Source organism: Citrobacter sp. VF227 (genome assembly GCF_052950715.1).
The window spans coordinates 1-459,036 of sequence record NZ_JBRFVF010000001.1 but is presented as its reverse complement, the minus strand read 5'-3'; the positions used below and the strand labels follow the sequence as shown (position 1 = coordinate 459,036).

At 51.1% G+C, this 459,036-nt stretch carries 441 protein-coding genes, 4 tRNA genes, 1 other RNA gene, 17 pseudogenes and 1 other annotated feature (1 of these 464 only partly in view); of the genes and pseudogenes, 217 read left to right on the top strand and 246 right to left on the bottom strand.

Annotation, left to right across the window (positions count from 1 at the left end; translation table 11 throughout):
- Positions 1–1,092 carry the 3' portion of a peptidase U32 family protein gene (locus ACU8YC_RS02315; protein ID WP_151219285.1) on the top strand. The gene continues 870 nt to the left of window position 1, outside the view, so only the last 1,092 of its 1,962 coding nucleotides appear in the window; the start codon falls outside the window, past its left edge; it ends in the stop codon at positions 1,090–1,092.
- A gap of 3 nt (positions 1,093–1,095) precedes the next feature.
- Here the strand turns inward: ACU8YC_RS02315 and ACU8YC_RS02310 are convergent, their stop codons facing one another.
- The 4 genes from ACU8YC_RS02310 to ACU8YC_RS02295 all read right to left on the bottom strand — a co-directional run bounded on the left by ACU8YC_RS02310 (position 1,096) and on the right by ACU8YC_RS02295 (position 4,054).
- Positions 1,096–1,326 (bottom strand): DUF2554 family protein, encoded by a 231-nt coding sequence (locus tag ACU8YC_RS02310; RefSeq protein ID WP_151219503.1) that lies wholly within the window; start codon positions 1,324–1,326, stop codon positions 1,096–1,098.
- 189 nt (positions 1,327–1,515) lie between these two features.
- Positions 1,516–1,641: a DUF2474 domain-containing protein gene (locus ACU8YC_RS02305; RefSeq protein WP_005126742.1), complete on the bottom strand. Its 126-nt coding sequence runs from the start codon at positions 1,639–1,641 to the stop codon at positions 1,516–1,518.
- A complete protein-coding gene (gene cydB, locus ACU8YC_RS02300; RefSeq protein WP_210905119.1) occupies positions 1,641–2,651 on the bottom strand; it encodes a cytochrome d ubiquinol oxidase subunit II in 1,011 nt (336 codons plus the stop codon). Before cydB ends, ACU8YC_RS02305 begins: the two co-directional genes overlap by 1 nt.
- Complete coding sequence (locus tag ACU8YC_RS02295; protein ID WP_446894978.1) at positions 2,651–4,054, bottom strand: cytochrome ubiquinol oxidase subunit I; 1,404 nt, start codon at positions 4,052–4,054, stop codon at positions 2,651–2,653. The genes cydB and ACU8YC_RS02295 overlap by 1 nt, the downstream gene beginning before the upstream one ends.
- Positions 4,055–4,186: 132 nt before the next feature.
- On the opposite strand from ACU8YC_RS02295, the gene ACU8YC_RS02290 reads away from it, so the two are divergent.
- From ACU8YC_RS02290 to patD, 7 genes are all read left to right on the top strand, one after another.
- Positions 4,187–4,597 (top strand): type II toxin-antitoxin system HicB family antitoxin, encoded by a 411-nt coding sequence (locus ACU8YC_RS02290; RefSeq protein ID WP_210905255.1) that lies wholly within the window; start codon positions 4,187–4,189, stop codon positions 4,595–4,597.
- Between the two features lie 92 nt (positions 4,598–4,689).
- A complete protein-coding gene (locus tag ACU8YC_RS02285) occupies positions 4,690–6,099 on the top strand; it encodes an aminotransferase-like domain-containing protein (RefSeq protein ID WP_252838803.1) in 1,410 nt (469 codons plus the stop codon).
- Between the two features lie 329 nt (positions 6,100–6,428).
- Positions 6,429–7,574: a putative ABC transporter substrate-binding protein YdcS gene (gene ydcS, locus ACU8YC_RS02280; RefSeq protein ID WP_151219280.1), complete on the top strand. Its 1,146-nt coding sequence runs from the start codon at positions 6,429–6,431 to the stop codon at positions 7,572–7,574.
- 16 nt (positions 7,575–7,590) lie between these two features.
- Entirely contained in the window at positions 7,591–8,607 is a 1,017-nt protein-coding gene (locus tag ACU8YC_RS02275) for an ABC transporter ATP-binding protein (protein WP_446894977.1), read from the top strand.
- On the top strand, positions 8,608–9,552 hold the full coding sequence (locus ACU8YC_RS02270) for an ABC transporter permease (RefSeq protein WP_423390726.1): 945 nt from the start codon (positions 8,608–8,610) through the stop codon (positions 9,550–9,552). It abuts the gene before it with no gap.
- The gene (locus ACU8YC_RS02265) at positions 9,542–10,348 is read left to right on the top strand and encodes an ABC transporter permease (RefSeq protein WP_423390727.1); all 807 of its coding nucleotides are present in this window, start codon (positions 9,542–9,544) and stop codon (positions 10,346–10,348) included. Before ACU8YC_RS02270 ends, ACU8YC_RS02265 begins: the two co-directional genes overlap by 11 nt.
- A gap of 21 nt (positions 10,349–10,369) precedes the next feature.
- Positions 10,370–11,797, top strand: coding sequence for an aminobutyraldehyde dehydrogenase (gene patD, locus ACU8YC_RS02260; protein WP_252838801.1), 1,428 nt, complete (start codon positions 10,370–10,372; stop codon positions 11,795–11,797).
- Between the two features lie 211 nt (positions 11,798–12,008).
- Here the strand turns inward: patD and ACU8YC_RS02255 are convergent, their stop codons facing one another.
- Both ACU8YC_RS02255 and yncL read right to left on the bottom strand, forming a co-directional pair.
- Entirely contained in the window at positions 12,009–12,161 is a 153-nt protein-coding gene (locus tag ACU8YC_RS02255; protein WP_446894976.1) for a hypothetical protein, read from the bottom strand.
- Between the two features lie 179 nt (positions 12,162–12,340).
- The gene (yncL, locus tag ACU8YC_RS02250; RefSeq protein WP_071524268.1) at positions 12,341–12,436 is read right to left on the bottom strand and encodes a stress response membrane protein YncL; all 96 of its coding nucleotides are present in this window, start codon (positions 12,434–12,436) and stop codon (positions 12,341–12,343) included.
- Positions 12,437–12,628: 192 nt separating this feature from the next.
- Between yncL and ACU8YC_RS02245 the strand changes: the two genes are divergently transcribed.
- Positions 12,629–12,802 carry a GhoT/OrtT family toxin gene (locus tag ACU8YC_RS02245; protein ID WP_016153148.1) on the top strand — a complete coding sequence of 58 codons (174 nt, stop codon included), beginning with the start codon at positions 12,629–12,631 and terminating at the stop codon, positions 12,800–12,802.
- A 19-nt stretch (positions 12,803–12,821) separates the two neighbouring features.
- On the opposite strand, the gene ACU8YC_RS02240 is transcribed toward ACU8YC_RS02245, so the two are convergent.
- The 3 genes from ACU8YC_RS02240 to ACU8YC_RS02230 are packed head-to-tail and all read right to left on the bottom strand — an operon-like array spanning position 12,822 to position 19,271.
- Complete coding sequence (locus ACU8YC_RS02240; RefSeq protein ID WP_446894975.1) at positions 12,822–14,981, bottom strand: virulence factor SrfC family protein; 2,160 nt, start codon at positions 14,979–14,981, stop codon at positions 12,822–12,824.
- Complete coding sequence (locus tag ACU8YC_RS02235; protein WP_446894974.1) at positions 14,978–17,959, bottom strand: virulence factor SrfB; 2,982 nt, start codon at positions 17,957–17,959, stop codon at positions 14,978–14,980. The genes ACU8YC_RS02240 and ACU8YC_RS02235 overlap by 4 nt, the downstream gene beginning before the upstream one ends.
- A gap of 4 nt (positions 17,960–17,963) precedes the next feature.
- Positions 17,964–19,271, bottom strand: a complete 1,308-nt coding sequence (locus tag ACU8YC_RS02230; protein ID WP_414438188.1) for an SrfA family protein — start codon at positions 19,269–19,271, stop codon at positions 17,964–17,966.
- Positions 19,272–19,553: 282 nt separating this feature from the next.
- Here ACU8YC_RS02230 and ACU8YC_RS02225 point away from each other — a divergent pair, with 282 nt between their 5' ends.
- Together ACU8YC_RS02225 and ACU8YC_RS02220 are read left to right on the top strand one after the other, a co-directional pair.
- Positions 19,554–21,152, top strand: a complete 1,599-nt coding sequence (locus ACU8YC_RS02225; protein ID WP_187259633.1) for an ABC transporter substrate-binding protein — start codon at positions 19,554–19,556, stop codon at positions 21,150–21,152.
- Positions 21,153–21,169: 17 nt separating this feature from the next.
- Positions 21,170–21,403 carry a YdcY family protein gene (locus ACU8YC_RS02220; RefSeq protein ID WP_151225472.1) on the top strand — a complete coding sequence of 78 codons (234 nt, stop codon included), beginning with the start codon at positions 21,170–21,172 and terminating at the stop codon, positions 21,401–21,403.
- A gap of 60 nt (positions 21,404–21,463) precedes the next feature.
- Here ACU8YC_RS02220 and ACU8YC_RS02215 read toward each other — a convergent pair whose 3' ends face one another.
- Both ACU8YC_RS02215 and ACU8YC_RS02210 read right to left on the bottom strand, forming a co-directional pair.
- Positions 21,464–21,913 carry a DMT family transporter gene (locus ACU8YC_RS02215; protein ID WP_151219271.1) on the bottom strand — a complete coding sequence of 150 codons (450 nt, stop codon included), beginning with the start codon at positions 21,911–21,913 and terminating at the stop codon, positions 21,464–21,466.
- Complete coding sequence (locus tag ACU8YC_RS02210; protein ID WP_210905111.1) at positions 21,910–22,428, bottom strand: GNAT family N-acetyltransferase; 519 nt, start codon at positions 22,426–22,428, stop codon at positions 21,910–21,912. Before ACU8YC_RS02210 ends, ACU8YC_RS02215 begins: the two co-directional genes overlap by 4 nt.
- A gap of 37 nt (positions 22,429–22,465) precedes the next feature.
- Between ACU8YC_RS02210 and ACU8YC_RS02205 the strand changes: the two genes are divergently transcribed.
- Entirely contained in the window at positions 22,466–23,041 is a 576-nt protein-coding gene (locus ACU8YC_RS02205; RefSeq protein ID WP_210905110.1) for a helix-turn-helix domain-containing protein, read from the top strand.
- A 58-nt stretch (positions 23,042–23,099) separates the two neighbouring features.
- Entirely contained in the window at positions 23,100–24,137 is a 1,038-nt protein-coding gene (locus tag ACU8YC_RS02200; RefSeq protein ID WP_446894973.1) for an NADP-dependent oxidoreductase, read from the top strand.
- Between the two features lie 30 nt (positions 24,138–24,167).
- Here the strand turns inward: ACU8YC_RS02200 and pqqU are convergent, their stop codons facing one another.
- Positions 24,168–26,288 carry a TonB-dependent receptor PqqU gene (pqqU, locus tag ACU8YC_RS02195; RefSeq protein WP_187252398.1) on the bottom strand — a complete coding sequence of 707 codons (2,121 nt, stop codon included), beginning with the start codon at positions 26,286–26,288 and terminating at the stop codon, positions 24,168–24,170.
- Positions 26,289–26,546: 258 nt separating this feature from the next.
- Here pqqU and yncE point away from each other — a divergent pair, with 258 nt between their 5' ends.
- Positions 26,547–27,608: a 7-bladed beta-propeller protein YncE gene (yncE, locus tag ACU8YC_RS02190; protein ID WP_446894972.1), complete on the top strand. Its 1,062-nt coding sequence runs from the start codon at positions 26,547–26,549 to the stop codon at positions 27,606–27,608.
- Positions 27,609–27,782: 174 nt separating this feature from the next.
- Here yncE and ansP read toward each other — a convergent pair whose 3' ends face one another.
- From ansP to ACU8YC_RS02175, 3 genes and pseudogenes are all read right to left on the bottom strand, one after another.
- The gene (ansP, locus tag ACU8YC_RS02185) at positions 27,783–29,225 is read right to left on the bottom strand and encodes an L-asparagine permease (RefSeq protein ID WP_446894971.1); all 1,443 of its coding nucleotides are present in this window, start codon (positions 29,223–29,225) and stop codon (positions 27,783–27,785) included.
- A gap of 278 nt (positions 29,226–29,503) precedes the next feature.
- On the bottom strand, positions 29,504–31,045 hold the full coding sequence (locus ACU8YC_RS02180; protein ID WP_446894970.1) for a methyl-accepting chemotaxis protein: 1,542 nt from the start codon (positions 31,043–31,045) through the stop codon (positions 29,504–29,506).
- Positions 31,046–31,486: 441 nt separating this feature from the next.
- Positions 31,487–31,618, bottom strand: a pseudogene (locus ACU8YC_RS02175) (zinc-binding dehydrogenase); the annotation flags it as partial.
- A gap of 60 nt (positions 31,619–31,678) precedes the next feature.
- Between ACU8YC_RS02175 and ACU8YC_RS02170 the strand changes: the two are divergent.
- The gene (locus tag ACU8YC_RS02170) at positions 31,679–32,296 is read left to right on the top strand and encodes a glutathione S-transferase family protein (RefSeq protein ID WP_370620192.1); all 618 of its coding nucleotides are present in this window, start codon (positions 31,679–31,681) and stop codon (positions 32,294–32,296) included.
- Between the two features lie 69 nt (positions 32,297–32,365).
- Here the strand turns inward: ACU8YC_RS02170 and ACU8YC_RS02165 are convergent.
- Positions 32,366–32,491, bottom strand: a pseudogene (locus ACU8YC_RS02165) (glucarate transporter); the annotation flags it as partial.
- A gap of 125 nt (positions 32,492–32,616) precedes the next feature.
- Here ACU8YC_RS02165 and ACU8YC_RS02160 point away from each other — a divergent pair.
- Both ACU8YC_RS02160 and pptA read left to right on the top strand, forming a co-directional pair.
- Positions 32,617–32,721: pseudogene (locus ACU8YC_RS02160) on the top strand (GntR family transcriptional regulator); the annotation flags it as partial.
- A gap of 34 nt (positions 32,722–32,755) precedes the next feature.
- On the top strand, positions 32,756–32,983 hold the full coding sequence (gene pptA, locus ACU8YC_RS02155) for a tautomerase PptA (protein ID WP_151219263.1): 228 nt from the start codon (positions 32,756–32,758) through the stop codon (positions 32,981–32,983).
- A gap of 28 nt (positions 32,984–33,011) precedes the next feature.
- Here the strand turns inward: pptA and ACU8YC_RS02150 are convergent, their stop codons facing one another.
- A complete protein-coding gene (locus tag ACU8YC_RS02150) occupies positions 33,012–33,584 on the bottom strand; it encodes a flavin reductase family protein (protein WP_151219262.1) in 573 nt (190 codons plus the stop codon).
- Between the two features lie 157 nt (positions 33,585–33,741).
- On the opposite strand from ACU8YC_RS02150, the gene nhoA reads away from it, so the two are divergent.
- Complete coding sequence (gene nhoA / locus ACU8YC_RS02145; protein ID WP_423390734.1) at positions 33,742–34,587, top strand: N-hydroxyarylamine O-acetyltransferase; 846 nt, start codon at positions 33,742–33,744, stop codon at positions 34,585–34,587.
- A gap of 56 nt (positions 34,588–34,643) precedes the next feature.
- On the opposite strand, the gene ACU8YC_RS02140 is transcribed toward nhoA, so the two are convergent.
- The 7 genes from ACU8YC_RS02140 to ACU8YC_RS02110 form a co-directional block, all read right to left on the bottom strand.
- Positions 34,644–35,537 carry a PhzF family isomerase gene (locus tag ACU8YC_RS02140; RefSeq protein WP_423390735.1) on the bottom strand — a complete coding sequence of 298 codons (894 nt, stop codon included), beginning with the start codon at positions 35,535–35,537 and terminating at the stop codon, positions 34,644–34,646.
- A 98-nt stretch (positions 35,538–35,635) separates the two neighbouring features.
- The gene (gene narI / locus ACU8YC_RS02135; RefSeq protein WP_187252403.1) at positions 35,636–36,316 is read right to left on the bottom strand and encodes a respiratory nitrate reductase subunit gamma; all 681 of its coding nucleotides are present in this window, start codon (positions 36,314–36,316) and stop codon (positions 35,636–35,638) included.
- Positions 36,313–37,008 (bottom strand): nitrate reductase molybdenum cofactor assembly chaperone, encoded by a 696-nt coding sequence (gene narW, locus ACU8YC_RS02130; RefSeq protein WP_187259641.1) that lies wholly within the window; start codon positions 37,006–37,008, stop codon positions 36,313–36,315. Before narW ends, narI begins: the two co-directional genes overlap by 4 nt.
- Positions 37,008–38,552 (bottom strand): nitrate reductase subunit beta, encoded by a 1,545-nt coding sequence (gene narH / locus ACU8YC_RS02125; protein WP_286540587.1) that lies wholly within the window; start codon positions 38,550–38,552, stop codon positions 37,008–37,010. The genes narW and narH overlap by 1 nt, the downstream gene beginning before the upstream one ends.
- Entirely contained in the window at positions 38,549–42,289 is a 3,741-nt protein-coding gene (locus ACU8YC_RS02120) for a nitrate reductase subunit alpha (protein ID WP_446894969.1), read from the bottom strand. The genes narH and ACU8YC_RS02120 overlap by 4 nt, the downstream gene beginning before the upstream one ends.
- Positions 42,290–42,338: 49 nt before the next feature.
- Positions 42,339–43,724, bottom strand: a complete 1,386-nt coding sequence (locus ACU8YC_RS02115) for a NarK family nitrate/nitrite MFS transporter (protein WP_446894968.1) — start codon at positions 43,722–43,724, stop codon at positions 42,339–42,341.
- 212 nt (positions 43,725–43,936) lie between these two features.
- Positions 43,937–44,515: a TetR family transcriptional regulator gene (locus tag ACU8YC_RS02110; protein WP_151225465.1), complete on the bottom strand. Its 579-nt coding sequence runs from the start codon at positions 44,513–44,515 to the stop codon at positions 43,937–43,939.
- A 116-nt stretch (positions 44,516–44,631) separates the two neighbouring features.
- Here ACU8YC_RS02110 and ACU8YC_RS02105 point away from each other — a divergent pair, with 116 nt between their 5' ends.
- Entirely contained in the window at positions 44,632–46,119 is a 1,488-nt protein-coding gene (locus ACU8YC_RS02105; protein WP_446894967.1) for a SmvA family efflux MFS transporter, read from the top strand.
- Here the strand turns inward: ACU8YC_RS02105 and ACU8YC_RS02100 are convergent, their stop codons facing one another.
- The 3 genes from ACU8YC_RS02100 to yddG form a co-directional block, all read right to left on the bottom strand.
- Positions 46,120–46,560, bottom strand: coding sequence for a GFA family protein (locus ACU8YC_RS02100; RefSeq protein WP_444505652.1), 441 nt, complete (start codon positions 46,558–46,560; stop codon positions 46,120–46,122). It lies immediately after the preceding gene.
- A gap of 83 nt (positions 46,561–46,643) precedes the next feature.
- Complete coding sequence (gene ompD / locus ACU8YC_RS02095) at positions 46,644–47,723, bottom strand: porin OmpD (RefSeq protein WP_446894966.1); 1,080 nt, start codon at positions 47,721–47,723, stop codon at positions 46,644–46,646.
- Between the two features lie 458 nt (positions 47,724–48,181).
- The gene (gene yddG, locus ACU8YC_RS02090) at positions 48,182–49,063 is read right to left on the bottom strand and encodes an aromatic amino acid efflux DMT transporter YddG (protein WP_151219251.1); all 882 of its coding nucleotides are present in this window, start codon (positions 49,061–49,063) and stop codon (positions 48,182–48,184) included.
- Positions 49,064–49,349: 286 nt separating this feature from the next.
- Here yddG and fdnG point away from each other — a divergent pair, with 286 nt between their 5' ends.
- The 4 genes from fdnG (at position 49,350) to ACU8YC_RS02070 (ending at position 54,679) form a co-directional block, all read left to right on the top strand.
- Positions 49,350–52,397 carry a formate dehydrogenase-N subunit alpha gene (gene fdnG, locus ACU8YC_RS02085; protein WP_187252407.1) on the top strand — a complete coding sequence of 1,016 codons (3,048 nt, stop codon included), beginning with the start codon at positions 49,350–49,352 and terminating at the stop codon, positions 52,395–52,397.
- 13 nt (positions 52,398–52,410) lie between these two features.
- Complete coding sequence (fdnH, locus tag ACU8YC_RS02080; RefSeq protein ID WP_151225463.1) at positions 52,411–53,295, top strand: formate dehydrogenase N subunit beta; 885 nt, start codon at positions 52,411–52,413, stop codon at positions 53,293–53,295.
- Positions 53,288–53,944, top strand: coding sequence for a formate dehydrogenase-N subunit gamma (gene fdnI / locus ACU8YC_RS02075; RefSeq protein WP_151219249.1), 657 nt, complete (start codon positions 53,288–53,290; stop codon positions 53,942–53,944). The genes fdnH and fdnI overlap by 8 nt, the downstream gene beginning before the upstream one ends.
- 132 nt (positions 53,945–54,076) lie before the next feature.
- The gene (locus ACU8YC_RS02070; RefSeq protein ID WP_446894965.1) at positions 54,077–54,679 is read left to right on the top strand and encodes an inorganic diphosphatase; all 603 of its coding nucleotides are present in this window, start codon (positions 54,077–54,079) and stop codon (positions 54,677–54,679) included.
- A 100-nt stretch (positions 54,680–54,779) separates the two neighbouring features.
- Here ACU8YC_RS02070 and ACU8YC_RS02065 read toward each other — a convergent pair.
- Both ACU8YC_RS02065 and ACU8YC_RS02060 read right to left on the bottom strand, forming a co-directional pair.
- Positions 54,780–54,996: pseudogene (locus ACU8YC_RS02065) on the bottom strand (type II toxin-antitoxin system RelE/ParE family toxin).
- An 81-nt stretch (positions 54,997–55,077) separates the two neighbouring features.
- Entirely contained in the window at positions 55,078–56,793 is a 1,716-nt protein-coding gene (locus ACU8YC_RS02060) for an ABC-F family ATP-binding cassette domain-containing protein (RefSeq protein WP_446894964.1), read from the bottom strand.
- A gap of 455 nt (positions 56,794–57,248) precedes the next feature.
- Between ACU8YC_RS02060 and ACU8YC_RS02055 the strand changes: the two genes are divergently transcribed.
- Complete coding sequence (locus tag ACU8YC_RS02055; protein ID WP_446894963.1) at positions 57,249–58,151, top strand: endonuclease/exonuclease/phosphatase family protein; 903 nt, start codon at positions 57,249–57,251, stop codon at positions 58,149–58,151.
- 68 nt (positions 58,152–58,219) lie between these two features.
- Here ACU8YC_RS02055 and maeA read toward each other — a convergent pair whose 3' ends face one another.
- Positions 58,220–59,917: a malate dehydrogenase gene (gene maeA, locus ACU8YC_RS02050; protein WP_151219245.1), complete on the bottom strand. Its 1,698-nt coding sequence runs from the start codon at positions 59,915–59,917 to the stop codon at positions 58,220–58,222.
- Between the two features lie 178 nt (positions 59,918–60,095).
- Positions 60,096–60,236, bottom strand: a complete 141-nt coding sequence (gene sra / locus ACU8YC_RS02045) for a stationary-phase-induced ribosome-associated protein (protein WP_079937903.1) — start codon at positions 60,234–60,236, stop codon at positions 60,096–60,098.
- A gap of 227 nt (positions 60,237–60,463) precedes the next feature.
- Here sra and ACU8YC_RS02040 point away from each other — a divergent pair, with 227 nt between their 5' ends.
- Positions 60,464–60,895 (top strand): OsmC family protein, encoded by a 432-nt coding sequence (locus tag ACU8YC_RS02040; protein WP_446894962.1) that lies wholly within the window; start codon positions 60,464–60,466, stop codon positions 60,893–60,895.
- Between the two features lie 45 nt (positions 60,896–60,940).
- Here the strand turns inward: ACU8YC_RS02040 and ACU8YC_RS02035 are convergent, their stop codons facing one another.
- From ACU8YC_RS02035 to ACU8YC_RS02010, 6 genes are read right to left on the bottom strand one after another with little or no spacing between them, the layout of a single operon-like run.
- On the bottom strand, positions 60,941–61,711 hold the full coding sequence (locus ACU8YC_RS02035) for a 3-hydroxybutyrate dehydrogenase (RefSeq protein ID WP_446894961.1): 771 nt from the start codon (positions 61,709–61,711) through the stop codon (positions 60,941–60,943).
- Between the two features lie 11 nt (positions 61,712–61,722).
- Positions 61,723–63,117 (bottom strand): GntP family permease, encoded by a 1,395-nt coding sequence (locus ACU8YC_RS02030; RefSeq protein WP_446894960.1) that lies wholly within the window; start codon positions 63,115–63,117, stop codon positions 61,723–61,725.
- Positions 63,118–63,160: 43 nt separating this feature from the next.
- Complete coding sequence (locus ACU8YC_RS02025; RefSeq protein WP_151219242.1) at positions 63,161–64,084, bottom strand: 3-hydroxyacyl-CoA dehydrogenase family protein; 924 nt, start codon at positions 64,082–64,084, stop codon at positions 63,161–63,163.
- Positions 64,074–65,279, bottom strand: a complete 1,206-nt coding sequence (locus ACU8YC_RS02020) for an acetyl-CoA C-acetyltransferase (RefSeq protein WP_446894959.1) — start codon at positions 65,277–65,279, stop codon at positions 64,074–64,076. Before ACU8YC_RS02020 ends, ACU8YC_RS02025 begins: the two co-directional genes overlap by 11 nt.
- Before the next feature lie 10 nt (positions 65,280–65,289).
- Entirely contained in the window at positions 65,290–65,946 is a 657-nt protein-coding gene (locus ACU8YC_RS02015; protein WP_151219240.1) for a CoA transferase subunit B, read from the bottom strand.
- A 2-nt stretch (positions 65,947–65,948) separates the two neighbouring features.
- Entirely contained in the window at positions 65,949–66,656 is a 708-nt protein-coding gene (locus tag ACU8YC_RS02010) for a CoA transferase subunit A (RefSeq protein WP_187259651.1), read from the bottom strand.
- Positions 66,657–66,798: 142 nt separating this feature from the next.
- On the opposite strand from ACU8YC_RS02010, the gene ACU8YC_RS02005 reads away from it, so the two are divergent.
- Positions 66,799–67,689: a LysR family transcriptional regulator gene (locus ACU8YC_RS02005; protein ID WP_446894958.1), complete on the top strand. Its 891-nt coding sequence runs from the start codon at positions 66,799–66,801 to the stop codon at positions 67,687–67,689.
- 19 nt (positions 67,690–67,708) lie between these two features.
- Here the strand turns inward: ACU8YC_RS02005 and ACU8YC_RS02000 are convergent, their stop codons facing one another.
- Genes ACU8YC_RS02000 through ACU8YC_RS01970 form a run of 7 tightly spaced genes read right to left on the bottom strand, consistent with a single transcriptional unit; the run spans position 67,709 to position 74,625 of the window.
- Complete coding sequence (locus ACU8YC_RS02000) at positions 67,709–68,644, bottom strand: ABC transporter ATP-binding protein (RefSeq protein WP_286544888.1); 936 nt, start codon at positions 68,642–68,644, stop codon at positions 67,709–67,711.
- A complete protein-coding gene (locus ACU8YC_RS01995) occupies positions 68,637–69,623 on the bottom strand; it encodes an ABC transporter ATP-binding protein (RefSeq protein ID WP_446894957.1) in 987 nt (328 codons plus the stop codon). Before ACU8YC_RS01995 ends, ACU8YC_RS02000 begins: the two co-directional genes overlap by 8 nt.
- Complete coding sequence (gene ddpC / locus ACU8YC_RS01990) at positions 69,620–70,516, bottom strand: D,D-dipeptide ABC transporter permease (RefSeq protein WP_210905089.1); 897 nt, start codon at positions 70,514–70,516, stop codon at positions 69,620–69,622. Before ddpC ends, ACU8YC_RS01995 begins: the two co-directional genes overlap by 4 nt.
- Positions 70,513–71,535: an ABC transporter permease gene (locus ACU8YC_RS01985; RefSeq protein ID WP_187259655.1), complete on the bottom strand. Its 1,023-nt coding sequence runs from the start codon at positions 71,533–71,535 to the stop codon at positions 70,513–70,515. The genes ddpC and ACU8YC_RS01985 overlap by 4 nt, the downstream gene beginning before the upstream one ends.
- 43 nt (positions 71,536–71,578) lie before the next feature.
- A complete protein-coding gene (locus ACU8YC_RS01980) occupies positions 71,579–73,141 on the bottom strand; it encodes an ABC transporter substrate-binding protein (protein ID WP_187259656.1) in 1,563 nt (520 codons plus the stop codon).
- A 15-nt stretch (positions 73,142–73,156) separates the two neighbouring features.
- Positions 73,157–73,744 (bottom strand): D-alanyl-D-alanine dipeptidase, encoded by a 588-nt coding sequence (gene ddpX, locus ACU8YC_RS01975; RefSeq protein WP_446894956.1) that lies wholly within the window; start codon positions 73,742–73,744, stop codon positions 73,157–73,159.
- A 14-nt stretch (positions 73,745–73,758) separates the two neighbouring features.
- On the bottom strand, positions 73,759–74,625 hold the full coding sequence (locus ACU8YC_RS01970) for a MurR/RpiR family transcriptional regulator (protein WP_252838782.1): 867 nt from the start codon (positions 74,623–74,625) through the stop codon (positions 73,759–73,761).
- A 399-nt stretch (positions 74,626–75,024) separates the two neighbouring features.
- Here ACU8YC_RS01970 and hdeB point away from each other — a divergent pair, with 399 nt between their 5' ends.
- The 4 genes from hdeB to ACU8YC_RS01950 all read left to right on the top strand — a co-directional run bounded on the left by hdeB (position 75,025) and on the right by ACU8YC_RS01950 (position 79,211).
- The gene (gene hdeB, locus ACU8YC_RS01965; protein WP_043016321.1) at positions 75,025–75,354 is read left to right on the top strand and encodes an acid-activated periplasmic chaperone HdeB; all 330 of its coding nucleotides are present in this window, start codon (positions 75,025–75,027) and stop codon (positions 75,352–75,354) included.
- A 155-nt stretch (positions 75,355–75,509) separates the two neighbouring features.
- A complete protein-coding gene (locus ACU8YC_RS01960; RefSeq protein ID WP_446894955.1) occupies positions 75,510–77,453 on the top strand; it encodes a methyl-accepting chemotaxis protein in 1,944 nt (647 codons plus the stop codon).
- Between the two features lie 179 nt (positions 77,454–77,632).
- Positions 77,633–77,947 carry a helix-turn-helix domain-containing protein gene (locus ACU8YC_RS01955; RefSeq protein ID WP_151219231.1) on the top strand — a complete coding sequence of 105 codons (315 nt, stop codon included), beginning with the start codon at positions 77,633–77,635 and terminating at the stop codon, positions 77,945–77,947.
- On the top strand, positions 77,940–79,211 hold the full coding sequence (locus ACU8YC_RS01950) for a type II toxin-antitoxin system HipA family toxin (protein WP_252838781.1): 1,272 nt from the start codon (positions 77,940–77,942) through the stop codon (positions 79,209–79,211). Before ACU8YC_RS01955 ends, ACU8YC_RS01950 begins: the two co-directional genes overlap by 8 nt.
- Before the next feature lie 83 nt (positions 79,212–79,294).
- Here the strand turns inward: ACU8YC_RS01950 and ACU8YC_RS01945 are convergent, their stop codons facing one another.
- Positions 79,295–80,662, bottom strand: a complete 1,368-nt coding sequence (locus tag ACU8YC_RS01945; RefSeq protein ID WP_252838780.1) for a glycoside hydrolase family 10 protein — start codon at positions 80,660–80,662, stop codon at positions 79,295–79,297.
- Between the two features lie 12 nt (positions 80,663–80,674).
- On the bottom strand, positions 80,675–80,962 hold the full coding sequence (locus tag ACU8YC_RS01940) for a VF530 family protein (protein WP_252838779.1): 288 nt from the start codon (positions 80,960–80,962) through the stop codon (positions 80,675–80,677).
- A gap of 698 nt (positions 80,963–81,660) precedes the next feature.
- Between ACU8YC_RS01940 and ACU8YC_RS01935 the strand changes: the two genes are divergently transcribed.
- The 7 genes from ACU8YC_RS01935 to ACU8YC_RS01905 are packed head-to-tail and all read left to right on the top strand — an operon-like array spanning position 81,661 to position 88,688.
- Positions 81,661–82,215, top strand: a complete 555-nt coding sequence (locus ACU8YC_RS01935) for a fimbrial protein (protein WP_446894954.1) — start codon at positions 81,661–81,663, stop codon at positions 82,213–82,215.
- A gap of 14 nt (positions 82,216–82,229) precedes the next feature.
- Positions 82,230–82,943, top strand: a complete 714-nt coding sequence (locus tag ACU8YC_RS01930) for a fimbrial biogenesis chaperone (protein WP_252838833.1) — start codon at positions 82,230–82,232, stop codon at positions 82,941–82,943.
- On the top strand, positions 82,930–85,407 hold the full coding sequence (locus ACU8YC_RS01925) for a fimbria/pilus outer membrane usher protein (RefSeq protein ID WP_446894953.1): 2,478 nt from the start codon (positions 82,930–82,932) through the stop codon (positions 85,405–85,407). Before ACU8YC_RS01930 ends, ACU8YC_RS01925 begins: the two co-directional genes overlap by 14 nt.
- Positions 85,404–86,747, top strand: coding sequence for a fimbrial protein (locus ACU8YC_RS01920; RefSeq protein ID WP_446894952.1), 1,344 nt, complete (start codon positions 85,404–85,406; stop codon positions 86,745–86,747). Before ACU8YC_RS01925 ends, ACU8YC_RS01920 begins: the two co-directional genes overlap by 4 nt.
- Positions 86,748–86,754: 7 nt before the next feature.
- Complete coding sequence (locus ACU8YC_RS01915) at positions 86,755–87,411, top strand: fimbrial biogenesis chaperone (RefSeq protein ID WP_151219225.1); 657 nt, start codon at positions 86,755–86,757, stop codon at positions 87,409–87,411.
- 55 nt (positions 87,412–87,466) lie between these two features.
- A complete protein-coding gene (locus tag ACU8YC_RS01910; protein ID WP_151219224.1) occupies positions 87,467–88,231 on the top strand; it encodes a winged helix-turn-helix domain-containing protein in 765 nt (254 codons plus the stop codon).
- Positions 88,218–88,688 carry a hypothetical protein gene (locus ACU8YC_RS01905; RefSeq protein WP_279574369.1) on the top strand — a complete coding sequence of 157 codons (471 nt, stop codon included), beginning with the start codon at positions 88,218–88,220 and terminating at the stop codon, positions 88,686–88,688. The genes ACU8YC_RS01910 and ACU8YC_RS01905 overlap by 14 nt, the downstream gene beginning before the upstream one ends.
- A 259-nt stretch (positions 88,689–88,947) precedes the next feature.
- Here the strand turns inward: ACU8YC_RS01905 and ACU8YC_RS01900 are convergent, their stop codons facing one another.
- The gene (locus tag ACU8YC_RS01900) at positions 88,948–89,481 is read right to left on the bottom strand and encodes a GNAT family N-acetyltransferase (RefSeq protein ID WP_446895160.1); all 534 of its coding nucleotides are present in this window, start codon (positions 89,479–89,481) and stop codon (positions 88,948–88,950) included.
- A 110-nt stretch (positions 89,482–89,591) separates the two neighbouring features.
- Between ACU8YC_RS01900 and tam the strand changes: the two genes are divergently transcribed.
- A complete protein-coding gene (tam, locus tag ACU8YC_RS01895; protein WP_446894951.1) occupies positions 89,592–90,350 on the top strand; it encodes a trans-aconitate 2-methyltransferase in 759 nt (252 codons plus the stop codon).
- A 131-nt stretch (positions 90,351–90,481) separates the two neighbouring features.
- Positions 90,482–90,859, top strand: a complete 378-nt coding sequence (locus ACU8YC_RS01890; RefSeq protein WP_151225452.1) for a GFA family protein — start codon at positions 90,482–90,484, stop codon at positions 90,857–90,859.
- Here the strand turns inward: ACU8YC_RS01890 and ACU8YC_RS01885 are convergent.
- Positions 90,856–91,770: a bestrophin family protein gene (locus ACU8YC_RS01885; protein WP_446894950.1), complete on the bottom strand. Its 915-nt coding sequence runs from the start codon at positions 91,768–91,770 to the stop codon at positions 90,856–90,858. The two genes, ACU8YC_RS01890 and ACU8YC_RS01885, sit on opposite strands and share 4 nt — an antisense overlap.
- A 321-nt stretch (positions 91,771–92,091) precedes the next feature.
- Here ACU8YC_RS01885 and ACU8YC_RS01880 point away from each other — a divergent pair, with 321 nt between their 5' ends.
- Positions 92,092–92,979, top strand: a complete 888-nt coding sequence (locus ACU8YC_RS01880; RefSeq protein WP_151219188.1) for an AraC family transcriptional regulator — start codon at positions 92,092–92,094, stop codon at positions 92,977–92,979.
- 14 nt (positions 92,980–92,993) lie between these two features.
- Here the strand turns inward: ACU8YC_RS01880 and ACU8YC_RS01875 are convergent, their stop codons facing one another.
- The 11 genes from ACU8YC_RS01875 to sad all read right to left on the bottom strand — a co-directional run bounded on the left by ACU8YC_RS01875 (position 92,994) and on the right by sad (position 104,999).
- A complete protein-coding gene (locus ACU8YC_RS01875; protein WP_151219187.1) occupies positions 92,994–93,557 on the bottom strand; it encodes a hypothetical protein in 564 nt (187 codons plus the stop codon).
- 18 nt (positions 93,558–93,575) lie between these two features.
- A complete protein-coding gene (locus ACU8YC_RS01870; protein ID WP_286540637.1) occupies positions 93,576–94,298 on the bottom strand; it encodes an EAL domain-containing protein in 723 nt (240 codons plus the stop codon).
- 7 nt (positions 94,299–94,305) lie between these two features.
- Positions 94,306–95,385, bottom strand: a complete 1,080-nt coding sequence (locus ACU8YC_RS01865; RefSeq protein ID WP_446894949.1) for a fimbrial protein — start codon at positions 95,383–95,385, stop codon at positions 94,306–94,308.
- 37 nt (positions 95,386–95,422) lie between these two features.
- On the bottom strand, positions 95,423–97,921 hold the full coding sequence (locus ACU8YC_RS01860) for a fimbria/pilus outer membrane usher protein (protein WP_446894948.1): 2,499 nt from the start codon (positions 97,919–97,921) through the stop codon (positions 95,423–95,425).
- A 15-nt stretch (positions 97,922–97,936) separates the two neighbouring features.
- Positions 97,937–98,641 (bottom strand): fimbrial biogenesis chaperone, encoded by a 705-nt coding sequence (locus tag ACU8YC_RS01855; protein WP_053088687.1) that lies wholly within the window; start codon positions 98,639–98,641, stop codon positions 97,937–97,939.
- 205 nt (positions 98,642–98,846) lie between these two features.
- Positions 98,847–99,398 (bottom strand): fimbrial protein, encoded by a 552-nt coding sequence (locus ACU8YC_RS01850; protein ID WP_003843639.1) that lies wholly within the window; start codon positions 99,396–99,398, stop codon positions 98,847–98,849.
- A 601-nt stretch (positions 99,399–99,999) separates the two neighbouring features.
- Positions 100,000–101,451 (bottom strand): tagaturonate reductase, encoded by a 1,452-nt coding sequence (locus tag ACU8YC_RS01845; protein WP_210905069.1) that lies wholly within the window; start codon positions 101,449–101,451, stop codon positions 100,000–100,002.
- Between the two features lie 106 nt (positions 101,452–101,557).
- A complete protein-coding gene (locus ACU8YC_RS01840) occupies positions 101,558–102,085 on the bottom strand; it encodes a GNAT family N-acetyltransferase (RefSeq protein ID WP_187252455.1) in 528 nt (175 codons plus the stop codon).
- Between the two features lie 80 nt (positions 102,086–102,165).
- Positions 102,166–102,525 (bottom strand): DUF4186 domain-containing protein, encoded by a 360-nt coding sequence (locus tag ACU8YC_RS01835; protein WP_151219182.1) that lies wholly within the window; start codon positions 102,523–102,525, stop codon positions 102,166–102,168.
- The gene (gene glsB, locus ACU8YC_RS01830) at positions 102,525–103,451 is read right to left on the bottom strand and encodes a glutaminase B (protein WP_151219181.1); all 927 of its coding nucleotides are present in this window, start codon (positions 103,449–103,451) and stop codon (positions 102,525–102,527) included. The genes ACU8YC_RS01835 and glsB overlap by 1 nt, the downstream gene beginning before the upstream one ends.
- A gap of 159 nt (positions 103,452–103,610) precedes the next feature.
- Complete coding sequence (gene sad / locus ACU8YC_RS01825; protein WP_370618363.1) at positions 103,611–104,999, bottom strand: succinate-semialdehyde dehydrogenase; 1,389 nt, start codon at positions 104,997–104,999, stop codon at positions 103,611–103,613.
- 102 nt (positions 105,000–105,101) lie between these two features.
- On the opposite strand from sad, the gene ptrR reads away from it, so the two are divergent.
- Positions 105,102–105,977 (top strand): putrescine utilization regulator PtrR, encoded by an 876-nt coding sequence (gene ptrR / locus ACU8YC_RS01820; protein WP_151219180.1) that lies wholly within the window; start codon positions 105,102–105,104, stop codon positions 105,975–105,977.
- Here ptrR and ACU8YC_RS01815 read toward each other — a convergent pair.
- Genes ACU8YC_RS01815 through dtnK form a run of 3 tightly spaced genes read right to left on the bottom strand, consistent with a single transcriptional unit; the run spans position 105,974 to position 108,960 of the window.
- Positions 105,974–106,735: a DeoR/GlpR family DNA-binding transcription regulator gene (locus tag ACU8YC_RS01815; RefSeq protein WP_151219179.1), complete on the bottom strand. Its 762-nt coding sequence runs from the start codon at positions 106,733–106,735 to the stop codon at positions 105,974–105,976. The genes ptrR and ACU8YC_RS01815 overlap by 4 nt on opposite strands.
- A 1-nt stretch (position 106,736) precedes the next feature.
- Positions 106,737–107,723, bottom strand: coding sequence for a D-threonate 4-phosphate dehydrogenase (locus tag ACU8YC_RS01810; RefSeq protein ID WP_423390744.1), 987 nt, complete (start codon positions 107,721–107,723; stop codon positions 106,737–106,739).
- Complete coding sequence (gene dtnK / locus ACU8YC_RS01805) at positions 107,716–108,960, bottom strand: D-threonate kinase (protein ID WP_446894947.1); 1,245 nt, start codon at positions 108,958–108,960, stop codon at positions 107,716–107,718. Before dtnK ends, ACU8YC_RS01810 begins: the two co-directional genes overlap by 8 nt.
- A 170-nt stretch (positions 108,961–109,130) precedes the next feature.
- Between dtnK and ACU8YC_RS01800 the strand changes: the two genes are divergently transcribed.
- From ACU8YC_RS01800 to ACU8YC_RS01770, 7 genes are all read left to right on the top strand, one after another.
- Positions 109,131–110,300: an iron-containing alcohol dehydrogenase gene (locus ACU8YC_RS01800; RefSeq protein ID WP_414077853.1), complete on the top strand. Its 1,170-nt coding sequence runs from the start codon at positions 109,131–109,133 to the stop codon at positions 110,298–110,300.
- Positions 110,293–111,177, top strand: a complete 885-nt coding sequence (locus ACU8YC_RS01795) for a dihydrodipicolinate synthase family protein (protein WP_252838371.1) — start codon at positions 110,293–110,295, stop codon at positions 111,175–111,177. Before ACU8YC_RS01800 ends, ACU8YC_RS01795 begins: the two co-directional genes overlap by 8 nt.
- Positions 111,178–111,253: 76 nt before the next feature.
- Positions 111,254–112,666, top strand: a complete 1,413-nt coding sequence (locus tag ACU8YC_RS01790; RefSeq protein WP_151219174.1) for a sodium:solute symporter family protein — start codon at positions 111,254–111,256, stop codon at positions 112,664–112,666.
- 1 nt (position 112,667) lies between these two features.
- Positions 112,668–113,837, top strand: a complete 1,170-nt coding sequence (locus ACU8YC_RS01785; protein WP_278237938.1) for an exo-alpha-sialidase — start codon at positions 112,668–112,670, stop codon at positions 113,835–113,837.
- Positions 113,837–114,307: a YhcH/YjgK/YiaL family protein gene (locus tag ACU8YC_RS01780; RefSeq protein WP_151219172.1), complete on the top strand. Its 471-nt coding sequence runs from the start codon at positions 113,837–113,839 to the stop codon at positions 114,305–114,307. The genes ACU8YC_RS01785 and ACU8YC_RS01780 overlap by 1 nt, the downstream gene beginning before the upstream one ends.
- On the top strand, positions 114,308–114,985 hold the full coding sequence (locus ACU8YC_RS01775) for an SDR family NAD(P)-dependent oxidoreductase (protein WP_151219171.1): 678 nt from the start codon (positions 114,308–114,310) through the stop codon (positions 114,983–114,985).
- Between the two features lie 196 nt (positions 114,986–115,181).
- Positions 115,182–116,375 (top strand): sugar transporter, encoded by a 1,194-nt coding sequence (locus tag ACU8YC_RS01770; RefSeq protein WP_151219170.1) that lies wholly within the window; start codon positions 115,182–115,184, stop codon positions 116,373–116,375.
- 37 nt (positions 116,376–116,412) lie between these two features.
- Here the strand turns inward: ACU8YC_RS01770 and ACU8YC_RS01765 are convergent, their stop codons facing one another.
- Positions 116,413–117,078, bottom strand: a complete 666-nt coding sequence (locus tag ACU8YC_RS01765; RefSeq protein ID WP_151219169.1) for a MarC family NAAT transporter — start codon at positions 117,076–117,078, stop codon at positions 116,413–116,415.
- Positions 117,079–117,335: 257 nt separating this feature from the next.
- Between ACU8YC_RS01765 and marR the strand changes: the two genes are divergently transcribed.
- Genes marR through marB form a run of 3 tightly spaced genes read left to right on the top strand, consistent with a single transcriptional unit; the run spans position 117,336 to position 118,424 of the window.
- Positions 117,336–117,770 (top strand): multiple antibiotic resistance transcriptional regulator MarR, encoded by a 435-nt coding sequence (gene marR, locus ACU8YC_RS01760; RefSeq protein ID WP_040231108.1) that lies wholly within the window; start codon positions 117,336–117,338, stop codon positions 117,768–117,770.
- An 18-nt stretch (positions 117,771–117,788) separates the two neighbouring features.
- The gene (gene marA / locus ACU8YC_RS01755; protein WP_003032424.1) at positions 117,789–118,172 is read left to right on the top strand and encodes an MDR efflux pump AcrAB transcriptional activator MarA; all 384 of its coding nucleotides are present in this window, start codon (positions 117,789–117,791) and stop codon (positions 118,170–118,172) included.
- A gap of 30 nt (positions 118,173–118,202) precedes the next feature.
- Positions 118,203–118,424: a multiple antibiotic resistance protein MarB gene (marB, locus tag ACU8YC_RS01750; protein ID WP_151225441.1), complete on the top strand. Its 222-nt coding sequence runs from the start codon at positions 118,203–118,205 to the stop codon at positions 118,422–118,424.
- Positions 118,425–118,454: 30 nt separating this feature from the next.
- Here marB and eamA read toward each other — a convergent pair whose 3' ends face one another.
- Positions 118,455–119,354, bottom strand: a complete 900-nt coding sequence (gene eamA / locus ACU8YC_RS01745; protein ID WP_252838368.1) for an O-acetylserine/cysteine exporter — start codon at positions 119,352–119,354, stop codon at positions 118,455–118,457.
- A 198-nt stretch (positions 119,355–119,552) separates the two neighbouring features.
- Here eamA and ydeE point away from each other — a divergent pair, with 198 nt between their 5' ends.
- Complete coding sequence (gene ydeE, locus ACU8YC_RS01740; RefSeq protein ID WP_446894946.1) at positions 119,553–120,740, top strand: efflux MFS transporter YdeE; 1,188 nt, start codon at positions 119,553–119,555, stop codon at positions 120,738–120,740.
- A gap of 40 nt (positions 120,741–120,780) precedes the next feature.
- Here the strand turns inward: ydeE and urtE are convergent, their stop codons facing one another.
- From urtE to urtA, 5 genes are read right to left on the bottom strand one after another with little or no spacing between them, the layout of a single operon-like run.
- Entirely contained in the window at positions 120,781–121,479 is a 699-nt protein-coding gene (gene urtE, locus ACU8YC_RS01735; protein WP_252838367.1) for an urea ABC transporter ATP-binding subunit UrtE, read from the bottom strand.
- 9 nt (positions 121,480–121,488) lie between these two features.
- A complete protein-coding gene (urtD, locus tag ACU8YC_RS01730; RefSeq protein WP_446895159.1) occupies positions 121,489–122,286 on the bottom strand; it encodes an urea ABC transporter ATP-binding protein UrtD in 798 nt (265 codons plus the stop codon).
- Positions 122,286–123,359, bottom strand: a complete 1,074-nt coding sequence (urtC, locus tag ACU8YC_RS01725) for an urea ABC transporter permease subunit UrtC (RefSeq protein WP_187252465.1) — start codon at positions 123,357–123,359, stop codon at positions 122,286–122,288. Before urtC ends, urtD begins: the two co-directional genes overlap by 1 nt.
- Entirely contained in the window at positions 123,359–124,933 is a 1,575-nt protein-coding gene (gene urtB / locus ACU8YC_RS01720; RefSeq protein ID WP_286540663.1) for an urea ABC transporter permease subunit UrtB, read from the bottom strand. The genes urtC and urtB overlap by 1 nt, the downstream gene beginning before the upstream one ends.
- Before the next feature lie 43 nt (positions 124,934–124,976).
- Complete coding sequence (gene urtA, locus ACU8YC_RS01715) at positions 124,977–126,248, bottom strand: urea ABC transporter substrate-binding protein (protein WP_370618378.1); 1,272 nt, start codon at positions 126,246–126,248, stop codon at positions 124,977–124,979.
- Between the two features lie 485 nt (positions 126,249–126,733).
- On the opposite strand from urtA, the gene mgtS reads away from it, so the two are divergent.
- Complete coding sequence (gene mgtS, locus ACU8YC_RS01710; RefSeq protein ID WP_151219161.1) at positions 126,734–126,829, top strand: protein MgtS; 96 nt, start codon at positions 126,734–126,736, stop codon at positions 126,827–126,829.
- A 285-nt stretch (positions 126,830–127,114) separates the two neighbouring features.
- On the opposite strand, the gene ACU8YC_RS01705 is transcribed toward mgtS, so the two are convergent.
- On the bottom strand, positions 127,115–128,041 hold the full coding sequence (locus tag ACU8YC_RS01705; RefSeq protein WP_151219160.1) for a diguanylate cyclase: 927 nt from the start codon (positions 128,039–128,041) through the stop codon (positions 127,115–127,117).
- Positions 128,042–128,202: 161 nt separating this feature from the next.
- On the opposite strand from ACU8YC_RS01705, the gene ACU8YC_RS01700 reads away from it, so the two are divergent.
- Complete coding sequence (locus tag ACU8YC_RS01700) at positions 128,203–128,859, top strand: class I SAM-dependent methyltransferase (protein WP_151219159.1); 657 nt, start codon at positions 128,203–128,205, stop codon at positions 128,857–128,859.
- Between the two features lie 351 nt (positions 128,860–129,210).
- Here ACU8YC_RS01700 and dcp read toward each other — a convergent pair whose 3' ends face one another.
- Entirely contained in the window at positions 129,211–131,256 is a 2,046-nt protein-coding gene (dcp, locus tag ACU8YC_RS01695; protein WP_210905059.1) for a peptidyl-dipeptidase Dcp, read from the bottom strand.
- Positions 131,257–131,393: 137 nt separating this feature from the next.
- Here dcp and ydfG point away from each other — a divergent pair, with 137 nt between their 5' ends.
- From ydfG to ydfZ, 3 genes are all read left to right on the top strand, one after another.
- On the top strand, positions 131,394–132,140 hold the full coding sequence (gene ydfG / locus ACU8YC_RS01690; RefSeq protein ID WP_151219158.1) for a bifunctional NADP-dependent 3-hydroxy acid dehydrogenase/3-hydroxypropionate dehydrogenase YdfG: 747 nt from the start codon (positions 131,394–131,396) through the stop codon (positions 132,138–132,140).
- Between the two features lie 86 nt (positions 132,141–132,226).
- Positions 132,227–132,913: a GntR family transcriptional regulator gene (locus ACU8YC_RS01685; protein WP_151219157.1), complete on the top strand. Its 687-nt coding sequence runs from the start codon at positions 132,227–132,229 to the stop codon at positions 132,911–132,913.
- Positions 132,914–133,103: 190 nt separating this feature from the next.
- Positions 133,104–133,307: a putative selenium delivery protein YdfZ gene (ydfZ, locus tag ACU8YC_RS01680; RefSeq protein ID WP_003032393.1), complete on the top strand. Its 204-nt coding sequence runs from the start codon at positions 133,104–133,106 to the stop codon at positions 133,305–133,307.
- A 74-nt stretch (positions 133,308–133,381) separates the two neighbouring features.
- Here the strand turns inward: ydfZ and ACU8YC_RS01675 are convergent, their stop codons facing one another.
- The 4 genes from ACU8YC_RS01675 to ACU8YC_RS01660 all read right to left on the bottom strand — a co-directional run bounded on the left by ACU8YC_RS01675 (position 133,382) and on the right by ACU8YC_RS01660 (position 138,055).
- Positions 133,382–134,848, bottom strand: coding sequence for a mannitol dehydrogenase family protein (locus ACU8YC_RS01675; protein WP_187252471.1), 1,467 nt, complete (start codon positions 134,846–134,848; stop codon positions 133,382–133,384).
- Positions 134,849–135,011: 163 nt separating this feature from the next.
- The gene (locus tag ACU8YC_RS01670; protein WP_187252472.1) at positions 135,012–136,346 is read right to left on the bottom strand and encodes an MFS transporter; all 1,335 of its coding nucleotides are present in this window, start codon (positions 136,344–136,346) and stop codon (positions 135,012–135,014) included.
- Between the two features lie 60 nt (positions 136,347–136,406).
- Positions 136,407–137,621: a starvation-sensing protein RspA gene (gene rspA / locus ACU8YC_RS01665; RefSeq protein WP_151225436.1), complete on the bottom strand. Its 1,215-nt coding sequence runs from the start codon at positions 137,619–137,621 to the stop codon at positions 136,407–136,409.
- Between the two features lie 107 nt (positions 137,622–137,728).
- The gene (locus ACU8YC_RS01660; RefSeq protein WP_151219153.1) at positions 137,729–138,055 is read right to left on the bottom strand and encodes a YnfA family protein; all 327 of its coding nucleotides are present in this window, start codon (positions 138,053–138,055) and stop codon (positions 137,729–137,731) included.
- A gap of 153 nt (positions 138,056–138,208) precedes the next feature.
- On the opposite strand from ACU8YC_RS01660, the gene ACU8YC_RS01655 reads away from it, so the two are divergent.
- Both ACU8YC_RS01655 and speG read left to right on the top strand, forming a co-directional pair.
- Positions 138,209–138,550: a DUF1283 family protein gene (locus ACU8YC_RS01655; protein WP_151219152.1), complete on the top strand. Its 342-nt coding sequence runs from the start codon at positions 138,209–138,211 to the stop codon at positions 138,548–138,550.
- Positions 138,551–138,585: 35 nt separating this feature from the next.
- Positions 138,586–139,146, top strand: coding sequence for a spermidine N1-acetyltransferase (speG, locus tag ACU8YC_RS01650; protein WP_151219151.1), 561 nt, complete (start codon positions 138,586–138,588; stop codon positions 139,144–139,146).
- 7 nt (positions 139,147–139,153) lie between these two features.
- On the opposite strand, the gene ACU8YC_RS01645 is transcribed toward speG, so the two are convergent.
- Positions 139,154–139,864: a YnfC family lipoprotein gene (locus ACU8YC_RS01645; protein ID WP_151219150.1), complete on the bottom strand. Its 711-nt coding sequence runs from the start codon at positions 139,862–139,864 to the stop codon at positions 139,154–139,156.
- Positions 139,865–139,966: 102 nt separating this feature from the next.
- On the opposite strand from ACU8YC_RS01645, the gene ACU8YC_RS01640 reads away from it, so the two are divergent.
- From ACU8YC_RS01640 to clcB, 6 genes are all read left to right on the top strand, one after another.
- A complete protein-coding gene (locus tag ACU8YC_RS01640; RefSeq protein WP_151219149.1) occupies positions 139,967–140,275 on the top strand; it encodes a DUF1161 domain-containing protein in 309 nt (102 codons plus the stop codon).
- Positions 140,276–140,423: 148 nt separating this feature from the next.
- Positions 140,424–142,862, top strand: a complete 2,439-nt coding sequence (gene ynfE, locus ACU8YC_RS01635; protein ID WP_446894945.1) for a selenate/tellurate reductase subunit YnfE — start codon at positions 140,424–140,426, stop codon at positions 142,860–142,862.
- Between the two features lie 10 nt (positions 142,863–142,872).
- Positions 142,873–143,490, top strand: a complete 618-nt coding sequence (locus ACU8YC_RS01630; protein ID WP_210905053.1) for a DMSO/selenate family reductase complex B subunit — start codon at positions 142,873–142,875, stop codon at positions 143,488–143,490.
- A 1-nt stretch (position 143,491) separates the two neighbouring features.
- The gene (locus ACU8YC_RS01625) at positions 143,492–144,346 is read left to right on the top strand and encodes a dimethyl sulfoxide reductase anchor subunit family protein (protein ID WP_446894944.1); all 855 of its coding nucleotides are present in this window, start codon (positions 143,492–143,494) and stop codon (positions 144,344–144,346) included.
- Positions 144,347–144,388: 42 nt separating this feature from the next.
- Positions 144,389–145,003, top strand: a complete 615-nt coding sequence (gene dmsD, locus ACU8YC_RS01620; RefSeq protein WP_151219147.1) for a Tat proofreading chaperone DmsD — start codon at positions 144,389–144,391, stop codon at positions 145,001–145,003.
- Positions 145,004–145,122: 119 nt separating this feature from the next.
- A complete protein-coding gene (gene clcB / locus ACU8YC_RS01615; RefSeq protein ID WP_151219146.1) occupies positions 145,123–146,412 on the top strand; it encodes a voltage-gated ClC-type chloride channel ClcB in 1,290 nt (429 codons plus the stop codon).
- Here the strand turns inward: clcB and bioD are convergent.
- The 3 genes from bioD to ACU8YC_RS01600 all read right to left on the bottom strand — a co-directional run bounded on the left by bioD (position 146,368) and on the right by ACU8YC_RS01600 (position 149,436).
- On the bottom strand, positions 146,368–147,063 hold the full coding sequence (gene bioD / locus ACU8YC_RS01610; RefSeq protein ID WP_151219145.1) for a dethiobiotin synthase: 696 nt from the start codon (positions 147,061–147,063) through the stop codon (positions 146,368–146,370). The two genes, clcB and bioD, sit on opposite strands and share 45 nt — an antisense overlap.
- A gap of 125 nt (positions 147,064–147,188) precedes the next feature.
- Positions 147,189–148,409, bottom strand: a complete 1,221-nt coding sequence (gene mlc, locus ACU8YC_RS01605) for a sugar metabolism global transcriptional regulator Mlc (RefSeq protein WP_187259486.1) — start codon at positions 148,407–148,409, stop codon at positions 147,189–147,191.
- Positions 148,410–148,527: 118 nt separating this feature from the next.
- Positions 148,528–149,436 carry a LysR family transcriptional regulator gene (locus ACU8YC_RS01600; protein WP_151219143.1) on the bottom strand — a complete coding sequence of 303 codons (909 nt, stop codon included), beginning with the start codon at positions 149,434–149,436 and terminating at the stop codon, positions 148,528–148,530.
- A 107-nt stretch (positions 149,437–149,543) separates the two neighbouring features.
- Between ACU8YC_RS01600 and ACU8YC_RS01595 the strand changes: the two genes are divergently transcribed.
- Positions 149,544–150,797, top strand: a complete 1,254-nt coding sequence (locus ACU8YC_RS01595) for an MFS transporter (protein WP_423390752.1) — start codon at positions 149,544–149,546, stop codon at positions 150,795–150,797.
- A 161-nt stretch (positions 150,798–150,958) separates the two neighbouring features.
- On the opposite strand, the gene ACU8YC_RS01590 is transcribed toward ACU8YC_RS01595, so the two are convergent.
- Together ACU8YC_RS01590 and ACU8YC_RS01585 are read right to left on the bottom strand one after the other, a co-directional pair.
- Positions 150,959–152,449, bottom strand: a complete 1,491-nt coding sequence (locus ACU8YC_RS01590; RefSeq protein WP_187252480.1) for a sensor histidine kinase — start codon at positions 152,447–152,449, stop codon at positions 150,959–150,961.
- Positions 152,446–153,168 (bottom strand): response regulator transcription factor, encoded by a 723-nt coding sequence (locus tag ACU8YC_RS01585; protein ID WP_151219495.1) that lies wholly within the window; start codon positions 153,166–153,168, stop codon positions 152,446–152,448. Before ACU8YC_RS01585 ends, ACU8YC_RS01590 begins: the two co-directional genes overlap by 4 nt.
- A 189-nt stretch (positions 153,169–153,357) precedes the next feature.
- On the opposite strand from ACU8YC_RS01585, the gene msrP reads away from it, so the two are divergent.
- The 5 genes from msrP to ACU8YC_RS01560 all read left to right on the top strand — a co-directional run bounded on the left by msrP (position 153,358) and on the right by ACU8YC_RS01560 (position 158,147).
- On the top strand, positions 153,358–154,362 hold the full coding sequence (gene msrP, locus ACU8YC_RS01580; RefSeq protein WP_446894943.1) for a protein-methionine-sulfoxide reductase catalytic subunit MsrP: 1,005 nt from the start codon (positions 153,358–153,360) through the stop codon (positions 154,360–154,362).
- On the top strand, positions 154,363–154,989 hold the full coding sequence (msrQ, locus tag ACU8YC_RS01575; protein WP_187259489.1) for a protein-methionine-sulfoxide reductase heme-binding subunit MsrQ: 627 nt from the start codon (positions 154,363–154,365) through the stop codon (positions 154,987–154,989).
- A 45-nt stretch (positions 154,990–155,034) separates the two neighbouring features.
- Positions 155,035–156,522, top strand: a complete 1,488-nt coding sequence (locus ACU8YC_RS01570) for a carboxypeptidase M32 (protein ID WP_187259490.1) — start codon at positions 155,035–155,037, stop codon at positions 156,520–156,522.
- A gap of 137 nt (positions 156,523–156,659) precedes the next feature.
- The gene (gene asr / locus ACU8YC_RS01565; RefSeq protein WP_187252483.1) at positions 156,660–157,055 is read left to right on the top strand and encodes an acid resistance repetitive basic protein Asr; all 396 of its coding nucleotides are present in this window, start codon (positions 156,660–156,662) and stop codon (positions 157,053–157,055) included.
- Between the two features lie 270 nt (positions 157,056–157,325).
- The gene (locus ACU8YC_RS01560) at positions 157,326–158,147 is read left to right on the top strand and encodes a trypsin-like serine peptidase (protein WP_446894942.1); all 822 of its coding nucleotides are present in this window, start codon (positions 157,326–157,328) and stop codon (positions 158,145–158,147) included.
- A gap of 34 nt (positions 158,148–158,181) precedes the next feature.
- Here ACU8YC_RS01560 and mdtI read toward each other — a convergent pair whose 3' ends face one another.
- The 3 genes from mdtI to ACU8YC_RS01545 form a co-directional block, all read right to left on the bottom strand.
- Positions 158,182–158,511, bottom strand: coding sequence for a multidrug/spermidine efflux SMR transporter subunit MdtI (mdtI, locus tag ACU8YC_RS01555; protein WP_151219138.1), 330 nt, complete (start codon positions 158,509–158,511; stop codon positions 158,182–158,184).
- The gene (gene mdtJ, locus ACU8YC_RS01550) at positions 158,498–158,863 is read right to left on the bottom strand and encodes a multidrug/spermidine efflux SMR transporter subunit MdtJ (RefSeq protein WP_161799268.1); all 366 of its coding nucleotides are present in this window, start codon (positions 158,861–158,863) and stop codon (positions 158,498–158,500) included. The genes mdtI and mdtJ overlap by 14 nt, the downstream gene beginning before the upstream one ends.
- 108 nt (positions 158,864–158,971) lie before the next feature.
- On the bottom strand, positions 158,972–159,142 hold the full coding sequence (locus ACU8YC_RS01545; RefSeq protein ID WP_151219137.1) for a protein YdgV: 171 nt from the start codon (positions 159,140–159,142) through the stop codon (positions 158,972–158,974).
- A 136-nt stretch (positions 159,143–159,278) separates the two neighbouring features.
- Between ACU8YC_RS01545 and ACU8YC_RS01540 the strand changes: the two genes are divergently transcribed.
- Entirely contained in the window at positions 159,279–160,313 is a 1,035-nt protein-coding gene (locus ACU8YC_RS01540) for an AI-2E family transporter (protein ID WP_446894941.1), read from the top strand.
- A gap of 45 nt (positions 160,314–160,358) precedes the next feature.
- Here the strand turns inward: ACU8YC_RS01540 and pntB are convergent, their stop codons facing one another.
- Entirely contained in the window at positions 160,359–161,747 is a 1,389-nt protein-coding gene (pntB, locus tag ACU8YC_RS01535) for a Re/Si-specific NAD(P)(+) transhydrogenase subunit beta (protein WP_151219135.1), read from the bottom strand.
- Between the two features lie 10 nt (positions 161,748–161,757).
- Positions 161,758–163,287, bottom strand: coding sequence for a Re/Si-specific NAD(P)(+) transhydrogenase subunit alpha (gene pntA, locus ACU8YC_RS01530; RefSeq protein ID WP_151225426.1), 1,530 nt, complete (start codon positions 163,285–163,287; stop codon positions 161,758–161,760).
- A 525-nt stretch (positions 163,288–163,812) separates the two neighbouring features.
- On the opposite strand from pntA, the gene ydgH reads away from it, so the two are divergent.
- From ydgH to folM, 3 genes are all read left to right on the top strand, one after another.
- A complete protein-coding gene (gene ydgH / locus ACU8YC_RS01525; RefSeq protein WP_151219133.1) occupies positions 163,813–164,757 on the top strand; it encodes a DUF1471 family protein YdgH in 945 nt (314 codons plus the stop codon).
- Between the two features lie 186 nt (positions 164,758–164,943).
- A complete protein-coding gene (locus ACU8YC_RS01520) occupies positions 164,944–166,326 on the top strand; it encodes an amino acid permease (RefSeq protein ID WP_210905046.1) in 1,383 nt (460 codons plus the stop codon).
- Between the two features lie 36 nt (positions 166,327–166,362).
- Positions 166,363–167,085: a dihydromonapterin reductase gene (gene folM, locus ACU8YC_RS01515; RefSeq protein ID WP_446894940.1), complete on the top strand. Its 723-nt coding sequence runs from the start codon at positions 166,363–166,365 to the stop codon at positions 167,083–167,085.
- On the opposite strand, the gene ACU8YC_RS01510 is transcribed toward folM, so the two are convergent.
- On the bottom strand, positions 167,082–167,417 hold the full coding sequence (locus ACU8YC_RS01510; RefSeq protein WP_103770009.1) for a GlpM family protein: 336 nt from the start codon (positions 167,415–167,417) through the stop codon (positions 167,082–167,084). The two genes, folM and ACU8YC_RS01510, sit on opposite strands and share 4 nt — an antisense overlap.
- Before the next feature lie 126 nt (positions 167,418–167,543).
- On the opposite strand from ACU8YC_RS01510, the gene rstA reads away from it, so the two are divergent.
- Positions 167,544–168,278 (top strand): two-component system response regulator RstA, encoded by a 735-nt coding sequence (gene rstA / locus ACU8YC_RS01505; protein WP_151219130.1) that lies wholly within the window; start codon positions 167,544–167,546, stop codon positions 168,276–168,278.
- Between the two features lie 178 nt (positions 168,279–168,456).
- On the opposite strand, the pseudogene ACU8YC_RS01500 reads toward rstA, so the two are convergent.
- The 3 genes and pseudogenes from ACU8YC_RS01500 to ACU8YC_RS01490 all read right to left on the bottom strand — a co-directional run.
- A pseudogene (locus ACU8YC_RS01500) lies at positions 168,457–168,648 on the bottom strand (HoxN/HupN/NixA family nickel/cobalt transporter); the annotation flags it as partial.
- Positions 168,649–168,980: 332 nt separating this feature from the next.
- Positions 168,981–169,505, bottom strand: a complete 525-nt coding sequence (locus ACU8YC_RS01495; protein WP_247604994.1) for a hypothetical protein — start codon at positions 169,503–169,505, stop codon at positions 168,981–168,983.
- 41 nt (positions 169,506–169,546) lie between these two features.
- The gene (locus ACU8YC_RS01490; protein ID WP_151225423.1) at positions 169,547–169,891 is read right to left on the bottom strand and encodes a DUF1294 domain-containing protein; all 345 of its coding nucleotides are present in this window, start codon (positions 169,889–169,891) and stop codon (positions 169,547–169,549) included.
- A gap of 206 nt (positions 169,892–170,097) precedes the next feature.
- On the opposite strand from ACU8YC_RS01490, the gene rstB reads away from it, so the two are divergent.
- A complete protein-coding gene (gene rstB, locus ACU8YC_RS01485) occupies positions 170,098–171,399 on the top strand; it encodes a two-component system sensor histidine kinase RstB (RefSeq protein WP_446894939.1) in 1,302 nt (433 codons plus the stop codon).
- 74 nt (positions 171,400–171,473) lie between these two features.
- The gene (gene tus, locus ACU8YC_RS01480; RefSeq protein WP_187252487.1) at positions 171,474–172,403 is read left to right on the top strand and encodes a DNA replication terminus site-binding protein; all 930 of its coding nucleotides are present in this window, start codon (positions 171,474–171,476) and stop codon (positions 172,401–172,403) included.
- Here the strand turns inward: tus and fumC are convergent.
- Together fumC and fumB are read right to left on the bottom strand one after the other, a co-directional pair.
- Positions 172,400–173,803: a class II fumarate hydratase gene (gene fumC / locus ACU8YC_RS01475; RefSeq protein ID WP_187252488.1), complete on the bottom strand. Its 1,404-nt coding sequence runs from the start codon at positions 173,801–173,803 to the stop codon at positions 172,400–172,402. The two genes, tus and fumC, sit on opposite strands and share 4 nt — an antisense overlap.
- Positions 173,804–173,945: 142 nt before the next feature.
- Positions 173,946–175,592 (bottom strand): class I fumarate hydratase, encoded by a 1,647-nt coding sequence (gene fumB / locus ACU8YC_RS01470; RefSeq protein WP_446894938.1) that lies wholly within the window; start codon positions 175,590–175,592, stop codon positions 173,946–173,948.
- Positions 175,593–175,854: 262 nt separating this feature from the next.
- Here fumB and manA point away from each other — a divergent pair, with 262 nt between their 5' ends.
- On the top strand, positions 175,855–177,030 hold the full coding sequence (manA, locus tag ACU8YC_RS01465; protein ID WP_151225421.1) for a mannose-6-phosphate isomerase: 1,176 nt from the start codon (positions 175,855–175,857) through the stop codon (positions 177,028–177,030).
- A gap of 106 nt (positions 177,031–177,136) precedes the next feature.
- The gene (locus ACU8YC_RS01460) at positions 177,137–178,645 is read left to right on the top strand and encodes a YdgA family protein (RefSeq protein WP_446894937.1); all 1,509 of its coding nucleotides are present in this window, start codon (positions 177,137–177,139) and stop codon (positions 178,643–178,645) included.
- Between the two features lie 45 nt (positions 178,646–178,690).
- On the opposite strand, the gene ACU8YC_RS01455 is transcribed toward ACU8YC_RS01460, so the two are convergent.
- Entirely contained in the window at positions 178,691–179,719 is a 1,029-nt protein-coding gene (locus ACU8YC_RS01455; protein ID WP_151219121.1) for a Mal regulon transcriptional regulator MalI, read from the bottom strand.
- A gap of 169 nt (positions 179,720–179,888) precedes the next feature.
- Between ACU8YC_RS01455 and malX the strand changes: the two genes are divergently transcribed.
- The 3 genes from malX to add all read left to right on the top strand — a co-directional run bounded on the left by malX (position 179,889) and on the right by add (position 183,766).
- A complete protein-coding gene (malX, locus tag ACU8YC_RS01450) occupies positions 179,889–181,481 on the top strand; it encodes a maltose/glucose-specific PTS transporter subunit IIBC (RefSeq protein WP_151225419.1) in 1,593 nt (530 codons plus the stop codon).
- 10 nt (positions 181,482–181,491) lie between these two features.
- Positions 181,492–182,664 (top strand): MalY/PatB family protein, encoded by a 1,173-nt coding sequence (locus ACU8YC_RS01445; protein ID WP_446894936.1) that lies wholly within the window; start codon positions 181,492–181,494, stop codon positions 182,662–182,664.
- A gap of 100 nt (positions 182,665–182,764) precedes the next feature.
- The gene (add, locus tag ACU8YC_RS01440; RefSeq protein ID WP_151219119.1) at positions 182,765–183,766 is read left to right on the top strand and encodes an adenosine deaminase; all 1,002 of its coding nucleotides are present in this window, start codon (positions 182,765–182,767) and stop codon (positions 183,764–183,766) included.
- A gap of 97 nt (positions 183,767–183,863) precedes the next feature.
- On the opposite strand, the gene ACU8YC_RS01435 is transcribed toward add, so the two are convergent.
- Positions 183,864–184,904, bottom strand: a complete 1,041-nt coding sequence (locus tag ACU8YC_RS01435; RefSeq protein ID WP_151225417.1) for an oxidoreductase — start codon at positions 184,902–184,904, stop codon at positions 183,864–183,866.
- Positions 184,905–185,145: 241 nt separating this feature from the next.
- Here ACU8YC_RS01435 and blr point away from each other — a divergent pair, with 241 nt between their 5' ends.
- From blr to gstA, 12 genes are all read left to right on the top strand, one after another.
- Positions 185,146–185,271: a division septum protein Blr gene (blr, locus tag ACU8YC_RS01430; protein ID WP_187253015.1), complete on the top strand. Its 126-nt coding sequence runs from the start codon at positions 185,146–185,148 to the stop codon at positions 185,269–185,271.
- A gap of 293 nt (positions 185,272–185,564) precedes the next feature.
- On the top strand, positions 185,565–185,780 hold the full coding sequence (gene ydgT, locus ACU8YC_RS01425) for a transcription modulator YdgT (protein ID WP_151219116.1): 216 nt from the start codon (positions 185,565–185,567) through the stop codon (positions 185,778–185,780).
- A 91-nt stretch (positions 185,781–185,871) separates the two neighbouring features.
- A complete protein-coding gene (locus ACU8YC_RS01420) occupies positions 185,872–186,312 on the top strand; it encodes a DUF2569 domain-containing protein (RefSeq protein WP_151219115.1) in 441 nt (146 codons plus the stop codon).
- A gap of 76 nt (positions 186,313–186,388) precedes the next feature.
- Positions 186,389–186,970, top strand: coding sequence for an electron transport complex subunit RsxA (rsxA, locus tag ACU8YC_RS01415; protein ID WP_003029144.1), 582 nt, complete (start codon positions 186,389–186,391; stop codon positions 186,968–186,970).
- Complete coding sequence (gene rsxB, locus ACU8YC_RS01410; protein ID WP_006684670.1) at positions 186,970–187,548, top strand: electron transport complex subunit RsxB; 579 nt, start codon at positions 186,970–186,972, stop codon at positions 187,546–187,548. The genes rsxA and rsxB overlap by 1 nt, the downstream gene beginning before the upstream one ends.
- Positions 187,541–189,565, top strand: a complete 2,025-nt coding sequence (rsxC, locus tag ACU8YC_RS01405; RefSeq protein ID WP_446894935.1) for an electron transport complex subunit RsxC — start codon at positions 187,541–187,543, stop codon at positions 189,563–189,565. Before rsxB ends, rsxC begins: the two co-directional genes overlap by 8 nt.
- Entirely contained in the window at positions 189,566–190,618 is a 1,053-nt protein-coding gene (gene rsxD / locus ACU8YC_RS01400) for an electron transport complex subunit RsxD (protein ID WP_252838354.1), read from the top strand. It abuts the gene before it with no gap.
- Between the two features lie 9 nt (positions 190,619–190,627).
- Complete coding sequence (rsxG, locus tag ACU8YC_RS01395) at positions 190,628–191,248, top strand: electron transport complex subunit RsxG (RefSeq protein ID WP_151225413.1); 621 nt, start codon at positions 190,628–190,630, stop codon at positions 191,246–191,248.
- A 3-nt stretch (positions 191,249–191,251) separates the two neighbouring features.
- Complete coding sequence (locus tag ACU8YC_RS01390; RefSeq protein ID WP_151219099.1) at positions 191,252–191,947, top strand: electron transport complex subunit E; 696 nt, start codon at positions 191,252–191,254, stop codon at positions 191,945–191,947.
- Complete coding sequence (nth, locus tag ACU8YC_RS01385) at positions 191,944–192,579, top strand: endonuclease III (RefSeq protein ID WP_003029161.1); 636 nt, start codon at positions 191,944–191,946, stop codon at positions 192,577–192,579. Before ACU8YC_RS01390 ends, nth begins: the two co-directional genes overlap by 4 nt.
- A gap of 613 nt (positions 192,580–193,192) precedes the next feature.
- Entirely contained in the window at positions 193,193–194,698 is a 1,506-nt protein-coding gene (gene dtpA / locus ACU8YC_RS01380) for a dipeptide/tripeptide permease DtpA (protein ID WP_187252496.1), read from the top strand.
- Positions 194,699–194,802: 104 nt separating this feature from the next.
- On the top strand, positions 194,803–195,408 hold the full coding sequence (gstA, locus tag ACU8YC_RS01375) for a glutathione transferase GstA (protein ID WP_151219098.1): 606 nt from the start codon (positions 194,803–194,805) through the stop codon (positions 195,406–195,408).
- 83 nt (positions 195,409–195,491) lie between these two features.
- Here gstA and pdxY read toward each other — a convergent pair whose 3' ends face one another.
- The 5 genes from pdxY to anmK form a co-directional block, all read right to left on the bottom strand.
- Positions 195,492–196,352: a pyridoxal kinase PdxY gene (pdxY, locus tag ACU8YC_RS01370; RefSeq protein WP_151219097.1), complete on the bottom strand. Its 861-nt coding sequence runs from the start codon at positions 196,350–196,352 to the stop codon at positions 195,492–195,494.
- A gap of 64 nt (positions 196,353–196,416) precedes the next feature.
- Positions 196,417–197,691, bottom strand: coding sequence for a tyrosine--tRNA ligase (tyrS, locus tag ACU8YC_RS01365; protein ID WP_003029168.1), 1,275 nt, complete (start codon positions 197,689–197,691; stop codon positions 196,417–196,419).
- 126 nt (positions 197,692–197,817) lie between these two features.
- Positions 197,818–198,474, bottom strand: coding sequence for a pyridoxamine 5'-phosphate oxidase (gene pdxH / locus ACU8YC_RS01360; RefSeq protein ID WP_087878779.1), 657 nt, complete (start codon positions 198,472–198,474; stop codon positions 197,818–197,820).
- Between the two features lie 58 nt (positions 198,475–198,532).
- Positions 198,533–198,862, bottom strand: coding sequence for a C-type lysozyme inhibitor (gene mliC / locus ACU8YC_RS01355; protein ID WP_151219096.1), 330 nt, complete (start codon positions 198,860–198,862; stop codon positions 198,533–198,535).
- A gap of 87 nt (positions 198,863–198,949) precedes the next feature.
- Entirely contained in the window at positions 198,950–200,071 is a 1,122-nt protein-coding gene (gene anmK / locus ACU8YC_RS01350; protein ID WP_151219095.1) for an anhydro-N-acetylmuramic acid kinase, read from the bottom strand.
- Between the two features lie 274 nt (positions 200,072–200,345).
- Between anmK and slyB the strand changes: the two genes are divergently transcribed.
- Positions 200,346–200,813, top strand: a complete 468-nt coding sequence (gene slyB, locus ACU8YC_RS01345) for an outer membrane lipoprotein SlyB (protein ID WP_151219094.1) — start codon at positions 200,346–200,348, stop codon at positions 200,811–200,813.
- A 46-nt stretch (positions 200,814–200,859) separates the two neighbouring features.
- Here the strand turns inward: slyB and slyA are convergent, their stop codons facing one another.
- Positions 200,860–201,300, bottom strand: coding sequence for a transcriptional regulator SlyA (gene slyA, locus ACU8YC_RS01340; RefSeq protein ID WP_151219093.1), 441 nt, complete (start codon positions 201,298–201,300; stop codon positions 200,860–200,862).
- A 192-nt stretch (positions 201,301–201,492) separates the two neighbouring features.
- Between slyA and ACU8YC_RS01335 the strand changes: the two genes are divergently transcribed.
- From ACU8YC_RS01335 to ACU8YC_RS01325, 3 genes and pseudogenes are all read left to right on the top strand, one after another.
- Complete coding sequence (locus ACU8YC_RS01335; RefSeq protein WP_103770040.1) at positions 201,493–201,729, top strand: DUF1656 domain-containing protein; 237 nt, start codon at positions 201,493–201,495, stop codon at positions 201,727–201,729.
- A 2-nt stretch (positions 201,730–201,731) separates the two neighbouring features.
- Positions 201,732–202,595 carry an efflux RND transporter periplasmic adaptor subunit gene (locus ACU8YC_RS01330; protein ID WP_210905035.1) on the top strand — a complete coding sequence of 288 codons (864 nt, stop codon included), beginning with the start codon at positions 201,732–201,734 and terminating at the stop codon, positions 202,593–202,595.
- Positions 202,592–204,632, top strand: a pseudogene (locus ACU8YC_RS01325) (FUSC family protein). The gene ACU8YC_RS01330 and the pseudogene ACU8YC_RS01325 overlap by 4 nt, the downstream one beginning before the upstream one ends.
- Here ACU8YC_RS01325 and sodC read toward each other — a convergent pair.
- From sodC to ACU8YC_RS01310, 3 genes are all read right to left on the bottom strand, one after another.
- A complete protein-coding gene (gene sodC, locus ACU8YC_RS01320) occupies positions 204,608–205,132 on the bottom strand; it encodes a superoxide dismutase [Cu-Zn] SodC (protein WP_151219090.1) in 525 nt (174 codons plus the stop codon). The pseudogene ACU8YC_RS01325 and the gene sodC overlap by 25 nt on opposite strands.
- An 81-nt stretch (positions 205,133–205,213) precedes the next feature.
- Positions 205,214–206,110: an aldo/keto reductase gene (locus ACU8YC_RS01315; protein ID WP_151219089.1), complete on the bottom strand. Its 897-nt coding sequence runs from the start codon at positions 206,108–206,110 to the stop codon at positions 205,214–205,216.
- Positions 206,111–206,159: 49 nt separating this feature from the next.
- A complete protein-coding gene (locus ACU8YC_RS01310) occupies positions 206,160–206,399 on the bottom strand; it encodes a DUF1289 domain-containing protein (RefSeq protein ID WP_151219088.1) in 240 nt (79 codons plus the stop codon).
- Positions 206,400–206,500: 101 nt separating this feature from the next.
- On the opposite strand from ACU8YC_RS01310, the gene ACU8YC_RS01305 reads away from it, so the two are divergent.
- From ACU8YC_RS01305 to rnt, 4 genes are all read left to right on the top strand, one after another.
- Positions 206,501–207,100: a TetR/AcrR family transcriptional regulator gene (locus ACU8YC_RS01305; protein WP_151219087.1), complete on the top strand. Its 600-nt coding sequence runs from the start codon at positions 206,501–206,503 to the stop codon at positions 207,098–207,100.
- A gap of 54 nt (positions 207,101–207,154) precedes the next feature.
- Positions 207,155–208,252, top strand: coding sequence for an alkene reductase (gene nemA, locus ACU8YC_RS01300; protein ID WP_151219086.1), 1,098 nt, complete (start codon positions 207,155–207,157; stop codon positions 208,250–208,252).
- Positions 208,253–208,349: 97 nt separating this feature from the next.
- Positions 208,350–208,757 carry a lactoylglutathione lyase gene (gene gloA / locus ACU8YC_RS01295; protein ID WP_003029198.1) on the top strand — a complete coding sequence of 136 codons (408 nt, stop codon included), beginning with the start codon at positions 208,350–208,352 and terminating at the stop codon, positions 208,755–208,757.
- A gap of 95 nt (positions 208,758–208,852) precedes the next feature.
- The gene (gene rnt, locus ACU8YC_RS01290; protein ID WP_003029200.1) at positions 208,853–209,500 is read left to right on the top strand and encodes a ribonuclease T; all 648 of its coding nucleotides are present in this window, start codon (positions 208,853–208,855) and stop codon (positions 209,498–209,500) included.
- 53 nt (positions 209,501–209,553) lie between these two features.
- Here the strand turns inward: rnt and grxD are convergent, their stop codons facing one another.
- Entirely contained in the window at positions 209,554–209,901 is a 348-nt protein-coding gene (gene grxD / locus ACU8YC_RS01285) for a monothiol glutaredoxin 4 (RefSeq protein WP_003832760.1), read from the bottom strand.
- Positions 209,902–210,235: 334 nt separating this feature from the next.
- On the opposite strand from grxD, the gene ACU8YC_RS01280 reads away from it, so the two are divergent.
- The gene (locus ACU8YC_RS01280) at positions 210,236–211,066 is read left to right on the top strand and encodes a C40 family peptidase (protein WP_187252502.1); all 831 of its coding nucleotides are present in this window, start codon (positions 210,236–210,238) and stop codon (positions 211,064–211,066) included.
- Positions 211,067–211,193: 127 nt separating this feature from the next.
- Positions 211,194–211,775, top strand: a complete 582-nt coding sequence (gene sodB, locus ACU8YC_RS01275) for a superoxide dismutase [Fe] (RefSeq protein ID WP_151219085.1) — start codon at positions 211,194–211,196, stop codon at positions 211,773–211,775.
- Between the two features lie 39 nt (positions 211,776–211,814).
- Here sodB and ACU8YC_RS01270 read toward each other — a convergent pair whose 3' ends face one another.
- Complete coding sequence (locus ACU8YC_RS01270) at positions 211,815–212,984, bottom strand: MFS transporter (RefSeq protein WP_151219084.1); 1,170 nt, start codon at positions 212,982–212,984, stop codon at positions 211,815–211,817.
- Between the two features lie 175 nt (positions 212,985–213,159).
- A complete protein-coding gene (gene cydH / locus ACU8YC_RS01265) occupies positions 213,160–213,249 on the bottom strand; it encodes a cytochrome bd-I accessory subunit CydH (protein ID WP_003029209.1) in 90 nt (29 codons plus the stop codon).
- 297 nt (positions 213,250–213,546) lie between these two features.
- Between cydH and purR the strand changes: the two genes are divergently transcribed.
- Positions 213,547–214,572, top strand: coding sequence for an HTH-type transcriptional repressor PurR (gene purR / locus ACU8YC_RS01260; RefSeq protein WP_151219082.1), 1,026 nt, complete (start codon positions 213,547–213,549; stop codon positions 214,570–214,572).
- On the opposite strand, the gene punR is transcribed toward purR, so the two are convergent.
- A complete protein-coding gene (gene punR, locus ACU8YC_RS01255) occupies positions 214,569–215,501 on the bottom strand; it encodes a DNA-binding transcriptional activator PunR (protein ID WP_151219081.1) in 933 nt (310 codons plus the stop codon). The genes purR and punR overlap by 4 nt on opposite strands.
- A 113-nt stretch (positions 215,502–215,614) precedes the next feature.
- Between punR and punC the strand changes: the two genes are divergently transcribed.
- The gene (punC, locus tag ACU8YC_RS01250; RefSeq protein WP_151219113.1) at positions 215,615–216,820 is read left to right on the top strand and encodes a purine nucleoside transporter PunC; all 1,206 of its coding nucleotides are present in this window, start codon (positions 215,615–215,617) and stop codon (positions 216,818–216,820) included.
- 290 nt (positions 216,821–217,110) lie between these two features.
- Positions 217,111–218,259 carry a cyclopropane fatty acyl phospholipid synthase gene (gene cfa / locus ACU8YC_RS01245; RefSeq protein ID WP_151219080.1) on the top strand — a complete coding sequence of 383 codons (1,149 nt, stop codon included), beginning with the start codon at positions 217,111–217,113 and terminating at the stop codon, positions 218,257–218,259.
- Between the two features lie 35 nt (positions 218,260–218,294).
- On the opposite strand, the gene ACU8YC_RS01240 is transcribed toward cfa, so the two are convergent.
- Positions 218,295–218,942: a riboflavin synthase gene (locus ACU8YC_RS01240; RefSeq protein WP_016152982.1), complete on the bottom strand. Its 648-nt coding sequence runs from the start codon at positions 218,940–218,942 to the stop codon at positions 218,295–218,297.
- A 217-nt stretch (positions 218,943–219,159) separates the two neighbouring features.
- Here ACU8YC_RS01240 and mdtK point away from each other — a divergent pair, with 217 nt between their 5' ends.
- Positions 219,160–220,533: a multidrug efflux MATE transporter MdtK gene (mdtK, locus tag ACU8YC_RS01235; RefSeq protein WP_151219079.1), complete on the top strand. Its 1,374-nt coding sequence runs from the start codon at positions 219,160–219,162 to the stop codon at positions 220,531–220,533.
- A 36-nt stretch (positions 220,534–220,569) separates the two neighbouring features.
- Here the strand turns inward: mdtK and ACU8YC_RS01230 are convergent, their stop codons facing one another.
- The gene (locus ACU8YC_RS01230) at positions 220,570–221,268 is read right to left on the bottom strand and encodes an RluA family pseudouridine synthase (protein WP_187259510.1); all 699 of its coding nucleotides are present in this window, start codon (positions 221,266–221,268) and stop codon (positions 220,570–220,572) included.
- Between the two features lie 119 nt (positions 221,269–221,387).
- On the opposite strand from ACU8YC_RS01230, the gene ACU8YC_RS01225 reads away from it, so the two are divergent.
- The 7 genes from ACU8YC_RS01225 (at position 221,388) to ACU8YC_RS01195 (ending at position 227,778) form a co-directional block, all read left to right on the top strand.
- On the top strand, positions 221,388–222,179 hold the full coding sequence (locus ACU8YC_RS01225; RefSeq protein ID WP_446894934.1) for a PhzF family phenazine biosynthesis protein: 792 nt from the start codon (positions 221,388–221,390) through the stop codon (positions 222,177–222,179).
- Between the two features lie 36 nt (positions 222,180–222,215).
- Positions 222,216–222,524 carry a monooxygenase gene (locus ACU8YC_RS01220; RefSeq protein WP_151219077.1) on the top strand — a complete coding sequence of 103 codons (309 nt, stop codon included), beginning with the start codon at positions 222,216–222,218 and terminating at the stop codon, positions 222,522–222,524.
- A gap of 243 nt (positions 222,525–222,767) precedes the next feature.
- Positions 222,768–223,163: a RidA family protein gene (locus ACU8YC_RS01215; protein ID WP_151219076.1), complete on the top strand. Its 396-nt coding sequence runs from the start codon at positions 222,768–222,770 to the stop codon at positions 223,161–223,163.
- A gap of 27 nt (positions 223,164–223,190) precedes the next feature.
- The gene (locus ACU8YC_RS01210) at positions 223,191–224,159 is read left to right on the top strand and encodes a threo-3-hydroxy-L-aspartate ammonia-lyase (RefSeq protein WP_286544971.1); all 969 of its coding nucleotides are present in this window, start codon (positions 223,191–223,193) and stop codon (positions 224,157–224,159) included.
- 124 nt (positions 224,160–224,283) lie between these two features.
- On the top strand, positions 224,284–224,925 hold the full coding sequence (locus ACU8YC_RS01205) for a helix-turn-helix transcriptional regulator (RefSeq protein ID WP_151219074.1): 642 nt from the start codon (positions 224,284–224,286) through the stop codon (positions 224,923–224,925).
- A gap of 412 nt (positions 224,926–225,337) precedes the next feature.
- On the top strand, positions 225,338–225,832 hold the full coding sequence (locus ACU8YC_RS01200; protein ID WP_151219073.1) for a molybdopterin-dependent oxidoreductase: 495 nt from the start codon (positions 225,338–225,340) through the stop codon (positions 225,830–225,832).
- A 17-nt stretch (positions 225,833–225,849) separates the two neighbouring features.
- On the top strand, positions 225,850–227,778 hold the full coding sequence (locus ACU8YC_RS01195; protein WP_151219072.1) for a putative bifunctional diguanylate cyclase/phosphodiesterase: 1,929 nt from the start codon (positions 225,850–225,852) through the stop codon (positions 227,776–227,778).
- Positions 227,779–227,928: 150 nt separating this feature from the next.
- Here the strand turns inward: ACU8YC_RS01195 and ACU8YC_RS01190 are convergent, their stop codons facing one another.
- From ACU8YC_RS01190 to ACU8YC_RS01175, 4 genes are all read right to left on the bottom strand, one after another.
- The gene (locus ACU8YC_RS01190; protein WP_151219071.1) at positions 227,929–228,174 is read right to left on the bottom strand and encodes a pentapeptide MXKDX repeat protein; all 246 of its coding nucleotides are present in this window, start codon (positions 228,172–228,174) and stop codon (positions 227,929–227,931) included.
- A 25-nt stretch (positions 228,175–228,199) separates the two neighbouring features.
- Positions 228,200–228,970, bottom strand: a complete 771-nt coding sequence (locus tag ACU8YC_RS01185) for a molybdopterin-dependent oxidoreductase (RefSeq protein ID WP_446894933.1) — start codon at positions 228,968–228,970, stop codon at positions 228,200–228,202.
- Positions 228,971–228,981: 11 nt separating this feature from the next.
- Positions 228,982–229,581 (bottom strand): cytochrome b/b6 domain-containing protein, encoded by a 600-nt coding sequence (locus tag ACU8YC_RS01180; RefSeq protein WP_151219069.1) that lies wholly within the window; start codon positions 229,579–229,581, stop codon positions 228,982–228,984.
- A gap of 110 nt (positions 229,582–229,691) precedes the next feature.
- Positions 229,692–230,651: a YbgA family protein gene (locus tag ACU8YC_RS01175; RefSeq protein ID WP_446894932.1), complete on the bottom strand. Its 960-nt coding sequence runs from the start codon at positions 230,649–230,651 to the stop codon at positions 229,692–229,694.
- Positions 230,652–230,862: 211 nt separating this feature from the next.
- Here ACU8YC_RS01175 and ACU8YC_RS01170 point away from each other — a divergent pair, with 211 nt between their 5' ends.
- The 6 genes from ACU8YC_RS01170 (at position 230,863) to ACU8YC_RS01145 (ending at position 236,185) form a co-directional block, all read left to right on the top strand.
- Positions 230,863–231,972 carry an AI-2E family transporter gene (locus ACU8YC_RS01170; protein WP_151219068.1) on the top strand — a complete coding sequence of 370 codons (1,110 nt, stop codon included), beginning with the start codon at positions 230,863–230,865 and terminating at the stop codon, positions 231,970–231,972.
- A 117-nt stretch (positions 231,973–232,089) separates the two neighbouring features.
- Positions 232,090–233,874: a diguanylate cyclase gene (locus ACU8YC_RS01165; RefSeq protein ID WP_446894931.1), complete on the top strand. Its 1,785-nt coding sequence runs from the start codon at positions 232,090–232,092 to the stop codon at positions 233,872–233,874.
- A gap of 200 nt (positions 233,875–234,074) precedes the next feature.
- Positions 234,075–235,079 (top strand): tryptophan--tRNA ligase, encoded by a 1,005-nt coding sequence (gene trpS / locus ACU8YC_RS01160; RefSeq protein ID WP_252838343.1) that lies wholly within the window; start codon positions 234,075–234,077, stop codon positions 235,077–235,079.
- Between the two features lie 266 nt (positions 235,080–235,345).
- Positions 235,346–235,828 (top strand): glutathione peroxidase, encoded by a 483-nt coding sequence (locus ACU8YC_RS01155; RefSeq protein WP_151219065.1) that lies wholly within the window; start codon positions 235,346–235,348, stop codon positions 235,826–235,828.
- Between the two features lie 199 nt (positions 235,829–236,027).
- Positions 236,028–236,104: transfer RNA gene (locus ACU8YC_RS01150), tRNA-Val, on the top strand.
- A gap of 4 nt (positions 236,105–236,108) precedes the next feature.
- Positions 236,109–236,185 (top strand) — tRNA-Val (locus ACU8YC_RS01145).
- Between the two features lie 322 nt (positions 236,186–236,507).
- Here ACU8YC_RS01145 and ACU8YC_RS01140 read toward each other — a convergent pair.
- From ACU8YC_RS01140 to puuE, 3 genes and pseudogenes are all read right to left on the bottom strand, one after another.
- Positions 236,508–237,056 (bottom strand): annotated as a pseudogene (locus ACU8YC_RS01140) (FecCD family ABC transporter permease); the annotation flags it as partial.
- Positions 237,043–237,854, bottom strand: a pseudogene (locus ACU8YC_RS01135) (ABC transporter substrate-binding protein). The pseudogenes ACU8YC_RS01140 and ACU8YC_RS01135, both read right to left, overlap by 14 nt.
- A 177-nt stretch (positions 237,855–238,031) precedes the next feature.
- Entirely contained in the window at positions 238,032–239,294 is a 1,263-nt protein-coding gene (puuE, locus tag ACU8YC_RS01130) for a 4-aminobutyrate transaminase (RefSeq protein WP_210905027.1), read from the bottom strand.
- A 104-nt stretch (positions 239,295–239,398) separates the two neighbouring features.
- Here puuE and pdxR point away from each other — a divergent pair, with 104 nt between their 5' ends.
- The gene (gene pdxR / locus ACU8YC_RS01125; protein WP_446894930.1) at positions 239,399–240,871 is read left to right on the top strand and encodes a MocR-like pyridoxine biosynthesis transcription factor PdxR; all 1,473 of its coding nucleotides are present in this window, start codon (positions 239,399–239,401) and stop codon (positions 240,869–240,871) included.
- 43 nt (positions 240,872–240,914) lie between these two features.
- On the opposite strand, the gene ACU8YC_RS01120 is transcribed toward pdxR, so the two are convergent.
- From ACU8YC_RS01120 to ACU8YC_RS01110, 3 genes are all read right to left on the bottom strand, one after another.
- Positions 240,915–242,123, bottom strand: coding sequence for a c-type cytochrome (locus tag ACU8YC_RS01120; RefSeq protein ID WP_446894929.1), 1,209 nt, complete (start codon positions 242,121–242,123; stop codon positions 240,915–240,917).
- Positions 242,124–242,126: 3 nt separating this feature from the next.
- Positions 242,127–244,019 (bottom strand): NAD(P)-binding protein, encoded by a 1,893-nt coding sequence (locus tag ACU8YC_RS01115; protein WP_151219062.1) that lies wholly within the window; start codon positions 244,017–244,019, stop codon positions 242,127–242,129.
- 158 nt (positions 244,020–244,177) lie between these two features.
- Complete coding sequence (locus ACU8YC_RS01110; protein ID WP_446894928.1) at positions 244,178–245,605, bottom strand: gamma-aminobutyraldehyde dehydrogenase; 1,428 nt, start codon at positions 245,603–245,605, stop codon at positions 244,178–244,180.
- 314 nt (positions 245,606–245,919) lie between these two features.
- On the opposite strand from ACU8YC_RS01110, the gene ACU8YC_RS01105 reads away from it, so the two are divergent.
- Complete coding sequence (locus tag ACU8YC_RS01105; RefSeq protein ID WP_151219060.1) at positions 245,920–246,645, top strand: FadR/GntR family transcriptional regulator; 726 nt, start codon at positions 245,920–245,922, stop codon at positions 246,643–246,645.
- A 24-nt stretch (positions 246,646–246,669) separates the two neighbouring features.
- On the top strand, positions 246,670–247,368 hold the full coding sequence (locus tag ACU8YC_RS01100) for a cache domain-containing protein (protein ID WP_151219059.1): 699 nt from the start codon (positions 246,670–246,672) through the stop codon (positions 247,366–247,368).
- Positions 247,369–247,388: 20 nt separating this feature from the next.
- Here ACU8YC_RS01100 and ACU8YC_RS01095 read toward each other — a convergent pair whose 3' ends face one another.
- The 6 genes from ACU8YC_RS01095 to ACU8YC_RS01070 form a co-directional block, all read right to left on the bottom strand.
- Positions 247,389–248,870, bottom strand: a complete 1,482-nt coding sequence (locus ACU8YC_RS01095; RefSeq protein ID WP_210905023.1) for an APC family permease — start codon at positions 248,868–248,870, stop codon at positions 247,389–247,391.
- 267 nt (positions 248,871–249,137) lie between these two features.
- Positions 249,138–250,049, bottom strand: a complete 912-nt coding sequence (locus ACU8YC_RS01090) for a dihydrodipicolinate synthase family protein (protein WP_151225396.1) — start codon at positions 250,047–250,049, stop codon at positions 249,138–249,140.
- On the bottom strand, positions 250,049–251,761 hold the full coding sequence (ilvD, locus tag ACU8YC_RS01085; protein ID WP_151219056.1) for a dihydroxy-acid dehydratase: 1,713 nt from the start codon (positions 251,759–251,761) through the stop codon (positions 250,049–250,051). Before ilvD ends, ACU8YC_RS01090 begins: the two co-directional genes overlap by 1 nt.
- Positions 251,758–253,125 (bottom strand): MFS transporter, encoded by a 1,368-nt coding sequence (locus ACU8YC_RS01080; RefSeq protein ID WP_151225395.1) that lies wholly within the window; start codon positions 253,123–253,125, stop codon positions 251,758–251,760. The genes ilvD and ACU8YC_RS01080 overlap by 4 nt, the downstream gene beginning before the upstream one ends.
- 34 nt (positions 253,126–253,159) lie before the next feature.
- Entirely contained in the window at positions 253,160–253,807 is a 648-nt protein-coding gene (locus tag ACU8YC_RS01075) for a 2-dehydro-3-deoxy-6-phosphogalactonate aldolase (protein ID WP_187252521.1), read from the bottom strand.
- On the bottom strand, positions 253,794–254,699 hold the full coding sequence (locus ACU8YC_RS01070; RefSeq protein WP_446894927.1) for a 2-dehydro-3-deoxygalactonokinase: 906 nt from the start codon (positions 254,697–254,699) through the stop codon (positions 253,794–253,796). The genes ACU8YC_RS01075 and ACU8YC_RS01070 overlap by 14 nt, the downstream gene beginning before the upstream one ends.
- A 198-nt stretch (positions 254,700–254,897) precedes the next feature.
- On the opposite strand from ACU8YC_RS01070, the gene ACU8YC_RS01065 reads away from it, so the two are divergent.
- Both ACU8YC_RS01065 and ACU8YC_RS01060 read left to right on the top strand, forming a co-directional pair.
- Positions 254,898–255,629, top strand: a complete 732-nt coding sequence (locus ACU8YC_RS01065) for a FadR/GntR family transcriptional regulator (protein ID WP_151219052.1) — start codon at positions 254,898–254,900, stop codon at positions 255,627–255,629.
- Between the two features lie 93 nt (positions 255,630–255,722).
- Positions 255,723–255,863: a hypothetical protein gene (locus ACU8YC_RS01060; RefSeq protein ID WP_151219111.1), complete on the top strand. Its 141-nt coding sequence runs from the start codon at positions 255,723–255,725 to the stop codon at positions 255,861–255,863.
- Positions 255,864–255,922: 59 nt separating this feature from the next.
- On the opposite strand, the gene ydhT is transcribed toward ACU8YC_RS01060, so the two are convergent.
- The 9 genes from ydhT to ttrS form a co-directional block, all read right to left on the bottom strand.
- Positions 255,923–256,735, bottom strand: a complete 813-nt coding sequence (gene ydhT, locus ACU8YC_RS01055; RefSeq protein ID WP_151219051.1) for a protein YdhT — start codon at positions 256,733–256,735, stop codon at positions 255,923–255,925.
- Between the two features lie 3 nt (positions 256,736–256,738).
- A complete protein-coding gene (phsC, locus tag ACU8YC_RS01050) occupies positions 256,739–257,524 on the bottom strand; it encodes a thiosulfate reductase cytochrome B subunit (protein WP_151219050.1) in 786 nt (261 codons plus the stop codon).
- Complete coding sequence (locus ACU8YC_RS01045; RefSeq protein ID WP_151219049.1) at positions 257,521–258,189, bottom strand: 4Fe-4S dicluster domain-containing protein; 669 nt, start codon at positions 258,187–258,189, stop codon at positions 257,521–257,523. Before ACU8YC_RS01045 ends, phsC begins: the two co-directional genes overlap by 4 nt.
- Positions 258,190–258,253: 64 nt before the next feature.
- Positions 258,254–258,919, bottom strand: a complete 666-nt coding sequence (locus tag ACU8YC_RS01040) for a YdhW family putative oxidoreductase system protein (RefSeq protein WP_151219048.1) — start codon at positions 258,917–258,919, stop codon at positions 258,254–258,256.
- A gap of 10 nt (positions 258,920–258,929) precedes the next feature.
- The gene (locus ACU8YC_RS01035) at positions 258,930–261,032 is read right to left on the bottom strand and encodes an aldehyde ferredoxin oxidoreductase (RefSeq protein ID WP_151219110.1); all 2,103 of its coding nucleotides are present in this window, start codon (positions 261,030–261,032) and stop codon (positions 258,930–258,932) included.
- Between the two features lie 120 nt (positions 261,033–261,152).
- On the bottom strand, positions 261,153–261,779 hold the full coding sequence (locus tag ACU8YC_RS01030; RefSeq protein WP_003029338.1) for a ferredoxin-like protein: 627 nt from the start codon (positions 261,777–261,779) through the stop codon (positions 261,153–261,155).
- 479 nt (positions 261,780–262,258) lie between these two features.
- Entirely contained in the window at positions 262,259–262,468 is a 210-nt protein-coding gene (gene fumD / locus ACU8YC_RS01025; protein WP_151225392.1) for a fumarate hydratase FumD, read from the bottom strand.
- 92 nt (positions 262,469–262,560) lie between these two features.
- Positions 262,561–263,145: a tetrathionate respiration response regulator TtrR gene (gene ttrR, locus ACU8YC_RS01020; protein WP_151225391.1), complete on the bottom strand. Its 585-nt coding sequence runs from the start codon at positions 263,143–263,145 to the stop codon at positions 262,561–262,563.
- A complete protein-coding gene (ttrS, locus tag ACU8YC_RS01015; RefSeq protein WP_278238012.1) occupies positions 263,120–264,853 on the bottom strand; it encodes a tetrathionate respiration histidine kinase TtrS in 1,734 nt (577 codons plus the stop codon). The genes ttrR and ttrS overlap by 26 nt, the downstream gene beginning before the upstream one ends.
- Positions 264,854–265,079: 226 nt before the next feature.
- Here ttrS and ttrB point away from each other — a divergent pair, with 226 nt between their 5' ends.
- The 4 genes from ttrB (at position 265,080) to ACU8YC_RS00995 (ending at position 270,690) form a co-directional block, all read left to right on the top strand.
- Entirely contained in the window at positions 265,080–265,814 is a 735-nt protein-coding gene (ttrB, locus tag ACU8YC_RS01010; protein ID WP_222840911.1) for a tetrathionate reductase subunit TtrB, read from the top strand.
- The gene (ttrC, locus tag ACU8YC_RS01005) at positions 265,815–266,837 is read left to right on the top strand and encodes a tetrathionate reductase subunit TtrC (RefSeq protein ID WP_151219045.1); all 1,023 of its coding nucleotides are present in this window, start codon (positions 265,815–265,817) and stop codon (positions 266,835–266,837) included.
- A complete protein-coding gene (gene ttrA / locus ACU8YC_RS01000; RefSeq protein ID WP_446894926.1) occupies positions 266,830–269,901 on the top strand; it encodes a tetrathionate reductase subunit TtrA in 3,072 nt (1,023 codons plus the stop codon). Before ttrC ends, ttrA begins: the two co-directional genes overlap by 8 nt.
- Before the next feature lie 192 nt (positions 269,902–270,093).
- Positions 270,094–270,690 (top strand): hypothetical protein, encoded by a 597-nt coding sequence (locus ACU8YC_RS00995; protein WP_446894925.1) that lies wholly within the window; start codon positions 270,094–270,096, stop codon positions 270,688–270,690.
- A gap of 511 nt (positions 270,691–271,201) precedes the next feature.
- On the opposite strand, the pseudogene ACU8YC_RS00990 reads toward ACU8YC_RS00995, so the two are convergent.
- The 4 genes and pseudogenes from ACU8YC_RS00990 to ACU8YC_RS00975 all read right to left on the bottom strand — a co-directional run.
- Positions 271,202–271,324 (bottom strand): annotated as a pseudogene (locus ACU8YC_RS00990) (hypothetical protein); the annotation flags it as partial.
- 16 nt (positions 271,325–271,340) lie between these two features.
- Positions 271,341–272,153: a MetQ/NlpA family ABC transporter substrate-binding protein gene (locus tag ACU8YC_RS00985; RefSeq protein ID WP_187252528.1), complete on the bottom strand. Its 813-nt coding sequence runs from the start codon at positions 272,151–272,153 to the stop codon at positions 271,341–271,343.
- A gap of 21 nt (positions 272,154–272,174) precedes the next feature.
- On the bottom strand, positions 272,175–272,843 hold the full coding sequence (locus ACU8YC_RS00980; RefSeq protein ID WP_151219043.1) for a methionine ABC transporter permease: 669 nt from the start codon (positions 272,841–272,843) through the stop codon (positions 272,175–272,177).
- Positions 272,836–273,858 carry a methionine ABC transporter ATP-binding protein gene (locus ACU8YC_RS00975; RefSeq protein WP_151219042.1) on the bottom strand — a complete coding sequence of 341 codons (1,023 nt, stop codon included), beginning with the start codon at positions 273,856–273,858 and terminating at the stop codon, positions 272,836–272,838. The genes ACU8YC_RS00980 and ACU8YC_RS00975 overlap by 8 nt, the downstream gene beginning before the upstream one ends.
- Before the next feature lie 376 nt (positions 273,859–274,234).
- On the opposite strand from ACU8YC_RS00975, the gene ynhH reads away from it, so the two are divergent.
- From ynhH to lpp, 3 genes are all read left to right on the top strand, one after another.
- A complete protein-coding gene (gene ynhH / locus ACU8YC_RS00970; RefSeq protein ID WP_242637968.1) occupies positions 274,235–274,429 on the top strand; it encodes a protein YnhH in 195 nt (64 codons plus the stop codon).
- 7 nt (positions 274,430–274,436) lie between these two features.
- A complete protein-coding gene (pykF, locus tag ACU8YC_RS00965) occupies positions 274,437–275,849 on the top strand; it encodes a pyruvate kinase PykF (protein WP_003029366.1) in 1,413 nt (470 codons plus the stop codon).
- 308 nt (positions 275,850–276,157) lie between these two features.
- Positions 276,158–276,394, top strand: a complete 237-nt coding sequence (gene lpp / locus ACU8YC_RS00960) for a murein lipoprotein Lpp (protein WP_003029373.1) — start codon at positions 276,158–276,160, stop codon at positions 276,392–276,394.
- Positions 276,395–276,461: 67 nt separating this feature from the next.
- On the opposite strand, the gene ldtE is transcribed toward lpp, so the two are convergent.
- From ldtE to sufA, 7 genes are all read right to left on the bottom strand, one after another.
- Positions 276,462–277,466: a L,D-transpeptidase LdtE gene (gene ldtE / locus ACU8YC_RS00955; RefSeq protein WP_446895158.1), complete on the bottom strand. Its 1,005-nt coding sequence runs from the start codon at positions 277,464–277,466 to the stop codon at positions 276,462–276,464.
- 123 nt (positions 277,467–277,589) lie between these two features.
- Positions 277,590–278,006, bottom strand: a complete 417-nt coding sequence (sufE, locus tag ACU8YC_RS00950; RefSeq protein WP_151219041.1) for a cysteine desulfuration protein SufE — start codon at positions 278,004–278,006, stop codon at positions 277,590–277,592.
- Between the two features lie 12 nt (positions 278,007–278,018).
- Positions 278,019–279,239 (bottom strand): cysteine desulfurase SufS, encoded by a 1,221-nt coding sequence (sufS, locus tag ACU8YC_RS00945; RefSeq protein WP_151225390.1) that lies wholly within the window; start codon positions 279,237–279,239, stop codon positions 278,019–278,021.
- On the bottom strand, positions 279,236–280,507 hold the full coding sequence (gene sufD, locus ACU8YC_RS00940; protein WP_446894924.1) for a Fe-S cluster assembly protein SufD: 1,272 nt from the start codon (positions 280,505–280,507) through the stop codon (positions 279,236–279,238). The genes sufS and sufD overlap by 4 nt, the downstream gene beginning before the upstream one ends.
- Complete coding sequence (sufC, locus tag ACU8YC_RS00935) at positions 280,482–281,228, bottom strand: Fe-S cluster assembly ATPase SufC (protein WP_151225388.1); 747 nt, start codon at positions 281,226–281,228, stop codon at positions 280,482–280,484. Before sufC ends, sufD begins: the two co-directional genes overlap by 26 nt.
- A 16-nt stretch (positions 281,229–281,244) precedes the next feature.
- Positions 281,245–282,732 carry a Fe-S cluster assembly protein SufB gene (gene sufB / locus ACU8YC_RS00930; protein WP_446894923.1) on the bottom strand — a complete coding sequence of 496 codons (1,488 nt, stop codon included), beginning with the start codon at positions 282,730–282,732 and terminating at the stop codon, positions 281,245–281,247.
- A gap of 8 nt (positions 282,733–282,740) precedes the next feature.
- Positions 282,741–283,109 carry a Fe-S cluster assembly scaffold SufA gene (sufA, locus tag ACU8YC_RS00925; protein WP_151219036.1) on the bottom strand — a complete coding sequence of 123 codons (369 nt, stop codon included), beginning with the start codon at positions 283,107–283,109 and terminating at the stop codon, positions 282,741–282,743.
- A gap of 1,031 nt (positions 283,110–284,140) precedes the next feature.
- Here sufA and ACU8YC_RS00920 point away from each other — a divergent pair.
- Entirely contained in the window at positions 284,141–284,572 is a 432-nt protein-coding gene (locus ACU8YC_RS00920; protein ID WP_286545011.1) for a DUF3828 domain-containing protein, read from the top strand.
- A 333-nt stretch (positions 284,573–284,905) separates the two neighbouring features.
- On the opposite strand, the gene ACU8YC_RS00915 is transcribed toward ACU8YC_RS00920, so the two are convergent.
- Positions 284,906–285,781: a LysR family transcriptional regulator gene (locus ACU8YC_RS00915; RefSeq protein ID WP_446894922.1), complete on the bottom strand. Its 876-nt coding sequence runs from the start codon at positions 285,779–285,781 to the stop codon at positions 284,906–284,908.
- Positions 285,782–285,903: 122 nt separating this feature from the next.
- On the opposite strand from ACU8YC_RS00915, the gene ACU8YC_RS00910 reads away from it, so the two are divergent.
- On the top strand, positions 285,904–286,755 hold the full coding sequence (locus ACU8YC_RS00910) for a Vmh family MBL fold metallo-hydrolase (RefSeq protein ID WP_446894921.1): 852 nt from the start codon (positions 285,904–285,906) through the stop codon (positions 286,753–286,755).
- A 67-nt stretch (positions 286,756–286,822) separates the two neighbouring features.
- Here the strand turns inward: ACU8YC_RS00910 and ACU8YC_RS00905 are convergent, their stop codons facing one another.
- The 3 genes from ACU8YC_RS00905 to ydiJ all read right to left on the bottom strand — a co-directional run bounded on the left by ACU8YC_RS00905 (position 286,823) and on the right by ydiJ (position 290,552).
- Positions 286,823–287,011 (bottom strand): YdiH family protein, encoded by a 189-nt coding sequence (locus ACU8YC_RS00905; protein ID WP_151219032.1) that lies wholly within the window; start codon positions 287,009–287,011, stop codon positions 286,823–286,825.
- 77 nt (positions 287,012–287,088) lie between these two features.
- A complete protein-coding gene (menI, locus tag ACU8YC_RS00900) occupies positions 287,089–287,499 on the bottom strand; it encodes a 1,4-dihydroxy-2-naphthoyl-CoA hydrolase (RefSeq protein ID WP_187252534.1) in 411 nt (136 codons plus the stop codon).
- Positions 287,496–290,552, bottom strand: a complete 3,057-nt coding sequence (gene ydiJ, locus ACU8YC_RS00895; protein ID WP_151225381.1) for a D-2-hydroxyglutarate dehydrogenase YdiJ — start codon at positions 290,550–290,552, stop codon at positions 287,496–287,498. The genes menI and ydiJ overlap by 4 nt, the downstream gene beginning before the upstream one ends.
- 213 nt (positions 290,553–290,765) lie before the next feature.
- On the opposite strand from ydiJ, the gene ydiK reads away from it, so the two are divergent.
- The 3 genes from ydiK (at position 290,766) to aroD (ending at position 293,092) form a co-directional block, all read left to right on the top strand.
- On the top strand, positions 290,766–291,875 hold the full coding sequence (ydiK, locus tag ACU8YC_RS00890) for an AI-2E family transporter YdiK (RefSeq protein WP_151219029.1): 1,110 nt from the start codon (positions 290,766–290,768) through the stop codon (positions 291,873–291,875).
- Between the two features lie 184 nt (positions 291,876–292,059).
- Positions 292,060–292,167, top strand: an RNA gene (gene rprA / locus ACU8YC_RS00885) — antisense sRNA RprA.
- Positions 292,168–292,333: 166 nt separating this feature from the next.
- Positions 292,334–293,092 (top strand): type I 3-dehydroquinate dehydratase, encoded by a 759-nt coding sequence (gene aroD, locus ACU8YC_RS00880; protein WP_187252535.1) that lies wholly within the window; start codon positions 292,334–292,336, stop codon positions 293,090–293,092.
- 109 nt (positions 293,093–293,201) lie between these two features.
- Here aroD and ppsA read toward each other — a convergent pair whose 3' ends face one another.
- A complete protein-coding gene (gene ppsA / locus ACU8YC_RS00875) occupies positions 293,202–295,580 on the bottom strand; it encodes a phosphoenolpyruvate synthase (RefSeq protein WP_187252536.1) in 2,379 nt (792 codons plus the stop codon).
- 327 nt (positions 295,581–295,907) lie between these two features.
- Here ppsA and ppsR point away from each other — a divergent pair, with 327 nt between their 5' ends.
- The 8 genes from ppsR to ACU8YC_RS00835 all read left to right on the top strand — a co-directional run bounded on the left by ppsR (position 295,908) and on the right by ACU8YC_RS00835 (position 303,994).
- Complete coding sequence (ppsR, locus tag ACU8YC_RS00870; RefSeq protein ID WP_003030553.1) at positions 295,908–296,741, top strand: posphoenolpyruvate synthetase regulatory kinase/phosphorylase PpsR; 834 nt, start codon at positions 295,908–295,910, stop codon at positions 296,739–296,741.
- Positions 296,742–296,867: 126 nt separating this feature from the next.
- Positions 296,868–297,914, top strand: coding sequence for a 3-deoxy-7-phosphoheptulonate synthase AroH (aroH, locus tag ACU8YC_RS00865; RefSeq protein ID WP_151219027.1), 1,047 nt, complete (start codon positions 296,868–296,870; stop codon positions 297,912–297,914).
- Positions 297,915–298,084: 170 nt separating this feature from the next.
- Complete coding sequence (gene hemP, locus ACU8YC_RS00860) at positions 298,085–298,273, top strand: hemin uptake protein HemP (RefSeq protein WP_151219026.1); 189 nt, start codon at positions 298,085–298,087, stop codon at positions 298,271–298,273.
- Between the two features lie 74 nt (positions 298,274–298,347).
- Positions 298,348–300,333: a TonB-dependent hemoglobin/transferrin/lactoferrin family receptor gene (locus ACU8YC_RS00855; RefSeq protein WP_446894920.1), complete on the top strand. Its 1,986-nt coding sequence runs from the start codon at positions 298,348–298,350 to the stop codon at positions 300,331–300,333.
- Positions 300,334–300,380: 47 nt separating this feature from the next.
- Positions 300,381–301,412: a hematinate-forming heme oxygenase ChuS gene (chuS, locus tag ACU8YC_RS00850; protein WP_446894919.1), complete on the top strand. Its 1,032-nt coding sequence runs from the start codon at positions 300,381–300,383 to the stop codon at positions 301,410–301,412.
- Entirely contained in the window at positions 301,409–302,230 is an 822-nt protein-coding gene (locus ACU8YC_RS00845; RefSeq protein ID WP_446894918.1) for a heme/hemin ABC transporter substrate-binding protein, read from the top strand. The genes chuS and ACU8YC_RS00845 overlap by 4 nt, the downstream gene beginning before the upstream one ends.
- Positions 302,230–303,222, top strand: a complete 993-nt coding sequence (locus tag ACU8YC_RS00840; protein ID WP_446894917.1) for a FecCD family ABC transporter permease — start codon at positions 302,230–302,232, stop codon at positions 303,220–303,222. Before ACU8YC_RS00845 ends, ACU8YC_RS00840 begins: the two co-directional genes overlap by 1 nt.
- Positions 303,215–303,994 carry a heme ABC transporter ATP-binding protein gene (locus ACU8YC_RS00835; protein WP_423390560.1) on the top strand — a complete coding sequence of 260 codons (780 nt, stop codon included), beginning with the start codon at positions 303,215–303,217 and terminating at the stop codon, positions 303,992–303,994. The genes ACU8YC_RS00840 and ACU8YC_RS00835 overlap by 8 nt, the downstream gene beginning before the upstream one ends.
- Here ACU8YC_RS00835 and selO read toward each other — a convergent pair.
- The 14 genes from selO to thrS form a co-directional block, all read right to left on the bottom strand.
- A complete protein-coding gene (gene selO, locus ACU8YC_RS00830) occupies positions 303,991–305,433 on the bottom strand; it encodes a protein adenylyltransferase SelO (protein ID WP_446894916.1) in 1,443 nt (480 codons plus the stop codon). The genes ACU8YC_RS00835 and selO overlap by 4 nt on opposite strands.
- A 61-nt stretch (positions 305,434–305,494) precedes the next feature.
- Entirely contained in the window at positions 305,495–306,208 is a 714-nt protein-coding gene (locus ACU8YC_RS00825) for an EAL domain-containing protein (protein ID WP_187259540.1), read from the bottom strand.
- Positions 306,209–306,526: 318 nt separating this feature from the next.
- Entirely contained in the window at positions 306,527–306,991 is a 465-nt protein-coding gene (locus tag ACU8YC_RS00820) for a C40 family peptidase (protein ID WP_151219021.1), read from the bottom strand.
- Positions 306,992–307,068: 77 nt separating this feature from the next.
- Positions 307,069–307,818, bottom strand: coding sequence for a vitamin B12 ABC transporter ATP-binding protein BtuD (gene btuD / locus ACU8YC_RS00815; protein ID WP_151219020.1), 750 nt, complete (start codon positions 307,816–307,818; stop codon positions 307,069–307,071).
- The gene (locus ACU8YC_RS00810) at positions 307,818–308,369 is read right to left on the bottom strand and encodes a glutathione peroxidase (RefSeq protein WP_151225374.1); all 552 of its coding nucleotides are present in this window, start codon (positions 308,367–308,369) and stop codon (positions 307,818–307,820) included. Before ACU8YC_RS00810 ends, btuD begins: the two co-directional genes overlap by 1 nt.
- Positions 308,370–308,429: 60 nt before the next feature.
- Positions 308,430–309,410 (bottom strand): vitamin B12 ABC transporter permease BtuC, encoded by a 981-nt coding sequence (gene btuC, locus ACU8YC_RS00805; RefSeq protein ID WP_151225373.1) that lies wholly within the window; start codon positions 309,408–309,410, stop codon positions 308,430–308,432.
- Positions 309,411–309,563: 153 nt separating this feature from the next.
- Positions 309,564–309,863: an integration host factor subunit alpha gene (ihfA, locus tag ACU8YC_RS00800; protein WP_003030571.1), complete on the bottom strand. Its 300-nt coding sequence runs from the start codon at positions 309,861–309,863 to the stop codon at positions 309,564–309,566.
- Positions 309,864–309,867: 4 nt separating this feature from the next.
- On the bottom strand, positions 309,868–312,255 hold the full coding sequence (pheT, locus tag ACU8YC_RS00795) for a phenylalanine--tRNA ligase subunit beta (protein ID WP_446894915.1): 2,388 nt from the start codon (positions 312,253–312,255) through the stop codon (positions 309,868–309,870).
- A gap of 15 nt (positions 312,256–312,270) precedes the next feature.
- Positions 312,271–313,254, bottom strand: coding sequence for a phenylalanine--tRNA ligase subunit alpha (pheS, locus tag ACU8YC_RS00790; protein ID WP_103770153.1), 984 nt, complete (start codon positions 313,252–313,254; stop codon positions 312,271–312,273).
- Positions 313,255–313,419: 165 nt separating this feature from the next.
- Positions 313,420–313,544, bottom strand: a sequence feature (Phe leader region).
- Entirely contained in the window at positions 313,495–313,539 is a 45-nt protein-coding gene (gene pheM / locus ACU8YC_RS00785; protein WP_001386830.1) for a pheST operon leader peptide PheM, read from the bottom strand. (Overlaps the previous feature by 45 nt.)
- 120 nt (positions 313,545–313,664) lie before the next feature.
- Entirely contained in the window at positions 313,665–314,021 is a 357-nt protein-coding gene (gene rplT / locus ACU8YC_RS00780) for a 50S ribosomal protein L20 (RefSeq protein ID WP_003030578.1), read from the bottom strand.
- Positions 314,022–314,076: 55 nt separating this feature from the next.
- The gene (rpmI, locus tag ACU8YC_RS00775; protein WP_003030583.1) at positions 314,077–314,274 is read right to left on the bottom strand and encodes a 50S ribosomal protein L35; all 198 of its coding nucleotides are present in this window, start codon (positions 314,272–314,274) and stop codon (positions 314,077–314,079) included.
- A 96-nt stretch (positions 314,275–314,370) separates the two neighbouring features.
- Complete coding sequence (gene infC / locus ACU8YC_RS00770) at positions 314,371–314,913, bottom strand: translation initiation factor IF-3 (protein WP_048997935.1); 543 nt, start codon at positions 314,911–314,913, stop codon at positions 314,371–314,373.
- A gap of 3 nt (positions 314,914–314,916) precedes the next feature.
- A complete protein-coding gene (gene thrS / locus ACU8YC_RS00765) occupies positions 314,917–316,845 on the bottom strand; it encodes a threonine--tRNA ligase (RefSeq protein WP_003832572.1) in 1,929 nt (642 codons plus the stop codon).
- A gap of 799 nt (positions 316,846–317,644) precedes the next feature.
- On the opposite strand from thrS, the gene ACU8YC_RS00760 reads away from it, so the two are divergent.
- Entirely contained in the window at positions 317,645–319,606 is a 1,962-nt protein-coding gene (locus ACU8YC_RS00760; RefSeq protein WP_446894914.1) for an acyltransferase family protein, read from the top strand.
- 28 nt (positions 319,607–319,634) lie between these two features.
- On the opposite strand, the gene ACU8YC_RS00755 is transcribed toward ACU8YC_RS00760, so the two are convergent.
- Positions 319,635–320,351: a hypothetical protein gene (locus tag ACU8YC_RS00755; RefSeq protein ID WP_446894913.1), complete on the bottom strand. Its 717-nt coding sequence runs from the start codon at positions 320,349–320,351 to the stop codon at positions 319,635–319,637.
- Positions 320,314–321,461 (bottom strand): annotated as a pseudogene (locus tag ACU8YC_RS00750) (IS3 family transposase). The gene ACU8YC_RS00755 and the pseudogene ACU8YC_RS00750 overlap by 38 nt, the downstream one beginning before the upstream one ends.
- 78 nt (positions 321,462–321,539) lie before the next feature.
- On the opposite strand from ACU8YC_RS00750, the gene yniD reads away from it, so the two are divergent.
- Complete coding sequence (gene yniD, locus ACU8YC_RS00745) at positions 321,540–321,647, top strand: small membrane protein YniD (protein WP_151219016.1); 108 nt, start codon at positions 321,540–321,542, stop codon at positions 321,645–321,647.
- A gap of 165 nt (positions 321,648–321,812) precedes the next feature.
- Here yniD and ACU8YC_RS00740 read toward each other — a convergent pair whose 3' ends face one another.
- Positions 321,813–322,571, bottom strand: coding sequence for a DUF481 domain-containing protein (locus ACU8YC_RS00740; RefSeq protein ID WP_151225371.1), 759 nt, complete (start codon positions 322,569–322,571; stop codon positions 321,813–321,815).
- 287 nt (positions 322,572–322,858) lie between these two features.
- On the opposite strand from ACU8YC_RS00740, the gene pfkB reads away from it, so the two are divergent.
- Together pfkB and ACU8YC_RS00730 are read left to right on the top strand one after the other, a co-directional pair.
- Positions 322,859–323,791, top strand: a complete 933-nt coding sequence (gene pfkB / locus ACU8YC_RS00735) for a 6-phosphofructokinase II (protein WP_151219015.1) — start codon at positions 322,859–322,861, stop codon at positions 323,789–323,791.
- Between the two features lie 267 nt (positions 323,792–324,058).
- On the top strand, positions 324,059–324,919 hold the full coding sequence (locus ACU8YC_RS00730; protein WP_043016598.1) for a fructosamine kinase family protein: 861 nt from the start codon (positions 324,059–324,061) through the stop codon (positions 324,917–324,919).
- A gap of 53 nt (positions 324,920–324,972) precedes the next feature.
- On the opposite strand, the gene ACU8YC_RS00725 is transcribed toward ACU8YC_RS00730, so the two are convergent.
- Positions 324,973–325,509, bottom strand: a complete 537-nt coding sequence (locus ACU8YC_RS00725) for a YniB family protein (RefSeq protein WP_187252547.1) — start codon at positions 325,507–325,509, stop codon at positions 324,973–324,975.
- 167 nt (positions 325,510–325,676) lie between these two features.
- On the opposite strand from ACU8YC_RS00725, the gene hxpB reads away from it, so the two are divergent.
- The 4 genes from hxpB (at position 325,677) to tcyP (ending at position 329,449) form a co-directional block, all read left to right on the top strand.
- Positions 325,677–326,345, top strand: a complete 669-nt coding sequence (gene hxpB / locus ACU8YC_RS00720; protein ID WP_151219014.1) for a hexitol phosphatase HxpB — start codon at positions 325,677–325,679, stop codon at positions 326,343–326,345.
- A gap of 132 nt (positions 326,346–326,477) precedes the next feature.
- Positions 326,478–327,239, top strand: a complete 762-nt coding sequence (gene kduD, locus ACU8YC_RS00715; protein WP_151219106.1) for a 2-dehydro-3-deoxy-D-gluconate 5-dehydrogenase KduD — start codon at positions 326,478–326,480, stop codon at positions 327,237–327,239.
- 83 nt (positions 327,240–327,322) lie between these two features.
- Positions 327,323–327,922, top strand: coding sequence for a metal-dependent hydrolase (locus tag ACU8YC_RS00710; RefSeq protein WP_151219013.1), 600 nt, complete (start codon positions 327,323–327,325; stop codon positions 327,920–327,922).
- 135 nt (positions 327,923–328,057) lie between these two features.
- Positions 328,058–329,449: a cystine/sulfocysteine:cation symporter gene (tcyP, locus tag ACU8YC_RS00705; RefSeq protein WP_151219012.1), complete on the top strand. Its 1,392-nt coding sequence runs from the start codon at positions 328,058–328,060 to the stop codon at positions 329,447–329,449.
- 63 nt (positions 329,450–329,512) lie between these two features.
- On the opposite strand, the gene cedA is transcribed toward tcyP, so the two are convergent.
- Positions 329,513–329,776, bottom strand: a complete 264-nt coding sequence (gene cedA, locus ACU8YC_RS00700; RefSeq protein WP_151225369.1) for a cell division activator CedA — start codon at positions 329,774–329,776, stop codon at positions 329,513–329,515.
- Between the two features lie 192 nt (positions 329,777–329,968).
- On the opposite strand from cedA, the gene katE reads away from it, so the two are divergent.
- The gene (katE, locus tag ACU8YC_RS00695) at positions 329,969–332,227 is read left to right on the top strand and encodes a catalase HPII (protein WP_446894912.1); all 2,259 of its coding nucleotides are present in this window, start codon (positions 329,969–329,971) and stop codon (positions 332,225–332,227) included.
- A 35-nt stretch (positions 332,228–332,262) separates the two neighbouring features.
- On the opposite strand, the gene chbG is transcribed toward katE, so the two are convergent.
- From chbG to osmE, 7 genes are all read right to left on the bottom strand, one after another.
- Positions 332,263–333,021: a chitin disaccharide deacetylase gene (gene chbG, locus ACU8YC_RS00690; RefSeq protein ID WP_151219010.1), complete on the bottom strand. Its 759-nt coding sequence runs from the start codon at positions 333,019–333,021 to the stop codon at positions 332,263–332,265.
- A 12-nt stretch (positions 333,022–333,033) separates the two neighbouring features.
- Positions 333,034–334,389, bottom strand: a complete 1,356-nt coding sequence (locus ACU8YC_RS00685) for a 6-phospho-beta-glucosidase (protein WP_151219009.1) — start codon at positions 334,387–334,389, stop codon at positions 333,034–333,036.
- Between the two features lie 124 nt (positions 334,390–334,513).
- Positions 334,514–335,356 (bottom strand): transcriptional regulator ChbR, encoded by an 843-nt coding sequence (gene chbR, locus ACU8YC_RS00680; protein WP_151219008.1) that lies wholly within the window; start codon positions 335,354–335,356, stop codon positions 334,514–334,516.
- Positions 335,357–335,366: 10 nt separating this feature from the next.
- Entirely contained in the window at positions 335,367–335,714 is a 348-nt protein-coding gene (chbA, locus tag ACU8YC_RS00675) for a PTS N,N'-diacetylchitobiose transporter subunit IIA (RefSeq protein ID WP_003030618.1), read from the bottom strand.
- A 54-nt stretch (positions 335,715–335,768) separates the two neighbouring features.
- On the bottom strand, positions 335,769–337,127 hold the full coding sequence (gene chbC, locus ACU8YC_RS00670; protein WP_187252549.1) for a PTS N,N'-diacetylchitobiose transporter subunit IIC: 1,359 nt from the start codon (positions 337,125–337,127) through the stop codon (positions 335,769–335,771).
- Positions 337,128–337,213: 86 nt separating this feature from the next.
- Positions 337,214–337,534 carry a PTS N,N'-diacetylchitobiose transporter subunit IIB gene (chbB, locus tag ACU8YC_RS00665; protein WP_187252550.1) on the bottom strand — a complete coding sequence of 107 codons (321 nt, stop codon included), beginning with the start codon at positions 337,532–337,534 and terminating at the stop codon, positions 337,214–337,216.
- Positions 337,535–337,832: 298 nt separating this feature from the next.
- Positions 337,833–338,174, bottom strand: a complete 342-nt coding sequence (gene osmE, locus ACU8YC_RS00660) for an osmotically-inducible lipoprotein OsmE (protein ID WP_003030621.1) — start codon at positions 338,172–338,174, stop codon at positions 337,833–337,835.
- 210 nt (positions 338,175–338,384) lie between these two features.
- Here osmE and nadE point away from each other — a divergent pair, with 210 nt between their 5' ends.
- The gene (gene nadE, locus ACU8YC_RS00655) at positions 338,385–339,215 is read left to right on the top strand and encodes an ammonia-dependent NAD(+) synthetase (protein ID WP_210904994.1); all 831 of its coding nucleotides are present in this window, start codon (positions 338,385–338,387) and stop codon (positions 339,213–339,215) included.
- A 130-nt stretch (positions 339,216–339,345) separates the two neighbouring features.
- A complete protein-coding gene (gene cho, locus ACU8YC_RS00650; protein WP_151225367.1) occupies positions 339,346–340,233 on the top strand; it encodes an excinuclease Cho in 888 nt (295 codons plus the stop codon).
- Here the strand turns inward: cho and ves are convergent.
- From ves to astC, 7 genes are all read right to left on the bottom strand, one after another.
- On the bottom strand, positions 340,193–340,768 hold the full coding sequence (gene ves / locus ACU8YC_RS00645; RefSeq protein WP_151219105.1) for an environmental stress-induced protein Ves: 576 nt from the start codon (positions 340,766–340,768) through the stop codon (positions 340,193–340,195). The genes cho and ves overlap by 41 nt on opposite strands.
- A 351-nt stretch (positions 340,769–341,119) precedes the next feature.
- Positions 341,120–341,605: an ATP-independent periplasmic protein-refolding chaperone Spy gene (spy, locus tag ACU8YC_RS00640; protein ID WP_003030629.1), complete on the bottom strand. Its 486-nt coding sequence runs from the start codon at positions 341,603–341,605 to the stop codon at positions 341,120–341,122.
- 349 nt (positions 341,606–341,954) lie between these two features.
- Positions 341,955–342,920 (bottom strand): succinylglutamate desuccinylase, encoded by a 966-nt coding sequence (astE, locus tag ACU8YC_RS00635; RefSeq protein WP_151219003.1) that lies wholly within the window; start codon positions 342,918–342,920, stop codon positions 341,955–341,957.
- Entirely contained in the window at positions 342,913–344,256 is a 1,344-nt protein-coding gene (astB, locus tag ACU8YC_RS00630; protein ID WP_151225364.1) for an N-succinylarginine dihydrolase, read from the bottom strand. Before astB ends, astE begins: the two co-directional genes overlap by 8 nt.
- On the bottom strand, positions 344,253–345,731 hold the full coding sequence (astD, locus tag ACU8YC_RS00625; RefSeq protein ID WP_446894911.1) for a succinylglutamate-semialdehyde dehydrogenase: 1,479 nt from the start codon (positions 345,729–345,731) through the stop codon (positions 344,253–344,255). The genes astB and astD overlap by 4 nt, the downstream gene beginning before the upstream one ends.
- On the bottom strand, positions 345,728–346,762 hold the full coding sequence (gene astA / locus ACU8YC_RS00620) for an arginine N-succinyltransferase (RefSeq protein WP_446894910.1): 1,035 nt from the start codon (positions 346,760–346,762) through the stop codon (positions 345,728–345,730). The genes astD and astA overlap by 4 nt, the downstream gene beginning before the upstream one ends.
- Positions 346,759–347,979: a succinylornithine/acetylornithine transaminase gene (gene astC, locus ACU8YC_RS00615; RefSeq protein WP_151219000.1), complete on the bottom strand. Its 1,221-nt coding sequence runs from the start codon at positions 347,977–347,979 to the stop codon at positions 346,759–346,761. The genes astA and astC overlap by 4 nt, the downstream gene beginning before the upstream one ends.
- Positions 347,980–348,423: 444 nt before the next feature.
- Here astC and xthA point away from each other — a divergent pair, with 444 nt between their 5' ends.
- From xthA to ACU8YC_RS00580, 7 genes are all read left to right on the top strand, one after another.
- Positions 348,424–349,230 carry an exodeoxyribonuclease III gene (xthA, locus tag ACU8YC_RS00610; RefSeq protein ID WP_043016615.1) on the top strand — a complete coding sequence of 269 codons (807 nt, stop codon included), beginning with the start codon at positions 348,424–348,426 and terminating at the stop codon, positions 349,228–349,230.
- A gap of 223 nt (positions 349,231–349,453) precedes the next feature.
- Positions 349,454–350,110: a TVP38/TMEM64 family protein gene (locus tag ACU8YC_RS00605; protein WP_187253018.1), complete on the top strand. Its 657-nt coding sequence runs from the start codon at positions 349,454–349,456 to the stop codon at positions 350,108–350,110.
- Complete coding sequence (locus ACU8YC_RS00600; RefSeq protein WP_187259550.1) at positions 350,107–350,805, top strand: TVP38/TMEM64 family protein; 699 nt, start codon at positions 350,107–350,109, stop codon at positions 350,803–350,805. Before ACU8YC_RS00605 ends, ACU8YC_RS00600 begins: the two co-directional genes overlap by 4 nt.
- Positions 350,806–350,836: 31 nt before the next feature.
- Positions 350,837–352,006: an ABC transporter substrate-binding protein gene (locus ACU8YC_RS00595; RefSeq protein WP_446894909.1), complete on the top strand. Its 1,170-nt coding sequence runs from the start codon at positions 350,837–350,839 to the stop codon at positions 352,004–352,006.
- Positions 351,979–353,514, top strand: coding sequence for a thiamine ABC transporter permease (locus ACU8YC_RS00590; RefSeq protein WP_446894908.1), 1,536 nt, complete (start codon positions 351,979–351,981; stop codon positions 353,512–353,514). Before ACU8YC_RS00595 ends, ACU8YC_RS00590 begins: the two co-directional genes overlap by 28 nt.
- The gene (locus tag ACU8YC_RS00585; RefSeq protein WP_151218997.1) at positions 353,514–354,146 is read left to right on the top strand and encodes an ATP-binding cassette domain-containing protein; all 633 of its coding nucleotides are present in this window, start codon (positions 353,514–353,516) and stop codon (positions 354,144–354,146) included. The genes ACU8YC_RS00590 and ACU8YC_RS00585 overlap by 1 nt, the downstream gene beginning before the upstream one ends.
- Before the next feature lie 88 nt (positions 354,147–354,234).
- Positions 354,235–355,542 carry a sulfurtransferase gene (locus tag ACU8YC_RS00580; RefSeq protein WP_446894907.1) on the top strand — a complete coding sequence of 436 codons (1,308 nt, stop codon included), beginning with the start codon at positions 354,235–354,237 and terminating at the stop codon, positions 355,540–355,542.
- A gap of 44 nt (positions 355,543–355,586) precedes the next feature.
- Here ACU8YC_RS00580 and ACU8YC_RS00575 read toward each other — a convergent pair whose 3' ends face one another.
- Both ACU8YC_RS00575 and ACU8YC_RS00570 read right to left on the bottom strand, forming a co-directional pair.
- Positions 355,587–356,210: a CDP-alcohol phosphatidyltransferase family protein gene (locus ACU8YC_RS00575; RefSeq protein ID WP_446894906.1), complete on the bottom strand. Its 624-nt coding sequence runs from the start codon at positions 356,208–356,210 to the stop codon at positions 355,587–355,589.
- On the bottom strand, positions 356,203–356,772 hold the full coding sequence (locus ACU8YC_RS00570) for a carboxymuconolactone decarboxylase family protein (RefSeq protein WP_187259554.1): 570 nt from the start codon (positions 356,770–356,772) through the stop codon (positions 356,203–356,205). Before ACU8YC_RS00570 ends, ACU8YC_RS00575 begins: the two co-directional genes overlap by 8 nt.
- A gap of 79 nt (positions 356,773–356,851) precedes the next feature.
- Between ACU8YC_RS00570 and ACU8YC_RS00565 the strand changes: the two genes are divergently transcribed.
- The gene (locus tag ACU8YC_RS00565) at positions 356,852–357,265 is read left to right on the top strand and encodes a pyrimidine (deoxy)nucleoside triphosphate diphosphatase (protein ID WP_151225358.1); all 414 of its coding nucleotides are present in this window, start codon (positions 356,852–356,854) and stop codon (positions 357,263–357,265) included.
- On the opposite strand, the gene ACU8YC_RS00560 is transcribed toward ACU8YC_RS00565, so the two are convergent.
- Positions 357,225–357,500: a YnjH family protein gene (locus ACU8YC_RS00560; protein ID WP_151218992.1), complete on the bottom strand. Its 276-nt coding sequence runs from the start codon at positions 357,498–357,500 to the stop codon at positions 357,225–357,227. The genes ACU8YC_RS00565 and ACU8YC_RS00560 overlap by 41 nt on opposite strands.
- 237 nt (positions 357,501–357,737) lie before the next feature.
- On the opposite strand from ACU8YC_RS00560, the gene gdhA reads away from it, so the two are divergent.
- Entirely contained in the window at positions 357,738–359,081 is a 1,344-nt protein-coding gene (gdhA, locus tag ACU8YC_RS00555; protein ID WP_151218991.1) for an NADP-specific glutamate dehydrogenase, read from the top strand.
- A 49-nt stretch (positions 359,082–359,130) separates the two neighbouring features.
- On the opposite strand, the gene ACU8YC_RS00550 is transcribed toward gdhA, so the two are convergent.
- The 3 genes from ACU8YC_RS00550 to ACU8YC_RS00540 form a co-directional block, all read right to left on the bottom strand.
- Positions 359,131–361,077: a DNA topoisomerase III gene (locus ACU8YC_RS00550; protein WP_446895157.1), complete on the bottom strand. Its 1,947-nt coding sequence runs from the start codon at positions 361,075–361,077 to the stop codon at positions 359,131–359,133.
- A 4-nt stretch (positions 361,078–361,081) separates the two neighbouring features.
- Positions 361,082–362,125 (bottom strand): selenide, water dikinase SelD, encoded by a 1,044-nt coding sequence (gene selD, locus ACU8YC_RS00545; RefSeq protein ID WP_187252559.1) that lies wholly within the window; start codon positions 362,123–362,125, stop codon positions 361,082–361,084.
- Between the two features lie 116 nt (positions 362,126–362,241).
- Positions 362,242–362,793, bottom strand: a complete 552-nt coding sequence (locus ACU8YC_RS00540; RefSeq protein WP_151218990.1) for an NAD(P)H nitroreductase — start codon at positions 362,791–362,793, stop codon at positions 362,242–362,244.
- A 174-nt stretch (positions 362,794–362,967) separates the two neighbouring features.
- Here ACU8YC_RS00540 and sppA point away from each other — a divergent pair, with 174 nt between their 5' ends.
- From sppA to yajD, 5 genes and pseudogenes are all read left to right on the top strand, one after another.
- Complete coding sequence (sppA, locus tag ACU8YC_RS00535; RefSeq protein ID WP_446894905.1) at positions 362,968–364,824, top strand: signal peptide peptidase SppA; 1,857 nt, start codon at positions 362,968–362,970, stop codon at positions 364,822–364,824.
- 55 nt (positions 364,825–364,879) lie between these two features.
- A complete protein-coding gene (ansA, locus tag ACU8YC_RS00530) occupies positions 364,880–365,896 on the top strand; it encodes an asparaginase (RefSeq protein WP_151218988.1) in 1,017 nt (338 codons plus the stop codon).
- A gap of 14 nt (positions 365,897–365,910) precedes the next feature.
- The gene (pncA, locus tag ACU8YC_RS00525) at positions 365,911–366,552 is read left to right on the top strand and encodes a bifunctional nicotinamidase/pyrazinamidase (RefSeq protein WP_151218987.1); all 642 of its coding nucleotides are present in this window, start codon (positions 365,911–365,913) and stop codon (positions 366,550–366,552) included.
- A 138-nt stretch (positions 366,553–366,690) separates the two neighbouring features.
- Positions 366,691–367,368: pseudogene (locus ACU8YC_RS00520) on the top strand (glycosyl hydrolase family 18 protein); the annotation flags it as partial.
- 94 nt (positions 367,369–367,462) lie between these two features.
- The gene (gene yajD / locus ACU8YC_RS00515; protein ID WP_003030690.1) at positions 367,463–367,807 is read left to right on the top strand and encodes an HNH nuclease YajD; all 345 of its coding nucleotides are present in this window, start codon (positions 367,463–367,465) and stop codon (positions 367,805–367,807) included.
- 44 nt (positions 367,808–367,851) lie between these two features.
- Here the strand turns inward: yajD and ACU8YC_RS00510 are convergent, their stop codons facing one another.
- Entirely contained in the window at positions 367,852–368,127 is a 276-nt protein-coding gene (locus ACU8YC_RS00510) for a YeaC family protein (RefSeq protein WP_151218986.1), read from the bottom strand.
- Between the two features lie 42 nt (positions 368,128–368,169).
- On the bottom strand, positions 368,170–368,583 hold the full coding sequence (gene msrB, locus ACU8YC_RS00505; protein WP_061067757.1) for a peptide-methionine (R)-S-oxide reductase MsrB: 414 nt from the start codon (positions 368,581–368,583) through the stop codon (positions 368,170–368,172).
- Between the two features lie 341 nt (positions 368,584–368,924).
- Between msrB and gapA the strand changes: the two genes are divergently transcribed.
- Entirely contained in the window at positions 368,925–369,920 is a 996-nt protein-coding gene (gene gapA / locus ACU8YC_RS00500) for a glyceraldehyde-3-phosphate dehydrogenase (protein ID WP_446894904.1), read from the top strand.
- Between the two features lie 268 nt (positions 369,921–370,188).
- On the top strand, positions 370,189–371,073 hold the full coding sequence (locus ACU8YC_RS00495; RefSeq protein WP_446894903.1) for a D-hexose-6-phosphate mutarotase: 885 nt from the start codon (positions 370,189–370,191) through the stop codon (positions 371,071–371,073).
- 112 nt (positions 371,074–371,185) lie between these two features.
- Here the strand turns inward: ACU8YC_RS00495 and ACU8YC_RS00490 are convergent, their stop codons facing one another.
- Together ACU8YC_RS00490 and ACU8YC_RS00485 are read right to left on the bottom strand one after the other, a co-directional pair.
- A complete protein-coding gene (locus ACU8YC_RS00490; protein ID WP_187252563.1) occupies positions 371,186–372,040 on the bottom strand; it encodes an aldo/keto reductase in 855 nt (284 codons plus the stop codon).
- A 159-nt stretch (positions 372,041–372,199) separates the two neighbouring features.
- Positions 372,200–372,946, bottom strand: a complete 747-nt coding sequence (locus ACU8YC_RS00485) for a MipA/OmpV family protein (protein ID WP_151218982.1) — start codon at positions 372,944–372,946, stop codon at positions 372,200–372,202.
- Between the two features lie 433 nt (positions 372,947–373,379).
- Between ACU8YC_RS00485 and yeaG the strand changes: the two genes are divergently transcribed.
- The 5 genes from yeaG (at position 373,380) to ACU8YC_RS00460 (ending at position 379,567) form a co-directional block, all read left to right on the top strand.
- A complete protein-coding gene (gene yeaG, locus ACU8YC_RS00480; RefSeq protein WP_043016649.1) occupies positions 373,380–375,314 on the top strand; it encodes a protein kinase YeaG in 1,935 nt (644 codons plus the stop codon).
- A gap of 195 nt (positions 375,315–375,509) precedes the next feature.
- Positions 375,510–376,793: a YeaH/YhbH family protein gene (locus ACU8YC_RS00475; protein ID WP_048214373.1), complete on the top strand. Its 1,284-nt coding sequence runs from the start codon at positions 375,510–375,512 to the stop codon at positions 376,791–376,793.
- 152 nt (positions 376,794–376,945) lie between these two features.
- Complete coding sequence (gene dgcJ / locus ACU8YC_RS00470) at positions 376,946–378,436, top strand: diguanylate cyclase DgcJ (RefSeq protein ID WP_187252564.1); 1,491 nt, start codon at positions 376,946–376,948, stop codon at positions 378,434–378,436.
- Between the two features lie 43 nt (positions 378,437–378,479).
- Entirely contained in the window at positions 378,480–378,983 is a 504-nt protein-coding gene (locus ACU8YC_RS00465; RefSeq protein WP_151218980.1) for a YbaK/prolyl-tRNA synthetase associated domain-containing protein, read from the top strand.
- Positions 378,984–379,120: 137 nt separating this feature from the next.
- Positions 379,121–379,567, top strand: a complete 447-nt coding sequence (locus tag ACU8YC_RS00460) for a DUF441 domain-containing protein (RefSeq protein WP_003832453.1) — start codon at positions 379,121–379,123, stop codon at positions 379,565–379,567.
- On the opposite strand, the pseudogene ACU8YC_RS00455 reads toward ACU8YC_RS00460, so the two are convergent.
- A pseudogene (locus ACU8YC_RS00455) lies at positions 379,544–380,342 on the bottom strand (AraC family transcriptional regulator). The gene ACU8YC_RS00460 and the pseudogene ACU8YC_RS00455 overlap by 24 nt on opposite strands.
- Positions 380,343–380,441: 99 nt before the next feature.
- Between ACU8YC_RS00455 and ACU8YC_RS00450 the strand changes: the two are divergent.
- Complete coding sequence (locus ACU8YC_RS00450; protein WP_151218978.1) at positions 380,442–381,629, top strand: CynX/NimT family MFS transporter; 1,188 nt, start codon at positions 380,442–380,444, stop codon at positions 381,627–381,629.
- A 35-nt stretch (positions 381,630–381,664) separates the two neighbouring features.
- On the opposite strand, the gene ACU8YC_RS00445 is transcribed toward ACU8YC_RS00450, so the two are convergent.
- Positions 381,665–382,372 (bottom strand): CTP synthase C-terminal region-related (seleno)protein, encoded by a 708-nt coding sequence (locus tag ACU8YC_RS00445; RefSeq protein WP_151225351.1) that lies wholly within the window; start codon positions 382,370–382,372, stop codon positions 381,665–381,667.
- A gap of 177 nt (positions 382,373–382,549) precedes the next feature.
- Between ACU8YC_RS00445 and ACU8YC_RS00440 the strand changes: the two genes are divergently transcribed.
- Positions 382,550–382,897, top strand: a complete 348-nt coding sequence (locus tag ACU8YC_RS00440; protein ID WP_187252565.1) for a DUF488 domain-containing protein — start codon at positions 382,550–382,552, stop codon at positions 382,895–382,897.
- Between the two features lie 7 nt (positions 382,898–382,904).
- On the opposite strand, the gene ACU8YC_RS00435 is transcribed toward ACU8YC_RS00440, so the two are convergent.
- Positions 382,905–383,153 carry a putative hemolysin gene (locus ACU8YC_RS00435; RefSeq protein WP_151218976.1) on the bottom strand — a complete coding sequence of 83 codons (249 nt, stop codon included), beginning with the start codon at positions 383,151–383,153 and terminating at the stop codon, positions 382,905–382,907.
- A 186-nt stretch (positions 383,154–383,339) separates the two neighbouring features.
- Here ACU8YC_RS00435 and ACU8YC_RS00430 point away from each other — a divergent pair, with 186 nt between their 5' ends.
- Genes ACU8YC_RS00430 through yoaJ form a run of 3 tightly spaced genes read left to right on the top strand, consistent with a single transcriptional unit; the run spans position 383,340 to position 384,588 of the window.
- A complete protein-coding gene (locus ACU8YC_RS00430; RefSeq protein ID WP_151225350.1) occupies positions 383,340–384,365 on the top strand; it encodes a GGDEF domain-containing protein in 1,026 nt (341 codons plus the stop codon).
- A 47-nt stretch (positions 384,366–384,412) separates the two neighbouring features.
- Positions 384,413–384,511 carry a YoaK family small membrane protein gene (locus ACU8YC_RS00425; RefSeq protein WP_032941789.1) on the top strand — a complete coding sequence of 33 codons (99 nt, stop codon included), beginning with the start codon at positions 384,413–384,415 and terminating at the stop codon, positions 384,509–384,511.
- A gap of 2 nt (positions 384,512–384,513) precedes the next feature.
- Positions 384,514–384,588 carry a protein YoaJ gene (gene yoaJ, locus ACU8YC_RS00420; RefSeq protein WP_099530266.1) on the top strand — a complete coding sequence of 25 codons (75 nt, stop codon included), beginning with the start codon at positions 384,514–384,516 and terminating at the stop codon, positions 384,586–384,588.
- Positions 384,589–384,635: 47 nt separating this feature from the next.
- On the opposite strand, the gene ACU8YC_RS00415 is transcribed toward yoaJ, so the two are convergent.
- Positions 384,636–384,884, bottom strand: a complete 249-nt coding sequence (locus ACU8YC_RS00415; RefSeq protein ID WP_151218974.1) for a GlsB/YeaQ/YmgE family stress response membrane protein — start codon at positions 384,882–384,884, stop codon at positions 384,636–384,638.
- Between the two features lie 361 nt (positions 384,885–385,245).
- On the opposite strand from ACU8YC_RS00415, the gene fdhF reads away from it, so the two are divergent.
- Positions 385,246–387,393 carry a formate dehydrogenase subunit alpha gene (gene fdhF / locus ACU8YC_RS00410; protein WP_446894902.1) on the top strand — a complete coding sequence of 716 codons (2,148 nt, stop codon included), beginning with the start codon at positions 385,246–385,248 and terminating at the stop codon, positions 387,391–387,393.
- 51 nt (positions 387,394–387,444) lie between these two features.
- Here the strand turns inward: fdhF and ACU8YC_RS00405 are convergent, their stop codons facing one another.
- From ACU8YC_RS00405 to ACU8YC_RS00360, 10 genes are all read right to left on the bottom strand, one after another.
- Positions 387,445–388,089, bottom strand: coding sequence for a hypothetical protein (locus ACU8YC_RS00405; protein WP_151218972.1), 645 nt, complete (start codon positions 388,087–388,089; stop codon positions 387,445–387,447).
- A gap of 216 nt (positions 388,090–388,305) precedes the next feature.
- Complete coding sequence (locus ACU8YC_RS00400; protein WP_003840863.1) at positions 388,306–388,488, bottom strand: DUF1869 domain-containing protein; 183 nt, start codon at positions 388,486–388,488, stop codon at positions 388,306–388,308.
- A gap of 3 nt (positions 388,489–388,491) precedes the next feature.
- Positions 388,492–388,854, bottom strand: a complete 363-nt coding sequence (gene yeaR, locus ACU8YC_RS00395; RefSeq protein ID WP_151218971.1) for a DUF1971 domain-containing protein YeaR — start codon at positions 388,852–388,854, stop codon at positions 388,492–388,494.
- A 174-nt stretch (positions 388,855–389,028) separates the two neighbouring features.
- On the bottom strand, positions 389,029–389,667 hold the full coding sequence (gene leuE / locus ACU8YC_RS00390; protein WP_151218970.1) for a leucine efflux protein LeuE: 639 nt from the start codon (positions 389,665–389,667) through the stop codon (positions 389,029–389,031).
- A 139-nt stretch (positions 389,668–389,806) separates the two neighbouring features.
- Positions 389,807–390,457 carry a metal-binding protein ZinT gene (gene zinT, locus ACU8YC_RS00385; protein ID WP_210904984.1) on the bottom strand — a complete coding sequence of 217 codons (651 nt, stop codon included), beginning with the start codon at positions 390,455–390,457 and terminating at the stop codon, positions 389,807–389,809.
- An 84-nt stretch (positions 390,458–390,541) separates the two neighbouring features.
- Positions 390,542–391,132 (bottom strand): ATP-binding cassette domain-containing protein, encoded by a 591-nt coding sequence (locus ACU8YC_RS00380; RefSeq protein WP_151218968.1) that lies wholly within the window; start codon positions 391,130–391,132, stop codon positions 390,542–390,544.
- On the bottom strand, positions 391,116–391,910 hold the full coding sequence (locus ACU8YC_RS00375; protein ID WP_151218967.1) for an ATP-binding cassette domain-containing protein: 795 nt from the start codon (positions 391,908–391,910) through the stop codon (positions 391,116–391,118). Before ACU8YC_RS00375 ends, ACU8YC_RS00380 begins: the two co-directional genes overlap by 17 nt.
- Positions 391,904–392,716: an ABC transporter permease gene (locus ACU8YC_RS00370; RefSeq protein WP_286545063.1), complete on the bottom strand. Its 813-nt coding sequence runs from the start codon at positions 392,714–392,716 to the stop codon at positions 391,904–391,906. Before ACU8YC_RS00370 ends, ACU8YC_RS00375 begins: the two co-directional genes overlap by 7 nt.
- Positions 392,706–393,680: an ABC transporter permease gene (locus tag ACU8YC_RS00365; protein WP_151219102.1), complete on the bottom strand. Its 975-nt coding sequence runs from the start codon at positions 393,678–393,680 to the stop codon at positions 392,706–392,708. Before ACU8YC_RS00365 ends, ACU8YC_RS00370 begins: the two co-directional genes overlap by 11 nt.
- Positions 393,680–395,266: an ABC transporter substrate-binding protein gene (locus tag ACU8YC_RS00360; RefSeq protein ID WP_151225347.1), complete on the bottom strand. Its 1,587-nt coding sequence runs from the start codon at positions 395,264–395,266 to the stop codon at positions 393,680–393,682. Before ACU8YC_RS00360 ends, ACU8YC_RS00365 begins: the two co-directional genes overlap by 1 nt.
- A 430-nt stretch (positions 395,267–395,696) precedes the next feature.
- On the opposite strand from ACU8YC_RS00360, the gene ACU8YC_RS00355 reads away from it, so the two are divergent.
- Positions 395,697–397,784 carry a TonB-dependent receptor gene (locus ACU8YC_RS00355; protein ID WP_151218964.1) on the top strand — a complete coding sequence of 696 codons (2,088 nt, stop codon included), beginning with the start codon at positions 395,697–395,699 and terminating at the stop codon, positions 397,782–397,784.
- 427 nt (positions 397,785–398,211) lie between these two features.
- Entirely contained in the window at positions 398,212–398,991 is a 780-nt protein-coding gene (waaZ, locus tag ACU8YC_RS00350) for a 3-deoxy-D-manno-oct-2-ulosonate III transferase WaaZ (RefSeq protein ID WP_446894901.1), read from the top strand.
- Between the two features lie 30 nt (positions 398,992–399,021).
- Here the strand turns inward: waaZ and ACU8YC_RS00345 are convergent, their stop codons facing one another.
- Positions 399,022–399,228 (bottom strand): hypothetical protein, encoded by a 207-nt coding sequence (locus ACU8YC_RS00345; protein ID WP_151218962.1) that lies wholly within the window; start codon positions 399,226–399,228, stop codon positions 399,022–399,024.
- A gap of 382 nt (positions 399,229–399,610) precedes the next feature.
- Between ACU8YC_RS00345 and cybB the strand changes: the two genes are divergently transcribed.
- The 3 genes from cybB to ACU8YC_RS00330 all read left to right on the top strand — a co-directional run bounded on the left by cybB (position 399,611) and on the right by ACU8YC_RS00330 (position 401,587).
- Positions 399,611–400,150, top strand: coding sequence for a cytochrome b561 (cybB, locus tag ACU8YC_RS00340; RefSeq protein WP_151218961.1), 540 nt, complete (start codon positions 399,611–399,613; stop codon positions 400,148–400,150).
- Between the two features lie 510 nt (positions 400,151–400,660).
- Positions 400,661–400,903 carry a DinI family protein gene (locus ACU8YC_RS00335; RefSeq protein WP_151218960.1) on the top strand — a complete coding sequence of 81 codons (243 nt, stop codon included), beginning with the start codon at positions 400,661–400,663 and terminating at the stop codon, positions 400,901–400,903.
- A 174-nt stretch (positions 400,904–401,077) separates the two neighbouring features.
- Entirely contained in the window at positions 401,078–401,587 is a 510-nt protein-coding gene (locus tag ACU8YC_RS00330; protein ID WP_151218959.1) for a DedA family protein, read from the top strand.
- A 132-nt stretch (positions 401,588–401,719) separates the two neighbouring features.
- Here ACU8YC_RS00330 and ACU8YC_RS00325 read toward each other — a convergent pair whose 3' ends face one another.
- The 11 genes from ACU8YC_RS00325 to ACU8YC_RS00275 all read right to left on the bottom strand — a co-directional run bounded on the left by ACU8YC_RS00325 (position 401,720) and on the right by ACU8YC_RS00275 (position 410,137).
- Positions 401,720–402,670, bottom strand: coding sequence for a YbgA family protein (locus ACU8YC_RS00325; protein WP_286545066.1), 951 nt, complete (start codon positions 402,668–402,670; stop codon positions 401,720–401,722).
- 13 nt (positions 402,671–402,683) lie between these two features.
- Positions 402,684–403,214 carry a DUF3833 domain-containing protein gene (locus ACU8YC_RS00320; protein WP_151218957.1) on the bottom strand — a complete coding sequence of 177 codons (531 nt, stop codon included), beginning with the start codon at positions 403,212–403,214 and terminating at the stop codon, positions 402,684–402,686.
- A complete protein-coding gene (locus ACU8YC_RS00315) occupies positions 403,211–403,738 on the bottom strand; it encodes a hypothetical protein (protein WP_151218956.1) in 528 nt (175 codons plus the stop codon). Before ACU8YC_RS00315 ends, ACU8YC_RS00320 begins: the two co-directional genes overlap by 4 nt.
- On the bottom strand, positions 403,735–404,220 hold the full coding sequence (locus ACU8YC_RS00310) for a DUF2878 domain-containing protein (protein ID WP_187252571.1): 486 nt from the start codon (positions 404,218–404,220) through the stop codon (positions 403,735–403,737). The genes ACU8YC_RS00315 and ACU8YC_RS00310 overlap by 4 nt, the downstream gene beginning before the upstream one ends.
- Positions 404,217–405,437: an SAM-dependent methyltransferase gene (locus tag ACU8YC_RS00305; protein WP_151218954.1), complete on the bottom strand. Its 1,221-nt coding sequence runs from the start codon at positions 405,435–405,437 to the stop codon at positions 404,217–404,219. Before ACU8YC_RS00305 ends, ACU8YC_RS00310 begins: the two co-directional genes overlap by 4 nt.
- Positions 405,434–406,156 carry a DUF1365 domain-containing protein gene (locus tag ACU8YC_RS00300; protein WP_286545070.1) on the bottom strand — a complete coding sequence of 241 codons (723 nt, stop codon included), beginning with the start codon at positions 406,154–406,156 and terminating at the stop codon, positions 405,434–405,436. The genes ACU8YC_RS00305 and ACU8YC_RS00300 overlap by 4 nt, the downstream gene beginning before the upstream one ends.
- A gap of 1 nt (position 406,157) precedes the next feature.
- Positions 406,158–407,414, bottom strand: coding sequence for an NAD(P)/FAD-dependent oxidoreductase (locus tag ACU8YC_RS00295; RefSeq protein WP_210904976.1), 1,257 nt, complete (start codon positions 407,412–407,414; stop codon positions 406,158–406,160).
- On the bottom strand, positions 407,411–408,130 hold the full coding sequence (locus ACU8YC_RS00290) for an SDR family NAD(P)-dependent oxidoreductase (protein ID WP_151218951.1): 720 nt from the start codon (positions 408,128–408,130) through the stop codon (positions 407,411–407,413). Before ACU8YC_RS00290 ends, ACU8YC_RS00295 begins: the two co-directional genes overlap by 4 nt.
- Positions 408,127–408,561, bottom strand: a complete 435-nt coding sequence (locus ACU8YC_RS00285; RefSeq protein ID WP_151218950.1) for a nuclear transport factor 2 family protein — start codon at positions 408,559–408,561, stop codon at positions 408,127–408,129. Before ACU8YC_RS00285 ends, ACU8YC_RS00290 begins: the two co-directional genes overlap by 4 nt.
- 202 nt (positions 408,562–408,763) lie before the next feature.
- Positions 408,764–409,492: a MerR family transcriptional regulator gene (locus ACU8YC_RS00280; RefSeq protein WP_187259567.1), complete on the bottom strand. Its 729-nt coding sequence runs from the start codon at positions 409,490–409,492 to the stop codon at positions 408,764–408,766.
- A gap of 225 nt (positions 409,493–409,717) precedes the next feature.
- On the bottom strand, positions 409,718–410,137 hold the full coding sequence (locus ACU8YC_RS00275; protein ID WP_151218948.1) for a hypothetical protein: 420 nt from the start codon (positions 410,135–410,137) through the stop codon (positions 409,718–409,720).
- Positions 410,138–410,434: 297 nt separating this feature from the next.
- On the opposite strand from ACU8YC_RS00275, the gene ACU8YC_RS00270 reads away from it, so the two are divergent.
- Together ACU8YC_RS00270 and ACU8YC_RS00265 are read left to right on the top strand one after the other, a co-directional pair.
- Complete coding sequence (locus ACU8YC_RS00270) at positions 410,435–411,913, top strand: sensor domain-containing diguanylate cyclase (RefSeq protein ID WP_446894900.1); 1,479 nt, start codon at positions 410,435–410,437, stop codon at positions 411,911–411,913.
- A 219-nt stretch (positions 411,914–412,132) separates the two neighbouring features.
- Positions 412,133–412,330: pseudogene (locus tag ACU8YC_RS00265) on the top strand (integrase); the annotation flags it as partial.
- 112 nt (positions 412,331–412,442) lie between these two features.
- Here the strand turns inward: ACU8YC_RS00265 and icd are convergent.
- Positions 412,443–413,693 (bottom strand): NADP-dependent isocitrate dehydrogenase, encoded by a 1,251-nt coding sequence (gene icd, locus ACU8YC_RS00260; RefSeq protein WP_003030769.1) that lies wholly within the window; start codon positions 413,691–413,693, stop codon positions 412,443–412,445.
- A gap of 202 nt (positions 413,694–413,895) precedes the next feature.
- On the opposite strand from icd, the gene rluE reads away from it, so the two are divergent.
- Genes rluE through purB form a run of 5 tightly spaced genes read left to right on the top strand, consistent with a single transcriptional unit; the run spans position 413,896 to position 418,204 of the window.
- A complete protein-coding gene (rluE, locus tag ACU8YC_RS00255) occupies positions 413,896–414,519 on the top strand; it encodes a 23S rRNA pseudouridine(2457) synthase RluE (protein ID WP_210904974.1) in 624 nt (207 codons plus the stop codon).
- 13 nt (positions 414,520–414,532) lie between these two features.
- Positions 414,533–414,994 (top strand): NUDIX hydrolase, encoded by a 462-nt coding sequence (locus tag ACU8YC_RS00250; RefSeq protein WP_005120989.1) that lies wholly within the window; start codon positions 414,533–414,535, stop codon positions 414,992–414,994.
- Positions 414,995–415,047: 53 nt separating this feature from the next.
- Complete coding sequence (mnmA, locus tag ACU8YC_RS00245) at positions 415,048–416,154, top strand: tRNA 2-thiouridine(34) synthase MnmA (protein WP_151225273.1); 1,107 nt, start codon at positions 415,048–415,050, stop codon at positions 416,152–416,154.
- 34 nt (positions 416,155–416,188) lie between these two features.
- Entirely contained in the window at positions 416,189–416,830 is a 642-nt protein-coding gene (gene hflD / locus ACU8YC_RS00240) for a high frequency lysogenization protein HflD (RefSeq protein ID WP_151225271.1), read from the top strand.
- Between the two features lie 3 nt (positions 416,831–416,833).
- A complete protein-coding gene (gene purB / locus ACU8YC_RS00235; protein ID WP_210904972.1) occupies positions 416,834–418,204 on the top strand; it encodes an adenylosuccinate lyase in 1,371 nt (456 codons plus the stop codon).
- 478 nt (positions 418,205–418,682) lie between these two features.
- Here the strand turns inward: purB and ACU8YC_RS00230 are convergent, their stop codons facing one another.
- The 4 genes from ACU8YC_RS00230 to cspG all read right to left on the bottom strand — a co-directional run bounded on the left by ACU8YC_RS00230 (position 418,683) and on the right by cspG (position 419,775).
- The gene (locus ACU8YC_RS00230) at positions 418,683–418,856 is read right to left on the bottom strand and encodes a GnsA/GnsB family addiction module toxin (RefSeq protein WP_003841960.1); all 174 of its coding nucleotides are present in this window, start codon (positions 418,854–418,856) and stop codon (positions 418,683–418,685) included.
- Between the two features lie 203 nt (positions 418,857–419,059).
- On the bottom strand, positions 419,060–419,290 hold the full coding sequence (locus ACU8YC_RS00225; protein ID WP_151220003.1) for a hypothetical protein: 231 nt from the start codon (positions 419,288–419,290) through the stop codon (positions 419,060–419,062).
- Positions 419,291–419,363: 73 nt separating this feature from the next.
- Positions 419,364–419,552, bottom strand: a complete 189-nt coding sequence (gene ymcF, locus ACU8YC_RS00220) for a cold shock small protein YmcF (protein ID WP_151220020.1) — start codon at positions 419,550–419,552, stop codon at positions 419,364–419,366.
- 10 nt (positions 419,553–419,562) lie between these two features.
- Positions 419,563–419,775, bottom strand: a complete 213-nt coding sequence (cspG, locus tag ACU8YC_RS00215) for a cold shock protein CspG (protein WP_000066494.1) — start codon at positions 419,773–419,775, stop codon at positions 419,563–419,565.
- Positions 419,776–420,186: 411 nt separating this feature from the next.
- On the opposite strand from cspG, the gene ACU8YC_RS00210 reads away from it, so the two are divergent.
- On the top strand, positions 420,187–420,357 hold the full coding sequence (locus ACU8YC_RS00210; protein ID WP_187252621.1) for a YnfU family zinc-binding protein: 171 nt from the start codon (positions 420,187–420,189) through the stop codon (positions 420,355–420,357).
- Between the two features lie 130 nt (positions 420,358–420,487).
- Here ACU8YC_RS00210 and ACU8YC_RS00205 read toward each other — a convergent pair whose 3' ends face one another.
- Positions 420,488–420,616 (bottom strand): cold shock domain-containing protein, encoded by a 129-nt coding sequence (locus tag ACU8YC_RS00205; protein WP_446895156.1) that lies wholly within the window; start codon positions 420,614–420,616, stop codon positions 420,488–420,490.
- 13 nt (positions 420,617–420,629) lie between these two features.
- Here ACU8YC_RS00205 and ACU8YC_RS00200 point away from each other — a divergent pair.
- The 6 genes and pseudogenes from ACU8YC_RS00200 to roxA form a co-directional block, all read left to right on the top strand.
- Positions 420,630–420,757 (top strand): annotated as a pseudogene (locus ACU8YC_RS00200) (hypothetical protein); the annotation flags it as partial.
- Positions 420,758–420,780: 23 nt separating this feature from the next.
- Complete coding sequence (locus ACU8YC_RS00195; protein WP_423390609.1) at positions 420,781–420,870, top strand: hypothetical protein; 90 nt, start codon at positions 420,781–420,783, stop codon at positions 420,868–420,870.
- A gap of 60 nt (positions 420,871–420,930) precedes the next feature.
- Positions 420,931–421,479 carry a hypothetical protein gene (locus ACU8YC_RS00190; RefSeq protein WP_414438136.1) on the top strand — a complete coding sequence of 183 codons (549 nt, stop codon included), beginning with the start codon at positions 420,931–420,933 and terminating at the stop codon, positions 421,477–421,479.
- An 87-nt stretch (positions 421,480–421,566) separates the two neighbouring features.
- Complete coding sequence (gene phoP, locus ACU8YC_RS00185; protein ID WP_151220022.1) at positions 421,567–422,238, top strand: two-component system response regulator PhoP; 672 nt, start codon at positions 421,567–421,569, stop codon at positions 422,236–422,238.
- Positions 422,238–423,701 carry a two-component system sensor histidine kinase PhoQ gene (phoQ, locus tag ACU8YC_RS00180; RefSeq protein WP_151220004.1) on the top strand — a complete coding sequence of 488 codons (1,464 nt, stop codon included), beginning with the start codon at positions 422,238–422,240 and terminating at the stop codon, positions 423,699–423,701. The genes phoP and phoQ overlap by 1 nt, the downstream gene beginning before the upstream one ends.
- Before the next feature lie 92 nt (positions 423,702–423,793).
- Positions 423,794–424,915, top strand: a complete 1,122-nt coding sequence (gene roxA / locus ACU8YC_RS00175; protein ID WP_003030786.1) for a [50S ribosomal protein L16]-arginine 3-hydroxylase — start codon at positions 423,794–423,796, stop codon at positions 424,913–424,915.
- A 53-nt stretch (positions 424,916–424,968) separates the two neighbouring features.
- On the opposite strand, the gene pepT is transcribed toward roxA, so the two are convergent.
- Positions 424,969–426,195 carry a peptidase T gene (gene pepT / locus ACU8YC_RS00170; protein WP_446894899.1) on the bottom strand — a complete coding sequence of 409 codons (1,227 nt, stop codon included), beginning with the start codon at positions 426,193–426,195 and terminating at the stop codon, positions 424,969–424,971.
- Positions 426,196–426,445: 250 nt separating this feature from the next.
- Between pepT and potA the strand changes: the two genes are divergently transcribed.
- From potA to potD, 4 genes are read left to right on the top strand one after another with little or no spacing between them, the layout of a single operon-like run.
- Positions 426,446–427,582 (top strand): spermidine/putrescine ABC transporter ATP-binding protein PotA, encoded by a 1,137-nt coding sequence (potA, locus tag ACU8YC_RS00165; RefSeq protein ID WP_043015989.1) that lies wholly within the window; start codon positions 426,446–426,448, stop codon positions 427,580–427,582.
- Positions 427,566–428,423 carry a spermidine/putrescine ABC transporter permease PotB gene (potB, locus tag ACU8YC_RS00160; RefSeq protein WP_003030793.1) on the top strand — a complete coding sequence of 286 codons (858 nt, stop codon included), beginning with the start codon at positions 427,566–427,568 and terminating at the stop codon, positions 428,421–428,423. The genes potA and potB overlap by 17 nt, the downstream gene beginning before the upstream one ends.
- Entirely contained in the window at positions 428,420–429,199 is a 780-nt protein-coding gene (potC, locus tag ACU8YC_RS00155) for a spermidine/putrescine ABC transporter permease PotC (RefSeq protein ID WP_003030794.1), read from the top strand. Before potB ends, potC begins: the two co-directional genes overlap by 4 nt.
- A gap of 27 nt (positions 429,200–429,226) precedes the next feature.
- Complete coding sequence (gene potD / locus ACU8YC_RS00150) at positions 429,227–430,273, top strand: spermidine/putrescine ABC transporter substrate-binding protein PotD (RefSeq protein ID WP_003030797.1); 1,047 nt, start codon at positions 429,227–429,229, stop codon at positions 430,271–430,273.
- Between the two features lie 51 nt (positions 430,274–430,324).
- Here the strand turns inward: potD and cobB are convergent, their stop codons facing one another.
- The 5 genes from cobB to lolC are packed head-to-tail and all read right to left on the bottom strand — an operon-like array spanning position 430,325 to position 435,254.
- The gene (cobB, locus tag ACU8YC_RS00145) at positions 430,325–431,146 is read right to left on the bottom strand and encodes a Sir2 family NAD+-dependent deacetylase (protein ID WP_151220008.1); all 822 of its coding nucleotides are present in this window, start codon (positions 431,144–431,146) and stop codon (positions 430,325–430,327) included.
- Positions 431,147–431,161: 15 nt separating this feature from the next.
- Complete coding sequence (gene nagK / locus ACU8YC_RS00140; RefSeq protein ID WP_446894898.1) at positions 431,162–432,073, bottom strand: N-acetylglucosamine kinase; 912 nt, start codon at positions 432,071–432,073, stop codon at positions 431,162–431,164.
- 43 nt (positions 432,074–432,116) lie between these two features.
- The gene (gene lolE, locus ACU8YC_RS00135; protein ID WP_151220010.1) at positions 432,117–433,361 is read right to left on the bottom strand and encodes a lipoprotein-releasing ABC transporter permease subunit LolE; all 1,245 of its coding nucleotides are present in this window, start codon (positions 433,359–433,361) and stop codon (positions 432,117–432,119) included.
- Complete coding sequence (gene lolD, locus ACU8YC_RS00130) at positions 433,361–434,062, bottom strand: lipoprotein-releasing ABC transporter ATP-binding protein LolD (RefSeq protein ID WP_151220011.1); 702 nt, start codon at positions 434,060–434,062, stop codon at positions 433,361–433,363. The genes lolE and lolD overlap by 1 nt, the downstream gene beginning before the upstream one ends.
- On the bottom strand, positions 434,055–435,254 hold the full coding sequence (gene lolC, locus ACU8YC_RS00125) for a lipoprotein-releasing ABC transporter permease subunit LolC (RefSeq protein WP_003030806.1): 1,200 nt from the start codon (positions 435,252–435,254) through the stop codon (positions 434,055–434,057). The genes lolD and lolC overlap by 8 nt, the downstream gene beginning before the upstream one ends.
- Before the next feature lie 261 nt (positions 435,255–435,515).
- Here lolC and ACU8YC_RS00120 point away from each other — a divergent pair, with 261 nt between their 5' ends.
- From ACU8YC_RS00120 to ldtC, 3 genes are all read left to right on the top strand, one after another.
- Positions 435,516–436,580 carry an acyltransferase family protein gene (locus ACU8YC_RS00120; RefSeq protein ID WP_278237864.1) on the top strand — a complete coding sequence of 355 codons (1,065 nt, stop codon included), beginning with the start codon at positions 435,516–435,518 and terminating at the stop codon, positions 436,578–436,580.
- A gap of 116 nt (positions 436,581–436,696) precedes the next feature.
- Positions 436,697–440,143, top strand: a complete 3,447-nt coding sequence (mfd, locus tag ACU8YC_RS00115; protein WP_151220013.1) for a transcription-repair coupling factor — start codon at positions 436,697–436,699, stop codon at positions 440,141–440,143.
- Positions 440,144–440,291: 148 nt separating this feature from the next.
- Positions 440,292–441,257 carry a L,D-transpeptidase LdtC gene (gene ldtC / locus ACU8YC_RS00110; protein ID WP_151220014.1) on the top strand — a complete coding sequence of 322 codons (966 nt, stop codon included), beginning with the start codon at positions 440,292–440,294 and terminating at the stop codon, positions 441,255–441,257.
- Between the two features lie 84 nt (positions 441,258–441,341).
- Here ldtC and bhsA read toward each other — a convergent pair whose 3' ends face one another.
- Positions 441,342–441,599 carry a multiple stress resistance protein BhsA gene (gene bhsA / locus ACU8YC_RS00105; protein WP_029139491.1) on the bottom strand — a complete coding sequence of 86 codons (258 nt, stop codon included), beginning with the start codon at positions 441,597–441,599 and terminating at the stop codon, positions 441,342–441,344.
- A 242-nt stretch (positions 441,600–441,841) separates the two neighbouring features.
- Between bhsA and comR the strand changes: the two genes are divergently transcribed.
- The gene (gene comR, locus ACU8YC_RS00100; RefSeq protein ID WP_187252630.1) at positions 441,842–442,477 is read left to right on the top strand and encodes a TetR family copper-responsive transcriptional repressor ComR; all 636 of its coding nucleotides are present in this window, start codon (positions 441,842–441,844) and stop codon (positions 442,475–442,477) included.
- A 254-nt stretch (positions 442,478–442,731) separates the two neighbouring features.
- Entirely contained in the window at positions 442,732–444,912 is a 2,181-nt protein-coding gene (locus ACU8YC_RS00095; protein WP_286545087.1) for a TonB-dependent siderophore receptor, read from the top strand.
- Between the two features lie 57 nt (positions 444,913–444,969).
- On the opposite strand, the gene ACU8YC_RS00090 is transcribed toward ACU8YC_RS00095, so the two are convergent.
- The 9 genes and pseudogenes from ACU8YC_RS00090 to ACU8YC_RS00050 all read right to left on the bottom strand — a co-directional run.
- On the bottom strand, positions 444,970–445,509 hold the full coding sequence (locus ACU8YC_RS00090) for a glycine zipper 2TM domain-containing protein (protein ID WP_003030814.1): 540 nt from the start codon (positions 445,507–445,509) through the stop codon (positions 444,970–444,972).
- Between the two features lie 168 nt (positions 445,510–445,677).
- Positions 445,678–446,982 carry an NADH-quinone dehydrogenase gene (ndh, locus tag ACU8YC_RS00085; RefSeq protein ID WP_151220016.1) on the bottom strand — a complete coding sequence of 435 codons (1,305 nt, stop codon included), beginning with the start codon at positions 446,980–446,982 and terminating at the stop codon, positions 445,678–445,680.
- 236 nt (positions 446,983–447,218) lie between these two features.
- Positions 447,219–447,761 carry an alpha/beta hydrolase YcfP gene (ycfP, locus tag ACU8YC_RS00080; RefSeq protein ID WP_187252632.1) on the bottom strand — a complete coding sequence of 181 codons (543 nt, stop codon included), beginning with the start codon at positions 447,759–447,761 and terminating at the stop codon, positions 447,219–447,221.
- A gap of 21 nt (positions 447,762–447,782) precedes the next feature.
- Positions 447,783–448,808 carry a beta-N-acetylhexosaminidase gene (gene nagZ, locus ACU8YC_RS00075; protein WP_446894897.1) on the bottom strand — a complete coding sequence of 342 codons (1,026 nt, stop codon included), beginning with the start codon at positions 448,806–448,808 and terminating at the stop codon, positions 447,783–447,785.
- Between the two features lie 10 nt (positions 448,809–448,818).
- Positions 448,819–449,643, bottom strand: a complete 825-nt coding sequence (gene thiK, locus ACU8YC_RS00070; RefSeq protein ID WP_446894896.1) for a thiamine kinase — start codon at positions 449,641–449,643, stop codon at positions 448,819–448,821.
- Positions 449,624–450,256, bottom strand: a complete 633-nt coding sequence (lpoB, locus tag ACU8YC_RS00065; protein WP_151225697.1) for a penicillin-binding protein activator LpoB — start codon at positions 450,254–450,256, stop codon at positions 449,624–449,626. The genes thiK and lpoB overlap by 20 nt, the downstream gene beginning before the upstream one ends.
- A 22-nt stretch (positions 450,257–450,278) precedes the next feature.
- Positions 450,279–450,653, bottom strand: coding sequence for a YcfL family protein (locus tag ACU8YC_RS00060; protein ID WP_151220019.1), 375 nt, complete (start codon positions 450,651–450,653; stop codon positions 450,279–450,281).
- A gap of 2 nt (positions 450,654–450,655) precedes the next feature.
- Positions 450,656–451,015, bottom strand: a complete 360-nt coding sequence (hinT, locus tag ACU8YC_RS00055; RefSeq protein ID WP_016156204.1) for a purine nucleoside phosphoramidase — start codon at positions 451,013–451,015, stop codon at positions 450,656–450,658.
- A 271-nt stretch (positions 451,016–451,286) separates the two neighbouring features.
- Positions 451,287–451,556, bottom strand: a pseudogene (locus ACU8YC_RS00050) (LysR substrate-binding domain-containing protein); the annotation flags it as partial.
- Positions 451,557–451,582: 26 nt separating this feature from the next.
- On the opposite strand from ACU8YC_RS00050, the pseudogene ACU8YC_RS00045 reads away from it, so the two are divergent.
- Positions 451,583–452,281, top strand: a pseudogene (locus tag ACU8YC_RS00045) (MFS transporter); the annotation flags it as partial.
- A 43-nt stretch (positions 452,282–452,324) separates the two neighbouring features.
- Here the strand turns inward: ACU8YC_RS00045 and ACU8YC_RS00040 are convergent.
- Positions 452,325–452,400: transfer RNA gene (locus ACU8YC_RS00040), tRNA-Asn, on the bottom strand.
- Positions 452,401–452,560: 160 nt separating this feature from the next.
- Here ACU8YC_RS00040 and ACU8YC_RS00035 point away from each other — a divergent pair.
- The 3 genes from ACU8YC_RS00035 to ACU8YC_RS00025 all read left to right on the top strand — a co-directional run bounded on the left by ACU8YC_RS00035 (position 452,561) and on the right by ACU8YC_RS00025 (position 455,577).
- Positions 452,561–454,048, top strand: a complete 1,488-nt coding sequence (locus ACU8YC_RS00035) for an EmmdR/YeeO family multidrug/toxin efflux MATE transporter (RefSeq protein WP_446894895.1) — start codon at positions 452,561–452,563, stop codon at positions 454,046–454,048.
- Positions 454,049–454,147: 99 nt separating this feature from the next.
- A tRNA-Asn gene (locus ACU8YC_RS00030) sits at positions 454,148–454,223 on the top strand.
- A gap of 175 nt (positions 454,224–454,398) precedes the next feature.
- Positions 454,399–455,577, top strand: a complete 1,179-nt coding sequence (locus ACU8YC_RS00025) for a tyrosine-type recombinase/integrase (protein WP_446894894.1) — start codon at positions 454,399–454,401, stop codon at positions 455,575–455,577.
- A 265-nt stretch (positions 455,578–455,842) separates the two neighbouring features.
- On the opposite strand, the gene ACU8YC_RS00020 is transcribed toward ACU8YC_RS00025, so the two are convergent.
- From ACU8YC_RS00020 to ACU8YC_RS00005, 4 genes and pseudogenes are all read right to left on the bottom strand, one after another.
- Positions 455,843–456,130: a PerC family transcriptional regulator gene (locus tag ACU8YC_RS00020; protein WP_446894893.1), complete on the bottom strand. Its 288-nt coding sequence runs from the start codon at positions 456,128–456,130 to the stop codon at positions 455,843–455,845.
- A gap of 173 nt (positions 456,131–456,303) precedes the next feature.
- Positions 456,304–456,705, bottom strand: a pseudogene (gene tssB / locus ACU8YC_RS00015) (type VI secretion system contractile sheath small subunit); the annotation flags it as partial.
- A 790-nt stretch (positions 456,706–457,495) separates the two neighbouring features.
- A complete protein-coding gene (locus tag ACU8YC_RS00010; protein WP_446894892.1) occupies positions 457,496–458,608 on the bottom strand; it encodes a M20 family metallopeptidase in 1,113 nt (370 codons plus the stop codon).
- Between the two features lie 12 nt (positions 458,609–458,620).
- The coding region (locus tag ACU8YC_RS00005) for a YjiG family protein (RefSeq protein WP_446894891.1) at positions 458,621–459,036 on the bottom strand (416 nt) is incomplete at its 5' end.

Sequence of the window (459,036 nt, the reverse complement as noted above, 5' to 3'; positions counted from 1 at the left end):
ACCTTCCATCGCGGCAGTACTGATTACTTTGTAAATGCCCGTAAGGCCGATATCGGCGCATTCGACTCTCCAAAGTTTATTGGCCTGCCGATTGGTGAAGTCCTGAAGGTGGCAAAAGATCATCTCGATGTTGAGGTGACAGAACCGCTGGCGAACGGGGATGGTCTGAACGTGTTAATCAAGCGTGAGGTCGTCGGATTTCGCGCTAACACCGTTGAAAAAACCGGGCACAATCGTTATCGGGTGTGGCCGAATGAAATGCCCGTCGATCTGCACAAAGTTCGTGCTAACCATCCGCTGAATCGCAACCTCGATCATAACTGGCAACAGGCGCTGACCAAAACCTCCAGCGAACGCCGCGTTGCGGTCGATATTGAACTGGGCGGCTGGCAGGAACAGTTAATCCTGACGCTCACCAGCGAGGAGGGCGTGAGTATCACCCATACGCTGGATGGTCAGTTTGAGGAAGCGAACAATGCGGAAAAAGCGTTGAACAATCTGCAGGATGGCCTGGCAAAGCTCGGACAAACGATGTATTACGCCCGCGATATTCAGATCAACTTGCCGGGGGCATTGTTCGTACCAAACGGTCAACTGAATCAGTTGCGACGTGAAGCTGTCGACATGCTGGATGCCGCGCGTTTGCAAAATTATCAGCGGGGCAGTCGTAAACCGGTCGTACAACCGGCGCCGGTTTATCCGCAAACGCATCTGAGTTTCCTGTCTAACGTCTACAACCATAAAGCGCGTGAGTTTTATCACCGCTATGGTGTGCAGTTGATTGATGCCGCCTATGAAGCGCATGAAGAAAAGGGCGATGTACCGGTGATGATCACCAAACATTGTCTGCGTTTCGCCTTTAACCTGTGTCCGAAACAGGCGAAAGGGAACATCAAGAGCTGGAAAGCCACGCCGATGCAACTGGTTAACGGCGATGAAGTCCTGACGCTGAAATTTGATTGCCGACCGTGCGAAATGCACGTGATCGGCAAGATGAAACATCACATTCTGAAGATGCCATTGCCTGGCAGTATAGTGGCTTCCGTCAGCCCCGAAGACCTGATGAAGACACTGCCGAAGCGTAAAGGCTGACGGTTAACTCATATGGATATCGGGTTTTCGTGATTTTTGCCAGTGATGGTGCTCGCGAAGAGTGGCGGCGGATTCTTCCGCCGTCACTCGCAGCTCATCGCTGTCGGCCGTGTGTCGTAATACGTGATCGGCATCCTGTACCTGAAGATATTCATGTCCCTGATTAGTCGCGAAAAGCTGACCAGAAAAAAGCGCGCTGGCCAGCAATAACACCGTTAACCCTTTCTTAAACATCATGCACCCTCTGGTACGTTAGCTGCGGAATTGGCGATAATTTCACCTTGTGACTATTCAATATTTTAATCGGGATAATGGCAATCTCTGTTTTGCCAATTCGATGTTTTTTACATTTTTGTTTAGCCAGCATTAGGATTTGTAACAACCGGGAAGCACAGGGCGACTCGGTTGTTACCGGGGGGAAAATCAGGACTTAAACCCAGCAGCGGTCATCAGTAAGCGAAAGAATGAACCGACGGCCGCCAGGGCCAGCACACTGCCGCCCCAGAGAATGACCAGCCACATCAGACGTTTCCAGATAGATTGTTGCATTAATGATACCCCTCACCATGTTGAACTTTGCCGCGGAAAACGTAGTAGCTCCAGAAGGTATACACCAGGATTATTGGGATAATCAGCAGTGCGCCAACCAGCATAAAGCCCTGACTTTGCGCCGGAGCCGCCGCCTGCCAGAGCGTAATGGACGGTGGAATGATGTGTGGCCAAATGCTGATCCCCAGTCCGCTAAACCCGAGGAAAATCAGCCCCAGCGTCAAGACAAAAGGCAGAGTATGGCTGTTTCGCTGGCCCAGCGCGCGCCACAACCAGAGGCTAATTAACGCAACCAGCAGCGGAACCGGCAGCAGGAACCACAGGTTGGGCAGGCTAAACCAACGCACGGCAATAGCATTGTGCGCCAACGGCGTCCACAGGCTGATAATGGCAATGACAACCAACATCGCCAGCAGTAGTTTTTTTGCCACGCCGCGCATTTTATCCTGTAACGGGTTTTCGCTTTTCATCACCAGCCATGTTGCTCCCAGCAGGGCGTAGGCCACCACGAGACCAATGCCGCAGAACAGCGTAAACGGGGTCATCCAGTCGAAAGGACCGCCGCTGTAGCTGCGACCGGTAACGGAAAATCCGTTGAGTACAGCACCCACCACCACGCCCTGGGTGAATGTCGCCAGAATTGAACCGCCGAGAAAGGCTTTATCCCAGAATGGTCGATGCGCCGGTGTAGCCTTGAAGCGAAACTCGAACGCGACGCCGCGAAATATCAGGCCGATTAGCATCAGGGTCAACGGGATCGTCAGCGCATCGACAATCACTGCATAGGCCAGCGGGAACGCACCAAATAACCCGGCCCCCCCCAGAACAAGCCAGGTTTCATTCCCGTCCCATACCGGAGCGACGCTGTTAACCATCACGTCGCGATCATCAGCGTCCTGAATAGCGGGAAATAAAATACCGATCCCGAGGTCAAAACCGTCCATCACGATATACATCAGCGTGGCGAACACGATAATCACAAACCAGATAACTGATAAATCGATACCCATTAGCGATGTGCCTCCGGTTGAGAATCGAGGACTGCGGCAGAAAGCGGCCGGGCAGGTGTGCCGGTTGGCGGAATGGTCGGGTCATCTTCCTGCGGCCCTTTACGGATCAAGCGGATCATGTAGCTGTAACCCACGCCAAATACCGAGCTATACACCACAAAGAAGGACAGCAGGCTGATACTCATATGTAAATTGCCATGAGCGGAAACCGCATCCGCTGTACGTTGCAGACCGTAAACCACCCACGGTTGACGGCCCACTTCAGTGGTCACCCAGCCAGCCAGAATGGCAATCAGACCGGAAGGGCCCATCAACAATGCAAAGCGCAAGAAAGCGCGCGAGGTGTATAAACGCTGCTTATAACGCAGCCACAAGGCAAACGCACCCAACAGGATCATCAGCATGCCTAGCCCCGCCATAATGCGAAACGACCAGAACACCATGGTGGAGTTGGGCCGGTCTTCTTTAGGAAACTCTTTCAGGGCCGGGACTTGTTTATCCAGACTATGGGTCAGGATCAGACTGCCCAGCGCAGGAATTTCCAGCCCATAGCGAGTGCGCTCTTGCTCCATATCCGGCCAGCCGAAGAGCAGCAGCGGGGTTGGTTCGCCTGGCGGATTTTCCCAGTGTCCCTCAATAGCGGCAATTTTTGCCGGTTGGTGTTTCAGCGTATTCAATCCGTGCATATCGCCAATCAAGGCCTGCAGTGGGGCGACGATTAGCGTCATCCACAGCGCCATCGAAAACATGGCGCGAATAGCGGGAGTGCTATTCCCACGCAGTAAATGCCATGCGGCTGAAGCCGCGACAAACAACGCGCTGCTGAGGAAAGCGGCAACGGACATATGCAACAAACGATAAGGGAATGAAGGATTGAAAATAACGGCGAACCAGTCGACGGGAACCACTTGCCCGTTAACGATTTCATAGCCTTGCGGTGTTTGCATCCAACTGTTGGAGGCGAGGATCCAGAAAGTAGAAATAATCGTACCCAGCGCAACCATACAAGTGGCGAAGAAGTGAAGTCCAGGACCAACCCGGTTCCAGCCAAACAGCATTACCCCAAGGAAGCCCGCTTCGAGGAAAAAGGCGGTTAACACCTCATAGGTCAGCAGCGGTCCGGTGATGCTTCCGGCAAACTCGGAAAAACCGCTCCAGTTCGTGCCGAACTGATAAGCCATCACCAGCCCGGAAACGACGCCCATACCAAAGTTTACGGCGAATATTTTCGACCAGAAATGGTATAGCGAACGCCAGGTGGGATTTTTTGTTTTTAGCCATAACCCCTCAAGCACCGCCAGATAACTGGCGAGGCCGATGGTAATGGCCGGAAAGATGATGTGAAAGGATACCGTAAACGCGAACTGGATCCTCGCCAGGTGAAACGCGTCAAGACCGAACATGCTTAACTCCGCAGGAAAAATTGATTTGGCGCAATTCTAAGCTTCGGAAGGAATGCGGGGCAGAAACAGAACAGTTCTTTTTAACCATAACAGTTGCAGTGCTGTTATAGGTTGTACACGCTGATATGAAATCTGGAAGCGAGTCTAACACCGGCAGTGGAAGGTGGGTTTGTGGTTTCTTTTCCGGATATTCCGGAAGCATTAACTCAGGAAAATACTCGCCATGACGCTTTCCAGGCCGCGCAGACTGCATTGATTACCGCTTTTGAATTCTATTTCGACGACAACGAGGCGATTCCACTCCCTTCGGCGGTTGGCGCTGAAGATACCTACGTAGAAATACCGCTGAGCGTTGCGTCTAAGGTTCTTCTGCTGAATGCCTTCCTTGAATCAAAAATCACCCAGCAGGAGCTGGCGAACAGGATCGGCAGACCTAAGCAGGAGATCACCCGTTTATTTGATTTAAAGCACACGACCAAAATTGATGCCGTACAGATTGCTGCTCGCGTCTTAGGCAAAGAACTGGCGTTAACGATGTTGTAAAACTGTTAACTATAACAGTTATAAAAAACACCCTGATTATGTAAACTGATATACACAGTGATTGTCACCGACACCGGTAATCAGGATCAAAAATGAAAAAGTATCAGCGACTGGCTGAGCAAATTCGCGATCAAATCGCGTCTGGCGTATGGCAGCCAGGCGATCGCCTGCCGTCACTGCGTGAACAGGTGGTCAGCAGCGGCATGAGTTTTATGACCGTCGGACACGCCTACCAACTGTTGGAAAGTCAGGGGCGGATTATTGCCCGACCGCAGTCGGGTTACTATGTCGCCGCGCGCCCACAACGTGAGCTGGCAGCACCGCAGGCACAGGTCATGCGCGATGAAGCAGTGGATATCAACACTTATATTTTTGATATGTTGCAAGCCAGTCGTGATGCGTCAGTAATGCCATTTGCCTCTGCATTCCCCGACCCGCGACTGTTTCCACTTCAGCAGTTGAACCGCTCGCTGGCGCAGGTGAGTAAAACCGCCACTGCTATGAGCGTGATCGAAAACCTGCCGCCGGGAAATGCAGAATTGCGCCATGCCATTGCCCGTCGCTATGCTCAACAGGGAATGACTATTTCACCTGATGAGATTGTGATCACCACCGGCGCGCTGGAAGCCCTCAACCTGAGCCTGCAGGCGGTGACCGAACCGGGGGATTGGGTGATTGTCGAAAACCCTTGTTTTTACGGCGCGTTGCAGGCTCTGGAGCGATTACGCCTGAAGGCGCTTGCGATTGCCACCGATGTCAAAGAGGGGATCGATCTGGCTGCGCTGGAGCAGGCGTTGCAGGAGTATCCGGTCAAAGCCTGCTGGCTGATGACTAACAGTCAAAATCCGCTGGGTTTTACGCTCAAACCAGAGAAAAAAGCGCACCTGGTGGCATTGCTGGAAAAATACCACGTGATGCTGATAGAGGATGATGTCTACAGCGAACTGTACTTTGGTCGTGAAAAACCGCAGCCCGCCAAGGCCTGGGATCGTGCTGACCGCGTTTTACATTGTTCGTCTTTCTCGAAGTGCCTCGTGCCCGGGTTCCGTGTGGGCTGGGTGGCGGCCGGGAAGCATGCCCGGCGTATTCAGCGACTTCAGCTAATGAGCACCTTATCCACCAGTTCCCCGATGCAGCTTGCACTGGTGGATTACTTGTCAACCCGGCGCTATGACGCACATCTGCGTCGCTTACGCCGCCAACTGGCAGAGCGCAAACAGCAGGCCTGGCAAACGTTGCTGCGTCATCTTCCGGCGGAAGTCAAAATTCACCACAACGACAGCGGCTATTTTTTATGGCTGGAATTACCAGAACCGCTTGATGCAGGCGAACTCACTACCCGGGCACTGGCGCACCATATCAGCATTGCGCCGGGAAAAATGTTTTCAACCTCGGGGAGTTGGACGCGTTTCTTTCGTTTTAATACCGCATGGCACTGGGGAGAACGTGAGGAACAGGCGGTGAAACAGTTGGGAAAATTAATTCGCGAGATGATGAAATAAAACGTAACGCGCTATTCAATATAAAAGAATAGCGCGTTCTTATTTTCGAAATAGAGAATACATAGCACTGATGTTATTTATATCGAGTGCTACCATACAAAAAATCAATAGTTCTTACTATTGCCACCTTTGCACCTAACTCCTTGTCTATACTCCAGAAGATTAAGCCTCATGGTCGGAGTCAGTCGCGTAATGAGCGTTAGCTCACAACCTGATTAAATTTCCTTGCGCCAGCAGGAACGCTTACCACACCCCGACTATTTTTAGGAAAGGACATATATTTACGGCAAGGCTGCCGCTCAATATTTTTTCGACAGGAGTAAGACGTTATGAGCAAGCAACTTGCCCTCAGTAGCCTCTGTGCCTTCAGCATGACGCTGATGACGGCGCAGGCAGCCGAACCCCCGACATCATTAAGTAAACCGGAAGGTCGTCTGGATATTATTGCCTGGCCGGGTTACATCGAGCGTGGACAAACTGATAAACAATATGATTGGGTCTCGCAGTTTGAGAAAGATACCGGCTGCGCGGTCAATGTTAAAACGGCGGCCACCTCTGATGAGATGGTCAGCCTGATGGCGAAAGGCGGCTACGACCTGGTTACCGCTTCCGGTGATGCTTCATTGCGACTGATTATGGGTAAACGCGTTCAGCCAATTAATACCGCGCTGATCCCTAACTGGAAAACCCTTGATCCGCGAGTGGTAAAAGGAGAGTGGTTTAACGTTGGGGGTAAAGTTTACGGTACGCCATACCAGTGGGGACCAAACCTGCTGATGTATAACACCAAAACCTTCCCAACGCCGCCGGACAGCTGGAACGTGGTATTCGTTGAACAAAATCTTCCTGACGGTAAAAGCAATAAAGGTCGCGTTCAGGCTTACGATGGCCCGATCTATATTGCCGACGCCGCGTTATTCGTTAAGGCCACTCAGCCGCAACTGGGTATTACCGATCCCTATCAGCTCACCGAACAGCAGTATCAGGCGGTTATCAAAGTCCTGAGCGATCAGCACGCGTTAATTCATCGCTATTGGCACGATACCACCGTGCAAATGAGCGACTTCAAAAATGAAGGTGTGGTGGCCTCAAGCGCCTGGCCTTATCAGGCTAACGCCCTGAAAGGGGAAGGTCAGCCGATTGCCACAGTTTTCCCAAAAGAAGGGGTTACTGGCTGGGCTGATACCACCATGCTGCACAGTCAGGCAAAACACCCGGTATGCGCTTATAAATGGATGAACTGGTCATTAACCCCGAAAGTACAGGGCGACGTAGCGGCATGGTTTGGTTCTCTGCCAGTGGTGCCGGAAGGCTGTAAAGCCAGCCCGTTACTGGGTGAAAAAGGCTGTGAAACCAACGGCTATAGCTATTTCGACAAAATTGCCTTCTGGAAAACGCCGATTGCCGAAGGCGGCAAATTCGTTCCTTACAGTCGCTGGACGCAGGATTACATCGCCATTATGGGTGGTCGTTAATTCCGCTGGGGGTTTTATGACGTACGCAGTGGAGTTTCATGACGTCTCGCGTTTGTACGGGGATGTTCGTGCTGTTGATGGGGTGAGTATTGCGATTAACGACGGTGAATTTTTCTCTATGCTGGGGCCATCCGGCTCCGGCAAGACCACTTGTCTGCGCCTGATTGCCGGTTTTGAGCAACTGTCAGGCGGCGCAATTACTATTTTTGGTAAGCAGGCCAGCGAATTGCCTCCCTGGGAACGGGACGTCAATACGGTTTTTCAGGATTACGCGCTATTCCCGCATATGTCGATTCTCGATAACGTCGCTTACGGGTTGATGGTCAAAGGCATTGATAAAAAGACACGTCACGCAAAAGCACGCGAGGCACTGGATAAGGTCGCGCTCGGTTTTGTTCATGAACGCAAACCGTCGCAGCTTTCCGGTGGGCAGCGGCAGCGCGTGGCTATTGCCCGGGCGTTGGTCAATGAACCACGCGTCCTGCTGTTGGATGAGCCGCTTGGGGCATTGGATCTTAAATTGCGTGAACAGATGCAACTGGAGCTGAAGAAGTTACAGCAATCCCTGGGTATTACGTTCATTTTTGTCACCCACGATCAGGGGGAAGCCCTGTCGATGTCCGATCGTGTGGCGGTGTTTAATAACGGTCGTATTGAACAGGTGGATTCTCCGCGTGAACTGTACATGCGCCCGCGGACACCGTTTGTGGCAAGTTTCGTTGGGACGTCAAATGTCTTCGATGAGGCGATGTCGGCCAACGTTTGCGGGCTGCAGGGTATGTTTTCCTTGCGTCCGGAACACATTCGCTTGAATGACGTCAGTGGCGAAGTCCAGGCTCCGGGGATCATTCAGGCGGTGCAATACCAGGGCGCGGCGACGCGGTTTGAGCTGAAACTCGCCGGTGGTGAAAAATTGCTGGTTAGCCAGGCTAACCTGACGGGAGAAGTGCTGCCGCCAACGCTGTCACCGGGTCAGCAGGTGGTAGCCTCATGGTCACGTGATGTAATGGTACCGCTGGTTGAGGAGAGGTGAATGGCTATGAACGTCTTACATTCGCCTCCACAGCCGACAAATCTGAACCGGATCTCAAGTTTCTTTTGGCGTAATCCGGGGCTGGGGCTGTTTTTGCTGCTCCTCGGGCCGCTGATGTGGTTTGGAATCGTTTACTTTGGCTCATTACTGACGCTGTTGTGGCAAGGTTTTTATACCTTTGACGATTTCACGATGTCGGTCACGCCGGACCTGACGCTGGCGAATTTGCAGGCGCTGTTTAATCCGGCTAACTACGACATCATTTTGCGTACCCTGACGATGGCGGTGGCAGTCACCATTGCCAGCGCGATTCTGGCCTTTCCGATGGCGTGGTATATGGCGCGATATACCAGCGGCAAAATGAAAGCCTTTTTTTACATTGCCGTGATGTTGCCGATGTGGGCCAGCTACATTGTTAAAGCTTACGCGTGGACGTTGCTGTTGGCTAAAGACGGCGTGGCGCAGTGGTTTTTAACCCATCTTGGGCTGGAGCCGCTGCTGCTTTCGTTCCTGACGCTGCCTGCGGTAGGCGGCAATACGTTGTCGACGTCAGGATTGGGTCGTTTCCTGGTCTTCGTCTACATCTGGCTGCCGTTTATGATTCTGCCGGTACAGGCTGCACTAGAGAGACTTCCGCCGTCACTGTTACAGGCCTCCGCTGATTTGGGCGCGCGTCCGCGTCAAACCTTCCGCTATGTGGTTCTCCCACTGGCGATACCCGGCATCGCGGCGGGTTCGATTTTTACCTTCTCACTGACGTTGGGCGATTTTATCGTACCGCAGTTGGTGGGACCACCAGGCTATTTCATCGGCAACATGGTGTATTCGCAACAAGGGGCTATCGGCAATATGCCGATGGCGGCGGCATTTACTCTGGTGCCAATTGTCTTAATCGCACTGTATCTGGCGTTCGTGAAGCGTCTGGGAGCTTTCGATGCACTCTGAACGCGCACCCTGGCTACTCAAACTGGCGGCATGGGGCGGGGTTATTTTCCTGCACTTTCCCATCCTCATCATCGCCACCTATGCTTTTAATACAGAGGAGGCCGCTTTTAGTTTCCCACCGCAGGGGTTAACGCTGAAATGGTTTAGCGTTGCGGCGCAGCGTAGCGATATTCTGGAATCGGTGACGTTGTCACTTAAAATCGCGGCGCTGTCGACAGCTATTGCCCTGGTTCTGGGGACGATGGCCGCGGCTGCCCTGTGGCGCAGGGACTTTTTTGGTAAAAGCGCAATATCGCTGTTGCTACTTTTACCGATCGCGCTGCCGGGAATTATTACCGGTCTGGCGCTGCTGACTGCGTTTAAAACCATCAACCTGGAACCAGGGTTTCTGACGATCGTGGTGGGCCATGCGACGTTTTGCGTGGTGGTGGTGTTTAACAACGTCGTGGCGCGTTTTCGCCGTACCTCATGGAGTCTGGTTGAAGCGTCTATGGATCTTGGCGCCAATGGCTGGCAAACCTTTCGTTATGTCGTGCTGCCGAACCTGGCATCGGCACTGCTGGCGGGAGGGATGCTGGCGTTTGCCTTGTCGTTTGATGAAATCATCGTGACAACGTTCACCGCCGGACATGAAAGAACACTTCCTTTGTGGCTACTCAATCAATTGGGTCGACCACGAGATGTGCCTGTCACCAACGTTGTGGCATTGCTGGTAATGCTGGTGACAACACTGCCAATTTTAGGGGCCTGGTGGCTAACGCGTGAAGGCGACTCTCTCGCCGGAAACGGTAAATAAACGACGATATGGGAAATTGCTATGCAACATCAATTACTGATTAATGGCGAGCTGGTCAACGGTGAAGGTGAAAAGCAGCCAGTCTATAACCCTGCCACTGGTGAAATTATTCTGGAGATTGCCGAGGCGTCTGCTGCGCAGGTTGATGCCGCAGTACGTGCAGCCGACAGCGCATTTGCCAGTTGGGGGCAAACCACGCCGAAAGTCCGCTCGGAATTGCTGCTGAAACTGGCGGATGTTATCGCCGATAACGCGCAAACCTTTGCCGAGCTGGAATCACTCAACTGTGGTAAGCCGCTGCACTGCGTCCTCAATGATGAAATTCCGGCAATCGTCGACGTTTTCCGCTTCTTTGCCGGGGCAGCGCGAACTCTGCAAGGACAGGCGGCCGGAGAGTATCTGGAAGGGCATACGTCGATGATTCGTCGGGATCCACTGGGCGTGGTGGCCTCTATTGCGCCGTGGAACTACCCGCTGATGATGGCGGCGTGGAAGCTGGCTCCGGCGCTGGCGGCGGGTAACTGCGTGGTGATTAAACCGTCAGAAATCACCCCGCTAACGGCGCTAAAACTGGCTGAATTTGCCAAAGATATATATCCGGCTGGCGTTATCAACGTGCTGTTTGGCCGGGGTAAAACGGTGGGTGACCCGCTGACCGGCCATGAAAAAGTCCGCATGGTCTCCTTGACCGGCTCCATTGCAACCGGCGAACACATTATCCAGCATACTGCGCCTTCGATTAAGCGCACGCATATGGAACTGGGTGGTAAAGCCCCGGTCATCATTTTTGATGATGCCGATCTGGATGCGGTGGTGAGCGGCGTGCGAACCTTTGGGTATTACAACGCCGGACAAGACTGCACTGCCGCTTGCCGAATCTATGCCCAGAAAGGCATTTATGATGCGCTGGTTGAGAAACTTGGCGCCGCGGTTGCCAGCCTGAAAACCGGTTCACCGAATGATGAGTCGACAGAGCTGGGGCCAGTAAGCTCTCAGGCGCATCTTGATCGCATCACCAAAGCGGTTGAGGAGGCTAAAGCGTTGGGGCACATCAACGTTATCACCGGTGGTAAGAAAGTGGAGGGGGCAGGCTACTATTTCGCCCCGACGCTGCTGGCTGGGGCAAAGCAAGACGATGCCATTGTGCAGAGGGAAGTTTTCGGTCCGGTGGTCAGCGTAACGGTCTTTGATGATGAAGATCAGGTATTGGCGTGGGCTAACGATTCGAAGTACGGGCTGGCATCCTCCGTCTGGACCCGGGATGTGGGGCGCGCGCATCGATTTAGCGCTCGCCTGCAGTATGGTTGCACCTGGGTCAATACACACTTCACGCTGGTCAGCGAGATGCCGCACGGCGGGCAAAAACAGTCTGGTTATGGCAAGGATATGTCGGTTTACGGGCTGGAAGATTACACGATTGTTCGTCATGTCATGATCAAGCATGAGTAGTCTCTGAAGCGCGAGCGGTAAATGGGGCACGGATAGCTAAATATTGGCAAACGTGCGTCTATACTATTCGTGCCACTGGCCTCGTCGCCATCGGACGGCGGTAAGTTGGAAATATCCGCGAGGTCAGGCTAATTGATACAACAAAGCCCCGGTTGAATATCGGGGCTTTGTGCTTTCAGATATACCGTCCGGTTATTAGCGGCGTAAGCTGCTAAGTCAGGCGAGTAACGCACAAACGCTCAGAACCAGTCCCAGTTGTTCCGGCGTCAGACCTGTCGTCAATAATCGCCGGTTCAGCAGGCTGCCCGATAGTGAAGCAAATGCCAGTAACAACCCCGTTCAGCCAAGGGATCTCAATTTCCATCAGCATACCGGCACAACACCGAGGCGTTATTTGGATACCTAATGCCATAGAAGGATTAGGGGGATTACATACTAAGGATAATTTACCCGGAAGTGTGAGAGTGGGAAGATGGTGTACTAATGGCAGAGAGAAAAACCTCTCTGCCAGCGGACGCTGCGATTAATTAAACAAGAACCACATCAAGCAAACCAGCCAAACCTTGCGGAAATCAGACTGAAAAGTCCTACAGCAGCAAATATATTTATCAGCACCACCGTTTTACTGGAAACATTCATTTGTGCCACCTTTCGTTTAAACCCTTATGGGTATAGTACGGGTTATAACTATCCGCAATAGTACGAATTCCGAACACAATGAAAACGGTGTGTTTTACCGCTGTTTTTCTTAAAATAATTAATAAAACTTGATGTGGGTCATGAAAAAGAGCATATTGCGCGCGATTTCACCTTTCGGCCCGGATGCCTTACATGTCTCTGTACCAAAAAATGTTGGTTTTTTATGCGGTGATGGCCGCTATCACGGCAATCATCACCTGGTTTCTTTCCCGCGATAAAAAGCGGATTCGTTTTCTCAGCGCAGTATTAGTCGGGGCGACCTGGCCGATGAGTTTTCCCGTCGCGTTAATGTTTTCTCTCTTCTGATGACGGCGTAAACGCCGTTTCAGGCGGAAAGCAGGGCATCTAATCGTTTTCTGTCGGCGTCACTGACGTCCTGCGGATGCTGATACCCCACGTTCTCATTCGCACGGGTATATAAAGCGACCAGCCAGTCGTAAACGTAGCGACTTGCGCCGTGCGAAGGTTGTTCATCCAGTTTCGTCAGGCGTAACATTGGCTGTTGCTTAGGCGCGCTAAAAATAGCCGATCCTTTTTGGATCCTGCTGGCCGGACGCTGTTCCTCGGCAACGTTAGCAAATCCAAGCCAGGTAATAAAATCGCCAATATCGGCGTGAAGTTGCGCGGCGCAGACGTTTTCTCGCTGCAAAATGCGCTGTAAGCGTTGCGGCATCTCCAGGCGATAGCTGGCGGTAACGAGGATATCGGCAACCTGCCTTAGCGTACGGGCGTCGAGGCGTAACCGGCGCGCATTATTTTCATCGCGACACCACTGGCGCACGTGGTTTATCCACATTTTGTGCGCCTGATATCCGATCTCTTTGTTTTCCGGCGAGTGTTGCGTGTCGCGCACCTCGGCAAACAGGTCAATATCTTCATTAAAGAGTCCGCTCACCTGTTCCTCGCGTGGCTGCTGAATACGCAGCAGCGACTCAAAGAGGCGCATCGGCGGGAGCAAACCATCAAGGAGTTCGCCATGCTTTGCCGCCTGAGCCTGTAACTGGCGGATCACCCACTCATTGCTACCGGATTCGGCTTCAACGGGATGAATCCAGCCGATCAGGGTTTGGCGTACGTGCTGTTGGTGCTGCTCACGCAGGGAATCCAACCTGGCCTGGCGCTGCTGTGGCGAGGTGGCTTGAGTCAGCCACTCGACAAGGCGCTGTAAGCTGTGTTTATCCAGCGCCTGCAGTGTGCCCCAGTGCAGTCCGGGCTTACCCATTAATTGCTGTACGGATTCATCCAGGTTTTGCTGAGTGCTAAAACGCGCATCCTGCGGGGTAATGGCCCACACCACGCCCGGCAATGCGGCGTCATGTACGGGCTGAGTATCGTTAACCCAGCCCAGCAGCTTGCGGGTGATAGCAGGCGTCTGGGAACGGGTCGATACCGCATTACAGATTAAGAGCACATCCGGTTGCAGATGCTGGCGGTAATGTTCCAGCATCCAGCCTAATTTGGTCTGCCACAGTGGATGGAGATGAACATCCGGGGCGAGGGGAATATCAAGCAGATCGACATTCCCCAGTTCAGCGTTTTCAACTGTCAGGACCAGTTCGCGCGTGAGCAGCGCCAGTGATGCCTGAGGGAGACTAACCGCGTTGAGCAACTGATGATTTTCAACGGGATGAACCACCACATCGCTTTGCGCCTCATTCCCGGTTAACGCCATCTGGGTAAGAAAACTTTCCGCAGGTAAACCGAAATGATCGACCAGCAGGCTCAGCGGTGCTGCTAATTCTGACGCGTTCCCGGTTTGCTGCAGCGTATGCGCCAGCGCCAACCACTGTTGCGTCAGTTCTGGTTGCTCTCCCCACAGTAACGCCCAGGCGTTTGCCCGGGTCGTCAGGTCCAGTGCGGGTAACAGCGTGGCAAACTGATGCCATAGCGTATCGTCGATTTGCTGCTGATTGGTTGGCACGCAGGCGCGCCAGAAGCGACCAATCGACGCAACATCTTGTGCAGTAATGCCCTGTACCGGATGACGTTGACGTAGCGTTTGCCATTTTTCCAGGCGCGACTCAATAATCGATTTCTCAACCTGGCGATTGTCCGGGAGCGCACTGAACTGGGCGATAAACAGTTGTACCAGTTCGGCTTCGCTGAGTAACCGCAGACGCAATGGCCATTCATTATCAAGCGGATTTTCTTCCTGCGTGAAACGGATCGCCATATTGGTTGGCGCATGACCGGGATTAATATGCGAAAAGTAATCAAAACTGCGATCCGGAGTGACGATATTCACTTTGCCATTGGCGTTGTTGCACAATGCCGCGAGCAGATGCGCTTTCGCCGATTGTGAATGTCCATATAACCCAATGCACCCTCGCGATGAAAAAGCCGTCTTTAACGCAGATTCCTGCACGGCGGCTAACGTGAGCTGGGCCAGCAGGGCATCTGCTTCATCATCAAGACGTGCCGAGCGCTGACGGGTATCAGATACCCATTCGATGGCGGCCTGCGCGGTATTTAACATCTTACTCATTTCAGGTACACGCTCCCGCTATCAATCCAGTAATGGCTACCGCTATGGCGACGGTCTGCCAGCGTATTCAGTTTTAACGTTAAGGCATGGGCGGCAACGGGAGTGCCATCCTGTAACCAGGCGTCGCTCAGTACGAAGAATTCCGGTCCGCTTTCTTTGCTACCACCGCGTAGTTGCAACCGGACATTCAACACGCCATCTCCGGCGATGGTTTTTGCCAGTTCGGCAGAATTTATGCTGAGCGTATACAACGGCGTGGCAGGCCAGCGACTGTTTGCCAATTGACGGAAACCTAACGTCACGTTACCGCGCAAAGGAAAGTGCAGGCGGGTATCCAGCTTAGCGCCGGGCTTATCCAGATCGATATCGTGATACCAGATATTCTCATCGCGCAGCGTATTGACCGTATTATCCAGCACGCCGAGATATCGTACGGTTGAGTAAGCGCCGATATCGGCAGCTTTAAAGTTAAAGCGTGGAAGACGTAAATCCAGCGCCAGGCTACACAACATGGCACCTACTGCTGCGGTGGATTTGGGGTTACCAATCCGTCCTTGCTGGCTAAACGGATACCACTCATGTACGCGGTAGTTATCCATCCAGATCATACGATTAACCGGAACGGGCTGCAGATGGCGGATCAACGCCTGTACGCCGGGTAAACAGGCGGGTCTGCCGGTCACTAATAAAATATCGCAGCGATAGTGCGAAATGGCCTCACAGACCGCGTGCAGCGGCGCAGTCAGAGTAAATTGTCCCGCCAGTAACGCTTCTTGTAGCTGCCTGAACTGTACCTGTAAGGGAACGTTCAGAACATCAAACGCTGGCGATCCTGCTGGCAACGCATGGTCGATGGCCTGTTGGATATAATTCATCACGTTACGTGTGGGTCGCTGGCTGAGCAGCTCGCCAAAGGTGGCATGCAGCCCGGCTACCGGATCGTTAATATCACTTTGTTCCCAGGCAGAGAGCACCGCATGACCAAGCGGCATAAAGAGTTGTAATGCCGTTTGTTGACGCAAAATCGCCTGAGTATCGATGCGCCCGGAATCGCCGAATAGCGTCGCCAGCAATGCGGCGGCATCAGTCACGCCAGCCTGTTGTAAGCGGGTTTGCAACGCGGGCAATACGCAACGCTGAATTACGTCAAGCAGCATGTCATCCCCCGCGACCTTAAAACCTTCACGGAACAACAGATGCGGGGTAATTTTGACGTTCGCCCCAACGCCATCATCAAGCTGGTAATGAACCACGGCCATATCCGTTGTCCCGCCGCCAATGTCGATCGACGCCACGCGCAGCGCACGACCTTTAGTCTCACCGGGTTCCGGCAGACGGTCCGGGCGGGCAAGGGCGTTAAAGAACGATTCAGTGTGGCCATCATAGTGGGAGATAGCCTCGTTATACAGCCACACCAGTTGCCCACAGCTGGCCTCATCCCATTCCATCTGGATCTCAGGTACGGGAACCACGCTCTTTTCTTGTTGTTTACGAGTGGTGAAATCTTCATCCTGCGGGTGCCAGCCCATCGCTTTCCACACCAACGCAATAGCCTCAAACATGCGCAGGCGGAAAATTTCGCGCTCCTGTTTGGGCATTGCCGACGGTAGGGTCAGGATCAACGTCCGCAATTGACGAGGAGAGGCCGGGAATCCAAGACGCAATCGCGTTGCCACGCTGTTAATTTGGCCCAGCGCCTGAGCCAGAATTTCGCACAGCATATGTGCCATCAGCGTGCTGCGACTGTATTGCGGTGAGAATACCGGCAGACGATCGTCCTGCGGCAGGCTAAACAGCGGTTGCCCGTCATCGTTCATCAGGTTCATCAGCGGGTAGGCGGTAGCCAGCGGCTCGCGCTGGGTTTTGCCATTCATCTGGCTAAAGCGCCAGTCATGTAGCACCGGCGTTTCGTCCCACAGATAACGGCGTGGGCTGGAGATCCCACTGCTGCCTTCAGTGCCCATACGCTGCATCGCCAGCTTACGGGCTTCGTCACCCACGCGGACAATCGACGGCCAGATAAAGGCGTCATCACGACCGCTCTCCACAGAAAAGTGCTGCTTGCCAAAACGCGCTTCAGAAAACTCCAGTCGGCTGGTGAACAGTGGGTCGTTGAGATACTGCGGCTCGCTTAACGAACGCACCTGTAATTCAGCAGTCTGACGCAGTCCGTCATTGGCGTCGCCATGATCTTCAATCAGCACGCCGCAGGTGTGTGTATTACCAATATCCAGAATGAGATCGACGGGAATGGCGGGTGTACTGAGGGTGTGCGTAACCAGCTTCACTTCCGGCACCGAAAGTTGTTCGCCTAACAGGGTCAGCACATTCAGCCAGTGTGCCTGATATTCAAAATTACGCAGTGCCTGCTGGATCTCGTGTTCAGAGCGGTTCTCATGCTGTGTGACATGATGCATAAAAGACTCGCGCAACCAACCGTCAATCCATGTCTGGTCGAGGAAATCGGCAATTTCATTGTCATGCCAGGCCAGCGCGAATCGTGTCCCGTTGAGCAGGTCGTTTTCATTAGGCGTTAACGCTGCAGGGGCATTTTCAGTGAGCTGGCTGTCCAGAGCTACGGTAACGCGGTGGGTGTTGCCCGCGCTGTCGGGCTGCGCCAGTTTTCGTACCTGCACGCGTGCCCAGTTATCCGGACCTTCAACAAACGTGCGCGGTGGGTTAAAGCGCAGAAACGGCAGTGGCAGCCAGACGCCGTCGAGGACATCAAGCGAATAATGCAGCGTCTGGGTGCTTTCCGGTTTCACCACTTCGGGCTGATCGCCGGAACTGCCTGGCAAGGTATAGCGACCCGTTGCCAGATCGAAATCCAGCCGTAGTAGGGGACCGTTTGCCGTTTTGCGCACAAAGCGACCATGATGCGCAGATTCTTGCGGCGTCAGGCCAAAATCCAGGAATTGCACACCGCTATTGGCGATGAGCGTCACGCTCTGTTTGTAATCACACAGATTCACCAACATAAAATCAGGCACCTATCTTTTTGATCGTCAGAGGGATTTCCGCGTGATCGTCATAACGTGCGGTACACGCGGCGACGTCATTGGTTCCCGCTTTGCAGGTAATTTCAGGCATTGGATAACGTGACCCGTCCGTGCAACGGGCATTCCCGCGACTCTTAATCATTAATTCACCCGACTGGTGCAAACCGGAGAAAATCTCGGCTCGACAAACGATATTGTCACCATGAACCACGCGAGCAGTGCCTTTATTGGCCTGGATTTGATAGCGTAGTGACGGCGCTTTGCCGCTGACCGGATCTTTAACATCGACCATTACACGCCAGTTGCCGTTGAGAAAACGCGTTGTTCCTGCCTTCATCTGGTTGGCATCCATGACCAGCGCATCTTTCGGAATCGCGGCGATCACGACTGGTCCTTCCACAGGTTTCTCTTTCTTCGCGACCGGGATCACTTCAGCCCGATGCAGCGGCAGTGCAGATGTCAGTTCTGGCAGCGGAGCCATATCTGCCTTCGCAACGTCAACAGGGATGACTGCGGGAGTGGGCTGGACTGTCTGTTGTTTCCACAACAGTGGCCCAACAATGGCGGCAATGATTACTGCGGCAACCGGCAGGCTCCACAGCGGCAGGCGGCGCGCGGGTTTCTCTTGTGCCAGTGGCGGTGTGACTTCAGGTTCGTTAACTATAACCGGCGGCTGTGGTTCAGGTTCAGCCGGTTTAGCCAGCTCGACGACCGGCGTCAATAAAGGCGTATCAGCCTCGGCGAAGGTGATTTCCGGGCTGATTTCTTCTTCCGGCTCCGGCTCTGCTACGGTAACGACAGGAGGAGTATCAGAAAGTCGCAGGCAATCGAGCACCTCGTCGCGAGGATTTTCGTTCAGATTGACGAAGCCCCAGAACGTAATAACGGGTTTGCCTTCAACCAAAAAAACGTGATTCTCACCAGGAAACTGGATGGCTTTTTCGAGCAGTGAGCCAAACAGCTGTAGTGAGGTTTTCCCCGATTGCAGGCTTTTACGGCTCAGAGCAGCCGCATTTTCCAGCGTGCTCCCCAGATAGCGCAGCGCACGAAAACGAGCCTCCTCATCAGCGGCTTTCCACGCAACGACTTTCCCTTCGATCGGGGAATACCAGTCCACCCGATCGCCGTTGTCGTTAATTTGTGGGATCGCCAGACAATCCACCATTGCCTGTTGTTTACGCAGACGAAGCGTTTCGCGAATTTGCAATGCTGAATCAAACACGGCCTGACCACCGCCACCCACGGCCTGATAGTCATCCAAATTGCCGCTGCGCAAGAGAGTTTTTGCCACGTTGTTACCCCTTAGACTTCTTCACGTATCTACTTTACGTTTTATAAAAACGAGCAAACGGTGAAAGAGAGGCAAAAAGGGGCTAATTTTCATGGCATAGAGTGCCGGGAAAAATCTTGACGTTTCGAAAAAGACTTAAGGGAAATTAATTCGCTTAGGGTGATGGATTATTCAGCGAAATACACCGGATTAGAATAACCTGATAGTGATTCGTTATTGGTCAGTTTTTGTCAGCTATGCTCTGATATCACGGTTAATAATAAAATAAGAAGGCATATAACCATGATTGCAAGGAAAACGTTACTCGCGCTGACGCTCAGCGCCGTCATACCGTCAGGCGCTGCATTGGCGGCCAATACTGACACTATCATCTACTGCTCTGAAGCGTCGCCTGAGTCATTTAACCCGCAAATCGCCAGCTCAGGTCCGTCGTTTGTGGCCAGTTCACAAGTGCTGTATAACCGACTCATCAACTTCGACCCGGTAAAAAATACGCCGGTACCGTCTCTGGCGACGGACTGGACGATTTCGCCGGACGGTAAGATCTACACCTTTACCTTGCGTCAGGGTGTAAAATTCAACAGCAATAAATTCTTTAAACCGACGCGCGACTTCAATGCTGATGACGTGATTTTCTCGGTATTAAGGCAGAAAGATGCCGATCATCCGTACCACAAGGTTTCTCAGGGAAGCTACGAATACTTTAACGATGTCGGTCTGGATAAACTGATTAAAGAAGTGAAGAAGCTCGATGATTATCACGTTCAGTTTGTTCTGAATGAACCTAACGCCGCGTTTCTTGCCGACTGGGGAATGGATTTCGCCTCCATTCTTTCAGCGGAATATGCCGACGCGATGCTGAAAAAAGGCACCCCGGAAAACGTTGATAACTGGCCAATTGGCACCGGGCCTTACGTGTTGCAGCAGTACAAGCAGGATTCGCAAATCCGTTATCTCGCCAACCCGAACTACTGGGATGGTGCGGTCCCGACAAAACACCTGATCTTCTCAATCACGCCGAACGTTCAGACGCGGCTGGCAAAACTGCAAACCAATGAATGCCAGATAATCCCGGCACCAGCGCCCGTACAGTTTGACGAGATTAAAAAGAATAAAGATTTGACGCTGCATTCGGTTGACGCGTTGAACGTTGGATATCTGGCGTTTAACACCGAGAAAAAACCGTTTGATAACGTGCTGGTGCGTCAGGCTCTGAACTACGCAACGGATAAAAAGGCCATTATTAACGCTGTCTTTTTAGGTTCTGGTACGGTGGCAAAATCACCGATTCCGCCGAATATGCTGGGGTTCAATAAAGATCTGCAGGATTACACATACGACCCGCAAAAAGCGAAAGAACTGCTGAAACAGGCGGGGCTGGAAAACGGTTTTGAAGCGACACTGTGGTCAATGCCTGTTCAGCGTCCGTACAACCCGAACTCCCGACGGATTGCCGAGATGATCCAGAGCGACTGGGCAAAAGTTGGCGTGAAGGCGAAAATTGTGTCCTACGAGTGGGGCGAATATCTTTCTGGAATGCGTAAAGGTGAGCATGACACCGCTTTGTTCGGTTGGATGTCGGACAACGGCGATCCGGATAACTTCGCCGATGTACTGCTGGGCTGCGACAGCATTAAAACCGGATCTAATGCCGCGCGCTGGTGCGATAAAGCGTATAATTCGCTGGTTGAAAAGGCGAAACTGGTGAGCAAACCTGAAGAACGCGCCGCGCTTTACCAGCAGTCACAAGAGATTTTCTATCAGCAGGCACCGTGGATTGCGCTGGCGAACGGTAAAACGTTCTACGCGACACGCAGTAATGTCAGCGGATACAGCGTGAGCCTGATGGGCAGTGATTTTTCGAAAGCAAAGTTAAATTAATGAGTTAAGGAGAGGTTATGTCGCATCTGGATGAGGTTAGCGCACGGGTTGATGCCGCCATTGAAGAGAGCGTCATTACGCATATGAATGAATTGCTGATTGAACTCAGCGATGATGCCGTGTTGAGCCGGGAAGATCGCTACACCCAGCAACAGCGTTTGCGTACAGCGATCGCACATCATGGCCGTCAGCATAAAGAAGATATGGAAGCCCGTCGCGAACAGCTGACCAAAGGCGGCTCTATTCTTTGATATTTCCTTGCCGGACCTTATCCGGCCTACAGGCACATTCTGTAGGTCGGATAAGCGCAATTAAAATGAGCGTCGCGCCACCAACCAGGCCCCGACGACCAGCAGCACCGCACCACAGACTGGCCCCACCAGCGCCCGCAGCGGCACGCCGTGGCTGCGCAAAATATCCAGCACCAACCCGCCAATTAACTGGCTGGCGACCAGCACCGCGATAGTCGTCGCTGCGCCCACATTTTGATATCCGCTGATACTGGCAAAAACGAAGAACGATCCCAGCAAGCCGGGGATTAGCGTCCACCAACGTACGCTGGAGACCAGCTCTGCAAATCCTGCCGCACCTTGCTTAAACCACAATATGCTGACAAATAATACGATCCCGACCAGCGAGTTCAATAACATGGCGATGAGGATCGTCGAGGATGTCTGCGTAATGCGCACCATCAAGGTATTTTGCACCACCAGACCAATACCCGCCGCAATCAGAAAGGAGAGGGTCAGCGTCTGGTTCATCTGCCGGCATCCGGTTCGCGACGATCGTCTAACTGCAACTGCATGAAGGTCAGATCCAGCCAGCGGCCAAATTTGGTGCCAACCTGCGGCATTTGCGCGGTGGTTTTAAAACCCAGCGTGCTGTGCAGATGCAAAGACGCCTGATTCTGAGACTCAATACCGGCCACCATCACATGCTTGCCGCATACACGAGCTTCTTCTATCAGCCTGCTAAGCAGCGCTCGTCCCAGGCCCTTTCCCTGATGCTCAGGATGGACATACACCGAATGTTCAACGGTATGGCGAAATCCATCAAAGTTACGCCAGTCGCCAAAGGAGGCATATCCCGTAACCACGCCATTATCTTCACTTATCAGCACCGGATACCCCATCAACTGGCGGGCTTCGTACCAGGAAATACGGTTTTCGGCATCGACCGTTTGATCGTTCCAGATAGCCGCCGTATGCAGTACCGCGTGGTTGTAGATTTCGGCAATAGCTGCACAGTCTTCTTTGCTGGCAAATCGAATTGACATGTTGAACCTCAAGGCTTGTTCACTATAGTATTACAATATGAATACTATTGAAGACAGCATAAATCAACGGATCGCGGCAAGAATTCGCATTGAGCGGGAATCTCGCGGCTGGTCACTGACGGAACTTGCCGAGCGCGCGGGCGTGTCGCGGGCGATGATCCATAAAATAGAACGCGGTGAAAGCAGCCCAACGGCCACGCTGCTGGGCAGGCTCTCCGGCGCCTTTGGTATCAGCATGTCTATGCTGATTGCGCGGGCCGAAATGCAGGAGGGCAAGCTGCTGCGCTTAGCTGACCAGCCCGTCTGGCACGACCCGCAAAGCCATTATTTACGCCGCCATGTTTCACCGCGCAGCGATCTGCCGATTGATCTGGTGCAGATAGAATTGCCTGCCGGTAGCGATATTCCGATGCCAGCCTCTTCTTATGTGCAGGCCAGACAGCTTATCTGGCTCCAGCAAGGGGAGTTAGTCTTTGTGGAGGGGGACGTACGACATGAAATGCAGGCGGGCGATTGCCTGGAGCTTGGCCCACCAAATGACTGTCGGTTTATCAATGAAACTACACAACCCTGCGTTTACCTGGTTGTGCGGTTAAACCCTGGCGTCAGCTAAATGGCAGGTCCGGGCTGCTACTATTGATGGATTCATGCCAAAAGCAGAGGAGCACATCATGGGTCAACAGACTAATCGTAATCGCCGCTGGATACTGGCTTCCCGCCCGCATGGCGCGCCAGTTACGGACAACTTCCGTCTTGAAGAAGATGAGGTTGCAACGCCGGGTGAAGGTCAGATTTTACTGCGCACTGTTTTTCTTTCTCTCGATCCCTATATGCGTGGACGCATGAGCGATGAACCGTCTTACTCCGCACCGGTTGAGATTGGCGGCGTTATGGTTGGCGGTACCGTAAGTCGCGTAGTGTCATCTAATCATCCTGACTATCAGCCTGGCGAGTGGGTGCTGAGCTACAGCGGATGGCAGGACTATGACATCACCGATGGGAACGGGCTGGTGAAACTTGGCGATAACCCCGAGCATCCCTCCTGGGCACTGGGCGTTATGGGTATGCCAGGTTTTACCGCCTATATGGGGCTGCTCGATATCGGTCAGCCGAAAGCGGGAGAAACGCTGGTTGTGGCAGCCGCGACAGGCCCGGTTGGCGCAACGGTAGGACAGATAGGTAAGCTCAAAGGTTGCCGGGTGATCGGCGTTGCAGGCGGCGCTGAAAAATGCCGCCATGCCACCGAAGTACTGGGTTTTGATGTCTGTCTCGATCACCACGCACAAGATTTCGCGCAACAGCTGGCAAAAGCCTGTCCACAGGGGATCGATATTTACTATGAAAACGTCGGCGGAAAGGTATTTGACGCTGTCCTGCCGTTACTCAACACGTCTGCGCGCATTCCGCTTTGCGGACTGGTCAGCGGTTACAACGCCACATCGCTCCCTGCCGGACCGGACAGATTACCTTTGCTGATGGCAACGCTGCTGAAAAAGCGTATCCGCATGCAGGGCTTTATCATTGGTCAGGATTATGGTCACCGCATTCAGGAGTTTCAGCGCGAGATGGGACGTTGGGTTAAAGAGGGCAAAATCCATTACCGCGAGCAAATCACCGACGGTCTGGAAAATGCGCCGCAGACCTTTATCGGCCTGCTGACCGGCAAAAACTTTGGCAAGGTGGTTATTCGTCTTGCCGACGATGCGTAAATCGGAGGGCGGGAGTCATTCCCGCCAGTTTTACTCAAAACGCCATGCCAGATTAATTCCTAAACCGTAGTTTCGTCCTGGTGCCGGTTCGTAGTATCTGCCGTTTGACTCATTCACAATCACCGAGCCGACATAAGTTTTATCGAACAGATTATCCACCCGAGTGAACAGGTCGATCATGAGACTGCTGTAATAAAATTTATAACCGGTATTCAAACCAACAACGGTATAGGACGGGGCTTTCGCTGTATTTTCATCATTGGCCATAATGTTGCCCATATAACGAACTTCTGTTCCCGCATACCAACCTTCATCAGGCACGTAGCCCAGTGACGCAAATCCCATGTTTTGCGCTATGCCGGGCAGTCGGTTGCCGTTGCAGTTTTGATCGCCACAGACGTTGCTGCGATAAGTTGCATCAAGCCAGGTCCATGCCGCTTTTACGCGCCAGTTTCCTGCAAAACGTTGGTCCCAGGCTAACTCGGCGCCCTGACGGCGGGTTTTACCGGCGTTTTTATAGGTCGTCCTTCCACCGCTGCTACTGTCAACGACGATTTCGTCATCCGTGTTGGTCTGGAACAGGGCGGCGGTAAACAATCCGTCACCGATACGCGTTTTACTGCCAATTTCAACGGTATCATTTGTTGCAGGCTGTAGGTTAAAATTCATCCCACTTTGACCATCAGCGCGGTAAGACAATTCATTGATGGTCGGCGTTTCGAACCCGCGTCCCGCAGCCAGGTAAACGTTCCAGGCATCAGTGATGGCGTATTTTAACGACCCGGCAGGTAACCACTGGTGATAGCTGGCGTCACCGCTGTCATCTCCGTTACCTGGGGTAATATAGCGATCGTTAGAATCAAACCACACCGAACTGTAGCGAAGGCCTGCATCCAGCGAAAGCTTCTGCGTTAATTGCCACTGGGTTTGCAGATAGGGATCGAGATTCCACATCAGATTACGCTCGTTACGTCGTAAGTCGCCTTTCTGGCCATACTCCGGCACGCCTTCATCAAGGCGAAAGTTGTTGTAGCCTTTCCGGTTTTCGCTCATGTTTTCATAATTCAGACCGGTAGTGAAGGTCACGGGTATGCCCAGCTCACCACGGTGAGTCCAACGGTTATCTATCCCCTGATAATGACGCTGCAGGGTAATGACGCCTCCGGCGTGAGACGGTTTTAACTGAGGGGCCATTGGGATCGACTGGTACTGCGTGGTCTCACGCTCCCCCGCGTAGGTCATGATACTGATATCATCCTGCGCGCTAAGCTGGCGTTCATATCGCAATCCCGCCTGGGTCTGTTTGATGGTTTTTCGCGTATTAAATTGCTCTGCGCGAGGCGATTGCTGCGGATTAGACTGCCATTCCGACTCGGTAAGACCGCCGGGATCGTCGGCCTTGCTGTCTACACTATTGAAAATCAGTGTCAGTTTGCTCGCATCATCTATGCGCACGCCCAGTTTGGCATTGGCCAGACTTTTTTGCGCACTACTGCGATCGCGATATCCGTGGGTGGTAAACCGGGTTGTTGAAACGGTGTAATCCACATCCCCTCGTTGAGTACCATCACCCAGCGCGCCCGTTGCTTTTAACCCGTAGCGCCAGGTGCCAAAACTGCCGTAATAACTGCTGGCTTCAATGGTTGGCGGTTCATGACCCGTTTCAGTGCTGACATTCATCACCCCGCCGGAGGCATTGCCATACAAAGCCGAGAAGGGGCCACGTAAAACCTCAATATTTTGTACGCTGCTGATATCAATATTGGAGGTTTGACCCTGTCCATCCGGCATCGTTGCCGGGATCCCGTCGACGTACAAACGAATACCGCGGATGCCATACGTGGTTCGCGAACCAAATCCGCGAATCGACAACTGTAGATCCTGGGCGTAGTTCTGCCGATTTTGCACCTGTAGCCCTGGGACACTAGTCAGGGATTCAGACAAATTAATTCGCGGCGTTGCCAGACGCATATCTTCGCCGTTAACGACGCTGACGGCGGCTGGGGTGTCCAGCTCAGAAACGGATTGCGGCGTCGCGCTCACGATCAGCGTTTGGTCGTTGATCTCACTTTCTGCCACAGCACATGGGGAGAGCAGGAAAGACAGTAATGAAACAGGAAATGCAATAAAGCGAGCTGAAAAAATCGTCATGAACAAGGCCAGTAAATGATGTTTACGCCGTAAAATCGGCGGTAATCATGTGAATATTTTTATAAAAGATGAAATTTAGCGCTGTTGAATTGCGGTAAATAACCGGACAACCAAAACGATTGTAGTCAATATGTGAATAAGTGCTCCACTTTGAGATGAATAATGATTACTATTCTCATTACTACAAAGCAAAACTATGATTTTGCGCATTGAAGCTATGTGAAGCAGTAACAAACGAATTTTTCAAAGGGAGTCGTCATGTCTTTACGTCATCTGTTTTCACCGCGTCTGCGTGGTTCATTACTGTTAGGTTCACTGCTCGTTGCATCATCTTTTACTACGCAGGCTGCAGAAGAACTGCTGCGCAAAGCCGTGGGTAAAGGCGCCTATGAAATGGCGTACAGCCAACAAGAGAACGCACTGTGGCTGGCAACCTCGCAGAGCCGCAAACTGGATGTCGGCGGGGTTGTTTATCGTCTTGATCCAGTCACCCTCGAAGTGACTCAGGTTATTCATAACGATCTCAAACCGTTTGGTGCCACCATTAACAACGCCACGCAAACGCTGTGGTTCGGCAACACGGTAAATAGCGCGGTAACGGCGATGGATGCCAAAACGGGCACAGTGAAAGGGCGTCTGGTGCTGGATGCGCGTAAGCGTTCTGAAGATGTTCGCCCGCTGCAGCCGCGTGAACTGGCCGCAGATGACGCCACAAACACGGTATACATTAGCGGTATTGGTAAAGAGAGCGTGATTTGGGTGGTGGACGGTGATGCCATTAAACTGAAGGACACCATTCAAAATACCGGCAAAATGAGCACCGCTCTGGCGGTCGACAGCAACGCTAAGCGCCTGTATACGGCCAATGCAGACGGTGAATTCATTACCATCGATACCAGCACCAACAAAATTCTCAGTCGCAAAAAGCTGCTGGATGATGGCAAAGAGCATTTCTTCATCAACCTGAGCCTGGACACGGCGGGTAACCGTGCATTTGTCACCGACTCTAAAGCGGCAGAAGTGCTGGTAGTCGACACCCGTAATGGTAACGTACTGGCTAAAGTCGCCGCGCCGGAATCCCTGGCCGTGCTGTTCAACCCGGTGCGTAACGAAGCCTACGTGACCCATCGTCAGGCCGGAAAAGTCAGCGTGATCGACGCGAAAAGTTATAAAGTCGTCAAAACGTTTGATACCCCAACATTCCCGAACAGCCTGGCGCTCTCCGCCGATGGTAAAACCTTGTACGTCAGCGTGAAGCAAAAGTCTACACGCGAACAGGAAGCTACCCAGCCGGACGATGTTATTCGTATTGCGCTGTAATTAACCGGAGGGGGAAACCCCTCGTGTCATTTCTCCAAACCCTACGATACGCCTCGTCAAAGCTGGATAAAAAGACGGGAATGCGCGGGGAATTAACAGCAATGACGTCGCGCAGTTGATTGAAACTAACTAAAAAAGAAGGCCTGAAGGATTAACCTGTCAGGCCTTTTGTCATTACGGCGCAGTGCGGTGAATTTCAGCAACGCGCTTACGTACACCAAACCAACCCGCAACCAGCAGGATGGCTATCAGCGGTAATGATGCGATGGTATAAGTACCGTTCGGATAGTCAAACACCATCAGTACCAGCACGCTCAGCAGGAACAGCAGTGTTAGCCAGGAGGTAAACGGTGCGCCCGGCAGTTTGAAGCTGACATCTGCCGTTTTGCCTTCTTTGATGGCCCGGCGCAGACGCATCTGACAGACCATAATAAATCCCCACGACGCAATAATGCCCAGCGATGCGAAGTTCAGCACAATCTCAAACACCTGCGATGGAACCAGATAGTTCAGGAATACGCCAACGACATACACGACCAGCGTGGCGAGGATCCCAGCCCAGGGTACCTGTTGACGGCTCATTTTCGCCATAAACTTCGGCGCAGATCCGCCCATCGACATGGAACGTAAAATACGCCCGGTGCAATACAGCCCGGAGTTAAGGCTGGAAAGCGCCGCAGTGAGCACCACAATATTCATGATACTGCCGATGTACGGCACACCCAGTTTGGAGAAGAAGGTGACAAACGGGCTTTGTCCTGCCTGATAGGCGTTCCATGGTAGTAACAGAACCAGCAGCACGACAGAACCCACATAAAACAGACCAATACGCCAGATAACGCTATTGATTGCTTTTGGCACCATCGTTTGCGGATCTTTGCATTCACCGGCGGCAGTGCCCACCAGTTCAATAGAGGCAAACGCAAAAACCACACCCTGTACAAGTACCAGCGCTGGCAGCAGGCCATGCGGGAAGAATCCGCCGTTGTCGGTAATCAGGTGAAAGCCCGTGGCGTTACCATCAAGCGGCTTTCCGGTACCTAAAAATACGGTCCCCACCACCAGAAAAATGACAATCGCCAGTACTTTAACCAGTGCAAACCAAAACTCCATCTCTGCGAACCACTTCACGCCGATCATGTTCATGGTGCCGACAATGGCCAGTGCGCCGAGGGCGAATACCCACTGCGGCACATCGCCAAATGCGCCCCAGTAATGCATATACAGCGCCACTGCGGTGATATCGACAATGCCGGTCATTGCCCAGTTGATGAAGTACATCCAGCCCGCCACATAGGCGGCTTTCTCACCTAAAAATTCACGAGCATAGGAAACAAAACTGCCGCTGGAAGGGCGGTGTAAAACCAGTTCACCGAGCGCGCGCAGTATAAAGAACGAAAAAATACCGCACACCAGATAGACCAGCGCCAAAGCAGGCCCGGCCATCTGCAAGCGTGCGCCTGCGCCTAAAAACAATCCAGTACCAATTGCGCCGCCAATGGCGATCATTTGCACCTGTCGATTGCCCATCGCTTTGTGATACCCCTCTTCGTGAGCATTCAACCAGCGTCGTTTCGCCGCATGTTGCTCTGCGGCTTGCGTGTTGTTTGTGTTCATTACGTTTCCTGTTGACCTGACAAAAATTCAACGTCCTTTTTGCCGCACCTGCTGCGGCGAAAACAGCGTTACCCTTCATTGTGTTACGAGGGAAAACAGCCGGCCGAGCATCCTACATTCAATTGATCGGTTCCGCAAAGCCCCGATAACAAGAATTCAGTATTTTTGTACAGCCATAGCTGGCGCGGTGTGGCCTAGATTCAGCCAATAAAAAAGAAGGGGGTTAATACAAGGAGAGGCGCACTTATCGAGACATTTACCCGATAAGCGCGGCGTGTTTATGCCGATGCGCCAAAGACCTGAACGGCCTGCTGTAAACGTGATGAACGCTGGGTCAGATCGGCAGTCGCGTCAGTGACACGTTCCACCATCTCTGCGTTATTGTGCGTCATGGTGCCAACGCGTGAAATCGAATCATTAATCAGATCCAACGCCTGGGTTTGCTCGCGGGTGGCCAGACTAATGTCTTTGATCATCATCGACATCTGCAGTACATCGCCAATCATCCCGGTGAGATGTGTTTCCGTTTGCTCCACCATTTTGACCCCGCTATTCACGTTAGCGACGTTTTTTTCGATAAGTTGCTTGATCTCTTTTGCCGCGGACGCTGAGTGCTGCGCCAGATTTCGTACTTCTGCCGCCACGACGGCAAAACCACGGCCGGATTCCCCGGCGCGCGCCGCCTCAACTGCGGCATTGAGCGCCAGAATATTGGTCTGAAAAGCGATGCTGTCGATGACGCCAATGATGTCAACGATCTGCCCGTTGTCACGCGATATCGCCTGCATCATGGCGATAGTTTGTTTCATGATATCGCCGCCTTCTGCAGCGTTGGCGCTGGTTTTATCGGCCATAGTCATGGTATGAGCCGCCGTTTCAGCGGTTTGCTGTACTGCACTGCCAATTTCTTCAATGGCCGCAGCCGTCTGTTGCAGGTCGGCTGAGGTTTCTTCTGAGCGTTTATGCAGCGACGTACCTTCTTTTGATACCCGTTGACTGATCGCGCGAATGCCGGAGATTTGCGTACTGACGTCATCGACCAGTGAATTCAGGTTAAGTCCGGACTGATTAACCAGCCGCATCAGCATTCCGATCTCATCCACCCGATTTAAATGACAGTTATCAGGTTTTCGTCCGGATACCACTTTTTTCATTTGCGTCAGTAGCGTATTAACTGGCTGACAAATTTGATACTTAAGGTAAATAGCAAGCATAAGAAATAATATTAACAACCCACCCGCCTGAATAAATGGGTTGATAGGGGCGAACTGAAATAACAAAGTGAGCAGGGCGGCTACTCCTAAAGAATAATTGACGCGCTGGCTAATACTCAGCCATTTAAACATAGAAGCCCATGCCATTATGCCGCGACGAATGATAATGCCTTTATAAAGCCGAAAGCCTTTAAACTGCTGACTATTAATTTTTTGGTATAAGCTTTCACTATGAGTTATTTCATCACGCGAAGGAACGGTACGCACCGAAATGTAGCCAGTGAGCTTTTCATTGTGCCAGACCGGTGTAACGTTGGCGCGAACCCAGTAATGGTCGCCATTCTGCCGACGGTTTTTCACCATCCCTGTCCAGCTCTCTCCCTGCTGTAGCGTGTACCACATATCGGCGAACGCCGCGGGAGGCATATCAGGGTGGCGAATAATATTATGCGGTTCGCCCATTAATTGCTGTTCGTTAAATCCGCTGGCATCAATAAATGCGGAGTTGGCGTAAGTAATATGACTTTCTTTATCCGTCGTAGAAAGCAGCGTCGCTTTATCGTTAAGTCTGTGCTCAATTTGTGTAACGGGCGTGTTACTTTTCATAGAGACCCCATGATGGTATGTAAAATCCATACAAAAAATCCCCGCAATGAAACCAGGGGATATTAAAAGTTGTTTTAAATAAGTCTTAATAAGAAACGCTGCATTCTCTACTAATCATCAATTTTGTGAAAGTACTTAAAATAAAAATTTCCATTTAAACTATTCATTTGTTGTCATAAAAGTTAAACAATTAATACAAACATATAACGCGAAAGGCGGTTTGCCCTGACCTAAGTTAAATTAACTGCTATCTTACTGTTGAAATAAAACAAACTCAAAAGTATATTTTTTTACAGGGCGGATAACATCCCTATTATATTTTGTAGTGTACGCATACAAGATTTTTTAATCAGGAAGTGATAGGCATAGTGAAAATATCGCGCCAGAAAGAAAGCGCTGTCAGGAGCGCACCGTGAGGCACAAGGCTGCGCCGCACAGGGATTACAGGGTGACGACGATTTTACCCACCTGACCGTTGGCTTCCATGTAGCGATGCGCGTTGACAATGTCATCAAAAGCGAAGGTTTTATCAATCAGCGGTTTGAGCTGACCGGATTGCAGTCCTTCAATGATGACTGCATAGACTCACGAATGCTGCTCTACACTTAGGGTTTTAACATTGAGGGTTGCAGCATGATGAAAATCTATGGGGTGCCGGGCTGGGGATCGGCCATCAGTGAAGTTATGCTCACACTGGCGGAAATCCCTTATCATTTTATTAATGTCGACGGTTTTGACAGTGACGGCCCTCAGCGGGAGTTACTTAAAAAAATGAATCCGCTATGTCAGGTGCCCACACTGGTGCTGGAAAATGGCAATGTGATGACGGAAACGGCAGCGATCGCGCTGATGATCCTCGATCGTTGCCCTGAACTTGCGCCACCCGTTGGACACGCCGAACGCCAGCAGTTTCAGCGCCTGCTGATTTGGCTGGTGGCAAATGTCTATCCTACATTTACCTTTGCCGACTATCCCGATCGCTGGGCGCCAGATGCTCCGGCGCAGTTGAAAAAAAACTGCATTGAGTACCGGAAATCTCTCTATATGTGGCTGAACGATCAGCTAAACGCCGAGCCGTACGCGTTCGGCGAACAGCTCACGTTGCTGGACGTTTATATTGCTGTTATGCGCACCTGGGGGCCAGGGCATGACTGGTTTCAGGACAACACGCCGAATATTAGCGCCATCGCTGATGCGGTTTGCCAGCATCCGATGCTGCGAACTGTCCTGAAAAACAATAAGATTATTTGAATAAAAAAACGCTGTTCCGCAGGAGTGCAAATCCCGGAACAGCGGGCGAACTATCGCCATAAGGTTAAATTACTCGACAGCAGGGGTCAGCGTAATACGATCCAATGAACCCACGATAAACAGATAAGAAATCAGGCCAATCAGCCCCATCGAACCGACGTACTGAATGGCGTAATCAAAAGACTGAGGATTGTCACCCATCACGGTGAGCAGGGCGCTAAATAACCCGCAGTTGGCGCGCCCGAAAACCGTGGAAAAAGTGATACAGGCGGTGGCAGACTATTTGCTGAACAAAGGTTATCGCCGTCCTGGTTTGCTATGGACAACGCGCCGCCTCACTTCTGGCCGATCGTATCGAACAAATCCCGCGTGAAGACGATATTATTGATGTCGGATTTCACCTGGTTGAACGAGAGTCTGCATAAGTAACCTGCATCCCAAAACAATAAGGAACCTGTCATGCCGCACGTTGATATCAAATGTTTTCCTCGCGATCTGAACGAAGAACAGAAGGCCGCACTGGCGGCGGATATTACCGAAGTCATTATTCGTCATTTACAAAGCAAAGAGAGTTCAGTGAGCGTGGCGCTGAATGAAATTGAGCCCGAGGCGTGGCAGGGCGTGTGGGATGCCGAAATTGCGCCGCAGATGACGAGGCTGATTAAAAAACCCGGCTACAGCATGTGAAAGTAAACGGGCGATTATTGCGCCCGTATTATTCAGCCGCTGTTATGCGTTTCCCGCTGGTGACAAACGTTCCGGCGCCAAGATGATGCAGGGTATTGAGTAGGCCATCATCAAACTGCCAGCGTCCCTCAACGAAGACACGCTCATCAGCGGCAGCAGATACCACTTCGCCAAACAGGGTGTCATATTTTTCCTGTGCCGCAGTTGCAGGCAGCAGACGACACTCCATCCAGGCCAGACATTTCGCTTCTATTAACGGTAATCCCAGTACCGGACCTTTTACCACCGGAATACCATAGCAGTTAAATTTATCTTCTACGCGACCCGAAACGCTGCCTACCGCCCAGGTCCAGTTGGTGGCGGCCACGCCCGGAATAACGATGCCGAACTTGCCGCTACGCTCAATCAATTCACGCGACCAGGCGGTTTTATCGACAACAATTGCGATCCGCGGCGGTTCAAACTCCACGGGCATTGACCATGCCGCCGCCATCACATTGCGCCGCTCGGTATGCTCATCCCGGCTGGTGATTAGTATCGTAGGGCCGTGGTTAAGCAGCCGACTTGCATGTTTTAATTCGATTGAACGGAAATGGCTCATGGATGCTCCTGGTCTGAGAGATAACACGCCACAATAGATATAGATATTAACGGTATTAGCGATTTTGTCGCCTCGTCTTGAGGAACAACGCACAATTTCGACAGCGTAAAATTAAAAATGCGTTATAAGTACTGCACCAATCGAACAGGAACGCCGTATGACGCCTTTTTTAACCGCTTATTTTTCCCGCATTGGCTGGTCAGGTTCGGCCAGCGCCGACATTGAAACCTTAAAAGCACTGCATTTACTGCACAACGGTGCAATTCCATTTGAGAACCTGGATGTATTGCTGCCAAGAGAGATGCAGCTCGACGATCAGTCGCTGGAAGAGAAACTGGTGACCGCGCGTCGCGGCGGCTATTGCTTTGAGCAGAACGGAGTGTTTGAGCGCGCGTTACGCGAAATCGGTTTTAACGTACGTAGCCTTCTCGGACGAGTGGTTCTGGCTAATCCGTCAAGCTTGCCGCCGCGCACGCATCGTCTGTTGCTGGTTGAATTACAGGGAGAGCAGTGGATCGCCGACGTTGGCTTCGGCGGACAAACGCTGACGGCGCCGATTCGTCTGCAGGCCGACATTGAGCAGCAAACGCCGCACGGTGAATATCGCCTGGTTCAGGAGGGTGATGACTGGCTTCTGCAGTTCCGCCATCACGATCACTGGCAGTCAATGTACCGCTTCGATCTGGTGGTGCAACATCACAGCGATTATCTGATCGGTAACTTTTGGTCCGCGCACTGGCCACAATCACATTTTCGTCATCATCTGCTGATGTGTCGCCATCTTCCGGACGGCGGCAAGCTGACGTTGACCAATTTTCATTTTACCCATTATCAGGATGGTCGTGCGGTAGAACAGATAAATTTACCCGATGTCGCCAGTCTGTATGCCTTGCTGCAGGAACGGTTTGGACTGGGTGTGGATGATGTGAAGCATGGGTTTACCCTGGATGAGCTGGCGACCGTCATGGCGGCGTTTGATACACATCCTGAGGCGGGGAAATAGAGGATGGGAATAATGCCGGATGCGGCGTCATCGCTTCATCCGGCTTACAGATTCAATCAAAAATCGATCGCCCATTCGGCATGAAACAGGATCACTGCCGAACCGGTAATAGTCACTTTTTCCGGCAGGTTATCACGGATAGCCACCGTCACATCAACAATACCGTCGCGCCCGAGCGCGCGGCCCTGATGCCCCTGAACACGTAGCGTTTTCCCGTCATGCGCCATCACGCCATGGTGAACCAGCCACGCCCCCATTGGACCGTTGGCATTGCCGGTGACCGGATCTTCCACAATACCAATAGCAGGCGAGAACATGCGGCCATCGGTGGCGTTTTCGTCCTTGCGAATTTGAAAAGGGAAGAACCCGTTACAGCCAATTTGCTGGCTGATAGCGGTCAGGGCAGGCAAATCCGGGGAAAGGGCGTCGAGGTCCACCTCAGGCTTCAGCGCAATCATCACTTTAGAGTGTCCGGTGGTGGCTACCTGAATGGGTAATCCGGGCAGCATATCGTCTTCGCTCAGGTGCAGTGCATCGATTATCGCGGCACGTACAGCACCTTCCAGCGGAGCTTCGAATCCAGGTACGCCTTGTTCAAGGCTGATGCGATAGTCATTGTCACTTGCTTCAATATCGACCCGATGACGACCGGCGAGCGAGGTTTGCCAGACGGTGCTGTTGCCCAAACCCAGCACATTGGCGCGCACATAATGTGCTGCGACGGTAGCGTGCCCACAGATAGGAACTTCGACCGTCGGCGTGAAATAACGGATGTGAACATCGCTGTCGTCACTGGTCAGCAGGAATGCGGTTTCCGAATGACGTAGCTCGCGAGCAATGAGCTGCATCTGCGCTTCGCTCAGTCCGTCAGCATGCAACACCACTCCCGCTGAATTGCCACGAAAGGGTATCGAGGTAAAGGCATCGACGTGATAAACCTGTGGTTTCATTAGCGTTCTCCCTGGGATGGAGAAGCATCATAACGTACAAAAAGCGGGATAGCGATCCAGGCCCGGTAAGCGCAAGCTATACCGGGCATCAGAGAAAATTAGCGGCGTGAACGCACTATCTGATAACGGCGGGTAAAGTACTCAAACGGCGCACTCCATACGTGGACCAGTCGGGTGAACGGGAACAGCAGGAAAATGGTCATTCCCAGAACCAGATGCACACGGAAAATCCACGCCACGCCATCCAGATGCGCAGACGCACCGCCCTGGAAGGTCACCACCGACTGCGCCCAACCGACCAGTTTCAGCATTTCACTGCCGTCAGGATGCTGCGCTGAGAACGGGATAGTGGTTAAACCGAGAATACATTGAATCAGCAGAACGCAGAGGATCAGAATATCGGCGGTGGAGGAGGTTGCACGAATGCGCGGATTAGTCAGCCGGCGCACCAGCAAGCCAGCGCCGCCAACCAGCGTCAGCACGCCACAAAATCCGCCGGCAATCATCGCCATCTGCTGCTTTACCGCAATCGGCAGGAACCAGGCATACATCCAGTGCGGCGTTAACATGCCAAACAGGTGACCGAAGAATATCCCCAGAATACCGATATGGAATAAGTTTGACCACAACACCATACCGCGTTTGTCCAGCATCTGGCTGGAAGAGGCGCGCCATGTGTATTGCCCGTAGTCGTAGCGTAGCCAACTGCCGAGGATAAACACCGTACCGCACAGGTACGGATAGATATCGTAAAAAAAGACGTTCAGGTACTGTATCATTTCGGGCCTCCCGCGCTGACGTCGACATACTGAGGTGCCACGTCCTGGCTAAAGCGTCGTTGATAATTTTGTAACGGTGAACTGTCACAGGCGGTGGCGTTATCCTCAATAAACTTCACCTGTTCCTCTTCCCAGACTGCATCCAGCGCCTGTCGGGTATCGTCGCGAGTTTCCGTGCCAACCTGTTTAGTGACACTGTCACTTGAGAGGGGGCTTCCTGCAAGCAGCAGCAGGGCATCAAACAGTTGATACCAGGGCGTATCACGCTGCTTCAAACGCCCACCCAGTAACGCCAGAATCGGTGCGACGTTCTGCAGCCCTTCTTTAGCCTCCGCTTCCGGTAACACGCTTAAGTACTCAAGATATAAAGGCAGGTGATCCGGCAGTTCACGACAGTCGAGCTGCAGCCCGACCTTTTCGTACTGCGCCAACAGATCAACCATTGCCTGACCACGGTCACGAGACTCGGCGTGCACATGTTCAAACAGCAGCAGAGAGGTGGCCCGACCCCGGTCAAAGATTTCGCACCATTCGGCTTGTTTATCCAGTAACGGCGCATTGAGCAGCGCCTGGCTAAATTCGCTAAGCATTGGGGCATCGCAGGCCACAAGCGCCAGTGCCTCGTCTTTACACTCCCATAGCAGCTCGTCGGGGTACTCCATCAGCAGGCCGATAACCTTCAGGATTTGCATTATTCCCCCTCCGCTTTATCGCGCACTTCTGTGATGTCGATAGCGTCAATACGGCTACTGTTGAACAGGTTGAATTTAGTGTCGGAACCATGGCAGCCGTCACCAAAGGTAAAGCCGCAGCCGTTTTTCTCCGGGAAGGCATCGCGCGCCATTTCGCGGTGGCTGGTCGGGATCACGAAGCGGTCTTCATAGTTGGCAATCGCCAGATAGCGATACATTTCCTCAACCTGCTCAACGCTCAGACCCACTTCCTCAATCGCGCGAGTATCCGTAACACCTTCGACGGTTTGCGAACGCATATAGTGGCGCATCGCCATCATCCGTTTTAGCGCGCGCAGTACCGGGCCGGTATCGCCCGCGCTAAGCATGTTGGCGAGGTATTGAACCGGAATTCGCAGTGACTCAACCGCAGGCAAAATGTTGCCGTTGTGCGGCAGGCCACCGGCGTCGGCAATTGACTGAATCGGTGACAACGGCGGAACATACCAGACCATCGGCAAAGTGCGGTATTCGGGATGCAGAGGCAGCGCCAGCTTCCAGTCCATCGCCATTTTATAGACCGGTGAACGTTGGGCCGCTTCGATAACGTTGTGTGGAATCCCCTGTTTCAGCGCTTCTTCAATCACCGCCGGATCGTTCGGATTGAGGAACACATCGCACTGACGCTCGTAGAGATCGGTTTCATGCTCGGTGCTCGCAACTTCCTCGATGCGATCGGCGTCGTACAGCAATACGCCGAGATAACGGATACGCCCGACGCAGGTTTCTGAACACACCGTTGGCTGACCGGACTCAATACGTGGATAACAGAAAATGCACTTCTCTGATTTGCCACTCTTCCAGTTAAAGTAGATTTTTTTATACGGGCAACCGCTAATGCACAAACGCCAACCTCGACATTTGTCCTGGTCGATCAGCACGATGCCGTCTTCTTCACGCTTATAGATGGCACCGCTCGGGCAGGTGGCGACACAGCTTGGGTTCAGACAGTGTTCGCACAGGCGCGGTAAATACATCATGAAGGTGTTTTCGAACTGCCCGTACATCTCCTTTTGCATCTTCTCAAAGTTACGGTCACGGGCTCGTTTTGAAAACTCACCGCCGAGCAGCTCTTCCCAGTTGGGACCCCAGATAATCTTGTCCATCCGCTTGCCATCAATCAGTGAACGCGGACGCGCGGTGGGCTGATTCTTGCTCTCCGGCGCGCTATGCAGATGCTGATAATCGTAGGTAAACGGTTCGTAATAATCATCGATTTGCGGGATCACCGGGTTGGCGAAAATTTTGGTGATCACGCCCATCTTGCCGCCCAGACGCGGTCTGATCTTGCCGTTGACATCACGAACCCAGCCGCCTTGCCACTCTTCCTGATCTTCCCAGTTTTTCGGATAACCAATGCCCGGCTTGGTCTCGACGTTGTTAAACCATGCATATTCCATCCCTTCACGCCCGGTCCAGACGTTTTTACAGGTGACGGAGCAGGTGTGGCAGCCGATGCACTTATCCAGATTAAGGACCATGCCTACCTGTGAGCGTATTTTCATTTTTTCGCCTCCTGTACCTGATCGCGACCTTCATCATCCAGCCAGTTAATGTTTTTCATTTTTCTAATCATGATGAACTCATCGCGGTTAGAGCCGACCGTCCCGTAATAATTGAAGCTGTATGCCAGTTGCGCATAGCCGCCGATCATGTGCGTGGGTTTCGGGCAGACGCGGGTGACCGAGTTATGGATCCCGCCACGCATCCCGGTGACTTCCGAGCCTGGGATATTCATGATTCGCTCCTGAGCGTGATACATCATGGTCATTCCCGGCGGCACGCGTTGACTCACCACTGCACGCGCAGTGAGCGCACCGTTGGCGTTGAAGGCTTCAATCCAGTCGTTATCCTCAATGCCCAGCTCTTTGGCATCGGTCTCGCTGATCCAGACAATGGGGCCGCCGCGAGAAAGCGTCAGCATCAGCAGGTTTTCGCTGTAGGTGGAGTGGATCCCCCATTTCTGATGCGGCGTCAGGAAGTTGAGCGCTTTTTCCGGGAAGCCGTTAGGCGGAACTTCGCGCATTTCGCTGACGCTGCGGGTATCGATAGGCGGACGATATGCCACCAGACTTTCACCAAACGCTCGCATCCACGCATGATCCTGATACAACTGCTGACGACCGGACAGGGTACGCCATGGGATCAGTTCGTGGACGTTGGTATAGCCTGCGTTATAGGAGACATGTTCGCTTTCCAGACCGGACCAGGTAGGACTGGAGATAATTTTGCGCGGCTGGGCCTGGATATCGCGAAAACGAATTTTCTCGTCTTCTTTGTTCAAGGCCAGATGCGTATGGTCGCGACCAGTCATCGCGCCCAGCGCTTCCCAGGCTTTTACCGCCACCTGACCGTTGGTTTCCGGTGCCAGGGCGAGGATTACTTCAGAAGCATCCAGTGCGGTGTCAATCAACGGTCGGCCTTTTGCCGGGCCTTCGCGTTTGGTGTAGTTCAGCTTGCCGAGGAAATCGACCTCCGTCTGAGTATTCCACGCAATGCCTTTCCCGCCGTTGCCGAGCTTATCCATGAGTGGGCCGAGCGAAGTAAAACGTTCGTAGGTGGCGGGGTAGTCACGCTCCACAACGGCAATATTGGGCGCTGTTTTCCCCGGCAGGAGATCGCATTCGCCTTTACGCCAGTCCAGAATGTCAAACGGCTGCGCCAGTTCTGCCGGGGAGTCGTGTTGCAGTGGTTGCAATACAACATCCGTTTCTTGCCCAAGGTGCCCGACACAAACCTCGGAGAAGATTTTGGCGATGCCTTTATAAATTTCCCAGTCGCTCTTCGATTCCCACGCCGGGTCGACTGCCGCTGACAAGGGATGAATAAACGGATGCATATCCGAGGTGTTCATATCGTCTTTTTCATACCAGGTGGCGGTTGGTAAAACGATATCGGAGAACAGGCAGGTACTCGACATACGGAAATCGAGCGTTACCAGCAGATCGAGCTTGCCCTCAATCGCTGCGGACTGCCATTCAACTTCTTCAGGTTTAATACCGTCGCTTGAACCGAGCGCCTCTCCCTGGATCCCGCTTTCGGTACCCAGCAGATATTTGAGCATGTATTCATGCCCTTTACCGGAAGAGCCGAGCAGGTTAGAGCGCCAGACGAAGAGGTTGCGTGGATGGTTCTTGCCGCTATCCGGCTGTTCGCAGGCAAAACGAATATCACCCGATTTCAGCGCCTGCGCGGTATATTCCACCGGAGACATTCCCGCTTGATCTGCCTTTGCCTTAACGGTCAGTGGGTTGAGGTTTAGCTGCGGGGCGGACGGCAGCCAGCCCATCCTTTCTGCGCGCACGTTAAAATCAATTAAATGCCCACTAAACTTCGATGCATCGGCCAGCGGAGAGAGGAGTTCCTGAGCGGTGAGTTTTTCATAGCGCCACTGACTGGAGTGGTTGTAGAAAAACGAAGTGCTGTTCATCTGACGCGGAGGACGGTTCCAGTCCAGCGCAAAGGCCAGCGGTAACCAACCGGTTTGCGGCCGCAGCTTCTCCTGACCCACATAGTGTGCCCAGCCGCCGCCGCTTTGCCCCACGCAACCACAGAACACGAGGATGTTAATCATCCCACGATAGTTCATGTCCATGTGATACCAGTGGTTAACGCCCGCCCCGAGGATGATCATCGAGCGGCCATGTGTTTTGTGCGCGGTATCAGCAAACTCGCGGGCGATTTGCTCGATATGACGGCGTGGCACGCCGGTAATTTGCTCGCCCCAGGCAGGGGTGTAGGCTTTCACTTCGCTGTAATCTTGCGCGCTATGAACATCATCCAGACCACGGTCGAGGCCGTAATTCGCCAGTACCAGATCATAGACGCTCACCACCGGGCAACGGCTGCCATCGGCGAGGGTAAGATGTTTTACCGGCAGTTGGCGAATCAGCACCGGCTCCTGTTTCACGCTGCGAAAATGTGGGTTTTCGTTGCCGCCGAAATAGGGGAACGCCACGCCGGTTACGTCATCATGCTGACCAAGCAGCGAGAGGGAAAGCTCTGTTTCAGTCCCTGCCGCCAGCGATTCGAGATTCCATTTGCCTTTCTCGCCCCAGCGAAAACCGATGGATCCGTTCGGGACAACCAGTTCGCCTTCGCGGTTGAAAGCCACCGTTTTCCACTCTGGATTGTTGTTTTCGCCCAGACCATCGACAAGGTCTGAGGCGCGCATCATGCGTCCAGGCACGTAGGTGCCATCTTCGCGGGCATCCAGCAGCACCAGCATCGGCATGTCGGTATAGCGGCGACAGTAATTGAGGAAGTAATCGCTGGGATTGTCGAGGTGGAACTCTTTCAGGATGACGTGGCCCATTGCCATCGCCAGCGCGCTGTCCGTCCCTTGTTTGGGTGCCAGCCACTGGTCGCAGAGTTTGGCGACCTCCGAGTAATCCGGCGTAATGGCAATCGTCTTGGTACCTTTGTAACGTACTTCAGTAAAAAAGTGCGCGTCCGGGGTTCGGGTCTGTGGCACGTTAGAACCCCAGGCAATGATATAACTGGAGTTATACCAGTCGGCAGATTCCGGTACATCGGTCTGCTCGCCCCAGGTCATTGGTGATGCAGGCGGTAAGTCGCAGTACCAGTCATAGAAGCTCAGACAAGTTCCGCCCAGTAGCGAGAGATAGCGTGTACCTGCGGCATAAGAGACCATTGACATTGCGGGGATGGGGGAGAATCCGGCCACGCGATCCGGACCGTAGGTTTTTACCGTCCAGACGTTGGCGGCGGCAATCAACTGATTAAGCTCTTTCCAGTTGGAACGGATAAACCCGCCGCGCCCGCGCACCTGCTTGTAACTCAGGCATTTTTGCGGGTCGTTCATAATGGATTCCCAGGCCAGCACCGGATCGGGCTGGCGGGACAGGGCGTCGCGCCACAATTCGATTAGACGTTTACGCACCAGCGGATATTTCAGGCGGTTGGCGCTGTACAGATACCAGGAATAACTTGCGCCGCGTGGGCAGCCACGGGGCTCATGATTTGGCAGGTCAGGTCGGGTACGAGGATAGTCGGTTTGCTGAGTTTCCCAGGTTACCAGCCCGTTTTTGACGTAGATTTTCCAGCTGCATGAGCCGGTACAGTTAACGCCGTGGGTAGAACGCACAATTTTATCGAACTGCCAGCGCTGACGATAGCTGTCTTCCCAGTCCCGGTTGGTGTGCATCACTTGCCCGTGCCCCTCGGCAAATGTCTCACCCTTTTGTTTAAAGTAGCGAAAGCGATCTAACAGTTTACTCATGACATAACTCCTGCTTCGAATAACGTTGCCCGCACTGGCTAAAAGATGACTATTTTTTTTGTGATTTACGGCCGTATACCATCCAGGTCACCAGCACGCAGACGATGTAGAACACAAGGAATATTTTCATGGCGCCGACCGGAGAGCCGGTCAGCGCCAGCGATGAACCGAACGCTTTCGGAATAAAGAAGCCCCCGACCGCGCCAATAGCAGAGATAAACCCCAGAGCGGCTGCGGTATCGGTTACCGCTTCACGCTGAGCCTGTTCTTCAGTACCACCGTGCAGCTTCACCCGGTAAATGGTGATTTTGCGAAAGATCACCGCAATCATCTGGAAGGTCGAACCGCTACCCAAACCTGCGGTCAGGAACAAGCCCATAAACACCAGGTAGAAGGCGACAAAGTTTCCTTCGCCAGACCCTGGCAGGGTAAGAAACAGCAGGGCACTAAACAGCGCCATAAAGATGAAGTTAATTAATGTGACGCGTACACCGCCGAACTTGTCAGAGATCACGCCGCCCGCCGAACGCGCAAGCGCGCCAATGAATGGGCCGAAGAACGCCAGTTGCAGAATATTCACGTCCGGGAACTGGGTTTTCGCCAGCATGGCAAAGCCTGCCGAGAAACCGATAAATGAACCAAAGGTGGCAAGATACAGCAGGCTTAATAGCCACAGATGAAAACGCTTCAGGACCGGTAACTGGGAAGCAATGGAGGCCTTCGAACTGGCAATGTCGTTCATTCCCGTGCTTGCCGCCACGGTGGCTATCAGCAATAACGGAACCCAAATCCATGCGGCATTGGCCAGCGACAGTAACGAGCCGTCGGCTTGCGGGACGCCCTGTACGCCCAAAAAGGTAAAGATGGGCAGAAAGATCACCAACGGTGCGATCAACTGCATCACGCTGACGCCAAGGTTGCCGAGACCGCCGTTAACACCTAACGCGCTACCTTGTTTCGCTTTTGGGAAGAAAAAGCTGATATTGCCCATGCTGGAGGCAAAGTTAGCACCAGCAAAACCACACATCAGCGCAATAATAATAAATACGCCAAACGGAGTAGCGGTGTTTTGCACGGCAAATCCGAGCCAGACGCAGGGAACGACCAGAATAATGGTGCTAAAAATGGTCCAGCGACGCCCCCCAAATATAGGTACCATAAAGGAGTAGGGAACACGTAATATCGCGCCAGAAAGAGAAGGCAATGCGGTTAATAAAAACAGTTGGTCGGTGGTAAAATTAAAACCAATTTTATTCAGATTGACGGCCACGGCGCTGAACAACATCCAGACGCAGAACGCCAGCAACAGGCAACTCACTGATATCCAGAGATTTCTTCGGGCAATATGCTTACCTTTATTTTCCCAAAAGGCGGGGTTCTCCGGTTTCCAGTCAGTTAAAAGATAACGATTATTTTTCTCATTTGATGCTGACATATTATTCTCCATGCACATGCCGTTCATGAAAAAGAAATAAACGCATACAGCGCCGCGCGGGTTCTTTTTAGAAACTATTGAAAAGTTTTGGGAATATTGACTGAAAGAATAGATAAAAAAGCGCAATAACGCGGCGTGATGGGGGGATTACACGTTGCTTAAGTGTTACCAATTGTAAATATAAAAGATGTATTATTAATTCATCTATAACATCAATTAACTAACTCTAACGTAATCATACGATCCAAATGGCGCTCGAACGCAGGATCGGCCATTTCTTCAATGCCTAATACATAGATGCCATCCAGACCGCAGACCAACGCAATCAAACGCCAGGCCACATCGGTAGCATCCGGGTCTGGAGAAAACTCACCTGCTTTCTGTCCCTGAGCAATGATAGCGGCGGTTTCTTCGTGCCACATCCGCATGGTCAGCAGGTAAGCACTTTTGATTTCCGGATCTTTATCCGCCAGAACCTGTGCTTCACGCCACAGTTTAATATAGGGTTCAAACCCGCCGTCTTCGCTGCCCAGCATGGCGTGAAGCCGTTCACGGAAGCTGGCGTTTGCGCTGACCAGTTCGGCATCCAGAAGGGTACGGATCAGTTGCACAAAAGCGAGGGATTTTAACTCACCGGCAGACGTAAAGTGATGGTGTACCTGGCCGGTGGACACCTGAGCTTCCGTGGCAATACGCCGCACCGTCATGGCGGTAAATCCTTCCTCAAGCGCGACGCGCATTGCCGCCTGCAGAATCACTTCCCGACGTTCATCCCGATTCAGATAGCTCATCGTTCCTCCCATACCCGTTTAGCACGCAGTGTAACAAAAAGTTGGACATATGTTCAATTTTCCGTAGGATCGCTGAAGTTGGACATGCGTCCAGTTTTAGTTTCGAAGGGAATTTTATGTTTCGTCAGTGGTTAACGTTAGTGATTATTGTGCTGGTCTACATCCCTGTTGCGATTGATGCAACGGTGCTGCATGTTGCCGCGCCCACGCTGAGTATGACGCTGGGTGCCAGTGGTAACGAGCTGCTGTGGATCATTGATATTTATTCTCTGGTAATGGCCGGTATGGTGTTGCCCATGGGGGCGCTGGGCGATCGCATTGGCTTTAAACGCTTGCTGCTGTTAGGTGGAGGCTTGTTTGGTCTGGCATCGCTGGCCGCCGCCTTTGCCCACAGCGCCAGTTGGTTGATTGCCACCCGGGCCGTATTGGCGATTGGTGCGGCGATGATTGTGCCAGCAACGCTTGCGGGTATCCGCGCAACCTTTGCCGAGCAACGTCATCGTAATATGGCGCTGGGCGTGTGGGCAGCCGTGGGTTCCGGTGGTGCCGCATTTGGACCGTTAGTGGGCGGCATGCTGCTGGAGAACTTCTATTGGGGTTCCGTGTTCTTAATCAATGTGCCCATTGTCCTGGTGGTTATGGCATTAACCGCGCGTTATGTGCCGCGCCAGGCCGGACGACGCGATCAATCGTTAAACTTCGGTCATGCGATAATGCTGATTGTCGCCATTCTGCTGCTGGTTTACAGCGCGAAAACGGCGTTGAAAGGGCATACAGCGATCGTGGTCATCGTACTGACATTGATAATTGGTGCGTTATTATTGGGGCAGTTCGTGCGTATCCAGCTTGCGGCCGCGCGCCCGATGATTGATATGCGGCTGTTCACGCATCGTATTATTTTAAGCGGCGTAGTTATGGCGATGACGGCGATGATTACTCTGGTTGGTTTTGAGTTGCTGATGGCTCAGGAGCTGCAGTTTGTACATGGTTTAACGCCGTATCAGGCGGGGTTATTTATGCTACCGGTGATGCTGGCCAGCGGCTTCAGCGGACCGATCGCTGGTATGCTGGTATCATGTCTGGGATTACGTTGCGTGGCAACGGCGGGTATGGCGCTGAGCGCCGTCAGTTTTTACGGTCTGGCAATGACGGACTTTAGTACCCAGCAGATTCAGGCCTGGATATTGATGGCTTTGCTCGGTTTTAGCGCCGCCAGCGCGCTCCTGGCCTCAACGGCGGCTATCATGGCGGCAGCGCCGGCAGAAAAAGCTGCTGCCGCAGGCGCCATCGAAACAATGGCTTATGAACTGGGGGCCGGGCTTGGGATTGCTATCTTTGGTTTGTTGTTGAGCCGTAGCTTTTCAGCCTCGATTCTGCCGCCTGCGGGACTTAATCCGCAGGAAATAGAGCGAGCCTCATCGTCAATGGGTGAGGCGGTACAACTGGCGCATTCGCTTCCGGCGTCCCTGAGTGAGGCGTTGTTGTCAGCAGCCAGAGAAGCCTTTACCTGGTCGCACAGTGTGGCCTTAAGCAGTGCCGGCAGCATGCTTATCGTTTTGGCGGTAGGAATGTGGTTCAGTCTGGCAAAGGTACAGCGTCATTAACTAATGGGCTAAATGACAGGGGTAATCCATCTCTTCGACTTCTTTTCCACTCAGTCGAGCGTATTGCCCCGTCAGTCTCCAGAACGCAGGTTGTGTTTCCGTATAGATCTCTGCCGCTAAAACCAGGCGGCGGCGATCCACCTCATTCAGTTCCAGCAATGTCCACGGCACAAAATAACGATCGCTGCCCGTTAGGGTAAACCACAGGGGACATCCGCAACCGGAGCAGAAGAAACGTTCCCCACGATTTGAAGAAGGAAAGTGTGAGGGTTCGGCTGAATCTGGCGACATCTGCGGGTGAGTGCTGGATTCCAGATACATAGCAATGCCTCCAGACCACTTTTGACATAGCGTACAGTGGCAGGCATAGACATCCAGCATTTCGACGTCGACGGTAAAATGACTCTGTCCGCAAAGACAACGACCAGTGAATGTCTGCACGGCATACTCCTTATGACCGAGTCTACATCAAGAGAAAAAGCCAGCCCCTGAAGGACTGGCTTTGTATTCAGGCTACAACAAAATTAGAACTGGTAGTTCAGACCAACAGCTACGATGTTGTCGGTGCTTACACCGGCAGCGCGGGTGAAGTTGTTGTCATCCAGCAGGTTGATTTTGTAATCAACGAAGGTGGACATGTTTTTGTTGAAGTAGTAGGTAGCACCCAGGTCTACGTATTCAACCAGATCCTGGTCGCCGTATACTGCAATGTCTTTACCTTTAGATTTCAGGTAAGCAACGGACGGACGCAGACCGAAGTCGAACTGGTACTGAGCAACAGCTTCAAAGTTCTGAGTTTTTTCAGCGATACCGTTTACAGAACCATAGGTGGTCATGTTGCGGGTTTCGGAGTAGGTGGTTGCCAGATAGATGTTGTTCGCATCATATTTCAGACCAGCAGCCCAAACTTCAGCGTTTTTACCGTCAGCTTTGAATGCGCTGCCAGCACGGGTCTGGGAATCGGTACGGTCAGATTTCGCATAGGTAGCACCTACGCCGAAGCCTTCATACTCATAAGTGGTAGACAGACCGAAGCCGTCACTGTTAGCTTCTTTGACATTAGAACGGTCGTTTTTGCCCTGGTACTGAGCAGCAAAGTTCAGACCTTCAACCAGACCGAAGAAGTCGGTGTTACGGTAGGTTGCAACGCCGGTAGTACGGCCAGTCATGAATACGTCAGTCTGGGTCCAGGTATCGCCACCGAACTCTGGCAGAACGTCGGTCCATGCGCCGATGTCGTACGCTACGCCGTAGTTACGACCGTAGTCGAAAGAACCGTATTCAGCGAATTTCAGACCAGCGAATGCCAGACGAGTTTTGTCGCTGTTGGAACCACCGGTGGATTCAGTACGGTTGCCTTTGAATTCATATTCCCACTGACCAAAACCAACCAGTTGGTCATTGATCTGAGTTTCGCCTTTGAAACCCATACGTGCATAAGTTTTGTCGCCATCACTGCCGGTGTCATCAGAGAAGTAGTGCTGAGCGTGAACTTTACCGTACAGGTCCAGTTTGTTACCGTCTTTGTTATATACCTCAGCTGCGTTTACTGCACCTGCTGCCAACAGGCTAGTCACTGCCACTGCAACTAATTTAAGTTTCATTCTAAATAATCCTTATAATTATTTCTTGGTGTGTTTCCTAAACCATTGCTAAACGAGGGGTTCGTCAATGGCAAACTATTTTTAAATGACGCAGTGGTATAAGTTCAATAATAAGTTTCATAATATTGCGAAATATTTGAAGTTGTGTGATCCAGATCTACATAATATAACTGATTGCATTAATCTTTATATGTGACAGATCTGAATGGGTATATTTACATAGGGGACTATTGGCAGCCCTATGATTTAAATGGTGTTAGTTTCGCAGGTGTAATATATACATGTGAAGGGATATGGATAACCGCATAATATTTTCAGGCGTTAATTGATTACCATATATTTAACATTTAATTAAACAAATATAAACATAAAGAGCAGACAGAATGAACAATTATTATTCATCAATTTGTCTAAAGTATAGCCGGGTTTTATTTATTTGTGATAAAACCCGTATTTTTTCAGGCGCGCCGCGTTGCCAGCCAGCAAAGCAGCGAGCCAGCGCAGACCATCAGCGCACCTTGCCAGAAGGAAAGGGACAGCGGAGCACTGAGCAATACAGCAGCCAATGCGGAGGAAAGCACCGGGGTAAAATAAGACCCAACAGCCATGATGGTCACGTTACCGTGCAATATACCGATATTCCACGCAGCATAGGCAAATCCTAACGTTAATGCAGCGGTGAACATTTTAATCGTCACCGACGTGCTGAAAACCATTTCCGGCTGAGGAGTAATAAAATAGTAAACCCACAAACTTGCAGCCGTCAGTAAAACGAAGACGGTGATGCCATTAAAACCTTTTGCATATTTATTGGTCACCGTGCAATACGTTGCCCAGATAAAAGCTCCGAGAAAGGCGAGGAAATAGCTAAGCGGGCTGGTAGCGACATTGCTGATAATTTCACCAGGATTGAGACCATTTTCACCCCCCAATACCCAACAGACCCCGGTCAATGCGATGATTAATCCGGGAACCACCAACCAGGTTGTTTTCTGGCCATTAAATAAAATGGCAAATAATATCGTCAGGCTTGGCCAGAGATAGTTGACCATGCCGACCTCAATGGCCTGATGACGAGTTGCGGCATAACCCAGGGCCAGCGCTAAACATATTTCATAGCTCACAAAAAGCACACTACCGGCGATCAAATAACGTACAGGGATTTTTCTGATATCAGGAAAGCCAACAGTAAATATCAGCAACAAGCCGCTTAATGAAAAAATCATTGCCGCGCCACCCGCTGGCCCCAGTCCTTCACTTACTCCACGAATGAGACCCACCATGGTGCTCCAGAGCACAATGGCAATCAGCCCAATCAACGTTGCTTTTTGTTTTGTCATGCTATTTGTCTGTCCATGATACTGGCAAAAATTAAGCTGAAATTTATAGCACTTTTGCACCATAGCACGCTAATTAATTACCTTTTACCTACTCCCTTATGAGTACAAAGGTTAAGCAAAGAGCACTATTTAGTAGCGGAACCGTTTCGTTATTGATTTGACGCAAAAAAAATATGGATATAGCTGATAGTTTCGTCGCGAAGTTGTACATGTCATCTTTCAAACAGCCGCGCTGGCGCAATTTGAGAGATTTCCTGTACGAACCCCTGCAAAAAAGAGGAAAGCAATGGACGTCAGCCGCAGACAATTTTTTAAAATCTGCGCGGGCGGTATGGCGGGAACAACAGTAGCCGCTCTGGGTTTTGCACCCAAAATGGCACTGGCTCAGGCGCGAAACTATAAGTTGTTACGCGCCAAAGAGATCCGAAACACATGCACATACTGTTCCGTAGGTTGCGGGCTATTAATGTATAGCCTGGGTGATGGAGCTAAAAACGCCAAAGAGTCGATTTACCATATTGAAGGGGATCCGGATCATCCGGTGAGCCGTGGGGCATTATGTCCTAAGGGCGCAGGATTATTGGATTACATACACAGCGAAAACCGTCTGCGTTACCCGGAATATCGCGCTCCTGGCTCCGACAAATGGCAGCGTATCAGCTGGGATGATGCCTTTACCCGCATCGCGAAACTGATGAAAGCTGACCGCGACGCCAATTTTATTGAGAAGAATGAGCAAGGCGTAACGGTTAACCGCTGGCTTTCTACCGGGATGCTGTGTGCATCTGCGGCAAGTAATGAAACCGGCATGCTGACGCAAAAATTTGTGCGCTCTCTCGGCATGCTGGCAGTTGATAACCAGGCACGCGTCTGACACGGACCAACGGTAGCAAGTCTTGCTCCAACATTTGGTCGCGGTGCGATGACCAACCACTGGGTAGATATTAAAAACGCCAACGTCGTGATGGTGATGGGCGGTAACGCCGCTGAAGCACATCCGGTGGGATTCCGCTGGGCGATGGAAGCCAAAAACAACAATGATGCCACGCTGATTGTTGTTGACCCTCGTTTCACCCGTACAGCCTCGGTGGCAGATATTTACGCGCCGATTCGTTCCGGCACGGACATCACGTTCCTGTCCGGTGTTTTGCTGTACCTGATTGAAAACAACAAAATCAATGCTGAATACGTGAAGCATTACACCAACGCCAGCCTGCTGGTGCGGGATGACTTTACTTTTGAAGACGGTCTGTTCAGCGGATACGACGCACAAAAACGCCAATACGATAAATCGTCCTGGAACTATCAGTTCGATGAAAACGGCTACGCGAAACGCGATGAAACGTTAAGCCATCCTCGCTGTGTCTGGAATCTGTTAAAACAGCACGTTTCCCGCTACACGCCGGATGTGGTGGAAAACATCTGCGGTACGCCAAAAGCAGACTTCCTGAAAGTCTGCGAAGTGCTGGCTTCCACCAGCGCAGCCGATCGCACAACCACCTTCCTGTATGCGCTGGGCTGGACTCAACATACCGTCGGGGCGCAGAACATCCGTACCATGGCGATGATCCAGTTGTTGCTCGGCAACATGGGGATGGCAGGTGGTGGGGTTAACGCCTTACGCGGTCACTCCAACATTCAGGGGTTAACTGATTTAGGTCTGCTGTCGACCAGTCTGCCGGGCTACCTGACGCTGCCGTCAGAGAAACACGCGGATCTGCAAACCTATCTGGCCGCGAATACGCCGAAAGCCACGTTAGCCGATCAGGTTAACTACTGGGGCAACTATCCGAAATTCTTCGTCAGTCTGATGAAGTCTTTCTATGGCAATGCGGCGCAAAAAGAGAACGACTGGGGCTTTGATTGGCTGCCGAAGTGGGATCAGTCCTACGACGTCATTAAATACTTCAACATGATGGATAGCGGGAAAGTCACCGGCTACATCTGTCAGGGCTTTAACCCGGTTGCGTCCTTCCCGGATAAAAACAAAGTGGTGCAGTCGCTGAGTAAACTGAAGTATCTGGTGGTAATCGATCCGCTGGTGACTGAAACCTCAACGTTCTGGCAGAACCACGGCGAGTCTAACGATGTCGACCCGGCATCTATTCAGACCGAAGTCTTCCGTCTGCCATCCACTTGCTTTGCGGAAGAAGATGGCTCCATCGCCAACTCCGGCCGTTGGCTGCAGTGGCACTGGAAAGGACAGGATGCGCCGGGTGAAGCCCGCAACGACGGCGAAATTCTGGCCGGTATTTACCACCGTCTGCGCGATATGTATCGCACTGAAGGCGGTAAGGCCGTAGAGCCGGTGCTGAAAATGAGCTGGAACTATAAGCAACCGGACGAACCGCATTCCGAAGAAGTGGCGAAAGAGAATAACGGCTATGCGCTGGAAGATCTCTATGACGCCAACGGCGTGCTAATTGCGAAGAAAGGTCAGTTGCTCAGCAGCTTTGCACTCCTTCGCGATGATGGAACGACCTCATCCTCCTGCTGGATTTATACCGGTAGCTGGACCGAGCAGGGCAACCAGATGGCCAACCGCGATAACGCCGACCCGTCAGGTCTTGGTAATACGCTGGGCTGGACCTGGGCATGGCCGTTGAACCGTCGCGTCCTGTATAACCGCGCATCGGCGGATCCGCAGGGCAAGCCGTGGGATCCAAAACGTATGCTGATCCAGTGGAACGGCACGAAGTGGACGGGGAACGATATCCCGGACTTCAACACCGCGGCACCGGGCAGTGGCACTAATCCGTTTATTATGCAGCCGGAAGGGCTGGGTCGTCTGTTCGCTATCGATAAAATGGCGGAAGGGCCGTTCCCGGAACACTACGAGCCGATGGAAACACCGCTGGGTACTAACCCGCTGCACCCGAGCGTGATCTCCAACCCGGCAGCACGTCTGTACGAGGCGGATAAATTACGCATGGGGACGAAGCAGGATTTCCCGTACGTCGGGACAACCTATCGTCTGACCGAACATTTCCATACCTGGACCAAGCACGCATTACTGAATGCGATTGCCCAGCCAGAGCAGTTTGTGGAAATCAGCGAAACACTGGCGGCAGCGAAGGGAATTAACAATGGCGATTACGTGAAAGTCAGCAGCAAGCGTGGATTTATTCGCGCAGTTGCTGTCGTCACTCGTCGTCTGCGTACCCTGAACGTCAACGGTCAGCAGGTTGAAACGGTTGGGATCCCAATTCACTGGGGCTTTGAAGGAGTCGCGCGTAAAGGCTTTATCGCCAACACCCTGACGCCGAATGTCGGTGATGCAAACTCGCAAACGCCGGAATACAAAGCGTTTTTAGTTAACATCGAGAAGGCGTAAGGGAGGCGAACAAATGTCTATGGAAACGCAGGACATCATCAAAAGGTCCGCAACAAACTCCATCACGCCGCCGCCTCAGGGCCGTGATTACAAAGCCGAAGTTGCGAAGCTAATCGACGTCTCCACCTGTATAGGCTGTAAAGCCTGTCAGGTGGCATGCTCAGAATGGAACGATATCCGTGACGAAGTCGGCCACTGCGTAGGGGTGTATGACAACCCCGCCGATCTCAGCGCTAAGTCCTGGACGGTGATGCGGTTCACCGAAACCGAACAGAACGGCAAGCTGGAATGGTTGATTCGTAAAGACGGCTGTATGCACTGTGAAGATCCGGGCTGCCTGAAAGCATGCCCATCTGCCGGGGCAATCATTCAGTATGCCAACGGGATTGTCGATTTCCAGTCAGAGCACTGCATTGGCTGCGGCTACTGTATTGCCGGGTGTCCATTTAATATTCCGCGCCTCAATAAAGAGGATAACCGCGTGTATAAATGTACGCTGTGTGTGGATCGCGTCAGCGTTGGGCAGGAACCTGCCTGCGTGAAGACCTGTCCAACCGGGGCAATACATTTCGGCACCAAGCAGGAAATGCTGGAAATGGGCGAGCAGCGTGTGGAAAAACTGAAAGCACGTGGTTTTGAACACGCCGGTCTCTACAACCCGGAAGGTGTGGGGGGCACGCACGTCATGTACGTTCTGCATCATGCCAACCAGCCGGAGCTGTATCACGGTCTGCCGAAAGAACCTAAGATCGATACTTCTATCAATCTGTGGAAAGGAGCGCTGAAACCGCTGGCCGCTGCCGGATTTATCGCCACCTTCGCCGGACTGATTTATCACTACATTGGTATTGGTCCGAATAAGGAAGTGGACGACGACGAGGAGGATCATCATGAGTAAGTCGAAAATGATTGTGCGCACGAAGTTTATCGACCGCGCCTGTCACTGGACGGTGGTGATCTGCTTCTTTCTGGTGGCACTGTCGGGGATTTCGTTTTTCTTCCCGACGCTGCAATGGCTGACGCAAACCTTCGGTACGCCACAGATGGGGCGCATTTTGCACCCGTTCTTCGGTCTGCTGATTTTCGTCGCGCTAATGTTCATGTTTGTACGCTTTGTGCACCACAACATCCCGGATAAGAAAGATATTCCGTGGCTGAAAAACATTGTCGAAGTGCTGAAGGGCAATGAACACAAGGTGGCGGATGTGGGCAAATACAACGCCGGACAAAAAATGATGTTCTGGTCGATCATGAGCATGATTTTCGTGCTGCTGATTACCGGCATCATTATCTGGCGTCCGTACTTTGCGCAGTTTTTCCCGATGCAGGTTGTCCGCTACAGCCTGTTAATCCATGCTGCGGCGGGCATCATTCTGATGCACGCGATCCTCATCCATATGTATATGGCATTTTGGGTGAAAGGTTCGATTAAGGGCATGGTCGAAGGGAAGGTGAGTCGCCGCTGGGCGAAGAAACACCACCCGCGCTGGTATCGTGAAGTTGAAAAGGCCGAAGCCAAAAAAGAGAACGAGGAAGGGTTACAATAATCCATTAACGTTCTGCTGATAAAAATGGCGCTACCGACGTAGCGCCATTTTTTTTGCCAAAAAAACGTCATGTTTCTGTCATCTGGTAAACGTAAGGTGTTGTCTTTCCATTAAGAGAAGAGTTAAAAGACAATGCATCTGGTGAAAACATTACTCGCAGTCAGCGTATTTCTCTGTGCGTCCGTTCAGGCGCAGAATATCCTTGACTTTCCGCAGCCGGAGAATAACCCGGAAGAGTTTTATGCCGTGACTGAAATCCCGGCAGGCGGGATCATAAAATATGAAACCGATGCGAAAACCGGCTTTATCGTCGCCGATCGCTTCCAGTCGATGCCGGTTGTCTATCCGGCAAACTACGGTTCATTGACCCAGTCCCTGGCAGGTGACGGTGACCCGCTGGATGTGATTTTCTATACCCGGGCACCGCTGGCCCCGGGAACGCTGATCAAGTTGCGCGCGATCGGCGTGCTGAAGATGATCGATGGCGGGGAAAAGGACGATAAAATTGTCGCCGTATCGGCCAGCAAAATTGACCCCACCTATGACGACATCAAAGAGTTGAGCGATTTGCCAAAGATCGAAGTGCAACGACTGGAGTCGTTTTTCCGCGTGTATAAAGAGTTGCCGGAAGGGCGTAAAAAAGTAGAGTTAAATGGCTTTAACGATGCAGCCACCGCGAAACAAGAGATCAAGCAGGCATGGGATGCCTGGAAAGAAAAACAGCCGAAGCAGTAAATGAAATGCCGGATGGCGTTAGCGTATCCGGCATTCACTTTTATCACTGCACTGCCAGCTTACGCAGGCGTGAAATATCCACGTTTTTTTGCCATCTTCATTAATGATAATCCTCGTAGTCCAATATGTACGCGTCGCCATTGACAAATTCAAAGGTAATGCACCAGTTACCTGAAACATAAATTGCCCATATGCCGTCGCGATCGCCCGCCAGTGGATGCAACCTATAACCGGGCATATTGATATCAGTAACATGGCTGGCCGCATCGATAACAGCGAGTCTGTGTCGCACGCAATCGTCGGACATGCTTCGCCATAACGCCAGATGTTCTTCCATGAAGAAACAAGTCACGCAAGATTTGCCGGACAGGGCACAACGCCGCTGTCCGGCAATGGGTTTACTCCAGTTGTGAGTTCAGACGCGCAATCTCCTTCCGCCATTGCGCCTGTAATTGCGGTTTCTGATGCTTCGGTTTGCGGGCGAGGTCGTCGGCCAGCCGCTGCTCCAGCTCAAGAAGTTTTTCCAGTACTTCATCTCCACTGCGATGGGGAGCAGGAACAACCTTTGCCACACTGTTATGCACCATTAACTCACTGGTGGCGCCCTGAATACGCGCGTTGATTGCCTCCAGGTCATGCCATTCGCTAAGCTCACCCTCGTCGATAAACCAAAACCGGTTGCAGCTTTGGCTGATAAGCTGACGGTCATGACTGACCAGCAACACGCCGCCGTGGTAGCTTTGCAGCGTTGCTGCCAGCGCCTCTTTACCTTCCAGATCCAGATGGTTGGTCGGTTCGTCGAGCATCAGCAGGCCGTAGCGAGCTAGCGAGAGCCCAACAAACAGCAGCCGGGAGCGCTCACCACCACTTAAAACACTGACTTTCTGCGCGTGGCGGATCCACGGAAAACCCGCGCTAATCAGCGCCATTTTGCGGATATCAGGCTGAGGCGCAAAAGGCTCCAGCGCGTCAAATAGCGAATCGCTATCGGCAAGCTGATGCAACGTTTGGTCGTAATACCCCAACGTAACGCGCGGGTGCAACACCAGCGAAGGTGATACCAGCTGTGACTGAAACTGTTGCCAGATAAGCCTTAACAGCGAAGATTTCCCGCAACCGTTGCGTCCGACAATCGCCACCCGATCGCCGCTTTTTAACCGAATTCCGGCAATGGAAAACAGCGTATCTGCGCCTGGAGCAGGGGCCACCGACAAATTAGTCATCTCCAGTAAACGATCTGCACGCAGGGCATCGCCATGCAATGTTAGTGTCCACTGACTTCCTGCGGTCACTTCCGTCTGAACGTCCTTCAGGCGTTGCACCTGCTTTTCCATCTGCTTCGCTTTGCGGGACAAATCCTCGTTGTCGTAGACCCGCCCCCAGGTTGCCAGCCGTTTAGCGCTGGCGGTAACCCGGTCTATCTCCTTTTGTTCAGCCTTATGGCGCAGAGCATCGCTGGCGTATCTTTCTGCCAGAGCCTGACGCGCCTCGCTGCAGGGTAGATCGAAGGCATGGAGAGTACGATCGCGCAGGATCCAGGTTCCCTGCGTCACCGCATCCAGCAATTGTGGGTCGTGAGAAACCACCACAAAACTGCCAGACCAGTTCTGTAAGAACTGTTCCAGCCACAGTAATGTTGGCAAATCCAGATGGTTACCCGGTTCATCCAGCAGCAGCAGATCGGGATTTCGCATCAGCGCCCGCGCTAATAAAAGCCGCGTGTGCTGCCCGCCGCTCAGCGTCTGTGCAGTGAGGTGCAAATTCTCCGACGTAAAACCCATTTCGGCGAGTAACGCTTCAACTCGCCACTGCTGGCTGGCGCGCTCATGTTCGGGAAGTTGAGCAAGAACCGCCTCCTGCAACGTTAGCGGCAGTACATCGTCGGGTAAATGTTGTTCTACACGGGCGAGTTGACAGTAATTCGCCTGCGCGATTACGCCACTGGTAGGAGAGATGGTGCCATCAAGCAGCTTTAACAACGTGCTTTTGCCGCAGCCGTTATAGCCGATAAGCCCGATGCGGTCGCCTTTTTTCAGGGTAAATGTGAGATCGTCGAATAGCGTGCCAAATGCCGTATCAACGTGTAAGGATTGTGCGGTTAGTAATGTGCTCATTGTTGCTTACTCAAGAGTTACAGGCGTAAAAACGCCTCGTCAAACATCGCTGACGATAACCCGGTAAGCCCGAGAGAAGGGGATTTAGAAGTTAGCTTCGCTCAAGCAGAAGTTATCGCAGCACGATACCGATAACGCTTGAGCACTGGCGATCGCCAAAAGCATGTGAAACGATGAAACGTTCACAGTACAGCATAAGTATCCTCCTTTTATATTTCCGAATGTTAATCGATGGTGAAAGTGTAATCGCAAGTTACGCAGTAGTGCAAGTTTCGAACGTATGGCCGTGAAACCTGGCATGTTGGACGTTACGTTAATGCAGAAACCATGAACACAGGATAATTATTCAAAAGTTAATTTTCTTCGCGTCAAAAGCATGAGTTAACGATCACAACAACAGTCGAAATTCTCCAGTATCCTCTTCTCACTATTTTATTTTTTGGAGAATAGATGATATGAAAAAAACAATTACATTCACGATGATTGCGCTGGGATGTTTACTTGCAAATGCTCAGGCAAATGAGAAACTTGTTGGAAATGAAATACTTAAAGTTCAAAAAGGTGGGGTGCCTGACAAAATTTACTCACAACAAAAACCGCATTTAAAGATTGCCACCTATAACATTGGTAAAAATGAAACCTCTGCTGATGTAAAGGATTTTACAGCACTTAATTCGGCGATTAAAAGAATTGATGCCGATATTATTGCTGTTCCAGAGGTTGATAACAAAACGGGACGTAGCCAAAAGATTGATCAACTCAAAAAAATCGCTGAGGCCAATAACCTACATTATTCCTTCGGTAAAGCCCTTGATTTCGATGGTGGTGAGTACGGCTTAGGTCTTCTCTCCAAATATAAAATCCTGCATTCGCAGGTCGTGAAACTACCCTCGGGAAACGCGGAACAACGCGTGGCGCTCCTGGCGCAGGTTGACGTACCCGGCTTTGATTCCGCGCCTATTATTATGGTGACACATCTCGACTGGCAAAAAGATCCCACAATGCGGACAGAGCAGGCGCGTTACCTGTTAGATATCAGCATTGGTGATGCAACATCTGATTTCCAGGATATTGCATCTTCAATCAAGATCCTGGCAGGGGACTTCAATTCGACCCGGGATGAGCAGCCACTTAAAGAAATACGTTATTTTTTCAATGAAGTCACAAAAGAAGGGATGGATACTCGTACTTGGCCAGCCGTAAACCCGGCGATTGATATTGACCATATTTTCACATTTAAAGGCCAGAAGTGGAACGTTAAAAATCTGGAGATCCCACATAATTCGCCAGAGTTCACGTGGTCTACTGCGAGCGATCACTTGCCGGTTATTGCAGAGCTTGAACTTTCAGAGCAATAGTCGATATAACGCCTTTGTTAATTGAATGATAAAAATTGCCCGGCAGCAACGTGCCACCGGGCAAAGCGTCAGATAGAGGTTCGACGGTAATCGCGATATTCTGCCTGCCAGAAATTATCGTCAATCGCCTGTTGCAGCGCTTCAGCGGACGTTTTCACCGCCACACCTTGCTGTTGGGCCATTTTACCGACGGCAAACGCAATGGCGCGGGACACGGTCTGAATGTCTTTCAGCTCAGGCAACACCAATCCTTCGCCGTTGAGCACCAGCGGTGAATACTGTGCCAGCGTTTCACTGGCCGACATCAGCATTTCATCGGTAATGCGCTTAGCGCCAGAAGCAATCACGCCTAGGCCAATACCCGGGAAGATGTACGCGTTATTACACTGGGCGATAGGATAAGTTTTCTCTTTCCACACTACCGGTGCGAACGGACTACCGGTCGCAACCAGTGCGTTGCCTTCGGTCCAGGCGATAATATCCTGCGGCGTGGCTTCTACGCGGGAAGTCGGGTTAGACAGCGGCATGACGATCGGACGCGGGCAATGCTTGTGCATTTCGCGAATGATCTCTTCGGTAAACAGGCCAACTTGTCCGGAAACCCCGATCAGGATGTCCGGCTTAACGTTACGTACCACGTCGAGCAACGACAGTACATCTTCTTGCGTATCCCAGTGCTGCAGATTTTCGCGTTTTTGCACCAGTTTGGTCTGGAAAGAGAGCAGGTTGGGCATTTTATCGGTTAACAGGCCGAAGCGATCGACCATGAACACACGTTGACGCGCGGCTTCTTCGCTTAAACCTTCACGCTGGATTTGCGCGATGATCTGCTCGGCAATCCCGCAACCGGCGGAACCCGCCCCGAGGAAAACGATGTTCTGCTCGCTCAGCTGGCTACCCGCCGCACGGCTGGCCGCAATCAGCGTACCGACGGTCACCGCCGCGGTGCCCTGAATATCATCGTTAAATGAACAAATTTCGTCGCGATAACGGGTCAGCAGCGGCATGGCGTTTTTCTGCGCAAAATCTTCAAACTGCAACAGCACGTCAGGCCAGCGATGCTTCACAGCCTGGATAAATTCATCAACAAATTCGTAGTATTCATCATCGGTGATGCGCGGATTACGCCAACCCATATACAGTGGATCGTTCAGCAATTGCTGGTTGTTAGTCCCGACGTCCAGTACCACTGGCAGAGTGTAAGCCGGGCTAATCCCGCCACACGCGGTATACAGCGACAGTTTACCGATTGGAATACCCATCCCGCCGATCCCCTGATCGCCAAGACCCAAAATACGTTCCCCATCGGTGACGACGATAACTTTGATATTGTGGTTAGGAACATTTTGCAGGATATCGTCCATATTGTGGCGGTTCTGATAAGAGATAAACACGCCGCGTGCGCGACGATAGATCTCAGAGAAACGCTCACAGGCCGCGCCTACTGTTGGGGTATAGATAACCGGCATCATCTCATCAAGGTGATTATGCACCAGTCGGTAAAACAGGGTTTCGTTAGTGTCCTGGATGTTGCGCAGGTAAATATGTTTATCGATTTCGGTTTTGAATCCCTGATATTGGATCCAGGCACGTTCGGCCTGTTCTTCAATCGTCTCGACCACTTCCGGCAGTAAACCCAGCAGGTTGAAGTTACGGCGTTCTTCCACACTGAAAGCGCTCCCCTTATTCAGTAAAGGAAATTCCAGCAGTACCGGGCCAGCGTAAGGGATGTAAAGGGAACGCAATTTTTTAGTTTCGTTTTCCATGTCACTCACTCTTTTTTGAATAACCGTCCCTGGCACTCTTATGATCGTATCGGGCCTGTCCGCCAGGGAAACAGGCGAAGTATAAAGCATTGTGAATGGGTTAAGGGGTTTTATAAGCAAAAACACCACTGCGGTTGCAATGGTGTTTATCTCGTTACTCAGTCATACGTGCGAAAGGCTATTTGCCGTCAGTGCGGCGCTTTCTTCCGGTAGGATTATTGACCACGTTGGTTTTGTCACCTTCGGTCACGACTTTGCGTTGATTTGAGATTTTGTGGTCCAGTCCAAGAATATGGCGGGCCTGACGGTTCGATTTCATTCTAACTCCTTTATCCTGTTACTGGTTTCAAGGGCGAGCCCGTATAAGAACGGACGAAATACAACCTGATAGAAAGCCGATGTTCAACATAACGGCTTTCTGGATGGTCGGTCATTTTATCTGAAAGGTCAATGCTTAAGCAGGAAATGAGAACTATCCCTTATGTGTCATGCTTTTTCTCAGCCGTCCTATACTTGTAACTCCAACGACAACACAGGAGAGCGATAATGACTATCCATAAGAAAGGTCAGGCACACTGGGAAGGCGACATCAAGCGCGGGAAAGGTACCGTGTCGACCGAAAGTGGGGTGTTGAATCAGCAACCGTATGGGTTTAATACACGATTTGAAGGAGTGAAAGGCACCAATCCTGAGGAGTTGATTGGCGCGGCCCATGCAGCCTGCTTCTCAATGGCGCTCTCGCTCATGCTGGGCGAAGCAGGTTTTACGCCAGATGCCATTGATACTACAGCCGACGTTTCTCTGGATAAAGTGGATGCCGGGTTTGATATCACCAAAGTGGCGTTGCACAGCCAGGTAAGCGTCCCGGGGATAGATGCCGCCACATTTGACGGCATCATCCAGAAAGCGAAAGCTGGTTGTCCGGTATCCCAGGTGCTGAACGCGGAAATTACACTGGATTATCAACTGAAGTCTTAATAAGTATGCGCCGGATACGACGGGGTCTTATCCGGCCAATGTAATTTATTGCGCCACCCAGCCGCCATCCATATTCCACGCGACGCCACGTACCTGCGCCGCACCGTCTGAGCACAAAAACAGCGCAAGCTCACCCAGCTGTTCCGGCGTAACGAATTCGCGTGACGGCTGCTTTTCCGCCAGCAGAGCGTCACGCGCCGCATCAGGTTCAGCCCCGTCGGCAATACGCTTATCAATCTGCTGCTGGACCAGCGGGGTCAGCACCCAGCCGGGGCACAGCGCATTGCAAGTGATTCCCGTCTGCGCGGTTTCCAGCGCAATGGTTTTGGTTAAACCCACCACGCCATGCTTCGCTGCCACATAAGCGGATTTGTCTTTTGACGCCACCAGACCATGAACAGAGGCGATATTAATGATGCGCCCCCAGTTACGCGTGCGCATGCCGGGAAGTGCCAGGCGCGTGGTGTGAAAAACAGAAGAGAGGTTAATAGCGATAATCGCGTTCCACTTATCAACCGGAAAGGTCTCTACCGGTGAAACATGCTGGATCCCGGCGTTGTTGACCAGAATATCCACACCACCGAATTCGCTTTCGGCATAACGCATCATGTCGGCAATTTGTACTTCATCGCTTAAGTCTGCGCCATGATAGCCCGGTGTTTTGCCATACTGCGCAACGGCATCTTTGGCGGCATCGACATCACCAAATCCGTTGAGGATCAGCGTAGCGCCTGCTTGCGCCAGCACCTGCGCGATGCCTAATCCGATACCGCTGGTAGAGCCGGTAACCAGGGCTACTTTTCCCGTTAAGTTCATGATGATTCTCCTTAAACAATTCCGGTGGTGTAGAAAACGCCGATCACAAACAGCACGACCAGACTTTTAATTATGGTAATGGCGAAAATCCCACCATACGCCTGACGGTGGCTGAGACCGGTAATAGCCAACAGCGTAATCACCGCCCCGTTATGCGGCAGAGTATCCATGCCTCCGCTGGCCATAGAGGCGACGCGGTGGAAGACTTCAAGTGGGATATTTGCGGCATGAGCGGCAGCGATAAAGGTGTCCGACATGGCGGCGAGCGCAATACTCATGCCGCCAGATGCTGAACCGGTGATCCCGGCAAGCGTGGTGATGCTAATTGCCTCATTGAGCAATGGATCGGGAATGGCAGCCAGCGCTTTTGACAGTACGAGGAATCCGGGCAGGGCGGCGATCACCGCGCCAAAACCGTATTCTGACGCAGTGTTCATGGCCGCGAGGATTGCGCCGCCAACCGCCGTTCGGCTGCCTTCCGCCAGGCGACCTTTAATGTTGCGATAGCCGAACACCACCACCAGCAAGATCCCAGAGATCAGCGCTGCTTCTACCGCCCAGATAGCGGTGATTTTACCGACTTCGGTGGTAATCGGTTTGGCAAGACCCGGAAGTTCCAGTTGATGCGTGGCACCATACCATTGGGGGATCCAGCGGGTAAACAGCAGGTTAAATACCCCGACCAGGATCAGCGGCGAGATAGCAATTATCGGGTTCGGCAGGTTAATGTTATCCGGCGTTTCCGGTTCATTTAACAGTTCAGTGCCATAGCCTTCGTTTTTCGCCTGTGCTTTACGGCGCTGGCGTTCGAGATAAACCAGACCGACAACGATGATAAACACGGAACCGATCAGACCCAGCCAAGGCGCGGCCCAGGCGTTAGTCCCGAAGAAGCTGGTTGGAATAATGTTCTGGATTTGCGGCGTACCAGGTAGCGCATCCATGGTGAATGAGAACGCGCCCAGCGCCACGGTTGCCGGGATCAGGCGCTTCGGAATATTGCTCTGGCGGAACAGTTCCGCCGCAAACGGATACACCGCAAACGCCACCACGAACAGCGACACGCCGCCGTAGGTCAACAGCGCACACACCAACACAATCACCGGAATGGCGTGACGACGCCCGAGAATGTTGATGGCGGCGGCAACGATCGATCGAGAAAAACCGGATAACTCAATTAACTTGCCAAATACCGCTCCCAGTAAGAATACCGGGAAGTAAAGCTTCACAAAACCGACCATTTTTTCCATAAACAGGCCGGTGAAGGCAGGGCCAACGGCGCTGGGTTCGGTCAGCAATACAGCACCTAATGCCGCGATGGGGGCAAACAGGATAACGCTGTACCCGCGATAGGCTGCCAGCATCAGCAGGCCCAGCGCTGCCAAGGCGATTAATACACTCATCATGACTCCTCAATATCATTGTTATAGTGGGGTACAGAAAGAGAAGTTACGGTTTCAGGGCAAAGCGCAGCTGATGCTCTCGGCGTTGCTGGATATACTCCTTGCGCGAATCATCCCAGCGATAAAACCCCTGGCCGCTGCGCAAGCCGGTATCACCAGAGGCAACCTTATCCGCGACCAGCGACATCATGTCGCTACCGGTGGCCAGTTCCGGCAGCAGATGCCGACAAATGTCCTGCACCGTAGAAAGTCCGGTCATATCTGCCGCCTCCAGCGGGCCAACCATCGCATAGCGGCGACCGAGCGAGGCACGCATGACCTGATCCACCACCTCTGCGCTGGCGATACCGCTTTTTACGATATGTAATGCTTCACGCAGCAGCGCAAATTGCAGGCGATTACCGACAAAACCAGGTGCTGCGCGGTCGAGGACGACGGCTTCCAGTTGCATCGAGAGCAGCAGCTGTTGCAGCTCACGCAGGTATTCCGGTTTCGTGGCGGTGCCGGGGACAATTTCGACCAGCGGGATAAAATGTGGCGGGTGCCAGAAATGGGCGATGAGCAGCCGCTCAGGATGGGCGAGCTTTTCTGCCAGCGCATCCGGCGGCAGGCCGCTGGTATTACTGGCAATGACGGCCTCCGGTGCGATCAGTTTTTCCAGTTGCGCATACAACGCGTGCTTGAGCCCGAGCCGCTCCGGGATGGCTTCAATCAGTAATCCGCACGCAGCAATCTCCGGTAGCGAAGTCGTACCGTGCAGACGACTCACAACCTGATCTTTTTCGTCAGCGGCAAACTTTTCGGCGGTGATCAGTTCATCCAGAATACCGCTGGCAACGGCGCCAATTTCAGCAATTCGGTCGCTATCGGTGTCATACAGCCAGACATCGTGACCATAACGAGCAAAGTGGGTGGCAATACCGACGCCCATTAAACCCGCGCCCAATACGCAGACATATTTACTTTGCATGAGGGACCTCCTGCAAACGCTCTACCGCCAGGGCTACGCCCTGACCGCCGCCTACGCACAGCGTAGCCAGCCCTTTGGTCGCGTTACTACGCGCCATTTCGTGCAGCAGCGTCACCAGAATTCGGCAACCTGATGCGCCGATGGGATGGCCCAGCGCAATCGCACCGCCGTTTACGTTCACCCGGTCGCTGTCCCAGTTCAGGGATTCACCAACTGCCAGCGCTTGTGCGGCGAAGGCTTCGTTGGCTTCAATGAGATCGACATCATTCAACGTCCAGCCCGCTCGCTTCAGGCACTGGAGTGTGGCCTCTACCGGCCCAATGCCCATAATGGAAGGGTCGACGCCGGAAACGGCGTAGCCCGCCACCCGGGCAAGAACCGGCAGATTGAGTTCTGCTGCTTTGGCGGCGCTCATCAACATCACTGCGGCGGCACCATCGTTGATTGAAGAGGCGTTCCCGGCGGTCACTGTGCCGTTACCAGGGCGAAACGCTGGTTTGAGCAGCGCCAGCTTCTCAGCCTGGGTATCCGGGCGAGGCTGTTCGTCATGGTTCACAACGCGCGGCGGTTTTTTACCCTGCGGGACGCTGACCGGCGTGATTTCCGCGATAAAACGACCGGCTTCCATGGCGGCAGCCGTTTTTTGCTGGGAACGCAGAGCAAAGGCGTCCTGCTGCTCGCGACTGATAACGAATTTATCCGCCAGATTTTCCGCGGTAATTCCCATGTGATAATCGTTGAACGCATCCCACAAGCCGTCATGTACCACGCTGTCTTTCATACTGGCATGGCCCAACCGCAGACCGGCTCGCGCACCGTCGAGAAAATAGGGCGCATTGCTCATGCTCTCCTGACCACCGGCTATTACGATTTGCGCATCGCCGCAGCGAATCGCCTGGACCGCCTGATGCACCGCCTTCAGGCCCGAACCGCACACCAGATTAATGGTTAACGCGGGCGTGGTTGCAGGCAGTCCTGCGCGTAACGCCGTTTGCCTGGCCGGATTCTGGCCGCAGCCTGCCGTTAGTACCTGACCTAAAATCACCTCATCAATTTGTTCAGGCGCCAGGTTGGTTTTTTCCAGCAGAGAACGGATCACTACCGAGCCTAACTCAACGGCGGAAAGCGGCGCCAACGCGCCATGAAAACTGCCAATCGGAGTACGCGTTGCGGCGACAATAACAACATCCTGCATGGTCAGATCCTCAGCTAAATTGCATTTCGGGGACGTTTTCGGGAACGATCAGCTTGCCGGCTGTTCTGGCGACAATCTCATCCACGCTGATGCCCGGCGCACGCTCACGCAGAATGAACGCGCCATCGGCGATCTCCAGCAGCGCCAGATCGGTAAGCACGCGTTTAATGCAGGCCACGCCGGTCAGCGGCAGGGTGCAGGAGGGAAGCAGTTTCGACTCACCACTTTTGGAGGCATGCGTCATCACCACGATGATGTTGTCAGCACCAGCAACCAAATCCATCGCGCCCCCCATGCCTTTCACCATTTTTCCGGGGATCATCCATGAGGCGATATTGCCGTTAACATCCACTTCAAACGCGCCGAGTACCGTCAGATCGACGTGGCCACCGCGGATCATGGCGAAGGATTGCGCCGAGTCGAAGATCGCCGCGCCTTTGCGCGCTGTAACGGTCTGTTTTCCGGCATTGATCATGTCTGCATCAATTTCGTCTTCCGTGGGGAACGGGCCCATACCCAGCAAACCGTTTTCTGATTGCAGCATGACGTCCATGCCATCGGGAATGTAGTTCGCCACCAGAGTGGGAATACCAATCCCAAGGTTGACGTAATAACCGTCGCGCAGCTCGCGGGCGACACGCATCGCCATTTGTTCACGCGTTAACATGGTCAGGCTCCTTTGTGGCGAAGGGTGCGTTGTTCAATACGTTTTTCAAATTGCCCCTGAATAATGCGGTTAACAAAAATTCCTGGGGTGTGAATAGCGGCGGGGTCAAGCTCTCCGGGAGGGACAATTTCTTCGACTTCCACGACGGTGATTCGCCCGGCCGCGGCCATCAGTGGATTAAAATTCTGTGCGGTGTGACGGTAAATAACGTTGCCGTACCAGTCGGCTTTCCAGCCCTTAACCAAGGCAAAATCACCAGTAATTGCCTGCTCCAGGATGTAAGGGCGTCCGGCAAATTCACGAACTTCTTTTCCTTGTGCGACCGGGGTTCCGTAGCCGGTTGCGGTAAAGAATGCCGGGATCCCCGCGCCGCCTGCCCGAAGTTGCTCCGCCAACGTGCCTTGCGGCGTCAGGATAGCGTCCAGTTCGCCGTTGAGTACCTGCTGCTCAAACAGAGCGTTCTCACCCACATAGGATGCGACAACTTTACGCACCTGCCGCGTTTCCAGCAGTACACCAAGGCCAAAACCATCCACGCCGCAATTGTTTGACACCACCGTAAGCCCCTGAACTTTCCGACGGCGTACTTCGGCAATCAGGTTCTCAGGGATCCCACATAAACCAAAACCGCCCGCCAGCAGCGTCATGTTATCGGTCAGTCCTTCCAGCGCCTCTTGATAAGTGGCAACCCGTTTATCCAGTCCAGCCATACACTTGCCCCTCCAGTTGTCCTTGCCGACATCATTGGGGGTGAAAAATGATTTGTTAATTTTAAATTTGTGACTCAATCATTGGGTTTTTTTATCAATTTAATGTTAATTAAAGGTATTCAACAAGTTAAGGGAATGCGAAATGGGAATGAGCATCAAACAGTTACGCGCGTTTTTAGCGGTAGCTCACACTCTGAATTTTGCTCATGCCAGTGAAAGACTGAATATGTCGCAACCCGCATTAAGCCTGGCGATTAAAGGACTGGAGGATTCCCTGGGCGGGGCGTTACTGTTGAGAACCACCCGCAAAGTGACCCTGACGCAGGAGGGAGAAACGCTGCTGAACATGGGACGACAACTGCTGGCGGACTGGGAGAATACGGAAGAGGCAATGCGCCAACACTTTACGCTACAGCGCGGTAAAATCTCGATTGCCGCCATGCCTTCATTTGCCGCTAACGTCCTGCCATCGGTACTGAAAACGTTTCGTGACTCTTACTCTGGTATCAACGTAACGGTACACGATGTGATCAACGAACAGGTGATTGAGATGGTCAGCGAAGGGCGGGTAGAGATGGGTATCGCCTTTGAGCCTGACTACTCAGGTCATCTGCATTTCACGCCGCTCGGCGTGGATCGTTTTATTGCGATTGTGCCGCCGACATGCCGACTGGCGGGGAGGGATCGTATTGCGTGGCGCGAACTGCTGACGCTGGATTTCATCACCCTGCAACGACCTTCCGCCGTGCGTCTGATGCTGGAAGAACATCTGGTACAAAGCGGGCATACGCTGGAGGTGGCGCTGGAGAGCCATCAACTGGTGACAGTTGGTCGCCTGGTGGCGAGTGGATTGGGCGGCAGCGCCGTGCCAGCATTGTGCCGTACGCAAATGACCGAGCTGGGCGCAATCTGTATCGATCTGGATACGCCGGTGATCCAACGTCGGATCGGCGTTTTGCGTTCGGCACATCATAAGTTATCTACCGCCTCTGAAGTGCTGGTGGATTCACTGAAAAAGGCGTATCGCACCTGACTTTTCTCAACGGCTCAGGTCATGTAACCGCCCGCCAGCAGCGAACGTCACATCCGGTATCACTTTTCAATAATGCCTGTTTCTTCTCACAACCGCTGGTCACAAGCGGGCATCTGTCACGGAAAAAACAGCCCTCTGGCAGAGTTCGATTTCCCGGAAGTTCGGTTTTCCGCAACACTAAATCTTCCGCCAACGGCGCTCCCGTTTTAGGGACGGAATCCAACAATAATCGCGTGTAGGGATGGGCGGGTTGAGTGAGAACCTGCTGCGCATCGCCCAGCTCAACAATTTGCCCGAGGTACATTACCGCCACGCGGTCGCTCATATGGCGGACCACCGACACATTGTGCGAGATCAGCACGTAGGTCAGGTTTCTGCGCGCCTGCAGTGACACCAGCAGGTTAAGTATTTGCGCCTGTACGGAGATATCCAGTGCCGAAGTGGGTTCATCAAGTACGATAACATCCGGCTCTGACGATAGCGCCCGGGCGATGGCAATACGCTGACGTTGTCCACCGGAAAACGCATGCGGCAGACGATCGAGATATTCTGGGCGGATTCCCACCTGTTGGGCCAAATCTTCGGCAAGCATGCGGCGCTCACGTTCCGGATTCCGTTTTTGGATCCATACCGGCTCAGTGATAGTTCGCCACACCGGTAAGCGAGGATCCAGCGATGAAAGAGGATCCTGAAATACCATCTGCATACCGTTATGTTGCTTGTCACCACGGCGGCCATAGTTTCCCTTACTGGGTTTCAGCATGCCCATCAGCAGTTGCGCCAGCGTACTTTTTCCGCAACCAGACTCGCCAACAATTCCCAGCGTTTCCCCTTGTCGGATCTGTAAATCCAGACCGTTGAGCGCATGTACTCGCTCCGTTACTTTGCCGAGCCAGTTTTTACGCGCAGGGAAGTTGACATGGACATCCTGCAGATCCAGTAAAAAGTCAGACATGTGTTGTCTCCAGTTGCGGGTACCAGCAGGCAGATTGTTGCTCCGCGCCTCCCTGACTGCTTAACGCGGGTGTTTCTTCACAGCGAGGACCAGCGGCAAAGCAGCGCTCGCGAAATGCGCATCCCGCCGGCAAGCAGGTTAAATTCGGCACGGTGCCGGGGATCGCAGGTAGCAATGCGCGCGGCTCGCCGTGTTCGGGGGCGCATTTCAACAGGCCAATAGAATAAGGATGCGTCGGGTGTTGAATAACGGTTTGCGTCGGGCCACTCTCAATCACGCTTCCGGCATACATGACGTATAACCGATCGCATAGCTGTGAAACCACAGCCATATCATGGCTGATAAATAACACGGCAGTACCGCTGGCTCGCGCTTTTAATTTCAGTAACCGCAGCACCTGCAGTTGCACCGTGACGTCCAACGCGGTGGTTGGTTCATCGGCAATAATAAGCTCTGGCTCGCAGGAAAAGGCCAGCGCTATCATGACACGCTGGCGCATCCCGCCGGAAAGCTCAAACGGGAAACGTTTCATGACTTCCGACGCGTCCGGGATTTGCATCTCTTCGAGTAAAGCGATGGCTTTCTGACGAGCATCCATGCGGCTCAACGCCTGATGATGACGGATAACCTCCACCATTTGCTGACCGATACGTCGGGTTGGATTCAGTGCCGTCATGGGTTCCTGAAAAATCATCGCGACGCGTGCGCCGCGCCATTGACGCATTTGCTTCTCGCTGGCATTGAGCACATCTTCACCCAGCAGCGAAACGCGTCCCTGGTGAATATGATAACTCCCCTCCGGCAGCAGACGCATGGTGAGCATGGCCGTCACGGACTTACCGGAACCGGATTCACCCACCACGCCAACGATCTCTCCGCGGTTGATGTGTAACGAGACATGGTTCAGCGCATGCACCTCTGCTTTATAGCCGGGGAAACTCAAATGTAAATCTTCGATTTCCAGCACGGGTTGTGTCATGACTGTTTTCCTCCGGCTTTCGGATCCAGCAGATCGCGAATACCATCGCCAAAGAGATTAAAGCCCACGGCGGTAATCAGAATTGCCGCGCCGGGGAAAGCGCAATACCACCACTGATCAAGCACATAATTGCGGCCAATTGCGACCATCGCGCCCCATTCAGCGCTCGGTTGCTGTGCGCCCAAACCAATAAACCCGAGCGTGGCAGCCATCAGGATCGCACTGCCGATATCCAGCGAAGCCTGCACGATGAGTGGGGGCAGAGAATTACGTAAAATGTGCCAGCTAATAAGATGCCAGCGTGAAGCCCCGTAAGTGCGCGCCGCCTGTACATAGGTGAACTGACGCACCACTAACGTTTGACCGCGGGCGAGGCGCACATAAAAAGGAATTCTTACGATCGCAATCGCCAGCATGGCGTTAAACAAGCTTGGACCCAGCGCGGCAGCCAGCGCCATCGTCAGCACCAGCGAGGGAATAGACAGCATAATGTCCATCATGCGCATAATGATCGCATCTGCACGTCCGCCCATAACACCTGACAGGCAGCCCAGCAGTGAACCCGCTCCTCCGGCAATACCCACTACCACCAGACCCGCAACGACCGACTGCTGGCTCCCCACCAGAACGCGGCTGAACAGATCGCGGCCAACTTCATCGGTACCAAACCAGTGAGTTGCTGACGGGGGCAGCAGGCGCGCACTTAAATCGATGGCGTTTGGGTCGTGAGGGGTTATCCACGGCGACAGCACCATCAACAGCAGTATCAATACGATGATGACCCCGCCAACCAACGTCAGCGGGCTGCTTTTCATCATCCAGAACAGTTTGGACCAGTCCGTGCGACGGCGAACGGTCAGCGGTGCCGCGGGCGTTTCTTGTGTGAGCATCATTGTGCGCCTCCACGTCCAATTCGAGGGTCCACCCACAAATAGAGCAAGTCCACCACCAAGTTGACCAGCACATAGGCGAAGGAGACCACCACGGCAAATCCCATTACCGCCGGGAAGTCGAGCGCCTGAATTGATGTCACTACCCAGGCACCCATCCCCGGCCAGGCGAAGACCGTTTCGGTCAGCACCGCACCGTAGAGCAGATCGCCCAGCGCCAGGCCGAGGACAGTGATTGATGGAATGAGTGCGTTAGGCAATGCATAGCACAGCACGATGTACCAGCCCGGTAACCCGCTGGCGCGAGCGGTACGAATGTAATCTTCACTGAGTTGCTCCAGCATGGCAGAGCGAATCTGGCGGGCAACGATTCCGAGATGCACAAAAGCCAGCGTCAGCGACGGCAGGATCAGATGCTGAAGCGCATTGAAAAAGACTTCGCCATTGCCTTCCAGCAGTGCATCAATCAGGTAGAACCCGGTGACGTGAGCGGGTGGATCCAGCCAGTCGTCTAAACGCCCGCCGCCGGGTAAAATTTGCAGATGACCATAAAACAGCACAATAACCCCCAGCCCCAGCCAGAATGCAGGCGTAGAGATGCCGGTGATCGCCATCAGGCGAACGAGGTGATCAAGCCAGCGGTTGCGCCAGACCGCAGATAAAATGCCCAACGGAATACCGATGAGCAGCGCCAGCAACAAGGAGCAGAAAGCCAGCTCAAGGGTGGCGGGGAAGAAGATGCGTAGCTCATCCAGTACCGGACGGCCGGTACGAATGGAAATGCCTAAATCGCCATGGAAAATATCGCTGACGTAGCGAAAAAACTGAACATACAACGGCTGGTTCAGCCCTAGCTGTTGGCGAATATTTTCGACAATTTCATCACTGGCGCGATCGCCTGCCAGCAGCCGTGCGGGGTCGCCAGGTATCAGGTGTGAAATAATAAAGGTGATTACGCAAACACCGATCACCACCAGAATAAGTCCCCAGCATCGCTGGCGTAAAATGCTCCAGAACGTCATTAGATTCCCCTTGCGGAGCCGAGCGGCTCCGCATCAACGTGGCTTATTTACTCATGGTGGAGATATTGAAGACCTGTTCCAGCATGGGGTTGAATACAAATCCTTTAACGTCTTTGTTCATCGCCAACTGATAATTTTTCTGGAATAAATAAACGTAGGCAGCTTCATCAATTACGATGGTTTGCGCCTGCTGGTAATCCTTGGTTCTGGCCGCCTGATCGGTGGTCGCCAGGGCGCTACGCAGCAGCTTATCGACTTCACTGTTTTCGTAGAAGGAGCGGTTACCGGGTAAACCTTTCTTGTCTGACTCAAACCAGTAATTCATAAACATGTACGGGTCGGCAAAATCCGGGCTCCAGTTGCCAATGGCAATGTCGTAATCTCCCTTACCTACACGGTCACGCATGGTGGCGTTTGCCAGTTTCTCCAGCTTCACCTTAATACCCAGTTTGCCAAGACTTGCCTGAGTGGCGAGCGCGATAGGTTCCCAGTTAGGGTCATTATCAGAGTACAGGAAGCTCAGGCTTTCAGGTTTGCTGGCAACGTTGTCCCACGCCGCTTTCGCTTTGGCCTCATCAAAACTGTACTGCATGGCCTTGTCGTCAAAACCCCACATGCCTTCAGGGATCGGACCACGCATTTGCTTCCCGTTGCCGCTGAGGATCCCATTTACCATGCCTTTATAATCGGTGGCCCACGAGATGGCGCGGCGTAAATCCACCTGATTGAGCGGCGCTTTACTGTTGTTCAAATACAGATAGGTCACGCGCAGTGAGGGATAATCCGCTACGTTAACTTTGCCTTCCTGTTTTAAGGCCGCAAGCTGGTCTACAGGAAGCGCATCGGCAATGTCGATATCGCCACGTGACAATTGCAGTCGGCGGGAGGCGCTTTCACCGATGATTTTTACCGAAACCCGCTTAAACGAAGGTTTTTCACCGGCATAATACGGGTTAGGAACCAGCACCAACTGCTGTCCTTTTTGCCAGCTTTTAAGCATGAACGGACCAGAGCCTGCCGTATTTTGCGCCAGGAATCCACGTGCATCGTCTGCAGCATGCTCTTTTAAGATGACCGGGTTAATGATTGAGGCTCCGTCATTCGCCAGCGTATACAGGAACGGCGCAAACGGCTGACTGAGGGTAAACTTCACCGTCGTGTTATCGATAGCCTCAACCTTCAGATCTTTCGGGAATGCTTCTGCAGGGCCCTGGCCAATTTTGAGCAAGCGTTCAAAAGATTGCTTTACCGCGTCAGCCGTTACCGGCGTTCCGTCGGCGAATTTGGCATCGTTTTTCAGGGTAAACGTCCACTCTTTCTGGTCGTCAGAGGCTTTCCAGCCGCTGGCTAAATCACCTTCAACTTCCGTGGAGCCTTTACCGCCGTCGGTTTTGTACTGAACCAGTCGCTGATAAGAGGGGTAGGTGACCGTCCAGTCGTTGTTATCGATGGTCACGGCGGGATCGAGCGTTTGTGGATCGGCTGCTTTACCAATCACCAACATATCTTTGGGAACGGCGGCCTGTGCGGCGGGCAGGGCAAACGCCAGCGCAACGGCAATCAGAGCGGGGCGAAAAAACGCGTTTAACGCAGGTGTAGTCTTCATAACCAGGCTCCAGAATCAAAGGGGATGTTGTGTTGCTGTGGGAGTGACAGTGTAACAATCTATCTGATCGTCAAGCAGCGGATAGCGGGCGGCATCAGGTAATTCAAAATGCCACCACTCGCTGTTGATACCGACAAAGCCGCCGCCGAACATAATGGCATTGAGCAGCAGGCGATTACGCTGTGCAATCGGAGGAACAGACGGATGCCAGGCATGGGAACGGTCGTGCATTTCATCAAAACCGGCTCCCATATCAAGGACCTTGCCGCGATCGTCCATTAACGTAACGTCAATAGCCGTGCCGCGGCTGTGATTAGAACCAATCGCCACATCGACAACGTACTGAGGATCCGGACACGCATTCCACAGCACCGCCTGTGCCTGCTGCGGGCGATACGCGTCGTACACAACAAGCTTCAGGCCCGCCAGTTGCGCAATACTGATGCTTTTAGCCAGCGCGGTTACCGCCTCGGTGTGCAACAGACAACGTGCTTCCCGGTAAATTGGCACACCGGTAATGTTATCTGCAGTAGCGTATTTAAGATCGATATGCAGTGACGGGAATATCACCGACAGATCGACCAGTTCTGGGGTCTCTGACATAGCACGTTTCCTGTTTATTGTTCAAATTGACCAAATTGTTGTTGTAACTGGCGATTGGTTTGCAGGCGTTCTGTGAGGGAGTCACCCAGTTGTGCCACCACCGCAGAGAGTAATAAGTTGAACAGACAGCTCACCGGCGCCAGTGAATCCCAGAAATGCCCGGTGTCAGTTTTCACCTGAAGCAAATCAATGGAATAGTCTCTGGCCCACGGGCACCACACATCGGTGACCAGCGCCAGCGGAATGCAGCGCTCTGTGGCGATACGGCAATATTGTCTGGAGACCGCAGAGTAGGCGCGCATATCGGTGATCACTACGTAAGGCTGGGTGAAACCCGAATTCAGTGATTCCACCCAACTGCCTGAAAGCCCTTCGGAGTAGCTGACTTTAGGCCGCAGGTATTCCAGATGGCTGAAAAAAGCGTTGGCGATCCCGCGGGTAGACTGGATCCCAAGGATAAACACGGCTTCAGCATGCGCCAGCTGTTGCGCAATGCGTAAAAATGTCTCGCCCTGAGCAAGCTGATAAACGTGGGTAATAGCGTCGATTTCCAGTAACAGCGACTGCTGCGCGCGATCGGACAGACTTTGTTGCTGGTGCCAGGAGTCCAACCGCTCGTTCATACCCCAGGGCTGATAGGGAACTACGGGTAGTTCTCGCAGGCTGGCTTTTGCATCTTCCAGATTGCGAAAGCCCAGTTTACGCAGATAGCGTCCAACGGTAATGCCGCTGGTTCCGGTCGCTTTCGCGATACCATCCGCCGTCTCAAAAGGGATCTGTACAGCATGGGCTAACAGCCATCCGGCCACGCGCTTTTCGCTGGGCGTCAGCTGGCTAAAGGTCTGCTCTATGCGGGTAAATAACTCAGGTTTCGCTGTCATTACTTTCTCGCTGTTAGTTGTCTGTCAGATTACGGCTCACTGTTAGCGAATTAACAATGCAGGACGCGTGCCAGGCTGGTAACAGCGGCATGCTGGCTGTTTTTGTTAAAATTCAACTCAAATTCGTTAACCAATGATCAACATTTGTGCAGCGTAGTTCAGTTTTGGTGCAGTGACAGGGGTATGGAGTATGAATCTACTGATTTCGTCGGAACGATCACATTGTGGCCACGTTTTGCGCTCGAACATCAGAATCAGTAATGTGAAATATAAATTTCAGCCATATCCATGGTGTTGATCTTTATTCTTATGAAGGTAGGGGTATTATTTTTTGCGAACTACATTAACGGTTTGAAGCGCAAGTGTAGATATTATTTATATTATAAATGGAGTACTACAATGAATAAATTCTCCCTTTCTACAGCAGGTATTCTGGTCGCAGCGCTGTTAACCAGTGTCAGCGTCAATGCAGCAACTGATAACGCTAAAACTGAAGTGACTCCGAAAGGCATGAGCTGCCAGGAGTTTATTGATTTGAACCCGCAAACTATGGCTCCAGTGGCTTTCTGGGTGCTCAATGAAGACGAAGACTTCAAAGGTGGTGATTACGTGGACTATAACGAAACCGTCACTACCGCAGTTCCTCTGACCGTTGAACTTTGTAAAAAACATCCGCAGAGTGAATTAAGTAAAATAAAAGACGAAATCAAAAAAGAATTATCAAAATAAGATTAAGTTGTTATTTAAACCCAGTCCAAGTGCTGGGTTTTGCTATTCGTGACAACGTCACTTATTTATTTTGTGATACTTAAGAAAACTTTATAAAGATATAAACGCCTGTGCCGATACTGGATAAAACTTAGCCTTTCGCACAAGGAGTTTGTATGGCCTGGTATCCCACTCGTATTTCAACGCGTTTAACCATCGGCGGCATTCTGCTGCTTGCAGTCACGACGCTTGTTATTGTGGCGATTATGCTCTGGCGTGGTCAGCCGCGCGTTGTTGAAATCAACACAGCACTGATCGAAGAAACAGGGCAAGGTTTAACCCGTCAACTGAGTACCGTGTTGTCCCGAATTGAAGGCGAGACCGTCAGCCTGTCACGACTGGCTGAAGTATTGCCCAACGATGAATCCCTCTACCAAAGCGTCGTTCCACATCTGATTGGCGAAAGTAAAGACTCGATTATTACCGGCGGCGGCATTTGGCCAGAACCAGGCGCCTTTACCGCTGGCGTGGAGAAGCGCAGCTTTTTCTGGGCGCGTAATGCGGAAGGAAAACTGGTGTATTCCAACGACTATAACGTCGAAGGATCAAGCGGATACCATAATGAAAGCTGGTATCAGCACGCCAAAAACCATTCACAAAACAGCTGCCTATGGTCTGATGTGTATCAGGACGCCAGTTCGGGCGTCAACATGGTAACGTGCAGCGTGCCATATCAACTGGCGGGCAAGTTTGCCGGGGTTGCTACCACCGATATTCGTCTGGATAACGTCGCCACCTTTATGCAACAGCAGGGAAACAGCACCGGAGGTTACGCGCTTGTGGTGGACAAACAGGGGCAAATTCTCTACTTCCCGCAGGCCGATTTGGCAAAATATAAAACCATTAATGAACTGGCGCAAAGCGCGCAATGGCTTATCCCGGTGGAAAACGGCCTGAAATCTCTCCGCCCGACAGATGGGGTGAAGACTATTACGCTTGCAAACGACAACGTCCTGAATACGGCGTCCCGGGTGATGCTGTTCCCGATGGCAGATACCGGTTGGGTAGTGGGACTGGTGACGCCTGAATCACGTATCGTCGGCCTTGCTAAAGTGATGATGCAGGACGTACTGGAAGTTTTGATCCCGATTATGACGCTGTTGCTGGTGGGATCCTGGCTAGTGGTTCGCCGACTGATTTCGCGTCTCGATGATACTCGTCAGGCACTTGATGACATTGCACAGGGAGAAGGCGATCTTACCCGTCGCCTGGATGTGCGTGGTAAAGATGAGATTTCAGCCATCGCCGAAGCGTTTAACCTGTTCGTCGATAAAATCGCAGCCGTCCTGATCACCGTCAGAAGCAGTAGCGTGGTAGTGGCGAATAACGCCGTCAGTCTGGCAGACAGTAATATGGAACTTTCATCTCGCGTAACGCAGCAGGCCGCGGCGCTGGAAGAGAGTTCAGCGGCGATGGAACAATTAAACGCAACCGTTCATCAAAATGCCAGTAATACACAACTGGCGGATGAACTCTCCGATAGCACAGCGCAAACGGCCAACCGCTGCGGCGATGTGATGCAGGGCGTTATCTCTACGATGGACAACGTCAGCGCGTCATCCGGCAGAATGGTAGAAATTGTTGCAGTCATCGACAGCATTGCGTTCCAGACCAATATCCTCGCCCTCAACGCTGCGGTTGAAGCTGCCAGAGCGGGTGATGCAGGCAGAGGCTTTGCCGTTGTGGCCTCCGAAGTGCGCACGCTGGCCCAGCGAAGTGCCACCGCTGCACAGGAAATAAAAGCGTTGATAGATGAATCCGTTTCTCATGTTGGTAGCGGAAGCCAGCAAATTCACCATGCGGGCGAACGTCTGGGAGAACTGGTCAGCAATGTACGTCAGGTACGTCAGCTGATGGGGGAAATTCGTGTGGCGGGTGAAGAACAGCGTAAGGGCGTTTCAGAAGTTACGCTGGCCGTTACCGAAATGGACAGCACCGTTCAGCAAAACGCCTCGTTAATTGATGATGCCGCCGCACGTACGCAGGCATTGAAAGAGGAGGCGGAACAGTTGGCGTTGTTGGTCTCGTCATTCAGATTGCCTGAGCCTTCAGTTGCCTGATAACGACACGATATCCGGGTGCAAACGTTGTGCCCGGATAACTCCAGTATAATGATGCTTAACCACGAATTATCGATTTAACTCCTTTTTATTGTGTCTTACAAAACTTTGAATCATTCCTCGCTTAACTCTATAATATTGGGTGTAAAGTCTATTTTATCCCTATAAGAGCCAATATTATGGATTTAATGCTCAATACAGCAGCCGATATCGTCAAACTACTTTGCGACAGATTGCGTAAGGAACGACTCGCGCGGCAAATGACGCAGGCTGATGTTGCCGCGCGTTCAGGGGTCGGTGTGAATACCGTTTCAAATCTGGAAGCGGGTAAGAATGTAGGATTTGAGAATCTGGTCAAAGTCGCGATGGTGTTAGGCTATGGTGAGGCGCTGGAGGGCTTATTTAAACCCAGGATTGACAGTCTGGATGATATTTTGCGTTACGAGAAGAGCGCAGCACGCCAGCGGGTGAAAAGGAAAAATACTGATGCCTGAGCAAGTCGATGTCTTTTATGAAGGCTGGGGTGAAAAATGGTTGTGGGGAAAACTGGTGTCTTCCACAGCCCTGACCGGACGCCCGTTGATCGCTTTTGAATACAGTGAAGACGCCATACGTAAGGGGCTGGAGCTGTCCCGGCTAACGTTACCGCTGAACGGTCCCCGTTTACGCAGGGATTTCCCGGCTCATCAATTGGGATTACCTGGTCCCGTGTACGATTCGCTACCTGATGGCTGGGGGATGCTGTTGATGGATCGGTTATTTAAACGCCGTGGACTCAACGCAGCGCGCATAGGACCTCTGGAGAGGTTAACCTGGGTCGGCAATAACGCAATGGGTGCCATGACGTTCCGGCCCGTTCAGTCAGATGTCGAGAAACTTTCAAAAGAGGATGTTCCTCTTGAACAACTGGCATCTGAGGTTCAGGAAGTCCTGAGTGGAGAAGGCGGGGAATTCTTGCAAAAACTTCTCCAGATGGGAGGTTCACCACAAGGGGCAAGGCCAAAAGCGTTACTTTATCGTGACAGTGTCACGTCAAAATTCACCACTGTGCCCCTCCCGGGGAGCGAAAGCTGGTTGATTAAATTTCCTGCCAGGCACGAGCATGCCGAGGTATGTGCCATCGAAGCAGTATACGCAGAATGTTTGCGGCAATGTGGGATTACCACGCCAGATACAGCGTATTTCAATCTGCCTGACGAGCAGGCGGCGTTTGCTACCCGTCGTTTCGACCGTGAGCAGTCGGTCCGTATTCCTATGCAGAGTCTGGCGGCATTTACCGGTGCAAATTACCAGATACCCGGTGCTTTAGATTACCGGGATTTTCTGCGCGCCACACAGATTTGTACCAATGATGTCAGAGAAAAAGCGAAAGCGTTCGAACGCGTGGTTTTCAACGTGGCATTTAACAACCGCGATGATCATCCCAAAAACTTTGCCTATTTAATGTCAGCCGACGGAAACTGGACTTTGGCCCCGGCTTACGACGTGACCTGGTGCGAAGGGCCAGGCGGATATCACCAAATGGACGTGCTGGGAGAAGCGCTGGATATCGAAAGAAAGCACCTGCAGCAGCTTGGCGAACAGGAAGCCGAGCTATCAGCTGAGCATGTGAACGCCATAATCGACAAGATCTGCCACTATGCGACAGCGCTAAGCGTTACAGCCAAAGACAAATACGCCGATCAGATAACACAAACTACGCTGAATACGATACAGAAACAGATTAATGATAATGTCCGCAGGTTAATGTCCAGGTGATGCCGAGACAGTCCCCACATGGACTGAAGACGTCGGCCTGAGCGGGGAAAAATTTCCCCGCTAAACAGACCAGAGGACAACCATTAACGTCCCCAACGGTTGCGAATATAAGTTACCGCTTCCTGCGTTTGCGGTTGATTAAGATAATCTTCGCGAAACAGAATAGTGCCGTTAATGTGCGGTTCCGACTCGTTCAGATCGAGCTGTTTTTTTAACTCTGGTACACCGCCTTTAACCGTCCAGTCTGGTTCTTTTCGCGACGGCTCGCCGACTTTGTAAAGCGCCACCCCTATATAGAGGCGAGTGTTGGTTGATTTCACGACATCTGCCCACCATTTTGCCAGCACATCGTATCGTGCCGCATCGCGGGCGAAGGGCCAGTACAGTTGCGGGGCGATATAGTCCAGTAGCCCCAGTTGCACCCAGCGGCGGGTATCGGCGTATGATTCATCATACGCTGCCGCGCCGCGCGTGTCGGACCCCGCTGGATCGTGCGAACGGTTGCGCCACACACCCGCAGGGCTGACGCCAAACTCGACTTCAGGTTTGAGTTTCTTGATGGTTTGTGAAACCTGGGCGATCAGACGTTGCGTGTTATCACGCCGCCAGTCTGCTTTGGATGCGAATTCCTGGCCGTATCGTCTGAAAGTCTGGCTGTCGTTGAGCGCAGAACCGGGAGACTCGGTATAGAAGTAATCATCAAACTGCACGCCGTCAATCGGGTAATTCTCAACCACTTCAGCCACGATGCTGGTTATCCAGTCGCGAACTTCCGGAATGCCGGGATCTAACACAAAACGCTCGCCCGAGGTGCGGATCCAGTCCCGATGCAGAACATAAACGCTGGAAGGCGTCTGTGACAGCGTATTGTTTAATTCGGTGATTGTCGAAGGTTTGGTGTTCACGGATACGCGGTAGGGGTTAAACCACGCATGGACTTTCATGCCGCGTTTATGCGCTTCATCAAGCATAAACTGGAGCGGATCGTAGCCCGGATCCTGACCAATCGTTCCCGTCAGAGTATCTGACCACGGCAAGATTTTTGATTGCCATAGCGCGGTGGCATCAGGCTTTACCTGGAAAAAAACGGTATTAATACCAAGACGTTTCAGATTGTCCAGCTTGTCAGTCAGCGCTTTTTGCTGCTGACTGATGCGAACGCCAGGCGAACTGATGTTGACAGATGGAATCGGTGGCCAGTCCAGACGCGAAACCGTTGCCAGCCAGATACCGCGCACTGGCTCTTTGCTCTGCTGTGATTTGTTTACCGGAGTCTGTGGGGTGATTTTGGAACCTGGCGGCTGTGAAGAACAACTGCCGAGTAGCAACATACTACCTACCAGCAGCGTGAACCATTTCATGTTGGTGAGCGGCAGTCTGGCTCGGGAACGGGCGAGTAAATTCGCCAATTTTTTTTGATAATTTCCTGAAATAAAACCGGATGCAGACATCAGATTTGGCTCTTATTTCTTCTTGTTGCGGCTGTTAGCCCAGGGATCAATGGCCGGTTTGGCGGTGTTATTTGAGGCCTGGTCATCCAGAGAATCAAGGTACAGCGCTTCAACTTCTGCCCGCGCCCACGGCGTACGACGCAGAAACTTCAGACTGGATTTAACGCTCGGTTCATTTTTAAAACAGTTGATGTTAATGCGTTGTGCCAGCTCAGCCCAACCGTAACGATCAACCAGTGCATTGACCTGCATTTCAAGCGTTACGCCATGTAAAGGGTCTTTAGAAATATGAGCATTCATATGAAGTCCAGTTCAGTGGTTCCAGATTTTGTCAGTAGTGCGACGGAAAGAAGGTTACAAGAAAGCAAAGCTGCCAGCAATGGCAGAAACCGGTATGACGCGCAAGCAGAACGCCATACCGGCAATGGAGGGTTCAATACTCTTTAAAGGCCAGTTTCAGACGGGCAATTAACAGTTTAAACAGGTAACTCATCAAGGTTCGTTCACCGGTCTTGATCGTCACGCTGGCGGGCATTCCCGCTTTAATTTTTAATTCGTTCTGTGGGGATTTCAGTTTGGCAATGTTAATTGAAGCTTCAATTCATGAGGGAAATATAACATCATCTCAGTCATCTGGATGACTGTTGCTGCATTAATTTGTGATAAACATCGTTATTATTGTATTTGATTCAGGTTAAGAAAATTTTTCTTATGGAAATTATCATTATCATTAAAACTCAATAAAAGCAATTAGTTAGAATGAAAATATCGAAATTAAGATCTTATTTAAGATCGACCTAATATGATTTGAGAAAACAAAGGTTTTAATTTCTGGGATTATTCTTAAACTAGCCGTCATCGTAGGGTTACTCTTACGGTGTCATAAGACATTACTGATGTCTCTGCATCCCTGAATAAATACTCCACGCTAAGCGGAGAAGGGTTATTGCATCATTTTATTACGATGCCAGTGTATTTATTAATTAAGGATAGACAATATGAAAACCAATATTCCTCATGCCAGTTATATATTTGCAGCTGGTGGCCTTGCATTATTGTTTGCGCAGTTAGCGTATGCTGATTCAGCAAATACCATCACCTTTAAAGGCGAAGTGACCGAACAAACTTGCGAAGTCACGGTTAACGGTGTAAATGCACGGCCAGTAGTATTACTGCCATCTGTTGCGAAAAGCGATCTCGCGTCAGCAGCATCTTCAGCAGGCCTGACAACATTCACCCTCGGCGTGACCGGCTGTACAGTTGATTCTAACGCGTTGGATATTAAAACCGTCTTCGTTGCAAATAATATGACCGAACGCGGTAACCTGGCTAATACAGGTACCGCGCAAAATGTTGAATTACAACTGCTGACCGATAGCGCGGGTACTACGCCGATCGATTTACGTACTGGAACTCCGGTTGCAGGAATTACCGTTGCGGCCGGAAATACATCCGGTGAGTACGACTTTGCCGTGCAGTATTATAGCCCGAACGGTGGGGCAACCGCCGGGACAGTCGTTGGCACTGTGCAATACGCCATTTCCTATTTGTAAGCGAGATCTGCGTGATGAAAGGATTGGCTATTAGTTTGGCAGTAATGATGATGTGCTTCTACGCGCAGGCAAGCATAGTGATGACCGGCAACCGGATAATCTATCCGGCAGACAGTCGGGAAGTCAGCGTGCAATTAACTAATCGCGGCGACGTCCCCGGCGTTGTTCAGGTTTGGCTTGATGATGGCGATGCACAATCAATACCACAAACTGCGGCCGCTCCTTTTGTCACCACACCACCGGTCTTTCGGATGGCGGCCCACGCGGGGCAAACTGTGCGGTTGCGTTACATCGGTAAACCCGTCGCACAGGACAGGGAATCACTGTGGTGGTTTAACTTCATTCAGATCCCGCCCACAAATAAGGACGCGCAAACCGATAACCAGCTTCTGGTGCTGGTGCGTAGCCGCGTAAAAGTATTGGTCAGACCGAAAGGGCTGGTGGGTTCACCGCTGGAGATGGCGAACACCAGCCGGGTCTGGCTGCAGAATGGCAAGCTGCATTTCCGCAATAACAGTGGTTACTATCTCGCACTTTCGTCACTTGACGTCAGCGGTACGGGAAAAAAACAGCGCATTCAGAGCGAAACGATCGCACCATGGACGACGATGTCATGGCCTGCAAAAATTTCGCAATTGAACGACGCGCAAATGCGCTGGATTAACGATCAAGGAGCCTCATTAAGCGGGCGTGTGGCGCTGGAGAAGCAGGACAATGTCCGAGACTAATCCACGTTGGTGGTGGCTGTTTTTGCCCATTGCGATGCCTGTTTTTGCCAGCGATTACACCTTTGATGAAACATTGTTGCTTGGAAGTGGCTACGAGAAAGGCCTGGCAATGCTCAACGATCCGGATGCCGTGGTTGCGGGACGTTATAGCGTGGATATCTGGTTCAATGGACAATATGTAGGGCGGGATGATGTGTTGTTTCGCCAGAATACCGCAGGGCGTACCGAACCTTGTCTTCCGGCTAAATTTTGGGATGAACAGGGCGTAACAGCAGCACCGGAACAAGCGCAGGAATGCTTCGCCCCTGAAGCTCGGATCAGCGGTGGACGGTGGGATTTTGACCAGAGCCTGTTGCGTCTGAATCTCAGCGTGCCTCAGGCCGCATTAAAACGTACCCCAATGGATTATGTACCGCCGTCGCAGTGGCAAAGTGGCGAGAGTGTGCTGTTCAGTAACTACAATCTGCACGCTTATCACAATAAAAATAACGGTCAGCAAAGCGATTACGGCTGGCTGGGTCTGAGCAGCGGCTTCAATATGGGGAGTTGGCAATTTCGCCAACAGTCATCTGCCAACTGGCGGCGCGATGGCGATCGTGAAAGCCAACGCTGGGATGCGCTGCAAACCTGGCTTCAACATCCTGTTGCAACACTGGAGAGTTTACTGACGGTAGGCGAAAGCTACACCTCGGGAAATCTGCTTGGCAGTATGGCGTTTACAGGTGTCAAACTGGAAACCGATCAACGGATGTGGCCACAGTCGCGACGCGGCTACGCCCCAGAAATTCGTGGCACGGCATCGACACCTTCACGTGTCGTGGTCAAGCAGAATGGTCGAACGCTTTACGAAACCAGCGTGCCACAAGGCCCCTTTGTACTTGATGATTTGCCGAATACAGCCTGGGACGGTGATTTACAAGTTGAAATCACCGGCGCCGATAACAAAAAGAGTAGCTATACCGTGCCATATGCCAGCGTACCTTTATCACTGCGTCCCGGCGTCTGGCGCTACGGTCTGGTGGCAGGGAAGACCCGGGATTACAGCGCTGCCGATGGTCTGTTTACCGATTTCACGCTGGAGCGCGGGATGACGAATCTCCTGACCGCCAATGGCGCTTTGCGGATCGGCGACGACTATCAGGCACTGCTGATGGGAGGCGTTCTGGCTACATCGATGGGCGCTTTTGGTGTCGATATTACCGGTTCGCGGGCCCAGATTTCTTCTCAAACTATGAGTGGCTGGCGGTTGCAAACCAACTGGAGCAAAACGTTCAACCCGACAGGCACTCACGTCGCGCTGGCGGGGTATCGCTATTCCACAGAAGGGTATCGTGACTACGGTGACGTCCTGGGTGAGCGAAGCGTCAGTGGGAGCAATGCGCAGTGGCGCTCGGATACACTGCGTCAAAAAAACCAGTTCTCCGTTACGGTGAACCAAACACTGAACAGCTACGGAAACCTATGGCTGTCGGGATCAATGATGGATTACTACAGTGACCGTGGCAACAGCACACAATTGCAGGCTGGTTATAACACCACCTTTGGACGAATAACGTTAGGTATGTCATTCAGCAGACAGGATACCTGGTGGCGTAACGGCGATCGGTCACAAGTGCAAAAAGAAAACATGGCAACGATTACCGTCTCAATGCCTTTCGGTATAGGCGAACGTGAGCATACGCTGGCGCTGTCGGCGAGTCAGGCTCAACATGCAGGGCGCAATGCACAGTTGGCATTGTCTGGTGCGCTTGATCAGGATGAAACCCTCAATTACGCGCTGTCCACGGGCTGGCAACAAGGGCAAGAGGAATCGAACAGCGTGACCGACTGGAGTGGTTCGCTGCAAAAAAATACTGCTTTCGGCACGCTAAACGGCAGCGTTTCACAGTCACAAAACTATCAACAATGGGCTGCTGGTGTTCGCGGGGCACTCGTTGTACATCGCCATGGCATCGTTGCCGGCCCGTGGGTTGGCGACACATTTGCTCTGGTAGAAGCGCCAGGCGCTGCGGGAGCCAGAGTAGGGGGTGGACAGGGTGCAACCGTGAACAGTGGGGGTTATGCGCTGGTCCCCTCGTTGACACCTTATCGCTATAACAACGTGACTCTCGACGGTAGCGGAATGAACACCAACGCAGAGCTTCAGGAGAGTCAACGCCGCATTGCGCCAATGGCAGGGGCCGCAGTAAAACTGCGTTTTGCAACGCTCTCTGGCTATCCGTTACTCATCACTGTGAAGAGTGACGTGACGTTACCGATGGGAGCGGCAGTGACCGACAGTCGAGGCCGGGTAGTGGGGATGGTTGCCCAGGCTAATCAGGTATATGCCCGCGTTGAAGACGAAGAGGGACTATTGATGCTGGAAAGCAGTGATTGTTCGTTGCCGTGGAAACTTAACCCACAACAACGTACAGAACCATTAATTGCATTAACGGTGGATTGCGTAATAAAAGGGCGCTCATGAGACTATTTTTTCTGGTGCTGGCGCTGTTTTCTTGCCAAACGCAGGCCGCCTGTGAATACATTATTTATCCATACAAATCAGGGAGTAGTGGTGCACAAGGCACCCACAGACTCAGTGCAAGTACGGACGGCATCGCCAATGACTGGCGCTCCGGCGGCGGCAACGATGCCTGGAACGGATTATTGCCGGGATTGAGTAAGTCTGTTGATATCACAAGTAATAGCAGCTTTCAGCCAGCAGGGACGATCCTGACTTCCAGCGGCGGGATCCCTTTTACTACATATGCCCATAAAGGCGGTGGTTACGATCCTGAGCAGGTATTTTTCCGTTGTACACCGGACACTGCCGGGCAACTTTATGAAGCCTGGTCAACGAACGGCGATGACATCGTGGCTGGCTGGTATGAAGCAACGGATGTACCTTGCGCGTATCTGACCATAATGAAAAACGTCGCATTACGCTTGACGCATGACGCGACAGGTAGCGTCTTTACCGACAGTTGGCAGCAACGCCCACTGGAGAACCTGGATCTTGACACCAATGGCAACTTCCTGATTAAGGCCAAGAACTTCTCGACGATAAGTGCCGAGTTGATTAAAACGCTGGATACACGCTATTACGCCAACCAGGCACAGTCTGCTACTTATAATAGCTATGTGAATCCCAATGCTTACGTGGTTTTTCGTGGGCCAAGTACAACTTCGTGGGGTATCAAGATAGGTCAGCCGCACCGTGGTGGAAATTGGGCTGGCTGGGCGAATGACTGGCCATCAGTGATCAGCCTGTACAACAACGGGATCTTCGTCAAACGTGCAGCAATGTGTCAGGTCACTGATTTTACGCCGGTAGTGCATCTGCCGCCAATTTCCGTGGCTCAGCTTAAGCAAGGGGAATATTCCTCAGCCCCCTTCCAGATAGGATTTGCCTGCGAATCAACGGTGGTTTCCGGTGTTGCGACCGGGAAGAGCAATGTCGCAATGGGGCTGCTTGCGCCGGAAAGCAGCGTCAACAGCGCATGGGGTTTTAATTTGATTACCGGTAAAACAGTAACCTGGCTATTGGATACGCAATATGGCGCTCCCGGGCGTGCTCGCGGCGTTGGCGTGCGTGTTTACCGTGCGGGTAATCCGGTGAATTTTATGGCGGTGTCGACTGTCGGTAGCGGTAGCGAAGGCGGCTGGATGCCAGTCATTGGCAGCAATACGCAGCAAAATGGCAGCCAGGATGGCATCAATTACTACAGCGAAAGCTTCGAAGCTCGTCTGGCAAGTTTTGGCGCGGATACGTTAACGGCGGGGAGCTACCAGTCACATGTACAAGTTTTATTGCGTATTCAGTAGCCTCTGGATGCTGGCATTTGGCCTACATGCGGCGGTTAACATCAGTACTACTCGGGTCATTTTCAACCACGGAGAGACTCAACGCTCGGTGATGTTAGTCAACGACGGTAAATATCCCGTGGTGGTTCAAAGTTGGGTAGATGACGGCACCCCAGAGAAAGGGCCATCACAGGCCAGTTCGCCTTTTATCGTGCTTCCCCCGGTGCTAAAAATTCTCCCCGGCGAACAACGCGAGATAAAGGTTATGACGACCGGTGCGGGGCTTGCCAACGATCGCGAATCATTATTCTGGCTCAACGTGTACCAGGTTCCAGCGGAGGTGAAAAGTAGCTCAACTGGTGAAAAAGTGCGCTTAACGTTAAGAAATCAGCTAAAAGTCCTATGGAGACCGAAAAACACAGGCGTGTTGACTGAAAAAAGCATCAATCTTCTGAGTTTTCACCATGAAAGTGGGGAAATTTATGCTGTTAATCAGAGTTCCTGGAACATAACTCTGGCTAATGTATCTTCAGGAGACTATTCCATAACTGGAATAGTGGTTTCACCACGTTCCCGGCAGGTAATTTTTAAATCCGCGCCTCCTGAAATGCTGAATAATAAGATAAACTTCACTGTGATTAACGATGAAGGAAATCGTTGGGGATTTTCAACTGTCGTAAATTAACGCTGGCAGTGCTCGCACCAGCTAAAATGACAAAAATCCATATTCAGGGAACATAATGGCACACGTGTTTTTGCTTAACAGTACCGTTGTATTCTGGCCAGAGCGGAACGTACTCTACGCGAAATCAGATGAGACCAAACGTATAACATTAAGCAATCCGGCAACCCGTTGTTTACTATTATTAATTCAACAACAGGGTCAAGTTATTGGCCGTGATTATTTTTTTGAGCATGTCTGGTATATTAACGGTGCGCAGGTCACCAATAATACGTTCTATCAGAATATCTCCTTGTTACGTCGCGCTTTTAAAGAACTTAGCCTGAATGAAGAACTTATCGTAACCGTACCGAAAGTCGGGATCCGTCTGGAGCCGCAACTGGAAGTGCTGGAACAGAAGATCGAAGAGCCGCTCAGCGATCACCCCGTCACGCCATCGGTAACGTCGGTAAACACAGTGACAAAATCACTGCGTATGCGCACACTGTGCTGGATTTTGGCGAGTGTGGTGTGCTGCGTTTTCGCCGCAATAGTGACCTGGGAGGCACAGTTTGATCCCAGACTCAGTCGTTATGTGCCATTAAGCGTAGGGGAGGGATGTCACTGGTACGCCAATCAGGATGTGCTTAAATTTGATCAGCACCAGCAGTTTATCAAAACAAGTACGCTGGATTGTCAAAGCTATCCCTGGGTTTATCTCACGCTGTATCCCAATTTCCCGCGGATCTCCGCATTAACTTGTCGAAAGCAATTTAGTCGCTGGCGGGATAATGATTGTGTGACCCATTATTATTTCGCGGAGTCCAGACATGTGGGGACGTAATATAAAATGGTGCCTAGGCATCATCTTAGCAGTAGCGTTAACAATTGCAGCCACGGTGACGTTACAAAACTGGCAGCGGTCGCATTTCGATTGCTCTGGAGAATTAGTAATGGAGTATCCAGATATTCGTGGTGATATTTCAGTCAGATACGTTTTTAATGGCAGCAATGGGGTGGCTATTTTACGCGGAAAAATCACTGATAATAACGGTGAAAATCTGGCGGTAAATCAAAATGTCTGGTTTACCTTTACCCGCAAGGATGATGATTACTTTATGGAATCCGGAAATGTCGCTTCAAGTTCCGGTGGCACTAACATTCATCCATTGTTAGCGAGAACGTTGCCAGATTTTTTCCTTAAACCCAAAGAGCCATTTTATTTCAGCATATTGCGACTCAATAGCAGTACATGGCAGTTCTATACCAGCCGTTCGCCGTCGGTATTTTGTCAGCGTTAAACCACTGAGATTGCACTCTGTATAGCGTTTGCATACAGAGTGCTTTGCTCAAAGCATCTCAACTGCAGGAGAGCGAACTTTGTTCATGATTGGTTATTAGACAGAGAAATCAGACGGGGCGAAGGGTGGACAGGTCCATGGGGTTAGAAGCCTAATGCGGTATAAATTTCATTTAACATAATATACATTATGCGCACTTAGATAGAGTAAGAAAGAACCTGAGTTTTTTTGGTCGTCCTTGTGCAGCTGAAACATAGTGTTAAACGGCGCTGCTGCGAATCAGACGATACAGGACATGTTGTGCTAATCGATGATCTGGCGGTAACGCGGGATGTACAAACTCTTCTGCTTTACTCATGCCAAGGCGTATCATCAGGTTCTCAGACGGTTTGTTCTGCACCGAAGTAAATGAAACCACCTCAGTTAACGCCAGTTCCTCGAAAGCAAAAGTCAGGCAGGCTTCGGCAGCTTCCAATGCCAACCCCTGATGCCAGAATGATTTCGCAAGACGCCAGCCTATTTCAGTACAGGGTGAAAAATGAAACTTATCAGGTTGTGGATGTAAACCTACGCAGCCCACAAACTGGTGTGTTTCTTGTAGTTCAACGGCCCAAAATCCCCAGCCGCGCTCTGTAATGCCTTCCTGGAATCTTGCAGCAAGATTGTCGCTTTCCGTGCGTAGCAATGGAGCCGGAAAAAAACGCATCACATCGGAATCGGCATTTAACGCGGCGAATGGCGCTCTGTCTTTCGCTTCCCACTGACGGAGAATCAGTCTCGATGTTTCCAGCATAAATCTGCCCTTATCATTCATTTTCATATAATCTTCTAAAAGAAGCTGCTCATCGGCAAGGACTAATGAACCCCCTTTCCGCCTTTTCTTCTTATACTGGAGATTCATACATGGCCGACTGGAACCCTTCGCTTTATTTGCAATATGAAACTGAACGTTCAAGGCCCGCAGCGGAATTACTTAGCAGAGTGGCGTTAGAAAGTGTTCGTTCAGTTGTCGATCTTGGCTGTGGTCCGGGAAACAGTACAGCATTACTGCATCAGCGCTGGCCTTCAGCTCAAATAACTGGGGTTGATACCTCACCCGCGATGCTGAATGAAGCGCGCAACACATTACCAAAATGCCATTTTATTGAAGCGGATATCAGTACGTTTCAGGCAGAGCAACCCGTGGATCTGCTTTATGCCAATGCATCGTTACAGTGGGTACCCGAACACTATGATCTGTTCCCAAATCTGGTATCACTGTTGGGTCACAACGGCGTTCTGGCGGTGCAAATGCCGGATAACTGGCTGGAACCTACGCACGTTCTGATGCGCGAAGTGGCTTATGAACAGGGTTACCCCGATCGGGGCCGAGCGCCGCTACCTGGCGTACATGCCTATTATGATATTTTGACCGAGGCGGACTGTGAGGTGGATATCTGGCGTACGACGTATTATCACATTATGGATTCTCATCAGGCGATTATCGACTGGGTAAGCTCTACAGGCCTGCGTCCCTGGTTGCAGGATTTGAGTGAAAGCGAGCAACGTCAGTACCTGGCGCGCTATCATGAATTACTTCAGGAGCAATATCCACTACAGGAAAATGGCAAAATTTTGCTGGCATTTCCACGTTTGTTTATTGTTGCCAGACGCAATAATTAAGCATTTATCATCAGATAGATCACAGGAATGAACTATCGTCTATGAGCGCCCTCGCCTTTTTATCATAAGTATCTAGTGGCAATGTCGGGCATCTGCTAGTGTCTTGCAACGTGATTATGACGGGGGTTGTTATGTCTAAAATCTACACTGGTGGGTGTCTGTGTGGTTCTATCCGCTTCACTGCCAGCAGTCCTAATAATTCCCATACCTGTTCCTGCAATATATGCCAGAAACATACTGGCGCACCGACCGTCGTCTGGATTGAGTTTGATGCGGAAAATGTTGAATGGACGGGAAAAGCCGGAAGACCAACAATCTGGCGCTCATCAGAGACAGCCAGTCGAGCCTTTTGCCCCCAGTGCGGCAGTTCTGTGGGCGCTATTGATGACGCCCCGGTAATTGCGCTTTTAGCCGGGGCTTTTGACGATCCTAACGATGAAGACCTGGCGCCAGAGTTTCATTCGTTCTACGAGATACGGCCGATCTGGTGGCAAAACGAGCGCAACTAGGTTAATTGGTAATGCTTATCCGGCATGTGCTTTGCTGGCACATTTGTTTCATCATTCATTTGCAGCAAATCGATTTCGATTGCATTGCAAATCGCATCCAGCGGCAGATCGTTGTTCTCAGTGCCAAATGGATCTTCAAGCTCTTCGGCAAGCGTGTCTAGCGAAATAAAAGTATAGGAAATAAGCACTGAAATAAACGGTGTCATATAGTGCAGATCTACCACCAATGCGAATGGCAACATGATACAAAACAGGTACACAGTACGATGAAGGATCAAGGTATAAGCAAACGGCACCGGGGTATTAGCAATCCGCTCACAACCGGCCAGTACTGCAGACATATCATTTAACCTATTGTTTAAACTGTGAAATAATATGTCAGACAGTTGACCATTACGTCTGCGTACGGCCAACCACTCGCCCATCAGCAACAAGATGCGGTTTGCCGGTGATTGTGAGGCAAATACCGTCTGCATATCTTTCTCGCTCAGGTACTTCGCTAACGGCTCTGCCTGAGGCTGTCGGCGTAAAGTCATGCGTAAACAGTGGGCAAATGCGATTTGCAGATGAACAAAATACCTCAGATCAGCGTCGTCCGGTAAGGTGGTTTTAACCTCTCGCAGTAATGAGCGGGAAGTTATCATCAACTGCCCCCACAGGTGTCGGGCCTCAACGTAACGTGAATAGCAGGCGTTATTGCGAAATCCCAGAAAAATAGCTATCGCCACGCCGAGAATGCTGAACGGTGCCAGAGTAAATTTGATACCCTGCATCGTATACCATGGCAGGATGATAATAACCACAATAGAAAGAAGGAAATTAAGAAGCAGCCGGGTAAAGATTTTTGATAATACGGAGCCATGCCAGACAAAAATCAGGCGTATCCAGTGTTGTTGAGGTCTAACGATCATGGTTATCTTAGAAATGGTTGGAAGCCAACGCATTAAACTTGATTGTGATCAATGTTGCAAGCTTCTGACCACACCAGCTTCTTCCCTGCTAAAAACTTAGTCAACTCCGTAGTTACGGAACGGTGTTTTTTGAAAGTGCTTATTGTATGTTGTAACTAAATAAGATTTATCATTACCATTCGGAAAATACCTCACATTCGAAACAGATAACGTATGCTAACTTTATATTGAATGACCGGACGGGTATTGTATCTTCAGTTTCTTAGTGGTCATTACAGTCATTCATTGGGATATAAATTACATAAAATCAGAGAATAAATTATGTACATTAAAGAATGGCTCGCGAATCAGACGCATGTTGCCACCTCCGTTTTTCATCTCGGTAGGTACTGCGACGACTGGAAAGCATCAACATACCCAACCGGTATGCCCAGTTTTCATTTGGTGCTGGAAGGGCAATGCTGGCTTCGCTTCACCGATCGTAACACTGTCGTAAACCTGTCCGAAGGTGATATTGTATTCTTTTTCTTTAATATGCCATTTTATTTAGTCTCTTCTCCCGAGGCGAATACCGAGAATATTCCAAAAAAATCGATGTATTCCATCAGTGAACCTAAAGATGGCGATACCGCCCTTCTGTGCGGTTTTTTGCACCCAAAAACCATACAGGGCGAAATTCTTTTTGCTCTACTGCCGGAATTCATGATAATCAAAAAAGATGATACATCCAGCCAGAAAATAAGCCAACTGGTTGCTATTTTACAGCTGGAGTGTTCAGTCTCACAGTCAGGGTGCGAACTGGCTCTCGCACGACTCACCGATCTTTTATTGGTTTACATTGTTGAGCAAATTGTTGATGAACATCTTGTCGATATAAAACTGTTGGATATTTCACAACACGCCCCCTTCTCTGATCTTTTATTGCAGATTATGCATAACCCTACACTCGACTGGTCAATTGATATGATGGCCGGTAAAGTAAATATGAGTCGCTCAACCTTTATCAGAAAGATAGATGATATATGCGGTTATACTCCTAATGAGCTGGTAACCCGACTGCGTATTAACATCGCCATTAACTTATTGCGCAGAGGCTACAAAGTTGAAGAAGTAACATCACGTGTGGGCTATGAGTCATTATCCGGATTTAATAAAGCCTTTCGAAAAATCACGTCGAGCACACCCGCTGATTTTTGGAAAGCACGTTAGTTATCAATGCAAAACTACTCTGCCATACCGTGCATGTCATGCTGTTCATAACGCAGGTATAGTGAAAACGGATGGCTCAATAACCCACTAAACTTTTTAAGGTTGAGCAATAACATAATATTATATTTGTGGCTAAAGAGCGTTTTTATGGCAATATTCAAGTCATCCGTAATCACACGCTGACTCTTATGCAATAATGTCATTGTTATGATATGATGTTGTCTTCTGGTTAAATATATTTTAGGTTGCCATTCATAGAACCTACCATGAACAACCAATTCTCTTAAATCTTGTACCTGAATTGCTCGTGGGATAAACCTAACCTTCATTCCAGGAAAGCATTTTTTAATCCCAAAAGGTGACATAATATACATGCGTTCAGGTTCAATCAACGCAATCCGCTCGGCCAATGGCGTATAAATGACATTATTTTTAAAAGTATCTAATATCACATGAGCATGCCGATGACGTTGCAGACAAATATCTTCTACACAACGGATATGCTCTGTCATATCCGGACCCAAAATACAGGAAATTGAATAAAATAAAAAACGATCCTGAGTAATGACGAGATACACCTTTTTATCCTGTGAAAATTAGCCTGATGGCGCGGTTAAGACGGAGTTAATCCATAATGGAACTTCTGGAATGCGATCAATATCGGTACGCTGAAACAGATGCCCCTGAAGCCAGCAATGCGGGGTCGTCATCAGAGCCATTGTGTGGCCGGTGTGTTCTACTCCCTCCACGATGACATTTCCTGCAAAACGAGTCAGATCGCGGATAACCTTTCCCAGCCATGCCTCATCGCTGACATGGTGTTGCCAGAAAAAAGACTTATCAATCTTCGCCCCACTAAAATATCCCCTGATCAGCAAACCAAAATTGTTATGGCTTCCGGAGCCAACATCATCCAGCCACATTGAGGCATGGGGCCGTAAATGATGCAGTAATCCCCGTTTTTCTTTGTCTGAGGTGGGGAAATGCTCATGTACCTCAAGACGAATAAACGGCATTTTAGCGATCATAGAAAGTACGGCCTTGTCACGAAGAAGCCATACAGCCGTATCAGCATCCACATTCAGTGAGATAACGATGTGGTGGCGAACCAACCAATTTTGCCAGCAGCTAACACCGTGCAGTTGGCGCACAAAATTTAGCCATTTATACTCCGGCGTGAGAATATCGGTCACATCGTTGTACGAGACCGTATTCCCTTCAGGCGTCGTAAACGATGTCAGCACTTCCATGGCAACCAGACGCCCCGCCATGGTATAAACCGGCTCACAAACATAACGTTGCTTATAGCTGTTTATCATGCTGCGATTACTGGTAATTAATAGTGTAAGTCAGGCTAGTTTTGATCGACCCGCCCTGCACCGAATCGCTGGTTCGGATGATACGCGCGCCCAACGGAAAACGGACTGAACCACTGCTGTCTCCAACCGTCAACGTGACAACCATACTGCCCGCGAGATTCTGCGCAACGTAGGTTCCTGATTGTTTCGAGGCGAGCTGTACGCCAAATCCTGATGCGGTGGCCGTATTATCCAGAGCGACAATTCCATTTACGGAATCAATAGCGGAAGTGTTCGGTGTCAGCGTCATAGTAAGTTTGTTGGGCGCAATACTGCCTGACTGGGATACGCTGCCAGAATTAAAGCCTTGAATATTGTACTGGGTATAGCTTCCATTACTGTTATTACCCAGGAATGTAGAACACCCGGTCAATGTCACTGGCGTATCCACCCACACACTGGCGTCACCCTGATTTCGTAAGAGTGTGGTGTTAGTCGTTCCCAGATCCCAATTAAAGTTGGGCGTCGTACACGTTGGCGTTTGCAGCGTAAAACCGCCGGTAATCGTATGCCATGCCACTCGAGTCGGATTATTGTCGGCATCTATAGCATCAATTCTCACTTGCGGAAAAAGTGCGCTATTCACTGTTCCGGCAGTAATTGGCCCCATTTTGACCAGCTCAATAGTGAACACTAACCAGCCATCAGGACTGTAAGTACCCATCCAGGTAGTATTAAACGGATAATATTTATTCTCATAAGGGTTACGAAAACGCACCCCTAATCCATTAATCCCCGTTTGATAGATGTTGCTTTGACCGGGGTATAGCGTGCCTCCTGAAAGACTCATGCGCGAATAGGCACCAGAATTAGTACAAGCCACAGGAACAGCCGCATAGCCACGAACCTGCTGTACGCGGATATTACTCCCTACTGGAAAATCCTCTCCGGCACTAAACGTTGCAGCCTGGAGTGGAACCTGAACGGTATACTGCTGATTTCCAGTCGAGCAGACGGCAAGGCTATGGCCAGCAAATAACAGCCCGCTCGTCGCAACGAACAACTGAACTATCCGCAGATGTATTTTGGAACGAATCAAACTGAACATGTATTCTCCATGATCGTAAATCAAAGCGGCTGTTGTCTTAGCGTCCGCACGAATAGGTTATCTGCTGCATCGCTTTCGCTTCATCCGTCACGCTGAACGGCATAATGCAGGTACTGGCTTTGCCTGTTACATCATGGGTGGCAAACAGCTGGCCTGTTTTTGTATTTACCCGGGCGTAGACCATTCCACCTTGCCCTACCATGCCGACGGTATTGCCCTGACTATCCGTTACCGTCGCGCCGAAGGATAAACTTACTTCTGGTCGCGCTGGCGTCAGCAGTAGGGCATAGCCTTGATGCGTGGCAAATTCCGCCACCACTACCGCACCTGCGCGCGGCACCACATTTTGAGTGGTATTTTCGAGTTCAACCTGGTGAGACAGATTTTTCGGATCGAGGCTGACCGAATTTCGCTGATAAGGCATTGAGGCAGGCATGACAGCATTGCCCCAGCGGTCCAGTTTTAATCCCGGATAACTCAGCACTTCCGCACCTGCAGCACCTGGGGCATTCACTACCACCCAGGTGTCACTGGTATAAGGCGTAAAGGTTACTCCGTGTGGATGCGCCACTATCGAACCTGACAACCCACCAGACAAGGTATGGTTATCCCGACCTACACCTACAGACGCATTGACGGATGTCCATGGTGAAAGGTACTGACCGCTTACGCTACCGGTACTGCCACTTTGTTCACTGTGGGTTCCCGAAACGCCCCAGCTCATCTGCTGCTTATCTCCGGCAGTTCCGGCCAGCGCTACCTGCTCAGCCAGGCCACCGTTATCATGGGAAACCGAACTACTAAACGTGACAGGGCGCTCCTCACCCAGCGGCAAACTGAAGGAAACCAGCCAACTGGTTTCCATGTTTCCCTCTGGGGCACGGTTACGCGTAGCGGTCAGGGTATAACTCAATCGTTTCCAGCGGTTTGAGTAACCAAACTGGTATTGCATGTCGTTCCCATTGCGATTCCAGTAATTCTGCGAAAGCCCGGTGGCAGAGAATGTCCCCCAACCTTCCGCCAACCCCTGACTTAACGTCAGGCTGTATCGGTTTTTGGTCCGGTACAGTAACCCGGCATAAATCGCATCCCCTTTCTGCAAGTTCTGGTATTCCATGGCCTGAGCAAAATCCAGATAATCACGCGTGGAGAAACGATATGCGGCCAGCGCAATATTGCTCTGCGTGTCAGAAATGAGTTTGTTGTAGGTAATGCGATAACTTTGCCCGCTCAGTTTGTCTCTGCTCGTGGAGGTCATAGCCTGGGTCACATCCAGCGCCACGGCACCCAGCGGGGTCGATACCGCGCTGCCGGCCTGATACGCCTGATAGCCATCGCTAAATTGGGTTCCACCATATAACGTCAAGAAGTTAGTAATACCCTGCTGCCAGGTCGCCTGATAAAAAGGCTGACCGTCACGCCCATTCGACTGACGGTATTTTCCTGCCACCGCTTCATAACGCGATGCGCCAGGACGCAACAAATCTGCTACCGAGGCGTAAGGCACAAGGAATGTGCTTTCACTACCGTCCGCTTCGCGTACGGTCACGCTGAGGTCGCCACCATAACCGGTAGGATAAAGATCGTTAATAACAAAAGCCCCTGCCGGAACGGTAGTTTCATAAATCACATTCCCGCTCTGCCGTACGGTGACGCGCGCATGGCTGCGGGCGATACCGCGGATTTCAGGTGCATAACCGCGCTGTGATTCAGGCAACATTTGATCATCGCTGAATAGCGAGACGCCGGTATATGACAACGAATCAAAAAGACGTCCTGAGGTATTAGCTTCACCCACCAGGAAACGACCGCGAACAGAGCTGACATCATGCTGGAGGTAAGTATTAATGCTTTGATAACGATTGCCGCTTCCGGTCTGATTGGTCAGGCTACCGTTATGTCGCAGATACCAGCCTCCAACGTTAAGCCCGCTGTTCAGACTCAAATACTGTGAGTTAAACGTTTCACCGCCAGACGATGATTGATAGGCACTGGCGTTGTAACCCATAAATGCCGCCAGACTGCCATCCTGCCAGAGCGATGGCGACACGGTACCGCGCGCCGTTTTCGCGAGATCCTGCTGGGGTACGGCAATAACCAGCTTTTGCTCGCTGTTATTCCATGTGAGTTTTGCTGATGGGATCACCTGCTCTACGGGCACGCAGTTGCCGCGGGTCAGCTTATCCGTGTCGTGCAAAGCGGACGGCATAATATTCAGGTGAGCCAGCAACTCTGGAGTCATGCAGGCAACAACCGTCCCTTGAGACGTTTTATTGAATGTCATTTTCTGCGTTGTCACCAACTCATCATTTAGCCAGATATCCGCTAAATACTCTCCCGCCGGCAAGTTGTTCCCCTGCCTGAACTGCTGCAGGTCGATACTCGCTGTATACGCGCTGTCAAGAAATGTGATGTTGAACTCAACGTCATCGTCTGGCGCTGCCTTTGCCATAACAGGTATGATCAGTAATGACGCATATATCCAGGCAACGGGCTGCCCTGCCGACAGCATTTCAGCAAGATAAGTTTTACGCATGAGTATCCCCTGGTATTACAACCGGTTTACAGGTTCTGTAACCGATGAGCCGTAATCGTTAATCGCTTCCACGGTAAGGCCATCCGCCACTACACCAGAGGGAAGCGTCAGATCGAGACTGCCGTGCGGTGCCAGCATATCGGCGGGGATCGTTGTTTTTTTGCCTGCGTGCGTCGCGGTTACAGCCACGGCAGAAACGTAGTACGCCGTCGGATTACTCAGGATGATATGATTACCCTGCGCCTGCCAGCGCAGCTGCGCGATTGCCGTACGAGCGCCTTTGTCGTCAAGTGTGACAGGGCGATAAAACAGCTTGATCCGTGATCGAAAGGCCACCTGTACCTGATTTGTCCCTTTCTCACCTACAGGCGGGATTTCCAGCACGTTTAACCAATAAACGCTCTCTCTGTCGGCGGGCAAAGCAGTCCCGGTATATGACAGGCGTAACGTTTGTCCTGCGTCGGCATTCACCCGCGTCAATGGAGGAGTCAGCACAAAAGGAGTGCGCATTGCGTCAGGTTTAATTTCTGGATTACCGTCATCGGTCCAGCTTTGCAGCAATACCGGATATTTTCCTGGATTCGTAATTTGCACGCTGATATCTTTTTCCGCAGCATGATAAATGACTCGGGTGGTATTGATTTGAATACTGGCATACGTCGCTGGTATTCCCGTAGCCAGTAAAAGCGCTGTAGCAGAAAAGAATCGGTGCAGTTTCATAGTATTATTGCCTTTAAAACAGAATATTTAACGATATGCTCTTTATTTTTATAAAATCCGGAGAGGAAGGTTCGACATAAAACCTTCCACTCCGGCTTGTTACGAAGCAAGAAAATTACTGGAGTTTATAGAACACTTTGAAAATGTTTATCTATATTATTCGGAGAAATACTTTTACCAAATTTTCTTAAGTAATATTCTGATATCAGTTATAGATCAACGAATACGTTACGCTAGACGCAACCGCACCAGCAGTAGCTGCCCCCGTTGCATAATAGCGTACGGCATATGGCAGAGTTGCATTACCACCACTAATAGGCACGTAGTTACCCGTGTTCTGCGCAATGTCGCCAGCCTTAATTGGCGTATTCCCGGAACCGTCAACAAGCTCCAGCACAACATTGGACGCACCTGTTGTATTGGTATTAACAAGACGACCATTACTGTCTACATTTGCTCCTCTTTCAAAAAAGGCCTTAACAGTGCCCGCGCCTGCTGGGTTAGTCGACGCACACCCAGTGACATCCATTTTAAAAGATGTCTGACCCGCGACATTACCTGCGGTACCTAAAATATTTGCCTGAACAGTTGGCAGCGTCACAGCCGCCGCAGTACTACCTGTTGCGCCATTAATCGTAGCACTACAGGTCTGGTTATTTACCGCACCGGTAAAATTAATAGTACCATTTCCGGCTGCCTGAACAGCAGAGACAGCAAATACGCTGCTGAATGCAACGATAGCGGCGATTTTTTTCATTATGTTGTTCCTGATAAAAATATAACGAGTTGTTGTGCATTTCAAAAAGAACAGAGTCTCTCTGAGAAGCTGAATCGATTATCAACAGGCTAAAAATTAAATCAACAACTATTTAATCAACGAAAAAAACTGAAAACATAATTATTTCCTAAGATTTCCTCACTGATAATAACTTACGCGACAAATATCTCATCAAAAATTTCAATTGGTATCGTTTAATGAAATTTTTGTAATCCCCATCCACTAAAAGCCTTCATTTTTTCATGGTTTTTATATAGCTTTATTTATAACTTTTTTTACAGATTGGATCAAAAATGTTATATGCAGAAACAGGTAAAATGCACTTAGTTTTATATGTCGTTAGAGATAATGGTGGTGATAATACCCATGGGGACTACTTTCATCATGATGCTATTATGGTGTGTGGTGTAATTCTATAGTTTTATAATTAAAAAAAGTATAGTTTGCACGGGTGAACTACGGAAAAAAACATAATTTGTATTACAAAATAAAATAGCTCAGGGAGAGTAACCTCTCCCTGAATTAAACACCTTTGCGGCCTGCTAAAATAAAAAGCTTATAAATGAATATTAAGCATTTTTTAGCACAGTGGTTTCACGGCTTCACGCATGCCTTTTGCCAGGATGGCATCCAGATCGGCAGAAACCTGCTCCACCAGCCCAGAAACCTGGGTCAGGTCTTGCTCCCAATGTTCTTTGACCGCCAGTACAGAACGCACCAACGCCTCAGTACTTATCTGGCGATCGCGATGTTGGCTCCACAGTTGTTGGAAACGTTCAATCCAGTGCGCATCATCCTGGACCGGATAAGACTCACCGTTACGCTCCCCGCGGTAGAACGCAATCAATGCCGCCAGCGCAAACGTCAGACGTGCGGGCAATTGACCGCTGGCCTGTTGCCCGGCCAGCAGTTGCGGCAATATGCGGGTACGGAATTTAGTCATGCCGTTCAGGGCAATCGACAACAACTGATGCTTGATGTACGGGTTGCAGAAACGCCCCGTCACCGCACTGGCAAAGGACGCCAGCTCATCGCGCGGTAAATCCAGTACCGGAATGATTTCTTCATAAATGGCTTTTTCAACAAAGGCACAAATTTCCGCATCATTCATTGCTTCACCCACGGTGTCGAGCCCTGCCTGCCAGGCAACAGGAACCAGTGCGGTGTGTGCGCCATTGAGAATCGCCACTTTCCGTTCTTTATACGGTTTGATGTCATCAACAATCAGAACGTTGAGCGGATATTTATCCAGACGCAGTTCCGCAGCTAACGACTTCGGTCCCTGAATAACAAACAGATAGAAGTGTTCTGCCGTATCAAGAAATGCATCGTGGTAACCCAACTCAGCTTCAAGTTTCGCCACCTCGTCACGCGGATAACCGGTAACAATGCGGTCCACCAGCGTGGAACAAAATGCGTTGGCCTGATCCAGCCACTGAATAAACGCCTCCGGTAGCATCCACTCCTGAGCGTAACGCAGAACCAGTTCACGCAGCGCATCACCATTGTAATCAATCAGTTCGCACGGAATGATAATCCAGCCTTTATCTGACGCGCCATTAAAATGGCGGAAGCGTTCGAACAGCAGTCGGGTCAGTTTAGCCGGATAACTTACTGCTGGCGCATCCTCAAACTTGTCGCCCGCGTGATAGCTAATGCCTGCTTCAGTGGTGTTAGAAAACACAAAACGGATATCCGGATTATGCGCCAGCATCAGGAACTCATCGTATTCGCTATAGACGCTGATTTCGCGGTTAACCGAACGAATCAAACGGGCATCGCTCACGGCTTCGCCCTGCTCATTCAAACCACGAATGATGGTGGTATAGAGACCATCCTGGGTACTCAGCGATGGCGGGAAAGTACTTTCGATAGGACGAACAATGACCACACCGGCGTTCAGATCGGTATGTTCATTCAGCAGATCTACCTGCCAGTCAACAAAAGCGCGCAGGAAGTTACCTTCACCAAACTGAATAATGCGTTCAGGATACTGAGCACCGGGGAAATCGCGACGATTTAGTGTTTGCACAATGGGTTCCCTTTTTAATTAGTCATACAACCTGATTGAATTGGTACAATAGGTTATCAAACTTTAATACATTGAAACCCTGTTTTGATCAATCCCCAGCAACAAATTAGAGGTATTTATAGAAAAGTGTGGTCCCGGTCAGCGTCCCGTCTGGCATTTTGGCATAATCGGGTATCACGCCTACTTTTTGCCATCCGCAATTGTGGTAGAACAACTCAGCGCCACTGCCCGTCGCTGTATCGAGCACCAGCAACGTTTTACCTTGCTCACGTGCGCAGCTTTCCAGTTCGCTCATCAATTTTCTGGCAACGCCGCCCCGCCGTGCCGAGGTGTGCACCAGCAGTTTAGCGACATCCGCACGATGAGGCTGATTTTCGGGTTGATTGAGAATAAGCTGGACGGCACCGACAAGCGCCCCCTGAGCGTCCTCCGCGCCCAGAACAATCCTTTCACCACGAGTAACACTTTGTGCGACGTCCAACCAGAATGGCCGTGATTTATCACGATTAAAAGGTGACATAAAGCTAACGGAAGCGCCGTTATTGACGCATGTTTCAAGGATATCGCTGAGCTCGTCGACTCTCGACAGAATCTGTGCCGCGCTCAGCACAAAGCAGGGGGTAGAGGAAACCATTTTTTCTCCTTAGATTGACGCCTTCATACTGCTTTTAACAAAAGCACAACACAAGGAGTCGTATCATAGGATTATGTTATCTATGGCTTATTCATTTGGAGCACTAACCAGTGATAAATCACCATAACAACGTAACGTTGTTGTTCGTTGCTTAACGCCACACCCTGAGGGATATCATGCCATTTCGCCAGACATCCCCGACAGCAGGTTGCCGTGGCATGTTGAGCGATAAATACCGGATGTCCGCGCATGGGGGTCTGTTTGCCATCATTGGCAGGAAACGCCGGAGCCAGTCGTTTAGCAATAAAATCCACAGCGTGTTGTTCAATAACCGGCGCACCTTTATCCAGACAATATTGTCTCTCTTTGTGACCAAGACGAAAGCGCGAGCGGAACGTTGATTTCGCCAGCCGTGCAAAAAGAGGATCGAGCCTATTCATCAGTAAACCGAGCGCCCCAGCTGTTGCGTTAATTGCTCCAGCACCGCGATGCCGGCCAGTGAGTTTCCCGCCGGATCTAACTCAGGACTCCAGACGGCAATCGCCATCTCGTGGGGAACGATAGCCACAATACCGCCACCGACGCCAGATTTCGCCGGTAAGCCAACCCGCCAGGCAAATTCCCCTGCGTTCTGATACATGCCACTTGTCGCCATCAACGCGTTGATCTGCCGGGCCTGCATGGGTGTAACCACCGGCTCCGTAAGATGAAAAGCATGCCCTTGATTTGCCAGAAAGACGAATGTACGCGCCAGTTCCACACAGCTCATTTTCAGGGCGCAGTAGTGAAAATAATTTTGCAATACGGTGGTCACGTCATGATGGAAATTGCCAAAGGACTTCATTAGCCAGGCGATAGCCGCGTTACGTGCTGAGTGCTCAAACTCAGAGCGCGCCACCGTCGCATCATAGGCGATATCCGACACGCCGCTTAATGCCCGTACCACTTCCAGCATCCGTTGACGCGGTGCGCTCAGACGCCCTTGCAGCATATCGCAAACCACCAGCGCCCCTGCATTGATGAAGGGATTACGTGGGATCCCCTGCTCCATTTCCAGCTGCACCAGGGAGTTAAAAGGATGACCGGAAGGATCTTTACCGACGCGTTGCCAAATCTCATCTTCCTGATAGTGACGCATCGCCACGACCAGACTGAGCACCTTTGAAATTGACTGAATAGAAAAGCGCTCTTGCGCATCCCCCGCCTGGTAGTGCTGTCCATCAACGGTGCAAATGGCAATACCCAGTTTTGAACCGTCGACGGAGGCTAATGCAGGAATGTAATCAGCGACTTTACCTTGACCAATCAGCGGACGAACCTGCTGCACAATGGTCTCTAAAATTGAATTGTTCATGGCCCTGGCCACAACATGCTCCTTGCTCGCAGGTATGAAAGGCCTGCGAGTATAACAGAGCTGAATACGCAGCGTCAGGCCGGAAGGCGGAATCTGGCTATAGCATGCATAAGCTGGTGAGATTCATAATATACAATTTCGACAGGTGCCCCCGACGGAGGCACCACACCATCAGAGGCGGTTTTTCCAGACAGTTTGCACGTTACAGAACTCATGCAGACCAAAGTGTGAAAGCTCGCGGCCAAACCCACTTTTCTTAACGCCACCAAACGCAACGCGGGCATCGCTGGCGCTGTAGCCATTGATGAATACGCCCCCACATTCCAGGCGTGCCGCCATCTTCTGAGCCAACGCTTCATCCGCCGTGAATACCGTGGCTGATAAACCGAAATCACTGTCATTAGCCAGTGCTAAGGCATGTTCCGCATTCTTTGCCACGGTAATCGCCGCGACCGGACCAAACAACTCCTGACGGAACGCCGTCATCTCCGGGGTGACATTACCCAGTACCGTCACGGCATAATAGTTGCCCTTACCGGCAATTTTTTCCCCGCCGAGAAGCAACCGCGCCCCTTCAGCAAGGGAGGCTTCGACCTGCTGGTGCAACTCATCACGCAGATCAAATCGCGCCATCGGACCCAGATCGTTTTCTTCGTTTAACGGATCGCCCATTTTCAGCGCGCTCGCGGCCGCCACAAAGCGTGAGGTAAATTCTGCCGCAATCCCTTCTTCGATTATAAAACGCTTGGCTGCCGCACAAACCTGCCCGGTATTTTGATAACGTCCGGCAACCGCCGCTCTAACGGCCAGCTCGAGGTCGGCATCATTAAGGACAATAAACGGATCGGAACCACCCAGTTCAAGCACGCATTTTTTCAGCGCTGCGCCCGCCTGAGCACCAATCGCCGCACCAGCACGAACGCTGCCCGTCACCGTTACGGCTGCGATACGTGGGTCATTGATCATCTGACTCACCCCGGCGTTATCGGCATTCACCCAACCGTACACACCTGCAGGTACGCCGGCATCAGCCAAAACCTGCGCGATAATCGCAGCACAGCCGGTTACGTTAGGCGCATGTTTTAACAGATAGCCATTTCCGGCCAACAGAATTGGAATGGCGCCACGCAGTACCTGCCAGAGTGGGAAGTTCCACGGCATGACCGCCAGAATGGTTCCTACGGGGCGATACTCAATCACCGCCTGATTGTTTTCCACCAGCGTGGGTTCCGGATTGAGCATCTCCGGTCCATGTTCGGCGTACCAGTCACACAATGCGGCTGATTTGGCCACTTCAGCACGCGCCTGCTTGATGGGTTTCCCCATTTCACGTGAGATACACTGCGCCATCTCTTCCGCGCGATTACGCAGAGCCTGCCCGATATCACGCAGCGTTTGCGCACGGTGCTCAACGGAAGTGTGTTTCCATTCGCTGTAACCATTCGCGGCAAGGGTCAGTGCATGAGTAATCTCTTCCGCGCTGGCCCACGGCATCGCCGTTAACATTTCGCCATTAGCAGGATTGACAGAAATCGCATGTGTTGCTGCAGTGATAGTCATAGTTGCCTCTCTTTATCGCAGGGTATGGTTATATCATGCGCATATTTACTCTTTCTGAAAAATGAATAATATTAACCACTCCATTCACGAATAGAGAATATTATGGACCTGACGCAACTGGAAATGTTCAATGCCGTCGCGGAGACGGGCAGTATTACCCAGGCTGCCGCGAAGGTGCATCGTGTGCCATCCAACCTCACCACCCGCATCCGCCAGCTTGAGGCCGACCTTGGCGTCGATCTGTTTATTCGTGAAAACCAGCGTCTGCGGCTTTCCCCGTCCGGCCACAACTTTTTACGCTATAGCCAGCGGATCCTCGCACTGGTTGATGAAGCGAGAATGGTTGTCGCCGGGGATGAACCGCAGGGATTGTTTTCACTTGGCTCGTTGGAAAGCACCGCCGCCGTGCGCATTCCTGCGACGCTGGCTGAATATAATCAGCGTTATCCCAAAATTCAGTTTGCGCTGGCGACCGGTCCTTCAGGCACAATGCTGGATGGTGTGCTCGACGGGACGCTGAACGCTGCCTTTGTTGACGGACCGATTACCCACCCAGGCCTTGAAGGAATGCCGGTCTACCGTGAAGAGATGATGATTGTCACTCCGTACGGTCATCCTCCCATCCAGCGGGCCAGCGACGTTAACGGGTGCAGTATTTACGCCTTTCGGGCCAACTGTTCCTACCGCCGCCATTTTGAAAGCTGGTTTCATGCCGATCGCGCCATGCCCGGCACTATTCATGAAATGGAGTCGTATCACGGGATGCTGGCCTGTGTGATTGCCGGCGCGGGGATCGCGCTGATCCCACGCTCGATGCTGGAGAGTATGCCAGGACATCATCAGGTCAACGCCTGGGCGCTAAGCGAAAACTGGCGCTGGCTGAATACGTGGCTGGTATGGCGCAGAGGCGCAATGACGAGGCAACTGGAAGCGTTTATTGAGGTATTGAACCCCCAGTTGTCGCAGACCAGGGATTAACTGGCAATAGTCAGTTGGCAGGGTAGCTGTTCCAGTTGCTCGCGCACGTCTTCATTGAGATGCGCATCGGTCACGATATCCGTCAACGCATCCAGATGTGTAACGTTAAACAGTGACCATGCGCCGTATTTCGAACTGTCCGCCAGCAGTACCCGACGTTTGGCATTAGCAATCAGGTCGCTTTTCAATCCGGCCTTCTCTTCAGTCGGCGCGGTGATCCCTCGCGTTATGTCCCAACCGTTGCAGCTCAAAAACGCGATATCTGGCCAGACGTTCTGCAGCAGTTTACGTCCATGTTCACCGATGCAGGACTGACTGGAATCATCGATACGTCCGCCAATAATGGTCACTTCAATTTGTTTAAACTCAGAGAAGAAAAGCGCAATGTGCAGATCGCTGGTGATAACCCGCAGCGGCAGATGGGTGAGCTGACGAGCCAGCTCAATCATTGTCGTCCCCGCGTCGAGAACAATAGCATCACCGGCTTTCACCAGGTTTGCCGCCGCACAGGCGATAGCCTGCTTTTCCAGCAGACTACGCTGCATTTTCTCATGCGTGGTAGGTTGTGAAGGAATAAACCGGTTAAGCGTGACGCCTCCGTGGGTACGGCTGATGACACCTTCCTGGTCAAGCTTGATCAGATCGCGACGAATGGTCGCCGGAGAGGCCTGAGTCACAGCGACGAGCTGTTCAACTGTCGCCAGATTATGCCCTTTCAGATAATCCATAATCTGTTCTAACCGATTATATCCCTTCATTTTATTCCCGCGTAATTTGCATTGCTAACTGGATAGACACCGCCATGCTCTCAGACTTGGCTTTTCCTGTCCAGGCAATATCAAACGCCGTACCGTGGTCCGCAGAGGTGCGAATAAACGGCAATCCGGCGGTGATATTCACCCCATCATAAAATCCCAACAATTTTAGCGGAATATGGCCCTGATCGTGATACATCGCCACCACCATGTCGTACATACCTTCGTGGCACTGCATAAATACCGTATCCGGTGGACAGGGTCCCGTAACATTTACCCCTTCCGCTTGCATTGCACGCACCGCAGGTCCGACAATCGTTATCTCTTCCTCGCCAAACAGGCCATTTTCGCCGGCATGGGGGTTGACGCCAGCAACCGCAATACGTGGATTATCGAACCCTACCAGACGCAGGAAATCATTCGCCACCTGAATGACCGTTTTTACACGTTGCTCGCTGAGCGTATCAAGAAATTTGCGCAACGCGATGTGGGTGGTAACGTGAATGACTTTAAGCTGATCGGTATAAAGTACCATCGCGTAGTCTTTGCTGTTGGTCAGTTGTGCCAGCAGTTCGGTATGTCCGGGATAATGATGTCCCGCCAGATGCAACGCTTCTTTATTCAGCGGCGCGGTAGCAATAGCCTTAACTTCACCACTTAGCGCCAGTGCTGTAGCGCGTTTTATGCAGCGATAGGCCAAATCTCCCGCCTGCGCTTGCACCACTCCTGGCTGAAGAGCGGTAGGATCGGCAAGCGGTTCATCAATCACGTTGATAACACCCGGGGCGAATTGCGCCAGGTCTACGCTGTCGATAACCCGAAGTTCCGCTGGCGGTGTGACATTTAATGACTGGATACGACGCAGCGTTTGGGCACATCCCACAACCACAACCGGCGCGCCAGAGAGTTCTCCCTCCACCAGCGATTTAATAATAATCTCAGGTCCAATACCGGCAGGATCGCCCATTGTTACTGCAATAATGTTATTCACTCATGTTCTCCTCGATAAAATTTAAAACCTGACGCAACGTCGTTTCGTCACCGAATCCCCCTGCCTTTGTCATAACCGGGCGTTGCCAGTCGCCACCGACAAAATGACCGTACGGCACGCACTGGGCCACACGGTCGGTAATTCGAAATCCTGTTGCCTTAAGGGCGTCTGCAACCGCCATCGCCACATCGCCACCAGAGAGATACAGCGCGCCTGGCGATACCTCTTGCAAAACCTGGCGGATAAGCTGTCCAAGAAACAGGCAGATTTTTTCACCGAGCTGAACGCGATTCATCTCCATGCGCACGCACAACTGCGGAATATGATGGCGCGCTTCACTGTCGGGACTTGTGTGAACGATGCAGTGTTTACCAGAGGCGAGGATTCCAACAATGCGCTGCACGTACGCTGTTGAACCACCGCTGAAAATATTCTCGATATCGATGAATACCATCCCCACTTGCGGGTTCTGGTACACAGCGGCAACCTGTTGTTGAGCGATTTCACTCATTGATCCCACAACAGCCAGCAAGCGCTGGGAAGAAGGTGCCCGCACATGGCGCGCCAGTGCATCACAGATTCCGGCTGACCCCACCAACAACGGCAGCTCATCCTGCATCAGCGCTTGAGTAACAATCACATCAAGGTCAGCGTCAGTCCGCGCATCCACAACCCAAATCTGCGGCGTCTCAACAACAGGCTCATGCAGGTGCTGCGTGTAGTCATTTAGAGACATCGACCGACACGCAATGGTGGTTTGCGCCTGTATCACTTCACAGATATCAGCACTCATCACCGGTGTTTTAGGATCGCTGGCAAATTCGGTATGCGTTACCGGAACGCCGTGAATCAGGCATTGCCCTTGCTCGGTGGTACGGCCTGCGGCAGGATAAGTAGCCGCTAAAATGGCACGTTTTTTGCCCGTAACTCGCATCAACGCGTCCAGTTCCGCCCCCGGATTACCCCGCAATGTTGAATCGATTTTCTTCAGCCACTGCGTCTGAGGTTCTGCCTGACAGGCAAGAGCCAAATCGCTTACCCTCGCCGCGGCTTGTTGAGCATCCAGTGCCCGGCTATCGCTGTTTATGACCAGCACATCTGCATCATCGGCACAGGGCAATGTGAAAGCGACGTTCACCGTCATTCCCGTCATCGCCAGACTCACTCCCGCATCATTTCCCCCCGTAAAGTCATCAGCAATGACAAGGATCTGGGGTCTTACAACATGTCTACTCATCCATGCTCCGGGTTGTTGAATTTTGATAATGATTATATTCAATCACATTTGATTAAATGTGAGCAAGCTCAATTTATTCAGTTCCGAGATAAATTATAAATTTAGCCCATGATGAAATCGCTTTTGAAACGAAATGAGCGAATTCAATCACTCACCTACAGGAGAATGTTGTGGCAACAATCAATAGCACCGTGATTAGCGGTTCAAATGCCATCCCCGCGCTGGAACCAATACTGACAGGCAAGCACCAGCTATTGCTGGTGACCGATAGCAATATCGTCAGGCTGGATGCAGTGGCGCAGATCCGCACCTTGCTCAGTAACGATGGCCGCCAGGTCACACTTATTGATAGCGTGCCTGCCGAGCCGGGTCATCATGACGTTGCGGCACTGTTAGAAAGCGTTAAAGGTCTTAACGTAGAGATGGTGATAGGTATTGGTGGTGGCAGCGTACTGGATGTAGCGAAGTTGCTCTCAGTCTTATGTCATCCTGAATCCTCTTCTCTTGACGCCATGCTGGCAGGCGAGAAACCGCTGCACCGCGTAGCTTCAGTGCTGATTCCAGCCACTGCAGGGACGGGTTCTGAAGCAACTCCTAATGCGATTCTGGCGATCCCGGAACAAAACACCAAGGTCGGCATCATTTCTCCGGTGCTATTACCCGATTACGTTGCCCTGTTGCCGGAACTGACGACCAGCATGCCAGCGCATATTGCGTCATCAACCGGAATAGATGCGTTATGTCATCTGATTGAGTGCTTTACAGCCACCATCGCCAATCCGATCAGTGACAATGCGGCGCTCATCGGGTTACAGAAGTTGCTGAAGAACATCGAAACCTCGGTTAATGAACCGAACAATTTGCTGGCTAAACTGGAAATGCTGTGGGCGTCATATTATGGCGGAGTCGCGATTAATCATGCCGGAACACATCTTGTCCATGCACTCTCTTACCCACTCGGAGGTCGCTATCACCTGCCTCATGGTATAGCCAATGCCATTCTGTTAGCCCCTTGCATGAAAGCTATCCGTCCTCATGTGGTCGACAAGTTCGCTCAGGTCTGGGATCTGTTGCCTGATGCCGATCGGACCCTGAGTACCGAAGAAAAATCATTCGCGCTGGTGGAATACTTCTCCGCACTTGTGAAACGACTCAACCTGCCCGATAACCTGGCAACGCTCGGGGTACCACCCACAGATATTTCCACTCTCGCCGATGCCGCGCTCAACGTAAAACGTCTTATTAACAACACACCCTGTCAGGTAAGCCATGACGATGTTGAGGCTATTTATCAAACACTTTTTCCAGAACTGATTACCAAAGGAGTGAATCATGAGTAAGAAAATTTGTGGTGTACTGACGGCAATCGTCACCCCCTTTGACAACGAAGGGGCGCTAAACCTCCACGAGCTCAAAAATCAGGTTAATCGCCAGCTAAACGCCGGCAACGGCATTTTCTGCGGCGGTACGAACGGTGAGTTTTTTGTGCTTAACGAGGAAGAAAAAATAGCAGTGACCCGCACCTGCGTTGAGGAAGTCGCTGGACGGGCAAATGTGGTTGCGCATATCGGTGAAATCTCAACCCGTGAAACCATTCGTCTGGGCAAGCAAATTGAAAAAATGGGCGTCGATGCCGTATCGGTGATTACCCCGTATTTTGTTCCGCTCAAACAGCAGGAACTGATTGCTCATTATACCGCGATTGCCGACGCGCTATCGGTGCCGGTATTTCTCTATAACATTCCGGCACGTACGGGTAACACCATTGAACCAGAAACCGCAAGCGTACTGGCGACGCATCCCAACATCATTGGTATCAAAGACAGCGCCGGGAGCTATGAAAGCCTCGAAGGTTTCCTCAACGCCGTCAAAGATATCGAAGGTTTTGATGTGCTAAATGGGCCGGACTCGCTGATTCATCAAGGATTCGTTGACGGTTGTTCAGCCTGTATTTCCGGTTTGGCGAACGTAGCGCCAAAAGAAATTAACGCTATCTGGACGCGATTCAAGGCCGGTGATGTTGTCGGATCGCGTGAAGCGCAGGAAAGCGTCACGGGTTTGCGAACCGAGCTCTATAACGTTGCGTTCTCGCCCGCCGCAGTCAAAAAAGCATTGCAAATCATGGGACATGAGGTAGGCGCAAGTCGTTACGCCGTCACGTTTAGTGAGCAACAGGAAAATACTATCCGCCAGATAGTGTCGCATCTCGCCCACTAAAGGATTTCTCAATCGTCACAAGAATACCCGGGAGCCTAGCGCCCCCTGGATTCGTACGCCCTGGAGGGCGGCTAAGATGAACTCATTTACCTCTTCAGACACTCTGATCATTGTAGGGATCGTGATTGCCTATATTATTTTTACAACCTGGCTCACTTTCCGCCTACGCAGTAAAAATGCTGGCGATTTTATGGAAGGCTCGCGTGCCATGCCTGCCTTCATCGTCGGTATTCTCCTTATGTCCGAATATATCGGCGCCAAATCGACCATTGGTACCGCTCAGGCAGCATTTGAAGGCGGAATAGCCGCATCCTGGTCTGTTCTCGGTGCCGCTATAGGTTTTCCTCTGTTCGGTCTGATACTGGTTAAACGTATCTACAATACAGGGAAAATCACTATATCGGGTGCCATTGCCGAGAAATATGGCAACAGCACAAAAAACATTATCTCTATCATCATGATTTACGCCCTGCTGCTGGTAAACGTCGGAAACTACGTCAGCGGCGCCGCGGCGATTTCGACAGTACTGCAGGTCAATTTACCTGTTGCCGCCTTTATAACCGCCATTGTGAGCACCTTCTATTTTGCCTTTGGCGGCATGAAAGGCGTTGCCTGGGTAACGATGCTGCACAGTGCCCTAAAGTACATTGGTCTGTTGATCATTATGGGGTTTGCTCTCTCAAGAACCGGCGGTTTCTCACCGATGATTGAACAAATGCCAGACTTTTACTGGACCTGGGATGGCAACATCGGCGCGGGTACTATCGTCGCATGGCTCATCGGTACCATTGGTTCTATTTTCTGTACACAGTTTGTGATCCAGGCGATTTCATCAACTAAAGATGTCAAATCCGCCCAACGATCAACATGGATCGCCTTCTTCTTTTGTTTACCAATTGCTTTTGCTATCGCCATTATCGGTGTGGCGGCGAAGTTTCTTCACCCAGAAATTAACAGCCTGTATGCAATGCCCATTTTTCTGCAGGATATGGACCCATGGCTGGCCGGCCTTGTGACAACGTCACTTGTAGCCTCTATTTTTGTTAGTGTCAGTACCGTTGCTCTGGCTATCGCCTCACTGGTGGTGAAAGATTTTTATGTGCCAATGCGTAACCCTACCAAGGAACAGGAGTTTAAAGCGACTCGCTGGATCTCCTTGTTCATTGGCTTCCTGCCGCTGATTTTCGTCCTGCTGGTACCGGAAGTATTAAAGCTCTCCTTCTTTACCCGTGCGATCCGACTCTCCATTACCGTCGTCGCCATTATCGCCTTCTATGCGCCGTTCTTTAAAAGTACTCGCGGTGCAAACTGTGCCCTGCTGGGTGCCTGCGTAGTGACATCCGTTTGGTATCTGCTGGGTGACCCGTTCGGTATCAATAATATGTACATCGCCTTGCTGACGCCTGCGGTGATTATGATTCTCGACCGTCTAATCCCTAACAAATCCCAGCAAGCTACTCCCAAACCTGTCGAAAATAATGGAGTCTAAAATGACCGTAACCGTAAATCGCGATGGCATGCTGCGAAAACTCGAACAAGATGAGCGTGTGGTTATTGCCATGCTGCCTTCAGAATGCCCGCAGAATCATGCCGCCAATATTATGCCTCTGCCCGATGGCTCACTGATGTGCGTCTGGTTCGGCGGTACTCAGGAAGGCATCGCAGACATCTCAATCTGGAGCTCACGTCTGCGCCCAGGAAGCGAGCGCTGGAGCCAGGCTGTTAAACTGTCTGATGATCCGGGTCGCTCAGAGCAAAACCCTGTGCTGTTCCTCGCGCCAGATAACGTCTTATGGCTGCTTTGGACCGCCCAGATCTCTGGCAATCAGGACACGGCTATTGTGCGTTATCGTCAATCACATGACCTTGGGGAGAGTTGGGGCGAGACAGGTACCCTGCTGGATAAACCGGGCACCTTTATCCGCCAGCCAATTATGGTGATGGACAATGGCAACTGGCTGCTTCCGGTTTTCTATTGCCGCACACGTACGGGCGAAAAATGGGTCGGTAATGATGATATTAGCGCAGTCAAAATTTCATCCGATCGCGGTAAAACCTGGCGTGATGTGGAAGTTCCGCAAAGTCTTGGCTGCGTTCATATGAATATTACACCGCTGCTGGACGGCTCACTTATCGCCCTGTACCGCAGCCGTTGGGCCGACAATATCTGGTACAGCACGTCCATCGATATGGGTGAAAGCTGGTCGGCACCACAACCAACGACATTACCCAATAATAATTCCTCAATTCAGGTTACTACGCTGGATGATGGCAGGCTCGCGCTGGTATTCAACGCGATGAACGCGACCGGAGCCAGTGAGCGCCGCACATCACTGTATGATGAAATTGACGATGGCGATGATGACCGCATCCAGCCGGTAGTGACATCAGGCCGTTCGGCTTTCTGGGGCGCACCACGCGCACCGATGACCGTCGCCCTCTCTGCCGATGGGGGTAAAACGTGGCCCTGGCAGCGTAATCTTGATGAAGGCGACGGTTATTGCATGACCAACAATTCACAAGAAAAACTCAACCGTGAGTTTTCCTATCCCAGTATTAAACAGGGTGCTGATGGTCAATTGCACATTGCTTATACGTATTTTCGTCAGGCCATTAAATACGTTCGCCTCACTCCGGAATGGATTCAGGAGGATCACTGATGATTATCGGTAATCTTAACGTTCTCGATCTGGCAGGGTTACCCTTCTGTCTGCAGGATATACTGCGCGATCCCCGCTGCCATCTCGCGGCCTTACAGGCACGAGAAGATGGCCGATGGCAGCCTGATAATGTCGACTGGTTTTGTACTCTTGGCCCAGCGCAAACCCAGCAAGCCTCGCAGCGTCATACTGAATACCATCGCCAGTGGGCCGATATACAGGTGGTTTTGACAGGAGAAGAGCGTATCAACGCGGGGGGAAAATCTGCTTTTTTCAACGGTGATGAAGAACGCAAACCCGACCTTTTTATTTCTACACAGGCTGAACTGAATGTCACGATAACGTTACGAGCTGGAGATTTTGCCGTCTTTATGCCTGGTGAAGCGCATCAGGCATTATGTGCGGTCAGCCAGCCGGGAACAGTCCGCAAAGCCGTGTTCAAAGTTCCCCTGTCATCTCCGGAGGTTTAAATGCGTCACGCGATTGTCACCGGAGCCAGCTCCGGGATCGGCGAGGCCATTGTCACTCAGTTGCTCAATGACGGCTGGCAAGTAACAGGTTTGTGCCGCTCCTCCGTCGCACGCAGCGATCCTGCGTTTTGCTGCGTGAATGTGGATCTGAGCGACAACTCATCTTTATGGGAGATAATGCCAACGCTCGCCACACCTGACGCTATTATTCATGCCGCAGGTATTATGGCTGCGGCACCGCTGGGGGAATTGAACGCCGACATCAGCCAGCGATTATGGCATTTACATATTGAGGCCGTCGAAACGCTGGTCAATTACTTTGCTCCCCGGATGGTCGCTGGCGGGCGGGTGGTAGCCATCGGAAGTCGAACCTCTCGTGGTGCGGCTGGTCGTTCACAGTATGCGGCAACCAAAGCCGCGTTGGTGGGAATGATCAGAAGCTGGGCCGCAGAACTTGCACCAAAAGGGATTACAGTGAATGTGGTCGCCCCAGGCGCTACGCAAACGCCAATGCTGAAGATGCCTGGCCGTGAAAGTTCTCCTCCCAACGTGCCACCCATTGGCCGCCTGATTAAACCTCAGGAAGTCGCTTCGCTGGTCGCCTGGCTGGTATCAGAAAATGCCGCTGCGGTAACCGGGCAGGAGTTAGTCATATGCGGCGGGGCATCGTTGCGCTAAATCCCCATCCGGGCGAGATACCCTCGCCCGGAATTTCATTAATAATGAAATAGTTAAAAATACGAAGAATGTTCGGCAGCAAATTATGTCATCCAGTCAATGAAATGCGATCTGAATCACAAAATGATTGTATTTTCGCCAGCAAACGTTTTAAGATCGTGCCCTTACCTTTTCGCAGCTAATCCACCTATTAGATATGACAACAGACACTGTTTCCCGCAAGGTCGCGTGGCTACGGGTAGTTACGCTTGCTATTGCCGGTTTTATTTTTAATACCACCGAGTTTGTCCCTGTCGGTTTGCTTTCCGACATCGCACAAAGCTTTAATATGCAGACCGCTCAGGTCGGGATCATGCTGACGATCTACGCCTGGGTTGTGGCCTTGATGTCGCTACCCTTCATGCTGCTCACCAGCCAGGTAGAACGCCGCAAGCTGCTGATCTGCCTGTTTGTCGTGTTTATTGCCAGCCACGTACTCTCTTTCCTGGCATGGAATTTTACCGTGTTGTTGATTAGTCGTATTGGTATAGCTTTCGCACACGCCATTTTCTGGTCGATTACCGCATCGCTGGCGATCCGCCTTGCTCCGGCCGGGAAACGCGCGCAGGCACTCAGTCTGATTGCGACCGGCACCGCGCTGGCGATGGTGCTGGGGCTGCCTATCGGACGCATCGTCGGCCAGTATTTTGGCTGGCGCACTACCTTCTTCGCCATTGGTATGGGGGCGCTAATTACTCTGCTTTGCCTGATTAAGCTCCTGCCAACATTACCCAGTGAGCATTCCGGTTCATTAAAAAGTCTGCCGGTGTTATTCCGCCGTCCGGCGTTGATGAGTCTGTATGTACTAACGGTGATTGTGGTCACCGCGCATTACACGGCCTATAGCTATATCGAACCGTTTGTGCAGACTGTCGCCGGGCTGAGCGCAAACTTTGCTACCGTACTGTTGCTGGTTCTGGGTGGTGCGGGTATTGTCGGGAGCGTCATATTCGGCAAGTTGGGTAATCAACATGCCTCCGTACTGATTAGCAGCGCCATTGCCCTGCTGACGATATGTCTGGTGCTATTACTGCCCGCCGCTGGCAGCGAAATGCATCTGGCTGTCCTGAGTATTTTCTGGGGCATCGCCATTATGTTGATAGGTCTGGGCATGCAGGTAAAAGTGCTGGCGCTGGCCCCGGATGCCACCGACGTCGCTATGGCATTGTTCTCCGGAATCTTCAATATCGGTATTGGCGCTGGCGCCCTGGTGGGCAATCAGGTGAGTCTGCACTGGTCAATGTCTACGATTGGTTACGTAGGCGCAGTGCCTGCCGTTGTAGCGTTGATATGGTCAGTGATTATCTTTCGTAAATGGCCGGTATCGCTGGAAGAACAGCCCCAGCATTGATAAAAAGTGCCCGGTAGACCATACCGGGCACCTTGCTTTACGCGTAAGTCTTAATAATTTCCAGCACGCCGTTTATAATAAACTGCACGCCCATACACACCAGCAGGAAGCCCATCAGACGGGAAATCGCTTCGATCCCCCCTTTGCCGACCAGGCGCATGATCCCCCCGGAACTGCGTAAACAGCCCCACAGAATAACCCCAACCACCGCAAAGATAATCGGTGGCGCAACCATGATCACCCACTCTGGAAATTCGGAGCCATGACGCACGGTGGAGGCCGAACTGATGATCATCGCAATCGTACCCGGGCCTGCAGTGCTTGGCATGGCCAGCGGGACGAAAGCAATATTGGCCGTTGGTTCGTCCTCCAGCTCTTCTGACTTGCTTCTCGCTTCCGGAGAATCATGCGCCTTCTGCTGTGGGAACAGCATGCGAAAGCCGATAAACGCAACGATTAATCCACCTGCAATACGTAATCCGGGAATAGAAATCCCGAACGTATTCATTACCACCTGCCCGGCGTAGTAGGCCACCATCATAATGGCAAAAACATAGACAGATGCCATGAGTGACTGACGGTTACGCTCGGCGCTATTCATGTTGCCTGCAAGGCCGAGAAACAGCGCCACGGTGGTTAACGGGTTTGCCAACGGTAACAGGACTACCAGCCCCAGTCCTATTGCTTTAAACAAGTCCATCATAATGTCATCTTTCCTGTGCGTTTTTCGTCAACGGCAAGTATAAGGGCAAACTCAAGGGTTAAGCCATGTTGTCGATGTAAGGATTCATTAGCTCTTTTTTCGCATAAACCCAACGGATCAGAATGTTAAAAACACGCTCTGCCTGGCGTGCTCCTGATGTTTTAGCAAAACGTGGCATTTGCTGACCCATTCATTTGACTTATATTTGCCTAAGCAATAATATCAGCCGTGACTAACTACTTGCCAGGGCAACCATTGTGAAAAGCACCAGTGATCTGTTTAACGAAATCATCCCACTGGGTCGTTTGATCTATATGGTTAATCAGAAAAAAGATCGTTTACTAAACGACTATCTGTCACCGCTGGATATCACGGCATCGCAGTTCAAGGTGCTCTGCTCCATCCGTTGCGCGGTGTGCATCACCCCTGTCGAATTGAAAAAAGTGCTGTCTGTCGATCTCGGCGCCCTGACGCGGATGCTGGACAGACTGGCCTGTAAAGGCTGGATTGAAAGGCTTCCGAATCCACATGACAAGCGAGGCGTGCTGGTGAAACTCACCGAGCATGGCGCAGCAATTTGCGAGCAGTGTCATCAATTAGTAGGGCAAGACCTGCACCAGGAACTAACAAAAAACTTAACGGCGGATGAAGTCACCACGCTTGAGCATTTGCTTAAGAAAGTCCTGCCGTAAACAGAAAGAGGTATGACGATGTCCAGACGCAATACTGACACAATCACTATTCATAGCATTTTGGACTGGATCGAAAATAACCTTGAATCGCCGCTCTCGCTGGAAAAAGTGTCAGAGCGTTCAGGTTACTCCAAATGGCACCTGCAACGGATGTTTAAAAAAGAAACCGGTCATTCACTTGGTCAATACATCCGCAGCCGTAAAATGACTGAAATAGCGCAAAAATTAAAAGAGAGTAACGAACCGATCCTGTATCTGGCGGAGCGTTACGGCTTTGAATCACAGCAGACGCTGACCCGAACATTCAAAAACTATTTTGATGTTCCGCCGCATAAATACCGTATGACGAATATGCACGGCGAATCACGTTATTTGCTGCCACTCAATCAATGTAATTGCTAATCGCCAGTTAACGACGTAACCGAGGAAATCATGAAACTTCTGTCATATGCAATGCTGGCCCTGATGTTTGCTTTTTCGGGCCAGAGCATGGCGGAACAAACCGCGCAACCTGCTGCCGCACAAAACAATCGCGACGCGATGATTATGCCCTCAGCACACGATCAGTCCCCGTTTGATTTTAATCATATGGGCGCAGGTAGCGACAAGTCCGATGAATTAGGCGTGCCTTATTACAATCTGCGCAACCTTTAATTTTATTGCCCCGTCACTGCGGGGCTTTTTTTACTCTCTCGCCTGGGCAATCTTACGCCAACGAAAGCCAAACACATTGATATACAGTCCAGCCATTATCAGTAATGCACCAAGCAGCTGTAATCCGCTTAGCGTTTCGTCCAGCAGTACGGCCGCACTCGCCAGACCAACAACGGGTACCAACAGCGACAGCGGTGCGACACGCCAGGTCTCATAACGTCCGAGTAATGATCCCCAGATGCCATAACCCACAATGGTCGCCACAAACGCCAGATAAACCAGCGACAGGATGGTCGTCAAATCTATCGCCACCAGACTTTGGGCTATTTGCGTTGGGCCATCAAGAAGTAATGAGGCCAGGAAAAATGGAACTATCGGGATTAATGCACTCCATACCACTAACGACATCACGGCCGGGCGCGACGTATGCTGCATGATTTTTTTGTTAAAGATATTGCCGCAGGCCCAGCTTAGCGCTGCCGCCAGCGTCAACATAAAACCGAGCATACCGACATGCTGTCCGTTCAGACTGGCCTCAATCAGCACCAGTACGCCAAAAACGGCCAGCGCAATTCCTACTAACTGTTTGCCCTGCAGACGTTCGCCAAAGGCGAATGCCCCCAGAATGATGGTGAAAAACGCCTGGGCCTGTAATACCAGAGAAGCTAACCCGGCGGGCATACCGAATTTGATGGCGCTGAAGAGAAACGCGAACTGCCCAAAACTAATGGTCAGGCCATAGCCGAGTAAAAGCGAAAGCGGAATTTTCGGCCGGGCAACAAAGAATATAGACGGGAACGCCACCAGCAAAAAACGTAACCCTGCCAACATCAATGGCGGCATATTGTGCAAACCCACCTTAATGACAACAAAGTTCAGCCCCCAAACTACGACGACCAGTAACGCCAATAACCCGTCTTTACGCGACATACCACCGCCCCTGCAAATATTAAATTTTTGTAAACAAGTTAAAGTAACGGAAATCGTTGTACCGTAACAGATCATTAATTCAGGTAGGCCATACAGGGCATTTTCGGACAACTTATTGGGTGTACATCACACTTTTAGCATGCTATTTGTTTCTGATATCTAAAAAAAACATAACAACATGCATTGTCGGGCAGGAAAATGAATATCTCTCTGAGAAGGTCCACTCTCGCTTTACTCGCGTCATCTTTGTTATTAACCATTGGTCGTGGCGCCACGCTGCCTTTTATGACGATCTATCTCAGCCGGCAGTACAACCTGAGTGTCGTTCTAATCGGTTATGCGATGACGGTCGCGCTGACCATTGGCGTGGTGTTCAGCCTTGGCTTTGGTATTCTGGCCGACAAGTTCGATAAAAAACGCTATATGCTGCTGGCTATCTGCGGCTTTGCCTCCGGCTTTATCGCTATTCCGCTGGTGCATAACGTCGTGATAGTGGTTTTGCTCTTTGCCCTGATCAACTGCGCCTACTCCGTCTTCGCCACGGTGCTGAAAGCCTGGTTTGCCGATAACTTGTCTGCAACCAATAAAACGAAAATTTTCTCACTTAACTATACCGTGCTGAACATCGGCTGGACCGTTGGTCCACCGCTGGGCACGCTGCTGGTCATGCAAAGCATTAACCTGCCATTCTGGCTGGCTGCTGCATGTTCTGCGCTACCTCTGGTGTTTATCCAGACGTGGGTAAAACGTTCACCGGCAGCCGCAGACGGTGTAAACACCGCGGTTTGGTCCCCTTCAGTACTGCTGCGTGACAGAGCATTATTCTGGTTTACGCTGTCAGCCTTTTTGGCGTCATTCGTTGGCGGCGCCTTTGCGTCCTGTATTTCGCAATACGTTATGGTGGTTGCAGACGGCGATTTTGCCGAGAAAGTGGTGGCAGTCGTCCTGCCCGTCAACGCCGCCATTGTGGTATCACTGCAATACGCCCTCGGGCGCAGGCTCACCGCCACCAATATCCGCCCGCTAATGACAGTGGGCACACTGTTCTTTGTGGTCGGCCTGGTGGGCTTCACCTTCTCCGGTAACAGTCTGCTGTTATGGGGACTTTCTGCTGCTTTTTTCACTATTGGTGAGGTCATCTACGCACCAGGTGAATACATGCTCATCGACAACATCGCACCTGCTGGCATGAAAGCCAGTTATTTTTCCGCCCAGTCGTTAGGCTGGCTGGGGGCAGCGGTAAACCCATTAGTTAGCGGCGTCATTCTAACCACATTGCCGCCATGGTCGCTGTTTGTGGCGTTGATGGTGGCAATCGTACTTGCCTGGGCGCTGATGATAAAAGGCATGCGCGCCAAACCCTGGGGCCAGACGGCGGTCTGCTAGTTATGTTCGCGACAGAGCCACAGTCACTCTGTCGCGTATCTCAGATGGCGACCAGACCCCGAACGCCCTCGGACTCCATATTTTTACCCTCACCGCTTTGAATTATGCTGCCCCGCGACATAAGCAGGTACTTATCGGCCAGCTGCTCGGCAAAATCATAGAACTGCTCCACCAGCAAAATGGCCATGTCTCCACGGCGCGCCAGCTGGGAAATCACCTGACCAATCTCTTTAATCACCGACGGCTGGATCCCCTCGGTGGGCTCATCAAGGATCAACAACTGCGGGCGACTTGCCAGCGCCCGTCCAATCGCCAGCTGCTGCTGTTGCCCGCCGGACAAATCGCCGCCCCGCCGATGTTTCATCTCCTGTAGCACCGGAAAAAGCGCGTAAATATCATCCGGAACGCCTCGGGCCTCCTGCGTGGAAAATCGGGAAAGACCGAGCAAAAGATTCTCTTCTACCGTCAGACGCGGAAATATATCGCGCCCTTGTGGGACATACGCCACACCGGCCCTGACCCGCTGATACGGCTTCCAGTGAGTAACATTTTTCTCCTGCCAGAACACGTTTCCGCTGCGGGCGGGAATCAGCCCCATCAGACACTTCAGAAGCGTCGTTTTACCCACGCCGTTACGTCCCAGCAGACATGTCACTTCGCCGATATGCGCTTCGAAGGTCACGCCTCGCAGAATATGGCTGCCACTATAATATTGATTCAGTTCTTTCACCTGCAGCATCTGCACTCCTTAACGCCCGAGATAAACTTCAATAACCTGCTCGTTGGCCTGCACTTCACGCAGACTCCCCTGAGCCAATAATTGCCCCTGGTGTAATACCGTGACGCGATCGGCGATGGTTTCGACAAATCCCATATCATGCTCAACAACCATCAAAGAATGCTTCCCGGCAAGCTGGCGAAACAGCTCCGCTGTGTATTCCGTCTCCGCATCCGTCATACCCGCCGCAGGCTCATCCAGCAGCAACAGATGCGGTTCCTGTACCAGCAGCATGCCAATTTCAAGAAATTGTTTTTGCCCGTGAGATAGCAGCCCAGCGGAGCGGGCGCGCTCATTGCCCAGTCGCAACAGTGCCAGTATTTCATCAATGCGATCCCGCTGTTCGCCTGAAAGACGCGCCCGTAAAACGCCCCAAACAGATTTATCGCTTTTCAGCGCCAGTTCCAGATTCTCCTCCACCGTTAACGCTTCAAATACCGTGGGCTTCTGGAATTTCCGCCCGATACCCTGGCGCGCAATAGCAATGGGATCCAGCATGGTCAAGTCGGTCGACTGATCGTATATCGCACGACCACTTTGCGGCCTGGTTTTGCCGGTAATGACATCCATTAACGTCGTTTTTCCGGCACCGTTGGGGCCAATGATGCAACGAAGTTCCCCAACGCCAATATTGAGCGAGAGATCGGTCAGTGCCTGAAATCCATCGAAGTTAACGTTAATTTTTTCCAGCTGTAGCACCGGGTCAGTCTGGTTGCGAAACCGATCTCCCGGCATCTGGCGAGTAAATAGCCCTTCATCTGGCTGCATCATTTGTCTCCCTTGCGAAACAGACCCATTACACCTCGGGGTAAAAACAGCGTAACACCAATAAAGATCAGGCCAAGAAACAGCTGCCAGTATTCAGGCATAATCACGGTAAACAGGCTTTTAGCGCCATTCACTAACACGGCGCCGAATACCGGGCCGATAAGGGTTCCTCGCCCACCGAGGGCAACCCAAATCGCCGCTTCAATCGAGTTGGTCGGCGACATTTCGCTGGGGTTAATGATCCCCACCTGCGGAACATACAGCGCCCCTGCCAGGCCACACAGCACCGCTGAAAGCGTCCAAACCAGCAGTTTGAAACCTTTCGGATCGTAACCACAGAACATCAGACGGTTTTCGGCATCACGCACGGCAGTCAGAATACGACCGAACTTACTGCGGGCCAGCGCCAGTCCCAACCATAATGCCAGTACCAGCAGCATGACCGTCGCCAGAAACAGCGCGATACGGGTTGAGGTGGCGGCTACCGGGAATCCCAGAATAGTGGTAAAGCCGGTAAAACCGTTATTCCCCCCAAAACCCGTTTCGTTGCGAAAGAACAGCAGCATTCCGGCGAAAGTCAGGGCCTGGGTCATGATGGAGAAATAGACCCCTTTGATTTTTGACCGAAAGGCAAACCAACCAAATACCAGCGCCAGCAGGCCAGGAACCAGAACGACCAACAGTAGCGCCCAGATAAAATGTTGCGTTCCCCACCAAAACCAGGGCAGCTCGGTCCACGACAAGAATGACATGAAGGGCGGCAATCCTTCTCCAGAGGCCTGGCGCATCAGGTACATTCCCATCGCATACCCTCCCAGCGCAAAGAAAATACCGTGGCCCAGGGAGAGCATTCCTGCATAGCCCCACACCAGATCCAGCGCGACCGCCACAATGGCATAGCAGAGAATTTTCCCGGCAAGCGTCAGCGTCCACACCGATATAGCCAGCGGATGGTCCGCAGGTAGCAGCGCAAGAAACGGCAGAATAATCAACGCCAACAGTAACCCCAGGCCCAGCACACGTGTCACGCGTGGCGCTTTACGCGCCAGCGTTAATGTCATTGGCATCGTCATCAGTCAATAACCCTCCCTTTTAGCGCGAACAGCCCCTGCGGACGCCTCTGAATGAACAGTATAATCAGCATCAGAATCATAATTTTGCCGAGTACCGCCCCTATCTGAGGCTCAAGAATTTTGTTGAAGATCCCCAGCCCAAACGCAGCAGCCACACTCCCGGCAAGTTGTCCCACGCCGCCCAGCACCACCACCAGAAAGGAATCGATAATGTAGCTTTGTCCCAATTCCGGTCCTACGTTGCCCAATTGTGAGAGCGCGACGCCCCCCAATCCGGCAATACCTGAACCAAGGCCAAAGGCCAGCATATCGACGCGTCCAGTAGGTACGCCGCAGCATGCCGCCATATTTCGATTCTGCGTCACCGCACGTACGCGCAGCCCAAGGCGCGTTTTATTCAACAATAGCCAGGTGAAAAACAGCACCAGAATGGCAAAGCCAAGCACCACAATTCGGTTCCACGGTAAAATCAGATTGGCATAAACCTGAATCCCCCCGGAAAGCCATGCCGGATTGGCAACTTCAAGGTTCTGCGCGCCGAAGGTCATACGCACCAGTTGGATGAGCATCAGACTAATCCCCCAGGTCGCCAGCAGCGTTTCGAGAGGACGCCCGTATAAATGGCGGATCACTCCGCGCTCAAGCAGCATTCCTACCGCCGCGGTAAATAAAAAGGCAACCGGCAGCGCAATAGCCGGATACCAGGCTAACCATTGCGGGAAAAACTGGCCCATCAGCTGTTGCACAATCCAGGTACAGTAAGCCCCGAGCATTAACATCTCGCCATGCGCCATATTAATAACGCCGAGTAGCCCGTAGGTAATGGCCAGACCCAATGCCGCCAGCAGCAAAACAGAACCCAGCGACAACCCCATAAAGGCTTGTCCAAGAAGATCGCCAATCTTCATGCGATACGCGATGGAACTCAGACTGTCGCTGGCGGCAGCACGCACGCTGGCATCGGCCTCATGTTCAGCAAGGGTGAAAGGTTGCAGGCGCGCCTGGGTTTCAGGATCGTTTGAAGCCCCTATAAGCACAATGGCCTGCCGTCTGACCTCAGGCGAGCTGCTGGTTAACTGCAGGTTTGCCAGCGCAATAGCCAGCGCGGATTTCACTTCAGCATCGGGCTCCTGTGCCATTCGTTGCTGCAAAAATGGCAGCATGCCTGGCAATGCCTCTCGTTGTAACGTGCGCGCTGCCTCAGCTCTTTTAGTGACACTGTCACTAAAAAGTTGATGGACGGCCAACGTTCCGGCAACCAGATTACGCAGTCGGTTAGTCAGCCGGACTTTTTTTAACTCGCCGTTCGGGCCTTTCGCCGTTCCTAACGGCTGTACGTGCGAGCCGCTTATGATGAACGCGTTTCTTGCGTTATCGGTCAGCAATTGCTCTTCACGCAACGCGTTGAGCATCGGCAAACGCTGAACGTCGGGATTGATCGACCATTGTTCGAGCAAGGCAGCCTGCTGAGTTCGATTTGCGGCTGTAAAGGTATCGGCATCTGATGCCTGCGCTATCCACGGCAAAAACCACGTCAGCAACAACACACCACGAATAAAGCGCATAGCTTTCATGAGCGTTCTCCAAAGCGTTGCCCGCCCGCAGGAGGGCACACGATCAATTGCTGGCAGTTTTAACGGGCTGTGCAGATTTTTTGTCATTACCGGCGATGTACGGACTCCACGGCTGGGCGCGGACCGGTTCATCGGATTGCCACACCACGTTAAACTGGCCGTTGCCTTCAATCTCGCCAATCATGACGGGTTTATGCAGGTGATGATTGGTGGCATCCATGGTCAGGGTAAAACCTGATGGTGCAGCAAATGATTGTCCTGCCATCGCTACGCGGACTTTATCCACATCAGTCGTTCCGGCTTTTTCTACCGCCTGCACCCACATATGCAAACCAACATAAGTGGCTTCCATGGGGTCATTGGTTACCACCGAATCAGCATTTGGCAGTTTGTGCGCTTTGGCATACGCCCGGTAATCCGCAACGAATTTCTTGTTGGTCGCGTTATCTACGGACTCAAAGTAGTTCCACGCGGCAAGGTTGCCCACCAGCGGTTTGGTATCAATACCGCGTAACTCCTCCTCCCCCACGGAGAATGCCACCACCGGAACATCGGTGGCTTTTAGGCCCTGGTTCGCCAACTCTTTATAGAATGGAACGTTAGAATCGCCGTTGATGGTCGACACCACCGCCATTTTTCCTCCTGCAGCAAATTTCTTGATACTGGCGACGATGGTCTGGTAATCGCTGTGTCCGAATGGGGTGTACACCTCTTCGATATCTTTATCAGCAACGCCCTTCGAATGTAAAAAGGCGCGTAAAATTTTGTTCGTTGTACGCGGATAAACATAATCCGTGCCCAACAGGAAGAAGCGCTTAGCACTGCCGCCGTCTTCACTCATCAGATACTCAACCGCCGGGATCGCCTGCTGATTTGGCGCAGCTCCGGTATAGAAGACGTTAGGCGACATCTCTTCACCTTCATATTGCACCGGGTAAAACAGCAGACCGTTTAGCTCTTCAAATACCGGTAAAACTGATTTACGTGAAACCGATGTCCAACAGCCGAAGACCGCCGCCACTTTGTCCTGGCTCAACAACTGACGGGCTTTTTCAGCAAATAAGGGCCAGTTCGAGGCTGGGTCAACGACCACTGGCTCCAGCTTTTTTCCTAACACCCCGCCCTTCGCATTGATTTCATCAATAGTCATCAACGCCATATCTTTTAACGGCGTTTCGGAAATGGCCATCGTGCCGGATAACGAATGCATGATGCCGACCTTAATGGTATCGGCCGCCTGAACGCTAAAACTCATTCCCATCGCGACTACAGAGGTGGAAAGTGCAAAAATTTTTAAAAATTTACGACGCTGCATAGTTTCACTCCTGAAATTAGACTTGTTGAAAGCTCCGGTGCAGCCGGGCAGATAAAACGGTGCAAAATAAGGGTGTTCAGAAGTGATAAGGCAAAAACAATGCCAGATATTAAAAAATCATATAAAATCAATGAATTATAATTAATTTACGAAGAGGGGCATTAAAATTTTCTGCTACAAGGAATAATTGCACGATCAATTGAACCACGATGAGACAACGCTGCATTATAAGCGTGCAACAATTTGTGTCCGTATTACAGCATCATGACAACGTGTCCCGGTATAAAATCAGGGCTATTTGTGCGCAGATAAACGATCCTCGTCACTATTATTTATTTTTCCCGACGTTATCGCGTCAAAACTTTACTTTTTAGCCGAAATATTCAGACAGTTCAGCCTTTGTTTAAGATTGAATTGCTACTATAGTCATAAGCGAGGTGAACTTAAGGTAAGAGAGGAAACTCACAGATAAAGGAGCATTTACTATGCTGGGTAATATGAATATTTTTATGGCTGTTCTGGGAATTATTTTATTTTCCGGTTTCCTGGCCGCGTATCTTAGCCACAGATGGGATGATTGATGAACGGAGATAGTCCTGAACCGACCCGGCCCCTTGTTGCGTAGCTGCACAAGGGGCCATTTTTTTTACCTGCATCGCCCTTCCGCATCTTGTCCCTGATTAGCAGATAAAAAAAACCGCCGGTTAAACCAGCGGTAAATGCTTGCATGGATAGATTTGTGTTTTGCTTTTATACGCTATCTGGCAATTCCCTGCGAAGATAACGGATAGTCAGCTAACCTATCACTGGCAACCCCAATGAAAGCTAAACGAAACGTAACTACTTCGAAACGGTGTTCGCAAATCTCATGCGCTAAGGGGGTATGAGATCACACGATTAGTGTCAACCTGAGTGATCCGCTCGTATTCATCCATAAACATACAGCGATTCCTGCCGTTCTGCTTCCCTTGATACATCGCTCTGTCAGCGCGATCCAGTGCGGTATCCAGCGTTTCACCCTGTTGAACCCGGGTTATTCCAGCCGTTACCGTTATACCAATTTCGCCATCAGCATAGGGTATTTTTTTCTGGCCAATAAGCTGACAAAGCCGCAATCCCGCCAGGCAGACCTGTTCGTCAGTTTTAGTCCGGATGATGATGATAAACTCTTCACCGCCGTAGCGGTACGCTACCTCGTCATATCGCGTCCATGCCAACAAATTTGAGGCCATAGCACGCAACACTACATCCCCCACCAGGTGACCATAAGTATCATTAACGTGTTTAAAACGGTCGATATCCAATAACAATATATAAAGATTTAGCGGTTCGGCGTCGAGTAGTTGTTGATCAAATGACTCATCAAGCATTCTTCTCCCGGGTAAACCCGTTAATACATCGATATTACTGCGGATGTTCAATAAATATATCTTGTAGTCCATTACAGCAGACGTAAATGCCAATAGCGCGTCCTGGAAGCTGTCGAAATGCCATGTATGGCTACGATTCTCCACTATTGCCAATAGCAACTCCTTTCCTATTACATGCATTTTTTCATGAACAGAATAAATCTTGCTCACATAACTACTATCATCCTCATTGTTCAGCGATTGATCATTTATCCATTTTCCAAATCGACAAACAAAATGAGCGTTGTCACCCGTAATATCGGGATGAGTAACATCTGAGGACACAGCGCAGCGGAACATTTTTACCAGCCATTTGTAGTGGGCATCAATTGAGTTGTTCAACTCATTTATGATTGCATCTATTTCCGCTGTGTTTTTCATCATCACGGTTTCCTTCCCTGAATGAACACTTTGAACCGGGATTTTAACCATAAAAAAGAAAATTTATGTAAATTTAGTTATAGAAATCAATGGTGTCATAGCACTTGCCATTTATCGCGATTATTGATTTAATTCCCAGCCAAAACAATAACAGATAGAAACTAATGAATAAAATGACTGACGATGGCGCTAAAATTTACACACCAATGACGCTAAAACTTTATGACTGGTGGGTGCTAGGAGTATCAAATCAATATGCCTGGAAGTGTCCGACCAGGGAACACCTTCTTCCCCATTTTCTCCAGCATATGAGTAAAACACATCTGGATATTGGCGTTGGAACCGGATTTTACCCCTATCACGCTCCTGACGGCTGTGTAATATCGCTAATGGATTTGAATGAAGCCAGTCTGGACGCTGCTGCATCAAGAATCGGGGAAGCGAAAATTCAGCGCAAAATTAAGCATGACGTGTTCGAATCTTACCCTACGGATTTGCACAATGAGTTCGATTCCATTTCCATGTTTTATCTCCTGCACTGCTTGCCTGGCAATATATCAGCGAAAGCCAGTGTGATAGCAAATGCCGCACGGGCTTTAACAGACACGGGTACGCTGTATGGCGCAACTATTCTTGGCGATGGTGTTATACACAACACTTTCGGAAATAAACTCATGAGCATCTACAATAAGAAAGGTATTTTCTCAAACGCTAATGATTCTGAAGAGGGACTGAAACAGATTCTGTCAGCGCATTTTGAACATGTTAATACGCAAGTAACCGGTACTGTAGCGATATTTTCAGCATCAGGTAAAAAATAGCGCCCTGACATTATTAACTGACAGCCTGGAGCATTACCATTAGGGAAAGACAATAAAAAAAGCCTGTCATTCATGACAGGCTAATGGGGTGGATAATGTTGATAACATTTATTATACCTGTGGTGCCGGGTGCCTCCCGGTGAAACAGCCCCAGCCGGTTAGTTTCGCGTTGCATACCAGGCAAAGGAGGTATGGCTGGACGCCCCACCGCTCAGGGGGATTCACCACCATTGGGAAGATAAAATTATTCATGACGCCAGGCAACGTTCGCTGATGGCTTTTCAGAATCAGATATTTAAATACGCAAATACCGGGCATTACACCCGGTTACTCTCACTATCTGAACAAATCCTACGCGCTCAAACCACGATGTTCCAGCATTGGAGCCATTCGTGGATCGCGCCCGCTCCACTGGCGATAAAGCTCAGCTAAATCACTACTGTTCCCGCAAGATAAAATCGCTTCGCGGAATTTCTGCCCATTTTCACGCGTTAATCCGCCCTGCTCCACAAACCACTGATAGCCGTCATCGGCCAGCATTTGCGTCCACAAATAGGCGTAATAACCTGCGGCATAACCCCCGCCGAAGATATGGGCAAAGTAACTGCTGCGATAACGCGGTGGCACGGCTTTAAGGTCCAAATCTTCCGCCGCCAGTGCCTGCTGTTCAAATTGATCGACCGAGCGAGATGAGTCACTCACATCCAGGGAGTGCCAGCGCATATCCAGCAATGCGGCGCTGAGCAGTTCAGTCATGTCGTAACCTTTGTTAAACAAGCTGGCCTGTTGCATTTTATCCCGTAATACCGGTGGCATTTGCTCCCCGGTATCAACATGACGCGCAAAACGGGCAAAGACCTGCGGATGACTCGCCCAGTGTTCGTTAATCTGCGATGGAAACTCGACAAAATCACGCGGAGTGTTAGTCCCTGAGAGCGTGGCATAACGCTGAGTGGCGAAAAGGCCGTGCAACGTATGTCCAAACTCATGAAATAACGTAATAACATCATCCCACAGCAGCAAGGCGGGTTGGCCCTGAGCGGGTTTCTGATAGTTGCAGACGTTGTAAATCACCGGTCTGGTTTCGTTTAGCCGCGATTGCTCAACAAAATTGCCCATCCAGGCACCGCCGCTTTTTGATTCCCGGGCAAAGAAATCACCATAAAATAACGCCAGTCCTACGCCATCATGATCGAATATTTCCCATACCCGTACATCGGGGTGATAAACCGGAATGTCGAAACGCTCGATAAACTTGATGCCAAACAGTTGATTAGCCGTCCAGAAAACCCCCTCGTTCAGCACCGTATCCAGAGCAAAATAAGGTTTGAGCTGCAGCTCATCAAGCGCATATTTCTCACGGCGGACCTGTTCGGCATAGAATGACCAGTCCCAGGCCTCTGGGCTAAATTGCCCGTTTTCTTTAGAGATAACCTTCTGGATTTCAGCCTGCTCATCCAACGCCCGCGCTCGCGCGGCAGGAACAATCGCCCGCATGAAATTTAGTGCCGCTTCCGGCGTTTTTGCCATTTGATCGGCAATTTTCCAGGCGGCGTAATTGGCAAAACCGAGGAGTTTTGCCTGCTGCATCCGAATATCAACCAGCCGCTGAATGATCGCCCGCGTGTCGTTGGCGTCATTATTTTCGGCCCGTGTCCATGCGCGGGTGAACAGGTTTTCACGGGTCTGGCGATCGCGTAACATCGCAAGCGCCGGTTGCTGAGTCGTGTTTAGGAGCGGAATAACCCAATGCGCTTCAAGCCCTTTTTCCCTTGCTGCTTCGGCGGCAACGGTAATTTCGTCAGCGCTGAACCCGTCCAGATGCCGGACATCGTCCACCACCAAAGCACCGGACTTGTTCGCTGCCAACAGCCGTTGATTAAACTGACTGGTCAGGGTGGCGGATTCCGTGTTGAGCGCTTTCAGGCTGGCTTTATCCGCCTCATTCAGACGGGCACCAGCCAGTACAAAACGCTGGTGGACGACCTCCAACAGGCGTAATGACTCGCTATCCAGACCTGACGTACTGCGCCGTTGCCATACGGCTTCGACGCGCGCAAAAAGCGCGTCATTGAGGTAAATGTCGTTGGCCAGCGCGGCAAGCTCTGCGGAAAACATTTCGTCGAGGCGCTGTATTTCATCATTAGTGTGAGCCGCCGTCATCGCGAAGAAAACGTTGGTCACGCGTGTGAGCAGCGCGCCGCTTTGTTCAAGTGCCAGCAAAGTATTTGCAAAATCAGGGATCTGTGGGTTTTGCACAATCACTTCGATCTCTGCGCGTTTTTGCCGCACGCCTTCCTCGAACGCAGGACGATAATGCTGCACGTCTATCAGATCAAATTGCGGCGCCTGATACGGCAATGTGCTGTGGTGTAAAAAAGGATTCGTTAACGACATCTTTCACTCCTGAAAACGATTTGTTTACCAGAGTAGACTTCCCTGTAATCTACCGCAATCGCGTTAAGCAGGAATAGCTCTGAACGGAAATGACGTGCTATGGTAGTGCTACATAAAAAGCGTTGAGGAACAGTGAGATGATCGTTTTAGTAACCGGAGCAACCGCAGGTTTTGGTGAGTGCATTACGCGTCGTTTTATTGAGAATGGGCATAAAGTTATTGCCACCGGACGCCGCCAGGAGCGCCTGCAGGAGCTCAAAGACGAGCTGGGTGACCGCCTCTATACCGCACAGCTGGACGTACGTAATCGTGCATCAATAGAAGGGATGCTCGACGCCCTACCTGCTGAGTGGCGCAATATTGATGTACTGGTCAACAACGCGGGTCTGGCGCTGGGTCTTGAGCCAGCCCATAAGGCCAGCATTGAAGACTGGGAAAATATGATCGACACCAATAATAAAGGTCTGGTTTATATGACCCGTGCCGTTTTGCCAGGCATGGTTGAGCGTAACCGCGGTCACATTATCAATATCGGTTCTACCGCGGGCAGTTGGCCATACGCTGGTGGTAACGTGTACGGCGCGACCAAAGCGTTTGTTCGCCAGTTTAGCCTGAATTTACGTACTGACTTACACGGCACCGCGATTCGCGTTACCGACATTGAGCCAGGCCTGGTTGGCGGTACGGAATTCTCGAATGTGCGTTTCAAAGGCGATGACGCCAAAGCTGAAAAAGCTTACGAAAATACGACCGCGCTGACCCCGCAAGATGTCACAGAAGCGGTATGGTGGGTGGCGTCCTTACCTGCTCATGTCAACATTAACACCCTTGAAATGATGCCTGTCACTCAGTCATTTGCAGGACTGAGTATTCATCGGAGCTAATTTCACTGCCCGGCCTTGTGCCGGGTATAGATAGCCTGAAATAAGTGATAAGATCTCTGGGTTAACTCTCTAAAAAGTAATAATGAATGACCGAAGAAACGCAGCTCAACCCTACACAGCCGGTAAATCAACAGATCTACCGTATTCTTCGTCGCGATATCGTGCACTGTCTGATTGCACCCGGTACACCGTTGTCGGAGAAAGAGGTTTCCGTACGCTTTAATGTGTCCCGCCAGCCGGTACGAGAAGCATTCATCAAACTGGCAGAAAACGGCCTGATTCAAATTCGCCCGCAGCGTGGCAGTTACGTGAACAAAATTTCGCTGTCGCAAGTACAAAATGGCTGTTTTGTACGCCAGGCAATTGAATGTGCCGTAGTTCGCCGCGCCGCAGCATTGATCACCGATAAACAGAGCTATCAGCTCGAACAGAATCTGCATCAGCAACGTATTGCGATTGACCGAAAACAAATTAATGATTTCTTTCAGCTCGATGACGAATTTCATCAGAAACTGGCTTTAATCGCCGAGTGTCAGCTCGCCTGGGATACCGTCGAAAATATAAAGGCCACGATTGACCGCGTTCGCTATATGAGTCTGGATCATATCTCTCCGCCAGAAATGCTGCTGCGCCAGCATCACGACATCTTTGCCGCACTTGAGAAGCATGATGGCGATGCCGTTGAGCGCGCAATGATGCTACATCTTCAGGAAATAGGTGAGTCCGTTCAGCTTATTCGTCAGGAAAATAGCGACTGGTTCAGCGAAGATTAATATTACGCTCACCTCGCGCAGAGGTGAGTTTATTCTGCATCCCCCACTCTCCTGCACATCTGCATAAAAAAAGCTGTGATTTTGATCGAAAACAAAAAAATCATTAACGAGAAGCGTATTTATATTGCGCCCGTTACGTGGGACTAAAAGCCCACGGGCTTTGACGGTAAGTTGGAAAGGAGAAAACACCATGAAAACATACGATCGTAACCGTAACGCAATCACCACTGGCAGCCGCGTCATGATTAGCGACACCGGACTCACAGGCCGCATTACAGCGATAGATACCGATGGCCTGACCGCTGAGCAAATTCGTCGCGGTAAAACAGTGGAAATCGAAGGGTGTGAAGGTAAATATGCCCCCCTCGAACTGATTCGTTTGGGCATGAACTAATTGGTGTGAATGCCAAAACAATGCGCCATCTGGCCCGTTTACAGCCAGATGGCGAGCTAAATCGATGCTTTTCGTTACTTCAGTTTTGCAACATACTTCGCAACTGTTGTCTTTGCCCCTTCAGCCACTAAAGCAAGATATGCTTGTGTAACCTTGTTTTTGAACAATTCGACCTGCGGCAGTTCACGACCAAAAATAGCATCGATCGCCAGCAGCGCCCGAACACGATCTTCGCCCTCGTTACTACTACGCACCGCATTCTGGATCACTGGCAACAACGGATCGCTAATTTCAATCGCCTGGCCCTGCTCATCAACACCGCCGACGTAGCGCATCCAGCCAGCCACACCCAGCGCCAGTAGATCAAAGTGACTGCCGTTTACAATGTGCCAACGAACGGAATCAAGCATACGCTGAGGCAATTTTTGACTGCCGTCCATAGCGATCTGCCAGGTTCGATGACGCAGTGCCGGGTTGCTGTAGCGCTCAATTAACAGATCGGCATAGTGCTGTAGATCCACACCTTTAACTTTTAACGTAGGCGCTTGCTCCTGCAACATTAGCGCGCGAGCGGCAAGACGATAATTTTCATCGCCCATGCAGTCGTTAATGTGCTGATATCCTCCCAGATAACCAAGATAAGCCAGAAAAGAGTGGCTGCCGTTGAGCATGCGCAGCTTCATTTCTTCAAATGGGATGACATCTGCCACCAGCTCCGCTCCTGCTTTCTCCCACTCAGGGCGACCAGCGACAAAGTTATCTTCGATGACCCACTGACGGAATGGCTCACATGCCACGCCTGCCGGGTCGCGTACGCCAGTGATGTGTTCAATTTTGTCCAGCGTCTCTGGGGTAACCGCCGGGACAATCCGGTCAACCATAGTCGACGGGAACGTCACATGTTGCTCGATCCACGCCGCCAGTTCTTCATTCACCGCCCTCGCATACGCTGTGACAACATTGCGCATTACGTGACCGTTTTCTGGCATGTTGTCGCAAGACATCACGGTAAAGGCGCCTAAACCTGCCGCTTTGCGACGTGCCAAAGCCTCAACCACTACGCCTGGCGCAGTTTTTGGCTGTTTTGGGTTTTGCAGATCGGCGGCAATCATTGGATTGTCGAACATCAGTTGACCGGTCGCCGGAGAATGGCAGTATCCTTTCTCCGTTATGGTCAGGGAAACGATCGCGACCTGCGGTTCACACATCGCAGCCAGTACGCTTTCCAGACCATCAACCTGTGCATGCAGCGCTTTTTTCACCACGCCCACGACTCTTGCAGTCCAGGCATCCGCTGACATTTCCGCAACGGTATACAGGTTATCTTGCTGTTTCAGATCGGCAATTTGCTGCTCACCGCCAATCAGGTTCACTTCACAATAGCCCCAGTCACTGTCGTGCTCTGCAGCCAGAATGTCAGCGTAAACACCCTGATGTGCGCGATGAAACGCGCCAAATCCCAGATGAACAATACGCGGAACCAGTTTTGTACGATCGTAGTCGGGAAGCGCAGCCTTCGCTGCCAGGAGCTTGTTTTGCATGGTATGGCCTATTTATTTATGAACTCAGGACTGTTTCAGAGTAACGCCTGTAGGGTTGTATGTTTTGACTTGCATTAAGCTTTTCTCGATTGGTATGACATCAATCACTAAGTTATATGTCATCTTAAATGGTGAATATGGCGGCACACTGCCGCCAAAGGTATTAATGTTTCTGCCACTGCTGGTATTCACGTTTTAGTCTCTGTGGCGCGGTTTCAGGCATCATTAGCAATCCAATGACTGAGATGACGCCAAGTACAATCACATAGGTTGCGAGTCCATAATAATGTCCACCGGTTACCTGTAGAATTTTTACTGCCACTAAGCCAAGAATCCCACTGCCTATTAACGATCCCAACTGCCAAATTAATGCTATTCCGCTACAACGAATATGGGTAGGGAAAAGCTCAGGAAAATAAGAAGCCTGAGGTGCATAGCACATACTATGTCCAATACTCAGTACCAGGATCATTACTATTTGCGTAAGCCAAAAACTATCCTGATTAATCGCAAGGAAGAAAGGTATAATCATAACTACCTGTAACAACGCTCCGATAATATAGACTGGTTTGCGTCCAATCTTATCGCATAGCGAGCCCATCAATGGTATTGCTATTATTTCTATAATTACTGCAACAATCATTGTCTCCATCAAGATATTTGCATCAAGATTATTTGCTTTACCGTAAGCAAGGACAATCACAGTAAACATAGCAAATGTGCAAGCTTCTATAAGCTTAGCGCACACACCCTTAACAACAATACCTGGAAAATCACGAATCACTTCGACTAATGGGCGTGATTCCTCTGCTTTTGTCTCCCTAATCTGAGCAAAGACTGGTGACTCATCAATTTTTAAGCGGATAAACAGTCCAACAATAACCAGTAGCAGGCTCAACAGGAACGGTATACGCCATCCATAATCCATCATTGCCTCTGGAGAAAGTGTGGCATTTAACAACGCAAAGAGTGCCAAAGGTAGAAGGAAGCCAACCGGAGCACCGATTTGAACCCAACTAGAGAAAAATCCGCGATGCTTAGGTTCAGAGTATTCAGCAGTCATCAGTACTGCACCGGCCTGTTCACCTCCGACACCAAATCCTTGTAATACACGAATGAAAATAAGTAAAGCGGGTGCCCATACACCTATTTTTTCATATGTAGGTAATAACCCAATACAGAATGTCCCCAAGCCAACGATTAATATCGTAATTACTAGTGCTTTTTTGCGCCCTACTTTATCGCCAATATGTCCAAAGACAATTCCTCCTAATGGCCTTGCAAGAAAACCAACAGCATACGTTGCAAAAGCGGCGAGTGTACTAATTAACGGATCATCGCTTGGGAAAAATAGATGACCAAAAAAGAGTACAGCTGCTGTCCCATATGCAAAAAAATCATAATACTCAGCAGCAGTACCAATTGCGGATGCTGAAGCGACTCGGCGGATAATGGGCTTATTATCTACGTCATTTTTAATATCGACTGAACTAACCATAAGTTTAACCTTCTGTAGGGTATTGGGTTAATCAACATATTTCGTACGTAAAATTTATATTTACCAGTTCCACAGCGTGCCATCTTCCAGGCGGGCTACAGGCAAATATGCAGGGTCATACGGATATTTCGCCGCCAGTTTTTCGTCAAACTCGATCCCAAGTCCCGGTTTGTCTCCCGGATGCATGTAGCCGTTATCAAAGGTCCAGTTATGCGGGAACACTTCCAGCATCTGTTCCGAATACCCCATATATTCCTGTACACCGAAGTTAGGCACCCACAGATCAAAGTGCAACGCGGCGGCCATGCACACGGGTGAAAGATCGGAAGGTCCATGCGAGCCTGTGCGAACCTGATACAGCGAAGCAAAATCGGCAATCCGACGCATACCGGTGATCCCCCCCGCATGGGTGATGGTAGTGCGGATGTAGTCGATCAATTGTTCTTCGATAAGCTGTTTGCAGTCCCAGATGCTATTAAACACTTCCCCGACCGCAATCGGCGTGACCGTATGCTGGCGGATCAGGCGGAAGCACTCCTGGTTTTCAGCTGGGGTTGGATCTTCCATCCAAAACAAACGATACTGCTCAATGCTTTTGCCAAAACGGGCCGCTTCAATTGGCGTCAGACGGTGATGCATGTCGTGCAGAAGATGTTCGTTGAAGCCGAATTTATCGCGCACCGCTTCAAACAGTTTTGGCGTGAAATCGAGATATTTCTCCGTTGACCATAACTGTTCTTCCGGCCATTGCCCTTTGGTCGCGGGTTCATAGGCCAGTCCTTTACCTTTCGACATCCCGTAAGTGGTTTTCATGCCAGGTACGCCGCACTGCACACGAATCGCTTTAAAGCCCATCTCTTTATGACGCGCATAATCTTCCAGTACCTCATCGACGGTATGGCCTGTGGTGTGACAATAAACCATGACCCCTTCACGCGACGCGCCGCCGAGTAGCTGGTACAACGGCATATTGGCCGCTTTCGCTTTGATATCCCACAATGCCATATCCACTGCGGAAATCGCCGACATGGTGACTGGACCACGACGCCAGTACGCACCTTTGTAGAAAAACTGCCAGATGTCCTCAATTCGATGCGCGTCGCGACCAATCAACTGCGGGCACACATGATCTTTCAGGTAGGACGCTACGGATAACTCGCGTCCGTTTAATGTGGCATCACCCAGCCCGGTGATCCCATCTTCTGTCGTAATTTTTAACGTCACGAAATTACGCCCCGGACAGGTGACAAAAACTTCAGCCCCGACAATCTTCATTTCTTGTTCCTTACATCTGTTCTTGAGATGCATGAAATTTACCCAACTGAGCTACTACCATACAAGTATAACGATCGAAAAAGCGCTTCTTGATCACAAAAAAGGCGCTATGCGCGCCCCCATCCAGCCACAATGATCAGCATGCCGCACAACGCCACAAGCGCCCCCGACCAGTCGTACAGGCTGAGTTTTACGCCGTCGACGATGCGTAGCCATAGCAGCGCGGTTACCACGTAAACCCCGCCATAGGCTGCATAGACACGCCCGCTTGCTGCCGGGTGCAGCGTCAGAAACCAGACGAATAATGCCAGTGCCCCCCCTGCGGGGATCAGCAGCCAGGCCGTAGCCCCTCGCTTAAGCCAGAGCCAGGGTAAAAAGCAGCCAATGATTTCGCATAGCGCGGTGACGAAGAAAAGCAATGTGGTCTTAAGCATTGATGTTATTCAGTTACCTTCGGTTTAACCATGATACGACAGAATATCATCAGCGTATCCATATCCGCTGAGTGGGTATGCCCACGAAACGTAATAGTGTAGAATTTAACCCTGTTTTACGATTTATCCCCTTTCCCATAAAAGGAATTCGCCATGAATATTACACTGACCAAACGCCTGTGCCTGACGGCTATGCTGACGCTGGCGGCGGCTGTGTACACCTCTTCCGCATTTGCTGAAACCAGTAAACTGGTCATTGAGTCCGGGGACAGTGCGCAGAGTCGTCAACAGGCTGCAATGGAAAAGGAACAATGGAACGATACGCGTCAGCTACGCCAGAAAGTCAATAAACGTGTAGAGAAAGAGTGGGACAAAACCGACGCCGCCTTCGATAGCCGTGATAAGTGCGAACAGAGCGCTAATATTAATGCGTACTGGGAACCCAACACCCTGCGCTGCCTTGACCGCCGCACAGGCCGCACCGTTGCCCCATAAACATTGCACTTTGAAGGATATTGAAAGGATACGATATGACTAGCGCCCTCAGTGTTAAGTTGCGCCCGCTGGAGCGTGAAGATTTACGATTCGTCCATCAGCTTGATAACAACGCCAGCGTAATGCGTTACTGGTTTGAAGAACCTTACGAAGCGTTTGTTGAGCTGTCAGATCTTTATGACAAGCATATCCACGACCAAAGCGAACGTCGCTTTGTTGTGGAATGCAACGGTGAAAAAGCCGGGCTGGTAGAACTGGTTGAAATTAACCATGTGCACCGCCGGGCGGAATTCCAGATCATTATCTCCCCTGATTATCAGGGTAAAGGTCTGGCAACGCGTGCGGCTAAACTGGCGATGGATTACGGCTTTACCGTACTCAATTTGTATAAGCTGTATCTGATCGTTGATAAAGAGAACGAAAAAGCTATCCACATCTACCGTAAACTCGGCTTTATGGTCGAAGGCGAACTAATTCATGAATTCTTTATCAACGGACAATACCGCAACACTATCCGCATGTGTATCTTCCAGCAGCAGTATCTGGCAGAACATAAAACGTCAGGTCCTAATTTGCTGCAACCTACCGCTCAGTAAAGACTGACTAATAGTACTCGATGGTGTTTTCAATTGAGTAATGGTGTTCAACTGCCGGCTTCACGCTCTCGTCAACGATAACAAGCTGGCAGTTGACCGGATTAGCATAGTCATCGTACTTGCACGTTTGTTTGACGTTGCCTACAGGACGATTGTTAAGCAGACTCACCGCGGTGTAATCCAGCTTCTTCAACGGATCAACCGAGGGTTTGGCATCAACTTGCAAGGTGTTATCGTTATTGACGGTTGTTTTACCCAGCGGGTAGCCTTCCGCATCATAGCGATATTGCACTTTCATCTCTTTGCCCGTAGCGGAAACGACAAAACCGTTATCATCGGTATCCCAAACCACACCCGCAGCAGGCAGCTCTGCCAACTGACATTTACCCTGTAAGCGGATCCTTTTTTCCAGCGTTTCGGCATCCCGGTAATAGTTAGCATCCAGGACCAGCGCCATGCCGCTATTATTTTCAATATCGTGCAATTCAAGCGTATCGAAGCACCCTTCCTGTGAGAGCGTACCAACAACGCGTTTAGTAACCTCACCTTTGTCATTGAGCAACGTCTGGCTGAAATCTTTCACCGGTCCGCGCAGCGGGTCGAAATCAAATTCATTTGAAAAACTGGCCATTTCCGGCGTAAAGGAAATCAGCCCTTTGGCGTTATCACACCCAACCAGCAAGAGGCACAGGAAACCTAACAAGGTCTGTTTCTTCACATTTTTCACCGGGATAAGAAGATAATTCTCAATCATATTAGCAAATACAGTTATTTACACCAGAAATGCTAATCTTAGTTTAAGTTGATCATAAAGGAGCTGATGATGAAAAACATACCAGGAATTGCCGCGATCATATTGGTAGTCGCTTCCCCGCAGGTTCTGGCTGCCCCGGCGTCATGTGAACGCGTAAAAAGCGATATCGAACAGCGTATCATCAATAATGGTGTGGCTGAATCCAGCTTCACGCTGAATATTGTCCCCAACGATCAGGCAGATCAGCCTGACTCACTGGTAGTCGGACATTGTGCAAACGATACGCACAAAATTCTCTATACCCGGACTAACAGTGGCAACGCCCCCGCGAATAGCACATCTTCTCAAGACGGACACGCCGCCGAACCGCAATAAATCACGCCCTCCGTGCGCGGAGGGTCACTCCAGTTTGATATGCATTAATATGCTCTACCTACAAGTGGGTAAACTCTCTCTATTATTAGCATGCTATTAATTGCGTTATAGAAATTATTATATAACGATAACAATAATGGAGTGAGTTATGTCTGAAACTGAGCAATATGGAGGCATCAGCCGCAGGGCGTTAGTGAAATCCACGGCTATCGGTTCGCTGGCGCTTGCCGCTGGCGGGCTGTCATTACCTTTCGGAATACGCACCGCCGCCGCTGCGGTACAACAAGCTATTCAACCAGCTGAAGAAAAAGTGGTTTGGGGCGCGTGTTCCGTGAACTGCGGTAGTCGTTGTGCCCTGCAACTCCATGTCAAAGATGACGAGGTTGTATGGGTGGAATCCGATACAACCGGAGACGATATTTATGGTCAGCATCAGGTTCGTGCCTGTTTGCGTGGACGATCAATCCGCCGACGGATCAATCATCCGGATCGCCTGAATTACCCAATGAAGCGGGTGGGAAAACGCGGTGAGGGAAAATTCGAACGTATAACCTGGCAGGAAGCGCTGGATACCATCAGTGACAGTTTAAAAAATACCGTGGAGAAATACGGTAATGAAGCTGTTTATATTAACTACACCTCAGGCATTGTAGGCGGCAACATTACGCGCTCCTCTCCTTATGCCTCGCTGGTCGCTCGCCTGATGAACTGCTATGGCGGATTTCTGAGCCATTATGGTACTTACAGCACCGCCCAAATCGCGGCGGCAATGCCCTATACCTACGGCTCAAATGACGGCAACAGCACGTCCGACATCGAAAACACCAAACTGGTGGTAATGTTCGGCAACAACCCTGCCGAAACGCGCATGAGCGGCGGCGGAATAACGTACTTCCTTGAACAGGCCCGGGAACGCTCTAATGCCCGGATGATCGTCATCGATCCGCGCTATACCGATACCGCAGCGGGTCGCGAAGATGAGTGGATCCCTATCCGACCGGGAACCGATGCCGCACTCGTAGCGGGACTTGCCTGGGTTATGATTAACGAAAATCTTATCGACCAGCCGTTCCTTGACAAATACTGCGTCGGTTATGATGAGAAAACCCTGCCCTCCGATGCGCCAGCAAACGGACATTACAAAGCTTATATTCTGGGGGATGGCGATGACGGCATCGCCAAAACCCCCCAATGGGCATCCCAAGTCACCGGAATCCCAGCCGATCGCATTATCAAACTGGCTCGGGAAATCGGCAGCACGAAACCGGCATATATTTGTCAGGGTTGGGGGCCGCAACGTCAGGCTAACGGCGAACTGACCTCACGCGCGATCGCGATGTTGCCTATCCTGACTGGCAACGTCGGCATCAATGGCGGCAATAGCGGTGCACGAGAATCAACCTATACCATCACAATTGAGCGTATGCCGCTGCCAGATAATCCCATTAAGACCCAGATATCCTGCTTTAGCTGGACTGACGCCATCGCCCGGGGTCCGGAAATGACCGCTACCCGCGATGGCGTGCGTGGGAAAGAAAAGCTCGATGTGCCGATTAAATTTATCTGGAACTATGCGGGAAACACCATCACCAATCAGCACTCAGATATCAATAAAACGCATGCTATCCTGCAGGACGATACAAAGTGCGAAATGATAGTGGTCATTGAGAACTTCATGACATCCTCGGCCAAATATGCCGATATCCTGCTGCCTGATTTAATGACTGTGGAGCAGGAAGACATCATTCCTAACGACTATGCGGGCAATATGGGATACCTCATTTTCATTCAGCCAGCAACCTCACCTAAGTTCGAGCGCAAACCGATCTACTGGATCATGAGTGAAGTGGCAAAACGTCTTGGAGATGATGTCTATCAACGTTTTACCGAAGGCCGTACTCAGGAACAGTGGCTCCAGTATCTGTATGCCAAAATGCTGGCCAAAGATCCTGCCCTCCCTTCTTATGACGCGCTTAAAAAAATGGGGATCTATAAACGTAAAGATCCTAATGACCACTTTGTCGCCTATAAAAAATTCCGCGACGATCCACAGGCCAATCCGCTCAAAACACCGTCCGGAAAGATTGAAATATATTCCAGCCGACTGGCGAAAATTGCCAACACCTGGGAACTGCAAAAGGATGAAGTGATCAGTCCGCTTCCCATTTACGCGTCCACCTTTGAAGGGTGGGATGATCCGAAACGCAGTTCATTTCCGCTCCAGCTGTTTGGTTTCCACTACAAATCCCGTACGCACTCCAGCTACGGCAATATCGATGTTCTCCAGACATCTTGCCGTCAGGAAGTGTGGATCAACCCCGTCGATGCCCAAAAACGAGGCATTGCAAATGGCGATATGGTTCGAGTCTTTAACGATCGCGGTGAAGTACGTATCCCGGCAAAAGTAACGCCACGAATCCTACCCGGCGTAAGCGCAATGGGCCAGGGCGCATGGCATGATGCCGATATGGCTGGCGATAAAATTGATCACGGCGCCTGCGTCAACACGCTGACAACTCAGCGTCCGTCGCCGTTGGCAAAAGGCAATCCACAGCACACTAACCTGGTCGAGATCGAGAAGGTTTAAGGACTAACCCATGACAACTCAGTATGGATTTTTTATTGATTCCAGTCGTTGCACCGGCTGCAAAACCTGCGAACTGGCCTGCAAAGACTACAAGGATCTCACGCCCGACGTCAGTTTCCGCCGGATTTATGAATACGCCGGGGGAGACTGGCAGGAAGACAACGGCGTCTGGCGACAGAACGTTTTCGCCTACTACCTCTCCATTGCCTGTAACCACTGCGAAGATCCGGCCTGCACCAAGGTTTGCCCCAGCGGGGCTATGCATAAACGTGAAGATGGTTTTGTGGTGGTGGATGAAGACGTGTGTATTGGCTGTCGTTACTGCCACATGGCCTGCCCGTACGGCGCACCACAGTACAATGCCGCCAAAGGGCATATGACCAAGTGCGACGGCTGCCACGATCGCGTCGCCGACGGCAAAAAGCCCGTCTGTGTCGAATCCTGTCCGCTGCGCGCGCTGGACTTTGGTCCCATTGATGAGCTGCGCAAAAAACACGGTGAGCTGGCGGCGGTTGCTCCGCTGCCGGGCCCGCACTTCACCAAACCGAGTATTGTAATCAAACCCAACGCCAATAGCCGCCCGACCGGGGACACCACGGGTTATCTGGCCAACCCGAAGGAGGTGTGACATGGGTAATGGATGGCATGAATGGCCGCTGGTTCTGTTTACGGTGCTCGGCCAGTGCGTGGCCGGGGCGCTGCTGGTGAGTGGTTACGGCTGGCTGACCGCTAAAGACGATGCGGTAAAACAGCGTATCGTGCGCAACATGTTTTTTCTGTGGCTGGTGATGGGCATCGCCTTTCTCGCCTCGGTGATGCATCTGGGTTCGCCGCTGCGCGCCTTTAACTCGCTGAACAGAGTCGGCGCATCGGCGCTGAGTAACGAAATCGCCAGCGGGTCGCTGTTTTTCGCCGTCGGTGGCCTGTGGTGGCTGGTGGCGTTTCTCGGTAAAATGCCTGCAGCTTTAGGTAAAATCTGGCTGCTGGCAGGCATGGTGCTGGGTCTGGTATTTGTGCTGGCGATGACCCGCGTCTATCTGATAGACACCGTCCCGACCTGGTATAATGGCTATACGACGCTGGCATTTTTTATGACGATGCTGCTCAGCGGGCCGCTGTTTGCCACCCTGCTGCTGCGGGCTGCAGGTGTTTCCTGTAGCCCTGCCAGATTCGCCGGCGTAAGCGTTCTGGCCCTGCTGGTGACCGTGGCGGTTATCGTTCTGCAGGGACTGGCGCTCGGTGAGATCCACAGTTCGGTACAAAACGCCAGCGCGCTGGTGCCCGACTACGCAAGTTTACAGGTCTGGCGTATCCTCCTGCTGGCTGCGGGTCTGGGGTGCTGGATATGTCCGCTTGTCCGTCGCAAAGAACCGTCCGTTGGCGTACTGGCGTTGGGCCTGGTTTCAGTCCTCGCCGGTGAAATCATTGGCCGCGGTTTGTTTTACGGATTACATATGACAGTCGGAATGGCTGTCGCAGGTTAACTCTCGGGTGCGGGGCAACCCGCACTGTTCAGGATTGTATGCATGACCCATTTTTCACAACGTGACAACTTCTCTACCGCAGCGCGTGTGCTGGGTGCGCTATTTTATTATGCACCTGAAAGCGCAGAAACCTCTGCATTAGTCAATGCGTTAAGAACCGAAGGCTGGCAGGTCCAGTGGCCGCTTGATCAGGCAACGCTTTCTCCGCTGGCAGAAAAACTGCAAGTCGAGGCCGATGAGCCTCTGCCGCAAGCCTGGCAGCGTCTGTTTGTCGGTCCGTATGCACTACCTTCTCCGCCCTGGGGATCCGTCTGGCTGGATCGTGAAAACGTGTTGTTTGGCGATTCCACGCTGGCATTACGCCAATGGATGCGGGAAAACGGCATCCAGTTCGCCATGCAGCAAAATGAGCCGGAAGATCACTTTGGTTCGTTGCTGTTGCTTACGGCCTGGCTTGCTGAGAACGAACGCCATACCGAATGCGAGCAGTTGCTGGCGTGGCATTTGTTCCCGTGGTCATCCCGCTTCCTTGACGTATTTATCGACAAAGCCGACCACCCGTTCTATCAGGCGCTCGGTGAGCTGGCCCGTCTGACACTGGCTAAATGGCAATCGCAGTTACTGATCCCGATAGCCAAAAAACCTCTGTTTCGCTAATTTCCTCACAGGCAGAATGCATCCTGCCTGTGGGACATCCTGTTGCGCACGCTAAGCTTTTGCTTCTGTTGCCAAATAACCGCAAAATGAAGCGTCTGCAACTTCCTTTCTGGACACTCATGCACCATTTACATGCTTATCCTGATCTGCGCGCCATGTTCCGCCGTCTGATGATTGCAGCGCTGATTGGTATTCTTGCCGCGTTAGCCGTTGCAGGATTTCGTCATGCCATGTTCTTGCTTGAATGGTTGTTCCTGAGCAACGACACCGGGAGTCTGGTCAATGCGGCAACAAGTCTTTCGCCTCTAAGACGTGCGCTGACGCCTGCATTAGGTGGTCTGGCGGCAGGTTTACTGCTTTGGGGATGGCAAAAGTTTAACCGTTTACGCCCACAGGCCCCTACCGATTATATGGAAGCCCTGCAAACCGACGGTCAATTTGACGTCAGTGCAAGCCTGGTTAAATCACTCGCCTCATTACTGGTTGTCGCCAGCGGGAGCGCCATCGGGCGCGAAGGCGCCATGATTTTACTGGCGGCGCTGGCGGCCTCCTGCTTTGCTAAACGCTTCACCCCGCGTACGGAATGGAAGTTATGGATTGCCTGTGGAGCCGCTGCCGGTATGGCTGGAGCGTACCATGCTCCACTGGCGGGCAGTTTATTTATTGCTGAAGTATTGTTTGGCACGCTGATCCTCGCATCACTGGGACCAGTGGTGGTGTCTGCCGTCGTGGCCTTGCTCACCACCAATGTACTGAGCGATAGCAATGCGCTCCTGTATGCCGTACGATTCACGCGCGAGCTACATGTGCTGGAATATGTCATGATCGTCAGTACCGGTCTGGCAGCCGGCGTTTGCGGGCCGCTGTTTATGTGGTTGATGACCGCCAGCCATAATGGTTTTTTGCGCTTAAAACTCTCCCCTCCGTGGCAACTGGCACTCGGCGGACTGATCGTTGGCCTGCTGTCGCTGCTCACGCCTGCGGTCTGGGGCAATGGCTACAGCGTAGTGCAGTCATATTTGACCGCCCCTCCGTTACTTGCCGTGGTGAGCGGGATCTTTATCTGCAAAATACTGGCAGTATTAGCCAGCAGTGGTTCCGGCGCGCCAGGCGGTGTGTTTACGCCAACGCTGTTTGTCGGTCTGTCGGTGGGCATGCTACTGGGACGGATGTGGGGATTGTGGTTACCGGGGCCGGATGAGATTGCTATTTTGCTGGGATTAACGGGTATGGCCACGCTGCTGGCAGCAACTACACATGCGCCAATAATGTCGACACTGATGGTTTGTGAAATGACCGGGGAGTACCGTCTGCTCCCCGGGTTGCTGATTGCCTGTGTGGTGGCGTCGGTGCTATCGCGAACGTTACGCCACGACTCGATCTACCGACAACACGCTGCCGAGCATTGACAGGCGGATGAACTGAGACAGCTCGCGCTGCTCTGCGCGAGGCAGATAAGGCAGTTCGCCGATAAGCGGTGCGGGTAATTTTTTGCTCAGCACATCAATGATTTCCGCATAATGCGCCAGCCCTGGATTGATACGGTTCGCGACCCAGCCGATTAACGGCAGTCCGTCGCTGGCAATCGCCTGCGCAGTAAGGATGGCATGATTAATACAGCCTTCCTGGATACCTACCACCAGCAACACCGGCAATTGTTCCTGTACCACCCACTCAGATAACGGACGCAGATCGTTCATCAGGCTCCGCCAGCCTCCTGTGCCTTCCACGACAACGTGATCGACTTTTTCACTGAGGCTTGCGAGGCCGTTAGAGAGCAGGGTGTAATTGACCGGCCCACTATGCGCTACGCTACTTTCGTCTTCACTGAGTGCAATCGGGTTGACCGCCTCGTAGGGCAGCTCGATTGTCGACACGCTTTGTAGCACCAGCGCGTCTTTGTTGCGCAGGCCTTCAGGCGTCTCTTTGCTTCCTTTGGCTACGGGCTTGTAACCCACAACACTTTTACCTCCTGACGCTAACGCTTGTAGTAATGCGCGGGAAACCACGGTCTTCCCAACAGAAGTGTCTGTACCTGTAATAAAGAAACGCTTCAGCATCACTAACTCCACCGTTATGCTTTGAAAATATAAATCAGGAAAATAAAACAGTGGAGAAAGTCTAAGGTATGGCGATAAGAATCGGCTTGAGATAGCGCAATTTTTCGTACAACAGTTAAAAAATGTTAACCCTGTAATAGACGAATCAACAAAGAACCGTTATACATCGCGTCCTTAACGAGCGCCGCACCGGCCATCGTTCCTTGATTGGTGAACTGCGTACTTTCGACGACAATATGCTGACTGTAGGCCGGAAGCGCCTGCTGACGGATGCTGTCAGCAATAGTGGGAAACAAAATATCCGCCGCTTTGCTGAACGGAGAACCAATCAATATCTTTTGCGGGTTGAACAAATTCACCATGATGGCAAGAATTCTGCCTACATGGGTTCCGACGCCGCTAATGATATCCTTCGCCAACAAATCTCCCTGTATGGCCGCCAGACACAGTGCGTCTACCGTTAACGGTTGCCCGTGTAGAGAAGAACTCATTGACTGTTTCAATCGCACCTGTGCGAGTTCCAGCACGCTGTCGACGCTGGCAATCGTTTCCAGGCAACCATGGTTGCCGCAATAGCAGCGTTTACCATAGGGATCCACCTGCGTATGCCCAATTTCAACCAGACTACTGCTGCCAGCATGCAGTAAATGACCGTCGGTGATCACCCCTGCACCCACGTTATGATCGATCACCACCTGAATGACATCGCGCGCGCCACGCGATGCACCAAAAAGTGCCTCGGCCATGGTCCAGGCGCTGATATCGTGCTGAATATACACCGGTACACCAGTATGATTTTCAAGAGCCTGCCCAAGCGGCATCTCTTTGACATCTTCGTAAAACGGCATGCGATGGACGATACCGTTTTCAGTATCAATAATACCGGGTAAGGTGATGGCGATGGAGGTTAAGCGCTCCAGCTTTTGCTGGTGGCGGATGAAAAACTGATCGACCTGGGTAATAACACGTTCCAACAACGGGGTTTCACTGACCAGCGCCATCTCAAGACAATCTTCAACCACCAGCTTGCTGCTCAGATCGCGCAACGCCAAAAAAATCTCTCCGCGACTGATACGAATAGATAAGTAGTGCCAGGCTTCCGTTTCAACAACCAGCCCAACGGCCGGACGCCCACGGCTTCCCGCCTCCTTGATTTCCAGCTCTTGTACCAGGTGCGCCTCGAGCATTTCGCGGACAATTTTAGTAATGCTGGCAGGCGCCAATTGTGCCAGGCGAGAGAGATCAATACGCGATACCGGACCCAGCTGATCAATCAGGCGATAAACCGCGCCCGCATTGGTCTGCTTAATTTGATCGATATGCCCAGGCTGACTATCAGCAACCACCACTTACTCCCTTTATTTTCGCGCTCCGAAATAATCTGTAGACTATGGTGAAGCACTTCAATGGCTCCCGTCAAATTTTTACTTAGCCGTGTGATTTACTGCACATTTTCGCCCATTTTTAAACTAAATTAATCGTATGAACAACCGCCAGCAGTTGCTCGCGAAAGCGCTGTGCGGCGTGACTTTGTTCATGATGCTTAGGCCACACTAACCACATTTCTGAGACGGCATCTTCTTCCGCTATCGGGAGCCAACACATTTCATTCAATTGCACCCGTTTAAAGGACGCGGGAAGAATGGAAACACCTAATCCTGCAGCCACCAGCCCAATGATAGTCATCGCCTCACCAACCTCCTGAGCGATAGTAGGCTTCAGTCCATAGCGACGCATCAAACCAAGAATATCGTCATACAACCCCGTCCCCACGTGTGGATCAAAAAAGACAAAGGGTTCGTTGGCCAGCTCTGCCAGCGTAACTACCGGCTTTTGCGCCAGCGGATGCGCGCGCGGGATCATCGCCATCAAGGGCTCATGCAGAATAATTTCACGCTCCAGCGTTTCCGGAAGATGCGTGTTGCGTAATAGTCCTAAATCCAACGTTCCTTCGTTAAGCGGGGCAATTTGCTCGCGCGTATTCATTTCCCGGGTTTGCATATGGACTGCAGGGTAGCTCTGGCGGAACAGGGATAACGTATCAGAAACTGCTTTGATAAACGGCGCCGATGATGTAAAGCCGATACGCAACTCCCCTGCTTCTCCCAGATGCAAACGCTCAGCCCTGGCAGCAGCTTCATTAACCAGACTAAGGATCTGTCGGCTGTCCGCCAGAAACTGCTTGCCGGCAGACGTCAGCGCCACGCTACGGTTAGTGCGCGCCAGAAGTCGGGCACCGACCTGCTGTTCCAGGATCTGGATTTGCTGGCTGAGTGGCGGTTGCGAAATATTCAGTCGAGCCGCAGCTCGACCAAAATGCAGTTCTTCGGCAACCGCCACAAAGTAACGTAAATGACGCAATTCGATATTCATATTTTTAAAATATTATTTGAGATTATTAATATATTAGACAGAATATTGTGAGTTTCATACTCTTAAGGCCAGACCTGTAGAGGTAATTGATTGAGCAAGGATTTCAAGTGAGCCGTACAACAACTGTCGATACCGCGCCGGCAAGCGATGTTGATGCACAGAGAGTTACCACGCCGGATGGTTTTATCAAACGTGGCACATCCCCATTTATGCGCGTCACGCTGGCGCTGTTTTCTGCCGGACTGGCAACTTTTGCTCTCCTCTATTGTGTGCAACCCATTCTGCCCGTGCTCTCACACGAGTTTGGGGTCTCTCCCGCCAGCAGCAGTATTTCGCTTTCCATCTCAACGGCGATGCTCGCCATTGGTTTATTGTTTACCGGCCCACTTTCTGATGCGATAGGTCGCAAGCCGGTAATGGTAACGGCACTCCTGCTTGCGTCCTGCTGTACGTTGCTTTCCACGATGATGACCAGCTGGCACGGTATTTTAATCATGCGCGCACTGATAGGCCTTTCGCTGAGCGGCGTGGCGGCAGTGGGTATGACCTACCTGAGTGAGGAAATTCATCCCAGCTTCGTCGCCTTTTCAATGGGTTTATATATCAGCGGTAACTCGATTGGTGGTATGAGTGGTCGTTTGATCAGCGGCGTGTTTACCGACTTCTTTAACTGGCGTATCGCGTTGGCGGCGATCGGGTGTTTTGCCCTTGCCTCCGCGCTGATGTTCTGGAAAATCTTGCCGGAATCTCGTCATTTCAGACCGACGTCGCTGCGCCCGAAGACGTTATTTATTAACTTTCGTTTGCACTGGCGCGACAGAGGGTTGCCGCTGCTGTTCGCCGAAGGTTTCTTGTTAATGGGATCTTTTGTGACGTTGTTTAACTACATCGGCTACCGTCTGATGCTCTCCCCGTGGGAACTCAGCCAGGCTGTTGTCGGCCTGCTGTCAGTGGCGTATTTGACCGGGACCTGGAGTTCGCCGAAAGCAGGTTCGATGACCACCCGCTACGGACGCGGCCCGGTAATGTTGTTTTCAACCGGCGTGATGCTGGTTGGGCTGTTGATGACCCTTTTTACATCGCTATGGCTAATTTTCGCCGGGATGCTGCTCTTTTCAGCCGGATTCTTTGCCGCGCACTCCGTGGCAAGCAGTTGGATTGGGCCACGGGCAAAACGCGCTAAAGGCCAGGCCTCTTCCTTATATCTGTTCAGTTATTATCTGGGATCCAGCATTGCTGGCACGCTGGGCGGTGTATTCTGGCACAGCTATGGCTGGAACGGCGTAGGCGGATTTATCGCCCTGATGCTGATGCTGGCGTTGCTGGTCGGCTCTCGTTTACACCATCGTCTGCACGTGTAATCCTCGATGCCCGGCCTCCGGGCATCATCTTCATGAACCTGACAGTAACATCTGAGCCGCCATTTGCAGAGTAATAACCGTTCAATTCATCACTATATGCAGCATAATCGGCATCAATGCCAGGAAGTGTTATAGCCTCTCTTTACTCAGGAATATCATCGTCAGCTACTCAGTGGAGAATCCGCCAGCGGCAACGTAAAACGGAAGCAGGCCCCTGCCGATGAATTAACCAGGCTTATATCCCCCCCATGCAGCTCAAGCATTCTTCGCACAATCAGTAAGCCCAGACCACCACGTTCAGCCCGCTGCTCACGGGGAATCAACGCGGTCGGTCGCTGAAATAAGACTTCTCGTACAGCGTCCTCCACCCCAGGTCCGCTGTCCTGCACTTCCGCTAATAGGCGGTCTGCATCACACCAGACTTTCAACCATACATCGCCCCCGTCAGGCGTATGACGGATAGCATTATCCAGCAAATTCGTCACCACTCTTTCCATCATTGATAAATCGGCATTCACCAATGGCAACGGCCCCATTACTTCAAGGTGCAACTGCAAATGACGCGTGGCAACGGGGAGATCAAATTTCTGCGCCACATCCTGGATAAGCTCGCCAATTGCAAAACGCTCGCGCTGCGGTTTTATACCACCATGCTCCAGTCGCGCCAGCTCAAACAACTGTTTCGACAGATGACGAACCTTATGCCCCTGGCGTAACGCGATACTCAGATAATGCCGGTTTTCATCCGGCGTCATCGTATCCGCTTTCAGCGACAGCATTTCCAGGTACCCCAGCAGCGATGTGAGCGGCGTGCGTAAATCGTGTGAGATATTGGCAATAAATTCTCTGCGCTGACGATCGCTGTCAGCCAATAAATCCCACTGCTGTGCGATTTTCTGCGCTAACTCGATAAACGCGTTGTTCAGTAAGGCAATCTCATTCGCCGGTGCCGGATCAGGATTTTTTTGTGCCAGCTGTTTAATAACGCTAATACTGTCCTGTTCCAGTTTGACCACCTGACCGGTCAGCCTTTTCACCGGATTCGTCACCCATCGCCACACCAGGAACCCCGCGATTGCACCAGCGAATAAAACCAGAATTAACGTCCCGGCCACGGTGTTCCAAAGCGTTTTTTGCCAGGCGTTATTTGCCAGCATATTCAGGTCTTCGCCCTGGAGAATGATGTACAAATAGCCGTGCAGCTCACCGTTGAATAACACTGGCGCGGCGCTAAAAACCTTTTGCTGACTACTGCGCGGATCGTTGCCATATACGGGCAACTCGTTCGAATTAAGGAACGCTTTAATTGGTTGTACGCTAATTTTCTGTCGCTGCAGATGCCCAGGCGGGGCAGCATCAGCGAGTAATTCACCGGACGGTGAAACCAGATACAGCTCCACGCTTGGATTGAGCGTCATCAGGTGATTGAAAAGTCCTTTTAAGGTCTGGCGATTAACTTGCCCGCTGGAGTCAATAAGTGGCTCACTTTCAACAATCTTACTCGCCAACGCCAACGAGAGCCTTTGCACCATCGCATCACCATACTGTTTACTGCTGCGGATCTGAACAGCGCTGACGGCAACCGCGCAAATCAGCATAATGGCGGTAAAGACCAGGGTCAGTCGCTGGCTCAGCGACAGGCGATAAATCATGACTGATGCTCCGCGTTAACCGCAGCAAGCTTATAGCCTCTTCCCCAAACGGTGAGAATAATTTCCGGCTCAGCCGCATCTTTTTCAATTTTGGTCCGCAGACGATTGATATGGCTGTTCACCGTATGTTCATACCCTTCATGCTGGTAGCCCCACACCTGATCTAACAGTGCCTGACGCGAAAAAACCTCTCCTGGATGACGGGCGAAAAAATAGAGCAAATCGAACTCCCGCGGCGTCAAATCGAGGGTTTTACCTTGCAGGCGGACCTCCCGGGCTAATGGATCAATCTCTACGCCATGAACGGTGATAATCCCGGCCTCCATACGCAGGTTCTGACTCATTGCCTCCTGACGGCGAAATAACGCCTTCACCCGAGCCATTAACTCCAGCACGGAGAAAGGTTTAGCTAAATAATCATCGGCGCCCATTTCCAGCCCCAGAACACGGTGCGTTTCACTGGTACGGGCGCTGATAATGATGACGGGTAGATAGAAACTCATTTGACGAATGCGACGACAAATCTCCAAGCCGTCCACTCCTGGCAGCATCAAATCGAGGATAACGGCATCCCAGACGTGCTTCTCGAGTTGCTCAAGCGCACGCGCACCATTTGCTTCATGTATAATTTCGTACCCCTCATCCTTCAGACTCAGTTGCAAAAGTGAGGCAATATCACTGTCATCTTCCACCAGAAATATCTTTTTTGCGCCAGTCATCAGTGTCATCCCCCTCTCGTCATACTGAAAGCTTACCTCAGGCAAGGGGCGGAAGTTATCACAAAATTTTTAACTTTTCGTGAGGATCAGGGGATACCCCTGCGCCCAGTATGTCGATATAGACACGTCAGGCATTCAAAGCGAAACGTCGCTTTGTTTTCCTCAATATGACAACAAAAAGGAAAAGTTATGCAGAAAAAACGCCTACTTCGGGAAGCTGATGTAACAGCCGAGTCAGTTTTTTTTATGCAACGACGACAGATCCTTAAAGCTCTTGGGATAGGCGCGGCTGCGGCATCGTTGTCTTCCCCGACACAGGCCAATTTGTTGAATTGGTTTAAAGGTAACGATCGTCCACCTGTTCCGGCGGGCAAAACGCTCGAATTCGCAAAACCCGAGCGCTGGCAAAGCAATCTGCCCCTGACGCCGGAAGACAAGGTGACGGGCTACAACAACTTCTACGAATTTGGTCTGGATAAAGCCGATCCTGCCGCGAATGCCGGTAGCTTGAAAACCGATCCCTGGACGTTAACTATCAGCGGTGAAGTAAACAAGCCTTTGACGCTGGATCATGATGCACTGACCACGCGTTTTCCGTTAGAAGAACGCATTTACCGGATGCGTTGCGTCGAGGCCTGGTCAATGGTCGTGCCATGGGTTGGCTTTCCCTTGCATAAATTATTGGCGTTGGTTGAGCCAACCAGCCATGCCAAATACGTCGCTTTTGAAACTCGCTACGCCCCTGACGAAATGCCTGGCCAGAAAGATCGCTTCATTGGTGGAGGACTGAAATATCCCTATGTCGAAGGTCTGCGTTTGGATGAGGCCATGCACCCGCTCACACTTCTGACCGTGGGCGTGTATGGCAAAGCGTTGCCGCCACAAAACGGGGCGCCAATACGCCTGACGGTCCCCTGGAAGTACGGCTTCAAGGGTATTAAATCGATAGTCAGTATTAAGCTAACGCGAGAGCAGCCACCGACAACCTGGAATATGTCGGCGCCAAACGAATACGGTTTTTTCGCCAATGTAAATCCACAGGCCGATCACCCCCGCTGGTCTCAGGCTTCAGAGCGTTTTATCGGTTCGGGTGGCATTCTCGATGTACAGCGGCAGCCTACATTGCCTTTTAATGGTTATGCCGATGAGGTGGCGTCTTTATATCAGGGCATGAATCTACGGGAGTATTTTTAAGTGAGGTTAACCGTAAAACAGATAACGGGCCTGAAAGTGCTGCTGCATCTCGCCGGTTTTTTACCCCTGGTGTGGCTTTTCTGGGCCGTACAGCATGGCGGATTAGGTGCCGACCCAGGAAAAGATATCCAGCACTTTACAGGTATCACTGCGCTGAAGTTTTTACTTGTGACTTTGCTAATATCGCCGCTCGCACGCTATGCAAAACAACCTTTGCTGTTTCGCACTCGGCGGTTGTTAGGTTTATGGTGTTTTGCCTGGGCCACGCTGCATTTGACCAGCTATGCGCTACTGGAGTTGGGTATACAAAATCTGGGACTATTGGGACGTGAACTGGTTTCACGCCCATGGCTGACGCTGGGCATAATAGGTTGGATAATCTTACTCTTGCTGACGCTAACGTCCACGCAAGCCGCGCAGCGTAAAATGGGTAAACGTTGGCAAACACTGCACAATTACGTTTATCTGACTGCCATTTTGCTACCGCTTCATTACCTGTGGTCAGTAAAAGTGTTATCCCCGCCTCCCATTATCTACGCCATTTGTTTTGCCGTGCTGCTGGCTTTTCGCTATAAAAAGCTGTTACGGAAAACCGGTTACAAAGGTGTGTTTATGAAAAGTGAATGAATCACGGTAAACTTCTAATACACCTAAACAGAACGAGAACAAAAAATGAGTAGCAATGATAATTACCATCAGCTCACCCGCACGTTCCAGCGGCTCTCTCGCTTCTCCCACCTCTCGGCAATCGCCAGTTGGGACATGTTTACCATGATGCCATCCGGCGGCAGTAAAGCACGCGGTGAAGCGCTAGCCGAGTTGAGCGTGCTCGAGCACCAGCTGTTAACCGATCCGAAGGTGGCAATGTGGATCGCCGCGGCCCAACAGGAAGACCTCAACGATGTTGAGCAGGCCAACCTGCGCGAAATGTCGCGTCTGCATCACCAGGCATCGTTGTTGCCTGAATCGCTGGTAGAAGCGAAATCACTCGCGGGAAGTCGTTGCGAACACGCCTGGCGCAGCCAGCGCCCCGCGAATGACTGGGAAGGATTTTCCGACAACCTGAAAGAAGTCGTGAAGTACAGCCGAGAAGAAGCCCGACTGCGCGCAGAGGCTAAAGGCTGTACGCCTTATGACGCGCTACTGGACATTTTTGAACCAGGGATGACCAGCGCCCAGTTGGATGTCCTGTTTACTGACGTTAAGAGCTGGCTTCCTGACCTGCTCAACAACGTTGTGGCGAAGCAGTCTCAGCAGTCGCTCATTGCCCCGGTTGGTCCCTTCCCAACCGCTCTCCAGCGTGAGCTGGGTCTGGAAACAATGGCTCAGTTGGGATTCGATTTTACGGCTGGCCGACTGGATATCAGCGCACATCCCTTCTGTGGCGGTGTACCGGAAGATGTTCGTATCACCACCCGCTATGATGAAAACGAATTACTCAGCGCGCTGTTTGGTGTGATCCATGAAACCGGTCACGCCCGCTACGAGCAAAATCTGCCGCGCAACTGGTCAGGTCAACCTATCGCTTTGGCACGCTCAACCGCCATTCATGAATCCCAGAGTTTGTTTTTCGAGATGCAACTGGGCCGTAGTGAAGCCTTCCTGACGCGGTTAATTCCGGCGGTGAGGCGGTATTTTGGCGATCAGGCTGCGTTTGAAGAAAGCAATTTCATCGCCTGGAATCAGCAGGTTAAACCCGGATTTATCCGTGTTGATGCCGATGAGGTAAGCTACCCCGCTCACGTGATCCTGCGTTATGAAATCGAACGTGAGCTCATTAATGGCGATATTGAAGTGGATGATATCCCGGCATTGTGGAATGAGAAAATGCAGGCCTGGCTGGGACTGTCAACGATCGGCAACTATCGTAACGGTTGTATGCAGGATATTCACTGGACCGACGGCGGCTTTGGCTACTTCCCTTCTTATACCTTAGGTGCCATGTACGCAGCGCAGTTATTCAGTGCCGCTAACCGTGCGTTGCCGAATTTAAATCAGTCTATTGCGCAAGGCGAGTTTGGCGCATTATTTGACTGGTTACGTCAGAATATCTGGCAGCACGGCAGCCGTTTTACCACTGAACAGCTTATTACCCAGGCCACCGGGGAGCCGCTTAGCAGCCGTTATTTCCGCGATCACCTGGAAGCCCGCTATTTGTAATCTCATACCGTGAGTCATTGTACATATCGTTACACGCCGAAACCAATGACTCACGGAAGCCCTGTGATTACAGCGATATAGTTATTTCAACGGCCCCGCAGTGGGGTTGAATGAAAAACCAAATCGAGGGTATGAGAATGAAAAAAGTATTAGCTCTGGTTGTTGCCGCTGCTATGGGTCTGTCTTCTGCTGCATTTGCTGCTGAAACAACTGCTACCACCACTCCGGCTGCTGCTGCAACTACCAAAGCAGCCCCGGCGAAAACCACTCACCACAAAAAACAGCACAAAGCAGCGCCGCAAAAAGCGCAGGCAGCCAAAAAACACACTAAAAAAACGACAACCAAGCCGGCAGTAGAACAGAAAGCGCCGGAGCAAAAAGCGCAGGCCGCTAAAAAACACACAAAAAAAGCGGCAACCAAACCAGTAGCAGAACAGAAAGCGCCGGAGCAAAAAGCTCAGGCCGCTAAAAAACACACCAAAAAAGCGGTAAAACACGACACCGCTAAACCGGCTGCTCAGCCTGCAGCATAACGTCTTTGTAGTCACTGTGGCGTCCCCCACGCCATAGCAAACGGCGCTAAATCAACCGGATTTAGCGCCGCCATTCGGAGGGTAAAATGGTGTCACATTACCGCTTTGAGTTCATTCTTATTACCCTGATAATTTGCGCCATCATCGCCATGCGTTTTTATCTTTCCTGAATGTAGTTATCTGATTTTACTCCCACTTTCTCGTCGTCCCGTCTATAGTATTAACTGAGGGTTTGCTGTTAAAAATCATAATTCCCCACCAGAGCGTGATATGCCTAAAACCATTGCTGTACTACTGGGTTCACTTTGTTTACTTCCTGTCGTTGCACATGCGGACAAGCCTGCAACGGACAGCGCTGAAGCAGAAAATATAAAAACGCTGTTTTTTGGTCATGACGATCGCATAAAGGTGACTGACCCGACACAATCGCCGTGGGACGCTATCGGGCAACTGGAAACCGCCAGCGGTAACCTGTGTACCGCCACGCTTATTTCGCCACATCTGGCCCTGACAGCCGGACACTGCTTACTCACGCCCCCGAGAGGCAAACCGGACAAGGCCGTCGCATTGCGCTTCGTGTCTAAAAAGGGTTTATGGCGCTATGAAATCCACGACATTGAAGGACGGGTTGCGCCCTCACTTGCCAAACGTTTAAAAGCCGATGGTGATGGCTGGATAGTGCCGCCTGCCGCAGCCCCGTGGGATTTTGGTCTGGTGGTACTGCGTAATCCGCCTTCGGGCATCGCACCGCTGCCACTGTTTAACGGCGACAAAGACGCGTTAACCGCAGCGCTAAAAACTGCAGATCGTAAAGTCACCCAGTCGGGCTATCCAGAAGATCATCTGGACGACCTGTACACGCATCAGGATTGTGTCGTGACCGGCTGGGCACAGAATACCGTCTTGTCACACCAGTGCGACACGCTCCCGGGTGACAGCGGTTCGCCATTGATGCTGCAGACCGAGTCTGGCTGGCAGTTGATTGGTGTGCAAAGCTCCGCTCCGGCTGCCAAAGATCGCTGGCGGGCAGATAATCGCGCCATATCCGTGACCGGTTTTCGCGATAAGCTGGAAGAGTTGGCGAAGGATTAACATGTGCTGCCCGCATTACCGGGCAGCACGGATATCAGGCAAGTTTTATCATTATCATTCCGGCCAGCAGCAGTACCACACCGATCCAGCCCTTATTATTCAGGCGCTGACCAAACAGCACCCAACCAGCCGCTAACGTTGCGGCAATACCGAATCCGCCCCACAAGGCATAAGCCACAGAAAGATCGATACCTTTTACCGCTTGCGACAGCGCGCTAAAGGCCGCTAATACAGCAGCCAACGACAGCACGCCATAAATCTTGCGGCGAAAACCATCGGAAAATTTCAAAAAGACGTTAGCGACGATTTCTAACACGATGGCCATACCCAGCCAGGCACCGTGAACCCATTCAAACTGTTGCATGAGTCACCTCTTTGCCCGGTTTAACAGGCTTTCGGGTGCCGGATTTGATCAGCACAATGCCGACCACCAGCGAAGCCAGTCCTGCCACCTTCAGTGTGGACAAGGTTTCGTCAAATAACAGCACGCTAAATAGCGTAATAAATAAAATACCGATCCCTTCCCACAGGGCATAGGCTACACCAAGGGCAATTTTTTTAACGGCAAAACTGAGAAAAATATACGATAAGGCGATCATTACCAGCATTAAAATAAAGCCCGAATTACCATGACCGACGCTTGCCCATTTCATTGAAAGCGTACCGGTAATTTCAGCCGCGATGGCCAGACCTAATAATATCCAGTAAAACATGATGCTTCTCCTGCGTGAGAATATAGTCCTTTGGGCCTACTGCATGCAGTAAACCAAAAAAATAAAGTGAGTTAGCTCAGCGCGCAGCGCCAGCTCAGGCAGAAGAAGGGACTATAGCGCGTTGCGCCAGTGTTGCTCACCTGCAAGCAGGAAAGAGGAAGAAGTACGAAGAAGTGTAGGTAAACGCAAAAACATCCTGAACATATTGTCCATAATATTACAATTATCCGCAGTGTTGCTTCTCATCATCGCGGATGATAATTGTCCTCGGTAGTTAAACACAGATGATTTGTATCATAGCTTCAATACGAACTCAAAACCTTTTCACTTCTTTACTCAGTGCGTTTGATTTTTATTATAACGACTCGACGCAAGTCACATTATTATTCAGGTTCAAAATAAAAACGAAGGAATACACATGACAAAACCGATCATCACGCTTAACGGTCTTAAAATAGTCATTATGCTGGGCATGTTGGTGATCATCCTGAGCGGCATCCGCTTTGCCGCAGATATCATCGTTCCCTTTATTCTGGCGTTATTTATTGCCGTTGTGCTTAACCCCGTGGTGCATTGGTTGGTCAAACTTCGCATCCCGCGTGTAGTCGCGGTGTCATTGCTCATCGTAATTATTGTGATGCTAATGGTGCTGCTATTAGCGTATTTAGGTACATCCTTAAATGAACTTGCGCGTACGCTGCCACAGTATCGATCTTCACTGGTAGTCCCGCTAAAAAATCTTGAGCCGTGGCTACAACGCGCAGGAATCGGCGTTTCCGTGGATGAACTTGTTAAATATATCGATCCAAACGCGGCAATGACGCTGGTGACCAATTTGCTGGCACAGCTTTCGAATGCCATGTCATCGATATTTTTACTGCTGCTGACGGTGGTTTTTATGCTGCTGGAAGTACCGCAATTGCCCAATAAGCTAAAACAAATGATGAGCCGCCCTATTGAGGGAATGGCAGCGATTCAACGCGCCATCGACAGCGTATCCCACTATCTGGTGCTAAAAACGGCGATCAGCATTGTCACCGGGCTGGTGGCCTGGAGCATGCTCGCCGCGCTGGACGTACGCTTCGCCTTTGTCTGGGGATTGCTGGCGTTTGCCCTCAACTATATTCCTAATATCGGTTCGGTGCTGGCAGCCATTCCCCCTATTGCTCAGGTTCTGGTATTTAGCGGCCTTTATGACGCTCTCGTTGTTTTGGCTGGCTACCTGGTCATTAACCTGGTGTTTGGGAATATCCTTGAGCCGCGGATCATGGGGCGTGGACTTGGACTGTCTACACTGGTGGTATTTTTGTCGTTAATCTTCTGGGGTTGGCTGCTCGGCCCTGTCGGGATGCTGCTTTCTGTTCCGCTAACCATCATTGTGAAAATCGCGCTTGAGCAAACCAATGGCGGTCAAAGCATTGCCGTGTTACTGAGCGATCTCAATAAAGAGTAAAATAAAAACGGCCTCCGCAGAGGCCGTTTCAGTTTTCGCTGACGATTACAGCGCTTTCAGGATCGCATCCACGCTGGCTTTGGCATCGCCAAACAGCATTTGGGTGTTTTCTTTGAAGAACAGCGGATTCTGCACACCAGCATAGCCCGTGTTCATCGACCGTTTGAACACAATGACGTTCTGCGCTTTCCACACTTCCAGCACCGGCATACCGGCGATAGGGCTGTTCGGGTCATCCTGCGCCGCCGGGTTCACCGTATCGTTGGCACCAATCACCAGCACGGTATCGGTATCGGCGAAATCATCGTTGATCTCATCCATTTCCAGCACAATGTCATAAGGTACTTTGGCTTCCGCCAGCAGTACGTTCATATGACCTGGCAAACGCCCTGCTACCGGGTGAATACCGAAACGCACTTTAATGCCGCGCGCGCGCAGCTTCTCGGTGATTTCCGCTACCGGATACTGCGCCTGAGCGACTGCCATACCGTAACCCGGGGTGATAATCACAGAGTGCGAGTTCTTCAGCATTTCTGCCGTATCTTCTGCATTAATCTCACGGTGCTCGCCCACTTCTTCATCAGAACCAGTAGAAGAACCATCGGAACCAAAGCCGCCCGCAATAACGCTGAAGAATGACCGGTTCATCGCCTTGCACATGATGTAAGACAGGATCGCACCTGAAGAACCGACCAGCGCACCGGTGACGATCAGCAGATCGTTGCTCAGCATAAAGCCCGCTGCTGCCGCCGCCCATCCTGAATAAGAGTTGAGCATTGAAACGACTACCGGCATATCCGCACCGCCGATGGAGGCCACCAGATGCCAGCCAAAGGCCAGGGCAATTATGGTCATCACCAACAGCGCCAGAACCTGCAGGCCCACGCTTTCTGTACGAACAAACACCACCAGCAACAGGAAAGAAACTACCAGCGCTGCCAGGTTCATTTTGTGACGATTCGGCAGCATTAGCGGTTTAGAAGAGATCTTGCCGCGTAGCTTGCCAAACGCCACCACGGAACCGGTAAAGGTCACCGCACCGATGAAGATACCCAGGAAGACTTCCGTCAGGTGAATGTTCACCAGAATCGGTTCCAGGCCCGTGTCGTGATACAGATAGCTGTTGAAACCCACCAGTACCGCAGCCAGACCGACGAAACTGTGTAGAATCGCCACCAGCTCCGGCATCTCGGTCATCTCGACTTTCTTCGCCAGACGAATACCAATCGCGCCGCCGATGATCATCGCCACCAGAATCCACGCAACGTTGCCGGTATCCGGGCCAAAAATCGTGGCAATCAGCGCAATCGCCATCCCGGCGATACCGTAGTTGTTACCCTGCTGTGAGGTTTCGTGTTTCGAAAGCCCCGCCAGACTGAAAATAAACAGGATCGCGGCAACAATGTATGCAGCTGTAACTAATCCTCCAGACATATGTTACCCCTTAGTTTTTCCGGAACATTTTCAGCATGCGCTGAGTCACGGTGAAGCCACCGAAAATATTAATGCTGGCAATAAGCACCGCGATAAAGCTCAGGAAACTCACCCAGCCACCCTGGCCAATTTGCAATAACGCCCCGACAACGATGATGCCGGAGATGGCGTTGGTCACGGACATCAGCGGAGTGTGCAGCGCGTGCGACACATTCCAGACCACGTAGTAACCCACCACGCAGGAAAGCGCGAACACCGTAAAGTGACCCAGGAACTCTTTCGGAGCAACGTCGGCGAGCCAGCCAAACAGAATGATCACCAACGCCATCAGCGCATATTTGCGCCACGGTGAGGTAGGTTTTTTCTCTTCTTTTGGCGCGGGCGCGGCTTTTGCCGCAGCCTGCGGCTGAGCAGAAACCTGAATTGGCGGCGCAGGCCAGGTGATTTCACCCTCACGAACGACCGTGACACCGCGCACTACCACGTCGTCAAAATCGACGGTGATATTGCCGTCCTTCTCTTTGCACAAAAGTTTGAGCAGGTTGACGAGGTTCGTGCCATACAGTTGGGAAGATTGCGTTGGCAAACGTCCCGGCAGGTCGGTATAGCCGATAACCTTCACTCCGTTCTCGGTGGTGGTCACCTGGTTAGGCACGGTATATTCGCAGTTACCGCCATTTTGCGCGGCGAGATCGACAATCACGCTACCCGCTTTCATCGAATCGACCATTTCGCGGGTAATCAGTTTCGGGGCAGGTTTGCCCGGGATCAGCGCGGTGGTGACAATAATATCGACGTCTTTCGCCTGCGCGGCGAAGAGTTCCATTTCGGCTTTGATGAACGCTTCGGACATTACCTTAGCGTAACCGTCGCCGCTGCCCGCCTCTTCTTTAAAGTCCAGTTCGAGGAACTCGGCGCCCATACTCTGAACTTGTTCTTTCACTTCCGGGCGGGTGTCAAATGCACGCACGATAGCGCCCAGACTGTTTGCAGCACCGATCGCCGCCAGACCAGCCACACCCGCACCAATCACCATAACCTTGGCAGGTGGAACCTTACCTGCGGCGGTGATTTGCCCGGTGAAGAAGCGACCAAATTCATGTGCAGCTTCAACAATGGCGCGATACCCGGCGATATTTGCCATCGAGCTTAAGGCATCCAGCGACTGCGCACGCGAAATACGCGGCACGGAGTCCATCGCCATAACCGTCACGTTGCGCTCTGCAAGCTTTTGCAGCAGCTCAGGGTTTTGCGCGGGCCAAAGAAAACTCACCAGCGTCGTGCCCGGGTTGAGTAACGGAATTTCCGCCGCCTCCGGCGCATTGACTTTCAAGATAATCTCTGACTGCCAGACCGCATTTCCGTCAACAATTTCTGCGCCTGCTTGTACAAACGCCTTATCGTCAAAACTTGCAAGTTGACCTGCGCCGCTTTCAACCGCGACGCTGAAACCCAATTTAAGCAGCTGTTCAACCGTCTTCGGCGTGGCAGCAACACGGGTTTCATTGGTTAACCGTTCTCTTGGTATGCCAATTCGCATAATGTTCCCTTCCATCTGTATTTATGATGATGGTTTATCAATGTTCGCACGAGGCATGCGCGCACTCTCGAAAGAGGTCAGTGTTACCTCAATAAAATAAAACAGTAACAAACTCTGTATAACCTACTGAAAATGACGCCTGTGATCTAGCGCCAAAAAACAGTATTTATTATGAAATTTGCAAAATAGAGATGATTCGAACCTCAGACAGATAAAATGCCCTAAAAATAGCCCACAAAGACCGATAATTCGCTCAAGCGAAGCGGCAAAACATGATTACGTACCTGTCAAAAACAATTAATTAACATTAAATTAACTTATGAAATTCAACTGCTTTATCAGTTTTTGTCACCAAACGCCGAAATTTTCGACATATCACAAAATATTATCGATGTTGTTACGTCAGGTGGCACGATGAGTGAAAAATGACGCAGACACTGACACAATTTAAATGCAATAATCAGCGACGTTTCTAGTCAATAACAATACCAGTACCTGGTTTGCGCAAGGCGAAGGATTATTTTTATGAAGCTTAAGAACACTTTCCTGGCGTCCGCACTTATTTCTGCGACTGCTTTTTCTGTAAATGCAGCGACAGAATTGACGCCGGAGCAAGCTGCAGCCCTTAAACCCTATGACCGCATTGTGGTTACCGGTCGTTTTAATGCGATCGGTGATGCGGTGACTGCCGTATCACGCCGTGCAGATAAAGACGGTGCAGCCTCCTTTTATGTTGTTGATACCTCAGATTTTGGCAGCGGCGGTAACTGGCGCGTTGTCGCTGACGTTTACAAAGCCGACGCTGAAAAAGCGGAAGCATCCAAAAACCGTATCATTAACGGTGTAATGGAATTACCCAAAGATCAGGCCGTTTTGATAGAACCTTATGATACCGTTACGGTGCAGGGTTTCTACCGCAGCCAACCTGAAGTGAACGATGCCATCACCAAAGCGGCGAAAGAGAAAGGTGCTTACTCCTTCTATATCGTGCGCCAGGTCGATGCCAACCAGGGCGGCAACCAACGTATTACTGCATTTATCTACAAAGCTGATGCGAAAAAACGCGTTGTGCAAAGCCCTGATGCGATCCCAGCTGACTCTGATGCCGGTCGCGCCGCATTAGCAGCAGGTGGGGAAGCCGCGAAGAAAGTTGAGATCCCGGGCGTTGCGACTACCGCGTCTCCGAGCGCTGAAGTGGGTCGCTTCTTCGAAACGCAATCCACCAAAGGTGGGCGTTACACTGTCACGCTCCCGGATGGAACGAAAGTTGAAGAACTGAACAAAGCGACTGCCGCCATGATGGTTCCGTTCGACAGCATCAAGTTCACCGGTAACTATGGCAATATGACCGAAATCTCGTACCAGGTGGCTAAACGCGCTGCGAAGAAAGGCGCGAAATACTATCACATCACTCGCCAGTGGTCTGAACGTGGTAACAACATTACGATCAGCGCTGACCTGTACAAGTAATCGTCATTAGTAACATTAAAAGGCGGCTTTATGCCGCCTTTAGCATTTTTAGTCACAAATCTGCCTATCCCCATTGCATGCAATCTCTTCTCTCCGTAAAATCCCGCGCCTTAGTGGCTTTCACCATTTTTATGCGGTTTGCCAAAATAATTATTCTCTCACTCTCGTTTTTGTAACTGGATAGAAATGGAAAAGAAATTGGGTCTGAGCGCGCTGACAGCGCTGGTTTTAAGCTCAATGCTTGGCGCTGGCGTGTTTAGCCTGCCACAAAATATGGCGGCAGTAGCCAGTCCGGCCGCATTACTGATTGGTTGGGCAATTACCGGCGCGGGTATCCTGTTGCTCGCCTTTGCCATGCTGATCCTCACGCGTATCCGTCCTGAACTGGACGGCGGCATCTTTAGCTATGCGCGGGAAGGTTTCGGCGAACTGATTGGCTTCTGCTCCGCGTGGGGATACTGGCTGTGTGCCGTTATCGCTAACGTTTCTTATCTGGTCATCGTTTTCTCTGCACTCAGCTTCTTTACCGATACGCCAGAGTTACGTCTGTTTGGCGACGGTAATACCTGGCAGGCGATCGTTGGCGCATCGGTGCTACTGTGGGTCGTACACTTTCTTGTGCTCCGCGGTGTGCAAACCGCAGCCAGTATTAACCTGGTCGCCACGCTGGCGAAGTTACTGCCGCTGGGTCTGTTTATCGTGCTGGCTTTCATGCTGTTTAAGCTAGACACCTTTACCCTTGATTTTACCGGCGTTGCATTGGGCGTTCCCGTCTGGGAGCAGGTTAAAAACACCATGCTCATTACCCTGTGGGTATTCATCGGTGTGGAAGGTGCGGTAGTAGTTTCTGCCAGAGCCAAAAACAAACGCGATGTCGGGCGTGCTACGCTGCTGGCGGTACTCGCCGCGCTGGGCGTATACCTGCTGGTCACTTTGCTGTCTCTGGGCGTGGTCGCGCGTCCCGAACTGGCGGAAATCCGTAACCCATCAATGGCCGGTCTGATGGTTAAAATGATGGGGCCATGGGGCGAAATAATTATTGCTGCAGGTCTGATTGTCTCAGTGTGCGGCGCCTATTTAAGCTGGACGATTATGGCGGCGGAAGTACCGTTCCTCGCCGCCACACACAAAGCCTTCCCGCGCATCTTTGCCCGCCAGAATGCACAAGGCGCACCTTCCGCATCGCTGTGGCTGACCAACATTTCCGTCCAGTTCTGTCTGGTACTGATCTGGCTTACAGGTTCGGACTACAATACGTTACTGACCATCGCCTCAGAAATGATTCTGGTGCCCTATTTCCTGGTCGGTGCCTTCCTGGTGAAAATCGCCTCTCGTCCGCTTCATCGGGCTGTCGGTGTCGGCGCCAGTATTTATGGTATATGGTTATTGTATGCATCAGGTCCGATGCACCTGCTGCTGTCCGTTGTGTTGTATGCGCCGGGACTGCTGGTTTTCCTGTATGCCCGAAAAACACACGAGCATGAAAAAGTATTAAACCGCCAGGAGATTGCGCTGATCGGCCTACTGCTTGTAGCTTCTGTTCCGGCGACCTGGATGCTGATGGGGTAACGTTATCCCCATCGTTCGCGACACATGGAGATTACGATGGGTCAAAAACCCCCATTGCCAATTCTTATCACCGGTGGAGGCCGTCGCATCGGCCTCGCCGTTGCATGGCATTTTCTGAATCAAAAACAGCCGGTTATCGTCAGCTACCGTACGCATTACCCCGCCATTGATGGCCTACGGGGTGCGGGCGCGCTGTGTATCCAGGCTGATTTCTCCAGCGATGAAGGCGTGCTGGCCTTTGCTGATGAAGTTAAGGCTCATACCAATGGCCTGCGCGCCATTGTGCATAATGCCAGTGCCTGGCTTGCAGAAAAACCCGGCACTCCGCTGACCGACGTGCTGTCAGGTATGATGCAAATTCACGTCAATACGCCCTATCTGCTTAACCATGCGCTTGAAGGATTGCTGCGCGGTCATGGACACGCAGCCAGCGATATTATCCATTTTACGGATTATGTGGTGGAGCGCGGCAGCGATAAGCACATTGCCTATGCTGCCAGCAAAGCGGCGCTGGATAATATGACCCGCTCGTTCGCGCGTAAACTGGCGCCGGAAGTGAAAGTGAACGCCATTGCCCCTTCGCTAATCCTGTTTAACGAGGGTGACGGTGCAGAGTATCGCCAGCAGGCATTAAATAAATCCCTGATGAAAACAGCGCCAGGTGAAAAAGAGGTCATTGATTTAATTGACTATCTGCTAACCAGCTGTTTTGTCACCGGACGTAGTTTTGCTCTTGATGGTGGACGTCATCTGCGTTAATGCAGTTTAATCCAACAGAAAATCAGCAACCACGCGCTCAGGCCCCAGCACACCACTGAACCGCCGAGCGCGACAGGCAAACGCATAAATCCAGTGAAATACCACAGCGAAACGAGGTAGACAAAATAAGGAATAATCGACCACATGCTGAATACAATGGTTGTACGCAGCGCCTCGATCCCACGTTCACTGGCCACGATGTAGTGGGCAATCAACGCAAAGGTTGGGAACAACGGAATTAATCCGGCAATATAGTAATTCTTTGTTTTCGCCAGCAAACCAATCAACACCACCACCAGCGCACCGAGCGCCGCTTTTATAACGAGTCCCATCACTCTGCCTTAACACATCAATAACATCAGCCTCTAGCATAACGGAAGCATTCTTGTTTAGAAAAGATTAATGGAAGGAAAAACGAGGGCGGTGTATGTTGACGTTTTATATTCAAAATTAATGATATGAATACCATCGTATTTGTTGAAGATGATCCCGAAGTGGGTTCGCTGATCGCGGCCTATCTGGCTCGGCATGATATTGAGGTTATCGTGGAACCTCGTGGCGATTTAGCCGAGGAGAAAATCCTGCAAGTTCAACCCGACCTGGTGTTATTAGATATCATGCTGCCGGGCAAAGATGGGATGACTATCTGCCGCGATTTGCGTGGACGCTGGCAGGGTCCAATTGTCCTGCTTACCTCGCTGGACAGCGACATGAACCATATTCTGGCGCTGGAAATGGGGGCCTGCGATTATATTCTGAAAACAACGCCACCAGCGGTGCTGCTGGCCCGCCTGCGCCTGCATCTGCGCCAGAATGAACACTCTGCGCAGTCTAAAGGCATTCAGGCGGCAACAATCACACCACATGCAACGCTGCGCTTTGGCACACTCGCCATCGACCCAACCAATCGTTCCGTGCTGCTTGGCGGCGAGCAGGTATCTCTTTCCACCGCCGATTTCGAATTACTGTGGGAACTGGCAACTCATGCCGGGCAAATTATGGACCGCGATGCGTTGCTGAAAAATCTGCGCGGTGTAAGTTATGACGGCATGGATCGCAGTGTCGATGTCGCAATTTCCCGGTTACGCAAAAAACTGCTCGATAACGCGACGGAACCCTACCGAATCAAAACGATACGCAACAAAGGTTATCTGTTCGCGCCGCATGCCTGGGATGTCGGGCCTCAGAAGTAATCCACCGAGCCGGTCATATTGATCGGCAAACCCACCCTTTGCGTTACACTGTCACACAAACTCGACTGCATAACAGGCATACAAACGCCCTCCAGCTCCATTCCACATTTTTTGAATGGCCGCTCACCTTCTCGCTCCCTATATTTCGTTCCCACTATTTTAAAACCGTCTTTTTGTCTCAACTAAACGTCAGTCCGTCGTATTTTTTCCAACGGTAGTTTAGTGCAGAAAAAATCCAGCAACCGATAAAGACGCCAATAATGGCAAACCCGACATTCCCCATATGGTCACTCAAATCACTGACGGCATCCCACAATCCTCCCTGCAGTGAAAACGCCTGCGAAAGAAGTCCCAGCGCCTCCACACCGCCGTTCACTGATTGATTATTAAAACGTTTACCGTGCTAATGATAACTTTTAAGAATTACCAACCCAGTGTCGTAGAACAAAGTTGATGGCCACCTGAAGCAAGTTCCGCAGTCGCTAACTCCGCTACGCACAGGGGGACTGTCGCTCTTCACCCGTCTTGCATAAACCAGGCGGACGATAGTCCACACCAGGCAATAATCCACATCAGCAAACGTTGCCGTTCTATCTGTTCGCCATCAGGAACGAGCCCCCATCGGCTGAGCCAGCCATTGACTACAGATTTATCCAATGCGGCCCTTTATTTGATTGAGCCTTAAGGCGAAAAAGCATACTGTTACTCTACTTTATAGGGAAATACATGAACAACGTTGCCTGCCAGTAGATACAATCCAAGGCTCTCGGTTCTTTGCTTAACTTCTTCAAAAGGAAGTTGCGGATCGGGCTCGCGTCCCCCCCAGACCAGCAGCCCACTTTTGGCATAATGCTCCATGAACTCCAGAGTTTTGCCATTATCAAGCGCGATAACCACCCTGTTTTGTTTTACCGGTTGCAAAGAACCGTCATCATCAGCAATAAACATTCCTGTAACACCGGAATCAGCTTCTTTAATCGGCAGTGGTGAAACAATCATGCCATTGGCCGCTACCGGTTTAAAATCCAGTTGCGAGGTGTTCACTTCTTCTGACGTCTGATACGGAATTCTGCCCCCCCAAATATGAAGCCCTTCAGGAATTCCCTCTGGTAAAGGTTGTGGGCTACCAGCCAGTTCAAGCGATTTGCCATCAGCAAACTCAACAACAATACTGCGACCGTTTTGTAAGGTTAAATCGCCATTCTGGTCAATAATATAGATCTTCATATCATCCTGTCTCCGCTGTTTATAATGCTTGTGATTGATGCTCAGGAAAATGAAAGTGGAAAGAGCCAATAAACAGCTGCCATCGTTGAAACACTCAATAAGATACTGATAATGAAATAAGTTTTGAATGGCTGTTTCTGTGTTTTATGATGAAAGAGTTGTTGGCCCACAATCGCGCCAGGCCACCCGCCCACCACGCCAAACACCAGCAAAGTGGATTCAGGCACTCTGCGCCAGGCCCTGCGCGCCGCCATTTTATCTGCGCCGTAAATGACCAGCGTCAAAACATTAGCAAGCAGACACCACATGACAAAGGGATGTGAGGTGAACATACTGCCTGACGCGGCCAAAATCAGTAGCAAGTAACAGAAACGATTGAGAGTCATTTTATTAGTCGTGGAATAGCTCAGAATGCATCAAAGCCGCATTATACGTCATACATGCCAAAGCGCCGAGCGGAGCATGGCAATGCAGAAATAGTCGATACAGTGTAATCTGCTCCACTGAGTGTGCTTAATGGCATTCGGAGAGTTATCCGCACCCGCACATTTTCGATGAGATTTGCTAACCCTTTGAGCGTCTGGTGATTTTGATGAAGAAGCTGTTTGTGCAGTTTTATCTCCTGCTGTTTGTCTGCTTTCTGGTGATGACCCTACTGGTCGGTCTGGTATACAAATTCACCGCAGAACGCGCAGGCCGGCAGTCGCTCGACGATTTGATGAAAAGCTCGCTATACCTGATGCGTAGTGAGTTACGCGAAATCCCGCCACGTGACTGGGGTAAGACGCTAAAAGAGATGGATTTGAACCTCTCTTTTGACCTGCGTGTTGAGCCGCTAAATAAATACACACTGGACGCGCCAACCATGCTGCGTTTGCGCGAAGGCGATATCGTCGCGCTTGACGATCAGTACACCTTTATTCAACGGATCCCTCGCAGTCACTATGTACTGGCCGTTGGCCCGGTCCCGTATCTCTATTTTCTCCATCAAATGCGCTTGCTGGACATCGCGCTGATGGCATTTATTGCTATTTCTCTGGCCTTCCCGGTGCTTATCTGGATGCGTCCGCACTGGCAGGAAATGCTCCGACTGGAAGCCGCTGCACAGCGTTTTGGCGAAGGGCATCTGGGTGAGCGCCTCCATTTTGACAGTGGTTCCAGCTTTGAGCGATTGGGCGTGGCGTTTAATCAGATGGCAGATAATATCAATGCCTTAATCGCCAGTAAAAAACAGCTTATCGATGGCATTGCCCATGAGCTTCGCACCCCACTGGTACGCTTACGCTACCGGCTGGAAATGAGCGATAACCTCACCGAGCAGGAATCGCTGGCCCTGAATCGTGATATTGGTCAACTGGAAGCGTTAATCGAGGAGTTACTGACCTATGCCCGGCTGGACCGCCCACAAAACGAATTAAAGCTCACGGTACCGGACCTGCCCGTTTGGCTGACAACCCATCTGGAGGATGTGCAAAGCGTAAACCCTGATCGAGCGGTGCGCTTATGCCATCTAAAGAGCGGCGACTATGGTGCGCTGGATATGCGCCTGATGGAGCGTGTCCTGGATAATCTCCTGAATAACGCCCTGCGCTATTGCCAGTCTACGGTACAAGCAAGCCTGCTATTAAACGGAAATCAGGCGACGCTGGTTGTGGAAGACGACGGACCCGGTATTGCACCTGATGCCCGCGCACAGATTTTTGAACCGTTTGTACGCCTTGATCCCAGCCGCGACCGGGCGACCGGTGGTTGCGGGCTTGGTTTAGCTATCGTACATTCAATCGCACTGGCAATGGGCGGCACGGTCGTCTGCGATGAAAGTGAGCTCGGCGGCGCCCGCTTTTGCTTCAGTTGGCCCGTCTGGCATGACATTCCTGAAATTTCACCTGCCTGACCCGTTCTGCTCGGTAGTCAGGTGGCAGATGTTATGCTATAAAAAAGTATGTTGTAACTAAAATGGTAACCCCAATGACCCGTTACGATCTCGTCGACCGCCTGAACGGCACCTTCCGCCAGATGGAACAAGAGCTGGCACTTCTGAATGAAAATCTGTTGCAGCAGACGCTGCTGATTGCACGCGTATTCTCGTTACCGGAAGTGGTTAAAGAAGCAGAACACGCCCCGCTACCGAGCATTGATGTTAAACAGCATTTAGGTAAAGAAGCAGAAACACTGGCGCTGCGCCACTATCGTCATTTGTTTATCCAGCAACAATCAGAGAATCGTAGCAGTAAAGCAGCTGTCCGCCTGCCTGGCGTGCTGTGTTATCAGGTGGATAATGCGACTCAACGTGATCTGGAAGCGCAAATACAGCGTATTAATCAGCTCAAAACCACCTTTGAGCGCATTGTCACAGTGGAATCCGGGCTCGCACCGGCAGCCCGTTTTGAATGGGTGCATCGCCACCTACCCGGGCTGATTACGCTGAATGCCTACCGTACACTTACCCTTGTCAGAGAACCGGCGACTCTGCGATTTGGTTGGGCCAACAAACACATTATTAAAAATCTGAAGCGCGATGAAGTGTTGCAGCAACTGGAAAAAAGCCTGACGTCGCCGCGTAGCGTACATCCCTGGACGCGTGAAGAGTGGCAGGCAAAACTTGAACGTGAATATCAGGATATTGCCGCTCTGGGGCAGCATGCGCGTCTGAAGATTAAACGACCGGTAAAAGTGCAGCCGATCGCCCGCGTCTGGTACAAAGGAGCACAAAAGCAGGTACAATACGCCTGTCCGACGCCATTGATCGCGCTGATCAACAATGAAAACGGTATGACCGTACCGGATATCGGCGAGTTACTGAATTACGATGCCGACAATGTCCAGCATCGTTTTAAACCTCAGGCGCAGCCGTTGAGATTGATTATTCCCCGGCTGCACCTGTACGTTGCTGATTAACTGCCAGGCCGCATGCTACCCACCATCAACTCCGGGCGTACCCAGTTGTCAAACTCCGCTTCGGTCAAATACCCCAGTGCCAGGGCGGAGGCTTTTAAGGTCAGCCCTTCTTTATGCGCTTTTTTGGCAATTTCAGCCGCTTTATCGTAACCGATATGGGTATTGAGCGCGGTCACCAGCATTAGCGACTCGTTAAGCAGCTGATCGATTCGTTCACGGTTGGGCTCAATCCCCGTTGCGCAATGCTCGTTAAAGCTTTCCATACCGTCTGCCAACAGCCGTACCGACTGCAGGAAGTTGTGGATGACCATTGGTCGGTAAACGTTGAGCTCAAAATTACCCGACGCCCCCCCCATGTTGATCGCGACATCGTTGCCCATCACCTGACAGCAAAGCATGGTTAGCGCTTCACACTGGGTAGGATTGACCTTGCCCGGCATGATCGAGCTGCCCGGTTCATTTTCCGGAATCGAAATCTCACCAATGCCACAACGCGGACCGGATGCCAGCCAGCGCACATCGTTGGCAATTTTCATCAGCGACGCCGCCAGCCCTTTTAGCGCGCCGTGGGCATGAACTAGCGCGTCACAGGTGGCGAGCGCTTCAAACTTATTCGGTGCGGTAGTGAACGGCGCACAGGTGATGACTCGCAGTTCATCCGCGACCCGCCGGGCATACTCCGGATGGGTGTTGAGTCCGGTCCCTACCGCTGTTCCACCAAGCGCCAGTTCCGCTACATGCGGCAAGCTGTTTTCAATGTGCTTCAGGCTATGTTCGAGCATTGCCACCCAGCCGGAAATCTCCTGGCCCAGCGTCAACGGTGTGGCATCCTGCAGATGCGTACGACCAATTTTGACAATATTCGCAAACGCGTGGGATTTATCGCTTAACGTTTTGGTTAACATCTGCAATTGCGGGATCAGCGATTTGCGCAGTGCCAGCAGCGCGGCAACGTGCATTGCAGTCGGGAAAACATCGTTTGAACTTTGGCTTTTATTGACATCGTCATTGGGGTGTACTTTACGCTCCATCCCCCGCACGCCGCCCAGCAATTCGCTGGCCCGGTTTGCCAGCACCTCGTTCATGTTCATATTGCTTTGCGTACCAGACCCGGTCTGCCAGATGGCCAGCGGAAACTCATCAACGTGCTTATCCGCCAACACCTCATCTGCCGCCTGCATAATTGCGCGGGCTTTATCCTCCGCCAGCAGTCCGAGATCCTGGTTAACCTTTGCTGCGGCGCGTTTCGTCAGCGCAAGCGCGTGGATCAGCGAGACCGGCATTTTCTCCGTAGAGATACGAAAATGCTCCAGCGATCGTTGGGTTTGCGCGCCCCAAAGCTTATCAGCCGGGACATCAATCGCCCCCATTGAATCATTTTCGCGGCGTACCGTTACCATTACCTGCTCCTCACATTAACAATTGATTAGGTTATGTTTCGACATTGCCCACTTGCGTTGGTCTTATGAGTATTAACGAGGATAAAACTGTCGTTTGGTGGTTCGTGCGGTAAAAAAAAACCGCCCCGTAGGGCGGCTGACGTTACTTAACGCAGCGTGCGCACTGCGACGTCTGAATCTGCTGGAAGAAATCATTGCCTTTGTCATCCACCAGGATAAACGCCGGGAAATCTTCCACTTCAATTTTCCAGATGGCTTCCATCCCCAATTCAGGGTATTCCACACACTCCAGACTCTTGATACTGCCCTGCGCCAGTACAGCCGCAGGACCGCCAATACTGCCTAAGTAGAAACCGCCGTGCTTATGACAGGCATCGGTAACCTGCTGGCTGCGGTTGCCTTTCGCCAGCATGATCATGCTCCCACCAGCGGCCTGAAGCTGGTCAACATACGAGTCCATACGCCCGGCTGTGGTCGGACCAAGCGAACCAGAGGCGTAGCCCTCTGGCGTTTTTGCCGGACCGGCGTAATAGATCGGGTGATCTTTAACATACTGCGGCAAACTTTCACCGTTATCCAGACGTTCTTTCAGTTTCGCATGAGCAATGTCTCGGCCAACGATGATTGTACCATTGAGCGACAGTCGCGTAGAAACCGGATACTGCGACAGCTGAGCCAGGATCTCTTTCATCGGACGATTGAGATCAACGCGCACCGCTTCCCCCTCTCCAGCCTGACGCAACTCTTCTGGAATGTACTTGCCTGGATTATGTTCCAGTTTTTCGATCCAGATACCTTCGCGGTTGATTTTAGCTTTGATATTACGGTCAGCAGAGCAAGAGACTCCCATTCCGACCGGACACGACGCGCCGTGACGCGGCAGGCGGATTACGCGGATATCATGAGCAAAGTACTTCCCGCCAAACTGGGCGCCCAGCCCCAAATTTTGCGCCTCAATCAGCAACTCTTTTTCCAGCTCCACATCGCGGAATGCCTGGCCATGTTCGTTACCTTCGGTCGGCAGCTCATCGTAGTATTTAGCAGACGCCAGTTTCACCGTTTTCAGCGTGGCTTCCGCTGATGTTCCACCGATTACAAACGCAATATGGTACGGCGGGCAGGCCGCTGTTCCCAGCGTTCGCATCTTCTCAACCAGGTAACTTTTTAATTTTCCTGGCGTGAGCAGTGCTTTGGTTTCCTGGTACAGATAGGTCTTATTCGCCGAACCACCGCCTTTAGCAATGCACAGGAATTTGTATTCATCGCCGTCGACAGTATACAAATCTATTTGTGCTGGCAGGTTGGTACCGGTGTTCACCTCTTTATACATATCCAGCGCGGCGTTTTGTGAATAGCGCAGGTTATCTTCGATGTAGGTGTCATACACACCGCGCGCCAGCGCCGCTTCATCACCGCCGCCGGTCCAGACGTGCTGGCCTTTTTTACCCACAATAATCGCGGTGCCAGTGTCCTGGCAGGTCGGCAAAATACCTTTTGCCGCAATGTCAGAGTTACGCAGGAATTGCAGTGCCACATATTTGTCGTTTTCGCTGGCCTCAGGGTCACGCAGAATATCGGCTACCTGCTGTTGATGCGCAGGACGCAGCATAAACGATGCGTCATGGAACGCCTGACGAGCCAGCAAAGTTAATGCTTGCGGCGCAACTTTGACAACCTCCTGCCCTTCAAATTCGGCAACGGAGACATGGTCGCTGGTCAGCAGATAGTATTCGGTATCATCCTTTTTGAGGGGAAAAGGATGTTGATAATGAAAGGGTTTGTTTGACATTGTGCTCTCACTTACTGCTCGGTCTGGTTATTCTCTGGGCAGATGTTCCATTGCCCTGCTTCCCTGCCGCAGGTCGGGTTGCAGAAGGAAGGGCTTTCCGCAACCGGAATTACTCAGGGTATTAAAAGCGAGTCACCATATCCTACACAATTTTTTAACAAAAACTGAGACAAGGACGACTTTTTACATGTGCAGGTTACTTCCCCACGGGTTTCTTGCTTTAATAGCCGTAGAAAATTCCACATTGAAACAGGGCTTGAGCATGCAAAAACTCATCAACTCAGTGCAGAACTATGCCTGGGGAAGTAAAACTGCGTTAACGGAACTTTATGGGATTGCCAATCCCACTCAGCAGCCGATGGCTGAGCTGTGGATGGGCGCGCATCCGAAAAGCAGTTCGCAGGTTATGGGCGCTAACGGCCAGACGATCGCGTTGCGCGACGTCATCGAGAATGACAAATCCGCACTGTTAGGCGATGCCGTTGCGAAACGCTTTGGTGAACTGCCTTTCCTGTTTAAAGTACTCTGCGCCGCGCAACCTCTTTCGATTCAGGTCCATCCTAACAAACACAACTCTGAAATCGGTTTTGCTAAAGAAAACGCGGCGGGGATCCCGATGGATGCCGCTGAGCGTAACTACAAAGACCCTAACCACAAGCCGGAACTGGTTTTTGCTTTAACCCCTTTCCTGGCGATGAATGCATTTCGCGAGTTCTCAGACATTGTTGCATTGTTACAACCGGTTTCCGCAGCGCATCCGGCTATTGCACATTTCCTGCAGGAACCGAATGCCGAACGTCTGAGCTATCTTTTCGCCAGTTTGCTGAATATGCAGGATGAGGAGAAATCCCATGCGCTGGCGATCCTGAAATCCGCGCTGAACAGCCAACAGGGTGAACCCTGGCAAACCATTCGCCAGATCGCTGACTTCTACCCGAACGACAGCGGGCTCTTCTCCCCACTGTTACTGAATGTGGTGAAACTTAATCCTGGCGAAGCGATGTTCTTATTTGCTGAAACTCCACACGCCTACCTGCAAGGTGTGGCGCTTGAGGTAATGGCCAACTCAGACAACGTGCTGCGCGCCGGACTGACGCCAAAATATATTGATATTCCCGAGCTGGTCGCCAACGTTAAGTTCGTCGCCAAGCCTGCGAACCAATTGCTGACGACACCGATAAAAACTAATAGCGAGCTGGACTTCCCCATTCCGGTAGACGATTTCGCATTTTCTCTGCATGAACTGACCGCCGATGGCGCAGATATCAACCAGCAAAGTGCGGCCATTTTGTTCTGCATTGAGGGTGAAGCCGTGCTGAGCAAAGGCGAGCAGCGTCTGGTGTTGCAGCCGGGTGAATCGGCCTTTATTAGTGCGAATGAATCACCGATAAACGTCAGCGGCACGGGTCGTTTAGCTCGGGTTTATAACAAGCTGTAGCAAGATACTGATATTTTTAACATCTCTTGCTAAGCTGTAGTAGGTTAGAGACATGTCACTCCTCCAGGCGTCTTCAAGCGTCTGGTTTTATTATATGGATATCAAAATGAAAAAATCGCTGGTAGCTGCGGGTGTGGTGGTTGCACTGGGTATCGTCTGGACGGGCGGCGCCTGGTACACAGGAAAAAAACTCGAAACGCATCTCGCCGAGATGGTGACGCAGGCAAACGATCAGTTAAAACGCTACTCTCCCGAGGCTGGCATTGAACTGAGTTATCAGAACTACCAGCGCGGCGTGTTCAATAGCCAACTGCAGTTGGTGGTAAAACCTATTGCCGGACAGGCAGATTCCTGGCTGAAACCGGGGCAAAGTATTGTCCTGAATGAAACGGTGGATCACGGTCCTTTCCCGCTGGCCCAACTGAAGTCACTGAATCTGGTTCCAGCGATGGCCTCCGTGAAAACGACGCTGGTGAATAACGACGTTACCAAACCACTGTTTGATATTGCCAAAGGCGAGACGCCATTCGTCATTAATTCGCGCATTGGCTACAGCGGGAATACCCGTTCCGATCTTACTCTCAAACCACTGAACTACGAGAAAGGCGATGAAAAAGTCGCCTTTAGCGGCGGTGAGTTCCAGTTTACCGCTGACAAAGACGGTAATGCGGTGTCGTTAACTGGCGATGCGCAGAGTGGTCTGGTTAATGCGGTTAATGAGTATGATCAGAAAGTACAAATTACGTTCAATAACCTGAAAACTGAAGGTTCCAGCAGTATCGCCAGCTTTGGTGAACGCATTGGCGACCAGAAACTGTCACTCGAAAAACTGTCGATTTCAGTCGAAGGCAAAGAGTTAGCGGTTCTGGAAGGCATGGGCATCGATGGTAAATCCGATCTGATCAACGATGGCAAAACCGTCAACAGCCAGTTGGATTACACCCTGAATAGCCTGAAATTGCAGGGTCAGGATATGGGGAGCGGTAAGCTGACGCTGAAAGTTGGCCAGATTGACGGGGAAGCACTGCATCAGTTTAGTCAGCAATACAGCGCCCAAACCAAAGCGCTGATGGCGCAGATTGATGTGGTACAGAACCCTGAGCTCTATCAACAGAAAGTCACTGAAGCCTTCTTTAATGCGCTGCCGATTCTGATGAAAGGCGAACCGGTTATCACCATTGCCCCACTGAGCTGGAAGAATGCAAAGGGTGAAACCGCATTTAACCTGTCCCTGCTGCTAAAAGATCCGACCACAAATACCGTGGAGCCGCAAACGCTGGCTCAGGAAGTGGACCGTTCAGTCAAATCACTGGATGCGAAGCTGACAATCCCTGTCGATATGGCGACCGAGTTCATGACGAAGATTGCCAAACTGGAAGGATATCAGCAGGAAGAAGCGGCGGATCTGGCGAAGCAACAGGTTAATGGCCTGGCGGCAATGGGCCAGATGTTCCGTATTACGACGCTGCAGGACAACGTTATCGGCTCCAGCCTGCAATACGCTAACGGCCAGGTAACGCTGAACGGGCAAAAAATGCCACTGGATGAGTTTGTTGGTATGTTCGGTATGCCTTCTCTGGCAGAACCGGATGCTCCAGCCATCCCTCAACAGTAATCACGTCTCGATGACAGGCCCGATAACGTTGTTTGTCGGGCTTTTTTATTTCGCTGCCACCAGACGAGCGGAAAGCGTCAGATTGCGTGAATGACTTTCATCGTGGCCAATGCGTTGTAACATGCGTTCAGCAAGGGTGTATCCCATTTCACGCGCAGGCGTGCATGCCCAGATAATGGGAATATCGTCCAGCGCGTTTTCTGCCACATCGGCGAATCCGGCCAGCGAAATTTGCTGTTCGAAATAGCGATCTACGCCAATTTCACCACTCTGACGCCCCGCTCTCATCAGGCCAAACCAGGCACCTACGGCAATGATTTCGTTGTAGCATACCACCGCACTGATCGTTGGATTGCGACGTAATAGCGCCGTCACCTCTTCTGCGGCCTGCTTCTGACTGGATGAACATTCCAGCACCCACTCGCTATGAAACGGTAAACCATATTTTAGCAACGTAGCACAATAGCCGCCGACGCGCTCTGCGCGGGTCAATGAAGAACTCTTGCCACCCAGCCAGGCAATTCGTTGGTGTCCGTGGCGGATCAGATGTTCAACCAGTAACTGTGCAGCCTGCATGTTATCGGGCCTGACGGTGTCAACATCGTCCATATAGCTGGCTCGTGATGCAAAAACCACTGGGATCCCTTTGTCAGCAGCCAGCTGTTGCAGTGTGTCACTGCTGCCAGCTACCCCCGCGATCACCACGCCATCTACCCCTTGATTGAGTAACATCGCGAAACGCTGGGCCAGCTGGTCACCATCTTTCCCGCCGTGCAGTAAGAACACCATGCGCCCCTGTGCTTCTAACGCTTCCGTCAGGCCCGCCGTCAATTCGGCGTAAAATGGCGCAGAAAGATCGCGCACAATCAAACCAATAACACCGCTCTGCCCACCGCGCAATGCAGATGCTTGCCGGTTACGTACAAATCCCAGTTGCTCAATAGCAGCATTCACCCGTTCGCCGGTCGCTGATGAAATTCGCCCTTTTCCACTAAGCACCAATGAGACAGTACTGACCGAAACCCCTGCAGCCAGCGCAACATCATGGATGGTTATTTTTTTGGCTATAGCCATAAAAACAGAAAACTCCCTGATAACGTGATGGATAAAACGTTTTATCAATCACTTATATTTATACGCTCTATTATCGTTCGATAATGTGATTTGTACCGCACTAAAATTAGGTAAAACGTTTTATCTTTTCGCCATCATTAGTCAGCCAGCTTTTACAAGGAGTCGTTTGATGACGACGAGAACCACACCAAAAATAACGTTATGGGAATTTTTTCAGCAGTTGGGCAAGACCTTCATGCTGCCCGTCGCACTGCTCTCATTTTGTGGGATCATGTTGGGGATCGGCAGCTCGTTAAGCAGCCATGATGTCCTGACGCTGATCCCGGCGTTGGGGAATCCGCTGCTACAGGCCATCTTTACCTGGATGAGTAAAGTTGGCTCATTTGCGTTTAGCTTCCTGCCAGTGATGTTCTGTATCGCCATTCCTCTTGGTCTGGCGCGCGAGAACAAAGGCGTGGCGGCTTTTGCCGGTTTTGTCGGGTATGCGGTCATGAACCTTGCCGTCAACTTCTGGTTAACCGCCAAAGGTATCTTACCCACCACTGACGCGGCGATCCTGAAAGCCAACAACGTGCAAAATATTTTGGGGATCCAGTCGATCGATACAGGGATCCTCGGCGCAGTAATTGCCGGGATCATTGTCTGGATGCTACATGAACGCTTCCACAATATTCGCCTGCCGGATGCGCTGGCATTCTTCGGCGGAACCCGCTTTGTGCCTATCATTTCCTCGGTGGTGATGGGGCTGGTCGGGTTGGTTATTCCCCTGATTTGGCCGGTTTTCGCCATGGGTATTACCGGGCTCGGCCACATCATCAACAGCGCAGGCGAATTTGGTCCGATGCTGTTTGGTACCGGTGAACGTCTGCTGCTACCTTTTGGCCTGCATCATATTCTGGTGGCATTAATTCGCTTCACGGAGGCCGGTGGTACTCAGGAAGTCTGCGGTCATAGTGTGAGCGGCGCACTGACTATTTTCCAGGCTCAGTTGAGCTGCCCGACAACGCAAGGTTTCTCTGAAAGCGCAACTCGCTTCCTGTCCCAGGGTAAAATGCCGGCGTTCCTCGGTGGTTTACCGGGTGCGGCATTAGCGATGTACCACTGCGCGCGTCCTGAAAATCGTCATAAAATTAAAGGGTTATTAATTTCTGGTCTGATTGCCTGCGTTATTGGTGGCACTACCGAACCCCTCGAGTTCTTATTCCTGTTCGTCGCCCCGGTTCTGTATGTGATCCACGCCCTGTTGACCGGGCTTGGCTTCACCGTAATGGCGGTACTTGGCGTCACCATCGGTAATACTGACGGTAACCTGATTGACTTCGTGGTGTTTGGCATTCTGCACGGGCTGTCCACCAAGTGGTATCTGGTCCCTGTTGTAGCGGCGATCTGGTTTGCGGTGTACTACGTGATCTTCCGCTTCGCCATCACACGCTTCAATTTGAAGACGCCGGGTCGTGAAGTAGAACTTGCCAACAATATCGAGAAAGTCATGGCTGGAGCGCCTGGTAAATCGGGTTACAACGTTCCTGCTATTCTGGCAGCGCTGGGCGGTGCGGAAAACATTGTCAGCCTGGATAACTGTATTACCCGTCTGCGTTTGTCAGTAAAAGATATGTCGCTTGTTAACGTACAGGCTCTGAAGGACAATCGTGCCATTGGCGTAGTACAGCTCAATCAGCATAACCTTCAGGTCGTTATTGGTCCGCAGGTCCAGTCAGTAAAAGACGAGATCGCGGTTCTGATGAACACCGTACAGGCTTAAGGACAACACTATGTATGATTTTTCAAAGGTAGTGGACAGGCACGGTACCTGGTGTACTCAGTGGGATTACGTTGCCGACCGTTTTGGTTCAGCCGACCTGCTGCCGTTCACCATCTCCGATATGGATTTTGCCACCGCACCTTGTATTCTGGAGGCGCTGACTCAGCGCCTGTCACATGGCGTGCTCGGCTACAGTCGCTGGAAAAATGATGAGTTTCTGGCAGCGATTAGCCACTGGTTTCATACGCGTCATAATACGCAAATCGATCCTCAGTCGCTGGTGTATGGCCCCTCGGTCATCTATATGGTCTCGGAGCTGATCCGCCAGTGGTCTTGCGTGGGCGATGCGGTGGTTATTCATACCCCGGCGTATGACGCGTTTTACAAAGCAATTGAAGGTAATCAGCGCCAGGTAAGCGCAGTTGAGCTGGAAAAGCGCACTGACGGCTGGTACTGCGACATGACGGCGCTGGAGAATGCCCTGTCTCGTCCAGAGAGCAAAATTCTTCTGCTCTGCAGCCCACAAAATCCGACGGGCAAAGTGTGGACTCGCAATGAACTGGAAACCATGGCGGAACTGTGCGAACGCCACGGCGTTAAGGTTATTTCCGATGAGATCCATATGGATATGGTATGGGGAGAACAACCGCACATTCCGTGGAGTAACGTCGCGCGCGAAAACTGGGCTCTGCTCACCTCCGGCTCAAAGAGTTTTAATATTCCGGCATTAACCGGGGCTTATGGAATCATTGAGGATGCGCAAAGCCGCAATGATTACCTCAGCGCGTTGAAGGGTCGTGATGGTCTTTCCTCGCCTGCGGTGCTGGCGCTTAGCGCGCATATTGCCGCTTATCAACAAGGCGCAAGCTGGCTTGATTCGCTGCGCGACTATCTTGTCAGTAATCTGCATTACGTAGCCCAAGAGCTAAATGCGGCCTTCCCCGAACTTAACTGGCAGGTTCCGCAATCCACTTATCTGGCATGGATTGACCTGCGCCCGCTGAATATTGATGACCATGCCTTGCAGGATGCTCTCATCAACCAGCAGAGAGTCGCCATCATGCCGGGATATACCTACGGAGAAGAAGGTCGAGGTTTTGTGCGTCTCAACGCCGGATGTCCACGATCCAAGCTTGAAAAAGGCGTTCAGGGATTGATTAACGCCATCCATTCGGTACGCTAACTCAGTTTGCGCAATGAAATTATTCATTGCGCAACATAGATTTTTATCCCGATTTTTTCATATAATACGACGCACTTTACCTAAATACACGAGTGCGACCATGATTGATACTTCCCTCCCACTAACCGACGTCCATCGCCATCTTGATGGTAACATCCGTGCACAAACGATCCTCGATCTGGGTCGTCAGTTCAATTTGACGCTTCCGGCGCAAACACTTGAAACACTGATCCCTCATGTACAAATCACATCTACTGAGCCGGATTTAGTGAGCTTTTTATCCAAGCTCGACTGGGGCGTGAAGGTACTGGCCTCGCTGGATGCCTGTCGCCGTGTGGCATTTGAGAATATTGAGGATGCCGCACGTAACGGCCTGCACTATGTAGAATTACGTTTTTCCCCAGGCTATATGGCGATGGCGCATCAACTTCCCGTTGCTGGCGTAGTTGAAGCCGTCATTGCCGGCGTTCGCGAAGGCTGCAAGACCTTTGGCGTCGAGGCACGCTTAATTGGCATTATGAGTCGTACCTTCGGTGAAGCCGCCTGCCTGCAGGAGCTGGATGCGCTGTTAGCACACCGGGACCAGATTACCGCCCTGGATCTGGCCGGCGACGAGCTGGGCTTCCCGGGTAGTCTGTTCCTGTCGCATTTCAACCAGGCGCGTGACGCGGGATGGCGTATTACCGTGCATGCAGGTGAAGCCGCGGGACCAGAAAGCATCTGGCAGGCCATTAAAGAGCTGGGCGCTGAGCGTATTGGTCACGGCGTTAAAGCCGTTGAAGATCGTGCGTTGATGGATTATCTCGCTGAGCACCGGATCGGCATCGAATCCTGCCTGACATCGAACATTCAGACCAGCACCGTCGCCTCGCTGGCGACCCATCCGCTGAAGACATTCCTCGAGCACGGCGTGGTAGCCAGTTTAAATACGGACGATCCGGCGGTGCAAGGGGTGGATATTATTCATGAGTACACCATTGCCGCACCCGCTGCGGGGTTAACGCGCGAACAGATCCGCCAGGCACAAATCAACGGACTGGAAATGGCATTTCTGAGTAACGAAGAGAAACGTGCGCTGCGTGAGAAAGTTGCCGCAGCGTAACAGCAGTATCGCAGGTCGCTAATGCTTATCCGGCCTACGTTGGGTTTTTGTAGGCCGGATAACTGTGCCCGGGCACAGTTATCCGGCATTGGCGTAATCAGGCAAGGCACAATGTCGAACGATGCTTAGCTGATTCAATACCAAGCTCAATCAGTTCCATGATTTGGATCGCTTGTCTCGCCGGTACCGGGTTTTCACCGTGACCATTTAACGCATCACGAATGCCAGCATAATACGCAGGATAGTTGCCCGGTACGGTAAGCCAGGTCTCTTCAACCTGCTCTTCACCTTCAATTCGCGTCAATACGCCATCGCGCATGTCATAACCCCAATCCTCCTGAGGCAGTCGCTCGCCATTTTTCAGGCGCTCTTCCTGTGGGTCAAGACCATACTTCACATAGCTACCGCGCGAACCGTGTACAATATAACGGGCCGATTCTGCGGCTGCGAGCATGGTACCGTGCAGAATCACACGACGCTGCGGATACGTCAGAATGGCATGGAAGTAGTCCGTTGCTTGCGCCCCCGGGCGAAGTTGAGCCAGATCAACCGTCAAGCTGACGGGTAAACCAAACAGGTTAATCGCCTGATCCAAAAGGTGCGGTGCTAGATCATACCAGATACCGCTTCCCGGGCCGCCCTGTTCACGCCAACGGTCACGAACCTGCGGACGGAAACGATCGAAATGAGATTCGAAATACGCGACTTCCCCCAGCACACCATCCGCCAGCAGAGCTTTGAGCGTCAGAAAATCACTGTCCCAGCGCCGATTATGGAAAACAGACAGCACACGCCCGAGGCTACGCGCTAACGCATCCAGTTCGCGAGCTTGTGACAGTGTCACAGTGAAAGGCTTATCAACAACCACATGTTTGCCCGCTTCCAGCGCAGCCTTTGCTAACGGGAAGTGCGTATCATTAGGCGTGGGGATCACAATCAGGTCGATATTCGGATCGTTAAAAAGATGCTTAGGCTCAGCAACAACCGCGACCTGCGGCCAGTCTGCCTTCACTTTTGCTTCATCACTACTGGAAACTGCAACCAATTCCAGGCCCGGTGTGCCCACGATCAGCGGGGCATGGAAAGTTTTGCTGGCGTAACCATAGCCAATTAGCCCAACGCGGATGTTGTCGCTCATGTTATTGCCTCTCAATTCAGAACTGACCTATTTCACACCATACCCTGCAACGTCTCAATAGTTTAATAACCTTTACGCTACAAAGGTTGTTTCTTAACTTAAGTAAAACATATGCCACTTATGCTTAACTTGCCGCGAAAAAGAGGGAGAAATCGTTCCCAATTATCTTGCTGTATTATTGAGAGATTAGTAACATTTGCAGCCTGTGTTTATGGATAAATCAAAGCAAATGTCATCAGTAATGAATCGTCTTATTGAATTAACTGGTTGGATTGTTCTCACCGTCTCCGTGATCCTGCTGGGTATTGCCAATCATATTGACAATTACCAGCCGCCGGAGCCCGTTGCTACCGTGCAGAAGAAATAAGCATCTGCAGCACTTTTGCGCCCGGCAATTAACATGTGTTAGTTGCGTCTTATGGCTACAAAAGATCGAATTCTGTCAAAAAAAGCGAATTATGCCGCATCCTTCTCCGCAGCATATTGCCTGTGGTAGAGAAGCGCGTTACCCTTGCTGCAGGTGTGCATAACGCCTACTTTTCCACAGGTATGAACTCTCTTCTTACATTTGCGCGTAAATCCGCTTTTACCTGTGCACGTTGTTTATTTTTTATATTATCTACTCCGTTGGTATTATTTTATTAATATGGATCTTCATTTATGACTGTTCAGGATTACTTATTAAAATTCCGCAAAATCAGTTCACTCGAAAGCCTGGAAAAACTGTTCGACCATCTTAACTACACGCTCACCGACGACGGCGACATTATCAATATGTACCGTGCGGCAGACCACCGCCGTGCAGAGCTAACTTCGGGAGGCCGCCTGTTTGATGTTGGTCAGATCCCTAAATCAGTCTGGCATTACGTGCAATAAATAAGAAAGTAGCGCTTAACGTTAAAAGCTTTATAATAATTGCCCCAAAATAAAAGGCATGCTTGATCGCGCGCGTAAACCTGGAGAAGAGATGACTACCACACCGGCACAACGTATCGGAGGCTGGCTACTTGGGCCACTGGCCTGGCTGTTAGTCGCATTGCTGAGCGCTTCGCTGGCGTTACTACTTTACGTCACTGCGCTGGCTACACCGCAAACCTTCCAAACCCTGGGTGAACAAAGTACGGCCAATTTGTTGCTATGGGGCGTCTCCTTTATTACCGCAATCGCCATGTGGTATTACACACTGTGGCTGACGATTGCATTTTTCAAGCGCAGAGCCTGTGTGCCCAAGCACTATATTCTGTGGTTGTTGATTTCCGTGCTACTGGCGATTAAAGCGTTTGCTTTTTCACCGGTCCCGGACGCCTTTGCCGTGCGCCAACTGTTGTTCCCATTGTTAGCGGCAGCACTGTTGGTACCCTACTTTAAACGCTCGCAGCGCGTAAAAACAACGTTTGTGAACCCGTAATAACCCTACAGTTAACCTGTTGTCGCCTGTTCTGGATTGTCAGATAATAGGCGGCTTTTTTATTTCAGGCCGAAAAATGACTGATTACCTGTTGCTGTTTGTCGGAACTGTACTGGTCAATAACTTTGTACTGGTTAAGTTTCTGGGCCTTTGTCCATTCATGGGCGTTTCCAAAAAACTGGAAACCGCAATGGGTATGGGCCTTGCCACGACGTTTGTCATGACGCTGGCATCCATCTGCGCATGGCTGATTGATACCTGGATTCTAATCCCGCTCAATCTCATCTATCTGCGCACGTTGGCATTTATTCTGGTTATCGCTGTCGTTGTGCAGTTTACTGAGATGGTTGTACGCAAAACCAGCCCTGCACTTTACCGTCTGCTGGGGATCTTCCTGCCGCTGATCACCACAAACTGCGCGGTGTTGGGTGTGGCGCTTCTGAATATCAACCTCGGCCATAACTTTTTACAGTCGGCACTGTACGGTTTTTCCGCCGCTGTCGGCTTCTCGCTGGTGATGGTACTGTTCGCTGCTATTCGCGAACGCCTTGCTGTGGCAGATGTCCCGGCTCCGTTTCGCGGTAACGCAATTGCTCTAATTACCGCCGGTCTAATGTCATTGGCCTTTATGGGCTTTAGTGGTTTGGTGAAGTTGTAATGAATGCTATCTGGATTGCCGTTGCCGCAGTGAGTCTACTGGGTCTGGCGTTCGGCGCTATTTTGGGTTACGCCTCACGACGCTTTGCCGTCGAGGATGATCCGGTGGTGGAGAAAATTGATGAAATTCTACCACAAAGCCAATGTGGACAATGCGGTTATCCGGGCTGCCATCCTTATGCAGAAGCGATCGGCTCTCAGGGTGAAAAAATTAACCGTTGCGCACCCGGTGGTGAAGCTGTGATGTTAAAAATTGCCGCCCTGCTGAACGTCGACCCGCAGCCGATTGATGGTGATGAACATGATGTTACGCCCGTACGTATGCTGGCGGTCATTGATGAAAATAACTGTATCGGTTGCACAAAGTGCATTCAGGCCTGCCCCGTCGATGCGATCGTGGGCGCGACGCGCGCCATGCACACGGTGATGAGCGATCTCTGCACCGGCTGCAACCTGTGCGTTGATCCGTGCCCGACGCAGTGCATCGAGTTACGTCCGGTAGCCGAGACACCAGACAGCTGGAAATGGGATTTAAACACCATTCCTGTGCGCATCATTCCCGTGGAACAACATGTTTAAGTTATTCTCTGCATTCAGAAAAAATAAAATCTGGGACTTTGATGGCGGCATTCATCCACCAGAAATGAAGACTCAGTCAAACGGTACGCCGCTGCGGCAGGTTCCGCTGGCGCCACGTTTTGTTATTCCGCTGAAACAACATATTGGCGCGGAGGGTGAACTGTGCATCAGCGTGGGCGACACTGTTTTGCGAGGTCAGGCGCTAACCATAGGGCGTGGCAAAATGCTTCCGGTACATGCGCCAACGTCAGGCACCGTGGTGGCCATTGCCCCGCACTCTACCGCGCATCCATCGGCGTTAGCTGAGCTGAGCGTTATCATTGACGCTGATGGCGAAGACCGCTGGATTGAGCGCGACGGCTGGGCCGATTACCGCTCCCGCAGCCGGGAAGAACTGATCGCGCGTATTCATCAGTTTGGCGTAGCCGGACTGGGCGGCGCAGGTTTTCCCACCGGTGTAAAACTGCAGGGCGGCGGTGATAAAATTGAAACACTGATCATCAACGCCGCTGAATGCGAGCCGTATATTACAGCTGATGACCGCCTGATGCAGGACTGCGCGGCGCAGGTCGTCGAAGGTATCCGCATCCTGGCCCACATTCTTCAGCCACGTGAAATTCTATTGGGCATCGAAGATAACAAACTGCAGGCAATTTCCATGCTGCGCGCGGTGCTGGCTGATTCACACGATATCAGCTTGCGCGTGATCCCTACTAAGTATCCGTCCGGCGGGGCCAAACAGTTAACGCAAATTCTGACTGGCAAGCAGGTTCCCCATGGTGGACGCTCATCCGATATTGGCGTGCTGATGCAAAACGTCGGAACCGCCTATGCAATCAAACGTGCGGTAATTGACGGAGAACCGATCACCGAGCGTGTCGTGACGCTTACCGGGGAGGCCGTCAGTCGTCCAGGCAACGTCTGGGCGCGTTTAGGTACGCCAGTTCGTCATCTGCTCAACGACGCGGGCTTTTGTCCTTCCGCCGACCAGATGGTGATTATGGGTGGACCGCTGATGGGCTTTACGCTGCCATGGCTGGATGTACCGGTGGTCAAGATAACCAACTGTCTTCTGGCACCTTCTGCTAGTGAAATGGGTGAAACGCCAGAAGAGAAAGGCTGTATTCGCTGTAGCGCTTGCGCCGATGCCTGCCCGGCCGATCTCCTGCCACAGCAGCTTTATTGGTTCAGTAAAGGGCAACAGCACGACAAAGCCACGGCCCACAATATCGCCGACTGCATTGAATGCGGTGCCTGCGCCTGGGTATGCCCAAGCAACATTCCATTGGTGCAGTATTTCCGTCAGGAAAAAGCCGAGATTTACGCCATTAGTCAGGAAGAAAAACGTGCAGCTGAAGCAAAAGCGCGATTTGAAGCCCGACAGGCACGCCTTGAACGTGAAAAAGCTGCCCGTCTTGAACGTCACAAAAACGCAGCCGTTCAGCCTGCAGCGAAAGATCATGATGCCATTGCCGCCGCGCTGGCTCGCGTAAAAGAAAAGCAGGCTCAGGTGCTGCAACCCGTGGTGATTCAACCAGGCGAAAAACCTGACAATAGCGCCGTGATAGCCGCACGCGAGGCGCGTAAGGCGCAGGCTCGCGTGGCCCGAACGGAAAATCAGGCCCAGGTTGAAGAGAACAGCACAGGTAGTGACCCACGTAAAGCCGCCGTGGAAGCGGCAATCGCACGCGCCAAAGCCCGCAAGCTTGAGCAGCAGACAACAACGGAAACAGCCGAGCCGGTTGATCCCCGCAAAGCCGCCGTGGAAGCGGCAATCGCTCGTGCCAAAGCCCGCAAGCTTGAGCAGCAGACAGCACCGGAAACAGCCGAACCGGTTGATCCCCGCAAAGCTGCCGTGGAAGCGGCAATCGCTCGTGCCAAAGCACGCAAGCTTGAGCAGCAGACAGCAACGGCAACAGCCGAGTCGGTTGATCCACGTAAAGCCGCCGTCGCGGCCGCTATCGCACGCGCTCAGGCAAAGAAAGCCGCGCAGCAGCAGGTTGTTAACGAGGAATAAATGGTATTCAGAATAGCAAGCTCCCCTTATACCCATAACCAGCGCCAGACATCACGAATCATGATGTTGGTGTTACTTGCGGCGTTGCCGGGGATCGCCGCGCAGCTGTGGTTCTTTGGCTGGGGTACGTTGTTCCAGATAGTTCTGGCCGCCATCAGCGCTATCGCCGCCGAAGCGGGCGTGCTTAGACTGAGGAAACAACCCATCGTGCCAATTTTAAAAGACAACTCCGCGTTACTCACCGGGTTGTTGCTGGCCGTGAGTATTCCTCCGCTCTCCCCCTGGTGGATGGTGGTATTAGGCACGGTATTCGCGGTTATTATTGCTAAACAGTTGTATGGCGGTCTCGGTCAGAACCCGTTTAACCCTGCCATGATTGGTTACGTCGTGCTGCTAATCTCATTTCCGGTACAGATGACCAGCTGGCTGCCGCCGCACGAAATTGCGGCTACCGTGCCTGGGTTCTTTGACGCACTGAACGTTATCCTTAGCGGCCACACTGTCAGCGGCGGGGATATGAATACGCTGCGAATGGGCATTGATGGTATCAGCCAGGCAACACCTCTTGACACCTTTAAGACGTCATTGCATGCAGGGCGTACTGTTGAACAGGTGATGCAATACCCGATCTATAGCGGTGTGCTGGCAGGTGCAGGCTGGCAGTGGGTTAATCTTGCCTGGCTGGCAGGCGGGATCGTTCTGTTATGGCAGAAGGCGATTCGCTGGCATATCCCGGTTAGCTTTCTTCTGTCTCTCGCCGTTTGCGCCACCCTGGGATGGTGGATCTCACCGGAGTCACTCGCATCACCTCAGTTACACCTGCTTTCAGGCGCGACCATGCTGGGTGCATTCTTTATTCTTACCGACCCCGTTACAGCCTCGACAACTAACCGTGGCCGCCTGGTTTTTGGCGCACTTGCAGGTCTGTTAGTGTGGTTGATTCGCAGTTTTGGCGGTTATCCTGACGGTGTGGCCTTTGCCGTATTACTGGCAAATATCACGGTTCCCTTGATTGATTATTACACCCGCCCTCGCGTGTACGGACATCGCTAAGGAATTCCAATGCTGAAAACGATTCGTAAACACGGTATTACGCTGGCACTGTTTGCTGCGGGCTCAACGGGATTAACCGCGGCAATCAATCAATTAACCAAGTCCACCATTGATGAACAGGCCGCATTGCAGCAAAAAGCACTGTTCGATCAGGTTCTGCCAGGCGACCGCTACAATAATAACTTGTCTGAGAGCTGTTATCTGGTTAATGCGCAGGCGTTAGGTAAAGGTACTCACCGTGTGTATATTGCGCGCCAGGACGACCATCCCGTGGCAGCAATTCTTGAAGCTACAGCGCCAGATGGTTATTCCGGGGCTATTCAACTGCTGGTCGGTGTCGATTTTACGGGTACTGTGTTGGGTACGCGGGTAACCGAGCATCATGAAACGCCGGGACTGGGCGACAAAATCGAACTGCGGCTTTCTGACTGGATCACCCACTTTAGTGGCAAAACAATCGCTGCGGGTAACGACGCCCACTGGGCGGTAAAAAAAGACGGCGGTGACTTTGACCAGTTTACTGGCGCAACCATTACGCCGCGGGCGGTAGTGAATGCAGTAAAACGCGCCGGTTTGTATGCGCAAACGCTACCCGCACAGCTTCCTCAACTTAGCGCCTGTGGAGAATAAACCATGAGCGAAATTAAAGACGTTATTGTCCAGGGGTTATGGAAAAATAACTCCGCGCTTGTGCAGTTACTCGGGATGTGTCCGTTGTTGGCTGTTACCTCTACCGCCACTAACGCGCTGGGGCTGGGGCTCGCGACGACGCTCGTCCTGACGCTGACCAATCTGACGATTTCGGCCCTTCGTCGCTGGACACCGCCTGAAATCCGTATTCCAATTTATGTCATGATCATCGCCTCTGTGGTGAGTGCAGTGCAGATGCTGATTAATGCCTACGCCTTTGGCCTGTATCAGTCTCTGGGCATCTTTATCCCGCTGATTGTGACCAACTGTATTGTTGTTGGTCGTGCTGAAGCCTTCGCCGCCAAAAAAGGCCCAGCATTATCCGCGCTCGATGGTTTCTCCATCGGTATGGGGGCTACCGGCGCCATGTTTGTTCTGGGCTCACTGCGTGAAATAATTGGTAACGGTACACTATTTGATGGCGCCGACGGTTTGTTGGGTAGCTGGGCTAAAGTATTGCGCGTTGAGATCTTCCATACTGATACGCCGTTTCTGCTGGCCATGCTGCCACCAGGCGCGTTTATTGGTCTGGGCTTGATGCTGGCAGTTAAGTATCTTATTGATGAGAAAATGAAGAAACGTCGTGCCGAGGCGGCTGTCGTGGACAGTCCGGCTGGTGAAACAGGGAATGTGTCATGAACAAAGCTAAACGGCTGGAAATTCTCACTCGCCTGCGTGATAACAATCCGCATCCAACAACCGAGCTTAATTTTACATCACCTTTCGAACTGCTGATTTCGGTCTTGCTTTCCGCTCAGGCCACCGATGTCAGCGTCAATAAAGCAACGGCCAAGCTTTACCCCGTCGCTAATACGCCCGCCGCGATGCTGGAGCTAGGCGTCGAAGGCGTTAAGTCCTACATTAAAACAATCGGTTTGTTTAACAGCAAAGCGGAGAACGTGATTAAAACCTGCCGCATTTTACTGGAACAACACAATGGCGAGGTTCCGGAAGACAGAGCCGCATTAGAAGCCCTGCCTGGCGTTGGGCGCAAGACGGCGAATGTGGTGTTAAATACTGCCTTTGGCTGGCCGACTATTGCTGTAGATACCCATATTTTCCGGGTATGTAACCGGACACAATTTGCCCCTGGTAAAAACGTCGAACAGGTAGAAGAGAAGCTACTGAAAGTCGTACCCAGTGAATTTAAAGTCGATTGCCATCACTGGTTAATTCTTCATGGCCGCTACACCTGTATAGCCAGGAAGCCTCGTTGTGGTTCCTGCATCATCGAAGATCTCTGTGAATTCAAAGAGAAAGTTGATATCTGATGCTGCCGGGGCATCCTCTTTGCCCCTCGCATACATAACGATTAGTTATGCACTCCCTCGCAATAGTTTTCCCGACAATGATGCCATTCAATTACCCATCTCTAATGTAATATTCTTGTGAATTAGCGCCTGAGCAGGTTAATCGTTTTTTTAGTACTAGAAATTTCTATCTATACGTGATCAGGATCACGCAGCTAACACAATGTTAAAAAATATTTATTTTTTAGTTAAAGTGACAATCAGATGACCTAAGTGAACAGTTTATAAACAAAACATTACACTAGCTATTTTTCAGATATTGGCCTATATCACTGGATTAAACCGCAAATAGCAGAACATATCGCCACATTGCGGTTTTCACCGTAATTAAACAGTGTAAAAATCTGCCATTTTCTAAATGAAGAAATTTAACGCTAGATAACATTTCAGCGCCCCGACGATTTCACCAGTCATGATATATGTAACAGATTATTACAAACCACTTGTCTGAAGGGTCAAGATAGTGAACATTACTTGCCGTTTCCCCTCCCACTATAACAATCGGACGGATGAACTTGACTCATCACGTACCTGAACACCCCCGTTGATATGGGATGTAAAAAAAGAGGTAAAAGTGTCTACTGCAAACAATAAACCAACAGAAGGCGTGAGTTTAAACGCCTTCAAACAACCAAAAGCGTTCTATCTCATTTTCTCAATTGAGCTGTGGGAACGTTTTGGTTATTACGGCCTGCAAGGAATTATGGCCGTCTACCTGGTTAAACAACTGGGCATGTCAGAAGCGGATTCCATCACCCTTTTCTCCTCCTTTAGCGCCCTGGTATATGGCCTGGTTGCGATTGGCGGTTGGTTAGGTGATAAAGTTCTGGGTACAAAACGCGTCATTATGCTGGGTGCCGTTGTGCTGGCGATTGGTTATGCGCTGGTAGCATGGTCCGGTCACGATGCGGGTATCGTTTATATGGGTATGGCGGCCATCGCTGTCGGTAACGGTCTGTTTAAAGCAAACCCATCATCCCTGCTCTCTACCTGCTATGCCAAAGATGACCCGCGTCTTGATGGTGCATTTACCATGTACTATATGTCCGTCAACATCGGTTCATTCTTCTCTATGCTGGCAACGCCGTGGCTGGCTGCGCGTTACGGCTGGAGCACCGCGTTCGCACTGAGCGTCGTGGGTATGCTGATTACCGTGGTTAACTTCGCATTCTGCCAGCGCTGGGTTAAACAGTACGGTTCTAAGCCTGACTTTGAGCCAATCAACTTCCGTAACCTGCTGCTGACCATCGTTGGCGTTGTGGTGCTGATCGCGATTGCAACCTGGCTGCTGCATAACCAGCAGATCGCACGTATGGTTCTGGGTGTGATTGCCATTGGTATCGTGTTTATCTTCGGTAAAGAAGCCTTCACCATGAAAGGTGCTGCCCGTCGTAAAATGATCGTTGCCTTCATTCTGATGCTGGAAGCGATTATCTTCTTCGTGCTGTACAGCCAGATGCCGACCTCGCTGAACTTCTTCGCGATTCGTAACGTTGAGCACTCTATTCTTGGTATTGCTTTTGAACCTGAACAATACCAGGCATTGAACCCGTTCTGGATCATCATTGGTAGCCCAATCCTCGCCGCTATCTATAACAAGATGGGCGATACGCTGCCGATGCCAACCAAGTTTGCGATTGGTATGGTGCTGTGTTCCGGTGCGTTCCTGATCCTGCCGCTGGGTGCGAAATTCGCTACCGACGCGGGCATCGTTTCCGTTAACTGGTTGATCATCTGCTACGGCCTGCAAAGTATCGGTGAGCTGATGATCTCCGGTCTGGGTCTGGCAATGGTGGCACAGCTGGTTCCGCAACGCCTGATGGGCTTCATCATGGGGAGCTGGTTCCTGACCACTGCCGGTGCCAATATCATCGGTGGTTACGTGGCTAACATGATGGCGGTCCCAGAGAATGTGACTGACCCGCTGATGTCTCTGGAAGTCTACGGTCGCGTGTTCCTGCAGATTGGTGTTGCAACGGCGGTTATCGCTGTTCTGATGCTGCTGACGGCACCGAAACTGAATCGTATGACTCAGGACGACGAAGCCGATGAGAAAGCCGCTAAGGCCGCAACAGCGTAATTCTCAGGGAAACTTTCTTTCCGGCCGCTAACTGATGTTAGCGGCTTTTTTTTTGCCTGAGGTAGCACTACCATACGGTATACCTCAGCCAAAAGGAGTTACCGATGAAACTGTTCTACAAACCGGGCGCTTGTTCTCTCGCTTCCCACATCACGCTTCGTGAGAGCGGTAAAGATTTCACGCTGGATGGTGTTGATCTGATGAAGAAACGTCTGGAAAACGGCGATGATTTTTTCGCGGTAAACCCAAAAGGTCAAGTCCCCGCGCTGCTGCTGGATGACGGAACGCTACTGACCGAAGGCGTCGCCATCATGCAATACCTGGCAGACAGCGTGCCAGACCGTCAGCTCCTGGCCCCTACAAGCAGCCTCTCCCGTTACAAAACCATCGAATGGCTTAACTACATTGCGACAGAGCTGCATAAAGGCTTTACACCACTTTTCCGTCCCGATACGCCGGAGGACTTCAAGCCAACCGTTCGCGCGCTGCTGGAGAAAAAAATGCAGTATGTGAATGACTCGCTGAAAGATAACCCATGGATCTGTGGCTCGCGCTTCAGCATTGCGGACGCTTATCTGTTCACCGTGCTGCGCTGGGCCTATGCGGTGAAGCTGAATATGGCCGGTTTAAGCAATATAGACGCGTATATGGCGCGGATGGCTGAACGCCCGGCGGTTGCAGCGGCGTTGAAAGCTGAAGGGTTAAATTAACTGCTGTTGCCGGGTAGCGCTGGCGCTTACCCGGCCTATAGTCAAACCAATGCCCGATAAGCGAGAGCGCCATCGGGCATTGATTACAGCTGCGTCGCGCTGAAGTAATGTTCAGGCCTGGCGATAGAATCCTGCGCGGCCACCACCTGCAACTCATACTCGTGCATCTCTTTGGTGGCGATCATCACTTCATACACCGCCGCTGTCACATGCTCAAGCGCCTGCTGTAAAGACGCCCCCTGCAACAGTTTAACCAGCAACAAGCCACTGGTGACATCACCGACGCCAACGGGCTGACGAGCGCCAAAATCAACTAACGGTCGGCTGATGTGCCACGCCTGGTCGGCTGTGACCAACAACATCTCGAAACGATCTGAGCTAATACCTGCACGAGCCAGATGCTTCACCAGCACAATTGCCGGTCCTTGCGCAATGAGCTCACGTGCGGCTGCCACTGCCTCATTGACGCTGTTAACCGCGTGTTCGCACAAAATTTCGAGTTCAACCAGATTCGGGGCGATAATGTCGCTGGCCGGCAACGAATGGCGCACGTGAAACTCAGCGACGCCGGGTGCAACGATACACCCTTTCTCCGGATGCCCCATCACCGGGTCGCAGAAGTATTTCGCCTGCGGATTGGCCGCTTTCACCTGGCGTACAATATCCAGAATATGCTCGCCCTGCTCTGCTGAACCAAGATAACCGCTCAGGACTGCGTCACAGGTCTGAAGTTTATCAATATCGGCAATACCCTGAACGATTTCGGTCAGGTGGCTCGGCGGCATAACGCAACCGGTCCATTTACCGTATTGTGTATGGTTAGAAAACTGAACGGTATTCAGCGGCCAGACATTTGCGCCAAGACGACGCATTGGAAACTCTGCTGCACTATTGCCCGCATGACCAAAAACAACGTGGGACTGGATGGCGAGGATATTCTTCATTTTGCTTACCACAACCCTGAAAAAATAAAGGGGCGTAGTTTCCCACGCCCCTGCTAACTAAATCTTACTTCCAGCAAATCAGACAATAATTCTTCTTACCACGGCGCAGTAAGGTGTAGCGCCCGAACAGGATATCACTCTCCTGGAAGAAATATTCCGGATCAGATTGCTTCTCACCATTGATGGTCACCGCGTTTGACGCGATGGTCTTACGTGCCTGACCGCGAGAAGGCTGCAGTTCGGAGTCCACCAGCGCCTGCATCAGATCGGCACCCTTATCCATTTCGATCATCGGCACACCATCCTGCGCCAGCTGTTCGAAATCAGCTTCGCTCAAATCGCTCAAATTACCGTTGAACAAACTTTCGGTAATGCGTTTTGCCGCAACCAGACCTTCTTCACCGTGAACCAGACGCGTGACCTGTTCGGCCAGTACATACTGGGCACGCGGTGCTTTACCGCTGTTTTTATCTTCTTCTTCCAGCGCATTGATCTCTTCAATGTCCATGAAAGTGAAGAATTTCAGGAAGCGATAAACGTCCGCATCGGCGGTGTTGATCCAGAACTGGTAGAATTTATAAGGGCTGGTTTTCTTCGGATCCAGCCACACAGCGCCGCCTTCAGTCTTACCGAATTTGGTGCCGTCAGCTTTAGTGATCAGCGGAACGGTCAGACCAAATACCTGATTCTGATGCAGACGACGGGTCAAATCGATACCAGAAGTAATGTTACCCCACTGGTCTGAACCACCAATCTGCAGCGCCACGCCGTGCAGTTTATTCAGACAGGCAAAGTCATAACCCTGCAGCAGATTGTAAGAAAACTCGGTAAAGGAGATCCCTTGATCGTCGCGGTTCAGACGCTGCTTCACCGCTTCTTTGTTGATCATCTGGTTAACAGAGAAGTGTTTGCCGATATCACGCAGGAAGGTCAGTACGTTCATACCGCCAAACCAGTCGTAGTTATTCGCAGCAATCGCCGAGTTGTCGCCACAGTCGAAATCGAGGAACGGCGCAACCTGTTTGCGGATTTTGTCCACCCACTCCTGCACGGTGTCTTCGGTATTCAGTTTACGCTCGGCGGCTTTAAAGCTCGGGTCACCAATCAGACCGGTTGCGCCACCTACCAGTGCGACAGGTTTATGGCCTGCCTGCTGGAAGCGTTTCAGGCATAACAATGGAACCAGATGCCCCAAATGCAAGCTGTCAGCGGTAGGATCGAAGCCGCAATAGAGCGCGATCGGGCCTTGCGCCAGTCGCTCTGCTAACGCTTCCTCGTCCGTCACCTGGGCCACCAGCCCCCGCTCTTGCAATTGTTTAATCAAGTTACTGCTTGCCATCAAAATCTCCATGTATAAAACGACTGCACCTTTGCCGGTACACGACTTTTCGCCTGATGCGAAAGAAACATAGAATAAAGCGCCGGATTGTTCAGCACCAGCGCTTAAAACAAGAAATTTGCATCTTTAGGGAGCCAGGCGATCAATTTTCCACGCGTTATCTTCGCGTTGGTATAAAAAACGATCGTGTAAGCGGTTTTCACCACCCTGCCAGAACTCCATTTGTTCAATACTCACACGAAAGCCGCCCCAGAAACTGGGCAGAGGCACTTCCCCTTGCTGAAACTTCTGTTTCAGTTCGAGGAATTTGCTTTCGAGAATACCGCGAGCGGAGATCCGACTGGATTGTTTAGATACCCAGGCGCCAATCTGGCTGTCGCGTGGGCGACTGTGGAAGTATTTGACCACTTCGAGTGTGGAAAGACGCTCAGCCTTACCGATAACCATCACCTGCCGTTCCAGCGTGTGCCAGGGGAACAAGAGGCTAATGCGTGGGTTTTTCTCGATCTGATGCGCCTTACGGCTACCGAGGTTGGTATAGAACACCAGCCCTTTATCATCATAATGTTTGAGCAACACGATACGCTGATACGGCTGACCATTTTCATCGACGGTCGCAACGACCATCGCGGTGGGATCGGCGAGTTTGGCATCACAGGCTTGCCCCAGCCAGCGCTCAAACAGTGCAAGGGGGTCGGCGGGAAGATCGCGGCGGCGAAGACCGCCTTTCGTGTATTCACGGCGCAGATGCGCTATTTGCTGCAATTCGTCGTTATCAGACATGATGTTGGCTACGGATTGTCAGTGGGTGACGCTATTGTGCGCCGCCCAGGTGAAAATCTCAACGCTTCGGGTTCTGTAACTGACAGTTATTTAGCACAATTCTGTCTCGTTTATAGACCGTTGCCTCGTTGCCTTTAGACCAGAAGACGTAGATACCATCGGTATAGCGCGCACCTGATGCCGACACGCCCTGTTTGAGGTTCAGTAGCTGATTATCATATACAAAGCTTGCCATCTGACGGGTATTGTTCAACTTCACGGTAAGCGGTTTTTCGTCACAACGATATTCCAGCGTATCCGTTTGCATACGCTCGACAAATTGGTTGTACACACTACACCCGCTAAGCAATACCGGCAGACACACTAACAACAGTTTTTTCATAGCCATATCCTGAAGACTTTCCTGGTCCTGGAGGGTAATGGCACCCTCCCTATTATTCCTAGTTTACCGGCATATGGCGCTGAATAATTTCAGTTAACTCTGAGTTCGTGGGTTAGCTGGATAAATCGCCCCTAAAACGCTCGGCTCTGATGCGCCGGTGACTGAAGGCAGATTTCCCGGTAACCCTGCCAGCGTTCGCCACGCCAGCCAGGCAAAGGCTAACGCTTCCATATCGTCGCCGCTAATCCCGGCTTCATCGGTTGAGGTGACCTCTGTACCCGGCAATAATGCCGCCAGACGCATCATCAACAGCGGATTACGGCTTCCTCCCCCACAGACCATGAGTCGTTCACAGCCGCCGCTGAGCAAGACCTGCTCTGAAATAGTCACCGCGGTCAGTTCGGCAAGCGTCGCCTGTACATCCCGCGGACTTATACCCGGGAACTGCGACAGATGACGTTCTATCCAGCCATAATTGAAATACTCACGACCGGTGCTTTTGGGTGAAGGCGCAGAAAAATAAGGATCGCTAAGCATATTTTGCAGTAAAGGCAGGATCACCGTTCCTGAACTGGCCCACTGCGCATCTTTGTCGTAGGGTTGACCACATTGCCGCCAGATCCAGGCATCCATCAGCATATTGCCAGGTCCGGTATCGTAGCCGCGAACGGGTTGCTGGGGAATAAGCAGAGACAAATTGGCAATTCCGCCGATGTTTAGCACCATCCGCCGCTCCGTTGGATGAGCCAGCAGCGCCTGATGAAAAGCCGGAACCAACGGTGCCCCCTGCCCGCCGAGGGCGATATCGCGGCGGCGAAAATCGCCTACTACGGTTATCCCTGTGCGTGCCACAATCTGATTATTGTCGCCAATTTGCAGCGTGTGCGGCGCGGGGCCTGTCGGTTCATGCCACACGGTTTGCCCATGACAACCGATCGCAACAATGTCCTGCGGTTTCATCTTTTCCTGCGCCAGCAGGGCATTCACCGCCTCAGCAAACAGATAACCGAGCTGTGCATCCAGTTGCCCAAACTGAGAAAGCGTAAGCTGCTGACCCTGACAGATATCCAGAATCGCTTGTTTTACATGACCAGGAATAGGCCAGCTCAGACTCGCCTGTTGCGCAACCATCGTTTCATCTATTGTCGCCAGCACAACATCGACGCCATCAAGGCTGGTTCCAGACATTACACCGATAAAACGGCCCGATTTCATATGTCATCCTTTTAAGCAAATTAGCCTTGACACTCAACCATAAAGTGCCGAGTAATGCCATGCTTCCTTAATGATTTTTGATGGCTAATCATTACAATGGATGCTTTATTACATCAATTATATGAATGATTCGTTTATACTCGGTATATCCGATTTCAGTTAAGATTTTCATATTGTTCCAGTAGAACATGTGAACTTGGGTTCACAAATGCCATATAATTTAGTCATGAAGGGTGCTTATTGAGCATTTCGTGGCGACAAAGGAGATTTGTAAATGATTAAACGTGTGCTGATTGTTTCATTAATGGGCGTATCTTTAGCGGGCTGCGTTAACAATGATAGCCTTTCGGGCGACGTATATACCGCATCCGAAGCGAAACAAGTTCAGAACGTGACCTACGGTACGATTGTTCATGTTCGTCCGGTGCAAATCCAGGGTGGTGATGACGCAAACGTGATTGGCGCTATTGGCGGTGCGGTACTCGGCGGGTTCCTCGGTAACACCGTTGGCGGCGGTACGGGTCGTTCATTAGCGACGGCTGCAGGCGCCGTTGCCGGCGGCGTAGCGGGTCAAAGCGTACAAGGTGCGATGAATAAAACCCAGGGTGTGGAACTGGAAATCCGTAAGGACGACGGTAATACCATTATGGTGGTTCAGAAACAGGGTGCGACCAAGTTTTCAGCCGGTCAACGCGTTGTTATGGCAAACAACGGCAGCCAGGTTACCGTGTCTCCACGCTAATCGAATTTACGTGTGGTCAGACTCTGGCCACACGCTATCTTCTGTATCAGCCTTGTGACTGTAGCTCAATAATATTATGTTCCAGTCTGGCGACCAGTTTAATCAGCAGATCAATTTCCTCAGCTGAAATCCCTTCCAAAATTTCTCCACGTGTTTTGTTGATAACCGCTTCCATATCCGCGATCAGCGGCTCTGCTTTTTCTGTCAGTCTAATTCTCTTTGCCCGGCGATCGCTGGCGCAAGTCTGGCGTGAAATGAGTCCCTTTTCTTCCAGTTGGTCAAGCGTACGTACCAGCGAAGGCTGTTCGATGCCAATCGCTTTCGCCAACTGAATCTGCGATTGATCGGGCGGCAATTGATGAATGTTGTGCAGCGTAACCCAATGGGTCTGCGTCAACTCCAGAGGTTTCAGGCGATGGTCAATCAGAGCACGCCAAATGCGCACCAACCGTGCCAGATCAGAACCTAATGGCGATTCCAATTTCATCTCCTTATAATTAGCTTGCTAAGTTATTGTGCTGATTTTAGAATAGTGTGCAGCATTTGTATTGCCAAAACAAATGTATTGCCAAATTTGCTTACCGGCAGACATTTTTTCAGACATTATGCGTTACAGAGACTCGTTGTCTCTTTTTTGCTAAACCTATAGCGATGCTCTCTTCCGCCAAGGATTTTGCCCGTGAAGTTTATGTTTAATGCAACAGGATTGCCCCTACAAGATTTAATGATCGGCGCATCTGTCTACTTCCCGCCTGTTTTCAAGGCATTTGTAGCAGGATTCCTTCTCTGGCTGGTTGTTCATCGCCTGCTTCGCGACTGGATTTATTCCGGCGAAATCTGGCATCCCCTGTTAATGGATCTGTCCCTCTTTACGCTATGCGTATGTCTGGCCTTTGTCATGCTGATTGTGTGGTGATTATGTCGCTTAAAACCGTTAAATACTTCTCCACGATTATAGTCGCTGCAATCGCAGTTTTCGCAGGATGGTGGATGTGGAATTACTATATGCAATCGCCCTGGACCCGTGACGGCAAAGTGCGCGCTGAGCAGGTCAGCATCACGCCGCAGGTTTCGGGCAGTATCAGCGAACTCAACATAAAAGATAACCAGTTTGTGAATGAAGGCGATGTCCTGTTTGTTATCGACAAGACGCCATTTCACATTGCTGAACTGAATGCACAAGCCCAGTTGGCTAAAGCACAGTCCGATCTGGCAAAAGCCAATAACGAGGCCAACCGCCGCCGTCACTTATCGCAAAATTATATCTCTGCCGAAGACCTGGATACCGCCAACCTCAACGTGAAAGCCATGCAGGCGAGCGTTAAAGCAGCAGAGGCCAGTCTGCGCCAGGCACAGTGGCAACTGACACAAACGGTGGTCAAAGCCCCCGTGGCAGGCTGGGTCACCAACCTTTCAATCCGTACCGGAGACTACGCCTCAACCGGTAAACCCCTGTTTGCCCTTGTCGACAGTCAATCTTTTTATGTAATGGGGTATTTTGAAGAAACCAAATTGCGCCATATTCGCGAAGGTGCGCCTGCGCTGATCACCCTCTACAGTGGCAATATAAAGTTACAGGGTCACGTATCCAGTATTGGTCGTGCCATCTACGACCAAAGTGTGGAAAGTGACTCCGGCCTGATCCCCGATATTAAACCTAACGTGCCGTGGGTGCGCCTGGCGCAACGTGTTCCGGTGCGCATCGAATTCGACGAGCCAGTGCAGGGTATCACGCTGGTTTCAGGTACGACCTGCAGCGTGTCTATCGGTCAGCGTAAATGAAACTGCCCCATCTGACACCTGGCAATTTGCCGTGGTTTAAAGCCACGGCGGCGCAGTGGCGCTATGCACTGCGAAACACCATTGCGATGTGTCTGGCGTTAACGTTCGCCTATTACCTGAATCTGGATGAACCCTACTGGGCGATGACCTCGGCGGCGGTGGTCAGCTTTCCTACTGTTGGTGGGGTTATCAGTAAAAGCCTCGGTCGCGTTGCGGGTAGCTTGCTTGGTGCCACCGCCGCCTTAATTATTGCCGGACATGCTCTCAATGAGCCGTGGTTGTTTTTGCTCTGCATGTCGCTGTGGATTGGTTTTTGTACCTGGGCCTGTGCCCATTTTACCAATAACGTCGCTTACGCCTTTCAATTGGCGGGCTACACCGCGGCAATCATTGCGTTTCCCATGGTTAATACCATTGAGATTACGCAGTTGTGGAATATCGCGCAGGCCCGCGTGTGCGAGGTTATCGTGGGTATCCTGTGCGGTGGGATGATGATGATGATCCTGCCCAGCACCTCCGATGGCACCACGTTACTTACCGCGCTGAAAAACATGCATTCTCGTTTACTGGAACATGCCAGCTTACTCTGGCAACCGGAGACAACGGACGCCATTCGTACGGCTCATGAAAGTGTCATCGGGCAGATCCTGACCATGAACCTGCTGCGTATACAGGCGTTCTGGAGCCACTACCGCTTTCGCCGTCAAAATGCGTTGCTCAATTCGCTGTTGCACCAGCAGTTGCGTATGACCAGCGTGATTTCCAGTCTGCGCAGGATGTTGCTGAACTGGCCTAATCCCCCGGTCAATACCCGGGAGGTCATCGAGCAGTTGCTCAGCGCGCTGGTCAAATCCAATACCGACAGCTACACCGTTGCGCGTATTATTGCCCCTCTTCGCCCAACCGATGCGCGCGACTACCGACACGTCGCTTTCTGGCAACGGTTACGCTATTTTTGCCGAATTTACCTGCGCAGTAGCCATTACCTGCATTTACTTGAAAATGGGGTCACTGCGGAACAGATTAATGTTGACCGTACGCCAGGTCTTGCGCGCCACACTGATAATGCGGAAGCCATCTGGAGCGGGTTGCGTACATTCTGCACGTTGATGCTTATCGGCGCATGGAGCATTGGCGCACAATGGGAATCAGGATCTGGCGCGCTCACGCTCGCAGCCATCAGCAGCGTTCTGTATTCTACCGTCGCTACACCATTCAAGTCACTTTCGCTGCTGATGCGCACGCTGGTTCTGCTGTCGCTGTTTAGCTTCGTGGTTAAGTTTGGCCTGATGGTGCAAATTTCCGATCTCTGGCAATTCATTCTTTTTCTCTTCCCGCTTCTCGCCACCATGCAACTCCTGAAGCTACAAATGCCTGCGCTGGCGGGCCTGTGGGGACAGCTGATCGTGTTTATGGGATCGTTTATCGCGGTAACCAATCCGCCGGTTTATGATTTCGCTGATTTCCTGAATGACAATATGGCGAAAATCATCGGCGTGGCGCTGTCCTGGCTGGCCTTCGCTATTCTGCGTCCAGGTTCAGATGCGCGGAAAAGTCGGCGTCATATTCGTGCCCTGCGTAGGTATTTTGTCGATCAGCTGAGTCGACGTCCCTCACTCAGTGAAAACGAATTTGAGTCGCTGACCTATCACCACGTCAGCCAGCTTAGCAACAGTCAGGACGCGCTGGCGAGACGCTGGTTATTGCGTTGGGGAGTAGTTTTGTTGAACTGCTCACACGTGGTGTGGCAGCTTCGCACATGGGAGGCGCGTTCAGATCCACTCGCTCGCGTCAGGGACGTATGTATCTTACTGCTCCGTGACGTGATGAGTGAACGTGGCGTCCAGCAACGACCGCTGAATGCCACGCTAAATCAGTTACAGCGCATCTGCGATACGCTTGCCCACCATCATCAACCTGCCGCGCAGGAACTGTCTGCGCTTGTCTGGCGGCTACACTGTTCGCTTTCGCAACTCGAACAAGCGCCGCCGCCGGGTACACTAAGCAGTTGATTATTTAATAACGCCACAAGCGTAGCGCGCTCCGCCACCGCCCAGCGGTTTCGGTTGATCGGACATATTATCGCCGCCCACATGGATCATCAGCGCCTTACCTTTCACCTCGTCGAGCGTTTTCAGCCGCGGTGCAAAAACTGGTGTTGTGGCGTTCCCGTCGTTATTTACCAGTAACAGCGGCAGGTCGCCCATGTGACCTGCGCCTTCCGGCCCTTCGTGTTTGCCAGTTTTGTGTGGATCATAATGGCCTCCGGCCGATTCTGCGGCTGAAGCTTTTCCTTCCTTAATAGCCGGTTGACAGCTGCCATTCGCATGCACATGGAAGCCATGTTCACCTGGCGGCAGCGCTCTAAGATCGGGCGTAAACTCCAGTCCTTTCGCGGTTTCAGCAATAGTGACCGTACCAATCGCCTGGCCGACGCCTTGCGACGTTACCAGATTCATCGTCACCTTTTCTTCACTGGCAGCCTGTGCACTTGCACAGGCGAGTAATGTGATAATGGCCAAACTCAAACGCTTCATAAGAACTCCGTCCAAAGGGTGTCTGATTGATAAGTGTAAACCAGTGACGCTAATTTGAACGGTAAAGCGCTGAAAACGCGATTAAGGTACGTCGTAACCCAGGGCGGCTTTACGAATACGGAACCACTGCTGGCGAGACATGTCCAGTGACTCAGACTCAATGGCGGCGCGGACACGTTCTATCTTACCTGAGCCAATAATTGGCAGCGGCTGGGACGGCAGGCGTAAAATCCAGGCGTACACCACCTGCTCAATAGACTGCGCGTTTAACTCTTCTGCGATTGCGGCTAGCTCATTGCGTAATGGCTGGAACGCATCGTCATTAAACAAGCGACCGCCACCAAGGCAGGACCAGGCCATTGGACGAATACGCAGTTGCTGCAGTTGATCTAAAGTACCATCCAGCAGGAGCGGCTGATGTACCGGAGAGATCTCAACCTGGTTGGTTGCCAGCGTAAACGGTAGACGCGATTGCAGCAGTGAAAACTGTGCGGGAGTGAAATTAGAAACGCCAAAGTGACGTACTTTGCCGCTATGGTGTAATTTTTTAAAAGCGTCTGCTACGTCGTCTGCATCCATAAGCGGGTCAGGACGGTGGATCAGCAGCAGGTCAATATGATCGGTCGCCAGTAATTTCAACGACTGTTCCGCACTGGCAATAATATGCGCACTATCGGTAATGTAATGGCCCAGCACATTTTCCGCGCGTGCTGTCGTCGCGATCCCACATTTAGTCACAATCTGCATTTTTTCACGCAGATGCGGGGCCAGCTTCATTGCCTCGCCAAACGCCGCCTCACACTGGTATCCACCGTAAATATCGGCGTGATCGACGGTGGTAACCCCCAGATCCAGATGCTCTTCAATAAAGCTGACTAACTGGCGCGCGGACATATTCCAGTCCATCAGGCGCCAATACCCCATCACAAAGCGAGAAAATTCAGGACCTTGTGGCGCAATAGTAATACGCTGAACCATAGCAGCTTCCTTATGAGTGAATGTGCATCGAGTATACGCAATTACACTTTTAAAAGAGTGAAGGTTGTTGCGGTTCTTCCGAAGGATTGGGTTTGTTTGCGCGTAATTTACGCATCAGACGCTGACGACAAAGCCGCAGCACTTCCTGCTTTTCGGCATCGCTCATCTTCTGCCAGTTAAAACGCTCATCCCGACTACGAAAACAGCCACGGCAAAAGCCGCGCTCGTCAGACTGACATATTCCACGGCATGGGCTCTGGACGGGGAAAAACTCCAGCTGTTCCGCCACATCCCCTCCTTTAGTAAAATTGATATACTTATTGAAGACGTTAACTGAATTTCTCGCAAGGGCTATTGCATTAGACCGACTGGTCTATTACACTCCATCTCATGAACAAAGTCACTGAATACGATACACGCGAACATCTGCTGGCGACTGGCGAACAGCTGTGTATGCAGCGCGGCTTCACCGGCATGGGTTTAAGCGAACTACTGAAAACTGCTGAAGTTCCTAAGGGTTCGTTTTATCACTATTTTCGCTCTAAAGAAGCATTCGGTGTCGCGATGCTGGAACGCCACTATGCGGCCTATCATCAGCGACTGGCTATGCATTTTGATACAGGGGCGGGGAATTACCGCGACCGAATACTGGCCTACTATCAGGAAACCCTGAACCAATTTAGCCAGCACGGGATTATTAGCGGCTGTTTAACTGTAAAACTTTCTGCTGAAGTATGCGATCTGTCAGAAGATATGCGCACAGCGATGGATAAAGGCGCGCGACACATTATTGCGCTGTTAGCGCAGGCGCTGGAGAAAGGTCGGGCCAACCAATGTCTGTCCTTTGTTGGCGAGCCGTTACAGCAAGCGCAGGTTCTGTATGCACTCTGGCTTGGTGCCAACCTGCAGGCTAAGATTTCTCGTAGCGCCACCCCGCTGGAAAATGCGCTGGCGCACGTTAAAAACATCATCACAACGCCTGCCGTTTAACAGGCGTTTTTATTTACTTTATTACTAGACGACCGGTCTATTCAGGAGTGCCACATGTCATCTGAAAAACTGTTTTCCCCACTGAAAGTAGGTGCCATTACGGCAGCTAACCGCGTATTCATGGCGCCACTGACGCGTCTGCGCAGCATCGAGCCTGGCGACATCCCTACTCCACTGATGGTCGAGTATTACCGTCAACGCGCCAGCGCAGGCCTTATTATCAGCGAAGCCACGCAGATTTCCGCTCAGGCAAAAGGGTATGCTGGAGCCCCCGGCTTACACAGCGAAGCACAAATCGCCGCCTGGAAAAAAATCACTGCGGCTGTACACGCTGAGCAAGGTCATATTGCCGTTCAGTTGTGGCACACCGGGCGCATTTCTCACGCCAGTCTGCAGCCAAATGGACAGGCACCGGTTGCACCTTCTGCAATTATCGCCGGTACCCGCACCTCACTGCGTGATGAAAACGGCCTGGCAACACGCGTCGATACCTCCATGCCGCGCGCTCTGGAAACCGAAGAGATTCCAGGCATTGTAAATGACTTCCGTCAGGCTATAGCCAACGCACGCGAAGCAGGTTTCGACATGGTAGAACTGCACTCCGCTCACGGCTACCTGCTGCACCAGTTCCTGTCACCAACGTCTAACCAGCGTACCGATCAATACGGTGGTAGCGTCGAAAATCGTGCGCGTCTGGTACTGGACGTTGTCGATGCAGGTATTAAAGAATGGGGTGCCGATCGCATTGGTATTCGCATCTCCCCGATTGGCTCTTTCCAGAACGTTGACAACGGTCCGAACGAAGAAGCCGATGCGCTTTATCTGATTGAACAACTGGGCAAACGCGGCATCGCTTACCTGCATATGTCGGAACCTGACTGGGCCGGTGGCGAGCCGTATTCCGATGCGTTTCGCGAAAAAGTTCGCGCGCGTTTTCACGGTCCGATCATTGGCGCGGGCGCCTACACACCAGAAAAAGCAGAATCGCTGATCGAAAAAGGTCTGATCGACGCCGTTGCTTTTGGTCGCGCTTATATCGCTAACCCGGATCTGGTCGCGCGTCTGCAGCGTAAAGCGGAGCTGAATCCACAGCGTGCCGAAAGCTTCTACGGCGGCGGCGCTGAAGGTTACACCGATTATCCTACCCTCTAACGTCACAAACTCAGTTCTGCCATTGATAGCGGTGTAACAACGCCGCTATACTAAAACAACATTTTGAATGTATTAGCCATTTTCGAAGGGGAAAAAGATGCGTTTACTTCATACCATGCTGCGCGTGGGTGACCTGCAGCGTTCCATCGAGTTTTACACCAACGTGCTGGGCATGAAGCTGCTGCGTACCAGCGAGAACCCTGAATATAAGTACTCTCTGGCCTTTGTCGGCTACGGCCCGGAAACCAGTGAAGCGGTGATCGAACTGACCTATAACTGGGGTGTCGATAAGTATGAGCTGGGCACAGCCTACGGCCATATCGCCCTGAGTGTAGACAATGCGGCCGAAGCCTGTGAACGTATTCGTCAGAATGGCGGCAACGTAACGCGTGAAGCGGGTCCGGTAAAAGGCGGCACAACAGTGATCGCGTTCGTTGAAGATCCGGACGGTTACAAAATTGAGCTGATCGAAGAGAAAGACGCCGGGCGCGGTCTGGGCGACTAACTTCCCCCTCGGGCGCAGATCGTCTGTGCCCGTAGTTTTATACTCATCATTTTGCCATAATACGTGCTGCAATTTTCCCGTATTAAGAGACCCAGATGTCCGATAACGCTCAACTTTCCGGTCTGTGTGACCGTTTTCGTGGTTTTTATCCTGTCGTCATTGATGTCGAAACCGCAGGGTTCAATGCCAAAACCGATGCGCTGCTTGAGATCGCCGCCATCACACTGAAAATGGATGAACAAGGCTGGCTGATGCCGGACACGACGTTACATTTCCACGTAGAGCCATTTGAAGGCGCGAATTTACAGCCGGAAGCCCTCGCCTTTAACGGTATTGACCCTAACAATCCGCTACGTGGTGCGGTCAGCGAATATGACGCACTGCATGCCATCTTCAAAATGGTACGCAAAGGGATTAAAGACAGCGGCTGCAATCGGGCTATCATGGTGGCGCATAACGCTACCTTCGATCACAGTTTCATGATGGCCGCAGCAGAGCGCGCCTCTCTCAAACGAAATCCATTTCATCCATTTGTCACTTTTGATACTGCGGCATTAAGCGGTCTGTCATTGGGGCAAACGGTGTTGTCAAAAGCATGTCTGGCGGCTGGAATGGAGTTTGACGGGAATCAGGCGCACTCGGCGCTGTATGATACCGAACGGACAGCCGTACTGTTTTGCGAAATCGTTAACCGCTGGAAACGCCTCGGCGGTTGGCCTCTTCCCGTGCCTGAAGAGGCATAACGGATCGATAAAAAAAGCGACCATCACAGGTCGCTTTTTTATTTCCGCTAAAATTACTCAGCGTCTGGTTCTTCGGTTTTGTATTTCGCCGCTGTTTCTTTAATCAGCTGCTGTAACTCACCGCGCTGGTACATTTCGATCAAAATGTCACAGCCGCCAACCAGCTCACCATCAACCCACAGCTGCGGAAAGGTCGGCCAGTTTGCGTATTTCGGCAGCTCGGCGCGAATATCCGGGTTCTGCAGAATATCAACGTAAGCAAAACGTTCACCACAGGCAGACAACGCCTGCACAGCCTGAGCGGAGAAACCGCAGCTTGGCAGTTTAGGGGAACCTTTCATGTACAGGAGAATCGGGTTTTCAGCGATCTGGCGCTGGATTTTTTCGATAGTGGTGCTCATTATCTTGCTTCCTTAAACTTCTTTTACGGCAGTAGTCTGACATTGTAACGGGTCAGACAGGCAACGGAAAATAACATTTTCATTACGCCTTATTATTTTATCCCCTGACGCTAAAAGTTGCATTCATAATCTCATTTATCCCCTTGAAGCCTGTGGATTTGATTGTCCTTTCACCTGTTCCCACGTTAATTGCTGTTTTTTTTTGCGGTCGGTTACGAAACACAGTTTTAAACAAAAAAAGCTATTAACTTTCCCTCTTTCTATAGATTAGAATCATCAAGTTTTGAAAATCACACGCAGGCACTATAGACCTGCCTTACCAGAGGACTGCTCAGTGGCGCGGATAAACCGAATCTCGATCACGCTCTGTGCTTTACTTTTTACTACACTGCCCTTTACGCCTATGGCTCATGCTTCCAAGCAGGCCAGGACGACAACTACCCAATCCCACCCCATCAAAACGGTAGATAAAAAGAAAAGCGCAACAACCAGCCAAAAAACAACAAAGACCAACAAGAAAACGGCGACAAAGACCTCCAGTAAAACCAGCACCAAAACCGCTTCCTCTTCTAAAAATCGCACTGCCACTCCGGCAAAGTCGACTAAAACTGCAAACCGTCGAGGCAAAACTGCCGCAGCACAAACCGCTGCCGTGACCTGGACTGAAAAATGCACGCCGCGTAAAGGCCATAAGCCACGCTGTGTAAAAGTGAAAACTACGGCTCCGACTACGCTCGCTGACGCACACAAGGTCAAAGTGCAGAAAGCCACTAAAACCGCCATGTCCACGCTGATGAATCAAATAGGCAAGCCTTATCGCTGGGGCGGTACATCGCCAAGAACCGGGTTTGACTGCAGCGGTCTGGTCTATTATGCCTATAAAGATCTGGTGAAATTCCGCATTCCCCGTACTGCGAACGAAATGTACCATCTACGTGATGCCGCGCCGATTGAACGTGGCGAACTGAAAAATGGCGATCTGGTCTTTTTCCGTACTCAGGGTCGCGGAACAGCCGATCACGTTGGTGTGTATGTCGGCAACGGAAAATTTATTCAGTCCCCGCGCAGCGGCCGGGAAATTCAAATCACCTCGCTGAGCGAAGATTACTGGCAGCGCCACTATGTGGGCGCTCGCCGGGTAATGACGCCAAAAACAATTCGCTAAAAACTTACCCTACAGAACATGCTGTAGGGTAAGTTCTTCTTTTGCATAACCTTTCAATTTGCTACCCTATCCTTACTCACAATGAGGCTATTGTGTGTACTCAATATAAATAATAAGGAGAGAAGCAATGTCGTTCGAATTACCTGCATTACCGTATGCCAAAGATGCTCTGGTCCCGCACATTTCTGCTGAAACGCTGGAATACCACTATGGCAAACATCACCAGACTTACGTTACTAACCTGAATAACCTGATCAAAGGCACGGCGTTTGAAGGTAAATCACTGGAAGAGATCGTTCGTAGCTCTGAAGGTGGTGTATTCAATAACGCAGCCCAGGTCTGGAACCACACTTTCTACTGGAACTGCCTGGCACCGAACGCAGGTGGCGAACCGACTGGTAAACTGGCCGAAGCCATTGCAGCCTCCTTTGGCAGCTTTGCAGATTTCAAAGCACAGTTCACCGATGCCGCTATCAAAAACTTCGGTTCTGGCTGGACCTGGCTGGTTAAAGGAACGGATGGCAAACTGGCTATCGTTTCAACCTCCAACGCGGGTACGCCGCTGACCACCGACGCGACGCCACTGATGACCGTTGACGTATGGGAACACGCCTACTACATCGACTATCGCAATGCTCGTCCTGGCTACCTGGAACATTTCTGGGCGCTGGTGAATTGGGAGTTTGTTGCGAAGAACTTCGCAGCATAAAAAAGATAACGCAGAAGGGCTTCCTTCTGCGTTTTTGCATTAATTCGCGGTAGTGCAAGCCTCTTCAGGCTGTCTTCTTGCGGAAATGAACACCAGCAGCAGCGCAAGCCCTGCCACAATCGCCCCCATCACAGGCACAAAACTGTAACCCAGTCCACCGGATATCACCGCCCCACCGGCTGCGGCCCCCAGTGCATTCCCCAGGTTAAATGCGCCAATATTGACTGACGATGATAAACCCGGCGCTTCGCTGGCAACACGCATCACTCGCATCTGCAACGGTGGAACCACTGCAAATGTCGCCGCACCCCAGACCACCATACTGACCGCCGCGCCAGGCTCATTACGCGCAAGGAAAGGAATGGCCAGCATAATAACCATTAACAGCAGTAAAAAGCCTTTCAACGTACCATTGACTGAACGGTCAGCCAGCTTGCCGCCAAAATAGTTACCGATTGAGAAGCCCACGCCAATCAGCACCAGCATACCGGTCACAAATGCTGGTGTGGCATGAGTGATAGTGTGCAGCACCGGTGAGATGTAGGTATAAAGCGTGAACATCGCCCCTGCTCCCAGAACGGTCGTCAGCAGAGCCGACAGCACCTGAGGACGCATAAGTACCGCCAGTTCGCTGCGGACATCCGGACGCTCTCCCGCCCCGCCTTTGGGTAATGAGAAGAACAGACTGACCATGGCGATAACGCCGAGCCCTGCCGTTGCCATGAACGACATGCGCCAGCCGATGCTTTCACCAAGCCAGGTCGCCGCCGGAACGCCGCCAATATTGGCAATGGTTAACCCCATAAACATGGTTGCCACGGCACTGGCCTGTTTATGTTTGGGCACCACACTTGCAGCAACCACAGAGCCAAGGCCGAAAAATGCCCCGTGATTAAGACTGGTCAAAATGCGTGATAACATCAGCGTGGAGTAATCCGGTGAAATCGCCGAGAGGACATTACCCAACGTGAAAATCGCCATCAGGAAAATCAACGCATTACGTCGCGCACGATGAGACAATAATAATGTCATCAGCGGAGCCCCCACCATCACGCCAACCGCATACGCGCTGATTAACATGCCGGCGGCCGGAATCGAAACATCCACTCCTTTGGCTATGACGGGCAATAATCCCATTGGCGAAAATTCGGTGGTGCCAATGCCAAACGCTCCGATCGCCAGCGCCAGTAAAGGATAATTGAGTTTCATATTGCGACTCCGTAACGTCGAGCCGTGGCGCGACATAAAATAAGAGTCAAAAGCATGACATTGATCGCAAAATTAATAAAGTTAACAAAATTGCAAAAGACTTTTGCTTATTCGCAAACAATAGAAGAGATAGACGAGCGGAAAGAGTGAGGGAGAGCTAACTCCCTCGAGGAAATTAATGCAGCGCTGCGGTCAGGCCACCCGCGACGATCAAACCCAGAACAATAATGGTAGTCACTAACGAAAATTTCAGATCGGTGCTCATCAAGTTTTCTCCTTTTTATTCCCACACAAAAAGTGATATTGCGCATTTTTACACACTTGAAAGCAAAAATCTCTCACGATTTATATTGATAACTGCTTTTAACTCTTCCCCTTTTCGTTAAGATCAGACAAAATTCCACGCTTACTTGATTAGCGTACCGGCCATTGACCCCTTCCTGACGTTCCGTGTCGTTTTCCCGGCGTGCCGCAACCCTTACGTTGCGCTAAGGGTGTGTGAAGGCAAACGTTTACCTGGAGTATTCTCAGGAGCTTAGGATATGGTCTGGAGTGAGATGTAATGGCAACAATTAAAGATGTAGCGAAGCGAGCAAACGTTTCCACTACAACCGTATCACACGTGATTAACAAGACGCGCTTTGTCGCGGAAGAAACGCGTAATGCTGTCTGGGCGGCAATCAAAGAGCTGCACTATTCTCCGAGCGCAGTTGCGCGCAGCCTGAAGGTGAATCACACCAAGTCTATTGGCTTGCTGGCCACCAGCAGTGAAGCGGCCTATTTCGCTGAAATTATCGAAGCCGTTGAGAAAAACTGTTTCCAGAAAGGCTATACCCTGATTCTGGGTAACGCATGGAACAGCCTTGAAAAACAGCAGGCTTATCTGTCGATGATGGCGCAAAAGCGCGTTGATGGTCTGCTGGTGATGTGCTCTGAGTATCCGGAGTCGCTGCTTTCGATGCTCGAAGAATACCGCCATATCCCGATGGTCGTCATGGACTGGGGCGAGGCCAAAGCCGACTTTACCGATACCGTCATTGATAATGCCTTCGAAGGTGGTTACATGGCGGGTCGGTATCTGGTCGAACGCGGTCATCGTGAGATTGGCGTGATCCCAGGCCCAATGGAACGTAACACCGGAGCCGGGCGTCTGGCTGGCTTTATGAAAGCGATGGAAGAAGCGCTGATAAAAGTACCGGACAACTGGATTGTCCAGGGGGATTTTGAGCCTGAATCCGGCTATCGCGCCATGCAGCAAATTCTGTCACAGCCGCATCGTCCGACCGCCGTCTTCTGTGGTGGCGATATCATGGCGATGGGTGCGCTGTGCGCCGCTGATGAGATGGGACTGCGGGTACCGCAGGATATCTCGCTTATCGGCTACGACAACGTGCGCAACGCCCGTTTCTTCACGCCGGCTCTGACGACCATTCACCAGCCTAAAGATTCGCTCGGTGAAACGGCCTTCAATATGCTGTTAGACCGTATCGTGAATAAACGCGAAGAGTCGCAATCTATCGAGGTGCATCCGCGTCTGGTAGAGCGTCGCTCCGTTGCCGACGGCCCGTTCCGCGATTACCGTCGTTAAGACCGTTGTGCGGGAGCCTCATCTGGCTCCCGCAGCCACTCTTTGTTCAGCGTTTCGCTATCCCCTAAATAGTCCAACAGCCAGCTCAATGCAGGTGACGTATCGTTCTGTTGCCATGTCAGACAGCATGCGGCATCAGGAAATGGATTTTCCAGCTGTAGCGCGACCCACTTGCCGCTATCGATCCACGGTTTGGCAAAATGCGTCGGTACCATGCCAACACACAACCCTGCGGATAAGCAGGTAGCGGAAGATTCCCAGTCAGGCACCACGACACGTTTTTGGTTATCCAGCAGCCAGGTAATGCGTTTTGGCAGCGTACGGGAAGTATCTTCACGCACCAGCGACGGCCAGTTGCGCAACGTGTCGTCGCTAAGCGGCCCAGGCATTGACGCCAACGGATGATGGCTGGCCACCACGCAACTCCAGCTCAGCATTCCCATGTCGCGAAAGGTATAGCGTCCCCCCACCGGAATCGCCTGCGTGGCGCCAATTGCCAGCTCAACGCGACCATCGGACAGCGCATCCCAGACGCCGTTAAACACTTCCTGAAAAACCAACAGTTCCACATCATCAAAATGACGATAGAAATCCACGATCATCTGTCGGGTGCGATCCGGGCGAACAATGTTATCTACCGCAATCGCCAGCTGTCCGCGCCAGCCGTTGGCAATTTGCTGACATTGCTGGCGGGTGATCTGCATTTTTTTGATAACAGAGCGGCCTTCTTTGAGAAACCACGCACCGGCAGGCGTCAACTCCACATCCCGATGACGTCGCTCAAAAAGCGGCACCGCCAGCCACTCTTCCAGCTGACGTACGGTGTAGCTTACCGCTGAGGGTACACGGTGCAACTCCTGCGCGGCCGAACTAAAGCTGCCATTACGCGCAACCGCATCAACCACTTCAAGTGAATATTCCGACCACATATTCTGCCTGCAAAAAATTTGAAATCAGTAAGCAAATATTAGCGTTTCACAGCAAGAATTACACTCACTACACTCAGCGGCATTGTTCTACTGCTAAAAAAAGAGAAATGATGATGCAACCTGGGAAAGGGTTTTTAGTCTGGCTGGCGGGTCTTAGCGTGCTCGGCTTTCTGGCAACGGATATGTATCTGCCCGCCTTCGCCGCAATTCAGTCCGATCTGCAAACGCCTGCATCAGCCGTCAGCGCCAGCCTTAGCTTGTTCTTAGCCGGTTTTGCCGTGGCACAGCTTCTGTGGGGGCCACTTTCCGACCACTACGGCCGCAAACCTATTTTGTTGCTGGGTTTATCTATCTTTGCTCTGGGTAGTCTGGGCATGCTGTGGGTTGAAAACGCCACAGGCCTGCTGGCGCTGCGTTTTGTTCAAGCCGTTGGTGTCTGTGCGGCATCGGTAATCTGGCAGGCGCTGGTCACTGATTATTATCCGTCACAAAAAGTAAATCGCATCTTTGCCACCATTATGCCGCTGGTCGGATTATCTCCGGCATTGGCGCCGTTGTTAGGCAGTTGGATCCTTGTACATTTTTCCTGGCAGGCCATTTTCGCCACCCTGTTTGCCATAACCCTAATTCTGATGCTTCCTGCCCTGCGCTTAAAACCAACGGCTAAAGCGCGCGACGACAGCCAGGATAAACTGACATTCGCCACCCTGCTACGCTCGAAAACCTATCGCGGGAACGTACTGATTTATGCCGCCTGTTCCGCGAGCTTCTTCGCATGGCTGACGGGCTCCCCGTTCATCCTCAGCGAAATGGGCTACAGCCCGGCAGTGATTGGCCTGAGCTATGTACCGCAAACCATCGCCTTCTTAGTCGGCGGTTACGGCTGTCGCGCTGCGTTACAAAAATGGCAAGGTCGTCAACTGCTGCCATGGTTACTCATCCTGTATGCGATTAGTGTCGTTGCCACCTGGGCTACCGGCTTTATTCACCATGTTGCGCTCGCTGAAATCCTGATCCCATTCTGCGTGATGGCGATTGCCAACGGTGCCATCTACCCTATCGTTGTCGCTCAGGCATTACGCCCGTTCCCGCAGGCGACCGGACGAGCAGCCGCATTGCAGAATACGTTGCAGTTGGGTTTATGCTTCCTGGCAAGCCTTGTGGTTTCCTGGCTGATCGCCACCCCGCTGCTCACCACTACCAGCGTGATGCTGACTACGGTGCTACTGGCGGCCGTAGGGTACAAAATGCAATCACAGAAAGCTGGCACCCCTCAAACAGACGACCGTGTGCAAATTGTCCACGGAGAGTCTCACTAATAATTACCGCGGGCTATTAATTAGCCCGCTAACAATTATATGTTGAATCATAAAAAATTCAGGCCTATACTGATTTCCGGTTTTTAAAAAAACGATAATTTTTATGCGGTAACGGGAACAAGAACGTTCTCGTATTCCCACGGATGGTCTTTTCGGCAAGGGTTCCTCCCTTCCTCTGTTCTACGTCGGATTATAGATTCACGGATTAATTTCGTGAGATTTCTCACACAGCCCAAAAAAGCGTCTACGCTGTTTTAAGGTTCTGATCACCGACCAGTGATGGAGAAGCTATGAGTTCATCGTGTATAGAAGACATCAGCGTACCGGATGATAACTGGTACCGCATCACCAGTGAATTGTTAAGCCGTGCAGGCATCGCCGTTAATGGTCCGGCACCGGCAGATATTCGCGTTAACAACCCTAGATTTTTCAAGCGCGTATTGCAGGAAGGATCGTTAGGTTTGGGTGAAAGTTATATGGATGGCTGGTGGGAATGCGACCGGCTGGACATGTTTTTTAGTAAAGCCCTGCGCGCCGGTCTTGAAAACCAACTCCCCCGCCATTTCAAAGATACACTGCGAATTGCAGCGGCTCGCCTGTTTAATTTGCAGACCAAAAAACGTGCGTGGGTTGTCGGCAAAGAACATTACGATTTAGGCAACGATCTCTTTTCCCGCATGCTCGACCCTTATATGCAGTATTCCTGCGCCTACTGGAAAGATGCCGACACACTGGAATCTGCCCAGCAGGCGAAGCTGAAAATGATTGCCGAAAAACTGCAGTTGCAGCCAGGAATGCGGATACTCGATATAGGCTGCGGCTGGGGTGGCTTGTCCCAGTTTTTGGCATCACAATATGGCGTAAGCGTGGTAGGCGTGACCATTTCTGCAGAACAACAGAAAATGGCGCAAGCGCGTTGTGCGGGGCTGGATGTCACCATTTTGCTGCAGGATTATCGCGACCTGAACGACAAATTTGATCGCATTGTCTCCGTCGGCATGTTTGAACATGTAGGACCGAAAAATTACGCGACCTATTTTGACGTAGTCGATCGCAATTTAAAACCGGACGGTCTCTTTTTGCTGCATAGCATCGGTTCTAATAAAACCGACAATAACGTTGACCCGTGGATCAATAAATATATCTTCCCGAACGGCTGTTTACCGTCAGTTCGCCAAATTGCCAACGCCAGCGAGCCGCATTTTGTGATGGAAGACTGGCATAATTTTGGTGCGGATTACGATACCACCCTGATGGCCTGGCACGAACGTTTCATGAGTTCCTGGCCTGAAATCGCCGATAATTACACCGAGCGCTTTAAACGGATGTTCAGCTATTACCTGAACGCTTGCGCAGGCGCATTTCGCGCTCGCGACATTCAGCTATGGCAGGTGGTTTTCTCCCGCGGAGTTGAACACGGCCTACGCGTTCCCCGCTAATTATTATCGCCCCCGTGCTAACGGGGGCTTTACTCTCAGGCTCCTGCTTCACCTGTGACGTTGCTGATAGCGCTTTCTCGCGCCGCCAGCACACGCTCAACGGTATCAACCACCGCCTGCGTTTGCGGATCGATTTCGATATTGACCCGCGCACCCAGTTTTTTCTTGCCAAGCGTCGTACGCTCCAGGGTTTCCGGAATCAAATGCACGCAAAAGCGTGTCGGTGTGACTTCGCCTACCGTCAGGCTGATGCCGTCAATACCGATAAATCCTTTGTACAGGATATATTTCATCAGTGACGGATCCTGAACTTTAAACCACACCTGGCGATTGTTTTCTGAGGTCAGAATTTTCGATACTTCGGCAGTAGTCATAATATGGCCCGACATTAAATGCCCGCCGATTTCATCACTGAATTTTGCCGCGCGCTCAACATTGACCAAATCTCCGACCTTCAGATCCCCCAGATTTGTGATACGCAACGTTTCTTTCATCAGATCAAAGCTTATCTGGTTACCGTTGATTTCGGTGACCGTCAGACAGCACCCATTGTGGGCAACCGATGCGCCGGTCTCAAGCGCATCCAGCATATATTCAGGTAACTCCACAACATGCGTACGAAAATTTGGTTTTTCATCAATAGACACCAATTTCGCGGTGCCCTGCACAATACCCGTAAACATACTTCTAACTCCTGAACTCAATTAAGACATCTCTGCACAGCACAATAGCAGGTGGAAATTCAGGTTGCCAGCGATGCGCCGCTACTGCCTGTTTTTTCACTGGAGAATTACGTATTCCTCGCTACAATAGACTGAAATTTCCCCAGCTTTTTCTCCTTGCTGCCAGATAAGGCGGCTTTTTTAGTCTCTCAAATAACAACAATATAGTGGTGTACACGTGCAAAAGTATGTAAGTGAAGCGCGTCAGTTATTAGCTCTGGCAATTCCGGTGATTCTTGCGCAAATCGCTCAAACTGCAATGGGATTCGTTGATACCGTCATGGCGGGTGGATACAGCGCCACGGACATGGCTGCCGTCGCTATTGGAACGTCCATCTGGCTGCCAGCTATTCTGTTTGGCCATGGACTGTTACTGGCTCTGACGCCGGTCATTGCGCAACTCAATGGTTCCGGACGCCGCGATCGGATTGCCCATCAAATACGTCAGGGATTCTGGTTGGCGGGTAGCGTCTCCGTTCTGATTATGATCGTGCTATGGAACGCAGGCTACATTATTCGCTCCATGCATAACATCGACCCGGCTCTGGCGGATAAAGCCGTTGGCTATCTTCGCGCGCTGCTGTGGGGCGCACCGGGGTATTTGTTCTTCCAGGTAGCCCGTAACCAGTGCGAAGGTCTGGCCAAGACCAAACCCGCGATGGTGATGGGATTTCTCGGCCTGCTGGTGAACATTCCGGTTAACTACGTTTTCATTTATGGGCATTTAGGCATGCCGGAACTGGGCGGCGTGGGTTGTGGCGTCGCTACGGCAGCGGTTTACTGGGTAATGTTTATCGCGATGCTGTCTTACATTAAACGCGCACGCTCAATGCGCGACATCCGTAATGAGCGTGGTTTCCAGAAGCCGGACACCGCAGTAATGAAGCGTCTGGTGCAATTGGGTTTACCTATCGCGCTGGCGTTGTTTTTCGAAGTGACGCTGTTTGCAGTAGTCGCATTGCTGGTTTCCCCACTGGGGATTGTTGACGTCGCCGGACACCAGATCGCGTTGAACTTCAGCTCGTTAATGTTCGTTCTGCCGATGTCTCTGGCTGCCGCCGTCACCATTCGTGTCGGTTATCGTCTGGGCCAGGGTTCCACGCTGGATGCCCAAACCGCAGCCAGAACGGGTCTGGGCGTCGGTGTCTGCATGGCCGTGGTAACGGCGATTTTCACCGTGACATTCCGTGAACACATTGCCCTGCTCTACAACAATAACCCGGAAGTTGTCGCTCTGGCAGCACAGCTCATGTTGCTGGCGGCGGTGTATCAAATATCTGACTCTATCCAGGTTATTGGCAGCGGTATCCTGCGTGGTTATAAAGATACCCGTTCAATTTTCTTTATTACCTTTACGGCCTACTGGGTGCTGGGTCTGCCGAGCGGCTATATTCTGGCGCTGACCGATCTGGTGGTTGACCGGATGGGGCCAGCAGGATTCTGGATGGGCTTTATTATCGGCCTGACTTCTGCGGCGGTGCTGATGATGCTGCGAATGCGTTTTCTACAACGCCAACCGTCAGCGGTTATATTGCAACGAGCTGCACGATAATACCCAAATAGCCGCCGTTGGCGGCTTTTTTCATCCTCAGAACGGACTGGCATTTTGGACATTCATCCATTCCTGACTGATGGGATGCCTGAAATGCAATTCACTGGCATGCAGCATCAGTCGCGGCGCTCTTTCAGTGCCAGGCAGCAGACAACCTCCATACAAATCACAGCCTAAAATCGGATGTCCTAACAACTGACAGTGGATCCGCAGTTGATGGGTACGCCCGGTTTCAGGCGTCAGTTGTACCCGGGTCAGGCAGAGTGACGCCCCATTTTCCTGGCGATAATGAAAACGCTCAACAACCTGATAGCGCGAGCGCGCGGGTTTGCCGTTGAAGGCGCAAATCGACATCCGTGGAAACAACGCCGGGTCTTTGGCTATCGCTGCGTCTATAACCCCTTCATCATTTTTCAGATGCCCACATAACAGCGCGCTGTACATTTTGCTTACCGTACGTCGACTGAACTGCTGGCAAAGCGCGGCGTTGATCGCTTTGTTACGGGCAACCACCATCACCCCTGAAGTTCCAAAATCGAGCCGATGTACCAGCGTGCAACCGGGATAAATCTGTACCAGCCGATGATGTACCGAATCGAGATTTTGCGGATTTTTCCCCGACAAACTTAGCAGCCCGGCAGGTTTATTGATAAGCACCAGGTGTTCGTCCTGATAGAGGATCTCTATCTCGTCATGACAAGGCGGGGCAATAAAAGTATCGAGGATCGTAGACATGTGCGGCCAGAATGAAATGTGGGAGCAGATCATATCCAATTTTCACCAGACTGGCGAATTTGAGTCGTACAGGCATGATAGAGTGTGGGTTATCCCGAGTACGATGAGAGGGTTACACCGTGCAACAAATCGATTTCTATATGGTAGATGCCTTTACCACCACCACGTTTGGCGGTAATGCCGCAGCAGTATGTCCGCTCCCAGACTGGTTGCCCGATGAAACATTATTGAAAATGTCGCAGCAGCATAACCAGTCAGAAACCGCTTTTTTTGTCGTCAACGAGAATGGCTTTGAGCTGCGCTGGTTAACCACTCAGGGAGAAATCAATCTGTGTGGACATGCCACGCTTGCCGCCGCACATGTCATCTTTGAACATCTGGACTACCCAGGTACGACCCTCCATTTCACCACTCGATTCGTGGGACCACTGACGGTCACGCGCAGCGGTGAATGGCTGACGCTTGATTTTCCTGCCTGGCAAAGCGAGCCCGCCGAACCGCCCGCCTTACTACTGGAAACATTAGGCATCACCGAATACAAAGAAGTGCGTGTCGCGCGCGATTATATGATTGTTTTGGATAATCAACAGCAGGTTGAGGCTGTACGCCCGGACATCCACGCCATGCTTCCGTTGCGGAAAATGGTTTGTATCACCGCGCCGGGTGACGGGCAATACGACTTCGTCAGCCGTTTCTTCTGTCCGGGTGAAGCCGTAGCGGAAGACCCTGTCACGGGCTCGGCACATAGCATGCTGATTCCTTACTGGGCTGCAAAACTCAATAAATCACAGATGCTGGCGCGCCAGGTCTCTGCGCGCGGCGGAGATTTACGCTGCCAGTTGGCAGGAACGCGTGTTTATATCGGCGGACAGGCAATCACTTATCTAACTGGGAAAGTGCTGTTGCGCTAGCAGCTCTCCCCGAATTAACCAATCCAAGGAGGATTTATGGCGAACAAACTCGTGCAGATACACTTTGATTTTCATGGTCCGTTTGGCGCTGAGATGTCGAATCAGCTTGTTGAACTGGCCGAATCCATCAACCAGGAGCCGGGGTTCATCTGGAAAATCTGGACCGAGAACGAAGCAAACCACGAAGCCGGTGGCATCTACCTGTTTCAGGATGAAGTCAGCGCGCTAGCCTATATCAAAAAGCACACTGCCCGTCTGAAGCATCTGGGAGTGGAAGACGTGACGTTCAAAATCTTCGATATTAATGAGCCGTTAAGTAAAATTAACCACGGTCATATTGGCTAATTTTTTGCTTCAGACGCCCCTCCCCGGGGCGTTTCACCACTGATACTGCTTTCCCCTCGTTAAAACCGAAACCTCCCTGTTCCCACTCAGCATAGCTTTTACGTTAACCACATTTGCAATAGTTCACAAAATCAGCACCTGTGAAAATTATCACTAGCCTGACGTTGCATGAAAGCGTATAAAATAATACAAAATGTATTATTTTATACAAAATGAATTATCATCAACATCAGGAGATTCTTTATGTCTGTGGAGATTACATTGAACGCATCTGCAGGGGGCTTTCCACCTGCTGGTCATTACTCGCACAGTACAACGGCTGGCGGGTTCGTCTTCATTTCCGGCCAGTTGCCGGTCACTATTGATGGCGAAAAGAAAACGAATGCTTCTTTTGAAGAGCAGACGCGACTGGTGCTACAGAATATTGATGCCTGCCTGGCTGGCGCTGGAATTTCCCGACAGCATTTGGTGTCAGTACGCGTCTATGTGACAGATATCAACCAGTGGCCAACGTTTAACAAAATCTATGGCGAGTGGATCGGTGATTTCCGCCCATCTCGAGCAGTAGCCGGTGTTGCAGAGCTTCATTATGGTTTCGCGCTGGAAATCGAAGCTATTGCCTTGGCCCCACAAGCGTGACGTTTAACGACATACAGGTGAACAAGAATGACTGAAATGACACTGCCTGATTATAACGATGTTGCCGCTGCGGCAGAGCGCATCGCCGAGTATGCCAACAAAACACCGGTGATGACCTCCCGAACGGTTAATGACGAATTTGCGGCTGACGTTTTCTTCAAATGCGAAAACTTCCAGAGAATGGGCGCGTTTAAATTTCGCGGAGCTATGAATGCGCTGCGCCAGTTTACACCAGAACAACGCGCTGCAGGCGTCGTCACCTTTTCTTCCGGCAACCATGCGCAGGCCATTGCCCTGTCGGCAAAGTTGTTGGGGATCCCGGCGACGATTATCATGCCGCACGATGCCCCGGCAGCTAAAGTTGCGGCAACAAAAGGCTATGGTGGAAATGTGGTGATTTACGATCGCTATACCGAAGATCGTGAGAAAATAGGCCGGGAGCTGGCAGAGAAACACGGTTTGACGCTAATCCCGCCTTACGATCATCCGCACGTGATTGCGGGCCAGGGCACTGCCGCAAAAGAGCTGATTGAAGAAGTGGGTCAATTGGACGTTCTGTTCGTGTGTCTGGGTGGCGGCGGCCTGCTTTCAGGATCCGCACTGGCAGCCCGACATCTCTCCCCTGACTGCCTCATCTATGGCGTCGAACCCGAAGCGGGAAACGATGGGCAACGGTCGTTTCGCAGCGGAAAAATTGTTCATATTGATACGCCCAAAACCATCGCTGACGGTGCGCAGACCCAACATCTCGGGAAGATAACGTTTCCGATCATTCAGCAAAACGTTAACGATATTCTGACCGTCTCAGATGATGAACTGGTCGCCTCGATGAAATTTATCGCTGAGCGCATGAAAATCGTCGTGGAGCCGACCGGATGCCTGGGTTTTGCTGCTGCGCGAACCCGCAAGGCAGAACTTCTCGGTAAGAAAATCGGTATTATCATTAGCGGCGGGAACGTGGATATCAGCCGCTACAGTGAATTCCTCGTAAGTTGATCAAAAAGGTATCTGCTATGCGGATACCTTATTACTGTCTGTATATTCCTGTCTGGATAAGCGAACCTTGCTCACTGTAAACTGCTCGCAATCGTGGCTACAGGCATCACCACAGGAGACTGGCATGCCCAAAACTGACAACAACTCGCTTCTCAGCCAAATTGACACTATCGCCAGGGGGCTCGGCGAGACCTTCTCTCCATTTTGCGAAGTGGTGGTTCATGACCTCAAGAATCCTGAACATGCCATTTTGTCCATCCATAACAATTTGTCAGGACGCAAACCCGGCCAGCCGGCAACAGAACTGGGTCTGGCGCGAATCGCATCGCCCGAATTTCCCAGCATCATTGCGAATTACAGCAACCAGTTTGCCGATGGCCGCCCGGTGAAAAGTACATCCATTGGCATCAAAGACGAAGAAGGTAAATACGTAGCAGCACTCTGTCTGAACGTGGATATGACGCTGTTTCGTGGCATGCAGAGTGCCCTTGCACAATTTACTGAAACCGAAAACTCGCCTATTAAGGAACATATCGACCCTGGCAGTAATGAAGTCATCCGCCAGCGTATCGATGACTTTGCCGCTAAACGCGCAACGACGGCCCGCGCCCTTAAACCTGAAGACCGTAAGCTGCTGATTCAACAGTTACGCAAAGAGGGGTTGCTGAACGTACGAAAATCAATGGATACCGTGGCACAGCATCTGGGGGTATCCAGAGCTACCGCTTACCTGTATGCCCGTCAGTCGACACCGTTAAATGAGTAAGATGGTCATATAAGGTATGCCTTAGCGCAGGTCAGTGACATGTCATTCATTACTGGCACAAAGTGCTCCGCCACATGCTGAGGGGGCGTTGTGCCGACATAGCCATCCGCAAGAAAAACAGTATTATCTTGTGACTACACAAAAGATAAACCTTTGCATCTCTGCGTGTTTAGTTGCCCTAATGAAACATGCAGGTTGCTTTTTGTACAAATCAATAAAAATTAACGCCCTTCTAATAACTTCATCAACCTTGCTTGAGCAACTTTAAAAGCAAGCAAACCCTAACCATCTGATTTTTATCAATAAAAATATATTCACGTTTATTCAACAAATATTAACCAGGCCGCATATATAATTAACATAATATCTAAATTATAATTCTTTCACACGTCCGGTAGCCGGTGAGGTCAGAATGCGATTAATCGCCATGTTGTTAAGCTTTATGCTCGTCACCCAGGTCTATGCCAGCGAACTGCCCAAACCTGCAGGTAAAGTCCTTTTAACACTGTCCGGAAATATTGAAAATACAAATGAAGACGGGAAAGCCGTTTTTGATACCGCCAGCCTTGAGAAACTGGGAATGGTAAGTTTCCAGACCACCTCCCCCTGGTATAATGGTCGCACGACCTTTACGGGCATTCCATTACAAAAGCTCATGGATTATGTCGGGGCAAAAGGATCGGTTGTAAAGGTGACTGCGCTCAATGACTATACGACCGTTATCCCTCTCAGTGATTTCAAAAAATACGATGCTATCCTTGCTTTAAAAATCAACGGAAAATATATGCGCATCCGTGATAAAGGCCCGTTATTCATTGTGTACCCCTATGACAGCATGCCGGAACTGAATAACCAGATTTATTACTCCAGGTCTGCATGGCAGGTCAGTAGTATGGATATCGAGTAGGCGTTCAGAGGAACACCATGAACAGAATACTGGCTGGTATCATCTTTTTTCTTTTTATATCTACTGGATATATCTCATTCCTCGTGCATGAAAGACAACAAGAGTTACAGAAGCTAACTCACTACACCGATTCCTGGTCTGCTGCACAGCTGGTATCTCAATATTATCGATTTGAATCATTGTTAGCTCTTTACACTATCGATGATACGATGAATCTCGATAATGTACGCATGCGTCTCGACATTATGCTCAGCCAGAGTGATTTGATCAAAGAGGGTGATTTGGGGCGCTACATTGAAAGCAATATAGCTCACCGTCAACTGGCGGTAAAACTTGAAAACACCCTAAATTTTCTGGATGTTAATCTGGAAAAAATGAACCGTTCAGCACTCCAGGACTATCTAAAAAAAATGCATACTCTGGATGCGCCACTTGGTCGTCTTTCGTCCGGCGCGTTAAACAAGGATGTTAACTCGATCAATAACGCCAACCAGAAAATTCAAACACTGTACTACATATATTCAGCAACCTCTGTGCTACTGATAATACTGAGTGCGATTCTGGGCGTGCTCATTTTCTATCAAAACAGAAATATCCTACGTGCACACCTTCAGGTTAAGAGTCTTGCCGAAGAACTGCAGATATCTAAAGAAAAGCTACAAATCCAGAATGCTAAACTGGAATATGACGTCTACCATGACTCTCTTACCGAGATGAATAATCGCCAGCTATTCTGGGGTGATTTAAATAAAACAATCGAGATGGCAGAAAAAAATAACGACTCTGTGATTGTGATGTTGTTTGATTTAGATCGCTTCAAGGAGGTAAATGATACCTATGGTCATGATGCCGGTGACATTTTACTACGTCAGATATCAAACCGTCTGACTTCGATAAGCCTGACTTCGGATACACTGTATCGATTAGGTGGAGATGAGTTTGCGTTTCTCTCAAGCGGTTTGACAGAAAGTCGCGCAGTTTCACGAGCTCAGAAAATATGTGAATATATCAGCCAACCCTATACTATTTACAACACAATTATCAATATAACTACCTGCGTTGGTATTGTTATCTCAGATACTGAACGTCGCCCCGACTATCTTTATAAATTTGCCGATCTGGCGCTTTATGAAGCCAAAAACGACGGTTCTGGCAAGATAAAGGTCTTCCGGCAACGAATGTTAGAAAAGCTGCAAGAAAGCAGAACACTTGAGCATGATATGGCCCTGGCAATTGTGAACAAAGAATTCGTGGTTTATTATCAGCCTATTGTCGACTCTTTCAGCCAGAAAATTTACAGTTACGAAGCACTTATTAGATGGCTCCATCCTCTTAAGGGCCTCCTGTCACCGGATAGCTTCATTCCCGTTGCTGAAAAAACAGGAATGATTAATGAGATGGGGAAAGCCGTGCTCGAAATTGCTTGCCGGGAGGCAGCTTGTTGGGCAATTCCGGTTAAAATTTCAGTCAATGTCTCTCCCGTTCAGCTAAGCAGCAAAACCTTTGCCGGTATCGTGCTGTCCATTCTGAAAGAAACAGGACTACCACCTGATCGTCTTGAACTGGAGGTGACAGAATCCTCTATCTTTACTGAGAGTACAACGCCGATGAATACCCTGAATAAACTCAGAGCCCTTGGCGTAAAAATCTCCATCGACGATTTTGGTACCGGATACTCTTCTCTTTCGCGACTGAGCAGGCTTGCCTTCGATAAAATCAAAATAGACAAGTCCTTTGTGCATTCGATATCTACACAGGAAGATGCCCTTAATATCATCAAACTGATCACTGGCATGGCGAAGTCCCTTAATATGAAGGCTGTCGCAGAAGGTGTTGAAACGCAGGAACAACTGGAAAGACTGCAGGCTCTCGGCTGCGATTTCGCACAAGGATATCTGTTTGGTAAACCTCAACCTTGTATTGATAAGGAAATCAGACATGGTTAAATCACAAACGCCTCCCCAGCTCTGAATGGTCTGGCCTTGGGAAAAAGGATGTTAATTAAGCTTTAGTCACTGACTGACATCCTGCAGTCGCCGTTAAAAATTAATGTACCCTGTTTTAAAACAGGGTACATCTGTGAAATTGAAAAAGAATTAATTTTTCATTTCATGGTTTTTATTCATATTATCTTTTTTCATATTGTCCATTTTTCCCATACTGTCTTTGGTCATTGGTTTTTTGCTCATAGTGTCTTTGCACATATTGTCTTTACACATGTTGTCATGTGTCTTTGACATTGTGTCTTTAGCCATACCGTCTTTGCCCATCGAATCGGCGGCCTGTACGTTTGCCATAAACAGAGCGGAAAATACGGTTGCGGCGATGATCATCTTTTTCATGGTAGTTCCTCGTTGTGTTGTAGTATTAACTGCCACCAAACCAGTTGTAACCCTGATCTTCCCAATAACCGCCCGGGAAACGATTCGTGATTTCAATGACCTGGATATGTTTGGGATTCTTGTACCCCAGCTTGGTAGGGATACGTAGCTTTATGGGGTAGCCATATTCTGCCGGGAGGATCTGGTTATCCCACGTCAATGCCATCAGCGTCTGAGGGTGTAACGCCGTGGCCATGTCTATGCTGGTGTAGTAGTCATCTGCACAGCGAAAGCTGACGTACTTCGCGCGCAAATCGGCACCAACGAGCGTCAAAAAGTGGCGAAACGGCACACCATCCCATTTTCCAATTGCACTCCATCCCTCAACGCAAATGTGACGGGTAATCTGACTTGTCTGCTGCATGTTGTGCAGCTCCGTCAGCGTCCAGTTGCGGTTGTCACGCACCAGCCCGCGAATTTCAAGGCGATAGTCCCGGCCATCCACCTGCGGAATATCTTCTGGCCCGTAAAAAGCATTAAATGGAAAAGGACGCGTGATCTCTGCGGATGTATATTCAGGCGCAAGCGCACGGTCGCTGAATAAAAACCCCTGCACCCGATCGTTAAAACGTGACATACGTGAGAGCACATTTTCCACATCCGTGTTATCGCTGATATCGCAACCGGTAAGCATCATGATGCCGCCGAGCGTCAGTCCCTGGCGCAGTAAACGACGGCGGTCCGGGCTGAGTAATTTTTCCGCTTCTTTGACCAGGTAATGCGTGTCAGTGTCGGAGAGAAATCGGGATTTTTTCATGATGTATTTCCTTAGCGCCCCCGTAACATTGCCAGCAACGTGCGCGGAACCAGCAGGACCATTAGCAGATGAATGACAATAAACAGCGCAAGTGCGCTCATGGCGAAGAAATGGACATACCGCGCAGAATCATATCCACCGAATAAGGTCCGTAAAAACGGGAACTGTACGGATTTCCACAGCACCAGACCGGATAAAACCAGCACGATGCCATCGAGAAGAATGAACAGATAGGCTATTTTTTGCACCATATTGTAGTGGCGCAGATCGGCGTGCTGGAGTTTCCCTCGCAGCGCCTGCAAGAGATCGTCCTTCAACTGTCGATATGACAACGGAAAAAACTTTTGCCGAAAACGGCCACTGGCTATGCCAAGCGAGAGATAAATTGCGCCATTTAAGGCCAGTACCCACATCATGGCAAAGTGCCACTGGAGTGCGCCCCCCAGCCAGCCACCGAGGGTTATTTGTGCAGGAAACTCAAATGAAAATAGCGGTGCGGCGTTGTAGATGCGCCAACCGCTAAACAACATGCCCGCGATAGCAACGACATTTACCCAATGGCAACAGCGCAGCCAAAGCGGGTGTACCGTTTCTGAGGTTGATGGTCGCATGATGCGCTCTCCATGAATGACATGAGCGCATCATGGCAGCATTGTGATCACCACATCCTCACGGAAGTTTAAATAAAATGTGATAACTTCCCGTATTCGCCAACAGTAAGCTAATTAACCATTAAACGAAGCGCTAATTCATTCGGATAAGGATCAAAATAGTTCTGGCCAAGCAGGTAGCTGTCCGGGTATTCAGCCAGGTAGTGCTTGAGTAGCGTGAGTGGAGCCAGGATTGGCAAAAGTCCACTGCTGTAGTTGAGGATGACGTCACGTAACTCTCCGCGCTGGCGAGCGCTCAATTGCTCACGGAAGTAACCCTGAATATGCATCAGCACGTTGGTGTGATTCTTCCGCGATGCGGGCATTTTAAGAATAGCCATAAGCTTTTCACGATAGGCCACGAAAAAAGCGTCCAAATCATCCCACTGGTGAAGCGAGGCAACAAAGGGGCCAATTTCCCGATAACCCGCCTGGTTATGCGCCAGCAGCTGGAGCTTATAGCGACTATGAAAGTGTATTAATCCGTGGCGAGTAAGGCCATTGGCTCGCAACTTATTTAGCTCATGTAACGCGAACACTCGCGCGACAAAATTTTCCCTCAGCACCGGATCGTGCAAGCGGCCATCTTCTTCGACCGGCAACCACGGGTAGGTTTCCATTAATGCACCAGTAAATAAACCCGTCCCCTCTTTTCGCCCACGATTTCCCTTTTCGTCATACAGCCTTACTCTTTCCATCCCGCAGCTCGGTGATTTAGCACAAACGATAAAACCCGCCAGACTACCAAGTCCCTGTAGATATGAGGCGGTGAATTCGGACATTTTATCGGTTACATCTTCACCCGGCGCATGGCTAAAACACATGCGAATATCCCCTTGGGAAGTCTGAACCAGACGCAACGCGGGACGTGGTACAGGCAAACCGATGGACATCTCCGGACAGACAGGTTTATAAGTCACCCACTTAGCCAGATCGTCCATCACAAACCCCATCCGCTTATGCCCACCATCGAATCGCACGGCTGAGCCGGTCAAACATCCACTAATCCCGATAACAGGTTGAGTATGCATAACGATCCCCTCTTTTGTTTGCGCCCCTTTTCGGGAAGGATTCGTGTGACTGTTCCATTAAGTAAAGCATATTTAAACGACATACTTTCGTGAGCTTTAATTTTTAATGTTCGGATACATTAATCATAAATAACGAATATTTGCAGTGAAAGTTGGTAATTTCCCTGAACAGTTCTATAGTCGGGACTGCTTCTCATTACAGGGTTCACTAATGCGATTTAACGGACTGACTAAAGGTTTCTTCATTTTCATCCTTGCCCTCGTTACCTGGGCGTTTTTCGATGTATTGTCCCCCTACTTTTCTGCTATTTTGTGGGCTGCCATCCTGACCACAATATTCAACCCGGTGAAAAACAGGCTGCGCAGTGCCCTTGGCGAACGCAACGGGCTGGCATCACTGCTCACCATCGGCATTATCTGTCTGATTGTCTTTATCCCACTGATGGTGATCCTCTCCTCATTGGCGATTGAGTTGAACGTGGTGTATACCAAATTACAACAAAACGACACACAGTTCCCGGAAGTGGTCACTTCCATTATTTCGCATCTTCCTGACTGGGCCAGAGGATTCCTCGCCGAACATAATCTGGATAACGTTGCACAGCTCCAGAAAAAACTGTCGGACGTTGCGCTGCAGGGTGGCCAGTACCTGGCAGGTAGCGCGTTCCTGATTGGTAAAGGGACATTCGGCTTTGCTATTAGCTTTGGCATCATGCTGTATCTGCTGTTTTTCTTACTAAAGGACGGACCTTATCTGGTACGCCAGATTCTGGACTCATTACCGCTTTCTGATTTTGCCAAACAGCACCTGTTCGCTAAGTTCGTTGGCGTGACACGGGCTACGGTTAAGGGCACGGCGGTAGTCGCGTTGGTTCAGGGGATTCTTGGCGGCATCGCGTTTGCTGTTGTTGATATCGACGGCAGCGTACTGTGGGGCGCGCTAATGGCGTTTCTCTCCCTCGTGCCCGCTGTCGGCTCAGCGATCGTCTGGGTACCTGCGGCAATATTCCTTTTCGCCACGCATCAGATATGGCAAGGGCTGTTCATCGTCGGCTTCTTCGTGATTATCGTCGGGCTGGTGGACAATATCCTGCGCCCGCTGCTGGTCGGTAAAGACACCAAAATGCCTGATTACCTGATCCTGATAAGCACCCTCGGCGGAATGGAGATCTACGGTATCAACGGCTTTGTAATTGGCCCGCTAATTGCCGCGCTGTTCATTACCTGCTGGAATCTGTTTTCCGGACGTGACCATGAAGGTAACGTGGAAGGAATCGACGAAGCTTTTATGGAAGAAGGAAAAAATCCTCCAGATCTGTGATGGCTGGACGATAACAAAAGGCGGTCTCAGGGCCGCCTTTTGTTTTCACGCAAAATCATACGCTTCCTATAATTTCAATCATGCTTATTCATTAATCGTCGCAAAAGGAACTCATCAGTGCGAATAGCCACAATTACCAACTGGGCCTATAGCGCGACGGTATGTCTGACCATCGCCTCCGGCATTGTCATGCTGATGGCCTCCAGCGCCGATAATACCGAACGCCAGGTGGTGGAGCAGCGTTATCAATTCGATCAACTGACCGAAGAAGTGGAGCTTGACGCCTGGTCTCTATCAGATCTGGCACGCGAATATGTTATTGCAAAAGATTCAGAAGCACTTAACACCTACCGCCAGAAAGAAGCGTCGCTAAAAGCGGTTGAACAGCGATTGTCGAAGCTAAAAGACCTTGGGGCAACGGATGAAGAGCTGGCGCTATTGCATGAAGGGCTGCAGATTGTGGATGCCCTGCAGGATGAGCAGGCCACGGCGCTTGCCAGCGTCGCGCGTGGAGAAGAGTCGCAGGCCATCGCCCTGCTGTACGGGAAAGCCTATGAACAGGAACTGGAGCGAGCTCAGGATCGCATAGACCATTTCCGCCAGTTGCTCGACAACCGCGTGCGTAATGCCATTGAAGATGCAACCCAAACATCGCGTAAGCTGCGTACGGCCTCTGAAGTGATGGTTGGGCTTACGGCTCTGCTATTTTTGTTCGTCCTCGGCTTTATTTTAAAACGCCGTGTACTGCGTCCCGTCGTGCGTTTGAGCGATGTGGTCAACCGTTTGGCATCGCAGGATTACGCCGTTGAGACGCCAAGCTTTAACCAGATTGATGAAATCGGCGATATGGCGCAGGCGATCCGCATTTTTCGCGAAAACGGCCTGGTACGGCAACAGCTGGAGCAAGAACGAGACGCTGACTGGGCAATTCGCGAACTGTTGGCGCGTATGACACAACGCTTACAGGGCTGCGAGAGTTTTGCTGATGTCATCAATGTGGCTGAGCTGTTTGCACCGAATATTGCCCCAGGTATTGCTGGACGACTTTACATTCTTGACCGGGAGCCCTGGCAGATGCGCTCCGTTGCACAATGGCTCTCACCGCAGGGCAAAGCAGATGCTTTCCATCCGGATGAGTGCTGGGCAGTGCGCCGCGGTCAGAGCCATCCGCCGGTGCAAGGCGAACCCGATATCGCCTGCTACCATCTGCCGGAATCATGCCAGCAACATACTCTGTGCGTGCCACTGATTGCCCAGGGTGAAGCCATTGGCCTGCTTTCATTCCAGAATCTCAGCAATGAGTCAGCTCCTTCGCGTGCGTATCTGGAGCTGATGGCGGAAGCACTCGGTTTGGCCTTAGCCAACCAGCGCCTGCGCGATGCGCTGCTGGAGAAAGCGCACTACGATCCGCTAACCGGTCTGCGCAACCGTCATCATCTGGAAGATTCCTTACGCACTCAGATGAGCCAGGCCGTACGCAACCAGGAGCCGATCAGTTGCCTGATGATCGATATCGACCATTTTAAAAATATTAACGATCGCTTTGGTCATGAGGCAGGAGATAGCGTGATAAAAAGTATCGCCGCGACTATTCAGCGCGTGGTCCACGACAGCGGCATGGCTTTCCGCTATGGCGGTGAGGAATTTCTGGTGCTGCTGGCCAATACGGATGAGCAGGCCGCCAACCGCTTTGCGACGGATATTTATAACGGTGTACGGGAACTGTCGCTGCGCTTTGGCGTCTCTGAAATTGGTCACGTCGATGTCTCTATTGGCGTAGCCAGCTATCCTCAGCACGCCCAGAGCGACAACCTGCTGCGTGCTGCAGACGTGGCCTTGTATCGCGCTAAAGAGCTGGGACGTTCGCGCATCGTGAGCTTTGGCATGCTGGAAGCGAGCTGAACATGGCTTTACCTCGATGCCAGGCGGTGATATGTTATTTCAATGAACACAACACACGATATCACCGCTTTTAATCACAACCTGTGGTGGCTGCCTTCTTAAAGGCGGTCAGAATGTGTTTTCCCCATTTTAGATAACCGCCGAAAGGCGGTTATTTGCATTTGAAGACCCCTTTCGGTTTTATGACTAAGGAGTCTTATATGAACAACAAAACCATTATCCTCACTGGCGATCGACCTACCGGCCCGTTGCACCTCGGTCATTATGTTGGCTCGCTGCGTCAGCGCGCCATGCTGCAACACGATTATCAGCAGTTTGTATTAGTTGCTGACCTCCAAGGGCTGACCGATAACGGCAGCACACCGCAAAAGATCCGCGACAATATTCCCGAAGTGCTGGCCGATTATCTTGCTGCAGGAATAGATCCTTCACTGACCACTATTTGTTTGCAATCGGCCCTGCCTGCCCTTGCGGAGCTGACCGCGCTATATATGAACATCGTCACCGTGGCTCGCGTGGAGCGTAATCCTACGGTCAAAAACGAAATTGCGCAGAAAGGGTTTGCCCGCTCGTTACCGGTTGGTTTTCTGGTTTATCCCATCAGCCAGGCGGCAGATATTACAGCCTTCAAAGCCGAAGTGGTTCCCGTTGGCGACGATCAGTTGCCAATGATTGAACAGACCAATGAAATCGTGCATAAAATGAATAGTCTGTTACCTGCCCCCGTCTTGTCGCATTGTAAAGCGCTGCTGAGTGAAACCAGCCGTCTTCCGGGGATCGACGGTAATGCCAAAATGTCAAAATCGCTTGGCAATACATTACTCTTGTCCGCCAGCGAAGAGGCCATTCATCATGCGGTCAGCGCGATGTACACCGATCCCAATCATCTAAAAGTGTCCGATCCAGGGCAGATTGACGGCAATATGGTATTCACTTACCTCGATGCTTTTCATGCGGATAAAGCAAAAGTCGCGGAGATGAAAGCGCATTATCAGCGCGGCGGGCTGGGCGACCGTGCATGCAAAAACGAGCTGGAGATGTGCTTGCAAGAGCTTATTGCCCCGATGCGCGAGCGGCGCGCAACTTACATCCAGGATAAAGGCTTGCTGATGGCGATGCTCAAAAAAGGCAGCGAACAGGCGCATGAAGTCACACAGCAGACATTAAGAGAAGTGAAGCTAGGGCTGGGTTTGCCGGTGTTCTGAACTCGACCTGTTACAGTTGGCTCAATAAATAAAGACAGCTCCCGACGAGTTACCTTCGCCGGGAGTTTTCAGAATCTTATCCACGTTTTATCAGCAAAATTCAGAGTGAAGATTAATCGCCCTTAACCCGTTGAAAAATCCTTTCCCTTCCTCTCAACTTAGTCATTTTATTAATCTGGCAGTTGCTACCATAATAACAAGTCACGAAGCGAAGCCTGTAACCCGCAGGCAATATGAGTAATGCAACCATATTTGAGGATTCCGGTATGACCACCTTTCATCAACTCACTGCCACCAGTCTCAATGGCCAACCCATCTCGATGGCCGATTACGCTGGCAAACTGGTGCTGGTGGTGAATACCGCCAGCCATTGTGGCTTCACGCCACAATATGCAGGCCTCGAAGCACTCTACAAGAAGTACGCCGCGCAGGGTCTGGTGGTGCTGGGTTTCCCCTGCAACCAGTTTGGTAAGCAGGAACCTGGTGGAGCCGATGAAATCGCTCAAACCTGTCACATCAACTACGGTGTGAGCTTCCCAATGTTTGAGAAAGTGGACGTCAACGGCGCTGCTACACATCCGGTGTTTCGTTTCCTTAAAGACGAATTACCCGGCATGCTGGGTGGGCGGATCAAGTGGAACTTCACTAAGTTCCTGATCGGGCGTGACGGCAAGCCGCTTAAACGTTTTGCACCCTTCACGACCCCAGAGAAAATAGAAGCCACGATCCTTGCAGCGCTAAAAGACTGAGTGCTCATGTCATTCAAACCGTTCACATTATGCCCCTGCTTGCTGCCTGAATAAAAAACACGCTGCAAAATCAACAAAATATAGTCAACTTGCTTAATTACTCTGCAATCGCGTGAGATCAGGAAGAAAAATGCTATTTCCCTCTTGCCTCATTCGGTCTGTGCCGCTAATATTCGTCCCCGTTGTCACCTACAACGTTGCGTTCATAGCTCAGTTGGTTAGAGCACCACCTTGACATGGTGGGGGTCGTTGGTTCGAGTCCAATTGAACGCACCATCTTGCGTCCGTAGCTCAGTTGGTTAGAGCACCACCTTGACATGGTGGGGGTCGGTGGTTCGAGTCCACTCGGACGCACCAAATTATCTCAATGATTTGGTGCTGCTTCCCATAGTTATTCCTCAATAAACCTTCTGTTTTTATCCTTCAGTTCAATTAATTGTCCGCATAATGCTGTTAATAAACGATGCGCTAAAACCTACTAAACGCCGTGTTCAGCGCGTATCATTCATCTTCTAAGCAAAACCTTTTGCGTTTGAGATCGAATACTATGCCCTCTTCCATGGTAGCAATGCTGTGCCACAATCCCTTTTCCCCCCTCCTTCTCAATGCTGCCGCCCAAAGCAGGCCGCGTGCCGGTTAGCGTATCGAGCAGCGTACTCTTCCCCAGACCATTACGCCCCAGCCAGAACACGATATTGGGTAATGTCTCTTCAGTATCAGCCTGATACTGAATCAGGCTCACCAGCGCGGCAAAAAAGCCGCTCAAGATAATACCCGACAGGATCAGCACCAGCGTATTCTTCAGCCCCTGCAACGAAGCAATGGCATACACCAGGATCAGCGCCGTCAGACCGAAGAAAAACGTTGAGCCCATCATCAACCACGGCGACAGGCCGAGCAGAATAGCCAACGTTCCGCCAAAAGCAGCCCCCGATGTCACACCGATAATATGCGGGTCGACCAGCGGATTATGAAATATCCCTTGCAGCGTCGCGCCGCATAAACCCAGCGCGCCACCTGCCAGCAACGCCATCACAATACGCGGCAGCCTGACCGTCCAGATAACCTGACCGGCAATCCCTTCAGCGCCGCTAAAGTGCGTCAGATGATAAAATACCTCACGTAACGACAGCGGATACTGCCCAAGACACAGCGAACTGGTGCCCAGCAACAGGACCACCGCGATTAAGAGCGGTTGCTGGGGTGGAATGCGCTTACTTAGCGGCATCTGAATGCCAATTCACGCGATAAAAGCGCTGATAGTAGTCTTGCGCCTGCGCATCGACATCCACGTCTTTATAGGCATCCGGATACAGTTTTTTGGCCATCCACAGCTCCCCTATCGCCAGCGCTTCCGGCATCGGATAGCCCCAGGCTTTGGCGTATTCAGGCATCAGCCAGACGCGATGATTTTTCACCGCATCAATCCCCTGCCAATTGGGATCGTTTTGGATCTCAGCCACAACCTGCGGGTAGCGATCCTGGACAAAAATCACCTGCGGATTCCAGGCTAATACTTGCTCCAGCGCAACCTGACGTGCGCCTTTCACACTGGCAGCCTCCACGTTCAATCCTCCCGCATGCTGCATCATCAGTCCCGTATACTTCCCGGAGCCGTATGTCATCAGGTCGGGGTCAGCCATATAAATACGGACTTTTTGCGCATCCGGGATGTTTGAGACTGGTGCGTTGAATTTTGTCCGCGCCGCAAAAACGTAATCAATTAAGGTTTCGGCCTGCGGTTTACGCCCTACGACGTCCGCAATCAGGCGAATACCCTGTTTTAGCGCGCAAACTCAGGTCCAAGCTGCTTTTTCCAGCTCGACATCACGCCAACAATGTCCTGCTGCGCATTGAGCTGGACCAGAGTATTCAGCGTCTGGTGTTGCAGCACGACCACTTTATCGACGCAATCAGGAATGGTCACCTGACGACCAAGCTGGTCGGTGATCGTCCGGTCGGCCTGGGCAGCAAACGCGAACAACATGCTGGCACATACCAGCGCAAAAGAACGGAGACTTAACATGGGATACCATCTGAAGAGAGGAGTAAAAATCGCTATGTATTAAATTACATAACAAATAAACTGGCAACCCATTCCCGAAAATTACTGCAATGCACACGAAGTGGATCAATTTATGCGAACGAAGGAAAACCGACGGCAAGAGCTACTGTCGGCTTTCATTAATAGTGTGCGGCGCTACTATTTGGTGGCCACTTTGATGATATCAAGCGCTCTGGCGAACTGATCCTGCGGGATCGTCAGTGGATAAAGGAAACGAATAACGTTGCCATACTGCCCACAGGTTAGCAGCAGCAATCCTTGCTCAAGGGCTTTCTTCTGCACGCGTTGTGCCACGGCCGCACTGGGTTCCCCCGTCGCAGCATCACAGAATTCAGCGGCAATCATCGAGCCTAAGCCACGCACTTCAGCCAGTTCAGGACACTCTGCTTGCGCATCTGTCAAAGTGGCACGCAGTTGTTCTCCGAGAGCCGCCGCACGCTGGCACAGCTTTTCATCACGAATGATATCCAGCACCGCATGGGCCGCTGCAATCGACAGCGGGTTCCCGGCGTAAGTACCGCCTAAACCACCCGGCGCAGGCGCATCCATAATGTCTGCTTTACCCACTACCCCTGACAGTGGCATCCCGCCAGCCAGGCTCTTCGCCATGGTCATCAGGTCCGCTTTATCGGCGTAATGATCCATTGCAAACAGCTCGCCGGTACGGGCAAATCCGCTTTGCACCTCATCAGCGATCATCACGATGCCATGCTCATCGCAAATACGGCGGATGGCAGCCACAAACTCCGCCGGTGCCACTACGAAGCCCCCTTCGCCCTGGACAGGTTCAAAAATAATCGCCGCCACCTGGGTTGGATCGATATCAGCTTTGAACAGGCGCTCAATCGCTTTGATGGAATCCGCTGTGGAAATCCCCTGCAACGCAGAAGGATACGGCGCATGGTATACAGAGCCCGGGAATGGGCCGAAACCTTTTTTATACGGCGCCACTTTGCCTGTTAACGCCATCGTCATGTAAGTACGCCCATGAAACCCCCCACCAAACGCGATAACACCTGGACGGCCGGTATACGCGCGGGCAATTTTTACTGCGTTTTCCACCGCTTCAGCCCCGGTGGTGAAGAAGGTGGTTTTACGCTTGCCGTCGATAGGTGCGACGGCGTTGATTTTCTCAGCCAAGGACACATAGCTTTCGTATGGGACGATTTGATAAGCCGTATGAGTAAAAGCCTGAAGCTGTGCTTCAACAGCTTGCACCAGACGAGGATGACGGTGTCCGGTGTTCAGCACGGCAATCCCGGCAGCAAAATCAATGTACTGATTGCCCTCGATATCCGTAATGGTGCTGTTTTCTGCCGACTGGGCATAAAAATCACACATCACGCCCACCCCACGCGGGGTGGCATCCAGACGACGTTGTTGCAGGTTTTTATTGTTCATTCTCACACCTTGTCATAAACATATTTGGGTTGAATTACGCTTTAAATTTAGACGCCGTCTGGTACTTTAATCGAGAGCCAAATCGTTTTATTTTAAGGATCCAAATGCGTTCACTTGCCGGAGATGTGATCAAGCAGGCATTTAGCCAACAGACGGATGAAAAACTGCATCGTCGCCTGTATGCCGCCATCTGCAGTTGCATCCTCGAAGGTAGCCTGAAACCGGCTACCCGAATGCCGCCGTCGCGCGACCTGGCAGGCGAATTGACGCTATCGCGCAATACCGTCCTGCGGGTTTACGAGCAATTGCAAGCCGAAGGGTATATCTCCGCGCGCACCAGCAGCGGAACATTTGTCACCGACAGCGTGCTGGACAATCTGGACCTGCATCCCAACAAAGCGCCTGGTGCTGCTCCGGAAGAGAGCCCCCGGTTATCTGACCGCTGCCTTGAGCTGTTAGGTCATGCCAGCGCCAGTCCCCGTCAGTGGGGTGCTTTCATTCCAGGCGTACCTGATGTAGCGCATTTCCCTCACCGGGTGCTCAAAAAAATTCAGGATCGGCTGGCGAGACGGTTGCGCCCGGAGCTTCTTACTTACGATGCCGCCGGCGGTGTGAATGAGCTGAAAGAAGCCCTGGCAGACTATCTGCGCACCGCCCGCGGCGTGCGGTGTTCACCGGAGCAGATTCTGATTACTGAAGGTATTCACCAGGCGCTGGATCTGGTGACTCGTACTTTATGCAACCCGGGTGATAACGCCTGGATTGAGGAGCCGGGCTACTGGGGAATCAAGAATATTCTGCGCATCAATGCGGTTAATTTTTCGGCGATTCCAGTGGATGAGCAAGGTATGGTCCCACCGGAATCAGGCGAACCCGCGCCAAAGCTTATTTTTGTGACACCGTCACATCAATATCCGCTCGGATCGGTTATGAGTCTCAGTCGCCGTCGACAACTGCTCTTTCGCGCCCGTGAAACACAAAGCTGGATAATAGAAGATGACTACGACAGCGAGTTTCGTTTTTCCGGCCAGCCTATTCCATCATTGCAGGGACTGGAGGAAGAGACGCCAGTGATCTACATCGGAACATTCAGTAAGACACTCTATCCCGCGCTACGGCTCGGGTATGTGGTGTTACCCAAACAGTTAGCCACGCCGCTAAAGAAGGTCCATAACGACCTCTATCGTGGCGGGCATTTGCTGATTCAGGCCGCGCTGGCGGAGTTTATCCGCGAGGGTTACTACGCCGCGCACATTCGAAAAATGCGCCAGCTGTACAGCCGTCGGCGTCAAATGCTGGTTGAGCTTATCAACCGCCAGCTTGGTGAGCATTATCTAGGCTCTTTCAGCAGCAACGCCGGGCTGCACATGATTTTACAATTACCCACCGGGAGCGATGATGTTTTGATTGCCCAACAGGCAAATGCGCAAGGGCTACTGGTGCGCCCGCTGTCACGCTACTATGTGGATGAAGACAAACGTAGCGGCTTGCTGCTGGGATTTGCCAGCATTGAAGAACATGAAATGGCGGCGGCGTTTACCCGACTGGTAGGTATTATCAGAGTAAACGCCGTCTAAGTGCCTTATCCGCCCGACAAATTACAATCATCGGGCATGCTGTTTAATGTGATGCTTTTTTCACACCAGCCAGATCCTGCTGGCTTACTTCACTATTCCCTTCTCCCCAACTTTTGCGCACGTAATTAATCACGTCGCGCATTTCGTTGTCACTTAACACGCCCCCGTAGGCTGGCATCTTAAAGGAGACACTGCCACGCGTAGTCGGTGTTTCTGCACCATGGGCAATCACTCTGAACAGCGGCGTTGGGTCATCAACCATCACCAACGGGTTATTGATCAACGAAGGCGCATTATCATCCGTACCTTTCCCTTCGAGGCCATGACAGGTGGAGCAGTAACGGTTATAGATTACTTTGCCCGCCTCGGGCGAGTTCGACCACAACGCCGTGGTTGCCGCCGCGCGCACCGTTTCGGGCTTCGTGCTTTTCAGGCTCAGCAGATATTGCGCGATCGCCGTGGCATCTTCGTCGGTCAGATACTGTGTACTTTGCGTAACAACTTCAGCCATCGAACCAGAAACCGCGGCATGTTTGCTTTTACCGGTCAGTAACAGCAATTTTAACGCCTGCTCAGACATTCCGCTGCCCCGCAGCGATGGCGCATACCAGCCGTCGATCATCGCGCCGCTCAGATACTCGGCATCAGCATTGGTATAGGCTTTTTCGTTCATCGCCATGCCTCTTGGGGTATGGCACGAGCCGCAGTGTCCCGGACCTTCCACCAGATAAGCGCCCCGTTTTACCAAGGCAGCATTGCCCTCTGATTTCGCGCTCTCTACAGCCGTCGCGGGCGCATCGGTAAACAGCCAGTTCCAGATATGCAGCGGCCAGCGGGCGGAGAGCAGCCACGGGATGGCATTCTCTTTATTGGGTTGTGCCGACGGCGTAACGTCATGCATAAAATAACGATACAGCGCCTGTACATCCTCATCAGACAACTTCGCATAAGAGGGATAAGGCATAGCCGGATAGAGCGGATGACCGTCTTTAGCAATTCCCTGACGTACGGCCTTTTCAAAATCCGCGTATGAATAATTACCAATACCCTGCGTCTTGTCTGGAGTAATATTGGTCGAAAAAATATCGCCCACCGGCGTGGGAAACTTTTTACCCCCCGCCATCGCAACACCACCCTCTGCGGTATGACAAGCCACGCAGTCAGAAATTCGCGCGATATATTCACCACTAGATTCAGCAGCACTTACCGAGGCGGTAAATAAACAGGCGGCAAGAATGGTTACGTTACGCATAAATCACCCCATATCCTTGAGTTCGTTAACCGCACGCCATGCCTGATCGATGGCTGTGTGCGCATAAGCACTCCAGTCAGAATCAGAGTTGGCGATAGCAATGCGGCCCACTGGTTGACGCGCACGCTCGATAATTTCTGGCATTTTATCCATATCATCAAACAACGAGTTGGCGTAATACGCATAACCATGCGCCCAGCGGTTAACAGTGATGGCGGAGATGTCGCGTTGATTATCAAAGCCTGTCGAACCAAACATTTCCTGCAACTGGGCGCGAATCATCTCCTCATGCGCCGCAAATGTGGTCCCCAGCAAATAGGCTCGTCCCAGACGGAACTGCTCTCTGGCGGACAAGTTACTGCCCGGATAGGTAGGCACATAAACCATGTGAATAACCATCGGATCGTCCGGTGAGGCCGGATGTTGATACCCTCCGATGCTAACCGGATAGTCGAGCTTAACCCGGCTGTAAGGTGCCGCCGGAGAATAAAATTCATGTACGCCGAGCTGTTTGAACGCCTGCCAGTTCTTGACTACCACGTTGGTATACACCAACGGCGCCTTCACGTTTAGTTTGAGATCCGCCTGCTGCTGTTCAGGCATCTCAGGCACCAGATAAGGGATCATCATGTTATAACCCGCCATGATGGTATTTTTGCCGCGCACACGGTGCATTTTGCCGTCACGCAGATAGGTCACCACCACGCCATCCTGTACATTAGCCGCATTAATCACCGTGCTGTTCAGGCGCAGGCGCGTGGCGTTTTCCGGCAGATCCAGCTTTTCGTAATGCAGTCTTGTGAGGACAGAATCTTCCATCGTGTTACCCGGAAGCGCATCCGGCAGCATATACCTGACGAGCAGTCGGGCCAGGCCAGCGTTACCGTCCGGGAAATGGTAGACATACGGTTCTTCGAGATCGGCCAGCGATTCTCCGTCCAACGGCGGTAGTCCCAGCGCTTCCATGCCGGGTAATGCGCATGCCCTGGCATCGCTGCAGGAGATACCCTCAATGCCGATGGCAAAGAAGTCGTTGGAACGCTGCTGGAAATAGAGCAGCGCCATTTTGCTCAAACCGACTTTTGTGGCCAAAAATTCACTGTAGCTGTGGGTATCCAGCCATGCCATTTTCTCATCGACCGTCATACCGGGAAGATAGTCGCCTGGATGCACGTGCAGGTCGATCAGCGCTTTTCTGTCGTTCTCACTGAGTGGGAAATCATTGATAAAGTCTTCAATTTTCCGGCCATTTAGTCTGTCCGGCGGAATATCATCTGATACCGCGCGCCCCGGATCGCCGCTGACGATTTTTGTCTCGCCAAAATTCTTTTTATCGAAAAAAACCCCGCGACTGAGCTGCCAGTCGGGGTAGAAGTTTACGTCAAAACTCTCTTTTAACCGCGTGACGCTGACGCCTATGGTTTCCATCAGTTTTTGTACTTCAGGGCTGAAATTATGCGCGGGCGACTGGAATGCTTCGCTGCCGCCATAACCGAGTAATTTTTTGCCCGAGTGAGTGAATTCATTACGTTTGGCGTGCCCGCCAAAATCGTCATGGTTATCGAGGATCAGTACCCGGCTATTTTGCCCGGCAAGTTGTCGCCAGAAACACCCGGCAGCCAGCCCGCTAATCCCGCCCCCCACAATCACCAGATCGTACTCTTCCTCAACGGGCAGAGCATTTAAATCAAAATGCTTCTGCTCGCGGCCTAGCGCATGCGCCATTTCAAACGATCCTGGATGATTTCCCCGCAGCCCGGTGAGTGCCGGCGGATAATAACTCCCATCGATAAATGCGTTGCTCTTTCCTGCCGCCCTGACCCACTCCAGCGGAGTAAGCCCCGCAGCAATAGTCACCGCGACGCCGTTCAGAAAATCACGTCTGGTAATTGCCATTTACTTTTTTCCTTATTGCTACACACTGCCCTAAATACGACCAAATAAGAGATATATCCCTTCATCTTAATAAAGCGATACAGCCGACGACCTCACTGGCTTTAACTCTTCATCCCGTTTTTTAGAATCATAATAATTGATGAACTTCCTGCTAACCGCTATTCAGCGATATCACACATGATATGTTTCACTCGGGTATACTCATCAAGTGAATAAGATGAAAGATCTTTCCCGTAACCCGATTTTTTGAACCCCCCGTGCGGCATTTCGGCGCACAGCGGAATGTGATTGTTAATCCATACCGTGCCAAAATCGAGGGCAATGCTGAAACGCTGGGCACGACCATGGTTGCTGGTCCAGACGCTGGCAGCAAGACCATACTCCACATCATTAGCCTTGAGTAACGCATCTTCATCAGTTGAAAACGACTGAATAGCCATCACCGGCCCAAATAATTCATGTTGTATTGCTTCATCATGTTGATGCAACCCGGAGACGATCGTCGGCTCAAAATAGAAACCCGGCCCCGGCCCGGCTCGCCCACCGGTTTCAACTATTGCATGTGCCGGTAAACGCTCAATAAAGCCTTTCACCTGCTCGAGCTGGTTTCTGCTGTTCAATGCGCCGTACAGCGCATCCTGATCCTCTGGTGGACCAAATTTAATACTCTTCGTTTTCTGGATCAGCTTTTCCAGAAATTCAGCGTAGATGGACTGTTCGACCAGGATACGCGTAGCCGCCGTGCAGTCCTGTCCGGCATTGAAAAAACCTGCCGTGGTAATCGTCGCAATCGCTTTGTCGATATCCGCATCAGCAAACACCACTGCGGGCGCTTTTCCGCCCAATTCCAGATGTGCTTTAGTCAGATTCGCCGCTGCAGAGGCAGCAACCTGCAGACCCGCGCGAACCGAACCGGTAATCGAAACCAGCGAGGCCTTCCGGTTTGAGACCACCAGCGAACCAGTATTGGCTTTGCCCAGCACGACGTTAAATGCTCCTCTTGGGAACAACGGCGCAGCCAATTCAGCCAACAGCAGCGTGCTGGCTGGCGTTGTATCGCTTGGCTTTAACACGACCGTGTTGCCTGCCGCCAGCGCTGGCGCAATCTTCCATACTGCCATCATGAACGGGTAGTTCCACGGTGTCACTTGTCCAACAATACCCAGCGGTTCACGACGGATAGTCGAGGTAAACCCGGCGGAATATTCTCCTGCTGCCTTCCCTTCAAGACAGCGCGCCGCGCCGGCAAAAAAGCGGATGACATCACAGGATGCCGCGATCTCTTCCTTCTCAATAAAATGACGGAGCTGACCGGTTTCCTGGCTCTGCGCGTTTACCAGTCGCTCAACGTTTCGCTCTATCTCATCTGCAAGGCACAAAAGTGCCTTCTGCCGCTGTGCTGGCGTCGATTTTCTCCAGATGCTAAACGCCGCCTCCGCCGCCGAGTAGGCCTGCTCCACCTCTGCCGCACTAGCGTTGGGAGATAATGCGTACGTTTCGCCATCGACCGGACTTACCAGTTCGAAGGTATCTTGGCTGCTGCCTGCTACATATTGCCCATTGATGAAATGCTTCAGGGTTTTCATGCCTTTCTCCTGCCGGTTAATACATAAAGAATCTTATGTAATATATATATTGTAAAAAATTTTCAAATACGCAACATTGACACTATGATAGGGCTCGCATTTTTAACTTAGATTTCACATTTACAGGAAAAGGCTTTTCATCGTGAGCTGACGCGTTATGTCCAACTCATCATGAGGTTATCGGGACACACATCCGCTTGTGCTGTGAAGTTGCGTACAGGCATGTAAAGTAACTCGGCCATTCTTACCTTCCTTGCCCGGCGGGCATGTGTTAGAAATGGTCGTTGTTTCAGGGAATTGAGTGCAGAAAAGTTATGATTACTCACGCGGTCATATTTGCGCCTATCGGGCAGGTCAGTCGTTCGGACCAGATAGTGCAACGCCTTTCAAACGCTATTATCACCGGGTTGCTGGAGCCAAAGGAACAACTTCCCAACGAAACTGATTTGGCAAAGATGATGGGCGTCTCACATATTACCATCAGAGAAGCGCTCAATACGCTTCGGGCTAATAATCTAATCTATACGGTTCGTGGTCGTAATGGCGGGAGCTTCGTTTGCGAAAAAATTGATAGCAAAAACAACGCCCTGCATCCGTTCAAAGCGATAAGCACAGATTATCTTTCTGATCTGGGTGAAATGCATTGTGCCATCATTAGCCATAGCGCAAGGCTGGCTTCCAGACGAATGACCAGCGCGGACATCGCCAAATTTCGCGAGTTTGTTGAGGTGCTCAGAAAGGCAAATTCACCTGAACTAATGACCCAGGCAGATATGCGTTGCCTGCTGGCGATAGCCGCCAGTTCGCATTCCGCGCGGCTGGCCAACCAGGAACTACAGGTGCAGGCAGAATGGGCATCGTTGGTGGCGATACTCTATCGCATAGACAGCGTTCATGCGGAGATTATCGCGCTTTATTCAGCGCTGGCGGATGCGTTAGCGGCTCACAACGAGGCGGAATCGGTGCAGCTTGCCACGAGGATCATCGACACGTTTACCTATTACCTTATTGAAAAAAAGTTGAAATATAACGCGAACTGACAATCAGTGAAGGCAGAACAGACAATGAGCTCTTCGACATCTTTAAGCGCATTAATTCGTAAGATTGATGATATTACCGCCTCTACCGTAGAGTCTACAGTTGCGCTGGCGAGGAGCATCCATGAGGCTATTTCTGGGGTGCAAAAGGCCTCCGCAGAAGTAGTTCTCGATCCGTCGGTGAGATCGACCGTTCAGCAGCACATCAAACGCACCCTCAGTGACAACCATTACTGCTCAGGGGCCGGGTTCGCCAGCCATATTGAGAGCACCGCAACCGCAAAAGAGTATTGGCTGCTGGAATGGTGGTATAAGAAAGATAATGGCTTGAGCCAGGCCCATCTCGATTTAGATCAGGCCACGCAGCAACGACTGGATTTCAGAACCTTCGAGTGGTTTAAGCACTCACCTCCGGAGGGAAAAGCGTATATCCACGGCCCCTACGTCGACTATATCTGCAATATCTCTTACACCCTGACCTCGGCGGTGCCGGTCTATTACAATGAGCAGTTTCTTGGCGTCGCCGCCGTCGATCTGCTGGTCAGTCAGATTGAAGCCGAACTGCTTTCCTGTCCCCACCCTGACTATGTCATTCTGACCAATCTGGAAAACCGGATTATCTTCTCCAGTTGGCCGCGTTTTCGCGTGGGGGAATTGCTGTCCCCCACGCACAGCACCGTGGTTTACCAGAGCGACTACTTTATCCTTTATCACTATCAAAACTAAGGGCCCGAGGGCCCTTAGTTTTAATTATCCTGCCCCACATTGAGTTTGTTAGCATAAGCAATGGCGTCGTTTTCCGGTGCCGCAGATCGCCCGAAAGGTCGTGTCAGGAACATATAGATAAGACCAGAGCCAACAACAATCGCCAGGCCGAACAGTACCGTCCAACGATCGATGAAGTCGCTGCTGTCTGCCGGTTGTGCCAGCAACCAAATCCCGCACAATCCATAGGCCAGCGCCAGCACATTCACAATCACGCCCCAACCGCCAATAGTCCACTCTCCAGCCGGTTTCCAGCCTTTGAGACGCTGGCGTAGCGCGGCAAGCACTACCATCTGGAACGAGATGTAAATCCCGATAACGGCAAATGCGGTAATACGCGACAGGTTGTCTGGCTGGAAATAAACCCAAACACAGATGATGACGGGCAGCAGACAGCTAACGACCATGGCATTATCCGGAACACCATTTTTAGATATTTTTGACATCCATTCACTGCCCGGCAGCATTTTGTCGCGGGAGAAGGAAAAGATAAGACGGCTTAACGCAGCCTGCAGAGACAGAATGCACGACAGCATCGCCACAATCGCAACAATGATAAAGACAGTTGCACCGGTTTCACCAAGTGCTTCATTCAGGATGGTCGGGATCGGGTCGGACGTTTTGCCATTGACGATACTTATCAGATTTGGCGAAGCCAGCAGGTAACCCATAACGGAAATAATCGCGGAAATCGCGCCAAATACGATGCTTAGAATCATCGCAACAGGGATCTTTTTACTTGGATTTTGTACCTCTTCCGCAACATTACCACAGGCCTCAAAGCCAAAGAACATGAACAGCCCCATCAGCGCGGCAGACATAAATGCAGTTGAATAGCTGCCATCATGAGCCAGCACCCCCATCGAATCGAAGATGACCGAGAACGGCTGCGAACGGTGGAAAATCAACAGATAAATCCCCAGCGCAATCACGCTGACAATTTCACACCAGAAGCCAATTTTTGCGACCCGGGCCAGATTTTTAGTCCCGGACATATTAACAGCCATCATCAAAAGCAGCAGTAAAACGGACGTCAGCAGCATCGTGGCTGGCGTCTGACCATAGTGAAAGAGCGACTCTACAAACGTTGATGTATATTCCGCGATTGACGTAATGGTGACCACCAGCGCCCACAGGTAAATCCAGGCGGCGATCCACGCATATTTCTTGCCCCATAACCTCCTGGCCCAAGGATAAAGCCCGCCGGTTATGGGATACTGGGAAGCGACCTCACCAAACACCAATGCCACTAAAAGTTGTCCACATGCAACGATTAAAATCCACCATACTGCCGGCGGCCCCGCCAGCGTTACGGCCAGCGCAAACAGCGAATAGACAGCGGTAAGCGGCGACAGATAGGTAAAACCCAACGCAAAGTTTGAAATAAGACCTATCGAGCGATTGAATTGTTCTTTGCCATCTTTCTGAAAATTATCGTTTTTCTTATCAGGTGTCTGTTCCATATAGCTTTCTCTTTTGTGGAATAGTCGCAGGGTTGAACAATTAATGTATAAAAGATATTAAGTTATATGTATAGTGATTTTGTCACGTAATTGTTAAAAATGATCGCACATCACATTCCCGAAAAAACTGGAATAAACCATCAAAATTAACAACAAATTAACAAAAAAGTGATGTATTCATGCTGACAAAAGAGAAAGGAGCCATACGTTACTGAGGAATCGCGCATCTGTTCGGCGTGGCTGTTCAGATGCGCGGCTGTTGAATTGTTAGCCAGTGCAGACCGACAAACTAAATTGTGAAATAAAACGATCGATAGTAGTGATATCCTCCTGCGTCAATGACCAGCCAGGTTTGCGACAGTAATCAGCCGTAATGATCCCCCTGCGCTGTAAGATTGTTTTTTCTACCTGAATGATATATTCGCAGTGCTGCATCCAGCGTTGTATATACGGTAACAGCGTCTCATGTAACTGCGTCGCTTGCTGATGCTCACCTACCAACCAGTGACGATAGATTTGCACATAAATTTCGCTAAACGAGCAGCCAGGCATCACCCCTTTTCCTCCCGACTCCAGCATTTGCAGCATATACAAACCGGCATAACCGTTTAGCACATGCGCGTCTGGCGCCTGCTGCAGAAATTCACGCGTATAGTTCACCGGCGGATTACATTCAATCTTGAACACCGCATGTGGGTAACGTTTTGCCACCTCAGCCAATTGCGCAGGTGTAACCGGGAACCCCGTTTCTCCTGGCGCGTACTGCACCATCACCGGAATAGTGACCGCTTCCAGTACCGCGGCAATATGCGCCTGCACTGCGGCAAGCGATGGCTGTAGGAAAAAAGGCGGCAACAACATTAGCGCATCAGCGCCCATACTCTGGTAGCGCCGCGCACGGCGAACGGCCACTTCTGTGCTATGGTCGGTGATCGACAGTGCGCGAAATATGCCTTTATCCGCTAACTCAGCAACAAAGACTTCCGCCAGTTGCTGACGTTCATTATCGTCAAGTTTCGGAAATTCACTGGCAATGCCAAACAGTGTGAGCCCATTAACACCGATGCCAGAAAGATGCGCCAACAAACGACGAAAGCTCGTAAAATCCACGTCACCCTGCGGTGTAAACGGCAGAGCAACAATGGGATTAACCCCTCGGATGCGCGCAACCGTAATCATTACAAATCTCCCCTATCCGCCAATACAGCCCCCTGCGCAGCCGGTAGCGCCCAGCGACGATACAAACGTAAGAACCCACGTGGAACGTCTTTATGGACCAGTTGGCAGTGTTGCTGACGTTCGTTCAAGACCCTCTCTTCCACATTCAACATTAATGTCCGCTGAGGAATATTAATGCTGATCGAATCCCCGCTTTCGACCAGCGCCAGAACACCACCATCGCTGGCTTCTGGCGAAATATGCCCAACAAACAGCCCACGATTCGAGCCGGAAAAACGTCCATCAGTAATCAGCGCACAGGAGTCTGACAGCTTCATTCCTTCGAGGAATTTCATTGGCTTATACATCTCTGGCATACCCGGTCCGCCTTTTGGTCCTTCGTAGCGCAGCACCAGTACGCTTCCCGGCTGAATATCACCGGAGAGAATCGATTCCACGGCCTCATCTTCGCTGTTAAATACCACAGCAGGTCCGGTAAAGACCATCAAATGGTCCGGCACTGCAGCTGGCTTCACGACACACCCCATTGGTGACAGATTGCCATGTAACACAGCAACCCCCGACTCATTGCGTACCGGGATAGCCAGTGTATGGATAACTTCCGGGCGGCGGGAATTGGGAACACCCCGTAGCCATTCACCTTTTGTTTGCCCGTTGACCGTCAGGCAACTGAGATCCAGTAAATTGGCGATCTCTTTTTCCACTGCCGCGACACCGCCCGCTTCCCAGAAATCGATCATGTCATACTCCGACGCCGGATAGAGCGAGGCGACCAGCGGTACCTGGTGACTGAGAGCATCAAATTCAGCCAAGGGCAGATGTCCCAACTCGGCTTCATAATAAATAGCCTGTAGATGCAAAATAGCGTTAGTGGAACCTCCCGTTGCCAGCAGATAAGTCATCGCATTGCGGATCGATTCGCGCGTAATAATTTGTCGGGCGTTCACGCCACGCTTAACCAGATCAACAGCCGTTACCCCAGTCGCATAAGCACAATCTCGTCGTTCATGTGAAATCGCAGGCAGCATACTGCTCCCTGGCAGGCTCATGCCTAATACTTCCGCAATACAACACATCGTGTTGGCTGTACCGTACATCGTGCAGGAACCGTGGCCCGGCTCAGCAATATCTTCAATATGGCGGAATTCAGCGTCATCAATTTCGCCACGACGTTTCCAGCCAATAGCCTCGGTGACGATATTGCCGTCCCAGTGTTTACCTTTGTATTCTGCGGGATACATTGGCCCGCCATTTACTAAAATAGCCGGGATATCGAGACGTGCTGCCGCCATCAGCATAGCGGGCACGATTTTATCGCACGACCCCAACAGCACCATGCCGTCGAAGCGGTGAGCGCGCATCATCACTTCGATCGAACTGGCGATAATTTCGCGGGCCGCCAGAATATAGCGCATACCCAGATGCCCTTCAGCAATCCCATCGCATGGAGCGATAGTGCCAAACACCATCCCCACGCCACCAGCCTCATCGATGCCTTTCAGCACATGCGCAGTTAGTTCATTCAGATTGGCATGTCCCGCTGTCGCATTGGTATAGCTGTTGACGACGGCAATCACCGGGCGATGCAACTGTTCGTCTGTATGGCCCATTGATTTATACAAGGCGCGTTTTAAAGCGCCATCATCACCGCTGAGGATCGGGTTGAAGTGCTCGCCACCACAACCTGCGCATCCGCTGCCACAACTGCTCATATATGACCTCTTTTCGTTAATACACTGTTTTCTGCTGGTGTTTTTTTGCGGTCGCGGGGATTAACCAAGCGTCCGGGAATGAGGAAAATCAGCGGCGCGCAGAGTACAAGGAAGCCCGCCAGAATATACAGTCCGCTACTGGTGCTGCCGGTGGTGTCTTTCAGCCAGCCGAGAACGGTTGGACCAAAGAATCCGGCTAGATTACCAATCGAATTGACTAATGCGATACCAGCAGCCGCTGCCGTACCAGAAAGTAACGTCCCCGGAAGGCTGATATAGGTTGGGATTAGGGATAACGTGCCGGACATGGCGACACAAATCCATGCCATCATCCAGAACGTGGAGCCTTCATTCAGGGCGCTAAATGTCAGACCAATCGCACCGATAATCGCCGGAATAGCTATGTGCCAGCGACGCTCCTGCTTCAGATCAGAGTGACGGCTGTTCCACAACATGCAGGCCGCACCGAAAATATAGGGTACCGCCGCCAGTAGGCCGATAGCAAAATCGTCCTGTACGCCGGAGCTTTTAATAATCGATGGCAGCCAGAAGTTAATACCGTAATAGCCAATGTTAAAACTGAAGAAAATCAGCGCCAGCAACCAGACGAAGCGGTTACGGAACATCGCAGACAGGCTGTGCTGCGGCATTCCGGCGTTGGCTGCGACTTTATCAAGCTGATCTTTATGCAGATCTTGCTCAATCAGCGCTTTCTCATCATCCGATAACCATTTGGCCGATTTCACGTCATTATCGAGATAACGCAGCACGACGAAGGCCAGTAGGAATGACGGGATTGCTTCCACCAGGAACAACCATTGCCAGTTGTGCAGTTGACCAACACCTTCGAACATTTTCAGGATTAGCCCTGACAACGGGCTGCCGATAATGGTCGACAGCGGCGTCACCAGAATAAACAGCCCCAGCGTGCGCGCTGAACGCCAGGAAGGGAACCACAGCGTTAAATAATAAACAATCCCCGGAAAGAAACCGGCCTCTGCGATACCAAGTAAAAAACGTACAATGTAAAACTGGGTTGGTGTGGTAACAAACATCGTCAATGCTGATAAAACTGCCCAGCTTGCCATGATGCGTGCAATCCAGAAACGGGGACCAAAACGCTGCATTAGCAGGTTACTCGGCACTTCAAAAAGAAAGTAACCGATAAAGAAGATACCAGCACCGATCCCATAAACCGTATCGCTGAGATTCAACGCATCCTGCATATGGAGTTTGGCAAAACCCACGTTCACCCGATCGAGATAGGCGAAGAAATAACACAGGATTAAAAACGGGATCAGCCGTCGGGTCACTTTACGATAAACCGCATTTTTATTTTCAGTATCAAGGGTACGCGTATTCATCTTTCAGCCTCTTGAGTTGTTATTGTCGCGATGCTCAGGTATTAACCTGTTGCCATGCCTGGGCATAGGCCTGCGCGTTGGATCGAACCTGTTCATAATCTGCGCCCGCACGATACAAACCGCCGCCGCAACCAAAACCTTTTGCTCCCGCCTTACACCAGTTTTGTAACTGTTGCGCTTTAGCGGAAATACCGCCAACCGGCATACACACGACGTGAGGGGGTAAAACCACGCACATGGCACGGAGTATCTCCGGTGAGATCATTTCCGCCGGATAAAACTTCAATCCGCTGGCACCAGCATCCAGCGCCATAAACGCTTCGCTTGGTGTGGTAACGCCGGGCAAACTGATGACGCCATGATCTCTGCTACGGCTGATCACTGCGGTGTTCATATTGGGTGAGATGATGACCTGACCGCCCGCATCGACAACACTATCGACCTGTTCTGTCGTCAATACCGTACCCGCTCCGACGATAGCACGCTCACCCACCCGTTCACGGAGCAGCGTGATAGAATCGAGCGCTCGCGGTGAATTCAGCGGGACTTCGAGCCAGGTGAAGCCGGCCTCGAGTAATACGTCGCCAATTTCCGGCGCGTCCTCTGGTGTCAGACCGCGTAAAATCGCGATCATAGGAAGCGGCGTTTTTTGCCATAAGCTGGCAAAGTTAAAGCTGTCCATTTTGTTTCTCTGCTAGTTGTTGTTGAAGAGACTGCATACCGGCAATAAAACAGCGATCACCATCGATGCAGCGTGTCTGAATACCAAACGCATTGGCAGCCAATTGATAACGTCGTGTTAACGCCGTACTGCCCACCAGCCAAACGAGTCCGGTGTTGTCAGTGCAAAACTCCATTCCAATCAATAGACCGGAGAGATAATCACTCACAGATTCAGGCGGTATTTCCCCCGAAAGCCGTAGCGTCCGGGCAGAAAACAGAAGTTGGCTTAATGCAGCGTTGCGCCGGGATGCCGCAACACCGCGCAAGAATGCACTGTCATCAACCACCGCATCAGGAAGCGCACGTCCCAGCAAGGAGTGGGTAATTAGCACGTGGAATAGTTCGCCTGTCATATAAGTCGAAAAATCAACGATTTCTCGCTTCTTCATTCGAGCGTGTTTGCTATGTGTACCCGGCAGAATCGCCCGGAAGTCGACGATACCTTCCAATAAGGACAGCCCGAATAGTTGTACTTCTTCACCGCGCATTACATCCGGTATGTCACCGTTAGGTGCTTTACGTATCCCTGGTACAATCCATGCTTCGCTGCCCCAGGAGGTGGTGAATTTTTTGCTGTGCATAAGCAGGCTATCGGTGCTCGCGGGTAATGGACAGTAATCAACCTCATACCAACCCTGCTGCGAACCTACCATTCCTGCCATTGCAATCATCGGTGAACCTGATTCCACCCACTCGCCCAGTAGCATTTTTAACGTCGAATCGAACCGCCCCGGCTCGACGTGAAGAAGTCCGCAGCTGGCGCTGCGCTTATCCAGCACATCGTTTCCTGCCATCAACCACGCGCGAAAATTAGAGGTTCCCCAGTCGATCGCGATCCATTCCCCACTCATCTTGTAACCTCAATAAACATATCTTGTATGACAAGAATGTAATTGAGTTAATGTTACCGATCTGTGATCGCGATCGTGAAGTGAAGTGAAATAAAACATTTCATGTCGTAAGCTGATCTCACAAGAAGAACTATCTTGTATACCTAACATTCTGTTTTTCGAGTACAATGCCTCATTCTCATTTCTTCAAGGCCGAATATGACTACCTCGCTAACAAACATCTCTGAAACGATTACCCGCGATCTGGCGATGAAAATCATTCGCGGAACCCTGGACGATGGAGAGATGCTCCCCGGCGAAAATGAACTTGCCGTGCAATATTGCGCGTCACGTACCTCTGTGCGTAATGCGTTGCATGTCCTGTCGGCGAAAGGTTTATTATCAATTCAGGCGAAACGACGCAGCACGGTTAACCCGCGTGAACTCTGGAGTTTTCTGGATACGGATGTACTGAGCTGGATGGAAGAAGTTGGTATTTCGCCCGATGTTGCAGAGCAACTGATGGTAACGCGTCTGATGTTTGAACCTAACGCCGCTGCGCTGGCCGCCGCTAACGCTACAGCTCGCGATTTAGCTGCCATTGAAGATGCCTGGACGCTTATGTCGCGCGGGCAAAGGCAGGATCAGGTTGCCCTCTTCGAGGAAGGTGATTTAGCCTTTCACACGGCATTACTCAAGTCCTGCCATAACCCCTTTTTAATGTCGATTGGCAACGCCCTTTCAGCCGCCATGATGCTGTCGTTTAAACAGACGCAGGAGTCATCGGTTAAGGAGACCGAGCATGCCGTTGAGCAACACCGACTCCTTCTGGAAGCAATACGATTACGCCAGGCCGTTACGGCGCGGGAATGCATGCGCGATATTATTCTTAGTGCGGCCAACCGCCATTTGTGGAAAACAGTGCCGGATAAATACGCGCACCTGGTTTAAGTCGGAGGTTAAGTAGCAAAAATCGCTGCTGTTAAACAACATTTTTGCAATATAATAACGAGATGTTAAACGATGAACCTGAGCAGGTGAATGATGGAAATTGATCTCGATAATCTGGTCTTTGATGGGCTGGAAGAAGCGCAGGCCCGCAACGCCGAACGTCTGGAAGATGCAGACCAAAAAGCACAAGAAATTGTTGCTGATAACGACTGCGGCGATGCCTGCAAAATCTGATTTCCACACCGGCGTAATGCCGGTTTTTACTTCCTGCAGATTCCTTCCCGGTAAGAGATTCAACATTCAATAAATTGATGTTCTTCGTTGAGCCGATATTTCACCCCCGCCCGAATGTTGTTTTCCCCCTCAACAGCAAGCGCAAAGCGCATTCTCTCGCCATCGTGATAGGCTAGCGCCGCGCAGCCGCCGGGGCCGAGAATGATCGAGTCGACGGTGCCGGTACTGGCAACAACGGCGTTTTCTCCGCTGGCAATAATGTGGATGTTGTCCGCACAGTTGGCAATGTTAGATTCTGCGCCGAAGCAGGCCAACTGGGTTAAATCACCGCTGCAGGCAATCCGGTTCCGGTCGCCGAGCGAGCTGATGCGTACTCGCATGCCGGTACAGGCGATACGCGTTGCGTCGCCCACGCTACTGATCCGCGCCGAATTACCCGCTACCGCAATTCGCCCGCGATCGCCTGAGCTGCCAATATGCGCGTTATAGCCGACGCTGCCAATACGTGCGCTGTAACCTGCGCTGGCGATTTGTACGGCATACCCGGCGCTGGCGATTTTAACGTTATCGTCTGCGCTACTACATCGGGCGTTATCTTCCGCACTCGCCAGCGGACGATTGATTTCCCCCGCCGTTTGCGCACGGGCAATATTCCCCATAGCATAAATATCCTGCTGGACAAAACTCGCCTCTTCCCGCCATTTTGACCAGCCGTATTCCACCAGGCTATTTGCCCAGTCTGTATACCCTTCCCGCTGGAGCGCACGATGAACATCGGCGTAACTTCCACCTAACGGAAATGCACGTAGAAACCAGCGATACATTACGGGCCCAACGCGCCAGGCCCGTAAATCACTTCGCGTAATCATCATCGCTTAATGCCGGTGATAGCCATCCACCATACACTTGAAGGTTTCGCCCGGCGTACGACCTGTTGTGCAAAGATAAAGATGCCCAAAAATGAAAAAAAGACTGACAATTGCCAGCGCAAAGTGCGCCTGAAGTAACCAGTAACGCACGCCAGGGAACACATCGCCGACGACCGTAGGATAGAGCGACAGCAACCCAGAGATAAGCAGCAGTGGCAGCAAACCATACATCACGCCAACATAGGCCGCTTGCTGTAGCGGATTGAATTTAGAACGCTTTGATGCCGGGAATGGATGTGGCTCACCCTGCATAATGCCAAACAGATAAAAACGTGCTTGTCTCTGCGCGCGAGCGATCCAGCCCTGACGTTGAATAATATAGTGATGCCCGTTGCCGCCAATCATGTTGATCAGAACAAAACCCATCCAACAAGCGAGCAGCAAAAAGCCGCAAACCTCATGTACGGTAAGCAGGCTTTTCATCACCGACGCGCTGGCAGCAGAGAAGTGATTGATCAGGCCACTGACCAGAAGTAGCAGGAATAATAGCGCATTCGACCAGTGCCACAAACGAACGGCCTTCGAGTATAAATAGACCGTCTCACCGTGCCCTGCCGGAGCTTTATGCGCAGCCCGAAAGCGCAGCATGGCGTGTAGCGCCAGCACCATCCACATCCCCACCAGCATCAATCCGGCAATGACCAACCACACGGGCCAGTAGTCCGGTGAAAACAGGGGAACATACTGCGCAAGCTGGGCATGAAACTGTTCGGCATTCTGCGACGCGTTCATACATTATCCTTTTTAATCAAATGTTGACCGAACCGACGATACAGATGGGGTTTTCCGGCGCCTGCAAGTTGATATTCGTAATATTTGTTTTCTCGCAACCAGGTCTGAATTTCCGGGCTATCTTCACGACCAAAAATCAGCGCATGTTCCGGGCAAGCATTAACACAGATCGGCGGGAAACCTTTCGCCAGACGAGATTCAGCGCAAAAGTCGCATTTATCCGCTACTTTGGTCTGCGGGTTTAGATAGCGCACCTGATAAGGACACGCGCCAATACAGTAGCTGCAGCCGATACAGGAAGACGCGTCAACCCGCACAATGCCGTTCTCATCTCGCCAGGAAGCACCGGTTGGACACACCTCAATACAGGGCGCATCATCACAATGCTGGCAGGACTGACGGAAATAGTGATACAGCGTTTCGTTGTCGTTATCCGAGACCGGAATATGCGCTATCGACAATCGACTGCCCTGGGCTGGTACATGGTTGGTTTTCCTGCATGCTCGGGCGCAGAGATTACATCCGTTACACAGTGATTCGTCGTGAATCATGACGTAACGCACGGCTTTAGGGCTCTTCGTACTCGCTAACAAATTTTGACCCGGGCCGGTGAAAAAAATTACCGTCCCCATGCCAATGACAAATTTTCGTCGGGTGAAGGACATCGGGTTATCCTCTAATACTGTGACAGTGGTCGTCCACACGTTCCATGACATCAACCTGAAAAATTCAGGGGTTCTGATACTGCTCAACCTCAAGCCATTCGCACAGGCCGTACGCTTTGCCATAACTCATAAAACGTTCGCTAAACAGATAAGGCTCCGCATTTGACGATTCCACAGTCCGTATATCTGCGTAATCAGGATGCATTTCCATGGCCGTTAGCGCCGCTGTAACCTGCTGAGATTCAAAGCTATACGGCGGTTGCATCAACATGGCGACCTTATAGGGGCGAGGGTACGTTCGACAATCAAAACGTACCGCCTCGGCAATCGCGAGGCAGATGTCGTTTTCCACTACCTGCACACACATGTTGGCGTAGTTTGCCGTCATGGTTTGCGTCGAATAGAAATACGCATCTTCGGTGCCCTGCACACAGGTGATATCCGTGCTATTCGCATCCAGACACAGCGCATCCAGTAGCGCGGAGAGATCGGTTTCAGGGACCGAGTAAGGTGGAAGCAAAAACAGACTACGCGCCACCAGTTGCCCCGAAACTGAATGCTGACGGATAAAATCTGCCACAATCGCCTGCGGGTTGGCGGGGTCCTGAACCTGCGGCACACTCACCTGTTCTACCGGCGGGTGAAAAGCCTGCAACCATTGTCTCTTGTGGCCATCTACCTCGTCAGGAAGCGCCTCATCGGGTGTCAGAACATCGCTCACGTTTGTCATCTCGCGTTCCTTACGCCGGCAACAGATCTTGCGCCGCCAAATCAGCGGCTACATCTTCAAGTCCGAGTCGGTTCAGGGTTTCACGCGTTGGGCAACCCAGCTCTGGATCCCAGCCCATTTCCTGATAGAACATCGTCAATGACTGACGCATATCTTCCCGATCCATCTTGTCGGTCCCTTCAGTGAAGACGGGGATCTTCGGATCTTTATCGAACACCCAGGAGCAGATGAGATCGTGCTCATTGCGCATATCTTTGGTTTGCATCAGTTTGACGGTATAAGCACGATGCAAAGTAAAGATGCGTTCAGCAGCCAGATCCAGACTCGCTTGCGTGGTTTCATCGCCGGTGACCGCCTGGAAGAATTTTGCTTCCAGATCCAAATCCCCGCGATAGTTGCGGCTCTTGAGCGGGGAAACCGTCATCGGCCAGACCCAGTTGCACAACGTCACCGCGTTATGCAGGCAGACTTTCAGTAGCGTCCATTTGGCATATTTGATCTTGGCAGCATTGATCGGGGTGTAGTTTTTGGTTTCATCGTAGGCATCCTGTGAACCAAACAGCTCGCCCGCCACTTCGCGCTGCAATTTCAACGGCAAACCGGAACCGATGAAGTTGATATGGGTGTGCGCCATGCAGTCACGGTTAAACATACAGTTGGTGATCGCCCCCACCTGCGCTGAAGCCTCGTTCGCATGGTGAACAGGAAAACCGAACGGTGACCACAGTTTATTTTTGGCGTAGCCCCAGTACTCTTCGCCCAGATCCCAGCGCTCAGCAATGGCATACGAGCCGTCCGCAAGGTGGCTAAGTTCGCCTACGCGGTGCGCCAGTCGATAGTAAAAGTCTTTAATAAAATTAGGATCGCCTTCTTCCAGCTGATCCCACCTGATCTCCGCATACTCCTCTGCTGGCAGCACGCGCTTAAATACGCCTTTCGAATAACAGTAAGTAAAGTCACGATGCAACTGCCCGTAGTTACACCAGATGCCGTAATCGTCAAACAGGTTCAGGCCAATCAGGTTCCCCACCACGCGCCCATCGTCTTTATCGTCGAAATCTTTCGGGCCATTGGGGAAAATGGTGGTGTGGACAAAGTTCGCTACGCAAGTATTACCACCGGTACTCGGTACACCAAAATCTTTCACTCTCGGGACATTGAGCTGCGACATACAGCGAATTGGGCAAGAATGGCAGCCGCTCATTTTGACCGTGTACTTCTCAGCGGCTGGTCCCAGATCGAAAACGGATTTATAGGTTCGAAAACCCACGGTATTCTGGTTGCCAGGTGGGATTTCCCCGGTTTCGATTGGTCCCCCTTCTGCTGCGCCCCAGAAGAGTCCCTTACGCGCCGTCCAGCGGGAATTTGGCGAAGAGTATTCCGCCCAGGCCTGCGGGGTGCTTGGCACAACGTGGTTGTTGTTGGCACCGATGAGCTCGGTCATCATGTAGTCATTGAGCCGTTTCATCTCTTTGCGGTCGGCAATATTGACGCCTTTAGTGCCTTCTACCGCAATAGCCTTCAGGTTTTTCGAGCCCATTACTGCGCCGGTACCAGCACCGCCGCTGTGGTTACGACTGTTGATCATGCAGGAGAGCGGCACAAGATTTTCCCCCGCCTGGCCTATCGCGGCAACGCAGGTTTCAGGACTGGTAATGCGGCAAATTTCTTCAGTTGTGGCGCGCGTCCCCTTACCCCACAGGAAATCGGCTTTTTCGATGCTAACCTTATCGTCTTTAATGTTGAGCCAGACGGGGGTCGCGGATTTGCCTTCAATAATAATGGCGTCGTAACCGGCGAATTTCATTTGCGCGGCAAAGAATCCCCCCATATGGGCATCCACGACTAAATTACCTTTGGTAAAGGTCGATAAGGAGGTGATATTGACGCGGGAGCTACACGGAGCACCAGAACCCGTTAACGGCCCGGTGGCAAAAACCAGCTTATTCCCTTCATCAAAAGGCATGGTGCCGGGCGGAACTTCGTCGTACATAATTTTATAACCAAAGCCCATCCCGCCGACAAATTTTTTAAATTTACTGGAATCCTCAAGGGTGATATTACCCGTAGAGAGATTGACCCGTAAAATATTACCTGTCCAACCATTAGCCATCATGTTTTCCTTTGCAAGAAGGTTTAATAGATATACTCGCCATCCGTCAGGCAGTTTTTTTCTGCAACACCGCGATATTTTCGGCAATTAATGACGCGTATCAGGCATGCCTGCTATCTATCAAACAGTAATATCTTTCCACTCGATAATTTTTAATGCCCCAGTTGGACACGCATTTGCGCATTCCCCGCATAACACACATTTTGAGGATTTTTTGGTTTCGGTATTCACGGTCGCCATCATCCACGGACAGGCAGTAGTACACGCGCTACAGCCAATACAACGTTTGTGATCCACGGCAATACAACCGTCTTCCTGTTTCCAGGTAATAGCGCCAATGGGGCAGACCTTCATACATTGCGGATCTTTGCACTGACGACAGGTATCAGCGGTATAGTTTAAATCGCCATACAGTCCGCCACCGGAGCCAACACCATCATCGCCAAAGAAGAAATTGCGATGGATTTTTATACGGGAAAAGAAAGTGCCCACGGCACCATCGTTATAATTAGTGCAGGAAATTTCACAGCGGTGGCAGCCCGTACAGCGTGCTCGTTGGGTCACCAGCACCCCTTTCGGCGTATTGATAAGACCCACAGTACCACTGTCGACATCTTCCTGCTTACAGCCAAAAAGTGATAACAACGCAGGGGCGATGGTTAATCCCGCAAGACCTTTGCCTGATATCCGCAGAAATTCAAGCCGCGTTAAACCACAATCTAAAAATGGACGATCAACCTGGTTCATTTATTTCGCATCCTCTTCGCAAACGCTGTGGTAGCAACACCTCCAGGCTAAATTAAACCAGTGCAGCTCAAGCCATTTCGAGCGATTAATGTTGCCAACAACACGTAAATTTTTGCCCTAACCTGATCGTGTAAATGACGGTGGTTAAACTGAATGAATCTAATCCTTTGGGGTTAGGCACAGGAATAATGTGGTTATTTAGGGCTTATAGTTTTGATCGTCATCAATTAAAAAACGGAAGGGAAATAATTAATGCGGAGTGATATTTATTATCATTAAGATAAATTGAAATAGAATTTCATATGATTTACAAATATTTGTGACCCCACTCTCATATATATTTTATATATCAAACGATATACAATTTAATATACAGCGAAAAACCTTCTTCTGATTGCAGTACTAAATTATATATATTGGTAGATTAACGTAACGAGAATAAGAGGACGGCGAAGAATCTCCCTTCCTCTTTTTATGAATTAACCGGCCAACGCTTTAATTACAGTCTCGATTGCCTCTTTTTCTAGCTCGTTGCGCTTCACACGCTGATTGGCGAGGGTCGTCCTCAGTACTCCCGCAATGACGATATGCTTAGGCTCCTGTCCCAGATCGCGCATTTCCAGCACTACTTTACCGACTACTCTGCACATTTCACGGTACAACTCGTCGTCTTTGGTCTGATTTCCCATTTTTGCCTGCTCGTCATTAACTCAAACCCACAGCATATATCAGTATGGTGGTTTAGACAAAATTCAATGAAAATCAATCAAATGTCATCAATCTACAGAACCTGTTGAAGACGGTTAACCAGCTCAGCCAGGCTCCCCGCCTGCATTTTTTCCATCACCCGCGCCCGATGAACCTCAACCGTACGCACGGCAATATTCATGGCGTCAGCAATTTCCCGATTCATTAACCCTTTTGCTACCAGTTGTGCCAACTCTCGCTCCTTTGGCGTAAGCTGCTGATAGCAGACCACGATCTTTTGTCGCGAGAAGGCGGCCTGAGAAACCTGCAATGCATGCTCTAATGCCGCCTGCAGCGGCGCGGCGGACACCGGCTTTTGCAAAAAATCGACCGCACCGCGTTTCATTTGTTCAACCGCCATCGGCACATCGCCATGCCCGGTGAGAAAGACGACCGCCAGCGTGCTCTTTCGCTGACGCATTGCTTCATGCACCGCGTGTCCATCGAGTACCGGCATCCGCATATCCAGCAGAAGTACGCCCACCTGGTGCAGATTTGCCCTGGCAAGGAATGTTTCGCCTTGCTCCCAGCAACTCACCTCATATCCCAGACTTTCCAGTAAAAACGCACAGGCCTGGGTTACAGCGATGTCGTCATCCAGCAGATGAATGATTGCCACGACGGCCCTCCTCCTGGTTTTGCTTAAAATGTAATGTCACTACTGCACCTGCTTTTTCATCGGGAGCTGGATGATTTTTGATATCAATGTCTCCGTTTGCGAAGCGTACCAACCGCTGGCAAATCACCAGCCCGAGTCCCATGCCCTCTTTACGCGAGGTCATAAACGGCTGAAAAGCCTGGTACAACTGAGCCTCGTCAATGCCTCCGGCATTATCCTGCAGCTGAATACTCACACCGCCATCCTGACGCAAGGCGCTAAACCACACTGTGGTAGCCCCGGCCTGGGCGGCATTGAGTACCAGATTGGCCAGCACCTGTTCGAGAAGAACGCTCGGCAACGTTAGCGTTAACGCCTTGCTAACTCGCGTTTGCAGCGCTATCGCTGGGAATTGCTGAGGCATGCGCAATAATTGCCAGACGTGATGGATTGCATCGTGAACGTTGACGGCTTGCCAGTCATCGGTCATCACCGGATTACCCTGTGCCTGACTGACCCACTGACGAAGATTGCGCAGCGTATCAGCGCCCCGCTGCGCCTGAGTATCAATGTGTTCCAGCGCGGGTAACAATGGGTGTTGTTCATCCTGACCGCGCAGGCGAATCAGACAACCTTGCGCATAATGGCGGATAGCCGACAGCGGCTGGTTTAGCTCATGGGCAAAGCCGGAAGTCATCTCTCCTAACACGCTCATTTGGCGAGCCGTTTCCAACGCCTGCTCCTGTTTGCGCAACAGTACGTTGTTTCGTTCCAGTTGCCTGCCGCGTCGGCGAACCAACAACATCACCCAGATGTAGTTGAGCGTGAGCAACAACAGCACGATGGCCGCCGCTCCCATCGCCAGCCGATGTTGAATAAACCAGCTTTTGACATCAAGCCACAGCTGCCGCTGCTGCGGATGCTGGCGGACATCGCGCAGCAACGCTTCCACCTCGCGGGTCGAGGCGGGCGCTCCCCAGCGAAATGTCGCGTCCTGCGGCGCATTAAACAGGGCCCGCGTGACGCGATCGGCCAGCTCGTCGCTTACCGCGGGCAGCGCCGCAAATGACCAGTCAGGATAGAGCGGCGTGCTGGTTAAACAGGGAATCGACGTCGGATAGTTAAGCACGGTCATAAAATCTGTTTTACGAACCAGCCCTTCTTCATCCATTTTTTCCAGCAGGCATACCGGCACAATCACCGCCTGCACGGCTTTTTCGCGTAATAAATAGAGTAACGCGTCAGCGGGAAATCCAGTAAATGTCAGGCGCAAATCACGCTCCGGGCGCAGGCCTGCATCGCTAAGTGCTTTATATCCTAATAAATAGCCGCCAAATGCCTGCGCATCAATGGCGCCAACGGTTTTGCCGATCAGATCGTGTGGAGAGGTTATCCCGCTGTCGCGTCTGACAAGGATCGCGCTGCCAATTACGTTACTGGCGGCTTTCCCGCCGCGGGTAGAGCGCAGCGAAGCCAGCCAGCGCAGCGCCGAACGGCTGTTTAGCTGAACAAACTGCGCCGGATTAGTGACTACAAATTGTACTGTTCCGCGATTCACCGCCTCCTGCATCTGGTGCAGATCCAGAGGTTGAATGTGAAACTGTTCGCCGGGGATTTGCTGATTTAACATAGTCTCCAGCGGCTGCCAGTGATTACGTGTGGAGACGTCCCCACGCATTGCCAAAATACCAATGTTCCATGTCTGCGCCCTGACTACACCGCTCAGCATCCACAGCGACGCCAGCAGCGTCAGACATTTTACTACGTTGCGTCCCACTCAATTATCCCTGTCTTATATGTTGTTTTAGATCAACAACTAGCCGGGTATGTGGTTAACCACAATAGAGTACTCCCCGTCACGATTTTTACACTGTAAATCATCGAGATTCTTTATTCATCACACGCAATCAACGGCGTGACCAATGTTTCGTTGTTGCATCGTGACGGGAGAAAATATGGACAGCAGTAAACGGCAGTTTCTCCAGCAACTTGGCGTCCTGACCGCTGGCGCATCGCTGGTACCTTTGGCTCAGGCGCAATTTCCCTTTTCGCCTGAACGCCATGAAGGCTCACTTCAGCATCGCTACGCCATGCTGGTTGACCTGCGACGCTGTATTGGCTGCCAGGCCTGTACCGTCAGTTGCGCTATTGAAAACCAGACGCCGCAAGGCGAGTTTCGTACCCTCGTCAATCAGTATCAGGTGCAAATTGAAGGCCAGCTGAGCGTCACTAACGTTCTGCTGCCGCGTCTGTGCAATCATTGTGATAATCCCCCCTGCGTTCCCGTTTGCCCAGTACAGGCCACCTTCCAACGCGAAGATGGCATTGTGGTGGTCGACAACACGCGGTGTGTGGGGTGCGCCTACTGCGTTCAGGCCTGTCCTTATGATGCGCGATTCATCAACCATGAAACGCAAACCGCCGATAAATGCACTTTTTGTGTTCATCGCCTGGAAGCTGGCCTGCTCCCGGCCTGCGTGGAATCCTGCGTCGGCGGCGCACGCATTATCGGCGATATCAAAGATCCGCACAGCCGAATTTCGCAAATGCTGCATGAACACCATGACGCCATCAAAGTCCTGAAACCGGAAAACGGGACTTCACCCCACGTGTTCTATCTGGGACTGGATGAAGCGTTTGTCACCCCGTTGATGGGACGCGCTCAACCCGCTCTCTGGCAGGAGGTTTAAATGAACCATTCACTAATTATCGACGAGGTTCTGGCCCATCCCCAGGACGTAAGCTGGTTACCCTGGGCCGTACAATATTTCTTTTTCATCGGCATTGCTGCCTGCGCCGCGCTGTTCGCCTGTGTGCTTCACTGGCGCAAACAAGAGACGCCGGAACTGGAAAACATGACGCTGCTAATCGCCCTGACCTGCGCAATTACTGCGCCGCTAGCGCTGACCGCTGACTTACACCAAACTGCCCGCGTCTGGCATTTTTATGCTTTTCCGACGCCGTGGTCGTGGATGCCGTGGGGCGCGCTGTTTTTACCGCTATTTACTGGCTTCCTGGGTCTGTGGTTTCTGGCGCAGCACGTTAAACGGCTCACACTTAAAAGTTACAGTGTCACAAAATGGTTAGCATTGGGTAGCGCACTTTCGGCCATCGGACTGCTGATTTATACCGGACGCGAAGTGTCGGTAGTTCAGGCGCGCCCCGTCTGGTTCAGCTACGCCTTTCCGGTTGCGATGTTTCTCAGCGCCTTGCAAACATTTCTCGCCCTACTCATCTCAGTATCTAAAAGCGAGGGAACATTAGCGCGCAAACTGGCGTGGGGACAGATAGTCACCCTGGTAGCACTGGCTTTAGTGGTAGTGGCGTGGGCAAGCGGTAATACGCTTTCCGGTTCGGCTATCCGCCAATGGCTGGATGTGGCCTCTTCGGCACAACACTACGCCATCGGCTGGGTTGTGCTCTGGCTTATTTCGCTTGTTCTTTGCACGCTGGTGCTACGTAACCCCTTATCGCTGCCGCTGCGCATAGTACTCGCGTTAAGCGCAATGGCACTGTGCTGGCTGATGCGCTGGACATTACTCATTCAGGTACAGACCGTACCGAAATTTAACGCGCAGTTTAATCCTTACACCTTGCCCAGCGGTACCGATGGTTGGCTAGCCATTGTGGGTACCTTCGGCCTGTGGATTGCGCTGATCATTATTGTTCGTGAAGCCCTGAACGCGATCGCAAGGAGAATGCAACATGGCTAATTTAACCCGTCGTCAGTGGCTTAAAGTGGGCCTTGCCGTAGGTGGTATGGTGACTTTTGGCCTGAGTTATCGGGACGTGGCAAAGCGCGCGATAGACGGTTTACTGGACGGAACCTCGGGCAAAATTACCCGTGACCGCATTTTTGGTAACGCCCTCATCCCTGAAGCTAATGCCCAGCAGCGCTGGCAGCAAAACCCACAGCAGGTTATCTCCATGACGCAGTGCTTCGGCTGCTGGACGCAGTGTGGCGTGCGGGTTCGCGTTGACAGTGAACAAGGTAAGGTACTTCGCATTGCGGGCAATCCGTATCATCCGTTGTCTCAGGAGCATCATATTGACTCCGCCGTCCCCTTTGCCACTGCAATGGAACAGCTGGCGGGCGAATCGGGTCTGGACGCGCGTTCCACTGCCTGCGCCCGTGGCGCCACCTTACTTGAAGGACTCTACAGCCCGCTGCGCATTCTGGAGCCAATGAAACGCGTCGGCAAACGCGGTGAAGGAAAATGGCAACGCATTAGTTTTGAACAATTGATCAAAGAGGTAGTGGAAGGTGGCGATTTGTTTGGTGAAGGTCACGTTGATGGCTTGCGCGCAATCCATAACACCAACACACCGCTTGATGCCGGACATCCCGGATTTGGCCCAAAATCCAATCAACTGCTGGTAACCAATACCAGCGATGAAGGTCGTGATTCATTTTTACGCCGCTTCGCACTGAACAGTTTTGGCAGTAAAAACTTCGGTGCCCATGGCGCATACTGCGGTCTGGCTTATCGGGCAGGTTCCGGCGCGCTAATGGGCGATCTGGATAAAAACACCCACGTGAAGCCCGACTGGGACAACGTCGAATTTGCGCTGTTTATGGGTACGTCTCCGGCGCAATCCGGCAACCCGTTTAAGCGCCAGGCTCGCCAACTGGCCAGTGCCCGTTTACGTAACGACTTCCGGTATGTAGTGGTGGCACCAGCCCTGCCATTAACCACCGTACTGGCTGACGATCGCGGCCACTGGCAGCCCGTACGCCCAGGAAGTGACTCCGCGCTGGCGATGGGGATGATCTGTTGGATTATCGATAAACAACGTTATAACGCCGATTACCTCGCCATTCCCGGCGTGCAGGCCATGCAGCAGGCAGGAGAAAAAAGTTGGACCAATGCGACGCATCTGGTGATTACCAATGAGCTTCCAACACTTGCCGGACAGCATTTAACCCTCGCGCACCTGAGCGCAGATGCCGCCCAGGTGCCGGTAGTCATTAACGAAGCTGGCGAAATTGTCGCAGCCAGCAGTTGCGCGCGCGCGCAGCTATTCGTCACCCGCGACGTCACGCTGGCAGACGGACAGACGGTGACCGTAAAAAGCAGCCTTCAATGTCTGAAAGAGTCCGCAGGGAAACTGTCGCTGGCACAATACAGCCAGCAGTGCGGCGTATCTGAAGCAGACATTGGCGCACTGGCCGACGCGTTTACCCGCCATGGCCGTAAAGCGGCGGTGATCACGCATGGTGGAATGATGGCAGGCAATGGATTCTATAATGCCTGGTCTGTGATGATGCTCAATGCGCTGATTGGCAACCTCAGTCTTGAAGGCGGCGTGTTTGTCGGCGGCGGCAAGTTTAATGGCGCCACCGACGGCCCACGCTACAACATGGACAGCTTCGCCGGGAAGGTTAAACCCAAAGGGTTAAGCATCGCGCGCAGTAAAACGGCTTATGAGTCTTCCGAAGAGTACCGTAATAAGGTGGCTGCCGGACAGTCGCCCTTCCCGGCCAAAGCCCCGTGGTATCCGTTTGTTGCCGGTCAGCTCACTGAACTCCTCGTCTCAGCGTTGGAAGGTTACCCTTATCCGCTAAAAGCCTGGATCTCTAATATGACCAATCCGTTCTACGGCATTGCAGGGTTGCGCGCCGTGGCGGAAGAAAAGCTTAAAGATCCTGCGCGTTTGCCGCTGTTTATCGCCATTGACGCTTTTATGAACGAAACCACGGCGCTGGCAGATTACATCGTGCCAGATACCCACAACTTTGAAAGCTGGGGATTCAGTGCGCCGTGGGCGGGTGTCGCCAGCAAAGCGACCACAGCGCGTTGGCCTGTCGTCAGAGCCGCAACCAGCACTACCGCAGATGGTCAACCGGCCTCGATGGAAGCTTTTTGTATCGCCGTTGCGAAACGTATCGGACTACCCGGATTTGGCGACAACGCAATTACCGATCCGCAGGGCAATCACTATCCGTTGAATCGTGCGGAAGATTACTACCTGCGACTCGCCGCCAATATTGCGTTTATGGGCAAAGCGCCTGTGGCAGAGGCACGGGAAGATGACATCGCGCTGACCGGGGTGCAACGAATCTTGCCTGTAATGACTCAAACGTTAAAAACCGATGAGGTAAGCCGCGTGGCGTTTATCTATTCGCGCGGTGGCCGTTTTGCGCCGGATAACAGTGGTCGGGTCGATAACCGTGTCGGCAATGCGTGGGAAAAACCGCTGCAAATATGGAATGCGGACGTCGCCGCGCACCGCCATGCGATTACCGGCGAGCGTTACAGCGGCTGCCCCGCCTGGTATCCTTCGCGCCTGTCAGATGGACGTGCGGTCGAGGAATTGTTCCCGGAACAAGAGTGGCCGCTGAAACTGATTTCCTTTAAATCCAATACTATGTCCAGCGCCACGGCGGTGATCCCGCGCCTGCATCATCTGAAACCGGTTAATCTGGTGGCGCTCAATCCGCAGGATGGTGAGCGGTATGGTTTAGCACATGGCGATAGGGTGCGGATCACTACGCCTGGCGGGCAGGCGCAGGCGCAGATAAGCCTGCTGCATGGCGTCATGCCGGGCGTGATCGCCATTGAACACGGTTACGGGCATAAAGAGATGGGCGCAGCTCAGCATACGCTCGACGGCAAGCCAATGGCATTTGATGCACAAATAAAGTCAGGAATTAATCTCAATGATTTGGGCTTTGCGGATCCTACCCGACAGGTTGCCAATACCTGGCTTGACTGGGTGTCGGGAGCCGCAGTGCGCCAGGGATTGCCAGCGAGAATTGAGCGTATAAATTGTTAATCATGTTAATAAAAGCATCGGAAAAATATTATAACGCATTCATAGAACAAATTTAATTAAATTAATTATTGAAAGCCTGAATTATTAAAAAAAAGATTCAGGCTTTTTTTATTTTTTATGCTACAGGAATCACATAATTGATATAAAAATTAGTTTTTTATTGTTCTTTTAACCGATGAGTAAGTTTCTGAAATGTATTTCTATCAAAGCAACAGAGAAATTTGTCAGTACATAAGCGAAAATGAATTATGGGTTTTAGGTCGGGTCACTGGGATATTTTTAAAAATATTTAGAGAGCATATTGGTCTTGCACAGTATGATGATATTAAAAAAGCACTGAGATTGTCTTCGTCGTCTATTTTTCATAAATGGAATCAGACCGGGATTAACGATATTGAAGGTTACGCAACTTATATAGAAAAATCAGCAAAACTGGTAAAGCTAATGAAAACATTCAATAAAGTTGGCATTGCCCTGTCAGCATTGAATGGTGCTAATTCTATTTATGATGCCTGTACAATTGGTAGAGATTGTGAAAAAACGGCTTACACTGAAATTGGCAAGTTTTCAGGGGGTTTGCTAGTTCCAGCTATGTTTAATGCTTCAATCAAATCTGGTACGACCGCTATATGTTCAGTAGTATTGACTGTATTAACTGCTCCAGAAGGAGGTATTGGAGGTATTGTTTGCGGGATCGTTGTACAGGCAGCGGCAGCATTTGGCGTAAGCAAAGCAGGAGAAAAGATAGGTGAAACGTCCGGAGAGGTAATATACAATACGAAAAAATAAAATATGGGAAAAGCAAGAGTTATTATTTATCTATAGGATAAAGAGAGAAAATGATTAGTAAATCATTAATTACTTTAAGTTTAATAGGTATAGTATTTTTAGGAGGTATAATTATATACTTTCTAATGTTTATAGCCAATAGAAATTTTTATACTATATGTGATTTATATAAAAATAAATTTGGGAACTTACCATTAAGCACAGAGTTATTTTACACCTCATCACCATTTTTTTTGGCAGGATATAATAAAAAGTCAAAATATAGCGAAAATATTAATGATGTGGAGTTTATACGTTCGCTTCCTAAAAAACTCACAAGAATATATGTAATAAATTATTATTTTAGCATCATTATCTCCTGTTTTTTTTGTATGCTTGCGGCAATGTTATATGTAATAAAATAAATGTTTTATCATGCTGGTGATAATGGTTACATTAATAAATAAAGGGACTCCATCAGAGTCCCTTTATAGTTTTTATTTCAACACCCCATATATCTGATCACCTATCCAGCCATATGGTTAACCGGATCGATTGACGTCAACGTTCCGGTCCATCCTGTATGACCGTATGTTTCTGAACTGGCTAATACACCGAACATTAACGTCATCAATATGTTACCGTTCCTACGCCACTCGGCAAAAAGCGGATCAGTTATTAACCGGGATCACCGCGCCTTTATATTTGGTACGGATCCAGTCCTGGATTTCTTTGGAGTGCAGGACATCGACCAATGCGACGATATCCTTCTTCTTCTCGTCGCCACGATGCACGGTAATGATGTTGGCGTACGGGTTGTTTTCACCGCTTTCAACGGCAATCGGATCTTTCACCGGATCCAGCCCGGCGTCGATGGCGTAGTTAGCGTTAATCACCACCGCATCGCCTTCATCATTGTTATACATTTGCGGCAACAGCGCGGCTTCCACGTTAGGCAGGAACTTCAGTTTTTTTGGGTTCTCAACAATGTCGCTAATGCGCGCGGTCACTTTATCTACGCCCGGCTTCAGCTTGATCACCCCCTCTTTTTCGAAAATCGACAGAATACGGCCTTCCTCAGATACCGCATCGCGCATGATGACCTTGCCACCTTCCGGCAGATCTTTAAGCGATTTCACTTTTTTCGAATAGATACCAATCGGCTCAATGTGGATCGCCCCAGCGCTGACGAAATCATAGGTATTATCGCCAGCATGATCTTTTATCACGCTGTTAAGGTACGGAATATGCTGGAAGTAGTTAGCGTCAATCTCACGGCCAGCCAGCGCGGTGTTCGGCAGAATGTAATCCTGGAACGGTTTGATCTCCAGATCGATCCCCTGCTTCGCCAGTATAGGTTTAGCCTGCTCAAGGATCTCTGCATGCGGCACGTTGGACGCGCCAACGGTCAGCGTATCTGCCCACGAGGCAAAGCTCAGGGCGCTTAAGGTTGCTGCGGCAAGTAACGTCAGTGATTTTTTCATGATAATGGTTTCCGTATTTTATTAGCGTTTATCTAACAGAGAGGTGATCACATCGCCGCAAAGCTGGATGATGAAAACAATGAGCAAAATCGTCACTGTCGCCACCAGCGTGACGTCGCTGTGGTTGCGCTGGAATCCTTCCAGATAGGCCAAATTCCCTAAACCACCGGCGCCAATCACCCCCGCCATCGCGCTGTAGCTAACCAGTGCAATCAGCGTTACGGTGATGCCGGACACCAAGGCAGGAGAGGATTCTGGCAGTAAAACCCGAAAAATAAGTGTGCTCAGACGTGCGCCCATCGAACGCGTCGCTTCAATCACGCCTTTATCGACTTCACGCAGGGCAATTTCGACCAGCCGCGCATAAAACGGTGCAGCCCCTACGATCAGCGCAGGCAGCGCGGCATTGGCGCCGAGAATGGTGCCAACCATTACTTTGGTAAACGGGATCAGTAGCACGATCAAAATGATGAATGGGATCGAGCGAAAGATATTCACCACCAGCGAAATACCGCTATACACCGCGCGATTGTGAAACAGTCCACCGCGTGCGGTCAGGAATAACGCCAGCCCAAGTGCGATTCCCAGAATAAAGGTCGCTGCGCCTGAAAGGGCAGTCATGTAGAGCGTTTCCTGGGTTGCCGCCAGCAGTTGGTCCCACTTTAGATGAGGAAAAAGTTCTTCAGCCATGTTGAATCACCTCGCCTTCAATGTCGCTCTGGCGCAGGTCGGCCAAAATATTGTTCAATTGTTCTTCTGAGGCCACCACGTGCACCCAGAGCTGACCAAACACACCGTGCGCGGTTTGCGTCATCTTGCCGTGTAAAATGTTAAACGGCAGGCCATAGCGTAGGGTCAATTCGCCAACCACTGGCCGATGTGTACGTTGCCCGGTAAACGTAAGCTTGATCACCACGCCGCCAAGTTCGCTGGCCAACTGCGGGTTGAATTCGTCTTCCTCGCCGTATTGACTCACCTGACGAACGAACTGTCGGGTGATCGCCTGTTGCGGATGAGTAAAAACGCTGAGCACGTCGCCTTCTTCAACGACTTTGCCATTTTCCATGACCGCCACGCGATCGCAGATCTTGCGTACTACGTGCATTTCATGGGTGATCAGCACGATGGTTAATTTGAAGCGACGGTTAATATCGAGCAGTAAATCGAGAATCTGATCGGTGGTTTGCGGATCCAGCGCCGAGGTGGCTTCGTCACACAGCAATACGTCAGGATTATTCGCCAGCGCGCGGGCAATCCCTACCCGTTGTTTTTGTCCACCACTTAGCTGGGACGGATACGCATTTTCGCGACCGCTCAGCCCAACCAGCGCAATCAGTTCGGCAACCCGCGATTTGATAGACGCTTTCGACGCGCCAGCGATTTGCATAGAGAAAGCAATATTCTCGCTAACGGTCCGCGACCACAGCAAATTGAAGTGCTGAAACACCATGCTGATTTTCAGTCTCGCCTGACGTAACGATTCCCCACGGGCGGCAGAGATATCGTGACCGTTAATTGTTACGCTGCCTGAGGTTGGTTTTTCCAACCCATTGAGCAAGCGAATTAAGGTGCTTTTCCCCGCCCCGCTGTAACCAATAATTCCGTAAATCTGTCCCTGTTCAACCGTCAGGTTGACGTTATCGACAGCGGTAATGGCAAGCCTGCCTGGCGTAAACACTTTCGAAATATTTTTCAGGACAATCATGTCGTTTGGGTATCCGCTGCTGCTTAGTGTTCTTCTGCTAGCGCTTTTAGCTGTTTAGCAGTATGGATGTCCAAACGAGTGTAATCAGCAAGGTTGGCTTTTAAAATGAATTAAAATGAATTTGATATAACATTTAGAAATATGTCGATATGGTTGGCGTCATGTGCATATAACACAGGCACCGGGATGACGTTTTCAGCGTGTTGCGCAACAAACCACAGTGGCAAACAACTTCTTTATCCATACATCTGAACAAATTAATGAATATTCTCTGTAAAACTGCACAGAAGTGTTTTGAAACGCTGTTTCCATTTTCCTTTTTGATATTTTTCAGCGTATAATGCGCGCCAATTGTCTCTTGAATGGTTTCAGCACATTGACCTGTAAAACTCAACGACTACAAAACTCACCATCCCGTTGGGCTGAAACGCAAGCACACATTCCTCTGCACGCTCTTTCGATGTCACCTATCCTTAGAGCGAGGCATCACAACTTTCGTAACTCAGGTTTAGCTTCCCGTCCGTGCGCGGCGGGAGCCAGATTTCCATATCCTTCTCAACTTAAAGACTAAGACTGTCATGAAAAAGACGAAAATTGTTTGCACCATCGGTCCGAAAACCGAATCCGAAGAGATGTTAACCAAAATGCTGGACGCGGGCATGAACGTCATGCGTCTGAACTTCTCCCACGGTGATTACGCAGAACACGGTCAGCGCATCAAGAATTTGCGCAACGTCATGAGCAAAACCGGTAAGAAAGCCGCAATCCTGCTCGACACCAAAGGTCCGGAAATCCGTACCATCAAACTGGAAGGCGGTAACGACGTTTCCCTGAAAGCGGGCCAGACCTTCACCTTCACCACCGACAAATCTGTCGTAGGCAACAACGAAATCGTTGCTGTTACCTATGAAGGCTTCACGAAAGATCTGTCCGTCGGCAACACCGTTCTGGTTGACGATGGTTTGATCGGCATGGAAGTTACCGCTATCGAAGGTAACAAAGTTATCTGTAAAGTGCTGAATAACGGCGACCTGGGCGAAAACAAAGGCGTTAACCTGCCAGGCGTTTCCATCGCGCTGCCAGCACTGGCTGAAAAAGACAAACAAGACCTGATCTTCGGTTGCGAACAAGGCGTTGACTTCGTTGCGGCTTCCTTTATCCGTAAACGTTCTGACGTCGTTGAAATCCGTGAGCACCTGAAAGCGCACGGCGGCGAAAACATCCAGATCATCTCCAAAATCGAAAACCAGGAAGGCCTGAACAACTTCGACGAAATCCTCGAAGCGTCTGACGGCATCATGGTTGCTCGTGGCGATATGGGCGTTGAGATCCCGGTTGAAGAAGTTATCTTCGCACAGAAGATGATCATCGAAAAATGTATCCGTGCGCGTAAAGTCGTTATCACTGCGACCCAGATGCTGGACTCGATGATCAAAAACCCGCGTCCGACCCGTGCTGAAGCCGGCGACGTTGCTAACGCCATCCTCGACGGTACCGACGCAGTCATGCTGTCTGGTGAGTCTGCAAAAGGTAAATACCCGCTGGAAGCCGTCACCATCATGGCGACCATCTGTGAGCGTACTGACCGCGTGATGACCAGCCGTCTGGACTTCAACAACGACAGCCGCAAATTGCGCATCACCGAAGCCGTTTGCCGTGGCGCGGTTGAAACTGCAGAAAAACTGGATGCTCCACTGATCGTCGTTGCAACCCAGGGCGGTAAATCTGCTCGCGCAGTACGTAAATACTTCCCGGATGCGACCATTCTGGCGCTGACCACCAATGAAACTACCGCGCGTCAACTGGTGCTGAGCAAAGGTGTTGTTGCACAAGTTGTTAAAGAAATCAGCTCTACCGATGATTTCTATCGCCTGGGCAAAGAAGTTGCTCTGGAGAGCGGTCTGGCTCAGAAAGGCGACGTAGTTGTGATGGTTTCCGGTGCGCTGGTTCCGAGCGGCACCACCAACACTGCATCTGTTCACGTGCTGTAATAATTCCACCGCGAATTAATTTGCTTGAAAAGCGCCCTTGCGGCGCTTTTTTTATTTTATCGATAGCCACAATTAATAAAAAATCAAATCGGATTTCACTATCTAATCCGAGATTATCTAAGATGAATCCGATGGAAGCTTTCTGTTTTCACTCGGTTTTTTAGCTGTTTTTGCACAATTCGATGCTTCTTTGAGCGAACGATCAAAAATAAGTGCATTCCCATCAAAAAAATATTCTCAACATAAAAAACTTTGTGTAATACTTGTAACGCTACATGGAGATTAACTCAATCTAGAGGGTATTAATAATGAATCGTACTAAACTGGTACTGGGCGCGGTAATCCTGGGTTCTACTCTGCTGGCAGGTTGCTCCAGCAATGCTAAAATCGATCAGCTGTCTTCTGACGTTCAGACTCTGAACGCTAAAGTTGACCAGCTGAGCAACGACGTGAACGCAATGCGTTCCGACGTTCAGGCTGCTAAAGATGACGCAGCTCGCGCTAACCAGCGTCTGGACAACGCAGCTACTAAATACCGCAAGTAATAGTATCTGTGTAATAAAAATGGCGCACATTGTGCGCCATTTTTTTGCTCTGAATTTCCTTTCCCTGCTATTGCGTTGCGTGCACCTCTGCATCCCCTCCTGGTACGCCATTACGCGCAGACTTCACTTCCGCACCCTTGCTAACTACCGAGACTTGTCCGGCTGTCACTGTGACAGGATAGCCCGCGCGGCGATACAACGCTCGTTCCACCAGGCTGCTATCCACGGCTTTGTCGTCTTTAAATGAGGTAAAACCGGCGGGTAGTACATAGGGCATAGTCTGGACGTTTTGTTCCTCTTCCGGCGACAACGGTCGATGCACTTCGACATAGCGCATGCCGTTCGGCTCAACCGAATATTTAATCGGTTCATTAATCACTCTGACCGGCGTTCCAGTGCGGACCTGAGCAAACAATGCTTTGATGTCCGGTGCATTCATGCGAATACAACCGGAACTCACACGCAAGCCCACGCTATCCGGCGCGCTGGTGCCATGGATCAGGTATTCACCGTTTCCATGCACCAGACGCAGTGCAAAGCGCCCTAACGGGTTATTTGGCCCAGCGGGTACAACTGGCGGTAGAGTTATGCCTCGCTCCAGAGAGCGTTTACGGATGCCTGGTGTAGGAGTCCAGGTGGGATTTGGGATTTTCTGCCCAACCCGGGTTTCCATAACCGGCGTTTCCAGTCCTTGTAAACCAATCCCAATCGGGAAGACCTGAACAATATTCTCACCCGGCGGGAAGTAATACAGACGCAGTTCCGCAAGATTCACAATAATGCCTTCGCGTGGCGCATCTGGCAGCAATAATTGCGAGGGAATGGTAATCAGCGTTCCGGGTTTTGGGACGGGGGCAATAGTATTATTGGCTTCAAGGATCAGCATTGCGGCAGTATCAAACTTACGGGCAATCGCCTGTAGATTTTTATCGCCTTCCTGCACGGTGTAGGTTTGGTTTTGCCCAACAAGACGGCTGTTCGCCTGTGGCAAAGGATAATCGACCGCCCATGCGGCCTGAATAGCACTGTAAGCGCCGATTAGCATTAACGTAATAACAGACGCGCGTTTCATACTCACTCACCCCCCTGGCGTTCATGCCGGATGGCGGCAAGCGCCCGATCCGGCCTACGAGTCACTGCGTTGCCCAACACGAGATTGTTCAGGTCGCTCTGAAAAATGACGTGTCTTATCAGTTTAGCTAAGAGTTACGGCTTTGGCGCGAATTGCCCGAATCATCGCTTCGAGCCCTTGTGACCGAGACGGTGTGAGATGCTGTGCGAGCGCCATTTTTTCAAACCACGGACGCACATCAAAATTCACAATATCCTGGGCCATCATGCGGTCATACAAAATGAATACCACCGCAATAAGCCCTTTCACAATAGCCGCATCGCTGTCGCCCTGAAATTCAATAATTCCTTCGGCATTCTGACGCATAACAATCCATACCTGGCTTTGACATCCCTGGATGCTATTTTCCACATTACGATCGTCGTCGCTTAATTGTGGCAGACGTTGACCCAGTTCAATAATGTACAGGTATTTCTCTTCCCAATTAGCGCAACGCGTAAAATTACGCAACAACTTTTCTTTATCCGGTAGCGCAGCCATAACGCCTCCCTGTTAGCCCAGTAAGTGATGAATACGCTTGAGACCTGTTACCAGGCGATCCACTTCTTCATGGGTGTTGTACATGGCAATCGACGCCCGGCACATCGCGGGAACGTTATAAAAGGCCATCAGCGGCATTGCGCAGTGATGCCCCGTTCGTACAGCAATGCCATAGTTATCGAGAAAACTCCCGACGTCATAAGCATGATGCTTGCCGAGGTTAAACGCAATCACGCCCAGACGGTTATCCGGTCCGTAGATCGTTAAATCCGGCACATCCCCCAGCTGTTCAAGCGCATAGCACATCATGAATTGTTCATATTCGCTGATTTCAGCCAGCCCCAGCGCTGAAATATATTCAATAGCCGCGCCGAGCCCAATAATTCCACCCGTATTTGGCGTTCCGGCTTCAAACCGCCAGGGGGCTTTGGCCCATGTCGTTCCCTGGCTCAGGCTCACTGTCGCAATCATCGACCCGCCACCTTCCCACGGCGGCATCTCCTGTAGCAGCGACTCTCTGGCATACAGAACGCCAATACCAGTTGGCCCATAGAGCTTGTGACCGGAGAAAACATAGAAGTCGCAATCCAGCGCCTGCACATCCACCTGATGATGCATAACCGCCTGTGCGCCATCCACCAGTACTTTTGCACCGTATTGATGCGCCAGCGCGATCATCTCACCCAACGGGTTTTCCGTGCCCAGTACGTTAGATACGTGGGTAATCGCCAGCAGTTGCGTGCGATCGTCAAACAGCATCGGCAGCGCTTCCAGTTGCAATGTACCATCGTCATTAAGTGGAATAACGCGCAGTTCAGCCCCGACGCGGGCACACAGCATCTGCCAGGGCACAATGTTGGCATGATGCTCCATTTCGCTGATGATGATGTTATCACCCGCCCGCACATTGCTGTTGCCCCAGCTGTTTGCTACCAGGTTGATCCCTTCCGTGGTACCGCGAACAAACACCAGCTCCTCCGCTGAGCGGGCGTTAATAAACAGCGAGGCGAGCTTGCGCACATTCTCCATTTTTTCCGTGGCCTGAGCACTCAACGTATGGATACCACGGTGGACCGCCGCATAGCCGTGACGGTAAAACTCGGCTTCAGCATCAATCACCTGGTTAGGTTTTTGCGCGCTGGCGGCGCTGTCCAGATACGCCAACGGTAAACCATTCACTTCACGCGTCAGGATTGGAAAATCGGCCCGCACTTTTTCAATGGGAAATGTCATGCTACGCCTCCCGGCAAGCGTTGGGCGATCCTTGCCAATACCTGTTGCTTCAGCGTTTCCTCGTCCAGGGCTTCCGTTAGCTCAGCGGCAAACGCATAGAGAATCATTTGTTGGGCATCCTGCTGGCCGATCCCACGCGAACGCAGATAGAACATCTGCTCGTCGTCGATCCGCCCTACCGTCGCCCCGTGGCTGCATTTCACGTCGTCGGCATAGATTTCAAGTTGTGGTTTGGTATCCACCTCAGCCAGTTTACCGAGCAGCAAATTATTGTTGGTCATCTGACCATCAGTTTTAATAGCGTGTTGAGCAACGTTAATCAGGCCATTGAATACCGCCCGCCCCTTATCGCTGACAATCGTTTTATGCAACTGGCGGCTGTTGCAATATCCCTTGTTATGCTCAAGCCAGGTGCGGGTGTCGCAGACTTCATTTTTCACCGGCATCGCCAGGCTGTTGAGCCGAAGCGTCGTGTTTTCGCCGTTAAGCTGAGTGCTGGTGTTATGGCGCAGCACCGCATCACCGAGTAAAAAGCTGTGGCTGGTGGCCGTGGCATCCGCCCCCAATTGAATGTCATTATGTGCGAAGTGGTGGCTTTGCGGATTCTCAAACGCCAGTTTGATATGGCGCAAGTGCGCATTCGCCGCGACATTCATGGTTAAGCGTGCGCCAGTAAAATGACGAAGCTCGCTAAGGCTGACATAGTGTTCAATGACGGTTGCTTCAGCCCCTTCCGCCAGTTCCAGATGGTGGCGATAGTGCGCCGTATTCACCTGATCGCTCGCCAGCCCCTGGGTAATGTGCAACAACAACAGCGGTTTCTTCGGCCGCTGGTTTCGCTTCACCTTAATGTACGTGACGCTACGCGACAGGCTTTCGGTCAGGTGCAGAAAGACTTCCGGTTGGATGGCGGCCGGTAGCGTCTGGCGTACATCATCAACGGTAATATCAAAACCACTACCTTCCGCGCTGTCGCTCAGCGTTGGAGAGAATTGCCCGTCGACAAATACCAGTCGTATGGCCTCAATAGCCGGTGCTAACGCTTCACACTGGGCTGACGATATCTCAGTGACATGGCTGACAAACTGGCTGTGGGTTAATCCCTCCAGCGGCGTGTATTTCCAGTCCTCATGCTTACGCGTTGGCAGCCCCAGTCGCAGCATCTGTTGCAGGTGCTGCTGGGCATGTTGCGAGCGAGTCTCACCTTGCGTCGCAAACAGATGGTGCCACTGTTGCAACACGTTACTGCTGTTCGCTAAGCCAGCCATAACCTTGCTCCTCCAGTTGTTTGACCAGTGTGAAATCACCGGATTTCACAATTCGCCCCTGGTAGAGAACGTGAACATAATCGGGTTTGATATAGTCCAGGATACGCTGATAATGGGTGACGATAATGAATGAACGTTGCCCATCACGCAGCGAGTTCACGCCGTCGGCGACGATTTTCAGCGCGTCGATATCCAGCCCGGAGTCTGACTCATCCAGAATGCACAACTGAGGCTCCAGTACCGCCATTTGCAAAATGTCATTACGCTTTTTCTCACCGCCGGAGAAACCGACGTTGACCGAACGCGTGAGCAAATCTTCCGGCATCTTCAGCAACGCAATTTTTTCTTCCATCAGATCCTGGAAGTCAAACCTGTCCAGTGACTCTTCGCCACGGTAGGTGCGCACCGCATTCAGTGCCGTTTGCAGGAAAAACTGATTACTTACGCCGGGGATTTCTACTGGATACTGAAATGCCATAAAGATGCCTTCACCGGCCCGCTCTTCCGGTGACAGTTCCAGTAAATCTTTACCGTTGAACTCTACCGTCCCGCCGGTGACTTCATAGTCTTCACGTCCGGCGAGCGTGGCGGAAAGCGTACTTTTCCCGGAACCGTTTGGCCCCATAATGGCGTGCACTTCTCCGGGGCGAATGTCAAGACTCAGCCCACGCAGGATCGTCTTATCTTCCACACTGACCTGTAAATCTTTGATGCTTAACATGTGCTTTCCTTAAATTTTAACCGACGCTGTGTTCAAGACTTATGGCGAGAAGTTTTTGCGCTTCCACGGCAAATTCCAGCGGCAGTTCAGAGAACACGTCTTTACAGAAACCATTCACGATCATCGAAATGGCATCCTCTTCGCTGATACCGCGCTGCAGGCAGTAAAATAGCTGGTCTTCACCAATGCGCGACGTCGTGGCTTCGTGTTCAAGCTGGGCGCTGTTGTTACGACACTCCACATACGGGAAGGTGTGCGCCCCACAATCCGCGCCGATCAGCATCGAGTCGCATTGGGTATAGTTGCGGGCATTGGTGGCGGTTGGCATGATTTTCACTAAACCGCGATAGCTGTTCTGACTGTGTCCGGCGGAGATACCTTTAGAGATGATGGTTGATTTGGTGTTCTTGCCAATGTGGATCATCTTGGTGCCAGTATCGGCCTGCTGATGACCACTGGTCAGGGCCACGGAGTAGAATTCGCCGATAGAGTTATCCCCACGCAGAATGCAGCTTGGGTATTTCCAGGTAATGGCCGAACCGGTTTCTGACTGCGTCCACGACATTTTGCTGTTTTCGCCTTCGCACAGCGCCCGCTTGGTAACAAAGTTCAAAATGCCGCCGGTATTGCCATCGCCAGGGAACCAGTTTTGTACCGTCGAGTATTTCACTTCGGCATCTTTGTGGATGATGACCTCCACTACCGCAGCATGCAGCTGATAGCTGTCGCGCACAGGGGCCGAACAGCCTTCGATATAGCTGACGTAGCTTCCCTCATCCGCAACCAGAATGGTGCGTTCAAACTGCCCGGTTTTTTCCGCATTGATACGGAAATAGGTCGACAGTTCCATTGGGCAACGCACACCTTTCGGCACATAAATAAACGTACCGTCGGAGGCCACTGCCGCATTCAGTGCGGCAAAGAAATTGTCATTACCCGGAACAACCGTGCCCAGATACTGTTTTACCAGCTCCGGGTGGTCGTGAATCGCCTCACCGAACGAACAGAAAATAATGCCCTGTTCCGCCAGTTTGTCGCGATAGGTGGTCGCCACCGACACCGAGTCAAAAATGGCATCAACCGCCACCTCTTTGCCTTCGCGGACCGGCACGCCAAGCTGTTCAAAGGCGTCCTCGACCTCTTTACTTAAAAATGCATTTGCGCCCGTTTGCTGCACCGCTCCCAGTTCAGACACACAGGTTTCATCGCAGTTGCCGCAGGACGGCGCAGAGTAATAGCTGTAATCCTGATAATTCAGTTTGTCATAGTGCGCTTTTAGCCAGTGCGGTTCTTCCATGGTCAACCATGCCTGAAAGGCATTAAGGCGGAATTCCAGCATCCAGTCGGGTTCATTACGTTTTGCCGAAATTGCGCGCACGACCTCTTCGCTGATCCCTTTCGCCAGCTCGTCGGTTTGCAGTTGGGTGAAGAACCCCTCTTTGTAATTAAGGTGCCCGTCAGCCCAGGTGTTGACATCGTCAGTTGCTTCAGTATTACGAGACATAGTACCGCCTATACCCCAAAACTTTCGCCACAGCCGCATTCGTTCTGGGCTTTCGGGTTATGAAATTTAAATAACTGATTTAATCCTTCGCGAACAAAATCGACTTCTGTGCCGTCGATGAACGGCATCGCCTGTAACGGCACATACAGTCTGGCACCATCCATTTCAAACAGGAGATCGTCTTTTTGAGTCTCACGGACGGTATCCAGCACGTAGCCGAATCCTGCACATCCCGTTTGCTTCACGCCCAGGCGAACGCCCAACATGCCGGGTTGCTTTGCCATCAGTTCGCGGATGTGCGCCGCAGCCGCTGGCGTTAACCTCAGTCCACGCCATGCAAAATCTTCCGGGTTAAATGTTCCTGAATGCAATTCCATAGGGTTACCTCGAGTCACTAGCTTTTAAGCTATAACAATATGTTAGTGATAATGATTATCACTTCAACCCCTCAACAGCAGGGGCATTCGGGTTAATCGCCCTTTTTGGTTACTTTTAATAAGCATAGACCCTGCAGCGCGGGTTATCAGAGATGGATTATTTTGTTCAATGCTTTGATTAATAATGGATTATGAAAATCCAATCGTTCAGGCAGGTCAAAGATCAAAAGATGTATAGATAATGTCTATTTAAGAGATAGGTTTTGAAAATTTAATGAAATCATGTGATTATTATATAATCAGTAACTTAGTCTTTTCTCGTGATAGATAAGTACAGACTATTTAACGCCCCAAATTGAGCCCTCAGCGCGATTTTGCCCCCCAAATCCTAAAATGGAGGTTATGCGAGGCGTGTTCCCAATTTTAAACGTCATAATTTACAAGCCAGTTTGATTTTAACAGTAGACATTACGTAAATAAGATTAACTTTGGGATTTGCAGGACTAATTGCTAATTCAATATATTGCCATACGCTTTAATTATCAATTCGATAATTAATATTGGCATTACATATGTTGATTAATTAAATCTCACTATAAAATACAATTTCGAATTAAGTGCCGGAGTATTATTATTTTATGATTCATTCTATTACTAAGGGAAAATTATGTCATGGAATAAACATGATGCGGTCTCGTATGCGCGAAGTCACGCGCATCAAAAAAGCCAGGGTTATTGCGCTCGAGCAGTAGCTGCAGCAATTCGCGCTGGCGGCGTCAAAATTGAAGGTGCTAACGCCAACAGTTTTGCAAGGTCACTAGAAAAAGCAGGATTCAGCAAATCATACGGCACCCCAATAGAGGGCGATATAGCGGTTATTGATGCTTTACCAGGTCCAAACCAGTATGGGCACGCCTGTATTTACGATGGGACGGGAGCCTGGTACTCCGATTTCGTACAGCGCAGTTTATGCCCTGGGCCACAGTACAGAAAAATCCAGCCCACTGTTACTATATACAGGCACAAGTGACATGAAAAAATTACTGCTTTTGCTACTGGTGACCTCATCTGCTATGGCAAATAATACCAACGATCCTGTTAACCAGGCCGTTGCATTTAATAAGTGGTACGTGAACCAAATTAACAATAATAATTTCCCGATTACCGACGGTAAAGATATCGATAAATACGTTACTGCATCAACAATGCAGAAACTAAGGCGAACACAAGATCCAAATTATGATGATGAGGTTTTCTATTCTTCTGATTTTTTTCTAAAATCACAATATATCGGTGACGACTGGACAGAGAATGTGGCCATATCCTCATATGACTGGGATCCTGTCTGCGTAAACGTCAATATAACGTTCGGCAAAAAAAATCCTCACACGGTTATTGATTGTATGGTTAATGAAAATGGCGAGTGGAAAGTACAGTCCGTTGCTGCACGCGATAACAATTAACGACGTTATGACAGAGTTACTATGCCATGGCACATCCGCGAATACCCCTGCTATATCGCCGGAAAGTAAAAAAGCCTGCGCGAACTGAATGGGATTTTTATATTTTCCGTGTCAATGATAATGGAATCGACCCCAGCTAATTGACAAACAACAAAAAACCCTTAAGTCTGCTTGCTGGCAGGCTTAAGGGTTCCGGCCCCATCCGGCGCTTATCTCCGGCACTCACAATGGCTTAGCTCTTGAAGGGGCGATAAGAAGAATCTCATACACTGATAAGTTTTTTTTAACACAAATTGCGGTTTGACTATTTTATGAGCACGTTTAGCTACCTTTTTAGCATTGCGCCCCACTGAGTGCGTCCAGCAGCAAGCGTAAGCCCGCAGGCTGATGTTCACGAGAAAGGTATAAACCATAAATCGGCAGGCATTTGGGCTGTAGCTCTGGTAATAAGCGAATTAACGCCCCCTGCGCCAGCCCTTCCCACGCCTCCAGTTCCGGCACCAGCGCAATGCCCATTCCCGCCTGCGCCGACTCACAGAGCAGCGAAGAGATTCCGGCGCTCAAGTTCCCTTTAATCGCAACGGCGACATCCTGGCCGTAGACATCCTTAAAGTGCCAGGATTTACCAGCAAACCCGCTGTAATAGAGGCAATTGTGCCGCGTCAGATCGTCGAGCGTTTCAGGAGTACCGTATTGATGCAGGTAATCTACAGACGCGCACAGCACCGATTTACAGTCGCCAAGGCGACGGGCGATGGTTCCGGGTTCGGGATTTTCCGTTATACGGATTGCCACATCAATCCGTTCTCCTACCAGGCTTACCGGTTGATTATTGATCTCCACCTCGATCCGCAACTGCGGATACTGCGCCAGAAATGTGGGCAGTACCGGCGCTAATATATGCATAGCAGTAAAGTGCGCACAGGCCACACGTAGCGTGCCACTGGGCGTTTGCGCGGCGCTGGCGGCCCCGATATCCAGCGAAAGTTGCGCCAGAGAACGTGTTTTCGCTAATGCCTCTTCACCCGCTGGCGTGATCGTCAAGCGACGCGATGATCGATGGATAAGCCTTGCGCCTGCCCATTTTTCCATCTCGTCGAGGTAACGACTGACCATCGGACGGGAAAGCCCCAATGCACGTGCAGCGGCGCTCAGACTGCCCAAATCACAGATATGGTTAAATACCGTTGCCGCCATCACTCTGTCCATTGCATCCCATCCGATCGTTTTATGAAACTCAGCATGTCCTAATGAGGGAATTCTAACAGATACGAATATGCTTAAAATACGGGAACTATCAAAAGACAATTCCCTGCATAAGGTTACCTGGTATGAAAGTTAAATCTCTGGCCCTGCTGTTACCTCTGTTTGCGTCTTCAGCTTTCGCCGCACCGCTACAGCTGGAGGTCTACAATCCCCAGGACAAGGGTATTTTCCCGGTCTCTTCGACGCTGGTGTCTGGTCCCAAAGAGGCCATGTTGTTTGACGCCCAGTTCAGCACCAAAGATGGCGAACAACTGGTGCAGATGATTCACGCCAGCGGTAAAACGCTGAAGGCTATCGTGATCACCTCCGGCGATCCGGATTTCTATTTTGGCCTGCAGCCTATCGTCAATGCCTTCCCACAGGTAAAAGTTCTGGCAACACCACACGTAGTGGACCATATCCGCGCCACCAAAGAGGCTAAACTGCAGTTCTGGGGTCCGCAAATGAAGGATGGTGCGCCAACATCGCTCACCGTTCCGCAGGCGACAACGCAAACGCAGTTCACGGTTGATGGCGAAACACTGGAACTGCGCCATCCCGACGATTATGCAGCCTATGTCTGGATCCCAGCAAACCGTGCCATTATTGGCGGTACTGGCGTGGCTTCCGGTATACATGTCTGGACGGCAGATACTCAGTCTGCAGAACAACGTAGCGCATGGCGTAGCGTACTGAGCGAAATGCAGAACTTACACCCCACTCAGGTGATCCCAGGTCATTACATTGGCGAACGCCCTACGGGCGATAAAGCGATTCGCTTCACTCAGGACTATTTGCAGTCGTTTGAGCAGGCATTAGAGGCGAAGAAAGGATCTGACTATGTGATTAAAACCATGACCGCGGCTTGGTCAGGTCTCGCGGACACAAGCTCTCTGGAGCTAAGTGCAAAAGTCAATACCGGTGAGATGAAGTGGTAATGAAGATTTAAGGCAAAAAATAACCCCGAACGCGTGTCGGGGTTTTTACTCGATAAGCATACCGGAATCAATGAACGCCCATGCGCCAGGCAAAATAGATCTCTTCTTTCAGTTCAATCGATGAAAGCGCCAGTAAATCAGCAAACTCCAGTTCGAGTTGTTTCAGTCTTTTCAGGTACTGAGCCGGTGAAAGATCGGATTTATCACGACGTAAAAATTCTATTGCCAGTTGGGCCGGGTCTAATTGGGTAGACATATCATCCTCGCTTGTGTTCAAAACCTGCACAGTATAACACCATTCCCTGCGCAGATAATGACCAAAAGCAATATGCATCACAAAATTGCGGTCGTCAGACGCGACGTGCAACACAATCGTCCCTGGTCATCGAAAATCTCAATTTGCCACACCTGATGACGGGAGCCGGTATGCACCACACGACATACCCCTCTGACGCGGCCCTCCCGCGCGGAGCGAATGTGGTTGGCGTTGACCTCCAGGCCCACCACTTTCTGTTCACCCTGAGTACACAGGTAGCCTGCCACCGAACCCATGCTTTCCGCCAGTACTACGGATGCGCCGCCGTGCAGCAAACCAAAAGGTTGTTTGGTACGGTGATCCACCGGCATCGTGGCTTCCAGCGAATCGTCACCAATGTGCACAAAACGGATATCGAGCAGCCCAACCATGTTTCCTTCACCCATGGCATTGAGCGCCTCAAGTGTGACTTCACGTTTCCAGATCATCCTATAATCTCCAGCAGTGCCTGTAATGGATGGCGAACTCCCGTACCTTCAACGCGTTTTACCTGACTGCGACAGGAGTATCCGGTCGCCAGACAACGGTTACGCGGCAATCGTTGCATTGCCTGGTGCCATGATAACTCATAGATCCCGAGTGAGTTCTGATGATTCTTCACTTCGTGACCATAGGTACCCGCCATACCACAGCAACCCACGCTGACGTTTTCCAACTTTGCGCCAAAGCAGGCAAAAATAGCCGCCCACTGCGCAGGCGCGCCTGGCAGAGCCGTCACTTCGGTACAGTGACCAAAGAAGTACCACGGTTCACCGCCAACCGCGATTGGCTGCTGCGCTTCCACAATTGTCGATAACCACTCGTTGGCTAACAACACATGGAAATCACCCCGCTGTTCCCCGAGCACCAGTTTGTATTCGTCGCGATAGCAAAGCACCAGCGCAGGATCAACACCCACCATCGGAATATTCAGCTTCGCCACCCGATTGAGAAACTCCGATGTTTTCTTCGCGGTTTTCGCAAAACGGTTTAAAAAGCCCTTAATATGCTGCGCCTTGCCGTTTGGCGAGAACGGTAGCAGTACCGGCTGCATGCCCAGCTTTTCAACCAGGCGTATAAAATCAGCCACCACCTGCGCATCGTAATAGCTGGTGAACGGATCCTGCACCACCAGCACTGTACGCGCTTTTTGCTCAAGAGTGAGTGATTCGAGCTGTTCCAGCGTCATATTGGCGGAGCGATGGCCAACCAGCTGACGTTGTAGCGAAGGCGCAGACAACAGCGGTAAATCGACCATACCGATGTGCTTTTTCGCCAGATTACGTACCAGCGGCTGATTGATGAAAAAGTTAAACGTTTTGGGTGCCCGCGCCATTAACGGCGCATAGCTCTCAACGGTCGCCACCATGTGATCGCGCAGCGGGCGCAGATAACGCGTGTGGTACAGCTGCAGGAAGCGCGAACGGAACTCCGGCACATCGATTTTAATCGGACACTGTGTTGAACAGGCTTTACATGCCAGACAGCCGGACATTGCCTCTTTTACTTCGTGCGAGAAATCATATTCGCCCTTGCGCGCATGCCAACTGTTGCGGGTACGGGCAATCAGCGCACGTAAACTGGCGCGTTTTTCCGGTAGCTCTTTTTCCAGCTGTATTGGGTCGATCCCGCGATCCGCTAACAAACGCAGCCATTCACGCACCAAGGTAGCTCGCCCTTTTGGCGAATGAATACGGTTGAGGCTGATTTTCATCGACGGGCACATGGGACTTTTCGCATCGAAGTTAAAGCATAACCCGTTGCCGTTACACTCCATTGCCCCGCGCCACTCCTGGCGTACGGCCAGTGGGATCTGACGATCATACGTCCCGCGCTTCACCGCATCTACTTTCATCATCGGCGCATCTACGTCTTCCGGTGGACAGATTTTCCCTGGATTGAGACGGTTTTGCGGATCAAACACTGATTTCACTTTACGCAGTTCGCGGTACAGCTCCTCCCCGAAGAACGCCGGACTGTATTCTGCACGAAAACCTTTCCCGTGCTCGCCCCACAGCAAACCGCCATATTTTGCCGTCAGCGCGACAACATCATCAGAAATGCGCTTCATCAGTACTTCCTGCTGCGGGTCGCACATATCCAGCGCCGGCCTGACGTGCAGCACGCCGGCATCCACGTGACCAAACATGCCATAACTCAGACCGTGGCTGTCGAGCAGCGCACGGAACTCGGCAATATAGTCAGCCAGATGCTCCGGCGGAACACAGGTGTCCTCGGCAAACGGAATAGGTTTTGCAGCACCTTTTGCATTCCCCAACAAACCGACTGCTTTTTTACGCATGGCGTAAATACGCTCTACGCCCGAGAGTTCAGTACACAGTTGCCAACCAATGACACCGGCTTCCTGACGGGCAATTAACCCATCCAGACGTTCACACAGCGCACTAACCTGAGCATCGATCAATGCTTCATCGTCACCCGCAAATTCGACGATATTCAGGCCCAACATCTCTTTATCAGGAACATCGGTAATCAATTCACTGACCGAATGCCAGACAATATCTTCCCGCGCCAGATTAAGCACTTTGGAGTCGACGGTTTCTACTGACAGCGCGCGCGCGTCCACCATCACCGGAGCGTTACGTAGTGCCGAGTCAAACGAGTCGTACTTGACGTTAACCAACTGTCTGACTTTGGGCAACGGCGTGATATCCAGACGGGCTTCGGTGATAAACGCCAGCGTACCTTCAGAGCCGGTCAGAATGCGGGTTAAATCAAATTCGGTCATCTCATCATTAAAGACGTGCCGTAAATCGTACCCGGTCAGGAAGCGATTAAGTTTCGGGAATTTATCAATGATCAGTTTTCGGTTGTCGCGGCAACGTTCATAAACCGTCTTGTAAATGCGTCCAATGGTGGTATTGCTGTTACCCAACGTTTGGGCAAGTTCGACCGGCATGGGTTGAGTATCAAGAATATCGCCCCCCATCAGCACCGCGCGGATCCCCAGTACGTGATCGGAGGTTTTACCGTAAACCAACGAACCTTGTCCGGAGGCATCGGTATTGATCATCCCTCCCAGCGTAGCCCGGTTACTGGTAGATAATTCGGGAGCAAAAAAATAGCCGTAAGGCTTCAGAAACTGGTTGAGCTGATCTTTGATTACCCCAGCTTCGACCCGCACCCAACCTTCCTGCACATTGATTTCAATGATACGGCTCATGTAGCGAGACATATCAACAATAATGCCCTGATTCAGCGCCTGACCATTGGTTCCGGTGCCGCCGCCGCGCGGGGTAAAAATGAGCGAAGAGAAAAGAGGTTCTGCCGCCAGACGGGCGATTAGCGCCACATCTGCGGTTGAACGAGGGAAAACCACAGCATCAGGAAGCAGCTGATAAATACTGTTATCCGTCGACATTGTCAGACGATCGGCATAGCTCGTTGCCGTATCGCCCGTAAATCCTTGCTGCTCCAGCGCCTGCAAAAAGTTGAGCACCAGTTGAACGACACCCGGTGCCTGAGAAATTTGTGGAATCATTATAGTGACCCTTTCCTGCGGTCTGTGTTGTGAATTTAATCGTTTGCGTGTTGCTTTGTTTGTTGTATCACATTTTTTTCTAATACGCTCAGCAGATTTACAGGCAGAATCCACCTGTTCAAAACCGCTGAAATTGCTCATCATTACAGGGTGTCATTTAGATGTTCACGTCGCGTCAACGTTCTGACGCAAAGACAAAGGTGAAAAGTATTTATGGTAAATTTCCGTCAGCCCAGGGATATTGCACAAGTGCTGCTATCGGTGCTGTTTTTAGCCATCATGATTGTGGCGTGTCTCTGGATTGTTCAACCCTTTATCCTCGGTTTTGCCTGGGCAGGTACGGTGGTCATTGCGACCTGGCCCATCCTGCTACGCTTACAAAAACTGCTCTGGGGACGTCGCTCGCTGGCCGTGCTGGTGATGACCCTGCTGCTGGTACTGTTGTTTATCATTCCTATCGCGCTGCTGGTTAATAGCATTGTGGATGGCAGCGGGCCGTTGATCCATGCCGTAACCGCAGGCGATATGACGCTGCCGGATCTGGCGTGGCTGAACAGTATTCCGTTAGTCGGCGCCAAAATGTATGCCGCATGGCACAGCCTGCTGGATATGGGCGGCTCGGCCATCATGGCGAAGGTTCGTCCTTATATTGGCACGACGACAACCTGGTTCGTCGGTCAGGCTGCACATATTGGCCGCTTTATGATGCACTGTGGTCTGATGCTGCTGTTCAGTGCCCTACTGTACTGGCGCGGTGAACAGGTGGCGTTAGGTATTCGTCACTTCGCTTGCCGCCTGGCATCCAAACGCGGCGATGCCGCCATTCTGCTGGCAGCACAGGCCATTCGCGCCGTCGCATTAGGCGTCGTGGTCACCGCACTGGTGCAGGCCGTGCTCGGCGGTATTGGTCTGGCGGTAACCGGCGTGCCGTATGCCACGCTGCTGGCAGTGGTGATGATCCTCTCTTGTCTGGTACAGCTGGGCCCCTTGCCGGTGCTGGTCCCGGCCATTATCTGGCTGTACTGGACGGGCGATTCAACCTGGGGCACAGTGCTGCTCGTGTGGAGCGGTGTGGTCGGAACGCTGGATAACGTGATTCGCCCGATGCTGATTCGTATGGGTGCCGATTTACCATTGATCCTGATTCTCTCAGGGGTCATCGGTGGACTAATTGCATTCGGCATGATTGGCCTGTTTATCGGCCCGGTGGTCCTGGCTGTTTCCTGGCGTCTGTTCTCCGCATGGGTAAACGAAGCCCCTGCGCCGGATAGCGATCCGGATACAATCCTCGAAGAAATTGCTGAAATAGAACGCAATAAGTAATCCCACGTCAGGCGGCACAGCTGCCTGACTGTTTAACAATTCTAATTAATCCCTCCCATTTACTGAATCAGACCCAACGTTGCCCTTCTTTAAACACTCATTTGTGTCGCAAATTCTTTACAGTTTTTAAACTATTGAGATGAATCTGATCGACGTTAAAAAGCCGTATGCCTACTATTAGCCCATGGCTTTAGATCAACACATTGATTTATAAGCATGGAAATCCCCTGAGTGAAACAACGAATTGCTGTGTGTAGTCTTTGCCCATCTCCCACGATGGGCTTTTTTTTGTCCTTCGTACCCTTCTAATCGCCATACTCTCCTTTCTTAACTTTCCCGCCATTCAACGGTCTGTACCAATTAAAAAAGTGGTTTCGATATCAAGCACAAAACCGTGATATTGTTGAAGGCTCAGGGGGCTGACGGACAGATATCAGCCAATATTTATAGGGTAATCAATGAAAACCGTAACTGTAAGAAATGTCGTAATTGGCAAGGGTGCGCCGAAGATCATTGTCTCACTGATGGCTAAAGACATCGCAATGGTAAAAAGTGAAGCGCTGACCTATCGCGAAGCGGATTTCGATATTCTGGAATGGCGCGTTGACCATTTTGCCGATGTCGCATCCATTGACGCAGTACTGGACGCTGCGCGCGCCATCCGCGAGATTCTGCCTGACAAGCCGTTACTTTTTACCTTCCGTACTGCGCAGGAAGGCGGCGAGCAGGCCTTACCTGCTGAAGACTATTTCGCACTAAACCGTGCAGCGATAGACTGTGGTCTGGTGGATATGATCGATCTCGAGCTATTCACTGGTGATGCGCAGGTGAAAGCAACCGTTGAGCAAGCTCACGCCAAAAAAGTCCTGGTTATTATGTCGAATCATGATTTTCATAAAACGCCGGCCGCTGAGGAGATTGTTCAGCGTCTGCGTAAAATGCAGGAACTGGACGCCGATATTCCCAAAATTGCGCTGATGCCGCAATGCAAAACGGATGTGCTGACGCTGCTCAGCGCGACGCTGGAAATGCATGAACGCTATGCCGATCGTCCAATTATCACGATGTCGATGGCAAAAAACGGGGTGATTTCTCGTTTAGCTGGCGAGGTTTTTGGTTCAGCAGCCACGTTCGGTGCGGTGAAAAAAGCATCTGCTCCGGGGCAAATCGCAGTGACCGATCTGCGCACTGTACTGACAATATTGCATCAGGCTTAAGCGTGGAAGGATAAAATACCGGATGACGATGCTACCGCATCTTATCCGGCCCACGAATGATACTCACCGTAGGCCGGATAAGGCGCTTACGCCACCATCCGGCATAATGTTACTTGTTCAGTTCAGCCAGGCTCAGCCAGGTCTGCACGACGGTATCCGGGTTCAGCGACAGGCTGTCGATCCCCTCTTCCATCAGCCAGGCCGCGAAGTCTTCGTGGTCAGAGGGACCCTGACCGCAGATACCCACGTATTTGCCTTGTTTCTTGGCTGCGCGAATCGCCATCGACAGCAGGGCTTTGACCGCGTCGTTACGCTCATCAAACAGTTCAGAAACCACACCAGAGTCACGGTCCAGACCCAGCGCCAGCTGCGTCATATCGTTTGAACCAATGGAGAAGCCGTCAAAGTATTCAAGGAACTGCTCGGCCAGCAAGGCGTTGGACGGGATCTCACACATCATGATGATCTTCAGCCCGTTCTCACCGCGTTTCAGCCCCTGACGCGCCAGCTCTTCCACCACCGCTTTCGCCTGCGCTACGGTACGTACAAACGGCACCATCACTTCGACGTTAGTCAGGCCCATATCGTTACGGACACGTTTCACTGCGTCACATTCCAACGCGAAACAGTCGCGGAAGCTATCAGCAACGTAACGGCCCGCTCCACGGAAGCCCAGCATCGGGTTCTCTTCATGCGGCTCATAACGCTCACCGCCGACGAGGTTGGCATATTCGTTGGACTTAAAGTCAGACATACGCACGATGACGCGTTTCGGATAAAACGCCGCCCCCAGCGTCGCGATCCCTTCCGTCAGACGACCCACGTAGAATTCACGTGGAGAATCGAAACCTTTCATCATGGCGCGGATTTCGTTTTGCAACTCAGGCGTCTGGTCATCGAACTCCAGCAGCGCGCGAGGGTGTACACCAATCATGCGGTTAATGATAAATTCCAGACGTGCCAGGCCAACACCTTCGTTTGGCAGGCAGGCGAAGTCGAAAGCGCGGTCCGGGTTACCGACGTTCATCATCACCTTCAACGGCAGATCCGGCATGGTTTCGACGCTGGAACTCTTCACGCTAAAGTCGAGCATGTCAGCGTAAACATAACCGGTGTCACCTTCGGCACAGGAGACAGTAACCTTCTCACCGTCTTTCATGCGCTCGGTAGCATCGCCACAGCCAACCACTGCCGGGATCCCCAGCTCACGGGCGATGATCGCCGCGTGACAGGTACGACCGCCACGGTTGGTGACAATCGCCGCTGCTTTCTTCATGATCGGTTCCCAATCCGGGTCGGTCATGTCAGTCACCAGCACATCGCCGGGTTCGATACGGTTCATTTCGCTGATGTCCTGGATGACTTTGACCGGACCCGCGCCAATGCGGTGACCGATGGCACGACCTTCAGCAATAATTTTACCCTGCGCATGCAGCGTATAACGCTCCATCACCTGGCCACGAGAACGCACGGTTTCCGGACGCGCCTGCACAATAAACAGCTTGCCGGTATGACCGTCTTTCGCCCATTCGATGTCCATCGGACGACCGTAGTGCTTCTCGATCTGCACCGCCTGCTTCGCCAGTTCCTGCACTTCAGCATTGGTCAGGGAGAAAATGTCGCGTTGTTCCTGCGGGACATCTTCAATCGTTACCTGCTTACCGTGTTCCTGGGTTGGCGCGTAGACCATACGGATCTTTTTCGAACCCATTGTGCGACGGACGATAGCCGGACGATTAGCCGCCAGCGTCGGTTTGTGCACGTAGAATTCATCCGGGTTAACGGCGCCCTGCACGACCATCTCGCCCAGGCCCCATGCAGACGTGATAAACACCACCTGATCGAAACCGGATTCGGTATCGATGGAGAACATGACGCCGGAAGACGCGAGGTCTGAGCGCACCATCCGCTGCACACCCGCAGAGAGCGCTACGCCACGATGGTCATAACCCTGGTGGACACGATAAGAGATCGCTCGGTCGTTAAACAGCGAGGCAAATACGTGTTTGATAGCAACCAGTACAGCATCAAATCCCTGGACGTTGAGGAAGGTTTCCTGCTGCCCGGCAAATGACGCATCTGGCATATCTTCTGCGGTGGCGGAAGAACGCACGGCAAAAGATGCATGGGCATCGTCCGCTGACAGCTGCGCGTAGGCATCGCGGACGGCATTTTCCAGCTCCGGCTGGAAAGGAGTGTCGATAATCCACTGGCGGATCTGCGCGCCGGCTTTTGCAAGCTCGGTGACATCGTCAATATCCGTTTTATCCAGCAGCTCATAAATGCGCTGGTTTACACCGCTTTGGTCCAGAAACTGGTTAAACGCATCGGCGGTCGTTGCAAAACCATTCGGTACGGAAACACCCATACCTGAAAGGTTAGTAATCATTTCACCCAGGGAGGCATTTTTGCCCCCAACTCTGTCTACATCATTCATGCCGAGTTGGTTATACCAAAGCACCAGCGGTGACGAGCCATTGTTGGACATCGAACAATCCTTATATTTGAACGAGGTTAGAAAACTCAATTTTGCGTAATTATCTTTGCATATTTACTCCAGCGAAAAAAACGGTGAATCGTTCAAGCAACTTTATTTTTTATTTTTTCAGATTGTTTCCGCATTTGCGCAAACCCGCGAGCCACAGGGAATCTCCACAAAAACTACCGGTATAAACATTTGTTCCGAAAAATGAAATGTACTTTTCATTAAATATAAAAATACCGTTTCATTTTATAAAAAAGATGCAGCAATATTCGCTTCTGGCGAATTTTAATTTATGCTTTCAGAGAATTATGTCTGCCCAGGATGAGCAAAATGGATAATGCTGTTGATCGTCATGTATTTTATATTTCTGATGGTACGGCCATCACCGCCGAGGTATTGGGCCACGCGGTAATGTCGCAATTTCCGGTCACGATCAGCAGCATTACGCTGCCGTTTGTGGAAAATGAGAGCCGTGCGCGGGCGGTAAAAGACCAGATTGACGCGATCTACCAACAAACTGGCGTGCGTCCTCTGGTGTTCTACTCCATCGTCCTGCCAGAAATACGCTCAATCATTTTGCAAAGCGAGGGTTTTTGTCAGGATATCGTGCAGGCGTTGGTTGCTCCGCTGCAGCACGAGATGAAGCTCGATCCCACGCCAATCGCCCATCGCACCCACGGTCTGAATCCCGGTAATCTCAACAAATACGACGCGCGCATTGCCGCTATTGATTACACCCTTGCCCATGATGATGGTATTTCGTTGCGCAACCTCGATCAGGCGCAGGTGATCCTGCTTGGCGTTTCCCGTTGCGGCAAAACACCGACCAGTTTGTACTTGGCGATGCAGTTTGGTATTCGCGCCGCCAACTACCCCTTTATTGCCGATGATATGGATAATCTGGTACTGCCAGCGTCCCTGAAGCCGTTGCAGCATAAATTGTTCGGCCTGACCATCGACCCAGAGCGCCTGGCGGCAATCCGCGAAGAACGCCGGGAGAACAGTCGGTACGCTTCGCTGCGCCAGTGCCGGATGGAAGTTGCTGAGGTAGAAGCGCTATACCGGAAAAATCAAATCCCATGGCTGAACAGTACCAATTATTCGGTAGAAGAGATTGCTACCAAGATCCTCGACATTATGGGGCTGAATCGGCGCATGTACTAGAACGCTAGTTCATTGGTTCGATTTTTTGTTATGATGCTCGCCACCAGGCAGGATGAGTGTGATATTGTGATGTACATCACTTCCCGGTAGTCCTGCCGTTGAAGCAACAAATTTCTGAGACAAATAATGAACAGAACCGATGAACTCCGTACTGCGCGTATTGACAACCTGGTCACTCCAGCAGAGCTTGCGCAACGGTATCCTGTTTCGTCCTCCGTCGCCCGTCATGTCACGGAATCCCGACGCCGGATAGAAAAAATTTTAAATGGTGAAGACCCGCGTTTGCTGGTGATCGTGGGTCCCTGCTCGATTCACGATCTTGATGCCGCCATGGAATACGCGACGCGTTTGCAGGCCCTGCGCGAGAAACATCAGGCGCGTCTGGAAATCGTAATGCGCACCTATTTTGAAAAACCGCGCACCGTCGTGGGTTGGAAAGGTTTAATTTCCGATCCGGATTTAAACGGCAGCTACCGCGTAAATCACGGCATTGAACTGGCGCGTAAACTGCTGTTGCAGGTTAATGAATTAAGCGTACCGACGGCAACAGAATTCCTCGACATGGTGACCGGTCAGTTTATTGCCGATTTAATCAGTTGGGGAGCCATTGGCGCGCGCACCACCGAAAGCCAAATCCACCGCGAGATGGCATCCGCGCTCTCCTGCCCGGTCGGTTTTAAGAACGGTACAGATGGCAATACGCGTATCGCCGTCGATGCAATTCGTGCCTCTCGCGCCAGTCACATGTTCCTCTCACCGGATAAAACCGGCCAGATGACCATTTACCAGACCAGCGGTAATCCTTACGGGCATATCATCATGCGCGGCGGTAAAAAACCGAATTATTATGCGGAAGATATTGCCGCCGCCTGCGATACGCTGCACGAATTTTCGCTGCCTGAGCATCTGGTGGTCGATTTTAGTCACGGCAATTGCCAGAAGCAGCATCGTCGTCAGCTGGAAGTATGCGATGACGTCTGTCTGCAAATTCGTAATGGTTCGACGGCGATTGCCGGGATTATGGCCGAGAGTTTCCTGCGTGAAGGTACGCAAAAAATCGTTAGCGGCCAGCCGCTGGTGTACGGTCAGTCCATTACTGACCCGTGCCTGAACTGGGAGGATACCGAACTGCTGGTTGAAAAACTCGCCTCTGCGGTTGATAGCCGTTTTTAATGCTGTTCGCCGGGTAACACTACGTTGCCCGGTGCTAATCCTGTGTTTTCCCCCTCTTTGCTGTACAAAATCCGTTCTCGTCACAATTATTTCACAAAAATGCTTGCCGCAAATTTGCTGTTTGATGATAATGATTATCATTGTTACATTGATTGTTATTTTTAAACACTATGTCACGTATGGATAACTCAACAACAACGTCTGCAAAAGAAAATGCACCGCCTTCTGCCGCGCCAAATGAGCGTCAAATTGACAGCAAAAGCCTGCTGGGTAAAGAAGGACGCGTGATCATAGAACATGATGGTCAGCACTACTTGCTGCGCCAGACCCAAACCGGAAAACTCATTCTGACCAAATAAACAATACTGTTCGCCAGCCACCCAGGTCATACCCAGGCAGCCAGCGCTTTTCGATTTCCTAATGGAGAGTTGCTATGCCATACCTGCACACCGCATCCCTACGTCCTTCGCTGTTGGCGCTGGCGATTGTCAGTAGCCTGCCCGCCATCGCGTATGCAGCGGTCGAAGATATGACCGTCACCGCCACCGGCAACGCCCGTAGCGTCTTTGAAGCGCCAATGATGGTCAGCGTGATAGATGCCACCGCCCCGGAAAACCAGACCGCCAGTTCGGCTGCTGACCTGCTACGCAAGGTTCCAGGGCTGACCCTCGATGGCACGGGGCGCACCAACGGTCAGGACGTGAATCTGCGCGGCTACGATCGACGCGGCGTTCTGGTGCTGGTTGACGGCGTTCGCCAGGGAACTGATACCGGGCACCTGAACAGTACCTTCCTCGACCCGGCGCTTATCAAACGCATCGAAGTCGTACGCGGTCCCTCTGCACTGCTGTACGGCAGCGGCGCACTTGGCGGCGTGATCGCGTATGACACTGCGGATGCCAAGGATCTGCTGGAAGCCGGAAAAAACAGCGGTTACCGCGTATTTGGTACTGCGGCAACCGGCGATCACAGCCTCGGTATGGGCGCCAGCGCGTTTGGGCGCACCGATACGCTGGACGGACTGCTTGCATGGTCGAGTCGCGATCGCGGTGATTTGCGCCAGAGCGACGGTACTACGGCGCCAAACGACGAAGCGATCAACAATATGCTGGCGAAAGGCAGTTGGAAAATTGACGGCGCCCAGACGCTGGCAGGCTCGTTACGCTACTACAACAATGAGGCCCGTGAACCTAAGAACCCACAAACCAGCGCGACGGATGCCACCAGCAACCCGATGACTGACCGTTCAACCATCCAGCGCGATGCGCAACTGGCCTATTCGCTTGCCCCGGCAGACAATGACTGGCTGAACGCGGATGCCCGTATTTACTGGTCCGAAGCGCGCATTAATGCACAAAACATGGATAACACCAGCGAATTTCGCAAACAGACCACCAAAGGCGGTAAAATCGACAATCGCAGCCGCCTGTTTACCGACTCTTTTGCCTCTCACCTGCTGACCTATGGCGGCGAATATTATCGTCAGGAACAACAGCCTGGCGGCACAACCACCGGTTTCCCGGAGGCAAAGATCGATTTCAGCTCCGGCTGGCTACAGGATGAAATCACCCTGCGCGACCTGCCGGTTACGCTGCTCGGTGGGACCCGTTATGACTCGTATCGCGGTAGCAGCGATGGTTACGCGGATGTTGATGCCGACAAATGGTCGTCCCGCGCCGGACTCACCGTTACGCCAGCCGACTGGCTGATGCTGTTCGGTTCATACGCTCAGGCCTTCCGTGCGCCGACCATGGGCGAGATGTATAACGATGCTAAACATTTCTCTATTGGTCGTTTCTACACTAACTACTGGGTACCCAACCCTCACCTGCGTCCGGAAACCAACGAAACGCAGGAATACGGATTTGGCCTGCGCTTTGACGAGCTGCTGATGGCGAGCGATGCGCTCGAATTTAAAGCCAGCTATTTCGACACCAAAGCGAAAGATTACATCTCCACCAGCGTCGACTTTGCTGCCGCAACAACGATGTCCTATAACGTCCCCAACGCCAAAATTTGGGGTTGGGACGTCATGGCGAAATATACCGCCGACTTATTCAGCCTCGACATGGCCTATAACCGTACGCGCGGCAAAGATACTGACACGGGCGAATACATTTCCAGCATTAACCCGGACACCGTCACCAGCAAACTGAATGTGCCGGTTGCGCACAGCGGATTCTCCGTGGGCTGGATAGGGACATTTGCCGACCGCTCCACGCATATCAGCAGCAGCTACGCTAAACAGCCCGGCTATGCGGTAAACGATTTCTACGTGAGCTATCAGGGTCAACAAGCGCTGAAAGGCATGACCACCACGCTGGTGCTGGGCAACGCCTTCGACAAAGAGTACAGGTCGCCGCAAGGCATTCCGCAGGATGGTCGCAATGGCAAAATTTTCGTGAGTTATCAGTGGTAATCACTTTTCCCCGGTTCGCCGGGGTAGCAATCTGGAAGGAAGAGACAATGAATCATTACACACGCTGGCTGGAACTGAAGAAAGAAAATCCCGGTAAATACGCACGCGATATTGCAGGGTTGATGAATATTAGTGAAGCCGAGCTGACCTTTGCGCGCGTCGGCCATGACGCCTGGCGCTTACGTGGCAAAGTCCGCGAAATCCTCGGCGCACTGGAAGCCGTAGGCGAAACCAAATGCATTTGCCGCAACGAATATGCGGTGCATGAACAGGTTGGCGCTTTTACCAATCAGCACCTGAACGGTCATGCCGGACTGGTTCTTAATCCGCGCGCTCTCGACCTGCGCCTGTTCCTTAATCAGTGGGCAAGCGCCTTCCATATCAGTGAGACCACGGCCCACGGCGAGCGTCAGAGCATTCAGTTCTTTGACCATCAGGGGGATGCGCTGCTGAAAGTCTATGCCACACAGAATACTCTCGTTGAGGAATGGGCTGCGTTGCTGACCCGTTTCATCTTCGCTGAAAACCCGCCACTGGTACTGCAACCTGCTAACACGTCTGCACCAGCCGCCATCACGGTCGATGCGCATACGGTTGATCAAGAGTGGCGAGCCATGACCGATGTACATCAGTTCTTCGGTCTGCTGAAACGCCACGAGCTCACCCGTCAACAGGCATTTAATCTCGTTGGTGACGATCTGGCCTGCAAAGTTTCTAATCGTGCACTGGCGCAGTTACTTGATGCCGCACGCCAGGATGGCAATGAAATTATGGTCTTCGTAGGTAATCGCGGGTGCGTACAGATTTTTACCGGCGTAATAGAAAAACTGGTGTCGATGAAAGGCTGGCTGAATATATTCAACCCGGCATTTACCTTACATCTGCTGGAAGAGAGCGTGGCAGAAACGTGGGTAACGCGCAAACCGACCGCCGATGGCCACGTCACCAGTCTGGAACTGTTTGCTGCCGACGGCACGCAAATCGCCCAGTTGTATGGTCAACGTACGGAAGGCGAACCGGAGCAGACGCAATGGCGCGCACAGATTGACGCGCTCACGCCGAAAGGACTTGCCGCATGAAAAAACTGCTGGTCCTGATTGCTCTGCTGCCCATTGCAGCGCTGGCTGCGCCCGTGGAACGAGTTGTTGCGCTCGGTGGGGATGTCACGGAGATTGTCTACGCGTTGGGCGCACAGTCATCTCTTGTGGCGCTCGACAGCACCAGCCAGTGGCCGGAAGCGGCAACCGCATTGCCGGATGTGGGCTATTTGCGCCAACTCAACGCCGAAGGGATCCTTGCCACCCGCCCTACGCTGGTCCTTGCCAGCGCACAGGCGCAGCCCTCTCTGGCGCTAAAACAGGTTGAGCAGAGCAATGTCAGGGTTGTCACGATCCCTGCAAGCAACGATCTCAACGTGATTGATGAAAAAATCCGCGTCATCGCCGAAGCAACCCACCGGGAGGATGAGGGCGAAACGCTGCGCACCCGCTTACGTCAGGAACTGGCGGCATTGCCGTCATCCGGACTTAACAAACGCGTACTGTTTATTCTCAATCATGGCGGAATGACCGCGATGGCAGCAGGCCAACAAACCGGAGCCGATGCGGCGATTCGTGCCGCCGGTTTGCGCAACGCCATGCAGGGCGTTGCCCGCTATCAGCCGATGTCACAAGAAGGCGTCATTGCCAGCCAGCCCGATCTGGTAGTGATTTCACAAGATGGCGTTAAGGCTATGGGTGGCGAAGCGAACCTGTGGGCGCTGTCAGGTCTTGCGCAGACGCCAGCTGGACGGAATAAACAGGTATTGCAGATTGACGATATGGCGCTGCTCGGCTTTAGCATACGCACGCCACAGGCGATATTGCAGCTTCGTGCCAAAGCAGAGCAATTGCCCTGATGTCCCGACGAATCAGTTGTTCTTTATGGGCACTCGCCTTCATGTTGGTCGTGGCAACCATCCTGGCTACCGGTTTTGGCGCGTTGCGCCTGCCGGTAAGTCTGCTTTGGCGCGATGGCGATGAAGCGCTGCGTCAAATTTGGCTCACAATTCGTCTGCCGCGCGTCCTGCTGGCGTTAATCATTGGTGGCGCTCTGGCGCTCGCAGGCTGCGTGATGCAGGGACTGTTTCGCAACCCGCTTGCCGATCCGGGATTGCTGGGCATAAGCAGCGGTGCCGCCTGCGCCGTCGCTTTATGGGTCGTGCTACCTGTCTCTTTACCCGCATTGTTGATGCTGTACGCCCCAATGCTGGCCGCTTTTATTGGCGCCCTGGCGGCAACGGTAGTGATTTTTATCCTCAGCCAACAGCGCGGCGGTTCACTCTCACGTCTGTTACTGGTCGGTATTGCAATTAACGCGCTCTGCGGAGCGGCGGTTGGCGTTTTGTCATGGGTCAGTAATGATGCGCAATTGCGCCAGTTGTCGTTATGGGGGATGGGAAGTCTGGGGGCCGCGCAGTGGCCAACGCTGCTGGCTGTCACGTCACTAACTATCCCGACGGTACTGACCATCTGGCGTCTGGCACCGGCGCTGAACCTGCTGCAGTTGGGTAAAGAAGACGCGCATTATCTCGGTGTAGATGTGCGTAGCGTTCAACGTATTTTGCTACTGTGTAGCGCATTGCTGGTTGCCTCAGCCGTAGCGGTAACCGGTGTCATTGGCTTCGTCGGGTTGGTTATCCCACATTTAATGCGTATGTGGATCGGTTCAGACCATCGGGCCGTTATCCCCGGCTCCGTGCTGGCGGGCGCGTTTTTATTACTGGTTGCCGACACGCTGGCCCGTACGGCGGTTGCGCCTGCGGAGATGCCAGTCGGTCTGTTAACCAGTCTTCTTGGCGCTCCGTGGTTTTTATGGCTTATTTTTCGTCAGCGAGGACCGCATGGCTGAACATTTTATCGCTGAAGGGCTTCATTATCGTGTGGCTGGCAGAGCGGTGATTAACGACGTATCCCTCTCCCTCGCAAAAGGTGAACTGGTGGCGCTCATTGGCCCAAACGGCGCGGGGAAATCCACCCTGCTGCGCCTGCTGACCGGTTTTCTGCAACCGGCGAGTGGATGCTGCATGCTGGCGGACAAACCGCTGGATGAATGGCCTACCCAGACGCTGTCGCGGCATCGGGCAGTGATGCGCCAGCAAACACGGCTGGGATTTGACTGGCCGGTAGAGGCCGTTATCGCGATGGGACGCGCGCCCTGGACGCCGCGGCCGGAGCCACGACTCATCGCTCAGGTGATGGAAATGACCGGATGCACACCGTTGGCGGGCCGGCAATACGCCGCGCTTTCCGGCGGCGAGCAACAGCGCGTACAGTTAGCCCGTGCGCTGGCGCAACTTTGGTGCGACGGTGCGCCTCGTGGCTGGTTATTCCTTGATGAGCCTACTTCGGCGCTGGATCTTTATCACCAGCAGCATTTGTTGCGCCTGCTGAAGACGCTCACCGCGTCACAAGAGCTACATGTGTGTATTGTGCTTCACGATCTGAACCTCGCCGCATTGTGGGCAGACAGAATAGTGTTACTGCACGACGGCAGGCTGGTGTCGCAGGGAACGCCGGCGGCTGTGTTACAGGCCGATGATCTGCAGCACTGGTACGGTGCTCAGGTACACGTTGGTCAGCATCCGGCCAACGTGTCCCCGCAGGTGTTTCTGGCACCTTAGCTCGAACAGCTCACCTCCAGCCGTTTACCCCAGTCAGGAGGACGGCTGACATAGTCATCATCACGATCGACAAACGGAGTACGCAATGCTGAATGCAACCGATGCAGTTCGGCGTAATCCCCCTGCTCCGCCTGACTAATCGCCCGCTGCGCCAGCCAGTTACGTAGCACCATTGCCGGATTTGCCGCTTTCATCTGCGTTTGTCTGACCGCATCGGCGATGCCGTCTTGCTGCAGGCGCGCGCGATACCGAGCGAACCAGTCGTCAAACGCCGCGCGGTCGATAAACTCATCGCGCAGCGGGGATTGCGCACTGTGTTGTTCCGTTTGGCAGAGCATGCGAAACGTTCGCGTATAATCACTTCTTTCTCGCGCCATCAGACTAAACAGTTCGCTAAGCAGATCGTTATCGTTTTTTTGCTCGCTAAAGAAGCCGAGTTTTTGCCGCATCCGCTGACCGTAGCGAGTCAACAGTGCCAGTTGGTAACTGTCCAGCGCATCATTGAGCGCCTCGACCGGGATAAATGGCGACAGGGTTTGCGCCAGACGTTGCAGATTCCACAGCGCCGCGGCTGGTTGATTATCGAAACTGTATCGCCCCTGATTGTCTGAGTGGTTGCAGATAAAATCGGGCACGTAGTCATCAAGAAAACCGAATGGACCGTAATCCATCGTCAGCCCCAGAATCGACATGTTGTCCGTGTTCATCACACCATGCGCGAATCCTATCGCCTGCCAGTCAGCGACTAGTGTTGCAGTACGCGTGACAACATCATTAAACCACAACAGATACTTATCGGCTTCTTCCTGCCATTGCGGCCAGTAATGCCGAATCGCAAAGTCAGCCAGTTGGCGCACTTTTTCCGGCTCGCGACGATAGTAAAAGTGTTCAAAATGGCCAAAGCGCATATGGCTTTGCGCCACACGAATGAGCATCGCTCCTGCTTCTACCGTTTCGCGATACACCGGCGTGTCGCTGGTCACAATCGACAATGCCCGCGTGGTCGGTATGCCCAGATAATGCATCGCTTCGCTGGCCAGGCTCTCGCGAATTGTCGAGCGCAGCACGGCGCGCCCATCTCCCATGCGGGAATAAGGCGTAAGCCCGGCCCCTTTCAGGTGCCAGTCAAGCGTTGAGCCATCCGCAAGTTGTTGTTCGCCTAGTAGGATCCCGCGGCCATCGCCAAGCTGGCCTGCCCAAACACCGAACTGATGCCCGCTATAAACTTGCGCTACAGGCGACATCCCGGGCAGCAGCGATTCGCCTCCCCAAACACCTACACCGGTTGGAATATCAAATAGCGACTCCGGTATCGCTAATTGCTCCGCCAGCGCATCGTTATGCCAGATCAGGCGCGCATTTTTCAGGGGAGTAGGCAAAAGAGCTGTATAGGTTGCTGGTAACTCATCACGCCAGCGGGTGGTAAAAGACAGGGTCATAGGGCCTCCTGCCTCTAGTGTAGACTGTTAATAGTCTGTTAAACACCAGCAAATAATAGGGTCATTTCTTAGCGAGCGAAATTATCTGCGCAGGAGGCACGGCAGGCCATAATCCTCCCTGCATGGCACTGAATCCCAGAGGTAATACACGTGCTAACATCTCTGGTGTATCAATACCGCTAATGATGACGGACTCACTACAGGGAGATATCTGCGCCAGGATAGCCCGCATAAATGGCTCAAATGAAATATGTGCAATCCTTTGTTGAACAAAGTTTTTATCCAACACGACGCGTTTGAACAGCCCATCAAAAATTGCCCGGGTAGATATCCCGCCAGCACCATAGTTTGTCAGTACTAATGGAAATCGCGCCGCCAATGCAGCCAGCGTTGGATTCTCTCTTCCATTATTTAACTCTGGAAAGTTTTCATTAATTGCCATTTCCAGAAACGAAAATCGTTCAACTTGTGAAGCAAATTTATCATCTGATAATAAAGTATTAGCAATTGCCGGCGTTAAATTAATCCAGGCAGAAACTTTTCGTTGAATAAAAAAATGTTGGCACGTTTCGATTAAATCAAGCTTTTCGGTAAATAAGCGACATTGCTCATCGTCCGACATCCGAGGCAGTACCAGCTCGGTAGGTATACGCACGCCCCCCTGCTCACTGGCAAAACTGGTGATGATATCAACGTATTCAAGATCGCCTTTTTCGCTTCTCGCAGGAAGAAAAGAAAACTCTGAATGGTATAGCGTATCCAGTGAAACAATCATCGTGCCAGCCCCTCTGCATAGGTGTTATCCGGCATCCTGTAGCAAAGGATGGAGAAATACGTTATTGCTGATGCAAGTAGAGGCTCTTTCATTTTTCCCTTTTTAGCCAGTAAATCGAATCCTTTTTTTTAGCTTATCCTGATTATAAGCGAATATCCAGCTTTGCACTTTTTAATACCTCGGAATAAATCATATTTTTAGCAAAATACGCTCTTAATGCTCAGGGTTATTGTTCGGCTGGCGGCAGAAATAAAAGTTAACTTTCAAATGGTGATGTCGAGGCTGCGCAGTCGTTGGCAGCCTTGTGTCTTATGAGGATTAAATACGTCGCGCCTGCCAAAAGTTTTTACGCCAGTAAACGTTATCCAGTGACGAGCGCATAACTCCGCGACTGGTTGAGGCATGAATAAATTGATTGTTGGTATCGTAAATTCCGACATGCAGACCGCTTTCCCCTGATCCGGTTTTAAAGAAAACCAGATCGCCTGGCAGCAAATCATCTTTATCAATTTCGGTACCAATCTTTGATTGTGTGCGTGTGTCACGCGGGAGTTGCAGATCGAATTTGTCGCGCATTGTCATCAAAACAAATCCAGAACAGTCTACCCCGCTACGACTCATGCCACCGTAACGATAGGGTGTTCCGTGCCAGGTTTGTAGCTGGTCATTCAGACCGGCGATAACGGCGATAGAATCCGACAAGCGAGCATTTGGCGCAGGAGCACGATGGCTGCTGCAGCCCGCCAAAAACAATGCTGTGATGAAAATAAGCCAAAAGCGCATTCAGGAAGAATCCTCTGAATTATATTTTTATACCAATTTAGCGTGGAAATTATATGATTTTCAAGAACCCATTTAACTTAAGTGGTTGATATGAGCATTCTGTGGCCTTCAATGTCCAAACGACGGAAGTTTACGCCATAAGCCGCAGTCAAATTAGCTGGCGTCAGCACTGCATCCCGTGGGCCGCTGGCAAGCAACTTCCCGCGTTTAAGGAGCCAGGCCTTATGCGCATGGCGTAAGGTGTGATTAAGGTCATGGCTGCTCATAACAATCGCGATGCCCTGCAAACACAGCTGACTCAACAACCGATCCAGTGCATTTTGTTGCGCCACGTCCAGGCTGTTCATCGGCTCATCCAGCAGTAAAAGCTGGCCAAAGGGATTCGCTTGCGGGCAAATCTGCAGGATAACCGCTGCCAGGCGCACGCGCTGCCATTCTCCGCCGGAGAGCTGATTCACACTACGTGGCAGCTTATCTCCAAGCCCAAGCGTATCGGCGACGTCCTGTAGCTGATCGGTACGTGCTTTATCTGGTTGATGCAGCGTCAGAAAATGCCAGACTGGCATCGCAAACGGCGGGTTTTGCTGTTGCGCAAGATAGGCACGATATTGCGCCAGCTTTGCCGCTGGCCATTCGTCCAACAACATATCACCAAAGGTGATACTGCCTTCTCCGGTCGTCAGACCCGCCATCCGCGCCAACAGCGTGCTCTTTCCGGCGCCGTTAGGGCCCACTAAATGCAGGATCTCCCCCGCTTTTATCTCACCGGAAAGCGGGCCGAGCCGGGTTGATTCCGCTACGTCCTGTAGCTGCATCAATCTAGACATTAGTTTACCAGCGCCTTCTTGATGGACTGCACCAGGATGGGATCCTCAGGCGTCATATCGGGTGAGAATCGTTGCAATACCTGACCATCTCGCCCCACTAAAAACTTCTCGAAATTCCACAAAATATCGTCCGGGTAGAGCGGCGCCCGACCTTTACTCGCCATGCGCTCATAGAATCCGCTCTCCACAGGCGTAGTGGCTGTTGGCGCGGCATCAATCAGTTTCTGATACAGTGGATGGCGTCCCTCGCCGTTAACGTCAATCTTGCTGAACATCGGGAAGGTAACCCCCCAGGTAGTACTGCAGTACGTTTTGATTTCCTCTTCGCTGCCCGGCTCCTGGCCCAGAAACTGGTTGCAAGGGAATCCAAGTACGGTGAAACCCTGCTGATGCCAGGTTTTCTGTAGGTTCTCCAGTTGCTCATATTGCGGCGTCAACCCACATTTTGACGCCACGTTGACAATTAACAGCACATTTCCGGAATACGGCTGCAGTGAGGTAACCTCACCGTCGATGGTGATCACTTCTGTATCGAGGATAGTGTTTTGCATAGCATCTCCAGAACAACAAGTGGATTTTCAGTTTTTAATCATAGACCGAACCAACACGTTCTAGCGCGCGGCTTTTAGCAATAGCCAGATAAATACCGGTGCGCCCATGGTGGCCGTCACCACGCCGATAGGCAGCTCAGCCGAGGCCAACACCAGACGCGCGACAACATCAGCTAACAGTAATACGATAGCGCCAGCCAACGCACAGCCCGGCAGTAACACGCGATGATCGGTTAAACCGCACAGCCGCAGAATATGTGGGATCACAAGCCCAATAAAGCCAATCGCCCCCGCCAGCGCCACGCTGACGCCAACCATCCAGCCCGTAGCGACAACCAGCAGATTACGCCAGAACCACAATGGCAGCCCCAGCTGGCGTGCAGAAGTCTCCCCCAGCGCCAGCATATTCATCGGCTGCGACTGACAGCAGATCCACACCAGTACTGGGATCAGCGCCACCATTAGCCAGGCCTGATGCCAGTCGACGCCGCCGAAACCTCCCATCATCCAGTACATCAGCTGTCGCAAATCGAAAGACGTGGAAAAATAGATGGCCCATGTCATTAGCGCGCTACAGATAATTCCCAGCGCCACCCCCGCCAACAGCAGGCGGCTGGTAGACAAATGGCGACGGGCGAAACGGAGCAAAATAAGCGTGATAATCAGCGCCCCGGCGATGGCGCATAAACCCAACGCCCAGCCTGGAAGCTGGCCCTGTCCCAGCAGCACTGCCGCGATGAGTCCTACCCCTGCACCGTTAGACACGCCCAATAACCCAGGCTCCGCCAGCGGGTTTTCAAACAGAGCTTGCATCACTGCGCCAGATAAGGCCAACGCAGCGCCTACCAGCAAAACGGCCAGGGTTCGGGGAAGTCGGATTTGCCAGACGAACAGATCGCCGCGGGCACTGAACCAGTCGCCAGGGGCGATCCACTGTTCTCCTGCGCACAAGCTTAGAATCGTTGCCAGCAGCATCAGTACTGACAGTGACAATATCCAGCGCACATTTCGTCGCTGCTGTAGATGGGCGAAAGTCAGCATGTTTTCCATTCTGCTGAAAAGAGATGAAGGTGATTCTACGGTGCTGATTCGGTAGTGAAAAGGAAAAAGGCCGCAGAGCGGCCTTTTTAGTTATATATCATGGTTTGCGCTGCCGCTTTGATGGCAGAGCAAGTGACTTAGCTGATCGTTAAATCACTCTTCTTTGGGCGTTGCGTTTTCGACCCGGCTTTTTAACTTCTGTCCGGGTCTGAAGGTCACCACGCGCCGTGCTGTAATGGGAATATCTTCGCCCGTTTTCGGGTTACGTCCCGGACGTTGATTCTTATCACGCAGATCGAAGTTACCAAAACCAGAGAGTTTTACCTGCTCACCATTTTCCAGAGCACGACGGATCTCTTCGAAAAACAGCTCGACCAGTTCTTTGGCATCCCGCTTGCTAAGCCCAAGCTTATCAAACAGATATTCTGACATTTCAGCTTTTGTAAGCGCCATAGGTTCAATCCCTCAATGATGCCTGGAATCGCTCTTTTAATGCCCCTACACATTTGGCGACGGTAGCGGCAATCTCCTCTTCTTCAAGTGTACGGCTGGTATCCTGAAGGATCAGGCTGATAGCGAGGCTCTTATAACCCTCCGCAACACCCTTACCGCGGTACACGTCAAATAAGTTTACGCCAACTACCTGATTTACGCCAACTTTCTTACACTCGGATAAAATATCCGCAGCGGGAACGTTTTCTGCCACAACAACTGCGATGTCGCGACGGTTCGCCGGGAAGCGAGAAACTTCTCGCGCCTGAGGCACCACGCGGTCTGCGAGCTTATTCCACTCCAGTTCAAACACCAGAGTGCGACCGTTCAGATCCAGTTTACGTTCCAGTTCAGGATGAACAACCCCAATGAAACCAATGCGTTCACCTTTCAGATAAATCGCCGCAGATTGACCTGGATGCAGGGCTGGATTTGCTTCAGCTTTGAACTGAATGTCCGCCAGTTTGCCGGTCAGGTCGAGCACCGCCTCCAGATCGCCTTTCAGATCATAGAAATCAACGGTCTCTTTTGCCAGATTCCAGTGTTCATCATGACGGTTACCGCAGATCACACCCGCCAGCATCAGATCCTGACGGATCCCGAGGTTGGCCTGCGTATCCGGTACAAAACGTAAACCCGTTTCGAAAATACGCACGCGGTTCTGCTGACGGTTCTGGTTATACACTACTGTAGACAGCAAGCCGGTCCACAGGGACAAACGCATTGCCGACATATCAATAGAGATTGGACTTGGCAGCAGCAGCGCTTCTTCACCTGGATGCAGCAGCGCCTGAACTTTCCGGTCGACAAAGCTGTAGGTAATAACTTCCTGATAGCCTTTATCATTCAGCATGGTTTTCACACGTTTCAGCGATAAATCCGCTTCACGATGCGTACCCATGATAAGTCCCGCCTGAATTGGCGTATTCGGGATATTGTCATAACCGTACACGCGGGCGACTTCTTCGACCAGGTCCTCTTCGATCTCCATGTCGAAACGCCAGCTTGGGGCTACCGCTTTCCACTCATCTTGCCCTTCCGTAACGTCACAACCCAGACGACGCAGAATATCGCTCACCTGCTCATCCGCAATATGGTGCCCAATCAGACGATCAAGTTTGCTACGACGAAGCGTAATAGTTGCGCGTTTTGGCAGCGTGGCTTCGTTCGTCACGTCAATAATTGGACCCGCTTCACCACCGCAGATATCAATCAGCAGGCGCGTAGCGCGTTCCATGGCTTTATGTTGCAGTGCAGGATCGACTCCGCGCTCATAGCGGTGAGACGCATCGGTGTGCAGGCCGTGACGACGTGCGCGACCGGTAATAGACAGCGGGCTGAAGAATGCGCATTCCAGCAGGACGTTTTGCGTTTCATCATTCACACCGGAGTGTTCGCCGCCAAAGATACCGCCCATCGCCAGCGCTTTGTTATGGTCTGCAATCACCAGCGTATCCGCGTTCAGCTTCGCTTCGCTGCCGTCCAGCAATACCAGGGTTTCCCCCTCTTTTGCCATACGGACAACAATCCCACCTTCAATGCGATCTTTGTCGAAAGCATGCATTGGCTGACCCAGTTCGAGCAGCACATAGTTCGTTACGTCAACCACGGCATCAATAGAGCGGATCCCGCAACGACGCAGTTTTTCTTTCATCCACAGCGGGGTTGGCGCTTTAACGTTGATGCCCTTCACCACACGGCCCAGATAGCGTGGGCAGGCTTCCACAGCTTCGACCTGAATCGGCAGGACGTCGCTAATGGTTGCGGCTACTGGTGCCATTTCCGGCTCAACCAGCGGAGCTTTGTTCAGCACAGCAACATCACGTGCGACACCGATAATCCCTAAGCAGTCGGCACGGTTCGGGGTGACGCTAATTTCGATAGTATTATCGTCAAGCTTCAGATATTCACGGATATCCGTACCAATTGGCGCATCGGCTGGCAGTTCGATAATACCGTTATGATCGTCGGAAATGCCCAGCTCGGAAAACGAACACAGCATACCTTCAGACGGCTCACCGCGCAGTTTCGCGGCTTTGATTTTAAAATCGCCCGGCAGAACGGCACCAACGGTTGCCACGGCCACTTTCAGCCCCTGACGGCAGTTTGGCGCACCGCAGACAATATCCAGCAGGCGCTCGCCGCCTACATTCACTTTGGTGACGCGCAGTTTATCAGCGTTCGGGTGCTGAGCGCACTCAACCACTTCGCCCACTACAACGCCGTTGAACGCGCCGGAAACAGGATCCACACCGTCAACTTCCAGACCCGCCATCGTGATTTGGTTTGACAGCGCATCGCTATCAATCGCCGGGTTTACCCATTCGCGTAACCACAGTTCACTGAATTTCATTGTTTTATCCTGCCCTTATTTAAACTGTTTGAGGAAACGCAGATCGTTTTCGAAGAAAGAGCGCAGATCGGTCACGCCGTAACGCAGCATGGTCAGACGCTCCATACCCATGCCGAATGCAAAGCCAGAGTATATTTCCGGATCGATGCCGACATTACGCAGCACGTTCGGGTGAACCATTCCGCAACCCAGCACTTCCAGCCATTTACCGTTTTTGCCCATCACGTCCACTTCCGCAGAAGGTTCGGTGAACGGGAAATAGGAAGGACGGAAACGAACCTGCAGGTCTTCTTCAAAGAAGTTGCGCAGGAAATCGTGCAGCGTACCTTTCAGATTGGTGAAGTTGATGTTGGTATCAACAATCAGCCCTTCCATCTGATGGAACATCGGGGTGTGCGTCTGATCGTAGTCGTTACGATATACGCGACCCGGGGCGATAATACGAATCGGTGGCTGTTTTTCCTTCATGGTGCGGATCTGCACGCCGGAAGTCTGTGTGCGCAGCAGACGCGTCGCATCAAACCAGAAAGTGTCGTGGTCAGCGCGCGCCGGGTGATGGCCAGGAATATTCAGTGCATCGAAGTTGTGATAGTCATCTTCGATTTCCGGACCGGTCGCCACGGTAAAGCCCAGCTCACCGAAGAAACTTTCAATACGGTCGATAGTACGTGTTACCGGATGCAAACCGCCGTTTTCGATGCGACGCCCTGGCAGGGAGATATCGATCGTTTCTTCAGCCAGACGTGCATTCAGCGCAGCACTTTCTAATTCGGCTTTACGCGCGTTGAGCGCTTGCTGAACCTGCTCTTTGGCTTCGTTTATCACCGCACCTGCAGCCGGACGCTCTTCCGCCGGCAGTTCGCGCAGGGTAGTCATCTGAAGGGTCAGATGCCCTTTCTTGCCCAAATATTCGACGCGGACATTGTCTAACGCGGCAACATCTGAAGCCTGGTTAATGGCGGCCGTTGCACTGGCAACCAGCTCTGCGAGATGTGACATGGTTTTCCTCGTTATGTTGCGATATTCACTAGTCGCTCGTAAATACGCAAAATCATTCAAGTTGTGTCACGGCGGCAAAAGAGCAAACCCTCAGGAACGTACATCAGTACGTGACTGGGGTAAGCGAATGCAGCCAACACAGAGACAACTTGAAGGATGACGCGTATAAAAAAAGCCTCCACCAGGGAGGCTTTTAGGCGCTGTTTTCCGTTTCTTCTTTCACGCGCAAGCCTCCTGAGTTCAGGTGCTAAAGTAAAAGAAGAAGCGGAAAATAGCAGCATTCATGCTTGCGTTACCTTGTGTGGTAAAAACCGGACAACCTTTATTGAAAAGGCTTACGAATAAATTGTCAACCAATTGATTGCACTACAAATAAAAGAGAGGGAGCCAGGCTCCCTCTTTTCACCGGCTTATGCCAGAGCTGCTTTCGCTTTTTCGACCAGAGCGGTGAACGCTACTTTGTCGAATACTGCGATGTCAGCCAGGATCTTACGGTCGATTTCAACAGAGGCTTTTTTCAGGCCGTTGATGAATTTGCTGTAAGAAATACCGTTCTGACGTGCTGCTGCGTTGATACGCGCAATCCACAGTTGACGGAACTGACGCTTTTTCTGACGACGGTCACGATAAGCGTACTGACCAGCTTTGATAACAGCCTGGAAGGCAACGCGGTATACGCGAGAACGCGCACCGTAGTAGCCTTTAGCTTGTTTCAAAATTTTCTTGTGACGTGCACGGGCAACTACACCACGTTTTACGCGAGCCATATGTGCTCTCCTGTATCTATATTCTTAGTAAAAAAATTAATTAAACGTTAACGGCTTATGCGTACGGCAGGCACGCGATAACCAGACCCAGATCGCCTTTAGACACGAGGCCTTTTGGACGCAGGTGACGTTTACGCTTAGTAGATTTTTTGGTCAGAATATGACGCAGGTTTGCGTGCTTACGCTTAAATCCACCACCACCGGTTTTTTTGAAGCGCTTAGCAGCACCGCGTACGGTCTTAATTTTTGGCATTTTAATAACTTCCACTTCGCATTGTTAATAAACGAAACGTAGGCGAACAACGGCTGTGGAACCCGCAGGCTCCACAGACATTGCTACTTGAAGGCCTTACTGTTTCTTCTTAGGAGCGAGCACCATGATCATCTGGCGGCCTTCGATCTTCGTTGGGAAGGATTCGACTACTGCCAGTTCACTCAGATCGTCACGGACGCGGTTAAGCACTTCCATACCGATCTGTTGGTGGGCCATTTCACGACCGCGAAAACGCAGCGTGATCTTAGCCTTATCGCCATCTTCCAGAAAGCGTACCAGGCTGCGGAGTTTTACCTGGTAATCGCCATCGTCGGTACCAGGACGGAATTTAATTTCCTTAACCTGGATAACTTTTTGCTTTTTCTTCTGTTCCTTAGAAGACTTACTCTTTTCATAAAGGAACTTGCCGTAGTCCATAATACGACAAACTGGCGGTTCGGCGTTAGGGCTGATTTCAACTAAATCTACTCCAGCTTCTTCAGCTTTTTCGATCGCTTCTCTCAGACTCACAATACCCAAAGCTTCGCCTTCCAGACCTGTTAAGCGAACTTCCAGGGCGCGAATCTCGCCATTGATACGATTCGGACGTGCCGTTTGAACTCGTTTTCCGCCTTTAATACCTTATTCCTCCAGTTGTTGAAGACTGCGGCTGCGAATCTCTTGTTGCAGCTTCTCAATCACTTCATTTACGTCCAGGCTGCCCAAGTCTTTGCCACGACGGGTGCGCACGGCAACTTTGCCTGCTTCTACCTCTTTGTCGCCACAGACCAACATGTAAGGGACACGACGTAAAGTGTGCTCGCGGATTTTAAAGCCAATCTTCTCATTTCTCAAGTCTGCTTTTACACGAATACCCGCATTTTGTAGTTTCTGCGTTAATTCGTTAACGTATTCAGACTGAGAATCGGTGATGTTCATGACCACAACCTGAACTGGCGCAAGCCAGGTCGGGAAGAAGCCAGCGAACTCTTCGGTCAGGATACCGATGAAACGTTCCATCGACCCAAGAATTGCGCGGTGAATCATAACCGGCACCTGACGCTCGTTGTTTTCGCCAACATAAGAGGCGCTTAAACGGGACGGCAGAGAGAAGTCCAGCTGTACAGTACCGCACTGCCATGCACGATCGAGGCAGTCATACAGGGTAAATTCAATTTTCGGACCGTAGAATGCGCCCTCACCCAGTTGGAACTCAAACGGGATGTTGTTTTCTTCCAGCGCAACGGCCAGGTCAGCTTCAGCACGGTCCCACATTTCATCGCTACCGATACGTTTTTCGGGGCGAGTGGACAGTTTGACGACGATCTTCTCGAAGCCAAAGGTGCTGTACATATCGTAGACCATACGAATACAGGCGTTAACTTCATCACGGATCTGCTCTTCTGTACAGAAGATATGCGCATCATCCTGAGTGAAGCCACGAACACGCATCAGGCCATGCAGCGCGCCTGACGGCTCATTACGGTGGCAGCTACCAAACTCGGCCATACGCAGCGGCAGATCGCGATAGGACTTCAGACCCTGATTAAAGATCTGCACGTGACCCGGGCAGTTCATGGGCTTAATGCAGTACTCACGGTTCTCAGAGGAGGTCGTGAACATCGCATCTTTGTAGTTATCCCAGTGACCTGTTTTTTCCCACAGCACACGGTCCATCATGAACGGACCTTTCACTTCCTGATACTGGTATTCTTTCAGTTTTGAACGAACGAAGACTTCCAGTTCACGGAAGATAGTCCAGCCATCATTGTGCCAGAACACCATACCCGGCGCCTCTTCCTGCATATGATACAGGTCAAGTTGCTTACCGATTTTACGGTGGTCGCGTTTGGCCGCTTCTTCCAGACGTTGCAGGTAGGCATTCAGGGCTTTTTTATCTGCCCATGCAGTACCATAAATACGCTGCAGCATCTTGTTATTGCTGTCGCCACGCCAGTATGCCCCTGCGGTCTTCATCAGTTTGAAGTGATGGCAGAAACGCATGTTCGGCACGTGCGGGCCACGGCACATATCGACATATTCTTCATGATGGTACAAGCCAGGCTTGTCATCATGGGCAATGTTTTCATCAAGAATGGAGACTTTATAGGTCTCGCCACGCTTCACGAAGGTTTCACGCGCTTCGTACCAGCTAACTTTCTTCTTAATGACATCGTAGTTTTTCTCAGCGAGCTCGTGCATCCGCTTCTCGAGCGCGTCGACGTCTTCCTGGGTTAACGTACGGTCAAGATCGATATCGTAGTAAAAACCGTTATCAACAACCGGTCCGATCGCCATTTTGGTGTGCGGCCAGAGTTGTTTGATCGCGTGCCCTAACAGGTGCGCACAGGAGTGACGAATGATCTCCAGACCTTCTTCATCCTTCGCGGTGATGATGGAGAGCTTCGCATCATGCTCAATCAGATCGGAAGCATCTACCAGCTCACCGTCAACACGGCCAGCAATAGTGGCTTTCGCCAGACCTGGACCGATGTCCAGCGCAACATCCATGGGGCTTACAGCGTGGTCGTAATGGCGTTGGCTGCCATCAGGAAGAGTAATAACAGGCATGTTATATCCTTATTTGCAGTGGTGACCCACACGTAAGATCACATACAAAGAGAAAATTTATTTGTTTACAGTAAGTTGTGCAACCATCTAACCAACAATCGCTAAATTGGTACACAATCTGGTACACAAATGAAAAACTGATATCCTCAGTCCCTCATCCGGTAAAATGATGGTAACACTAAAAAAGTGGTGATTGCACCACTCTGTTTCACATTGCTTCAAATTGTCTTGCAAGGACGATCGTATTCGACTAAGTGACGGTAAACGCAAAACCTTGCAAACCGATGCAAAGCTTTGTGTGTTCCGATTTTGCCCCTTTTATCCAATCTATCACTAAGCCATGCCTACCTGGCATCGTTGATACCTGCCATCTCTATCGATCAATAATTTTTACGGTGTTAATATGTTTTCTGTTAATCCGAAAACGCAAAAGTGGTTATAAAATGGTTGATTTTCTTGTACGTTTTGCTGCCTTAATCTCATTTTTTGGCCTAGTGACAGGGTACAGCGCTAACAATTTCTCTCATCAGCTTGTAGAAGTGGTGATGATTGTCATCTGGATACTTACAGACATGCACAACCTGAAGAAATTGGCAATAAAAATAAATGATAAAATCTGCCGACGCAGGTAATAAATTTTTTGATTATTTTCTTGATTAAATATTTTGTAGGCAACTGATTTATATGGAAAATAAAGAAGATTTAACAACTTGGAAGCGTTATGAATGATCATAATTAGCACACCTGATACACTCATATAGATAAATAATTCTAAACTTTTAAATTAATAGGTCATGGAATGTTCGCTTTATCTGAAACTCAGAAAACTACATCAAGATATTACCAACCTGATGTTGATGGCTTAAGAACCGTTGCGGTTCTTCTTGTTTTGTTCTTTCATGCCGGATTTACATCATTAAGCGGTGGATTTATCGGTGTTGATATTTTCTTCGTTATATCTGGTTACCTTATTACCGGGATATTGGTGTCAAGCGTTGAGAAGAAAAAATTTAATTACATCACGTTTATGCTATCAAGGGTATCAAGATTATACCCAACCCTATTGGCGATAATTTTATTAACTCTTGCTTTTGGGTTTTTAATTTATACGCCAGGAGACTTCAAAGAACTTGGTGTTACGTCTGTTTATTCTGCACTTTCTGCATCAAATTTTCATTTCATGCTAGGTGCTGGATATTTCGATACATCTTCTGAGATTAATCCGCTTTTACACACTTGGTCGTTAGCTGTCGAGCAGCAATTCTATTTAGTATGGCCCATTGTTATATGGCTATCAATGAAAGCAAGCCGTAAACTAGCTATAGCCATGATCTCAGCATCAGGCATAGCTTCACTGATAGCATCTCAGTATATGACCAATATTGACCCCACTCAAAACTATTTTATGGTTCAATACCGTATATTTGAGTTTGCAGCAGGTGGATTACTATTCTTCATCCCAAATAGTAAATGCCGTAATAAACTACTCAGTACCTTGATGTTTATTATTGGTATTTCATTGATTATTTACGCTGCGTTTCACTTCGATAAAAACACAGCATTCCCAGGCATAAATGCCATGTTACCAGTTATTGGTGCATGCCTGTGCATTATTTATTCAAAACATACTCCAGCTGGCTACCTGCTGAGGAACAAAATATTTGTAAGTATTGGACTTGTTTCATATTCAGTATATCTAATACACTGGCCTTTATTGGTTTTCTATAAATATTATATATTTAGACCACTGTATACTTTTGAAAAAATTTCCCTAGTAATTATGTCGCTGCTGCTTGCCTATGTAAGCTATGCGCTAATTGAGAACAAATTTAGAAGAATTAACTTATCTGGCATAAATGTAATGAGTGCGTCTTTCGTTGCTATGCTGGCATTGATAGTTTTCTCATCAACCATGATTTATAGACATGATGGTTTCTCATTCCGCGTTAATGAATACTTTAAAGAGAAGATGAATGATGCTGGAGCATTCCATCTACAACAGTACGGCGGGAATGGTTATTATGCTGGAGCACATATAATTGGAGATAAGACTGCAACTAAAGTATCTGCGGTAATTATGGGTGACAGTTTTGCAAGGCAATACGCACATGCAATAGATGTAGATAGCAAAGGATATAAATTCATAACATCAATGAATGACGGTTGTTTTTTCTCGCGTAATTACACAACATTCTATGCTGGTTTGCCAGATCCAAAATGCCAGCAAAGACTAAATTTCGCTATTGATTATTCTAATAAATTTAATGTCCCAGTTATTTTTGGGATGCGTTGGGTTGGATATGAAGCGATGATAAGTGATACGGAAGGAAACCAGAAGAAGTTTACCAATGAAAGTGAATTTATTAGATTCAGCATAGAAAACATTAAAAATAATATTGAGGCATTTAAAGGCCGCAAGGTTGTTCTTCTTGGAGCTCCCCCAGGAACAGAAGGAGTTGGTGGTGTTGAGAAGTGCGTGAACCGTCCTTCATATCTTCCATTAGCATGCACAAAATACCTTGAAACAGATGACAGGGATACTATAAATAAAAGGATAAACATTGCCATTAAAAAAGAGTTTGCTGGGTATAAAAATGTATTATTTATTGATCCATACGACATCCTTTGCAAGGATGGCAAATGCTCTACCATGACAGATGATTATCAGTTCATTTATTCAGATGCTGTACATCTTTCTAAGTCAGGAGCTAAATTAGTATGGTCTAAGTCTAAAGATAATATTATTGATTTCATCAAGTAAAGAAAAGGCCTCCGTTGGAGGCCTGATTTTATGGATTTACTAATGCCACTTTTCCCCACGTTGCACTTGAGGCTGCAACGTAGCAGAAATCAAAGTTCGCTGGTATAGGGCTTGAATTATAAACCACATCACCAATACTTTGAGACACTTTACCTGGGTAGATGTCTGTTGGTTTACTTGTCAGCCCAGCAGTTGCATCAGCGTGTTTCCATCCGCACTGGATGATGTCTGCTGCCCCCCTGAATACGCCAACACCAGTTAATCCAATATATCTGTTATTCCTGTATGTCATTGCAGCGAAGTTATCCCAGTCCATTACGCGTGGTATTGGGTTACTAAGGTTGTTAGAGAAATTGTTATTCTCTACGTTTGCTCCATCAATCCGATAACCAAGATTAGCAGCCAGCAAAGATGTGCTATCAAAGTCATTTCCTGAAATCGTGGGATATTGACCTGCAATTATACATCCTTGATTCCCGAACTGTATGTGCGTTTTGTTATTCCTGTAGACAGTTCCAACCCATGCCGAGCTTGTTATTGTGACGCGATCAGGCCTGTCAAGATTGTTATCTTCAATAACCAGTCCAGTTGCTTTCTTCCCAAGAAGGCCAACATTATAATCCTGTATAGCCCTGCCTCCTCCTCTGAGTGTATTATTAATTATCCTAATTGAATTAAATGATGTAGCGTGAATCGCCACGGATAATCTAGACACTTCTGAGCCGTTGATAATACTGGTTTTCATATTCTGTCGGTGACATCTGATTGCTCGAACCATGCCGACGCTTACTGTTATAAAACATTTCGATGTAATCAAAAATATCGCTGCGGGCTTCTTCCCGTGTTCCGTAGATCTTTTTCTTTATCCGTTCGCGTTTCAGCAACTGGAAAAAGCTTTCTGCAACCGCATTATCGTGACAGTTACCGCGACGGCTCATGCTGCCCTCCAGACCATGTGATTTCAGGAACGACTGCCACTCATGGCTTGTGTACTGACTGCCCTGATCTGAATGAACCATCACCTGTTTTAGAGGATTACGTCGCCATATGGCCATCAGAAGCGCATTCAGGACAATGTCCTTTGTCATCCGGGATTGCATTGACCAGCCGATAATTTTGCGTGAGAACAGATCAACAACCACGGCAAGATACAGCCAGCCTTCGTGGGTCCTGATGTAAGTTATGTCCGTTACCCAACGCTCATCCGGAGCATCCGGATTGAACTGTCGCTGGAGCCTGTTGGGCGATACGATACTGACCTCGCCTTTGTGTGCCCGCGGGCTCCGGTACCCGACCTGAGCCTTTATCCCGGCACGATTCATCAGTCGCCAGACTCTGTTCACTCCGCACTGTTGCCCGCTATCCCGCAAGTCCAGATGGATCTTGCGATAACCATAAACGCAACCGGACTCCAGCCAGAACTGTTAGATCTGTCCCGTCAGTCTCAGATCTATCTGGTGGCGCTGAGAATACGGTTGCTTAAACCAGGCGTAAAAGCCACTGGGATGAACATCCAGCACCCTGCAGAGCAGACGAACAGGCCAGCAAAGGGAGTTGTCACGAATAAAGGCGTACCTCAGTCGGACAGCTTTGCGAAGTACGCCGCGGCTTTTTTTAATATGTCCCGTTCGTCAGTAACCCGCTTCAACTCCTTCTGGAGTCGGCGGATCTCGGCCTGAGCATCTGACTGTTCTTTGTTAGTGGATGAGTCCGGACCGTACTTCTTTATCCAGGCGTAAAGGCTGTGGGTGGTGATATCGAGACGTGTTGCAACGCTGGAAACAGAATGACCGCGATCAATAACCTGTTTGACTGCTTCAATTTTAAACTCTTCGGGATAACGTTTACCGCTCATGGGCACCTCTCTTTAAGTCATCTTAAATGACTCTGAGGTGTCTGTTAAACCCGTGGCGATTCAGAGCAGGAAAAAACAATGCCAAAAAACCGCTTTGCGAAGAAACACTGGAAGATGGTGGTGATCCTGCTGGTTATTTGTGCAGCAATGCTGATACTGCGTTGGGCAGCGATGATCTGGGGTTAAAATACTGGTCGCTGTTCTGGTTCCATTGTATTTATCAACTAAATCGAATTCGTCTAAAAAAAAGCGCGTTATTGATAAGTATTAAAAATAAAACACAGATTAACTATTAAATTAACTTAACGTTAATAGATAAAAGCCGGGCCAATTATTTGACCCGGTTTGTCATTACATACGATAGCCGAGTGAAACAGTAGTACGGCGATCGGTATGTTCCGGCGCTGTTGCCGGTGGTTCAGAGTTCCAGGTGACGTTGTAAGCCACTTTCAAGCCAAAGTGTTCGTTGATAGCAACGTTCAACGCCGTTTCAGAGTTGAGTGTTGTATCATCAGCACCAAATACCGACACACCTTGTGTAAACTTAGTATTGTCAGTCATCTGCCACGCATAAGCTCCTGACGCATAACCCAGCGGCTGCGTTTCAGTGGTGCCATCCGTATGCTCGTCATAGCGTACGCCAGGACCGAATTCAAAACGGAAACTGTGTACTGGTCCGTTGAGGAACTGACGACCATAACCTGCGGTCAGCACATCGCGCTCACGATAGCCGTTGTAACGGTCGGTCAACCAGCTTGCCTGCCCAAAGAGATAGTCATAGTCGGTCATGTTGTAGCGACTACGGCCACCTACGGCATATTTCTCCGAGGAACGCTCATCATTCGAAGAGGTATTACTGGCATTTCCCCACAAAGACCACGCCGTGGATTCACCATACCAGGTCATGGTGGTGTCTGCCGTTAAGGAGGAACTTTTTGTGTTGCCTGACTGGGCGAGATATCCCGCGTTCAGGTTACCTTCAAAGGGTTTTTTCGCGCTGGAAGGGTCATCCATGACAGTAAAAACGGAATCATCGGCAACAGCATGCATTGACGCAAGCAGGCCCCCCGTCAGCAGTAATGCTGCGGGCACTGTCTTCAAAAGCTTCATTTATTAAGAGTCCGTACAACAAAAAAAGAGACCATTACGGTCTCGGAAACTTTCATATGGATCAATGACAAGAGACCCTTGAAAGGTAACAAATTATAAAAAGACTCGAATAACATAGCAATAAATTCTTATTTCATTTTTTGAATAAGAGCCTTCCTAAACCGTTTTTTTATTTATATATCTTTAACGCAAATGTTTTAAATAAAGACACGAAAAATCATGTTGTTAATTACTTCACTTTCGAAAGGTTAAGTGCCAGACTGAGGAAAGCCTAACAGGAGGTAAAGATGGTACGTATCTATACGTTAACACTTGCGCCCTCTCTCGATAGCGCAACAATAACCCCACAAATCTACCCGGAAGGTAAGCTTCGCTGTACCTCGCCGGTTTTTGAGCCCGGTGGTGGCGGCATCAATGTCGCTCGCGCAATTGCCCATCTTGGAGGAACCGCCACGGCCATCTTCCCCGCGGGGGGCGCCACTGGAGAGCATCTCGTCGCATTGCTTGCCGACGAAAATGTTCCCGTATCCACCGTCGAGGCCAAAGACTGGACCCGACAAAATCTCCATGTCCATGTTGAGTCCAGCGGCGAACAGTATCGCTTTGTCATGCCCGGCGCTGCGTTGACCGATGCTGAGTTCTGTCAGCTTCAGGATCAGGTGCTGGAAATTGAGTCTGGCGCGCTGCTGGTTATTAGCGGCAGTTTGCCGCCAGGGGTACAGCTTGAGAAGCTGACCCGGCTCATTAGCACGGCGCAAAAACAGGGAATTCGCTGCATCGTCGATAGTTCTGGCGAAGCGCTGGCAGCAGCGTTGGCTATCGGCAATATCGAACTGGTCAAACCCAACCTCAAAGAGCTGAGCGCGCTGGTAAACCGCGAGCTTACCCAGCCCGATGATGTGCGTAAAGCCGCACAGGAAATCGTGCAAAGCGGTAAAGCACATCGCGTTGTGGTCTCGCTTGGCCCACAGGGGGCGCTGGGCGTTGATCGTGAAACCTGCGTCCAGGTGGTTCCGCCGCCGGTGAAAAGCCAAAGTACTGTGGGCGCAGGCGACAGTATGGTCGGGGCCATGACGCTTAAACTGGCTGAAAACGCACCTTTTGAAGATATTGTTCGCTACGGTGTCGCAGCCGGTAGCGCCGCAACCCTGAACCAGGGGACGCGCCTGTGTGCTTTAGACGATACGAAGAAAATATACGCATACCTTGCTCAGCAATGAGACCTTCCCTTGTGTTAGGTTAAAGGAAGATTTTCCCGTAAAACTGTCGGCGCTAGTGTTATACGTCTATGATAAAAAGTCACGTGATTACAAAGCAGTGAATCACGAGCAACCGGACGTCTTCACAGCAATGCGAGGTGAGGAAGAACGACAAACATTAAGTGCCTTTCCAGCGATGACGCGTCCGTGGTGTGCGTCAGTTCGTGTTTTTTAACCGCATTCTTGCGCTAACCTTATGATCTGGCAGACAACATGGGGAGAGACATCATGTGGCAGGCTATCAGTCGTCTTTTAAGCGAGCAATTAGGTGAAGGCGAAATCGAACTGCGTAACGAACTGCCCGGCGGAGAGATCCACGCCGCATGGCATTTACGCTATGCGGGGCGCGATTTTTTCGTCAAATGCGATGAAAGAGAGCTGTTAACCGGCTTTACGGCGGAAGCCGATCAGCTGGAGCTACTTTCACGCAGTCAAACCGTATCTGTGCCGAAAGTTTGGGCGGTAGGTGCAGACAGAGATTACAGCTTTCTGGTGATGGATTTCCTCCCTCCCCGCCCGCTTGATGCGCACAACGCCTTTATCCTCGGTCAACAGCTTGCGCATTTGCATGAATGGAGCGATCAGCCTCAGTTCGGGCTCGACTTCGATAATGCGCTCTCAACCACGCCGCAACCTAATACCTGGCAACGTCGCTGGTCGACCTTTTTTGCCGAGCAGCGTATTGGCTGGCAACTGGAGCTCGCCGCGGAAAAAGGCATTGCGTTTGGCAATATCGACGCCATTGTCGAGCATGTTCAGCAGCGTCTGTCTTCACATCAGCCGCAGCCGTCTCTCCTGCACGGTGATTTGTGGTCAGGAAACTGTGCCCTCGGCCCGAACGGTCCCTATATCTTTGACCCTGCCTGCTACTGGGGAGACCGGGAGTGCGATCTGGCAATGCTACCGTTACACACCGATCAGCCGCCGCAAATTTATGACGGTTATCAGTCTGTGTCGCCGTTACCATTAGATTTTCTCGACAGACAACCTGTCTATCAGCTCTATACGCTGTTGAATCGGGCAATTCTGTTTGGGGGGCAGCATCTGGTTGTGGCGCAGAAGGCACTGGACAGATTACTGGCAGCTTAGCACGCTTATCAGGCCTGGCGGTTCACAATGCGACAGGCCTGAACGTGCAGCACTTACAGAAAGCCCAACAATGAAAAGAAGAAGTAGCCGATTACGATAACGATCACCGGCAAAATATACAGCGGGAAAATTTGTAAAAAGATCGTATGGTGCGGAACCACAATACGCGACTCAAGCTGCTCTCGCGTTAACCCTTCACTGCCTTTTGCCTGTTCCAGAATCAGTTGATCCTGAACGCCCTCGCGTAAAAAACGCGCCTGACGGCTCATCCTGGCGCCTGAATCCTGCAACGCCAGACCGATAAAAATCAGGATGAAAATCAGCCAAAAGACGAGATTCAGTCCACTTTGAAAATCGGGCGTCGGCGAGTTATACCAAAACACGTTAAGAAAAGGGGTATTAACCCGCATCATATCGATCATTACATGGGCAAAATCGAGCATGACCGCGTTAATTCCCTCCTGCTTTTCGCTGTGCGCATACATAAACTTCAGTACTGAAACCAGTGTTGAAATCAGCGCGGGAATGAAAATTACCCATCCCACCAGCCTTTTCAAGACAGCAATGCGTCCAGCTTGTTGATACGTCATGAGTTCCCCTTGATAAAGACGTGTCATTTTGGCCTAAGTTTACCCGTTGATAACCATTTTCGCCTGATCTTTAAAGGCAGTATACTGTTGAATTAGCCATAATAAACGCCCAAAGCCTGTCCAGACGGGCTCTTAATCCCTTTTATTACCGTATAGGAGAGGTTGTAATGTCAACCCCGCGTCAAATTCTTGCTGCAATTTTCGATATGGATGGATTACTGGTCGATTCTGAACCGCTCTGGGATCAGGCCGAACTGGATGTGATAGCAAGTTTAGGCGTTGATATCTCCCGCCGCCATGAACTTCCCGATACCCTGGGCTTACGCATCGACATGGTGGTTGATTTGTGGTTTACGCAGCAACCGTGGAACGGACCTTCACGCCAGGAAGTCACCGAGCGCATCATATCCCGCGCAATTGCGCTGGTTGAAGAAACGAAGCCGCTGCTGCCAGGGGTGCGCGAAGCCGTGGCGTTATGCAAATCACAGGGAATCAAAGTAGGTCTGGCATCCGCTTCGCCGCTGCATATGCTGGAAAAAGTGTTGACCATGTTTGATCTGCGCAGCAGCTTCGACGCACTGGCTTCTGCGGAAAAACTGCCCTACAGCAAACCACACCCGCAGGTTTATCTCGATTGCGCCACAAAACTGGGCATTGACCCTTTAAACTGCGTCGCGCTGGAAGACTCGGTGAACGGTATGATTGCTTCGAAAGCCGCCCGCATGCGTTCCATCGTAGTACCTGCGCATGAAAATCAGCACGATCCCCGCTTCGTTCTTGCCGACGTTAAGCTGACCTCGCTCACCGAACTGACTGTCGCAGATCTGCGCGGCTAATCCTGCCAGGGGCAATGATCGCATTGCCCACTTTTTTTTTAAAACGCTATTTCATTTTTATTGTGTTTCTGTTTAACCTCTCCTATTCTTCCCCTATCGTTAGCGTTGATGACATAAATAGTTGAGGTGGACATAATGCAGAATGCTTTTCGTCTCGAGGGCAAAGTCGCCATCATCACCGGGTGTGATACCGGCCTTGGGCAGGGTATGGCTGTAGCGCTGGCCGAAGCAGGCTGCGATGTGGTCGGCGTGAATCGCAAAATACCGCATGAAACTGCAGAGAAGATTAACGCGATCGGTCGACGTTTTATGGCAATTCAGGCCGACCTCAGTCAACAGGAAACGATCACCAGCATCGTCACGCAAACAGTGTCAACGTTTGGCCGGGTCGATATTCTGGTCAACAATGCGGGAACCATACGTCGTCAGGATGCGCTGGACTTCAGCGAAAAGGATTGGGATGACGTATTGAACCTGAACCTTAAATCAGTTTTCTTTTTGTCACAGGCCACGGCGCGCCAGTTTCTGGCTCAGGGCAACGGCGGAAAAATCATTAACATTGCCTCAATGCTCTCTTTTCAGGGTGGTATCCGCGTGCCTTCCTATACCGCATCCAAAAGCGGCGTTCTGGGTATCACCCGCCAGCTGGCTAACGAATGGGCTGCTCTGGGAATTAATGTCAACGCCATCGCGCCCGGCTATATGGCGACTAATAACACCCAGCAACTACGCGAAGACAGCGAGCGTAATCAGGAGATTGTCAATCGTATCCCCGCCGAACGCTGGGGCACGCCTGATGACCTGAAAGGCCCGGTCGTTTTCCTCGCTAGCTCTGCCTCTGACTATATTCACGGCCATACGCTGGCCGTAGATGGCGGGTGGTTGGCGCGGTAAAGACACACTTGTGACAAAGGGTTACAACGTCACCTCTTCCGCCTACTGTATAAAACCCCTATACTGTATGAATCGACAGTTTATTGGGTTTTATCATGACGGCGGAAGGTCACCTTCTTTTTTCTATTGCCTGTGCGGTATTTGCCAAGAATGCCGAGCTAACGCCCGTTCTTGCGCAGGGTGACTGGTGGCATATTGTTCCTTCAGCCATTTTAACGTGCCTGCTGCCGGATATTGATCATCCCAAATCCCTGCTGGGACAGCGTCTGAAGTGGATATCTAAACCCATTGCCAGGGCATTTGGTCATCGCGGATTTACGCATAGCCTGCTGGCGGTTTTTGCCCTACTGACCACGTTTTACCTGAAAGTCCCTGATACCTGGATAATCCCGGCAGATGCCTTACAAGGTATGGTTCTCGGTTATCTCAGTCACATTCTGGCTGACATGCTGACTCCAGCTGGCGTTCCCCTGCTTTGGCCCTGCCGCTGGCGTTTTCGTCTGCCCATCCTCGTGCCGCAAAAAGGCAACCAACTGGAACGGTTTCTGTGCATGGCGCTGTTCGCGTGGGCAATCTGGATGCCGCAGACCGTACAGGAGAACAGCGCGATACGCTGGTCATCACAGATGATTAATACACTACAAATGCAGTTTAATCGCTTTATAACGCACCAGGTTGACTAATAAACCAGCCAAAATGTCATTTTTGGTATAAACAATTCCATTTGAATATAAGAGGCATGTCACAGTTCTGCTAATCTTGCGCCAACAGAATCACCTTCACACGGTGATACGCATAATAAGATCAGGAGAACGGGGATGAACTTTCCTTTAATCGCGAACATTATCGTGTTCATAGTGTTGCTGTTCGTGCTGGCGCAAGCCCGGCACAAACAGTGGAGTCTGGCCAAAAAAGTACTGGTCGGTCTGGTCATGGGTGTGGTGTTTGGCCTCGCCCTGCATACCATTTATGGCTCCGACAGCCAGGTTCTTAAAGATTCCGTACAGTGGTTCAACATTGTAGGCAACGGTTATGTCCAGTTGCTGCAAATGATTGTTATGCCGCTGGTATTTGCGTCCATTCTCAGCGCCGTTGCACGTCTGCACAACGCCTCTCAGTTAGGTAAAATCAGCTTCCTCACCATCGGCACGCTGCTGTTTACTACGCTGATTGCCGCACTGGTCGGGGTTCTGGTGACCAACCTGTTCGGCCTGACCGCCGAAGGACTGGTACAAGGTGGTGCCGAAACTGCACGTCTGAACGCTATTGAAACCAATTATGTTGGCAAAGTGGCTGATCTCAGCGTTCCGCAGCTGGTGCTGTCGTTTATCCCGAAAAACCCGTTTGCCGATCTGACCGGTGCTAACCCGACGTCGATTATCAGCGTGGTCATCTTCGCAGCATTCCTCGGTGTTGCCGCGCTGAAGCTGTTGAAAGATGATGCGCCAAAAGGCGAGCGCGTCCTGATCGCTATCGATACCCTGCAAAGCTGGGTGATGAAGCTGGTTCGTCTGGTGATGCAGTTGACGCCGTACGGTGTTCTGGCGCTGATGACCAAAGTGGTGGCCGGTTCCAACCTGCAGGACATCATTAAGCTGGGTAGCTTCGTCGTGGCCTCTTATCTCGGTCTGGGAATTATGTTCGTGGTTCACGGGATCCTGCTGGGTATTAACGGCGTTAGTCCGCTGAAATACTTTCGCAAGGTGTGGCCGGTGCTGACATTCGCCTTCACCAGCCGTTCCAGCGCAGCCTCAATTCCGCTGAACGTTGAAGCGCAAACCCGTCGTCTGGGCGTGCCTGAATCTATCGCCAGCTTTGCCGCCTCTTTTGGTGCCACGATTGGTCAGAACGGTTGTGCGGGTCTGTACCCGGCTATGCTGGCAGTAATGGTCGCACCGACCGTCGGGATCAACCCACTGGACCCAATGTGGATTGCCACGCTGGTAGGTATTGTGACGGTCAGTTCTGCAGGGGTTGCGGGTGTAGGAGGCGGTGCAACGTTTGCTGCGCTGATCGTCCTGCCTGCAATGGGTCTGCCGGTCACGCTGGTTGCCCTGCTGATCTCTGTTGAGCCACTGATCGATATGGGTCGTACCGCGCTGAACGTAAGCGGTTCCATGACTGCCGGTACGCTGACCAGCCAATGGCTGAAGCAAACCGATAAAACGATTCTGGACAGCGACGATAACGCTGAACTGGCGCATCGCTAAGCCTGATAGCTGAAAACAAAAAACCGCCGGAGTGTCATGCTCCGGCGGTTTTTTTTATATCCATTACTCGCTTAGTTCATTTTCCTGGCGAATTTGATTAGCCCAACGTTGCGCTGATTCCGGGACCGTAAATGCAGGCGAACGTTGAAATGCCTCCCCCATTAAGACAAAAGCGACATATTTTCCGCGCAGTATCCATACGTCACGAAACGCATCCATTTTAACCGCATGCTCTGGCGGCGCGGGCTCCACGCGCGGAACATAGCTGATAACTGGACGATTTTGTTGGCGAAGAGGTTTCATAATCAATTGCTTCACTAAAGACAAATTCTAAAAATCAGAAAACTGCTATCTTAGCCGATTTCGCCCCCTTGCGTCCTGCCTTGCGTGCGCGGTTTGTCTGTTTCATCGCGCTTTACGCCATCGGCCCGCACCTGCGCCATTGAGTGAGTGGTCTATAGTTAAAGCTTTTGACAGCAGCAACGACCCTTTCAGCAATGAAAACAGGAGACGAGTTTAATGTCACAGAATGATAAGCACCCACTCCATCACTCAGCGCCGGTTCATGATGCCAGCGAATCCCAGCCAGGACTTGACTCACTGGCGCCAGCTGACGGTTCACACCGGTCAACACCAGAACCTACTCCACCGGGCGCGCAGCCAACCACGTCCGGCAGTTTAAAAGCGCCAGACATCAGAAGTGACAAACTCAATGCGCTGGAAAGGTTTCGTAAAGGAAGCGAAGATTTTGCTCTGACCACCAATCAGGGGGTGCGTATTGCGGACGATCAAAACTCTCTGCGCGCCGGAAACCGAGGGCCAACCCTGCTTGAGGACTTTATCCTGCGGGAAAAAATCACCCATTTTGATCATGAACGCATCCCGGAGCGGATCGTACATGCCCGTGGTTCTGCCGCGCATGGTTACTTTCAGCCTTATGCCAGCTTGAGCGCGACGACGAAAGCAGACTTCCTCAGCGACGAGAATAAAATTACACCGGTTTTTGTGCGCTTCTCTACGGTTCAGGGCGGCGCAGGCTCGGCGGATACAGTCAGAGATATACGGGGATTTGCGACCAAATTTTATACTGAAGAGGGTATTTTTGATCTGGTGGGAAACAATACGCCCATTTTCTTTATTCAGGATGCCCATAAATTTCCGGACTTTGTCCATGCGGTAAAACCAGAGCCGCATTGGGCTATCCCGCAAGGCCAAAGCGCCCATGACACCTTCTGGGATTATGTCTCATTACAGCCTGAAACGTTGCACAACGTTATATGGGCGATGTCTGACCGGGGTATCCCACGTAGCTATCGCACGATGGAAGGTTTTGGCATTCATACGTTTCGGTTGATTAATGATCAAGGGAAAGCCACCTTTGTCCGTTTCCACTGGAAACCGCTGGCAGGCAAAGCCTCGCTGGTATGGGATGAAGCACAAAAACTTACCGGTCGGGATCCCGACTTTCATCGCCGCGAACTTTGGGAAGCGATTGAAGCGGGCGATTACCCGGAATATGAACTGGGGCTACAACTCATTCCCGAAGAGGACGAATTCAAGTTCGATTTTGACCTGCTAGACCCGACCAAGCTGATCCCGGAAGAGCTGGTTCCGGTCCAACTCGTCGGTAAAATGGTGCTAAACCGCAATCCGGACAATTTTTTTACCGAAAATGAGCAAGTGGCTTTTCATCCCGGGCACATCGTCCCTGGCATCGATTTTACCAATGACCCCCTATTGCAAGGCCGCCTGTTCTCCTATACCGATACCCAGATCAGCCGCCTGGGTGGTCCCAATTTCCATGAAATCCCAATTAATCGCCCAACCTGTCCGTACCATAATTTCCAGCGTGATGGCATGCATCGCATGGACATCGATACCAATCCAGCCAACTATGAACCGAATTCCATCAATGATAACTGGCCGCGTGAAACACCCCCGGGACCAAAACGTGGTGGATTTGAGTCGTATCAGGAACGGATTGAAGGAAACAAAATCCGCGAACGCAGCCCCTCTTTTGGCGAATACTATGCGCAGCCTCGCCTGTTCTGGCTAAGTCAGACGCCAATTGAGCAGCAGCATATTATCGGCGGATTCAGTTTCGAACTCAGTAAAGTTACGCGCCCCTACATCAGAGAAAGAGTGGTCGAACAGTTAGCCCATATTGACACTGCTCTCGCTGTGGCGGTTGCCGGGAATCTCGGTTTTGAACTCACTGAGGAACAGACCCAAATTGTGCCGCCGCCCAACGTCAACGGTTTGGAAAATGCGCCGTCACTCAGTTTATATGCGGGGGCGAAAGGTGAGATTAAGGGCCGCGTAGTCGCCATTTTACTTAATGACCAGGTAAAGTCGGGCGACCTGCTCGCCATCATGCAAGCCCTACAGGCCAAAGGTGTTCACGCCAAACTGCTCTATTCCCGAATGGGTAATGTGGTAGCCGACGATGGCTCCGTCCTGACTATCGCCGGTACCTTTGCGGGTTCGCCATCATTGACGGTCGATGCGGTCATTGTTCCATGTGGGAATATTGCGGATATCGCAATGAACGGAGATGCCCGATATTACTTACTCGAAGCGTATAAACACTTAAAACCTATCGCCCTGGCTGGTGATGCTCGTCAGTTTAAAGCAACGTTGAATATCAAAAATGAAGGAGAAGAAGGCGTGGTGGAAGCGGACTGTGCAGACGTACAGTTTATGGATGCTCTGCTGACACTGATGACCGCGCACCGCGTCTGGTCACGCGCGGGAAAAGTTGACACAATCCCTGCCTAAAAAATGCGGCGCATTAAGCGCCGCAAACTCAGGAATTACACGTTCAGAAAACTGCCAAGACGATAACCGCGCTCCGCAATAGCATATTTCAGTGACGAAGACGTCAGCACGTCGAGCTCAGTTAAGCGGGGGTAACAGTAGGCACTTTGACGAATAATCTCATCAATAAAGGCCGGATGACACATCACTTCCAGCGAAGACTCTCCCCGGTCTGCTGACGCATCAAGCATCTGCAAGAACAACGCTTCGGAAATCGCTTCGCCATAAAACTCGCTGCTGAATCCCTGGGAAGTCCGTAACGTTTGCGGAAAGTCAGACGCCTGAAATACCGTCTGACGATCAATCCGTAACGCAATCCCCTTTTGGGCAGCAAACCCGGCCACTATAGGGAAAATCTGCGGGAACATATGCACATGGTGATGGCTATCCAGATGCGTTGGCTCCCGTCCGAACAGGTCAATAAAACGCTGATACTGCGCGGCCAGTTCCTGTGAAATTTCATCCAGTGGCAGAGTGTCTTCCTCTGCCATCTGCCAGATCCATTTCCCGAGTACCCCTTCACGAGTAAGGCCTGGCATTGCCGTCAACGGCCTGCCCAGCGTCAGAACAAAGTGCATTCCGACGGCAAGTTCAGGTATGTCGCGACTCAGCTGTACCGCATGGTCAATTGCCGCGCCGTTAACCAGCGCCGTTGTCGAGGTGACAACACCATTACGACAGGCTTCAACAATGCCATAGTTTTGTCCTTTACTCAGGCCAAAATCATCCGCATTAACAATCAGTACGCGTTCCATAACCGACCTCAGTTAGTGTTGTTCGCTTTTGAGTTTCTCGATGCACCCGGCGAAGTTTGGCAGCCATTTTTCATGCGCCAGAATCAGCTCACGCGCCAGAATTTCGGCATCGCTGTCAGAGTGAACCAGCGGGCTAAGATTCAACGCAAGCAGCACATCATTCAGCTCACCGCTCAGCGCCGCATTGCTCGCCGCAACTTCAAAGCCTTTAATGGTATAGATAAGGCCGAGTACTTTCTCATCAAAATGGGTAATACGTGGATGTGGCGTAGCACCGTTGCGTCCCAGCGTACAGGTCATCTCCACCGCCCAGTCGGCAGGAATATTATCAACATGCCCATGATGAGGAACGTTGACATAGTGCTCGGTCTGTTTGTCGTTGTAGATGGCATTGATCACTTCACAGGCCGCATCGGAGTAATAGGCCCCGCCGCGCTGCTCCAGCTCTTTTGGCTTCACGTTCAGATCAGGGTTTTTGTAGAGCTCAAACAGTTGCTTCTCAACTTGTTGTACCACCTGAGCGCGCGCGCCGCCCTTATAGTATTCGCCCATTTCAATCGCCAGCATTTCTTTTGGCTTGAAGTAGTACAACAAATACGAGCACGGCAGCAGTTTCAGCGAGCGAATCAACCCTTCACTGAACGGCAGGTCGAAAATATTCTTCACGCCAGAGGCTTTCAACTGACCCGACGCAACGCCGTCCAGCAGTTCATCAAAGCGTGACACACCGTTGACCAGAACATCCTTAATAAAGACCATATGATTCAGACCGAACAGATCGATGGATAAGTCATCGCTCTCTTTCAGCGCCAGCACGTCGCTGATGAACATTTTCATGCCGATCGGAATATTACATACCCCGATGAATTTCTTGAAATTCGTATGACGATAAACCGCCTCAGTTACCATCCCTGCTGGGTTAGTGAAGTTGATCACCCACGCATTCGGGCACAATTCTTCCACATCTTTCACAATATCAAAGATAACCGGAATGGTTCGCAGCCCCTTGAACAGCCCACCAGCGCCGTTGGTTTCCTGCCCCAGATACCCGTGGCTCAGGGGAATGCGTTCATCCTTTTCACGGGCTTGCAGTTGCCCAACCCGCAACTGGGTGGTAACGAAATCAGCATCTTTCAGCGCTTCCCGGCGATCCAGTGTTTTAAACAACTTCATTGGGATGCCCGCTTTGTCGATCATACGCTGACAAAGGTCAAAAATAATGTCCAGCTTCTCTTTTCCACCGTCGACATCAACCAGCCACAATTCAGAAACCGGTAATTCATGATAGCGCTTAATAAAGCCTTCAAGTAATTCAGGGGTGTAGCTGCTCCCGCCACCAATCGTGACGACTTTTAATTTCTGGCTCATATTTTCTCCCTTCAGTGTCAACACACTGACGTGTATTATGCTCAACCCGTTTGTCAGGTATAGCGTGGCTGTCCCGACGCTATTTTGGGCAAGCTATAAAAAATGGTTTATTGGTAAATAATATTTACTGATTAAATTCAGTTAATTTCTTACGATAGCTATTAGGTGTAAATGACGTCAGCTTTTTAAACGTTTTAATAAACAGACTTGGACTACTGTAACCTGCCTCGTAGGCAATATCCGTTACTGAATAGTTCGTCATTTCAAGCTGCTTTTTAGCAAAATTAATGCGAATTTCATTAATAATCTGCATTGGCGTTTTGCTGTAATAACGCTGGGTTGCACGGGTCAGATACTCCTGGGATTTCGCGGACAGGTGTACCATATTTTCCAGCGCATTCTCGCTAAACTGTCGTTTGTCGTGCATGGTCTCGACGGTGGTTTTAAGCCACTGCGGAATATCATCTAACACCTGCTCTTCACGATGATGGCGTAACCGATTAATAATGTAGAAGGTGACCACTTCGACAAATTCATCCAGTCCGCTCTCACGAAAGTTCAGTGATGCAATAACCGTTTCAATGTAGGTAAGAAACGAATTATTCGCCCGATAGACCTGCGATGCAACAAAACAAAATGGCAGCAGCGGGTGGTAATGCTGTTCAAAAAAACGTTTGCTGATACCGACGTTAAGGATCCTTGTCGCGCCAAAATCATAGAAACTCTGATGGTGCGATCCCAACGGGATAAAAACAAAATCCCCACGCTCAAGCAATACGCGTTTGCCGTTGATTTCCTGATAATAGCGCCCGGTTAAAACCAGGGTAAATTCATAGTAGTCATGCTGATGCAGCCCACTGATACTCTCAGTTTTGTTATAGATGAACACATGGAAATTTTTGCCGTTAAACAGTTGTTGCTCAAAGACGGTTTTGATTTCCGGTGCGTTAATCTGTAGCTGCATTATGCACTCCTCGTTATTTCAGCTTTTCATGAAGCTCAATCAGTTCAGTTACCAGCTCACGCGCCAGCATAGATGTCATTAGGTGGTCCTGCGCGTGGACCAGCACCAGGCTGACTTTCATTTTACCTTCGCCCTGATCGCCTTCAATCAGTTTCGTTTGCACGAGGTGCGCTTCGTTCAGCGCCAGGCGAGACTGGTCCATCATGGCCTTTGCTGACTCGAAATCGCCTTGCTTGGCCATTTTGAGCGCGCCATACGCCAGACTACGCGCCTGACCGGAGTTGATGATGAGGCCCATCACCACTTCTTCTAGTTCTTCTGCTTCTGACTGCGTGTCGACGATGTTCTCGATATCCAACATACTTTTTTCCTCTGGTTCAGTCCGGCATGACCGTGAAGCCATGCCGGATTAAATTTAGAATTTCAATGCGTTAGCGATATCTTCTTCGCTTTCTTCTTGATCAATAACATTCTGTGCTTTATTAGCTACCACCACGAACGGCAGGTAAACCAGCGTGGCGATGCCGAGGTTGAACAGCGCGACCAGCAGAGCAGCGACACTACCGTTGGTGTTAAAGAACGCCCCCAAACCGGTTGGCATTGTCCACGGCGCAATATTGGTAATCGGTGGAATAATACCTGAGTAGTAAGCTGCCAGCGTAATTGCCGCCAAAATCGGCTGCACCAGAATGAACGGGATAAACATGACCGGGTTCATGATGATCGGCAGACCGAACAGGATGGGTTCGTTAATCTGGAACAGCCCTGATGGCAGCGCCAGTTTAGCCACCTGACGATAATCCGGACGACGCGATGCCAGGAAGATAGCGATGATCAGACCCAGCGTAGCCCCGCTACCCCCAAGGAAAATATAGGAGTCGAGCATCGGCTTCGCCCAGACGTGGAACGTCTTACCGGCTTCCAGCGCGGCGTCTACCGAACCAAACTGTTGGTAGATAGAGATATTTTCCAGCGCCCATGGCGTCATGATGCCGCTGTCCAGCGCGGTCAGCGCCAGCGAGCCGTGAATACCGAAGAACCACAGCAAGGGAACAAAAATCACATACGCCCAACCCACCACACTACCCAGCGATGCCAGCGGCGTTGAGATGGAGTCCATGATGATCTGGTGGAAGTTTGTACCCCAGGTGTTCAATGCCCAGGCGATAATCCCCATAATGGAGAGAATAATGAAACCTGGGATCAGCGCAGAGAAGGAGCGCGAAACAGAAGCCGGTACGCTATCAGGTAATTTGATCACCCAATTGCGACGGACCACAAAGGTAAACATTTCCGCGACCACGAGGCCGATAATAATACCGGAAATAATATTGGCACCGCCGAGCCAGTTTGCGCCAACGGCATAGGCTTCACCTACGCTATATGGCGTTACGGTCATAAACGCGGCGACGGATAACAGACCGGCAGCCAGCGCATCGACTTTGCGTTCTTCCGCCAGCGCCATGCCGATAAAGAACGGCGCCATCAATGACATGATACCCAGCGTACCGTTATAGACGTTTCCACCAATGCCTTTCAAACTATTAAGCGTTTCAATAGTTGAAGCATCAAGTCGAATGCCCATTGAATAAAAAAACGACCCCTCCCCAAAGCTCAGGAAAACGTTATTGATTAATACAAACATGGCCCCTGCGAGGGTCAACGGCATCAAGCGAATAAAACCGTTTTTGATTGCATTAACGTGTGGCTGCTTTCCAATTTTTACAGCAAAAGGAAGGAGTACCTTTTCAAGTGAAGCAATAGCGTTACTCATAGAAAAATACCCTTAAATACCGCAATTAATAATTGCGGTGAATGTTAATGAAATAACTCTTTGACGGGAAAATTAAAATAAAATAATTAATTTGCTGCGGCTTTTTTAATTGCTGCCACAGCAGCCTTAAGCACGCCTAAACCATCGACTTTGCCATACAGCAGCGAGTCAATCACTTCCACAGGCTTGTTTGGTAACAAGCGCTGAATTTCGGGCAACATATAAGCAATTTGTGGACCTAATAACACGACATCAGCCGCTTGTCCTTTTTCTCCGGCCAGCGTTTCAGGAAACGCTTCAATAATAACCGGCACTTCATATTTTTCGGCCTGAGCACGCATCTTCGAAACCAACAATGAAGTCGACATGCCCGCAGAACAAAACAGATAAATGTGTTTCTTTTCCATTAAAACGATCCTCATGTGCGATTATCTGTCAACCAGACACTCCGCAAGCCATAACCTGCATCCATGCTCTGGGTAACTTGCGTCAGCTAAATTACTTTTTTAGGTGGCTGAAATGAGTATACGGGATTGCACCGGTGGATGGTATTTCCTTGACCACCTAAATTGTCTCTCCTTGACCTGTGGTTATGACCCCCCTCACATTTCGGGCAAATAATTCGCGGCAATAAATAAGATCGTGGGGCACAAAAAAACCGGCTCGATGGCCGGTTCTTCTGAGTGCTCAGGCAATAAACAGTTGTTACTTCTTCGCCGCCTGCGGGTCGGTATCGTACTCTGCGCAGGTTTGATAACCAGAGTTAATCACGTGCCCGGTATCATCTAAAGCAACAAAATAGGTTTCAGCTTTACCATCTCGTTGACCCAGGATGTAGGTCTGACACGTCCCACGCGCATGGATCATACTGACTTCAGAAGAAGGTTTACCGGCAATCTGCGCCACTTGCGCCCGGCTCATTCCTTTCTTCACATCTTTCACCACGGGCTGAACAAATTGGTCTTTCGTGCGATCGTAGGCCGTACACCCTGCCAGCATAGTCAAAACAGCCGCTGCGCTCAGAATTCCTGTTAGATTCTTGTTCATATTCCGTCCTCTTTTATTTCAGCGTGTTATATAAGCCTGGAGCACAACAACGCATTTTTCAAGCAATCAGATGATACTTAGGCGGTTTCGGAAAATTCTATTAAAACAAAATGCTGCGATATCAGGCTCGCATCCCTTGTCGTTTGGGCCACAACGCGATAGCTTTAACACATCATTTTTTTGATCATTTTATTTTTCACAGGGGGTTAAATGACTCTGCAGCAAGAGATAATCCAGGCGCTTGGCGCTAAACCGCACATTAATGCAGAAGAAGAAATTCGCCGTAGCGTGGATTTTCTGAAATCTTACCTGCAGACCTACCCCTTTCTGAAATCGCTGGTATTAGGGATTAGCGGCGGACAGGATTCAACGCTCGCGGGCAAACTATGCCAGATGGCGATCTCCGAGCTTCGCAACGAAACGGGCAATGACGCACTGCAGTTTATTGCTGTACGCCTACCGTATGGCATTCAGGCTGATGAACAGGACTGCCAGGACGCCATCGCTTTTATTCAACCGGACCGCGTACTCACCGTCAACATTAAGGGTGCGGTGCTGGCCAGTGAACATGCCCTGCGTGAAGCTGGTATTGAACTGAGCGATTTTGTGCGCGGCAATGAAAAAGCCCGTGAACGTATGAAGGCACAATACAGTATCGCCGGCATGACCAGCGGCGTTGTCGTGGGGACAGATCATGCAGCAGAAGCCATCACCGGATTTTTCACCAAATACGGCGATGGCGGTACAGACATTAACCCACTCTTCCGTCTGAACAAGCGTCAGGGTAAACAGCTGCTTGCCGCGCTGGGTTGCCCGGAGCACTTATATAAGAAAGCGCCAACCGCTGACCTTGAGGATGATCGACCTTCTCTGCCGGATGAAGCCGCATTAGGCGTCACTTACGACAACATTGACGATTATCTGGAGGGAAAAACGCTGGATGCCAGCATCGCGAAGAAAATCGAAGCCTGGTATGTGAAAACCGAGCACAAACGTCGCACGCCGATCACCGTGTTTGATGATTTTTGGAAAAAAGCCTGATTCTTTTCTTTCATAAGGGCAGAGTGCCTCAGGATTGCCGCTCACTGCCCTTAGCCTGCTACTTCATGCCGCTTTTTTAATCGCCGCCAGGCTGCTATACTGGATGAATAACCAGCATCCGGAGTGAACTGTGGTACGGCGTCAATCAGCCCCTCGTCTGACCTTTGAGGCAGCGGCAATCTATGAATATCCTGAGCATCTGCGCCCATTTTTGAGTGCGCTTCCCACTACGCCCGGCGTGTATCTGTTTCACAGTGATAGCGACACCATGCCGCTTTATATTGGCAAAAGCATCAATATTCGCAGCCGCGTGCTGGCGCACCTGCGTACTGCTGATGAAGCAAGTATGCTGCGTCAGGCCAGGCGCATTAGCTGGATTTGCACCGCTGGAGAACTTGGCGCTCTTCTGCTGGAGGCGCGGTTGATCAAAGAGCAGCAGCCACTGTTTAACAAAAGGCTGCGGCGTAATCGTCAGCTTTGCGCCTTGCAGCTTACCGAGCGGACTGTTCAGGTTGTCTACGCACGGGATATTGACTTCTCCCATGCCACCAATCTGTTTGGCCTGTTTGCTAATCGCCGAGCCGCACTACAGACGCTGCAGAGCCTCGCCGATGAACAACAGCTATGCTATGGCCTGTTGGGGCTGGAACCCCTGAGTCGCGGGCGCGCCTGTTTTCGCTCCGCGCTTAAGCGCTGCGCCGGAGCCTGCTGCGGGAAAGAAAGCCCTGAAGCGCATCATTTGCGCCTGCTGGAAGCCCTGGAAAGAGTGCGCGTAATCTGCTGGCCGTGGAACAACGCCATTGCGCTGCAGGAAACCCGTGCGGAAATGACCCAGTACCACATCATCAATAACTGGCTGTGGCTGGGAGCCGTTTCAACACTTGATGAGGCGGTAACACTGGCACGTATGCCGGCCGGTTTTGACCATGATGGCTACAAAATTCTCTGCAGGCCTGTTCTGTCTGGTCAATATGACATTATTGAACTGAGTCCGGAGAATGGCCCGGCATCCAGTTAATTTCGCTGAACAGCAGTTTTCCCTCGCGCTCCAGCAGTCGTACGGTGTGTTTACCGTCGTGCCAGCTTGCCCCCTGATCGGCGGTCAGTAGCTTATCACCCAATTGCCAGGCACCGCTGATAACAAATACCACGCCACCGCGCGAACCAAAGGTCGTAAACGTGCGGTCGGCAACTCTGACTTTCGCCTGGCAGACATCCCGTCGGGTCATGATATTGAAATCCATCGACATCTTTCCTTCTGTCAGCTTCGCTTTTACCACCTTGTCACCGGCAAAGGTAAAAGGCTGATGCTGTTTCAGGGTATGTGTGAAGGTGTTCGACTCTTCCAGGGTCACTTCACCGCCCTCCAGCAGGGTAATCACGCGTTCTACGCCGGGAAAAAGAGAAAACTCTCCGTTGGCTGCAATGGAGGCGATACTCGCCCGCCAGTGAAAATCTCGTGTTGCTGGCGGAAAACAGCAAATCTCACGGGTTTCTCCCGCACCATTTCGCCACAGATTGACCGGCATTTTGCGGATATCGAAGTATTCCATCATCCCTCCAGAAAGGCGCAGTACGGCAGCCCACCGTAAACTGGCAGCCATAAATCATCATTGTTATGTTAACCCTGCAGATTATTGTTATCGGCAGCAGAGTTGATTTGCCTTAGCGATGAACCCGGTGTTTTGCAAAAAAGACTGACGCGTCGTCCCGGTGGAATTTTCGCGGGCTTCAGGAGAATAACGTGTCACAAGCGCGGTGCAAGAGGCGGTAAAGAAAAAACCGCCGATCCTGCCCACCACGTTAAACGTATTGTGGACAAGAGCGGCGGTCTTGAGTTTGGTTTCACACTGTGCGGCAATCAGGACACACAGCATGAATGATTTAGTGTAAACGCTGAACGATTACTCGGCAGCTTGTGGCATTTTACCCTTCTGCGCCGCACGTTCTGTCAGACGCTTCTCAAAATTGGCATTAAACTGCTTTTTCTGTTCCGGGGTTAAAATGTTGTAAATCTTGTTCTGGGTTTCCATATGCGCCAGCATGTTGGCTTTGCGCTGTTCTTCCATCTTCGCAATCTGCGCTTCGGCCTTCGCTTTATCGAAGCTATCGCTGGCAATAATGTCGTGCATCGCGCGACGCTCCTCCAGCGGCGGACGTTTCATCTGGTCACGCTGACCTTTCATGATCTCACGAATCTGCTGTTTCTGCGCATCGGTCAGGTTCAGGTCTTTGAACATCATGTCGTGATGCGGGGCGAATTTACCGTTGTGGTGCATCATCGGTTTGGCATCAGCTGGCGCAGCTGTTGTCGTGTCAGCGGCGTGGGCCAGGTTGGCAGCGCCCAGGGCCAGAGTAGAGGCAACAAACAGAGCAGTCAGTTTACGCATAATTTCTATCCTTTCTTTCAGTTATTTTTACGACACTCATGCGACTCTTATGCAATGTGATGTCGTGTTGACGAGATTAACTTTACCGGCTTAAGCGTCAATTAATCAGAGTAACGGTAAAACAGTGAAAGTATAAAAAACAAATTTTCATCAATTATGAAGAAAAAAAGAATAAATTGCGCAGAGTTGCAATAAAAAATCACAACAGGATGATTTTGAAAGGATTATGAAGAACTATACCTGAACCCTGATTATTAAGAAAGCAATTCACCAGGAATAATCCGTAATAAATAAAAACAGCACGCAAAAATAAGCCCTTAGGAATAAACCATCAGGGCATATATATTTATCACATTTTTTGGAGCATCAACCCGGCACGTAAACCACAGGCCACACTGGGATTCGGAAAGAGAACGTATTCAACATCATGGGTGACAATAAAACGTTCATCACCGTCCTGCGCCAGCAAAGTTCCCTCTTTAAAAGGGGTAAAGTTGAGCGTCTGGTTATCCATATGAAGAATGAAATCGTCGCTACGTCGCGTGATTTGCGATACCACGCGGTAACGCAGCGGAGATGTTTTTCCTGCAGGCATTCGCTCGCCTTGCAGCAGCCTCGCCAGCGCATCCGCCGTCTGCGCAAACTGGGACAGATCGTTTTGCCCAAACGGCAGCGCTTTACCCAGTTCCAGTGTACAGGCCAACGCGCCAAAATGTTCAGCGCTAAAATGGGTGAACGTACCGCCAGGCGTCTGATGGAACACCAGCGCCTCAAGTCCTGCATCTCCCAACCACCCCAGAAAATCTTCGTCCCAGGCAATATTTCGTTGTGGCAGCACGCCAAAACGCAGATGCTGTGAGCCGCGAATCGCGGTATGCAGATCCAGATGCCAGCGTACTGACTCTTGCGCGCGCGTATAAAAATCTTCCAGACACAGCTCAAGCTCATGGGCACGTTGCGTTTCATCACTCGCGGCGAGAACCTGCCAACGGCCGCCAAACATTCGATTCAGGTCGCTATGGCAATACCGTTTTCCCGCCGCCAGCGCCAGTGGGTTGCCCAGAATCACCAGCAGCCGCCATGTCAGCGTCAACTCACCGCGAAACAGACTGGACAGCAATGAATCCAGGATCTCTACCGGGGCCGTTTCATTGCCGTGGATCCCCGCGGACAGCACCAGAGAATGTTCGACCGGTGCGTCCGGCGTCAGCTCCAGAATCCCGTAGCCGAGCCACTGCCATGAAAAACCGCGAGCGGTGCCCTTGGTTTGCTCGGGGGTTATCCCTGCAAGCGTTTGGGTCAGAAAATCATTCATGGTTCGACCTCTCCAGTTGGAAAGGATAAACCGAGCCGAGACTAAGCAATTGTGTCAATGTATCCAGAGCTTCACGTCCCTCGCGCAGCAGTTGCGGGTCAGCAAGGTCGGCGGCGGTAAGACGATCGCGATAGTATCGATCAACCCAGTTATTCAGCGTGTTAAACAGCGTATCGTTCATGAAAACCGCCGGATTCACGGCCTGCTGCTCCTGAGGGGTAAGCACCACTCTCAGGCGCAAACACGCCGGACCGCCGCCGTTGGACATGCTTTCACGCAGATCAAATACCCGCAGCTCATCGATCGGATTGTCTTCCTCAAGCAGACGGTTCAGATACCGCCACACGCCCGCATGCTCCCGACACTCTTGTGGCAGAACCAGCATCATCGAGCCATCATCACGACTCAATAACTGGCTGTTAAACAAATAGGTCGTCACCGCATCCTGCACCGACACTTCAGCAGCCGGGACTTCCAGCGGCGTAAAACCTGCCACTTGGCTGTGCAACTGCGTCAACAATGCCTGCTGTCTGACAAACGCCTGCTGATGACAAAACAGCACCTGGCGATTCGACACCGCAATCACATCGTTATGAAACACGCCAAGATCGATGACATCCGGATTTTGCTGGGCAAAAATACACTGATGCGGGTTGACCTGATTCAGTCGCGCGACTGCCTCACTGGCCTCACGAGATTGCCTCGCCGGATAGCGCGTCGGCTGGGACGCATTCCCTTCTTCACGACCATAAATAAATAGCTGTACGCCGGGGCCGCCGTACTCCCCGCCAAGGCGGTTATGGTTGGCCGCACCTTCATCACCGAAAAGCGCCACCTGGGGTAATGCACCATGGACCGCAAAGCGATGCTCATCACGAAAGATAGCCCTTAACAACGCTTCAGTGGTTGGCGCTTCCAGCGAACGGTGGAACTTGTTATTCAGATTCGCCACCGTCAGATGCAGTTTCCCGTCCAGCGCATCTGCTGAAGGGCAGACCGTTGCCGCATTCGCCACCCACATCGGCGATGCGGAGCTGGCACTGGAAAGCCAGTGCGGTGCCTGACGCGCCACTTTCCCCAGCACCTGTTCGTCGCTGCCGCTAAATCCCAACTGCCGTAGCACCGGAATATAAGGCCGCTCATGGGGCGGGATCACCGCCTGGGGAAATCCCGCATCCGCCAGCGCTTTCATCTTTAGCAGACCCTGTTTCGCCGCCAGACGTGGGTTCGACACCTGAAAACGGTGTTTGGTTGAGGCCTCATTACCAAATGACAATCCAGCATAGTGGTGAGTAAGCCCCACCAAACCATCAAAATTTATCTCACGGGCTTTCATCGCTTATCCTCACGAGAAAAATCCAGGCCAGGGCTTAACGCTGTTGGCAGCGTTAAGGCTGGTGATTCCAGACTTGCCATCGGCCAGGCGCAATAATCTGCGGCATACCACGCGCTGGCACGATGGTTTCCGGAAGCACCTACACCACCAAACGGCGCTGTACTCGCCGCGCCAGTTAACGGTTTATTCCAGTTGACGATCCCTGCCCGCGCCTCCAGCAGCAGTTGATCAAACTGGCTGCGATCGGGTGAAACTAACCCACAAGACAGTCCAAAACGGGTGTTGTTCGCCATGCGAATCGCGTCATCAAAGCTGTCATAGCGCCAGACGCCAAGCAGAGGGCCAAAAACCTCTTCATCCGGTACGTTCGCCGCTCCGGTCAGTTCAATGATACCGGGAGCCAGCAGTGATGTTCCGCCTTTCACCAGACGTGGGGCTAACAGCGTACGTCCACCCAACGACTCCAGACGCTGCCAGGCACCATAAACGTGCTGCGCGGCCTGTTCGGAAATCAGCCCGCCAATAAATGGCTGCGGTTCTGCGTCCCAGTTACCGGGCATTAAACGCTGGCTGACTTCCACCAAACGTGCGAGGAACGCATCACCCTGCGCGCCTTTTTTAACTAACAGGCGACGAGCGCAGGTACAACGCTGTCCGGCGGTAACAAACGCAGATTGAATGGTCAGATGCACAGCAGCATCAATATCTTCCGGGTTCTCAATAATCAGCGGGTTGTTCCCTCCCATTTCGAGGGCGAGGATTTTTTCCGGCTGACCAGATAACTGTCGATGCAGGTGATAACCAGTATTGGCGCTGCCGGTAAACAGCAGACCATCGAGGTCTTCCAGCGCGCTCAGCGCCTGCCCCGTTTCACGCCCGCCCTGTAACAGGTTCAGCACCCCCGGCGGTAATCCCGCTTGCGCCCACAGCTTTGCCACGGCTTCACCGGTCCACGGCGTCAGCTCGCTGGGTTTGAAAATCAATGTATTGCCTGCCAGCAGTGCCGGAACAATATGTCCATTAGGTAAATGACCTGGGAAGTTATATGGGCCAAAAACCGCCAGCACGCCGTGTGGGCGATGGCGCAACGTTGCCGCGCCATCCGGTAATTCGCTATGCTGCTCTCCGGTGCGGGCATGGTAAGCTTTCACGGAGATAGCAATTTTATTGATCATCGCCGTCAGTTCCGTGGCGGCTTCCCAACGAGGTTTTCCGGTTTCCTGGGCGATAATCTGTGTTAGCCCGGCTTTATTGCTTTCCAGCAGAGCAGCAAATTTCTCCACAATCGCCTGACGCGCGGCAAAAGTCTGCCTTGCCCAGCCAGGAAAAGCCGTACGCGCTGCGTGGCACGCCTGCGCCACCTGAGTTGCATCAGCATCATTACCCTGCCACAGCACATCTCCACTGACAGGATTGGTTTTCACCCGACGCTCGCCGAGCCCTGTTACCCAGTCGCCGTTTATCCATAATGTCATGCTGTTTTCTCCTCTGCACAAAGACGCACAAAACGTACATGGTCGCCCGCGTGGCATTTCAGGGCATCCAGTTGTGCCGCCGTCAGCACCAGACGTTGAGTATTCGGGTCGGCACGAACCAGCATGACGCGAAAGTTTTGATAGTTTTCATTGGCAACCAGACAAGCCGGATAATCCCCCTGTGCAGGCTGCCCTTCAGCCACCTCAACCAGTCTGCTTTTACGAATCGCCCGCACCCGGTCAATATCGCATTCCAGGGTCGGCCCGCCGTCAAAAATATCGACATAGTTGCGATAGCGAAATCCCTCTTTCTCCAGCACCGCCCGCGCGGGTGCCGTTTGCGGATGTACCTGACCAATCACGCTTTGTGCTTCATCAGACAGGAAATCGGTATAAATAGGATGCTTGGGCATTAATTCAGCAATAAACGCTTTTTGCCCTGTTCCGCAGAGAAAATCCGCCCGGCTGAATTCCATTGAGAAAAAACGTTTGCCGAGGCTTTCCCAGAAGGGGGAGTAACCGTGCTCATCGATTACGCCGCGCATCTCGGCCACCACCTTTTCATTAAACCGGTCACGAAATGCCGCCATAAACATAAAGCGCGACTTCGACAACAAATAGCCGTTGCCCTCTTTACGCCAGTCGGGATCGAGAAACAGAGAGCAAAGCTCGCTGCTACCCGTGTGATCGTTACTCAGAAACAGCGTCGGCAGCGCGTTATATACGTTCAGCTCTTTCGAGGCATGCACCAGCGTCCCAACCCGGTAGTTGTACCAGGGATCGTTAAGCCCCACCGCCACTTCGATGGCGCAAATCCCCGCCACGGTTCCGCTGGTGCTGTCTTCCAGCACAAACACATATCCCTGCTCACTTTTGGGCAACTCACCGCGCCAGGTTTGTAGCGAACGTTCGATACGTGCCATTAGCGTCGCTTCATTCGCCGGTAGCGAGGTCAATCCGCCGCCGGTCTTACTGGCAAGCTGCATCAACGCGGTGATATCAGCACGTTCAATGGGACGAATCACCATCATGATGAACCTCCTGCTTTAATGCGTTCGCAGGCCAGCGCAAAGCGATCCAGGCCGGTAGCAACTTCTTCCTGGCTGACGTTTAACGCTGGCGCAAAACGCACCACATTCGCACCAGCAATCAGTACCATCACCCCGGCGACAGCCGCTTCTTGTGAGATAAGTTTCGCTTTCCCTGCATATTCCGCATTCAGCACGCAGCCGATCAGCAGTCCAAGTCCACGAATTTCACTAAACAGTTCAAAACGCTCGTTAATGGCGCTAATACGCTCCACAAACCAGTCATGTCGCTGTTTGACTCCGTTCAACACTTCCGGCGTGTTAACAATTTCCAGCAGTTTACCCGCCACCGCAGTGGCCAGTGGGTTTCCGCCGTACGTTGTACCGTGCGTACCTACCGTCATCACACTGGCGCAATGCTCTGTCGCCAGCAGTGCGCCAATAGGGAAACCGCCGCCCAGCGCCTTTGCGGTAGTCAGCAGGTCCGGCGTAACGCCGTAATGCATATAGGCATACAGCTCGCCAGTACGGCCAACCCCGGTCTGAACTTCATCAAAAATCAGCAGCGCATTATGGCGATCGCATAATTCACGCAGCCCTTGCAGAAACGCGTTTGTTGCCGGCACCACGCCGCCTTCGCCCTGCACAGGCTCGACGATGACCGCACAGGTGCTGTCATCAATCAGTTGGCTGGCAGAATCGAGATCGTTATACACGGCATGGCGGATATCCGGCGGCAGCGGCGCGAAATCCTGTGAATAAGCAGGCTGACCACCAGCACTGACGGTAAATAGCGTGCGGCCGTGAAAAGCATTTTTAAACGCCACAATGCCGCTCTTCTGGCTACCAAAACGATCATGAGCATATTTACGTGCCAGTTTTAACGCCGCTTCGTTGGCTTCTGCCCCTGAGTTACAGAAGAAAATGCGCTCGGCAAAGGTGGCGTCAATCAGCTTTTTCGCCAGACGCAATACCGGCTCGTTGGTGTAACCATTTCCCGTATGCCAGAATTTGCTCGCCTGGTCGTTTAATGCCTCACGCAATGCTGGATGTGCGTGGCCCAGCGCATTAACCGCAATGCCTCCCGCGAAATCGATATACTCTTTACCCTGTTGATCCCACAGACGTGAACCTTCACCCCGTACCGGAATAAAAGGGGCCGGAGCGTATACGGGCATCATCCATTCATCAAAATTTTCACGCGTAATTGACAGAGACATAGCGACCTCAACGGTAAATAAAAGGTTATGTATATGTTAATAAATATAGTGTTTGCGGTGTAAATGTAGATTGCAGGGTTCGTGCCAGCCAGCGAAAAAAGTGCATAAACGGAGGTCCAGGACGGAATATCAACAAGTTACAACGTGACGATATTCACTATATGTGCATATAAAGTGAATATGTTTGCGCATCAGGCGACTAAACAGAGGAAAAAACGCAGTTTTATTCAGTCGCCAAATATAATTCTGGAATTGTGATCGTATACGAAATTTTTCGGAAATTATTGCCCCATTCCGACGCGCTTCGCGCCAAAACGGTGCAGTTTTTGCTCCATCGTTAACACCATTAGCAATCATTGTTGGAATCACGTGACAAGAAGCAGTCAGTCTGCAGAAATTCTGCTACCATCCTTGCACTATTCATCTTGCAAAGTGGCAGTGACTATGAAATTTGTCTCTTTTAATATCAACGGCCTGCGGGCCCGTCCCCATCAACTGGCAGCCATTGTCGAAAAACACCAACCGGATGTGATTGGCTTACAGGAGACAAAAGTCCACGACGATATGTTCCCTCTCGAAGAGGTGGCAAAACTCGGTTATAACGTCTTTTATCATGGCCAGAAAGGTCATTACGGCGTCGCGTTGTTAACAAAAGAAACACCAATTGCGGTGCGTCGTGGCTTCCCAGGCGATGGCGAAGAGGCGCAGCGTCGTATCATCATGGCGGAAATTCCGTCTCCTCTGGGCAGCATCACGGTGATCAACGGTTATTTCCCGCAGGGCGAAAGCCGTGACCATGAAACCAAATTCCCGGCCAAAGCCGCGTTTTATCAGAACCTGCAAAACTATCTTGAGACAGAGCTGAAGCGCGACAATCCGGTATTGATCATGGGCGATATGAATATTAGCCCAACCGATCTCGATATCGGCATTGGCGAAGAGAACCGTAAACGCTGGCTGCGTACCGGAAAATGCTCCTTCCTGCCGGAAGAGCGCGAGTGGATGGAGCGTCTGCTGGGCTGGGGTCTGGTGGATACCTACCGTCACGCCTATCCTGAAAAGAACGACCAGTTCTCGTGGTTTGATTACCGCTCAAAAGGCTTTGACGATAACCGTGGCCTGCGTATTGATCTGCTGCTGGCGAGCAACCCGCTGGCGGAGCGCTGCGAAGAAACCGGCATCGATTATGAAATTCGCAGCATGGAAAAGCCGTCCGATCATGCGCCGGTATGGGCTAAATTCCGCGTCTAATCTTTTGCGTTTTTGCACTCTCCGGGCCAGGCCTGGAGAGTGTGTTTATTTGGTGCAAAATCAATAAAGCAACGGTAATTCATTGTTGTAGTCGGAATTTTACTATATCTTCGCGCGCACTTTTCGCTGATGAAAATGCTGCATTGCACTCAGTTTTACAGGAGAACCCCCATGAAAAAGAAGCTCGCATAAAGCAGAATACCGGCTGCTGATTGTCGGGGCCCTGTTCTGCGTTCTGGCGGGAGTTTTCCATCATTACGGTCTGACCGACCTGATAACTAATTTCCATCATTTACAAGACGTCATCCGCCAGAGCGGCATGTTCGGCTATACGCTTTTTATCCTGCTGTTCATTCTCGCGGCGTTGTGTCTCATCCCAGGCAGCATCCTGGTGATCGTTGGCGGTGTGCTGTTTGGCCCCGTGACCGGGACGGTTATCTCATTAGTGGCGGCAACTGTGGCTTCATCGCTGTCTTTTTTGCTGGCGCGATGGCTGGGCCGGGAACTGCTGCAAAAATACGTTGGGCATACGGCAATGTTTCAGGCTATCGAAAAAGGCATTGCCCATAGCGGAGTTGACTTTCTTATCCTCACCCGCCTCGTGCCGCTGTTCCCTTATAACATTCAAAACTACGCCTATGGGCTGACGGCCATTCCGTTCTGGTCATTTACCGTGATATCTGCTGTAACCACCTTACCAGGCATCTTTATCTATACGCTGATGTCGCACGAACTGGCCAGCGAAGGAATTAGTTGGACATTTATCGGTGAGCTCAGCGTTGCGGGGCTGGCGCTTTTTGTCCTCGTACAGGCTGCCAAAGCCTGGGCTCGTTATAAGCATGTCGATCCATCAGCTCCTCACGAGTGCGCAGATAAATGATAAAACGACGCATCCATTTCTACCGGGCAGGAGTGATTATCCTGTTGCTGCTCGCGCTGATGGCGTGGGCGTGGATACCTGGTGTGAGCGATTTTCTCCGCGCCAGCCTGGCGGCATTTGCCACGCTCGATCAGCATGCCATTGAGAATTTCATTCGTTCTTACGGAACTCAGGCGGCGGTTGTTTCTTTCTTCCTGATGCTCTTACAGGCCATCGTAGCCCCCCTTCCGGCCTTTGTGATCACCTTTGCCAACGCCTCGCTGTTTGGCGCATTTTGGGGCGGCGTACTGTCCTGGTGCAGCGCGATGACCGGCGCGGCGCTGTGCTTTTTTATTGCTCGCGTTTTAGGCCGTGGCGCGGTGGAGAAACTGACCGGAAAAACGGTGTTGAACAACATGGACGCTTTTTTCGAGCGCTATGGCAAGCACACCATTCTTGTCTGTCGCCTGTTACCTTTTGTACCGTTCGATCCGGTAAGCTACGCAGCAGGCCTGACCTCGATTCGGTTTCGCCATTTTTTCATTGCCACCGGCATCGGCCAGTTACCCGCCACTATCGTCTATTCATGGGCGGGTAGCCTGTTAACCGGCGGTACATTTTGGTTTGTGACCGGACTGTTCATCCTGTTCGCCCTGAGCGTGATGATTTCAGTGGCGAGAAGCCTGTATCTTGAACATCAACGAAAAAAAACCTGAGAATTCCCCCATTTTTAGCAATGGAGATACTATGCGTTACTGCTTATTCTGCCTGAGTTTATTGCTCTGTCCGCTGGCGACGTTTGCCCAGGATGCCGACTGGCAGCAAATCAAAAATGACGCCCGCGGTCAGACGGTGTGGTTCAATGCCTGGGGTGGCGACAACGCAGTTAACCAGTATCTCGACTGGGTTAGCGGCGAGATGAAAACACACTATGCCATAAACCTGAAAATCGTACGTCTCGCAGATGCCGCCGACGCGGTAAAACGCATTCAGACTGAAGCTGCATCCGGGCGAAAAACCGGGGGGTCTGTCGATTTACTGTGGGTAAACGGCGAAAATTTTCGTACGCTGAAAGAAGCCGGGCTGCTGCAAACCCAGTGGGCGCAAACGTTGCCTAACTGGCGCTATGTTGATACCCAAAAACCGGTGAGCGAAGATTTCTCCGTTCCAACCGAGGGGGCTGAATCCCCCTGGGGTGGCGCACAGCTAACCTTCATCGCGAGGCGCGATCTCACCGCGCAGCCACCGCAATCCCCACAGGCGCTGCTGGAATTTGCCCAGGCGCATCCTGGCACGGTGACCTATCCGCGTCCACCAGACTTTACCGGCACGGCGTTTCTGGAGCAGTTGTTAATTTCGCTCACCACGCAACCACAAGCGCTTAAAATCGTACCAGATACAGCCACATTCGCCGACGTTACCGCGCCATTGTGGCATTATCTTGATACACTGCACCCTGTACTGTGGCGTGAAGGTAAAGACTTTCCGCCCTCGCCTGCACGAATGGATGCGCTACTCAATTCTGGAACCCTGCGTTTATCATTGACCTTTAACCCTGCCCACGCGCAGCAAAAAGTAGCCAGCGGCGAATTGCCTAAAAGCAGCTACAGTTTTGGTTTCTCACAGGGCATGCTCGGCAACGTGCACTTTGTTGCCATTCCGGCGAATGCCCGCGCCAGTGCAGGAGCAAAAGTCGTGGCAAACTTCCTGCTTTCGCCCGAAGCACAACTGCGTAAAGCCGACTCAACTGTCTGGGGAGATCCTTCGGTGCTTGATCCACAAAAATTGCCCGTCGAACAACGTGATGCACTGCTGGCACGGATCCCGCAAGGACTTCCCGCCGTGCTGCCAGAACCGCATGCCGCCTGGGTAAACGCTCTGGAACAAGAATGGCTACGCCGCTACGGTACGCATTAATTTTGCTACTCTGGGCCATCATGGTGGCAGTTTATCTGCCGCTGGCGCCAGCGGTTTTCTCTCTGATAGTGCCAGCCCTTAGTCTGACCCATTGGCTGGCGCTCTTTGCCGACCCTCAACTTGCGCAGGCATTACTGGCGACGCTTGTTTCCACAGGACTCGCTGCCGGCGGCGCACTGATCATTGCACTACTGGCAATCCTCGCCTTATGGCCCGGCGCTGGCTGGGCGCGTCTGTGCTCGCGCCTTCCGTGGCTGCTGGCGATTCCGCACGTTGCCTTCGCCACCAGCGCGCTGTTGATTTTTGCTGAAGGCGGTAAAATCTGGCAATGGCTCCCGTTCCTCAGCCCACAGCCAGACCGTTACGGCATTGGACTTGGCGTGACGCTGGCGGTGAAAGAAAGCGCCTTTTTGTTATGGATCCTCTCAGCCCAACTGAGCGAAAAACACCTTTCGCAGCAGGTTATCGTTCTGGATTCGCTGGGCTACAGCCGACTGCAATGCCTGAACTGGCTAATCCTGCCTTCAATCGCCCCAGCCTCAGGTAAAGCGATGCTGGCGATTGTCGCCTGGTCACTCTCCGTTGTGGATGTGGCAATCGTTCTTGGCCCCGGAAATCCGCCAACGCTTGCCGTTTTGAGCTGGCAATGGCTCAGTCAGGGCGATGCCGGGCAGCAGGGGAAAGGCGCGCTCGCCAGCCTGTTGCTGGTGCTGTTGCTCCTCATCATCGCGCTGGCAGGGTATCTGTTGTGGCGCGTCTGGCGACGCACCATTCCCGCAGTAACCGGTGAACGCCTGCGTTTTCCATCCTGTACAACCGAACGTTCGTTAGTACAACTTTTACCCCTTAGCGGTATGGTATCCGCGCTGGTTCTGGCGCTGCTCGCCAGCTATTCATCGCTAAATAGCGAGGCGCTCAGCAATAGTCTGCAACTGGGACTTGTCTCCAGCCTGCTGGCGCTGCTAATACTTTTTGCCTGGCTGGAATGGGGGCCGCAAACCGGACACCGTTGGGTCTGGCTACCGCTGATTTTGCCCGCACTACCGCTGGTAACCGGACAATATCTGCTGGCGTTATATGCCGGACAGGATGGACTGATGATGACCATTATCTGGGGCCACCTGCTGTGGGTGATGCCCTGGATGCTATTTGTGCTTAAACCGGCCTGGCAGCGCATTGACCCGCGATTGATTTTGATTGCGCAAACGCTGGGCTGGACACGGAGCCGCATATTCTGGCAGGTAAAATGTCCCCTACTGGCTCGCCCGGCGCTGATTGCCTTCGCGGTAGGATTCTCTGTCAGTATCGCCCAGTATATGCCGACGCAGTGGTTAGGTGCTGGGCGCTTTCCCACGTTAACCACCGAAGCGGTCGCATTAAGCAGCGGCGGTAGCACTGCTATTCTGGCAACCCAGGCGCTATGGCAACTTCTGTTGCCACTCACCATTTTCGCCCTGGTCGCATTTCTCGCTGCATGGATTGGCCGCTTTCGACAAGGACTCCGCTAATGCTCATTGTGCAAAACGTTTCGTTGTACCAGGGTGCGACTGCGCTGCTGAAGAACGTTACCTTTCAGGTTGATAAAAGTGACATTGTCACAATTATGGGTTCTTCCGGCAGCGGAAAGTCTTCGTTATTTTCGTGGATGGTCGGGGCGTTGTCGCCGCAGTTTCAGGCATCAGGCGAGCTGTGGCTCAACGAACGACGCGTTGACGCGCTGCCTACGGCGCAGCGCCAGATTGGCATTCTGTTCCAGGATGCGTTGTTGTTTGACCATTTCAGCGTTGGGCAGAATTTACTGCTGGCTCTGCCCGCCAGTCTGCAAGGACCAGCCAGACGACACGCGGTGGAAAGCGCTCTCGCACGTGCGGACCTGGCCGGTTTTTATTCGCGCGATCCGGCGTCGCTCTCCGGCGGACAACGCTCGCGTGTCGCCCTGCTCCGCGCGCTACTGGCTCAGCCCCAGGCACTGTTACTTGATGAACCCTTTAGTCGGCTGGACGCGTCGCTGCGTGATACCTTTCGTCAGTGGGTCTTTACCGAGGTACGTAAGCAGGGTATTCCAGTGGTGCAGGTTACCCATGACGCGCAGGATGTCCCGCCAGCAGGTCGTGTATTACAGATGGAAAACTGGGCGTGAATGTGGCGATATGCTGCGTTAACGCAAGGTTTTTACTTAACCTGCGGCACAGAATGTCGTCCTCTTTTTTTCAACGTCGGGCTATTCGATGAAACGTGTTTCTCAAATGACCGCGCTGGCACTTGCTTTAGGGCTCGCTTGCGCTTCCTCCTGGGCTGCTGAAACAGCACAGACGCTCACCCTCGACCAGTTACACCAAAAGCAAGGCGCGGCGATCGATACCCGTCAGAGCGCTTTTTACAACGGCTGGCCGCAGTCGCTTAATGGCCCTTCAGGACACGAACCTTCCGCTCTGAACCTGTCTGCTGCCTGGCTAGACAAGATGAATGATGAACAACTCAGCGCCTGGGTTAAGTCACATCAACTCAGCACCGATGCGCCGGTGGCGCTGTATGGCAGCGATAACGACATGCAGGCTGTCAATTCCCGCCTGCAAAAAGTTGGCTTTAACCATATCTCTACCCTCAGCGATGCGCTTACGGCCCCTGCCCGCCTGCAACGTCTGCCGCACTTCGAACAGTTGGTGTACCCGCAGTGGCTTCACGACCTGCAGCAGGGTAAAAACGTAACCGCTAAACCAGCGGGTGACTGGAAAGTGATTGAGGCCGCCTGGGGCGCACCGAAGTTGTATCTGTTGAGCCATATCCCCGGTGCGGGCTACATTGATACCAACGAAGTCGAAAGCGAACCGCTGTGGAACAAAGTGTCAGACGACCAGCTCAAAGCGATGCTGGCGAAGCACGGCATCCGCCATGACACCACGGTGATTTTATACGGCCGTGATGTCTATGCCGCCGCGCGCGTGGCGCAAATTATGCTGTATGCAGGCGTAAAAGATGTTCGTCTACTCGACGGCGGCTGGCAAACCTGGTCCGACGCAGGTTTACCGGTTGAACGCGGCACTGCGCCATCGGTGAAACCAGAACCTGATTTCGGCGTGACCATTCCCGCCCAGCCGCAGTTGATGCTGGATATGGAACAGGCTCGCGGTCTGCTGCATCGCCAGGATGCGTCTTTGGTGAGCATTCGTTCATGGCCGGAATTTGTCGGTACCACCAGCGGCTATAGCTACATTAAGCCAAAAGGTGAGATCGCAGGCGCACGTTGGGGCCACGCGGGCAGTGATTCCACCCACATGGAAGATTTCCATAACCCGGATGGCACCATGCGCAGTGCGGATGACATCGCCGCCATGTGGAAGCAATGGAATATCCTGCCACAGCAGCAGGTCTCGTTCTATTGCGGTACCGGCTGGCGTGCTTCGGAAACATTTATGTACGCCCGAGCGATGGGTTGGAAAAACGTCTCAGTCTACGACGGCGGCTGGTATGAGTGGAGCAGCAATCCCAAAAATCCGGTTGCCAGCGGTGAACGGGGTCCTGAAACCAGCAAGTAAGGCTGTCATTATTGCCGGATAAGCGCATCCGGCAACGCAATACGCTACGCCTGACGCTGGACCGCTTTCAGTGTCAGGTATCCGCTCCAGATCCGGGTAAACGTCGTCATCCAGCACAGTGTGCCAAAGACCCACGCCATCATGGCAAAATATTCCGGGAACAGACACCCCAACACAAACAGCATAATCGTCTCGGTACCTTCGGTCAGCCCCCCCAAATAATAAAACGATTTATGCGCGTACCCCGGGTTATCAATTTGATGTTTCGCCGCCAGCGCGGCAAAGGCCAGAAAGCTGCTGCCGGTTCCCATAAAGGCGAACAGTAGCCAGCCACCAGCCAGCGAGTTAGCCGCCGGATCGGCGAGCATAAAACCGAATGGTACCAAGGCGTAAAACAGAAAATCGAGCGAGATATCAAGAAATCCTCCCGCGTCGGTTAGCCCTCTGCGCCGCGCCAGCGCCCCATCCAGCCCATCAAAAAGCCGATTAAGCACAATCGCCGCCAACGCTGCCAGATACCAGCCTAACGCCAGAAATGGCAAGGCCAACACGCCAATAGCAAAACCGACCAGCGTAAGCCCGTCCGGCGTAATCGCAGGCTTATCAATAATGCCCACGCAGCGATGCAAAAGCGGTTTTAAGCGCGGATGAAGATGACGATCAAGCATGCGGGCGTCCTTTAAGGCTGTCGCACAGCCCCTGGGAAGGGATCTCGAGAGCGGCATTAAAACGCGCCGAGAGATTTTGAAACGCAATCAACGCGGTCATTTCAGTAATGGCGTCCTCGGTAAAATGCTGCTTCATCTGCGCTTTAAGCGCAGCGTCAACCTGTGGAGGCGTAGCGGTGACCGCATCAGCATAGGCCAGCGCTACGCGCTCTTCTGTGTTAAATAGCGTCGATTCTTGCCAGTTGGCAACCTGTAAGACTTTATCCAGCGCGCCACAGCGTTCAGCCAACCGTAAACTGTTGGCATCAACGCAGAAAGCGCAGTGGCACACCTGAGAAACGCGGGTCATCAACAGCGCGCGCATCACCGGCGTTAAACGTGCTTTTTTACGCTCCAGAAATCCGACAAACAGCGCCACCAGCCAGAACAGAAACGGCATCCGCCCCCACCAGCGAGTAGGATGCAATACATCGCCATAATGCTTTTTCTGCGTAGCAACGAGCGGTTTTAAACTGGAAGGGATGCGCGTTAACGGTTTTACCCACGACTGAGGATCATTCAACGGTTGCTCCTGAATACTTTAGATAAAACAAAGATAACGATAATATGTCATTTTCTGTCATTAGATCTTGATGAATATAATGAAAACCCTCGACGTGGTCGCCGCTATTATTGAACGTGATGGCAAAATTTTACTGGCTCAACGTCCGCAGCATACGGATCAGTCAGGGATGTGGGAGTTTGCGGGCGGCAAGGTTGAATCGGGCGAAAATCAACCCGAGGCGCTGATCCGTGAATTGCGTGAAGAGTTGGGCATTGAGGCGGTCGTGGGTCGCTACATTGCCAGCCATCAACGCGAAGTTTCGGGCCGACTGATTCACTTACATGCCTGGCATGTACCGTCATATCAGGGGGAACTGAAAGCGTATGAACATCAGGATATCGTCTGGTGTTCACCCGAAGAGGCGCTGCGTTATCCGCTGGCGCCTGCTGATATCCCACTACTGGAAGCGTTTATTCTTTTACGCGACGCCAGACCAGCGGATTTGTGCTGATCGTTTTTTCATCGCGTTGGCACTGAAGCAAAACGCCGTCCGCTTTAATCACTGCCCCTTCTGAGTAGTTTTGATCCTGATAAATACAGCACTGACTACAGGGTTGCGCCCGCTGACCGCTGGAGCTAAACACTTCCGGCGGTACATTCACCTGCACGTCCGGGCGATAAAGCTGATTTGCCAGCGTCGCGCTGGACACCAGGGCCAACACGCCTGCCACGATTAAACGGCGCATATTCTTTCCTTTTTAACTGACAATTATGCTCAGTATAACGGTATAAATCGGCAGAAACTTTAGCCTCTTCGATCATCGCTTTTAGTTATGACCCACGACGCAATATTAATTTACTTAGCGGGGTTAATTTTTTCTTGCGTCGCGTCACAGTGCTGATGGTATAGTCAAAAACTGCACAACACTTAACACAAAAATCAAAAATATAACCATATCAATACATAAGAGGTTCTTATATCTATGGATCAGACATGTTCTCTGGAGTCATTCCTTAACCATGTGCAAAAGCGCGACCCGAATCAGACCGAGTTCGCGCAAGCCGTTCGTGAGGTGATGACCACGCTATGGCCTTTCCTTGAACAAAACCCGCGTTATCGCCAGATGTCATTGCTGGAGCGTCTGGTTGAACCGGAGCGCGTAATCCAGTTCCGTGTAGTCTGGCTGGACGACCGCAATCAGGTGCAGGTCAACCGCGCATGGCGCGTGCAGTTTAGTTCTGCCATTGGCCCATACAAAGGCGGTATGCGTTTCCACCCTTCCGTGAACCTGTCGATCCTGAAATTCCTTGGCTTCGAGCAGACGTTTAAGAATGCCCTCACCACGCTACCAATGGGCGGAGGTAAAGGCGGGAGCGATTTCGATCCAAAAGGGAAAAGTGAAGGCGAAATCATGCGTTTCTGCCAGGCGCTGATGACCGAACTGTTCCGCCATTTAGGTCCCGATACAGATGTTCCGGCGGGCGATATCGGTGTGGGCGGCCGTGAAGTCGGCTTTATGGCCGGGATGATGAAAAAACTCTCCAACAACAGCGCCTGCGTCTTTACCGGTAAAGGTCTCTCTTTCGGCGGCAGTCTGATCCGCCCGGAAGCGACCGGCTACGGTCTGGTGTATTTCACCGAAGCGATGCTCAAACGCCATGGTCTGGGCTTTGAAGGTATGCGCGTAGCGGTTTCTGGCTCCGGTAACGTAGCCCAATTCGCCATTGAGAAAGCCATGGAGTTTGGCGCGCGGGTGGTTACCGCCTCCGATTCCAGCGGTACTGTGGTCGATGAAAGCGGATTTACCAAAGAAAAACTGGCGCGGCTGTGCGCAATCAAAGACAGCCGCGACGGTCGCGTAGCAGATTATGCCCGTGAGTTTGGCCTGACCTACCTGGAAGGCAAACAACCGTGGTCAGTTCCGGTCGACATCGCCCTACCGTGTGCCACGCAGAACGAACTCGATGTGGAAGCCGCGCAAATGCTTATCGCCAACGGCGTCAAGGCCGTGGCTGAAGGCGCGAACATGCCGACCACCATCGAAGCCACCGACCAGTTCCTCGAAGCGGGCGTACTGTTTGCGCCGGGTAAAGCCGCCAATGCCGGTGGCGTCGCCACATCCGGTCTGGAAATGGCGCAGAACGCCGCACGTCTGGGCTGGAAAGCGGAGAAAGTGGATGCGCGCCTGCACCACATCATGCTGGATATTCACCATGCCTGCGTTGAGTACGGCGGCGAAAGCAAGCAAACCAACTACGTACGTGGCGCCAACATCGCGGGCTTCGTGAAAGTTGCCGACGCGATGCTGGGCCAGGGAGTGATCTAATTCATTCCGTACGCCGGATGCGGCACACGTGCCTTATCCGACCTGGAAACTACACGCCCGCCTCTTCAGATGGCGGGCTTTTTTTCGCCGGGCGTTTACGCGGCGCACTCTTTTTCTTATCGCCACCACCACCGTCCGGTGCAGCAATTCCACGAAAGCGTCGTACCGGTGTGCTGCGCGCCTGATCGATAAGCTGATACAGCGTTCCCACCAACGGTTGCATAAAGTCCTGATAACGACACTGCTTTTCACTGATTTGGGTCAGGATAGATTCCCAGTGCGCGGTCATATCCGGACGCGTCGCCATTTCAGGTAGTGAGTGAAATAGCGCTTTTCCGGCATCGGTGGAATGGATATAACGCCCTTTCTTCACCAGAAAACCACGTTTAAACAGCAGCTCGATAATCCCGGCGCGTGTGGCTTCCGTTCCCAGGCCATCCGTTGCACGCAGGATCTTTTTCAGATCTTTGTCTTGCACAAAGCGCGCAATCCCGGTCATTGCTGACAGTAGCGTGGCATCGGTAAAGTGTCGTGGCGGTTGAGTCTGGCGTTCAACCACTTCGCCTTTTTCACACAGCAACTCGTCGTCTTTTGCCACCACCGGCAACGGCGTCCCGTCGTTATCTTCGTCGCGCTCTTTGTTGCCAAGCAGCGTGCGCCATCCGGCTTCCGCCAGAAAACGTGCTTTGGCGACAAACTTGCCTTTGGCGATATCCAGCTCAATAACGCACTTCCTGAATACCGCATCCGCGCAAAATTGCATCAGATACTGACGGGCAATCAGGTTGTAGATTTTCGCTTCGTTGTCATTCAGGTTGATGGACGAAGTGCGTGCGGTAGGAATGATGGCGTGGTGCGCATCCACTTTTTTATCGTCCCAACAGCGGTTTCGCGTATCTGGATTGACCGCCGGTTGTGGGAGCAGATCCGGCTCATGAACGCTAATCGCGTTCAACACCGCGTGACGTCCGGCAAAGTGTTCTTCCGGCAGATAGCGGCTATCCGAACGCGGATAGGTAATCAGCTTATGGGTTTCATACAGCTTCTGACAGATATCCAGAACGTTTTGGGCGCTTAAGCCAAAGCGTTTCGCCGCTTCAATCTGCAATGCCGACAGCGAGAACGGCAGCGGCGCAGATTCTGATTCCCGTTTATCGTTATAGCTGGTGACTATCGCTGGCTGACCGTTAATGCGGTTTACCACGTGTTCAGCCAGCGTGCGATTCAGCAAGCGCCCTTCTTCATCCTGATACGGCTCACACGCTTCGCTCGGCTGCCAGATAGCGGTAAACCGCTCATCAGCAGGCGTCACGATATGCGCCTTTACCTCAAAGAAGTCTTTGGCGACAAAGTTTTCAATCTCTTCATCGCGACGCACCACCAGGCCGAGCACTGGCGTCTGTACGCGTCCGACCGAAAGTACGCCCTGATAACCCGCATTACGCCCAAGAATGGTGTAAGCGCGCGTCATATTGATGCCGTACAGCCAGTCGGCACGCGCACGCGCCAGCGCCGAGACGCACAGCGGAATAAACTCACTGTTGGCGCGCAGACGCTCAATAGCCCGCTCCACAGCCTGCGGGTTAAGGTCGTTAATCAGGCAACGTTGCACCTGCTGGCGCTTTTCAGGCGCCAGTTGCAGGTAATCCAGCACTTCATCCACCAGCAGTTGCCCCTCACGATCGGGGTCACCTGCGTGAATGACTTCACTGGCCTCATGCAATAAACGCTTAATGACGTTAAGTTGCTTGGTCACTGAGGGACGCGGCTGCAGTTGCCACTTTTCCGGGACAATCGGCAGATCGACCAGACTCCAGCGAGCATAGCGACTGTCGTAGGCGTCTGGCTGCGCCTGCTCAAGCAGGTGACCGATGCACCAGGTCACCACTTGTCCGTTTCCGCATTCAATAAAGCCGTCACCTTTGCGATGTGGCTTTGGCAACACATCGGCGATAGCGCGCGCCAGACTCGGTTTTTCGGCAATAAACAACCGCATCGAGTTAACGGATCTCAACCATGGCGCGACCGCCACGAGCTTCCACTAACTCACCAATCGCGGTGAGGTCGATGCCAAACTGCGCCGCTGCCGCTTTAACTTCAGCCTCAGCTTCCGGCGTTACCGCCAGTAGCAAACCGCCGGAGGTTTGCGGATCGCAGAGCAGATCGCGTACCGACTGCGGCATTTCACCCATCAGGTGGCCGTAGCTGGCAAAGTTACGCTGGGTGCCACCCGGCACTGCGCCCAGTGCAATGTACTCTTCAACACCGGGAAGCTTAGGAATATCCTGGTAGACGATCTGCGCCTGAATGCCGGCCCCCTGACACATCTCACTCAGATGTCCCAGCAGACCAAAACCAGTAACGTCGGTCATGGCTTTCACGCCGTCTATGTCGGCGAATGCCGCACCAGCAATGTTCATCTGGCACATCACTTCCGTCGCCAGTCCTTTGTGTTCGTCCTTCAGCAGTGATTTTTTTTCTGCGGTAGTCAGGACGCCAATCCCCAGCGGCTTGGTCAGGAACAGTTTGCATCCTGCCTCGGCGGTGCTGTTTTTCTTCACACGTTCGGTCGGGACAATACCGGTTACCGCCAGACCAAAGATAGGCTCAGGGGCATCAATAGAGTGACCGCCCGCCAGCGCGATACCCGCCTGACGGCAGGCAAAGCGCCCACCTTCGGTGACTTCGCGGGCGATTTCCGGCGCCAGCTTATCAAGCGGCCAGCCAAGAATAGCAATTGCCATAATCGGTTTGCCGCCCATGGCGAAAATATCGCTGATGGCGTTAGTGGCGGCAATACGCCCAAAATCAAACGGATTATCGACAATCGGCATAAAAAAATCGGTGGTACTGATTACGCTGGTGCCGTTCCCCAGATCGTATACCGCCGCGTCATCGCGTGTTTCATTACCCACCAGTAAGTTCGGATCAACAAACTTCGCCTGCTCACTGTGCAGGATGGTTTCCAGTACTTTGGGGGAAATTTTACAACCGCAACCGGCTCCGTGGCTGTATTGCGTTAAACGAATAGCTTGCTCGCTCATGGACATCTCCTGTCAGTGCAATCCGGATATGGTAGCGCTCATTCCATGATGTGGTAAGAGTGACTGTCTGAATTCGGGTCTCTTTGCTCATAATCCAGACAGTTTTGCCGTTGTTATCAGAAATAACGGACGAATGCGCTCGGATCGGCCAGGTTAATCGTCGTGGAGGCTTTGAGCTGCGGTGTGCCCAGATAGAGGAAACCGACGATTTTATCCTGTGGACGACAGTCGAATGCTTCGCGAACAACCGCACTTTCGGTTAATGCACCGCTGCGCCAGATACCGCCAAAGCCTTGGGCAACTGCCGCCATCTGCATGGCCATTACTGCACAACCGGCAGACATTTCCTGTTCCCACAGCGGAACCTTGTCGTTTTCTTCACATTTCGCCACCACGGTAATAATCAGCGGCGCGCGAAACGGTGCGCTGCGCGCTTTTTCCTGAGCTTTTTCATCGCTACCTGCGGCAATCGCGCCTTTCTCAAGTACGGCGCTAAAGCGTTCACGCCCTTCTCCCTCAATGACATAGAATTGCCACGGTTGCAGCGTTTTGTGGTCCGGAGCGCGCATTCCCGCCCGCAGAATATTTTGCAGTTGCTCTCCTGTCGGGGCTGGCTCGACGAGACGAGAAGCGCTACGACGGGTGATAAGTAATTCGAGTGCATCCATTTGCTTAACTCCAACAATGAAATTTGTTCACAAAATTAACACGTGAGCGGATTTTGTTACAGCACAGGCGGCGATTCCTGCTGACAAGTGCCTGTCGGGTCATTACGATAGCCTCATCTTAACGCCTTTCTCCGGAATTTCGGGTGGCGTGTTGTTAATCGGTAGGGAGAATACATGCGAACCCTGTGGCGATTTATTGCCGGATTTTTTAAATGGACATGGCGATTACTCAATTTCGTCCGTGAATTTGTGCTTAACCTGTTCTTCATCTTTTTGGTGCTGGTTGGTGTGGGCATCTGGATGCAGGTCAGTAGCAGCAACACCAGCGAACATGCTGAGCGAGGCGCACTGCTGCTGGATATCTCGGGCGTGATTGTTGATAAGCCCTCGAGTACCAGTCGGTTAAGCGTTATTGGCCGTCAGTTGTTTGGCGCCAGTTCCGATCGTCTGCAGGAAAACTCCCTGTTCGATATCGTGAATACCATTCGCCAGGCGAAAGATGACCGCAACATCACCGGTATCGTGATGGACCTGAAAAACTTTGCCGGGGCCGATCAGCCGTCCATGCAGTATATCGGCAAAGCGCTACGGGAATTCCGCGATAGCGGTAAACCGGTCTTTGCCCTGGGCGATAACTTCAGCCAGGGGCAGTATTATCTCGCCAGTTTTGCCAACAAAATTTACCTCTCTCCACAAGGTTCCGTTGATCTGCACGGCTTTGCCACCAACGGCCTGTACTACAAATCCTTGCTCGACAAGCTGAAAGTTTCCACACACGTGTTCCGCGTCGGAACCTATAAGTCTGCCGTCGAGCCATTTATCCGCGATGATATGTCTCCTGCCGCGCGTGAAGCAGACAGCCGCTGGATCGGCGAGCTGTGGCAGAACTATCTCAACACGGTCGCCGCCAACCGCCAAATCCCTGCACAACAGGTGTTCCCCGGCGCGCAGGCCATGCTGGACGGTTTGACGAAAGTCGATGGTGATACCGCGAAATATGCGCTCGACAACAAACTGGTGGATGCACTCGCCTCCAGCGCTGAAGTCGAAAAAATGCTGACCAAACAGTTTGGCTGGAGCAAAGCGGATAAAAACTACCGCGCCATCAGCTATTACGATTACACGCTGAAAACCCCGGCCGACACTGGCGACAGTATTGGCGTTATCTTCGCCAATGGCGCGATTATGGACGGTGAAGAAACGCCTGGGAATGTGGGCGGTGACACCACTGCCGCACAAATCCGTGAAGCGCGTCTTGATCCGAAAGTGAAAGCCATTGTTCTGCGCGTTAACAGCCCTGGTGGCAGCGTGAGCGCCTCTGAAGTGATCCGTGCTGAGCTGGCTGCGGCAAAAGCGGCGGGTAAACCGGTTGTGGTGTCCATGGGCGGCATGGCAGCCTCCGGTGGGTACTGGATCTCCACGCCAGCCAACTACATTGTGGCGAACCCCAGCACTCTGACCGGTTCAATCGGCATCTTTGGTGTGATCAATACCGTTGAAAATAGCCTGGACTCTATCGGCGTACATACTGACGGCGTAGCGACCTCCCCGCTGGCCGATATCTCCGTCACCAAAGCATTACCGCCGGAAGTGCAGCAGATGATGCAACTGAGCATTGAGAACGGCTACAAGCGCTTTATCACGCTGGTCGCAGATGCGCGTAAGACAACGCCTGAGCAGATTGACAAAATCGCCCAGGGCCACGTCTGGACCGGTCAGGATGCGAAGGCCAACGGTCTGGTAGATAGCCTCGGTGATTTTGACGACGCCATCGCGAAAGCGGCTGAGCTTGGCAAACTGAAACAGTGGCACATTGAGTATTATCAGGACGAACCAACATTCGTTGATATGGTGATGAACAGCATGTCAGGCTCCGTTCGTGCCATGTTACCTGACGCCATACAGGCTATGCTCCCGCCACCGCTGGCCTCTGCGGCCAGTGCAGTAAAAGCCGAAAGCGATAAGCTGGCCGCATTCAACGATCCGCAAAACCGCTATGCGTTTTGCCTGACCTGCGCCAACGTTCGCTAACTATTGACCCCTCTTCGGGATGAAGAGGGGTTTTCTTTGAGACAGAAGAAAAGTCATGCAGAAAAAATCAATTTACGTTGCCTATACCGGCGGTACCATTGGTATGCAGCGCTCAGAACAGGGTTATATTCCCGTTTCCGGTCACCTGCAGCGCCAGCTGGCATTGATGCCTGAATTCCACCGTCCGGAGATGCCAGACTTCACCATCCACGAATACGCCCCGCTGATGGATTCCTCCGATATGACACCGGAAGACTGGCAGCATATTGCGGAAGACATTAAAGCGCACTACGACGATTATGATGGCTTTGTTATTCTGCACGGCACCGACACCATGGCGTTTACGGCTTCGGCGCTCTCTTTTATGCTGGAAAATCTGGGTAAGCCCGTAATTGTGACAGGGTCACAAATACCGTTAGCCGAGCTACGCTCAGACGGGCAAATCAACCTGCTCAATGCGCTGTACGTTGCGGCAAATTATCCGATTAATGAAGTGACTCTGTTTTTCAACAATCGACTATTTCGTGGCAACCGTACCACTAAAGCGCACGCCGATGGTTTTGACGCCTTTGCCTCACCCAACCTTGCACCGCTGCTGGAGGCAGGGATCCACATTCGTCGCCTGGGGACACCGCCTGCACCACATGGCACCGGCGAACTGATTGTGCACCCTATTACGCCACAACCGATTGGCGTGGTCACCATTTACCCCGGTATCTCCGCTGATGTGGTGCGAAACTTCCTGCGCCAGCCGGTAAAAGCGTTAATTCTGCGTTCTTACGGCGTGGGCAATGCGCCGCAAAATAAAGAGTTTCTGCAAGAACTTGAAGATGCGAGCTCACGTGGCATTGTGGTGGTTAACCTGACCCAGTGCATGTCCGGCAAGGTAAATATGGGGGGCTATGCGACGGGGAATGCCCTGGCACATGCGGGTGTGATTGGCGGCGCGGATATGACGGTCGAAGCCACGCTCACCAAATTGCACTATTTACTGAGTCAGGGACTGGATACGCAGACCATTCGTGAAGCAATGACGCAAAATCTGCGCGGTGAGCTTACCCCGGACGAATAAAGGAGTTTATGCCCATGACCCGAGCCTTACTGTTGGTCGATTTACAAAATGACTTTTGTGCCGGTGGTGCGCTCGCCGTTCCGCAAGGCGACAGCACAATTGATATTGCCAACCGTCTGATTGACTGGTGTGCCATACGCGGTGACACCGTCGTTGCCAGCCTGGACTGGCACCCGGCTCATCACGGCAGCTTTGCCAGTCAGCATCAGGTTGCCCCCTACAGTCAGGGACAACTCGATGGCCTCGCGCAAACCTTCTGGCCTGACCATTGCGTACAGCACAGCGAAGGTGCAACCCTGCATCCACTGCTGAACCAGCGGGCAATAACTCAAACCTTTACCAAGGGCGAGAACCCGCTGGTCGACAGTTACAGTGCGTTTTTTGATAACGGTCGTCGCCAGGCTACAGCACTGAATGCGTGGCTACAGCAACATCATATTACCGACCTCATCATCATGGGGCTGGCAACTGATTATTGCGTCAAATTTACCGTTCTCGATGCGCTCGACTTGGGTTATACCGTCAGCGTTATTACCGACGGTTGCCGTGGCGTTAATATTCAACCCCAGGACAGTGCAAACGCCTTTATAGATATGGCGGCGGCGGGCGCAACGCTGTATACACTTGATGACTGGCTGGAAACCCAGCACAAATAATTTTAAACGCCTCCTCCAGCCTACAGATTTGCGCATTTCTGCAAATCTGTAGGCCAAAAAAGAGACTCGCAGCCCCATTTGGTGGCGTAATTTCCAACCAATAACACCTGCCCAAACAGCTTGTCGCTTCACCAACATGCAGTGGGTGCGAATTCGGAAAGTCCGAAAAGCTGGGTAGATGTGAAAGCCATTGCGCCATCGCTCGATTACATCAACCTGATGACCTATGACATGGCTTACGGCACCCAGTATTTTAACTCGAACCTGTATAATTCGACGCAATGGCCGACGGTCGCGGCGGCGGATAAGTACAGCGCCGATTTTGTGGTCAGTAACTATCTCGCAGCCGGTCTGAAATCGAGCCAAATGAATCTGGGCATTGGCTTTTATGGACGCGTACCAAAACGCGCCATTGAGCCAGGTATTGACTGGAGCAAACCTGACGCGCAGAAAAACCCGGCTACCCAGCCCTATTTCGGGCCAGCGCAAATTGAGTTGTTCAAATCACTGGGCGTCGATCTGAGCAAAGATACCTATGTGAAGTACAACGATATTGTGGCGAAGTTGATCAACGATCCGCAAAAACGCTTTAGCCAACATTGGGATGATGAAGCGAAAGTGCCGTGGCTGTCGGTGCAGTCTGCGGATGGAAAAGCACTCTTTGCCCTCTCCTATGAAAATCCGCGTTCGGTGGCGATAAAAGCCGACTACATCAAAAGCAAAGGGTTGGGAGGCGCCATGTTCTGGGAGTACGGCGCAGATGACAATAATCAATTGGCGAGGCAGTTAGCCGATTCGCTAGGCATCAAACACTGATCCCAACGCCTGACACAATAGGTTATGATTAGCCCATTCTGCTGCGCCAGCTTTTGGCGCAGCTCTTCATTATCTACTGGAGGCATGCGCTTTTATGGCTTTTATCCCTAAAAATTACGCCCGTCTGGAAGTCGGATACCGGGAAAAGGCGCTAAAACTCTTCCCCTGGGTTTGCGGACGTTGTTCACGTGAGTTCGTGTATTCCAATCTGCGCGAGCTGACGGTACATCACATCGATCACGATCACTCCAATAACCCGGAAGATGGTAGCAACTGGGAGATGTTATGCCTGTATTGCCACGATCATGAGCATTCGAAATATACTGAGGTGGATCAGTATGGTTCTACTGTAGTGGCGGGGGAAGATGCGCAGAAAGACGTCGGCGAGGCGAAATATAATCCGTTTGCCGATCTGAAGGCGATGATGAATAAGAAATAACATCAACTGCGGGCCCGACACCGATGTTTGTCGGGCCTGGATAATCAGGATTTAAACGTCGCAATCGGTTCGGGCATAATACCAAATTCCACTTTCAGCTGTTGCTTACTCTTCATCACCATCTCACCATTGGTATCAATCGTCATATGCTGCGCGTCAATATTGTTTCGCGCCTGCCATAACATCACCAACTGTAAACTGTTCTCTTTTTGTTCTGCCGTTAGCGCGACGCCATCCGGCCATTTTCCGAGTTCAACGGCTGTAGATAAGCGCTGATAAACTTCCGGCGTCATGCTGTTGATCATCTCATCAAGATTCATGTTAAATCCACTCTTCGTAGAATAATTTGCTGAATCGTTTCCTCAGCCCTTGGTTTGCTCACCGTTTTCACCATCGGTGAAGTTCAAAGACGCTGAGTTAACGCAGTAACGTTCACCGGTAGGTTTAGGGCCATCCGGAAAGACGTGTCCGAGGTGCGCATCACAGTTACCACAGCGAATTTCAATGCGCTGCATGCCATGTGACGTATCTTTTATGTAACGGATAGCCTCTTCACTGACGGGCTCGTAAAAGCTGGGCCAGCCGCAACCAGAGTCATATTTTGTCTCGGAACGAAATAGCGGTTTGTCGCAGATCAGACAATGGTAGATGCCGTCACGCTTGTTATGCAGCAAACGCCCGGTAAATGGCGGTTCTGTCCCGTGATTCTGCGTCACGTAGAACTGCATTTCGGTTAAATTTTTTTTCAGTTCTTCTGGAGAAGGTTGATTAGCCATTTGCTCACATCTCACTTTATCTAAACTCACATTGCGAGACAGATTCTAACAAAACATTAACACCGGAGTGCGAACTTTTGTTCTAAACTTGATCCTTGCGAAATGGCAGCCTGTAATTCGTGATCAGACTCACGTTTTTATCTTAATTGCCCTTTAAAATTCGGGCCGCCGACCCCATGTGGTTCCAAGCCCAAAGGAAGAGTGAGGCGAGTCAGTTGCGCAAAGCTTAGGCAGCAGATTGATTTGTCGCAATAATTGACACGATTCCGCTTGACGCTGCGTAAGGTTTTTGTAATTTTACAGGCAACCTTTTATTCACTAACAAATAGCTGGTGGAATATATGACTATCAAAGTAGGTATCAACGGTTTTGGCCGTATCGGTCGCATTGTTTTCCGTGCTGCTCAAGAACGCTCTGACATCGAGATCGTTGCAATCAACGACCTGTTAGACGCTGACTACATGGCTTACATGCTGAAATATGACTCCACTCACGGCCGTTTCAACGGTACCGTTGAAGTGAAAGACGGTCATCTGATCGTAAACGGTAAAAAAATCCGTGTTACCGCTGAACGTGATCCGGCTAACCTGAAATGGGACGAAGTTGGTGTTGACGTAGTTGCTGAAGCTACTGGCCTGTTCCTGACAGACGAAACCGCTCGTAAGCACATCACTGCTGGCGCGAAAAAAGTGGTTCTGACTGGTCCGTCCAAAGATAACACTCCGATGTTTGTTAAAGGCGCTAACTTTGACAAATACGAAGGTCAGGATATCGTTTCTAACGCTTCCTGCACCACTAACTGCCTGGCTCCGCTGGCTAAAGTTATCAACGACAACTTCGGCATCATCGAAGGTCTGATGACAACTGTTCACGCGACCACCGCTACTCAGAAAACCGTTGATGGCCCGTCTCACAAAGACTGGCGCGGCGGCCGCGGCGCATCCCAGAACATCATCCCGTCCTCTACCGGTGCTGCTAAAGCTGTAGGTAAAGTTCTGCCAGAACTGAACGGCAAACTGACTGGTATGGCGTTCCGCGTTCCTACCCCGAACGTATCCGTTGTTGACCTGACCGTTCGTCTGGAAAAAGCTGCTTCTTACGAAGAAATTAAGAAAGCAATCAAAGCTGCTTCCGAAGGCCCGATGAAAGGCGTTCTGGGTTACACCGAAGACGACGTAGTATCTACCGATTTCAACGGTGAAGCTTGCACTTCCGTGTTCGATGCTAAAGCAGGTATCGCACTGAACGACAACTTCGTGAAACTGGTATCCTGGTACGACAACGAAACCGGCTACTCTAACAAAGTTCTGGATCTGATTGCTCACATCTCCAAATAAGTTGAGATGAAACAGTAATCTGTAAGAGCGACTCTGGTCGCTCTTTTTTTTGCCTGAAGATACCCGTCATACTTCAAGTTGCAGGTGTGTTGGCTACGCTCTCTCACTCGAATCGCTTACTACAGTAAGCTCATCGAGGTGGATCAGGGACATCCATGTCCCTGACCGAAGGCAACCTTCGGTTGTTCAAATTCGTTCCTGACGAATTTGTCGTTCACTTGCCGCCGTCCTGCAACCCGAATTATTCAAGGTTAAAAAGGATTGCGTAATGATTAATAAAATTTTTGCACTTCCGGTAATCGAACAAATTACCCCTGTCCTATCCCGCCGTCAGCTTGATGAGCTTGAGGTTCTTGTTGTCGATCACCCACAGGTTAAAGCTTCTTTCGCGCTGCAGGGCGCACATCTTCTATCCTGGAAACCAAACGGCGAAGAGGAAGTCCTGTGGCTAAGTAACAATACCCCGTTCAAAACCGGCGTAGCGCTGCGTGGCGGCGTCCCCATTTGCTGGCCGTGGTTTGGCCCGGCGACTCAACAAGGTTTGCCTTCTCATGGTTTTGCTCGTAACTTGCCATGGACGCTGAAAGCGCACAATGAAGACGACAATGGCGTGGTCCTGACATTTGAGCTGCAAAGTAGCGCTGAAACGCGTCAGCTGTGGCCACACGAATTCTGCTTGCTAGCCCGCTTCAAAGTAGGCGCCACCTGCGAGATGGAACTGGAAGCTCACGGTGAGTTTGAAACCACCTCCGCGCTGCATACCTATTTCAACGTCGGTGATATTGCGGCAGTGAAAGTCAGTGGTCTTGGCGATCGCCTGATCGATAAAGTGAATGATGCTAAAGAAGATGTACTGACTGACGGCATTCAGACTTTCCCAGACCGCACCGATCGTGTTTATCTGAATCCGCAAGCGTGCAGCGTCATTCATGATGATACGCTGAATCGCAATATTAACGTGATCCATCACCACCATCTGAACGTTGTCGGCTGGAACCCGGGCCCGGCGCTATCCATTAGCATGGGCGACATGCCGGATGATGGCTACAAAACGTTTGTTTGCGTCGAAACGGCTTACGCGACCGAACCGCAGAAAACTACCGCCGAGAAACCGTCTCGCCTGGCGCAAACCATTCAGGTTGCTAAACGCTAAGATTGTCTCCATTGCCTGAAACAGCTCAGAGCACCATGCCGGATGCGGCTAACGCCTTATCCGGCCTACAAACAACACGTAGCCGGAGACCTGAGCATCGTCATTTGACAAATCAGACCATATCCAGCGCCGTTTTACCTTTTGGTGCCGGATATGCCTCATCCAACAGCTTCAGTTCATCAACCGAGAGCGTGATTTCCAACGCGGCAGCATTTTGTTCGACATGCGCTACGCTTGCCGCTTTTGGGATCGCCATCACGCCCGAAAGACGAATCACCCACGCCAGTAAAATCTGCGCGACGCTAACATGGTGTGTGCGTGCGATGTCGTTGACCACAGGGTTAGAAAGCAAGCCACTGCGCAATCGCCCCGCCTGAGCCAGCGGACTGTAAGCCATGACCGGCATCTGCTGCTGCTGGCACCACGGCAGTAAATCATATTCAATACCGCGCGATGCCAGATGATAGAGCACCTGGTTAGTTGCACATTCCCGCCCACCAGCGACCTGCCATAACGCCTGCATATCATCGTAATCGAGATTAGACACCCCCCAACGGCGAATTTTGCCCTGTGCGATAAGCACTTCCATGACGTCAACGGTCTCGGCAAATGAAAAATCTCCCGTCCAGTGCAACAAGTAGAGATCCAGATAATCGGTTTTCAGTCGGCGAAGACTCGCTTCACAAGCAGCAATGGCCTTCTGCCCACCCGCATTCCATGGGTAAACTTTCGAGACTAAAAAAGCGCTATCACGGCACCCCGTCAATGCTTCACCAACCACCTCTTCCGCTGCACCATCAGCATACATTTCGGCGGTATCGATCAGCCGCAGGCCGAGATCCAAACCAGCCCGCAGCGCAGATACTTCATCCCGGCGTCGGCCAGCATCCTCGCCCATATACCATGTACCCTGCCCAATAGCAGGAAGTGATACCTGTTTTGTAAACATCACCTGTTTCACGGTCATCGCACCCTCCTGTGTTGATGCACCACAGTAAAGCAAAACTACTGGCATATGTCCTGTTAAGGTGCACAAATTGCACCATCATGATCTGGGGGTTATCTTAATTTTAATGATGTAAAAAAGCCCGCATCTCAGCGGGCTAGTATTTGACACGCAGTGATATCAGAACTTGTAGGTCACACCCACCGAGAAGATGCCAGACCAGGATTTATCAACCATCGGGCTATCCTTCACTTCATCACTCAAACGCACATAACGGCCTGTGCCGTATACGTCCCAGTTGCCAAGGAAGTTATAGCTCGCAGTCAGCTCCAGGAACGGATCCCATCCATCGTCAGCGTTGTAGCTTTTCAGGCCACTGCGGCGAGACTCTTTATTGGAAACGCCATAATAATAGTCGTTGTAGTTTTCGCTGCTGTACTGCACACCGATACCCGGCGTCAGAGTCAGCGCACCATTGGTGTAACGGTAGAGCCAGGCCAGATCCCAGATAAAGCCGTTGCTGTTATCCAGGGTATCACCCGCCAGTGCGGTGCGCAGGAAACCATACTGGGTGTTATGTACATACGAGAGGCCAGCCATCAAGCTGCCTTTGCGCTTGTCGAGTTGGCGCAGAGCATGGCTATCGCTATCACCCGGCTTGAAGTGCGTCGGATCATAGTACGCCATGATGGAGAGCTTATCTGCCGTGTCATTCCACAGATAGTAGCCACCACCCAGACCGCGGAACCAGACGTTATCGCCTTCATAGGTAACAACCGGAACGGGATAAACATCGCGGTCATACTGTTTGTACGGGCTGTTAATCACGCCGACACCAGCACCAACAGTCCACTGACTTTCCGCCTGTGCGGTGCTAACTGCGGTTGCGGCAAGGACGCCCAATGCCAGAAGTTTGAGTTTGGTCACAGTCCATAATTCCTTATTCAAATGTGTAGCGGTCAAAGTGTAACCGCCAATACGCTTCAACCCAACTATTTTACGTATTCCCCCCAGAATGTAACCCCCTAATTTCTCAGCGAGTGATGACAATTTGCTTGCAGGAAGGTGAACACCGCATGAATCCTGCCCAATATCTTTACATTAGATGTGCTTTTTTTGCCGATGAGTTATTGATATGCCATTGAAATTCATTTGCGCGCACAGGCAAGTTTTGCAAATGCCATCTACGCTTAATTTTAGAAGGTGTATCACCGAATACGTTGATCTCCTGACCACCACAATGGCATGAGAGTTGCTTATTTCTTCGGCAACGACGTCGTTCAGTTTACCTCTTCAGGGGCCTCTACTATTCATATGAACGGCTCTTAACATGTGCTAAAAAACGAAAGGACGGCATACCATGAATATATTCGATCACTATCGCCAGCGTTATGAAGCTGCCAAGGACGAAGAGTTCACACTGCAGGAGTTTCTTACCACTTGTCGGCAAGATCGCAGTGCTTATGCCAATGCGGCTGAGCGGCTATTAATGGCTATTGGTGAGCCTGTCATGGTCGACACAGCCCACGAACCTCGACTTTCTCGACTCTTTTCGAATAGGGTGATTGCACGGTATCCCGCATTTGAAGAGTTTTACGGCATGGAAGATGCCATTGAGCAGATTGTTTCTTATTTGAAGCATGCGGCTCAAGGTCTGGAAGAGAAGAAGCAGATTCTGTATCTGCTGGGGCCTGTGGGAGGGGGGAAATCATCTCTTGCTGAACGGCTGAAGTCGCTGATGCAGCGAGTACCGATTTATGTCCTGAGTGCCAACGGCGAACGTAGCCCGGTAAACGATCATCCATTATGCCTGTTTAATCCGCAGGAAGACGCGCAAATTCTGGAAAAAGAGTATGGGATCCCGCGTCGCTATCTCGGGACGATCATGTCGCCCTGGGCTGCGAAACGTCTGCATGATTTTGGCGGGGACATTACAAAATTCCGCGTTGTCAAAGTCTGGCCGTCTATTCTGGAGCAGATCGCTATCGCTAAAACAGAGCCTGGTGATGAAAACAACCAGGATATCTCTGCGCTGGTCGGGAAAGTGGATATTCGTAAGCTCGAACACCACGCCCAAAACGATCCTGATGCCTACGGTTATTCGGGCGCACTGTGCCGCTCAAACCAGGGGATTATGGAGTTCGTTGAGATGTTTAAAGCACCGATTAAAGTGCTGCATCCTCTGCTGACCGCAACCCAGGAAGGAAACTACAACGGGACAGAAGGTATCTCTGCCCTGCCGTTTAACGGGATTATTCTTGCCCACTCGAACGAGTCCGAATGGGTGACGTTCCGTAATAACAAAAACAATGAGGCGTTCCTTGACCGTGTTTACATTGTCAAAGTGCCTTATTGCCTGCGGATCTCCGAAGAGATCAAAATTTACGAAAAACTGCTTAATCATAGCGAGCTGACCCATGCACCTTGCGCACCGGGCACGCTGGAAACGCTCTCTCGCTTTACCATTCTTTCTCGCCTGAAAGAGCCGGAGAACTCGAGCATTTACTCGAAGATGCGCGTTTATGATGGTGAAAGCCTGAAAGATACCGATCCTAAAGCGAAATCCTATCAGGAGTATCGGGATTACGCCGGGGTCGATGAGGGAATGAATGGTCTGTCAACGCGTTTCGCGTTTAAGATCCTCTCTCGCGTCTTTAACTTTGACCATGCCGAAGTGGCAGCTAACCCTGTGCATCTGTTTTACGTACTGGAGCAACAAATCGAGCGTGAACAATTCCCGCAGGAGTTAGCTGAACGTTATCTTGAATTCCTGAAAGGCTACCTGATCCCGAAATATGCTGAATTCATCGGCAAAGAGATCCAGACGGCTTATCTCGAATCTTATTCCGAATACGGACAGAACATTTTCGACCGTTATGTCACCTATGCGGATTTCTGGATTCAGGATCAAGAGTATCGCGACCCGGATACCGGTCAACTGTTTGACCGTGAGTCGCTGAACTCAGAACTGGAGAAAATTGAGAAACCGGCTGGTATCAGTAACCCGAAAGATTTCCGTAACGAGATAGTCAATTTTGTTCTGCGTGCCAGAGCGAATAACAGCGGTCGTAATCCAAACTGGACCAGTTACGAAAAACTGCGCACGGTTATTGAGAAGAAAATGTTCTCCAATACCGAAGAACTGCTGCCGGTCATTTCGTTCAATGCGAAAACCTCGACTGACGAGCAGAAAAAGCACGACGATTTTGTCGACCGTATGATGGAAAAAGGCTACACACGTAAACAGGTGCGTTTACTGTGCGAATGGTATTTGCGCGTACGTAAATCATCTTAACAACATAAACGGCCCGGAAAATTTTATCCATTTACCGGGCCAACAGTTCTTCTGTACGCGAAATCATTCAAGAGGTATCAGGGCGGCAAATGAGTGAATCCCCAGGAGCGTACATAAGTACGTGACTGGAGTGAGCCAACGCAGAGACAACTTGAAGGATGAAGCGTAAGTTGGCAAATGCAGTACGGGGGGCTTATGACCTGGTTTATTGACCGGCGTCTTAACGGCAAGAACAAGAGCACGGTAAACCGCCAGCGCTTTTTACGCCGTTATAAATCGCAAATTAAACAGTCGATCTCCGAGGCCATTAACAAGCGTTCGGTGACTGATGTGGATAGCGGCGAATCTGTCTCTATTCCTACCGATGATATTAGCGAACCGATGTTTCATCAGGGGCGTGGTGGACTGCGCCATCGTGTGCATCCGGGTAACGACCATTTTGTACAGAACGACCGTATTGAACGCCCGCAGGGCGGAGGCGGCGGTTCAGGCAGCGGGCAAGGCCAGGCCAGCCAGGACGGCGAAGGACAGGATGAGTTCGTCTTCCAGATCTCTAAAGATGAATATCTCGATCTGTTGTTCGAAGATTTAGCACTGCCTAACCTGAAGCAGAATCAGCAGCGCCAGTTAACGGAGTATAAAACGCACCGGGCAGGTTTTACCTCTAACGGTGTGCCGGCCAACATCAGCGTGGTGCGCTCACTGCAAAACTCACTGGCACGCCGTACGGCCATGACCGCAGGTAAGCGTCGCGAGCTGCACGCGCTTGAAGCGGATTTGGAAACCATTGCCAAAAGTGAACCCGCGCAGTTGCTGGAAGAGGAACGGTTACGCAAAGAGATTGCCGAATTACGGGCAAAAATCGAACGCGTACCGTTTATCGACACCTTTGATTTACGCTACAAAAATTATGAAAAACGGCCCGATCCTTCCAGCCAGGCGGTGATGTTCTGTCTGATGGACGTTTCCGGCTCAATGGATCAATCGACCAAAGATATGGCTAAGCGTTTTTATATCCTGCTGTACCTGTTCCTGAGCCGGACCTACAAAAACGTGGAAGTGGTTTATATTCGCCACCATACCCAGGCGAAAGAGGTGGATGAGCATGAGTTCTTCTACTCTCAGGAAACCGGGGGAACCATTGTTTCCAGCGCGTTGAAGCTAATGGATGAAGTGGTAAAAGAGCGCTACAACCCGGCGCAGTGGAACATCTATGCCGCACAGGCTTCGGACGGTGATAACTGGGCGGATGATTCACCGTTGTGTCATGAAATTCTGGCGAAAAAACTGCTGCCGGTAGTGCGGTATTACAGCTATATCGAAATCACTCGCCGCGCTCACCAGACCCTGTGGCGTGAATACGAACATCTGCAATCAACCTTTGATAACTTTGCGATGCAGCATATTCGCGATCAGGATGATATTTACCCAGTATTTCGCGAACTGTTCCATAAGCAAAGTACAACCAGTAATAATTGACCGACAACAATCAGCCGTAGCTCTGGCTCCGGCTGATTGTATTCCTCTTTCCAGAATAGTGACATTTTGCAATGGTTTATCCCGCCGCTCCGTTAGAGCGTTACTGGTGCATGTGCTAAAATCGCATCTCTACTCCAGGGCTGTAAATCATTATGAAATTGCATCATAAAGCGCTCAGGCTCTTTATCTCCGTAAGCGTAATTGTTTTGACGTCTTCTTTTTTGGTTTATGAGCTCATTGCCAGCGATAAAGCAATGAATGCGTATATGCGCTATATCAATGAGAAAGCCGATTCATCGTTTCTTTATGATAGGTATACTAATCAAAGCATTGCAGCCCATCTGATGCGCACATTTTCATCCCCCAAGGAACCCGCTTCTGTCGAACAACAAAAAACACTTTGCAACGCTTTCGACAGCGTGAACGGCACTCATGGGCTCAATCTCATAGAGCATAACTACCCGCTTTTGCACGGAACGCTGCAAACCACCTCAACGAAATGTAGCGAAAAACTTGAAGACATATTCCTGCTGCCCTCTTTTGATAAGGCGGTCAACGCTAATCGAGAACAGAAAGATTACGGTCAGGGTTTAGGTACGCTGGAGTATAAATTCAGATATTACGTCGACCTCAAAAATAATTACGTCTATTTTTATGACCGGATCGACTCGCGCCAATTTGCGATACATAACTGGACATTTTTGCAAAAAGGCAGCCTGGGCATCGACCAGAATGATATTGACGGTATTTTCACTGGGCGCACGGTGATCTCCAGTATTTATCAGGATAACCTGACCGGGAAAAAGGTGATGAGCTTTTTAACGCCGGTCTACTATACCGGTAAGTTAAAAGGTGTAGTAATGGTGGATATCAACAAAGAGAATTTAAAGAATATTTTTTATACCAGCGACCGGCCTCTGGTCTGGCGCTATCTTAACGTTACGCTCTCGGATATCAGCTCCGGTAGAGAAATCCTCGTTAACCAAAGTGAGACTGACCTGTTTCACTATGTTCACTACGAGAAAGACATTCCAGGTGGAATACGAGTCACCTTATCACTTGATTTAATGTATTTTATTGTCTCGTCCTGGAAAATCTTCGCTTTCTATCTGCTGGCAACAATTCTGCTGTTGAATTTGGTCAGAACGCATTTTCGCTTGTATCACAACGTCACGCGCGAAAATATCAGTGACGCAATGACCGGACTCTACAATCGGAAAATTTTAACCCCTACGCTCGAACAACGTTTGCAGCAGTTGGTCAATGCGGGCACTCTCGTTACTTTTATCGCCATCGACTGCGATAAGCTGAAAGTCATCAATGATACATTAGGGCATAAAGAAGGCGATCGGATTATCACCCATCTGGCCAAAGCCATTCAAAGCTCTATTCGCAAAAGCGATTATGCCATCCGCCTCGGTGGCGATGAGTTTTGTATTATCCTCATTGACCACCCCAGTGATTTAACGCCCCGCCTGCTGGAAAGGATTCGCTATAACTTAAAAATTATTGCGCATGATATATCCATCAGCTTCTCCACCGGGGTTTATAATATGCAGCCGAACGACACTATTGATGATGCTTACAAAGCATCTGATGCACAGCTTTATCTGAACAAACAGAAAAAACGCGCCGGTGTGTGATTATTTTTCTGCAGGATTTTCATTGTTGTACCAGGAGTCAGTCATGACGGAAGTGAACAAAGGTAACGCAACGCATGAGCGTTTAATTTCGCTGTTATCAGAGCAAGGCGCAACGTACCGCGTGGTAAGCCATGAAGCCGTCGGCAAATGTGAGGCGGTTTCTGAAATTCGCGGCACCGCACTTGGCCAGGGAGCAAAAGCCCTGGTCTGTAAGGTCAAAGGCAATGGCGTTAATCAGCATGTGCTGGCAATTCTTCCCGCGGACCAGCAGGCCGATCTCAGTTTGTTAGCGGGTCATATTGGTGGGTTAAGAGCATCGCTTGCCAGCCCGGCGGAAGTCGATGCACTGACAGGCTGCGTTTTTGGCGCGATCCCACCGTTTAGCTTCCATCCTAATCTCAAACTGGTTGCCGATCCGCTATTGTTTGAGCGTTTCAATGAAATTGCGTTTAATGCCGGGTTGCTGGAAAAATCTGTGATCATGGATACCACAGATTATCTGCGTATCGCGCAACCTGAATTAATCCCTTTCCGCCGCGAGCAATAACGGTTGGCGTTAGCAGTAAAAAACGTCGCCTCGTGCGTTAGCCAAAAAAAAATCATAATCATAAAAAAAGCCTGTTCCGTCACGCGTTTACGCGTACAGTAAACAGGCTTATTATTTCTTCTGGTAAGGAAACTACGATGTTTGATGTCACTCTGCTGATCCTCCTCGGACTGGCAGCTCTGGGCTTTGTCAGCCACAACACCACTGTCGCTGTTTCAATCCTGGTGCTGATCATTGTTCGAGTTACCCCTCTCAATACTTTCTTCCCATGGATAGAAAAACAGGGTCTGACCGTCGGGATTATCATTCTGACCATTGGCGTCATGGCGCCAATAGCCAGTGGAACGCTACCGCCCTCCACGCTCATCCACTCCTTTGTGAACTGGAAATCACTGGTCGCTATTGCCGTTGGGGTATTTGTCTCATGGCTCGGCGGGCGCGGCGTCACGCTTATGGGCAGTCAGCCCCAGCTTGTTGCAGGTTTATTGGTCGGCACGGTATTGGGCGTGGCGCTCTTTCGCGGTGTGCCGGTGGGACCGCTCATTGCGGCAGGTCTGGTCTCATTGATTGTTGGGAAGCAGTAGCCAGCCCCGCCAGATAACGGCCTGGTGTTTGTCCCAGGCCTTTTTTGAACATGGTGATAAATGCTGTGGTCGAATCGTAACCGAGCATTTGCGCAACCTGTTGCACGTTATGACCATCTATCAGCGCCTGCAGCGCAAGGATCAGTTGAAGCTGGTGACGCCAGCGACGAAAGCTTAATCCTGTTTCCCTGACAACCAGACGGGCAAGGTTTCGCTCACTCATCGCAAATTCGCTGGCCCATTGCCCTAGCGTTTGCCACTGCGCAGGCTCCCGCGCCATCGTCTCCACCATTCTGCGGATTTTCGGGTGATCGGATACCGGCAATTGCATTTGCTCCTGCGGCTGCTGCGGAAGTTCATCAAATAACACCTGCATCAACCGCTGGGTTACCGGTTCCAGTCGTTGAGCATCCGTTTTGGACGCCAGCGCCAGAATGAGTTCCCGACATAATGGGGCGATTTTAAGCGTGCAACAGCGTTCAGGCATCACGACCGCCTGCGGTTCAATAAACAGAAAACATAATTGCGCGCCCACTGTAACATGGTTGCTGTGTGGAATTTCGCCGGGGATCCACACCGCATATTGCGGAGGCACCATCCACATGGCGTTTTCAACCTCACAAGTGATCGCGCCATGCAGCGCCAGGATCAATTGCCCCTTACGATGCTGATGCAGAGGGCTGAAAAGTTCATCTTCCCGAGCCTGAATACAAAATGCGACCGCTGCATCATGATGCAAATCGGGTTCATAACCATCCAGTCTCAGCCCCAACATAATAATGTCCTATTTTAGCGATAAACTGTCATTTTAGCTTGATTCATCCATAGTGTAAAAACGCTAAAGTATCGCCTCGCCTGACGATATGAGAAAAAAATGATTACTACACCCTCCTCCCGCGGCAAAAACACAGTGCTGCTGATCGCGGGGATCCTGATGATTGCCACCACACTGCGTGTCACCTTTACCGGAGCGGCCCCATTGCTGGATGCCATTCGCGCCGACTACGGCCTGAGTACCGCCCAGACGGGACTTCTGACCACTCTGCCGCTGCTGGCCTTCGCGCTGGTATCCCCCCTGGCTGCCGCCGTTGCGCGCCGTTGGGGCATCGAACGCAGCCTGTTTGCCGCTATGCTGTTGATTTGCGCAGGTATTGCGATACGTTCGCTACCTTCGTCAGGATTCCTGTTTAGTGGTACTGCCACCATTGGGTGCGGTATCGCTCTGGGAAATGTGCTACTACCCGGGTTGATTAAGCGCGATTTTTCCCAACATGTGGCAAAACTCACTGGCGCATACTCGCTGACCATGGGCGCGGCGGCCGCACTGGGTTCGGCCATTGTAGTACCGCTGGCATTAAGTGGATTTGGCTGGCGCGGGGCGCTGATGGTTCTGATAGCCTTTCCACTTCTGGCGCTGATTATCTGGTTGCCTCAATGCCGCCAGACCGCTCATGCCAGCCTGAGTAACTCGCGCGCCTTGCATTCCCGCGCAATCTGGCGCTCTGGCCTCGCCTGGCAAGTGACGCTGTTTCTGGGGATCAACTCCCTTGTCTATTACGTCATCATCGGCTGGCTACCCGCCATTTTAATTAGCCATGGCTACAGTGAATCTCAGGCCGGTTCGTTGCATGGTTTACTGCAGTTGGCAACTGCCGCGCCGGGGTTATTGATTCCCCTCATTCTGAACAGATTTAAGGATCAGCGCGCCATCGCCGCTCTGGTTTCGTTAATGTGCGCTATCGGCGCGGCGGGATTCGCCCTCATACCCGACCAGGCTTTGCTGTGGACCATACTGTTTGGTTTTGGCTCAGGCGCGACTATGATCCTCGGCTTGACCTTTATTGGCCTGCGCGCAAGCTCGGCGCATCAGGCTGCGGCCTTGTCCGGCATGGCACAGTCTGTCGGGTATTTATTGGCCGCCTGCGGGCCACCGCTGATGGGGAAAATTCACGACCTCAACGGGAGCTGGCTGATGCCGTTAGCCGGGGTCGCCGTGTTGGCAATGCTGATGGCGGTATTTGGTCTGTGTGCGGGACGCAATCGGGAGATAGCGAGCGCATAATGCAGCGGGCAGGTGGTGATCGACCTGCCCGTTTTTTATCCTCGCGCAGCGCGCAGCATCGCTTGAACTAACGGCACGGGTTTTCCCACCAGTGCCCCACGTTCATGCTGAAAGAGTGTGCCGACATAAAAAGGATGCGTCACCAACTCAATGGCGCGAATATCACCTGCTTCATCCCAACCGGTAACACGAAGATCGCCGCTCTCCAGCAAAGCGGCAAAATCTTCCGATACGCCATAGTTGCAGTGGTATCCCTCCGAGATAACATCCCGTCCGTAGGCTTTGGCAATCAGCGTATTGGCACGCAGTTCAATATCATCCGTTTTTTCTACCAGCGAACAGCTCAACGGTGCGATCACTATCCGACCCGTGGTATCTGTTTCCGCATGGGCGGCATCGCTCCAGCCCAGCACATTGCGGGCATACTCCAGAATCGCATGCTGAAAACCGCCACAGGTTCCCAGGAATGGGATGCTGTTTTCACGCGCATAGCGTATCGCGATCAGCGCCCCTTCCAGGTGGCGATAAGGACTGCCTGGCACGACCCAGATGGCATCATAGCCAACCAGATCCTCACTGCTGCTGATATCAGATGTGGTTAGCCAGTCATAATCAGCCACTAATTCCAGGACGGCAGCAGCATCATCGATGGCAAGAGGAATCGCCTGATGCGCCACAATATCGGGGTTGTAATCGCCCACCAGCGCAATGCGAAGCGTATCTTTAATCGGGGAAATTTCCATTAAACTTTCCTTATGTCCAGACAATGAGGGACACTATAAGGAGCCTCAGCCTACCGATTTTTTGTTGGTATCACAATCCCTTAAATTGGGAGGCAGGGCTGGTCGAATGCTATAATGGTCACGTTTTACGATCTTATTTTACCGTATTAGCAATGGCGGAATGGAGCGGATGAAGAGATGAATATTCAGTGCAAACGCGTGTATGATCCGGCAGAAAAAAGTGATGGGTATCGTGTACTGGTCGACCGGTTGTGGCCTCGTGGGGTGAAAAAGAGCGATCTTATTTTCAACGAATGGAATAAAGTACTTACCCCGTCATCTGATTTACGCAAGGCATTCCACGCGGAGCTGCTCGATTTCTCGCATTTTTCTGAGCAATATCGCGCTGAACTGGCTCAACAGCAGCAGGAAGGAAAGCGTCTTGCAGAGATTGCCCGAAAGCAAACCTTAACGCTACTGTATGCGGCGAAAAATACCCAGCAAAACCACGCGCAGGTGCTGGCAGACTGGCTACGTCAATGCTGACCGTGTATCACTTGCCCGTGGTGGGATGATCTCTGCGCCAGAGCGCCCATTCATCAATCACTTCCCCACCAGGTAGTTTGCAGTCTGACCTTACGCCTTGTGGAGTCTGCACCGCAATCAGCGAACCGCCCTTTTGTTCGCAATACACCGATGCCGGATTCGCCATGCCTATTTTTGGCGGTTTGGGGGCGTCAGGCTGCGTGGTACATCCTGCCAGCACCAGCAAGCCGGGCAAAACAATAGTCGTAAGTTTCATCTCTACTCCTGTTTAAAAGCATTATTCCGGCAGATTACCCCGACTTCCCTTCTATCTCCATGTTTAACGTTACGATTTCAATTTTGTGATTACATTTCAGCCAGGAACGCGTGTTTCATCTTGCTCCCGGATGTTCTATCATGCGCCCACATCAGCCCTGTCATCACTCAAGAGTATTTACACCTCATGTCGGACATGATCCTCGCCAGAGTCTCACAATCCTTAGCCATGGAGCAGTCAGTTGAGAGTCTGGTTCGCCAACTTCTGGAGATGCTGGAAGTGGTGACAGAGATGGAATCCACCTATTTAACCAAGGTTGATTTAGATGCCCGCCTGCAGCATATTTTGTACGCGCGTAATAGCCGACAAATGCAAATCCCCGAAGGGCTGTCCGTACCGTGGGATGAGACGTTGTGCAAACTCGCCATAGATGAAAACTGTCTGTACAGCGACAACGTACCCACACGCTGGCCGGAATGCAGCGCTGCCCGCGCGCTGGAAATCACCACCTTCCTGAGTACTCCGGTTCATCTTCCCGACGGCACTTTCTACGGAACACTCTGTGCTACCAGCCGCCGCCAGCATGCGTTGAGCGAACGTGGTGAACAGGTGTTGCATCTGTTTGCCGGACTTATCGCCCAGTCGATTCAAAAAGAGTCGCTGGTGGCGCAGCTACGCGAAGCGAACGCCGCGCTGGTTGCTCACTCCTACACTGATGCCCTGACCGGATTACCGAATCGGCGCGCAATTTTTGAAAACGTCGAGACACTTTTCTCGCTCGCCCAACATCTTAGACAGAAAATAATCTTTGCCTATATTGATTTGGATGATTTCAAATTGATTAACGATCGATTTGGTCATGAGATCGGCGACCAGTTTCTAATCCAGATTGGGCAGCGCCTGCTCCGTGAATGCGGTGACAATGATATTCTTGGTCGACTGGGCGGTGATGAATTTTTAGTCGTTAGCTTGTCACCGGAAGATGACAAGGAGCAGCGCGATCGCCTGCAGCAGGTGAAAAATCAGTTGCAGCAGCAAATTTGCGGCGACTATCACCTGGGCGACATTCATTTGTTTTATCCTGGTGCCAGTCTGGGCGTGGTGGAAATCGATCCGCTGGAGACGGATATAAACTGTGCGCTTCATCTCGCAGACAGTGCAATGTACAAGGATAAAAAGCGTCAGGATAAAACCACTTTTGTCGTACATTAACCCCTGCTATGCTGACCCGTCTTTAAATAACCCTGGCAGATAATCGTATGCGACTCGGTATTATTTTCCCCGTCATCATTTTCATTTCCGCTGTCGTTTTCTTATCCTGGTTTTTTATTGGCGGCTACGCTGCGCCGGGAGCATAACGATGAAAAAAACAACGCTCATTATGATTGGCGTGGCTATCATCGTCGTTCTGGGAACAGAACTGGGCTGGTGGTAATCTGAAAAAGGCCACTTATCAGTGGCCTTTTTTGTCAGTATGTTTGCTTAGCTTTTGATTTTTCTGTAGATAAGCAGCACCACAATTGCGCCGATAACGGCTACGACGAAACTGCCGAAGTTGAAACCATCGACTTTACCAAAACCAAAGAAGGTACTGATCCACCCCCCTACTACCGCACCAACAACCCCTAAGATAATGGTCATAAAGAATCCGCCGCCATCTTTACCCGGCATAATCCATTTTGCCAAAATCCCAGCGATAAGACCGAAAATCACCCATGAAATGATGCCCATAATATCCCTCACTTATGTTTTTAAGTTAACGATTCGCTCGTTGTATAAAAGCATAGCATAGCGCTGAAAAATTAAAATTTGTGATGAGCATCACCTGACATTTTCATCTTTTTCTGATCTTTCATAAGGTTAAACCATTCAATGGCGGAACTTGCCCTGACGTAGCTCGTCATTAATGTCGAATCGTCAGTCATTCAGGTTTGTCTCATTCCCCCTCAGCACCTGCAATTGCTGGGTTTTCACTTCTGGCACACTTTATGCTTTAACAGTCCGTCACTATGACAAATCGTAGTCCGCGATGCGTATCGCGTGGCTCCGTTTACAATTCGCGCTATTTCAGCATTTAACAGGTCTGTTATTGATGAAAAAAATCACCAGTGTATGCCCATACTGTGGGGCCGGGTGCAAGCTCAAGCTTGTTGTGGAAAATAACAAAATCATCCGCGCCGAGGCCGCAGAGGGGGTAACGAACCAAAATCAGTTATGCCTGAAAGGCTACTATGGTTGGGACTTTCTTAACGACACTCGCCTTCTGACTCCCCGTCTGACTCGCCCGATGATCCGGTATGAAAAAGGTGGAAAATTCACTCCCGTTAGCTGGGATGAAGCTATTCGTTACACCGCAAAACGCTTATCTGAAATCAAAAATACCTATGGTCCCCGTGCCATCATGACTACCGGGTCTTCACGTGGAACAGGGAATGAGACCAACTACGTGATGCAAAAGTTCGCGCGTGGCGTTCTCCATACCAACAATGTCGATTGCTGTGCCCGTGTATGCCACGGCCCTTCCGTTGCCGGGTTACAGGAAACGTTAGGCAATGGTGCCATGAGCAATTCCATCAGCGACATTGAAAACTCAAAATGTCTGCTGATCTTTGGTTATAACTGTGCCGACTCGCACCCCATAGTGGCCCGCCGGGTAATTAAAGCTCGCCAAAACGGCGCAAAAATCATTGTCTGCGACCCACGTCGTATTGAAACTGCTCGTATCGCAGACCAACATTTGCAATTGAAAAACGGTTGCAATATGGCCCTGGTCAACGCCTTTGGCCATGTTCTCATCGAAGAGCAACTCTACGATCGCGAGTATGTACAAAAGCATGCGGAAGGACTGGAAACATACTGGGAAACCGTGAAGGACTATGCGCCTGAAGCCGTTGAACATTTGACGGGCGTTCCCGCACAGCAGGTTCGTCAGGCGATGCGTACTTTTGCCGCTGCGCCATCGGCAACCGTGATGTGGGGAATGGGTGTCACCCAGTTTGGTCAGGCCGTTGACGTGGTTCGAGGCTTGTCGAGTCTGGCGTTGCTGACCGGTAATCTGGGACGCCCTAACGTCGGCGTTGGTCCGGTGCGTGGGCAAAATAACGTCCAGGGCGCGTGCGATATGGGAGTGCTACCTAACCAGTTCCCAGGGTATCAGGACGTGACCGACTTCACCGTCAGGGAGAAATTCGCCAACGCCTGGGGGATTGATGTTAATCAGATGGATGACAAGGTTGGGACCCGCATCACCGAAGTTCCGCATCTGGCTATCGAAGGCAAAATTAAAGCCTACTACATCATGGGGGAAGATCCGTTGCAAACCGAGGCTGATTTGGGTCTGGTTCGCGAAGGCTTTAACGCGCTCGATTTTGTCGTCGTGCAAGATATCTTCATGACCAAAACAGCGGAAATGGCTGACGTCCTCCTGCCAGCCACCTCCTGGGGCGAACACGGTGGCGTCTTTACCTGCGCCGATCGCGGCTTCCAGCGTTTTGAAAAAGCGATTGAACCCTCAGGTGACGTAAAGCGTGACTGGGAGATCATCAGCTTGCTGGCCAGCGAAATGGGCTATCCCATGCAGTATCAAAGTAACCAGCAAATCTGGGATGAGATGCGCGAACTATGCCCTCTGTTCTACGGCGTAACCTATGAGAAAATGGGTGAGATGGGCCATGTGCAGTGGCCATGCCCGGAACTCGATCACCCCGGTACCCCTTACCTCTATGCGAACAGCCAATTTGATACCGCCAATGGCAAAGGCAAACTGTTTGCCGCACAGTGGCGAGCGCCCGCAGAAGTTCCTGATGAAAAATATCCACTGGTACTGTGTACGGTGCGTGAAGTTGGGCACTACTCCTGTCGCTCAATGACCGGCAACTGTGCAGCGCTGCAAGCCCTGGCAGATGAACCAGGGTATGTGCAAATCAATACCCATGATGCAGAAAAATTAGGTATTCGTCATCGTGACCTGGTATGGGTCAGTTCGCGTCGAGGTAAGGTCATCAGCCGCGCGGATGTCTCCGATCGCATTAACGTCGGAACGGTGTATATGACCTATCAATGGTGGATTGGCGCATGTAACGAGTTAACCCAGGATAACCTCGATCCTATTTCAAAAACGCCGGAAACCAAGTATTGCGCCGTAAATATTGAGCACATTAGCGATCAGGGATGGGCAGAAAAGTATGCCGCACAAACGTATAGCGACATGAAATCACGCTTGTGTGAGGCCATTGGGTAAGTCACCACCAGGCCGCCTGAGTCTGGATCCCCAGACTCAGGCATTTTCTCGTTACTTCGCCAGTTGTGGTTCACTAAAACGAATGGTAGCTGATTCCACCTGCTTATCCCGCTGCATAAAACCGAGGTTCATCAGGAACAATCCTGCCATAAACGGGAGTTCATACAGCTCTTCAATGAGATCGCCGTACTGCGCATTGTGCAAAAAGATAGGGGCCAGCAGACGATGATGCTCTACCGTATCGGATATCAAAAATGCACAGATGGTGATCGCTAATAGCCACAGCGGTAGCGGTTCATTGCGTAAGCGACAGGCAATATCCTGGCGTAAGTGTTTTGATATCAGGACAGGCAGAATAATCATCGCAATCAATACCACTGAGATAGCTCTGAACAGAAGTTTAGGTTGATCAGGGAAATAATCACGGCCCCAACTGGTACTGCGACCCAGCAACACCAACCACCACACAGCCGCCCAAAGCCAAAATTGCTTCTCGCCTTCGGGACGTGATAAGGGCCGGATGTAGCTGAGAGTAAAAAGCGCACCAAACAGCAGCCATAACGCCTGGCCATTCTCAATCCATCTGACGACAGTACCGTTGAGCAAAGGTAGATTCCAGTTCGCAGTGAACGGGATCGTTACGATGACCAGCCCAAGAATGAAAGTAGGTAATGTTAGTCGGGTATTCAGTTTCATAAGCGAGGTTCTGTATTGTGACTGTTTCACGATCATAACCCCTGTGAATGATCCAACATTAGCAATCAATGCGGATTTCTTAAGGTATTCTTAATAAATCTTTTTACGAATATTTCCCGGATAGCACGGATAAAAAAAACCGCGCTGCGCCGTCAAAACGCAGTGCGGTTTATAAATCAAAAACGATGATATTCAATCAGAAGCAGAGGCTAACATCTACCAACCGCAGACATCGTGCTCATTCTCGGTATCGTATGAACGTACCGTATTGACCAGGTCCTTAACCACTTCAGCGGCCACATCCGGAATCAACAGCGTCATCGGCGCTTCAGTTTCATAATCGACTGACACACCATTGCTGTTATTGGTCACTGTTACGGTATAGGTTGCTTTGCCCATGATTTACTCCTTGCCGGTACGCACGACTTTTCGTTGATTTGCAGTCTCCATCAGAATTTCCGGGGCAACAAAAAAGTCGATATTAAAGTAAGTATCGTCGGTCATCACTTCAATGTTATGCCATTTTTCCGGCGGAAAAACGCCAAACTGACCGGCTTCAATCACCATCACCTGTACTGGCTCCGGGCTGTGTTCATCTGCGTATCCGAGATATTTGACCGCCCCCTGCATAACCGAAAGTCGAGGATAAACCCCGGCACGGGTTCCTTTATCAAGGTGGCGTTCGAAAATTCCGGCAGGCGCCGTTTCTTTGTTCCAGAATGGAGTAGAGCGTGTATGGATATGGTTCTGTGGAATTTGAAGCATTTTTCTTCCCTTTTCCAGTCGACAACCAGCGAGTTCTTTCTGAACCGCTGCTGTACACAGGATACGCCTCTAAATATACATTTAAAATACCATTTATTGGTTATAACAATACAAATGTAAATGAATTGCAGTACGTAATATTGAAGGCCCGCCGTAATCAACGGGCCAATGGCATCACGACTGAAGCGTGGCCAGACGAGCAGCAAAACCAACGAAAATCAGACCGATAAGAGAATTGCCCACTTTGGCCAGTTTCTTTTTCGTACGGATATACTGCGTCACGAACGCGCCAGAGAAAATAAGAAAGCTCAGATAGAAAAAGCTCACTATCTCAAGCGTAATAGCCAGAATAAAGAATGACAGCCCTGAGTGCGGCGCATTGACATCAATAAACTGCACGAAGAACGAGACATAAAAAAGAATAGCTTTGGGATTGGTCAGGCTCAGAATTAATGCTCGTTTAAAAATAGCACCAAACGGGACTTCCTCAGGCGTCGCATCGCCAGCCCTCGATTTGAGTGTTGCATACAGGATTTTCGCGCCAAGATACAGCAGATAAAACGCGCCGAGATAGCGAACAATGTTGAACAAAACAGGCGTTGTTTTAATCAATGCGGCAACACCGGCATAAGCCAAAAACATCAGTACGGCATCACCGATAAACACACCGCTGGCGGCGAGATATCCGCCCTTAACTCCCCGCCCGACGCTATTTTTCAGCACAAATATTGTATTTGGCCCCGGTACCAGCACGATAAAAATAGCCCCTACCAGGTACGTCCAGTAATTCAGAACTCCATACTCTGCGAACACATTAACCTCTTCCTGAAAAAACACATGCACTTGCTGCGAGACAATATGCTAACGAATGCATCGGGTGATGGAAAGAGAAGGTTATTAATTAAAAAACCCGCCACTGGCGGCGGGTGTGTACAGATAAGTTTAGTCCGGCTTAATGGTGCAGCATCTCATCCACGACCTCTTCGCCCTTTAACTGATAAGGATAGTAGGTAGGCCAATTTTCCATCTCTTCCAGCAAGGCGGCTTGTGAGGTATTTCCCATAAAAATATGGAAATGGCTGGACTTACGCGGCGCGATAATATGATCGCTGAATTGTACGTATTTTGGTGCTTTGCTGTCAGCGTCTTTACACTCAAACAGATAACGTACACCTTTCTTGCCTGATTTATAGTGCAGTATTTTATACCCGGCGTAGTCGTATTTACACGATACAACCTGACTACCGGTGTGAAATTCCATCACGTCATTTTCGATGCCAATGGTGTCTACGTTAGTTGCATAACCTTTACGGTAGTACTCTTTAATTTGTTCTGCCGTTTTGCTTTTGTCTTTCTCCGCTTTCTTTTTGAATACCGGATCAAGCTCACCGCTGCCCAGATACGGATAGACTGATTGCCACATGCCATCCCAGTCGGTCAGTGCCCTGTTTTGTACCTGGTTGTCATCAAACACCCCTTCCGATGCCTTTTGTTCCGCTTCACTCATCGGCGCACCATGGGAATGATGACCGTGCGCCATAACCGAACCACTGACTAAAAGCATCCCCAGAGCGATTGTCAGTTTTTTAATACGAATAGCCAAAATTTCACCCTCAAATCATTTGCGAGTGAAATGTTATAATATAACATATCAATTTAATCAATAGACCAACTGAAAGCCCTTGCCTTACTCTTCAATAAGTTTCCTGGAGCAGACCTGATCAAGCAACGCCTGCTGATGGCTGATAATCAGCATAGCCAATGGCCGACGCTGACATTCTTCAAGCAGCAGCGCCCAGATATCTCTTTGAATGGAAGGGTCGAGCTGGGCGGTAATTTCATCGGCAATAAGAAAACGCGTCCGCGGATCCAGTGCGCGAAGTATGGCGATGCGCGCCAGTTCACCGCCAGAAAGCTGTCCTGGACGGCGAGTTAACCACTCAGGGTTAATATGAAGACGGGTAAGCATTTCCGCATCAGGTAGCCAGGCATCATGAACCGCATCGCCAGTACTGCGTCGGGGATTAAAGGTTAATTCCGGATGTTGCGGCACCAGCTGCACCGGGCAATATTGGTGCATCGGCAGCGGTTGGTCATCGATCAGGATCTCGCCTGAAGTCGGTTTTTGCCAACCCGCCAGCACGCGCCCCAGCGTCGTTTTGCCTGTTCCGCTAGGGGCACAAACTCCTATGCGTTCTCCAGGGCGCAGAGAGAAGGTCAGATTTTGCCACAAAACCCGTTCTCCCTGGCGAATGGTCACATCACGACAGCACAGCATCCCGCTCTCCAAAAAGTTGACTTATTTCAGGTAGCGCCCGCCATTGACGTTGCAGATGCTCGCTGATCTCTCCGCGTAACAACTGCTCTCTGCTGACGTTATCCGACACCCTTCCTTGATGCAGCGCGACAATGCGGTCCGCATGGCGGGCTGCCAGTGTGAGATCGTGCGTTACCCATAACACGCCAGCCCCTTTCTCACAAAGCTCGCGCAGTTGTTCAAGCAGTTGATTAGCCAACGGTGCATCAAGCCAGGCGGTAATTTCGTCCGCCAGAATATAACGAGCCTGACTCAGTGACGCGTGACAGGCCAGAACACGTTTCGCCATACCACCAGAAAGCTGCCGCGGGAAAGCATCTAATACACGGCTTTCCAGTTGGCTACGTTTGAGCAATTGGTCAATCTTCCCGGCATTCCACTCCTTGCCGGAGAGATGACTTGCCCTGCGCAGATGCTTTTCAATCGAGAGTAGCGGATTAAGCGCCTGAACGCCTTGCGGGACATAGCTGAAAGTATTGCCACGACATTTGCGAATATCCTCGCTGTCCAGCGTTTTACCCTCCAACGTGATAGCGCCGTGGAAGCGCAAATTGTCCGGTAAGAGATCGAGAAGGCATTGCAGCAGCAGGCTCTTACCCTCCCCGCTTCCTCCAACTAACGCCACCATCTGGCCGGGAGCCACGTCGAAAGAGATATCCTGCAACAGCGAAGACCAGTTTCGCGCGCCGTACCAGCGATAACGCGCCACCTCCAGCGAGACCTGCCTTAAACTTAACATGCGCCACCTCGTAACCATAAACGATGCACCGCCCTTGCGAGCTGATCGAATAACATCACCAGACTGAACAGCATCAGCCCCGGAAACAGCACTAACCACCAGTCGCCATGACTGATAAATCTCAGCGCATCCGCCAGCAGCAGTCCCAGTGACGGTTCATGAGGCGCCAGTCCAAAACCGAGGAAGCTTAACGCCGCGCTATGCAACACCGCGTGGGGAAACATCAGCAGTGTTCCCGTTAGCCATTGGGGTAACAAAGCGGGTAGATAGTGATGTCGCCAGCAGTAAAAATGTCCGTGTCCCAGACGCCAGGTCAACGTCAGATAGTCACTGTGCGCCACGCGCTGCGCTTCGGCACGCAGGATCAGAGCCAGACGCGGCCAGTGGGTCAGCGCAACTGCCATAATCACGCCGTTTTTCCCACCACCTAGCGTAAAACAGATCAAAATGAGCAACAGCAGATGCGGCATCGACAGCATGGCATCGGTAATCAGGCGCATAAACACATCCAGACGCGGATGCATACGCGAAACAGCCGCCATCATTAATGCAATGAAACCGCTGCACAGGGCCGCGCCAATACCAATTTGCAGACTGGTTAACGCGCCCTGAAAGCAACGGATCCAAAGATCACGACCGAGATTATCGGTACCAAACCAGTACAACGCATCAGGCGGTAAATGCCGGGCAAGCAGATTAACGCTTAATGGGTTATCCAGCGTCGTCGCGCCATACACCGCAATGCCCAGCAGGCAGCTAAAAGAGAACAAAAGACGAATCAGCGTCGGCGTCGGGTTATAGAGCATCAGGTCGCTCCAGAGCACGGTTCAACGCATGAACAAGCCAGGTAGACACCGAGTTGCCAATGAAAACCAATACGGTACTGAACAACACAATTCCCATCAGTAACGGCAGATCGCCACGTAATCCGGCATCAATAGTGGCCTGCCCCAGTCCTGGATAAGCAAACACTTTTTCTGCCAGTAGTGCGCCGCCCAGCAGTTCACCCAGTGAGGCAAACTGCAGGCACAGCGCTGGCGTGATGGCGTGGCGCAAAACCTGATGGCGCAACAGCGACCAACCTTTGTCTCCCTGAGAACGCGCAAAACGAACAAATTCGCTTTTCATCACGCTGGCGATACTTTCCCGCGTATGGAGCGTAATTTGTCCCAGGCCCAACAAACTGAGCGCGCAAACGGGAAGCACCAGGTGGCGTAGACGTTCACTCAATGTTGCCATATCACCGCTATTGCCAGGCTCCCATGCACAGCAGACCGGAAAGACCGGCCAGCGCACGGCAAATAACGCCAGCAACAGCATGCCAATCCAGAAGGTCGGCAACGAAGAAAGCAGATAGCTCAGGCGACAGATTGCTTTATCCGGCCAGCGATTCAGATAGCGTCCCGCAACAAATCCCAGCATCGTTCCAAGTATTCCTGACAGCAGCCACGCGCCGCTTAGCAGTGCAAACGAGGTCGCAAAGCGCTCCTTGATCACGCTGGCAACCGGCGCGTTAAACAACATTGAGTAGCCGAGATCGCCCTGTAATACCCGGACAAACCAGTGCCCAAAACGCTCCCATAGCGGTTGGTCCAATCCCCAGCGAGCCGCAATACGCGCGTATTGTTCCGGCGGCACGTGCAGGAGATCGTTACCGATATAAGCCCGAATCGGATCAACAGGAGAAAAGCTGAGCAGCATAAAAGTGCCAGCCGCAACCAGCACTAATAACACCATCAGCCGTAGAAAATGGCCTACAACAGACTTCATCAACGGCAGGTCCAGGTCCATTCATCCAGATTATTGAGCAGTGACCAGCTACCGTGAATTTCCGGTGCGCCTTTGCCAAGATCAATGCACGGATTTGCCAGGTAAGTGTGCTGAATATTCAGCAGCCATGCCCAGGCCGCATCCCCTTGTACACCTGCTCCTTGCTTGCCATCCCATTCCACTTGTTGCCAGAACGGCAACGCTTTTTGCCAGTCTGGAGCGTCAATTGCCTGTTTAAGATGCTGCTCCACGGCGGGATTGCTGTAATACCCTGGATTGTAGTATTCCACGCCCGCAGCCTGATTGCTGTAGTGATGGAAAAGCTCCATCGGATCCAGGCTTCCCCAGCCAAACAGCGTCGGGTTGGCATGCATATGCCGCTCAACGGTTTCCCAGCTTCCGGATTGCAGAGAAATCTGAATACCCACTGGCTCCAGCATCGCACGTACGGCTTCGGCTAAATCCCGACGCGTGCTGTCACCGCTGGCGTACCACAACGTCAAGCGAGCTTCTTTACCGTCTTTCACTCGTACACCGTCTTTACCCACCTTCCAGCCGGCTTCTTCCAGAATCGTTCGCGCTTTTTCGCTATCGCCATCTTTGAACGCAACTGATTGTCCCTGCCATGGCAGACCCTGAACCGCGCTATACGCCGGAATCGCATGACCTTCCATAACCTGATCGGCAAGCTGCTTGCGGTCGATGGCGTAGTTGATGGCACGTCTGATGGCAACATCGGCCGTGATATCGTTACCGACCGGATAACCGTTAGCATCTTTTTTACCCGCAGGAACCATCGGGAACACAATGCCGCGATTTTCCACGCTGTCGCGAACCCAAAGCTTCAAATTCTGCTGCTGAGGGGCAACCGCCATCGAAGGTGCAATGCGCACCAGTCCCAGTTGACCACTGCGCGCTGCGGCATAAGCGTTATCTTCATCAAGGAAAACAAACACCAGCTTACTGAAATCATTTTTCTTGCCGGCATACCAAGGGTTAGCCTCCACGATCAATTGCTGACCCGGCTGAAAGCTCACCAGTCGATACGGACCCGCACCAATCGGATTTTTCGCAAATGTTTTTTCGTCATACCGTTTTTCCGGAACAATGCCTAATGAACCGAGCACATTCACAAAAGTACTTTGCGGGCTACGCAACGTAATTTCTACCGTACGGTTATCTTTCAGGCTGGCATGGGCGAAGTTACCCATATCGATTTTGCCGCCGCTTTTTGCGGCTTTGTTATAAGTGAAGACCACATCTTCAGCAGTTAACGGGGAACCATCAGAGAATTTAAGGTCGGGTTTTAACGTCAACGTCCAGGTTTTGCCATCAGCGCTGGTTTCTACTTTTTCCGTCAGCAGGTTTCCCCAACTCATATCAGCATTTTGTTTTAATAATGGTGCATGCAAAAGCAAATAGCTGCCATGACTCCATCCCAGCATCGGGTCAAACCCCTCCGTTGGCTCTGGTCCAATTGCCAGCTTTAACGTCTGTCCTTCGCTGGCATTTTGTGCAGCAAAGAGTGGTGAGGTTAATGCGAGAGTCAATGCGCACGTCAGCAGTGCCAGCTTGCCTTTGATCATTATTTTTTCCAGATTTGCGTTATTTTTATACCGCCGAACGACTGATAGCCGTTTAACGGCCTCCTGGGGAAGGGATTATGGCGGACAGAAATGACGAAAAAAATGATGCGGCGCAGAAAAGTATGACGATTTTCTAAAATTATCATACTTTTTTCTGATACTCCGTTATGAGTACGACCTGAATCTCAGAAAATTGAGTAAACCTTAGCCATGTATTCAATGCCATATTAATCACAGACTAATAGTTATCAATAAGGATTATTGGCCACCCCGATTTTCCTTTATCTAAAACTCATGACAATTTATGTATATTTATTCAAGAAAATCACCAGAAGTGACAAGTTATGTAAATTTGTAATGATAATTATTTGTATTATCATTTCGATCACTTATCTTACTGCCTTTGATTTTTAACAAAGGAAGTTTGACTATGCGTTTAAAACCTGTTGCCTCTGTCGTTCTGTCCTGTTTAGGGTTTTCCAGCCCCTTTGTTTTCGCCGAAGATGTCATGGTGGTAACCGCTTCCGGTTACGAAAAGAAAATCACCAATGCCGCCGCCAGCGTCTCTGTAATTTCACAGCAAGAATTACAAACCAATAAATATAATGATTTAGGTGAAGCCCTGCGTTCTGTTGAAGGGGTCGATGTTGAAAGTAGCACCGGTAAAACCGGTGGTCTGGAGATCAGCATTCGTGGCATGCCCGCCAGCTATACCCTGCTTCTGATTGACGGTATTCGTCAGAATGGCAGTAGCGACGTAACGCCAAACGGCTTCTCTGCCATGAATACCAGTTTTATGCCTCCACTGGCGGCGATCGACCATATTGAGGTAATTCGCGGCCCGATGTCGACACTTTATGGCTCTGACGCAATCGGTGGCGTAGTCAATATCATCACCAAAAAAAGCACCGACAAATGGAGCACTTCCATCAATACCGGCGTTAATCTGCAGGAGAGTAATAAGTGGGGTAACAGCACGGTCGCCAACTTCTGGTCAAGCGGCCCATTAATCGCAGGCGTACTGGATATGCAGGTGCGAGGAAGCACCACCCAACGTCAGGGTTCCAGTATCACTTCGTTGAGCGATACCTCTTCCACCCGCATACCTTATCCAACCGAGTCGGAAAACTACAATATCGGCACGCGACTCGACTGGAAAGCCAATGAAAGCAATACGCTGTGGCTGGATCTCGACGCCGCCAGACAGCGTTATGACAACGATGATGGTCAGTTGGGTAACCTGACGGGAGGTTATGATAAAACGCTGCGCTATGAGCGTAACAAAGTGACCCTCGGTCACGATACCGCCTTAACATTTGGTACCTGGAAATCCTCCCTTGGCTGGAACGAAACCGAGAACAAGGGCCGACAACTGGTCTCCTCCGCACTCACGCCAGAAAACGCCGGCCGGGCCGGTGATGCGCGTGAGCTTAAAAACACCAACGTCATTCTGGACTCCGTACTGCTGACGCCACTAGGTGATTCGCATCTGTTAACCCTCGGCGGAGAATACTGGGATGCGCGGATGAAAGATGGTGTGGTGCTGGCTAATACCGGCGAGACGTTCCATCAAAAAACATGGGCAGCCTATGCCGAAGATGAATGGCATATTCTCGACTCGCTGGCCTTAACCGCAGGGACGCGCTATGAACATAACGATGTCTTCGGTGGTCATCTCAGCCCGCGTGCGTATATGGTCTGGGACGTATCTGAGGAATGGACGCTCAAAGGCGGCGTAACGACCGGTTATAAAGCGCCATCACTGAGCCAGTTACATAACGGGATCAGCGGCGTAACCGCACAAGGAACGGTGAATACGGTCGGTAACCCGGACCTCAAACCGGAGGAAAGTATCAGCTACGAAACCGGGCTGTATTATGAGAACGACGCAGGGCTGAACGCCAACATAACCGGTTTCTATACCGAATATAAAAATAAAATTGTCTCGTATTCTATCGATGACAATACCAATAGCTATACCAACAGCGGTAAGGCGAGAACCGATGGCATTGAATTTGCCAGCACCTTCCCTCTTTGGTCGGATGTACTGACCCTATCCCTCAATTACACCTACACCCAGAGTAAGCAAAAAGACGGTGACAATAAAGGCGCGCCGTTAAGCTACACGCCAAAGCATATGGCTAACGCCCGTCTGAACTGGCAGGCAACGGAAGATATGAACGCCTGGCTGAGCGCACGGTATCGCGGTAAAGCCCCACGCTTCACGGAAAATTACGACAATCTCAGCGCAGTACAAAAAGCCGTCTATGACGATAAAGGTGCTAATTTAAAAGCCTGGACCGTCCTGGACATGGGAATGTCTTACAAACTGACCAAAGATCTGACGCTGAATACGGCAATCAATAACGTGCTGGATAAAGACTTTAGCGAGGTTAAACTTTACCAGGTGGGCCGTAGTAGCACCTACGCGGGGGATTACTATCAGACGGCGCAATCAACCACCGGATACGTAAACCCAGGTCGCAACTATTGGGTATCCTTAAACTATCAGTTCTAATGTTATTTCCTCTTCCTGACGGGCTGTCAATGATAGCCCGTCAGGGATTATGTTACATAATAATCACTGTCGAACAACGATGTTACAACAGCCTATTCTTTATAAGAGTATCATTAAAATAACGCCTGCTTTTTGTAACTAAAAGTAACGAGTCCGACTGCAATATTCTCACGAAGTAAGAAATCCGGAATCAAATTCATTCGCTCTATGAATATTTAGATTTTAAAAACCGAAAAATAAAACCCAATATCATCATATCTTCCTGATCTACATGCCCTCACCCTCAAAAAAACATTTATCATTACAATAATAAATATACATTCATAAAACCAATCATCTAGATTTAAAAAACAAAACGTAACATCTCTTTTATTTTATCCAGATACGCAATGTTATTATTTCTAAAATAACATCAACGGTAACCACCATGCTCATCACGCACGAAGTACTTTATAGAATAATCGGTGAAAGGATTTCCGATGATTGTATTATTTACTTGTCTGGACCGTCATCATTAGATACGCCCCTTGATATAATGCGTAGTAAAAACTGCATTTGCGTAAATGGTAGCGCAGGTTATTTGGTTAACAACAATATCCCTGTATTTATCTATGTTGTTTGTGACGGTTCATTTTATGAAAATAATAAAGAATTATTTTATAAATATTGTACCTATGCCCAACATACTTTTATTAGTGAGGATGTTGTTAAAAGAGCTAACATGACCGAGAAAGAGAACTTACTCAGCACATGCTTTCTTTTAAAGGACATTTGCAAATCCAGAGGAGGCATTGGCCGAAAAATTCGTTATAAAATAAAATCCTTTGCTAATAAAAATCTTAAAATTAAGTGTTCAGCCTTCAGAAAAGTGAAAACGATCGCATTTTCAACTGATGTCACCTATGGCCATTTTGGTAGTGCAACGGTCGCATTTAGCGCATTACAAATAGCCATTAGCTTAAAGTTTGAAAGAATAATATTTTCTGGTTTAGATTTAAATGGGAGCTGTAAACGATTTTATAACGAAATAAATACGCAACCTACAACACTTCCAGCTGACTTTGAATTCATATTAAAGTCATTTTCTTTTGTAAGCAGCAATTATGACGGTAAAATCTTCAATCTTTCGTCCCAAACTGCTATTCCGTACGATGTAATTCCATTTATAAGTACGGAAGAAGCAGCTTGTTTCAGCATCCACTCGTGACTCAGTAATCACATTAAAATAGCTAAACAATTAATACAAAAACACCCCTTCCTGCACCATTAGATACAATACCAAAGCAATAACTCCAGCGATACCGCCTAAAAACAGGACTGCTGCAATCGCAAGTTGGTTGCGGTTTGTGTATTTCACATTGCTTTGCACATCCAACTTTTCTTTATTTCCTGAGACCGCCTCGTGACGTGAATCACACTCCATAGCGAATGTTATATCTGCCATACCGTTATCCAATTACTGTACAGGAAAACCCAAATAACCATCACACTGCTAAGGATATAGGCTTTAAAGAACAGGAACTGAGATTTATCTCACGATAATCGCTGGATTGTTCACAGCTCAACCAGACATCTGACGCTTTTTAGGGGATGAATCTCATCCATTTCTCACCAAAAAACTTGACTTTTGATTTTGTTAACAGAACGCAGCGCTATCAAAACCTGAACTGTAGGTCCAGGAGGCCCATGAGGCCCAGGTAACACGTCAATACATTACACCTGGTATCAGGTTGAAAATAACTAAATCCTAATCTCCTATTGATAATAAGGATTTGTTAAGCTTTCTGCGATACGGTAGCAGCGACATATCGTTTGAGGAAAAAATAATGTCCAGGTTCTCAAAGCTTCAGATCCACTTACACTGGCTAACATTGATGTTAATAGCAATAACCTATGCAGCTATGGAGCTCCGTGGCTGGTTTCCCAAAGGCGGCAATGCTTACCTGTTGATGAAAGAGACCCATTACAATGCCGGCGTATTTGTTTGGTTTTTAATGATAGTGCGTTTAATTATTAAGCATAAATACAGTGACCCGGCCATCATACCTCCCCCACCTGCATGGCAACTGGCGTCTGCCAAATTGATGCATATCCTGCTCTATGTTTCTTTTCTGGCACTACCATTGTTAGGGATCTTAACGATGGCTTTCGGTGGTAAGAGTTGGACTTTTTTGGGATTAAATATTCCTCCTTTCGTTGACAGTAACGGAGAGATAAAGTCAGTTGTTAAGGACATTCACGAAACACTTGCCAATATCGGCTACTTCCTGATTGCAGCCCATGCTGGGGCAGCATTATTCCATCACTATATACAGAAGGATAATACACTTGTGAGAATGATGCCGGAGTCTAAGCACTTAAAATAACGGGAAATTACTTCATTCCGCATTGCAGACATGAAAGCATACAAGCTGTCATTATAACGGTTATTTATTAAATTTTGGCAAATAGTCAGACTGACAAACGCCAGTCTGACTGTATGTACCATTCGTTCAGCGTTCCCTGGCTTCCGGCAAATTCCCCCATTTTCCAGGCTTATCCCATTTCCAGCAAGGCGCCGTAATGCGATTCATCATTGGCATACACGCCGGTGCTGTAAGCATTGACTGAACCTTTGCAATGGTCATCCGTCCGGTTTTCGCTTAAGCGGCTTATGAAAACCCTGCACCTACAAAGAATCATGCTGTAGTGAGATAGAGGGGATATTCAGGCATGGATTGCCTAAGAGGCCCATTCAGTTCTTGCCGTTTCGAATCGTGCCTGGCGATTTCAACATCGTTATGTTATGGCATCATTACGATTACGCCTTCTATTGAAATCCGCATAAAAACGCAGTATAAATACTGTATATTCATCCAGCAAAGAGACAATGAGCAATGTTTGTGGAACTCGTTTATGACAAAAGGAATTTTGATGGACTGCCCCGTGCAAAAGATATCATTCTGGACGAATTAACAAAAAGAGTTCACCGAATCTTCCCCGATGCTGAGGTCCGGGTTAAACCGATGATGACCCTGCCAGCCATCAACACTGACGCGAGCAAACATGAGAAAGAACAGATAAGTCGTACTGTTCAGGAAATGTTTGAAGAGGCTGATATGTGGCTGGTTTCAGATTAAGTGCGTTCAATTCATCTTCCTTTACTCTATCCCGCTCGACTGTATTCTGCTGCTATGTGCAAATAGCTGTCACCACCGGGATTTCATGCAACAGTCAGTAATTCATCTGTGTTGAGGCCTGATTGAGTCGTATCAGGGTTAAATTGTAAAGTGACCTTAACTGGAGAATTACTGATGGAGTGGGTAAACGCGTTGATGAACCATTTCGCGCTTCATCCTTTCAGCCTGTGGGGCCTTCTTTTTGGAATAGCATTCGCAAAATCTACGTTCCTCATTTCTGCTGTATTGCCGCCAGCATCTGTTATGTTGGTTGCTGTAATTTCTGTCGGCAAGGCGACGCTTTCACCATGGGAAGCGGGAATTGCTGTAATGATTGGAGCATGGTGCGGGACAATTGTTAATTATCATCTTGGAATGATGATGGGACACCTGGCCTGGCTTGCACGCATAATGTCCCATCATGCCGATACAGTAGTACGGGTTCGACGTCGGTTGCAAAACAGTTCAGTACCGATACTTTTTACTTCACGCTTTATTGCCGTACTCCGTTATATTGTGCCACTAGTGGCTGGAATGTTGCGGCTTCATCCAGTGAAAGTATATGTAGTCAGTCTGATATCTGCGGCGAGCTGGTCAGCACTTTATGTTGGAGGCTTTACTCTCGTTTTGCCTTTTATTAGCTAAATCGCTCATAACGAGCCCACAACAAGCCTTGATGACTCCCTGCTAACGAGTGGATAATAAGACAGGGAAACAATTTCATTGCAGGCACGTTCAACACGCTACCGTTAATTGCAAACCTCGATGGTAAAGATCTTACAGTCGCAATGTTAAATCTTGCGGGTAAGGATCAAAGTAATTTTGCGTCAGCAGGTAGCCGTCCGGGTATTCCGCCAGATAATGTTTCAACAGCGTCATCGGGGCCAATATGGGCAGTAGCCCGGCGCGATAATTAAGGATAACCTCGCGTAACTCACCGCGTTGGCGCATCGTTAACTGATTACGGAAGTACCCTTGAATGTGCATCAGCACGTTAGTGTGGTTTTTACGCGAGGCCGGTTTCTTCAGGATTGCCATTAATTTGTCGCGGTAGACCGCAAAAAACGCGTCCAGATCGTCCCACTCATGCAGTGATGCGACAAATGGACCAATTTCCCGGTATCCGGCCTGATGGTGGGCCAACAATTGCAGTTTATAACGGCTATGAAATTCCAGTAGCGTCCGCCGCGTCAGACCATTTTGGCGCAGCGTATTGAGCTCATGTAACGCGAAAACACGTTCGACGAAGTTTTCACGCAGAACCGGATCGTGCAGCCGTCCATCCTCCTCAACCGGCAGCCACGGATATTTCTCCATCAGCGCAGCAGTAAAGAGCCCTACCCCGTCTTTACGCCCACGATTCCCTTTTTCATCATATAAACGCACGCGTTCCATGCCACAGCTGGGGGATTTGGCACAGACAATAAAACCAGACAATGTTTCCAGCCCAGCCAGATACATCTCGCAAAAGTCGTCCATTTTGTCGGTTACGTCTTCGTGAGGGGCATGGCTAAAACGCATACGGATATCCCCGGTCGTCGTCTGTACCAGCCGCAGCGCCGGTCGGGGGACAGGCAAGCCCATCGCCATCTCCGGGCAAATTGGCCGGAAAGTCACCCAGTGGGCCAGCCTCTCCATCACAAATTCTGCCCGCTTATGCCCGCCGTCAAAGCGAACGGCAGCCCCCGTTAAACAGCCGCTGATCCCAACGGTGGGTTGCATTTTCATGGCGTCTTCCTCGCTATTGCGTTTTACGGGAGAAGAAGAGCGTCACCGTGCCGACGGTGAGACCAAATTTCTTCATCTCCGTTTTATTAAACAAATGGTTAGCATCCTGCAGGTACATCCAGTCATCAAAATTCAGCAACCAGGTTCTGCCGCTGGCTTTCACATTCATACTGTAATGCCAGTTGAACGCGTTGCCCGCTGCTTGCCCCTTCGCCACGCCTTCAATATCGCCAGCGGTACCTTCGTAACGATCGGCGCTGACTTTACGGATATGCCATACACGCTGCTGCTTCTCTCCATCGTCGTACACAAAGCGTTCATTGAGGGTCAATGTGTCCCCCACCACATCGCCGTTAATATCGACATGGAAACGACGAAGCTGTTTACCGCTGCGATCCTGAACCATCCCCCATGCTTGCGTTTCTCCCTGAAAATACTGAAAGATATCCAGCGTCGGCTGCTGCTGGCGATACTCGGTAATTTCGGCGCTACAACCAGAAAGTTGCATCATCAGCGGTAAGCTTAGGGCTAATAAACGTTTCATTTATTACCTCCAGTGAGCTGCTGCCGCAGCTCAGGATATTGCGTACGGGAACCCAGCCAGACAGCGAGAAAGTTTTCGCTGAACGCCGCCGACTGTGGTGGGCCAAGCGGGATGAAATGCCTTTGTGCCACTGACAAGCGATACCAAAATTGCCCCTGCTTATCCTGGAAGACAAAAACCAGTTGTGTACCCGGCGCAACGTCTGGCCATAGCTCACCCAACATGCGAAGCCAGGACTCACTCTGCGCTTCCCGTGCCAAAATACCCTGCGCTCGCCACTGATCACGGGTGGCATCCACCAGTTCTTGCCGTTCAATATTGCGCTGATAGGTGATAATCAGTGCCTGATCCTCTTTCAACCCACGATAGCGCCCATCCGGAGTGCGTAATTGTGAGTTATAGATCGTGAATGGCCCCCAGGTGAGCGTCGCATCACCGACTTTCCGCCAGCTTAACCAGTCTGTGGCACCTGCAAACGGCGCAATCGCCATTACTCCCAGCAGTATCAGTAAGGCAAGTTTCATTGGTGTCTCCCCATAAAAATATGAAAAAACAGCATCAACACCAGCCAGCCCGTCGCCATTAAACCGACCACAATAAATGTCGGCTCCAGAAAAGTAATGGCTCCCAAACGCTCTCCTATCAGATAAGCGATCGGTCCACCACCGGTGGCCATGATTACCAGCATCCATCCTGGCAAGGAGGTCGAACAGGTGAGGTGCGTCCACATGACGGCGAACATGAGCCAGAGCGCAAGCATCCATAACGGCAACAATGCTTCGCCGTGAAAATCAATCAACCCGGTCAGCGCCCACAACGCATCCAAACCACCGCCCGCAGCTGTCAGCATTAACGCGCACAGTCGTTGCGCCGCAGGCAACATGAAGCAGGCCAGAATAGCCAGACCAAGCCATAACACCAGACCGCGCTCACGAAATAACACCACCATGAACCAGTACAGATCGAACCCGACAGCCAAGAGAAAGACCTGTAAATGGCGCTTCATGGACGCTCCGCCGTCAGTTGCACCACACTGATTGTGCGGGCGTTAAATCCGGCTTCGCAGTAACCGAAGTAGTACAACCACATACGGCGAAAACGCTCATCAAAGCCCAGCTTTTCAATTTCATGCCAGCCGTGAACAAATCCTTGCCGCCAGTGCGCAAGAGTCCGGGCGTAGTCGGGCCCCATATCGAACAGGTTGCGAACCACAAAGTCAGTATGTTTTGTCATCAGGCCGCTCATCGCGGTGATGCTGGGTAAAAAACCTCCCGGAAAGATATAGCGCTGAATAAAATCGACACTTTTACTGTAATCGCGATAGCGCTGATCCTGAATGGTAATCGCCTGAAGCGCCATTTTGCCCCCAGGGCGCAGGCGTGCCTGACACGTACGGAAAAACGTCGGCAGATAGCGCTGCCCCACCGCTTCGATCATTTCAACTGATACCAGTTTGTCGAATTCCCCGGTCAGGTCGCGGTAGTCGCAGAGCAATACGGTGACTCTCTCCTGTAAACCAGCGCGGGCAATGCGCGCTTTCGCCCAGGCAAACTGCTCCTGCGACAGGGTCGTGGTGGTCACCCGGCATCCGTAATGACGCGCGGCGTATTCCGCCATCGCTCCCCAGCCGGTCCCAATTTCCAACAGATGATCATTCGCGGTCAGCGCCAGCTGATCGCAAAGTCGCGCCATTTTGGCCTGCTGAGCCTGCGCTAACGACTGCTCGGGGCAGGTGAACAAGGCGCTGGAATAGAGTAAATCCTCATCCAGAAAGTGCGCGTAAAAGGCATTGCCGAGATCGTAATGCGCGGCAATGTTTTCTTTTGCCTGTTGCCGATGGTTGCGGCGCGTCCAATGACGTAAACGCTCAACGGGTCGGCCAAGCAGGCGGAATCCACTTTCCAGTCGCCCCAGCAGGGTGCTGTTGAGCGCAAATATTTGCAATAACGGCGTGAGCTGCTGCGTTTCCCACTCTCCATCCATCCAGGACTCTGCCGCTGCAAGACTTCCCCCCGTCAACACCCGCCAATACACTGTGGGCGAAACAATATGTACGTCGGCGCGTAATTCAGCCGAAACATCACCAAAATGAAAGACCTGGGCCCCTTCCCGCACCGTGACTGAACCCTGACGAAGGCCGCTCAGCATACGAAAAAGGAACCAACGCGCAACACGCAGGTTGCGCGGAATATCGGGTTCAATCGCAAAGGTGGGATCGGTCATGATCGTTCACTCCTGCTCACGGGATGATTGTAGAGAGGGACTCGCTTGAGCCACAGTCGTAGCGCCTGCCAGTAAATCGCTGACACCGTTTTCAGCGTCATCATCGGCAGTCGTCGCAGCAACGTGCGTAAACTTGCCGGCGTCAACGGCTCGCGTTTGAGCATCAGGGTGGCATCAAAAATTTTCTCTGCCTGATGGTTTTCGATATGCATATGCAGCGTTTTACCCGGCGAGTTAAATCGCCAGTGATAGACCATATCCATCGGATTAAACGGCGATACATGGAACGCTTTTTCCAGTGGCCGCTTTTCCTGCGCATCTACGGCATAGTAATGACGCTCATTCCACGGCGTATTGCGGACCTCCGCCAGCACCCAGCGCAGGATCTGCGCGCGGTCATAGCAGTAGTAAAAATTGACCGGATTAAAATGAAAACCGAAATAGCGCAACTGCGTCAGGAGCATCACGCGACCTTCAGGACGATCGCCCGTCAGGCTGGCAAGCTGATTCATCACGTTCTCTTTTAACGGGGTTCCCAGCGGGTAATCCACATCATGAAAAGCAGTTGCAGCGAAGCGATTACGTTTCACGCCCACGCCCGGAAGCTGAGCGAGCTCGTCCAGATCGAGCCAAGCCATAAACACCTGATAAGTAAACTGGTGCGTGGCCGGCTGAAGGCGTCGGTGGCGTAATACGCCGTGGTACAGGCAGCTGTTCATCTTAGCGCCCCTCTCCTGCGGCAATGCCGTGTACCACATCCAGCGCACTGCGTACGCCATCTTCGTGAAAACCGTTGTACCAGTAAGCACCGCAGAACCAGCTCCGATGCTGACCGTTGATCTCAGCGCGACGCGCCTGCGCCCGCCAGCTTTCAGGGTTAAACAACGGATGCTCGTAAACAAAGCGTCGCCAGACGAAGCGGTCGTCGATGGGGATGTCCGGATTGAGGGTCACGCAAAATAGCGGGCTTCCTTCAGGTAATCCCTGGAGAATATTCATGTTATAGGTGACGCAAGCGCTGGCCCTCTCTTGCTCACTCAGGCGGTAATTCCAGCTTGCCCACGCGCGTTCGCGTACCGGTAACCAGCGGCGATCGCTGTGCAACACAACCTCGTTACGTTGCCAGCCAATTGCGCCCAGCACGTCGCGTTCTGCTGGGGTCGCATCCTCAAGTAAAGCCAGAGCCTGCGAGGAATGGCAGGCGAAGATCACCTGATCAAATGTCTGTATTGATCCTGCCAATTGTATTTTGACGCCGCTGTCGTAGCGAATAACCTGCTGAACAGGTGAATTGAGGTGCAATTTCAGACGATCGCCCAGCTTCGCCAGCATGACACGAATGTATTCGCGCGATCCGCCCGGCACCACATACCATTGCGGTCGATGCCAGATATCCAACAAGCCATGGTGCTCAAAGAACCGTAAGAACAGCGCCAGTGGAAAACGGCGCATCTCCTGAAGTGAAGATGACCATATGGCCGCGCCCATCGGCAAAATATAATGCCGCGCAAAGAACACGCTGAAGTGGTGTTGGTCGAGGAAGGTCTGAAGCGTCGCGTTCACATCGGTCTCATTTAATGCCTGTTTCGCCAGACGATTAAAACGGACAATCTCTTTCAGCATTCCCCAATATGCGGGGTTGACCAGATTTCGACGTTGGGCAAACAATGAAGTCAGCGTATGACCGCTATACTCCATACCGCTTTGCGGATTATGCACCGAGAAGCTCATCTGCGTTTTTTGCCCCTGAATGCCGAGTTCGCTCAGCAAGCCCATAAAACGCGGATAGGTTCGGTCGTTATAGACGATAAAGCCGCTATCAATCGCGAAACTCCCGTGCGGAGTCGCCACATCCACTGTCGCAGTATGGCCGCCAGGGGACGACGCCGCTTCAAAAAGCGATACCTGATGGTGTCCGGCCAGACGCCAGGCGCAGGTTAGTCCGGCAATACCACTGCCAATGATAGCAATTTTCATGAACGTACCATCCTGCGCAGCAACATGCGCTGGAAACACTCAGGCAGCCCGGCCAACAGACGCAGCAGCACGCCAAAGCCTGTCGGGAAGGCAATATGATTTTTTCCTTTCACCAGGCCACGGCGAATCGCCTTCACCGCCTGCTCTACACTTACCTGACCGGGCATAGGAAAATCGTTTTTACGGGTAAGCGGAGTATCGACAAATCCTGGCGAAACGACAGTCACGGCGACACCTTTCGGTTCCCAGTCCAGACGCAAACTGTTAGCAAACCAGGTTAGCGCCGCTTTAGACGCGCCATAGGCTTCAGCCCGAGGAAACGGCATCCAGTGCGCCATCGAACTGACCAGCACCACGCGGCTACCGGAGGTTAACTGCGTCTGAAGCGCTTCCAGGCAGTTGATGGGTCCCAGATAATTCGTCGCCATCACCCGTTCAACCTTCTCGGCATCTATCCAGCCGTGATCGAGATATTCGCAGGTTCCGGCGCAGAGAATAACCAGTTCGGGTTTGCAGTCCGCCAGCGCCTGGCGACAGGCGTCCCTGTCTGTCATATCGAACAGGCGTACTGTAATGTTGGCATGGGATTGGCGCAATTGTTCCAGCCGTTCAGGGTTGCGACCACAGGCAATCACGTGACAGCCGTCATCGGCCCATGACTTTGCCAGCCCGGCCCCAATCCCGGAGCTTGCGCCAGTAATGAGGACAGTCATCATGCGCGCACCCTCCTTTTCACACCGCGAACGGCCCAGCCCAACAGTGGCAGATGCTCATAGAGCATCTCACCGGCATCGTAATAATCACGCTGGCGAAAAATCTTCTCACCATGCGTCTCTACCATTGAACATCCCGGCAAAGATCGTATTTCTCCACCAGAAATCCGCGGATGCGACCAGTACATGGTCCAGGTCACGGCAAACCGCCCGCTCTCACAAAGCGGCGGATCTATAGCAAAACGGCAGGCGTTTACATTCGCCAGGAGGTGCGAGAAATAGCGCTGGATGGCAAACAGCCCGTTATGTTCCCCGAACGGATCGACAAGTACCGCATGCACGTCGTACAACCCGGCAAGCGCGGGGACAGGCTGGCGATCCAAACTGGCGTAGTAATCCACAAACCTGTCGATAACGGATGGCTGTGCGCGCATAGCTCTTACCCTTAAGTGAACCACATGACGTAGTGGCATAATTAAAACTTACACAAACACTTAAATTTGTCCAAGTTTTTGCTAAAAAATATTTATAAATCTATTTAATTCAATAAATTAGAAATAATTATTTTTAGAGGAATCATTCAGAAGCTACTAAAGCAGTGGCTGATCGACACACAGGAAAGGTCGTGACAGAGGATTAAAGCGGGATCACTTCGAGGGAGTTGACCTGTTGCTGCCAGAGCTCTATCTGTTTTTTACGCGCCGCAGTGAGCTTACCAGACGTCACCAGCAGCCATTTTCGCTCGGGAAAAATCTCAGGCGCAAGCGTCGCGGGCGGCACGGGAAGCACATCAATGCGCAGTCCCTGTCCGGTACGACAAAGCGCTTCAAGCCAGATTTCGCAGGGGTCGGTAAGATGCCAGCCGGTAATCAGGTAGTTATCGCCCGGCGCACGCTTATCCCCTTCCAGACAAAATGAGGTGTAAGAAATGATAATGCCATCAAGGATTTCACGCAGTGTCATGATAGCCGGCACGTTGGCCGAGACCTGACTTCGCAGAGGTCGCAACACCTCACTCACCAATTCAGGACGAGGATACTCGCGGCCCGCATCATAAATAAGCTGGCGCAGGGATTCAATTTTCCCTTCATTCAGGCGCTGCAGCATACTCTCTTGCAGGGTGAGCCAGTTATTCGTTCGCCGGGCACCAGGGCGGGCCAGCAACGGTTTTACCTGACTAATTGGTACGCCTTTTTTCACCCAATCGAGAATTTTAAGCGCCTGCCGGATATCGTCATCGCTATACAACCGGTGCCCACCATCCGTACGCTGTGGTTTGAGAAGTCCATAACGACGTTGCCAGGCACGCAGCGTTGTGGCGGTTATTCCACAAAGCCGCGCAAATTCACCGATGGAATAGGACATACAGAACACCTGATAACAAAGAATACGCTCAATATACTACGAACTACGTTGGATTAGATAAGCGAAAACTACTTGCCTTACAATTGCTAAATACCATACAACCGCCTTCAGGAAGACGTAAACAAAATAACCTGAGAGTAGCGCGCAATTTTTCAATTCTAACTAATTGATATATTAGGCTATTAACTTTACGGCTTCCTGGTAGCTGTTGTTCCTAAAATATTTTTACTTTTTGAAGATTTTCCCCTGCGTTCCGGCATCCGTATCCCGCCAGACATCCTCACCTTTCACGCGACGGTCTCCCTGGAGGGTATAAATCACCATCCCCTGCTTGAACTGCAGCCCGCCATCTGTTTTTGTGGCATGTACGCTCTTTCCATTGACGATGACTTTATCATTTTTATCAATACTGATGTTCGCAACCGTATCACCGCTATCACTCAAAGCTAACCACTTACCAGCATAAGGACTGGTTGCTGATGCTGTGGTATCGCTGCTCTCATTAACAAAACCAGCTTTTGCATTTTCAGCTTTAGATTTGTTGATATCACAACCTTGCGCCTCAGAGACCTGAGTACAACCAGACTGCTCAAGTTTATGCCGATAATCTTTATTGATAGCCCAGGTAGTGGATGTGAACAGCATAGAAACTAATGACAGGCAAATAACTACCCTTTTTGTACACATAGTGCGACCTCACGATGATAAGCCCAGATGAGAAGCAGCGAATAGCTACCCTTCTAAAATCTTAGTCAAGATCGTAGATACCTGTTATAAAAAGAGTATCACCATTCGATTTTTTGATAAATTTTTAAGCAGCAAGGGGCAATGAGCAAGATAGTTATTCGAATACCGACTGCTGTTGCTACGGTACAATGTGACAAACTAATCAAGGCCGAATAGCAACCATCTTGATGCGTAAAAAGACGAAAAGATAATGCGATGTTAAAAATGAAAGAAAACAACATTAATATCAACCGAATTCACTTTCTTTATGAGGCGTTGGCCAGGAGACATGCTTCCCCTGAAGATAAATACCTGGCCATTCTGAATGAAGGATTGAAAGCCTTTGACCTGTCTCTTGGTATTATTAGTCAGATAGAGGGTGAGCGTTACTCTCTACTTGCGGTTTCTCCAACAAGAGGAGACATTTCAGCTGGTATGGTTTTTGATCTGAAAAACACTTATTGTCAGCAAGTGGTCAGAGAAAAAAGAATAATAAGCGTTGAACATGCAGGAACACATCCTGACTTTAATTCCCATCCAGTCTACATTGGTATGAGGCTGGAAAGTTATATCTCAGCGCCAATATGGGTGAGAGAAAAATTATGGGGCACAATCAATTTCTCCTCAACTCAGATAAGAACCATAGCATTCTCTGATGATGACTATGAATTTATTAGTTTAATGGCCGAGGGTATTGGTTCGTTAATCGAGATAAATTTATTAATCAGTGAAAATGAAATTGTTATTTCAGCACTACAAAAAAACAATGACATACTCGAAGCTATTTTTAAGAACTCAACTATCGGGATGGCTCTTGTCGCTTCTTCTGGCCAATGGAAAAAAGTTAACAATTCACTGACCCGTATGCTGGGATATACTGAAGAACATCTGCTTTCCATTAACTTTCAAAATATAACCCACCCCGATGATTTAAGCACTGATTTAAGACAATTAGATGCACTTTCTCGAGGAGAAATTCCATTCTACCAACTAGAAAAGAGATATCTGACAGCGACCGGGAATTATATCTGGATACTTCTGAGTGTTTCTTTGGTACGCGAAGATAATGGTGAAGTCAAATATTATATTGCTCAGATACAAAGTATTAATGAGCGTAAAAAGATGGAAATTGAGCTCAAAAAGCAAAAGGAGGAGTTACACAAAATCAATACTATGCTGGAGCGAATGGCCACTGAGGACAGTCTGACGGAGATTGCAAATCGCCGAAAGTTTATGCTCTGGTTTGAGAATGAAATGACCAGAATGGCGCGACATCCCGTACCGGTGTCACTTGCCATTGCCGATATCGATTTTTTTAAATCATATAATGATTCCTATGGCCACCAGGAAGGTGACTATGCACTTAAGAATATCGCCAAAGAACTTAGCCATACCCTGCGAAGCCAAGATAAAGTCGCACGATTTGGTGGTGAGGAATTTATCATGCTTTTCCCTGAAACGGATGAAAAAGGCTGTTTTTTGGCTTGCGAAAGATTAAGGAAAAGCATTGAGAAACTGAGCTCGCTCAGAAGACCGGTCACAATCAGTATTGGTGCAGTAACCTACCATCCCAGAGAAGGGAAGCTTGTTACCTTTGATGATTTATTGAAAGTGGCAGACTCCAAACTCTATGATGCTAAAAGGTCTGGGCGAAATAAGGTAAAAGTAGTCAATTTAGCAGACCATCAGGGCTAATCGAGTCTCTATCTCGACGCGAACCCGCTCAATTGGTTCTTAATCAGAACGACACCGTTGCAGCTGCGGGCAGTGGTATGGATGTGGGTCTTTCTACCATGACCGATGGGTAAAGCAGTTGTGCAATAAACGGCAGTTCGCAACGGAATCAGTGGGTTATCCCAAAAACTGATACTGGAAAAAAACCTAAAGCTGTAGCTAGTTTAAGTTGACCACTTCAGAGGCAAATACGGCATTGAATGGGAAGCAGGAACCGCCCCAACCATTCATGAGCAACGATCGCTTTCAGTAAGAATTAATAGGGAACAAAGAATTGATACACAGAAATTATTGGGACATAAATCAAGAAAAATGACAGACAAGTATAACGACGACAGAGGTAAGGATTGGATAGTTGTCGAAGTAAAAAAGAGGTGAGCATGCCTGGTTTTTGGGAAAACGTTTTGGAGAGAGTTTTGGGGAAACAATGTTGCAGGCATAAAAAACGGGAACCACCTGGCTCCCGTTATCATACAACCCAATATCTGGATTACATGTTTTCGATGATCGCGTCACCAAACTCTGAACATTTCAGCAGCTTAGCGCCATCCATCAGACGCTCGAAGTCATAGGTTACGGTCTTGGCGTTAATCGCGCCTTCCATACCTTTAACGATAAGGTCAGCCGCTTCAACCCAACCCATGTGGCGCAGCATCATTTCAGCGGACAGAATGATAGAACCCGGGTTCACTTTATCCTGACCGGCATACTTCGGTGCAGTACCGTGGGTTGCTTCGAACAGCGCGCATTCGTCACCGATGTTCGCGCCCGGAGCGATACCAATACCACCAACCTGTGCTGCCAGCGCATCGGAGATGTAGTCGCCGTTCAGGTTCATACAGGCAATCACGTCATATTCAGCCGGACGCAGTAGGATCTGTTGCAGGAACGCATCGGCAATAACGTCCTTAACCACGATCTCTTTGCCGGTTTTCGGGTTCTTGATTTTGACCCAAGGACCGCCGTCAATCAGCTCACCACCGAATTCTTCACGCGCCAACTGATAACCCCAGTCTTTGAACGCGCCTTCGGTGAACTTCATGATGTTACCTTTATGTACTAAGGTAACAGAATCACGATCGTTAGCGATGGCATATTCGATTGCTGCACGAACCAGACGTTTAGTTCCTTCTTCAGAGCATGGTTTGATACCGATACCGCAATGCTCAGGGAAGCGGATTTTCTTCACGCCCATTTCTTCGCGCAGGAATTTAATCACTTTCTCAGCGTCAGCAGAGTCCGCTTTCCACTCGATACCCGCGTAGATATCTTCAGAGTTCTCACGGAAGATGACCATGTCGGTCAGTTCTGGGTGTTTAACCGGGCTAGGCGTACCCTGGTAATAACGCACCGGACGCAGGCAGACATACAGGTCAAGTTCCTGACGCAGGGCAACGTTCAGAGAGCGAATACCGCCGCCAACTGGAGTAGTCAGTGGGCCTTTGATGGCAACACGATATTCACGAATCAGATCAAGGGTTTCAGCAGGAAGCCAGACGTCCTGGCCATAAACCTGGGTGGATTTCTCGCCGGTGTAGATTTCCATCCAGGAGATTTTACGCTCGCCTTTATAGGCTTTCTCGACAGCAGCATCGACAACTTTGATCATCGGTGGGGTTACATCAACGCCGATACCGTCGCCTTCAATGAACGGGATAATCGGATTTTCAGGAACGTTGAGTTTGCCGTTTTGCAGGGTGATCTTCTTACCTTCCGCCGGAACAACTACTTTGCTTTCCATTCACCTCTCCTTCGAGCGCTTCTGGTTCTGCTCGTCTGTCATCGCGCTGCATGTGCGTTTGCGTCCTGCTGCACGAATGCGTTAGAGCAATTTTTTGTTAATGTTTTGTAATGAGCATGTCAATACTACCCTAATGTTCGCCGCCATGAAAGACACTCGTTCTTAGGCTATAATGCGGCAATTGATATAATCTGAAAATACCATGCAAAAAACTTCTTTTAGAAATCACCGGGTTGAGCGATTCAGCTCACGACAAGTCACCAGACAGCGTAAAGAAAACCAGCCAAAACGCGTGGTTTTGTTCAATAAACCCTACGATGTTTTGCCGCAATTTACTGACGAGGCTGGCAGAAGAACGTTAAAAGATTTTATTCCCGTGTCGGGGATCTATGCTGCGGGTCGACTCGATCGGGACAGTGAAGGGCTTTTGGTGCTGACCAATGATGGTGCGCTGCAGGCCCGGTTAACGCAGCCCGGTAAGCGTACCGGGAAAATTTACTACGTCCAGGTCGAAGGCGAGCCGACGGTAGAAGCGCTTAATGCGCTGCGTAACGGGGTAACGCTCAATGACGGTCCCACGCTGCCCGCAGGTATTGAAGTAACAGAAGAACCTGCATGGCTGTGGCCGAGAAACCCGCCTATCAGGGAGCGGAAAAATATCCCTACCACCTGGCTGAAAGTCACCTTATATGAAGGCCGCAACCGTCAGGTACGCCGCATGACAGCCCATGTTGGATTCCCGACGCTGCGCCTCATTCGCTATGCCATGGGGGATTACACACTGGATAATCTCGCCAATGGTGAATGGCGAGATGCTACTAACTGAATAAGGAACAGGTATGTTCAAACCGCACGTTACGGTCGCCTGCATCGTGCATGCAGAAGATAAGTTTTTAGTCGTTGAGGAAACAATCAATGGCAAAGCCTTATGGAATCAACCAGCCGGACATCTGGAAGCGGATGAGACGTTAGTGCAGGCCGCCGCTCGCGAGCTATGGGAAGAAACAGGTATCCACGCGCAGCCACAACATTTCATTCGAATGCATCAATGGATTGCGCCGGACAAAACGCCCTTTTTGCGTTTTCTGTTTTCTATCGAGCTTGCCAATATGTGCGCTACTGAACCTCATGACAGCGATATCGACTGCTGTCGCTGGGTCAGTGCAGAAGAGGTTCTCTGCGCGCCAAACCTGCGCTCTCCGTTAGTTGCGGAGAGCATTCGCTGCTATCAGAGCGGACAACGCTACCCGCTGGCGATGATCGGTGAATTTAACTGGCCGTTTACAGAGGGTGTCAAGTAAGGGGCTGCGTGCTAGAATATGCCGCCTTGAAGTTCAATGTCGTGAGTATTCCTATGTCTGAAAGCCCAAAAAAAGTGATCGTCGGCATGTCCGGCGGTGTCGATTCCTCCGTTTCTGCCTGGCTGTTGCAACAACAGGGTTATCAGGTAGAAGGCCTGTTCATGAAGAACTGGGAAGAGGACGATGGCGAGGAATATTGCACAGCGGCTGCCGATCTTGCAGATGCACAGGCTGTCTGTGACAAACTCGGCATTGAGCTGCATACCGTCAACTTTGCCGCAGAATATTGGGACAACGTCTTTGAATTGTTCCTTGAAGAGTACAAAGCGGGCCGTACGCCAAACCCGGATATTCTGTGTAATAAAGAGATTAAGTTTAAAGCCTTCCTCGAATTTGCCGCTGAAGATTTAGGTGCCGATTACATCGCCACCGGTCACTACGTGCGTCGCGCGGATGTCGACGGTAAAAGCCGTCTGCTGCGTGGTCTTGATGGCAATAAAGACCAGAGCTATTTCCTCTACACGCTCGGCCATGAGCAAATCGCGCAAAGCCTGTTCCCGGTGGGCGAACTGGAAAAACCGCAGGTGCGTAAAATTGCTGAAGATCTCGGTCTGATTACGGCCAAGAAAAAAGACTCCACCGGTATCTGCTTCATTGGCGAACGTAAGTTCCGAGAATTTCTCGGTCGCTACCTGCCAGCTCAACCCGGTAAAATCATCACCGTTGATGGCGAAGAGATTGGCCAGCATCAGGGGCTGATGTACCACACCCTGGGTCAGCGTAAAGGTCTGGGCATTGGCGGGACGAAAGAAGGCACGGAAGATCCGTGGTATGTGGTGGATAAAGACGTTGAGAACAACATTCTGGTTGTTGCTCAGGGTCATGAACACCCGCGCCTGATGTCCGTTGGCCTGGTGGCGCAACAGTTACATTGGGTCGATCGCGAACCGTTCACTGGCACAATGCGCTGCACGGTGAAAACCCGTTATCGTCAGACCGACATTCCGTGCACCGTTAAGGCACTGGATGCCGAGCGTATTGAAGTCATTTTCGATGAACCCGTCGCGGCGGTAACGCCGGGTCAGTCGGCTGTCTTTTACAATGGCGAAGTGTGCCTCGGCGGCGGCATTATCGAACAACGATTGCCTCTGTCGGTATAATTACCTACACATTTGATACAAGGAAGCAGTGAACGTGGCAAAGAATTATTATGACATCACCCTCGCCCTGGCAGGCATTTGTCAGTCGGCACGCCTGGTGCAAGAACTGGCGCACCAGGGGCATTGTGATGCCGATGCATTACACGTTTCACTGAACAGCGTCATTGACATGAATCCCAGCTCTACGCTGGGCGTGTTTGGCGGCAGCGAGGCCAACCTTCGTCTCGGCCTGGAAACACTGCTCGGCGTGCTCAACGCCAGCAGTCGTCAGGGACTGAACGCGGAACTTACTCGCTATACATTAAGCCTGATGGTGCTGGAGCGTAAACTTTCAGCCGCTAAAGGCGCCATGGACACGCTGGGAGACCGTATTAACGGCTTGCAGCGCCAGCTGGACCATTTTGATTTGCAGTCAGAAACGCTACTGAGTGCGATGGCAGGCATTTATGTTGACGTTATCAGTCCACTCGGCCCGCGTATTCAGGTCACTGGCTCCCCGGCCATCCTTCAGAGCCCACAGGTTCAGGCCAAAGTTCGCGCTTCGCTGCTGGCTGGCATTCGCGCGGCCGTACTCTGGCATCAGGTGGGTGGAGGCCGTCTGCAACTCATGTTTTCTCGTAATCGCCTGACGACTCAGGCAAAACAAATTCTTGCTCATTTAACCCCGGAGTTGTGATCTATGGAATTATCCTCACTGACCGCCGTTTCCCCTGTCGATGGACGCTACGGCGATAAAGTCAGCGCGCTGCGCGGGATTTTCAGCGAATACGGTTTGCTGAAATTCCGTGTACAGGTTGAAGTACGCTGGCTGCAAAAACTGGCCGCGCACGCAGCGATCAAGGAAGTTCCTGCTTTTGCTGCCGACGCAATCGGTTACCTTGATGCGATCGTCGCTAACTTCGATGAAGAAGATGCTGCGCGTATCAAAACCATCGAGCGTACGACCAACCATGACGTGAAGGCAGTTGAGTATTTCCTCAAAGAAAAAGTTGCGGATATCCCGGAACTGCACGCCGTTTCCGAGTTTATCCACTTCGCATGCACCTCAGAAGACATCAACAACTTGTCTCACGCGCTGATGCTGAAAACCGCACGAGACGAAGTAGTCCTGCCGTACTGGCGTCAACTGATTGATGGCATCACAGCACTTTCTGTTGAATATCGCGATATTCCCCTGCTCTCTCGTACTCACGGGCAACCGGCCACCCCATCAACGATGGGCAAAGAAATGGCAAACGTGGCGTATCGCATGGAGCGTCAGTACCGCCAACTCAACCAGGTTGAAATCCTCGGTAAAATCAACGGTGCTGTGGGTAACTATAACGCCCACATCGCCGCTTACCCGGAAGTTGACTGGCATCAGTTTAGCGAAGAGTTCGTCACCTCGCTTGGGATCCAGTGGAATCCATACACCACACAGATCGAGCCGCACGATTACATCGCTGAGCTGTTTGATTGCATCGCCCGCTTTAATACCATTCTGATCGATTTCGATCGCGACGTCTGGGGTTACATTGCGTTGGGTCACTTCAAGCAGAAAACTGTCGCGGGAGAAATCGGTTCTTCGACCATGCCACACAAAGTGAACCCTATCGATTTCGAAAACTCTGAGGGTAACCTGGGTCTGTCTAACGCGGTTCTGCAACATCTGGCGAGCAAACTGCCGGTTTCGCGTTGGCAGCGCGATCTGACGGATTCAACCGTTCTGCGTAATCTGGGCGTAGGTATTGGCTATGCGCTGATCGCCTATCAGTCCACCTTGAAAGGTGTGAGCAAACTGGAAGTGAACCGCGATCATTTGCTGGACGAACTGGATCATAACTGGGAAGTTCTCGCAGAGCCGATTCAGACCGTGATGCGTCGCTATGGCATTGAAAAACCGTACGAGAAGCTGAAAGAACTGACCCGTGGAAAACGCGTTGACGCCGAAGGTATGAAGCAGTTTATCGACAGTCTGGCACTGCCGGAAGAAGAGAAAACGCGCCTGAAAGCCATGACGCCAGCCAATTACATTGGTCGTGCCATCATCATGGTTGATGAACTGAAGTAATCAACAACCCGCAGATGCTGAACTGAAGCCGGATGAGCGTAAGCGATTCCGGTTTTTTATCGCCGTATGAACATCCCTTTCCCGTTTTATTAAATGGTTATCCCCACGGATCATGCTCAGCGCTAGACTAAAAAAGTAATTTTGTAAGTTCTTTACTGATAAATTATATTAAAATCAATAGCTTAATAAAATATTATTTTGGACCATTGCGGGAAATATGAGTCATTTCAGCGCCCCAAATTTGGCCCAAAAGTAATAATCGATGTTGGTCTGAATTGCCACAGGTTTAACAAACACTTTAAAATCATGCCTAGGCAGCATCGTCTACCTGGAGGCGTCAGTCCAGGTAAAAAGTGAAGGTTTTAGCAAAGTTTTATGTTTTATGTTTTATGTTTTATGTTTTATGTTTTATGACAGAAATAAAAAAGCATTATCTTTCAAGATAATGCTTTTTCACCTGAACTGATTCTTATAACAATTAGATTAATGTAATTTTAATATCGTAACTTTCAAGCCCAGTCATTTTTTCACGAGCAGTAAACTGGATATCAGAGACTTCTTTTCCTGTCTTTTTTTTGAGTTCAATAATTTTTTTTGTGATGAATTCAGAAATATCCGCTTCAGTTTTTCTTTTTAAATCTTCGACGTTCATTATTTACCTCTCTTGATCTCTAACGCATCAACGCCAGGCGCGTTACTTTCCCCGTGGAGCACAGGTAAAAGCGCTGACATATTTAAAAGATAGAATGGAAATCCTAAATTATCAAGAGGTTGCAGTATAATCTTCATGCAAAAGAGCTCGTAACCCTACAAACCACTGACTAAAATCTGGGTCGGTCACGAAACAACCAGTTCTCATTTCAAAAGCTTCGATGCGGCCTCGAGAATCTCTTCGGAACTGACATCACGATCTGAAGCCACATAAACTATTTTATGGTCTCCAGTCAGAGATGGAAAGCCCGCAGACATTACGGATAGATGCGCTTTTTCTCCATTGGGAAACTCACGCATTATCGTCGTAATACCTTTCATTACAGATACAACGACTGCCGGTTGTGAGTTAAAAAAAACAATTACTTTTTTCATAATTTTACCGTGACGGTTATTATATAAATGAACGGTTAAGCATACAAAAAAGGCTCCATAAGGAGCCTGAAATTTATTTTCTATAATCTGATGAAGACTGACCAGAACGAATGTATAGTGCCACATTATCAAATGTTATCATTGTTGATTTGCAAAAAATACATTTCGCTCCGAAAGGATTTTTTTCAGTAACATCAAAGTTTGACGTTCTGTACTGAGATCCGTGACAACACGGGCATCTGAAGTGAATATTATTAGTAATAACAGTTACCTTATACAGCCACAACATTAACTGCTGTGGGGCCTTTGGGTCCCTGTTCAACACTAAATTCAACTTCCTGATTCTCATTCAGAGTTTTGAAATCATTGCTCTGGATAGCAGAGAAGTGTACAAACACATCTTTACTGCCATCTTTAGGGGTGATAAACCCAAAACCTTTTTCAGGATTGAACCATTTTACTAAACCAGTCATTTTATTAGACATAATCATTACCTTAATTGAGTGAGCCCTTGGGCAGATTGGTCCGAAAAAAATTATCAGAGAGAAAAGCTAACAAGGAAATCTCAACAGGAACAAGGAATAAAATTATTTCAGCGACTGCTTCAGATAAATTCGTAACAAACCAGAGATTCATTAACGCATGATTAACCAAACATAGCAAGCTTTAGTTTTGTAAGGAAATCACCCATAACTTTGAGCATAAAAATTAATTTAAACTGCAATATTTCCGAGCATGTCGGTGAGCATTGTGACGTTCATCCAGACGCATTTCTCAGTAGACAGCTTCATGCCCTGAACTACCGACTTTTTTATCAGCCCCCATTGGTTAATAAAATTAAGATTTCCTGGACAAATTAAGGTAAAGTTAAAGTCCATCCAATCAAGGAAAAGCCTATGTCAGAACGTAAAGACTCTAAATCACGCCGTAACTATCTTGTCAAATGCACTTGCCCAAACTGTACCCATCAATCTGAACATAGTTTTGCAAGAGTACAAAAAGGTTCCCTTTTAATCTGTCCTCATTGCAATAAAGTATTCCAAACAAATCAAAAAGAAGCAGCCTGAATCTGTTTGAGATACCGTTTCTCGCACAGAATCACCACATCTGTATTTTAATATTGTTCAAGCCACCGATAATAAAAAAACGCTCAGGCCTTAGCCGTCATTGTTATCGCATACACACATAAAGCGGATTTTACTTTGCGATAACTCCACTGCCGGCAACCGGACCTTTAGTACCATGTTCAATAGAGAATAAAAATTTTTGACCTTCAAACAAAGTGCGAAAATTACCGTTCTGGGTAGCAGAGAAATGAACAAACACATCTAATCTGCATGACTCAGAAGTACTCCTTCCCGGATTACGCGTTGAGTTTTGTCGAATAAATGGTTTCGAGGCCCGTCTGTAGCGAACATGTATCTCTCATCATTTGTAGCCCCTGATTTCTGGAATCATAAAAGATAAATTAAAAACAGGGAGAGGTTCACATGTATCCGAAAATATATCTAAACGACTGGTTGACAGGCCTTAAGAGCTCATGTTGCACGCTGGTAGTGACTACACTTTCTGTCATCTAACCTGCCAGGCTAAGTGATTTTTTTACAGACACCAAAGCTTTAGAGGTATCTGGTGCAACAATGCTGTCGATTACTTCTATTGTATACACATTACAGCGTGTTATCGGAGAAAATACCCGTCTGGTAGATATTGAGCATACCGACATTTTGCATTACCGAAAAGAGTTATTGACCGGGACAATTATTAACCCGGCAATGCCGAATCTCACCAGGCAGGGCCGCGCGCCCTCAACAGTCAATAAACAGATGGCAGTTTTATCAGAAATGCCTAAGCTCGCAAACCGAAGCCAGTTTATATTGCATGCTCCTTATGAGGGCGTGTCGCGACTCAAGTTATCTAAAAATGATCCCGACCCACTTTTACTTCATAAGTACCAGGCACTGATAACCACCCTTCCCCGTAGCCAGGCATTAATCATCATTGTTGCCGTATATACAGGGATGAGGCCGGGCGAGATAGGCGCCCTGGCATGGGAAGACGATGCACATATGGTGTACGAGATTTACTCCAAGTGGATTGGCGACATGAACCAGGATCAGGTCAATATGCTGAACAATCAGATGCCAACAGCACTGCCCCCAGAACGCCCCACAGGCAGGGGAGCATGAGAAAAGTTATTTAAGTTCATAGCGCTGCTTTCAATCCACATAATCAGCGTTAAACTATTCATACCGTTATTTTAGGGAGAAACGATGATGCGCGTACTGGTTGTCGAGGATAATGCTTTATTACGCCACCACCTTAAGGTTCAGCTACAGGATTTAGGTCATCAGGTAGATGATGCAGAAGATGCCAAGGAAGCAGACTATTATCTGAATGAACATCTTCCGGATATCGCACTCGTTGACTTAGGCCTTCCCGATGAAGATGGTTTGTCGTTGATCCGCCGTTGGCGCAGCAATGAGGTTTCGCTGCCGATTCTGGTATTGACCGCGCGTGAAGGCTGGCAGGACAAAGTGGAAGTACTCAGCGCCGGCGCTGATGATTACGTCACCAAACCGTTTCACATTGAAGAAGTGGCTGCGCGCATGCAGGCGCTGATGCGTCGCAACAGCGGTCTGGCCTCGCAGATTATCTCCCTTCCGCCTTTCCAGGTTGATCTCTCTCGCCGCGAATTATCCGTCAATGATGAAGTTATTAAGCTCACGGCGTTCGAATATACCATTATGGAAACACTCATCCGTAATAGCGGCAAAGTCGTCAGTAAAGATTCGCTCATGCTGCAGCTATACCCGGATGCTGAACTACGTGAAAGTCACACTATTGATGTCCTGATGGGACGTCTGCGTAAAAAAATTCAGGCGCAATATCCGCATGAAGTAATTACCACAGTACGTGGGCAAGGCTATCTTTTCGAACTGCGCTAATGAACAAATTATTGCGTCATTTTTTCCCGTTATCGCTGCGGCTGCGCTTTTTACTGGCAACCGCAGGTGTGGTATTGGTGCTTTCACTGGCCTACGGCATGGTTGCCCTGGTAGGTTACAGCGTTAGTTTTGATAAGACCACGTTCCGCCTGTTGCGCGGTGAAAGCAATCTGTTTTATACCCTGGCGAAATGGGAAAACGGCAAGATTAACATCGAGCTGCCCGAGAACCTCGACATGCAAAGCCCAACAATGTCGCTGATTTACAATGAAGCGGGTGAGCTTCTGTGGGCACAGCGCAACGTGCCCTGGTTGACGCAAAGCATCCAACCAGACTGGCTTAAAACCAACGGTTTTCATGAGATTGAAGCCAACGTTGACGCCACCAGCACCCTACTGGGCGAAGACCACTCCGCACAGCAACAGTTAAAAGAAGTCAGAGAGGATGACGACGACGCCGAAATGACCCACTCCGTGGCGGTTAACGTCTACCCCGCCACTGCCAGAATGCCACAGTTAACCATTGTGGTTGTCGATACAATTCCTATTGAGCTAAAGCGCTCATACATGGTCTGGAGCTGGTTTATTTATGTGCTGGTCGCCAATCTGTTGCTGGTCATTCCGCTCTTATGGGTGGCCGCCTGGTGGAGTCTGCGGCCAATTGAGTCGCTGGCGCGTGAAGTCCGCGAGCTTGAGGAGCATCATCGTGAGATGCTGAACCCCGCCACCACGCGCGAACTGACCAGTCTGGTTCGTAACCTGAATCGACTTTTAAAAAGCGAACGTGAGCGCTACGACAAATACCGCACCACATTAACTGACCTCACCCACAGCCTGAAAACACCACTGGCGGTATTGCAGAGTACCCTGCGCTCGATGCGTAATGAAAAAATGAACGTGAGCGACGCCGAGCCTATCATGCTGGAACAAATCAGCCGTATTTCCCAGCAGATTGGCTATTACCTGCATCGTGCAAGCATGCGTGGCAGCAGCTCTCTGCTCAGTCGCGAACTGCATCCAGTCGCGCCGTTGCTTGATAAACTCACCTCCGCGCTGAATAAAGTTTATCAGCGTAAAGGAGTCAATATCAGTCTCGATATCTCCCCCGAAATCAGTTTCGTAGGCGAGCAGAACGACTTTGTCGAAGTGATGGGTAACGTACTGGATAACGCATGTAAATACTGTCTGGAGTTTGTCGAGATTTCAGCGCATCTGTCAGAAGATCAACTGCATATTCTGGTTGAGGATGATGGTCCTGGTATTCCGCAAAGCAAACGGGAAGTGGTGTTTGACCGTGGTCAGCGCGTCGATACGTTACGACCTGGACAAGGCGTCGGACTGGCAGTGGCGCGAGAAATAACTGAACAGTATGACGGGCAGATTATTGCCAGTGATAGCCTGCTGGGTGGCGCGCGCATGGAGGTTATTTTTGGTCGCCAGCAGCCGGGGCAGAAAGACGAGTAATCGCCACGTGTAATAAATATGTGCTGACTTCACGCTTGAGGTTAAGTATCCGTTATAATCGGTTGCAGATACCAGCCTGCGGGAAGCTCACTATGGAATACCAACTCACACTTAACTGGCCCGATTTTCTTGAACGCCACTGGCAGAAACGCCCGGTGGTATTAAAACGCGGGTTTAACAACTTTATTGACCCACTTTCTCCTGACGAACTGGCTGGACTGGCAATGGAAAGTGAGGTCGACAGCCGACTCGTCAGCCACCAGGACGGCAAATGGCAAGTTAGCCACGGTCCCTTTGAAAGCTATGACCATCTCGGCGAGAACAACTGGTCGCTTCTGGTCCAGGCGGTCAATCACTGGCACGAGCCAACCGCTGCGCTGATGCGTCCGTTTCGCGAACTGCCTGACTGGCGTATCGACGATCTGATGATCTCCTTCTCCGTCCCTGGCGGCGGGGTTGGCCCGCATCTGGATCAGTACGATGTATTTATCATCCAGGGAACCGGACGTCGCCGCTGGCGCGTAGGTGAAAAACTGCAGTTAAAACAACACTGTCCTCACCCGGATCTCCTTCAGGTCGACCCGTTTGAAGCCATCATCGATGAAGAGCTGGAACCCGGCGATATCCTGTATATTCCACCGGGGTTCCCGCACGAAGGCTATGCGCTGGAAAACGCCATGAACTATTCGGTCGGCTTCCGTGCGCCAAACACGCGCGAACTGATTAGCGGGTTCGCCGACTACGTATTACAACGTGAGCTGGGCAGCACGTATTACAGCGATCCTGACCTGCCGCCGCGCGACCATCCTGCCGACGTACTGCCACAAGAGATGGACAAGCTGCGCGAAATGATGCTGGGGCTGATTAATCAACCGGAACATTTCCAGCAGTGGTTTGGCGAGTTTATTTCTCAGTCTCGTCATGAGCTGGATATTGCGCCGCCGGAGCCACCGTATCAGCCAGATGAAATTTACGATGCCCTGAAGCAAGGGGATGTGTTAGTGCGTCTGGGCGGATTACGCGTATTGCGCATCGGCGACGACGTCTACGCCAACGGTGAAAAAATTGACTCGCCGCATCGTCCTGCCCTGGAAGCGCTGGCCAGCCATATCGTGCTAACGGCTGAGAACTTTGAGGATGCGCTGGAAGATCCGTCTTTCCTTGCCATGCTTGCCGCGCTGGTCAACAGTGGGTACTGGTTCTTCGAAGGGTGATGAGTCATTTTGCCGGATGACGTTTTGTGCATCCGGCATCTACTTCGGGCTTGTTACTGCTGCTTCGCAGTTAACTCCGCAATACGCACAATCACCTGCACCGCTTTTTCCATTCCTTCCAGGGTTACAAACTCATGTTTGCCATGATAGTTATAACCACCGGTGAAAAGATTCGGACACGGTAATCCCATAAACGACAGCTGTGCGCCGTCAGTACCGCCACGAATAGGTTTCAGCACCGGCTCAATATCGCAATCGCGCATTGCCTTCTGGGCGATATCCAGCACGTGTGGATGTTCAATCACTTTTTCGCGCATATTGTAGTAACTGTCTTCAATCACCAGTTCGATATAGCAATCCGGGTGTAACCCTTTGCCGACCTTTTTGGCGATATCCATGATCTTACGTTTACGCGCTTCAAACTGCTTGCGGTCAAAATCACGGATGATGTAGTGCATATCTGCACGATCGACCGTCCCTTTCATGCTCGTCAGGTGATAAAAGCCTTCGTAGCCTTCCGTCGTTTCCGGGCTTTCGTCTGCCGGAACCTCAGCGTGAATACGCGCCGCCAGCGACAGCGCATTCACCATCACCCCTTTTGCAGTACCGGGATGCACATTGTTGCCGACAATTTTGATATTAACCGAGGCGGCGTTGAAGTTTTCAAACTCCAGCTCACCTACGCCACCACCGTCAACAGTGTAGGCCCACTGCGCATCGAATGCCGCAACGTCAAAATGCTTGGCCCCTTTACCAACCTCTTCATCCGGCGTGAAGGCCACGCGGATATCACCGTGCGGAATGTTTTTTTGAATAAGCACGGCCAGCGCGGTCATGATTTCCGCCACGCCTGCTTTGTCATCCGCGCCCAGCAGGGTTTTACCGTCTGTAGTGATTAGCGTCTGGCCCAGAAGTTGATGTAGCACCGGGAACATCACCGGCGACAGAACTTCATCACCAATGCCTAACGCAATATCGCCGCCGCGATAGTTTTCGACGATTTGCGGATTAACGTTTTTACCGCTGAAATCCGGTGAGGTATCCACATGGGAAATAAAGCCGATCGCGGGAATATTGCCAGCAACGTTAGCGGGCAGCGTCGCCATCAGCGTACCCTTTTCGCTCAATGAAATATTAACCAGCCCCATCTCTTCGAGCTGTTGTTTGAGCAGTTGTAACAACTTCCACTGTCCTTCGGTGCTGGGTACCTGCCGCACGCCCGATTTTGATTGGGTGTCCAGCGACACGTAGTGTAAAAAACGCTCAAGTAGTTTATCCATGCAGTCACCCTCACTTTTTGTGACAACATTATCAATAAGCAACAAAAGACAAATATTGCGTCAGGTCACTTTTATCCCCGCAAGTAAGAATATTTCTCCTCGACATCCCCTCTGACTATAGGGTTAAGTCAGTAATTCGCAACAAGGATTGGCGATTACAATGGTTTGCCGTAGAATAACCGCCCTCATTAAGAGTCATCAAGGTGGTTAACCACAAACCCCGCATCGGTCAGCCATCCGTTGCGTTTACATGGGACAGAGTAAAAAATTGAATAAACAACCGCGTTCGCTTTCTCCACTGGTGCAATTAGCGGGAATTCGCAAAAGTTTCGATGGCAAAGAGGTGATTTCCAGCCTGGATTTGACCATCAATAATGGCGAGTTTCTCACGCTGCTCGGCCCCTCTGGCTGCGGTAAAACAACCGTTCTTCGCCTGATTGCCGGCCTGGAAACTGTTGATTCCGGTCATATTATGTTGGACAACCAGGACATCACTCACGTTCCTGCGGAAAACCGCTACGTGAACACCGTCTTCCAAAGCTATGCGTTATTCCCCCACATGACCGTATTTGAGAATGTGGCCTTTGGCTTACGCATGCAAAAAACGCCCGCTGCCGACATTTCTCCCCGCGTTACTGAAGCTCTGCGCATGGTGCAACTGGAAGAATTCGCCCAGCGAAAACCACATCAACTCTCCGGTGGACAGCAGCAGCGCGTAGCGATTGCCCGTGCGGTGGTGAACAAACCCCGCCTACTCTTGTTAGATGAATCCCTCTCTGCACTGGACTACAAACTGCGTAAGCAGATGCAGAACGAACTGAAAGCGTTGCAGCGTAAGCTGGGTATCACTTTTGTCTTTGTCACACACGATCAGGAAGAAGCGCTGACCATGTCAGATCGCATCGTGGTGATGCGCGATGGTAAGATTGAGCAGGACGGTACGCCGCGCGAAATCTACGAAGAGCCTAAAAATCTGTTCGTCGCCGGATTTATTGGCGAGATCAACATGTTTAACGCCACGGTGATAGAACGTCTGGACGAACAGCGCGTTCGTGCTAACGTTGAAGGTCGCGAGTGCAATATTTATGTCAACTTTGCGGTGATTCCTGGGCAGAAGCTGCACGTTCTGTTACGCCCGGAAGATCTGCGCGTGGATGAAATCAACGACGATAATCATATCGAAGGTCTTATCGGCTACGTGCGTGAGCGCAACTACAAAGGCATGACGCTGGAGTCGGTTGTGGAACTGGAAAACGGCAAGATGGTGATGGTCAGTGAGTTCTTCAACGAAGACGATCCTGACTTTGACCACTCGCTCGACCAGAAAATGGCGATTAACTGGGTAGAAAGCTGGGAGGTCGTACTGGCTGATGAAGAACACAAGTAAATTCCAGAGTGTGGTGATCGTCACCATTGTCGGTTGGCTTGTGTTATTTGTCTTTCTGCCCAACCTGATGATCATCGGCACCAGCTTTTTGACCCGCGACGACGCCAATTTCGTCAAAATGGTCTTTACGCTGGAAAACTATACACGCCTGCTCGATCCGCTCTATTTTGAGGTGCTGGTTCATTCTCTCAATATGGCGCTGATTGCTACGCTCGCCTGTCTGGTACTCGGCTACCCGTTTGCCTGGTTTTTGGTGAAACTGCCGGAAAAAGTGCGTCCACTGCTGCTGTTCCTGCTGATTGTTCCGTTCTGGACCAATTCACTTATTCGCATCTACGGACTCAAAATTTTCCTCAGCACCAAGGGCTATCTCAACGAATTTCTGTTGTGGCTCGGCGTTATCGATACCCCTATTCGCATCATGTTTACCCCCAGCGCGGTGATTATCGGCCTGGTGTACATCCTGCTGCCGTTTATGGTAATGCCGCTCTATTCCAGCATTGAAAAACTCGATAAACCGCTGCTGGAAGCCGCGCGCGATCTGGGCGCCAGTAAACTTCAGACCTTCACCCGCATCATTATTCCGTTGACGATGCCGGGAATTATCGCCGGATGCCTGTTGGTTATGCTGCCCGCAATGGGGCTGTTTTACGTATCCGACTTAATGGGCGGGGCGAAAAACCTGCTGATTGGTAATGTGATTAAAGTTCAGTTCCTGAACATCCGCGACTGGCCGTTTGGTGCCGCTACCAGCATTACGCTGACCATTGTGATGGGGCTGATGCTGCTAATCTACTGGCGCGCCTCCCGCTTGCTGAACAAGAAGGTGGAACTCGAATGATCGGTCGCCTGCTCAGAGGCGGCTTCATGACCGCTATCTACGCGTATCTGTATATTCCAATCATTATTTTGATTGTGAACTCCTTTAACAGCTCGCGCTTCGGCATCAACTGGCAGGGATTCACCACCAAATGGTACGGCCTGCTGATGAACAACGACAGCCTGCTACAGGCGGCGCAGCACTCGCTGACGATGGCAGTACTCTCCGCCACGTTTGCCACGCTGATCGGTTCACTCACAGCAGTCGCACTGTACCGCTACCGTTTTCGCGGTAAACCGTTTGTCAGCGGCATGCTGTTCGTGGTGATGATGTCGCCAGATATTGTGATGGCGATTTCTTTGCTGGTGCTGTTTATGCTGATCGGCATTCAACTGGGCTTTTGGTCACTTTTGTTCTCGCATATCACATTCTGTCTGCCCTTCGTGGTTGTAACGGTCTACTCACGTCTGAAAGGCTTTGACGTACGCATGCTTGAGGCGGCCAAAGATCTGGGTGCCAGTGAAGTGACCATTCTGCGCAAGATCATACTGCCATTGGCTATGCCTGCGGTGGCTGCCGGTTGGTTACTGAGCTTTACGCTGTCGATGGATGATGTTGTCGTTTCGTCATTCGTTACCGGGCCGGGTTATGAAATTTTGCCATTAAAAATCTACTCAATGGTCAAAGTCGGCGTATCACCAGAGGTGAACGCGCTGGCGACCATTTTGTTGGTTCTGTCGCTGGTTATGGTAATTGCAAGCCAGCTTATTGCACGTGATAAAACCAAGGGCCGTTGAGGCCCTTAATTCAGGGGACGTTAAATGATGAAAAAATGGTCACGCCACCTGCTCGCGGCGGGTGCTCTGGCACTGGGCATGAGCGCCGCTCACGCCAATGACAACAACACGCTCTATTTCTATAACTGGACCGAGTATGTCCCGCCTGGACTGCTGGAACAGTTCACCAAAGAGACCGGCATTAAGGTGATCTATTCGACCTATGAGTCGAATGAAACCATGTATGCCAAGCTCAAAACTTATAAAGACGGCGCATACGATCTGGTGGTTCCGTCCACCTATTACGTCGATAAAATGCGCAAAGAAGGCATGATCCAAAAGATCGACAAGTCGACGTTGACCAACTTCCACAACCTCGATCCGGAAATGCTCAACAAGCCGTTTGACCCCAACAATGATTACTCCATCCCGTATATCTGGGGTGCTACGGCTATTGGCGTCAATAGCGATGCCATCGACCCGAAAACGGTGACCAGTTGGGCCGATCTGTGGAAACCGGAATACAAAGGCAGCCTGCTGTTAACGGATGATGCACGTGAAGTGTTCCAGATGGCACTGCGCAAGCTGGGATATTCCGGCAATACCACTGACCCGAAAGAAATTGAAGCTGCCTATAACGAGTTGAAGAAACTGATGCCAAACGTTGCAGCGTTTAACTCTGACAACCCTGCCAACCCGTATATGGAAGGTGAAGTCAATCTGGGGATGGTGTGGAACGGCTCCGCGTATGTTGCGCGTCAGGCAGGCACACCGCTTGAAGTCGTCTGGCCAAAAGAAGGTGGGATCTTCTGGATGGACAGCCTCTCTATTCCGGCTAACGCGAAAAACAAAGAAGGTGCGCTGAAGCTGATTAACTTCTTACTGCGCCCGGACGTGGCGAAAGAAGTTGCGGAAACTATTGGTTATCCAACGCCAAACCTGGCGGCACGCAAGCTGCTCAGTCCTGAAGTCGCGAACGATAAAACCCTGTACCCGGATGCAGAAACCATCAACAAAGGGGAATGGCAGAACGACGTCGGTTCCGCCAGCGCTATTTACGAAGAGTATTATCAGAAGCTGAAAGCAGGACGCTAATTCAGCGTGATGCCGGGTAAGGCGAAGCTGCCACCCGGCACATAAAATTGATCACAGTCCCTTCAACAACTTCTCCACAAACTCAGGTACCACCTGGCTTGCCGGACCGTAATACTTCTCTTCAAACTCGCTTCCCACCTGGCTCGGTTCAAGATTTAACTCTACCGTATGCGCCCCATGTAGTCGCGCCTCATGCACAAACCCCGCAGCCGGGTACACATGGCCCGACGTACCAATTGCGATGAATACATCCGCCATTGCCAGCGCCATGTAAATTTCATCCATGCCCAGCGGCATTTCACCAAACCACACCACGTGCGGTCGCAGCGGTGCCGGAAATTGACAGCAGTGACATTTATCTTCCGGGGTCACATCGTCCTTCCATTCCAGAATCTGCCCACTTTGCGAGCAGCGAACCTTGAGTAGTTCGCCGTGCATATGGATAACGTTCTGGCTGCCCGCACGTTCATGCAGATTATCAATGTTCTGTGTGACCAGTAAAAAACGATCGCCCAGCTCGGCTTCGAGTTTTGCCAGCGCGATATGCGCCGCATTGGGCTGGATTTCTGGTTGCTGCAACTGGTGGCGACGGGCGTTATAAAACGACTGAACCAGTTGCGGATTACGACTAAATCCTTCCGGTGTCGCAACGTCCTCAACCCGATGTTCTTCCCAGAGACCATCCGCCGCGCGGAAGGTTCGAATTCCTGACTCAGCGGAGATTCCCGCTCCCGTCAGTACCAGCACTCTTGGTTTTTCCATCAATTCAGGCACCACTCTGTCTCTGAAAAAGATTCGTTGACGCAGGCGATCGCGCAAATGGCGTTTATTTTTACGAAAGCGGCTTAACCGATGACCCCGACGCGACAGCATAACAACCTCTTTGTATTAATCGGTAAGATGTAGGAAAGCGGCCCCGCGCATCCCGCCCGCATCGCCGTGCCGCGCTTGCTCAATACGCGGCACCCGTGCGACCGGCAGCAGATGACGTGTCAGCCGATCCGCCAGCTGCGTCGTGATAGCGGTAAAATTCGACAAGCCTCCGCCAATCACCACCAAATCAGGATCGACGATGGTCAGAATATTTCCAAGGCACACCGCCAGCAAATCCAGATAGCGTTCAACGTGAGCACGCGCTTGCTCATCACCCTGCTCCCACAGCGCGATAATTTCACGGGCATCCAGCGGTTGATGGTAGTAATGCTGATACAACCACGCAAATCCGCCGCCGGAAAGGTAGCTTTCGATGCATCCCAGCTGGCCGCATCCGCAGCGGCGTAGCGGGAAATCAAAACCCATCAGCGTCAGCGCATCGACTGGCAAACGAATATGACCAAACTCACCGGTAATATAGCTGTGTCCAGTGATGGATTTCCCGTTAAGTACCAGGCCGCCGCCCACGCCCGTACCAAGGATCAATCCCATCACCAGCGGATATTGAGTAAACTCGTCATCCCAGGCTTCGGAGAGAGCAAAACAGTTAGCGTCGTTATCCAGGCGTACATCCCGGTCCAACCGCGCGCTGAGGTCAGCACGTAAAGGTTTACCACTGGCAGCGGGAACGTTGGCTGCATAAAGCGTACCGTCTTCCGTTTCCGGCATACCAGGAATGCCGATGCCTACCGAACCTTTAACGCCAAACCGTTGGTCTGCTTCCTTTACCAAATTGCAAACCGCATCAAGGAAAGCGTCATAACTATCACGCGGCGTAGGGACGCGCGTTTCCCATTGCAAACGACGTTGATTATCGAATACGCCTAACGCAATTTTAGTCCCACCGATGTCAAATCCGTAATACATCACCGCTCCTTGATGCAGCATAAATGCTTTAATGTATATATTGTTATTGGCCGCTAAGTACTCTCGCAGGATCAATATTGCTGGCGCGACGCGCCGGATACCAACTCGCCAAAAGACTCAGCACTAATGCTGTCACCAGCACGTAAATCACATCCAGCCAATGTAATTCAGATGGCAGGAAGTCAATGAAATAGATATCGCCGGACAAGAACTGATGACCGATAAGCGCCTCGATACCGTTTATGATCGGCGTCAGTTGCAGTGAGACAACTACCCCAATAACCACGCCGATCAAGCTACCGAAAAGACCCGCCAGCAGGCCGTACCAGACAAAAATGGCTCGTATCAACCCATCTTTTGCCCCGAGGGTTCTTAATACCGCAATATCGCCGCTTTTGTCTTTTACCGCCATCACTAACGTGGAAACGATATTAAAGCAGGCCACACCAATCACCAACACCATCGCCAGATACATAATGGCGCGAATCATCTGGATATCGCGATACATATAGCCGTAAGTACCGATCCAGCTCTTAATATAAACATAGTTATTGGTCACTTCGCCCGCGTCTCGCACCAGCTTATTGGCGTTAAACACGTCGTTAACTTTCAGCGCAATCCCGGAAACGCTGGATCCCATATCCAGGTATTGCTGCGCGTCTTGCATTGGGATCATGGCAAAGCTGTGATCGAGTTGGCCGCTCAGTTGCAGGATCCCAGTGACGTGTAAACGCACGCGTTTAGGCTGCTGTAACTTATGATCCGCACTGGCGTTGGGGATCATAATTGACACCCAGTCGCCCTGCTTCACCTTCAGCGCATCGGCAATACCCTTGCCAATGATTATCTGCTGCTCACCGGCTTTGAAATTATTCCAGGCGTGGTTCTGCACGAAGGAGGGCAACGCGCTCAAGCGCTGTTCCTGCTGCGGATCAACACCCTTCACCTGCACTGCGCGTAGGTTCGCCCCACTCTCCACCAGCCCGGTAAAGTTGATATAAGGCGCCGCAGCGACAATGCCGGGCACTTTCTGAACTTTATCGAGCGCTTCCTGCCAGTTGTTCCACGGCTGATTTACGGCTTCAATCTCACCATGCGGAACCACGGCCAGAATACGGTTGTTCAACTCACGCTCAAATCCGTTCATCGCGCTTAGACCGACGATCAACACCGCCACGCCCAACGCAATACCGACGGTAGAAATCACGGAAATCAGCGACACCATACCGCCGCGCCGCCGACCGCGGCTAAAGCGCAGACCAATCAATAATGATAAAGGCGACGCCATTACTCAGCCCCCATCAGGCTCAGTTCAGCCGTCAGGCGACCATCGCGCATTTCAAGCTGGCGGCTCATTCGCTTCGCTAACTGTAGATCGTGCGTCACCACCAGAAATGCCGTGCCCTGAGAGCGATTCAGCTCACCCAGAAGCTCGAAAATACTGTCCGCGTTTCGCGCATCAAGGTTACCCGTTGGCTCGTCAGCCAGTACCAGGCGCGGGTTATTTACCAACGCACGCGCGATGGCCACGCGCTGGCGTTCTCCGCCAGATAGTTCAGACGGGCGATGACTGGCGCGATGATCCAGCCCCACAGCTTTTAGCATATCCCGTGCGCGCTCGGTAATTTCAGCCGGTTTTTTCTTGCCTATCAGCAGCGGCATTGCCACGTTCTCCAGCGCGGTGAAATCCGGCAACAGATGGTGAAACTGATAAATAAAGCCCAACTTCTGATTGCGCAGTTCCGCTTTCGCCGCCGACGAGAGCTTGCTCATCGGCTGGCCGCTAAAAATCACGTCGCCGGAAGTCGGCGTATCCAGCCCGCCCAGCAGATGCAGCAATGTACTCTTCCCGGAGCCGGAGCTGCCGACAATTGCCATCATCTCGCCTTCGCCGACGCTAAAACTGACATCGTGCAGGACATCGGTTTGCACAGTGCCTTCCTGATAGCGTTTGCACAGTTTGTCGCATTGCAACAGGATCTTATTCATAACGTAAAGCCTCAGCGGGTTGAGTGGCGGCAGCGCGCCAGGAAGGGTAAAGCGTAGATAGCAGCGCGATGGCCATCGCCACCAGCGCAATGACGATAACCTGCAGCGGCTCGATGGCCACCGGCAACGCAGCGCCATCCAGCAGCACGCCGATAATTGGCATCAGGTTGTTCAGTTGGCTGGCGAGCAATGCGCCCAGCACCGCGCCCAGCAGCGCGCCGATAATCCCGGCACTGGCCCCCTGCACCATAAACACCATCATGATTTGCCGCGGCGTTAGCCCCTGCGTTTGTAGAATCGCCACTTCCCCTTGCTTCTCCATTACCATCAGACCCAACGAGGTAATAATATTAAAAGCTGCCACCGCCACGATCAGGCTAAGCAGCAGCCCCATCATGTTTTTCTCCATGCGCACGGCCTGGAACAATTCCCCTTTGCGCTCGCGCCAGTCCTGCCATTTGGTACCTTGTGGCAGCGTTTGCTGGCTCAGCGTGTCAACTTTTAGCGGTTCATTCAGCCACAAACGCCAGCCGGTGATATTACCTACCGGGTAGCGCATCAGGCGGGACGCATCCTGAATGTTGGTCAGCATCTGGTAGCCGTCAACTTCACTGTTGGCAGCAAAGGTGCCAATCACCGTAAACAGACGCTGACTCGGCAGACGTCCCATCGGGGTAAACTGGCTGGCTGAGGGCACCATCACGCGAATTTGATCGCCGCGATTGACGCCCAACTGTCCGGCAAGCTGCTCACCAAGGATGACATTATACTTACCCGGCTGCAGATCTGTTTGCTTCACATTGACCAGATACGGCGTGAGTGGATCTTTTTGCGCTGGATCGATACCCAGCATCACGCCGACCGCCACGCTACGCGCACTTTGCAGCACCACATCCCCTGTAGTTATCGGTGCGACGCGGTTGACGCCGTTCAACACCACCGCTTTTTCCGGCAGTTGCTGTGGGTTCAGGGAACCCTGTTCAGACGAGAGAACGGCCTGAGGCATCAGACCAAGGATATTATTTTGCAACTCGCGCTCGAAACCGTTCATCACCGACAACACCGTGACCAACGCCATTACCCCGAGAGTAATGCCAATGGTGGAGAGCCAGGAAACGAAGCGACCGAAGCGATCTGCTGCACGCCCACGCATATAACGCAGGCCGATGAATAGAGCGACAGGTTGGTACATGAAATCCGTCTGGTTGCTGTTAGCAAAGTCACGAGTATATAAGCGAAAGCGGAATGGGTAAATGACTGAACCGTAAGTGTTCGTCAGCACTTGTCCTAAAAGTATAAATAAATCAATCCGCTAAAGTTGTCCCTCTTTCCTTAAGTCCAGCCCCCTGATCTTTATCTTAAAAAAACAAAATGCAGACAGTTACGCATTACAGCCCACCGCGAGTTGCGCAGGATGGCAGGCTATAGCAATCAATATGGATACGCCGTCTCGATGATTAAAAAAGAACTATGGATTAATCAGATCAAAGGGTTATGTATTTGTCTGGTGGTAATATATCACTCGGTGATCACGTTTTACCCGCACCTCACCTCCTTTCAACATCCGCTTTCAGAGATGCTGAGCAAATGCTGGGTTTATCTGAACTTGTACCTGGCGCCGTTTCGCATGCCGGTGTTTTTCTTTATATCGGGGTATCTGATCCGTCGCTATATCGATAGCGTCCCGTGGACAACCTGCCTGGATAAACGGATCTGGAACATCGCCTGGGTGTTGGTGCTCTGGGGAGTGGCGCAATGGCTGGCGTTAGTCGCGCTCAATAACTGGCTGGCCCCGCAGCGCGATCTGAGCCATACCGCCAATGCCGCCTATGCCGGTTCACTCGGTGGCTTTGCCCACGGGATGCTCACCGCCAGCACCAGCTTGTGGTATCTGTACGCGCTGATTGTTTATTTTGTTCTGTGTAAGATTTTCAGCCGCTGGGCGATGCCGCTATTAGCGCTATTTGTGGCGCTGAGCGTGGCGATCAATTTTGTCCCGACGCCGTGGTGGGGAATGAACAGCGTGATGCGTAATCTGCCATACTACAGCCTCGGCGCATGGTTTGGCGCAACGCTGATGGAATGGATCAAAGAGGTTCCCTTGCGCCGCCATGCTGTGTTTTTTCTAGTTAGCACAATCGTCGCCGCCGTCGCGTGGCTGGCAAATGTCTCACTATTGCTTTCTCTTCTTTCCATTGTGCTGATCATGAAGCTGTTTTATCAATTTGAGCTCCGCTTTGGTATGCGCACGTCCAGTCCATTAAGCGTGATTGGTGCCAATACCATCGCCATTTACACCACTCACCGTATTCTGGTTGAGCTGTTCAGCTTAACGTTAATACCCAAAATTAATCATGCTATCTGGCCTGCATATGCGGAGCTGGCCCTGCTTCTGATGTATCCGTTCGCTTGCCTTCTGCTGTGCACCCTGCTTGGCCTGCTGGTGCGTAAAATTTCGCAAAAAACCGTGGCCGATCTGCTCTTTTCCCCACCTTCTTTATCGGCCGCCTCGCGCTAACCTCAACGCGTTTTTTGCCCCCCTTTGGGGGCGAATCAATTTGCTTATGAGAAACGATCACGGATAATAAAGGACATTGCTTATCAGATGTATATATACGAGATCCTGACAACCGAATGCCTGAACAACATCGTTACACGCTCCCAGCGAAAGCAGGCGATCAGCGCCAGTTGGGTGAACTCACCGGCGCCGCCTGCGCAACGCTGGTCGCAGAAATCGCTGAACATCACGCGGGGCCAGTGGTGCTGATTGCACCGGATATGCAAAATGCGTTACGTTTGCATGACGAAATTCGTCAGTTTACCGACCAGATGGTGATGAACCTGGCCGACTGGGAAACGCTGCCCTACGACAGCTTTTCTCCCCATCAGGAGATTATCTCTTCACGCCTGTCCACGCTATATCAACTGCCTGCCATGCAGCGCGGCGTATTGATCGTTCCGGTCAATACACTGATGCAACGTGTCTGTCCGCACAGCTATCTGCACGGCCATGCGCTGGTGATGAAAAAAGGTCAGCGTCTATCGCGCGACGCCCTGCGCGAACAGTTAGACAGCGCAGGCTATCGTCATGTTGATCAGGTCATGGAACACGGTGAATATGCCACACGTGGCGCATTGTTGGATCTGTTTCCGATGGGCAGCGAGTTACCTTATCGCCTCGATTTCTTTGATGATGAAATCGACAGCCTGCGCCTGTTTGATACTGACACCCAGCGCACGCTGGAAGAAGTCGACGCCATTAATTTGCTGCCCGCGCACGAATTTCCGACCGACAAAACGGCCATCGAGTTGTTCCGTAGCCAGTGGCGTGACACCTTTGAGGTGAAACGCGACGCCGAACATATTTATCAGCAGGTCAGCAAAGGCACGTTGCCTGCGGGTATTGAATACTGGCAGCCGCTGTTTTTCAGCGAGTCGCTGCCGTCGCTGTTCAGTTACTTTCCCGCCAATACGTTATTGGTCAATACCGGCGATATCGAGACCAGCGCAGAACGCTTCCAGGCCGATACCCTGTCACGTTTTGAGAATCGAGGCGTAGATCCAATGCGCCCGCTTCTGCCACCGGAATCGCTGTGGCTGCGGGTGGATGAGCTGTTTACTGAACTGAAACGCTGGCCGCGCGTTCAGCTAAAAACCGAGAGTCTGGCGAACAAAGCTGCGAATACCAACCTTGGGTTCCAGAAGCTGCCGGATATCGCCGTGCAGGCGCAGCAAAAATCGCCGCTAGATGCGTTACGTAAATTCCTTGAGGGTTTTACCGGTCCGGTAATTTTCTCGGTGGAAAGTGAAGGACGCCGGGAAGCGCTTGGCGAACTGCTCGCCCGCATCAAGGTCGCGCCGAAGCGGATATTGCGTCTCGATGAAGCCGCAGACAACGGTCGTTATCTGATGATTGGCGCCGCCGAGCATGGCTTCATCGATAGCAAACGTAATCTGGCGCTGATTTGTGAAAGCGATCTGCTGGGCGAACGCGTGGCGCGCCGCCGTCAGGATTCTCGTCGCACTATCAACCCGGATACGTTAATTCGTAACCTCGCGGAGCTGCATCCCGGTCAGCCAGTGGTGCATCTGGAGCACGGCGTTGGTCGCTATGCCGGGATGACCACGCTGGAAGCTGGCGGCATCACTGGTGAATACCTGATGCTCACCTACGCCAACGACGCCAAACTGTATGTGCCGGTGTCATCGCTGCATCTGATCAGCCGCTACGCCGGTGGCGCGGAAGAGAATGCGCCGCTGCATAAACTTGGCGGCGATGCCTGGTCACGCGCTCGCCAGAAAGCCGCCGAGAAGGTCCGCGATGTTGCGGCAGAGCTGCTGGATATTTACGCTCAGCGCGCGGCGAAAGAAGGTTTTGCCTTTAAGTATGACCGTGAGCAGTACCAGCTGTTTTGCGACAGCTTCCCGTTTGAAACCACGCCCGACCAGGCACAGGCGATCAACGCGGTACTCAGCGATATGTGTCAGCCGCTGGCCATGGACCGCCTGGTGTGTGGCGACGTCGGCTTCGGTAAAACCGAAGTCGCGATGCGCGCCGCCTTCCTCGCCGTAGAGAACCACAAACAGGTTGCCGTGCTGGTGCCGACCACCCTGCTCGCCCAGCAGCACTTCGACAACTTCCGCGATCGTTTTGCCAACTGGCCGGTACGCATTGAAATGCTGTCCCGTTTCCGTAGTGCCAAAGAGCAAGCGCAGATCCTGGAGCAGGTTGCCGAAGGTAAAATCGATATTCTCATTGGCACTCACAAACTGCTGCAAGCGGATGTGAAGCTAAAAGATTTGGGGCTGCTGATCGTCGATGAAGAGCACCGTTTCGGCGTGCGCCACAAAGAACGCATCAAAGCCATGCGCGCGGACGTCGATATTCTGACTCTGACGGCAACGCCAATTCCACGCACGCTCAATATGGCAATGAGCGGCATGCGCGATCTGTCGATCATCGCCACGCCGCCCGCCCGGCGTCTGGCGGTCAAAACCTTCGTACGCGAATACGACAGCCTGGTGGTACGTGAGGCGATCCTGCGTGAAGTTCTGCGTGGGGGACAAGTTTATTACCTGTTTAACGACGTCGAAAATATCCAGAAAACCGCCGACAGATTAGCGGAACTGGTACCGGAAGCACGTATTGGCATCGGCCACGGGCAAATGCGCGAGCGCGAGTTGGAACGCGTGATGAACGATTTCCATCATCAGCGTTTTAACGTCCTGGTGTGTACCACCATTATCGAAACCGGGATCGACATTCCCACCGCGAACACCATCATCATTGAACGTGCTGACCACTTCGGTTTGGCGCAATTACACCAGCTGCGCGGTCGTGTGGGACGCTCACACCATCAGGCCTACGCCTGGCTACTGACGCCGCATCCAAAAGCGATGACCACCGATGCGCAAAAGCGCCTGGAAGCCATCGCCTCGCTGGAAGATTTGGGTGCAGGCTTTGCGCTGGCGACCCACGACCTCGAAATTCGAGGCGCCGGGGAACTGCTGGGCGAAGATCAAAGCGGTTCTATGGAAAGCATCGGCTTCTCGCTGTATATGGAGCTGCTGGAGAACGCCGTCGATGCGCTCAAAGAAGGGCGAGAACCTTCGCTGGAAGATCTCACCAGCCAACAAACCGAAGTTGAACTGCGTATGCCGTCACTCCTTCCGGATGACTATATCCCGGATGTCAACACGCGACTGTCGTTCTACAAGCGCATTGCCAGTGCGAAAGGTGAAACCGAGCTGGAAGAAATTAAAGTCGAGCTGATAGACCGTTTTGGTCTGCTTCCCGATCCGGCTCGTACGTTGCTGGATATCGCCCGTTTACGTCAACAGGCGCAGAAACTGGGGATTAGAAAGCTCGAAAGCAATGAAAAAGGCGGTACGATTGAATTTGCCGAGAAAAATCACGTCAACCCGGTCTGGCTGATTGGTTTACTGCAAAAGCAGCCGCAGCATTTCCGTCTGGATGGTCCAACCCGCCTGAAATTCATGCAGGAGTTGGGTGAGCGTAAAACGCGAATCGACTGGGTCCGCCAGTTTATGCGCCAGCTTGAAGAGAACGCCGTAGCCTAGCATCAGGCCGGGTGAGCAGACCACTCACCCGGCCTGATGAATTTACAAACTCTTTGCACTTCCCTGCACTTCCCGACACAGTAAGCCGCCATAATTCCTGTTTACTTTTACATAATAAAAACCACGTAAAAACAATGGATTTATGGTGATGTTAAACAATAAACGACTCTCACGCTGGTTAGCGTTTTTTACGCTGGCAGCGACCTTCACGTTAGCACTTCCGGTTCAGGCCAATACCTGGCCGCTACCTCCACCGGGAAGCCGCGTGGTAGGTCAGAATGCTGTTCACGTTGTTGAAGACAATGGTGGCTCTCTGGAAGCGATTGCTAAAAAATATAATGTCGGCTTTTTAGCGCTATTGCAGGCCAACCCCGGCGTTGATCCGTATGTCCCCCGTCCGGGCAGCGTTTTGACTATCCCATTGCAAACCCTGCTGCCAGACGCGCCGCGCGAAGGCATTGTCATCAACCTCGCCGAACTGCGTCTGTATTATTACCAGCCGGGTACAAATTCGGTGACCGTCTATCCTATTGGTATTGGCCAGTTAGGCGGTGACACGCTAACTCCGACAATGGTGACAACTATTTCTGATAAACGCGCCAACCCCACCTGGACACCCACGGCAAATATCCGCGCACGATATAAAGCGAACGGGATCGACCTTCCTGCCGTAGTACCTGCCGGGCCGGATAACCCGATGGGTCATCATGCCATTCGCTTAGCGGCTTACGGCGGCGTGTACCTGCTGCACGGAACCAATGCTGATTTTGGCATAGGAATGCGTGTCAGTTCTGGTTGTATTCGTCTGCGCGATGGAGATATCGAAACCCTGTTCCGTCAAGTAACGCCCGGAACCAAGGTCAATATTATCAATACGCCGATCAAAGCATCTGTTGAACCTAACGGCGTGAGACTGGTTGAAGTTCATCAGCCGCTGTCAGAAAAAATCAATGACGACCCGCAGTTGCTGCCGATCGTATTGAACAAATCAATGCAGACGTTTAAAAATGCAGCGCAGACGGATAGCACAGTCATGGAGCATGCGATGGAAATTCGCTCAGGCATGCCGGTTGATGTAACCCGTCATCAAGACGTCGCTGAACAACCGCTGTAAACTCCACATATAAACAAACCCCGCCGGATTTTATTCCGCGGGGTTTTTTATTTAACTCGCAGTGGCATTGCGAAGGGTTAAAACTTATTTGTAGATAACCGCAGTCCCGTGAAGAGTGTTAGGACCGGTAACGGAAGTAATACGGAAAGACTTGGCCCCCATCTCATCCGCTTTTTGCGCCAGCTGATCTTCCAGAGAACCTAAGTTAGTGCCCGCATTCGCAGAAATAGTACCGACTTTCTGTTGACCCGCAGGTGTGGCCTGAACTTCAACAGCGGCAAAGCTTGCAAATGACAATGAGCTAAGAACAGCAGCAACGAACAGAGTTTTTACGTTTTTCATGATAGTGACCTTTAGCAGATGAATGTGTGTCGAAAAGATTAACTTAACGATCGATAGTTAAATCATAGATGTGATCCGGGTCACACGTCAACAAATTTTTATAATGATCGTTATATAAAATATAAAATCTCTATTTTTCATACTAATAGCCATAAATTTTTTTATCATTAATCCGCTGGAGTGTGCAGTCGAATATTTTTATAATGGTTATTCAATAAACTCAACAAAGGTACAGCGGCACCATGACAACTGAAACGACAGGTTGTGCTAAAAAAAGCCGTGGCCGACCAAAAGTGTTCGACAGGGAAGCCGCGCTTGATAAGGCCATGACACTCTTCTGGCAACACGGATATGAGGCAACATCGCTCGCCGATCTCGTAGAAGCAACAGGTGCAAAAGCGCCCACGCTGTATGCAGAGTTCACCAACAAAGAAGGGTTGTTTCGTGCCGTGCTGGACCGCTACATCACGCGCTTCGCAGCGAAACACGAGGCCCAGCTGTTTTGTGAAGAAAAAAGCCTTGAGTCCGCGCTGGAAGACTATTTCACCGCAATAGCAACCTGCTTTACCAGCAAGGACACCCCGGCGGGATGTTTCATGATTAACACCTCTGCGACACTGGCAGCCTCTTCCCGTGATATTGCGCGTACGGTGAAGTCTCGCCATGCAATGCAGGAACAGACGCTAACCCAGTTCCTGCACCAGCGCCAGCAGCGAGGCGAAATTCCGGCCCATTGCGACGTGCAAAAACTGGCCGAATATCTGAACTGTATTTTACAGGGTATGTCGATCAGCGCCCGCGAAGGTGCAACGTTTGAAAAGCTGATGCAGATCGCTCGTACAACCCTGCGACTGTGGCCCGAACTCATCAAAGCTTAACGTAATTCCGCTGTTTCCCCCGCTGTACTGACACCATCGGGAGCTGATAAGGCTCCCGCTTAAATTCGCGCACATTACCCACACATTCTTCACTGTTTTCATTATCTTATCCGATTATTTTTTGTAAAATGTATTGATAACAGAAATCATTATCAGCAATATTCTCATTTGTTTTAACACCCGTTACACGATGTAACCATCGGTTTCTCTACCGCCATAACAAAAACAGACCGAATTTTTTAAAAGGAACACAAATGCATAAGCGTCTCTGGGTGCTCAATCCTATCCTGTTATCTTTAACTCTCCCGGCTATTGCGGCTGAAGAAGATAATCTCATCGTCAGCGCCAACCGGAGCCAACGCACCGTGGCAGAAATGGCGCAAACGACCTGGGTTATCGAAGGAAGCGAGATTGAACAACAGGTTCAGGGTGGGAAAGAGTTTAAGGATGTTCTGGCTCAGTTAATCCCGGGAATCGATGTCAGCAGCCAGGGACGCACCAACTACGGCATGAATATGCGCGGTCGCGCCATCGTCGTGCTGGTTGACGGCGTCCGTCTGAACTCCTCGCGCACCGACAGTCGCCAACTTGACTCCATTGACCCGTTTAACATTGCTCACATAGAAGTCATCTCAGGCGCCACTTCACTTTATGGCGGCGGCAGTACCGGCGGATTAATCAACATCGTTACTAAAAAAGGCCAGCCGGAGCGTGAAGTCGAACTCGAACTGGGGGGTAAAAGCGGTTTCAATAACAGCAACGATCATGATGAACGCGTTGCTGTGGCAGTGAGCGGAGGAACCGATCGCGCTGCCGGGCGCATGTCCGTTGCGTATCAACGGTTTGGCGGCTGGTATGACGGTAACCACGATGCCTTAATGCTGGATAACACCCAAACTGGCCTGCAGCACTCCGATCGTCTGGACGTAATGGGTACCGGGACGATTGAACTTGACGACAACCGACAGTTGCAACTGGTTACGCAGTATTATAAAAGCCAGGGGGATGACGATTACGGGCTGGATCTTGGTGAGAACATGTCCGCCGTGACGGGAAACGGTAAAGCTTATACCAGCAGCGGGCTGAACTCTGATCGTATACCCGGCACCGAGCGTCATCTGATCAGCCTGCAATATTCTGATGCGGATTTCTTCGGCCAGAACCTGATCAGCCAAATCTATTACCGCGACGAATCGTTGAAATTTTATCCGTTCCCAACGCTAAGCAAAGGCAAGGTCACCAGTTTCTCCGCATCACAGCAAGACACCGACCAGTTTGGCGCCAAAATTACCCTCAACAGCCAGTTGATGGACAATTGGGAACTGACGTGGGGTGTCGATGCCGATCACGAAACCTTCGATTCCAATCAGAAATTCTTCGATCTGGCCTGGTCCCTGCCCTCCGGCGGTATGGACAACCGAACCGCGTATACCACCGGGCGTTACCCGGGTTACAGCATCACCAACTTCGCACCTTTCCTGCAAAACAGCTATGACATTAACGACATCTTTACCCTCAGCGGAGGGGTGCGCTATCAATGGACAGAAAACAGAGTTGATGATTTCGTCGGCTATGCCCAACAGCAGGGAATTGCGACCGGACTGGCGAACTCCGCCGACACCATTCCTGGCGGTAAAACCGATTACGATAATTTCCTGTTTAACGCCGGTATCCTCGCCCACCTGACCGACCGCCAGCAGACGTGGTTTAACTTCTCTCAGGGTGTCGAGCTGCCAGACCCGGGTAAATATTATGGCAACGGTACTTATTCCCTGGTGGGCGATCATTACCGGCTCCAGCGCAGCGTCAATGTGGCGGATTCACGCCTGGAAGGGATTAAAGTCAACTCGTACGAACTGGGATGGCGCTACACCGGCGATAGCCTGCGCACGCAGTTGGCCGCTTACTATTCGACTTCGGATAAATCAATCGTTATCAACCGTAGCGATATGACCATCAACGTTCAGCCCGACGATCGGCGTATTTATGGCCTTGAAGGTGCAGTGGATTATTTCATTGCGGATACGAACTGGAGCCTGGGCGGCAACTTCAACATCATAAAATCAGAAGTGAAGCAAAACGGGAAATGGCGGAAATGGGATGTCACTCTGGCCTCACCGTCGAAAGCAACCGCCTGGGTCGGCTGGGCGCCTGAACCGTGGTCATTGCGCGTACAGAGCCAGCAAGCATTTGATCTGACCGACGCCAGCGGCAACAAGCTGGATGGCTATAACACCATGGACTTTATCGGCAGCTATCAACTCCCGTTGGGTAAATTGACCTTTAGCGTGGAAAACCTGCTGAATGAAGAGTACACCACGCTGTGGGGACAACGTGCGCCACTGTTATATAGCCCGACCTACGGCAGCACGTCACTGTATGAATACAAGGGTCGGGGCCGCACCTTTGGGCTGAACTACGCTTTAACCTTCTGATAAAAAAAGCCCCCCAGCCTGAGCGAATGGGGGGCTAATGTTCAGGATAATGCTATTTTACGCTTTGTTATTCAGTACCAGCTGTCCGTTGTTATCCAACGGAATTTGCGCGCCAGGATCCTTATCCATACGGATTTTCCCTTGCTGATCGCCAATTTTGTACGTCACATCGTAGCCCAGCATTTTTTCTGATTTGTCATACACCGTTTTACAACGCTGCTGCGTCGTGGTGTAAGTATCATTTTCCTGCATCGAACCCTGGATCTGGTTACCAGCATAACCGCCGCCTAAGGCACCGGCCACGGTGGCAATATCTTTACCACGTCCGCCGCCAAACTGGTGACCAATAACGCCCCCCGCCACGGCACCGAGCACGGAACCCGCGATACGGTTTTCATCTTGTACCGGCTTACGGTGCGTGACCGTCACGTTCCGGCACTCCTGGCGTGGTGTTTTTACCGACTCTTTAATTGGCGTTGCAGAGACAACTTGTGCGTATTGTGGGCCACGCTCGAAAACGTTAAGACTGGCCACCGCTGCAACACCCAGCGCAGCAGCTACGCCAATCCCTATACCCGCCAACATTGATTTATTCACGGGACTTCCTCCTTTTTTGCTATTAGTAACAACTTTGCAACAGAAGGTAAGGAATGCCAATCAGATTACGGATGAAAATAGCGCAAGGAGAAGCGAATGCAGAATGATTCGGAGAACTCTGAAGGAAGGCGCCGGATGAGTAAAATCAACCGACGCCATAGATCAAGATTAATGCAGTTTCAGACGCGGGCGAATCACCCGGTTAATACTGCCGACCAGCATCATCAGACCGGTTTTGAAGTAACCGTGTAGAGCAATCTGATGCATACGGTACAGTGAGATGTACACAAAGCGCGCAATACGCCCTTCCACCATCATCGACCCACGGGTCAGGTTGCCCATCAAACTGCCCACGGTAGAGAAGTTAGAGAGCGAAACCAGAGAGCCGTGATCTTTATACTGATACGCTTTCAGCGGCTTACCGTTCATCTGCGCCAGAATGTTGTTCATTGCGCAGCTTGCCATCTGGTGCGCAGCCTGAGCGCGCGGCGGTACAAAGCCCCCTTCCGGGCGAGCGCAGGAAGCACAGTCGCCAATCGCGTAGACGTCGGGATCGCGCGTGCTCTGCAGAGTTGGCTCAACCACCAGCTGATTGATACGGTTCGTTTCAAGTCCGCCAATGTCTTTCATAAAGTCTGGCGCTTTGATCCCCGCCGCCCACACCATCAGATCGGCTTTAATGTATTCGCCATCTTTGGTATGCAGTCCGCCTTCATCTGCACTGGTTACCATCGTCTGGGTCAGGACGCGTACGCCCAGTTTGGTCAACTCATTGTGCGCAGCGCTGGAAATACGCGGCGGCAACGCAGGCAGAATACGTTCACCAGCTTCTACCAGCGTCACGTTCAGTGCTTCGTTGGTCAGCCCTTTGTAACCATAGCTGTGCAGTTGTTTTACCGCATTATGCAGCTCGGCGGAGAGTTCAACCCCCGTCGCACCACCGCCGACGATAGCAATATTCACTTTGCCGTTAGCGCCCAGATTCGCGGAATACTTGAGGAACAGATTCAGCATTTCCTGGTGGAAACGACGCGCCTGATGCGGGTTATCCAGGAAAATGCAATTTTCTTTGACGCCCGGCGTGTTGAAATCGTTAGAGGTACTACCCAACGCCATCACCAGCGTGTCATACGGTACTTTACGCTCAGGAACCAGCAGATCGCCCTTCTCATCGCGCAGCTCGGCGAGAGTAATGGTTTTCGCTTCACGATCGATATCCACCACCGAGCCCAACTGGAACTGGAACCCGTGGTTGCGGGCATGCGCCAGATAGCTCAGCGCATCCACACCTTCATCCAGCGAACCTGTCGCGACTTCATGCAGTAACGGTTTCCATAAATGGCTGTGGTTTCTGTCCACCAGCGTAATTTTGGCCTTTTTCTTGCGGCCCAGCTTTTTACCCAGCTGCGTCGCCATTTCCAGTCCGCCAGCACCGCCGCCGACAATCACGATCCTTTTCAATGGTGTAGTCAACGTGACCCCCTCAAATTTATTAACCAATTGTTAATTAAAAGTTATTGTCATAGCCTTTAATTAACAACAAGTTACGATAATGAAAATGTTCTTCGAGAGTGAGAATAACACGAACGGTGCATTGGTCATACCAAAATTGATGTGTATCAAGTTTTGATGCTGAAAAGATAGACAACCCGAACTTTAAGAACAAAAAAACCAGCCCGGAGGCTGGTTTTTTACACGCTCATTGAAGGTTAACCCAACGTTTTGAACGCTTTGATACGCTGCAAGTGCGGGGAGATATTCTTAAACTTATGCGTCTGCTCTTCGTCCCAGACAATCTCATAAAAGTGGTGCAGTTCTTCTGACGAACGCTGACTATTAAGTGCTTCATCGTGACGGGACAAGATAACCAGACAGCGATCGCGATTTTTTTCGCGGAAATTGGTCACGCATTTTGTCGCGATATCGGCATATTCTTCAGGCCGGTCGATTTTTCCCTCCATGTTCTCATACGGGAACAGATTGGGATTAAACACAACCTGGCGAATATCACACAGAAAACCAATTCTTTCAGCCCAAAATCCTCCGAGCCCCACGCCACAAATCAGCGGTCGGTCGTCGACATTAAGCTGCAGCATTTTGTCCACTTCTTTAAGCAGATGCTGCATATCATGTTTAGGATGCCGCGTGCTGTAGCTAATCAGCCTGACGTCCGGGTCGATGAACTGCAGCTGCAGCACCTTTTCGTGGTTGCCTGGACTGTTAGAGTCAAAACCGTGTAAATAGATAATCATCGCATCCTCGCCAAACGTGCGTTAATGACCTGCTTTCTCTTCCTGCCAGCGCTCATGAAGCTGGTTGAGCTGGGCGCTTACCGTCTTCCAGCGTGTCGAGTCCATCAGTTCCTGACGTGAAAATGAACCTTTATGATACAAACGTGTAACACGTTCTGCATTGATCGGCGACAGATTATCTAACACACTGGCCGCTCCTTTACGATTATTGCAGACCAGGATCATATCGCAACCTGCATCCAGCGATGCCTGGCCGCGTTCCGCATAGCTTCCCATAATCGCCGCACCTTCCATCGACAGATCGTCAGAGAAAATAACGCCGTCGAAACCCAGCTCCTGACGCAGCACCGTTTTCAACCAGTGTGGCGAGCCACTCGCCGGGCGCGGGTCTACATCACTGTAGATGACGTGTGCAGGCATAATGGCGTCGAGTTTGTTTTCGGTAATCAACGTCCTGAACACGGACATATCTTTCGCCCGAATTTCGGCTTCCGAGCGTGGATCGGTTGGGGTTTCTTTGTGTGAATCCGCCGTCACCGCCCCATGTCCGGGGAAATGTTTACCAGTCGTTTTCATGCCAGCGCCATGCATACCGTCAATAAAGCGGGTTGCTATAGCCAGCGCTTTTAGCGGATCGGCATGGTAAGAGCGCTCGCCGATTGCTGCGCTGATATGCCCCACATCCAACACCGGTGCAAAGCTGATATCAATGTCCATTGCGATCATTTCGTTGGCCATTAACCATCCGGCGTCTTCAGCCAGTTTGCCACCTTCTTCCAGACCGTGCAGCGCTGCAAACGATTGGGCCGCAGGCAGACGCGTAAAACCCTCGCGAAAACGCTGCACCCTGCCGCCTTCCTGATCTACCGCCACCACCAGATGATTACGCGATGCCTCGCGGATCTGGCGCACTAATTCCCGCAACTGTTCCGGGTCATGATAATTTCGGGTAAAGAGGATCAACCCACCTACCAGCGGATGCGCCAGAATCTCACGTTCTTCAGCGTCCAGCTCATACCCTTCGACATCCAACATTACTGGGCCCACACTGCTCTCCTTATCCTTTCATTGTTAGCTGCCGCCAGGTTTCATCGGCCAGCCTGATAAATTGTCGATCGCCGGTTTGTTGCCAGCGATACTCAAACCACCCCGCCTTCAGCATCATTATCCAGGGTTGCCATCGCCTGACCTGTCGCCAGAGCACGTCTGGCTCAATGTGCGCTCGTTGGGCGTAGGCGCTAACCAGCCGTTGATGCTGGGACTCGTCGCTGACCCAAACCGCCGCCAGCTCCAGCACGAGATCACCGTCGCCGGCATATTCCCAGTCAATCAACCGCAGCCCTGAGTCTGTACGTACGATGTTGTTGCCGTGGACATCCATATGCAGCGGCCCCAGGCGCAAAGGTCGAGGCTCACCGCTTTTCCTTAGCAGCTTAAGCGCGCGTAACCAACATGGCGTACGACGCGCCGGATCCCCACACTGCCAGTATCGTTCGAGTAGCGGCAGCAGGCTGATTCGCCAGCCGAATCGGGGCTGCTGGTGCAGATGATACAATAAGCCAGCGAGTTCGTCGGCGTCCGGTAATCTGGATTCTACCTGACCGTGAAAAAAATCCACGGCCATCCACCCGCGCGTATAAAAGCGAGGGCGCGGCGCAAGGCTTTCTGGCAGGTGCTTTAACGCATGATAGTGGCGTAAGAAATGCGATTCCGGCGCGTCAGGATCGTGATGACAACGCAATACTAAGCGGTGGGTATGATGTTCGATGATGCAGCTCCCGCCGCTCAGGCCGCTCTGACTACCTGCGACGGGATGATACTGCGGGAAATAGCGCGACAACACTTCGTCGCGCTTCAGTCGGTTATTGTTGCTGAACGGCACCTTTACCTGACCAGATAATTTCGCCAGTTTGTACCAGCATTAATTGCATTTGCAGCGCAGGCGAATTGACGTTGCCTGATGCGCTGGAATAGAGCACATATTGTGCGCCAACGTTACGGGCGATACCAATCGCTTTGCTGCGCGTACCCAGACTGTCGTTCGGCGACAAACCTAGCTGCTGTTTGGCGACGGCCAACTGCTGGGCGGAAACCAGAGTAAACTTGCCGTTATTCGCCAGCGCGCTGCGCAAAGTCTCGGTGGCTTCCCCTCCATTCAACGAGCCGTTGGTGCGGTTATTGACGCTATCAACCAGCAGAACGCCCCCCGCTTTGACGCCCTCAGCCTGCAGCATTTTGCCGACCATCGGCTGCATAGCCCCGTTCCAGTCATAATGACGCTGACGTGGCGTCGGCTGCGCCGTCTGGTCCTCGTGCTCAATCGGCCCCGGCTGCTGTGGAATGGTGGGAACCGTTGGTACAACCGGTACCGGCTGTTGCGGCTGCGTGGGTTGTTCCGGCACCGGCTTCACTTCCTCTACCGGTGCGGGTTCACGTTGCGCCACACAACCAGAGAGAAACATCGCCAGCGCGGCAATCAGTGCGTAGCGATTCATTTTTATCTTCAAGATTCACCCCTTACAAATAAAGATAAAGTCTAACCTTGTGCGCCCCCAGATAATTGGCGCTGCCGTACAGCGTCACCGACGAATGAGCCGGGATAGTCACGCTACGCGGCGCTTCCAGAGGATGCATTTCCAGTCCTCTGGTGTCATACCAGTAAAACCGGTAATGAACGGTAACGGGCTCTTGTCTTTCGTTATAAAGTCGAGAGGATGCTGAGGCCTGAATATCAGACGTGGTTAACGTCGGCTGTTCCGCTGTAATGCCCGCCGCAAGAATCGTTGATTCCATCACCAGTGACTGTTCATCACTAACCGGAATTTCAGGATGTGTTCGACAGCCAGCCAGTAGCAGCAAGCTCAGTGAAAGTGCAATGCATCCTCTGGTCATGCTTACAGACCTTTATGCGCAAGCATTGGACCAAGCGCCCGGCCACCCAGCAGGTGCATATGAATGTGATACACCTCCTGACCACCATGACGATTGGTATTCATGATTAAACGGTACCCATCCGCAGCAATGCCTTCCTGCTCGGCGATTTTTGCCGCAACGGTAATCATGCGACCCAACGCCTGCTCGTGTTCCGCCGTCACATCGTTGACGGTTGGGATCAATACGTTAGGAATGATGAGAATGTGCGTAGGTGCCTGAGGGGAAATATCACGAAACGCGGTGACCAGTTCATCCTGGTACACGATATCCGACGGAATTTCACGACGGATAATTTTGCTGAATATAGTTTCTTCTGCCACGACGTTTTCCTTTTTCATTAACAGCCCAAGCGTTATGCCATGCTACGCCGGGTAACTCTGCGAGTATAGAGTATGAGCGAGTTACTCACGCTCTTTCAACTTTAACCCTCGATTTTTTAAGCAAAAAGCCCTGTCACTGCTGTTCTTATAACCATTTCCCGTCGCTATTGCTTAAGCATAGTACTGAAATCCTATTTCATTTATACCCAAAGCGGTTTACACGTCAGGCATCAATGCGTGGCCGTTACCTTCTCGTCAGGGCGTATAACGGCTACATGACGATATCGGCCTCTCCGGCCACCGCCAGGCGCAAGAAATCGTCCCGCCGATGGTTTTTAATTTTGGGGTTCCATGCCACACCAATGTTCCAGCGAATTTGTTTTTCAGCGAGCATCAATAGTCTCGCTTCGGCAGGCAAAAAATGCCGGACACTTGTGGGTAAAAAGGCGACTCCGATCCCCCCGGCAACCAATGCCAATAGCGTAGTCATGTCATTTGTTACAGAGACCGGTTCAGCGCTAAGTTGGATGCTTTGTAGAAAGAGTGAGGTTTGTTCCGCAAGACATGGGCTTCATGCACCTGTTTTTAATTAGTGCTATTTCCTTAGCGATCACGCTGTCGGTATATCCACATATCATCAAAGATAAATCGATAAAAATAAAACGGTTAATCAAAGGAAAGCAGCCACATCGCTCATGCACGATCTACTTTATAGGCGTTATTGCCCTGCTCGCCATGATCCCGGAATGTGCTGTTGTGGACTGGTCGTCACGTTATTTATTGAAAAATCTCAATGCGACTACAGAAACGGCAAGCCTTTCCTTTGCCTGCTTTGCGGGAACAATGGCAATCTTTCGCTTCATGGGAGACTTTATTCGTAACCGCTTTAATGCCATTCTCGTGATGCGCTCATCCAGTCTGTTAGCTGGGCTTGGGCTGCTGACAGCCGCAATGGCTAGTCATCCCTGGCAAGCCACCGTTGCCTTCGCTATTGCCGGTATTGGCATAGCCAATCTGGTACCGATTGCTTTTTCCGCTGCGGGAAACCAGCCTGATATTTCGACCAACACGGGAATGAGCATCGTCACCACGATCGGTTATTTGGGTACGCTAATGGCCCCTGCACCTATAGGCCTGGTGGCTGAAATCACAGGTTTTCCTGCTGTATATACCGGGATGGCCGCCATGTTGGGCATGATTATGCTGCTTGCTCCCCTGATTAGGGTAAAGGCCAGCGAAAAATTTGATGCCAATTTGACGCGTTGAAAACAAAAAGCCTGCTTAGTTTCCTGAGCAGGCTTCTTAAATTTGGCTCCTCTGACTGGACTCGAACCAGTGACATACGGATTAACAGTCCGCCGTTCTACCGACTGAACTACAGAGGAATCGTTGTGGAGGCTTATCTTAGCGGCGAAAAAAATTTTGTCAAACCCCATTTCCTCGCATAAGTATCAATTGATGCTTCTCTCGACAGTTTGTTGCATTTCCAGACATTTTAAATGGAAAAAACTTTGCAGCTTTTTGGATTCTCCCTCATCATTTGAAATGAGGTTTCAACTTTCTTCTTTAAGGTCCACTTTGAACGTCTCCGCTGCCTTCCGCCAGGTTGCTTCCCGCACGCCCTGGTATGCCAAACGCAAGAGTTATAAGGTTCTCTTTTGGCGTGAAATCACTCCGCTCGCGGTCCCCATTTTTCTGGAAAACACCTGTGTGCTGTTGATGGGCGTTCTGAGTACCTTCCTGGTGAGCTGGTTGGGAAAAGAAGCAATGGCTGGGGTTGGTCTCGCAGACAGTTTCAATATGGTTATTATGGCGTTTTTTGCCGCAATCGACTTGGGTACTACGGTAGTAGTAGCATTTAGCCTGGGAAAACGAGATCGCCGACGAGCCAGATCGGCTGCCAGACAATCGCTGGTGATCATGACGATTTTTGCTACCGTGCTGGCTGCGGTAATTCACTATTTTGGCAAACAGATTATTGACGTTGTCGCTGGTGAAGCAACGCCCGACGTTAAGGCTTTAGCGCTAACCTATCTGGAGCTGACGGTGCTCAGCTACCCGGCGGCAGCCATTGCGCTGATCGGTAGTGGCGCACTGCGTGGAGCTGGAAATACCAAAATACCGCTGTTGATTAATGGCGGCATGAATATTCTGAATATCATCATCAGCAGCATTCTGATCTATGGGATCTTTTCCTGGCAAGGACTGGGATTCGTGGGTGCAGGACTCGGACTGACCATTTCACGCTACATCGGTGCGTTCGCCATTATCTGGGTACTGATGATTGGTTTTAATCCGGCGCTGCGGATTCCCTTCAAAAGCTATTTTAAGCCGCTTAATCTCGCCATTATCTGGGAGGTTATGGGAATTGGTATTCCGGCTAGTATCGAGTCAGTACTGTTTAATGGCGGTAAACTGCTAACACAGATGTTTGTCTCCGGCATGGGAACCAGCGTCATTGCGGGAAACTTCATTGCATTTTCTATTGCCGCGCTAATCAACCTGCCGGGGAATGCTTTAGGCTCCGCATCGACAATCATTACCGGCAGACGTCTGGGAAATGGTCAAATTGCACAGGCTGAAATCCAGTTACGCCATATCTTTTGGCTATCCACAATAGGCTTAACTGCTATCGCCTGGCTAACTGCGCCTTTCGCCGGCGTCATGGCCTCATTTTATACCCACGATCAGGATGTAAAAGAGGTCATAGTCGTCCTGATTTGGCTCAACGCAGCATTTATGCCGATATGGGCGGCTTCATGGGTGCTACCGTCAGGGTTTAAGGGCGCACGTGATGTACGTTTTGCCATGTGGGTATCGATGTTGGGCATGTGGGGCTGTCGTGTTGTGGCAGGATACACGTTGGGAATCGTATTAGGATGGGGGGTAGTCGGCGTTTGGTTAGGGATGTTCTTCGACTGGGCCGTACGCGCCGCATTATTTTACTGGCGTATGGTCACAGGCCGCTGGCTATGGAAATACCCGCGTCCCGAACAGGAAAAGTGCATAAAACAACCGGTTGCGTCTGAATAATCGGCGAAATGGGGAATATTTCGGCAAACGATTGAATTTATCGATTCAGGCTTTGACAACGCTGAGTGGTATCGCTAATATGCGCCTCGTTCACACGATTCCTCTGTAGTTCAGTCGGTAGAACGGCGGACTGTTAATCCGTATGTCACTGGTTCGAGTCCAGTCAGAGGAGCCAAACTCAGGTCAATGGAGTTCAACAAAACTCCATTACCACACTCCATACCCATTGATATTCCTGATTTTACCCTCATATACTTTCTACCAGATTCAATTCAATTCCACCCAAATCAAGTCATTGATGGGGGCCACTTAAGGGGCTCTTCCAGTTCAATGAATGTTGAGGCCCCCACATGTCTTTGAATGCCAGGCAGGTTGAGACCTGCAAACCCAAAGAGAAAGAATACAAGCTCTCTGATGAACGCGGTTTGTATCTCCTCGTAAAACCCAATGGCTCGCGCTACTGGCGAATGAAATACCGCTTTAATGGCAAAGAGAAAAAACTGGCTCTGGGTGTTTACCCCGATATCTCTCTGGGCGGTGCTCGTCACCGCCGGGATGAAGCCAGAAAGCTACTGGCTGAAGGCACTGACCCGGCTGAAAAGAAAAGACTGGACAAACTGACCCGTAAAATTTCCAGTGGAAATACCTTCCAGGCACTTGCTCTTGAATGGCATCAGCATAAAGCCCGTACCTGGGCCAGGACCACTTCTGATTGGGTGATGGAAGGGCTGGTAAAAGATATTTTCCCCGGTATTGGCCAGCGCCCTGTCACAGATATTCTTCCCCTTGAAATGCTCGATATATTTCGAGACATCGAAAAGCGTGGGGCATTAGTGAAGATGGGGAAGTTACGCCGATATTGTAGTCAGGTATTCATCTACGCTATCGCCACTGGCCGGGCCACATCAAATCCCGTCGCTAACCTGGCCAGTACTCTCTCCTCTCCTGAACCAGGACACTTCCCACACCTCTCGCAGTCAGAACTCCCTGTGTTCATATGCAAATTGCAGGGATACGCCAGCCCTGTAACTAAATCAGCAACATTACTTCTGTTATTAACCGGTGTACGTACTATTGAATTACGGGCTGCAACATGGAGCGAGTTTGATTTCGTAAACGCACTCTGGGTGATACCTGAGGCGCGGATGAAAAAACGACGTAAGCACCTTGTACCATTATCTTCACAGGTTATGACTATCTTGCGTGAACTCCAGACGCTGACCGGTCAATTTTCTTTAGTCTTTCCTGGGAGGAATGATGTTAACAAGCCCATCAGTGAGGCGACTATTAATAAGGTACTAAAAATTCTGGGTTATAAAGGCAAAGCAACCGGTCATGGCTTTCGGCACACTATGAGTACCATCCTGCATGAGCAGGGATTTAATACTGCGTGGATCGAGATGCAACTTGCCCACGTGGATAAAAACAGCATTCGCGGCACATACAACCATGCGCAGTATCTGGAAAATCGCCGCGGGATGATGCAGTGGTACGCTGATTATATTGACAGTCTGAAAAATACAATATAAAAGCTCAGCCCGTGTGGGCTGAGCTTTACCATTCCCGCTCTTTTTTTTGTAAACGCATATTCGCACGGTGATCGATCGCCAGTTCGCGAATCGCTGATCGACGTTCCACGCGAAAACATGATCGATCAGAGCGGAATACGCAGTAAACCAACAAAGATATGGATTGTCTTAAGCCCCCTGTGTTCTGGTCATTAATTTCTGGCATAAATTCACCGCTGGAAAAACCGACCAATACTGACTGTAAGCTCAAATAGACGCTCCGGAGTCACTCTCCCGACCTTCTGTAATGCCGGAAAACAGCCCCATTCATATTCACTATTCCCATTTCCGCCAGTGTTTTATCCGCTGCCCGTGCCACATCCCTGATATCCAGCTTCTCCGTCGGCACAACCGTGAGCACACAGGACAGACAATATTTTCTGCGCTGGCGTATCCAGTCACGTTGTTCATCGGAGAGTAAACCGTGTTGCATGACATCAAGCCACCGGGCTGCAGCCCTGCGCCAGAGCCCCAAGTCCTCCAGTTTTTGTGCGACCTTATCTTTCACCATCATGTGTTATCCCTGATATCCGTTTTTCCTTTTGAAGAACCTCAGTCCTGGACGGGTTGCCCTGTGCTTTATCGTCGGGATCATTCTGTGCGGAAGTCTCTCCTTACCCCGACATCCCGGACTCAGGGTAAAAGGCTGTTAATACGCGGTTTTTATCAGGTTGCCAGAATCTTGGCTTCGTTATCCAGCAGATTCACCTTTAAATCACGAAGCAGATTGCGCATGGAAAGCATGGCTTTCAGTTGAGGTATTTGACGGGAGACCTCTTCAGGTGTGAAATCTTTCATACTACGGAATGTCAGACTGATATTTTCCTCGCTTCCGTCATCCAAAAGCGTATTTTTAACGACCAGGTTTACTTTTGGGGAATATTCGGAAATAACTGAGTCGAAATTATTTTTTGTGAGATTAACCTTTTTGCGCTCTGATAACGGTGAATACTCCTGACCGTGACTGAAATCGCCCGTCACGAGTAATTTCAGGGGGAGTTCCGTCTTCTTACTTGCCCCACCCGTATGAAGGTCAAGTTTTAATTTCACGCGTGCCTTCGGCACCTCATTCTGAAAGCTGTCAGCCATTCTTCCATCCTTTTGATTATCACTGCGGGCATGTTTGAAACATGAAGTCTGCTTCCACCATGGCAGAATATTCATCTACACTTGATCAAGCTTTCAGATTTTAGATCTGCATTTTATAATCTTTAGGATTTTTCGCCTAAAAGGTTAAAAAAAATCGACAGAATTAAAAATTTTTAAATCTGCCTTTTCGCCCTGTCACAGATTTAAATTCCGCAGATGAAACCGGTATCAGAGGGTTGCATCAAAAGTAAATAAAATTTGATGCAAATCAATACCACCGATTTTTAATAGTTATTAAAGAAAAACGATTCAGTTATTACCCAGAGAAAATGATTTATATAAAAACACAAATAAATCGCACGCTATTAATTAATAGAAAAATGAATTGATGAGTGAAAAAAACAACCGAAACAATGAAGGTTTCAGGCGAGCGTGAAAGACCTGTCGCAAAGAACTATAAATCTCAGTGACTGATAATGAGGCCCTGAAAGAAAAGTGAATAAGAAACAGAAAACAACAACTCATCACCACGGATGTTTGACCGAAACCGCAGCGCTGTTGGATCTTCAGGGAAATTAATTAGCCCACCAGGACAGGGAAATACGCAACTGACTTTCTACAGTAAACCGTGGGTCTGTAATGCAGGATGTAACAACACTTCGGCTCATCGGACTCTGCAGTGCCCCGGGTGACCGGGGCACCTGTTCAACGAAAAAACCACTAACGCAACTTTGACCTACGGACTCGTAAGATCACCAGCTGATGGTTATGACGTCCGGAGAGCGGAGGATTACAGCATCGAAATAATCCGTGTCAATAAACGGATCCGTGGTTTGATCGAGGCGATATCCAGCCATTCATCAACGCCGTGAAAACCCGCACCAACAGGCCCCAATCCGTCCAGCGTCGGAATACCCAGCGACGCGGTGAGGTTAGCATCGCTCCCCCCGCCAACGGCCTGCCACGTCACGGCAATCCCTTCTTCCTGCCCGGCCCGCTCAACCAGCGCCATCAGTTTTTGTGTTTCCCCGTTCGTCGCCATCGCAGGCTTATGGCTGACCCGGGTGAGCGTGGTGGTGACGCCCTCAAGAAAACCCTGCTGGCAGAGCGACAGTAAAGCCTGATGGACACGATCATATTCTTCATTGTCCCAAAAGCGTACGTCCAGTTCTGCGCGGAGTTTCGCTGCCACCACATTCGCCGCACTGCCACCCTGCACCACACCCACATTTAGCGTGGTACCACGTGTTATGTCGGTCAAAGCATTAATCGCCAGTACGCTATTAGCAAAAGCGGTAATGGCAGAACGTCCTTTCTCCGGCTCATTGCCGGCATGAGACGCCACACCGTCAAACGTCAGTTGATAGCCTCCCACACCTTTACGCGCTTTCACCAAAGAGCCATCTGCCCGGGCTGCCTCACAGACCAGCACGCAACGTGCGCGTTTCGCCAGCGATGCAATCCACTCGCTGGAGTGAACGCTGCCGGTCTCTTCATCCGGGTTCATCGCTACGGCAATAGATAAACGCGCCAGATGCTCCGCGGGTAACGTGCGCATAGCCCAGAGAATATTTAACAGGCCGCTTTTCATGTCAGAAACGCCCGGGCCGTAAAAGCGGTGTTCATCACGACTCATCGGGCGCTCAGCCACCGTTCCTGGCGGAAAAACAGTATCCAGATGGCCGACCAGCAGCACATCGTATTGCGCTGCCTGAGGCTTATTGGCCACCAGTAATGCCGGGCCAACCGCACTCCCCAAATCCACCAGCTCCGCTTGCCAGCCTTCCTGCAGCCAGAGATCGCGCATCACCGCAGCGACATGGGCTACGCCTGCGACCGTTTGCGTTCCGCAGTCAACGTTGACCAGCGTTTGCAGTTCATGAATGTATTTTTCCAAATCCATGGTCATTCCTTATCAGAGAATAATACGCATCAGCAGCATCGCTAAAAAAGCGTTCAGAACGGAGATAACAATCATCAGGGGAATACGTTTAGCGCTGGTGCCAATAACCCCCAGAATGCGTCCCAGGTACTGCACCTGGGAGCCCATCAAATAAATTGCTGGCGCCAGGATAGCCAGGTGTTCACCGGTCAGAATACCTTTATCAAACAGACCAATCGCGACACCAATCCCTCCCCCCATCGACATCCAGCCGCCAATCAGTACCGCTGCGGCTTCGCCGGGCAGGCCAAAAAGCCCCATCAGCGGTGCGAACACCATACCAAGCCCTTTCAGCGCGCCGGTAATCTCCAGCGCTTTGATGATGATAAACGCCATCACCACGTTTGGCAGAGTGCTGGTTGTCGCAATATTCCAGCCTTTACGGGCCC

What these genes read in the sequence shown, in the direction of transcription:
- ACU8YC_RS00580 (WP_446894907.1), top strand. Translation starts at nt 354,235, where the DNA reads ATGAAACGTGTTTCTCAAATGACCGCGCTGGCACTTGCTTTAGGGCTC.
- ACU8YC_RS01950 (WP_252838781.1), top strand. Translation starts at nt 77,940, where the DNA reads ATGCCTGAGCAAGTCGATGTCTTTTATGAAGGCTGGGGTGAAAAATGG.
- aroD (WP_187252535.1), top strand. Translation starts at nt 292,334, where the DNA reads ATGAAAACCGTAACTGTAAGAAATGTCGTAATTGGCAAGGGTGCGCCG.
- ACU8YC_RS01445 (WP_446894936.1), top strand. Translation starts at nt 181,492, where the DNA reads ATGTATGATTTTTCAAAGGTAGTGGACAGGCACGGTACCTGGTGTACT.
- ACU8YC_RS02305 (WP_005126742.1), bottom strand. Translation starts at nt 1,641, where the DNA reads ATGCAACAATCTATCTGGAAACGTCTGATGTGGCTGGTCATTCTCTGG.
- marA (WP_003032424.1), top strand. Translation starts at nt 117,789, where the DNA reads ATGTCCAGACGCAATACTGACACAATCACTATTCATAGCATTTTGGAC.
- astA (WP_446894910.1), bottom strand. Translation starts at nt 346,762, where the DNA reads ATGATGGTGATTCGTCCCATTGAACGTGCTGATATCACCGCGTTGATG.
- lpp (WP_003029373.1), top strand. Translation starts at nt 276,158, where the DNA reads ATGAATCGTACTAAACTGGTACTGGGCGCGGTAATCCTGGGTTCTACT.
- lolE (WP_151220010.1), bottom strand. Translation starts at nt 433,361, where the DNA reads ATGGCGTCGCCTTTATCATTATTGATTGGTCTGCGCTTTAGCCGCGGT.
- rluE (WP_210904974.1), top strand. Translation starts at nt 413,896, where the DNA reads ATGCAAAAAACTTCTTTTAGAAATCACCGGGTTGAGCGATTCAGCTCA.
- ACU8YC_RS00920 (WP_286545011.1), top strand. Translation starts at nt 284,141, where the DNA reads ATGAAAAAATTACTGCTTTTGCTACTGGTGACCTCATCTGCTATGGCA.
- sra (WP_079937903.1), bottom strand. Translation starts at nt 60,236, where the DNA reads ATGAAATCGAACCGTCAGGCCCGCCATATTCTTGGACTGGACCACAAA.
- lpoB (WP_151225697.1), bottom strand. Translation starts at nt 450,256, where the DNA reads ATGAATCGCTACGCACTGATTGCCGCGCTGGCGATGTTTCTCTCTGGT.
- ACU8YC_RS01215 (WP_151219076.1), top strand. Translation starts at nt 222,768, where the DNA reads ATGTCTGTGGAGATTACATTGAACGCATCTGCAGGGGGCTTTCCACCT.
- cybB (WP_151218961.1), top strand. Translation starts at nt 399,611, where the DNA reads ATGTCCAGGTTCTCAAAGCTTCAGATCCACTTACACTGGCTAACATTG.
- phsC (WP_151219050.1), bottom strand. Translation starts at nt 257,524, where the DNA reads ATGAACGCGTCGCAGAATGCCGAACAGTTTCATGCCCAGCTTGCGCAG.
- ACU8YC_RS00355 (WP_151218964.1), top strand. Translation starts at nt 395,697, where the DNA reads ATGCGTTTAAAACCTGTTGCCTCTGTCGTTCTGTCCTGTTTAGGGTTT.
- ACU8YC_RS00425 (WP_032941789.1), top strand. Translation starts at nt 384,413, where the DNA reads ATGCGACTCGGTATTATTTTCCCCGTCATCATTTTCATTTCCGCTGTC.
- ACU8YC_RS02245 (WP_016153148.1), top strand. Translation starts at nt 12,629, where the DNA reads ATGTCTCTGTACCAAAAAATGTTGGTTTTTTATGCGGTGATGGCCGCT.
- ACU8YC_RS00595 (WP_446894909.1), top strand. Translation starts at nt 350,837, where the DNA reads ATGCGTTACTGCTTATTCTGCCTGAGTTTATTGCTCTGTCCGCTGGCG.
- ACU8YC_RS01170 (WP_151219068.1), top strand. Translation starts at nt 230,863, where the DNA reads ATGCGATTTAACGGACTGACTAAAGGTTTCTTCATTTTCATCCTTGCC.
- ACU8YC_RS01495 (WP_247604994.1), bottom strand. Translation starts at nt 169,505, where the DNA reads ATGAAGATCTATATTATTGACCAGAATGGCGATTTAACCTTACAAAAC.
- ACU8YC_RS00585 (WP_151218997.1), top strand. Translation starts at nt 353,514, where the DNA reads ATGCTCATTGTGCAAAACGTTTCGTTGTACCAGGGTGCGACTGCGCTG.
- ACU8YC_RS02025 (WP_151219242.1), bottom strand. Translation starts at nt 64,084, where the DNA reads ATGCAAAGTAAATATGTCTGCGTATTGGGCGCGGGTTTAATGGGCGTC.
- sufE (WP_151219041.1), bottom strand. Translation starts at nt 278,006, where the DNA reads ATGGCTGCGCTACCGGATAAAGAAAAGTTGTTGCGTAATTTTACGCGT.
- ACU8YC_RS00285 (WP_151218950.1), bottom strand. Translation starts at nt 408,561, where the DNA reads ATGCGCGCACAGCCATCCGTTATCGACAGGTTTGTGGATTACTACGCC.
- ACU8YC_RS01980 (WP_187259656.1), bottom strand. Translation starts at nt 73,141, where the DNA reads ATGAAGACTACACCTGCGTTAAACGCGTTTTTTCGCCCCGCTCTGATT.
- ppsA (WP_187252536.1), bottom strand. Translation starts at nt 295,580, where the DNA reads ATGTCCAACAATGGCTCGTCACCGCTGGTGCTTTGGTATAACCAACTC.
- ACU8YC_RS01210 (WP_286544971.1), top strand. Translation starts at nt 223,191, where the DNA reads ATGACTGAAATGACACTGCCTGATTATAACGATGTTGCCGCTGCGGCA.
- ACU8YC_RS00195 (WP_423390609.1), top strand. Translation starts at nt 420,781, where the DNA reads ATGTATCCGAAAATATATCTAAACGACTGGTTGACAGGCCTTAAGAGC.
- ACU8YC_RS00820 (WP_151219021.1), bottom strand. Translation starts at nt 306,991, where the DNA reads ATGCGCTTTTGGCTTATTTTCATCACAGCATTGTTTTTGGCGGGCTGC.
- ACU8YC_RS01945 (WP_252838780.1), bottom strand. Translation starts at nt 80,662, where the DNA reads ATGTCTGCATCCGGTTTTATTTCAGGAAATTATCAAAAAAAATTGGCG.
- ACU8YC_RS00725 (WP_187252547.1), bottom strand. Translation starts at nt 325,509, where the DNA reads ATGACGTATCAACAAGCTGGACGCATTGCTGTCTTGAAAAGGCTGGTG.
- hxpB (WP_151219014.1), top strand. Translation starts at nt 325,677, where the DNA reads ATGTCAACCCCGCGTCAAATTCTTGCTGCAATTTTCGATATGGATGGA.
- rstA (WP_151219130.1), top strand. Translation starts at nt 167,544, where the DNA reads ATGAATACCATCGTATTTGTTGAAGATGATCCCGAAGTGGGTTCGCTG.
- ACU8YC_RS00915 (WP_446894922.1), bottom strand. Translation starts at nt 285,781, where the DNA reads ATGGACAGAGTGATGGCGGCAACGGTATTTAACCATATCTGTGATTTG.
- ACU8YC_RS01705 (WP_151219160.1), bottom strand. Translation starts at nt 128,041, where the DNA reads ATGATGAAAAACACAGCGGAAATAGATGCAATCATAAATGAGTTGAAC.
- ACU8YC_RS00320 (WP_151218957.1), bottom strand. Translation starts at nt 403,214, where the DNA reads ATGAAACGTTTATTAGCCCTAAGCTTACCGCTGATGATGCAACTTTCT.
- chbC (WP_187252549.1), bottom strand. Translation starts at nt 337,127, where the DNA reads ATGAGTAACGCTATTGCTTCACTTGAAAAGGTACTCCTTCCTTTTGCT.
- rstB (WP_446894939.1), top strand. Translation starts at nt 170,098, where the DNA reads ATGAAGAAGCTGTTTGTGCAGTTTTATCTCCTGCTGTTTGTCTGCTTT.
- ACU8YC_RS01065 (WP_151219052.1), top strand. Translation starts at nt 254,898, where the DNA reads ATGACTACCTCGCTAACAAACATCTCTGAAACGATTACCCGCGATCTG.
- dmsD (WP_151219147.1), top strand. Translation starts at nt 144,389, where the DNA reads ATGACCCATTTTTCACAACGTGACAACTTCTCTACCGCAGCGCGTGTG.
- purR (WP_151219082.1), top strand. Translation starts at nt 213,547, where the DNA reads ATGGCAACAATTAAAGATGTAGCGAAGCGAGCAAACGTTTCCACTACA.
- ACU8YC_RS00360 (WP_151225347.1), bottom strand. Translation starts at nt 395,266, where the DNA reads ATGATCAAAGGCAAGCTGGCACTGCTGACGTGCGCATTGACTCTCGCA.
- spy (WP_003030629.1), bottom strand. Translation starts at nt 341,605, where the DNA reads ATGCGTAAACTGACTGCTCTGTTTGTTGCCTCTACTCTGGCCCTGGGC.
- ACU8YC_RS02170 (WP_370620192.1), top strand. Translation starts at nt 31,679, where the DNA reads ATGATGAAAATCTATGGGGTGCCGGGCTGGGGATCGGCCATCAGTGAA.
- slyB (WP_151219094.1), top strand. Translation starts at nt 200,346, where the DNA reads ATGATTAAACGTGTGCTGATTGTTTCATTAATGGGCGTATCTTTAGCG.
- ACU8YC_RS01190 (WP_151219071.1), bottom strand. Translation starts at nt 228,174, where the DNA reads ATGAAAAAGATGATCATCGCCGCAACCGTATTTTCCGCTCTGTTTATG.
- ACU8YC_RS01940 (WP_252838779.1), bottom strand. Translation starts at nt 80,962, where the DNA reads ATGAATGCTCATATTTCTAAAGACCCTTTACATGGCGTAACGCTTGAA.
- ACU8YC_RS01920 (WP_446894952.1), top strand. Translation starts at nt 85,404, where the DNA reads ATGAGACTATTTTTTCTGGTGCTGGCGCTGTTTTCTTGCCAAACGCAG.
- ACU8YC_RS02310 (WP_151219503.1), bottom strand. Translation starts at nt 1,326, where the DNA reads ATGTTTAAGAAAGGGTTAACGGTGTTATTGCTGGCCAGCGCGCTTTTT.
- ACU8YC_RS00035 (WP_446894895.1), top strand. Translation starts at nt 452,561, where the DNA reads ATGAGGTTTCAACTTTCTTCTTTAAGGTCCACTTTGAACGTCTCCGCT.
- ACU8YC_RS00980 (WP_151219043.1), bottom strand. Translation starts at nt 272,843, where the DNA reads ATGGCTGAAGAACTTTTTCCTCATCTAAAGTGGGACCAACTGCTGGCG.
- pykF (WP_003029366.1), top strand. Translation starts at nt 274,437, where the DNA reads ATGAAAAAGACGAAAATTGTTTGCACCATCGGTCCGAAAACCGAATCC.
- ACU8YC_RS01590 (WP_187252480.1), bottom strand. Translation starts at nt 152,449, where the DNA reads ATGATTTATCGCCTGTCGCTGAGCCAGCGACTGACCCTGGTCTTTACC.
- pfkB (WP_151219015.1), top strand. Translation starts at nt 322,859, where the DNA reads ATGGTACGTATCTATACGTTAACACTTGCGCCCTCTCTCGATAGCGCA.
- urtE (WP_252838367.1), bottom strand. Translation starts at nt 121,479, where the DNA reads ATGCTGCAGGTGAAAGAACTGAATCAATATTATAGTGGCAGCCATATT.
- mliC (WP_151219096.1), bottom strand. Translation starts at nt 198,862, where the DNA reads ATGGCTATGAAAAAACTGTTGTTAGTGTGTCTGCCGGTATTGCTTAGC.
- potA (WP_043015989.1), top strand. Translation starts at nt 426,446, where the DNA reads ATGGGACAGAGTAAAAAATTGAATAAACAACCGCGTTCGCTTTCTCCA.
- ACU8YC_RS01930 (WP_252838833.1), top strand. Translation starts at nt 82,230, where the DNA reads ATGAAAGGATTGGCTATTAGTTTGGCAGTAATGATGATGTGCTTCTAC.
- ttrB (WP_222840911.1), top strand. Translation starts at nt 265,080, where the DNA reads ATGGACAGCAGTAAACGGCAGTTTCTCCAGCAACTTGGCGTCCTGACC.
- ACU8YC_RS01460 (WP_446894937.1), top strand. Translation starts at nt 177,137, where the DNA reads ATGAAAAAATCGCTGGTAGCTGCGGGTGTGGTGGTTGCACTGGGTATC.
- ACU8YC_RS00450 (WP_151218978.1), top strand. Translation starts at nt 380,442, where the DNA reads ATGATTACTACACCCTCCTCCCGCGGCAAAAACACAGTGCTGCTGATC.
- trpS (WP_252838343.1), top strand. Translation starts at nt 234,075, where the DNA reads ATGAACAACAAAACCATTATCCTCACTGGCGATCGACCTACCGGCCCG.
- ACU8YC_RS00825 (WP_187259540.1), bottom strand. Translation starts at nt 306,208, where the DNA reads ATGATTGTTTCACTGGATACGCTATACCATTCAGAGTTTTCTTTTCTT.
- ACU8YC_RS01570 (WP_187259490.1), top strand. Translation starts at nt 155,035, where the DNA reads ATGAGTAGCAATGATAATTACCATCAGCTCACCCGCACGTTCCAGCGG.
- ACU8YC_RS02255 (WP_446894976.1), bottom strand. Translation starts at nt 12,161, where the DNA reads ATGGAAATTGAGATCCCTTGGCTGAACGGGGTTGTTACTGGCATTTGC.
- ACU8YC_RS00490 (WP_187252563.1), bottom strand. Translation starts at nt 372,040, where the DNA reads ATGACCGTGAAACAGGTGATGTTTACAAAACAGGTATCACTTCCTGCT.
- ves (WP_151219105.1), bottom strand. Translation starts at nt 340,768, where the DNA reads ATGGAATACTTCGATATCCGCAAAATGCCGGTCAATCTGTGGCGAAAT.
- ptrR (WP_151219180.1), top strand. Translation starts at nt 105,102, where the DNA reads ATGGACCTGACGCAACTGGAAATGTTCAATGCCGTCGCGGAGACGGGC.
- ACU8YC_RS01700 (WP_151219159.1), top strand. Translation starts at nt 128,203, where the DNA reads ATGAATAAAATGACTGACGATGGCGCTAAAATTTACACACCAATGACG.
- ACU8YC_RS01045 (WP_151219049.1), bottom strand. Translation starts at nt 258,189, where the DNA reads ATGTCCTTCACCCGACGAAAATTTGTCATTGGCATGGGGACGGTAATT.
- waaZ (WP_446894901.1), top strand. Translation starts at nt 398,212, where the DNA reads ATGCTCATCACGCACGAAGTACTTTATAGAATAATCGGTGAAAGGATT.
- fdhF (WP_446894902.1), top strand. Translation starts at nt 385,246, where the DNA reads ATGAAAAAAATCACCAGTGTATGCCCATACTGTGGGGCCGGGTGCAAG.
- ACU8YC_RS00325 (WP_286545066.1), bottom strand. Translation starts at nt 402,670, where the DNA reads ATGAAAATGCAACCCACCGTTGGGATCAGCGGCTGTTTAACGGGGGCT.
- ACU8YC_RS00840 (WP_446894917.1), top strand. Translation starts at nt 302,230, where the DNA reads ATGTCCCGACGAATCAGTTGTTCTTTATGGGCACTCGCCTTCATGTTG.
- malX (WP_151225419.1), top strand. Translation starts at nt 179,889, where the DNA reads ATGACGACGAGAACCACACCAAAAATAACGTTATGGGAATTTTTTCAG.
- ACU8YC_RS00510 (WP_151218986.1), bottom strand. Translation starts at nt 368,127, where the DNA reads ATGAATCTTGATGAGATGATCAACAGCATGACGCCGGAAGTTTATCAG.
- grxD (WP_003832760.1), bottom strand. Translation starts at nt 209,901, where the DNA reads ATGAGCACCACTATCGAAAAAATCCAGCGCCAGATCGCTGAAAACCCG.
- nemA (WP_151219086.1), top strand. Translation starts at nt 207,155, where the DNA reads ATGTCATCTGAAAAACTGTTTTCCCCACTGAAAGTAGGTGCCATTACG.
- chbB (WP_187252550.1), bottom strand. Translation starts at nt 337,534, where the DNA reads ATGGAAAAGAAACACATTTATCTGTTTTGTTCTGCGGGCATGTCGACT.
- msrB (WP_061067757.1), bottom strand. Translation starts at nt 368,583, where the DNA reads ATGGCTAATCAACCTTCTCCAGAAGAACTGAAAAAAAATTTAACCGAA.
- slyA (WP_151219093.1), bottom strand. Translation starts at nt 201,300, where the DNA reads ATGAAATTGGAATCGCCATTAGGTTCTGATCTGGCACGGTTGGTGCGC.
- yeaR (WP_151218971.1), bottom strand. Translation starts at nt 388,854, where the DNA reads ATGCTTCAAATTCCACAGAACCATATCCATACACGCTCTACTCCATTC.
- ACU8YC_RS01860 (WP_446894948.1), bottom strand. Translation starts at nt 97,921, where the DNA reads ATGCGTAAAACTTATCTTGCTGAAATGCTGTCGGCAGGGCAGCCCGTT.
- sufS (WP_151225390.1), bottom strand. Translation starts at nt 279,239, where the DNA reads ATGACATTTCCCATTGAAAAAGTGCGGGCCGATTTTCCAATCCTGACG.
- ansA (WP_151218988.1), top strand. Translation starts at nt 364,880, where the DNA reads ATGCAGAAAAAATCAATTTACGTTGCCTATACCGGCGGTACCATTGGT.
- hdeB (WP_043016321.1), top strand. Translation starts at nt 75,025, where the DNA reads ATGAATAAATTCTCCCTTTCTACAGCAGGTATTCTGGTCGCAGCGCTG.
- rsxB (WP_006684670.1), top strand. Translation starts at nt 186,970, where the DNA reads ATGAATGCTATCTGGATTGCCGTTGCCGCAGTGAGTCTACTGGGTCTG.
- ACU8YC_RS00565 (WP_151225358.1), top strand. Translation starts at nt 356,852, where the DNA reads ATGAAAACCCTCGACGTGGTCGCCGCTATTATTGAACGTGATGGCAAA.
- ACU8YC_RS02115 (WP_446894968.1), bottom strand. Translation starts at nt 43,724, where the DNA reads ATGTCAGCATCAAATGAGAAAAATAATCGTTATCTTTTAACTGACTGG.
- ACU8YC_RS00120 (WP_278237864.1), top strand. Translation starts at nt 435,516, where the DNA reads ATGATTAAAAAAGAACTATGGATTAATCAGATCAAAGGGTTATGTATT.
- punC (WP_151219113.1), top strand. Translation starts at nt 215,615, where the DNA reads ATGCAACCTGGGAAAGGGTTTTTAGTCTGGCTGGCGGGTCTTAGCGTG.
- ACU8YC_RS01120 (WP_446894929.1), bottom strand. Translation starts at nt 242,123, where the DNA reads ATGCGTAACGTAACCATTCTTGCCGCCTGTTTATTTACCGCCTCGGTA.
- ACU8YC_RS00300 (WP_286545070.1), bottom strand. Translation starts at nt 406,156, where the DNA reads ATGAACAGCTGCCTGTACCACGGCGTATTACGCCACCGACGCCTTCAG.
- nhoA (WP_423390734.1), top strand. Translation starts at nt 33,742, where the DNA reads ATGACGCCTTTTTTAACCGCTTATTTTTCCCGCATTGGCTGGTCAGGT.
- ACU8YC_RS01915 (WP_151219225.1), top strand. Translation starts at nt 86,755, where the DNA reads ATGCTGGCATTTGGCCTACATGCGGCGGTTAACATCAGTACTACTCGG.
- nadE (WP_210904994.1), top strand. Translation starts at nt 338,385, where the DNA reads ATGACTCTGCAGCAAGAGATAATCCAGGCGCTTGGCGCTAAACCGCAC.
- ACU8YC_RS02265 (WP_423390727.1), top strand. Translation starts at nt 9,542, where the DNA reads ATGCACTCTGAACGCGCACCCTGGCTACTCAAACTGGCGGCATGGGGC.
- ACU8YC_RS01220 (WP_151219077.1), top strand. Translation starts at nt 222,216, where the DNA reads ATGGCGAACAAACTCGTGCAGATACACTTTGATTTTCATGGTCCGTTT.
- astC (WP_151219000.1), bottom strand. Translation starts at nt 347,979, where the DNA reads ATGTCTCTGTCAATTACGCGTGAAAATTTTGATGAATGGATGATGCCC.
- ACU8YC_RS01850 (WP_003843639.1), bottom strand. Translation starts at nt 99,398, where the DNA reads ATGAAAAAAATCGCCGCTATCGTTGCATTCAGCAGCGTATTTGCTGTC.
- potC (WP_003030794.1), top strand. Translation starts at nt 428,420, where the DNA reads ATGATCGGTCGCCTGCTCAGAGGCGGCTTCATGACCGCTATCTACGCG.
- sufC (WP_151225388.1), bottom strand. Translation starts at nt 281,228, where the DNA reads ATGTTAAGCATCAAAGATTTACAGGTCAGTGTGGAAGATAAGACGATC.
- yajD (WP_003030690.1), top strand. Translation starts at nt 367,463, where the DNA reads ATGGCTTTTATCCCTAAAAATTACGCCCGTCTGGAAGTCGGATACCGG.
- ACU8YC_RS01890 (WP_151225452.1), top strand. Translation starts at nt 90,482, where the DNA reads ATGTCTAAAATCTACACTGGTGGGTGTCTGTGTGGTTCTATCCGCTTC.
- ACU8YC_RS01560 (WP_446894942.1), top strand. Translation starts at nt 157,326, where the DNA reads ATGCCTAAAACCATTGCTGTACTACTGGGTTCACTTTGTTTACTTCCT.
- fumC (WP_187252488.1), bottom strand. Translation starts at nt 173,803, where the DNA reads ATGGTAACGGTACGCCGCGAAAATGATTCAATGGGGGCGATTGATGTC.
- ACU8YC_RS00380 (WP_151218968.1), bottom strand. Translation starts at nt 391,132, where the DNA reads ATGCTGTGCTGTCGTGATGTGACCATTCGCCAGGGAGAACGGGTTTTG.
- ACU8YC_RS00985 (WP_187252528.1), bottom strand. Translation starts at nt 272,153, where the DNA reads ATGAAAAAATCACTGACGTTACTTGCCGCAGCAACCTTAAGCGCCCTG.
- ACU8YC_RS01155 (WP_151219065.1), top strand. Translation starts at nt 235,346, where the DNA reads ATGACCACCTTTCATCAACTCACTGCCACCAGTCTCAATGGCCAACCC.
- ACU8YC_RS01100 (WP_151219059.1), top strand. Translation starts at nt 246,670, where the DNA reads ATGAGCTCTTCGACATCTTTAAGCGCATTAATTCGTAAGATTGATGAT.
- ACU8YC_RS00310 (WP_187252571.1), bottom strand. Translation starts at nt 404,220, where the DNA reads ATGAAGCGCCATTTACAGGTCTTTCTCTTGGCTGTCGGGTTCGATCTG.
- ACU8YC_RS01785 (WP_278237938.1), top strand. Translation starts at nt 112,668, where the DNA reads ATGACCGTAACCGTAAATCGCGATGGCATGCTGCGAAAACTCGAACAA.
- ACU8YC_RS00305 (WP_151218954.1), bottom strand. Translation starts at nt 405,437, where the DNA reads ATGACCGATCCCACCTTTGCGATTGAACCCGATATTCCGCGCAACCTG.
- pheT (WP_446894915.1), bottom strand. Translation starts at nt 312,255, where the DNA reads ATGAAATTCAGTGAACTGTGGTTACGCGAATGGGTAAACCCGGCGATT.
- ACU8YC_RS01090 (WP_151225396.1), bottom strand. Translation starts at nt 250,049, where the DNA reads ATGATTACGGTTGCGCGCATCCGAGGGGTTAATCCCATTGTTGCTCTG.
- astE (WP_151219003.1), bottom strand. Translation starts at nt 342,920, where the DNA reads ATGAATGATTTTCTGACCCAAACGCTTGCAGGGATAACCCCCGAGCAA.
- msrP (WP_446894943.1), top strand. Translation starts at nt 153,358, where the DNA reads ATGCAGAAAAAACGCCTACTTCGGGAAGCTGATGTAACAGCCGAGTCA.
- ACU8YC_RS01905 (WP_279574369.1), top strand. Translation starts at nt 88,218, where the DNA reads ATGTGGGGACGTAATATAAAATGGTGCCTAGGCATCATCTTAGCAGTA.
- gapA (WP_446894904.1), top strand. Translation starts at nt 368,925, where the DNA reads ATGACTATCAAAGTAGGTATCAACGGTTTTGGCCGTATCGGTCGCATT.
- dtnK (WP_446894947.1), bottom strand. Translation starts at nt 108,960, where the DNA reads ATGAGTAGACATGTTGTAAGACCCCAGATCCTTGTCATTGCTGATGAC.
- puuE (WP_210905027.1), bottom strand. Translation starts at nt 239,294, where the DNA reads ATGAACAATAAAAACCTGCAACAACGTCGTCTGGATGCCACCCCGCGT.
- ACU8YC_RS01655 (WP_151219152.1), top strand. Translation starts at nt 138,209, where the DNA reads ATGAATATTACACTGACCAAACGCCTGTGCCTGACGGCTATGCTGACG.
- sufD (WP_446894924.1), bottom strand. Translation starts at nt 280,507, where the DNA reads ATGGCTGGCTTAGCGAACAGCAGTAACGTGTTGCAACAGTGGCACCAT.
- aroH (WP_151219027.1), top strand. Translation starts at nt 296,868, where the DNA reads ATGAACAGAACCGATGAACTCCGTACTGCGCGTATTGACAACCTGGTC.
- urtC (WP_187252465.1), bottom strand. Translation starts at nt 123,359, where the DNA reads ATGACGATGCCAATGACATTAACGCTGGCGCGTAAAGCGCCACGCGTG.
- ACU8YC_RS02285 (WP_252838803.1), top strand. Translation starts at nt 4,690, where the DNA reads ATGAAAAAGTATCAGCGACTGGCTGAGCAAATTCGCGATCAAATCGCG.
- ACU8YC_RS01765 (WP_151219169.1), bottom strand. Translation starts at nt 117,078, where the DNA reads ATGATGGACTTGTTTAAAGCAATAGGACTGGGGCTGGTAGTCCTGTTA.
- potB (WP_003030793.1), top strand. Translation starts at nt 427,566, where the DNA reads ATGAAGAACACAAGTAAATTCCAGAGTGTGGTGATCGTCACCATTGTC.
- ACU8YC_RS02020 (WP_446894959.1), bottom strand. Translation starts at nt 65,279, where the DNA reads ATGCAGGATGTTGTTATTGTCGCCGCAACGCGTACTCCGATTGGCAGT.
- lolD (WP_151220011.1), bottom strand. Translation starts at nt 434,062, where the DNA reads ATGAATAAGATCCTGTTGCAATGCGACAAACTGTGCAAACGCTATCAG.
- cobB (WP_151220008.1), bottom strand. Translation starts at nt 431,146, where the DNA reads ATGCTGTCGCGTCGGGGTCATCGGTTAAGCCGCTTTCGTAAAAATAAA.
- chbG (WP_151219010.1), bottom strand. Translation starts at nt 333,021, where the DNA reads ATGGAACGCGTACTGATTGTTAATGCGGATGATTTTGGCCTGAGTAAA.
- sufA (WP_151219036.1), bottom strand. Translation starts at nt 283,109, where the DNA reads ATGGAATTGCATTCAGGAACATTTAACCCGGAAGATTTTGCATGGCGT.
- ACU8YC_RS01660 (WP_151219153.1), bottom strand. Translation starts at nt 138,055, where the DNA reads ATGCTTAAGACCACATTGCTTTTCTTCGTCACCGCGCTATGCGAAATC.
- cydB (WP_210905119.1), bottom strand. Translation starts at nt 2,651, where the DNA reads ATGGGTATCGATTTATCAGTTATCTGGTTTGTGATTATCGTGTTCGCC.
- lolC (WP_003030806.1), bottom strand. Translation starts at nt 435,254, where the DNA reads ATGTACCAACCTGTCGCTCTATTCATCGGCCTGCGTTATATGCGTGGG.
- mgtS (WP_151219161.1), top strand. Translation starts at nt 126,734, where the DNA reads ATGCTGGGTAATATGAATATTTTTATGGCTGTTCTGGGAATTATTTTA.
- ACU8YC_RS01870 (WP_286540637.1), bottom strand. Translation starts at nt 94,298, where the DNA reads ATGATAAACAGCTATAAGCAACGTTATGTTTGTGAGCCGGTTTATACC.
- ACU8YC_RS01790 (WP_151219174.1), top strand. Translation starts at nt 111,254, where the DNA reads ATGAACTCATTTACCTCTTCAGACACTCTGATCATTGTAGGGATCGTG.
- ACU8YC_RS01585 (WP_151219495.1), bottom strand. Translation starts at nt 153,168, where the DNA reads ATGACTGGCGCAAAAAAGATATTTCTGGTGGAAGATGACAGTGATATT.
- ACU8YC_RS01205 (WP_151219074.1), top strand. Translation starts at nt 224,284, where the DNA reads ATGCCCAAAACTGACAACAACTCGCTTCTCAGCCAAATTGACACTATC.
- ACU8YC_RS01030 (WP_003029338.1), bottom strand. Translation starts at nt 261,779, where the DNA reads ATGAACCAGGTTGATCGTCCATTTTTAGATTGTGGTTTAACGCGGCTT.
- ACU8YC_RS01040 (WP_151219048.1), bottom strand. Translation starts at nt 258,919, where the DNA reads ATGACAAACGTGAGCGATGTTCTGACACCCGATGAGGCGCTTCCTGAC.
- ACU8YC_RS00730 (WP_043016598.1), top strand. Translation starts at nt 324,059, where the DNA reads ATGTGGCAGGCTATCAGTCGTCTTTTAAGCGAGCAATTAGGTGAAGGC.
- ACU8YC_RS01670 (WP_187252472.1), bottom strand. Translation starts at nt 136,346, where the DNA reads ATGGTTAGTTCAGTCGATATTAAAAATGACGTAGATAATAAGCCCATT.
- ydgH (WP_151219133.1), top strand. Translation starts at nt 163,813, where the DNA reads ATGAAGCTTAAGAACACTTTCCTGGCGTCCGCACTTATTTCTGCGACT.
- ACU8YC_RS00400 (WP_003840863.1), bottom strand. Translation starts at nt 388,488, where the DNA reads ATGGGCAAAGCAACCTATACCGTAACAGTGACCAATAACAGCAATGGT.
- fdnH (WP_151225463.1), top strand. Translation starts at nt 52,411, where the DNA reads ATGTCTATGGAAACGCAGGACATCATCAAAAGGTCCGCAACAAACTCC.
- roxA (WP_003030786.1), top strand. Translation starts at nt 423,794, where the DNA reads ATGGAATACCAACTCACACTTAACTGGCCCGATTTTCTTGAACGCCAC.
- manA (WP_151225421.1), top strand. Translation starts at nt 175,855, where the DNA reads ATGCAAAAACTCATCAACTCAGTGCAGAACTATGCCTGGGGAAGTAAA.
- narH (WP_286540587.1), bottom strand. Translation starts at nt 38,552, where the DNA reads ATGAAAATACGCTCACAGGTAGGCATGGTCCTTAATCTGGATAAGTGC.
- ACU8YC_RS01780 (WP_151219172.1), top strand. Translation starts at nt 113,837, where the DNA reads ATGATTATCGGTAATCTTAACGTTCTCGATCTGGCAGGGTTACCCTTC.
- ACU8YC_RS01115 (WP_151219062.1), bottom strand. Translation starts at nt 244,019, where the DNA reads ATGGCAATTACCAGACGTGATTTTCTGAACGGCGTCGCGGTGACTATT.
- ACU8YC_RS01935 (WP_446894954.1), top strand. Translation starts at nt 81,661, where the DNA reads ATGAAAACCAATATTCCTCATGCCAGTTATATATTTGCAGCTGGTGGC.
- ACU8YC_RS02000 (WP_286544888.1), bottom strand. Translation starts at nt 68,644, where the DNA reads ATGTCTGACTTTTTACTGGATCTGCAGGATGTCCATGTCAACTTCCCT.
- mdtI (WP_151219138.1), bottom strand. Translation starts at nt 158,511, where the DNA reads ATGCAACAGTTTGAATGGGTTCACGGTGCCTGGCTGGGTATGGCCATC.
- ACU8YC_RS01880 (WP_151219188.1), top strand. Translation starts at nt 92,092, where the DNA reads ATGTACATTAAAGAATGGCTCGCGAATCAGACGCATGTTGCCACCTCC.
- ACU8YC_RS01770 (WP_151219170.1), top strand. Translation starts at nt 115,182, where the DNA reads ATGACAACAGACACTGTTTCCCGCAAGGTCGCGTGGCTACGGGTAGTT.
- dgcJ (WP_187252564.1), top strand. Translation starts at nt 376,946, where the DNA reads ATGAAATTGCATCATAAAGCGCTCAGGCTCTTTATCTCCGTAAGCGTA.
- pdxH (WP_087878779.1), bottom strand. Translation starts at nt 198,474, where the DNA reads ATGTCTGATAACGACGAATTGCAGCAAATAGCGCATCTGCGCCGTGAA.
- ACU8YC_RS00365 (WP_151219102.1), bottom strand. Translation starts at nt 393,680, where the DNA reads ATGAAGTCTGTTGTAGGCCATTTTCTACGGCTGATGGTGTTATTAGTG.
- ACU8YC_RS01995 (WP_446894957.1), bottom strand. Translation starts at nt 69,623, where the DNA reads ATGACACAACCCGTGCTGGAAATCGAAGATTTACATTTGAGTTTCCCC.
- ACU8YC_RS02220 (WP_151225472.1), top strand. Translation starts at nt 21,170, where the DNA reads ATGTCGCATCTGGATGAGGTTAGCGCACGGGTTGATGCCGCCATTGAA.
- yniD (WP_151219016.1), top strand. Translation starts at nt 321,540, where the DNA reads ATGCCAAAAAACCGCTTTGCGAAGAAACACTGGAAGATGGTGGTGATC.
- ACU8YC_RS02140 (WP_423390735.1), bottom strand. Translation starts at nt 35,537, where the DNA reads ATGAAACCACAGGTTTATCACGTCGATGCCTTTACCTCGATACCCTTT.
- ACU8YC_RS02235 (WP_446894974.1), bottom strand. Translation starts at nt 17,959, where the DNA reads ATGTTGGTGAATCTGTGTGATTACAAACAGAGCGTGACGCTCATCGCC.
- ACU8YC_RS00295 (WP_210904976.1), bottom strand. Translation starts at nt 407,414, where the DNA reads ATGAAAATTGCTATCATTGGCAGTGGTATTGCCGGACTAACCTGCGCC.
- ACU8YC_RS00290 (WP_151218951.1), bottom strand. Translation starts at nt 408,130, where the DNA reads ATGATGACTGTCCTCATTACTGGCGCAAGCTCCGGGATTGGGGCCGGG.
- phoP (WP_151220022.1), top strand. Translation starts at nt 421,567, where the DNA reads ATGCGCGTACTGGTTGTCGAGGATAATGCTTTATTACGCCACCACCTT.
- yddG (WP_151219251.1), bottom strand. Translation starts at nt 49,063, where the DNA reads ATGACAAAACAAAAAGCAACGTTGATTGGGCTGATTGCCATTGTGCTC.
- ACU8YC_RS00375 (WP_151218967.1), bottom strand. Translation starts at nt 391,910, where the DNA reads ATGTTAAGTTTAAGGCAGGTCTCGCTGGAGGTGGCGCGTTATCGCTGG.
- ACU8YC_RS01540 (WP_446894941.1), top strand. Translation starts at nt 159,279, where the DNA reads ATGACAAAACCGATCATCACGCTTAACGGTCTTAAAATAGTCATTATG.
- gloA (WP_003029198.1), top strand. Translation starts at nt 208,350, where the DNA reads ATGCGTTTACTTCATACCATGCTGCGCGTGGGTGACCTGCAGCGTTCC.
- ACU8YC_RS01775 (WP_151219171.1), top strand. Translation starts at nt 114,308, where the DNA reads ATGCGTCACGCGATTGTCACCGGAGCCAGCTCCGGGATCGGCGAGGCC.
- ACU8YC_RS00275 (WP_151218948.1), bottom strand. Translation starts at nt 410,137, where the DNA reads ATGCTGTTCACATCCACTACCTGGGCTATCAATAAAGATTATCGGCAT.
- ycfP (WP_187252632.1), bottom strand. Translation starts at nt 447,761, where the DNA reads ATGATTATCTATTTACACGGTTTTGACTCTAACAGTCCAGGCAACCAC.
- ACU8YC_RS01520 (WP_210905046.1), top strand. Translation starts at nt 164,944, where the DNA reads ATGGAAAAGAAATTGGGTCTGAGCGCGCTGACAGCGCTGGTTTTAAGC.
- ppsR (WP_003030553.1), top strand. Translation starts at nt 295,908, where the DNA reads ATGGATAATGCTGTTGATCGTCATGTATTTTATATTTCTGATGGTACG.
- sufB (WP_446894923.1), bottom strand. Translation starts at nt 282,732, where the DNA reads ATGTCTCGTAATACTGAAGCAACTGACGATGTCAACACCTGGGCTGAC.
- eamA (WP_252838368.1), bottom strand. Translation starts at nt 119,354, where the DNA reads ATGTCGCGTAAAGACGGGTTATTGGCGTTACTGGTCGTCGTAGTTTGG.
- pdxY (WP_151219097.1), bottom strand. Translation starts at nt 196,352, where the DNA reads ATGAAGAATATCCTCGCCATCCAGTCCCACGTTGTTTTTGGTCATGCG.
- chbA (WP_003030618.1), bottom strand. Translation starts at nt 335,714, where the DNA reads ATGTTGGATATCGAGAACATCGTCGACACGCAGTCAGAAGCAGAAGAA.
- ACU8YC_RS02030 (WP_446894960.1), bottom strand. Translation starts at nt 63,117, where the DNA reads ATGATGAGTGTATTAATCGCCTTGGCAGCGCTGGGCCTGCTGATGCTG.
- ACU8YC_RS02105 (WP_446894967.1), top strand. Translation starts at nt 44,632, where the DNA reads ATGTTTCGTCAGTGGTTAACGTTAGTGATTATTGTGCTGGTCTACATC.
- ACU8YC_RS02010 (WP_187259651.1), bottom strand. Translation starts at nt 66,656, where the DNA reads ATGGCTGGACTGGATAAACGGGTTGCCACTTATCAAGAGGCGCTGGAA.
- fdnI (WP_151219249.1), top strand. Translation starts at nt 53,288, where the DNA reads ATGAGTAAGTCGAAAATGATTGTGCGCACGAAGTTTATCGACCGCGCC.
- dcp (WP_210905059.1), bottom strand. Translation starts at nt 131,256, where the DNA reads ATGTCGTTAACGAATCCTTTTTTACACCACAGCACATTGCCGTATCAG.
- ddpC (WP_210905089.1), bottom strand. Translation starts at nt 70,516, where the DNA reads ATGATGCTCACACAAGAAACGCCCGCGGCACCGCTGACCGTTCGCCGT.
- ACU8YC_RS01035 (WP_151219110.1), bottom strand. Translation starts at nt 261,032, where the DNA reads ATGGCTAATGGTTGGACAGGTAATATTTTACGGGTCAATCTCTCTACG.
- ilvD (WP_151219056.1), bottom strand. Translation starts at nt 251,761, where the DNA reads ATGAGCAGTTGTGGCAGCGGATGCGCAGGTTGTGGTGGCGAGCACTTC.
- selO (WP_446894916.1), bottom strand. Translation starts at nt 305,433, where the DNA reads ATGACCCTGTCTTTTACCACCCGCTGGCGTGATGAGTTACCAGCAACC.
- ACU8YC_RS01840 (WP_187252455.1), bottom strand. Translation starts at nt 102,085, where the DNA reads ATGGTTTCCTCTACCCCCTGCTTTGTGCTGAGCGCGGCACAGATTCTG.
- ACU8YC_RS02200 (WP_446894973.1), top strand. Translation starts at nt 23,100, where the DNA reads ATGGGTCAACAGACTAATCGTAATCGCCGCTGGATACTGGCTTCCCGC.
- pqqU (WP_187252398.1), bottom strand. Translation starts at nt 26,288, where the DNA reads ATGACGATTTTTTCAGCTCGCTTTATTGCATTTCCTGTTTCATTACTG.
- ACU8YC_RS01640 (WP_151219149.1), top strand. Translation starts at nt 139,967, where the DNA reads ATGATGAAAAACATACCAGGAATTGCCGCGATCATATTGGTAGTCGCT.
- xthA (WP_043016615.1), top strand. Translation starts at nt 348,424, where the DNA reads ATGAAATTTGTCTCTTTTAATATCAACGGCCTGCGGGCCCGTCCCCAT.
- ttrC (WP_151219045.1), top strand. Translation starts at nt 265,815, where the DNA reads ATGAACCATTCACTAATTATCGACGAGGTTCTGGCCCATCCCCAGGAC.
- tam (WP_446894951.1), top strand. Translation starts at nt 89,592, where the DNA reads ATGGCCGACTGGAACCCTTCGCTTTATTTGCAATATGAAACTGAACGT.
- ACU8YC_RS01080 (WP_151225395.1), bottom strand. Translation starts at nt 253,125, where the DNA reads ATGAATACGCGTACCCTTGATACTGAAAATAAAAATGCGGTTTATCGT.
- bhsA (WP_029139491.1), bottom strand. Translation starts at nt 441,599, where the DNA reads ATGAAAAACGTAAAAACTCTGTTCGTTGCTGCTGTTCTTAGCTCATTG.
- yeaG (WP_043016649.1), top strand. Translation starts at nt 373,380, where the DNA reads ATGAATATATTCGATCACTATCGCCAGCGTTATGAAGCTGCCAAGGAC.
- ACU8YC_RS00905 (WP_151219032.1), bottom strand. Translation starts at nt 287,011, where the DNA reads ATGTCTACCCAATTAGACCCGGCCCAACTGGCAATAGAATTTTTACGT.
- ACU8YC_RS02150 (WP_151219262.1), bottom strand. Translation starts at nt 33,584, where the DNA reads ATGAGCCATTTCCGTTCAATCGAATTAAAACATGCAAGTCGGCTGCTT.
- ACU8YC_RS01865 (WP_446894949.1), bottom strand. Translation starts at nt 95,385, where the DNA reads ATGTTCAGTTTGATTCGTTCCAAAATACATCTGCGGATAGTTCAGTTG.
- ttrA (WP_446894926.1), top strand. Translation starts at nt 266,830, where the DNA reads ATGGCTAATTTAACCCGTCGTCAGTGGCTTAAAGTGGGCCTTGCCGTA.
- cspG (WP_000066494.1), bottom strand. Translation starts at nt 419,775, where the DNA reads ATGTCTAATAAAATGACTGGTTTAGTAAAATGGTTCAATCCTGAAAAA.
- ACU8YC_RS01315 (WP_151219089.1), bottom strand. Translation starts at nt 206,110, where the DNA reads ATGGTTCAGCGTATTACTATTGCGCCACAAGGTCCTGAATTTTCTCGC.
- ACU8YC_RS01675 (WP_187252471.1), bottom strand. Translation starts at nt 134,848, where the DNA reads ATGCAAAACAAGCTCCTGGCAGCGAAGGCTGCGCTTCCCGACTACGAT.
- ACU8YC_RS01330 (WP_210905035.1), top strand. Translation starts at nt 201,732, where the DNA reads ATGTCGCTTAAAACCGTTAAATACTTCTCCACGATTATAGTCGCTGCA.
- speG (WP_151219151.1), top strand. Translation starts at nt 138,586, where the DNA reads ATGACTAGCGCCCTCAGTGTTAAGTTGCGCCCGCTGGAGCGTGAAGAT.
- ACU8YC_RS00445 (WP_151225351.1), bottom strand. Translation starts at nt 382,372, where the DNA reads ATGGAAATTTCCCCGATTAAAGATACGCTTCGCATTGCGCTGGTGGGC.
- ACU8YC_RS02005 (WP_446894958.1), top strand. Translation starts at nt 66,799, where the DNA reads ATGGGAATGAGCATCAAACAGTTACGCGCGTTTTTAGCGGTAGCTCAC.
- ACU8YC_RS02015 (WP_151219240.1), bottom strand. Translation starts at nt 65,946, where the DNA reads ATGTTAACGCGTGAACAAATGGCGATGCGTGTCGCCCGCGAGCTGCGC.
- ACU8YC_RS01885 (WP_446894950.1), bottom strand. Translation starts at nt 91,770, where the DNA reads ATGATCGTTAGACCTCAACAACACTGGATACGCCTGATTTTTGTCTGG.
- ACU8YC_RS00810 (WP_151225374.1), bottom strand. Translation starts at nt 308,369, where the DNA reads ATGCAAAACACTATCCTCGATACAGAAGTGATCACCATCGACGGTGAG.
- patD (WP_252838801.1), top strand. Translation starts at nt 10,370, where the DNA reads ATGCAACATCAATTACTGATTAATGGCGAGCTGGTCAACGGTGAAGGT.
- maeA (WP_151219245.1), bottom strand. Translation starts at nt 59,917, where the DNA reads ATGGAAAACGAAACTAAAAAATTGCGTTCCCTTTACATCCCTTACGCT.
- ACU8YC_RS02225 (WP_187259633.1), top strand. Translation starts at nt 19,554, where the DNA reads ATGATTGCAAGGAAAACGTTACTCGCGCTGACGCTCAGCGCCGTCATA.
- ACU8YC_RS00560 (WP_151218992.1), bottom strand. Translation starts at nt 357,500, where the DNA reads ATGCGCCGTTTAATCGTGGCAGGCGTGTTGGCCCTGGTGTCCAGCGCG.
- ACU8YC_RS02215 (WP_151219271.1), bottom strand. Translation starts at nt 21,913, where the DNA reads ATGAACCAGACGCTGACCCTCTCCTTTCTGATTGCGGCGGGTATTGGT.
- ddpX (WP_446894956.1), bottom strand. Translation starts at nt 73,744, where the DNA reads ATGTCAGAGACCCCAGAACTGGTCGATCTGTCGGTGATATTCCCGTCA.
- thrS (WP_003832572.1), bottom strand. Translation starts at nt 316,845, where the DNA reads ATGCCTGTTATTACTCTTCCTGATGGCAGCCAACGCCATTACGACCAC.
- ACU8YC_RS00415 (WP_151218974.1), bottom strand. Translation starts at nt 384,884, where the DNA reads ATGGGCATCATTTCATGGGTGATTTTCGGTCTTATCGCTGGGATTTTG.
- ldtE (WP_446895158.1), bottom strand. Translation starts at nt 277,466, where the DNA reads ATGAAACGCGCGTCTGTTATTACGTTAATGCTAATCGGCGCTTACAGT.
- ACU8YC_RS01985 (WP_187259655.1), bottom strand. Translation starts at nt 71,535, where the DNA reads ATGACGTTCTGGAGCATTTTACGCCAGCGATGCTGGGGACTTATTCTG.
- ACU8YC_RS01180 (WP_151219069.1), bottom strand. Translation starts at nt 229,581, where the DNA reads ATGCGACCATCAACCTCAGAAACGGTACACCCGCTTTGGCTGCGCTGT.
- urtD (WP_446895159.1), bottom strand. Translation starts at nt 122,286, where the DNA reads ATGCAGCCAGATGAAGGGCTATTTACTCGCCAGATGCCGGGAGATCGG.
- ACU8YC_RS01435 (WP_151225417.1), bottom strand. Translation starts at nt 184,904, where the DNA reads ATGAGCGACAACATCCGCGTTGGGCTAATTGGCTATGGTTACGCCAGC.
- ACU8YC_RS00250 (WP_005120989.1), top strand. Translation starts at nt 414,533, where the DNA reads ATGTTCAAACCGCACGTTACGGTCGCCTGCATCGTGCATGCAGAAGAT.
- ACU8YC_RS00010 (WP_446894892.1), bottom strand. Translation starts at nt 458,608, where the DNA reads ATGGATTTGGAAAAATACATTCATGAACTGCAAACGCTGGTCAACGTT.
- rnt (WP_003029200.1), top strand. Translation starts at nt 208,853, where the DNA reads ATGTCCGATAACGCTCAACTTTCCGGTCTGTGTGACCGTTTTCGTGGT.
- tcyP (WP_151219012.1), top strand. Translation starts at nt 328,058, where the DNA reads ATGAACTTTCCTTTAATCGCGAACATTATCGTGTTCATAGTGTTGCTG.
- ACU8YC_RS00225 (WP_151220003.1), bottom strand. Translation starts at nt 419,290, where the DNA reads ATGAAAAAAGTAATTGTTTTTTTTAACTCACAACCGGCAGTCGTTGTA.
- anmK (WP_151219095.1), bottom strand. Translation starts at nt 200,071, where the DNA reads ATGAAATCGGGCCGTTTTATCGGTGTAATGTCTGGAACCAGCCTTGAT.
- sppA (WP_446894905.1), top strand. Translation starts at nt 362,968, where the DNA reads ATGCGAACCCTGTGGCGATTTATTGCCGGATTTTTTAAATGGACATGG.
- fumD (WP_151225392.1), bottom strand. Translation starts at nt 262,468, where the DNA reads ATGGGAAATCAGACCAAAGACGACGAGTTGTACCGTGAAATGTGCAGA.
- ACU8YC_RS00095 (WP_286545087.1), top strand. Translation starts at nt 442,732, where the DNA reads ATGCATAAGCGTCTCTGGGTGCTCAATCCTATCCTGTTATCTTTAACT.
- ACU8YC_RS02180 (WP_446894970.1), bottom strand. Translation starts at nt 31,045, where the DNA reads ATGAAAAGTAACACGCCCGTTACACAAATTGAGCACAGACTTAACGAT.
- mnmA (WP_151225273.1), top strand. Translation starts at nt 415,048, where the DNA reads ATGTCTGAAAGCCCAAAAAAAGTGATCGTCGGCATGTCCGGCGGTGTC.
- gstA (WP_151219098.1), top strand. Translation starts at nt 194,803, where the DNA reads ATGAAACTGTTCTACAAACCGGGCGCTTGTTCTCTCGCTTCCCACATC.
- phoQ (WP_151220004.1), top strand. Translation starts at nt 422,238, where the DNA reads ATGAACAAATTATTGCGTCATTTTTTCCCGTTATCGCTGCGGCTGCGC.
- rpmI (WP_003030583.1), bottom strand. Translation starts at nt 314,274, where the DNA reads ATGCCAAAAATTAAGACCGTACGCGGTGCTGCTAAGCGCTTCAAAAAA.
- ACU8YC_RS01900 (WP_446895160.1), bottom strand. Translation starts at nt 89,481, where the DNA reads ATGCTGGAAACATCGAGACTGATTCTCCGTCAGTGGGAAGCGAAAGAC.
- ACU8YC_RS00855 (WP_446894920.1), top strand. Translation starts at nt 298,348, where the DNA reads ATGCCATACCTGCACACCGCATCCCTACGTCCTTCGCTGTTGGCGCTG.
- ydfG (WP_151219158.1), top strand. Translation starts at nt 131,394, where the DNA reads ATGATCGTTTTAGTAACCGGAGCAACCGCAGGTTTTGGTGAGTGCATT.
- ACU8YC_RS00600 (WP_187259550.1), top strand. Translation starts at nt 350,107, where the DNA reads ATGATAAAACGACGCATCCATTTCTACCGGGCAGGAGTGATTATCCTG.
- ACU8YC_RS00910 (WP_446894921.1), top strand. Translation starts at nt 285,904, where the DNA reads ATGAAAGTTAAATCTCTGGCCCTGCTGTTACCTCTGTTTGCGTCTTCA.
- ACU8YC_RS00405 (WP_151218972.1), bottom strand. Translation starts at nt 388,089, where the DNA reads ATGAAACTGAATACCCGACTAACATTACCTACTTTCATTCTTGGGCTG.
- asr (WP_187252483.1), top strand. Translation starts at nt 156,660, where the DNA reads ATGAAAAAAGTATTAGCTCTGGTTGTTGCCGCTGCTATGGGTCTGTCT.
- ACU8YC_RS01600 (WP_151219143.1), bottom strand. Translation starts at nt 149,436, where the DNA reads ATGAATATCGAATTGCGTCATTTACGTTACTTTGTGGCGGTTGCCGAA.
- ACU8YC_RS00540 (WP_151218990.1), bottom strand. Translation starts at nt 362,793, where the DNA reads ATGGATGCACTCGAATTACTTATCACCCGTCGTAGCGCTTCTCGTCTC.
- ACU8YC_RS00335 (WP_151218960.1), top strand. Translation starts at nt 400,661, where the DNA reads ATGTTTGTGGAACTCGTTTATGACAAAAGGAATTTTGATGGACTGCCC.
- nth (WP_003029161.1), top strand. Translation starts at nt 191,944, where the DNA reads ATGAACAAAGCTAAACGGCTGGAAATTCTCACTCGCCTGCGTGATAAC.
- ACU8YC_RS02040 (WP_446894962.1), top strand. Translation starts at nt 60,464, where the DNA reads ATGACTATCCATAAGAAAGGTCAGGCACACTGGGAAGGCGACATCAAG.
- astB (WP_151225364.1), bottom strand. Translation starts at nt 344,256, where the DNA reads ATGAAAGCCCGTGAGATAAATTTTGATGGTTTGGTGGGGCTTACTCAC.
- gdhA (WP_151218991.1), top strand. Translation starts at nt 357,738, where the DNA reads ATGGATCAGACATGTTCTCTGGAGTCATTCCTTAACCATGTGCAAAAG.
- ACU8YC_RS00995 (WP_446894925.1), top strand. Translation starts at nt 270,094, where the DNA reads ATGTATTTCTATCAAAGCAACAGAGAAATTTGTCAGTACATAAGCGAA.
- ACU8YC_RS00465 (WP_151218980.1), top strand. Translation starts at nt 378,480, where the DNA reads ATGACGGAAGTGAACAAAGGTAACGCAACGCATGAGCGTTTAATTTCG.
- ACU8YC_RS00315 (WP_151218956.1), bottom strand. Translation starts at nt 403,738, where the DNA reads ATGAAACTTGCCTTACTGATACTGCTGGGAGTAATGGCGATTGCGCCG.
- rsxA (WP_003029144.1), top strand. Translation starts at nt 186,389, where the DNA reads ATGACTGATTACCTGTTGCTGTTTGTCGGAACTGTACTGGTCAATAAC.
- ydhT (WP_151219051.1), bottom strand. Translation starts at nt 256,735, where the DNA reads ATGATGATTACGCGAAGTGATTTACGGGCCTGGCGCGTTGGGCCCGTA.
- ACU8YC_RS02295 (WP_446894978.1), bottom strand. Translation starts at nt 4,054, where the DNA reads ATGTTCGGTCTTGACGCGTTTCACCTGGCGAGGATCCAGTTCGCGTTT.
- ACU8YC_RS00475 (WP_048214373.1), top strand. Translation starts at nt 375,510, where the DNA reads ATGACCTGGTTTATTGACCGGCGTCTTAACGGCAAGAACAAGAGCACG.
- ttrS (WP_278238012.1), bottom strand. Translation starts at nt 264,853, where the DNA reads ATGCTGAGCGGTGTAGTCAGGGCGCAGACATGGAACATTGGTATTTTG.
- ACU8YC_RS01925 (WP_446894953.1), top strand. Translation starts at nt 82,930, where the DNA reads ATGTCCGAGACTAATCCACGTTGGTGGTGGCTGTTTTTGCCCATTGCG.
- pepT (WP_446894899.1), bottom strand. Translation starts at nt 426,195, where the DNA reads ATGGATAAACTACTTGAGCGTTTTTTACACTACGTGTCGCTGGACACC.
- ACU8YC_RS02205 (WP_210905110.1), top strand. Translation starts at nt 22,466, where the DNA reads ATGAATACTATTGAAGACAGCATAAATCAACGGATCGCGGCAAGAATT.
- ACU8YC_RS01240 (WP_016152982.1), bottom strand. Translation starts at nt 218,942, where the DNA reads ATGTTTACGGGTATTGTGCAGGGCACCGCGAAATTGGTGTCTATTGAT.
- nagK (WP_446894898.1), bottom strand. Translation starts at nt 432,073, where the DNA reads ATGTATTACGGATTTGACATCGGTGGGACTAAAATTGCGTTAGGCGTA.
- cydH (WP_003029209.1), bottom strand. Translation starts at nt 213,249, where the DNA reads ATGAGCACCGATCTGAAATTTTCGTTAGTGACTACCATTATTGTTCTG.
- ACU8YC_RS00755 (WP_446894913.1), bottom strand. Translation starts at nt 320,351, where the DNA reads ATGAAAACCAGTATTATCAACGGCTCAGAAGTGTCTAGATTATCCGTG.
- ACU8YC_RS01455 (WP_151219121.1), bottom strand. Translation starts at nt 179,719, where the DNA reads ATGGCTATAGCCAAAAAAATAACCATCCATGATGTTGCGCTGGCTGCA.
- narW (WP_187259641.1), bottom strand. Translation starts at nt 37,008, where the DNA reads ATGCAAATCCTGAAGGTTATCGGCCTGCTGATGGAGTACCCCGACGAG.
- ACU8YC_RS02210 (WP_210905111.1), bottom strand. Translation starts at nt 22,428, where the DNA reads ATGTCAATTCGATTTGCCAGCAAAGAAGACTGTGCAGCTATTGCCGAA.
- tus (WP_187252487.1), top strand. Translation starts at nt 171,474, where the DNA reads ATGACCCGTTACGATCTCGTCGACCGCCTGAACGGCACCTTCCGCCAG.
- ACU8YC_RS01070 (WP_446894927.1), bottom strand. Translation starts at nt 254,699, where the DNA reads ATGAGTGGGGAATGGATCGCGATCGACTGGGGAACCTCTAATTTTCGC.
- sad (WP_370618363.1), bottom strand. Translation starts at nt 104,999, where the DNA reads ATGACTATCACTGCAGCAACACATGCGATTTCTGTCAATCCTGCTAAT.
- ACU8YC_RS02070 (WP_446894965.1), top strand. Translation starts at nt 54,077, where the DNA reads ATGCATCTGGTGAAAACATTACTCGCAGTCAGCGTATTTCTCTGTGCG.
- ACU8YC_RS02270 (WP_423390726.1), top strand. Translation starts at nt 8,608, where the DNA reads ATGGCTATGAACGTCTTACATTCGCCTCCACAGCCGACAAATCTGAAC.
- urtA (WP_370618378.1), bottom strand. Translation starts at nt 126,248, where the DNA reads ATGCAGCGTCGTAAATTTTTAAAAATTTTTGCACTTTCCACCTCTGTA.
- fumB (WP_446894938.1), bottom strand. Translation starts at nt 175,592, where the DNA reads ATGTCAAACAAACCCTTTCATTATCAACATCCTTTTCCCCTCAAAAAG.
- ACU8YC_RS01970 (WP_252838782.1), bottom strand. Translation starts at nt 74,625, where the DNA reads ATGACAGCGAAACCTGAGTTATTTACCCGCATAGAGCAGACCTTTAGC.
- ACU8YC_RS02055 (WP_446894963.1), top strand. Translation starts at nt 57,249, where the DNA reads ATGAAAAAAACAATTACATTCACGATGATTGCGCTGGGATGTTTACTT.
- yncL (WP_071524268.1), bottom strand. Translation starts at nt 12,436, where the DNA reads ATGAATGTTTCCAGTAAAACGGTGGTGCTGATAAATATATTTGCTGCT.
- ACU8YC_RS00060 (WP_151220019.1), bottom strand. Translation starts at nt 450,653, where the DNA reads ATGACCAGAGGATGCATTGCACTTTCACTGAGCTTGCTGCTACTGGCT.
- ACU8YC_RS00435 (WP_151218976.1), bottom strand. Translation starts at nt 383,153, where the DNA reads ATGAAACTTACGACTATTGTTTTGCCCGGCTTGCTGGTGCTGGCAGGA.
- ACU8YC_RS01835 (WP_151219182.1), bottom strand. Translation starts at nt 102,525, where the DNA reads ATGAATAGGCTCGATCCTCTTTTTGCACGGCTGGCGAAATCAACGTTC.
- ydiJ (WP_151225381.1), bottom strand. Translation starts at nt 290,552, where the DNA reads ATGATTCCACAAATTTCTCAGGCACCGGGTGTCGTTCAACTGGTGCTC.
- ACU8YC_RS00575 (WP_446894906.1), bottom strand. Translation starts at nt 356,210, where the DNA reads ATGCTTGATCGTCATCTTCATCCGCGCTTAAAACCGCTTTTGCATCGC.
- tyrS (WP_003029168.1), bottom strand. Translation starts at nt 197,691, where the DNA reads ATGGCAAGCAGTAACTTGATTAAACAATTGCAAGAGCGGGGGCTGGTG.
- punR (WP_151219081.1), bottom strand. Translation starts at nt 215,501, where the DNA reads ATGTGGTCGGAATATTCACTTGAAGTGGTTGATGCGGTTGCGCGTAAT.
- ACU8YC_RS01075 (WP_187252521.1), bottom strand. Translation starts at nt 253,807, where the DNA reads ATGGACAGCTTTAACTTTGCCAGCTTATGGCAAAAAACGCCGCTTCCT.
- ACU8YC_RS01195 (WP_151219072.1), top strand. Translation starts at nt 225,850, where the DNA reads ATGAACAGAATACTGGCTGGTATCATCTTTTTTCTTTTTATATCTACT.
- ACU8YC_RS00495 (WP_446894903.1), top strand. Translation starts at nt 370,189, where the DNA reads ATGATTAATAAAATTTTTGCACTTCCGGTAATCGAACAAATTACCCCT.
- rplT (WP_003030578.1), bottom strand. Translation starts at nt 314,021, where the DNA reads ATGGCTCGCGTAAAACGTGGTGTAGTTGCCCGTGCACGTCACAAGAAA.
- ACU8YC_RS01795 (WP_252838371.1), top strand. Translation starts at nt 110,293, where the DNA reads ATGAGTAAGAAAATTTGTGGTGTACTGACGGCAATCGTCACCCCCTTT.
- narI (WP_187252403.1), bottom strand. Translation starts at nt 36,316, where the DNA reads ATGATACAGTACCTGAACGTCTTTTTTTACGATATCTATCCGTACCTG.
- blr (WP_187253015.1), top strand. Translation starts at nt 185,146, where the DNA reads ATGAATCGTCTTATTGAATTAACTGGTTGGATTGTTCTCACCGTCTCC.
- ACU8YC_RS00230 (WP_003841960.1), bottom strand. Translation starts at nt 418,856, where the DNA reads ATGAACGTCGAAGATTTAAAAAGAAAAACTGAAGCGGATATTTCTGAA.
- ydeE (WP_446894946.1), top strand. Translation starts at nt 119,553, where the DNA reads ATGAATATCTCTCTGAGAAGGTCCACTCTCGCTTTACTCGCGTCATCT.
- pdxR (WP_446894930.1), top strand. Translation starts at nt 239,399, where the DNA reads ATGCGTTCACTTGCCGGAGATGTGATCAAGCAGGCATTTAGCCAACAG.
- folM (WP_446894940.1), top strand. Translation starts at nt 166,363, where the DNA reads ATGGGTCAAAAACCCCCATTGCCAATTCTTATCACCGGTGGAGGCCGT.
- pheS (WP_103770153.1), bottom strand. Translation starts at nt 313,254, where the DNA reads ATGTCACATCTCGCAGAGCTGGTTGCCAGTGCAACGGCCGCCATTAAC.
- ACU8YC_RS00280 (WP_187259567.1), bottom strand. Translation starts at nt 409,492, where the DNA reads ATGTCCTATTCCATCGGTGAATTTGCGCGGCTTTGTGGAATAACCGCC.
- ACU8YC_RS00345 (WP_151218962.1), bottom strand. Translation starts at nt 399,228, where the DNA reads ATGGCAGATATAACATTCGCTATGGAGTGTGATTCACGTCACGAGGCG.
- ACU8YC_RS00590 (WP_446894908.1), top strand. Translation starts at nt 351,979, where the DNA reads ATGGCTACGCCGCTACGGTACGCATTAATTTTGCTACTCTGGGCCATC.
- ACU8YC_RS01910 (WP_151219224.1), top strand. Translation starts at nt 87,467, where the DNA reads ATGGCACACGTGTTTTTGCTTAACAGTACCGTTGTATTCTGGCCAGAG.
- ACU8YC_RS01390 (WP_151219099.1), top strand. Translation starts at nt 191,252, where the DNA reads ATGAGCGAAATTAAAGACGTTATTGTCCAGGGGTTATGGAAAAATAAC.
- ansP (WP_446894971.1), bottom strand. Translation starts at nt 29,225, where the DNA reads ATGAACACAAACAACACGCAAGCCGCAGAGCAACATGCGGCGAAACGA.
- ACU8YC_RS01815 (WP_151219179.1), bottom strand. Translation starts at nt 106,735, where the DNA reads ATGAAGGGATATAATCGGTTAGAACAGATTATGGATTATCTGAAAGGG.
- mfd (WP_151220013.1), top strand. Translation starts at nt 436,697, where the DNA reads ATGCCTGAACAACATCGTTACACGCTCCCAGCGAAAGCAGGCGATCAG.
- chuS (WP_446894919.1), top strand. Translation starts at nt 300,381, where the DNA reads ATGAATCATTACACACGCTGGCTGGAACTGAAGAAAGAAAATCCCGGT.
- ACU8YC_RS01510 (WP_103770009.1), bottom strand. Translation starts at nt 167,417, where the DNA reads ATGGGACTCGTTATAAAAGCGGCGCTCGGTGCGCTGGTGGTGGTGTTG.
- ydfZ (WP_003032393.1), top strand. Translation starts at nt 133,104, where the DNA reads ATGAAAACATACGATCGTAACCGTAACGCAATCACCACTGGCAGCCGC.
- marB (WP_151225441.1), top strand. Translation starts at nt 118,203, where the DNA reads ATGAAACTTCTGTCATATGCAATGCTGGCCCTGATGTTTGCTTTTTCG.
- ACU8YC_RS01630 (WP_210905053.1), top strand. Translation starts at nt 142,873, where the DNA reads ATGACAACTCAGTATGGATTTTTTATTGATTCCAGTCGTTGCACCGGC.
- rsxD (WP_252838354.1), top strand. Translation starts at nt 189,566, where the DNA reads ATGGTATTCAGAATAGCAAGCTCCCCTTATACCCATAACCAGCGCCAG.
- ACU8YC_RS01490 (WP_151225423.1), bottom strand. Translation starts at nt 169,891, where the DNA reads ATGACTCTCAATCGTTTCTGTTACTTGCTACTGATTTTGGCCGCGTCA.
- ynfE (WP_446894945.1), top strand. Translation starts at nt 140,424, where the DNA reads ATGTCTGAAACTGAGCAATATGGAGGCATCAGCCGCAGGGCGTTAGTG.
- ACU8YC_RS00975 (WP_151219042.1), bottom strand. Translation starts at nt 273,858, where the DNA reads ATGATTGTCCTGAAAAATATTTCGAAAGTGTTTACGCCAGGCAGGCTT.
- ydgT (WP_151219116.1), top strand. Translation starts at nt 185,565, where the DNA reads ATGACTGTTCAGGATTACTTATTAAAATTCCGCAAAATCAGTTCACTC.
- yncE (WP_446894972.1), top strand. Translation starts at nt 26,547, where the DNA reads ATGTCTTTACGTCATCTGTTTTCACCGCGTCTGCGTGGTTCATTACTG.
- ACU8YC_RS00440 (WP_187252565.1), top strand. Translation starts at nt 382,550, where the DNA reads ATGAATATTCAGTGCAAACGCGTGTATGATCCGGCAGAAAAAAGTGAT.
- ACU8YC_RS01185 (WP_446894933.1), bottom strand. Translation starts at nt 228,970, where the DNA reads ATGAAAAAATCCCGATTTCTCTCCGACACTGACACGCATTACCTGGTC.
- ACU8YC_RS01095 (WP_210905023.1), bottom strand. Translation starts at nt 248,870, where the DNA reads ATGGAACAGACACCTGATAAGAAAAACGATAATTTTCAGAAAGATGGC.
- ACU8YC_RS00330 (WP_151218959.1), top strand. Translation starts at nt 401,078, where the DNA reads ATGGAGTGGGTAAACGCGTTGATGAACCATTTCGCGCTTCATCCTTTC.
- ACU8YC_RS00190 (WP_414438136.1), top strand. Translation starts at nt 420,931, where the DNA reads ATGCTGTCGATTACTTCTATTGTATACACATTACAGCGTGTTATCGGA.
- icd (WP_003030769.1), bottom strand. Translation starts at nt 413,693, where the DNA reads ATGGAAAGCAAAGTAGTTGTTCCGGCGGAAGGTAAGAAGATCACCCTG.
- ydcS (WP_151219280.1), top strand. Translation starts at nt 6,429, where the DNA reads ATGAGCAAGCAACTTGCCCTCAGTAGCCTCTGTGCCTTCAGCATGACG.
- pntA (WP_151225426.1), bottom strand. Translation starts at nt 163,287, where the DNA reads ATGCGAATTGGCATACCAAGAGAACGGTTAACCAATGAAACCCGTGTT.
- ACU8YC_RS02120 (WP_446894969.1), bottom strand. Translation starts at nt 42,289, where the DNA reads ATGAGTAAACTGTTAGATCGCTTTCGCTACTTTAAACAAAAGGGTGAG.
- ACU8YC_RS02240 (WP_446894975.1), bottom strand. Translation starts at nt 14,981, where the DNA reads ATGAGTAAGATGTTAAATACCGCGCAGGCCGCCATCGAATGGGTATCT.
- sodB (WP_151219085.1), top strand. Translation starts at nt 211,194, where the DNA reads ATGTCGTTCGAATTACCTGCATTACCGTATGCCAAAGATGCTCTGGTC.
- ACU8YC_RS00760 (WP_446894914.1), top strand. Translation starts at nt 317,645, where the DNA reads ATGTTCGCTTTATCTGAAACTCAGAAAACTACATCAAGATATTACCAA.
- ACU8YC_RS00835 (WP_423390560.1), top strand. Translation starts at nt 303,215, where the DNA reads ATGGCTGAACATTTTATCGCTGAAGGGCTTCATTATCGTGTGGCTGGC.
- ACU8YC_RS00020 (WP_446894893.1), bottom strand. Translation starts at nt 456,130, where the DNA reads ATGATGGTGAAAGATAAGGTCGCACAAAAACTGGAGGACTTGGGGCTC.
- rspA (WP_151225436.1), bottom strand. Translation starts at nt 137,621, where the DNA reads ATGAAGATTGTCGGGGCTGAAGTTTTTGTCACCTGTCCGGGGCGTAAT.
- astD (WP_446894911.1), bottom strand. Translation starts at nt 345,731, where the DNA reads ATGACATTATGGATAAACGGCGACTGGGTAACAGGGCTCGGCGAGCGT.
- ACU8YC_RS00460 (WP_003832453.1), top strand. Translation starts at nt 379,121, where the DNA reads ATGTTTGATGTCACTCTGCTGATCCTCCTCGGACTGGCAGCTCTGGGC.
- osmE (WP_003030621.1), bottom strand. Translation starts at nt 338,174, where the DNA reads ATGAACAAGAATCTAACAGGAATTCTGAGCGCAGCGGCTGTTTTGACT.
- sodC (WP_151219090.1), bottom strand. Translation starts at nt 205,132, where the DNA reads ATGAAGCGTTTGAGTTTGGCCATTATCACATTACTCGCCTGTGCAAGT.
- rsxC (WP_446894935.1), top strand. Translation starts at nt 187,541, where the DNA reads ATGTTTAAGTTATTCTCTGCATTCAGAAAAAATAAAATCTGGGACTTT.
- ACU8YC_RS01175 (WP_446894932.1), bottom strand. Translation starts at nt 230,651, where the DNA reads ATGCATACTCAACCTGTTATCGGGATTAGTGGATGTTTGACCGGCTCA.
- ACU8YC_RS01685 (WP_151219157.1), top strand. Translation starts at nt 132,227, where the DNA reads ATGACCGAAGAAACGCAGCTCAACCCTACACAGCCGGTAAATCAACAG.
- ACU8YC_RS00270 (WP_446894900.1), top strand. Translation starts at nt 410,435, where the DNA reads ATGTTAAAAATGAAAGAAAACAACATTAATATCAACCGAATTCACTTT.
- ldtC (WP_151220014.1), top strand. Translation starts at nt 440,292, where the DNA reads ATGTTAAACAATAAACGACTCTCACGCTGGTTAGCGTTTTTTACGCTG.
- menI (WP_187252534.1), bottom strand. Translation starts at nt 287,499, where the DNA reads ATGATCTGGAAACGTGAAGTCACACTTGAGGCGCTCAATGCCATGGGT.
- selD (WP_187252559.1), bottom strand. Translation starts at nt 362,125, where the DNA reads ATGAGCGAGCAAGCTATTCGTTTAACGCAATACAGCCACGGAGCCGGT.
- ACU8YC_RS01110 (WP_446894928.1), bottom strand. Translation starts at nt 245,605, where the DNA reads ATGAAAACCCTGAAGCATTTCATCAATGGGCAATATGTAGCAGGCAGC.
- ACU8YC_RS00370 (WP_286545063.1), bottom strand. Translation starts at nt 392,716, where the DNA reads ATGCTCTATAACCCGACGCCGACGCTGATTCGTCTTTTGTTCTCTTTT.
- ACU8YC_RS00685 (WP_151219009.1), bottom strand. Translation starts at nt 334,389, where the DNA reads ATGAGCCAGAAATTAAAAGTCGTCACGATTGGTGGCGGGAGCAGCTAC.
- add (WP_151219119.1), top strand. Translation starts at nt 182,765, where the DNA reads ATGATTGATACTTCCCTCCCACTAACCGACGTCCATCGCCATCTTGAT.
- potD (WP_003030797.1), top strand. Translation starts at nt 429,227, where the DNA reads ATGAAAAAATGGTCACGCCACCTGCTCGCGGCGGGTGCTCTGGCACTG.
- urtB (WP_286540663.1), bottom strand. Translation starts at nt 124,933, where the DNA reads ATGAAAGCTATGCGCTTTATTCGTGGTGTGTTGTTGCTGACGTGGTTT.
- ompD (WP_446894966.1), bottom strand. Translation starts at nt 47,723, where the DNA reads ATGAAACTTAAATTAGTTGCAGTGGCAGTGACTAGCCTGTTGGCAGCA.
- clcB (WP_151219146.1), top strand. Translation starts at nt 145,123, where the DNA reads ATGCACCATTTACATGCTTATCCTGATCTGCGCGCCATGTTCCGCCGT.
- pncA (WP_151218987.1), top strand. Translation starts at nt 365,911, where the DNA reads ATGACCCGAGCCTTACTGTTGGTCGATTTACAAAATGACTTTTGTGCC.
- ACU8YC_RS01230 (WP_187259510.1), bottom strand. Translation starts at nt 221,268, where the DNA reads ATGTCTACGATCCTCGATACTTTTATTGCCCCGCCTTGTCATGACGAG.
- ACU8YC_RS01955 (WP_151219231.1), top strand. Translation starts at nt 77,633, where the DNA reads ATGGATTTAATGCTCAATACAGCAGCCGATATCGTCAAACTACTTTGC.
- rsxG (WP_151225413.1), top strand. Translation starts at nt 190,628, where the DNA reads ATGCTGAAAACGATTCGTAAACACGGTATTACGCTGGCACTGTTTGCT.
- ACU8YC_RS01270 (WP_151219084.1), bottom strand. Translation starts at nt 212,984, where the DNA reads ATGAAACTCAATTATCCTTTACTGGCGCTGGCGATCGGAGCGTTTGGC.
- ACU8YC_RS02275 (WP_446894977.1), top strand. Translation starts at nt 7,591, where the DNA reads ATGACGTACGCAGTGGAGTTTCATGACGTCTCGCGTTTGTACGGGGAT.
- hemP (WP_151219026.1), top strand. Translation starts at nt 298,085, where the DNA reads ATGTCACGTATGGATAACTCAACAACAACGTCTGCAAAAGAAAATGCA.
- ACU8YC_RS01060 (WP_151219111.1), top strand. Translation starts at nt 255,723, where the DNA reads ATGGAAATTGATCTCGATAATCTGGTCTTTGATGGGCTGGAAGAAGCG.
- katE (WP_446894912.1), top strand. Translation starts at nt 329,969, where the DNA reads ATGTCACAGAATGATAAGCACCCACTCCATCACTCAGCGCCGGTTCAT.
- ACU8YC_RS00550 (WP_446895157.1), bottom strand. Translation starts at nt 361,077, where the DNA reads ATGCGGTTGTTTATTGCCGAAAAACCGAGTCTGGCGCGCGCTATCGCC.
- ACU8YC_RS01200 (WP_151219073.1), top strand. Translation starts at nt 225,338, where the DNA reads ATGCGATTAATCGCCATGTTGTTAAGCTTTATGCTCGTCACCCAGGTC.
- ACU8YC_RS00740 (WP_151225371.1), bottom strand. Translation starts at nt 322,571, where the DNA reads ATGAAGCTTTTGAAGACAGTGCCCGCAGCATTACTGCTGACGGGGGGC.
- ACU8YC_RS02035 (WP_446894961.1), bottom strand. Translation starts at nt 61,711, where the DNA reads ATGAACTTAACGGGAAAAGTAGCCCTGGTTACCGGCTCTACCAGCGGT.
- ACU8YC_RS00430 (WP_151225350.1), top strand. Translation starts at nt 383,340, where the DNA reads ATGTCGGACATGATCCTCGCCAGAGTCTCACAATCCTTAGCCATGGAG.
- pptA (WP_151219263.1), top strand. Translation starts at nt 32,756, where the DNA reads ATGCCGCACGTTGATATCAAATGTTTTCCTCGCGATCTGAACGAAGAA.
- pntB (WP_151219135.1), bottom strand. Translation starts at nt 161,747, where the DNA reads ATGTCTGGAGGATTAGTTACAGCTGCATACATTGTTGCCGCGATCCTG.
- ihfA (WP_003030571.1), bottom strand. Translation starts at nt 309,863, where the DNA reads ATGGCGCTTACAAAAGCTGAAATGTCAGAATATCTGTTTGATAAGCTT.
- bioD (WP_151219145.1), bottom strand. Translation starts at nt 147,063, where the DNA reads ATGCTGAAGCGTTTCTTTATTACAGGTACAGACACTTCTGTTGGGAAG.
- ACU8YC_RS02110 (WP_151225465.1), bottom strand. Translation starts at nt 44,515, where the DNA reads ATGAGCTATCTGAATCGGGATGAACGTCGGGAAGTGATTCTGCAGGCG.
- ACU8YC_RS00845 (WP_446894918.1), top strand. Translation starts at nt 301,409, where the DNA reads ATGAAAAAACTGCTGGTCCTGATTGCTCTGCTGCCCATTGCAGCGCTG.
- ACU8YC_RS01625 (WP_446894944.1), top strand. Translation starts at nt 143,492, where the DNA reads ATGGGTAATGGATGGCATGAATGGCCGCTGGTTCTGTTTACGGTGCTC.
- btuC (WP_151225373.1), bottom strand. Translation starts at nt 309,410, where the DNA reads ATGCTGACTTTCGCCCATCTACAGCAGCGACGAAATGTGCGCTGGATA.
- ACU8YC_RS01855 (WP_053088687.1), bottom strand. Translation starts at nt 98,641, where the DNA reads ATGAAACTGCACCGATTCTTTTCTGCTACAGCGCTTTTACTGGCTACG.
- cfa (WP_151219080.1), top strand. Translation starts at nt 217,111, where the DNA reads ATGAGTTCATCGTGTATAGAAGACATCAGCGTACCGGATGATAACTGG.
- purB (WP_210904972.1), top strand. Translation starts at nt 416,834, where the DNA reads ATGGAATTATCCTCACTGACCGCCGTTTCCCCTGTCGATGGACGCTAC.
- ACU8YC_RS01420 (WP_151219115.1), top strand. Translation starts at nt 185,872, where the DNA reads ATGACTACCACACCGGCACAACGTATCGGAGGCTGGCTACTTGGGCCA.
- ACU8YC_RS01305 (WP_151219087.1), top strand. Translation starts at nt 206,501, where the DNA reads ATGAACAAAGTCACTGAATACGATACACGCGAACATCTGCTGGCGACT.
- ACU8YC_RS02060 (WP_446894964.1), bottom strand. Translation starts at nt 56,793, where the DNA reads ATGAGCACATTACTAACCGCACAATCCTTACACGTTGATACGGCATTT.
- btuD (WP_151219020.1), bottom strand. Translation starts at nt 307,818, where the DNA reads ATGTCTAGATTGATGCAGCTACAGGACGTAGCGGAATCAACCCGGCTC.
- ACU8YC_RS00210 (WP_187252621.1), top strand. Translation starts at nt 420,187, where the DNA reads ATGTCAGAACGTAAAGACTCTAAATCACGCCGTAACTATCTTGTCAAA.
- ACU8YC_RS01105 (WP_151219060.1), top strand. Translation starts at nt 245,920, where the DNA reads ATGATTACTCACGCGGTCATATTTGCGCCTATCGGGCAGGTCAGTCGT.
- ACU8YC_RS01960 (WP_446894955.1), top strand. Translation starts at nt 75,510, where the DNA reads ATGGCCTGGTATCCCACTCGTATTTCAACGCGTTTAACCATCGGCGGC.
- comR (WP_187252630.1), top strand. Translation starts at nt 441,842, where the DNA reads ATGACAACTGAAACGACAGGTTGTGCTAAAAAAAGCCGTGGCCGACCA.
- ACU8YC_RS00025 (WP_446894894.1), top strand. Translation starts at nt 454,399, where the DNA reads ATGTCTTTGAATGCCAGGCAGGTTGAGACCTGCAAACCCAAAGAGAAA.
- ydiK (WP_151219029.1), top strand. Translation starts at nt 290,766, where the DNA reads ATGGTAAATTTCCGTCAGCCCAGGGATATTGCACAAGTGCTGCTATCG.